Here is a 461373-nt window from a genome sequence, read left to right as displayed (position 1 = left end):
GGGCTCGATCGGCTGGGCTCGGCCTGTGAGCCGCTGGGCTGAGCCTACGGGCGGCCGAGCTCGGCTTCTGTGCGGTTCGAGCTAGGACTGGGTTTTGGTCTTTGGATTTTTGGGCGCAACCACTCACGCACGTCGCCGCGGCGCGATGAGCGTTCTGGACGCGTCAGCGGCCAGCTCATCGTGTCGCGGCCCCCGCGGGAGCGACGGTCCGTCACCCACCACCCCGCCGGGACATCCAGATCTTGATCTTGGTTATACGGACAAGTCCACTTCTTCCCAGTCCGCCGGCTTGTCGTGGTACGGGCCGTCGAAGACCACCGCCCACTCCAACGCCCACCTCCGCTGCCCGATCGCGTTCCCGTCGACCTCACCCGGCAGTTGCAGCCCCGCCTGCTCAGCCTCCTGAAAGGCCCAGTCGAGGCAGTAGTAGAGATCGAGCAGCACGGCCGCCTCGATCGGATCCCGCGGCGACATGAGCGACCGGGACCGCCAGTTCCCGTACGTCTCCCCCGCCGGCAGATCGGGCATCTGCGACATCAGCCGCTCCTCCGGTGGGGCGGTCGGGTCCAGGTGCCGGCTCAGTCCCAGCAGCCAGGCCAGCGCGAACACGGCGTCGTGGTGCAGCACGAACGAGCGGTGGTCGCCTTTGGCCCCGATCACGAACTGCCATTCCGGCGGGGTGACCAGGTCGACCAGGCGTGAGCCGAGCAGCCAGCTCATCGCGGCCTCGGTCGGCATGCCGAAGCAGCGAGCCACGACGACGTGCAGCACCGCGGCCCGGGCTTCGATGTCGGGGGTCGGGCGCAGCTCCACCTTGTCGCCCGGCTCCCAGATCAGCGGGAAGCCGGGCGGTGGCAGGGGCAACCCGAGGCGGGCCAGCTCGTCGAGGCTGGCCTCGCGAACGGCGCGCGGGTCGGGTGCGGCCTTCTGCATGGTGCGTCAGGCTATGCGGTCGAGCACCAAATTTGTAGAAGTAGGTCGCTCCGCACCGATGACGACCGCTTCGGCCGCCGTCGCGCGGGCCGCGGGGATCCGGAGCGGATCGTCCGCGCGCAGCTCCAGCAGCACGTCGCCGGCGCGCACCTCGTCACCCGGTTTGACCTTGAGCAGCACCCCCGCGCCAAAGCTGACCGGGTCTTCCTTGCGGGCCCGGCCGGCTCCCAGACGCCAGGCCGCAACCCCGATCCCGTACGCGTCGACCGAGCTCACGATGCCGTCGGTCGCGGCCCGCAGCACTTCGTTCTCGCGCGCCACGGGAAGCGGAGCGTCGGGGTCGCCGCCCTGGGCGCTGATCATCGCGCGCCAGGTGTCCATCGCGGCGCCGGATTCGAGCACCTTGGCCGGGTCGGCGTCGATCCCGGCCGCGGTGAGCATCTCGCGGGCCAGGGCGACAGTGAGCTCCACCACATCGGACGGTCCGCCGCCGGCCAGCACCTCGACCGACTCGGTGACTTCGAGCGCGTTGCCGACGGCGAGGCCGAGCGGAGTGCTCATGTCGGTCAGCAGCGCGATCGTGTTGACGCCGCTGTCCTGGCCCAGCCGCACCATCGTGCGGGCCAGTTCGCGGGCGGTCTCCAGGTCCTTCATGAACGCGCCGGAGCCGACCTTGACGTCGAGCACCAGCGCACCGGTGCCCTCGGCGATCTTCTTGCTCATGATCGAGCTGGCGATCAGCGGGATCGCCTCGACCGTGCCGGTGACGTCGCGCAGGGCGTAGAGCTTGCGGTCGGCCGGGGCCAGGCCGTCGCCGGCCGCGCAGATGACCGCGCCGATGTCCTGCAGCTGACGCTTGAACTCGTCGTTGCTGATCGACGCGCGCCAGCCCGGGATCGACTCCAGCTTGTCGAGGGTGCCCCCGGTGTGACCGAGACCGCGGCCGGAGAGCTGGGGCACGGCGGCCCCGCACGCGGCGACCAGCGGGGTCAGCGGCAGCGTGATCTTGTCGCCGACGCCGCCGGTGCTGTGCTTGTCGGCGGTCGGGCGGGTGACCGCGGAGAGGTCGAGCCGCTCCCCGCTCGCGATCATGGCGGCGGTCCAGCGGGCGATCTCGGCCGGCGTCATGCCGCGCAGCAGGATCGCCATGGCCAGAGCGGACATTTGCTCGTCGGCCACCTCGCCCCTGGTGTACGCGTCGACGACCCAGTCGATCTGGGCGTCGCTCAGCGCGGCGCCGTCGCGCTTGGCCCGGATCACGTCGACCGCGGCGAACTCACTCATCTTTGTCCTCCCACGTCGCCGGGATGCCCTCGGGAGCCGGCCCTTCGCCGGCCCACGCGAGCGCACCGTCGGCGTCCACGACCACGATCCGTGGCGTGCGCACGCGCCCCCACGCCACCGCTTGGGCCGCAGAGGCGAAGTTCGGACCCTCCTCGAGCACGCCCTTCTCGGCGTCGGTGTTGCCCCCGGACCGCTCCCAGTAGCACGTCCAGACAGTCTCGCCGCCGGACAGGTCGGGGTGCACGAAAACGGTGCCCCGGCCGCGCCATTTGGCCAGCTCGGCGGGGACCTCGGGGCCGGTTTTGAGGTTGTTGACCCGTTCCAGGTCCTCGAAGCCGAACGCGTGCGGCAGCAGTTCGGCCATCCGCAGCGGCCCGGTGTGCCACTCGACGAGCAGCTCGGGCCCGCCGTTCTCCCACAGCAGCTGGCGGCAGCGGCCGCACGGCATCAGCGGGTTGCCGGTGGCGTCGACGCACGAGAACGCCACCAGCCGGCCGCCACCGGTCATGTGCAGCTGGCTGACCAGCCCGCACTCGGCGCACAGACCCACGCCGTACGAGGCGTTCTCCACGTTGCAGCCGACGACCACACGGCCGTCGTCCACCAGTGCCGCCGCCCCGACCGGGAAGTCGGAATATGGCGCGTACGCGTGCCGCATGGCCTCGGTCGCCGCGGCGCGCAGACCAGCCCAGTCGATCTCCATGGAACTCAGCTTTTCACGTAGGGCACGCCGTCGGCGGCGGGCGCCCGGACCCGGCCGACCAGACCGGCCACGGCGATGATGGTGGCGATGTACGGCAGCATGTTGAGGAACTGGTTGGGCACCGGGCTGCCGACCGCGCTCAGGTAGTTCGCCAGCTTCTGGGCGAAGCCGAAGAACAGGGCCGCACCCAGCGCGCCGAACGGGGTCCACCGGCCGAAGATCAGGGCGGCCAGCGCGATGAAGCCGGCACCGGCGGTCATGTTCTTGTTGAACGCGCCGGTCGAGACGAGCGTGAAGTACGCCCCGCCGGCCCCGGCCACGACCCCGCCCAGCAGCACGTTCATGTAGCGCAGGCCGCGCACCCGGACGCCGACCGTGTCGGCCGCGGTGGGGTGCTCGCCGACGGCCCGCGTGCGCAGGCCCCAGCGGGTCCGGGTGAGGCCGAGGTGGATCACGACGACCAGGGCCAGCGCCAGCCAGACCAGCAGGTTGGTCTCGAACAGCACGGGTCCGATCACGGGGATGTCGGCCAGACCGGGGATGCGCCACTCGGGCAGCCGCGGCGGCGAGTTGTATTTCAGCGCGTCGGGCTGCATGAGCCGCTCGTACAGGAAGCCGGTGATGCCCAGGGCCAGCAGGTTGAGCACGATGCCGACGACGACCTGGTCGACCAGGAAGCGGATGGCCAGCACGGCCAGCAGCGAGGCGATGATGACGCCGCCGACGACCGCGCTGATCAGGCCGGCCCACACGCTGGTGGCCAGCGTGCCGACCAGGGCGGCGCCGAACGCGCCCATCAGGAACTGGCCCTCGATGGCCACGTTGACCACGCCCGAGCGCTCGCACAGCACGCCGGCCAGGGCGCCCAGGATGAGCGGGAGCGCGAGTTCCAGCGAGCCGCTGGCCGTGTCGACCAGCGGCAGGAACTTGCCGGCCACCTGCCAGCACAGGAACGAGAAGACGAAGGTCACGATGCCCAGTACGAGCAGCGTGGTCTGCCAGCGCGTGGCCACGCCGGCCAGCAGCGCGCCGCCGGCCGCGATCGTGACGATGCCGAACAGGATGGCGCCGAGCTGGCCGTTGATCGACAGCGCGGCGCCCTCGGCGTCCTCACTGATGGTGAAGCGGGCGGTCGCCGACTCGGCCAGCGACCCGAAGACCACGGCGGCGATCAGGCCGATGACGACCAGGGCGGCGCCCAGGCGGCGCTGCCGGTTCCAGAACCTGGTGGGCGCGGTCGCCTCGGCCAGGTCCTCCACGGTTGCGGTGGACACGCCGCTCACCAACCCTTCGCCATGGACGCGCCGAGCCGCGCGGTGCGGGCATCGCGGAGCTGGAAGATCGACTTCACCAGGGCGGGCGCCGCGATGAAGATGACGATGAGGGCCTGCAGGACGGTGACGAGTTCGAGCGAGACACCCACGTCGACCTGCATCAAGTTGCCGCCCGCGCGCAGGCCGCCGTAGAGCATCGCGGCGAACAGCACGCCCCACGGCTTGTTGCGGCCGAGCAGGGCCACCAGCAGGCCGTCGAAGCCGATGTTGCCCGCCACCTGACCGGTCAGCCGGTCGGCGGTGCCGAGCACCTGCACGGCGCCGCCGAGCCCGGCCAGGCCACCGGCCACGACCATCAACGTGATGTACGTGCGGGCCACGCTCATGCCCGCGGTCTTGGCGGCGGGCGGGTTGACGCCCACGGCGCGCAGCTCGAAGCCGAACGACGAGCGGTTGATCAGCCAGGCCACCCCGGCCGTGGCCAGCACGGCGAGCACGATGCCGAGGTGCACGCGCAGCGGGGCGGGCAGAGCGGGCAGCCCGGCGGTGGAGTCGATGGTCTTGCTGACCGCGTCGGTGCGGTCCGGGTCCTGCACGCCGTTCTGCAGGATCAGCCAGCCCAGGAAGAGCGTCGCCGTGTAGTTGAGCATGATCGTGGTGATCACCTCGTGGGCGCCGGTGCGGGCCTTGAGCAGGCCGGGCACGAAGCCCCAGAGCGCGCCACCGATCACACCGGCGGCCAGCGCGACGATCAGGTGGATGACGGGCGGCAGCCCGATGGCGAAGCCGGCTACCCCGGCGGTGACGCAGCCGATGACCGCCTGGCCCTGGGCGCCGATGTTGAACAGACCGCCGCGGAAGGCGAGCGCGACCGCCAGGCCGGTGAAGACCAGCGGGGCCGCGTAGGTGAGGGTCTCGGAGAGCGGGTTGAGCGCCGTCTTCCAGTCGCCGCTGCCGCTGAACCAGGCCTGTACGGCGGCCGGGTCGAAGATCGCGCCCTTGAACAGGTCGGCGTACGCGTGACTGATCAGGTCCCAGCTCGCGGTGAGCGCGTCGCTGGGCCGGGCGGTGAAGTAGGAGAACGTCGCGAGCACGTCGGAGTCCGAGACGACGATCAGCACCGCGCCGATGATCAGCGCCAGCAGGATCGACAGGAGGGTCACGACGACGGTGTTGGCCGACCAGAGGTTGTGCAGGAAGACGCCGAAGAACGACTCTTCTTCCTTCTTCGGCTCCGCCTTCTTTTCCGGGGCTTCGGTTGTCACTCCGTGTCCTCTGCTTGCGTCACGACGCCGGCCATGAGCAGACCGATCTCCTCACGGGGCATGTCCGGCGCGACCACGGCCAGGATCTTGCCGCGATACATCACCGCGATGCGGTCGGCCAGCCCGACCACCTCGTCCAGCTCGCTCGACACGACCAGCACGGCGGTGCCGACGTCCCGCTCGTGAACGATCTGGTTGTGGATGAACTCGATCGAGCCGACGTCCACCCCGCGGGTCGGCTGCGCGGCGATCAGCAGCTTGAGCGGGCGGGACATCTCGCGGGCGACCACAACCTTCTGCTGGTTGCCGCCGGAGAGGGTGCCGACCGTGGACTGCGGTGACGACGTGCGGATGTCGAACTGGTCCACCCGCTTCTGCGCCGACTCGTCGATAGCCTTGGGGTTGAGCTTGAACCCGTTGCCGAACGGGGCCCGGTCGTACATGTCGAGCACCAGATTCTCGGCGACGGTGAAGTCCTTGACCACGCCGTCGAGGCTGCGGTCCTCGGGCACGTAGCCGACGCCCGCGCGCAGCACCTGCTTGGTGGTGCGGCCGGCCAGGCTCTTCTCCTCGAGCTCGATCGCGCCCGCGCGGACCTCGCGCAGGCCCATGATCGCCTCGACCAGCTCGGTCTGGCCGTTGCCCTGCACACCGGCGATGCCGAGCACCTCGCCCGACCGCACCGTCAGGTCGACGCCGTCGACCGCGCGGACGCCCCGGTCGTCGTCGACCACCAGGCCGGAGACCTTGAGCACTTCGCGACCGGGCTCGGCCGGGGTCTTGGTGACCTCGAGGCTGACGTCGCGGCCGACCATGAGCGCGGCCAGCTCGTCCTCGGAGGTGTCGGGGGTGGCGGTCCCGACCGTACGGCCGCGGCGGATCACCGTGATCCGGTCGGCGATGGCTTTGACCTCGCGCAGCTTGTGGGTGATGAAGACGATCGACTTGCCGGTCTCGGCGAGCGACCGCATGACCGCGAGCAGCTCGTCGGTCTCCTGCGGGGTGAGCACGGCGGTCGGCTCGTCCAGGATGAGCAGGTCGACCTCGCGGGTCAGCGCCTTGACGATCTCGACCCGCTGCTGCGCGCCGACCGGCAGATTTTCCACCAGGGCATCGGGGTCGACCGGCAGGCCGTAGCGCTTCGACGTCTCGAGCACGTCGCGCCGGTTGCGGCGGCGGTCGAGCCAGCCGAGCGGGCCGCCACGGGTCTCCTCGGCGCCGAGCGCGATGTTCTCGGCCACGGTGAAGACGGGGACCAGCATGAAGTGCTGGTGAACCATGCCGATGCCGGCCGCGATGGCGTCGCGAGGGCTGCGGAACACCTTTTTCTCGCCGTCGACCAGGATCTCGCCCTCGTCCGGCTGGAGCAGGCCGTAGAGCTGGTTCATCAGCGTCGACTTGCCGGCGCCGTTCTCGCCCAGCAGGGCGTGCACCTCACCGGGCTCGACGGTGATGTCGATGTGGTCGTTGGCCACCAGGTCGCCGAAGCGCTTGGTGATGCCGCGCAATTCGAGTCTCAGCGGAATCTCCTAGCTTTCGGCTGTCCAGTTGAAGGGGAACCGCCGCGGAGCTGCGAAAAAACCTCGCAGCCCGCGGCGGCCGATGTTACCTATGCCGAATGTCAGGCGGGAGCGCTGGCCGACTCGACCTTGATGGTGCCGGCGATGATGTCGGCCTTGAGCTTCTCGACCTCGTCCTTCAGGGCCTGGTCGATCTTGCTGTCGAACTGGTTGTACGGCGCCAGCGAGACACCGTTGTTCTTCAGCGTGCCCAGGTAACCCGGGGTGGCGGCGAGCGGCTGACCGGTGGCGCCGGCCACGACCGCCTGCTGCACGGCGTCGGTGATGTTCTTGACCACGGTGGTCAGGAAGACGTCACAGTCCTGCGCGGCGCTCTTGCAACCGTCCTGGTCGACCCAGACGATCGAGACCTTGCCGCTGGAGCCCTTGGCGACCTCGGCCGCACCCAGGCCCGTGCCACCGGCCACCGGCATGATCACGTCGGCCCCCTGGGCGACGAACGTGCTGGCCAGCGCCTTGCCCTTGGCCGGGCTGGCGAAGTCCTCGGCGAAGCTGCCGTTCTGGCCGGCCTTGTCCCAGCCGAGCACCTGGACGTTCTTGCCCTTGGCCTTGTTGTACTGCGCGACGCCGTCGGCGAAACCGTCCATGAAGATGGTCACCGGCGGGATCTTGAGACCGCCGAAGGTGGCCACCTTGCCCGACTTGGAGTAGCCCGCGGCCAGGTAGCCGGCGAGGAACGCGGCCTCCTGCGTGGCGAACTGCATCGGGTAGACGTTCGACGCGCCCTGGATCGCGCTGTCGACGATGCCGAACTGCTGCGCCGTGTTCTGCGCCGCGACCGCCTTGGTGGAGTCGCTCATGAGGCCGCCGACCGAGAGGATGAAGTTGCACTTCTGGGTCACGAAGCCCCGCAGGTTGGGCTCGTAGTCGGCCTCGGCGGTCGACGCGACGTACTTCGGGTCGACGCCGGCGGCCTCGGTCTTGGCCGCCTGCAGCCCGGCCCAGGCGGACGCGTTGAAGGACTTGTCGTCGATGCCACCGGTGTCGGTGACCATGCAGGCCTTGTAGGCGGCGGTGGCAGCGCCGCTCGAGCCGCTGCCGGCGGGGGTCTCGTCGGGAGCGTCGCTACAGGCCGCGGCGGCGAGCGTCAGCCCACCTGCCGCGAGAATCGCAACGATCCGGTTCCCACGTACTGGGCGCAAGACGCCCTCCTTCCAACGCACACCGACACTTGTCGGTGAGTCTTCACCGCGGGAGCGTAGCCGCAGGCCAGAACGGCGGCGGCACTTTGGACCGGACTGTTGGCGCACCGTTATCTGGCCGCAATCGCGCGGCGTTCAGGTCGTCGCTTCTATCCGGTACTGCGGCAAATCATCGGTCCCTGTGGTAACAGACCAGAAACTTTGCGGTGGCGGTCAGGATTTCCGCCAGGCTTTCACGCCCAGCACGCCGACAGTGGTGCCGACGGCCAGCGAGGCCACGATCAGCAGCGCGTGCACGAGCAGGAACGAGGTCGGCCGCCCGTCGGCCAACGAGCGGTCGTCCTTCCAGATGGCCAGGCCGAACCGGGGCCAGATGACCCACGTCCAGACCCCGACCGCCGTCAGGAAGACCGCCCATCGTTTCGTGATGACCATGTGGCCACTATGTCAGCGCGCGGTGACGAGTTCCTGGCGGGCCTCCACGGGCTCCGGGGCACTGTTCGCGACCAGTCCGCTGCGCCCGATCAAAGTCAAGATCAAGCCCGTTCCCGCGTACGCGGTGAGCACCGCGACGGCCTGGAAGGCGCCCGCGCCGTCGAAGTAGGCGGCCGACCGCACCAGCTGCGCTCCGGCGCCGATCGGCAGCCACTGCCCGACCTCGCCCCACGGCTGCGGCAGCAACTCGGGTGCGGCCGCGATGCCCGCGAGCGCGTTGCCGACCAGGAACATGATCAGCGCGCCGAGTCCCAGCCCGCCCCGCCCGAGCAGCGCCGCCAGCCCGGTCATGGCGGCCGAGACGGCCAGTGCGAACAGCCCCAGCGCGGCCGCGACGAGCAGATAGTCGCCGGGCAGGATGCCGAGCCAGCCCTGCTGCACGACGGCGGTCGCGAGCCCGGCCGACACCCCGTAGCTGAGCAGCGCGGCGAACCGGGCCACCCGCGTCCGGACGAGCAGGAAGATCAGCATCCCGGCCAGCAGGCTGGTGATGGCCAGCGGCAGGAACCCGCCCGCGAACCCGGTGCCGCGGGGGTCGTCCGCGTCGAGCGGCACGACGTCGCGCACCGGCACCTGCGGGCCGAGCCCGGCCGCGGCCTGGGTGAGCAGCGCCGAGACGGTGGGCGAGGCGGCCGAGGCGACGTGCACCTCGGGCCCGGCCGCGGTGACGAGGATCGCCCCGTACACCTCCCGGTTCTTGATCGCAGTGTCGGCCGCGGCCGCATCGGCGACGGTCGTGACCGCGAAGGCCCCGGGGTGCTCGGCCTCGAGGCGAGCGGCGATCGCGCCCGGGCCGGGGACCGCAGCGCCGCCCGCCGGGCTCGCGCCGCCCGCCGGGCCCGCGTCGGCGGGCGGGCCGGCTACCGCGATGGGCAGGTCGCGGGGCGCGAGGTTGGCGGCCGGGGCGGCGAAGAGCGGGACCAGCAGGGCTTGGACGGCCACCACGACGATCGCGATGAGCACGCCGAGGGTGAGGGGCGAGCGGCGCATGATCTCTCCTAAAACGAATGCTCGTTCTTTTATGTGCTCAGCATGTTCCTCGCCACTGGCAGCCGTCAAGAACGAGCGTTCGTTTTATGATGTGGGACGTGCCACGCGTCTCCGAAGACCACTTGACTGCCCGCCGCGAGCAGATCCTCGTCGCGGCCCGCGCCTGCTTCCTGCGCAAGGGCCTGCACCACACCTCGATGCAGGACCTGATCAAGGAGGCCGGCCTCTCGGTGGGCGCGGTCTACCGCTACTTCAAGTCCAAGGACGAGATCATCGCGGCCATCGCCGAGGGAGTGGTCGGCGGCATCAGCGAGCAGATCGACCGGATCGCCGACCGCCGGCTGCCGTTGTTCGACTCGCTGGCCCTGATCCTCGACGTCATCGACGAGCAGACCCGGCCCGAGGGCGCGATGCCGATCGCGCTGCAGGTGTGGGCCGAGTCGACGATCGACCCGGCGATCAGCCGCATCGTGAACGACCGCTACCGCGGGCTGCGGGGCCGGCTCCGGGTGCTGGTCGAGCACGCCGCGGAAAGCGGCGAGCTGCCCCCGGGGGCCGACGTCGACGAGGTGACAAGCGCGTTCTACGCGATGATCCCCGGTTACGGCCTGCAGCGGCTCCTGCTGGGCGACCTCGACAAGCACAGCTTCCTGCGCGGGGTGCGGGCCCTCTACGACGTGCGTTAGACGGTGGTCAGCCGGGCGGCGATGCGCGACCAGCCCGCGCGCACCTCGGCCTCGGTGGGCGGCCGGCCCGGGCGCACCCGGCGGGTCTCGTACTCCTCGGCCGTCTCGGTCTCGGCGTCGGCGTCGGCGTCGACGGGGGCCTCCACGGCTGCGCGGGCCAGCTCGATCTCGTCGCGGATGGACTCGGCGTCGGGGCGTGGCAGCAGCGGCTCGACCACCGCCATCAGGTCCTCGTCGGCCACGACGGCCTGAGCCAGCGCGAGGGCGTGGGCGCGCTCGTACGGGCCGCAGACGACCGGCTCCCAGTCCTCCTCGTCACCGATCGACCCGATCGTGATGACCCAGGGAAGGTCGGCCACCGGCGAACCGGCGGGCAGGTCCAACGTCACGAGAGTGCCCACGGGGCCATCATTCCGGGCTGGTGTGCCGAATCCAGGTGTTTTGCCCCACGGGAGCACTTTTATCGTCAGCTGACAGGTCCACGACCCGACCGTGCGGGCTGGTCGCCGCCCAGGCCGCTCCGAACAGCAGCAACTGGTTGAAGACGTACAGGTAGACCAGCACGCCGACGGCCGAGCCGACCAGTCCGTAAGCCGGATTGCGCTGCACCAGGTCGACGAAGGATTTGCCGACCGTGTTGAGCAGCATCAGCCCGATGCCGACCTGCAGCACCGGCGGGGCCATCCGGCGCACTGTCATCCGCAGCCTCGGCACCGCGGCCAGCAGCGCCGCCGCCAGCAACATGTTGACGGCGATCCGGAGCACGTATTCGACAGCGGTCTGGATGAAGCCGTCGGCCATCCAGTCGAGCAGCAGCTCGAGGCCGTACACGGCGAGCTGGGTGAGTGCCAGCAACGTGAGGACGCCCAGCAGCACCATCAGGTCGAGCACCTGCCGGACGCCGATGTAGCCGGGCTGCTCGTTGAGGCGCCAGATCAGCCGCTGCGACGAGCGGATCGCCTCCACCCACGCGATGCCGGTGAAGGTCAGGCCGACGATGCCCACGATGCCGACCGTGCGGCCGCTCTCCAGGATCGCCCCGATGTCGAGGAAGGGCAGATTTTCCCGGAGGAAGTCGCGGACGATGTCGAACAGGTCCTGATTGTTGTTGAGCAGGATGCCGAAGATCGAATAGCCGATCAGCAGCAGCGCGAACACGGCGAAGAATCCGTAGTACGCAATCGCCGCGGCCAGTCGTCCGCCCTGCACGTCGATGTAGCGCACGACGGCCCGGCTGAGGTGATCGAAGTATCGGGACCGGTGCCGGAGCCACATGATGCGGGCCTCGGCCGCGTCGTACGCCCGATCGATCGGATTCACGCGCCGACCGTAACCGACGTCACGTGCTCAGTCGCCCGGACCACCGAGGGTGTAATCCCGGCGGCGCCGCCACGGGCCCTCGCCGCCGTGCGAGAACAGGGTGAACGCCGGCACGTGGAACTTCGCCGAGAAGCCGGCCAGGTCGTCGAAGACCGCGTCCAGTGCCTCGGACGGCACGTCCTGGGCCACCGTCACGTGCGGGTGGTAGGGGAAGCGGGAGCCGCGGTTCACGTCGTCGGTGCTGACGATCGCCTCGGCCAGCAGCTCGCACTCGCTGATGCCGACTGCCAGCGTCACGAAGACCACCTCGGTGACCGGCCGGAACGTGCCCGTGCCGCGCAGGTGGATCGTGAACGGCAGCTGGGCCGCGGCCACCGTCTCGAGGTGCTTCTCGATGCGGGGCAGGGCCTCGGTGCGCACCTCGGTCGGGCCGAGCAGCGTCACGTGGGCCGGGGTGTAGGCCGCCTGCGGGTCGCCGGCCTCGGCGCGGCGCCGGGTGAGCAGCTCGCCCCAGGGCTCGGGGATGTCGATCGCGACGCCTATGCGGGTCGTGGCGGGGTCGGTCAAGGCGGTCAGGCCCCGCGAGCAGGACTGAGGAAACCGATGTTCCGGTACGACTCGGCCAACGTCACCGAGGCGACCGCACGGGCCTTCTCGGCGCCGATCGCGAGCACCTTGTCGAGGTGGCCCGGGTCCTCCAGGTAGGCCCGGGTGCGCTCCTGCACCGGCTTGACGAAATCGGCCACGATCTCGGCCAGGTCCTTCTTGAGGTCGCCGTAGCCACGACCCTCGTACTGCTCGAGCAGTTCGTCTATGGTCCGCATGGTGAGCGCGGCGTAGATCGTGAGCAGGTTGCTGACGCCGGGCTTGTTCTCCTCGTCGTAGAGGATCTCGCGGCCGGTGTCGGTGACCGCCGACTTGATCTTCTTGGCCGAACGGGCCGGGTCCTCCAGCAGCTCGATGATGCCGTTGGGCGAGGAGGCCGACTTCGACATCTTGGCCGTCGGGTCCTGCAGGTCGGTGATCTTGGCCGTGTCCTTCAGGATGAACGGCGCGGGCACCGTGAACGTGCGGCCGAAGCGGGTGTTGAACCGCTGCGCCAGGTCGCGGGTCAGCTCGAGGTGCTGCCGCTGATCCTCGCCCACCGGCACCTGGTCGGCCTGGTAGAGCAGGATGTCGGCGGCCTGCAGGATCGGGTAGGTGAACAGGCCCACCGTCGTCGTGTCGGCGGCCTTGGCCGACTTGTCCTTGAACTGCACCATCCGGCCGGCCTCGCCGAAGCCGGTGATGCAGCTGAGCACCCAGCCGAGCTGCGCGTGCTCGGGCACGTGGGACTGGACGAACAGTGTGCAGCGCTCGGGGTCGAGGCCGAGGGCCAGCAGCTGGGCGGCCGAGATGCGCGTGCGCTGGCGCAGGGCCTCCGGGTCGTGCCCCATGGTGATCGCATGCAGGTCGACCACGCAGTAATACGCGTCGTGGGTGTCCTGCAACGCCACCCAGTTGCGCACGGCGCCCAGATAGTTGCCGAGGTGGAACGAGTCGGCAGTCGGCTGAATGCCGGAAAGCACGCGTGGGCGGCGGGCGACATCGGACATGCCGACCATTGTGACAGTCGGGTGCGGCGCTGAGCGAACCGCCTCAGCCCTGAGGCCCGATGTTTGAAACTGTTGACTTGTGATCGGATGTGGTGGAACCATTCAAGAAGTCCGGCGACTGCCTACGCTTGCCGGAGGACCACTCTGCGAAGGGGTACCGCGCCGTGAAACTGCTCGTCACCGGGGGCGCCGGCTACGTCGGCAGCGTCACCAGCCGACTGCTGCTGGACGCCGGCCACGAGGTCACCGTCCTCGACAACCTGGTCACCGGTTTCCGGGCCGCGGTGGCGCCCGAAGCCACCTTCGTCGAGGCCGACATCGCCGACGCCGCCCAGGTGCTCACCCCTGGCTCCGGGTTCGACGCGGTGCTGCACTTCGCCGGGCTGATCGCGGCCGGCGAGTCGATGGCCAAGCCCGAGAAGTACTGGCACGACAACGTGGTGAAGTCGCTCGCCCTGCTCGACGCGGTGCGCGCGGCCGGGGTTCCGCGGTTCATCTTCTCCTCCACCGCCGCCGTCTACGGCAACCCGGTCGAGCTGCCGATCACCGAGGCCGCGGTCAAGGCCCCCACCAACACGTACGGGGCGACCAAGCTGACCTTCGACCACGCGCTCACCTCCGAGGCGTTCGCACATCAGCTGGCCGCCGTCTCGCTGCGCTACTTCAACGTCGCGGGAGCCTACATCGCCGACGGGCACGAGATCGGCGAGCGGCACGACCCCGAGACCCACCTCATCCCGATCACCCTGCAGGTGGCCGCGGGCAAGCGCGAGAAGCTGCAGATCTTCGGCGACGACTACCCCACGGTCGACGGCACCTGCGTGCGTGACTACATCCACGTGCAGGACCTGGCCCGCGCCCACCTGCTCGCGCTCGACGCGGCCACGGCAGGCGAGCACCGCATCTACAACCTGGGCAACGGCAACGGCTTCTCCAACAAGCAGGTCGTCGAGGTGGCCCGCGAGGTCACCGGGGTCGACCTGCCGGTCGAGATCGCGCCGCGCCGTGAGGGCGACCCGGCCACGCTGGTCGCGTCGTCGGCCCGGGCTCGCGAGGAGCTGGGCTGGGTGCCCGAGAAGAACACACTGCAGGCCATGATCGGCGACGCCTGGTCCTTCTACCGCTCGCACGTCGCATGAACGCCCAGGACGCGTTCCGCAAGGAGTACGGCGCCGAGCCCAGCGGGCTGTGGGCCGCCCCCGGCCGGGTCAACCTGATCGGCGAGCACACCGACTACAACGACGGCTTCGTGCTGCCCTTCGCGCTGCCGCAGCGCACCGTGGCCGCGGTCGGCCCGGCCCCGGCCGGCGAGTGGACCGTGTGTTCGACGTCGCAGGACGAGGCGGTCAGCTTCGGCCGCACCGAGCCGGGCGAGGTGACCGGCTGGGCGGCGTACGTCGCCGGGGTCGTCTGGGCCCTCCGGGAGGCGGGTCACGACGTGCCCGGCGCACGCATCGCCGTCGACTCCGACGTGCCGCTGGGCTCGGGTCTGTCGTCGTCGGCCGCGCTCGAGTCGTCGGTACTGACCGCGCTGGTCGACCTGGGCGGGCTCGACGTGCCGCTCGAGCAGCGACCGGCGATCGCCCAGCGGGCCGAGAACGTCTACGTCGGCGCGCCCACCGGCATCCTCGACCAGTCCGCGTCGATCCGGTGCCGTGAGGGCCACGCGCTGTTCCTCGACTGCCGGTCCTACGAGGTCGAGCACATCCCGTTCGACCTGGCCGCCGAGGGCCTGGCCATCCTGGTGATCAACAGCAACGCCCCGCACCAGCACGTCGACGGGGAGTACGGCGCCCGCCGCAAGTCGTGCGAGGAGGCCGCGCGCATCCTGGGCGTGCCCGCGCTGCGCGACATCACCGGCGCCGAGCTCGACGACGCCCTGGCCCGCCTGGACGACGAGGTCATGCGCCGCCGCGTGCGCCACATCGTCACCGAGGACGACCGCGTGCTCGAGACGGTGCAGCTGCTCAAGGCCGGGCAGGTGCGCGAGATCGGGCCGCTGCTGACCGCCTCGCACGCCTCGATGCGCGACGACTTCGAGATCACCGTGGCCCAGGTCGACCTCGCCGTCGACACCGCTCTGGAGGTGGGGGCGTACGGCGCGCGGATGACCGGGGGTGGCTTCGGCGGCTGCGTGCTGGCCCTGATCGACGCGGACAAGGCGGACGTCGTGACCGGTGCGGTCGAGCAGGCGTACGCGGAAGCGGGTTTCACACCCCCGACCGCGTGGACCGTCACCGCGGGGCCGGGCGCCACGAAGCTTTAGGTCGCCGCCCCACCGGGTAACCGGTGGGGCATGACCACTTCGCAGGGCAACGAACAGCGCAACGAGCAGGACAAAGAGCACGACGAGCCCAACGAGTTCGGTTTCGCCGGCGGGGCCACCGCGCCCGAGCCCGAGCGAGGCACCGGGGAAGGCCTCGGCGAGGACATCGCCGTGCCCGCGGGCGACCTCACCGGCGCGATCACCGGGGCCATCGAGGAGGCCACCGAGCGCGACGAGAAGTCCTAGTTCGGGGCCGGCTGCTCCTCCACCGTCGGGCCCTTCACCACGGGACGGCCGTCGACCCAGTCCACCCGGTCGAGCCAGAGCTGCCGGCCGGGTGCGACGCTGCCGACCGCGCTGGGCGGCCACGCGTGATAGAGCAGCCACGACTCGCCGGCCGGTGTGGTCACCAGAAAGCCGTGACCGGGCCCGGCCGCGGCCGGTGAGGTGTGCAGGATCGGGTTCTCCGCCGCTTTGACGCACGGGCCGAGCGGACCCTCGCAGGTGGCGTAGCCCAGGGCGTACTCCTCCTTGTCGAACGCGTTGGCCGAGTAGAACAGATAGAGCCGGCCGTCGTGCCGCACCATCTGCGGCGCCTCGATGACGTGCGCCTCCCACCCGGCGTCGTTGACCAGCAGCTGCTTGGACTCGCCGCTGATCGTGCGGCCGTCCTCGCTGAGCCGGGCGCCGTAGAGGTAGGTGGGCTGCCCGATCGCGTTGCCGTCGTTCTTCCAGTAGAGCCAGCGGTCACCGTTGTCGCCGGTGAACGGGCTGGCGTCGATCGAGCCACCCTCGTCGGCCTGGCAGACCAGCGGCTCTTCGCTCTCGTCGACGAACGGCCCGCCCGGCTGGTCGGCCGTGGCGACACCGATGCACTGCACGTTCGTCTTCGTCGAGCGGGCTGTGTAATAGAGCAGATAAGTGCCGCCCGGCCCTTCGATCACCTCGGGCGCCCACGTGTTGCCGGCCGTGGCCCACTTGCCGACCTGCGGCAGCGCGTCCCCGGCGGGCTTCCAGTTCACGAGGTCGGGCGAGGTCAGGACGGGCACATTGCCGGTGGGGCCATTGGTCCCGTACGCGTACCAGGTCTCGCCGACCCGCATCGCCCCCGGATCAGGGAAATTATCCGTATAGACGGGATTGGTGAAGCTCACTCCCTGCCCCTCATCCGACGTTTCCGATTTGTCAGCGGCGGGGGTGGCCGGCGAATTGCCGGCCGAGCAGCCGCCGACGAGCAACGCCGCGACCAGCACCGCCCGTGCCGGCCCCGCCGCCCGCGCCCGCCTCGCCGTCCGCCCCCACCTCACCACTTGTAGAACCGCAGATAGTCGAACGACGCGGTGACCGCCGGCTCCGCGCCGCCGTGCGCGACCAGGCCGATCCGGGGCGAACTGTCAGCGGGCAGCGTCCACACTCCACCCCACGTCCAGCGCTTGCCGTCGCGGCTGATCCCCGCCCGGTACTCGTGCTCGCCGTTGGCCGGATCGACCCGATGGGCCAGCCGCAACCATGTCACCGTCTCTCCCGGTGCGCCCACGATAGTGCCGCCGTACGACAGGTTCCCCGCGTACGGCATCTCCTTGCCGAACTCCACCTGCCGCGTGTTCCAGATGGCCACGGCACTCAGGCGCGCGAAGAGGTCGTCGTTCGCGTAGGCGATGAGCCCGGCCTGCTGATAGTTGCGCACCACGTCCTCGCCCAGCGGCAACGTCAGCTTCGTCTCGGCGATCCACCGGCCGTTCGGGGGCGTACGCAGCAGCACGCCCGCGTTGTTGGAGGTGCCGGTCAGGTCGGCGCCCTGCACGGGCCAGCGCAGCTGTCCCCCGCTGACGGTCGCGGCCGGATCGGGCCGGACGAAGTCCCACGCCGTGCTCAGGTTGTCGAAATTGTCCGACACGAGGAGCTTGCCCGGGCTGGGCGTGGAGGCCGGCGGGGTGTCGCGCTTGTCGGCGGCCCATGCTCCGCGGTTGACCGTGGGCCAGCCGCCGATCCAGTCCAGCCGGTCGATCAGCATCGGACGCTCGTTGATGCCGTACGGCTCGTCCAGGTAGGGGTCGTTGCGGTCGATCGCGTGGTAGACGAGCCAGTCCTGGCCGCGCCGATCGGTGATCAGTCCGTTGTGGCCGGTGCCGACCCAGCGGTTGCCGTTGGGCGCGATCACCGGGGTGCCGCCCGCCCGTGAGACGTCGAGCCGCAGGCCGTCGCGGTCGGTGAACGGGCCCAGCGGGCTTCGCGACCGCCCCACCGACACGGAGTATCCGGTGGTCGGACCGGCGCAGCAGTTGGCCGACGACGCGAACAGGTAGTAGAAGCCGTCCCGGCGTACGACGTACGCGCCCTCGAACTTGTTGTCGATCGCCACGCGCGTCGGGGTGCCCGTGATCCGCAGGCCGTCCGCGGTGAGCTCGCTGACCCAGATGCCACCGAAGTAGCTGCCGTAGTACAGGTACTTCTGGCCGTTCGGGGTGGTCAGCTGGGCCGGGTCGAACGTCCACCACCAACCCCCGTCGGGGGCGGCTCGTGGGGGTACGGCCGGTTGCGGGGCCCAGGTCCACGGTCCGGTCGGCTGGGGCGCGGTCGCCACCCCGATCGCCGAGGCGCCGGCCGCGGTGGTCGTCTCGGTCACGGTCGCGTAGAGCACCCACCGGTTGCCGATCTTGCGGACGTCGGGCGCCCACAGCGAGGCGTTGGCCGCGGCGTACGGAGGCAGGTCACCGAAGGCGTCACCCACGTACTTCCAGCTCTTGAGGTCGGCCGAGCGCGCGATCGGGATGCGGTGCGCGACCTTCTCGCCCTCGCGCAGCGGGTCGGTCGTGCCGTAGGCGTAGTAGAACCCGTCGTCGCCGCGGACGATCACCGGGTCGGCGAAGGTGTCCGCGAACGACGCCGAGGCGGGGACGGGGAGGCGGGCGCCGGCGGTCAGAGCCAGCAGCGTGATCACCGCGGCGAGCGCGGCCGTCAGGCGTCGCATGATCATCCTTTCAGGCCGGAACGGGAGACTCCCTCGATCACGTAGCGCTGCGCCACCACGAACAGCAGCAGCACCGGGACGCTGGCGACCAGCGCGCCGGCCATGATCACGGGATAGTTGATCGTGTAGGCGCCCTGCAGGATGGCCAAGCCGGGCGGCAGCGTGAACTGCTCGGGGCTGAACAGCACATAGATCGGCCAGATGAAGTCGTTCCAGTTGGTCAGGAAGCTGATCACGGCCAGCGTGGCCAGGGCGGGCTTGGACAGTGGGAGCACGACCCGGGTGAAGATCTGCCAGGAGTTGGCCCCCTCGAGCACGGCCGCCTCCTCCAGCTCGCGGGGCAGGCTGAGGAAGAACTGCCGCAGGAAGAAGACGCCGAACGCGCCCGCCGCCCCCGGGATGATCAGGGCCCACAGCGTGTCGAGCATGCCGAACCGGTCGACGATGAGGAAGTTCGGGATGATCAGCACGAAGCTCGGGATGAACAGCGTTCCGATGATCATTCCGAAGATCAGCCGCTTGCCCCGGAAGTCGAGCCGGGCCAGCGCGTACGCGGCCATCGAGGCGATCGTCAGCACGAGCACGGCCTGGCCGGTGGCGGCCAGCACGCTGTTGAGGAACCAGCGCAGCACCGGCGTCTGCGAATTGCCCAGCAGCGTGTCGAAGGCGCCGGTGGTCGGCTCCTCCGGGAACACCGTGGGCGGCACCCGGGTCGCCTCGCCGGGCGACTTGAACGTGGTCAGCAGCATCCACACCAGGGGCGCGACAAAGATCAGACTGAGCCCGATCAGGACGGTGTACCAAGCGATCGGCTTCGCGCGCCTCATGAGTCCTTCTCCCGGAACAGTCGGAAGACGAGCAGGCTGATCAGCAACAGGGCCGCGGTGAGCAGGTAACTCATGGCGGCGGCACTGCCCATCTTGTAGTCGCTCAGGCCGACCTGGGCGATGTACATGATCGCCGTACGGGTCTCGGTGCCCGGCGCGCCCTGCGTGATCAGATAGGACTGGCCGAACATGTTGGCCGACACCAGGATCGTGTTGACCGTGACGAACAGCAGCACCGGGCGCAGGCCGGGCAGTGTCACATGCCGGAACTCGGCCCACTTGCCGCCGCCGTCGATCCGCGCCGCCTCGTACAGCTCACGCGGGATGTCCTGCAGCCCGGCCAGGTAGATGACCGCGTTGAAGCCGAGCGTCCACCACACGGTCACGCCGACGAGCGTCACCCAGCCCCACGGCAGCGCGGTGGTCCACGGCGTGTCCCCCGGCAGCCCGACCGCGCCCAGGATCGCGTTGACCACGCCCAGGTTGGGGTCGAGCAGGAACCGCCAGAGCACGCCGATCACTGCCACCCCGAGCACGTACGGGGCGAAGTAGATGGCCCGGAAGATCGTGCGGCCCTTGAACTTGCGGTTGAGCAGCAACGCCAGCATCAGCGGGACGACGAGCAGGAGCGGCACGCTGAGGAGCGTGAAGATGCCGGTCGCCGACATGCTCTCCCAGAAGAAGCTGTAGACCGCCGAGCTGGAGTCGAACAGCGCCTGGTAGTTGTCCAGCCCCACGAACGGCTTGCCGGGCAGCAGGTAGTCCCAGTCGTGCAGGCTGATCCACAGGCCGTACACCGCCGGCGCGAGCACGAAGGTCGCGAAGACGACGAAGTACGGCAGCAGGAACAGGTACGGCGTCAGTGGTCCGTTACGCCGCACCCGGCCGCCGGCGTGGGCCTCGTCAGCCTGCGCCGGCGGCGTACGGGTGAGTGCCGTCTCAGCTGCCATACTTCTTGGCGTTCTGCTCCAGGAGCTGGTTGGCCTTGGCGGCGCCGTCGGAGAGCGCCTTGGCCGGCTCCTTGCGTCCGAGAACTGCCTCGTTGATCGCCGTGACCATGGTGGCCATCACGTCGGCGATGCCGGGCTTGGGCGGCAGGAAGTGCAGGTAGTCGATCTGCGTACCGATCGCCGACTGCTCGGGCAGGGCCTTGAACTCGGCGCCGTTGCGGATCTCGGCGCGGGCCGGCACCTGGCCGCCACGGGCCCACTCGATCGAGTGCTGACTGATCCAGTTGATGAAGACCTTGCCCGCGGCCAGCTTGTTGTCGTCCTTTGCCTTCTGCTTGAACTGCACGAACTGGTGCGAGCCGGCCCAGGCCGCCTTCTGCGACCCGATCTGCGGCAGCGGCGCCACGCCCCACTCGAGGTTCTTGTCCTCCTTGAGCGTGTTGATAGTCCAGATGCCGTTCCAGTTGAAGGCGTTCTTGCCGTTGCGCAGCGCGATGATGTCGGCGTCCTGGGCCACGTTCTTGGGGCTGTAGCCGTTCTTGATGTGGTCGGTCATCCAGGTCAGCGCCTTGACGCCCGGGTCCTCAGCGAAGAGCGCCTTACTGGCCTGGTCGTCGAAGAGGTTGCCGCCGAACTGCCAGAGCAGCGACTGGAACTGCATGCTGCCGGTGAACTCGAACGGGGTGACCCAGTCGCCCTGAATGCCCTTGGCCTTCATCGACTCCAGTGCCGCCTGATACTCGTCGTCAGTCGTCGGGGGCTTCTCGGGGTCGAGGCCGCCCTTCTCCATCACCGTCTTGTTGTAGAAGAAGCCGAGCGGGTGCACGTCGAGCGGGATCGCGTAGCGGGTGTTGTTGTAGACCCCCGCGTTCCAGACCGGCGGCGAGAAGTCCTCGGCCTTGAAGTCGAGCGCCTTGGCCAGGTCCTCCAGCGGCAGGATGACGCCGCGGGCGGCGTTGGTCGACACGTGGTCGACGTGCATGATGCCCACGTCGGGGCCGTTGCCGGTGGCCACGGCGGCCGGCGTCTTCTGGTAGTAGTCGGCCCACTGGTAGGTGTTCATCGACACCTTGATGTTGGGGTGCTCGGTGTTGAACTGGTCGACCAGCTTCTTCATGAACGGGCCGTCGCCACCGGTGAAGCCGTTCCAGAAGGCCAGCGCCACGTTCGGTCCGGTGTAGCTGGTCGCGGCGGGTGCGGCGTTCTGCCCGCCCCCGGTGACCTTCTCGTTGGGGCCGCTGTCGCCGCAGGCGCTGAGGAAGACAGCTCCCCCGGCGCCCAGGCCGAGGCCGAGCACGCCCCGGCGGGAGAAGTTTTTATCGATCATCGTGACTCCTCGGGAGTAAGGCACAGCACGTGCCAGGAGACGGGCGGTAGGAGGATCTCTTCGGCGGGCGCCTGCTCGACCGGCTCGGGCCGGTCCGAGGTGAGCGCCAGATGCTGGGTCAGCCGATGCCGCGGGAAGGCCCGCAGGTCGACGGTGAGCGGCACCGGCTCGGTGCCACGGTTGACGACGAAGACGCTGAGCCGGCCGGTCTGCTCGTCGTGGGTGGCCACGGCGTCGACGGCGGGCACGTCGCCGAAGCGCCCGGTGCTCATCGACGGGCTGGTGAGGGCCGGACGCAGCACGGTTCCCCGGGCCAGCCGCGCAGTGTGCGCGAACGGGTGGAAGATCGTCTGCCGCCAGGCCTCGCCGCCGGCCCGGGTGCGGATCGGCGCGATCACGTTGACCAGCTGCGCCTGACAGCCGACGGTGAGCCGGTCGGCGTGCCGCAGCATGCTGATCAGCAGGTTGCCCACGACCACGGCGTCCGTGCCGTTGTAGTCGTCCTCGATCAGCGCCGGGATCTCCTCGATGTCGCGGTCCTCGGGCTCGGTGAACCGCGACTGGTACCAGACGTTCCACTCGTCGAGCGAGAGCTTGATCCGCTTGCTCCGGCGCAGCTTGGCCCGTACGTGGTCGGCAGTGGAGATCACGTTCTCGATGAAGCCGTCGAGGTCGACCGCGGACGCCCGGAAGCTGGCCTCGTCGTGCTTCTCGGGGTCGTAGTACGTGTGCAGCGAGATGTAGTCGACCTGGTCGTAGGCGTGCTCGAGGACCGTCGCCTCCCACGCCGCGAAGGTCGGCATGTCCGAGTTGGAGCTGCCACAGGCGACCAGCTCGATGGTCGGGTCGACGCGACGCATGGCGTGGCCGGCCCGGGTGGCCAGGCGGCCGTACTCCTCGGCGGTCAGGCTGCCGATCTGCCACGGTCCGTCCATCTCGTTGCCGAGACACCACATCCGTACGTCGTGGGGCTGCGCCACGCCGTGCTTGCGGCGCAGGTCGGCGGCGGCCGTGCCGTCGGCCAGGTTGCAGTACTCGACCAGCTCGGCGGCGGCCTCGATGCCCCGGGTGCCCAGGTTGACCGCCATCATCGGCTCCACGCCGGCCAGCGAGGCCCAGCGCATGAACTCGTTGAGCCCGAAGGCGTTGCTCTCCAGGCTGCGCCAGGCCAGGTCGAGCCGGCGGGGGCGGTCGCCGCGCGGGCCGACGCCGTCCTCCCAGCGGTAGTTGGAGACGAAATTGCCGCCGGGGTAACGGACCGTGGTGACGCCGAGCTCGCGGACCAGGTCCAGCACGTCCTGCCGCAGGCCGTCGTCGTCGGCGGAGGGGTGACCCGGCTCGAAGATTCCGGTGTAGACGCACCGGCCCATGTGTTCGACGAACGAGCCGAACAGCCGGGGATCGACGGGAGCGATCCGGAACGCGGGGTCGAGGGTGAGCTGCGCCACTGCCATGCAGAGTTTTTACAACGTTGGATTCAACGTTGTAAAGAGGTCGCCGAGAACATCCTGAAACATCCTCGAAATGAAGGCCGTTGTTGAGCGGCGTTCGCTCAGCCGGCGGTGCTCTCGCGCACGATCAGTCGATGCTCCACGCGCAGCTCACGGGGCGCCCCGGCCGCCGCCGGGCCATCGCCCAGGCGTTCGGCCAGCAGGTCCACGGCCAGCTGAGCGATCCGCGGCGCGTCGGGTGCGATCGTGCTGAGCGTGGGCGTCGAGAAGCGCCCGTCCTCGATGTCGTCGAAACCGATCACCGCGACGTCCGCCGGCACCGACACCCCGCGCGACAGCAGCGTGCGCAGCGCGCCCAGGGCCAGCAAGTCGTTGAAGCAGAACACCGCGTCCGGCGGCGCGGCCGAGTCGAGCAGCCGGGCCATTGCGGCGGCGCCATCGGCCCGGTGGAAACCGTCGGCGGACATCTCGAGGGCCGGGTCGGCGGGCAGCCCGGCCTCGGCGAGCGCGGCCCGGTAGCCGGCCAGGCGCTGGTGCGCGGTCACCGCGGAGGGCCTCTCCTGCACGCCGATGGCCGCGATCCGGCGGCGGCCGAGCGAGGTCAGGTGGCGGGTGGCGTCGGCCGCGGCCGCGGTGTTGTCGATCGCCACGTGGTCGGCCGGGCCGTGCCAGACCCGCTCGCCGAGCAGCACCATCGGGGTGCCGTCGCGCAGCGCCAATTCCTCGCCGGCCAGGGCCAGCGGGCTGAAGATCAGGCCGTCGATGGCGTGCCGGCGCAGGCCCGCGACCAGGTTGCGCTCGCGTTCGGCGTGGCCGTCGGTCTGGTCGATCAGCACGGTCCACGAGCGGCGCTCGGCGGCCTGCACGATCAGCCCGGCGATCTCGGCGAAGTAGGGCGACTGGAGCTCGGGCACGGCCAGCGCGATCACGCCGGAGCGGCCGCTGCGCAACTGGCGGGCGGCGATGTTGGGCACGTAGCCGAGCGCCTCGATGGCGGCCTGCACGCGGGCACGGGTTGCCGGGGCCACGTGCACATATCCGTTGACGACATTGGAGACCGTCTTGATCGACACGCCGGCCCGCGCGGCGACATCCTTGAGGCCCGGCGGCACGGAGATGGACTATACAACGTTGCAGTACTTAAGTCCGATCACTCGCGGGAGCTAAGGGCGGGCTAAACGATCTGTCGGCGCGATTACCGTGGCGGCATGTCCCTGCGCGCAGCGTGTCTGCCGACCGAGGAGCCCGCCATGCATCTCGAGAGCGATGCCGACGCATCGGTCGTGCTTCTCACCATCCGTGGCCGGTGGGACCGCAGGCTGTGGCACCTCGCCACCGAACGGCTCAAGAAGTGCCTGGCCGAGCACCCCGAGGCGGTCGTCGTCGATTTGTCCGAACTCGACGACCCGGCCGCGGCCAGCGCCACCACGTGGATGACGGCCCAGCGGACCGCGGCCGCCATGCTGCCGCCGGTGCAGCTGGCCCTGTGCATCCCGCCCGACCTGCCGCTGGCCGACCGCATGCAGCGTCTCGGCGCCCGGCACTACCTGCCCGTCTACGCCAAGGTGCGGCAGGCCCGGGTGGCCATCGCGAGCCGGTTGCCGCTGACCGAGCGGCTCGTGCTGACCCTCGCCCCCGAGCCCGAGGCCCCCAGGCTGGCCCGCAACCTGGTCAGCGACGCGTGCCTGGCCTGGGACAGGGTGCAACTGCTGCACCCGGGCCGGTCGGTGATGAGCGAACTGGTCAGCAACGCGGTCGAACACGCCCGTACGGAGATGACGGTCGTGGTCAGTCTGCGGGGCGCGGGCATTCACCTGAGCGTGGCCGACGGGGTCACCGAGCCGCCGCGCCGGATCAAACCGAGCCGTGTGCGCCGGGATCGGCCGCTCGACGAGCGCGGCCGGGGACTGCAGGTGGTCAGTGCGCTGGCGATCGCCTGGGGCACGCTGCCCACCCGTACGGGCAAGGTGGTCTGGGCGACCATGCAGCCGCGCGCCAAAGATGCCCGGCGGCAGCCGCGGAACGACTCCCCGCGACTGCCGCCGGCCCTGCGTGACGAGCGCCCTACTGGGCTTCGATGATCATCCCGGCGCCGACCGTGCGGTTGGTGCCCTCGTCGACAAGGATGAAGCCGCCCGTCGTGCGGTTGCGGCGATACTCGTCGGCCAGCAGCGGCACCGTGGTGCGCAGCCGCACCCGGCCGATCTCGTTGAGCTGCAGCGCGTCGGCCTGCTCGTCGCGGTGCAGGGTGTTGACGTCCAGCCGATACTGCAGGCCACGCACGACCGTACGGGCCGAGCGGGTGGTGTGCTTGATGGCGTACTTGGCGCCGACCCGCAGCGGGGCCGACTCGTCCATCCAGCAGACCATGGCCTCGATGTCCTGCGCGACCGCGGGCGCGTTGTGCGGCCGGCAGATCATGTCGCCGCGGGAGATGTCGATCTCGTCGTTGAGCCGCACGGTGACCGACATGGGCGGAAACGCCTCGTCGACCGGGCCGTCGGCGGTGTCGATGCCGGCGATCGTGCTGGTCATGCCGGACGGCAGCACCATCACCTCGTCACCCGGCTTGAGCACGCCCGAGGCGACCTGGCCGGCGTAACCGCGGTAGTCGGTCACGGTCGTCGACTGCGGACGGATCACGTATTGCACGGGGAACCGCACGTCGACCAGATTGCGGTCGCTGGCGATGTGCACGTGCTCGAGGTGGTGCAGCAGCGACGGACCGTCGTACCACGGGCTGTTCTCGCTGCGGGAGGCGATGTTGTCGCCGTTCAGCGCGGAGACCGGGATGATCGTCAGGTCGCCGATCTCGAGCTTGGCCGCGAACGAGGTGAACTCGTCGGCGATCTTGTCGTAGACCGCCTTGTCCCAGTCCACCAGGTCCATCTTGTTGATGCAGAGCACCAGGTGCGGCACTCGCAGCAGGCTGGTCAGGAACGCGTGCCGGCGGGACTGCTCGACCAGGCCCTTGCGCGCGTCGACCAGGATCAGCGCCAGGTCGGCGGTGGAGGCGCCGGTGACCATGTTCCGGGTGTACTGAATGTGCCCCGGGGTGTCGGCGATGATGAACTTGCGCTTCGGCGTGGCGAAGTAGCGGTACGCCACGTCGATCGTGATGCCCTGCTCGCGCTCGGCCCGCAGGCCGTCGGTGAGCAGCGCCAGGTTGGTGTATTCGTCGCCGCGGGACGCGCTGGCGGCCTCGACCGCTTCCAGCTGGTCGGCGAAGATCGTCTTGGTGTCGTACAGAAGCCGGCCGATCAGGGTCGACTTGCCGTCGTCCACGCTGCCGGCGGTGGCGAACCGCAGCAGGTCCATGCGCGCCGCGGGCGCCGCCTCGGTCTCCAGGACGGCCTGGCTCATCAGAAGTAACCCTCTCGCTTGCGGTCTTCCATCGCGGCCTCGCTGACCTTGTCGTCACCGCGGGTCGCGCCCCGCTCGGTGATCCGGGTGGCGGCGACCTCGTCGATCACTTTGTCCACCGTGTCGGCCTCGGAGAGCACGGCGGCGGTCTGCGAGGCGTCGCCCACCGTGCGGTAACGCACCCGGCGGACCTCCGAGGTCTCGCCGTCGCGAAGCCGGATGAACTCGTTGACCGCGTAGAACATCCCGTTGCGCTCGACGACCTCGCGGTCGTGCGCGTAGTAGATGCTCGGCAGCGGGATCTGCTCCTTGGCGATGTAGTGCCAGACGTCGAGCTCGGTCCAGTTGGACAGCGGGAAGACGCGGATCGACTCGCCGGGGTGGTGCCGCCCGTTGTAGAGCGCCCACAGCTCGGGCCGCTGGTTCTTGGGGTCCCACTGGCCGAACTCGTCGCGGAAGCTGAACATGCGCTCCTTGGCGCGGGCCTTCTCCTCGTCGCGCCGGGCGCCGCCGAACAGCGCGTCGAAGCGGTACTTCTCGACGGCGGCCAGCAGCACCGGGGTCTGGATCCGGTTGCGGGTGCCGTCGGGCAGCTCGCGCACGAGGCCGGTGTCGATCGCCTCCTGCACGCTGGCCACCACCAGGTTGAGGCCGAGCGTGGCGACCCGCTGGTCGCGGTATTCGAGCACCTCGGCGAAGTTGTGGCCGGTGTCGACGTGCATGACCGGGAACGGGATGCGCGCGGGGGCGAACGCCTTCTCGGCGAGACGCAACATCACGATCGAGTCCTTGCCGCCCGAGAAGAGCAGGACAGGGCGCTCGAACTCGGCCATCACCTCGCGCATCACGAAAATGCTCTCGGCTTCGAGGGCATCCAGATGCGAAACGCGGTACGGCTTCGTCTGGCTCATCGGTGGGCTCCAGACTTGATCTAGGAGTTACAGCGGGGGGATGTTGCCCTTAGACAACCGTCATTCTGACGGAAGGTGACGCTGCAACGCTGCAAGCAACCGAGGAGCGAGATCCTTACGGCACACCACCAGGTCCGGCAACTTAGGGTCGGCCTCGTTGTATTTCAGCTCAGAACCATCGATTCGGCTAGCGTGCAGGCCAGTGGCCAACGCCACAGCGACGGGCGCCGCCGAGTCCCATTCGTACTGGCCACCGGCGTGCACGTACGCGTCGGCATCGCCGTTGATCACTGCCGCGATCTTGACGCCGGCCGAGCCCATCGGCACCAGCTCGGCCCCGATCTCCTCGGCCAGGGCGGTCACGAAGGCGGGCGGGCGGGTGCGGCTGGCCGCGATCCGGATCGGGCCGCCGGTCGCCGCGTTCAACGGCAGGGGCGGATACGCCGGTGAATGGTCGGTGGCGATCGTGCGGTGCTGGGCCGGCATCGCCACCGCGCCCGCGGCCAGGCAGGACGGGCTCGAGCAGTCGGCCGTCCACAGCGCGACGTGCACGGCCCAGTCGGCCCGGCCCTCCTCGGAGAACTCGCGGGTGCCGTCGAGCGGGTCGATGATCCAGACGCGGGAGGAGTCGAGGCGCTCGGGCCGTACGGTGGTGTGCTCGCCCTCCTGCCACGCGACGCGGGCGTGGTCGTCCTCCTCGGAGAGCACGGCGTCGGCGGGGCGCCAGCGGGCCAGCTCGGCCCGCATGAAGTGATGCGCGGCCTTGTCACCGGCGGCCTTGAGCGCCTTGCCGTCGGCGAAGCCCAGCTCGTCGCGCGTCTGGAGCAGGATCTGCCCCGCGCGGTCGGCCAGCCAGCGGGCGAAGGCCGCGTCGTTCACCGGCGGGATGCCGCCGTCACTGCTCTCCCGCTGGGAGGTCACGCGCGCCGACGTCTCTGTCCGCTCGCCCATATCTCAGCCGCTCCTCTACGCCGTCAGTACGCTCCGGAGGAGCGCACCACTGCGGTCATGGTGCGCAACAGGATCACCAGATCCAAACTGAGGGTCCAGTTCTCCACATAGCGCAGGTCCAACCGGACCGCTTCCTCCCAGGGCAGGTCCGAACGTCCGGATACCTGCCACAGGCCTGTCATGCCCGGCTTGACGGCGAGCCGGCGCCGCACGTCGTCGGCGTACGCCGCCACCTCGGACGGCAGCGGAGGCCGCGGCCCGACCAGCGACATCTGCCCCAGCAGCACGTTGAGCAGCTGCGGCAGCTCGTCCAGCGAGAACCGGCGCAGATACCGCCCGACCCGGGTCACCCGCGGGTCGTCACGGATCTTGAAAAGCACGCCGTCGTGCTCGTTCAGATGCCGCAGCTCGGTCAGCCGCGCCTCGGCATCCACATACATGCTCCGGAACTTGAAGATGCGGAACAATCGACCGTCCCGACCGACCCGCACCTGACGAAAGAGTACCGGCCCCCGGGACGTGCATCGCACCGCCAGTGCGACGCCGAGCAGCAGCGGACCGAAGATCATCAATAGCGCGAGCGCGCCGAGGCGGTCGAAGGCCTCCTTGACCAGGCGCGATCCGCCGTGCAGGCGCGGGTGCTCGACGTGCAGCATGGGCAGCCCGTCGAACGGCCGGATGGTGGTGCGCGCCCCCGCCACGTCGACCAGCGCGCTCGCCACGACGAGGTCGATCTCGTCGCGTTCCAGCCGCCAGGCCAGCCGGCGCACGGCCTCGCCGTCGAGCTCGGGGCAGCTCAGCACGACCACGGTGTCGGCGTCGGCCTGCTCGACCGCGCCCGCGACGTCCTCGAACGTGCCGTAGACGGTCAGGCCCTGCGGCCCGCCCACGCCCACGCCGTCGTGCCCCGGCGGCAGGCAGGCGCCGACCACCTCGAGCCCGTGATAGCGCTCCCGTCGCAGCTGACGGGTCATGCCGATGACCGAGAGCTCGTGCCCGACCAGGATCACCCGGCGCATGCTCTCGCCGCGCGACCGCGTCAGGTGCAGCCGCTTGCGGAGCGCGAACCGCAGCACCACGGACGACACGATCGCGGCCGGGAGAGCGGCCAGGACATAACCCCGGGCGAGATCGAGATCGAGCCCGTACGACACCACTGACACCCCGGCGATGAGGCCGACCCCGCCCCGGAGCACCCGCTGATATTCGTCGGTGCCGACGAAGAGATACCTGCGCTCGTAGGCCCGGGCGACCGCGAGCACGGCCAGCAGCAGCACCGGCAGCAGCGTCGACAGGATCATGTACGCGAGGTTGTAGCTGGTCACCTCGTCGCCGAAGCGGAGCCCGAAGGTGGCCGCACCGGCCGCCGTGCCTGCCACCAGGTCGCACAGCACCAGCGAACGGACGTAGCGGCGCTCCCAGCGCTGCCGCCTCGACATGGCCGCGTGCCGGCCCCGGACGCGGACGAAAGGCCGGGCCGCGGGCCGGGCCGCCGCCGACCGGTTGGGCCGCTCGGACCAGTGCCGGTCGATCGCCCGGTTGTGCGCCGGGTCGGTCCGGCCCCGGGTCACCAGCGGCGGCGCGTTGTCCGGCCGGTCCTGGGTGGTCGGCGGCCCCGCGTTCGGGCGCGTCGTGGTCGTGGCCTGGTCCATCACCGCGGCGCTGGTTCCCGCGCCGGCCGGGGGCGGGCTCAGCGGCACCACCGGGGCCGGGATCTTCGAGCGGCGCGGTCCCTGGTTGGCCGGCGGATGGTTCGACCGGCCGTAGCCCTCGGGCGGGTGCACAGGGGGCCGCACCGGCCGGATCGCCGGCAACAGCACAGTCGGCTGGGCCAGCACCGCCTCCGTCGCGGACAGGTCCCGCCGCATCCCGCACCTCCCCCAATCCGACAGTCAATCTGCACCGAATCGGTGCATACGTCTGACCAACGGTCGGGCGGTCAAGAGCGTCACGGGACCGGAGGCGGACAAAACCGCCCATACGATCTATTTATTCCGACCCCGCGAGATCAACCGCCGTGGTATTTGTTCTGCGCCCACTCCACGCCCTCGAGCACGATCGCCTCGACTACGTCGGCCGCCCGGTCGACGAGGAACTCCAGCTCCTTGCGTTCGGCGCCGGAGAAGTCGGAGAGCACGAAGTCGGCCGGATCCTGCCGCCCCGGCGGACGGCCGACGCCGAAGCGAACCCGGGCGTACTCCTTGCTCGCCAAGGACTTCGACATGGACCGCAGGCCGTTGTGGCCACCTTCACCACCGCCACGTTTGGCTCGTATCTGCCCGAAAGGCACATCCAGCTCATCGTGCACGGCAATCACGTTCTCTACCGGCACTTTGAAGAACTGTGCGAGCGAGACCACAGGCGCGCCGGACAGGTTCATGTAGGTCAGCGGCTTCAACAGCACGATTTTCGGGCCACCGAAGCCCAGCCTCCCCTCGGCCACCTCGGTGTGGGCGCGCTTGGCCCGGCCGAACTTGCCGCCCACCCGGGACGCCAGCAGGTCGGCCACCATGAAGCCCACGTTGTGCCGGTTGCCGGCGTACTCCTTGCCCGGGTTACCGAGCCCGACCACCAGCCACGGCGACTCGTCGCTCACTGCCGTTCCCCTCCAGACACGAGTCCGGGGAAAGTGCCTGCGTGGCACTTTCCCCGGTCACTGCTCGTACGCCGACTAGGCGAGGATTTCTACTCCTCGGTGGAAGCAGCCTCTTCGCCGCCCTCGGCGGCCTCTTCGCCGCCCTCGGCGGTGTCACCCTCGAGCTGCTCGGCGGTCTGCGCCTGGGAGACGATCGCCAGCACGAAGTCGGGCTCGACGGCCAGTTCGGTGCCGCTGGGCAGCTGCACATCGGCCGCGGTGACCTGGGCGCCCGCCTCGAGGCCCTCGATCGACACCTCGAAGCCGGACGGCAGGTGCATGGCCTCGGCGACCACGGCCAGCGTGTTGGACTCGTTGACGACCAGGGTGTTGCGGGCGGCCTCGCCGACCAGCGTCACGGGGACGTCGACCTGGACCTTCTCGCCACGCTTGACGATGATCAGGTCGACGTGCTCGTAGGTGTCCTTGATCGGGTCACGCTGGATGGCCTTGGGCAGGGCCAGCGTGGCGCCCGAAGCACCGGCGATGTCGATGGTGAACACGGTGTTGAGCCCACCGTGCCGGATGGCGGCCGCGAACTCACGGGCCGGCAGCGCGATGTGCACCGGCTTCTCGCCGTGCCCGTAAAGCACGGCGGGCACCAAACCGGCCCGGCGCGTGCGGCGGGCACCACCCTTGCCGAACTCGGTGCGGGGCTCGGCGCTGATCTTTACCTCGGACACGGGGAAACTCCTGAAACTCTTCGATCGGGCTGCGACTAAGTCGGCGTGCGTACGGTCCGGCAGTGTGTGGAAATCGGCCGCCGTCGGTGCTGGAGGCCGTCGTCGGCGCTGCCGGGCAAGGGGGCGCGCTGGGCACAGGCCCGGAGCACCGCGTCGATCACGGTGCCTCCGAGCGGCTGCGAACCTCAGCAGACCGCGGGGCACCCTCGCCGTGGCAACCGCACTAGCTTACCTGCTGTACGCGCGCACGACTCAGCGGGTCCGCCCCGCTCAGGCACACCGCGAAAACTTCACCCTCTCGATGCAACTTGCATCAACCGATTTCCCGCCGCGGTGACGGCTCAGAGCGCCCCTTCCGGGCGTCTGCTAGCTCAGGCCGCCGAACAGGGTGGTGACCGAGCCGTCGTCGAAGACCTCGCGGATCGCGCGGGCCAGCAGCGGCGCGATCGACAGCACGGTGATCTTGTCGAGCCGCTTCTCGGGCGGCAGCGGCAGCGTGTTCGTCACCACGAGCTCGCTGATCCGGCTGTTCTTCAGGCGCTCGGTGGCCGGGTCGGAGAGCAGCGCGTGGGTGGAGGCCACCACCACGTCGGCCGCGCCCTCCTCCCAGAGGATGTCGGCCGCCTTGGTGATCGTGCCGCCGGTGTCGATCATGTCGTCGACGATCAGGCAAACCCGGCCCTCGACCTCACCGACCACTCGGTTGGCGACCACCTGGTTGGGCTTGAGCGGGTCGCGGGTTTTGTGGATGAACGCCAGCGGGCAGCCGCCCAGCCGGTCGGTCCACCGCTCGGCCACGCGCACACGGCCCGAGTCGGGCGCGACCACTGTCATCGGCCGACCGGCGTACTTCTTCTGCACGTGCTCAGCCAGGATGTCCATCGCGAACAGGTGGTCGACCGGGCCGTCGAAGAAGCCCTGGATCTGCGCGGTGTGCAGGTCGACCGTGAGAATGCGGTTGGCCCCCGCCGTCTTGAGCAGGTCGGCCACCAGCCGGGCCGAGATCGGCTCCCGGCCCCGGTGCTTCTTGTCCTGCCGCGAATACGGATAGAACGGCAGCACGACGGTGATCCGCTTGGCCGAGCCCCGCTTCAGGGCGTCGATCATGATCAGGGTCTCCATGACCCAGCGGTTCACACCCTCGGTCACCGACTGCACGACGAACGCGTCCGAGCCGCGGACGGAGTCCTTGAAGCGAACGAAGATCTCGCCGTTGGCGAACTCGTACGAGTCGGCGGGGGTCGGGGCCACGCCCAGCACCTGCCCGATCTCGTCGGCCAGCTCCGGGAAACCCCGGCCGGAGAAAAGCATCAGAGACTTACGGTTCTCCGCGACGATGCTGCCCATCGGCTCGCTACTCCCGTTGGATCGAGGGGGTGGGGACGTAATCGGAGTGAAGTATCCCCCGCGGGCACTCCGCCGCCACGTTCCGAGGCCACCGGGTGGGATGCCTCACCCCGCCGGAACATTCCAGCTCAGGGACGGTCACCCCACCAGCCACCGGCTTCGGCACGCCACTGTCGGATACCCGCCAGTGGCCTTGCGTCCACCTCCAGCTAACCCCAACCCGCGCCGATCCGCGCGTTACTCGGCCGTGCTGACCTCGCCGCCGGCCTCTTTCTCGGCGATCGCCTTCTCGGCGGCGGCGGCCGACACCGTGCCCGCCCGCTTGCGCGCCACCCAGCCCTCGACGTTGCGCTGCGGCGCCCGCGTCACGCCGAGGCTGCCCGCCGGTACGCCCTTCTGAATGGCGCTACCAGCGGCGACATAGGCCCCCGGCTCGATCTCGACCGGCGCGATGAGCACGGTGTCGGAGCCGACGAACGCGGCCTCACCCACAGTGGTGTGGCTCTTGTTGACCCCGTCGTAGTTGGCGAAGATCGTGCCCGCGCCGATGTTGGCCTTGGACCCGATCGTGGCGTCACCCACGTAGGACAGGTGCGGCACCTTCGCGCCGTCGCCCAGCTCAGCGTTCTTGGTCTCGACGAAGCCGCCGACCTTGGCCTTGCGCCCCAGCCGCGTGCCCGGGCGCAGGAACGAGAACGGCCCGACGGTCGCCTCCGGCCCGATCTGGGCGCCGATCGAGTGCGTGCGCAGCACCACCGCACCCGCACCGACCGTGCTGTCGATCAGCGTCGTGTCCGGCCCCACGATGGCGCCCGCGCCGACCGTGGTCGCGCCCAGCAGCTGCGAGTTCTGGTCGATCTCGGCGTCCGGCTCCAGCGTGACGGTGACGTCGATCCACGTGGTCGACGGGTCGAGGATGGAGACCCCCGTACGCATCCAGGCCTCGTTGACCCGGTCGCGCAGCAGTGCCCGCAGCTTGGCCAGCTCGGCCCGGTCGTTGCAGCCCAGCGTCTCGTCGGCGTCGGGGGCCACGAACACCCCGACCGGGTGACCGACCGCGGCCATGATCCCGAAGACGTCGGTCAGGTATTCCTCGCCCTGATCGTTGTCGGTCGACAGCTTGGCCAGCGCCTCCCGCAGCGAGGAGAGGTCGAACGCGTAGATGCCCGCGTTGATCTCGCGGATCGCCCGCACCTCGGCCGACGCGTCCCGCTCCTCGACGATCCTTTCGAGGTTGCCGGCGCCGTCCCGCACGATCCGGCCCAGGCCGGTCGGGTTGTGCACCTCGGCCGCCAGCACCGTCGCCCCACGCGCGCCCGACTCGTGCGCCTCGATCAGGCTCGCCACCGTCTCGGCCCGCAGCAGCGGCACGTCACCGTTGAGGACGACCACCGTGCCGGTCGCCTCGGGCACGGCCTCGAGCGCGATCCGCACGGCGTGACCGGTCCCGTTCTGCTGGGCCTGCAGCACCGGCGTGGCGGCCGGCGCGACCTCGCTCAGGTGCGCCTCGACCTGGTCGGCCTTGTGCCCCACGACCACGATCGTCCGCTCGGCGCCGGCCGGGCCGGAGGCGGTGAGCACGTGCCCGAGCAGCGTGCGCCCGAGCAGGGGGTGCAGCACCTTGGGCGTGGCGGACTTCATCCGCTTGCCCTCACCGGCGGCAAGGACGACAACGGTTCGACGAGGGGCCTGACTCACGCGGTACTCCTGTGTTCGCAGTAGTCACTCAGAGAGGGCGGCGACACCACAGCCGCAGACAGCCGGCTCCCGGAAGAGGATTCGAACCCCTATAAACGGCACCAAAAGCCGCGGTCCTACCATTAGACGATCCGGGACTATCACGGACATCTCCCCCGCGGGGCCATGTCCACCGGTCACATCTTAGCGGCACCGGGTCAACCCCTTTCGACGGCGAGCCGGTCAAGCTTCGACACCACCTCCTGGTCGCCCGTCAACCCGGCGGACCGTACGACTGGTCGCCACCGGCTTCCCGGGGCCGATGGAAATCGGACAGAGCTGGCAGGATGGGCGGGTGACGGACTCAGACGACGCCGCGGCCCGGCCACGACGTGCAAGGGCGGCGACCACCCCACGGGTGCGCATGTCGGCCGCGCAGCGCCGGGAGCAGCTGATCGCGATCGGCCGTCAGCTCTTCGCCGAGCGGGGCTTCGACGCCACCAGCGTGGAGGAGGTCGCGGCCCGGGCCAAGGTGTCCAAGCCGGTGGTCTACGAGCACTTCGGCGGCAAGGAAGGCCTCTACGCGGTGGTCGTCGACCGCGAGGTGCGTGCGCTGCTCGACCGGATCGCGGCCGCGCTGACCGCCGGGCACCCGCGGGAACTGCTCGAACAGGCGGCGCTGGCGCTGCTCGGCTACATCGAGGAGGAACCGCACGGCTTCCGGGTGCTGGCCCGCGAGTCGCCGGTGCTGTCGCCCGCGGGCACGTTCTCGAGCGTGATGAACGACGTGGCCCACCAGGTCGAGCACATTCTGGGCGCCGAGTTCAAGGCGCGCGGTCTCGACCCCAAGCTGGCCGAGCTCTATTCGCAGGCCCTGGTGGGCATGGTGGCGCTGGTCGGCCAGTGGTGGCGGGAGGCGCGCAAGCCCAAGAAGGAGACGGTGGCCGCCCACCTGGTCAACCTGGCCTGGAACGGCCTGTCCCACCTGGAGGCCAAACCCACCCTGCTGACCAGGAAAACGGGTTAGCGAGCGGCCTCGTCGTCCGGGCGGCCGATCTTGCCGTAGAGGCCCGCGGTCAGGACGACCAAGCCGAGCAGGGCCAGCACCACGACGTTGATCATCGAGAAGTTGAACACGTTGGCGTCGGTCTGGATCACGGCCATGACGACCATGGCGAACCCGGCCAGCGCCCAGCCCAGCACCAGTGCGACCTGGTGGTAGAGGTTGCGGCCGACGACCACGGCGACCAGCAGCACCACGCCCAGCAGCAGGCTGACCCAGGCCGTGGCCGGGTTGGTGCGCAGACCGAGCACCCAGTCGCCGCCACGGTGGAACAACGGGTCACCCGCCGTGACACCGACACCAATGGCGCCGAAAAGCGTCAGGTAGGCCGCGGCCAGAAAGGCGAGCAGGCGGTAGAGGGGACGCAGGGGGTGATTGAGGGGGTAGTGCGCCATCAGGCGGGCCGGCCCTCCCGCACCTGGCGCGGCGCGCCGGCCTGCTCCTGCGGCGCGACCTTGCCGTACAGGCTGGACAGGATGAGGATCAGGCCCACGATGTAGGTCACCACGACGGTGGACATGCTGAAGCCGAACAGGTTGGCGTCGGTGCGGTTGGTGGCCAGCTCGTAGCTGCCGATGACCAGCAGAGTCCAGCCGAGGTATTTGCCCGCGGCGACGTCGAGGTTGCGCCCCATCGCGCCCGCGGCCACCACCACGATGCCGACGACCAGCGCGATGATCGACCACAGCAGGTTGGTCTCCTGGCCGAGGACCCGCACGCCGGTCACGCCGGTGAAGCTCTCGCCGGACGTCTGAATCAGGCCGATCACGCCGAACACGACCAGGTAGGCGCCCGCGACCAGGCTGAGCGCGCGGTAGAGAGGCCGTAGCGGATGGTTGACCGGGGTGTGCGCCATGGTGTCCGTCTCCAAGGTCAGGTGTTGTACCCGCCGATTCTCGCGTATTGCCCCCAAGCGGCGCAGGCACACCCCCCGGATCAGTTTCCGGGCACCTGCTCGGCCAGTTCCAGCCAGGCCTCCTCGACCTCGGCCCGCTCCTGCTGGACGGCCTTGAGCTGCGCGTCGTACTCCATGATCTTGTCGTAGTCGCTGCCGTGCTCGGCCAGCTTCTCGTTGATCTTGACGATGCGCTCCTCGAGCTTGCCCAGCTGACGCTCGAGCCGGGTCAGGTCCTTGCGGGCCTGACGCAGATCACCGGCGGACAGACCGGGCTTCTCATCCCGTACCGGGGAAGGGGCTTGGCCTTGGCCGGACGAAGCGCGCACAAGGTACTCGTCGATGCCACCGGGCAGGTGCACGAGACGGCCGTCGCCGAACATCCCGTACGCCGTGTCGGTGACGCGCTCCACCAGGTAGCGGTCGTGGCTGGCCACGATCATCGTGCCCGGCCAGGAGTCGAGCAGGTCTTCCAGGGCCGCCAGCGTGTCGGTGTCGAGGTCGTTGGTGGGCTCGTCGAGCAGCAGCACGTTAGGCTCGGCGGCCAGCAGGCGCAACAACTGCAACCGGCGCCGCTCGCCACCCGAGAGATCGCTCACCGGGGTCCAGATGCGCTTGTCGGTGAAGCCGAACACCTCGGCCAGCTGACCCGCCGAGAGCTCGCGGTCACCCAGCTTGACCCGCTTGGCCACCTCTTCCACCGCTTCGAGCAGGCGCAGATCGCCGGGCAGCTCCTTGAGCTCCTGCGACAGGAAGGCCGCGCGCACTGTCGAGCCGGTGACCAGGCGGCCGCCCTCGGGCGTGGTGACCCCGGCCAGCAACCGCAACAGGGTGGTCTTGCCGGCCCCGTTGGCGCCCAGGATCGCGAACCGGTCACCCGGGCCGACCTGCCAGGTCAGCCCGTCGAGGATTGTCTTGGGGCCGGCCTGCAACCGGACGTCCTCGAGGTCGTAGACCTGCTTGCCCAGGCGCGAGGTGGCCAGCCGCTGCAGGCTGACCTTGTCGCGCACCGGGGGCACGTCGGCGATCAGGGCGTTGGCGGCGTCGATGCGGAACTGGGGCTTGGACGTGCGGGCGGGCGGGCCCCGGCGCAGCCACGCGATCTCCTTGCGGAGCAAATTCTGCCGGCGGGCCTCGATCACGGCGGCGACCCGCTGCCGCTCGGCCCGCGCCAGGGTCCAGGCCGCGTAGCCGCCCTCGTACGCGTGGACCTGCTCCTCGACGACCTCCCAGGTGGCCGTGCAGACGGCGTCGAGGAACCAGCGGTCGTGCGTGACGACGACCAGCGCGCCGCGACGGGTCAGCAGGTGCCGGGCCAGCCAGTCGACACCGGCCACGTCGAGGTGGTTGGTGGGCTCGTCGAGGATCAGCAGATCGCTTTCCCGTACGAGCAGGGCCGCCAGCGCGACCCGGCGCCGCTCGCCACCCGACATCGGCCCGACCGGGGTGTCGAGGCCCAGGTGGGGCATGCCCAGACCGTCGAGGATGGCGCGGACCCCGGCGTCGCCGGCCCACTCGTGCTCGGCCCCCATGCCCTGGGCCAGCCAGGCCGTGCCCAGCACGACGTCGCGCACGGTCAGCTCGCCGGCCAGGTCGAGCGTCTGGGGCAGGGTGGCGACCCGCAGGTCACGACGGTGGGTGACGCGGCCGGAGTCGGGCTCCTCGCTCTTGGCCAGCAGCCGCAGCAGGGTCGACTTGCCGGCGCCGTTGAGGCCGACGATGCCGATGCGGGCGTCGTCGTCGAGCCCGAGAGAGACGTCGGTGAGAAGCTGGCCGGCGGCGCCGTAGCCCTTGTTGACCCGGTCCAGGTTGATGATGTTCGCCACGATGGCTCTACGTTACCCGCGCGCCCGGCATGGGGCCCCGGGCGGTGACCGCCTCGCGGCACACCCCGGCCGCGTTGAGCCCGGCCGCGACCTGGGCCGCGTGCGCCGCCCCAGTGGCCAGGAACACACAGGTCGGGCCGGAGCCGGAGACCAGACCGGCCACCGCGCCGGCCTCGTTGCCGCATTTGAGCACGTCGGCCAGCTCGGGCCGCAGCGCGAGGGCCGCGGCCTGCAGGTCGTTGCCGAGGGCAGCGCCCAGCACCTCGGGGTCCCGCTGGCGCAGCGCGGCCATCAGCTCGTCGGCGTCGCCCAGCGCCTTGGGCGGCCAGGAACCGGCGCGCAGGTCGTCGAGCTTGCGATAGACCTCGGGGGTGGACAGGCCGCCGTCGGCCAGCGCGACCACCCAGTGCCACGTGGTCGGCCGGGCCAGGATCGGGCTGATCGCCTCGCCGTGGCCCGTGCCCAGGGCCGTGCCCCCGTGCAGCAGGAACGGCACGTCGGAGCCGAGCGTGGCGCCCACCTCGGCCAGCTCCTCCCGGGTGAGGCCGGTGCCCCACAGCAGGTCGCAGGCGAGCAGGGTGGCCGCGGCGTCGGCACTGCCCCCGGCCAGCCCACCGGCCAGCGGGATCGACTTGCGCAGGTGCAGCCGGGCGTAGGCCGGCACGCGGGCGCGGGCCGCGAGCGCCCGGACGGCCCGGATGATCAGGTTGGTCTCGTCGAGCGCGAGCGTGCCCGTGCCCTCGCCCTCCATGGTCAGGGTGAGCGTGTCACCCGGCCGGGCGGTGATTTCGTCGAACAGGCTGATCGCGTGATAGACGGTGTTCAGCTCGTGAAATCCGTCGTCGCGCAGCGGCCCGACCCCGAGATGCAGATTGATCTTGGCCGGCACGCGCACCCGCACGGGCCCGTTGTACCGGCGCGGCTCGTCGTCGTCCGGTCCCCAGGCCTCGGTCACGGAGTGATGTCCCGAATCGGCAGCTTGATCTCGAACGGTGCGTTCAGTGACAGCTCGGTGTCCGAATCACCGGCGGGCTCGTACCTGCCGTTGGCCAGATCATATGCATGTACGTGGATCGGACCCTGTTCGATTCGCCAGAAGTGTGGAATGCCTAACGCCGCGTACTCGGAGGGTTTGTCGAACCGGTCCCGGCGCTTCGTGCCGGGCGAGACGATCTCGACGGCGATGGCGACCTGCGCGGGCAGAAAGAAGTGGTTGCTCATGTTGACGGGCTGGTGAAGAAGCAGTACGTCCGGCTCCAAGCTGTCCTGCAAGGTCACGGCAACACCAACTGCCGTGCCTGCGACGAATTCCTTCGGCGCGTTCTGCCGGAACCACAGCCACAGGAGATTTCCGATGTTTTGGTGGCCGAGCGTCGGTGAGGGGACCACGATCATGACTCCGTCGCGGAGCTCGACGCGGGGGGCGTCGTCAGGGAGGGAAAGGACATCCTCGAGAAGATGGTCGGCCCGGCGTTGCCTGATCGGGTCAGGCGACCACACGGCAGGGCCTGCCGGCTGCGCGGTCATAAGTCCACCTCCTCGGGCTGCCTCTCGGACGGGCTGAGCTTACCGCCGCGGGGCGACAGTTTGGCCGCGGCCGCGATCGCCACGAACTCGTCGACGGTCAGCGACTCGCCTCGGGCCTGCGGGCTGATCCCGGCCGCCACCAGCAGCTCCTCGGCCCGGGCGGCGCCGCCCGCCCAGCCCGCCAGGGCCGCCCGCAGGGTCTTGCGGCGCTGCGCGAACGCCGCGTCGACGACCGCGAAGACCGCCGCCCGCTCGATGTCACCCGGAGGGGTGCGCCGGGTGAACGCGACCAGGCCCGAGTCCACATTGGGCACCGGCCAGAAGACCGCGGGCGGGACCTTGCCGGCCGCGCGGGCCTCCGCGTACCAGGCCAGCTTGACCGACGGCACCCCGTAGACCTTGGAACCGGGCCCCGCGACGAGCCGGTCGGCCACCTCCTTCTGCACCATGACCAGGCCGCCGCGCAGCGTGGGCAGCTCGGCCAGCAGGTGCAGCACGACGGGCACGGCCACGTTGTAGGGCAGGTTGGCCACCAGCATCGTGGGCGCGGGGTCGAAATCGGCGCCGCGCACGTGCAGGGCATCGGCGTTGTGCACGGTCAGGTGCGCGGCCGTGACCGTCTCGGGCAGCGCCGCGGCCAGCCGGGGGTCGATCTCGACGGCGTGCACGTGCCGCACCGCCCCGACCAGGCCCAGTGTCAGCGAACCGAGCCCGGGGCCCACCTCGAGCGCGACGTCGGCGGGCACGAGACCGGCCGCGGTCACGATGCGGCGGATCGTGTTCGGGTCGTGCAGGAAATTCTGGCCGAGCTTCTTCGTGGGGGCCACGCCGAGCCGGGCCGCCAGCTCCCGGATCTCCGCCGGGCCGAGAAGTGCGTCAGCCATGACCTGCGAGCCTAGCCGGGGCGATGAACGCCTAACGCCACGGGCCGAAGACTCGCTCGCCGTTGGCCGAGATCGCGGCGCACAGCTCGTCGACGTCGTCACCCCTGGTCGCGGCCAGGGAGCGCACGGTCAGCGGGATCAGGTAGGACGCGTTCGGCCGGCCCCGGTACGGGACGGGGGTCAGGTAGGGCGCGTCCGTCTCGACCATGATCTGCTCGAGCGGGGTCAGGGCGGCCGCCTCGCGCAGGTTGCCGGCGCTGGCGAAGGTCACCGTCCCGGCGAAACTGAGGTAGAAGCCCCGCCGTACGCACTCGGCCGCGAAGCCGGCGTCGCCCGAGAAACAGTGCATCACGACCGTCTCCGGTGCGCCCTCGGAGTCGAGCACCCGCAGGACGTCATCGTGGGCGTCGCGGTCGTGAATGATCAGGGCCTTGCCGTGGCGCTTGGCGATGGCAATGTGCGCCCGGAAACTCGCCTCCTGCGCCGCGCGGCCCTCCTCGCCCGTACGGAAGGTGTCGAGGCCGGTCTCCCCTACGCCGCGCACGCGGGGCTCGGCCGCCAGCGCCTCGATCGCCCGCAGCGCGGAGTCCAGATCGGACAGCCGCGGCGCCTCGTTCGGGTGCAGCGCCACGGCGGCCAGCACCGACGGGTGACGCGCGGCCAGCTCGGCCCCCCAGCGGGAGGAGGCCTCGTCCACCCCGACCTGGACGATCCGGTCGACGCCGGCCTTGGCCGCGGCGGTCAGCAGTGCCTCGATCGAGTCGGTGGCCGCACCACCGGGCCCACCCGCCTCCTGGATCGTCAGGTCGAGGTGGGTGTGACTGTCGAAGACCGCGACGGCTAGCGGCTCGGGCTCGGCCGGAAACTCGCCGCTGCGGCGACGCGACTTCTCCCGGCGGGATTCCGATGGTGACGATGACATGTGAGACATTCTGCACTTCGACCCTCCGGCCACTGTTTGTTCACCTGAAGTCCACCGCTGTTGTCTAGTTTCCGACCGTGACCGTGACCGGTGAGGACAGCGTGATCGACATCGATCCGCTCGAGCCCCCGCTATCCGCCCCGCTGCGGCGCGACCTCGGCTGGGCCCGGGTTCAGCAGATGAGCCAGTCGGCCGGTTCCCGCGACGAGCCGATCCTCCGGCAGATCCGGGCGACGGCGGCCGTACGGCGCGGCACACGCATGACGAAGGTGCTTTCTCCGGCCCAGGTCTCCGGTCATCTGGGCGGTTGGCTCCCGTACGGCTTCTGCTACCGCGCGTGCGACGTGGCGCACCTGACCGACCCGCGCGACCTGGCCCTGCTCGGCACCGACGGCGTGACCGACTCCGAGGTGGCCTACGCGCTGCGCTGGCGGGCCGTGGACCCGCTCGACTACGAGGTACCGGGCGGCCCCGCGCAGCCCGGCCTGGCCCTGATTCAGGCGCACCAGCGGATCGGCGCGATGATCCTCGGCACCGGTTTCACGCCGAGCACCGACGAGCTGATCCCGGAATACATCACGGCGGGGTTCGCCGACCTGCCGATCCCGGCCAACTCGCAGATCATCGCGCACGTGCCGGGCGGCGAGGAGGTCATCCTCTACACGTACCAGCCCGAGCAGAACGGCTGGCTGCGGCTGGCCGGTCCGCGGTGGCGCGGCCTGCTCGACAACCTGCCCGGTGTGAGTCCCGACCGTGAGTACGTGCCGTGCACGACGACCGGCTCGGCGCGGCTGGTCGGGCAGATCAACGGCAAGGAGTACGAGGCGGTCGCCGACCCGCCCGAGGAGTTCCGGGTGCGGGCACTGACCCGTGCCGCCCGCTATCCGGTGTCGACGCTGAGCCGGCGGGCCGAGCAGGCCCTGTGGCGGGGGATCCCGTGCTGGGTGCTGCAACGCGACGAGGCCTGGGCCCGGTTGCGGCTGGTCCGCCCGGACAACGACTCGCTGGCGGCCACCGGCGCGCGCTGTTACGAACGGGGCGTCTACGAGGCCTGGGCGCCGGTGGGTGAGCTTCTCGACCACCACATCGCCGACATCCCGTACGCGCTGTAACGCTCTTCGAAAGGCCGAAGCCGGCGTCACCCCTCGCGGGGTGACGCCGGCTTCTTCGTTCGGTGCCTCAGGTCAGCTGAGGGTCCGCTGGTACTCGACCGAGGGGCTGGTCAGACCGGACCAGTCCATGGCGATGACGTCGGTGATGAACTGACCCTTGGGGGTGCTCTTCAGGGCCAGCGAGTACTTGCCCTTCGACGGCTTCACCGGCACCAGGCAGGAGAGGATCGACGAGTCGGTGACCGTGACCCACTTCTTCTTGGCGGTGTAGCAGACGACCGAGCCGTTGCTCTTGCCGACCATCGCGATGACGATCATTTCCTTGACGCCGGATCCCTTGTCGGTCACCGTGCCCTTGATCGCCTTCCACGACGCGGCCTTGTTCGGCTTCGACGGCTTGGTCAGCTTCACGGACGGACGCCAGGAGTCCTTCTTGAGCGTCACCTTGCCCACGTTGATCGCGGTGGCGGTGCCGTAGCCGTTGGCGACGACCGCCTTGAGCTGCTTCGCGCCCGGCGCCACGAAGTCGTCGCCCGGAGTCGTGAAGTAGTAGCGCGTGACCTTCTGCTTCTTGATCGGCAGAACCGACGCGCGCCCGTCGCCCCAGGCGACCGTGATCTTCTTGGTGCCGGCGGGCACCGAGGTGATCTCCCACACGAACTTCTCGCCGGCCCAGACCGACGACTTGTTCAGCTTGTACTTCAGCGCCGGGGAGGTGACGTTCGGGCCGGCCGACTTGGCGACCTTCTTGTTGCCCGCGGCGTCGGTCAGCGTCAGCGTGATCGGCTTCTTGCCGACCGACTTGTACGTGTGCGACACGTTCTTCGCGGTGTGGTGCAGGGTCTGCGTGGTGCCGTCACCCCAGGTGACCACGCGCGTGATCTCGGGGCCCGCGCTCACGTTGTCGCCCACGCCGATCACCGTGATGGTGACCGACTGGCCGGTCCAGATCGACCAGCGGTTCAGCGTGAAGTTGCCCGTGGGCGCGGTCTTGTCGGCCGCCGGCGGCGGCGTGGTGACGGGCGGCGACACCGGCGGCGTGGTGGCCGGGGGCGTCGTCGCCGGCGGCGTGGTGGCCGGCGGGGTGGTAGCCGGCGGCGTCGTCGCCGGCGCCGTGGTGGCCGGCGGCGGCGGAGTCGTCACCGGCGGCGTGGTGGCCGGCGCCGTGGTGGCGGGCGGCGGCTCGGTCGCGTCGGGCAGCGGCGGCGGCTCAGCGAGCGCCGGCGCGGCAGCGAGGCCGCTGGCCAAGGCACCGCTGATCACGGCCGCCAGCAGCGGGCGCGAGAGGCGAGTCTTCAAGGAAATGCTCCTTCGAGGGGGGTAAAACCGCACGAAGGGGGCACGACCGACACGGCTCGCGAAGGGACGGAGCCGTATCGATGTAACGCTGGTGTTCCCCCGTGGAGCACGGACGCTACCGGATCTTCCGTCCATCGATCAATCAGATAAACGGATGAGGCTCATCGGCACCGTTAGTGCCAATGAGCCTCATCGATAGATGGAAATCAGCCTGCTAGGCGCGCCAGCTCCTCCTCGATAACCGAGGGCTCGAGCTTGCGGAACACCGGCTTCGGGGCGGCCAGCGGGGTCCCTGTGACCAAGGGCACAGACTCCCAGCGGGCGCCGCCGGTGTAATCGCCCGTGAGCACCGGGTAACCGGGCCCGCCGTCCAAGTCCTCGACCTCCTCGATGCGCGGCATCGGCGCATGCACGCCCTCGCCGCCGAGCAGCTCGAAGACCTTCTGCGCGGAGTGCGGCAGGAACGGCGTCAGCAACGTGTTGGCGTCGCTGACGACCTGCAGCGCAACCGCCAGGACGGTGGCCTGGCGGGGCTTGTCCGCGTCGGCCTTGAGCTTCCAGGGCGCCTGGTCGGAAAGGTATTTGTTGGCCTCGGCGACCACCCTCATCGCCTCGCCGATCGCCGCCTTCTGCCGATGCTTGCCGATCAGCTCGCCCACCGTGGCGAAGCCGGCCCGCGACACCGCCAGCAGCGCCTCGTCCTCCTCGGTCAGCTCGCCCCGCTCGGGGATGGCCCCGAAGTTCTTGGCGGCCATCGAGATCGAGCGGTTGACCAGATTGCCCCACCCCGCGACGAGCTCGTCGTTGTTGCGCCGCACGAACTCGGCCCAGGTGAAATCGGTGTCGTTGGACTCCGGACCGGCCACCGCGATGAAGTAGCGCAGCGCGTCGGCGTCGTAACGCTCCAGGAAGTCGCGCACGTAGATGACGACCCGCCGCGACGAGGAGAACTTCTTGCCCTCCATCGTCAGGAACTCGCTCGAGACCACCTCGGTCGGCAGGTTGAGCCGGCCCAGCTCCCCCGGCTCGCCACCCTTGTCGCCCTCGCCGGAATAGCCGAGCAGCAGCGCCGGCCAGATCACCGAGTGGAAGACGATGTTGTCCTTGCCCATGAAGTAGTAGCCCAGCGCGTCCTTGCCCTGCGCGTCGGCCGACCACCACCGGCGCCACGCCTCGGGGTCGCCGGAACGGCGGGCCCACTCGATCGAGGCCGAGAGATAACCGATCACGGCGTCGAACCAGACGTAGATCCGCTTGTCGTTGCGGTCGCGCCAGCCGTCGAGCGGGATCGGCACCCCCCACTCGAGGTCGCGGGTGATGGCCCGGGGCTGCAGGTCGTCGAGCAGGTTGCGCGAGAACTTCAGGACGTTGGGCCGCCAGTTCTCCCGCTGGTCGAGCCAGTTGCCGATGGCCTCGGCGAACGCCGGCAGGTCGAGGAAGAAGTGCTCGGTCTCGACGAACTCCGGAGTCTCGCCATTGATCTTGGAGCGCGGGTTGATGAGCTGCTCGGGGTCGAGCTGGTTGCCGCAGTTGTCGCACTGGTCGCCGCGGGCGCTGTCGTAACCGCAGATCGGGCAGGTGCCCTCGATGTAACGGTCGGGCAGCGTGCGCCCGGTCGACGGCGACCGCGCGCCCAGCGTCGTGCGCTTGACGATGTAACCGTTGCGCTCGAGCGCGGTGAACAGCTCCTGCACCACCGCGTAGTGGTTGCGGGTGGTGGTGCGGGTGAACAGGTCGTAGGACAGGCCGAGGCCGTGCAGGTCCTCGACGATGACCCGGTTGTAACGGTCGGCCAGCTCACGCGCCGTCACGCCCTCGGCGTCGGCCTGCACCTGGATCGGCGTGCCGTGCTCGTCAGTCCCCGAGACCATGAGCACGTCGTGCCCGGCCATGCGCATGTACCGGCTGAAAACGTCGGAGGGCACCCCGAAGCCGGAGACATGACCGATGTGGCGCGGGCCGTTGGCATAGGGCCAGGCAACCGCGGCGAGAACGTGACTCATGGGGTACAAGCGTAGTGAGCGGCCCGGCCCGCTCGCGAACGGATTCGCTCAGCCTGCCACCGGATCCCTATTTATCACGACACGCCCGATTCAAAACGTGGTCACCGCTCGCCCGCGTAGTCCAATGGACGCGTGCCCGGAGACACGCCACAACCTGGGGAAACGCCTCGTAGCGGAGCCGACCCGTGGTCGCTGCCCGATCCCGACGCGGCCTGGTGGCGCGGCGAGACCGACCGCCCGGCCGACGAGCCCGCCCGCCGCCGCCTGGTCAACACCGGCCCCGAACAGCCCGCGAGCAGCACCGGAGTGCTGCTGCCGCCGGCTGCTGGGCCGCGCACCGGCGAGGCCGCCGAGGGGCACGAGGCCGGCGTCCGGGACACCGCCGACGAGCTCACCTCCCCCGCCGAGAAACCCCCGGCGCCCGTCGAGCCGCCGTCGGCGCCCGTCGAGAACATCCCGGCCGTCGAGCGGAACCACGACCAGCCGGACCCGCACCGCTACACCCCACTGCGGCCCGCCGCCGGATACACGGCGCGAAGGTCAGCGGAAACGGTGGCCGCCGACGCCCCGGAACCGCCCGCCGCCGCAGGCCCGGCCCCAGCCGCCACCGAGCCGCAGCCGTCGGCCGCGCCACAACCGGTGAGCGCTCAGCGAACACCGGTCGCGCCGCAGTCGCCGGCCGCGCCACAGTCGCCCGTCGCACCGCCCAGCCCGGGCATGCCGCACTCCGCGGCGGGGCCGCGGAAACCCGATTCCACGGCGGCCACGCCGCAGTCGCCGGCCGCGCAGCAGGCAGCGGCCGCGTCGCCGGACGGGGCGTCGTCGCCCGCCGGAACGCACCGGCCGAAACCGAAGGCCGAGGTCACGCCGCCGCCGGACGACGTCATGGTGCTGCCCGAGCCCAACCTGCACCACCGTCCGACCGTGCCGCTCGACCACCCGATGCCGATGCGGCCCCGCCAGGCCGGTGGCGCGCACACGCGGCCCACCGAGCCCCTGCCCCGGGCCACCGGCAGCCCGGCCACCGACGCGCGGCTGCAGCGGCTCGAGAACTCGGCCTTCTGGCGCGACCCGGTCGACGACACGATCGAGGTCAAGCCCGGTCAGGAGCCCCCGCCCGCGCTCACCCGGGCCCGCCACCGCAGCCCCGGCCGGGCCCGCCCCAAGCCGTCCGGGCGGCCGCTCTCGGCCCAGGTCTCGCTGGTGGCGCTGGGCCTGGTGGCGGCGTTCTTCGCGTGGGTCAGCGCGGAGCCGTTCTGGCTGGCGGTCGGGCACGGCGACCAGGGATACGTGACCACGACCCAGTGCACCGGCGAGGGCGTGACGCAGCGCTGCGCGGGCCGGTTCGCGTCGGCCGACGGGCGCTACACGATCACCCAAGTGCGCCTGCTCGGGGTGGAGGGACAGGCCCGGCTGGCCGGCACGGTCACCCCCGCGCGCATGGTCAGCCCGGACAGCCGCCAGGCGTACGTGGGGGGAACCGGCGCCCTGCTGCAACTGCGCTGGATGCTCGGCTTCGCACTCGTGCTGCTCTGCGGCTACGCGATCGCGGGCGTGACCAAGGCGCGCCGGCTCGAGACGGCCCGGGCCCGGCGCGGTGCCGTGCTGCTCAGCCTGGCGGGCCCGCTGGCCCTGCTGGCCGGCTTCCTGGCCGCCGCCTATTAGGGCCAGTCGGCGGTCAGGCGTGCACCAGCGCGTACACCTCGCGCTTCTTGAGCCCGAACTCGTCGGCCACGGCCTGAATGGCGTCCCGCCGCGACGATCCGGCCGCCTCCCGGGCCGCCACCGCCGCGCGCAAGTCGTCGTCGGCGGGGCGTTCGGCCGGACGTTCCGGGGCCCCGCCCACCACGACGGTGATCTCGCCGCGCGGCTCCTCCCGCTGCGCCCAGGCGACGAGTTCGATCGCGGTGTCGCGCCGGATCTCCTCGTACGTCTTGGTCAGTTCACGGCAGACCGCGGCGGGCCGCTCGTCGCCGAACGTGGCCGCGAGGTCGGTGAGCATGCCCGCGATGCGGTGCGGCGCCTCGAAGAAGACCAGCGTGCGGGGCTCGGCCGCGAGCTCACGCAGGCGCGATCGACGGTGCGAGCCCGTACGGGGAAGGAAGCCCTCGAAAACGAAGCGATCACTGGGCAGGCCGGAGAGCGCGAGAGCCGTCGTGACCGCGCTCGGCCCGGGGGCCGCGGTGACCGGATAACCCGCGTCGAGGGCCGCCCGCACCAGGCGATAACCCGGATCGGAAACACTGGGCATGCCCCCGTCGGTGACCACCGCGACGACGGCGCCCCCGGCCAGAGCTTCGACCAGCTCCGGCGTACGCCTTTCGTCGTTTCCTTCAAAATATGAAACGACCCGGCCGGTGACCGTCACGCCCAGATCGCGGGCCAGCCGGGCCAGCCGCCGGGTGTCCTCGGCCGCCACTACATCGGCGGACGCCAATATTTCACGCAGCCGCGCCGAAGCGTCGCCGATGTTGCCCAGCGGCGCGCCGACAAGCACGACCCGGCCTTCGTTGGTGGGAACCACCGGGAAAGTCCATCACACGCCGCGCCGAGGTGATGGCGGGCACCGCCTCCCAGTCGCAGGTCCTACGATCGCGGGGTGACTACGGCGGCGACGACGGAGACAGAGCTCACCCCGGAACCGCCAGCGGCGGCCGAACCCGGGGGCGTCCGCGCGGTCCCCGACATCGTGCGGCGGCGGCTCAAGACGCTCGACAACTGGCTGAACCCGCACTCGTGGCTGGTCACGGCTCTGATCGTGACGATTGCGGCGATCCTGCGGCTCAACGGGATCAGCAGTCCGAAGGGCTACATCTTCGACGAGGTGTACTACCCGACCGACGCCTGGGACATGCTGCAACACGGCGTCGAGTGGGACGAGAAGACCAACGGCCCGGCGTACGTGGTGCATCCCCCGCTCGGCAAATGGCTGATCGCCCTGGGCGAGCTGATGTTCGGCAACACCGAACTGGGCTGGCGCTTCCCGGCCGCGGTGGCCGGCACCGTGATGATCCTGATCCTCATCCGAGTGACGTACCGGCTGTTCCACTCGGTGCTGCTGGCCGGGCTGGCCGGTCTGCTGATGACGCTCGACGGCTTCCAACTGGTGCTGTCCCGTACGTCGCTGCTCGACATCTTCCTGGGCACGTTCATCCTGGCCACGTTCGCGGCGCTCGTGCTCGACCGCGACCACTACCGGCGACAGTGGCTCAAAGCCCTCGAAAACGGGTTCGACCCGGCCAAAACCGCGGCCGTGCCCCGGATCGTGCCGTGGTGGCTGCTGGTCGCCGGCGTCACGTTCGGCCTGGCCTGCGGCGTCAAATGGAGCGCACTGTTCTTCGCCCCGTTCCTGGCCGCGCTGGTGATCGTCTGGCGGGTGCAGGCCCGCCGCTCGGCCGGCGTCCAAGGCCCGTTCCTGGCCGGCATCCTCGGTGACCTGGGCTGGCTGCTGCTCAGCTTCGCCCTCACGTTCGTGATCTACCTGGCCTCGTGGACCGGCTGGTTCGTCACCGACACCGGCTACTTCCGCCACTACCGCGAAGCCAACGGCATGAGCGAACCCCCCGTGATCGGCGCGCTGCTCAACCTGTGGCACTACCACCACGAGGCCTACCGGTTCCACAGTGGCCTGACCGAACGGCACATCTACCAGTCGTGGCCCTGGCAGTGGCTGCTGCTCGGCCGCCCGGTCGCCTTCTACTGGAACAACAGCGGCAACTGCGGCGCCCCCAGCTGCGCCCGCGAGATCCTGCTGCTCGGCACACCCATCCTGTGGTGGTCGTTCCTGCCCGCCCTGGCCGCCCTGATCTGGTTCGGCCTGGCCCGCCGCGACTGGCGCGCCTGGGCGATCCTGGTGCCGACGGTCGCGGGCCTGCTGCCGTGGTTCTACTACGCGGTCAAGGACGGGCGCACGATGTTCTCGTTCTACGCGCTGCCGGCCCTGCCGTTCCTGATCCTGGCCGTGGTCTACGTACTGGGCGCGATCATGACGCCACCCGACGGCATAACCCAGGGCAAAGCTAGATCAGACCGCCAACTGATAGGCACCGTGGTGGTCGGCGCCTACATCGTGCTGATAGCCGTGTGCTTCGCCTACTTCTACCCGATCTTCACAGCCCAGCTCCTCCCGTACGAAAGCTGGTCGGGTCGCATGTGGCTGGGAGGCCGCTGGATCTGAGCTCCCCCACCTGAGCCGCCGTCGTGGCAGTCGCCGCGCGGCGGCTCGGTGCTTTCCGGTTGCCCGCCACCTTGTGCTGCCGCTCACCCGCCCGGCTCAGGCAGTCGCCATGCCAGCCCACCGCGGGCCCGATCACCTCGCGCCGCGGCGGCGGCCCGCTGCTTCCCCGGCCGCTCAGATCGCCCGGCCCAGCTCGTCGCCGCGGCGGGCCATCACTTCCTCAGCCGCCCGAACCGCCGCCCATCGGCCTCCCGAACCGCCGCCCGGCCGACACCGCCGCTGCCCACCGGCCTCCCGAACCGCCGCTCAGCCGACACCGCCGCTGCCCATGGGCCTTCCGAACCGCCGCTCAGCTATCGCCCCGGTAGGCCGACACTTCTCCCGCCGCCCAGCCCGCACCGCAGTGGCCCATCGCTTTCCCGCCCGCCCCCATCCCGGTAACGCCCCGGCTGGCTGGCACCTCGACCGCCACCCAGCCAGCATCGCAGCGACCCATCGACTCCCTGCCGCCCGAACAGCCGCTCAGCCATCGCTACCCCGGCCGCCCGAGTCGCCACGCCGCGGCCGATCTGGACCATGGCCCACCATCCGGCGATTGCTGCGGCGGGTCGCCTCTTCCAAGCACCGCAGAACAGGGCGCAGTCGATGACCACGGCCAGGCCCAGCACCATCGCCAGCGAGCTCATTGGCTGCCCGCCGTACGGCGTCCGGGTTCAGCTTTGTTGTTGCCTTCGAGTGCATCCCGAGCACCGAGATCAACTTCGCAAGATCGCTGGTGGGCCACCGCCTCCCCCGCCCACCCGAGGGAGAAACGTTGGGCCGACCCTACTTCGTGTCAAGCCGGCGGGGCGGAGTTGTCCACAGGCGACGATGAGGGGCCGGGTCGCCGTCCACAGGGACGGACGCGTCATCCACAGCGTGGGGCTCACGGCCTTACTGGAAAGGCCGTATGCCGCGGACTGGCTTCACGCGGGCGGGCCGGAACATAAGAGCGCGCCCCGATCGCCTGCCACGGGGGAAGCGGGCGATAGGGGCGCGCAAGATGAAGCTTAACGACCTCCGATGTCGGACACAACGGGTGGCCTGGGGAACTTTCAAATTTCGATCAAGCCTGTTCGACAACCCGGACATAGCGGTATATTCTCGTTAAGAAGTGCATATCGTCGTGTGAATATGCTTCGGGCTTTTGCTTCTTTCATTGTCGGGGATGCGACAGCAAAACAATTGGCAAAACCGCGTAACCTCGAACCATTCGCCAATTCGGTGCAGCTCAGCGATGCGTGTTCGACCGTGGCACATACAAGCCCCCATCTGGTCAAACTTAAGCACTCATCATTTCGGTTGAATTCTCAATAACGATCATCCGTCACGCAGAAGAGTGAGACGTCGCAAGATCGCGATTTATCTTTTTAAGCTCGCCGCGTGACTTCGCAGGAGCCAGAAAACCCGCATTTCGTCGCCCCCGACTCTCCCGAGACCGAAGTGATCTCGGTGGAGACGCCCGCGCCGGTGTTCGTGGACAGCACCGGTCGCCGCAGCCGGTTCTTGCGGCGGCTCGCGTACGCGTTCGGTGTGCTCGTCATGCTGTACGGCGGCCTGATCAGCGTCAGCCTGGCCGGCGGACCCGTCCGCTCCAGCGCCGTGCTGCCGCTGCCCGGTCTCGAGCCCGAGGAGAAGAAAGAGACGCCGGCGGTCAAGCCGAGCCTGGCGCCGACCCCCACGCCGACGCAGGCGGCCCGCGCGCTCTACCTGCCGCAGGTGCAGCCGCGCCGGACCACTGTTCAGCCGCAGCCGCCCCGGCTCGAGTCGACCCGGGTGCCCACGGTGACGAGGACGCCGACCCCGTCGCCGACGGTCAAGCCGCCGACCCCGACGACCACGAGGACGCCGGAGAAGACGAAGACGCCGCCGACGACTCCGACAACCACACCTCCCACCACGCCGACCGTTACGGCGCCGCCACCGACGACTCCGGTTGTCCCGGTGCCGCCCGGGTCCGGTGGGGAAGGCGGCGGATCAGTTGTCGACGACCCGACGAGCCCGAGCCCGAGCGGCTCGGGCTCGTCCGCCTCTGGGGGCGGATCGGGCGGCGGCACAAACGGCGGAAACAGCAGCAGCGGCACCACAAACGGCGGCGGCACAAACGGCGGCAGCAGCGGCGGCGGCACAAACGGCGGCAGCAGCGGCGGCGGCACAAACGGCGGCAGCAGCGGCGGCGGCACAAACGGCGGCAGCAGCGGCGGCGGCGGCACAAACGGCGGCAGCAGCGGCGGCGGCACAAACGGCGGAAGCGGCGGCGGAACGGCCGGCGGCAATGGCGCCACCAGCGGCGGCACGAGCAGCGGCAGCGGAACGAGCAGCGGCGGAAACAACAGCACAAGCAGGGGCACAGCTAGCGGCGGCAGCGGCGGCACAGCTAGCGGCGGTAGCGGCGGCACAGCTAGCGGCGGCAGCAACAACGGCACGAGCAGCAGCAACGGCGCCAACAAGACGAGCAGCACCGGAGGCGCGGAGGGCTCCGGAACTGCCACCCCCCAGAACACCGCAACCGAAGGAGGCAGCGAACCCCGAGACGGCACGGCCAAGACCCCGATACCCCTCACGACCAAGGTGCTTCAGTGACGCCTCACACCCCCGCCCACCAGGCCCCACCCCCCAACACCCCGCCCCCGATGCCGCGCAGCAAGGCCCGCACCCGCGGCCGCGGCCCCGTACGGCGCAGGCTTCTCCCCCGCCCCCGGATCATGCTCGGCTCGCTGCTCGTGCTGGTGTTCGTCGGCGTCCTGGTGGTGCAGGCGTACATCAACGCCGAGTTCAAGAGCGACCACCTGGATTCCGAGGTAGGCGACCAGGCCGGCGTCCCCACCGAGATCCTCAACGGCGGCCCCGTCATCAACACCACTGGTGGTCAGGCCAGCACCAGCCGCATGCCGCCGAAGACGATCGCGTTGACCTTCGACGACGGCCCGGACCCGACGTGGACGCCGAAGATCCTTGACGTGCTGGAGGAGAACGACGCGCACGGCACGTTCTTCGTCGTCGGTTCTGAGGTGTCGCGGCATCCGCAGCTCACCAAGCGGATCACCGATGAGGGCAACGAGTTGGGCCTGCACACGTTCACCCACCCGAACCTGCAGCGGCTGGCGCCGTGGCGGCGCACCTTGGAGTTGTCGCAGACGCAGGTGGCGATCGCCCGGGCCACCGGCGTGCACACCAATCTGGCCCGGTTCCCGTACTCGTCGAAGAACGCGGCCATCGACGAGATCAACTGGAAGATCATCAAGGATGCCGGCAAGCAGGGCTACCTGGTCGTCGTCAACGACCTTGACAGCGAGGACTGGCAGCGCCCGGGCGTTCCGCAGATCATCAAGAACGCCACCCCGACCGGCGACGACTCGGCCATCATCCTGTTCCACGACGCGGGGGGTGACCGCCAGCAGTCGGTCGACGCGCTGCGCCAGTTCATCCCGGCCATGAAGGCGCGGGGTTTTCAGTTCACGACCGTCACCGAGGGCCTGAACGGCACGATCGCGCAGAGCAACCAGGCGGCCGCGGCCAAGGTTCCCCTGCTGCCCGAGAACCCGAGCGCCGCGCACAGTGACGTCTGGCGGGGCAGCGCGGTCATCTGGACCGTACGGCTGGCCGACGGCCTGGTCTGGTTCATCGCGATCCTGTTCCTGATCGTCGGCGCGCTCACCATCGGCCGTACGGCACTCTTGTTGCTCCTGGCCACCCGCCACGCCCGGCAGCGCCGCAAGAAGAGCTGGAGCTGGGGTCCCCCGGTGGTCGAACCGGTGTCGATCATCGTGCCCGCCTACAACGAGAAGGAGGGCATCGAGGCCGCCGTACGTTCCCTGGCCGGCGGCGACTACCCGGCGATCGAGGTGGTGGTCGTCGACGACGGGTCCACCGACGGCACGGCCGCGCTGGTCGAGCAGATGAAACTGCCCAACGTACGGGTGGTGCGCGTGCCCAACGGCGGCAAGTCGAACGCCCTGAACACGGGCATCGCCCTGGCCCGGCACGACCTGATCGTCACCGTCGACGGCGACACGATCTTCGAGCCGGACTCGATCCGTACGCTGGTGCAGCCGTTCGCCGACCCGACCGTGGGCGCGATCGCCGGCAACGTCAAGGTCGGGAACCGGGAGCGGATGGTCGCGGCCTGGCAGCACATCGAGTACGTGATCGGCTTCAACCTGGACCGCCGCCTGTACGAGGTACTCGGCATCATGCCGACCGTGCCCGGCGCGATCGGCGCGTTCCGTCGTGAGGCTCTGCGGCAGGTCGGCGGGATCAGCGACGAGACGCTGGCCGAGGACACCGACGTCACAATGGCCATGTTGCGGCAGGGCTGGCGGGTCGTCTACGCCGAGGACGCCAAGGCCTGGACCGAGGCGCCGGCCACTTTGGAGCAGTTGTACCGGCAGCGGTACCGGTGGAGCTACGGCACCATGCAGGCGATGTGGAAGCACCGCCGTGCCCTGTTCGACAAGGGTCCGTCGGGTCGTTTCGGCCGGCTCGGGCTGCCGTTCCTGGCCCTGTTCGGGGTCGCGTTGCCGATGCTGGCGCCGGTGGTGGACATCATGCTCGTCTACGGCCTGGTCTTCTGGGAGCTGGAGGAGACCGTCGTGGCGTGGGTGGGCATGCTCGCCCTGCAGCTGTTCACCGCGGCGGTGGCGTTCCGTTTCGACTCGGAGTCGCTCAAGCCGCTCTGGCGGTTGCCGTTGCAGCAGTTCGCGTACCGGCAGTTGATGTATCTGGTGTTGATGCAGTCGGCGACCACCGCGCTGACCGGGGGCCGGCTGCGCTGGCACAAGCTGCACCGGGCGGGGCTGGTGGCCCGCACCGAGGTGCCGCCTCCGCCGGCGGCCGAGGTTGCGCCCGTTGTGGACACTTGGCCTTCGACACTGGGTCAGGGCCGGGCCGAGTCGCATCCGGCGGCGGGCCGGGCCGTCGCGCGACCGGCGGTGCCGTCACAGACGGTGCGGCACCAGCAGACCGCGGAGCTCGGCCCCGAGGATCTTCCGTCAGCCGGCTCGCCCCCGGGTGGCGGCTCCGGCCCGGTCTACACCGGGTGAAAGCCCGGCTCAGCACCGGGTGAAAGCCCGGCTCAGCACCGGGTGAAAGCCCGGCTCAGCACCGGGTGAAGCGTCGGCCCGTGCCCGCTCGAACTGCAGCCGAGCGGGCACGGGCCGATTGCGTACAGACGAGCAAAACGGAAAAGACGTACGGGAATCAGACGGTGATCATGTCGTCGAGCACGGTCGCCGGGGTGAGGTCGGCCGACGGGAACACCACGTGCAGCGAGGTGCCGTCGCCGGGCCGGTCCGAGAGCGCGACAGTGGCGTGATGGGCGTCGAGGATCTTCTTGGCCACGGCGAGCCCCCGGTCGGGTCCGGGGATGTTGGCCGGGTTGGCGATCGCGCCGTAGTACAGGTGCGGAAACAACTCGGGCCGCATGCCGTCGGGCAGGTCCATGTCGTCGAGGCGTACGGCCGGGCCGGCCTCTATCTCGGTGCCCACCCGCACTCGTCCACCCGTCGGCGTGTACTTCACGGCGGCGAAGAGCAGGTGGGTGAGCACCTGCTCCAGACGTACGGGATCGGCGATGATCGGCAGGGCGGGCCCGCCGGCCTGGTTGAGGATCCAGATCTGTTTGGTGGCGGCGATGGGGCGGACGGCTTCGACCGCCCGCTGGGTGATGCGGGTGAGGTCGATCTGACGCATGTGCAGGCTTTCGGTGCCGAACCCGGCCTCGGCCATCGTGCTCAGGTGATGCAGCAGGTCGAGGAAGCCGCGAATGTGCCCGGCGGTGGCCCGCCCGATCAGGTCGGCCATTTCGGCGTCGTGGTAGCCGGTCTTTCCGAGCTTTTCCACGTACGCCGAGATGAGGCGCAGCGGCGCCCTCAGGTCCCCGCCGAGCAGGGCCGCGAGGTCGTCCTTGCGCCGTTCGAGTTCCTGCAGGCGGGCCGTGGTGTTGGCCAGCGCGACCGCGTGCCGGCGCAGTTCCATCTGTGAGGTGACCTGCCGGGCCAGCGCGCGCAGCGCCTGCAACTGCTCGATGTCGAGCCGCCGGGGTTCGTTGTCGACCACGCAGAGCGTCCCCAGCGCGAACCCGTCGGTCGTCACGAGGGGCGCCCCCGCGTAGAAGCGGATGCCGGGATCACCGGTGACCAGCGGGTTGTCCGCGAAACGACGGTCCTGGGTCGCGTCTGCCACCACCATCAAGTCCCGCCCCAGGATCGCGTGCGCGCAGAACGCGTTGTCACGGTCGGTCTCGGTCTTCTCCGTCCCGACCCGGGCTTTGAACCATTGGCGATCCGTGTCGAGCAGAGTGACCAGAGACATCGGTGTGCCGCAGACGTTCGAGGCGAGCGCGACGATGTCGTCGAAGTCCTGCTCCGGTTCGCTGTCGAGGATGTCGAGCGCGTAGAGGGCGGCGAGCCGGTCGGTCTCGTTGTCGGGCAGGGGAGCTTTCATGGGTCACCTCCGAGGCTGCCTCCAGAGGTACCACACAAAAGTAGCAACCCTCATGTTTAGTACTTATCGCTTCGGGCCGATGGCCGCTCGCTGAAATATGCGTTTCCCGTACGCATATGTCGCGCACGGGGTGGAGAGATCGACGCTTCCCGTGATATCCACTGAGGACACCAGCAACGACGAGTACGGGGGAACGTCTTGAAACGTTGGGGTGCCGCACTGCTGTGCGGCCTTGTCATGTCCTTCGCCATCACGGGCACCGCTCGAGCCGACGAGCCGGGCGCCCCACCCGCGGTTACCGCGTCACCGGCTCCGGCCGCCGCCGCCGCGGAGTGCACCAAGCTCGAGCCCGGCCGATTCGGCCCGCTCGCCGCCGAGCAGATCAACACCGTGATCGTGCCTCCCGGCGGCACCGGCTGCACCGAGGTCCACCTCCCCGCCGGCCGGTATTTCCTGCAGGTCCGGGGCGCGGGCGTCAACCACAACGGCTGGGTCTTCCGGCCCGACGAGAGCCGGCTGTGCCCGTTCGGGGCCGGGACGCTTTGGGACTGCACCGTCAGCACCGAGGGCGACTACCAGGTCAGGATCGGCAACCGGTCGGCTACCGACACGATGACCTACCGGATCGCCGCCGTCCGGCAGGACCCGGCCGATTGCACCACCCGTGTCTCCACGGCGTGGGACGCGGCCTCGGTCCGCCTCCCGCAGAGCGACGACCTCGAGGCGCACTGCGTGCGGTTCAGCGCCACCAACGGCGAGAGCATCTTCGGCTTCGCCGAGACCGGCATCGCCTACATCCGCGACCTCAACAACGTCGGTGTCTGCACCTTCCCGAGCCGATACAACCCGCCGTGCCAGATCCGGGCGGCCAGCGGCGACTTCGTCGCGATGACCCTCGCGCCCGCCGACTCCGCCGACGACGAGATCCAGATCCGCTCGCTGACCAGCCGGGCCGGGTGCCCGGAGCTCACGCCGGGCCTCCCGGGCGACCCGACGCCCGACGCGTTCAGCGGCATTCGCTGCCGCACGATCCACGTGCCCGCGCCCGGCAAATACCTCATCACCAACGTCGCCCAGACCGGCGAGCCGCGCCGGCTCATCGCCCTCGAGGGCAATGAGCGCATCCACACCAGCGCCTGCGCGCGGGGTTACACGATCCCGGCCGACGGTCTCTGCGAGTTCACCAAGGCCGGCACTTTTATCCTGGTGGCGGACGGCGACACGTCATCGCTGGTCCAGGACCGGCCCTATGCGGTCACGTTCACCCACTACGAGCCGTTCCCGTGCCAGGAGGTCGGTGTTTACGGGCTGCCCGAGGCGGCTCAGAAGGGCACGTTCACCCGAGCCGGCGAGGTGCACTGCTACGAGTTCACCCGAGCCGACCCGGACGCCGTCGACATCTATTTCCCGCCGTCGACCACGGAGGCCGAGCGTCCCGAGTACCAGCTGGTCGCCTCTCCCCGGCCCGGCTACACCCGGGTGATGTTCACCGCGAGATCGGCCGGTGAGTACAAGTTCGTTCTCCAGACCAAGCGGATCATGGCCAACTGCCAGCCGTGGACGGAGGAGGTGCTCGCCGAGTTCGACGCCGACCACATCACCCGCTGCTTCCGGATGCCGCAATACATCGACGCGGCCCAGCTGACCACGACCATCGAGAAGGTGTCCGGCTCGGGCGCCCTGGAGGTTCACGTCAACCGGGACGGCTACAACATCTGCACCGGTAATGACACCGAGTTCACCTGCGCGACCGGCGACCGCGAGGCGCCGACCCTGGTGCTGGTGGGCGACCCGGTTCCCACCAGCTATCGCATCACTCGCACCCCGACGACGCCGGTGTCCTGACGACCCGTTGCCGGTCCGCCCGCACCGAGCGGACCGGCAACAACCTCGACGGCGCCGCCCAGCCCTTCGCCCAGCGCAACTGACCGCACCGGGGGGCTTCCGGGGGCTCGGCCCCCGGAGCAGACATGACGAAGCGCCCCGGGTCCGCATAGTGTGCGGACCCGGGGCGACAAAGCTCGTGGAGCTGTGGGGATTTGAACCCCAGACCCCCTCGATGCGAACGAGGTGCGCTACCAGACTGCGCCACAGCCCCTTACCAGCCCGCGGACCGCAGTCCGTGGAACCTCGGCAACATTAACAGGTCGGACCGGACGTTCGCGAACCGACCCCACCTACGCGGTGTGGTGTCGTCCCCCGGCCTCGTAGGCCCGTCCCCGCAGGCCGCCGGTCCGGCGATAGTGCACCGACGGCGGCGCGGCGGGAGCCTCGTCGCGGTCGAGACCCATGGCCGTACGGCGGGCCGCCTCGCGCTGAGCCGCGAGCTGCTTCTGCTTCTCGCGGCGGTCGCGGGCCCGGCGGGCCTGTTCGCGGCGCACCATGGCCTGCTGGGCGGCCAGCCATGCCGCCTCGCGGGCCTCGATGCGACGACGCCGGTGGTCGGCCAGGGCCCGGTTGCGCAGGTGCACCAGGTCGATCGCCAGCAGGGCGCCGGTGACCGCGAAGCCGATCCAGAAGCCGGGGCCGACGGCGGCCACGCCGACCAGCTCGATGATGTTGAGCAGCAGCAGGGCGGCGAAGACGCGGCGCCGGCGGACCACCGCGGGGGTGTGCCGGCGCTGCGGCAGACGCCGGGGCGGGCGGCGGCCGGGTGTGACCAGGCGCAGCCGGCGTTGGGGTTTCTCGGCAGAAACGGGGGCCGGGACCGTAACCGTGACCAGCCGTCCGGGGTTGATCGGTCGGCGTCCGGGCACAGTTCGGCGACGGCGCCGGCGCTGAAGCACCCTCGCCGTCGACGACGCCCGCTCCGCGGCGAGCCGCTCGGTGGCGTCGTACCGGCGTACCAGCGCCGGCGCCAGGGCGAGCAGTCCGGCCGCGGCGAGGACGGCGAGGAGCACCGAGGTCGGCACCCTCACCCCTCCCGTCAGCTGTGGGCGGTCCGCTCGTGCACGTTCACAAGGCGGTCCGCAAGACCCAATCTCCCCGAGATTACGGCCGCGAGCTGCGGAAATACGCCCGACGCGCCGCGCGTCGAGCTGTGAGGATCAATAAGGCACACCGGTTTCAGGCCCGGACGCGCCGCCACCGGGCCATCAGGCCGCCCTCCGCGGCGACCTCCTCGCTGGTCAACGCGTAGCCGAGGTGGTCGCGCCAGCCGCCGTCGATGTGCATGTAGCGCTGGTGGTAGGCCTCTTCCCGGAAGCCCAGCTTCTCCACCACGCGGCGCGACGGACGATTTTCGGGCCGGATGTTGACCTCGATGCGGTGCAGCCCACCGGGGCCGAAAGCATGGTCGACGGCGAGCGCGAGGGCGGTCGGGATGACTCCGCGGCCGGCCACCCGGTGGTCGACCCAGTATCCGGCGTACGCGGAACTGAACGCTCTGCGGACGATGTTGCCCAGGTTGATGTGGCCCACGAGCCGTTCGCTGCCGTCGGATTCCCGCAGGCAGACCGCGAACGGCATGCTGTCGCCACGCCGCGCGGCCCGCTTCATGTCGGCGTAGACGTAGCCGAAGGCGCGCGTGGAGTTCATCTCGGACCACGGGCCCGGCGGCGCCGACTCCCAGGGAGCGAGCCACTCCTGGTTGGCGATCCGCACCTCGGACCAGGCCCGGCCGTCGCCGCGCTTGTAGGGCCTTAACACCACCGGGCCGTCCGCCAGCACAGCGGGCCACCCGGGTGTGGACCCCAGCATCTATCGCCTCCGGTCGAAAAGCAGCACATCAACGGTCGAGCCGGCGGCCGCCGTGGTGACCCGCTCACCGAGCACCAGCAGTCCGTTGGCCTCGGCCAGGCCGGAGAGAGTGTACGGCCCACCGGCCAGCGGCTGCACCGTATGTCCCCCGCCGCGCCGTTCCGCCACGTGCGCGGGACGGAATTCGCGCAGGCCGCCCGGGGAGGAGATCGTCTCCAGCAGGTGCGCCTTCACACTCGTCCGGAAGACGGGTTCGGCTCCGGCCAGCAGCTGGATGACCGGCCGGGCCAGCACCTCGAAGCCGATCAGGGCCGAGCCGGGCTCGCCGGGCAGGCAGACGACGGGCACTTCCTCGCCGCCGACCGTGCCGAAACCGAGGGTGGCGCCGGGGCTGAGCGCGACGTCGGTGAATTCGACGGCGCCACGGCCGGGGTCCCGCCGGGACAGCACCCGCCGCAGCATGTCGCCGGGGCCGGTGCCGGTGCCACCGGTGGTGATGATCAGATCGGCCCGCAGGGTCTGGTCCTCCAGCAGGCCGCGCAGTCCCTCCGGGTCGTCGTCGCAGATCCCGATCCGGTACGCCAGGGCGCCCGCCTCGACCGCGGCCGCCGTCAGCGCGTGCGAGTTGGCGTCCACGACCTGCCCGGGCTGGCTGGGCCGGCCCACGTCGACCAGCTCGTCACCGGTCGCCACGACCACGACACGCGGGCTGGGCCGCACCACGACGTGCCCGATGCCGGAGGCGGCGAACGTGGCCACCATGGCCGGGGTCACGTACGCCCCGGCCGGCGCGAGCACCTGGCCCGCGGCCACTTCGTCACCGGCTCGCCGTACGCCGGATCCCCGCTTGGGTGCGTGCTGGATCTCAACGGCGGCCATGCCCTGATCGGTCCAGTGCACGGGCACGACCACGTCGGAGCCGATGGGCAGCGGCGCCCCGGCCGCCACCGAGAAGCAGGTGCCGGGGTTGAGACGTACGGGACGCCAGCTGGCCGCCCCCAGGTCACCCACGACGTTGAGCCGCACCGGCCGCCCGCCCTCGAACCGCCCGAACGACGGGTGGGAGCCGACACGTCCGGCCCCGGACAGGTCTTCCCAGCGGGCCGCGTACCCGTCGATCGCGGCCTGGTCGAAGGCCGGGTAGGGGTGCGGCGCGAGCACGTCGTTGGCCAGCACGTTGCCGTGGGCCTGGGTGAGGTCGAGGTCGAGCGGAGGCAGCGCGCGAAGCCTGCGCAGCACGCTGCCCAGGTATTCGGCAAGAGGCATCAGCTCGTTGGCGGCCGCCTCGGCATCGGCCGTGGCCGTCATCCTTTCGCACCGCCTGCGACGAACTCGGCCAGCCAGCTCCGGAACTCCTCGCCCAGATCATCGCGCTTCGCGGCCAGCATGACCACCGTCTGCAGGTAGCCCAGCGGCATGCCGGTGTCGTAGCGGTGCCCGCGATAGACGACGGCGTGCACGGGCACCCCGTCGGCCAGCAGCTGCGCCATGGCGTCGGTCAGCTGGATCTCGCCGCCGCTGCCCGGCTTGGTGTTCTCGATCGCCTCGAAGATGCTCGCCGGCAGGATGTAACGCCCGAGCACGGCCAGGTTGCTCGGCGCCTCCTCGGGGTCGGGCTTCTCGACCAGCCCGGTCACCTCGACGATGTCGTCGCCCTCGGCCGACGGGTTGACCGACGCGATGCCGTAGCGCGACGTCTCCTCCGGCTTCACCTCGCCCAGGGCCAGAACAATTCCCCCCGTACGGGCCTGCAGGTCGAGCATGGCGGGCAGCAAGGGCTTGTCCAGCTCGACGAACTCGTCACCGAGCAGCACCGCGAACGCGTTGTCGCCCACGTGCGACGCGGCGGTGCCGACCGCGTGGCCGAGCCCGAGCGCCTCACCCTGGCGCACGGTGTAGATGTCGGCCAGCTCGCTGGTGCGCCGCACCTCGGCCAGCCGCTTGGTGTCGCCCTTCTCCTCCAGCCGGGCCTCGACGTCGGGCCGGCGGTCGAAGTGGTCGACCATCGAGGTCTTGCCACGCCCGGTGACCAGCAGGACGTCGGTGATGCCGGCGGCCGCGGCCTCCTCCACGATGTACTGCAGGACGGGCCGGTCGACCACGGGCAGCAGTTCCTTCGGCACGGCCTTGGTGGCCGGCAGGAACCGGGTCGCCATGCCCGCGGCCGGGATGACGGCCTTTACCGCCCGACGGCCGGACGCATGCGCGTTCGTGGTCATCAAGGTCACCGCACCTTCACTCGGTCCTGCCCGTGGTATGCCGCGAGACTAGCGGCCGCGCCTGTGTTGCTGCGGTCGTAACCCACCCGGGACGGCCGTCGCCTGATCAAAGTTTCCTTCATGATCACCAGAAGAAACCCCTGACTTCGTCACATCTGCGGGCTCCGCCAACCGGTACGTGTCGCGGCCCGCGTTCTTGGCCGCGTACAGCGCGCGGTCGGCGGCCGCGAGCACCTGCACCGAATTCTCGCCGTGCTCGGGATAGACCGCCACTCCGATCGACACGGTGATCGGGATCTGGACAGCGTCGACGGCCACCGGACGGCCCCGCACCGCCGCGCCGAGCCGTTCGGCGACGATCGCCCCGCCGTACGCGTCGGTCTCCGGCAGCAGCACCACGAACTCCTCGCCGCCCTGGCGGAACGCCACATCGACCTCGCGCAGCCCGACCCGGATCCGCCGGGCGAACTCGCCCAGCACCGCGTCCCCGGCCGCATGCCCGTACGTGTCGTTCACCTCCTTGAAGTGGTCGAGGTCGAGCACCAGGACGGCGAGCATGCGCCCGAACCGGCTGGCCCGCTCCACCTCCCGGCGCAGGGATTCCCGCAGGTAGCGGTAGTTCCACAACCCGGTCAGGGGGTCGGTCAGCGACAGCCGCTGCGCCTCCTCGTGCATCCGTACGTTGTGCACAGCCACTCCGGCCTGCCCGGCGAACGTACGCAAGGTGTGCAAGTCGGCGTCGTCGAACGCGTCCCCGCCGACCCGGTCGTAGAGGGCGAGCACCCCGAGCGTGGCCGGTTGGGGCAGCGGATCGCCCGGCTCCTCGGCCACCGCGGGAGCGCAGATCGGCACGGCCACGTACGTCAGGCAGGGCGGCTCGGCCGACACCGGCGAACCCTGCCCCCGCCGCGGTTCCCCGGTGGCGGCGACCGAGCCGAGCACACCCTGACCGACGGGCAGCCGACGCTTGATCAGCTCGGTGTCGGGCACGTCCCAGTCGCCCGGCAGCCCCACCCCGCACCGGGCGACCAGCTGATCGGTGGCCGGGTCGAGCAGCAGCACCAGACCCGCCCGGGCCCCCGTCGCGGCCAGGGCCGTACGCAGGATGACCTGCAGAATCCGGTGCAGGTCATGGGTGCTGGACAACGTCTCGCCCAGGATCGCCAGGTGCCCGCGCAACTGATCGCGGCTGGCCGTCAGCGCCTGCACGTACGCCTGCAGCTCGCGCGTCATCCGGTTGAAGGTCGCGGCGAGCCGGCCCAGCTCGTCGGCCCGCAGGATCGGCACCCGGGTGTTCAGGTCGCCGTCGGCCACCCGATCGGCGGCCCAGGCCAGCTCGCCCAGGGGCCGGGTCGTGGAGTAGGCCAGCCAGCGCGCCACCAGCACCGCGGCCAGCGCGACGGCCAGCACCACCGCAGGCAGCAGCGCGTACAGGAAGGTGGGTTTGCCCGGTGGCACGGTCAGCGTGAGCGGCAGGGGCTGCCCGGGCTTGGCGCTCAGGCGACGGTGTTCCCCGCTCGGCCGGTCGCCCGTCAGCCGCACGTCGGTGCCGCTGGCGGCGGCCAGCCGGGCCAGAAAAGCCTGGTCGACGGCCTGCGCGGCGGTGATCGTCTCGGGACCGGCGACCGACCGGGCGGCGATCGCGGTAACCGGTCCGCCCGTGGGCGCCGAGCAGTCCTGCCAGCCGGTGAACTCCACCGGGCGTGGCGCCGGCACCGTCGTCCCACCCGAGCGCGCCATCGCCGCGCTGACGATCTTGATGTCGGAGGCCAGGCCGCGAGTGATCAGCTGGGCCGCGACCGCCGATCGGTCGTCCGGGGGGACCACCGCCACCGCGTCGGCCGCCGCCTGCAACTGCCGGCACGCCGCCGCCATCCCGGTCTGCACCGTTGTAGCGGCATGGTCGAGCCGCTCGGCGATCCGGTCCCGGGAAACCGTGGCAACCGTGACCGCGACGAAGATGGACCCGAGCAGCACCGGACCGAGCACGACCACCAGGAAGGCGGTGGTGAGCCGGCCACGCAGCGTCACGCATCCTCCCGGGAGTGGCCCTCTTTGGAGCGATGCTGACATAGTGTGCACCGTTTGCCGCTTTTCAAAAGGGGGTGTTGCGTGCCCGATTTAACCCGTGATGCGGAAAGATCTCGCGCCGCCAAGCTGGCGCTCCGCGATCGTCTCCTCACATCCCGTCGCGCCCTGACGTCCTCCGCGTTGGCTGCCGCCGCCGTCACCATTCAAGATCAAGCCCTTTCCCTCGTACGCCGTGAGGACCGTTCAGTGCTGGTGGCGGCGTACGTGCCGGTGGGTCGCGAACCGGGCGGGCCCGGCCTGGTGCCGTCGCTCGCCGCCCACGCCCGGGTCCTGTTGCCCGTCCTCCTTCCGGACAACGACCTCGACTGGGCCGCGTATCCGTCCGCCACCCCTTCGCGTCTGGTCGACGGCCCCCACGGGCTGCGCGAACCCGACAGCCCCCGGCTCGGGGTCACGGCCGTCACCGAGGCCCGGATCGTCTTCGTGCCCGCCCTCGCGGTCGACCGCCGCGGCGTACGCATGGGCCGCGGCGGCGGCTCCTACGACCGGGCGCTGGCCCGCCTGAGCGCGGACACGTACGTGGTGGCGTTGCTGCACGACGGCGAACTGCTCGACCACGTGCCGTCCGAACCCCACGACCGCCCCGTCCACGCGGCGATCACCCCCGGCGGCGGCCTGACCGTTTTCGACACCTGAGCCGGCCGCCCGGCCCTCACTTGAACTGCCGCCCGGCCCTCACTTGAACTGCCGCCCGGCCCTCACTTGAACTGCCGCCCGGCCCTCGCCTGATCTGCCGCTCGGCCCTCAGCCGCGGGGTCGAGTGGACGAAATGACCTCCGATGGCGCAACATTGGCACTCGGAGTTGGCGAGTGCCAGCAGCCGACCAGATCCGGAGGAGCCGTGCCTACCTACCAGTACGCCTGCACCGAGTGCGGACACCAGCTCGAGGCCGTGCAGTCGTTCTCCGACCCGGCACTGACCGAGTGCCCGAACTGCCAGGGCAAACTCCGCAAGGTCTTCAACTCGGTCGGCATCGTCTTCAAGGGTTCGGGCTTCTACCGAAACGACTCCCGCTCCGGCAACGTGAGCGCCGAGAAGTCCGGCGGCAACGAGTCCACGAAGAAGGACGCCTCCACGAGCACGTCCACGAGTGACTCCTCGTCCACGTCCTCGTCGTCCTCGCCGGCCAGCTCGTCGACGTCCTCGTCCACCACGACGTCGTCCTCGTCGTCGTCGAGCAGCTCGAAAACCCCCGCCGCGTCCTGACCGCACCCCACGAACCGCGCCGGCGCCCCCTCAACCCGGCGCGGTTCGCTGTGCCCTGACCACCGGCCCGCCGCCCGCCGCGCCGGTCACCCGTCCAGGCCCACGCCGGTCAACCGCTCGCCGTCCCCCGCCGAACGCCGCGCAGCCGCTCACCACTCCCGGCAGCCGCTCGCCACTCCCGGCCGCCGCTCGCTACTTCCGCCACACGCCGAGTAGCCGCGCAACCCTCGCCAACACCCAGTCACGCGTCCCTGGCCCCACCAGGTCCACCCCCTGGACCACCCACCACGGCCCTCCCCCTGGACCACCCACCACGGCCCTCCCCCTGGACCACCCACCACGGCCCTCCCCCTGGACCACCCACCCGGGGGGCTTTGTGAAGGTACGCCATCCGCGAGCCCACCCCCGAGTTATCCACAATTCCGGGTTATCCACAGGGCTCGAGCGAACGATCTCCCGCCTCGCCTAACGTCCGCCCCGGCGCCGCAAGACCGCGACGTCAGGGCGAACGGAAGGGGCATGGCCGATGGGCAGGACCAGGTTGGATACTGCCCTCCCCAAGGCGCCGGGATCATCCAGCCGCGACCGCGGCGATGGGCGCCTCGATCCTGTGCGCTGGCGCCGGCCGGCTCGCGGCAAGCTGTTACGCCTCGTCATTGTCGCGATCCTGCTGGTTTCCGCCGCTCTGACGGCGTGGTCCCCTTCCAGTGAGGGCGAGTGCGCCGCCCCACCGGCGTTCACGGTGCCCGCCGTCAAGACGCCGACGGCTTCAGCGCCGGTGGGCCAGGGCGGGCAGGTCCCGGCGGGCAGCGTCGGCGTTCCCGTCCGTCTGGCTGATCCGGCGGCGCTGGCCCTGGTCGAGGCGGGCAATCGGGTCGACCTGCTGCGCCTCGACGAACCGGCTGGCACCACCACGCCGGTCGCCGAGTCCGCCCTGGTCCTGCGGGTCACCGGCTCCGACGATCCCGCGGTCGGCGGCCTGCTGCTGGCGCTGACGCCTGACGAGGCCGAGCACGCAGTGGCCCAGCCCGGCCGGAGCTTCGCGGTCATGATCCGCCCGGAAGAGCCGTCATGACTCGCCCGCAAGAGCCATCACGACCTGCCCGGAAGAGCCGTCATGACCTGCCCGGATGAGCCGTCATGACCCGCCCGGAAGAGCCGTCATGACTTGCCATAGATCGGAAGAATCGTCTTGATGCAAGACCGGGGCAGCTCACCAGTGCGGCGGACGGTCCTCCAGAAGGCGGTCGTCGTTGTCGTAGGAGCGTTCGCCCCAGCCGCGCTCGGTGTCGTCCCGGGTCTGGTCGGGAAGGATCGCCGCCTCTTCCGAGTCGAAATCGACTTCACGCTCGGCGTCGTTGTCGCGCTCGGGCTCATCCAGGATGTCCACGCCTACGAGGGTAGGCCTGCGCCGCTGCCGAAGTCTTCCCCCTTCGGCTGTACCGTCGGTGAACGTGAGCTCCCCCACCGGCGTCCCGGACGACGCGTACTGGCAACGACCGGATCCCGATTCCGCCGCGCCCGAGCCCCCGCCGGAGGCGCCCACGCCCAGGAACGACTATCCGGGCCCGCCGCGCACCGCCCGGCCGTCAGCCAACTGGCGTCCGCCGACGATCGCGCATCCGCCGCCGCCGCGCAGCCTGCCGCCGCAGGATCAGGACGCGCTCGACGACGCCGAGGGCTCGGCCCGCACGGTCACGTACGGGGTGGGCCTGGTCGCCGGCGCGATCGCCCTGATCCTGCTGTGCCTGCTCTGCGCCCGGGTGATCTTCTAGAGCTCAGTAGGTTCCCCACACCGCGGTGGCTCCGGAGTCGCCGGTCTTGAACACGTAGTAGCCGGACAGCGCCGCGAGCACGATCAGCACGACGGCCGCGCCGACTTCGCCGATCATCGGGAGTCGGCCGCCGGCTCGGCGCCACGTGAGCGCCACCAGGACGATGCTCACCACGCCGAGCGCGAGCGCGAACCAGGCGGTGAGGGTGCCGAAGCCCATGTGGTCGTCGAGGATTTCTTTGCCGCGGCCGCTCATGCCTTGGTCGAGCAGGCGGTTGTAGAGCTCGGTGCCTGAGGCCTTCGCCACGAAGGCGGAGGCGGGGGCGGCCACCGCGAGCAGCACGACCGCCCAGCCGAGCTTGGGCCGCCAGCGGGGAACCAGCGCGTAGACCACTGCCCCCACCGCGAGCAGCGGGACGAAAATGACAGCGGCGTGCAGCACGAGCGCGTGCACCGGCAAGCCGTTGATCTGGTCGAACACGACGCCTCCTGAGGAACTGGTTCGGGCCGCCAGCTTAGAGATATCTGACGACGCAAGCATCTTCTGCCTGCACATACACCGGCCGAAGCTGTCCGGTTCAACTAAAACGGGATCTTGAGGGGGAGTTGGGGATTCGCCGATTCCGTGCTGTCATGGACCGATGTCGAACGGTGAGGAACTGCTGCGTGAGCACGGCCTTCGGGTCACCAAGCCGCGCCTTGCCGTGCTGGAAATCTTGGCCGAGCGCGGTCATCTGGAAGTCGAGGACATCGCTACCCGGGCCCGCACCCGCCTCGATTCGGTGTCGACTCAGGCCATCTACGACGTGCTCGGCGCGCTGTCGCGGGCCGGACTGGCCCGCCGCCTGGAGCCGGCCGGCAGCCCCGCCCGCTACGAGGCCAGGGTCGGCGACAACCATCACCACATCGTCTGCCGGGGCTGCGGCGAGATCGCCGACGTCGACTGCGCCGTGGGCGACCGACCCTGCCTGACCCCGTCCGGCTCGCACGGCTTCGAACTGGACGAGGCCGAGGTCACTTTCTGGGGTCTGTGCCCGGCGTGTCAGAGCCGCCGGGCGACAGAAACAACTACCTGAACGAGTTCAAGTTTCCGGCCCGAGCGTGGCACGCTGGATGTATGAGCGTCGACGTGGGGCTGTTCGGGCCGGATTCGGTCACCTGGAAGCTGCATCGCGAACCGATCCTCCTGCTGGGCGGCCTCCGCTCGCTCTACCTGCAGGCGCTGCACCCTCGGGCTGTGGCCGGTGTCGCCCAGAATTCCGGCTACCGCTCCGATCCGTGGGGCCGTCTCAACCGCACCTCCGAGTACGTCGCCACGGTCATCTACGGCACGACCGAGCAGGTCGAACGGGCCGCGAGCCGGCTGCGCCGCATCCACTCGTACATGACCGCGACGGATCCCCGTACGGGCGAGAAGTTCCGCATCGACGAGCCCGAGCTGCTGCGCTGGGTGCACGTGGCCGAGGTCGAATCGTTCCTCGACACCGCGACCAGGGCCGGCGTGAAGCTGACGCCCGACGAGGTCGACCGGTATTACACCGAGCAGCTCCGGGCGGCCGAACTGGTCGGCCTCGACCCGGCCACCGTGCCCGGCACCGCCGCCGAGGTGGCCGCCTATTACGAGACGATGCGCCCCGAGCTGACCCTGACCAAGGACGGCGCCGAGACGGCCCTCTTCCTCACCGTGCCACCCGCGCCCGACTGGGGTCCGGCCGCGCTGCGCCTGGGTCTCACCCTCGGCCCCACCCGGTGGGCCTATCTGGGCGTGGCGAGCACCGCGATCGGCCTGCTGCCGCCGTGGGCGCGGCGCCTCTACGGCGGGCCGGGCTGGCCCAGCACCGACCTGACCGCGAACCTTTCCGCCCGCGGCCTGCGCCTGCTGCTCGACACGGTGATCAGCTCACTGCCGAGCAAATATCGGGTGCCACCGATCCGGAAAGCGGCACTTGAGCGAGCCGGAGTCGCCGAGGGCTGAAAGGCCAGGTCGAAAGCCGGCAGGTCAGACCGTCAGGTGATTGACCGACTCCCACGGGTCTTTGGCCGGGGCTTCCTGGCCGGCGGGACAAAACCGGCGGAAGTCGCACCACGAGCAGAGCGCTCCGGGATTGGTCGGGAACTCGGCGTCGGGGTCGGCCCCGGCGGCCACGGCCCGCTCGGCCGCCATGATGTCGCGCGCGGTGTCCTCGGCCCGGCTCACCTTGCGGGCCAGCGACTCCTCGGTGTGCTCGTGCGTCGCGACCGTGCCGGTGGGCAGGTGGTGCAGCTCGACCCGATAGCTGGGGCGACGGAAGACCCGCTGCGCCGCATACGCATACAGCGCCAGCGCCTGCGAGCCGCGCGCGTCGTCGGCGTCGAGCCCGGAGCGGCCGGTCTTGTAGTCGACGATCACCGCCTCGGGACCGTCGGGGCCCTGGCGCGCGTCGATACGGTCGGCCCGGCCGTTGAAGGCCAGCACCGCGGTCTTGGTGGCCACGACGCGTTCCACCCCGAGCGGCTCGTCGAGCGGATCAAGACCCCGTACGTACGTCTCCAGCCAGCGCAACGCCACCCGATAGGTCACGCGTTCCTGATCGACGTCACGATAACCCTCGCGCACCCACGTGGCCTTGAGCAGCCCCGGCAGCGCCTCGGGCTCGCGCCGGTCGACGGGCTGCGCATACCAGTTCTTCAGGGCGGTGTGGACGCTCGCACCCAGCGAGTTGTGCGCCCAGGGCGGACCCTTGGGCGGCGAGGGGCGGTCGACGTAGGAATAGCGATAGCGGCGCGGGCAGTCCTCGAACGCCCCCAGCTTGCTCGGCGTGCACACGAAGAGCCGCTCGGGCATGCCGTCGAAGCCGAGTTGCTCGGGAACCGCTCCGCGGGACTTGGTGGGGGGCACGGAAGCAATCCTGCCAGCCGGGTACGACAAAAACGTCGTCAGGGCGCGTTGATGTAAAGCTGGACAAAGGCGTCGATCGCGTCGGCGATCAGCTGCACCGCGATGGCCGCCAGCAGCAGGCCGGCGATGCGGGTGAGCACCTCGATCCCGGCCGGCCGGAGCAGCTTGACGATCACTCCGGAGAAGCGCAGCACGAGCCACACGGCCAGCATGACCAGCAGGATCCCGATGCCGATGACCAGGTATTCGTCGGCGCTCTCGGCCCGCTGCACGAAGAGCATCGTCGCGACGATGGCACCCGGACCGGCCAGCAGCGGCGTGCCGATCGGCACGAGGGCCACGTTGGTGGTGCCACCCTGTTCGGACGGCTCGTCGGCCTTGCCGGTGAGCAGCTGCAACGCGACCAGGATGAGCAGCAGGCCGCCCGCGCCCTGCAGGGCCGGCAGCTCCACGTGCAGATAGTCGAGCAGGGTCTGCCCGGCCACCGCGAAACCGACGATCACCCCGAGCGCGAGGAGCACGGCCTGCGTGCCCGCCTTCATCCGGGCGCGACCGTCCATCGTGCCGGTCAGGGCGAGGAACACCGGCACCATGCCGGGCGGGTCGACAATGACCAGCAGGGTCACGAAGACCTCGCCGAGCAGCTTCAGATTCACCCGATCAAGGTAGGACTCGCACCGGCCAGATCGCAGTTCGGTGCGTCCAGAGTCACCCCAGGACGGGAACGCCGGTGGCGGCCGACACAATTTTGTCGTACGCCTCGGGGGCGGTCGTGAAGTCGCCCAGCTGGACGGTCTTGTGCGTGCCGTGAAAGTCGGACGATCCGGTGACTACCAGCCCGAGGTCGCCGGCGAGCGCGCGCACATGTTCCCGCTCGACCGGCGAGTGGTCCTCGTGGTCGGCCTCGAGCCCGAACAGCCCCGCCTCGGCCAGCTCGACGATCAACCGATCCGGCACGACCCTCCCCCGTACGGTGGCTCTGGGATGGGCGAAAACGGCCACGCCGCCTGCCGCACGCACCGCCCGCACGGCCTCGAAAACATCAAGATCTGCTTTCGGTACGAAGTAACGCGCGCCGAGCCAGCGCGAGGCGAACGCCTCGTTGGTGGTGCGGACGAGCCCCGCCCGGATCAGGGCCTGCGCGATGTGCGGGCGGCCGACCGAGCCGCCCCGGGCGTAGCCGAACACCTCGTCCCACGTGATCGGCACGCCGTCGGCGGCCAGTTTGCGCACGATCTTCTCGGCGCGTTGTTCCCGATCCGTACGCAGGCGGGCCAGGTCAGCGGCGAGACGCGGCTCGGCCGGGTCGAACAGGTAGGCCAGCAGGTGCAGCGCGATCGGCCACTGCTCGGCGCCGTGCCACCGGCAGGACAGCTCGGCCCCCCGCACCAGGCGCAGCCCCTCGGGACGGGCCTCGGCCGCGGCCTGCCAGCCCCCGGTGGTGTCGTGGTCGGTGATCGCCATGACGTCGAGACCGGCCACGGCACCCGCCTTGACCAGCTCGGCAGGGGTCAAAGTGCCGTCGCTGGCCGTGGAATGGCAGTGCAGGTCGATTCGGGTCACCGCAAAACGCTACCGGCCTCGCGCCAGCCGCCGGCGCCGGGCGCGACGATCCGTTCGTCACACCCCTTTTCCCGTACGCCGGTCAAGCGTCGTCGCCGTCGCTGTCCTTGCCGAGGCGCGCCTCCACCGCCTGCGGCTCGTACATCTCCTCGACCACGCGCAGGTAGAGCTCGTTGGGGTTGGGCAGGTGCTTGACCTCGCGCAGAGCCTGGTCCTGACCGGCCGACTCGAGCACGAACGTGCCGTAGCTCAGCATGCGGCCGAGCGCGGACTGCTCATACTTCATGTCGGTGACCCGCAACAGGGGCATCATGGCCACCCGGCGGGTGATGATGCCGTTGACCACCATGACCCGCTTGTTGGTCAGGATGAAGCGGTCGAAATACCAGTCGAAGACTTTCCAGGCGACCCAGCTGATCACGCCGAGCCAGATCAGGACGGCCGCGGTGACCAGACCGTTGATGTTCTGCCGGGTGAGAAAGCCGGCCAGATAGCCGAGCAGGAGCGTGGCCCCCGCACCGATGCCCAGCGGCGTGGTCAGGTGGATCCAGTGCCGCTTCCACTCGCCGCGATAGCGCTCGGTTGGGAAGAGGTAGCGAGCGACCAGTGTGGTCGGTTCGTCCTCGAGGGGCAGCACACGCCGTGGTCCGCCGCCCCCACCCTCGGGGCCCAGGCCCTCGAGCTCTTCCTCGGTGAAGATGGGTGCTTCGTACTCGTCGGAGGCGTCGTCGTAACCGGCGCGATAGCCGGAATCACGCGCGTAGCTCGCGTCTTCCGAGTAACCGGCGTCGGGCGAGTAGCCCGCGTCCGGATTGAAGCCGGGACCGTCCGCATAGGGCCGACGCCGGCGCGCACGATCGGGGTCCTCATCGAACGCCGGGTCGTTGTACCCGAAGTTCTCGTCGTCGTCCCGAGGGCGCCCGGCGCCCTCGCCTCGAGGCTCGTGCGGCTCAGCTGGACCACCCATGTGGTGATGCTAAGCGACGAGGTTGGTGAAGAACGTGCCGAAGCCTCGGGCAATATCGGCGATCGTGCCTCCGAGTGACTCGAACACCGACGCCGCCGAGTTCGGGTTGAAGGCGATGAAAAAGATCAAGAATGCGATACCAAGCCAGGTCAGAACCTTCTTGATCATGGCGGGCCTTCTCCTGTGGGTGCGGGTGACGGTCAGCGCCGCGGCAGTACTGACGGTATCAGCTTCGTCGCTCGGTGTGAACATTGTGGCCGAAAAGCCGATTCCGTTCCCGCAGGTCAGAGCCCAACTTGACTAGGCCTTGCCCTGCAGGTACGGCGACGGCGCCCCGTACACAAGCTCGGGCGGCAACCCCTCGGAGAGGTCGTGCAGGACGACATGCTCCGCGAGGAAGTAGCCCGCGCTTGCGGGCCAGGCTATCGCATAGAGCCACATTCCTTTCGCCTCACTCACGTATGCGCTTCGATCCTCCGGGGACTTGACGCACCACAGTGGAGTGGGGTGGCCAGCCGCCTTGATCTTGGCGTGGGGACCGTGGCCGGCGCCGTCGGCAAGCGCCTCGGCGATCAGATGGCCGGGGTCCAGGCCGGGGATTCCCGCGAACCTGGTGCCGAGGCCGACGCCGGGCTGCTCGGCGATCAGCACGACGTCCGCGGGGCCGCCGCCCAGCGGTTCGGGGCCGCTACAGGCGAGCGCTGAGGCCCTCGGACCGGAACGATCGTCGCCGGCCCAGCCGGCCCCGGTGACCATCCAGCCCACGGGCAACGGCCACGGGCACCAGAACGGCACGCCGGTGCCGGGCGCTGCCGGGCGGCGCAGCATGCTCTCGACAATGTCGCCGTTGATGTGTTCCGCCACGTGGAACGGCGGGACGTCGCCGCAGTTGTCACAGCGCCATTCGCTGTGCATCAGGTCGGGTTTGCGCACCTGTGCACCACATCTGGGGCAACTCACTGTGACACCCACGCTCTTTACCGTGCGGCTCGCGGGAGGCCGCGTCAAGCGAATCCGCAGAACCCGGGCCTATCAGCAAGATTCACCCGGGCGGGGGTCCCGCGTGCGCGCGAATCCACGCGTGCATGGCGATGCCGCTGGCCACCCCCGCGTTGATCGAGCGGGTGGAGCCGTACTGGGCGATCGAGAACAGCTCGGCGCACGCCGCCCGGGCCGGTTCGGAGAGCCCCGGACCCTCCTGACCGAAGAGCAGGACGCACCGCCGCGGAAGTGTCGCGGTCTCCATCGGCCGAGAACCGGGCAGATTGTCGATCCCGATCACCGGGAGGTCGAGGCCGGCGGCCCAGGCCACGAATTCCTCGATCGTGGAGTGGTGCCGCACGTGCTGATAACGGTCGGTGACCATGGCGCCCCGCCGATTCCACCGCCGCAACCCGACGATGTGCACCTCGGCGGCCAGGAAGGCGTTGGCATTACGCACCACGGTGCCGATGTTGAAGTCGTGCTGCCAGTTCTCGATGGCGACGTGGAAGTCGTGCCGGCGGGTGTCCAGATCGGCGACCACCGCCTCGCGGCTCCAGTAGCGGTAACGGTCGACGACGTTGCGGCGATCGCCTGCCGCGAGCAGGTCGGGGTCGTATCGTGGGTCGCCGGGCGGGTCACCGGTCCACGGCCCGACGCCGACCTCGGCGGACTCGTCCTCAGCGGCAATCATGAGCGGTTACGCTACCCAGCCGGACGCGCGGCCGGATCACCCCCGTGGCGAAAACGGGGGGAGACGCAATGAGCGGCGGGGCCCTCCCCGGCACCCGCCGCCCACGCTCTGTTGCTCGAGAGTCTGCCTCACCCTGCGTATGCATGTGAAGGTTTCTCGCTAGTGACTCAGATCACATTTAACAATCTTTCCTATTACCCTGGGCAAGAGCGATCGCCGAGGTCAGAGGGGGGTAGCACCCGCCCTCGACAGCCATGTCCGGATTCCTCGGCGCAAAACGGACGTCACAACTTGCTCCGTAACTGAGAGCGCTCCGCTCACTAATCGTTACGATGGGTTGCCCGAGCCCCACCCGGTGTCTCGATTTGGTGCTCCAGGCCACGTGTCGGCCGGCACCGAAGCGGGAATTGCTGGCGTGAACTATGGGTTTCACCGCACGAAAGCCAATTTCCCGTGGACGGAGACATCATGGCGACGGTTGCGCTGACCGCTGAGAACTTCGACGAGGTCACCGGCAAGGACGGCATCGTCCTGGTGGACTTCTGGGCAAGCTGGTGCGGGCCGTGCGTCCGCTTCGCTCCGACCTACGAGCGGTCGTCCGAGAAGCACGAGAACATCACCTTCGGCAAGGTCGACACGGAGGCCGAGCAGGAGCTCGCCGCGAAGTTCGACATCCGCTCGATCCCGACGATCATGGCCGTCCGCGACGGCGTCATCGTCTTCTCGCAGCCGGGCTCCCTTCCCGAGTCCGCCCTGGAGAACCTGATCGAGCAGGTGGAGAAGCTCGACATGGACGAGGTGCGCCAGCAGCTCGCGGCCCACAGCCACTGATCCAGCAGTTTTCCCTCGTCAGGCCCGCGAACCGGTTCGGTTCGCGGGCCTTTCGTGTGCCCACCGGGGCCGGGTCACCGACACGCCGGACCTGACTGGACAAGCGTATCGAACATGTGTTCGACTCTTCGCCATGCGATGGTCCAACCTGTCGGCCCCTTCCGACGGCGGCTCGCTCCTCGACAGGGCAGCGCCGGCGGCTCCACCCCTGCCGCTGGCGCTGCCCGGCGCCACCGTCCGCACGTTCGACACCCCCGGCTTCGCCGGCATGACGTTCTACGAGATCCAGGCGAAGAGCCTGATCAATCGCGTGCCGGGCGCCTCCCGGGTGCCGTTCGAGTGGACCATCAATCCCTATCGCGGCTGCTCCCACGCCTGTGCGTATTGCTTGTCGGGCGACACCCCGATCCTGATGGCCGACGGCACCACGCGCCGGCTGGCCGACCTGCGCAAGGGTGACGCGATCATGGGCACGATGGGTGCCGGCTCCACCCGGCGCTATGTCCCCACCACCGTGCTCGATCAGTGGTCGACCACCAAGGCGGCCTTCCGGGTCACCCTGGCCGACGGCACCCGGCTGGTCTCCAGCGGTGACCACCGGTTCCTCACCGATCGCGGCTGGCGGCACGTCAGCCCGGCCGAGCCCCACCAGCCCGCGCTCGCCGTCGGCGACCTCATGTTCGGGGTCGGCCACTTCGCCGAGCCGCCCAAGGAGTCCCCCGACTATCGAGCGGGCTTCCTCTGCGGCCTGATCCGCGGTGACGCCGGCCGGGGCGAGACCGCGCCTCCGCAGTCCCGTGAGGGCGACGCGTGGATCCGGGCCGACGGCTATCTCGACGACGTCCCCCTGCACGAGGCGCTGCGCTGGCCCGACCTGCCCACCACGGGGTGGTACAGGGGGTTTCTGGCCGGTGCCTTCGGCGCCGTGGGCACGGCCGACCGCCTGGCGATCAGCTTCACCAGCGGCGACCGGCAGTTCCTGTCCCGGGTCACCGCCGCGCTGACCTATCTCGGCCTGCCCAGCCGCACGCCCGTCCGCGTCCGGGGCGGCGGTGGCAGCGGCACAGTCGAGATCGACCGCGACCTGTGGGCGGCGCTGCGCTTCCGTCATCTCACCGGAGTCGACGGCGCCCCGCTCGACGCGTCGGGTGTGGGTGTGCGGGCCGGCCGGCAGCTCGCCGTGGTCGACATCGAAGACCTGGGCCTCACCCTCCCGCTGTTCGACATCTCGACCGGCACGGGGGACTTCATCGCCGACGGCGTGGTCAGCCACAACTGCTTCGCCCGCCACACCCACAGCTATCTCGACCTCGATTCGGGCCACGACTTCGACACCAAGATCGTGGTGAAGGTCAACGCGGGCGAGCTGATCCGCCGGGAGCTGGCCGCGCCGCGGTGGCGGGGCGCGCACATCGCCATGGGCACCAACGTCGACGTCTACCAGCGCGCCGAGGGTCGTTACCGGCTCATGCCCGAGATTCTGGCCGCCCTGCGCGACCACGCCAACCCGTTCTCGATCCTCACCAAGGGCACGCTGATCCTGCGCGACCTCGAGCTGCTCACCCAGGCGGCCGAGGTCACCCGGGTCGGGCTGTCGTTCTCCGTCGGCTTCCTCGACGAGCAGGTCTGGCGGGCCGTCGAGTCGGGCACCCCCAGCCCGCGGCGCCGGCTGGACGCGGTGCGCCGGCTGACCGACGCCGGGTTCGCCGTCGGCGTGCTGATGGCGCCGATCCTGCCTGGCCTGACCGACACCGACGAGTCGATCGACGAGACCGTGGCGGCGATCGCGGCCGCGGGCGCCACCAGCGTCACCGCCCTGCCGTTGCATCTGCGCCCCGGCGCCCGGGAGTGGTATGCCGCGTGGCTGACCCGCACCCGCCCCGATCTGGCCCCGCGCTATCGCGAGCTCTACGGCAACGGGTCCTACGCCCCGCAGACCTACCAGCGCGAGATCACCGCGCGGGTGCGCATGGCGGCCCGCCGCCACGGCCTGCACCGGGCCGATCCGGGCGAGGCGCGCACGGTGGCCCCGGCCCACGAGCGGCAGGAGGACCACCAATTGACGCTGTTGTGAAAAGACGTGACTACAGTCGATCGCATGAGGGATGCACAGCAGATCCTGGCGGAGGCCAACGTCATCGCGGTGGTCGGCGCGTCGCGCGACCCGTTCAAGCCGGCCCACACGGTGCCGCTGCAGATGCTCCGGCACGGCTGGCGGATCATCCCGGTCAACCCGTTCGTGGACGAGGTGTTCGGGGTCAAGACGGTGCCGACGCTGGCCGACATCGACGAGCCGATCGACCTGGTCGACGTGTTCCGCCCGGCCCACGACGCGGTCGAGGTGGTCCGGCAGGCGGTTGCGATCAAGGCGCCCGCGGTCTGGCTGCAGAGCGGAATCGTGTCGGCTGAGGCACGGCGGATCGCCGAGGAAGCCGGGATCGACTACGTGGAGGATCGCTGCCTGGCCGTCGAGCGCGCGGTGGGCAGCCTCAGCAAACTCACCTAGACGAGCCGTCCGAACGGCGCGGGATCGGGCCCGATCAGTCCGATTGCCGTCGCAACCTGCGGACACGTCCACCTATCGTGTCCTCCGCGACACCCCGGCTAGTACCGTGCCGGGGAACGAGGAGGACCTGATGACTTATCCGCCCGGTGGAACACCGGATCCATACCAGCCCCAGCAGCCGTACGGGCAGCAGCCTTACGACCCGACGACGCCGTATTCGGCCGAGCCTTCGAGCGGGCAGCCCTACGGTCAGCCGTCGAGCGGCCAGCCGTACGGTGCGCCCTCCAGCGGGCAGCCCTACGGCCAGCCGCCGCCCGTCTACGGGCAGGAGGCGTACAAGGGTGGCTCGCCGTACGGGCAGCCCGGCTACGGCCAGCCCTACGCTGCTCCGGTGGTGGCCACGACGAACACGATGGCCATCCTGTCGCTGGTGTTCGCGTTCGTGTTCGCCCCGGCCGCGATCGTCATGGGCCACATCTCCAAGAAGCAGATCCGCCAGACCGGCGAGCAGGGCGAGGGCTTGGCCACGGCCGGTCTCTGGCTGGGCTACATCTTCACCGGCATCGGCGTGCTGGTCTGTGCGTTCTACGTGATCGCGATCGTCGTCGCGGTCGGCTCCAGCACGAGCCCGTAGACCCCCGCCACGCCGGCCGGTCCCCGACCGGCCGGCCGCGCGGCCGGTCACAAGCCGGCCGCTCAACAGCCGCCCGGCCAGCCATGGAGCCGGTCACAAGCCAGCCGCTCAACAGCCGCCCGGCCAGCCGTGGAGCCGGTCGCAAGCCGCCCGGCCAACCGCGGGGCTGGTCAACAAGCCGCCCGGCCAGCCTAGGGACCGGTCACCAGCCGGCCGGGCAACAAGCCGCCGGGCAACAAGCCGCCGGGCAAGAGCCGGTCAGCGGAACTCGGCCTCGCGCACGCTGTTGCCGCCGTCGACGACCAGCATCTGCCCGGTGATGTAGGAGGCGGCCGGCGAGCACAGGAACGCGATCGCCGCGGCCACCTCGTCGGGCGTGCCGGGGCGGCCGATCGGCGTGCCCAGCCCCTGCTTGATCTCGGTGACCGTGGACGCAGCCGTGTAGATCGTGCCCGGCGCCACGCAGTTGACGTTGACCCCGTCGGCGACCAGCTCCATCGCGAGCGCCCGGGTCAAGCCGACCACGCCCGCCTTGGCTGCCGCGTACGCCGCCTCGGTGGGCAGCGCGTTGACCGGACCGGCCGTCGCCGCCAGGTTCACGATCCGGCCCCAGCCCTGCTCGGCCATGCCGCCCTGAAAGGCCCGGCTGCACAGAAACGCCGTGCTCAGGTTGCGGTCGATCTCGGACTTCCACTCGTCGTACGTGAGCTGGGAGACCGGCCGGAGGATCTCGGGGCTGGCCCGGCTCGTGAGGCCGGCGTTGTTGACCAGCACCTCGACGTCGCCCAGGTGGTCGGAGACGGCGTCGGCCAGCGCGCCCACCTCGGCCTCGTCGGTGAGGTCGGCCACGAACCCGGTGATGCCGAGTTCGGCGGCGCGCTCGTGGATGCGCCGCGTGGTCGAGACGATCGCCACCCGCGCGCCGAGGTCACGCAGCCGGCGGGCGGTCGCGTACCCGATCCCGTCCGGGCTTCCCGCGCCCGTGACCAGCGCGACCTTGCCGTCCAGTCGCAACGTGACCGGCGCTTCCTGCGGCTCCGCAGTCTCCACCTCGACCCCTAACTTCGCAGCGTCTCCCGGCGTCTCCCCGGGACATCCTCTCAGCCCGGCTCCACCCGGCGGCTCCGAGGGACGCCAATCCACACTTCACCCAGGCGTTTCGCGCCGAAGGGCGGGACCCGGCGGTGGGGCGCGTTCAGTTGATGCGCGGAGTGGCGGTCGGGTTGGCCAGGGGGCGTACGGGGGCCTCCTGCAGAAACAGCAGCGGGGCCTCGGGTCCGTAACGGGCGGGCAGCTCCGTACGGGCCCGGTCGAGGTCCTGGGTGCCGATCTCGACGCCGGCGCCGTCGTGGCGGGCGCCGACCGAGACGATGCGGACGCCGTTGTGCGTCCAGAAGTCGAGGTCGGCCAGCACCCGGTCGTGCCAGACGGCCAGGTCGGTCGCCGGGTGGGCGGCGTCGCGAACGACGATGCAGGTGTCCTCGGCGGCCCGCCGGATGAAGTCGTCGAACGTCGCGGACGGAACCCGGTGCACGATCGCGCGCGCGTTCTCCTGGTCGACCTCGAGACCGGCGTAACTGGTGGCGAACTCGCCCCGGCCCGCCCGGTCGATGCGGTCCATCGCGGCCTCGAGCTTGGCCGGTGTGACCGGCATGGACACTCCGGCCACGGCCATGTGTTCCGGCAGGCGCAGGAACTCGCAACCCGCGGTGCTCCAGCCGCCGGTCAGGCCGGGACCGTCAGCGGGCTGCTCGTCGGCCGAGTCGGCGCAGCCGCCGATCACGAGAACCGCCCCGAGCACCAGGAGACAACCGATTCGGAATCGAGAGCCGTACATCGCATTCCCCCTCTCTACCGCGCCCCGGCGGATGCCGCCAGGCGTGCGCCCGCCAGGCTCAACGAACTAAACGCCCAAAACGCCCGGTTCCGGCCGGCGGGCGGGAGAGGCATCGGTCGGGAGAGGCGTCAGGCGGGAGAGGCATCAGGCGGGAGACGCGTCAGGCGGGAGAGGCGTCAGGCGGGAGGCCGGACGCGGAGGGGTTCCGGCTGGAGGCAGGTCGAGAGTTCAGTCGGCGAGTGAGGGGTCGACGGCCGGGCGGGTGGCTCGCGTCGCGCCGAGGATGAAGACGGCTACGCCGGCCAGCAGCAGCGCCACTCCGGGCAGGGCGGCCGGCCGCGGCTCCTGACCGAGCCAGGCCCAGGCCAGCAGCGCGGCGCCCGGCACTTCGAGCAGGGCCAGCACGCTGACGGTGGTGGCCGAGGTGCGCTGCAGGGCGTAGCTGAACATCGAGTGGCCCAGCAGCTGGGCGCCCGCGACGAGGGCCAGGATGGCCAGCCAGGTGCGGTGGTCGTAGCCGGTCAGCGGCAGACCGGCGGCCAGGCAGACCCCGGCCAGCGCGAAGGCGCAGGTGCTGTAACAGATCCAGGTGTACGTCGTGGTGCTCAGCTCGGTGCGGGCACGCTCCCCGAGTGCCGTGTAGACCGCGGCGAACAGGCCGCCCAGCAGGGCCAGCACGTCGGCCAGGACGGCTTGGCGGGAGACACCGATGTCGGCGCCCGTGGCCCAGGCGGCACCGGCCACGGCCAGCCCGATGCCGATCCAGCCGGACAGCGACGGGCGGCGGCCTTGGGCGGCCGCGATCAGGCCCTGCCAGACCGGCTGGGTCGCGACGAGCGCGGCTGCCGTGGCCACCGAGCCGAGTTGCACGGCGGGCATCCAGGTGGCGAAGTGCACGGCGAGCGCGAGGCCGGCGAGCACGGCGAAGACTTTCGTGCGGCGGGAGGAACCGACGATCTCCGAGCGCCGGGGCCCGTACGTGATGGGGGTCAGCACGACCGCCGCCAGCGCGTTGCGCCAGAACGCGATGGCCAGGGCCGGAGCCGCCGCGAAGACGATCAGCGAGGCCGAGGACGAGACGGCGACGACCGCCACGGCCAGCGCGAGGGCGGTCGGCAATCCGGCGCGATGGAGCGATGAGCGCTCATTCATCCCCGGCCGTCGCTTCTTGCGGACTTCTGCACCACAGTTTGCGGACCCCTATTGAACGGAAAGTGATGCTGTCGTTACAGTCACCGAGGTTTCTCGCCCTTTTCATCCCCCTCGATGCCCTGGGAGGCGTTTCGCCATGCCCGCATACCGTGCGGTCGTGTTCGATTTTTTCGGCACGTTGACCCGTTCTGTGCAGCGGGGACCCCAGCACGCGGAGCTCGCCCGCGCGCTGGGCGTCGACCCCGAGGCGGTTCGCGGCGTGCTGGACCGCACGTTCCGGGCCCGCGCGCGAGGGCGCTACGGGTCCGCCGAGGCCACCCTACGGTGGGTGATCGAGCAGGCCGGCGGACACCCCCGGACGGATCAGGTGCGCGCGGGGGTGCCGGCGCGCGTGGACGCCCTCAAGGCGGACACCCGGCTGCGGGCCGACGCGGTCAGCGTTCTCGCGGCGATCAAGCGGCGCGGTCTCGGCACGGCCCTGATCAGCGACTGCACGCACGAACTGCCCGCGTTCCTGCCCAGCCTGCCGGTCGCTCCGCTGCTCGACGCGACTGTTTACTCCGTACGGCTGGGGGTCTGCAAACCGGATCCGCGCATCTATCTGGCCGCGTGCGAAAAGCTCGACGTGTCGCCGAGCGAGTGCCTCTACGTGGGCGACGGCGGTAGTCACGAGCTGACCGGCGCCGCCGCCGTGGGCATGACCCCGGTCCGGCTGGCCGCCCCCGATCTGGCCAGCCATCTGGTCTTCGACGCCGACACCAACTTCGCGGGCCGTACGGTCCGGTCGCTCACCGAGGTCGTCGGGCTCGTGGACCACGCCCGCATCGCGAGGCCGCTTAAGATTGCCCGGTGACTTCCGCCGTGCTCGACGAGGCGCTCAAGAAGGCCGCGCTGGCCTGGGTCGCGGTCGGCGACGGGCCGGCCCTGGCGCTGTGGGTGCTGCCCCTCGACGGCACGCTGATCGTGGTCAGCGGCCCGGGTGAGCAGTTCGCGCCGGGTCTGGCCGAGGCCACCCGAGCCACCGTACGGCTTCGGGGTGACAACGGCGGCCTCATCGTGATCACCGAGGCCGCCGTGAGCCGGATCGCCCCCGGCAGCGACGAGTGGACCGAGGTCGCGCCGCAACTGGCGGCCAAACGGCTGAACGCCACAGGCACGGCCGACGAGGTGGCGGCCCGCTGGGCGGCGACGGGGTGCGCGGTCGTGCGGCTGACCCCGGTGGCCGAGCAGCCCGTGGTCGAGCGGCCCGACCTGCCCGCTTCGTCGGGTGCGGCCGAGCCGCGCGACTCACCGGCCCGGGTCGAGACACCACGCCCCTTCCGCCTGCACAGGGTGAAGCGGCGCTGACGGGTGACGGCTCACCCGCCGGCGTGCGGAACATGTCCGGGCCCTGACCTAGGCTGGAGCCGTGACCATGGGGACGAGGGTTTATCTGGCCCGGCTTGCCGGGCTGCCCGTTTTCGACCCCAACGGCGACCGGGTCGGGCGGGTGCGTGACGCCGTCGTGCGCCTGCGCACCACCAACCGGCCCCCGCAGGTGGTCGGGCTGGTGGCCGAGATGGCGCTGCGCCGGCGCATCTTCCTGCCGATCGGCCGGGTGACGTCGATGGACGCCGAGGGGGTCGTGCTGGCCAGCGGCTCGCTCAACCTGCGCCGGTTCGAGAAGCGGCCCAACGAGCTGCTGCTGGTCGAGGACCTGCTGGACCGGCGGGTGACGGTGGTGCCCGACGACGGCGACGGGCCCGGCACGACCGGCGCGGTGGTCGACATCGGCGTGGAGCTCAACCGCAACAACGAATACCTGGTGACCAAGGTCGCCGTGCGCGAGCACACCGGGCGGCTGGCCCGCCGCGGCCACGTCTTCCAGGCCGAGTTCGACCGGGTGCGCGGCCTGATCGGCCCGACCGACACCCAGGGCACGTCCAACCTGCTGGCCCTGCTGGAGCAGATGAAACCGGCCGACATGGCCAACGCGCTGCAGGATCTGCCCGACGCCCGGCGCAACGAGGTCGCGGCCGCGCTGAGCGACCGCACGCTGGCCGACGTGCTGGAGGAGCTGCCCGAGCACGACCAGGTCGAGATCCTCGTCCGGCTCGACCGGGAACGCGCGGCCGACGTGCTGGAGCGGATGGACCCGGACGACGCGGCCGACCTGCTCGGCGAGCTGCCCAAGGCCGAGCAGGCAGTGCTGCTCGACCTGATGGAGCCGGAGGAGGCTGCCCCGGTCCGTCAGCTGATGAACTACCGGCCGGGCACGGCGGGCAGCGTCATGACCTCGGAGCCGGTGATCCTGACGCCCGACACCACCGTGGCCGAGGCGCTGGCCCGCATCCGCGAGCCCGAGCTGTCGCCGGTGGTCGCGGCGCAGGTCTTCGTGGCCCGTGCGCCGTCCGCCACTCCGAGTGGGAAATACCTCGGCATGGTGCATTTCCAGCGGCTGCTGCGCGAGCCGCCGTCTTCGATCCTGGGCGGCATCATCGACACCGACCTCGAGCCGTTGCGGCCGGAGACGTCGCTCGCCGAGATCATCAAACAGATGGCGACGTACGACCTGGTGGCGATGCCCGTGGTCGACTCGTCGCGCCGGCTGGTGGGCGCGGTGACCGTCGACGACGTGCTCGACCATTCACTGCCGCGGGACTGGCGCGACCGTGACCTTCGTGAGCCCGAGGCCGACGAGGTCAGGCTGTGACCGAACAGCGCCGCGACCGTCTGGATCAACCCGTCGAGCCGGGCCGGGTGCGGTTGCCGCGCTTCGACCCGGAGTCGTTCGGCCGCTGGTCCGAGAGCATCGCCCGATACATGGGCACGGCCCAGTTCATCGTGTGGATGACGCTGGTGATCGCGGCCTGGTTCGGCTGGAACACCCTGGCGCCGGCCGGTCTGCGCTTCGACCCGTACACGTTCACGTTCCTCACCTTGATCCTGTCGCTGCAGGCGTCGTACGCGGCGCCGCTGATCCTGCTCGCGCAGAACCGCCAGACCGACCGCGACCGCCTGGCCATGGAGGAGGACCGCCGGCGGGCCGCGATGCAGAAGGCGGACACCGAATATCTGGCCCGCGAGATCGCCTCGCTGCGGATCGCGCTGGGCGAGGTGGCGACCCGCGATTTCCTGCGCTCCGAGCTGGCCCGGCTGGCCGACGAGCTCGACGAAGCGGCCCATCGGCGGGAGAAGCGAGCCCGTACGGACTGGGAGGAGGATCGCAAGGACTGGGACGAAGATCGCCGATAGCCCCGACGTAGCATGGGCATCATGTCCGCACCCGCCTCCACCATCGAGGACGCGATCCAGGCCGCGCTGGCCACGGTCGACGACCCCGAGATCCGCCGCCCGATCACCGACCTCGGCATGGTCAAGGGCTTCACCGTCGCCGACGGCACGGTCCGGGTCGAGTTGCTGCTGACCGTGGCCGGTTGCCCGCTGCGCGACAAGCTCAACTCCGACATCACCACCGCTCTGACCAAGATCCCCGGCATCACCTCGGTGAGCGTCGATTTCGGCGTGATGGACGAGGAGCAGCGCAAGGCCCTGCAGGTGACGCTGCGCGGCGGCGGCACGGCCGAGCCGGTCATCCCGTTCGCCCAGCCCGGCTCGCGCACGAGGGTCTATGCGGTGGCCAGCGGCAAGGGCGGTGTGGGCAAGTCGAGCGTGACCGTCAACCTGGCCGCGGCCCTGGCCAAGCGCGGGCTCTCGGTCGGCGTGATCGACGCCGACATCTACGGCCACTCCGTGCCCCGCATGCTGGGTGTGGACGGCCGACCGACCCGGGTCGAAGACATGATCATGCCGCCGCAGTCGCACGGCGTGAAGGTGATCTCGATCGGCATGTTCACGGCGGGCAACGCCGCAGTGGTGTGGCGCGGTCCGATGCTGCACCGCGCGCTGCAGCAGTTCCTGGCCGACGTCTACTGGGGCGACCTCGACGTGCTGCTGCTCGACCTGCCTCCCGGCACGGGCGACGTGGCCATCTCGCTGGCCCAGCTTCTGCCCAACGCGGAGATTCTGGTCGTCACGACCCCGCAGACCGCCGCCGCCGAGGTGGCCGAGCGGGCCGGCGCGATCGCCCTGCAGACCCACCAGCGCCTGGTCGGCGTGGTGGAGAACATGTCGTGGCTGGAGCTGCCGGACGGCTCGCGCATGGAGGTCTTCGGCGCGGGTGGGGGGCAGGCCGTGGCCGATTCGCTGACCACCACGGTGGGCGCCTCGGTGCCGCTGCTGGGGCAGGTGCCGCTGGACACCCGGGTGCGCGAGGCGGGCGACGCCGGCGAGCCGATCGTGCTGGCCGCGCCCGACGCGCCGGCCGCCAAGGCGCTCGATGCCGTGGCCGACAAACTGGCCGTGCGCCGCGAGTCGCTGGTGGGCAAGCCGCTCGGCCTGATGGTCAACACCAAGCGGTAAGACGCACGCTCAGGTCGCGTCGAGGTCGAACTTCTGCCTCGGCGCGACTGCCGTCGCCGGCTTGTCCGACGCCGTGCTGTTGGTGTTCTTGATGTCGGCGGCCGCGGCGACCTCGGTCAGGTCGGTCTTGACCCCGTTCAAGTCCTGCTTCACGTCCTCGAAGAGGCCCTGCAGCGGCTTGCGGATCGCCGCCTCGTCCTCCTCGCTGATCAGGTGCTTGCGGATGAACGCCTTGGGGTGCAGATCCTGCAGCTGAAGGTCGGTGCCGAGCTCGCGGTTGAGGTCGCTGGTCGCATTCTGCGCCATGGCCCGCAGGCCGCGCAGCATGCGCAGACCATCGCCGATGACCTTGGGAAGGCGCTCGCCGAAGATCAGCAGCGCCAGCATGAGCAGCGCGCCGATCTCCCACCAGTTCAGGTTCTCGAACATGTGGCCTCCCCGGGTCCGGAACTCAGCCTACTGACGCGAGATGGCCAGTGGCAGTCCGGACGGCGATCAGTTGGAGTCGGCGACCAACGTCACCGAGGCTGTTTCCGTCTTCGTCCCGCGACGGTACTCCACCGAGACGGTGGCGCCCGGGTCGTACTTGCGGACCAGGGCGATCAGGTCGGTGCCGTCCTCCAGCACGTGCCCGTCCAGCTTGGTGACCACGTCGCCGGACTTCATGCCCGCGGCCGCGGCCGGGCCGGACGGCTCGACCGAGCGCAGCCGGGCCCCCGACGTGCTGGTGCCGCCGGTGACCACCTCGGCGCCGATCACCGTCCGCCGGGCCTTGCCGTGGTCGATGATGTCCTGCGAGACCCGCTTGGCCTGATTGATGGGGATCGCGAAGGCCAGGCCGATGTTGCCGGCCTCGGTCTCGCTGCCACCGACCGAGCGGATCACCGAGTTGACCCCGATGACCTGGCCGTCCGCGTTGACCAGCGGGCCGCCGGAGTTGCCCTGGTTGACCGCGGCGTCGGTCTGGATGGCCGCGTAGTACCGGGTCGTGCCCGCGTCGCCGGCCTCGATCGTGCGGTCGAGGGCGCTGACGATCCCGTACGTCACCGTGTTGCGCAGGGCCAGCGGTGAGCCGAACGCGAGCACCGGGTCACCGACCGCGATCGAGTCGGAATTGCCGAGCGCGACCGCGGTGAGCCCCGACTTGGCGACCTTGATCACAGCCAGGTCGGACTGCGGGTCACGGCCGACCAGCTCGGCGCGGGCCGTGGAGCCGTCGCTGAAGACCACCGACATGGTGTCGTCGGCGCCCTCCACGACGTGGTCGTTGGTGACCACGTAGCCGTCGGCGGAGACCACGAAACCGGTGCCGATCGCTCCGGTCACGCGCACGGTCACCACGCTCGGCAGCACCTTGGCGGCGATCCCGGCCAGCGAGTCCGGAGCCCGGTTGGCGGCGGCCGGCGGGTCCTGCGCGGTGGACCCCAGAGCGGTGCCCCCGCCACTGTTTCCGTAGCCGCTCTTGACCGCGAAAAGGTAGCCCAGCGTGCCGCCCAGACCGCCCGCGAGCAGGGCCGTGACCAGGCAGATGACGAGAATCGGAGTGTACGACCGGCGGGGCGCGTCGGGGTCGGGCACGGCCTCGGGCGCGGGCCCGGCCGGGGTGCCCGGATTCTGCACCACCACGGCGGTCGGAGCATACGGGTCGCGCCACGGGTCGGCGAGCGCGTCGGACCACCACGGCGACCCCGGCTGAGGCGGGCCACCCACGGGCGGCAGGGGTTGACCGGGGGCGGGCGGCGGAAGGGAACGAGCATTCCAGCCGTCGGTCACGTCGGTGCCTCCACTCAGTTCCTCCCGGATCCCACTCCAGAATGACACGGATCCCGGGCGTCGCCCTGCCCCGGCCTGTTTATGCATCGACGGCCCGGTGCATCCCGGCGGCGGTTCCCTCTACTCTCTTATCCGATGTGCGCGGCTGAATCCACGCGCGTCCGCAAACGCCCACGGAGGTCGTCATCGTCCCGCCAGCCCGTCCGATCGGCCCGTCGACAGGCCAGGCCATGCAGTTCGCCGAGGTGTACGCCGACGAGGACGTCGTCCTGCAGACCGCGCGCAACATGGCGCACGAGCTCGGCATCGACAGCGTCACGCCGGCCGCGGGATCGGTGCTGCGCCTGCTGGCCGCGGCGGGCAGCGCCAAGGCGGTCGTCGAGATCGGCACGGGCGCCGGGGTGAGCGGCGTCTGGCTGCTGCGCGGCATGCGGGCCGACGGCGTGCTCACCACGATCGACGTCGAGAACGAGCATCAGCGCATCGCCCGGCGTATCTTCGTCGAGGCCGGCTTTGCCGCGTCACGGACCCGGATCATCACCGGCCGCGCGCTCGACGTGCTGCCCCGGCTGGCCGACGGCGCCTACGACCTGGTCTTCGTCGACGCCGACGTGACCGAGTTCGGGGCCTGCGCCGAGGCCGCGCTGCGGCTGCTCCGCCCGGGCGGGGTGCTGCTGGTCAACGGCGCGATGGCCGGCGGGCGGATCAGCGACCCGGCCGCTCGCGACGTGGACACGCTGACGGTCCGCGAGACCGTGCGGGCGGTGCGCGAGTCGGAGGAGTGGATCCCGGCGATCGTGCCGTCGGGCGCGGGGCTGCTGGCCGCCGTCAAGCGCTGAGCGCGGCCAGATAGCGCACCAGGGCCCGGACGCCCCAGCCGGTCGCGCCCCGGGTCAGTTCGAGCTCGGACGTCTCGCTCCAGCAGGTCGCGGCCATGTCGACGTGGGCCCAGCGACCGGCCATCGGGCCCGCGAAGTCGCGCAGGAACAGCGCCGCGGTGCCGCCGCCGTGCATGGGTGAGCTGTGCCGGTCGGCCACGTCGCTGCGCAGCAGCTCGCGGTAGTCGCCGTGCAGCGGCATCCGCCACATCGGCTCCCCCGCCGCGCCGCCCGCCGTGATGAGCGCCGCGGTCAGCTCGTCGCTGTCGCCGTACAGGGCGGCGATGCTCGAACCCAGGGCGACGTTGGCCGCGCCGGTGAGCGTGGCCAGGTCGATCAGCACGTCCGGCTCGAGCTCGGCCACGGCGTAGGCCAGCGCGTCGGCCAGCACCAGGCGGCCCTCGGCGTCCGAGTTGGTCGACTCGCTGGTGGTGCCGTCGTAGTGGGTGATCACGTCGCCGGGGCGGTACGCGGCGCCGCTCACCGCGTTCTCGGCCAGCGGCAGCAGGGTCGTGATGCGGACCGGCAGGCCCAGATCGGCGGCGGCCAGCGTGGCCGCAGCCACCGCGGCCGCTCCGGCCATGTCGTTCTTCATGAGCTTCATGCCGGGGCGCGTCTTGATCGAGAGACCGCCGCTGTCGAACGTGATGCCCTTGCCGACCAGCACCACGTGGGTCGTCGCGCCGGGCGGCTCCCACACCAGCTCGACCAGACAGGGCTTGAAGCGCGAGCCGCCGCCGACCGCCCGCAGCCCGCCGAACCGGGCCAGCTCGGCACCGGCGCGGACGCGCACCTGGAGCCCTGTGCGCTTGGCCGCGGCCCCGCTGATCTCCTCGGCCATCCAGTCCGGGTTCTTGAGCGAGGGCGGCGCGTTGGTCAGGTCGCGGGCCAGCCAGGTGGCGCGCGCGGTCACACGGGCCAGTTCCAAGCTTTCCCCGTACGCCTGAGGGCCGTTCGCCACGAGCTCGACGTCGGCCGTCCGGGGTTCCTCGCGGCCGTCGCGATAGCGGTAGCCACCGAGCCAGAGCCCCTCGGCCACGCCGCGCACCGCATCGGCCGAAGCCGCCGGGCCCAGGTGGAACTGGGCCGGCTCGGCGCCGTCGAGGGCCCGCGCGGCGGCCGCTCCGGCCGCGCGCCAACCGGCCTCGTCACCCGTGCCCACGTGCACCAGCAGCACCTTGGCCGGGGTGGCGAGCGGGCGGGGAAGTATCTGAACGGCACCGGCCGCCTGGTCCGTCTCGACCAGTGCGGCGATCTCGGCACCCAGGGCGCCGTCGGGGTGCGACAGTGGACCCGGCGCACCGATCGGCACGATGCGGGTCAAGGCGTCGTCGAGGTGGTCGGTCAGCCGGATCGAATACACGAGAGAATGACCTTTCTCGAAGACGTGGAAAGCCCGCCGGTCCGGGCGGTACCGTACCGGCGGGCTCGCGTGAAACGTCAGCCGGCGATCGACTTCAACGCGTCACCCAGCGCGCTGGCCTCGTCCGGAGTCATCTCAACGACGAGACGGCCACCACCTTCCAGCGGGACACGCATGACGATGCCCCGACCCTCCTTGGTGACCTCCAGCGGACCATCGCCCGTCCGCGGCTTCATCGCCGCCATCTTGTCTCCCCTCAGACCTACATCAGGGTGTCGGTGGGTTTCCCCACAGCCACTTCTTACGCCGTGTGCTCAGCCCCACACGGCGCCCGTACCTCGTTTCCGACCGGCGGCCGAGGGGCCTTCGCGCGCGCTGACGCGCCCCGGCCCACCGTGCCGATCAAACATTTTCCCTGATGAACACCGGCGAACCCAAACCCAGCCCGGGCGGATGTGACAGCGTCTAGCATATCGTCTTTTGGGCTGTCACAATGTGCGGTCATGCAGGCGCGGTCGGCACTCTTCGACCTGTACGGCGACTACCTCCGTCCGAGAGGCGGCCGCGCACCCGTCGCGGCCCTGGTCAGACTGCTTGCGCCGCTCGGCATAGCCCCGCCCGCGGTGCGCACGGCGGTGTCCCGGATGGTGCGCCAGGGATGGCTGCACCCCATGCGACTGGTCTCCGGACCGGGCTATCTGCTGACCCCCAAGGCCGCGCGCCGCCTCGACGAAGCCTCGGCCCGGATCTACCGGACAGGGCGCGTCAGCTGGGACGGGAAGTTCGATTTGGTGCTCTTGCACGGCCCGCTGGGCAAGCGCGAAGCCGGCCGGCTCGCGTTCCTCGGTTACGGCGCCCTCGGTGAGCACGCGTGGGTGGCGCCCCGGCCCGCCGACGAGGCGGACACGGTGCTGCGCGAGGCCGGGGTGGGCTACGAGCGGTTCAGCGCGAGCCACGCGGCCGGGTCGCCGGGCGCGGCCGAAGTGGTCGGCAAGGCCTGGGACCTGCCCGAGCTGGCCCGGTCGTACGAGGGCTTCGTGGCCGACCTGCGACCGGTGGTGACGTCGGTCAACGCCCGCAGCACCGACGAGGAGGCGTACGCGGCCCGCTTCCACCTGGTCCACGCCTGGCGCTCGTTCCTGTTCCGCGACCCTCAGCTGCCCGCCACGCTGCTGCCCGCACGCTGGCCCGGCGCCAGTGCGGCCGGCTTCTTCGACCGCCACGCGACCCGCCTGAGGCCCGCCGCGGACCGCTACGTCGAGCGATGCCTGCAATCGGCGACTCGCGGCCGTGTGGGATTCTCAGACGCATGACGGATTCGCTGCTCGTCGACCGCACCGGCGCGGTCGTCACGCTCACGCTCAACCGGCCCGAGGCCATGAACGCCTTGACCGTCGACCTCAAGGAGGCGCTGCGCGACACGCTGGCCTCGCTGGAGAGCGACAAGTCGTGCCGGGCGATCGTGCTGGCCGGGGCGGGCACGGCGTTCTGCGTCGGTCAGGACCTGCGCGAGCACGCGGCCCAGCTCGAATCGGGCCGGACGGATCTGGACACCGTGCGGGTGCACTACAACCCGATCGCCCAGCGGCTCGCCAGCATGCCCAAGCCCGTGGTGGCGGCGGTGCGGGGCACGGCGGCCGGGGCCGGCGCGTCGTTCGCGCTGCTGGCCGACTTCCGGATCGGCGGCCCCAAGACCAGCTTCCTGATGGCGTTCGCCAACGTGGGGCTGGCCGGCGACAGCGGCGTCTCGTGGTCGCTGCCGCGCATCGTCGGGCACGCCCGCGCGGTGGAACTGCTGCTGCTGGCCGAGCCGGTGCGGGCCCAGCGGTCGTACGAGATCGGCCTGCTCTCACAGCTGACCGACGACGACGAGCAGGTGCTGCCCGTGGCGCAGGAACTGGCGTCACGCCTCGCGGCCGGCCCCACGGTGGCCTACGGCGCCATCAAGCGCGAACTCTCGATCGGCGACGCCGGCACCCTGTCGGACGCCCTCGCAGCCGAGGCCCAGGCCCAGGCCATCTGCGGCGCCACAGCCGACCACAAGGCCGCCGTGGACGCCTTCGTCAACAAGCAAAAGCCCACCTTCAACGGCAGGTAGACCTGGCCGCAGCCGGTGGACTCGCTGCTTCGCTTGACGGGTTCGGCCGCGACCAAAGTCGGATTTCGCCCGTCAATGACTTGGGTGCCGAAAACGGCTAGCGAAGCGAGGCCGTTTCGGTGCCCAAGTCATTGACCCCCCAGGGGCGAAATCCCGCCGAGCGACAGCGAAGGCCAGCTAACTCAGACTGGTGGCGGCGCTGCGGATCGACGACGAGAAATAACTCACCTGGGTGTAGACGCCAGGCTTGTTGGGGCGGGCGCAACCGTCGCCCCAGCTCACAATGCCGACCTGGATCCAGGCGTTGCTCGCGTCGCGGCGGAACATGGGGCCGCCGGAGTCGCCCTGGCACGTGTCGACGCCGCCCGCGGTGTAGCCGGCGCAGATCTCCTCGGCCGCGATCACCTCGCCGCCGTACATCGACGACGAGTTGCACGTGGTGTCGCTGACGAACGGCACGGTCGCCTTGAGCTGGTAGCGCTGCTGCGCGCCACCCTCCCGGGCCGCACCCCAACCGGCGATCGTGAAGGTGCCCGAGTCGTACGCCGTGCTGGTGGCGATGGGCAGGGTGGCCAGCGTGGTGACGGGGCTGGACAGGCGGATGAAGGCCCAGTCGTCGCCGTTGCCGTTGTAGCCCGGGGCGCGGTAGACGTAGTTCGAGGTGCGGGTGATCCGGCTGCTCGACTGCAGGTCGACGACGCCCAGCGTGGCCGTGATCGACGTGTTCGTGCCGGTGCGGCTCACGCAGTGCGCGGCCGTGAGCACCAGGGTCGGGCTGTAGAGGGCGCCGCCGCAGCCCATCGACAGGCGAACCATCCACGGGAACTCGCCCTGCGCGGCCCGGCTGCCGCCGACCACCGACGGGCTGACCGCACCGTCGCCGGGCGGCGCGGTCGGCGCTGCCTCGGCGGTCGTGCCCCACGCCGCCACGGTGAGCGCGGCTACGGCCGTGCTCACGAGAATCCGCCACTTGACCATTCGGTCCTCCCACCACGAGCGCGCCCGGTAGGACGCGATTGGGGAGGAGCGTAAACATTGAGATCTATTGATGTGGCGATCCCAAATGCGTCATACCGCCGAGCTACGCGTCCTCTTCCTCCTCGTCTTCCTCCTCCGGGTCCTGGTTGGCCTCGGCACCGAGCACGAAGGCCTGCATGGCCAGCTCGTCGCCGGAGGGCCAGACGTAGGTCGGCAGCTCGACCGGGCCCAGCTCGAGCACGTGCGACCAGAACTGGCGCACCGCCTCGGCCGGGGTGGCCGCCTCGATCGGCAGCGCGACGCTGACGAACCAGGTCTTCTTGTCGCCGCCGACGGTGCCCTCGCCGATCGCGGCGGCGACGCGCCGGAACAGCTCAGGGTCGACCGGGGCGACCCCGGCGCCGTCGTCGAAGCCGAGCTCGCCGGCCGGCACCGGAGCGTCGAAGGCCCGGCGCACGTAGGCCAGGACGAGGTCGTCGCCGTCACCCCGCACCGCCTGGGCCAGCGCCACCACGTCACCTCCGGCGACCAGCAGCACCTCGTCATCGGGGCCGACCGGACCCGCGCCACCCGACACCGTCACCGTGTCGTGGTGGAACAGCCGCTCGGTCTCCCACCTCTCCGCCGGAATCTTCACCGCCCACTGAGCCATGCGGTCCATCACATCACGTGGACTTCGATGGCCCGTTCGGCGGGACCCAGCAGCCCGCCACGTGATCGTCGACCAACTGCCGGCCCAGCCCGGAGTCACCGCCCGGCCGGGACCCAGCAACCCGCCAGATGATCGTCGACCATGCCCGTCGCCTGCATCAACGCGTAGGCCGTGGTCGGGCCGACGAAGCGGAAGCCGCGTTTCTTGAGGTCTTTGGCCATCGCCTTGGACTCGGGGGTAGTGGCCGGCACGTCGGCCCGCGTGGCCGGTCGCGACGGTTTCGGTGACGGAGCGTACGACCAGAGCAGCGCGTCGAGCCCCCCGGGGAGGTCGGCGGCCACGCGGGCGTTGGCCAGCGCGGCGTCGATCTTCATCCGGTTGCGGACGATGCCGGTGTCAGCCATCAGGCGGGCCGCGTCGGCCTCGGAGAACGCGGCCACCTTGTCGATCGAGAAGCCGGCGAACGCGGCCCGGAACGCCGGCCGTTTGCGCAGGATCGTGATCCAGGACAGGCCGGACTGGAACGCCTCGAGGGTCATCCGCTCGAAGAGGGCGTCGTCGCCGCGCACCTCACGACCCCACTCGGAGTCGTGATAGGTGACGTAATCAGGGGTGCTGCCGCCCCAGAAGCAGCGAGCCCGGCCGTCGTCGCCGACCACCAGACCCGCGTCGAGCAGGCCCGCCGGGGCCACGCCGGGCTGCGGGGCCCCGAACGCCGAGGTGTCTGTCATGGCGAACACCGTAGAGCCGCCGTACGACAAAAACGCTCAGGGCAGCTTGCCCTCTTCGACCAGCCGCCCGAACCTCTTCAGGGCGCCGGTCAGGCTGAGCTTGGAGCCGGGCCAGAGCACCGGCCAGGCCAGCTTGCCGACCGGGCCCGCGGGCAGTTGGAACCACTCGTGCATGACGACCTGGGTGCGGTCGCCGGACATGGCCGTGCAGCGCATCGTGCCGGGCCCCTGGAGCACCTTGCCGCAGTGCACGACCCGCAACTCGTACGGGGGATTGATCTTGACGACCTGCATCTCGTCGCGCAGCACCGCCGGGCCGAGCGCCGTGACCGCCTCGACCAGACTGCCCTCACCGCCGTCGCCCCGCACCACCCGGACCTTGGTGAACGGGATCCAGTCGGACTGCCTCTCCCAGTTCAGGAAGGCCGCGAAGACGCGCTGGGCGGGCGCGTTGACGATGACCGTGGCGGTCACCTCGCCGGAGCCGGGGCGGGCGGCGTCACCTAGACCCTCGACGGGGCCGGTCGCGCTCACCGCGGTTCGGCCGGCTCGGTGCGGGCGGCCACTGGCGCGTCGTCGGGCACGGCATCCGGCCCGGGGGCGCCCGGGGTCACCGCTATCTGCTGGTCGCCGGAGTCGGCGGGAGCGGGCGTAGCGGGCGCGGTGGCGGCCTCGGACGGGGCGATCGCGGCCTCCCGGGCGCGCCGCAACACGTCGGCGTCGGCCGTACGCCCCTCGCGCAGCGCGGCCACCTCGGCCTCGAGCACGCCGATGAGCTCACCCTTGTAGCCGATGTCGTAAGCGGCGCGCTGCAGCGCCTGGTCGACCTGGGCCATGCGGTAGCCACGCCAGGCCGTGTCGAACTTCGTGCGGGCGATGTCCTCCTCACCGAGCGGCCGGTCGCTCGGCAGCGGCACCGCCGCACCGTCCGGCTCGACGGGCGTCAATGCGTTGTCGCCGCCACCGATCATCACGGTCACACCGAACACGATCGCAGCTACGACCAGTGCCACGACGATGAAGAGGAAAAGCTGGCCCATGCGCACGATGTTGGCATGCCCGGCTGCGCGTGGCGAGCCCGCCACCCCGACACGCCCGGCGGCGGGGACTCAGGTCCAGGTCAGGATCTTTTTACGCCAGGCGTAGAGGATGCCCAGCGCGAGGACCGCGACGAAGACGCCCATCTCGGTCACGGTGGCCCAGCCGAACCCGGGAAGATCGAAAACAACCGCCCAGGGAAAGAGAAAAACAGCCTCCACGGCGAAAAGCACATAGAGGTACGCGTACACGTAGTAGCGGATCTGGGCCTGCGCCCAGTCGCCGCCGACCGGGTCGATGCCGCTCTCGTAGGCCACGAACTTGCCCGGGGGCTGGGCCGGGGCGGCCGGGCGGAGCAGCTTGTTGGCCCCGAAAGCACCCACGAAGACGAGCACGCCGGCCGCCGCCACCAGGCCGAGCAAGGCGTACGAACCCAAATACCCGTCCACGACCCGACAGCGTAGCCGGATAGTGGACTCCGGTGGTTCGGACAAGCCCATCCTGGCTACTGTGGTCAACGGCCTCGACCGGTTCGTAAGGAGCGGCGACGTAGGCTGGAGATGACTATCGCGGGCCGGCCCACAGACGTGCTCCCCCGCCGGCCGGCACCCTTGGGAGGTTGCGAACGTGTCCGCATCCGCTGGAGCGAAGCGAGTCGAACAGCTGGATCGGGTGGTCATCCGGTTCGCCGGCGACTCGGGCGACGGCATGCAGCTGACCGGTGACCGATTCACCTCGGAGACCGCCCAGCTGGGCAATGACATTTCCACCCTGCCGAACTTCCCGGCCGAGATCCGGGCCCCCGCAGGCACCCTGCCGGGCGTGTCGAGCTTCCAGGTGCATTTCGCCGACTACGACATCCTCACCCCCGGCGACTCGCCGCACGTGCTGGTTGCGATGAACCCGGCCGCGCTCAAGGCCAACCTGTCCGACCTGCCCGCGGGCGCCGACATCATCGTCAACACCGACGAGTTCACCAAGCGCAGCCTGGCCAAGGTCGGTTACGCGGCGAACCCGCTGGAGGACGGCTCGCTCGCCGAGTACGCGGTGCACCCGGTCGCCCTCACCTCGATGACGGTGGGCGCGCTGGCCGAGCTGGGCGTGGCCAAGAAGGATGCCGAGCGCGCGAAGAACATGTTCGCGCTCGGCCTGCTGAGCTGGATGTATTCGCGGCCGTTCGAGTCGACGCTGCGATTCCTGGAGACGAAGTTCGCCAAGCGCCCCGACCTGGTCGCGGCGAACAAGGCCGCCTTCCAGGCCGGCTGGAACTTCGGCGAGACGACCGAGGACTTCGCGGTCCGCTACGAGGTCAAGCCCGCGCGCATGCAGCCGGGCACCTATCGCAACATCACCGGCAACCAGGCGCTCGCGCTCGGGCTGGTGGCGGCGAGCGTGCGATCCAAGCTGCCGCTCTTCCTGGGCGCCTATCCGATCACCCCGGCCTCCGACATCCTGCACGAACTGAGCAAGCACAAGAAGTTCGGCGTCACGACGATGCAGGCCGAGGACGAGATCGCCGCCATCGGCGCCGCGCTCGGGGCCTCGTACGGGGGCGCCTTGGGGGTCACGACGACCTCAGGCCCGGGGGTGGCGCTCAAGGGCGAGACGATCTCGCTGGCCATCGCGCTCGAGTTGCCGCTGGTCATCGTCGACGTGCAGCGGGCCGGGCCGTCCACCGGCATGCCGACCAAGACCGAGCAGGCCGACCTCAACATGGCCCTGTACGGGCGGCACGGCGAGGCGCCGCTGGCGGTGATCGCGCCGAAGTCGCCGTCGGACTGCTTCCACGCGGCCATCGAGGCCGCCCGGATCGCCCTGAAATACCGCACGCCGGTCATCCTGCTGTCGGACAACTACGTGGCCAACGGCTCGGAGCCGTGGCTGCTGCCCTCCTCCGACGAGCTGCCCGACATCTCGGTCGAGTTCACCACCGGGCCCAATGACGCCGACGGCCGCTTCCTGCCCTACCTGCGCGACCCCGAGACGCTGGCCCGGCCGTGGGCTGTTCCCGGCACAGCCGGGCTCGAGCACCGCATCGGTGGGCTGGAGAAGGCCGACAAGACCGGCGACATCTCGTACGACCCGGCCAACCACGAGCACATGGTGCGTACCCGGGCCGCCCGCATCGAGGCTATCGAGGTGCCCGAGCTCGAGGTGGAGGACGCCGACGAGAACGCGCGGGTGCTCGTGCTGGGCTGGGGCTCGACGTACGGTCCGATCGGCGCGGCCTGCCGGGCCCTGCGCCAGCGCGGCCTGCCGATCGCGCAGGCCCACCTGCGGCACCTGGCGCCGCTGCCGGCCAACCTCGGTGAGGTGCTGGCGGCGTACGACAAGGTCGTCATCCCGGAGATGAACCTGGGTCAGCTGGCCCATGTGATCCGCGCGAAGTACTTGGTCGACGCGGTCCCCTTCAACCAGGTCAGCGGCCTTCCGTTCACCGCCGCGACGCTGGAGAGCATGCTCGAGGACGTGGTCAAGAATGGCTAGCCCCGCCGTGGAACTGAAACTCACCGCCAAGGACTTCAAGTCCGACCAGGAAGTGCGCTGGTGCCCCGGCTGCGGCGACTACTCGATCCTGGCCGCCATGCAGCGGTTCATGCCCGAGCTGGGCATCCCGCGCGAGAACATCGTGTTCGTCTCCGGCATCGGCTGCTCCTCACGCTTCCCGTACTACATGAACACGTACGGGATGCACTCGATCCACGGCCGGGCGCCGGCCATCGCCACCGGGCTGTCGGTGTCGCGGCCCGACCTGTCGGTGTGGGTCGTGACCGGTGACGGCGACGCGCTGTCGATCGGCGGCAACCACCTGATCCACGCGCTGCGCCGCAACGTCAACCTCAAGATCCTGCTGTTCAACAACCGGATCTACGGCCTGACCAAGGGGCAGTACTCACCGACGTCCGAGCTCGGCAAGATCACCAAGTCGACCCCGGCGGGCTCGGCCGACTCGCCGTTCAACCCGATCTCGCTGGCCCTGGGCGCGGAAGCGACCTTCGTCGCCCGCACGATCGACTCCGACGCCAAGCACCTGCAGTCGGTGATGCGGGCCGCGGCGGAGCACCAGGGCTCGGCGTTCGTCGAGATCTACCAGAACTGCAACATCTTCAACGACGGCGCGTTCGAGCTGCTCAAGGACGCGGGCAGCCGTGACGACCACCTGATCCGGCTCGAGCAGGGCGAGCCGATCACGTTCGGCGCCCAGAAGCAGTTCTCGGTGACCCACCCGGCGGGCGGGTTCGGGCTCAAGGTCGAAGAGGGCGGCGAGGCCATCGTGCACGACGCCACCGTCGACGACCCGGCCTACGCGTTCGCCCTGTCCCGGCTCTCCGGCTCCGACCTGGGCACCACCCCCATCGGAGTGTTCCGCAACGTGCAGCGGCCGTCCTACGACGAGCTCATCACCAAGCAGCTGGTGGACGCCAAGGCCCAGGCCGACGGCACCCCCGACCAGATGCTCGACGCGCTGCTCAACAAGGCCGACACCTGGACGATCATGTAGCGAGGTTCAGACCGCGACGTCGACGCTGCTGCTCTCGTCGCGGATGTAGACGATCAGGTCGCCGGTCTCGATCATGATTTTCTGCTCACCGCCCAGCGGCAGCACCTTGCCCCGGCGGATCAGCGCCACGGCCAGCGTGGACAGCTCGCGCGGGTTGCGGCCGACCTCGGCCCGCTCGGCGCTGCGCATCGCCAGCGCCATGCCCTGACCGGGGGTGAGCAGGTCCTCCACGACGTCGATGAGCGGCGGCGCGGTGGTGGTGAGGCCGAGCAGGCGGCCCGCGGTGGCCGACGAGACGATCACGTGGTGGGCGCCGCTCTGCTTGAGCAGGGCCGCGTTTTCCTGCTCACGGACGGAGGCAATGATCCGCACCTGGCCGGCCGTCAACTGCCGTACGGTCAGCGTGATCAGCACCGAGGCCTCGTCGCTGTCGGTCGCGATGATGACGGCCTTGCAGTTCTTGACGTCCGCCTGCAGCAGCACGGCCGAGCGGGTCGCGTTGCCCTCGATCACCGCCAGCCCGTTGGCCATGGCCTGCCGCACGCCGTCGGAGTTGTTCTCGACCAGGACGATTCGCGACTTGTCGTAGCCCGTCTCCAGCAACGCGGCCACCGCGGCCCGGCCCTTGGTGCCGTAACCGCAGATGATGATGTGGTCCTTCAACTTTCGCCTCCACCGCGTGACACGCAGGCTGTTGCGGTACTGATCGGTCAGCACCTCGAGGGTGGTGCCGACCAGGATGATCAGGAAGAGCACGCGGGCCGGGGTGATGAACAGGACGTTGATCAGGCGGGCGTGCGGGGTGACCGGCGTGATGTCGCCGTAGCCGGTGGTGGAGAGCGACACGACCGCGTAGTAGAAGCAGTCGAGCAGGGTCAGCCCGTCCTCGTTGACGTCCCGATACCCGTCCCGGTCGGCGTAGATGACCGCCACCGTGACCAGGACGAGCGTGATCGCGAGCGCCATTCGGATGGCCAGCGCACGCAGGGGCCCTTGTCGGACCCTCGGTAGATTGATCATGTGATGCCCCGCACGGTGACACCATAGCGATCGCGCCTGGGACGACTACCCAGGACATCACATTAATCATCGTTCAGGAACATCAAACAAGAGCTTCGGCACGCATCGGCAAAGCGGGATCGACAACGTTGTATGCGAGCGGGGGCGGTTCCAAGACTGCTGTGATGACCCGACGCATCACTCTTGTCCTCGCCCTGGCGCTGGCCCTGCTCGCCCCGGCCGGGATCGCCCGGGCCACCACCACCGACAAGGCCACCGTGCTGGCCGGCTGGACCCAGCCCACCGCGGCCGGCACCGCCAAGTGGAACGCGGCCCGCCTCGACCGCGAACCCTGGCTGAGCTACGGCTTCGACTGGTCGACCGACTACTGCTCGGCCAGCCCGGAACGGCCGCTCGGCTTCGACTTCGCCAACGCGTGCTGGCATCACGACTTCGGCTACCGCAACTACAAGGACTTGGGCCGGTTCGCGGCGAACAAGGCGCGCGTGGACGACACGTTCTACGCCGACATGAAGCGAGTGTGCGTGCGCTACAGCGTGCTCGTGCGGGCCGCCTGCTACAGCGTGGCGTGGACCTACTACCAGGCCGTACGGATCTTCGGCTCGGTTTCCTTCGTGCGCCAGGCCGACCTCGACCGTGCGGAAAGGCTGATGCGAACCCGTTAGCTGCCCTGCAACGTCGGGGCGAACCGGGCCGCGCCATCCGCGAGATCGGGGTGCTCGACGGCCAGCGCCATCGCCACGATCCGGTCGAAACCCAGACCCACCCCGTCCGCGTACGCGGCGTCGAAGGCAGCGTCGCCCAACGCCGAACGCAACGACAACTGCTGGGCCGACCAGAAACGCCCGAACATCTCCGTACGCCGGGCCCCGCGCGCCGCCTCGGCCCCACCGAACAGCACCGCGGCGGTCGCGGGGTCGCCACCCATCGCGCAGCGCACCGCGATCGCCGCCACCGCGTCGGCCGCGGAACCACGGAACCCGTGCCGCAGCCGTGACCGCAGCGCCACCACCAGGTGATCGTGCCCGGCGACCAGGTCACCGCGGCGCAACGCGACCATGCCGAGCAGCCAGTCGACCGTCCGTTTGCCGCGGTGCTCGGGGCAGTTCGCCTCGGCCTGCCGGGCGCCACCGAGCAGCTCGGCCGCCTGATTCAGCTCGTCGCGGCGCCACAGCAGCTCGGCCAGCGCGATCACGGCGGGCAGCGCGGACTCGGCAACCCCGTTGCGCTCGGCCTGGGCGATCACCTCACGGCACAGCTGCTCGGCCTCGTCGTGCCGGCCGGCCTCGATCAGGGTGGTCCGATGCCCGGCCAGCGAATGCACCAGCAGCGCCTGGTTCTCCTCGGCGCGGGCGATCCGCTCCGCCCGGTCCAGGAACCTCGTACGCTCCGAACGGTCCTCCGACAGCCCGGCGTGCACCAGATGGGCGTAACCGAGCACGCCCGGCTCCACATCGACCCCGTCGAGCCGCCGATACAGGCGGAACAGCAGATCACGACCCTCACTGGCCCCGCCGTGCTCGCGCCACCACGGGTCCAGGGCCAGGGCCAGCCGCAGCCCGGCGCGCACACTGCCCTTGGTCGCGGCCCAGCGCAGCGCCGTCGTCCACTCCGGCACGTACGGGGTCATCTCGGTGAGCGACGTGGTGCGGACCTGGCCGTCGGTGTCCAGCATGACGGACTCCAGCGTGTGCAAAGCCCAGGCGACATGCCTGTCCCGCACCGCACGCTCGTCCCCGGCGGCGGTCAGGCGACGAGCGGCGTACGCGCGGACCTGCCCGGACAACCGATAGCGGGGCCCCGGCACCACCTCGACCAGCGACTTGTCGGCCAGCTCGGACAGCGCACCCAGCGCGTCCGCGCCGCACCACTCCACGGTGGCCAGATCGACCGTGCCGGCGAAGACCGCGAGCCGGCGCAACAGGCTCGCGGCGGGCGTGCTGAGCGTCCGGTAGGACCAGTCCAGAGTGGCCCTCAGACTCTCGTGCCGGTCCCCGGGCTCCGCCTCGACCGGGTCCAGCGCGGACAACGGATCGCCCAGGCGGGCCGCCAGCTGGGCCGGCGAAAGCGAACGGAGCCGGGCCGCGGCCAGCTCGACAGCCAGAGGCGAACCCTCCAGCAGGGCCGCTACGTCCTCCAGCCCGGCGTCGTCGTGCCGGCCACCGCACGCCTCCGCGACCCGCTCGGCGAGCAAGGCGAACGTGTCGGCCGGGGCGAGCGGCGGGATGCGCCAGACCACCTCCCCCGGCACGTTCAGCGGCACCCGGCTCGTGACCAGCACACTCACCTTCGGGCAACGAGCCAGCAGACGCCGTACGAGCGTGGCGCACGCGGCCGGCGCGGTGTCGGCGGTCTGCAGGACCAGCAGCATCCGGCGCCCCGCGCAGTGCTCCAGCAGCGTCTCGAGCACCGGGCGACCCGGCTCGGTGCGCACGCCGAGAGCCGCAGCCAACGCAGGCGCCAGCCCCTGCTGCGAGTGCGCGACGTCGACCGTCCAAACCCCTTCGGCGTACGTGGGAAGAAGCGGCCCAGCCACCGCGAGCGCCAGGCGCGTCTTGCCGGCGCCGCCGGGCCCCGTGACAGTCACGATGCGATGGCGCTGCACCAGCTCGGTGAGCTCGGTCAGCTCAGCGCGACGGCCGACGAAATCGGTCAACGGCACAGGCAGGTTGTCGGTGGGCGCGGCGGCGGTGCGCGGGCGGGGGAAATCGCGCTCCAGGCCGGGCGCGAGGACCTGGAAGATGCGCTCGTCGTCGTCGAACCCGCGGAGCCGGTGCGGGCCCAGATCGAGCAGTTTCTCCTGCGTCTCTGGCCGGCCGGTCACAGCAAACGGGGCATCGCTGCCGGCGGTCAGCAGAGCCAGCGCGGTGGCGCCGGAACAGAGGATCTGGCCGCCGTGCGCGGCCGCGGCCACCCGGGCGGCGCGGTGCACCTCGACGCTGGCGTACTCGCCGCCGACCGGGCGAGCCCAGCCGGTGTGCATGCCCATCCGAACGCGGGGCGCGACATCCGGACCGGGCCAGGCGAATGCGGACAGTTGCCGCTGAGCCTCCACACAGGCCGCGACGGCCATCGCCGGGTCGTGGAAAGCGATGAAGAAACTGTCACCCTCAGTGAAGAGCTCGACACCGCCGAAGTCACTCAACGCAGTCCTCATCACCGAGCGGTGATCGCCGAGGACCAAGCCGTAGTCGTCGCCGAGCATCCGGGCCAACCGTGTCGAGCCCTCGATGTCGGTGAACACAAAGGTCACCAGCCCACTCGGCAGCTCGGTCCGTCCCGCCACGGTTGAACCTCCGCCCCCTTCGGGAAGTCGCGTCTCATGCTGCCGTATCACTGTGTCACCGGCCATCGTAGAAACGGACGGTAATCATCCACCCGCCACGACCGACCCTGGACGGAGGACACCAGCGGCTTCGTTAAGCACTACGCGTGACGTAACGAAATGGATCGAGCGGAGTCACGCCGCAGTCGGCCAGTTCCGGCCGCCCATTCGGCGGTCCCCGCAAGAGGCACCCTGTGCGACACGTCGCGAACGACTGGCCAAGCCGTCCCCGTACCGCTAGATCATCATATTTCCGTGCGCTTCGCCGCAGGTCGCACCGCTGGTCCGCCATCCCGGGAGATCAGCGAGGAAATCCCACCGGAAGTGTGGCCGTCTCGCCATGTGGACAGGGTGTAGTCCCAGCGGGGCCGGGCGCCAGCGTGCCCGGGCGGGTGGATCACGCTCGGCGCATCGATCGTGTGTTCCGCCGGGTTGCTTGCGGCTGGAGCGGGGCGCGGTGGCGGGCCAGCGGCCGTCGACGGAAGTCGCGGGCCGGTGCCGGGCTGCGGGTGGTGGGCTGGCCGGGGGTGGCAGCCGGGTGCGGTCGTTAGGGGGCTGCGGCCGCCGGGCGGCGGTTGATGCCGCCGCTGGGTGGGCCGGGGCGCTGCCACACGGTCGACGCCGCCGCCGGGTGGGCAGGGTCGCTGCCCGTCGGTTGACGCCGCCGCTGGGTGGGCCCGGTCGCTGCGCGTCGGTTGACGCCGCCGCTGGGTGGGCCGGGCGCCGCCCGGCGATTGACGTGGCCGATGGTTGGGCCGGGCTGATGCCGCCGCTGGGTGAGCCGGGTCGCCGCAGCCGATGCGGTCCTGGGCTGGGCCGCCCGCGGTCAGCAGCCGCAGGCACCGCCGCAACAGCCACCACCGGCCGGGGCCGCCGGGCGGGACGGGGCGCTGCCACCGCGACCGGTGAAGGCGACGGTCGAAAGCAGCTTGACCGTGTCGCCGTGACCCTGCGGGCACGCGGTAGGCGCGGCGGCCTCGCTCATCGGCCGGTTGACCTCGAACGTGTCGCCGCAGGCGCGGCAGCGGAACTCGTAACGCGGCATGCCCGAAGAGTAGGCCCTCGGCCGGGTCACGAACCAGCCACCACCCCTACCCCACCCAACCGGGGGCGGGCCCAGAGCCTACGCCTCCACCAAGCGGATCAAGCAGTTATCCACAGGCGCCGTAGTTATCCACAGGCGTCAACGTGGGCACGCCCAGGCAGGCTCGGGTTGGGTAGTGTCGTCCGCGTGGTGGATCGGCAGGACGAAGAGGCGAAACGGCCCGAGCTGAGAGCTGCGGCGCCTCATCAGGGTGGGCCGCTGGCCAGTTCCGGCGCGGCCCCGCCCAAGCCGCCGCGCGCCGCCAGCCCCACTACAGAGACAGAGCCGGCACGCATACCGAAGCAGCGCACCACCGAGCCACCGAAAGCTCCGGCGGCCGACGTCGAGCCGACGGGGCCGGCCGCGACCGGGGCCGGCGGGCCCGGCACCGGTCGCGCGGGCGTAGCCGCGGCAGAACCGGGCGTGGCGGGCCCTTCCAGCGTGGACGCGGCGGGCGGGGCCAGCACAAGCGCGGACAGCGTAGTCGGCACGGGCGCGGCAAGCACAGGCGCAGCCAACCCGGGCGCGGACAGCGCAGTCGGCACGGGCTCGGCGAGCGGATCGCGGCCGGCCAGCAGCCCCGAGAGCAGTTCGGCCCCGGCGAGCGGTTCGGCCGTGGGGAGCAGAGCGGGCGCGACGAGCAGCGCGGGCACGGCTAGCAACGCAGGCTCGGCAAGCAGCGCGGGCACGGCAAGCAGCACAGGCCCGGCAAGCAGCACAGGCACGGCAAGCAGCGCGGGCACGGCTGGCACTGCAGGTTCGGCGAGCGCCACGGGTTCGACGAGCGGCACGCGGCTGACAGGCAGTGCAGCGCAGCCCGACGCTGAGGCGGCGCGGACGGCCGGGACGGCAGGCAAGACCGCCGGGGCGACGAGTACGACGGCCGGAGCCGCGGGCACGGCTGGCGCCGCAGGCACAACCGCCGGAGCCGCGGGCGCGAAGGCTCCCCCACCCGCCGGCCCCCTGAGCGAGGTAGAGCGGGCCGCGCGGCTCAGTGCGGTGGCGACGCACAAGGACGACGCCGGCAAGACCGCCGTGGAGGCCGCGCCCGGGAGCAAGACGCCGCCCGCCGTGACCAAGGGCGACGCGGACAGCAAGGGTGACAGCAAAACCCCGGCGAGCGTCGCGGTGGCGGTCAAGCGCCGCAGTGGGCCGTTCGGGTTTGCCGGGCGGGCCGCGGGTGGGGTGGCGGCGTGGGCCAAGCGCCCCAGCGGGCGGCTCATCGTGCCCGCCGTGATCGCCACTGTGCTGCTCGGGGCGGCGGGCACGGCCGGGGCCTACCTGGTGCCCGAGGCGCTCGAGTCGGCGCCTTCGCCCAGTGCCACGCCCGGCTTTCCGCTCGAGGCCCCGGCCGGGGTCCCGTCGGCGGGGCAGCCCGGTGGGTTGCCGGGCAGCGCGCCGGGTGGGTTGCCGGGCACGGCTGTTCCGACGTTGGCGCCGACCGTGGCGCCCACCACTGTGGCTCAGCTGGGCGGGCGGCCGGCTGACGCGCTCGCGGGGTGGGCGGGTCAGATCGGCACGCGGGTCGGCATTCCGGTGGTCGCGGTGCAGGCGTACGGCTACGCCGAGCTCGTCACCGCCCGCACCACGCCGTCGTGCCGGTTGAGCTGGACCACGTTGGCCGCGATCGGCAAGGTCGAGTCGTCGCACGGCAGCGCCAACGGGTCGGTGCTTTCGACCGACGGCACGAGCCTGCCGCCGATCATGGGGTTGCCGCTTGACGGCAAGGGCGGCCGTCAGTTGATTCCGGACACCGATCGGGGCGCGCTCGACCAGGACACCACGTATGACCGGGCGGTCGGCCCCATGCAGTTCATCCCGGCCACGTGGAACTCCTACAAGGTGGATGCCGACAACAACGGTGTGGCCGACCCCAACGACATCGACGACGCGGCGATGACGGCGGCCAAATACCTGTGCCAGAACGGGCGCGACATGTCGCGGGGCGATTCGTGGCGGGACGCCATCCTGTCGTACAACGCGGTCGGGCCGTATGCACAGAAAGTGTTCGACGCGGCCGATGATTACGGGAAGCGGTCGCGCAGCTGACCACCATGTTGCACGCACCGTGACGACAGCTATACATTTCCGTTCGCAGCACTTCCCAGAAGGAACGCTTACCGGCAAGCTGTACGGGTGAGGGTTCGTGAATGGGATCCCCGGTCCGCGTCGGCGGCGGAGATTCAGTCGCTCGTGGAGACGGTGAACGCGGTGCTCGCGACCGACCTCCCCGACGACCCGCCGTGGGTCGACGGTCAGGTGCGCGACTACCTCTCCGAGACCATGCCGGGCGAACGCCGGATCAGCTGGGTCGCCGAGGACGATCGCCTCCCCGACGGCGAGAGTGAGATCTTCGCCGTGGTCAGCATGCTGCTGCTCGGCGACATCGGCGTGCTCGAGATAATGGTCAGTCCCCGCCTGCGCCGGCGCGGCCTGGGCCGGCAGCTTGTGGCGGTCGCGGCCCGCCGGGCCTACCTGGAGGGCTTCTCCACGATCGGCGTCGAAGCGATTGGCGGCACCCCGGCCATCGCCTTCTACGAGTCCCTCGGGTTCGAACGCGAGTTCGTCGAGACGCGCAGCGTGCTCACCTTGTCCTCGGTGGACTGGCCCGCCCTCACGGTCATGGCGGGCAGCATCGGCGCCGGTTACAGCGTCGAGTTCCACCCGGGCGGCCCGCCCGACCACCTGCTCGAGGCGTACGCGCAGGCCAAGCTGGAGGCGCAGGACGACGACGACCTCGACTTGGCGCCGCGCTCCTCCGATCCGCAGCGGCTGCGCGACTCCCTCGACACGCTGCACAGGCGGGGCCTGAAGCCGTACATCGTGCTTGCCCTGCACGACGAGAGCGGCGTCGTCGCGGGCCTGACCGAGGTAGTTGTCCCGGCCCACCATCCCGAGCGCGCCGACCAGTACGACACGATCGTCGTGCGGGACCACCGCGGCTACGGCATCGACCGGGCGATCAAGGCGCGCATGCTGTTCGAGCTGCGTTCGGCCGAGGGCGGGCTGCGTGAGGTGCAGACCTGGAACGCGCAGCACAACGAGTCGATGCTCAAGGTCAACGCCGAGCTGGGTTATCAGCCCGACCGCGACTGGTTCGAGTATGGTGCCGACGTTTCCCAACTGGTTCAAAGCCTCGAGTCCATCGACTAAGCTCAACCTCCTGCGACCGGACGACACAACCGCCGGTCCGCCGTGGAGGCACCGTGCTCGGTCGCATTCTGATCACCGGACTCGTCACCGCAGTCGGCCTGGCCCTGCCGGCGCAGGCCCATGCCGCCATCGGTCAGGACCCGCTCACGGTCGGAGCGGTTCAGGGCAACACCGCCAGATCCCCGTACGCCCCGGCCACCGGCAACGGTTCGAGCAGCGCGAAATACCAGGTCCGCGGCGTGGTCACCCAGCTCACCCGGTCGCACACGGCCACCGGCGTCGAGCAGCACGGCTTCTTCCTGCAGAGCCGCACATCCGACACGGACGACGACCCGGCCACCTCCGACGGCGTCTTCGTCTACACGGGCACGTTCACCACCCTGATCGGCGGCTACGCCCCCACACCGGGCGACGAGATCATCGTGAGCGCCCGGGTCGCCGAATACTTCAACCTGACCCAGCTGACCGGCGCCGAGTGGGTCACCACCTTGGCCTCCGGGCTCGACGTGGCCGGCGAGGTGCGGATCGACGACGCGACCCCGCCCGCCGACAAGCCCGCGGCTGACCTCTTCTGGGAGCAGCGCGAGGGCATGCAGCTGCGGGTGCGTGCCGGTTCGGGCGTCGTCTCGAACACGAAGACGTACGCGTCCACCGACGACGCCGAGGTGTGGCTGGTCGACCGCGACGATCCGGTGGTGAAGCGCCCCGACCCGTACGGGCGAAGGGTTTTCCGCGACGCCCACCCGCTCGACAAGGTGGCCGACGGGAACGGCAACCGCATCATGCTCGGGCCGATGGGCGTGAAGGCCGCAGCCGATGACAGCTCGGTGGTGCTGCCGCCCGCCCGCACTTTCGACACCGTCAGCAGCGACGCGGTCGGCGGGCTCTACTACGCCTTCAACAAGTACGGCATCCAGGTCGCCGGCGTCGCGTTCACCCGCGGCGCCGACCCGGCCGCGAACAATCCGCCGCGGCCCGCCGACCGGCAGCGTGAGCTCGCGGTGGCCACGTTCAACGTCGAGAACCTGTACGACTTCCGCGACGATCCGGCCGACGGCTGCGACTTCATCGGCAACGCGGGCTGCCCCGGGGTCGACCCGCCGTTCGACTACGCGCCCGGCAGCCAGTCCGAGTACGACAGCCGGGTCGGCGGGCTGGCCCGTCAGGTCGTCTCCGGTCTGCACGGGCCCGACCTGATCCTCGTGCAGGAGGCGGAGGATCAGGACATCTGCCGGGTTGTCGGGGCCGTGCTGAGCTGTGGGCCCGACCTCGCCGACGGCAAGCCGGACACGTTGCAGGAGCTCGCGCTGGCGATCGGCCGGATCGACGGCCCCGGGTACGACGCGGCGGCCGACCGCGGTGGCGCCGACGCGCGGGGCATCGTGTCGGGCTTCCTCTACCGCACCGACCGGCTGTCGCTCGTGGCCGCCAACCAGATGTCCCTGCAGGTGCCCTACCGCGGGGCGCCTGCGCCGGGCAACGACGAGGTCGCCAACCCCAAGGCGTTCAACGCCGTGCTGCCGGCCGACGTCGACCGTTCGACAGGCGTGGACGGCAGCAACGTCTACACCCGAGCCCCGCAGGTGGGGTTGTTCGAGGTGCGGGCCGCGCCCGGCTCGAACGACCGTTACCAGCTGTGGGCGATCAGCAACCACTTCTCGTCCGGACCGGACACCCGGGTCGGGCAGCGACGCGAGCAGGCGGCGTACGGGGCCGCGATCACCGACGCCATCGAGGCCGGCCACCCGGACGCGCGGGTGGTGCTGGGCGGCGACCTGAACGTTTTCCCGCGCCCCGACGACCCGCTCCCGGCCACGCCCGGCGACCAGCTCGGCCCCCTGTACGCCGCCGGGCTGCACAACCTGTGGGACAACTTGGTCACCGAGGCCCCGAGCGCGGCCTATTCGTACGTCTTCGAGGGCCAGGCCCAGACGCTTGACCACCTGTTCGTCAACGACGCCCTGCACGGCGACCTGATTCAGATGCGCTCGGCCCACCTCAACGCCGACCACCCGGACGGTGTGAGCGACCACGACCCACAGGTGGCGCGTTTCCAGTCACGGGCCGGGGTGACGGTCGGGGACGCGAGCGTGGTCGAGGGCAACGCGGGCCGTACGCCGCTGGTCTTCCCGGTCACGCTGACCCGCCCGCTGAGCCAGGCGCTCACGGTCTGCGCGACCACGGTGCCGGGCACGACGACGTTGCCCTACGCGGACTACGAGCCGTATCTGGGCTGCCGGACGATCGCGGCCGGCGCGACCCGGGTCGATTTCGCTGTCCAGGTGCGCGGCGACCGGCTCCGCGAGCGCGACGAGCGGCTCACGCTGGAGGTCACGGCGTTGTCGGCCGTACGGCTGGTGGACGGCCGCGGCGCGGGAACCATCCTCAACGACGATTAGCTCAGTAGCGGTCGCGCAGCAGTTGGGCGGCCTCGGTGGCCCAGTACGTGAGGGTGATCTGGGCGCCCGCCCGCTTGATCGAGGTGAGGGTCTCCAGGATGACGCGCTCGCGGTCGATCCAGCCGTTGCGCGCGGCCGCCTCCACCATCGCGTATTCGCCGGAGACCTGGTAGGCCGCCACCGGGATGGTGACCCGCTCGCGGATCGCGGCGATCACGTCGAGGTACGGCAGGGCCGGCTTGACCATGACGATGTCCGCGCCCTCGGCCACGTCGAGGTCGACCTCGCGCAGCGCCTCGCGCAGGTTGGGCGGGTCCTGCTGGTATTGCCGGCGGTCGCCCTGCAGGGTCGACTCGACGGCCTCGCGGAACGGGCCGTAGAACGCGCCCGCGTACTTCGCCGAGTAGGCGAGCACCGAGACGTCCTGATAGCCCGCTTTGTCCAGAGCCTGCCGGACGACCCCGATCTGACCGTCCATCATGCCCGACGGCCCCACCATGTGGGCGCCCGCGGAAGCCTGCGCCACGGCCATCTCCGCATAGACCGCGAGAGTGGCGTCGTTGTCCACCGAGCCGTCCGGAGCCAGCACACCGCAGTGCCCGTGCGAGGTGAACTCGTCGAGGCACAGGTCGCTCATCACGACCGTGGACTCGCCCACCTCGCTGATCAGGTCACGGATGCCGACGTTGAGGACGCCGTCCGGGTCGAGGCCGCACGAACCGGTCTCGTCCTTGTTCTCGTTGGACGGAACGCCGAACAGCATCAGCCCGCCGACCCCGGCCGAGACCGCCTCGTGGGCCGCCTTGCGCAGCGAATCCCGGGAGTGCTGGAGCACGCCGGGCAGTGAGCTGATCTCCCGCGGCTCGGTCAGCCCTTCGCGCAGGAAGAGCGGCAGCACGAGTTCGGCGGGCGCGAGGCGGGTCTCCTCGACGAGCCGGCGCATGGCGGGTGTGCGCCGCAGCCGGCGCGGACGGACGTCGGGGAAGGACATGGCGTGCTCCCTAGTCCGGTGCACCGACGAACGCCGGCGCACCGGGGGTGATCAGCGGAAACGCAGTGCGGTAGGGCCTTGGACCTTGGAGCCGCGACGCTGCTTGGCCGGCATGGCGGCCAGCTTCTCACGCAGTTCCACCGCGTACGACGCCAGCGCCTCGACCAGGTCCGGCACCGAGGCGTGCTGGGGCTGGACGTCGACGCGCAGGCCGAACTCGGTGGCCGTCTCGGCGGTCTTGGGGCCGATCACCGCGACGACCGTGCGGGCGTGCGGCTTGCCGGCGATGCCGACCAGGTTGCGTACGGTGCTGGACGAGGTGAAAAGCACCGCGTCGAAGCCTCCCGACTTGATCGCGTCGCGGATCTCGGCCGGCGGCGGCGCGGCCCGCACCGTCCGGTACGCGGTCACGTCGTCCACCTCCCAGCCCCGCTCGATCAGGCCGGCGGCCAGCGTCTCGGTGGCGATGTCGGCCCGCGGCAGCAGCACCCGGCCGACCGGGTCGAGGATCTCGTCGTGCGGCGAGAACTCGGCCAGCAGGCCCTCGCTCGACTGCTCGCCCTGGGGCAGCAGCTCGGGCTGGATGCCGAAGGCCCGTACGGCGTCGGCCGTGGCTTCGCCGATGCAGGCGATCTTCACGCCGCCGAAGTGACGGGCGTCGAGACCGTGCTCGTCGAACTTCTCCCAGACCGCGCGGACCGCGTTGACCGAGGTGAAGACGACCCACGCGTACCGGCCGTCGACCAGGCCCTTGACCGCACGCTCCATCTGGGCCGGGGTGCGCGGCGGCTCGACCGCGATGGTCGGCACCTCGCACGGGATCGCGCCGTAGGCCCGCAGCCGGGCGCTCATCGCGCCGGCCTGCTCCTTGGTCCGCGGCACGAGAACCTTCCAGCCGTACAGCGGGCGGTTCTCCCACCAGCTCATGGTGTCGCGCTCGGCGACGTCGGTGCCGACGGTGAGCACCACGCGGCCGGTGAAGCCGAGCGCGGCGGCCACGAAGCTGTCGACCGTCGAGGTCGTCGTGTACTGCGTCTCGCCGGTGCCGTCGCCGGTCACCGCAACCGGGATGCCCGGTTCGACGCCCGCGGCCAGCAGGCCGTCACGCACGGCGGCGAGGTCGCCGGCGTCGACCGCGACCGCGAATGAGCCCTTGAGGGCGGCGGCGGCCAGCGCGTCGAAGTCGAGCGCGGACACGTCGCCGACGTCGGCCGTGACGCGCACGCCGGGCAGCGGAACCCCCGCGTACGTGGCCACACCCTCGGCCTGGCCGAGGCCGGGCACGACCTCGAAGTGCACCGCGGTGCGGGCGACCGCCTGCACCTCCTTGACGACGGCCTCGTGCCCGAACGGGTCACCGGCCACCAGGTGCACGGCGGACAGACCGGACTTGGCCGCGGAGAGCAGCACCTTGGCCACGTCGCCAGGGGCGCCTTCGGCCGGGCTGAACTGGGCGTCCGCCTTGGCTTCGGCCCGGATCGCGGTCAGCAGCGAATCGGGCACCCCACGGTCGTAGACCACCTGGTCGGCCTCGGTGAGCGCGGCGTGCGCGCGGCGGGTCAGCAGCTCCGGGTCGCCGGGTCCGGCGCCGACGAACGCGATGCGTCCTGCGGGCTTGCGGGCGGTGCGGGTGGTCATTCTGTGCTCCCGATCAGGGTGTCGGCGCCGTTGTCGAGGAGATCGGCCGCGAGGGCCTTGCCGATCTCCGCCGCGTCGGCGGGCGTTCCGGTGCGCGACAGCCGGATGGCTCGAACCCCATCCGGGCTGATCACCGCACCGCGCAGGTAAATCTCGTCACCGTCCTCGCCTTCGGCGAGCTCGGCGTGGGCCGCAACCGGGGCGGAGCACCCGGCCTCGAGCGTGGCGAGCATCGCCCGTTCCGCCGTGACGGCGGCCCGGGACGGTGCGTGGTCGATTGCGGCCAGCAGCTCGACCAGGTCTGAGTTGTCGGCCCGGCACTCCACAGCCAGCGCGCCCTGGGCGGGGGCGGGCAGCATGAGCATCGGGTCGAGCGTTTCCGCGATGTCGGCGACCCTGCCGATTCGCACCACGCCGGCCCGGGCGAGAACAACGGCGTCCAAATCGGCCTCGGGTCCGTGAACCCGGGCGATCCGGCTGTCGATGTTTCCGCGGATCGGCGTGACCTGCAACTCTAGGCCCAAAGCATGCAGTTGCGCGATTCGGCGCACCGCGCCGGTTCCGATGACCGAACCGGGCGGGAGCTCGGCCAGCGTGCGACCACCCCGGGCGATCAGCACATCACGCGGATCCTCGCGCGGTGGGATGGCCGCGATGTGCAACGCCGGGTGGGCCGCGGTGGGCAGGTCCTTGTAGGAGTGCACGGCGAAGTCGATCTCGCCGGCCAGCAGCGCGTCGCGCAGCGCCGAGACGAAGACACCCACCCCGAGCTGGGCGACGGGGGCCGACGAGCGGTCACCGGTGGTGACGATCCGCACCAGCTCGACCGGGCGGCCGGTGGCCGCGGTGAGGGCGTCGGCCGTCAGCTGCGACTGCGCGAGCGCGAGCGCGCTGCCACGGGTGCCGAGGCGCAGGGGGGAAGTCACGCCTGTCCTCCGATCTCAGGAACTGCGTTGGCGGGTGTGGCATGGGGCACGTCAAGGTCGAACAGCTCGCGCAGCAGCGCCGCGTACTGATCACCACCGGGCTCGGCGGCCAGCTGGCGCACCCGTACGGTCGGCGAGTGCAGCAACTGCTGGACGACGCGATGCAGCGTACGGGAAACGTCGGCCCGTTGCTCCTCGGTGAATTCCGACCGGCGCGAATAGAGCTTGCGCAACTCGGCGCTCACGACGTCCTCGGCCCTGGTGCGCAGCGCGGCCACGGTCGGCGCGATGTCGGCGCCGCGCAGCCAGCCCAGGAAGTGTTCGACCTCGCTGCTGACGATCTGCTCGACGGCGGCGGTCTCGGCCGCGGCCGGCAGGGATCGGCGGGTGGCGGCCAGGCTGTCGATGTCGATCACGGTCACGCCGGGCACGTCGATCACGTCGGCGGCCACGTCACGCGGCACGGCCAGGTCGAGCACGACCAGCGGCGCCGCGGCCTCCAGGCGGGCCCGGGTGAGCACCGGCTCGGTCGACGCGGTGGCCGAGACGACCAGGTCGGCCTCGCGCAGGGCGGCGTCCAGTTCGTCGTAGGGCACGGCGACGGCCCCGTACGCCTCGGCCAGCCGTTCGGCCCGCGCGGCGCTCCGGTTCGTGATCCGCAACGGCCCGACCCCGGCCCGGGTCAGCGTGGCCACCGAGAGGGCGCCCATCGCACCCGCGCCGATCACCAGCGCGCGCCGGCCGGTGAGGTCGCCCAGTTCGGCCTCGGCCACGTCGAGGGCGGCGGTCACGACGCTCTGCCCGGCCCGGTCGATGCCGGTCTCGGAGTGTGCCCGCTTGCCGACCCGCAGCGCCTGCTGCATCAGCTCGTGCAGCAGACGGCCGGCCGTGTCGGCCTCGGTCGCGGCGTGGTAGGCGTCGCGCAGCTGACCCAGGATCTGGGACTCGCCCACCACCATGGAGTCGAGGCCGCTCGAGACCTTGAACGAGTGCAGCACCGCCGCCTCGTCGTAGTGCACATAAAGATGGCCGGCGAGCTCGGTGGCCGGGATGCCGGACACCTCGGAGAGCACGTTGCAGACGTCACCGAGGCCGCCGTGGAACGTGTTGACCGCGGCGTAGATCTCGACCCGGTTGCACGTGGAGAGGACGACCGCCTCCCCCACGAACGGCTGGGCGACCAGTTTCTCCAGCACGCCGGGGACCGCGTCGTCGGCGATGACGATGCGCTCCAGCGTGGCGACGTCGGCGGTGCGATAGGACGCACCGACGCTGAGGAGATTCACGACCCGACCGCCTCCTGGTTGCCCGCCGCGGCGGACCGGCCGCCCGGCAGCGCCGTCAGCGATGCCTTGCGGTGCTCGTGGAAAGAAAGAATTTGCAGCTCGATGGCCAGGTCGACCTTGCGCACGTCGACGTTGGCGGGCACCGACAGCACGCACGGCGCGAAGTTCAGAATGCTGGTGACACCCGCGTCGACCAGCACGTCGGCCACGGCCTGGGCGGCCCGGGCCGGGGTGGCGATGACGCCGATCGCGATGTTCTCCTCGACGGCGACGCGGCCCAGTTCCTCGATGTGCCGCACGACGAGACCTTGGATCTCCTCGCCGACCTTGGCCTCGTCGGCGTCGAAGAGCGCGACGATCTTGAAGCCGCGACTGGCGAACCCGTCGTAGCCGGCCAGCGCGTGACCGAGGTTGCCCAGGCCGACCAGGCAGACCGCCCGGCGCTGGTCGAGGCCGAGAACGTACTCGATCTGCTCGATCAGCAGGGTCACGTCGTAACCGACGCCACGCGTGCCGTACGACCCCAGGTGGGAGAGATCCTTGCGGAGCTTGGCCGAGTTGACCCCGGCCGCCGCGGCCAGTCCTTCGCTCGAGATCGTGTCCGAACCGCCCTCGCCCAGGTTGTGCAGGGCGCGCAGGTATTCGGGCAACCGGGCGATGGTGGCCTCCGGCAGATCCGGGAAGGCCGACACTGCACCGGCGCGGTCGCCTGGGGCATTACCGGGCGTGACTCCGTGACGCTGCTGGCTCATCTGACTCCGTGCCGACGAGGTGGCGAACCTGTGAACCCCCGGGGCGCCTGGATCAACCGGCTGTGCTACCGGGGTTCTTCGGCATGAAGACTAGGCGCTTGTGAAGGCGTGCACAAATCGCGATCTTGGTAGTGCGGGTGGACAAAGATCATCTGGCGTGATAATGACCCGAACCATTGAATTATGCCCGGTTCGCCCCTCCACCGACCACCCTGCTACAGCGTACGGGCGATCGCGACCGCTTCGACCAGAGTGTCCGCGACCGGACGACCTGACGCCCGCAGCCGCGCCGGGTCGGTGAAGCCGCCGGTGTAGAGCACGATCTCGCCCCCCACGGCGTCGGCCGCGGCCGCGTCGTCCAGCGAGTCGCCGATCAGCACGACCTGGCGGCCGGTCAGGCCCAGCTCGGCCAGGTGCTCGGCCAGGTGGGCCGCCTTGAGGTGGCCGCCGATCTCGGTGCGCAGCCCGTCGACCCGGGTGAAGACCCCGGCCAGCCCGTACGTCTCGACGGCCGGCACCAGCTCGGCGTGGAACCACATGGACAGCAGCGACTGCGAGCCCGGCCAGTCCTTGAGCGCCGCCGTCGCGTCGGCGGCCAGCTTCATGGTGGTCAGACCCAGCCGGTACGCGTCGTGGAAGATCCGGTCGAGCCGGCCGAACTCCTCCTCGTCGACCGCGCGTCCGAGAATCTCGGCGTAGAACTCGGCCACCGGCCGGCGGAACCGGCTGCGGTGCTCGTCGGCGTCGACCAGGCGCCCGCCGACCGCCGTGAAGGCCGCGTTCGTGGACGAGACCACCAGGCTGAGGTCGTCGAGCAGGGTGCCGTTCCAGTCCCAGACAAGGTGAGTGCGCGCCACGGCGAACAACCTACAGGCGGGGCGCTCCCGGCGGCTTCTCCAGGTCCTTGAGCAGCCGCGACTCTTCGACGCGCCAGTAGCCGTGCTCGGCCCCGTCGAGCAGCACGACCGGCACCCGATCGCCGAAGTCGCGCTCCAGCTCGATCGACGAGTCGACGTCGACGCGCTCCCATTGACCGGGCAGGATCCGATCCAGCACCGCCTCGGCGTCCTGGCACAGGTGACAGCCCTCGCGGCTGATCAGGGTCACGCGGCTCACGTGTTCAGCTCCCTCTTGCGGACCTTGCCGGTCGCCGAGTGGGGAAGCTCACGCACCAGCTCGACGGTCGGCAGCTTGAACCGGGCCAGCTGGGCGGCACAGAAGACCTGCAGCTCGGCCGGGGTGGGCGGCGGGTCGATGGCGGCCACGACGAACGCGTGCGGCCGCTGCCCGGCATCATGATCGGGCACGCCCACCACCGCCGACTCGGCGACACCCGGATGCGAGCCCAGCACCCGCTCGATCTCGGCCGGATAGACGTTGAAGCCGTGCACCAGGATCAGCTCGTCGATCCGGTCGACCAGGTGCAGGTCGCCGTCGCCGTCCGCGTAGGCCACGTCGCCGGTGGCCCACCAGCCCTCGGCGTCCGGCCCGTCGCGCCCGTCGGGCCAGTAGCCGGAGAACAGGTTGGCCCCGCGCACCACGATCTCGCCCGGGTCGGTGCCGGCCACGTCCTCCACGGAGAGATCGAGCTCGCTCAGATCCTCGTCGGGTGAGGCGGTGCCGTCCTCCCAGAGCACCTGGCCCGCCGCCGAGCGCAGTCGCAGCGCGATCCCGGGCAGCGGCCGGCCGATCGAGCCCGGCTTGCCGCGGTCGCTGACGGCGGTGGTGGTCAGCACGGGCGCGGTCTCGGTCAGCCCGTACCCGACCAGGACGCTCTTGCCGGTGGCGGCGCCGAAGCGGGCCATCTCGTCCGGCCCGAGCGGCGCCGCCCCGCATACGGCGGTGCGCACGCTGCGCAGGCCGATCTTGACGCTGGGCTGCCGGGACCAGGCCGAATACATGCCCGGCACGCCGACGACCACCGTCACTCCGCGCTCCGCGATCACCGACAGTGAGGCGGCCGCGTCGAACCGGTCGATCAGCACGCCGGTCGCCGCGTGGTGGGCGACGCTGCCGAGGCCGGTGTTCAACCCGTACGCGTGAAACATGGGCACGGCCAGCAGCACCACGTCGTCCGGGCCGACCACGGGCGGGTCGATCGCGTCGAGCTGGTCGTGATTGGCGGCCAGCGCGGCGTGGGTCAGCATCGCGCCCTTGGGCCGCCCGCTGGTGCCGGACGTGTAGAGCAGCACGGCGAGGTCACCCTCCGCCACATGCGGCAGATCCCCACTCGTCCCGCCCTCTTCCAGATCGGACGCCCGCACGTGGGGAGGCCCGTCCATGGGGGCCGCCGCGCCCGTGACGACGAGCGCCGCCCCCGAGTCGGCGAGCACATGGCCCAGCTCATCGGCCGTGTAGCCCGGGTTGAGCGGCACGGCGACGCGCCCCGCCCGCAACACGCCGAAGAAGGTCACCACGAACTCGATCGAGTTACCCAGAACGATCGCGACGCGCTCTCCCGGCGGCACCCGCGTGGCCACCCCGTGCGCGGCCGCGGTCACCCGCCGATCGACGTCGGCCCAGGTCAGCGCGGCGTCGGTGGTGATCAGCGCGAGGCTCTGGGGCCGGCGCGCGGCGGCCCCGGCGACCGGGTCGCGGGCTGCTTCGTCCACGAGGCAGAAGTCTGGCACAAACATCCACGGAAGTGGACGGCGGACAGGTTGTCCGTCGCGCGGACACCCGTCTCGGTCATCGTGGCAGACGTTCCTTGTGTCTTGTCTGCGCCACTTCGTACTATTTTCGCGCAGCGCACACGGAGTGCGACTCCGTGTGTTCGGTGTCCGTGATACTTCGCGTCTGAGTAACGGACTCCACAGCCATGGGTGAGGTCGGTCGGCGGAAACGCGGGCCACTTCACCCGTTTTGCTATGAGTGATCACCCCTCATCCCGAGGAGGCCGCTGTGCCACAAGCACGAAAAATTTGCGAATCCCAGTCTGGCGGGACGGATACGCAGCCGGAGCAGAGCCGCCGGGTCGAGGAGGCGCAGTGAGTCATGTTTACGCCGGGGATCCGTACCGCCCCTCGCTAGCCGACATGGTGGTCAACACCATTCGCGGCGACGGGCCCAAGCGCACCCGCAACCGCCCGCACGTCAACGAGTCGCCCAGCCAGCGGATGCCTCCGGCCGGAGGCAACGCCAAACCGATGGCCGGGGGCGGCCGGGTGGCCGTGCCCGGGCGCCCGCCGATGCCTCCGCAGCAGCCGACCGCCGGCCAGCGCAGCAACCTGCCCGAGGCCCCGCCCGGCGAGCAGACCGTCGTCGTCCCCGCGCAGAGCACGACCGGGCCGCAACGCGACGCCGAGCCACCGAAGTATCCGGCCCGCCCCGACCCGGGCGACGCCGCCGCCGAGGTGTGGGCGCTGGTCGAGCGGGCCCAGGCCGGCGAGGCGGAGGCGTTCGGGCTGATCTACGACCGGTACGTCGACACGGTGTTCCGCTTCGTCTACTTCCGGGTCGGCAACCGGCAGCTGGCCGAGGACCTCACGTCGGACACGTTCCTGCGCGCGCTCAAGCGCATCGGCAGCTTCACCTGGCAAGGCCGTGACCTCGGGGCGTGGCTGGTCACCATCGCCCGCAACCTGGTCGCCGACCACTTCAAGTCGGGCCGCTACCGCCTCGAGGTGACCACCGGCGACGTACTCGACGCCGACCGCGAGGCGCGCGGGCCGGAGGGCAGCCCGGAGTCGTCGGTGGTCGACCACATCACCAACGTCGCCCTGCTCACCGCGGTCAAACAGCTCAACCCGGAGCAGCAGGAGTGCATCGTGCTGCGATTCCTGCAGGGCTTCTCGGTCGCCGAGACCGCGCAGACGATGGGCAAGAACGAGGGCGCGATCAAGGCTTTGCAGTACCGCGCCGTCCGCGCGCTGGCCCGCCTCCTGCCCGACGGATTCCAAGCGTGACACGGCCCTCCATTACCCGATGCCGGCCGATGTCCCCCGTAACCGGGGACGCGTGTCGCGCGTTTGTCCGAGTGCGACCCCGGGCGGCACTGTCGGCCCCCGGCATTGTCGCGACCGCCGGCGATGCTGCCGGCGAGACATTCACGAGCGAGGGGAGGTGCCCGCGGTGAGATTCGAGTTTCTGGACCGGCGGAGCGCCGAGCGCTTCGCGGAGCTTCTCGACGAGACCAGCGGCGGCCCCCGGCACCACAGCCGGGGCGCGGCCGATGAGCAGCTCGCCGAGCTGGTGGCCATCGGCAACAGCCTGTCCACGGCACGGCCCGGCGCCCGGGTCGAACCCGAGTTCCGCACGGGGCTGAGGGCGATGCTGGTCGCCACGGCCGAGCGGGACGGCATCGGCCGCACCGCCACCGCCGTCGACGAGCCCGCCACCGCCACACAGCCCGCCACGGCCCGCGCCGGCCGGCTCGGGTCCGGACTGCTCGGCCACGGCGGCCGCATCCGGGCCCGCGGCGCCATCGTCATCGGGGTCGCGGCGGGCGCGCTCGCGGTCTCCGGAATCTCCGCGGCCAGCGAGAACGCGTCACCGGGGGACGCCCTGTACGGGGTCAAGCGCTCGACCGAACGGGCCCAGCTGGCGATGGCCGGCTCGGACGTCACCCGCGGTCAGCTGTCCCTGGACTTCGCCCGCAACCGGCTCTCCGAGGCGGTCGCGATGCGCGGCGACGACACCGGGTTCCCCGGGGTGCTGGACGACATGGACGCCGACACCCGTAAGGGCGTCAAACTGCTGACCACGTCGGCGGTCGCCCGCAAGGACATCAAGCCGCTGGCCACCGTCGACTCGTTCGCCGACCGGCAGCGCCAGACGTTGAGCCCGGCGCTGACCAGGCTGTCGGCGGCCAACCAGGAGCGGGCGCTGAAGTCGATCGCGCTGCTCGACTCGGTCAACGATCGCGCCACGTCCCTGCGTACGGGCTTGGCCTGCGACACCGTGGCCTCGGCGGGCTCGGACGGGCTCGGGCCCAGGCTGAAGAGCTGTGCCGGCGGCGGGCTCGACGCCGACGATCAGGTCACCACGTCGAAGCCGTCGGGGCACAGCGGCAAGCAGTCGAACCGCCCGGGTGGCAAGACCGATCCGACGGCGAACCCGCGGCGGAGCGACCCCGCCGTCGCGCCGTCGGCGACGACGGGTGCCGGGGTCAAGGGGCAGCGCAGTCAGACGAGCGCTCCGGCCCTGCCGGCCGGGGGCACGCCGATGCAGTCGACGTCGCCCGGCGAGCTTCTGCCGGAACCGGCCGACGAGCTGGACGAGGACCCGCTGGGCGGTCTGCTCGAAGGCATCTTCGGGAGCAGCGACTAGGCGAGCAAGCAGCAGACATGGCGAGGGGCGTTGCCGGGTGTCACCGGCTCCGCCCCTCGCTTGTCACTATAGGCGCACAAGGCGTCACGATCCAGTGACAACCGGTTACAACCCGAAGGCGTCGGGCCTCTTCTCGAGCAACTCCAGCAACGTGGCCTGAATCGTCTCGCGGACCTGATCGGCCAGGTTGTAGACGACCATCGGGTCGTCGGCCAGATCGGTCAGGTGCTCGGTCGGGATCGGTGGGCAGAACTGGATGAGCCACTTGCTCGGCAACGGCACCAGACCCAGCGGGCCGAGCCAGGGGAACGTCGGCGTGACCGGGAAATAGGGCACGCCGAGCAGCCGGGCCAGCGGCTTGATGTCGGCCAGGATCGGATAGATCTCCTCGGCGCCGACGATGGCCACCGGGACGATCGGGGTGCCGGTGCGCAGCGCGGCCGAGACGAACCCGCCCCGCCCGAAGCGCTGCAGCTTGTAACGGTCGGCGAAGCGCTTGCCGATGCCCTTGAAGCCCTCGGGGAACACGCCGACCAGCTCGCCCGAGCTCATCAGCCGCTCGGCGTCGGGGTTGCAGGCCACGGTCGCGCCCGATTTGCGGGCCAGCTCGCTCACTACGGGCATGCGGAACACCAGGTCGGCCCCGAGCAGACGCAGATGCCGCTCCTCGGGGTGCTGGTCGCGGATCGCCACACTCAGCATCAGCGCGTCGAGCGCGAACGTACCCGAATGGTTGGCCACGACCAGCGCGCCGCCCTTGGCCGGCACGTTCTCGACGCCGAAGACCTCGGTGCGGAACCAGTCACGGTGCAGCACCCGCAGCAGCGGCTGGAAGACGGCGTCGTTGAGCTCACGGTCGAAGCCGAACTCGTCGACCTCGTAACCCCCGGTGAGCCGCCGCCGCAGGAAGGCCAGGGCCCCGGCCACCCGCTGGTCCCAGACGTCGAGGACGTCAGCCTCCGGCTCTGCGGCGTGGTGGCCGTTCCCGTTCATCGACGGCACCTCCGGGATGGGGCGACGACCGTTGACCCGCACCGGCTCGGCCGGCTGGGGCAGCGTGAAGTCGGCGTGCCCCGGAAGCATGTCGCGAAATTCGTCCTGACTCAACGCCGGTCACCCCCGGCGGTGGCACCCGCCCGCACCCGGCGGATCCCGTCGAGGATCGCCTTCTCCGCCGCGGTGAGCCGATCGGCGGTCAGCGACGAGCCGTTGGCGTGCCCCCGGATGAAGTCGTCGAACGCCTCGGCCGTAGACCGCGGCGTGAAACCGAACTCGCGGACCAGACGACTCGTGTCGACCACGCGGCCGTGCACGAACAGGTCGATCTGGTCGAAGCCGATCTGGCCGACGCCCACGTTGCGGGCCACCCCGGCCAGCGACGAGAGCGCACCCTCGGGCAGCGGCACCGAGATGCGGCCGGCCCGGCGGATGGCCTGGGAGAGCGCGAGAATGCCCGCGCCGGCCACGTTGAACGTGCCCGGGTGCTCCTCGATGACCGAGCGGTGCAGGATCTCGAGGGCGTCGTCGACGTGCACGAACTGCAGCCGGGCATCCCGGCCGAGCACTGTCGGCACGACCGGCTGGGCGAAGTAGCGCGTCAGCGTCGTGTCGGCCGTCGAACTGATGAAGGGCGCAAAGCGCAGCACAGTGGCCGCCACCTCGGGCCGGCGACGCCGGAAACCGCGGACGTAACCCTCGATGTCGAGGATGTCTCGCGCGAAGGAGCCGCGCGGCACGGCCCGCGGCTCGGTGTCCTCGGTGAAGACGCCGGGATCGCGGAACGACGCGCCGTAGGCGGCCGTCGACGAACGCACGACGAGCTTGCGCAGCCGGGGTGCGGCCTGCGCGGCGGCGAGCAGCTGCATCGTGCCGATGACGTTCTGCTCTTTCATCGCGGCCCGGCCGTGCTGAGCGTCGGGCGCGCTGGTCACCGCCAGGTGCACGACGGCCTCGGCACCGAGGTCGGCGATGGCGCCGGACGCCGCGCGGGCGTCGGCCTGGATCAGCTCGACATCGGCCAGCAGCTCACGCAGAGCCGTGGGCGGTTCGTGCGGATCCAGGCCGACGACGCGGTCGACCCGGGAATCTGCTGCGAGACGAGCGGCCACCCGGGCGCCGAGATAACGGCTGACTCCGGTGACCACGACGACGCTGGGCGGAGAGGTCACGACAGGCGCACCTTCCGATGCGGCGTGCGGCAAGTGTCCGACCGGCCGGGAATCACACCCGGCCCCGGATCACTTGCCGAGACGACGACGCTGGACGCGGGTCTTGCGCAGCAGCTTGCGGTGCTTCTTCTTCGCCATACGCTTGCGGCGCTTCTTGACCACGGAGCCCATACGGAATGCCTCTCGAAACCTGGTGGCTCGGCCGGATGCGCCCGAGGCGTCACCCGAATCCGATCTGATTCGACGGCCCCCGGAGCACGTAACCTCGGGGAACCAACCGCACCAGCGTACCGGCCCGTCCGGGACCCGCCAAAAACGCCCCGGGCAGCAATGCCGGGACCCGCTGAAAACGGCCCCGGCTGGGCGTCCTACGCGGTTTGCGAGAAAGCGCCGCGGAGATATTCGTGCACGGCGTGCTCGGGGACGCGGAACGACCGCCCGACGCGGACGGCGGTGAGGTCACCCCCGTGCACCAGCCGATAGACCGTCATCTTGGAGACCCTCATCAGGGCGGCCACCTCGGCCACGGTCAGGAACCGCACCTCCGAGAGCTTTTCCTCGGTCTGGGCTGGACCTGTCATGTGTCGCACCGATCCTTTCGCAGGCACAGCCGCGGCGACCGGGAAGGCCTGCGACGCGGCGGCAAACGTGCGTGTCATAAGGACGGTATCGATACGGCTGTGACCAACGCGATACGTTCCGTGAAAATGGCCAGAAAAAGTCAAGGCCGACACGCCGGATCTGTGCGGTTTAGCCCCAATTGTTGCCTATGAGGTGACTACCGCCCCACCAGCGCGCGGCCGAGGACCCCCGCGTTGCCTGGGCGCTCGGCCAGCCGGCGCATCAGATAGCCGTACCACTGCTCCCCGTACGGCAGATAGACGCGCACCACGTTGCCCCCCGCGGCCAGCCTCGCCTGCTCCTCGACGCGGACCCCGTACAGCATTTGGAACTCGTACTCGTCGGCGGTGCGGTCGAACCAGCGCGCCCGGTCCTCGGCGATGGCGATCAGCCGCGGGTCGTGGGTGGCGACCATCGGATAGCCCTCGCCCGACATCAGGATGTTGAGGCAGCGCACGAACGACTTGTCGATGTCGAGAGACGACTGGAACGCGACCGACTCGGGCTCCGCGTACGCCCCCTTGCACAGCCGCACTCGCGAGCCGCTCGTGGCCAGCTCCCGGCAGTCCCCCTCGGTGCGCCGCAGATAGGCCTGCAGCACCGCGCCCGTGCCCGGGTGGTCCTTGCGCAGGTCGGCCAGGATCTCGAGGGTGGAGTCGGTGAGCGTGTGGTCCTCCGCGTCCAGCGTCACCGTCGTGCCGGCCTCGGCCGCCGCCGCACAGACGGCCTGGGCGTGCTCGTAGGCCAGCTTCTCGTCGAGCCGCTGCCCGAGCGCGGAGAGCTTCACGCTGACCTCGGCCGCCGGGGCCAGCCCGGCCCCTTTGAGCCGGCCCAGCAACGCCCGGTACTCGTCGCGGACCGCGACCGCCTGCTCCACACTGCGGGTCTCCGCCGCCAAGTGGTCGAAGGTGATGGCCAGGCCGTCGTCGACCAGAATGCGGCCGGTCTGCAGCGCCTCGCCGGCATCGCCACCGGCGACGAACTTGCGGACGGCGTTGCGGCCGAAGGGTGCGGAGCCGGCGAGGCGCCCGAGACGGTCCGAACCGGCGGCGGCCAGGAGCAGGGAACGGAGCATGTCCCGAGGGTATCGCCCGGAACACCCGGTATCGCGGGAGTGCCACTCGCGTGGCCGCCCCCGGCCACGCGCGCGTAGTGAGCCACAAGCTTATGTTCGACCGGCGCGGGGACGGCTACCTTTGTCGGGTGAACTTCGATGCGTACGCGCGAACCGCGGTTGATCTCGTGAACGCGGAGCTGGGTGATCTCGCCGGACTGCGGGCCCTGTTCGCCGACGAGCAGGCCTGGATGCGCGACGAGGTCGTCGAGAAGGACGTGGCGATGTTCCGCCGCGCCCAGCGTCGCCTGCGCGAGGTCTTCGAGTACGGCACGTCCGGCCGCGACGCCGACGCCGTCACGGAACTCAACGCGCTGCTCGAGATCTTCCCCGTGCAGCCCCGCATCTCCGGCCACGACGCCGGCGACTGGCACATGCACGTCACCAGCCGCGGCTCCTCGGTGAGCGCGGAGTATCTGGCCGGCGCGGTCTGGGGCCTCTCGGTGTGGCTGTGCGAGTACGGCAGCGCCCGCTTCGGCATCTGCGCCGACGAGCGCTGCGGCAACGTCTATCTGGACACGTCGTCCAACAATTGCCGGCGCTTCTGCTCGGAGCGCTGCGCGACCCGCTCACACGTGGCCGCACACCGCGCCCGCAAGAGGGCCGAGCTGGCCGGCTCCGCTCCGCTCCGCGAGACCCTCACGCCCGCGTGATCGCCGGAGTCGACGACTCCGCCGGCGCGAGGTGTTTGCGGGCGAACTCGAGCGACTCGCGGAGGTCCGCCTCGCGGACCGCGCGGCTGGCGGCCTTGCGCGTCGAGACCTCCAGCGCCACCGAGCCCTTGAAGCCGCGTGCCGAGAGCGAGCGCAACAGCTCGGCGCAGGGCTGATTGCCCCGGCCCGGCACCAGGTGCTCGTCGCGGCCCTCGCCGGTGCCGTCGCCCAGATGCACGTGCTTGAGGGCGGAGCCCATCTTGTCGGCCATGCCGAGCGCGTTGATCCGCGACGCGGCACAGTGCGACAAATCGAGCGTGTACGCGTCGAAGCCGGTCTCGGTCGGGTCCCAGCCCGGGGTGTAGGGCACGAACCAGCGGCCCGCCATCTTAACCGGGAACATGTTCTCGATGGCGAAGGCCAGGTCGGGATGCCGCGCCTGCACCTTGGCCAGCCCGGCGGCGAAATTCTTGGCGTAGTCACGCTGCCAGCTGAACGGCGGGTGCACCACAACAGTGGGGGCGCCGAGCGTCTCGGCGAGCTGGGCGGCCCGGTTGAGCCGTTCCCACGGGTCGGGGCTCCAGACCCGCTGGGTGACCAGCAGGCAGGGGGCGTGGACGGAAAGCACGGGCAGGTCGTAGTGCTCGGACAGACCTTTCAGCGCGCCGGCGTCCTGGCTGACGCGGTCGGTCCACACCATGACCTCGAGCCCGTCGTAACCGACCGTCGCGGCCATCTCGAACGCGGCGGCCGTCGGCTCGGGGAAGACCGACGAGCTGGACAGAAGCACGGGGACACGGGAGCTCACGCCCTCAAGCGTAGACCCGATCGTCGCGTACGCCGCCTCCTCGACCGGGTATATGCGGCCATACCGGGCGTCAGCGCGGCTTTGGTCACCTGCGCGCGTACGCTGTCGCGAGTGAGCCGCCGTACCCCGATCCGCATCACCCTCGACCCCGCGGCAGCGGAACGCCCCGCCGAGGTCGACCTCGACTTTCCTCGTGAGTGGATCGAGTTCCTCGACCCCGATGACGAGAAGCACCTCGTACGGGCCGACCTGACCTGGCTGCTGTCCCGCTGGACCTGCGTCTTCGGCTCGGCCTGCCACGGCATCGTGGCCGGTCGCGCGCAGGACGGCTGCTGTTCGCACGGGGCGTTCTTCACCGACGCCGACGACGAGAACAGGGTCAAGGCCGCCGCCCAGCGGCTGACCCCGGAGAACTGGCAGCACTACCGCCGCGGCTTCAAGAACTACACCGAGGTGGACACGATCGACGGAGCCAAGCCGGCCCGGCGCACGGCGATCCAGTCCACCGACGGGCCGTGCGTGTTCCTCAACGACGCCGACTTCGCCGGGGGCGGCGGCTGTGCGCTGCACGCCCAGGCGCTGCGCGACGGCAAGCACCCGCTGGAGTACAAGCCCGACGTGTGCTGGCAGTTGCCCGTACGCCGGGAACAAGACTGGATCAAGCGCCCGGACGGGTCGAAGGTGCTGCAGTCGACGCTGGCCGAGTTCGACCGGCGCGGCTGGGGGCCGGGCGGGCACGACCTCGACTGGTGGTGCACCTCGTCGCCCGAGGCCCACGTGGGCAGCGACCCCATGTACATCTCGTACGCGCCCGAGCTGATCGCGCTGATCGGCCAACCGGCGTACGGGAAATTGGCCGAGCTGTGCGACGCCCGGCTCAAGGCCGGCGTGGTGGCGGTGCACCCAGCGACCGCGGCGGCCGAGGGACCCAAGAAGCGCGGCGGACGTGAGCCCGCCGCACCCCCGAAGTCGTAGCGGGCCGGCCTAGGGCTCGAACTTGTAGCCCAGGCCGCGCACCGTGACGATGTAACGCGGCGCCGAGGGCTCGGGCTCCACCTTGGAGCGCAGCCGCTTGACGTGCACGTCCAGGGTCTTGGTGTCGCCGACGTAATCGGCGCCCCAGACCCGGTCGATCAGCTGGCCGCGGGTGAGCACCCGGCCGGCGTTGCGCAGCAGCAGTTCGAGCAGCTCGAACTCCTTGAGCGGGAGCTGCACGCCGGCGCCGTCGACGGTGACGACGTGCCGCTCGACGTCCATCCGGACCGGCCCGGCGGCCAGCGTCGGCGTCGAGACCTCAGCGGCCTCGGTGCCCTGACGGCGCAGCACGGCCCGGATCCGGGCGACGAGCTCGCGCGGTGAATACGGCTTGGTCACGTAGTCGTCGGCGCCGATCTCCAGGCCGACGACCTTGTCGATCTCACTGTCCCGGGCGGTGACCATGATGATCGGCACGGCGGAACGCTGCCGCAGCTGACGGCACACCTCGGTGCCGGACATCTCGGGAAGCATGAGGTCGAGCAGCACGATGTCGGCACCGGTCCGGTCGAACTGCGTCAGCGCCGAGGTCCCGGTCGGGGCGACCGACACCTCGAAGCCCTCCTTGCGCAGCATGTACGACAGGGCGTCGGAGAACGACTCCTCATCCTCGACCACGAGCACGCGGGCCAATGTGGTTCCTTCCATCTTCCGGTTGCCGGGACTAGCGTCCGGCCGAACCGGACTCGATCTCAATTGCCGTCGGTAACGGCAAGGGGGCTTCGGGGGGTCGTGCCGGTAGGCGCAAAGTGAACGTCGAGCCGTCGCCCAGGCTGCTGGTCACGCTGACCCGGCCCCCGTGGTTGGTCGCGATGTGCTTGACGATCGCCAGCCCCAGGCCCGTCCCGCCGGTGGAGCGGGAACGCGCCTGGTCGGCACGGTAGAAACGCTCGAAGATGCGGTCGACGTCGTGGGGCGCGATGCCGATGCCCTGGTCGGCCACATCGATCTCGACCCAGTCGTCGTCCTGACGCAGGGTGAGCTCGACCTTGGTGTCCTCCCCGGAGTACGCGATCGCGTTCTCCACCAGGTTGGTCACCGCGGTGGCGACCTGGCTGTCGCTGCCGTAGACCGTGCCGCCCTTGGGGCCGTTGTAGACGACCTCGATCGTCTTGGCCGACGCCGTGGTGCGGGTGCGGTCGATCACCTCGGCGATCACCCAGTCGACCGAGACCGGCTCGGGGGTGGGCAGCGGCTCCGCGCCCTGGAGCCGGGTCAGCTCGAGCAGCTCACTGACCAGACGACCCATGCGGGCCGACTCGTGGTGGATGCGCTCGGCGAACCGCCGCGCGGCCAGCAGGTCCTCGTTCTGCGCCTCGGCCGGGTCGGCCGCGGGCAGCTCGGTCGCGTCGAGCAGCGCCTCGGCCAGCAGCTGGAGCGCGCCGATGGGGGTCTTGAGCTCGTGGCTGACGTTGGCCACGAAGTCACGGCGGACCCGGGCCAGCCGGTGCGACTCGGTGACGTCGGCCGCTTCGACCGCGACGTGCGTCTGGTTGAGCGCGACGGCCCGCAGGTGCAGCCCGAGCGGAGCCTGGGCGGCACCGGCCCGGCCCCGGGGCAGGTCGAGTTCGACTTCCCGCCGTACGCCCGTGCGCCGCACCTGGCCGGCCAGCGTGCGCAGGATGGGGTGGGCCGCGATCGTGCCCGGCGCCCCGCCCGAACGCAGCAGGCCCATCGCCCGCGCGGCCGGGTTGACCAGCACCGGGTGGTCCTCAGCGTCGAGAACCACCACGCCGACCCGCAGCGAGTCGAGGCTCTTGCGACCGAGCCCCTTCATGCCCTGCTTGCCGGTATGCGGCTCGTCGGTGTCTATGGCGCGTCCCCCCTCGTGCGGCCGGTTTCGGGACTTTTCGCCCGGCCTCGGCGACTGGCGGGCACGGGTGATCAACACGCCCCCGGCCACGCCGATGACGAGCGCGGCGAGAATCAGCGGGATGCCGTACGCCAGGTCCACGGTGCGATCGTAGGGTCATTGTTTACCTGGCTACTACCATGATCCGGACAAACCGGGCGCGTGTCGAATAATGTTCACCACTGCGCCCGGCGTCGTTCATCGCTGTTCACGAGAGCGCCGCCAGGCCCGCATAGTTTGTAGACCAGCCCAAGGTCGTGCCCCCGCTACGGGACGGCCCCACCGAACCCCGGGACGAGGACATGCGCGAGGAGTTTCAGGCCGATCTCAACGAGGTCAGCCGCCTGATGGTCACCATGGCGGAGGCCGTCCGAGAGGCGATGCGTAAGGCGACCAAGGCCCTGCTCACCGCCGACCTCAAGGCGGCCGAGGCCGTCATCGAGCGCGACCACGAGGTCGACGAGCTCAACAGCCAGGTCGAGGCGAAGGTGGCCGACACCATCGCCCGGCAGGCCCCGGTCGCCTCCGACCTGCGGATGGTCATCACGGCCCTGCACATCTCGGCCGACCTGGAGCGGATGGGCGACCTGGCCGAGCACGTGGCCAAGACGGCCAAGCGGCGGCACCCGTCGCCCGCCGTGCCGGCCGAGCTGCGCCCGGTCTTCCAGGGCATGGCCGAGGTGGCCGACCAGATGGCCGAGAGCATCGCCAACCTGCTGGCCAAGCCCGACGCCGAGCTGGCGGCCAAGCTGGAGCACCAGGACGACGAGATCGACGAGCTGGAGCGCAAGCTCTTCAAAATCATGCTGGACGACGACTGGCCGTACGGCGCGGAGACCGCGATCGACGGCGCGCTGCTGGGCCGCTTCTACGAGCGGTACGCCGACCACGCGGTCAACGTGGGCGAGCAGCTCGTGTACCTGATCACCGGAGAGCCGGTGGGCGACCAGAGCTGAGCCAGTCGCTCGCCTGGTCGCGCAGAGGCCGGGACGCCACGGGGGCGTCCCGGCCTCTTGCCGTCCAGCTTTTCTAGCGGCCCTGGTTGGCGACCGCAGCCGCCGCTTCCTTGGCCGCCTCGGGGTCGAGGTATTCGCCGCCCGGCTTGAGCGGGCGCAGGTCGTCGTCGAGGTCGTAGCGCAGCGGGATCCCCGTCGGGATGTTGAGCTTCGAGATCGCCTCGTCGGAGATGCTGTCGAGGTGCTTCACGAAGGCCCGCAGCGAGTTGCCGTGCGCGGCCACCAGCACCGTCTTGCCGGCGCGCAGGTCCGGCACGATCTCGTCGTACCAGTAGGGCAGGGCCCGCACCAGCACGTCCTTGAGGCACTCGGCCTTGGGCTTGGCCTCCGACGGCAGGAAGGCGTAGCGCGGGTCGTCGAACTGGGAGTATTCCGAGCCGGCCTCGATCGGCGGCGGCGGCACGTCGTAGGACCGGCGCCAGAGCATGAACTGCTCCTCGCCGTACGTCTCGAGGGTCTGCTTCTTGTCCTTGCCCTGCAGGGCGCCGTAGTGACGCTCGTTGAGCCGCCACGACCGCTTCACCGGGATCCAGTGGCGGTCGGCGATGTGCAGGGCGATCTCGCTCGTCCGGATGGCGCGGCGCAGAACGCTGGTGTGCACCACGTCCGGCAGCACGCCGCTCTCCTTCAGCAGCTCGCCACCACGGCGGGCCTCGGCCTCTCCCTTGGCGTCGAGGTCGACGTCGACCCAGCCGGTGAAGAGGTTCTTGGCGTTCCACTCGCTGTTGCCGTGTCGCAGCAGCACCAAAGTCCCTGTCATGGCCTCCATCCTGCCGCAGGCCCTTTCCCCGCGGGCCGCGACCCCGAAGTGGTGACCACCACATGGAAACCCGGTTGCGGCGGCACCTAGGTTGTAAGGGAATAAGGGCTCGGCGCTACTTACGGGGGAACGACGTGCGGGTTTGGTTCGACCAGGCCGTGGGGGGCTTGCCCCGGCAGTTCTGGCTGCTCTGGACCGGCACGCTGATCAATCGCCTGGGCTCGTTCGTGGTCATTTTCCTGGCCATCTACCTGACCGCCGACCGGCACTTCTCGCAGAGCCAGGCCGGCCTGGTCATCGGCCTCTACGGCGTCGGCGGCGCGCTCGGCACGACGCTGGGCGGCGTGCTGGCCGACCGCTGGGGCCGCAAACCCACCATGCTGACCGCCCAGTTCGGCGCGGCCGCCCTCATGCTGGCGCTCGGCTTCGCCCAGCACTACCCCCAGATCCTCGTCGCGACCTTCGCGCTCGGCCTGTTCAGCGAGGCCGTGCGGCCGGCCTTCTCGGCCATGATGGTCGACGTCGTGCCCGAGGCCGACCGGGTGCGGGCCTTCTCGCTCAACTACTGGGCCATCAACCTGGGCTTCGCGCTCTCCGCGGTCGGCGCCGGGCTCGCCGCCAAGGTCGACTATCTGCTGCTCTTCGTCGTCGACGCGGGCACGACCCTGGTCACCGCCGTCATCTGCCTGATCTTCATCCGCGAGACCCGGCCCGCCCGATCCCCCGGCGACTCCCGGCCCCGCCACTCGGGCGGCATGATCGCCGTGCTGACCGACCGCGTCTTCATGGCCTATCTGCTGGTCTCGCTGGGCGGCATCGCCGTGATGATGCAGCACATGTCGACGCTGCCGATCGCGATGACTGCCGAGGGCCTGTCGGCGGCGACGTACGGCTGGGTGATCGCGGTCAACGGCGTGCTCATCGTGCTCGGGCAGCTGTTCGTGCCCCGGCTGATCGGCGGCCGCGACCCGGCCCGGGTGCTCGCGCTCGGTTCGCTGATCATCGGCGTGGGCTTCGGGCTCACCGCGTTCGCCCACGCGTCCTGGTTCTTCGCGCTCAGCGTGGTGATCTGGACGCTCGGCGAGATGATTCAGTCGCCCAGCAACGCGACCACCGTCGCCGCCCTCTCCCCGGCCTCGATGCGCGGCCGCTACCAGGGGCTCAACTCGCTCAGCTGGTCGGCCGGCACCGCGCTGGCCCCCGTGATGGGCGGCCTGACCCAGGAACACCTGGGCAACACGGCCCTGTGGATCGGCTGCTTCCTCGTGTGCGCGCTGGTCGCGGCCGGTCATCTGATGGCCGGGCCGAGCCGGCAGCGGCGAATGCGGCAGCTCGCGCCGGCTACGACCTTCGAGCCGCCCGCGCCCGTCCCGTCGGTCGCCGAGCCGGTGGCCGACGCTCCGGCCGAGCTGCCCGCCAGGTAACGTCCGATCAGTTAAGACGGTTGCCTATTGCGGGAGTTCCGGGTGCGGGCATGGCTGCGTGACACGGCCGGCGGGCTGTCCGCCACGTACTGGTATCTCTGGACCGGCCTGCTGATCAACAAGGTCGGCGGTTTCGCGATCCTGTTCCTCTCGCTCTACCTGACCTCGCAGCGCGGCGCCGGGACCGCGCAGGCGGGGCTCATCGTGGGGACTTACGGGATCGGAGGTCTGGCCGGGACCCTGGCCGGGGGCGTCCTGACCGACCGCTGGGGCCGTCGCCGTACGCTGCTGGCCTCGCACTTCGGCACCGTCGCGGCGCTGGTCGCCCTGGCCCTGAGCAGCGAACTCGTGCTGATCGCGGTGCTCTGCACCCTGCTCGGGGTGGCCCAGTCGATGGCCGGCCCGGCGTTCGTGGCCGCGATCATCGACGTGACCCCCGCCGAGAACCGCTCGCGCGCCTTCAACCTGCAGTTCTGGGCGCTCAACCTGGGGCTGGCCGGGGCCTCGCTGCTGGCCGGGCTGCTCGCCCAGTGGAGCTACCTGGGCCTGTTCCTCATCGACGCGACGTGCACCCTGGTCACCGGCCTGCTGATCGCCTGGAAGGTGCCGGAGACCCTGCGCCGCCCGGTCACCATTACCCGGGCCGGGTTCGGCACCGTCCTGAAAGACCGGATCTTCCTGGTCTTCGTGGCGCTGACCCTGATCCAGGCGCTGATCTACACCCAGAGCCAGACCATCGTCCCGCTGGCCATGCACGCCGACGGACTGTCCCCGTCCGCGTACGGCTCGGTGGTCGCCCTCGGCGGGGCGCTGATCGTGCTCGGGCAACTCTTCGTGCCCCGGCTGATCGACGGCCGCCGCAAACATCGGGTGCTCGCGCTGGCCCTGCTCGTCGACGGCCTCGGATTCGGGTTGCTGGTGGTGGCCGACCACCTCGCCGTCTACCTGCTGGCCGCGGTGATCTGGACGGTCGGCAGCATGCTGGCCGCTCCACCCAACGCCGAGATCAACTCGGAGCTGGCCCCCTTGGCGCTGCGCGGCCGCTACCAGGCGGTGTTCTTTCTGACCTTCCCCGCCGCGTCGTTCCTGGCCCCCGCCCTGGGCGGCGCCGGCCTGGAATTCCTGGGCGACGCCCACTGGCTCGTCGTGGGCGCACTGGGCGCGGCCGCCGCGGGCCTGCACCTGTGGGCGGGGCCACCACGGGAACGCCGGGCCGCCGCCATCCGGGCCGACACGTCGGTGACCGCAGACCTGCGATAGAAGGCGGCGTATCGGCCTGGCCCCAGCCGGAGTCGACGCAAACGGATCGGGCCGGCACCTCCACCCAGGTCCGGTACGGGTGCCGCGGCAGCACCGGCTTGACCGCCGGACAGCCCTGGCATCCTCGTGGCGCCGACGGTGGGAGTGTCGCGCGGTGGCGGCTTCAGCGCGGGGATGTCAGGTTGCGCTCGAACCACGTGCCCTGCTTGCCGCCCAGATCGGCTGGGGTGGCCGGGCCGGCCGGGGCAAATCCGGCCTTGGTCAGCACCCGGCGGGAGGCGACATTCTCGTGGGCGGTGGCCGCCCGCAGCTTGTGCAGGTCGTGCCTGGTCGCGGCCAGGGTGCACAGTTCGCGGACGGCCGCGGTGGCGATGCCGCGGCCGGAGACGTGCTCGGCCACCCGATAGCCGAGGTCCGCGGAGTGGTTCTCGATGTCGTACAGGTTGAAGCGGCCGATGACCGTGCCGTCGTCGTCGACGAGCACGTAGAACGCGCACACGCCGGCCGCCTGCTCGGCCAGCAAGGCCGCGTGCCGCTGGGCGAACCCGTCGAAGTAGCCGTCGCCGCGGTCGGTGACCGAGGCCGCGAAGTAGGCACGGTTGGCCCGCTCGAAGGTCAGGACCGCGGCGGCATGATCGGCGCGCAACGGCTGCAGCTCAGGCATGGCCCGACCCTAGTGACAGAAAAAGACGGCCCGGAAGGCCGTCTTCGCTTGGCACCGGCGGCGGCGGACGACGCCCATCCCCATAGGCGTCGCCCGCACTAACCGCCGGTCTCGGGTCGCGCCGTCCCCCAACGGCATATGCCACCCGTCCCCAAACGTCGGCCGCGGCGATCGTCTCCGATCAACCAGTTCCCCGAACTAACGGTCCGACGTCCATTGATTACGCTAGTTGGGGCAGTCAAGGCAGACAAGCCAACTGGCTGTCCGCCATCTGTCTGCACCATCACAGTCATCGACAATTGGCCGATCGGCGGATGACCTGTCCCACATCCGGCCTACCGAATTGGTCGGATAAGGGTCACTCGTCGGGGTTCTCGAGCTGGAAGAAGTTGCTGCGCCCGCCGCCCGACCGGCGCTCCTGGTAGATGAAGTTGAGCCGGCGCTTGTCGAAGGCCTCGAACCACTCGGCCCAGCTGACCTCCACCAGCCGATCCCCGGAGTAGCCGGGGAAGTCGAACCGCAGCACGCCCAGGTGACCGTCGTGCTGGGTGCCGGCGACGGTGGACGGCACGGCCTTGCGCGCCTTGGCCCACTGCCGGATCACCTCGTGGTCGGTGGTGACCAGGCTGCGCCCGTCGCGCTCGGGCCGATCGGAGGTCGACGTGATCTCCTGCGAGTAGTCGACGGACGACGAGGTCTTCTTGCCCGTACGCTTGCCGCCCGAAGTGCCGGCCTTGGCCGACGCGGTCTTCTTGGCCGACGTGCCGGTCTTGGCCGACGTGCTCTTCTTGGCCGACGTACCGGTCTTTCCCGATGTGCCCGCCTTCGCCGACGAGCTCTTCTTGAGCTCCGCCTTGACGAATCTCTCGACCAGCTCGGGCTTCTTCATGTCGGCGGTGCCCTTGACGCCTCGACGGGCCAGCTTGGTCCGCAGCTCCGAAGCCTTCATCCGCGAGATCTTGGTCTCGCTCACCTCGGGGGTGTTCGGGGTGTCGTTGCCGCTGGTCGGATTCTTGCTTCCGGAGCGCTTACCCGAAGTCGCCTTGACCTCGGCCTTGATCAGCTTGTCGACCAGCTCGGGTTTCTTGAGGTCGGCCGTGCCCTTCACGCCGCGACTCTTCAGTTCGCGGCGCAGGTCGTCGACCTTCATCCGAGCGATCTTGCTCTCGCTCACGTCGGGGGTGTTGGGGGTGTCGTTGCGGCTGGTCCGGTTCTTGGCTGTCTTGGGGGCGGCCACGCCACTCACCTCTCCTGATCGGCGTATTCCTATCCCCGCTCCACTACCCGGAACCGGACCGATGAACCCGCGCAAAGAGGACGGTCAGTCCTCGGGGGAGGGCGCGAGGTGCTTGAACGCCTGCAGGTTGGCCAGCGACTCGCCGCGCTTGACCCGCCACTCCCACTCGCGCCGGATGGACGTGCCGAAGCCGATCTCCAGCATCGTGTCGAACGATTCATCGGCGTACGTCAGAACCGACCCGAGGAGCCGGTCGAGCTCGTCCTCGTCGAGGCCGCCGAGCGACACCCGCCCGGTGAGGTAGACGTCACCGGCCGCGTCGATGGAGAACGAGACCCCGTACATGCGGGCGTTTCTGCGCAGCAGCCACGCCCACAGCTCCTCGTGCCGCTCGTCGGGACGGCGCATGACGAATGCCTCGATGCGCAGCGCGTGCTCGCCGGCGATCAGGTTGACCGCGGTCTTGAGCTTGTGCGTGCCGGGCAGCGTGACGACGTAGGCGCCGGGGCCGGTGCTCTCCCACTCGAGCTCGCGGTCGGTCAGCACCTTCTCGATCAGATCGGTCACCATGCGTACGCCTCCAGGCGCTCGGCGATCAGGGCGCGGTGCTCGGTCACCGCCCCACGGTAGACGGCGAGCAACCCCTCGGCCGTACGGTCCCAGGAGAAGCCGGCGGCGTGCGCGACCGCCCCGGCCGACAGCCGCCGGAGTTCACGCGGCGCGGCCAGCAGGTCGTCGAGCCGGTGAGCCCACTCCCGCGGGTCGTGCCCGTCGACCAGCACCCCGCTCACCCCATGACGTACGGCGGTGACCAGCCCACCGACCGCGGCCGCCACCACCGGCGTGCCGCAGGCCTGCGCCTCCAGCGCGACGAGCCCGAACGACTCGTTGTAGGACGGCACGGCCACCACGTCGGCGCTGCGGTAGAGGGCGGCCAGCCCGGCGCCGTTCTGCGGGGGCAGGAAGACGACCCGGTCGCTGACCCCGAGCGAGGCAGCCAGCTCGATCAGTGCGCTCGGCCGGTCGAGCCCGGAGCCGCTCGGGCCGCCGCAGATGACCAGCCGGGAGTCGGGCGCCATGTCGGCCAGCGCCGAGACCAGCACGTCGGGTGCTTTCAGGGGCTGGATCCGGCCCACGAACGCGACCACCTTGCCCCGCTCGGGCAGCCCGAACCGGGCCCGGTCGGCCGGGCCGGGACAGAACCGGCCGAGGTCGACGCCGGGCTGCACGACGGCCGTGCGGGCCGGGTCGGCGTCGTAGTAGGTCACCAGGTCCTGCGCCTCGAACCGGGTGTTGGCGACCAGCCGGTCGGACTCGGCGATCACCTGTTCCTCGCCGATCACCCGGGCCTTGGGCTCGGGGCGGTCACCGGCCGCGATCAGCCTGTTCTTGACCTTGGCCAGGGTGTGCGCCGTGTGCACGTGCGGCACGCCCCAGCGTTCCCGGGCCAGCCAGCCGACCTGCCCGGAGAGCCAGTAGTGCGAGTGGATCAGGTCGTAGTGACCCGGTGGACGGGCCGCCTCGGCCCGCAGCACGCCGTTGGTGAACGCGCAGAGCTGGGCGGGCAGCTCCTCCTTCGACAGCCCCTCGAACGGGCCCGACGTGATGTGCCGGACCGTGACGCCGGGAGTCATCTCGACGACGGGGGGTAGTTCGCTGCGGGTGGCGCGGGTGAAGATCTCGACCTCGACGCCGAGGCGGGCCAGCCGCTTCGACACCTCGACGATGTACACGTTCATGCCGCCGGCGTCGCCGGTGCCCGGCTGCTCGAGCGGGGACGTGTGAACCGAGAGGGTGGCGATGCGCCGCGGGGTCGGCCATTCTGCCACGATTTCGCCTCCTGGACCTGGGTCGCGCAAATTGTTGCGCAGTCACTAATCTTCCCCGCCCGGACCCGCTGAACCACCATGCCGCCGGTCGGGGGTGACTCAAGTCATCGGGAATCATGGGGGGATGCAGAACATCGCAGTGGTGACGGGCGCGTCGAGCGGCATCGGGGCGGCCACCGCCCGCCGCCTCGCGACCGAGGGATTTCACGTCGTCGCGGCGGCCCGGCGGGCCGATCGGCTGGCCGCGCTGGTCGCGGAGATCGGGCCCGCGGCCACCGCGGTCGAGTGCGACGTCACGTCCGACGAGTCGGTGGCGGCGCTGGCCACGGCGGTGGGCGGTCTCGGCGGCCCGGTGACGCTGCTGGTCAACAACGCGGGCGGCGCGCAGGGGCTCGACCCCGTGGCGGCGGGGGCGGTCGACGACTGGCAGTGGATGTACGACGTGAACGTGCTGGGCACCCTCCGGACGACCAAGGCGCTGCTCCCGGCTCTGGAGGCGAGCGGGGCGGGGACGATCGTGACGGTCGGTTCGACCGCGGCGTTCACGGTCTACGAGGGTGGTGGCGGCTACACAGCGGCCAAACACGCCCAGACGGCCCTGGTCGGCACGCTGCGGCTGGAACTGTCGGGCAAGCCCGTACGGGTCATCGAGGTCGATCCGGGCATGGTGCGCACCGACGAGTTCTCGCTCAAGCGGTTCGGCGGTGATCAGGCCCGGGCGGACGCGATCTACGAAGGCGTACGGGAACCGCTCGTGGCCGACGACATCGCGGACATCATCGCGTACGCCGCGACCCGCCCCCAGCACGTGAACCTGGACCGCATCGTGGTGCGTCCCATCGCGCAGGCGGCCCAGCACAAGGTGCACCGGGAGAAGTAGTCGTGAAGCCGGTCGGCGCGATCACCCGGGGGACGACCAATCCCAACCGGCTCCGTCGCGTCGACAACTACGTGGCGTACCGGTGCGGTGAGCTGCTGCGGGCGGCGGCCGATCCGCTGGTGATCGACCTGGGTTACGGCGCCACCCCGGTCACCGCCGTCGAGCTGCGCAGCCGGCTGGCCACCGCCGTGCGTCCCGACGTCACGGTGGTGGGTCTGGAGATCGATCCCGTACGGGTGGCGGCCGCCCAGCCGCACGCCGAGCCCCCGCACCTGCTGTTCCGGCGCGGCGGTTTCGAGCTGGCCGGTCTGCGCCCGGTGGTGGTGCGCGCGTTCAACGTGTTGCGGCAGTACGCCGAGGACGAGGTGGCCGCGGCCTGGACGGCGATGACCGCGACCGGGGCCGTGCTGGTCGAGGGCACGTGCGACGAGCTGGGCCGGATCGCGACGTGGACCGTGGTCGAGGCAGGGGAACCGGCGACGCTCACTTTTTCCGCCCGTTTGTCCGATCTGGAGCACCCCGCGACGTTCGCCGAGCGGCTGCCCAAGGCGTTGATCCACCACAACGTGCCGGGCGAGCCCGTGCACACGTTGCTGCGGGCGCTGGGCCGGGCCTGGGAGACCGAGGCGACCCCGTTCGGACCGCGGCAGCGCTGGCTGGCGACCTGCCGGCGGATGCGCGCGGAGGGCTGGCCGGTGCTCGACGGGCCGGCCCGCTGGCGGCTGGGCGAGCTGACCGTGCCCTACGCTTCGTCGTCCTCGCCCAGCACCGAGCGCAGCGTCTGAACGAGCACCTCGCTGCTGAACGGCTTCTTGACCAGCAGCGCGTCCTCGCCGATGAGACCGTCGGCGACGGCCAGTTCTTTGGGCAGCCCGGAGATGTAGACGACGCTCATTTCGGGCCGCAGCTGGGTGGCCGACCGGGACAGCTCGCCGCCCGAGACGCCGGGCAGTCCCAGGTCGGTGACCAGGATGTCGATGTCGCCAGGATGCTCGCGGCAGGCGGCGATGGCCTGCTGGGAGTCGCCGGCGATGAGGGTGGCGAAGCCGCGGCGCTCGAGCATCCGCCGCATGATGTCGCGCAGGTCTTCCTCGTCGTCCACGACCAGGACCGTGGGCCGCGTCTCGGGTGCGGGCGCCTGCGACATGGATCCTCCTGGTGGTTCTGATGTCACGTTCCGTGCCGGTTCGCGCTCTCACGCTATCGGCAGCAGGTTGCGCGGTCCGGTCTTTGCATTTGTTAGTGACTTCACCCGTACGGCAACGCATGTCCGGGCCGGGTTCAGGGCATCGTTGGGGGTGACCCGGTTGCACCTGGGTTGCAACACCGGCGGCCCCGCCGGACGGCCCTGGAAGATCGAACAGAACAGCTAAAGCGGCGCGGCGCGAGACCGATTGACACCTCGTACCGCTACACACCGCCACTGAGCAAGGAGAGCGATATGTCCAGCCTGCTGTCGCCCGAGATCACTACCGTTGCTTCGCTGACCGAGCGCTGCGACCGTTGCAGCGCCGCCGCCAAGCTGGTGGTCACGCTGTCCAGCGGCGGCGAGCTGGCGTTCTGCGGACACCACGGCAACCGTCACCACGAGGACATCGTCAAGGTGGCCGAGCGCATCGTCCTCGAGGACGGCTACGAGTGGGCCGGAAAGTAACCGCTTGACCCGCATACGCCGCGTTATGCTCCTTTCCTCGGATATTGAGGGGATTACGTGCATGATGCGGCGCGTGATCTGGGCAGGCTCTCCCGTCTGACCGCGGGCTGTGCCGGCGTCGCGGTCACCGTTTTCGGCACCACGGCCCTGCTCATGTCACTGAAAGGCGCTCCGCCGGACGGCTTCCTCGCCGATCCGGCGGCCGCGCTCGTCCCGGCCGGAGTCGCTCTGCTGCTGCAAGCGCTCCCGGTGCACAGCCGGTCCGCCGGCCGGGTCGTGCACGGCTCGGCCATCCTGTTGACGCTCGCCGCGGCCGCCCTCTGCCTGGCCGCGTTTCCCCGGCACGCTGCCGCCTCCGCGGCCACCCTGCTCGCGATCGCCGTGCTCGTGCTGCTCGGCCAGCTGATCCGTACGCTGGTAGGCGCCGACCGCCGCCGGCGTGAGCTCGCCGGGTTCACCGACACGCTGTTCCAGTCGATGAACGAGGCCGTCATGGTGCTCGACGCCAACTACCGGCTGATCGACGTGAACCGCCGCTGGCGCGAGCTCACCGGCCACGACGCCGACGAACCCGTACGCCTCGACCCCCCACCCGTCCCGCCCGCGTCCGGCGGGGACTGGCTGCTCCCCCGCGTCGACGGCGGCTCGGTGCCGGTGCTGGCCAGCGTGGCCCCCATTCCGGACGAGCAGGGCACGCCCCGGGCCTACGTGGCGACGTACGTCGACATCGCCGACCGCAAGCGGGCCGAGGAGACGCTCAGCGAGAAGGCGGCCGAACTGGAGCGCGGCAACGCCCGGCTGCGCGAGGCCAACACCCGGCTCGAGACGGCGCTGACCTTCAAGAACGACCTCACGGCGATGCTGACCCATGACGTCGCGCAGCCGATCAGCTCGATCGCCAGCCTGGCCGAGCTGCTCCACGCCGACTGGGCCGATCTGCCCGACGACATCCGGCTGGAGCTCGCCACCAAGATCGACAAGAACACCCAGCGGCTGATCAAGATGATGAACGATCTGCAGCTGCTGTTCCGGCTCGACATGGGCTCGATCACCGCGCGCCGGGTCCCGGTGCCCCTGCACGAGGTGGCGGCCGGGGTCGCCGCGGCGTCGACGGCGGCTCCGGACGAGGTGCTGATCGAGATCGACGACGAGCCGGCCGCGCTGGCCGACCGGGGCCACGTCACCGCCGTACTGCAAAATCTGGTCACCAACGCCGTCGCGTACGGGGCCGCGCCGATCGTGATCTCGGCGGCGCGGCACGGCGAGCAGGTCGACCTGATCGTCCAGGACAGCGGCCACGGCATCCCCGACGAGCTGCTGCCCAACCTGTTCGGCCGGTTCATGCGCGGCTCGGGGCTGGGGCTGTTCATCGTGCGGCACCTGGTCGAGGCCAACGGGGGCGCCGTGCGCTACGAGCACGCGGACCCGCACGGGGCCCGGCTGATCGTGACCTGGGAGTCAGCAGCCGGATAGCGCACCGCCCGCCACGCGGGAAGCGGGCGGGCGGTCGGTCGGTCGGTCGGTTACGAACGGCGACTACCAGTCGTGGGCGCTGCCCCGGTCCTCTTCGTTGATCATGCCGTCGCCCCAGACGTCCTGGTGGTCGGTCCGGCCGCCCATCCGGGCGCTGGCACCGGCGGCCCCGCCGACACCCGCACCGGCGGCGCCGGGCCGGCCGATCCGGCGCCCGGGAGCCAGCACGTCGTCCAGGTCGTGCGAGTCGTTGATGCCGGGCGCCGAGGTGATGTCGACGCGAGTGGCCATCGTGGACGCCGACAGACCGTGATACGGCAGGTCGGCCCGGCTGGCGTTGCTGTGCTCACCGGCGCTGGTGCCCCAGCCCGCGCCCGGGTGTGCGCGGTTCTTGGCGCGGGCGGCGACCGCCGCCGGGGACGGCACCGGGCGGGCCAGCTTCTTCGTGCTGGCACCGAGCCGGCCGTTCTCGACCAGGCTCTTGAAGGTGGTCAGGTCGGACTTCAGGCGCTTGGTCAGCGAGGCCTGGCCGTGCCGGTCGTTCGGCATCAGGAAGGCGACATCGGCCTCCAGCTGCGCCACCACCTGGGTCTTCATCTCGCCCATGGGTCGCAGGGTGATGGTCTCGGCGAGCAGGGGCCCGTCCATGGTCGACCAGGAGACCCGCTCATCCAGCGTGCGCTCGGTGATCTGCGCGTCGAACTCGCGCCGGTGACCCTCCACGTCCATGACCCAGTGGGTCCGGTCGTGACCGGTCGCGGTCACCTGCTGCACGCCGCTCATGAACTGCGGGTAGTTCTCGAACGCGGCGAGTTGCTCGTACACCGTGTGCAACGGCGCACTCACCTCGATGGCCTGCTGAACCATGCTCATCGCTTCTCTCCCATGCCTACGCGTCCAACTGCTGGCATGACTGAGAGTACGGAGACGGCTACGGACAGCGGCCGGTTTCGCTCAGACCCGGCGGACGTACTGCCAGTGGCCGACCTCGGTGGCGTACCGGGCGTCACTCGCGGGCACCAGAGTCACCCCGGACTCACGCAGCATCGCCACCATCCGCGGCGACGGCGACCGCCAGGCCTCGCTGATCTCGACCACGGTACCGGTCTCGCGGCAGGCCGTGGCCAGCGCGTCGATCAGGTCGGGACCGAGCACGGCGTCGTCCAAGCCGACCTGGGCCAGCAGACCGAGCGGACGGGCGAGCTGGGTCGGAGCGTAGCGGGAGGCCCGCTCGATGCCGCGGACGGTCACGTCGACCAGCTGCTCGGCCACCTGGTCGGTGGAGAGCTCGCCCGCGGTCAGCATGGCGCGCACCTCACGGGGGCCGGCCACACCGGTCAGCAGCGGCAGACGCGACACGGCGACGGAGAGGGCCTCGAGGTAGCTGATGTCGGGCGGCAGGGCCAGCCAGCCGTCCGGGCGCACGACCTCGACCTCGGCCGCGATGCGCAGCTTCATCTCCGTGCGCCGCTGAGCCCGCCGCACCGAGTCGGCGTAGGTGGAGAGCCAGGTCGTCTCCGGCCCCACCTGGTCGGCGAAGGTGAGCGCACCCAGCCCGGCCCGGTCGGCCGCCGAGACGACCACACCGACGGCGTCCCGCCCGGCCGAGAAGCCGGTGTGCACATGCGCATCGGCCGTCAGATCCAGCGCGTCGACGGCGCTGACCACACCGATCACTGATTCCCGCTCCGCGCCCACTGTCACTCCCCGGCCTCAGCTCGACGGGCTCTTCCCGTCTGACCGAAAGAGTGGGGCCCGGCCGTTGTCAACCTCGTTCCGGCGGCGGTGCAGTCCGGGTGCGCGCGTCTCAGATGCGGAACGAGCTGACCAGGGAACGCAGGTCGTCGGCGGTGCGGGCGACGCCGTTGGACGCCTGCTTGGTCTGTTCGACGCCCTGTACGGCGGCCGCGCTGGCGGCGGAGACGTCGGAGATGTTGGCCGCGATCCGGGCCGATCCGCCGGCCACCTCGGCGATGCTCCGGCTCATCTCGCCGGTGGTGGCCGTCTGCTGCTCGACCGCCGACGCGATAGTGGTCTGGAAGTCGTTGATCTGGCCGATGACCTCGCTGATCCGCGAGATGACCTCGACCGCGCCGCCGGTGTCCTGTTGGATCGCGGCGACGCGGGTGCCGATGTCCTCGGTCGCGCGGGCGGTCTCCTGGGCCAGGTCCTTGACCTCGCTGGCGACCACGGCGAAGCCCTTGCCGGCCTCACCCGCGCGGGCCGCCTCGATCGTGGCGTTCAGGGCGAGCAGGTTGGTCTGCTCGGCGATCGAGGTGATCAGTTTGATCACGTTGCCGATCTCGGCCGACGAGTCGCCCAGCTGGCGCACGGTCTCGGTGGCCCGGGCCGCCTCGGACACCGCGATCGAGGCGATCTGCGCCGATTCGCTGGTGTTGCGGGAGATCTCGCGGATGGCCAGGCCCATCTCCTCGGAACCGGCCGCCACCGTCTGCACGTTGCGTGAGATCTCGTCGGCTTCGGCCGAGGCCGCCGCGGTCTGCCGGTCGGTGTTGCCGGCCGCCTCGGCGATCTGCGCGGCCACTGCCGACAGTTCACCGGCCGCACCGGCCAGCGCGTCCGCGTCCCGCCCGATCGTCTCGAGCGAGCCGCGGATCGATTCCAGCGCGCCGTCCAGGCCGGCGGCCATCCGGCCCAGCTCGTCACGGCTGGTGATGCCGCTGCGGCCGGTCAGGTCGCCGCGGGCGAGCGCGTCGATGACGGCCCCCAGGGTGCGCACCGGCACCAGGATCGAGCGGGCGAGCGGAATGGCCAGGCCGATCAGGAGCACCAGCCCGACGAGGGCGACGACGATCGAGAGGGTACGCGTCTGACTGATCGTGGAGGCCATGTCGCCCTCCTCGGTCTCGACGGCGGCGGTGACCCGGTCGATCAGCGCGCCCAGCTTGTCGTCGGTGACGTTGTTGCGCTCGGCGATCTCCCCGATCCGGGTGCGCTTGTCCCCGGAGGCCACGAAGTCGGAGATGAACTGGCCGAAGTCGACGAAGGCGGGGCGGTCCTCGGTGAACGTCTGCGCCATGTCGCCGGGCAGTCCGCAGCCGGCCACCCCGTCCGCGGCCTCGGCGGCCGACTGCACGTCGTCGACGACGTCCTGGCTCACGTCCTGGCCCAGCGCCGACCGGTAGGCGTCCACCTTCAGCTCGCTCTGGCGGGTGTCGAGGTGGTTCATCGCCGCCTGGCAGGCCTGCAGGTTCGAGACGTTGCGGCCCTGCTCGGCCAGCCGGCCCTGGCCGGACAGCGAGATAGCAGCCAGTGCGGCCAACGCGACGGCGCCCACTACGACGATCATGGCGAGACGCTTGGCGATACCGAGTTGGGCCAACCGCGACATCGATCCCCCTAGGAAGCCGGAACAGCACCGCTCGCGCGGTAATGAACATCTTTCAGTTGTTGTGGAGTTTTTACAGGGAAACGCCCGAAAAACGAACGCCCCGCCGCGATTGCGACGGGGCGTTCGGAATTGCTGTTCAGTCCGATGTGGCCGACGGCTTCAGCATCTTGCTGACCGCCTGCACCTCGTCCTGTGTGGGCGAGGCGGCCTCCCGGTTCGAGGCCTGCAGCTCCCGGTACACCTCCTCGCGATGCACCTGCACGTCACGCGGAGCCTGGATGCCCAGCCGGATCACGTCTCCACGCGCCTCGAGCACAGTGATGACGACATCGTTGCCGATCATCACGCTCTCCCCGGAGCGCCGGGTCAGTACGAGCATCGTCGGTGCCCTCCTCCATCCGTGGACGGACAGCATCGCGAGTCAGGCGCGACCGTGCGCCGGACGTACGGCCGCGCCTGCGGGATTTGTCAGTAGACCGGGTTCATGACCGCGCGGACGGGGAAACCCGTGCCGCTCAGCACCACCTGCATGGCGCGCATGCTGTCCCGGTCGACCACGATCGGGGCCATCAGGTTCGCCGTGGTCTCGTTGGCGCCGGCCGTGATGACCGTCAGCAGCAGCAGACGGTCCGCGTCCTTCGTGTTGAGCGCGGCGAAGACGTCGGCCTCGATCTCGGGCGCGTAGTCCGGGAAGAAGGGCTCCGGCGGCGCCACGAGGAAGCGCAGGTCGGGGTCCTCGGTGGACGTGAACGCGTAGAGCAGGCCGTCTTCGTTGAGCCGCACGAGCACGAACTCCCGATGCGCCGGGAAGCCGGGCATGGGCACCGCCATCGTGATGGTCGGCAGACCCAGCGACGGGTCGGACATCGTGGCCTCGATCGGTCGGGTAGCGGTACGAGTAGTCATGGTCACCTCAGGAAATCGATGAGCGAGGGCTGGATCACCTTGGCCGAGGCGGCCAGGGCGGCCTGATAAGACGTCTGCTGGATCTGCAATTCCATAATCGCCTTGGGCAGGTCGACATCCTCGATATCGGACAGCTGCGACGTCACGGACAGCAAGTGATCATCAGCGGACTGCTTCATCTGCGTAATCCGATTATATCGGGCGCCAACGTCCGAAAGGGTGGACTTTAGTAAATCGTGCGCCGTATCTAGATTTGACAGACCGGTGTTCAGGGCAACGTCGTCATTGGAGCGAAGGGCCGCCGAAATGTCACCCAGCACCTTGAAGAGCTGTGTGTCGCTGCCGTTCGCTCCGTACGCCTCGGCGCCGGTCGTGTCGATTCGCACCTTGGCGTTCGGTCCGACCGATCGGGTCGTCTGCCCGTCGTTACCGACGTACGATCCGGTTTCGTCGAAAGCGACCGAACCCGGCGTGGTCCCGCCGAAGACGGGCCGGCCGAGGTATTTGGTGTTGGCCTCGCCGATCATCGACTGACGGATGTTGTCGATCTCGACGGCGATCGCCTCGCGCGCCGACGCGTTGTTCGCCGAGCTGAGGCCCTGCACGGTCAGATCCCGTACGCGGATGATCTGTCCCGACGCGTCGCCCAGCTTGTCCTGGATGGTGCCGAGCCAGCCCAGTCCGTCGTCGGCGTTGCGGGAGAACTGTTGCGTGGCCCGCATCTCGCCACGCAGCTGCAGCGACGTCACCGTGCCGGTCGGCGAATCCGAGGGCTTGCTCAGCTGCTTGCCGCTCGAGATCTGTTTTTGCAGCTCCTGGCCCCGGGCCATGCTGCGGTTGAGGTCACCCAGCATGCGGTGGCGCATGCTGGTGTCGGTGACCCGGCTGGAAATCGTCATACGGTCCCCCTACCGCTAGCGGCCGACGAGACCGGTGCGGTTGATCAACTGATCGAGCATCGAGTCGATCGTGGTCAGCACCCGGGAGGCCGCCTCGTACCCGCGCTGGTAGGTCAGCAGGTTGGTCATCTCCTCGTCGAGGTTGACCCCCGACTCGGCCTCGCGCGAGGTGTCGACCTGATCCCGTACGGCGTCCTGGATTTCACTGCGCCGCGACGAGGCCTGCGAGGCCACGCCGAGCTGACCGATCATCTGCTGGTACTTCGCGTCCGGCCCGTTCTGCGAGGTGCCGAGTGCGGCCAGTTCGTCGGCCCGGTCGTTGTCGATCGCGGCGACCGCCGGCGGCACGGCCTTGGGGTTGCCCGCGGAGAAGGCGACCTTGTCCGGGTCGTCGATCGCGACCTTGATGTCGCGCGCGTTCGTGCCGTCGAAGAAGGCGACGCCCGGATCCCCGTTGACGTCGTAGCCCGAGGTGGTGAGCGCGTTGACGCTGTCGGCCAGACCCTTGGCCACGTCGTCGAGCTGGCCCGAGATGCCGGGAATGATGGTGTTCATCGTGTCGAGCATCGAGCCCATGGTGCCGCCGACGGTCGCCGACGTGTCGGTGCCCGACCACTTCAGCGCGACCTGCGTGGTCGGGGTCCAGGAGTCGAGGTTGGGCGGACCGGAGAGCTCCAGCTTGCGCGTGGAGAAGTCGCTGACCAGCGGTGACGTTCCCATGTAGACGTTGACCGCGCCGTTGGTCTTGGCCTGCGTGGTCGCGCCGGTCAGCTCGGAAAGCTTCATCACCGCCACGTCCCGCTGGTCCTGCAGCTCGTTGGCCTCGAGGCCGGCCGCCCGGGCCACCACCACCTGGTTGTTCATGTGCGCGATGTTGTCGGCCAGCGTGTTGACCTGATCCACGTACGCGCTCATCTCGTTGCGGTTCGCGCCGAACTGACTGGCGAGCGAGGCCCGCGTGTCGTTCAGGGTGATCGCCACGGTGCGGCTCTTCTCGAGCAGCGAGGAACGGGTCGACGGGTCCTGCCAGTTGTTGGCGACGTCGTTCCAGCCGTCCCACATGTCGTGCAGACGGGCCTGCAGGGCGGTGTCGCTCGGCTCCGCCAGCACGCTCTCGATCTGCCCGTACGCGGCCTTCTGGCTCTGCAGGTACGCCGAGTTGGCGTGCTCGGTGCGCCCCCGCTCGTCCAGGTACGCGTTGCGGCCGCGCTCGACACCGGCGATGGTCACACCGTTGCCGACCTGCGTCGTCGTCGCGTACACACCGGGGTTGAGGCTGCCGGTCTGCGACGCCATGCGCACCCGTTGCTTCGTGTAGCCCTCGGTGTTCGCGTTCGCGATGTTCTGACCTGTGATGTCCAGGCCACGGCGTTGCGCGTAGAGCGACGTGAGCGCCGTGTTGATACCACTGAATGAACTAGCCATCAGATCGCCTCATCCACCAGGCTGGAGCGGCGGACGCCGCCGGAAACGGTCTGGCCCTGCGGTCCGTACGTTTCCACAGTTTCGGCGAACGCGAGCATGGTTTCGCGTGCTGCGCGTTGCCCGGCCGTGAGCAGGTCGCGGTTCACGTCGGCGAGGGCACTGATCTCGGACGTGAGCAGGAGGAACGCCTTTCGATGCTGGTGCAGCAGATCCGACCAGGGCGCGGGCGCGGCGTCGGCCAGTTCGCCCAGCGAGGCCTCGGGCGCGAGCCCCAGCTCGACCGCGACGTCCTGGGCGTAGGCGGCGCGAATGACTTCGGTCTGCCGGATCTGTTCCAGCACCACCTCGACCTCGCGGGTGGCGTGGCTCAGCCAGCGGGAGCGGCCCGCCGCGAGAAGCAGCTGCTCCTCCTCCAGCTTGAACAACAGCATCTCGAGCAGCTCACGTGAACGCCACAGGACGCTGGCCAGGTCGGTCAGGCTCACCCTGGTCCTCCGTCTCGCCTCCGGTCGGGCTCGAACAACCCGCTCATTCGGACACGTCGGCACGTCCCCGACTCCGCTGAGGAATTTCCCCCGATCCGGTGCATTCCGGGTTCATGTGAGTTCCGTTCGGGTTTCTTCGTATTCGCCGGAAATGGTGGGGGAAATCTCGCAGACTGCTCATGAACCGTCGGCACCGCGCCGATCGGCCTGGCGTAACGCCACGGCCCCATGGATGGGCCGCTCCAAGACCCCTCAAGGAGGAAGCACTCATGGGTCTTCGCATCAACCAGAACATCGCCGCGCAGAACGCCTACCGGAACCTGTCGGTCACCGACAGCCAGATGTCGAAGTCGCTGGAGAAGTTGTCCAGTGGTTTCCGCATCAACCGGGCCGCCGACGACGCGGCCGGCCTCTCGATCTCCGAAGGCCTGCGCTCGCAGGTCGGCGGGCTCAAGGTCGCCGTGCGCAACACGCAGGACGGCGTCTCGGTCGCGCAGACCGCTGAAGGTGCGCTCAACGAGACCACCGCCATCCTGCAGCGTATGCGCGACCTGTCGGTGCAGGCGGCCAACTCGGGCGCCACCGACTCGTCGGCCGCCGAGGCCGCCAACAAGGAGATGGGCCAGCTCAACGCCGAGCTCGACCGGATCGGCAAGAGCACGGCGTTCGGCAAGCAGAGCCTGCTCGACGGCACGTTCGGCAGCACCAAGCAGGCCGCCGGCACCCAGATGGCCGCCACCACCAGCGGCGCCGCGGCCTCGCTGCCGTCCGGCGTCACCGGCAGCGGCACGTTCACCTTCTCGCTGGAGAAGGTGGGTGGCCTGACGAAGTCACCCAACGGCACCGACATCTCCGCCGGTGGCACCCCGATCCAGGTCTCGGTGGACAAGGTGGCGGCCGACGCGTCGCCGCAGGACCTGGCCAAGGCGGTCAACGCGGGCCTCGAGAAGGCCCTGAAGGCGGCCGGCTTCCAGGGCAACGAGGTCACCATGTCGGCCAAGGTCGACTCGCAGAACCGCACCACGTTCAACGTCAACGGCAGCGGTGACTTCTCGATCACCAACGACACGAACATCGGTGTGGCCAGCAGCGTCGACACCACCACGGGTGTCAACTCCGGCGGTCTGGGCGTCAACCTGACCACGCTGAACTCCACCGGCGGCAACACCGGCAAGTTCCAGGTCGGCGCGAACGCCAACCAGAAGATCGGCATCGCGATCGGTGGCGTCGACTCCGAGACGCTCGGCACCGCGGCCCTCGACCTGACCAAGGACCCCGACGCCGCGCTCAAGGCGATCGACAAGGCCCTGTCGTCGGTCACCGACAGCCGGGCCACGCTCGGTGCCGTGCAGAACCGCTTCGAGCACACCATCAACAACCTCAACGTGGCGGTCGAGAACCTGTCCGCGTCGGAGTCGCGTATCCGTGACACCGACATGGCCCAGGAGATGGTGTCCTTCACCCGGTCGCAGATCCTGACCCAGGCCGGCACCTCGATGCTGTCCCAGGCCAACCAGTCGGCGCAGAACGTTCTCTCGCTGCTGCGCTAACCGAACTGCCACCGTCAGCAACTGAATCTCATCGGCAAGTGACCGAATAGGTGGGGGTAGCCGTCAAAAGCGGCTGCCCCCGCTTCATTTTCCAGGCAGTGAAAGGCAGGCTCCGGTGAGCACAGCGGTAGACGGACTCGTCAGTGGCCTCAGCACCACCTCCATGATCAACTCACTGATGCAGGTCGAGGCGGCGCCGCAGAACCGCCTCAAGACAAAGGTGAGCACGGCCCAGACCGCGATCGCCTCCTACCAGTCGGTCAACGCGGCGCTGACCTCACTCAAGAACGCCGCCGACTCCGTGGGCCAGCTCAGCACGTGGCGCGCGGTCAAGGCCACGTCGAGCTCCAGCTCCGTGACCGCCACCGCCGTGACCGGCACGAACGGCGCCTCCGGAACCACCGTGTTCAACGTCAAGAGCCTGGCCAAGAACCAGATCACCACGGCCAAGGTCCCGACCACCGGCGACATCAGCTCCGGCACCATCCAGATCACCACCGGCCCGCTCGACGGCAGCACCAACGACAAGGTCAACACGATCACGCTGGGCGACGACAAGTCGGCCAAGGGCGTCGCCGCCGCGATCAACGCGGCCGGCATCGGGCTCAAGGCGACAGTGGTGACCACCGGCGGCGCCACCGACATCCTGCAGATCAGCGGGGGCAAGACGGGCAGCGCCAACGCCTTCAAGATCGACAGCGGGCTCGACGGCGTCGCCTCGCCCCTGACGAACGTGGCCTCCGCCGGCAACGCCCAGCTCGACATCGGCGGGGGCGACGCCAACGCCGCCAACGGCGGTTACTCCGTCACCAGCGACACAAACACGTTCACCAAGCTCATGCCGGGCGTCTCGATCACCGTGTCGAAGCTCGAGAACGACGTCACGGTCACCTCGGACCAGGACGTCAGCGGGATCGCGAGCAAGATCCAGGCGCTGGTCGACGCGGCCAACGGCACGCTGGGCGAGGTCGCCAAGCAGACGGCCTACGACGCGGCGACCAAGAAGGGCTCGCCGCTGACCGGCGACTTCTCGGTCCGCAACATCTCGCAGAGCATGCTCAGCAAGATCAGCCTCGGTCTCACCTATGCGAACCCGTCGTACGACAAGACGCAGCCGACCGACCCCGTCACCAAGACCAACCTCGAGAAGATCTCGATCTCGCTGTCCAAGCTCGGCGTGGAACTCGACCGCAGCGGCCAGCTGAAATTCGACGCGGCCAAGTTCACCACCGCCTACAACGAGAACCCGTCGCAGATCCAGGCGGCCGGCATCGAGTTCGCCGACCAGATGGAGAAGTACGCGGGCGACCAGTCGGTCAACATCACCTCGGTCATCACCGGTCGCAAGAACGAGATCGACGGGCTCAACAGTCAGATCAGCAACTGGGACATCCGGCTCGTGGCCAAGAAGAACTCGCTCCAGAAGCAGTACGCCGACCTCGAGACGTCACTGGGCAAGCTCAAGAACCAATCCACCTGGCTCGCCGGCCAGCTCTCCGGCCTCTGATCCACCGCCCCGACCAGCCGTCGCAGGGCCCTGACCTAGGAGACCGATGACCATGACCGCCCCGAACCTTCGCAACCGCTACCTGCAGGACTCGATCCAGACCGCCTCGCCCGCCAAGCTGCTGATCATGCTGTACGACCGGCTGGTCCTCGACCTGGCGCAGGGCGAGGAGGCGCTGCGGGCGGGCGAGCTCGAAACCGCCCACGAGAAGATCACGCACGCGCAGGAGATCGTCATCGAGCTGCAGGTCAGCCTGGACGTCGAGGCCTGGTCGGGCGCGCCGGGCCTGGCCAACCTGTACGGCTACCTGATCACCGAGCTGATCGGGGCCAACATCGCCAAGAGCCCCGAGCGGGTCGCCGTGTGCCGCGGTTTCGTCGAGCCGCTGCGCGACGCCTGGCGCGACGCCGCGGCCGCGGCGGTGGCCGGCTGACGAGCGGATGAGCACCATGAGCGGCGGGAACTGGGGGCACGCCTGGAGCGACGCGCTGGACGAGCTCGAGCTGGACGTGGCGACGATCGAGGCCATGCTGGCCGACGAGCACCGCCACGCCGAGACGCCGCCGGCCAGCCTGTGGAAGGCGCCGACGGAACTGGGTGCGCTGCCGCTGGAGCTCAAGCCGCGAGCCGACGAGATCCTGACCCGCCAGCTCAAGGCGGCCGAGGAGATCGCCCGGCGGATGACCGCGACCCGCCAGCAGATGACGATGACGACCCGGATCGAGACGGGAGAGGCGGTCAAACGACCCGTCTACGTCGACCGGGCCATGTGACGACCGAGCCGGAACGCCTCGGGACCCCCTATGCGGGGCCCCGGGGCGTTCTCGCGTTTCAGCAACCTGCTGGCAACCGTCTGACGCTCAGCGGATCGGCGCGGGAGCCGAACTGCAATGTACGAGCGACGGATCGCTCACCGAAATGCCACGGATCGGCGGCCTTGGACCTACACAAGGAGCTGCTGTGTTCGACGATGTCTCGTCGTCCGCCCTGCGCGTCGCGGTCACCGGTCTCGCGGCCCGGCAGAGCGCTATCGCGAACAATATTGCGAACATCGAAACCCCGGGCTACAAGGCTCGTAAGGTTGAGTTCGAGGAGGCGTTGCGCGGCGCCGTGGCCAAGGGTCTGTCGCCGCTGGGAGTCGCTCCGCAGACCAGGGATTCGCTGGAGCCGACCCGCCTGAACGGCAGCAACGTCAACCTCGACGAGGAGACGCTCTCCCACATCGACACGACGATGCGCTACCAGCTGACCCTGCGGGCGCTGGACACCAAGTACTCGATGCTGCGCGACGCGATCAAGGGAGCCTGACGATGAGCACTTTCAACGCTATCGGGGTCGCCGGTTCCGGCGTGACCGTCTACCGCAAGTGGCTGGATGCCGTCTCCGACAACATCGCCAACATGGACAACACCAGCCGTACGTCCGAGAAGGCGTTCCAGGCGCGGTACGTGATCGCGCAGGAGGCCCAGGACGGCAACGGCGCCCAGGTGGGTGGCGTCGCGTTCGGCAGTGCCGAGGGTGTGCTCGTGCACGACCCGGACAACCCGCTCGCCGACAACCAGGGCTACGTGCGCAAGCCCGACATCGACCTGAGCTCGCAGATGGCCCAGATGATGATGGCCCAGCGCGCCTACCAGGCCAACCTGTCGGTCGTCGACCGGGCCAAGGACTCCTACACCGCCGCGATCAACCTCGGAAAGTGAGGTAGACGATGGTCTCCCCGATAAGCCCGATCGGCAGCCCGTTCGGCAGCATCTCCGCGGTGTCCGGACTCGACAAGGCCTCCGGCCTCGGCGGCATCGGCGGGGCCGGCGCCCTGACCGGCGCCGACAAGGCCACCGAGGCGCAGGGACCGAACGAGAGCTTCGCCAGCATGCTGTCGCGTGGTCTGGAAAGCGTGCAGGCGTCGCAGAACAAGGCGAGCGACCTCGCGGTCCAGGCCGCCGACGGCACGCTCCAGGATCCGGCCCAGTACACGATGGCGGCCAACGAGGCCCAGCTCGGCCTCCAGCTCACGCTGGCCGTCCGCAACAAGGCCGTGGAAGCTTTCCAGGAAATCATGAGGATGCAGGCCTGACATGACCGACCGCCTTCCCGCTCCGGTTCGCCGCGTCACGGACACGTTCCGGTCCTTCACCCCGGGACAGAAGGCCGTCACGATCGCGGCAGTCATCGCGCTCGTCGTGGGCGCTTACTTCTTCGCCACGTGGGCGTCGAAGCCGTCGTACTCCATTCTCTTCAACAACCTCTCGTCCAAGGACGCCAGCGCGATCGTCGAGTCGCTGAAGAAGACCGGCACCAGCTACGAGCTGGCCAACGACGGGCAGACGATTCTGGTGCCGCAGGATCAAGTCAACGATCTGCGGCTGTCGCTGAGCGGCGAAGGGCTGCCCGGCGACGCCGGCACCGGCTACGCGCTGCTCGACCAGCAGGGCATCACCACCAGCGACTTCATGCAGCAGACGAACTACCAGCGGGCGCTCGAGGGCGAGCTGTCCAACACGATCAAGTCGATCGAGGGCGTCGAGGCGGCCACCGTGCACCTCGTGATCCCCAAGAAGGACGTCTTCGCCGACGAGCAGGACAAGCCCACCGCCTCGGTGCTGGTGGCCACGAGCGCCACCGAGCAGCTGAGCAGCGATCAGGTGCAGAGCATCGTCCACCTGGTCGCCTCGAGCGTGGAGGGCCTGGACCCGACCCAGATCACCGTGGCCGGCGCGGACGGCAAGATCCTCTCGACCGGTGGTGGTGCGGCCATCGGCACGGGCGGGGACAGCGGCACCGACGCGCAGACGGTCGCCTTCCAGAACCGCATGAACACCTCCATCCAGAGCATGCTGGACAGCGTGGTCGGCCGGGGCAACTCGTCGGTGGTGACCACGGCGACGCTGGACTTCGACCAGACCGAGACGCAGAGCGAGACCTTCAACGCCGACCCGTCGGTGCCCGCGCTCTCCGAGACGAACCAGCGCGAGGCGTACAACGGCGCCAACAACTGCGCCGGCGGCGTGCTCGGTCCCGACAACATCGCGGGCCCCGGCTGCAGCACCGGCAGCAGCGGCAGCAGCGGCCCCGGTCAGTACGAGAACAGCAGCAGCACCAAGAACAACGCCGTCAACAAGGTCAACGAGGTCCGGCGGAGCGCGCCCGGCGGCATCAAGAAGCTGAGCGTGGCCGTGCTGCTCAACAGCAGCACCGGCACCACCATCGACCCGGCGCAGGTGCAGCAGCTGGTGACCGCCGCCGCCGGCATCGACGCCACGCGGGGCGACACCATCGCGGTCTCGGCCATGCCGTTCGATCAGAGCGCGGCCAAGGCTGCCCAGGAGGCGCTGACCGCCTCGTCCGCGGCCGCCGTCGAGGCCAAGCAGATGTCGATGTACAAGACCGCCGGCCTGGCCGCGCTCGTCCTGGTCCTGCTCTTCCTGGCCTGGCGCTTCAGCCGCAAGAGCAAGAAGCGGCGGGGCCTGACCCCCGAGGAGCGCAAGCACCTCGAGGACATGCAGGCCGCGCTCGAGGCTCAGCGGCTCGCCGAGCTCAACCAGGCGATCCCGGCGCAGATGCTGGAGGCCGGGATGGCCATGGACGACACGAACGTGCAGGCTCGCGAGGAACGCCAGCGGGAGATCGATCAGATGGTCAAGGATCAACCGGAGGAGATGGCAGTGCTCTTGCGCGGCTGGCTGGCCGCTGATGTGACGCGCTGACCCTTCGCGCGGCGGCCGGCTGAGCCCGGCCGCCGCCACAGCCGTCCCACGGCTTGTTTCCGCTGCGGTTGAAGAGGGAGTACGCGTTGACCACACCGGCGCTCACCACGATGTCGATGACGGGCGTGCGCAAGGCCGCCATCATGCTCGTGCAGTTCGGCAAGGAGCAGTCCGCCCAGATCATGTCGCAGATGTCGGAGAAAGAGGTCGAGATGATCTCGGCCGAGATCGCCCGGCTCGGCAAGCTGGAACCGACCCAGGTCGACGACGTGATGGACGAGTTCTACGCCATGGCCACCACCCGGTACGCCGGTTCGGGCGGCATGGATTACGCCCGCGAGCTGCTCGAGGCCTCACTGGGCAAGGACCGCGCGGCGTTGATACTGGACCGCCTCGAAGCGTCGATGAACGACATCCCCTTCAACTTCCTGAGCCACGCCGACCCCCGGCAGCTGCTCTCGTACGTGCAGCACGAGCACCCGCAGACGATCGCGCTGGTGCTGGCGCACATCCCCTCCGCGCTCGCCTCGTCGATCCTGGCCGGCCTGCCGATCGAGGTGCAGACCGAGGTGGCGCACCGGATCGCGGTGATGGACCGGACCTCCCCCGAGATCATCCGCCAGGTCGAACAGGCCCTGCAGCGCAAGCTCTCGTCGGTGCTGCAGCCGGACGAGCTCTCCACCGTCGGTGGTCTGCAGCCGCTGGTCGACATCATCAACCGCGCCGACCGCACCACCGAACGGCTCATCCTGGAAGCCCTGGACGCCCGCAGCCCCGAGCTGGCCGAGGAGATCCGGCGCCGGATGTTCATGTTCGAGGACATCATCAACCTCGAGGACCGCGCGATCCAGCTGGTGCTGCGCCAGGTGGAGCCGGCCGACCTGGCCACCGCGCTCAAGGGTGTGCCCGACACCGTGCGCGACAAGGTCACCAAGAACCTTTCCGAGCGCGGCCGCGAGAACCTGCTCGAGGAGATCGACCTGCTCGGCCCGGTCAAGGTCAAGATGGTCGAGGAGGCCCAGGCCAAGATCGTCTCGGTGATCCGTTCGCTCGAGGACTCCGGTCAGATCGAGGTCCAGCGCGGTGGCGAGGCCGATGAGCTCATCGCCTGAGAGCAGCAGCCCCGTGCTGCGCGGCTCGATGGCCGAGTCGGCCTCCACCGCCCGGTTCGCGGTCGACCTGCGCACCGGCCTGCCCGCCGACGGCAGCTCCCTCGACCGCGTCAAGCAGCAGGCCCGCACCGCCGGTTACGCCGAGGGCTGGGCCCAGGGCCAGCGCGAGGCGGCCGCCGCCGCGCAGAACGCGCAGGCCCGGGCGGCCGCGGCCGAGCAGGCCCACGAGCAGCGCCGGGCGGCCGCGCTGGCCCAGGCGGTCAACGCCCTGGGCCGGGCCGTCACCGAGCACGAGAACCAGCTCATGCCCACCTTCGCCGAGCTGCAGGAGGTGCTGCTGGCGCACGCCTTCGAGCTGGCCGAGGCGATCGTCGGGCGCAGCCTGGAGGACCCGCAGGGCCGCACGGTGGCGGCGCTGCGAAGGGCCATGACGGCCACCCCCGACGCCGGGGCGCTGGTGGTCAGCCTGCACCCGGACGACTACCACACGCTGGTCGGCGACGCCGGCGAGACGGATTTCGAGTACGAGGGACGCCGGGTGCGGCTGCGGCCGGACGGTGCGCTGCGGCCCGGTGACGCGGTCGCGGAGACCGGCATGGCGACGGTGGACGCGACCATCGCCGCCGCGGTCGACCGCGCCCGGGAAGCGCTACGACTGCTGTAACGGGAGAGGCGCAGGATGACTGACGTGTTCCGCCACCGCTTGTCGGCGGCGATCGAGGCGGCCCGCCCGCTCACCCGGGGCCGGGTGGTCGGGGCGGTCGGCCTGCGGGTGACCGTCAGCGGGGTCGACGCCCGGGTCGGCGACCTGGTGCAGATGGGCGAGGGCGCGGAGGCGATCTTCGCCGAGGTGGCCGCCATCGACGGCGACAAGCTCTCCTGCCTGCCGCTCGGCCCGATCGCCGGGCTGGGCGCCGGGACGCCGGTGGTCAGCACGGGCGGGCCGCTGCGGGTGGCCGTCGGCCCCGACCTGCAGGGCCGGATCCTGGACGGGCTGGGCCGCCCGATGGACGGCGGGCCCCCGCTGCAGGGGCACCTGGTCAGCATCGACGCCGCGCCCCCGTCGGCCATGGAGCGGCAGCTCGTCGACAAGCCGATGTCTCTGGGCGTACGGGTGCTGGACACGCTGGTGCCGTGCGGGCGGGGGCAGCGCATCGGCATCTTCGCGGGCTCCGGCGTCGGCAAGTCCACGCTGATGAGCATGATCACGCGGGGCACGTCGGCCCAGCTGAACGTGGTGGCGCTGGTCGGCGAGCGCGGTCGTGAGGTCCGCGAGTTCATCGAGCACGACCTGGGCGAGGAGGGGCTGGCCCGGTCGGTGGTGGTGATCGCGACCTCGGACACGCCGCCGCTGGTGCGCCTGCGGGCCGGCGCGGTGGCCACCCGGATCGCCGAGTACTACCGCGACGAGGGCGCCGACGTGCTGCTGATGATGGACAGCGTGACCCGCGCGGCCATGGCGCAGCGCGAGGTGGGGCTGTCGGTGGGCGAGCCGCCCGCCACCCGCGGCTACCCGCCGTCGGTCTTCGCGATGCTGGCCTCCCTGCTGGAACGGGCCGGGCCGGGCGCGCGCGGCAGCATCACCGGCCTCTACACCGTGCTGGTGGAGGGTGACGACCACAACGAGCCGATCGCCGACGCCGCCCGTTCGATCCTCGACGGCCACGTGGTGCTCGACCGCAAGCTGGCCACCGCCGGCCACTTCCCGAGCATCCAGGCCCTCGACTCGATCTCCCGGGTGGCCAACAAGATCACCACCAAGGAGCAGAAGGCCGACGCGACCGAGCTGCGCCGCCTGATGGCCGCCCACCGCGACGTCCGCGAGCTGGTCGAGATCGGCGCGTACGTGGCCGGCACGAACCCGGACGCCGACCGCGCGACCGCGATCTGGCCCCACATCAACGCGTTCCTGCGCCAGGGCCTCGACGAGCGCGTCACCGCCGAGGAGGCCTGGGCCCAGCTCCACGCGCTGATCGCCGCCTCGTAGGCCAGTTGCAGCTCGGGTGCAGGACCTCAGCGATTCGGGTCGCGGGCCGACCGGGATAAGTGAGGGCCCGTCCCGGCCGCTAGGAGGCAGAACGTGAACCGTTTCTTCCGGCTCTCTCCCGTGCTCCGCGCCCGCAAGGCCCAGGAGGACGCGGCCAAGGGCGCCGTCATGCAGTCGCGCGCCGAGATCCGTGAGGCCCAGGACCTCGTACGGCGTAAGCAGCTCGATCTGGTCGGCGCGGAGGCGCCCACCGAGGGCACCGCCCGGGCCATCGTGGCGGGGCTCGTCGCCCGGCAGTCACTGGCCGGCGCCCTGATGAGCGCGCACCGCATGGTCGAAGAGGCCGAGGAGGTCGAGCGCGAGCGGATGGCCGTGCTGGCCGACGCGGCCAAACGCCGGCGCGCGGTCGAGATGATGGCCGAACGGCACGCCGAGATGGTGCGCGCCAACGACCTGCGCAAGGACCAGGCCAACCTGGACGAGCTGGCGATGACCAGCAAGGCCCGCAACGCGGCGCGCAGCGGGGGCGCTGAATGATCGGTGTCACCGGGGTGCTCAACCGCATCCAGGAGCTCCAGGGCCAGCTCGGACTCACCCCGGTCAACCCCGCTCCGGGCGCCACCGGTGCGACCGGCACCGTGAGCACCACCGGACCCGGCGGCACCACCACGTTCGCCTCGGCGCTGGCCAGCGCGACCGGGCAGGGCGGCAGCATGCGCCTGAACAACCAGGCCACCGGTCAGAACGTCGTCGACGCGGCCAAGAAATACCTCGGCACCCCGTACGTCTTCGGCAGCACCGACCCGGACAAGGGGCTGGACTGTTCGGCGTTGGTGCAGCGGGCCTACAGCGACCTCGGCATCAAACTGCCCCGGCTGTCGCACCAGCAGGCCAAGGCGGGCGAGCCGGTGGCCAACCTGGCCCAGGCCAAACCGGGCGACATCCTCGCGTTCGACTCCCCCGTCGACCACGTCGCCATCTACCTCGGCGACAACAAGATGATCGCGGCTCCCAAGCCGGGCGACCACGTCAAGATCCAGAGCGTGTACGAGAAACCGACGCACATCCGCCGCGTCGTCTCGGACTTCCCGGTCACCCCGCAGAACGCCGTCTCCGCGATCCGCCCGGCCAGTCTGCAGGGCACCGGCGCCCTGGCCGGGGTGCCCTACGCCGACCTCTTCGTGCAGGCCGGCAACCGGTACGGCGTCTCACCCAAGCTGCTCGCGGCGGTGGCCAAGGTCGAGTCCGGGTACGACCCCAAGGCCGTCAGCAAGGCCGGCGCCCAGGGCCTGATGCAGCTCATGCCGTCGACCGCGCGCGGGCTGGGCGTCAAGGACTCCTTCGACCCGGCGCAGGCGATCAACGGCGGCGCCAAGCTGCTGGCCCGCAACCTGCGCGAGTTCAAGTCGCTGCCGCTGGCGCTGGCCGCCTACAACGCGGGCGGCGGCGCGGTGCACCGGTACGGCGGCATCCCGCCGTTCTCGGAGACCCAGAAGTACGTCCCGAAGGTCCAGAAGGCCCTCGCCGCGCTCGGCGGCTGACCCGTCGACCGCCCGATCTGGAGGAGAGCCGCATGAAGATGCCGAATTCCGTGAGCGGAGCCGACCGCACGTCGGCGGCCGATATCGCCCGGCGGCCCGCGTCCAAGCGGGGCGAGGGCGGGGAGGAGTTCGGCTCCGCGCTCTCGGCCGAGCTCGACAAGCCGAAACGGGACGAGACGACCGGGACCGACGGCCGCGACGCGGCCGCGCGCCGGGCCGCCGGGGACCGGGCCGACCAGCGGGACGCCGACCGCCGGGCCGACGCCGGGCGGGCCGCCGCGGGGCGCAGCGCCCTGCAGCGGGAGGCGGCCGACCGGGCCGCCGCGGCGAACCGGGCCGACCAGCGGCGTGCTGAGGACCGCGACACCGCCTCGAGCCGCGCCTCCGGCGACCGGGCGCGCGCGGACCGGGCCGAGGCCGGCCGACGCTCCGACCGTTCGGGCCGAGCGGACCGGGCCGACCGCCCCGGCGAGCGCACCCCGGCCGACCGGACGGGGACCGACCGGGTCCGGAGCGAACGGGCCGACGGCCAGGGTGGCACCGGCCGCGCCGAGCAGACCGGCTCCGACACCGGTGACCGCGTGGCCACCGACGAGACCGCAACCACCCGGAATCCGGAAGCCGGCGCCGCGCCTGCGCAGGATTCTCAGGCCGCGGCAGCCGCCGTCGCTCAGACCGCAGCCGCGATGGCCGCCGCGGCCGGCCAGACGGCCACGGTCCCGAACCCGCCGGCCGACCCGGCCCGGGAAACCGCCGGCGGACCCACGCCGCAGGCCGCCGCCGTTCCGGCGACCGCCAACCCGGCGGCCGGTGCCGGCCCGCAGCAGGGCCTCGGCACACCACTGCCGCCGGCCCTCGCCGCCCAGCTCGCCCAGACCGGTGCGGCTGCTCAGGGTGGACCAGCCGCGGGAACCGGGGACGGCCGCCAGGCCGTCGGCTCCGACCCGGCCGGCACCGCGGTCCCGGCCGGCCCCTTGGCCGCAGCCGACGCGGCAAGCGCACTCACCGCGCCGGCCACCGGCGCGACCCCGATGGCCGGACCCCGTCCGGCCGGCCTTGTGCCGCCCACACCGGCCTCAGCCGACACCGCAGCCGCCGCCACACCCGCGGGCACCACGCCGGCCCCGGCCGACGCGGCAGCCGCCAGCTCCGCGGGCACCACGCCGGCCCCGGCCGACGCGGCAGCCGCCACGCCCGCGAACACCACACCGGCCCCGGCCGACGGCACGGGAGCGGGCGCGCCGGCCGACCCGGCGGCGGCTCCGGCCCCGTCCAGCGCCCTGCCCGACCAGGCCCCAGCCGACTCCGCCACCGGTCCGGTGACCGCCAACCCGGTCAACCCGGCCGCCGCGCCCGGTGTGGCACCGGACGGCGCCGCCACCCCGGGCACGCTCGGTCAGGCCGGCCTGGCCGGCGTCTCCGGGCCCCAGGCGGCGACCCCGGCCGCACCCGCCGCCGGCGCCCCGCCGCCGCCCGCCGCCGCGCCGGCCTTCCAGCCACCCGCGGCCCAGCTCGCCATGCGGATCGTGCCGCTCAAGCTGGACGCGGACGGCGTGCACCGGCTGACCGTCAACCTGCACCCGGTCGACCTGGGCCCGGTGCAGGTGGTGGCCGAGATCCGCAACGGCGAGATCAACGTGCAGCTGACCGGCGGCACCGACGCCGGCAACGAGGCCCTGCGCAACGCCATGGACGACCTGCGGCGCGAACTGACCGACGCCGGTTTCCGCAACACGACGCTCGACCTGCGGCAGGGCAACGCGCAGCAGGAGCAGGCGCGCCAGCAGTTCGCGGCGGCGGCCTTCCCGGGCGGCGGGCGCCGCGAGACCGGACCGGCGGCACCGGCCGAGACGGCCGCGCCGACGATCCGGCCGGCCGCCCCCGGCTCGAGCCGGCTCGACACGCACGCCTAAGACACGCAAAAGGGGGTGGCCGCCGAAGCGGTCACCCCCTTTTACGTGGACCTGTCAGGCCGGCTTCTGTGCCTCCGGCGCGTCGAGCGGGCTCGGTGTCACCGGGGTGCCTGCCGGCTTCCCCTCCGGCCGGCCGTATCCCGCGGTGACGAAGCGCAACCCCGCGAGCAGCAGGGCGGCGATCGGCACGGCGATAACGAACCGGATCAGAACCTCGGTGACGTCGACCTGGTCGAGCACGTAGCGGTACAGCGCCGGCGCGCTCATCAGGAGCGCGAACAGCAGGACCGATGGACGAATCACTGCCGCACCGTGCGGGTGACGCGCCGCGGGGCCGCGGCGACCGGCATGACGTCGGACGCGATCCGCGCGCAGAGCATGGCGGCCCAGGCGTGCGGGGTGGCCGGCTTGCCGTCCAGCGAGTAGATCGGCAGGTCCAGGCCGAGCACGGAGGCCGGGTCACCGGTCAGCTCGACGCCGTGCACCACCAGCGACTCCACCTCGCCGAGCGTCCGCAGGTGCCGGGCGCTGTCAGCGGTCTTGCGGGTGGCGTCGACGACCGCCCAGACCGCGGTGGCCCCGATCGCGTCGCACATCTCGTTGACCCAGATCGGGTCGGTGCCGCCCACCGGCGCCTCGAGCACGACGACCCAGGGCTCCTCGGCGCTGTGCAGCTTCTCGGTGCGGCTCTCGGCCGCCTCGGGCGTCGAGATCAGCCGCGACGAGTGGAGCCCGGTGCCGGCCGTCGACTGCGCGGCCAGCAGCAGGTGGTTCTCCGGCACGCCGATCTGGTCGAGCAGCTGGCGGCCGATGGTGACCCCCAGGTTGATGTCACCCGCGAGCACCAGGATCTCGCCCGGCCCGTCCGGGATGCCCGGGGCGCTGGGCCGCGCGGCCAGCACGCTCAGCACGCCGGCGTAGGTGTCGCTGCCGGTGATCTGGCGGGCCATGTTCTCCGGCATGCCCACCGACATCAGGTTCCGCACCACCGGCTCGTTGTCGGCGACCGGCGGGGCCGTGGCGGCGGCCGGGGCCGGAACGGCCGAGACCGGCGAGGCCGGCTGGAACCCGTACGTCTCGACGGGGGCCGGCGTCTCGGCGACCGGCTCGGGCGCGGGCGGCACCTCGTCGATCTCGATCTCGCTGGCGGCCAGCCCACCGATGCGGTCGGCGAGGCGGGGCGCGGGCGAGACCGGCGCGGGTGACGTCGGCGCGATGGCCGGGGCCGGTGCGGGCGGCTCGGTCACGAAGGACGGAGCGGCGGGCGACTGCGGGGCCACCACGGCCGGGGCCGGGGCGGGCGGAGCCGGGACTGCCGCCGGTGCGGGCGTCCGGGCCACGTTGACCGGCGACTCGCTGGCCGCGGCCGGGCGGAACGGCCGTACGGTCGGGGCGGGCTCCTCCCGCGGCGCCGGCTTGGGGCGCGACGTGAGCTGGTCACCGCCGTTGAGGCCGGCCATCAGCTCGGCGAACGCGGCCCCGGTGTCCCCGAACGCGGCGCTGCGGCCCTCGTCGGCACCGAACCCGCTCTCGGCGGCGGGCCGGGACGGGGTCTCGGCGGGCCGGGTCATGCCGAACGACGCCGGCGTGACCGAGCGCGGTGAGGCGCTCCCGCCGAACGGGCGTGGTGCCGCCCGGCCCGGGTCGTCCATCCGGTCCTGCGACTCGGCTCGCTCGAGGAGCCGTTCCAGGCTGTGCTGGCCGGTGTCGGTCGTCTTCATCCGTGAAGTCATGTCATTCCTGTCCTCGTTCGGGTCCGGCACCTCGACCGACAGCTCGTAATGCTGTTTGGCGAAGAAACCACCGACGCCGCCACTGCGGACCTTGTCGGCGGAGATGATCCGGACACGGGAGCCGTACTCATCGCGCACCTGAGCCAGCAGCGGCTCGATGGCCGGTCCCTCAAGCAGCACCCGCGTAGGCACCGTTGACCACCCCAATCGTTTCGATCTGTGCTGTGGAACCAGAGATTTCGCCGTACGACAGCACCTGGACCCGGCGCGATCCGGCGCGCAGCAGTCGCATCAGTGGCAGCCGCAGTTGTGGCGAGCAGGCCAGCACGGGGGCCAGCCCCTGCTGTTCCGCGGTCTCGGTGAGCCGGGCCGCCTCGCTGACGATCGCCTCGGCACGCATGCCGTCGATCGCCATGAAGGCCCCCGTCTCACTGGGCCGCAGAGATTCGAGCAGTTGCTGCTCGAGCATGGGGTCGAGCGTGATCACCGTGAGCCGGCCGGCGGTCGTGTACTGGGCCGCGATAGCGGGACCCAGCGCCGCGCGGGCCGCCTCGACCAGGCTGTCCTGGTCGACGGAGACCTTCGCCCGAAGGGAGAGCGCCTCGAAGATGCGTACCAGGTCGCGGATCGGTACGCCCTCGTCGAGGAGCCCTTGGAGCACTTTCTGGATCTGGCCGAGGCTGAGCACCGCGGGCGTCAGCTCCTCGACCACGACCGGGTGGGTGCGCTTGACCGTCTCGGTCAGCGCGCGCACGTCCTCGCGGCCGAGCAGCCGGCTGGCGTTGGTCCGGACGACCTCGGCCAGGTGCGTGATGATCACGCTGGCCCGGTCGACCACCGTCGCGCCGGACAGTTCGGCCTGGTAGTGCAGTTCGGACGGCACCCACTTGCCGGGCAGGCCGAACACCGGCTCGACCCCGGCCTTGCCGGGCAGGCCCTGCAACCCGTCGCCGATGGCCAGCACCGTGCCGGGCGGCGCCTCGCCGGTGCCCGCGTCGGTGCCGGAGATCCGGATGGCGTACGAGGAAAGCGGCAGGTCGAGATCGTCTCGCGTGCGCACCGGCGGCATGATCACGCCGAGTTCCATGGCCATCTTGCGGCGCAACGCCCGGACCCGGTCGAGCAGGTCCCCGCTGCTGGCGTCGACCAGGTCGACGAGGTCGGGTGAGAGGGCGAGTTCGAGCGGGTCGACGCGCATCTCGCCCAGCAGCTGCTCCGGCGAGTCCGCGGGCGGCATCTCGACCGCCTCGCCGGCCGCCGCGGCCGCCGCCACCTCTTCCTCCGGCACCGGGTCCTTGATCTTCTGCGCGGCGATCAGGACTGCCGCGCCGACCACCAGGAAGGGAACCTTGGGCAGGCCCGGGATGACGCAGAGGGCCAGCGAGGCGCCGCCGGCGATGCGCAGCGCGAGCTTGTTCTGGCTGAGCTGGGTGGTGACCGTCGAACCCATGTCGCCCGAGGTGGCCGAGCGGGTCACGATCAGACCGGTGGCCACCGAGAGCAGCAGGGCCGGGATCTGCGAGACCAGGCCGTCGCCGATGCTCAGCAGGCTGTAGTGGTTCATCGCGTCGCCGGCCGCCATGCCCTGCTGGGCCACGCCGATCGCGAACCCGCCGACCAGGTTGATCAGCGTGATGATGACGGCGGCGATGGCGTCGCCCTTGACGAACTTGGAACCACCGTCCATGGCGCCGTAGAACTCGGCCTCCGCGGCCACCTCGGCCCGGCGCTTCTTGGCCTGGTCCTCGTCGATCAGGCCGGCGTTGAGATCGGCGTCGATCGCCATCTGCTTGCCGGGCATGGCGTCGAGGGTGAAGCGGGCGCCGACCTCGGCCACCCGCTCGGCGCCCTTGGTGACCACGACCATCTGGACGATCACCAGGATCAGGAAGATGACGAGGCCGATGACGAGGTTGCCACCGACGACGAAGCTGCCGAACGCGTGGATCACCTTGCCCGCGTCGCCCTCGCTCAGCACCAGGCGGGTCGCGCTGATGTTGAGCGCGAGGCGGAACAGGGTGGCTACCAGCAGCAGGGCCGGGAAGATCGAGAAGTCCAGTGGTTTCTGGACGAACATGCTGGTCAGCATGATCAGCAGGGCCGCGGTGATGTTGAGCGCGATCAACATGTCCAGCAGGAAGGTCGGCAAGGGCACGACCATCATGAGGACGATGCCGACGACCCCGACGGGCACGGCAAGTTTGCTGATGTTGCGGTTCTTCACGGCACCTTCCAGGAGTGGACGTTGGAGCCATCCCTGCGCGGGGTTCGCCGTCCTGGCGTTTCCCTCTTCGGCGATCTGTCGCCGCCACTGAGCGAGGGCTCTTCCCGCATGCCGATCTTCCCCCGTTCGAGGGACCTATGTGAGGAAATCTCCTAACTTTTCAGTTATGCGGCCTCTGATTCAGAATGTGGGTTGCGGTGCAGGCCTGCCGCCGAGCCCTTCACCTTCAGGCTCATGACGAACGCCAGCACCCGGGCCACCGCGCCGAAGAACTCGGCCGGGATCTCGTGGCCCACCTCGACGCCGCCGTAGAGCGCACGGGCCAGCGGCTTGTCCTCGACCATGGGAACGCGGTGCTCGCCGGCCAGTTCGCGGATCTTGGTGGCGAGCGGGCCCTGACCCTTGGCCACGACGCGCGGCGCGCCCTTCTGCGCCTCGTAACGCAACGCCACGGCCACGTGGGTGGGGTTGACCATGACGACGTCCGCGGTCGGCACGTCGGCCATCTGCCGGTTGCGGGCCATCGCCATCTGCCGGGCCCGGATCTGCGCCTTGATCAGCGGGTCGCCCTCGCTGTTCTTGTACTCCTGCTTGACCTCTTCCTTGGTCATCCGCAGCTGTTTGTTGGTGCGCCGGCGCACGACGAAGTAGTCGGCCGCGGCCATGGCGATACCCGCCACCGAGGCGGCCCGGATCAGGTTGAGGGCGGCGTCGGTGACGGTGCCGAACAGCGCGGCCAGCGGCAGCTGCCCGGCGCTCATCAGCGCCGGGAAGACGTCCTTGGTGGTGACGTAGAGGACGCCGGCCAGCACGCCGGTCTTGACCAGGGCCTTGGTGCCCTCCCAGAGGGCTTGCGGGCCGAGCATCCGTTTGAGGCCGGGCCACGGGTTGAGCCGGTTGAACTTGGGGATGAACAGCTTGGTCGCGACCCGGATGCCGCCCTGGGCACCGGAAGCGGCGATGCCCACCACCATCATCGTCAGGGCCAGCGGCAGCACGGCCCACACCGTGCTCATGCCGGCCTCTTTGAGCAGGGCCATCGCCTGGGCCGGCTGGGGGTCGGCGATGACGTCGGGGATCTGCGTGACCAGCTCCTCGGCGTGCTTCATGGCCGTTTCCAGGGTGCGCGGCAGCATCACGCTCGCGGCCAGCATGCCGAACCAGGCGCCGATGTCCTGGGACTTGCCGATCTGGCCTTCGCGCTTGGCCTTCTTGAGTTTCTGGGGTGTCGGTTGTTCAGTCTTCTCGCCCGACATCTCACCCCCTGGGTCACGGCTTGTGGATCATGCGGGAGGAGGACGAGCTAGGTGCCGGTGAGCTGAACGACGGCGTTGACCGCGCGCTCCACGATCGAGTCGACCACGCCGGGCAGGGCGGAGATGGCGATACCGGAGATGAGCAGCACCATGAAAATCTTGGCCGGGAAGCCCAGCTGGAACGCGTTGAGCGCCGGCGCGACCCGGTTGAGCAGGCCGAACGCCACATCGGTGAGGAACAGGACGGCGATCAACGGACCGGCGATCTGCACGGCGGCCAGGAACAGCTCACCGATCCCTCTGATCAGCAGCTCGGTGAAGGTGCCGGACGTGAAGGTCCAATTGAGCGGCACGGTCTTGAAGGTCTGCAGGAAGCCGCGCAGGACGAGCTGATGGCCGTCGGTGGCGAACAGCAGGGTGACCGCGATGAGGTTGTAGACGCGGCCGAAGATCGAGCTCTGGTTCTGCGAGAGCGGGTCGTAACCCATGGCCAGTGTGAAACCGCCGAACAGGTCGATCAGGTCACCGGCGGCCTGCAACGCGGCGAACATCACCGCGGTGACGAAGCCGAGCCCGGCACCCACGAAGACCTGGATCAGGACGCTGAAGATGATGTCCGACGTCTGCAGCGACGGGAGCGTGCCGCGCAGGTAGGGGAACAGCGGCAGGGTCAGCCCGACCGAGAGCAACGCCTTGACCGTGCCCGGGATGAGCCGCGAGTTGAACGGCGGGCAGACCATCATCCAGGCCCCCGTACGGGCCGCGCCGAGCATCAGGGCGAGCAGTTCGGCGGTCGGGACGCTGAAGTTCATCGGTACGACGCCACCAGCGCCGTCAGGATCAACCCCCACCCGTTGACCAGCACGAACAACAGGAGCTTGAAGGGCAGAGCCACTGTCACCGGGGGCAGCATCATCATGCCCAGAGACATCAGGGACGCCGAGACGACCATGTCGATCAGCAGGAACGGGATGAAGATGACGAAGCCGATGATGAAGGCGGCGCGCAGCTCGGACAGCACGAACGCGGGCACCAGCGTGGTCAGCTCGACGTCGTCCCGGTTCCGCGGCCGCTCGTCGCCCGACAGCTTGATCATGAGCGCCACCTCGTCCTCGCGGGTGGTCTTCCACATGAAGTCGCGCAACGGCTTCACGCCGTCCTCGAACGCCTGGGACTGGCTCTTGTCGCCCTTCAGATAGGGCTGCACGCCCTGTTCGTTCATCTGCGACACGGTCGGTCCCATGATGAACAGGCTGATGAACACGGCCAGGCCGGCCAGCACCTGGTTGGGCGGCATGCTGGTCAGGCCGAGCGCGTTGCGGGTGATGCCGAGCACCATGAAGATCTTGGTGAAACACGTGCAGAGCAGCAGCAACGCGGGCGCAACCGAGAGCACGGTCAGGCCCAGCATGATGATCAGCGACGTGGCCGGGCGACTGCCGTCCGGGTTGGTGCCGTTGATGTTGACGTTGATGTTGGGCCGGCTGGGACGGGCCGGCGGGCTGGGCGGCGCGGGGGCTCGTTCCGGCAGGGCGACCACCACTGTCGCGGGCGCGCGGTCCGGTGCGGCCGGCGTACGGGTGGGCTCCGCGCCCGCCGCCCCGGGCAGGAGCACGAGCGCCAACCCCAGGCTCGCCAGCAACAGGAACAACGCGCGCTTGATCATCGGTGACTGGTCCGATCGCGGAGGAACTCCAGCGCCGTCTTCCAGGTGCGCGGCGAGAGGACCGAACCCTCGAGCCGGGATGCCGCGGGATGCCGTCCGGGTAGATCGCGGGGCCCGCCGGCCAGTTCATCCGCTACCTGCAGGTGGTCGCGGTGCTCGGCGTGATGGTGCTCGAAGATCTCGACCTCGGCCTCGCCGAGCAGGCTCACCTGCTGGTCGGTGACGCCGAGGATCATCGCGCGGTCGGCCACCTTGACCACGGCCACCGCGGCGCCCCGGGAGAGTTGCTGGCGGTTGAGCACCTCCAGCGTCCCGTGCCCGCGCCCGAGCAGCGGACGCCGGATGAGCCGGGCCAGGCCCCACATCATCCCGAGGATGATGAAGAGCGAGAAGCCGATCCGCAGGACGATCTCGAACAAGACCGTTACCCCTCGACCCCGGGGGCGACGATCTCGGTGACCCGGATGCCGAAGTTCTCGTCGACCACGACGACCTCGCCGCGCGCGATCAACCGGCCGTTGACCAGCAGGTCGGCCGGGCTGCCGGCGGCCCGGTCGAGCTCGACGATCGCGCCCGGGGTCAGCGACAGCAGCTCCCGCACGCTCATCCGGGTGCGGCCCAGCTCGGCCGAGACCTCCATCTCGACGTCGTGCAGCATGTCCAGCCCGCCGCGCAGCGGCACCGCGGGCCCGGCCGATTCCCGCCGGGCGACGTTGCCGCCCACGGCGTCGGACGGCCAAGGGCTCAGCGCGAGGGCCAGCACGGCACGGATCTCGGGGCCCTCGACCAGCGGCACCGCGACGGCGTCGTCCTTGGCGGCGATCGCGCTCAGGGCCACCTGCGGCTCCATCACCTGGCCGGGGTCGAGCACGACCGGCCCGAACACCCGGGCGGCGGCCTCCAGCGCCGGTCGCACGGCGGCGGTCAGGTCGAGCTCGCCGAGCGGGCTCTCCTTGAGCGCGTCCGCCAGGTCCTGCCCGACCACCACGACGACCTCGCCGGTGGCCGCACCGCTGAACCTGGCGGTGACCGCCTGCCCCTCGGTCAGGATGTCCGCGCCGGCGGCGATCGGCTCGGCGACGGCCAGGGGCCGGCTGGTGGGCAGGACGCCCAGAGCGGCGTCGGCCGCGTTGCGGGCGAGCGCCAGCTGCGGCGCGGTGATGGTGGGCGCGGTCATGGGCGACCAGACTCCTTGGGCGATTCCTTGGGGGTGGGCACGACGAGACAGGCGAGCCGGGCACCCTGGTTACCGGGAACTGCATGGGCGAAAACGGTCTCGTTGACGGTTACCTCGAGCGGCTGGCTGGTCGGATGACCGAGCGGGACGACATCTCCGGGCCGTAGGTCCACGATGTCATCGGTCCGCATGCGAATGGGCTGGAATCGGACCGCAACGTCCAGCGGGGCCGAGGAAAGGCCGGCCGTGAGGTTGCGCATCGACATTTCCTTGGTGGCCCGCTCGGCCTCGCTGAGCACCACCGTCTCGGTGCGCGAGAGCACCGGGAGGATCGTGTTGAAGGGCAGGCAGAAGGTGTGCATGGTCTCTTCCGCGCCGATCTTCACGTCGAACGACGCGATCACGCAGGCGTCCCCGGGCTGATGGGCCCGGAGGAACTGCGCGTTGTACTCGATGTCCTTGAGCTTGGGGTGGATGTCGACCAGCGTCTCGAAGCCGTAGCGCAGCTCGCCCAGCATCCGCTCGAGCAGGCCGCGCAGCAGAGGCATCTCGACCTCGGTCAGCGGCCGCTCCGGCTGGGGACCGCCGGGACCGCCGAGCATATGATCAATCGCGGTCATTGACGCCGAGGTGGAGATCTCCATCAGTGCCGTGTGGGGCAGCGGGTCGAGCGCCACCACCGCGATCACCGTGGGGTTGTTCAGGGCCGCGACGTACTCGTCGTAGTTCAGCTGCTCGATCGAGGCGAGCGTGACGTTGCTGACCGCTCGCAGACGCGTGGTGAGCAGGGTTCCGCAGCTCCGGGCGTAGGTCTCGAACGCGATCTGCAACGTCCGGACGTGCTCACGGGACAGCTTGATCGGCTTGCGGAAGTCGTAGGCGGTCGGCCCTGTCCCCTGGCCGCGGCGGGATATCCGGCCCGGGGTTCGTGCGGCGTTGGTCACGTTGTCCCCATCGGCTCGTTTCCGGAACGGCTGAGCGGGAGGACCGTTTTAAGCCCTGGAAAGCCGAGCGGGCGGGTTCACCGGAGTGAACCCGCCCGCTCGAGCTGACCAGCTGGTCGTTACTGGGTGACGAACGAGGTGTAGTAGACGCCCATCACCATCTTCTTGTCTTCCTCGGTGTACGCCTTCACGATCTTCGCGGTGAGCTCCTTCTTGAGCTCCTCACGGCCCTTCTCGGTGGAGAGGTCGGCCAGGCTCTTGCCGGTGTACTCGTCGATCGCCAGCTCGCGGGCCTCGCTCGTGTCAACCGACTCGGCGCCGGCGTCCGCGGTCTGCTGCAGCGAGAAGTTCAGCTTGAGGTAGTGACCGTCGGCCAGGTTGATGGTCATGGCGTCCTCCAGGGCCACCACGCTGCCCTTGACCGGCGCGGCCTCGGCCTTGTCGCCCTTGAGCATGAAGAAGGCACCGGCCCCGCCGCCGCCCAGCAGCACGACTGCGGCGGCCACGATGATCATCAGCATCTTCTTGGACTTCTTGGGGGCGTCGGCGGCGGTGGTGGTCGTCTCGTCCTTGCTCATCGAAAGCTCCTCTCAGTCTTGCGTCGGGTTGGTGTTGTTGGCTTCGCTGTTGTTATCGGCCTGCGTTTCGGCCTGTTGAGCCGACTTGGCTGCAGCTGAGGTTTGTCCCGGGTGCAGTTTGTTGTCGGCCCCGGCCGCGGCCGGAAGCAGTGCCGCCTGGTCGGCGCTGAGCGTTGTCAGCACCACGATGTCCACGCGGCGGTTCATGGTGATCGAACGTGGGTCGGACGGGTTGATCAGTGGCTTGGTGTCGGAGAAACCGACCGCGCTCATCCGGTTCTTGGCGATGCCGTGGTTTCCCAGGTATCGCACCGTGGTGGAGGCGCGGGCCGCGCTGAGCTCCCAGCCGCTGGGGTAGAAGGTGGTCTTGGCCTTGAGCTGGTTGGTGTTGCCGTCGACCTCGATGTTGTTCGGCAGCTTGACCAGGGACGGGGCAATGGCGTCGAGGATCTTCTTACCGCCGGGCTGCAGGTCGGCCCGGTTGCCGGCGAACACCACCTCGTTGGTCAGGATGGTGACGACCAGGCCACGCCGGTCGATGGTGAACTGCACCGAGCCGAGCAGCTTCTGCGCGGCCAGGGCATCGGAGATCTTGTTCTCGATCTTCTTGAGGTTCTCGGCTTCCTTGGTGGCGGCTTCCGCATTCTGCGAAGCCTTCTTACGGTCCTCGGCCGCCATCGCGGCCTTGACCGCCTCCTTCTGCTGAGCGGTCAGGTTGGAGTTGCCCGCCTTGCCGTCGCCCGGGTTGGCGCCCGGGTCGATCTGCACGATCTCGGCACTGTTGCCGGAGCCGTCCATCGGCCCGGTCTGGCCCTGGAAGGCGACGCTCTGAGCGCCGAAACCGGACGACAGACCCGAGGCGAGCTGGGCGAACTTCTTCATGTTGACGTCGCTCATGGAGTACAGAACCACGAAGAGTACGAACAGCAGGGTCAGCATGTCGGCGTACGACACGAGCCAGCGCTCATGGTTGACGTGCTCCTCGTGCTCCTCATGAGGCTTCTTGCGCTTACCGCCGCCACCGCTCATCGCGTCAGGCCGCCTTCTTCGTGTTCGCGGCCGCCTCGGCCTTCTTGGCCTCGTCCGGCGGGAGGAGGCTGCGGAGCTTCTGCGCCACGAGACGCGGGTTCGAGCCGGCCTGGATGGCCAGCACACCGTCGACGACCAGCTCCATCTCCTCGGCCTCGACGCCGCTGAGCCGGGCCAGGCGGGCGGCGACGGGCAGCCAGATGACGTTGGCGCTGAGCACGCCCCAGAGGGTCGCGACGAACGCGGCGGCGATGGAGTGACCGAGGGTGTCCGGCTTGTCGAGGTTCTCGAGCACGTGCACGAGGCCCATGACCGTACCGATGATGCCGATTGTCGGGGCGTAGCCGCCCATGTTCTCGAAGAGCTTCGAGCTGGCCTTGTCGGCCTTCTTCTTGGCCGCGATCTCGGCGTGCAGGATGTCGTGCAGCTCGTCCGGGTCGGTGCCGTCGATCGCCAGTTGCAGTCCCCGCTTCAGGAACGGGTGCTCCACGGTCTTGACCGCGTCCTCCAGGGCCAGGAGGCCCTCGCGGCGGGCCCGCTCGGCCAGCTTCACGACCTCTTCGACCAGCTTGGTGGGCGGCGTGACCTTGGCCGTGAACGCCTTCTGGAGCTGCTTGCCGGCACCGGTCGCGTCCTTCAGGACGCCACCCGCCATACCGGCTGCGAACGCGCCGCCGAACACCAGCAGCATCGACGGGATCAGGATGATGGAGGCCGGTGAACCGCCTTCCAGGATCTGAACGGTGAAGATGATGATGAGGCCGGCGACTACACCGACGACAGTTGAGATGTCCATCAGCGTCCATTCCGGTGCAGCGGGAGCACCTTGGCGTCGTCGTCGCCGTCGGACGACGGAGCGGAGGAGTGGGTGTTGGTGGGCTCGGCCTCGAGACGACTCGCTTGGGCGATCAGTGAGGCGCGGTAGTGCCGCACTGACTCGATGAACTCGGGCACGGACTCGGCGATGATGTACTTCGTGCCGTCCACCAGCGTGACGACCGTGTCGGGAGTGCACTCGGCACGCTCGATCAGGTCGGGGTTCAGGGCGAACACAGCACCGTTGATGCGGGTTACGAGGATCACTTTCATCCGTCCTTGGGTGGTGGTGTTGTTCCTGGCTGGCCGGCCGTCCGTGGCCTTCGACATGTGTTTCGGCCTGATCGCGGTTGCCGATGAGATCGAACCGGTGGTCGTACGGGTGCAGACCTTGGCGTCGAACGACGACGGCCGGGGCAGACGCGAACGCGCCTGCCCCGGCCGGCGGCCGAACTCCTGGTGATGCCGTTTACCGCTTCATGCTGACGAGCTCCTGGAGCAGCTCGTCGGAGGTCGTGATGATGCGGGAGTTCGCCTGGAAGCCGCGCTGGGCGATGACCAGGTTGGTGAACTCCTGAGCCAGGTCGACGTTCGACATCTCCAGCGCGCCGCTGATGACCTGGCCGAGGCCGGAGCTGGTGGGCGTGCCGACCTGGGCCAGACCGGAGTTGACGGTGGAACGCCACTGCGAGTCACCGGTCTTCTCGAGCCCGTTGACGTTCTTGAACGTGGCCAGGGCGACCTGACCGAGGACCTTCTTCTGGCCGTTGCTGAACGCGCCGACGATCTGGCCGGTGTCCGAGACCGTGTACGACAGCGAAGCCAGCGTGCCGGCCGCGTTGCCGTTGGAGTCCGACACCCGGGCCTCGGTCAGGCCGTGGAACATCGTCAGGTCCCCGGCGTCGACGGAGAATGTGTCGCTGATGTTGGGGTCGATCGCGGTGGCCCCGGAGAACTCCAGCATCGCCTTCGTCGCCGGCGGCGTGGCGACCGGCTTGCCGTCCTTGAACTGGATGGTCGCGGTGACCGGCGTGGCCGGCCCGTCATCACCAGACTTCGTGAGCGTCACCTTCCAGTCCTGGACGGAGGCCGTGGGATCGGCGGTGGTCCGCGTGAATTTCGCCGAGAGGCTGATCGGGTTACCCGTCTTGTCGAACGCCTTGAACGGGATCTCGATGGCCGGGATCGTGGTCGGGTCGGTCACGCCCTCGGGCATGTCATTGGTCAGGTTGCCCTTCATCTCCACCGTGCTGGTGGCCACCGGTGAGATGCTCTTGCCCAGGGGCATCCTGATGTCGCCCGGCTTCGCGGCCGGGTTGACCGTGCCGTCCTCGTCGGCGGTCCAGCCCTGCACGGGCTCGCCGGTCGCGGTGGCCAGGGTGCCGTTGGCGTCGAAGAAGAACGAGCCGGCCCGGCTGTAGAGCTCCTCGTTGCCCCGGCGGGTGATGAAGAAGCCGTCACCCTGGATCATCATGTCGCCGGCCTTGCCGGTGGTCTGCGCCGAGCCCTGGCTGAAGTTCGAGGTGATGCCGGCGTTGCGGACACCGAGGCCGACCTGGCCCGGGTTCGAGCCGGCCTGGCCGTTCTGCGGGGCGCCGGCCGCGGCGGTCATCTGGCTCAGCGTGTCCTGGAACTGGACGGAGCTCGCCTTGTAACCGACGGTGTTGACGTTGGCGATGTTGTTACCGGTCACGTCCATCATCTGCTGATGCGCGTGCAGGCCGCTGATGCCGGAATAGAGCGAACGCAACATGGGTGGTTCCTTCTCGGTTGAGGAGTTACGGCTTTGTCGTCGCGTCGGTCCCGCCAGGCTGTTTCTCCTGGACTTCCGTGACCTTGGACAGCTGCACTTCCGTGTTCCCGATCCGAAGCATCGGTTCGCTGTCGCCGTTGAGCTTGGCGGCCGAGATGACGCCGGTGTGCCGGACGCCGTCGCCGTCCATGTATTCGACGTTCTTGCCGACCAGGGAGCTGGCCGTGATCAGCTGCTGCCCCTTGAGCATGTCGGCGATGCCTTCGAGCTTCTCGACCTGAGTGAACTGGGCGGTCTGGGCCAGGAACTGGGTGGAGTCGGCCGGCTTGCTGGGGTCCTGATACTTCAGCTGAGCCACCAGGAGCTTCATGAAGGTGTCCCGGTCGCCCAGCGTCTTGCTTTTCTCCTTGGCGCCGGGCCCGGCCGCCGCGGCAGCCGCGGCGCCGGAGAGTCCGGAGAGTGGCGAGGTCATAGGTTGCTCCCGTCCGTTTAGCCCGCTCAAACTCTGCTTCGGCCGGATCGGCAATTTGCTTAGCACCGGACTGATCCCGTCCGGCAACGCAAGAAGGGCCCGCCGTCAGGCGGGCCCTTCTGTGTCTCTCGTGATCAGGGCGCCAGCGAAAGGCTGAGCTTGCCCTTGCCGTACCGGTTGACGTCGACGAGCAGGTCGACGCGCCGGCCGAGCGCCATCAGGTGGGCCCGGGCGTCGCCGGGCAGCGGCTCACCCGGATAGACGACCTGGTGGAGCTTGATGTGCGGGCCCCCCTCACGGTTGAGCAGGCTGGTCAGCACGTTGCAGAGCTCGCCCACGTTCTCGGCCAGGTTGGGGTAGAGCTGCTTGTCGTCGATGCTGTCCTCGGCCGCACCGGCGGGCAGCAGGCCGAGCGCGGCGCCGGCGTTGGCCGCCAGGGCCAGCTCCATCCCGAGCACGGCATAGATGTTCTGGGCCGAGTCGACGAAAATCGCGACCGTCGAGGTGGGAATCTCATCGGCGCTGAGAGGCTCACCGGGGCTGACGGTCACCTCCCGGCCGAGCAGATCCTCGAAAAGGTTGCGGACGGCCAGGGTGCCAGGAAGAACCGTTACGTCAGACATGTCGTAATCATCCCAAAATAGGAGCGAAGACCTCATCGAATCGCTCAGCCGAGAAGGGCTTCACGATGAAAAAGAGAGCACCGGCGGAATCCGCCTGTTCCTTCATCTCAGGAGTGCTCTCGGACGTCACAAAGCCGAACTTGACGTCGTTCCCGGCCGCCCGGAGCTTCTTGAGCACCTCGATGCCGGTCATCTCAGGCATGTTCCAGTCGGACAGCACCAGATCGGGGCTCTCCGAGTTGACCATGTCGAAGGCCTCCTGCCCGTTGGCCGCCTCGATCAGGTCGTGATCACCGAAGCCGGCCTGGCGCAGGGTGCGGACCACGATCTGCCGCATCACCCGGCTGTCGTCAGCGATGAGAATCTTCATTCCGCGCCCTCCTTGTTGTCACCGCGGCTATGCCACATGGAAATCGACACCGGCTCGCCCTCCCACATCCCGTAGACCCCGCTGATCCGTTGGGTGCCGGGAAAACGCGCCGTCGCTTCGGGCGCGAGCACCACCTGCGGCAGTGAGAGCAGCGCGCCCGGCGGCAACATCGCCTTGACGTTGCCACCGACGATGTTGGCCAGTTCGCCCAGCACGTCGGAGAGGTCCTCGTCGCCGACCTCATCCGGTTCCATGGCCAGGAACGCGCCGGCGGCGCGCCGGGCGGCCGCGACGGACGAGGCGTAGACGACGTATCCGGTCCAGGAACCGGTGATGGAGACGGAGGAGTGCACCTCGGACGGCTGGTTCTCGTCGTAGGTCGGGATCAGCGGGCTCACGCCCTCGGGATCCAGATACGACTCCCACACCTGCTCCACCATCTCGGCGAGGTCGTTCTCATTGACCTCGACTTCGATGCTCATGAGTTCGCTCCGGTCGGGACGAGGCCCAGCAGGGCCAACTTTTCGATCATGGCGCCTTCGGTGAAGGGCTTGATCACGTATTCGTGCGCGCCCGCGGCGAGCGCGCGGACGATCTGGCTCTGTTCGCTCTCGGTCGTGACCATGACCAGCGTCATCTCGCGCAGCCGCGGATCGGCCCGCGCGTGCGTGACGAACTCGAGCCCGTTCATGTTCGGCATGTTCCAGTCGATGAGGGCCAGTTCCGGCACCTCGGTCATCGCGTGGAGAAGGTCGAGCGCCTCCTTGCCGTCGCCCGCCTCCACCGCCTCGAAGTTGAGCTTGGTGACGATGCGCTTGAGGATCATGCGCATCGCGCGGGAATCGTCGATCACCATGGCGCGCATCGGCTTCATCCCCTTCTCGCGGCGCCCAGGGACGCCCCGCTACGGACTCGGTAGGCGGAGGTGCGGCCGGCGGCCACACGCTCGTAGTTGTCGTCGATCCCGATCGTCGTCTCGGCCGCGCCCAGGAAGAGCCAGCCGTCCGGCCGGAGCAGCTTGGCCACGTTCTGCAGCACGGTGCGCTTGGTCGCGACGTCGAAATAGATCAGGACGTTGCGCAGGAAGATGACGTCGAAGGGCTGCATGGCGGGCAGCGGCGCGGTGAGGTTCATCAGCCGGAACGACACGTTGCGGCGCAGCGCCGGCGCGATCCGCCAATGTGCACCGGCCCGCTCGAAGTACTGCACCAGCTGCGCGGCGGGCAGTCCGCGGTTCACCTCGACCTGGCTGTACTCCGCGGTCTCGGCCCGCTTGACCATCTCGGTCGAGATGTCCGTGCCCATGATGTCGTAGCTCCACCCCGGCGGGAGCGTCTCCTGCATGGTGATGGCCAGGCTGTAAGCCTCCTGGCCGCTGGAGCTGGCGGCCGACCACACCCGGATCTTGCGGGCGGTCGCGCGCGACTTGACCAGCTCGGGCAGCACGACGTCGGTGAGCGCCGCGAACGGCTCGCGGTCGCGGAACCACGACGTCTCGTTAGTGGTCAGGGCGTCAATGATCTTGCGTTGTTTGGCCGGGTCGGGCCGGCGCTGCAGGTCGGCCAGGAACTCGTTGACGTTGGCCGCGCCGACCACGCGCGCGACCGGGATGAGCCGCGCCTCGACCAGGTACTCCTTACCGGGCGCGAGCACGATCGAGGCCTCGCGCCGGACCAGCTGGGAGACGAAGTTGAACTCGGCCTGCGAGAGCGTCATCGGGCCACCGCCGCCGACCGGCCGGACTTGACCCGGTTGACCAGGTGCGCGGCGATCCGGTCGAGCGGCAGGATCTCGTCCGCCAGCCCCGCGCCGACCACGGCGCCCGGCATGCCCCACACCACCGAGGTGGCCTCGTCCTGTGCCAGCACCTCGGCGCCCGCGTCTCTCAGCACCTTCGCTCCACCTCGTCCGTCATGTCCCATTCCGGTGAGAATCGTTGCGTACGTCGATGCGCCGTAGAGCGCCGCGACGGACCGGAACATGACGTCCACGGCCGGCCGGCAGGAGTTTTCCGGCGGCGCGCCGCTGAGCTGCGTCAGCGTGGCCGTTCCCCGGCGATGGAAGACCAGATGGTGGTCTCCCGGAGCCACGTACGCCCAGCCGGGCGTCAGCTCCATCCCGTCCCCGGCCTCGACGACCCGCAGCGGTGTGCTGCGGTCGAGGCGCTCGGCGAACATCTTGGTGAAGACGGGGGGCATGTGCTGGGTGATGACGATGGGCACCGGGATGTCGGCCGGGATGCCCTGCAGCACCTTGGTCAGCGCGTCCGGGCCGCCGGTGGACGAGCCGATCGCGAGGATGTCGATGCGTCCGCCGGGCGCGCTCCGCCGGGGGGCGGTAGTGGCGGGCCGGCCCGCGCCGGGTCCGGCCGGTGCGGCGCCGGGGCGTCCGGCCGGCGACTGGCCCGCGCGCGGCGGTGCGGATCCGGGTCGCCCGGCGACCGGGCGGTCGGGCGCGGCCGGGGCGCCGGGCCGGGCCGGCGGCCCCGCGGGGGCTCCGGGCCGGCGGCGGCCCGCAAGCGCATAGATCTTGGGGACGAGCTCGTCGCGGACTGCCTTGATCGACTCGTTGATCGAGCCGACGTTGCTCGGCTTGGTCACGTAGTCGGTCGCGCCCGCGGAGAGCGCCTCCAGGGTGGCCGTCGCGCCCGAGGCCGACAGCGTGCTGAACATGATCACGGGGATTTGCTTGTGCCGCTTGCGCAGCTCGCGGACCGCCGTGATGCCGTCCATCTGCGGCATCTCGATGTCCATCGTGATCACGTCGGGCTTGAGCTGGTCGATCTTGGCCTGGGCCAGCAGACCGTTGGACGCCGTACCGACGACCTCGATGTTCTCGGCTCCGCCGAGGGCGTCGACGATCAAGCGGCGGACAACCACCGAGTCGTCGACAACGAGGACCGAAATCACCTGGCCACCTCCTAACCCAGCCACGCGGGGCCGAGCGCGGCCACGACGGGGGCGAGCAGCCGGTGTGCGGTCGAGGTGTCGAGCAGATCCCGCACCACGAGCGCCTGCACCGCGCCGCTGAGCATGTTCCACACCCCGCCGGCCCGGTCGGCCAACGGAATGGCGGCCGTGTCGACGGCCTGTACCAACAGCATCTGCGCCGCGGCGGCCGTACGGACCCGATCCGACAGATAAGCCGCCCAGGACGCCGAATGCACTGCAGGGGACCAGCCCCCGGTGTTGCGGCGGGCGTCGTCGGCCGAGGCCATCAACCGGCTCAGATCGTTCGACCGCAGCGAGCGCAGCCGATCGAGCAGGGCCGAGACCGTGTAGTGGTGCGGGCCCAGGTCGATCGGCGCGCCGACCGGCAGCTTGCGCATGGCCGCGACCCAGCCCGCCCCGAGCCGGCGCCGGGTGTCGGCGTCGAGCACCTCGCGCAGATAGCTGGCCACGGCGGCGTCGCAGATCAGGGCGGTGGCCGCGGCCGCGACCTCGGACTGCTGGGCGTCGCGGCCCGTGCCCGACCAGGTCCACGCCATCACGTCGTACCGCAGGCAGGTCAGCAGGGCGTCAACCGTGCCGATCGGCGCGCGCTCGACGAGAGCGAGGCTGCCGGCCGCGTCGTCCTTGTTCAGGCCCTTGAGCGACGGCATCCGGCGGGCTGCGCTCTCCACCTCGACCCAGAGCGGTCCGCGCGCGTCCTCGTCCGGCAGCCGTTCGGCCAGCAGCGGGAGGTCGGCCGCCTGCAACCGCAGGCCGCGCAGCACGACCTCGGCCGTGGCCGACCCGCCGGTGAGGCGAGTCAGGTCGAAGCCGAGCACCGGGGCGCTGACGAGGCTGTACATCAGGTCGTGGCGCGGTACGTGTCGACGGCCGCGTTCACGTCGAGGGCCAGCATCAGCCGGCCGTCCAGTTTGAACGTGCCCACGACCAGGTCGCGAGTGGGTCCGCTGAGCGTGTCGGGCGGCGGCTCGAACGTGTCGTCGTCGAGGTCGACCACCTCGCCGATCCGGTCCACCACGAGACTGACCGGCTCGCCGTCGCCGCGCAGAATCACGTTCATCACCGGGCCCTCGAGCTCCTTGCGGGCCAGGCCGAGCTGGACCCGCAGGTCGACCGCGGCGATCACCTGGCCTCGCAGGTTGAAGAGCCCGCCGATGGCCGGGGGCGCGAGCGGCACAGGGGTGTACTCGTTGTAGGAGAGCACCTCCTGCACCGTGTGCACCTCGACGCCGAAGAGCTGTTCGGCCACCTCGAAGGTGGCGAACTGACGGCTCGCCATCTCAGGCCTCCACCAGCAGTTCGTCGTTTTCCAGATCGGTGTAGAAGTTCGGGTCGGCCGCCAGGATCGCCCGCCGTACGTCCAGCAACTCGGTCACCCGTTGCTGGATGACCGCGGTGCCGACCAGGCCGTCCTCCTCGGCGTCGCGGCGGGCCGTGGTCGAGTTCTCGGCGATGTCCACGATCCGGTCGACCACCAGCGCCACACTCTTGGCGCCTTCGCTGTAGACGACGACCGAGACGTTGTCGCCCTCCGGTTCCTCCCCGTACGCCCCGAGCAGGTGCGACAACCGCACCAGGGGCAGGATCTGGCCGCGGTACTGCACGACCTCGCGGGAGCCGGCGTGCTCGATCCGGTCGCGCGGGAACTCCTCGAGCCGGGTGACCGTGTCCAGCGGGATCGCCACCCGGCGCTCGCCGACCGCGGTGACCAGCAGCCGCTCACCCGTGCCACCGGCACCGGAGGCCCGCGACGAGGCCTCCAGGTTCTGCCGCTCGGCATCGGCGGCCAGGTGGCTGCGCCGGGCCAGCGACGAGACGTCGAGGATCAGGCCCACCTTGCCGTCGCCCAGGATGGTCGCCCCGGCGTACAGGCCGATGTCCTTGAACCGGGAGTTGAGCGCCTTGACCACGACTTCCTCGGTGTTGAGCACCCGGTCGACGACCAGGCCGAAACGCCTGCCGTCGGCCTGCAGCACCATGATGTAGACGCCCTGGTCGCCGCCCACCTCGAGACCGAGCGCGCGATCCAGGCGGACGAGGGGAAGAAGTTTGCCGCGGAGCCGGTAGACGGGCGCGCCCGAGGCGTACTCGATCTTGGTCGACTGGCCGTCGATGAAGACCAGCTCCAGCACCGCGACCTGCGGGATCACGTAACGCTGATCGCCGCAGTCGACGGTGAGGGCCTGGATGATGGCCAGCGTGAGCGGGATGGTGAGCCGCCAGACCGTGCCCTCGCCGGGCTTGGAGTCGACGCTGACCGCGCCGCCGATGTTCTCGATGTTGGTCTTGACCACGTCCATGCCGACGCCGCGGCCGGAGACGTTGGTGACCTTGGCCGCGGTCGAGAAGCCGGGCTGGAAGACCATCGCCATGATGTCGCGGCGGTCCATGTTGGGGATCTGGTCGGCGCGCAGCAGGCCGTTCTCGACCGCCTTCTGCGCGATCCGCTCGACGTTGAGGCCGGCGCCGTCGTCGGCCACCTCGACCGCCACGTGCCCGCCCTCGTGATAGGCGCGCAGCGTGAGGGTGCCCTCGGGGCCCTTGCCGGCCGCGGTCCGCTGGTCCGGATTCTCGATGCCGTGGTCGACCGCGTTGCGCACCAGGTGGGTCAGCGGGTCCTTGACCGCCTCGAGCAGGCTGCGGTCGAGCTCGGTCTCCTTGCCCTGCATGACCAGCTGGACCTGCTTGCCCAGCGACTGGCTGAGGTCGCGGACGACTCGGGGCAGCTTCGACCAGATGTGCTCGATGGGCTGCATCCGGGTCTTCATGATGCCCTCTTGCAGCTCACTGGTGATCATGCCGAGCCGCTGGGCGCTGCGGACGAGAGTGGCGTCGCCGGTCTCCATCACACCGCGGACCAGCTGGTTACGGGCCAGCACGAGCTCGCCGACCATGTTCATCAGCGTGTCCAGCAGGTCGACGTCGACGCGGATCGCGCTGTCGGCGATGCTGCGCTTGGGTGTCTGGGCCTGCAGCGCCTCGCTGACCGCGGCCGGCTGGGCCTTGCCCTCGTCGAGCAGGATCGTGCCGAGCTTGCGTTCGTCGCCCTCGATCTGCTGGGCCAGCGCGGAGCCGACGTCGGAGGCCTGCGCGGCGCCGGTCTCGACGAGGATCTCGCCAATCGGCTTGCGCTGGTTGTCGACCGGCTCGGGGGCCGGGCGGGACGCCGTCTCGTCGAGCCGCTCCGGTTCGGCCTCGGCCGCCGGGGCGGCGTCGGCGGCGGGGGCATCGGCGGCGGGGGCGTCGGCCGCCGGGTCGGCGTTCATCTGCGCGTTGACCTGGGCGATGATGCTGTCGATGTCGACATCACCCTCGGCCTGCGTCTCCTCGATCGCCGAGAGGATCGAGCGCACACCGTCGATGGTGGCGAGCAGGGTGGTGATCGTGGTCGGGGTGACCGGCATGACGCCGTCGCGCAGCTTCGACAGCAGCGACTCGCCCGCGTGGGCCAGCTTCTCGAGGCGGCTGAAGGCCAGGAAGCCGCTGGTGCCCTTGATCGTGTGGATCGCCCGGAAGATGCGCGAGATCAGGTCCCGCGAGTTCGGGTCCTGCTCGAGCTCGACCAGGTCCCGGTCGATCTGGTCCAGGTTCTCGTGGCTTTCCATGAGGAATTCGCCAACGATCTCACCAAGATCTTCCACGCTTCGTTACCTCCTGCTCGGCGTTCCAAGGCCCTCATCGGTTGTCGTCTTCATCACCTGAGGACACCCGGACCACTACCAAGGGGAAATCAGGACTCTCCGCCGGGACGGCGATAGCGGTAACCGAATCCACGAACGGATTCGATGGGCGAATCGTCGGGGTCGGACCAGCCGAGCTTGCGGCGCAGGCGCAGCACGGCGAACTTGACGCGCTCCTGGCCGATGCCGGTCGGGTCGTCCCAGGCCTGGGTCAGCAGCTGGTTCGGGCTGAGCACCGCCCCGGCGTGCCGGACCAGCGCGTTGAGCAGCCGGAACTCCGTGGGCGTGAGGCGCTTCTCGTCGCCCTTGACGTAGACCCGGCGTTTGGTCGGGTCGAGGTGCACCAAGCCGTCGTCGTAGACCTGGCTGGCCCAGCTGTTCTGCCCGCTCGACGAGCGCCGCAGCAGCGCCTCCACGCGGGCCAGCAACTCGTTGTTGGCGAACGGCTTGGTCAGGTAGTCGTCGGCCCCGCCGCGCAGCCCGCGGACCTTCTCGGCCTCCTGTCCGTGCGCGGTCAGCACCAGCACCGGCACGTCCGAGACGTCGCGCAGGCGTTCGAGCACCTGCCACCCGTCCATCTCGGGCAGGCCCACGTCGAGCACCACCAGGTCGGGGTGCTCCGCGTAGGCCTCCTTGAGACCCGTACGGCCGTCGCCGGCGTGCGCCACCTCGTAACCCGCACGGCTGAACAACAGACGCAGGGCGAGTGCGATGTCCGGATCGTCCTCGACGACGAGTAGGCGACTCATCCTGTGCTCACCATGCCCCACCCCTCGGTCGTGCTCAGGTCCGGACACGACCGCCCGCCCGTACGCCGGCCGGCGCCCGGTGGAGGGTCGATGTCGTGTGTTCTGCTCCGGCCACAGCCGGTGGCGGAATCAACCGCGCAAAGCCACGATAGCGTGATGTCACGGTCTATTTACGGACAGTCACAGATTCGCGGGCCAACCGCCCATTTCCCAAGATCACTAATCCCCTCAGACTGACACGTTCTCCGCCCGCATTTCCGGTTTCCGGCAAAGATGGGACGTACCGCCCGATAACGGATCCGATATCCCTAGGTGGGCGACGTCGCCCAGGGAGAGGAGCTGTGCCGTGCTGCGACAATTCGTCCTGCTGATCACCGGGCCGGTGATCGGGCTCGCCGTGGCCGGCCCGGCGCTGGCCGGTGTGCCGACGCCACCCGCACCACCGGCGGCCACGACCACGACTGCCGTCGCCACTCCCACGGTCGTCGCCCCGCGCACCCTGATGTCCCAGGTCGTCACGATGACCAACCGGCAGCGCTGGGCCAACGGATGCCGCCGCCTGCTCACCGTCGACCGGGAACTGGTCGTGGCCTCGGTGCGGCAGAGCCTCTACATGGCCCGCACCGGCCTGTTCAGCCACGTCTGGCGAGACGGCACGACCTTCGTGCGGCGGTCCCACCTGGCCGGATACGAGCAGCCCTCGGGCGAGAACATCGCCTGGGGCTACCGCACGGCGGCCGAGGTGATCGAGGCCTGGATGGCCAGCCCGCGGCACCGCGCCAACATGCTCAACTGCGGCGCCAAGTCGATCGGCACCGGCGTCGTCTACGCGGCCAACGGGGTGCCTTATTACACCCAGGTGTTCGGCTGGGACTGACGCTCAGAGCGCACAGTTGATCAGCACGGGTTCCGGGTGCAGCTCGACGCCGAAGCGCTCGCGCACGCCGTCGCGCACCGTGCGGGCCAGCCGGAGCAGGGCCTCGGTGGTGCCTGTGCCCCGGTTGGTCAGCGCCAGGGTGTGCTTGGTGGAGATCGCCACGCCGTCGCCCGCGAAGCCCTTCCCGAAGCCGGCCCGCTCGATCAGCCAGGCCGCCGGGATCTTCACCGTGCCGTCCTCGCCCGGCCAGTGCGGGGCGTCCAAGCCGAGCGCGGCCCACTCGTCGGCGCCGACCACCGGGTTGGTGAAGAACGAGCCGACCGACCACGTGTCGCGGTCGTCCGCGTCGAGCACCATGCCCTTCTGCTCGCGCAGCTTGCGCACGGTGTCGCGGGCCTGCTGCAGCGGGACCCGATCACCGGCCTCGACACCGAGGTGGCGGGCCAGCTCGGCGTAGCGGATCGGGGCCGACTCGGCCGAGCGGGCCAGCCGGAAGTCGACCTCCACCACCACGTACCGGTCGCTGTGCTTGAAGACGCTGGCGCGATAGGCGAAGCCGCACTCGGCCGGGGGCATCACCCGCAGCGTCCGGGTCTCGCGGTCGTAGGCGTGGACCGCCACGATCGTGTGAGCGACCTCCTGCCCGTACGCCCCCACGTTCTGGATCGGGGTGGCGCCCGCCGAGCCCGGGATCCCGCTCAGGCACTCGATGCCCGACAGGCCCTGCTCCACCGTGTACGCCACCAGGTCGTCCCAGGGTTCGCCCGCGGCCACCCGCAGCACGACGCTGTCCGCGTGCTCCTCGACGACCCGGACGCCGCGGGTGCGCAGCAGCAGGACCGTGCCGTCGAAGCCCTCGTCGCCGATCACGACGTTGCTGCCGCCCGCCAGAACCAGCAGCGGCCGCCCATCTTCCGTGGCATTACGCACGGTAGCAACCACTTGGTCCGTTTCGGTGGCGACCGTCAAGGTGCCGGCTGGGCCGCCGAGGCGTAGCGTCGTGTACGCCGACAGGACGGTTTGCGGAGCGGCGGTAACGTCAGGCACGGCAACCACCCTAGGCTCAACGGTTCGGGCACCTCATCGGCGGTCCGGTGAAGCGGGAGAGAATCGCGATGAACAGGCTGCACGCGACAAAGGACTTCTGGCTCGCGGCGCTGCGGGCCGACAGCCCCGCGCTGCAGGACGCGGTCGCCCAGGCCGGCCCCGAGGCGGCCGTCCCCGGCTGCCCCGACTGGACGGTCGCCGACCTGGTCGAGCACCTGACGTCCGAGCTGCATTGGGTCCGTGAGATCGCGGCGCGCGGTGTCACCGAGCGCCCCGACCCGCCGCAGGTGCCACCCCGCCCCGAGTGGGAGACCGCGCTGGACGGGCTGCGCCGCGAGCTGACCGGCACGATCGAGACGCTCGAGGCCCTCGACGCCGACTTCGCCGCCTGGAACTGGGCGCCGCAGGCCAAGAAGGCGTCGTTCTGGCAGCGCCGCATGGCTCACGAGATCTCGGTGCACCGCTGGGACGCCGAGTCCGCGGCCGAGCGCCCAACCCCGATCGAGACCAAGCTGGCCGCCGACGGAGTGAGCGAGGTGCTCGACACCTGGCTGCCCGCCGGCCGCCGAAAGGGCCCGACCGACCTGCACGGCGTGGTCCACCTGATCGCCAACGACGCCGGTTACGAGTGGTTCGTGCGGCTGCGCGGGGCCGGGGTGGCCCTGCTCGACACGGGCACGATTCTCGACTCCGACGACCACCACGCCCGCGCACAGGCCACCGGCACGGCGAGCGATCTGCTGCTGATGCTGATGGGCCGGTTGCGCACGGACCGCCTGGTCGTGACCGGGGACCCGCGCCTGATTTCCGCGCTCCGCACCGGCTGATTCCCCCCGGCGGACTGGCAAGCGAGCTTACATTCGACTTACCGGTATGGCGGCGAAAGTTTCCGACCCTATTATTAACCGGTTAAGTTGAGTCTCGCACAAGGAAGCGGGGAACGCATGACGGCCACCGTCACGCCCACCACGTCGGCGCAGCCGGCCCTCGCCGCGATCACCTTCCCCGACGACTTCATCTGGGGCGCCGCGACGGCGTCGTACCAGATTGAGGGCGCGGCGCAGGAGGACGGTCGCGGCCCCTCGATCTGGGACACCTTCAGCCGTACGCCGGGACGCGTCTACAACGGGCACACCGGCGACGTCGCCTGCGACCACTACCACCGGTATGCCGACGACGTGGCGCTGATGGCCGACCTGGGCCTGGCGTCGTACCGGTTCTCAGTCGCCTGGCCGCGGATCCAGCCCGACGGCACCGGCCCGGTCAACGTCAAGGGTCTGGACTTCTACGACCGGCTCACCGACGAACTGCTCGGCAAGGGCATCGACCCGGTCGTCACGCTCTACCACTGGGATCTGCCGCAGACCCTGGAGGACCTCGGCGGCTGGGCCAACCGGCTCACCGCGGAGGCCTTCGCCGAGTACGCGCAGATCGTCCACGCCCGCCTGGGCGACCGGGTCAAGACCTGGACCACGCTGAACGAGCCGTGGTGCTCGGCCTACCTGGGCTACGGCAGCGGCGTGCACGCGCCCGGCAAGCAGGACCCGGCCGCCGTCTTCGCCGCGGTGCACCACCTGCTGCTCGGCCACGGCCTGGCGGCCCGCGCGCTGCGCTCGGCCGGCGCCCAGAGCATCAGCATCACGCTCAACCCGAACGTCGCCCTGCCGGTCGACCCGTCCAGCGCCGCCGACCTCGAGGCGGTCCGGATCATCGACGGGCTGTCCAACCGGCTGTTCCTCGACCCGCTGTTCAAGGGTCAGTACCCGGCCGACATGCTCGAGCACATGTCCCGGTTCACCGACCTGGCGTACATCGCCGACGGTGACCTGGCCACGATCAACGCGCCGATCGACGTACTGGGCATCAACTTCTACCAGCCCGCGTACGTCTCGGCCCGGCCCGGCGCCCCGTCGGCGCTCGACCAGCCCGGCAGCGAGGGCATCGCCTGGCACGCGCCCGACGGCCCGGTCACCGACATGAACTGGCGGATCGAGCCGTCCGCGCTGACCGGCCTGCTGGAGCGGATCCACAAGGACTACCCCGGCGTCCCGCTGATGATCACCGAAAACGGCGCGGCGTACCCCGAGGGCCCGTCCGCCGACGGCGAGGTGCACGACGCCCGCCGCGTCGACTATCTCGACGGCCACCTGCGCGCCTGCCATGATGCCCTGGCGGCCGGCGTCGATCTGCGTGGTTACTTCGTCTGGTCGCTCATGGACAATTTCGAGTGGGCCGAGGGGTATCGCAAGCGGTTCGGTGTCGTGCACGTCGACTACACGACGCAGCAGCGCACGCTGAAGGACAGCGCGAAGTGGTACCGGGAGGTGATCCGGCGCAACGGCATCGCCGCGCCGGGCAACTGACGAGGGGTGAGACTTTGGTGACGCGGGCGCGGCCGACCCTGGAAGCAGTGGCGCGCCGCGCCGGGGTGTCCCGGGCGACCGTCTCCCGCGTCGTCAACGGCTCGACCTCGGTGGCCGCCTCGATCCGGGAGGCGGTCACCCGGGCCGTCGACGAGCTGGGCTACGTGCCCAACCAGGCTGCCCGCAGCCTCGTCACCCAGCGCACCGAGTCGATCGCGCTGATCCTGCCCGAGACGGCCAACCGGGTGTTCTCGGACGACCTGTTCTTTCCCGCGATCATCCGCGGCGTCGGCGTCGAGCTGGAGGCGGCCGACAAGCAGCTGGTGCTGATGATGGCCGGTTCTCCGAAGAGCCACGTCCGGGTCGAGCGGTACGCCGTGGCCGGTCACGTCGACGGCGTCATGTTCGCCTCGATGCACGGCGCCGACCCGCTCCCCGGCACCCTGGCCCGCCTCGGCATCCCTGTCATCTGCAGCGGCCGTCCCATCGGCGGTCCCACGGTGCCCTATGTGGACGTGGATCACTTCGGCGGGGTCGCCGCGGGCGTACGGCATCTGGTCGCGGGCGGCCGCCGCCGGATCGCCACCATCGCCGGGCCGCAGGACATGGTGGCCGGCATCGACCGGCTGGCGGGCTACCGGGCCACGCTCGACGAGGCCGGCCTGCCCCAGCACGTGCGGTTCGGCGACTTCACCCGCGAGTCCGGCATCAGCGCGATGCGCTCGCTGCTGGCCGCCGACCCGGCGCTCGACGCGGTGTTCGTGGCCAGCGACATGATGGCGCACGGAGCGTTGATCGCCCTGAGGGAGGCCGGTCGCCGCGTCCCGGCCGACGTCGCGGTGATCGGCTTCGACGACTTCGAGATAAGCCGTTACAGCGATCCGCCGCTGACCACCGTGCGCCAGCCGATCGCCGACATGGGCCGCACGATGGCCCGCCAGCTGCTCGGCCTGATCAACGGCGACCCCGGCCGGCCCGACGCCGTGGTGTTACCGACGGAGCTGGTGGTCCGCGACTCCGCCTGACACGGGCGCCTTGACGGTGTGCCCCAGCGACTGCCGGGCCAGCAGCGTGGCGCCCGCGATCGCGGCCGGCATCAGCAGGATCGCGCCCAGCGGGATCAGGAAACAGCAGAAGACGGCCACGCCGAACCCGAGCGCCAGCGGCCGGTGCTGCCCGAGCACGACCCGCCGGTGCCGCAACCGCTGCCCGCGCCGCTGGAACGGCACACCGGTGAGTTCGAGGGCCAGCAGCCACCCGCCGAACGCCCCGCCGAGCACCGGGATCACGGTCTGGCCCACCACCGGCAGGAAACCCAGCGCGAACAGCGGGATTCCGATCAGGACGGACAACCCGATCAGCCGCAGCGAGTCGGCCAGGCTGCGCCGCAGCGACGGCCAGAACCCCACCTCGACCTCGTCGGGAACCCCGCCGAACCGGTCCTCGACCAGCTCGGAGATGCGCTCGTAGAACGGGTCGCCGATCAACAGGGTGACCGCCGTGAAGGTCAGCACGCCCAGCAGCACCGACACCCCGAGCAGGGCGAGGCCCCCGAGCACCTGCATGAGGTCACGCAGCCACTCGGCCCAGTCGTCGGCGAACCACGTGACGGCCCGGCTCAACTCGGGCAGATAGTCGAGCAGGAAGAACAGCGCGGTGGCGTAGAGCGCCCCGGAGATGAGCGCCGGCACCAGCCCGAGCGCCAGCAGCTTCGGACTGCGCAAGACGATCCCGAGCCCACGCCCGAGCAGCCCGGCCCCGATCGCGAACTGCTTGACCGCGCTCAGGGGCCGGCCGTTTTCCGCATTCACGCCAGAAGAGTAGAGCAGCCGGCACAGTCCCGCCGGGACGGTCAGGGGCTGGTGGACTCGGGATCCGACGACGACGAGGAGGGATCCGTGGACGGCGGCTCCCAGCTCGGCGGGCCGGTGATCTCGGTGGGCGTGGGGACGGGCGGCAGGGTCAGCGGCGGAAGGTCCTCCGACGTGCTGACCGACGGCGTGGGGGACGGCGTGGACACCGGGACGACCGTCGTCGGTGTCGGGGACGACGACGGGGCGGCCGTGGTGGGGACGGGGGCACCGGCGGGGGCCGTGGGGCCGGCCGGCCGGTGGGGCTGGGCCGTGTAGCGGACGGCCACCGGCTCCCGTTGCGGGGAGGTGGGGGCGGTTCCGAGCGCGCCCTCACCGCCAGGGGCGCCCACTGCAGCGGGGCGTACGGGCGGGGTGGCGAGGGTCCAGCCGACGGTGACCGCGACCGGCAGGCCGATTGCCACTAGTCCGACAAAGACTGATTTGGGGGAAAGCCGCACGTTCTAGACAACGTGCCGAGAGCCGAGAAAGGTTACGGCTCGGGCCGAAGAACGGGCTTGATCAATACCCTGTCGCACCGGTATTGTCCGCTGGCTCCCCTCTGTCGGGACGGGGAGGCAGATCAACGGGGGATCCATGAAACTCGTTTACCGCCGCGCCCTACCTGCCCTTTTTGCCGCGTCCCTGGCCGTGGGCATCGCCTCGCCCGCGCTCGCGGCCGGCGAGCCGCCGACGGGCACGTACGCGCTGAACACGAACGCTGTCTGGGCTGGCCAGTCGGTGACGCTCACGCAGAGCGCCCTGGCCGACGACGACACGGAGCCCGCGAACATCAGCCGCGTCATCAGCTGGGGTGACGGCACCGCCGCGCAGACCGCCGAGGCCGGTTCGACGAGTTGGACGCACAAGTACGCCACCACCGGCAGCTTCACCGTGAGCGTCACGCTTAACGACGGCACCGTCGCGGGCACCGGCACGCTCGCGTCGGCCACGGTCGCGGTGACCGCGCCGGAGGGCACGCTGGGCTGGCAGAAGAACCCGATCTACACCAACACGTACATCGGCTCCGACAATCTTCCCCACGACTACAGCGTCGAGGGGGTCTTCACCCCGACCGGTCTGCCGGCCGACACCGACGAGGCGTGGGTGAACTGGCCCGACAACGAGTTCACGCTGCTGCGCAAGGGCGCCACGGCCCCAACGGCGCCGCACTACTTCACCAAGGGCTCCTTCGCGCCGAAGGTGCAGCTCAAGAACAAGTTCGGCGAAGCCACCGAGCGCGCCGCGACGCCGCTCAACGTCGTCTACGACAAGACGGCACCCAAGGTCGCTGTGAAGTATCCGGCCAGCCCGAGCAAGGCGAGCTCGTGGACGACCGTCCGGGGCACGGCGAGCGACGCGCACGCCGGCGTGGACTATGTGAGCACGCTGGTCCTCAAGTGGACCGACGCCAAGGGCATGTACATCTACAACTTCCAGACGAAGTCGTGGCTGCGCTACACCGGGCAGGAGCTCGACACCCTTCCGGACGGCATCGAGGACAGGGCGAAGGTGGCCGCGAACGGCACCTGGGCCACGAAGCCGGTGGCCGGGTTGTCGAAGGGCTGGCACCTGGAGATCTGGCCCGTCGCCATCGACAAGGTCGCCAACTGGAGCAACCCCAAGTACTACGTCCCGGTCTGGCTCGCGAGCTGACCTAGGAATTCAGAAACTCCGAGATGCGCGTTCGCAGCTCGGCCCGGTTGTTCCACAGGACCGCCGGCCTGTCGTAGACGTGCAGGTCGGCCCCGGGCAGCAGCCCGGCCAGCCGTTCGGCCCAGGCCGCCGGATGCACCTCGTCGCCCAGGCAGCCCAGCACCAGCGCCCGCCCGCGGAAGGCCCGCAGCAACGACTCGTCGGGCACCGCGGGCTCGTGCCACAGGGTGGTCAGCTCGGAGGCCAGCCCGTCCCGCTGCAACTGCTCGACCCGCTGGCGCAGGTGGCTCCACCCGGCCGGCGTGTTGCGCACCGAGGGCGGCAGTTCCGCTTCGACGGCCGCCGCGATCGACGCCGCCTCCCCCGACTCGACCGCGGCCAGCAGCCGTTCCACACGGGCCTCGGCGGCCGCGGGCCGGGTGCCGTCGAGCGGCGCGGGCAGATAGAAGACGACCCGCTCGAACCGGTCGGGCGTGTCGCCGATCAGCCGGGACAGGGCGCCCGCGCCCATGCTGACGCCGAGCGCCCGGGTCGCGCCGGTCAGGTCGGCCACGCCGCGCAGGTCGTCGGCCAGGTCGGCGAAACTCCAGGGCCCTACCGGAGCGTCGGAGCGGCCATGCCCGCGGAAGTGGAAGAACACTCGGCGGCCGGTGACCGCGCTGCCCAGCGGGCGGGTGCCGGAGATGTCGCCGCCCAGCCCGTGCGCGAAGACGGTGACGGGCTCACCGACACCGGTGATCAACTGCTCCAGCCGTACGCCGGAAGGGGTGGGAAGGATCTCGGTCGGCGGGCCCGGGAGGGTCGGACGACCCGAGCGCGGCCCGGTCGGGTCAGCCCGGTGCAGGCGGGGCCCGCCGTCGGGTGGCGGCGGCCCGAAGCGCCTCACCAGAAGCCTTTGCCGTCCGACAGGTCCTTGAGGCCGGGACGGACGTCGAGCAGGTAGATCAGCGCGGCGGCGATGCCGATCAGGCCGAAGATGCCGATCGCGCTCTGCAGCAGCAGGGTCAGCACGATGCAGATGGCGAGGATCGCCGCCCACGCACCCTTGGGCAGAGTGCCGATGGCCTGGAATCCGTCGCCCTTCTGGGTCAGGCAGTGGATCAGCGCGACCGCCTGAACGACCAGCGAAAGGATGAGGACGAGCAGGTTGAGGTAGCCGACGACGGCGGCGTAGAAGATCGGCGCGGAGGAGGCCATGAGGGAAAGTCTATGCCGCGGGGCCCAGCCGATGCCGGGCCCTGCTGATCATGTCGTGCCGGGGTGTCACTTGGCCGCGGCGCGCTTGCGGGGCTTGGGGGTCGCGGCGGGCTTCTCGGCGGCTTCGATGGCCACCGGCTCCTCGGTCTTCTCGATGTCGGAGTTCACCACGTCGGCGGCCTCGACGACGCCGGTGCCGACGACGCGCTCGCCCCGGGCCACCAGCGCGGTGTACGCCGCGACGGCGCGGTCCTCGACGATCTGGGCGAACGAGGTGGCGACGCTGGCCGCGTTGCCCCGGAGCGCCTCGAAGTCGGTGGTGGAGGCCTTGTCGCGCAGCTCGGCGGCCTTGGTGCCGGCCTGCTCGTTGTAGGTGCGGAGCGAGGCGGCGGCGCGCTCGCTGAGGTCGTTGATCACGGCGGGCAGCTTGCGCAGCTGCTCGACGGCGATGTCACCGGCGCCGGCGGCGGCGTAGAGCGGGGCCGGGAAACGGGTCTTGGTCTGCTCGGTCATTTCTGCTCCTCGGGAGTCGGAGTGGTCGCTTCGGCGGAGTCCTGCTTGGTGCGCGCGTTCTCGTTGCGGAACGTCTCGTAGATCTGGGTCAGCGACTGCTTCTGCGCGATCGTCAGCTCGGGATCGGCGGCGATCGCGGCCAGCACGCCTTGCTGGCCCTCGCTGTCGAGCAGTCCGGCCCGCAGATACATCGCGGGCGTCGACACCCGCAGCGCGCTGGCGATCTGCTGCAGCACCTCGGCACTGGGCTTGCGCAGGCCACGTTCGATCTGGCTGAGATACGGGTTGCTCACGCCCGCCTTGTCGGCGAGCTGGCGCAGCGAGATCTTCGCGGTCTGCCGGAGGTCACGGATGAAACCGCCGATGTCCTCGGGCAGATCCTTGGGTGTGGCCATGCATTCGACGGTAGCCCCGAGTGCTAGCTGTTGCAAGCAAAACGCTAACTCCAGCTAGCGTGAGCCGAGTCACCGCACCGGCCGCACCCGGCCCACCGGCTCTCCCCCGCCCAGGATCAACTCCTCCATCACCGGCGCCTGGACACCGAGTTTGTCCAGCTCGTCGAGGAGTACGGGGGTGCGCGCCCGCATTCCCCCGTCGTCGACCTTGATGGCGATCGCCCCCGCCCCGGGCACGGCCACAGCCACCACGCCCTCGGCACCGCCCTTGGCCAGCAGGCCCGGCACGGCCGCCATGAGCACGGTGTCGTCCGCCCCGGTGCCCGCCACCAACTCGGGACGGGCCCGCATCTCGTCGGCCACCCGGCGCTCGTGGCTGCCCGGCTCGGCCGAGACCAGCCGCTCGAACGCGCGCGCGAGGCCGGTCAGCGACAGCGCGAGCACCGGCGCGCCGCAGCCGTCCACCCCCACGGCGGCGATGTTCTCGCCGGCCAGGTCGGCCACCGCGCGGGCGATCGCCACCTGCAGGGGATGCGCGGGGTCAAGATACGACTCGAGCGGCCAGTCGTTGGCCACGCAGGTCGCGAGCATGCCGGCGTGTTTGCCCGAGCAGTTCATCAGCACCCGCTCGGGGCCGCCGCCCGCGCGCAGCCAGTCGTCCCGGGCGTCCTCGGCCAGCGGCAGCGACGCCGGGCAGCGCAGGGCGCCGGCGTCCAGGCCGGCCGCCGTGAGGATCTCCGAGACCCGGCGCACGTGGAACGGCTCGCCGAAGTGGCTGCCGCTGATCAGGGCCAGGTCGGCGCCGTCGCGCGGCACGAAACCGGCCCGGAGCATGCCGACCGTCTGCAGCGGCTTGTTCGACGAGCGCGGGAAGATCGGCGTGGTCACGTCGCCGCGGCTGCCCGCGCTGGAGAAGACCGAGCCGTGGTGGACGCTTTCGACGAAGCCCGAGCGCAGGACCTGAGCGATGATCATCGGGCCGGGATACCCAGCAGCTCGCGGGTCTCACGCGCGGTCAGCGGCGGCCGCTGGGCCAGCTGCGCGAAGCCGACGGCCCGGGCCACCAGCTGCATGTTCGACTCGACCGGGCGGCCCTTGGCGTACGTGATCGTGTCCTCCAGGCCGACCCGCAGATGCCCACCCGCGCTCAGCGAGGCCAGCATGACCGGAATCGTCGAGCGCCCGATGCCGGTGGCCGAGAACGTGGTGCCCTCGGGCAGATCACGCAGGGCCTGCTCGCATGCGACCAGCGCGGCGGCCGTGCCCGGCATGCCACCCGGCACCCCCATCACCAGGTCGACGTGCACGTGACCGCCGAAGGGCAACCCGTGGCGGCTCAGCAGCCGCTGCAGCGACGCCAGCTGGCCCAGGTCGAAGATCTCGTACTCGGGCACGATGCCGCGCTCCTGCATGCGGGCGTGCAGGTCGACGATGAACTCCCAGCGGTTCAGGAACACACCGTCACCGAAGTTGACCGTGCCCATGGTGCAGGAGGCCATCTCGGGCCCGGCATCGAGCACGGCCAGCCGGTCGGACTCGGGGTCGGTGACCGCGCCGCCCGAGGAGAGCTGCACGATCAGGCCGGTCGACTCGCGCAGGGCGGTCACGGTGGCGCGCAGCCGGCCCTGGTCGAGGGTCGGCGCGGCCTCGGCGTCGCGGATGTGCACGTGGATGATGGCAGCGCCCAGCGCTTCGCACTCCTTGGCGGTGGCCACGAGTTCGTCGAGCGTGACGGGCAGCGCGGGCACATCGGCCTTGCTGCTTTCGGCGCCGGTCGGAGCAACGGTGATCACGGTCCCGGTCATAGACGTGACCTTAGTGTTCGTCGACCGCCACCACGGAATCGCCCACGGTCAGACCGTCGGTCGCGGTGCGCTTGAGCACGGCCAGGGCGATCAGACCCAGCTCGTGGTGACGCACGGCGGTGCCGATGAAGCCGACCTCGCGACCCTCACGGACCACCGGGGTGCCCTTGACCGGGGGCTGGTCGGTGGCGATGCCGTCGAAGTGCAGCAGGGCCAGGCGGCGCGGCGGCCGGCCCAGGTGATGCACGCGGGCCACCGTCTCCTGGCCGCGATAGCAGCCCTTGTCGAGGTGCACGGCGGCCGCCAGGAACTCGGCCTCGGCCGGGATGGTGCGGTGGTCGGTCTCCCAGCCCAGCCGGGGAGTGCGCTGCTCGACACGGAGCGCCTCGTAGGCCCACAGACCGGCCGGCGGCAGGCCCAGCTTCTCGATCACCGCCGTCTTCTCCGCGCGCGGGACGAGCAGGTCGATCCCGAGCGGCACCCGGCGGGCCAGGCCGAATGCGGTTTCCCGTACGGCGTAGAAGCTCGTTGATCCCGGCGGCACGTCACCGGCGGCGAACTTCGCGCCCGGCACCGTGTTGATCCGCGGCTCGGCCAGCCCGGGGATGACGTCGGCCGCGCCCGGGCCCACGAGCGACAGAACGGCCAGCTCCGACGTCGCGTCGCGCGGCTCCACCTTGGTGAAGAAGCGCATCATTTCGAGGTATTTGAGCAGGCCCGCGCCCGCGCCCGGCTCGGTGTCCAGCCACGTGGTCGTGCCGTCCTCGGTCACCATCGCGTGCTGCTCGACGTGGCCGTTCGGCGAGAGGACCAGCAGCTCGGTGCCCTGCCCGGCCGACAGGTCAGACAGGTGCTGAGTGGTCAGGGTGTGCAGCCAGGAGGCACGCTCCTCGCCGGGCACGGCGATCACGTCACGGTTCGACCGGTCGACCAGACCCACGGCGGTGGCCAGTGTGCGTTGCTCGCGCATCGGGTCGCCGTAGTGCGCCGGCACCCCGGCGTCGGCGGACGAGGGGTCCAGGTCCTCGACCATCACCACGGTCATGTCGTTACTCCTTGCAGTCACCGCAAACGCCGAAGAGCGACACGTGCCCCACGTCGACGCGGAAGTCACGCTCGCTCAGCAGCCGGTCGGTCACCGGCTCCATCACACTCGGGTCTACCTCACTGATCGACCCACATCCACGGCAGACGAGGTGAACGTGCTGATCCTCACCCGCCGTGTGATAGGTCGGCGACCCGTGCGACAGGTGCGTGTGGTTGACCAGCCCGAGCTCTTCGAGCAGCTCGAGGGTGCGATAGACGGTGGTGATGTTGACCCCGGCGGCACGTTCGCGCACATGGTGGTGCACCTGCTCGGGGGTGGCGTGGCCCAGCTCGTGCACCGCCTCCAGGATCAGCTGGCGCTGCGGGGTCAGCCGCAGGCCACGCTCACGGAGCATGGCGGCGAGGGCGGTGGCGGACACGCAGCCAAGATTACGCCCTCCGTGCTCAACCGCCGACCCTGAGCAGTCGCGCCGACATGTGCGGCTGCAACTCGCTCTTGTCGACCGACACCTCGTGCGCGTAGAGCAGCGCACCCTCGACGATGCCGAAGAGCCGCCGTGCGCCGGTCAGATGCTGGCCGGTCGGCGTGTACGCCACCGCGTCGGTGTCGATCTCGAGCCGGGTGGTGCCCACGGTGTTGCCGACATAGATCTCGACCGTGCCCTCGGGGGTGACGATGACGGCTTCCATGTCGTCGGTCGCGCGGCCCTCGGCGTCGAGCACCGGGCGCCAGAAGCCGGACTCGACGATCCACTCGCCGGCCGGCTTCGACTCGTCGTCGAGCAGCCAGGAGCGCGACTCGTAGCGCAGGAACGGACGGCCGTCGTGGCTGATCCGCACCTCCTGGGCGAAGTCGTAGTCCTTCTCGGCCGGGAAGCCGCCCTGACCGCGGCCGCGCCACAACCCGACGAAGGGCAGCAGGCCGAGCAGCGCCGGGTTGAGGTCGGCGCCCTGACGCAGGTCGTGCGTCTCCTCGTACGGATAGGGGTCGACGGGAGGGGCGTTCAGCCAGGGCGGCGGGCCCAGCGGATTTTCCTGCTGATCGCTCACCAACGCCCCCTCGAGACCCGCATCGCCAGATAGCCGAACCCGCCCGCCAGCGCGCCGAGACCGGCGACCAGCAGGCTCACGAACCCAATTTCCGTAACCATGACCGGACCATCTTATGCTGGCCGCCATGACACGCTTGCTGGTCGTCAAGGCAACCGCGGGCGCGGACGCGCCGGAGCGCTGCTCGCAGGCATTTACTGTGGCCAGTACGGCCCTGTCGTCCGGGGTGGACGTCTCGTTCTGGCTCACCGGCGAGTCGACGTGGTTCGCCCTGCCGGGCCGGGCCGCCGAGTTCGAGCTGCCGCACGCGGCGCCGCTGCCCGACCTGCTCGACCTGCTGCTGTCGGCCGGGCAGGTGACGGCCTGCACGCAGTGTGCGGCCCGGCGCGACATCACCCCCGACAAGGTGCTGCCGGGCATCCGGATCGCCGGGGCGGCCGTCTTCGTCGAGGAGATCATGTCGGACGGTGCGCAGGCCCTCGTCTACTGACAGGCCGAGCTGACGGTGACCCGCACGATGTCGGTCACCGTGGGCTGCACCAGCACGGAGTAGGCGCCGTCGCGATAGCCGTACGTCCCGGCGTCGGAGCTGAGCAGCCGGGCGTCGCCGGCGAGCTTGCGCAACCGGCCGGCCAGATCGGCGCCCACCCGTACGCGGTCGACCACCCACGACGCGGCGATCGCGCCCGACGGGCAGGTGACCGCGTGCACCTCCGCTTCCGACCGGCCGCCGTCCAGCCCGCGGAGCACGTCGCCGAACACCGGCGGCGCGTCCGGGGCGCTGGGGTCGACGTCGCCCGGCTCGTCGCCGTCGACCGGCCGGCACCCGGTCGTCAGCCGCAGCGTGAACACCTGGTTGGACGCCTCGGCAGTGGTGTCGACGCCGATGAAGTCGCCGGCGTCGGCGTGCAGCGAGACCCGGGTGCCGCCCCGGGCCTCGGCCACGTCGGCCGCCCAGGCGGCGGGCAGCCGGTCGGCCACGGCCCGTACGGCTGCGATGGTCTCACCGGTGGGCACCAGCACGGTGACGTTGCGCGCGGCGACCAGCCCCGGCCGCACCGGCGTGACCCGGCACTGCTGGGACAGCTCGAGCGCGCCCAGCGCGACCGTCCGCCCGTCGGCCCCGGCCGCGGCGTGGACCACCCCGGCCGCCCGCTGCAGGTCGGCCACCGCCAGCCGTAGGTCGCGCTGCTCGGGCACGGTGGGCCGCTCGTGCCCGACCGACCAGACGGCCAGCGCCGACACAGCCACGATCCAGGCCGCGACGACCCCGCCCAGCAGCCATCGCCGCTTGCTGCGCGGCGGCTCCCCCGCCGGCCGGCTCGCTCGCTCCGGCGCCGTCACGGCAGCCATGGTGTCACGCCGCGTCCCCGCCGCGGGCCCGCAGGGCGCTGTAGGCGGCCGAGGCCAGGAACCGGTCGATCATGTCGGCCGTGCCGGGCGTGAACTCGCGGCCCGGCACCTCGGCGGCCGGCACGAAGACCATGGCCGCGCCCTCACCCAGCACGACGTCGGCCTGACGAGCGGTCGTCGGGGCGTAGAAGTAGTGCTTCACCCGGCCCTCCTCTTCGAGTGGCTGAGTGGCGAAGAGCGTCAGCGGGGTGGACAGCCGCAGCGACGTCTCCTCCCACAGCTCGCGTTCGGCCGCCTCGGCGGGGGTCTCGCCCGCTTCGACCGAGCCGCCGGGCAGGCCCCACACATGCGGGTAGTACGTCGTGTTGCCGTCGCGGAGCTGCAGCAACAGCGCGCCCGAGCCGTCGACCAGAAAGGTGCAGGCGATCTGCCGCACGGCGCTCACTTGCCGGCCAGGCGTTGCAGGGCGCCCAGGGCCACGTCGGGGCGCGTCGTGTACCAGAACGGGGGCAACGACTTGCGCAGGAAGGCGCCGTAACCACGGGCCGTCTCGAGGCGGGAGTCGAGGACGGCCACCACGCCCTTGTCGCCCGTCGAGCGGATCAGGCGGCCCACGCCCTGGGCCAGGCGGATGGCCGCGATCGGGACGCTGACCGAGGCGAAGCCGGAACCGCCGCCGGCGTCGACCGCGGCCGCGCGGGCCGCGGCCAGGGGCTCGTCGGGCCGCGGGAAGGGCAGCCGGTCGATCACCACGAGCTGGCAGGCGTCGCCCGGCACGTCGACGCCCTGCCACAGCGACATGACCCCGAACAGGCAGCTCGCCTTGTCCTCCTTGAAGCGGCGGACCAGCACCGGCAGCGCCTCCTCGCCCTGCAGCAGGATCGGCAGGTCGGTGCGGGCGCGCAGCAGCTCGGCGGCCTGAGTGGCGGCCCGGCGTGACGAGAACAGGCCCAGCGTGCGGCCGCCCAGGGCCTCGACCAGCTTGACCAGCTCCTCCCCGGCCGCCGCGGGCAGGCCGGACATCTGCGGGCGGGGCAGATGGGCCGCCACGTAGAGGATGCCCTGGCGCGGATAGTCGAACGGGGAGCCGACGTCCAGCGACGTCCAGCCGTCACCGGAGGCGGGTGACTGCGGGTCGGCCGGCGGGGCGGGCGAGGCCGCGGGCAGGCCGAGCGAGCGGGCCACGGTGTCGAACCGGCCGCCCAGGGTCAGCGTGGCCGAGGTCGCCACCACCGTGCGGTCGGAGTAGAGGCCCTGGGCCAGCGTGCCGGCGACCGAGAGGGGGGCCACGACCAGCGCGCGCCGACCGCTGCCGGTGTCGGACTTCTCGACCCAGGCCACGTCGAAGTCGGATTCCTCGAGCAGCCGCTGCGCCGTGTCGTTGAGATCGTCCAGGGCCGCCTTGGCCTGCTGCTTGCGAACGGGATCGGGGTCGTCGCTCTTGACGTCGCCGATGGCCGTGAGCCCGGCCCGGGTGGCCGACTCGGTCAGCATGACGGCCTGCTGCAGCAGCTCGGGCAGGCCGGCGGTGATGCGGCCGGCCGGCGTCTCGGCCAGGCCCACGGTCAGCGCGTCGGCCGCCTCGGCCAGCGCCTCGGCGGCCGCGGGCGGGATCAGCGTGCGGGCGCGGCGGGACGAGCGCTCGATCGCCTCGGGGGTCAGCTCGGCCTGCGAGGCGGAGGAGACGCGGTCGGCCAGCTCGTGGGCCTCGTCGATGATCAGCAGCTTGTGCGGGGGCACGATGTGCCGCTCGGCCAGCATGTCGACCGCGAGCAGGCTGTGGTTGGTGACCACGATGTCGGCCTCGCGGGCGCGGGCGCGCGACGCCTCGGCGAAACACTCCGGCCCGTACGGGCATCGTTGGGCACCGACGCAGTCCCGCGCGGGCATCGACACCTGACGCCAGGCCGTGTCGTCGACGCCCGGGTCGAGCTCGTCGCGGTCGCCGGTCTTCGTCTTCTCGGCCCAGGCCTGCAGGCGCTGGATCTGCTTGCCCAGCCGGCCCGCCTCGCCGAGCCACTGGGTGGCCTTGGGCGGCGCGTCGTCGAAGAGCGTGTCGGTCGGCTCTTCTTCATCGGCGTGTTCCATCTTGGCCACGCAAAGGTAGTGGTGGCGGCCCTTGAGCACAGCGAAGGTGGGTCTGCGGCCGAGCACCGGCTCGACCGCCGCCGCGAGACGGGGGAGGTCGTGCTCGACCAGCTGATTCTGCAGGGCCAGGGTGGCCGTGGAGACGACCACGGGCCCGTCGACGAGCAGCGACGGAGTGAGGTAGGCCAGGCTCTTGCCGGTGCCCGTGCCCGCCTGCACGAGCAGGTGCTCACGCTCGCGTATCGCCTTGTCGATGGCGGCGACCATGGCCTCCTGCCCCGGCCGGGAAGCGCCACCGGGGACGGCGCCGACGGCGGCCTGAAGGAGTTTGTCGGCGGTGGCGGTCTTCTTCGTTGCTGCGGGCACGCGCAGACGGTACCCGCCACCACCGACAGAAGCCGACCACCGTTAGGGTTCTCGCATGCCGAGTGACACGGTCCGGGTCGTCTACACGAAGTACGACGGGTCGGCCCATCGGGACTATCCCGCCCGCCGTTTCGATTCCGACGAGCTGGGCGTCTGGGTGGGCGTCACCCGCGGCACGGAGTCGGTCTACCACGGCCGCCAGTCGGTCGAGCAGATCCCGTTCGTGCTGCTCATCCCGCATCACACGTGGTGGACGGGCATGTTCAACCCGCAGCCGCGCACCAGCGAGGTCTACTGCGACATCACCACGCCGGCGCGCTGGGAGGGCGACACCGTCCACATCATCGACCTCGATCTCGACGTGGTCCGCCGCCGGTCGACGGGCGTGGTCGAGTTGCGCGACGAGGACGAGTTCGAGGAGCACCGCACGCAGTTCGGCTACCCCGACGATCTTGTCCGTGAGGCCCGCGCGGCGGCCGACGAGCTGCTGGTGGCGCTGGGCGACGGCCGCGAACCGTTCGCCACGAAATACCAGCAATATCTACAGCAGGTCGCTGACTAGCAGCTTGGCCGGGTTGAGCTGCTGGAAGAGCCCGGTGATGCGCCCGTCGGCGATGGTCACACCGAGCGCGCCGTAGAGCGAGCCGCCCCGCACGAGGATCCCGGCGGTGCCGTTGATCAGGACCGGCTCGAGGACCGCGCCCGCCATGCGGCTGCCGTGCGCGATACCGATGTAGAAGCGGGACACCTTGTCGGCGCCGACGATCGGGCGCAGTGCCGTCCGGGTCAGGCCGTTACTGTCGCTGATCGACACCACGTCGGGTGCGAGCACCGCGGCCAGCGCGGCCAGGTCCCCGTTGTTCACGGCCTCGAGGAAGGCGGCCAGCACGCTGCGCTGCTCGGCCGGATCGGCGTTGTGCCGCACCCCGCCCGCGGCGGCTGCCTTGCGGCCGCGGGAGGCGTGCTGGCGGGCGGTGGCCTCGGTCGTGCCCAGCACCCGGGCCACCTCGTCGTAGGGCACCGCGAAGGCGTCGTGCAGCACGAGCGCCACCCGCTGCTCGGGGCTGAGCCGTTCGAGCACCACGAGCAGCGCCAAGCCGACCTGGTCGCGCTGCTCGGCCCGGGCCGCCGGGCCGGCGTCGGGGTCCACGAAGCACTCCGGCAGCCACTGGCCGGTGTACGCCTCGCGCGACACGCGGGCCGACTTGAGCACGTCGAGGCAGAGCCGGCCGGTGACGGTGGTGAGCCAGCCCCGCGGATCCCGGATCTCCTCGCCCGCGCGGATGTAGCGCAACCAGGCCTCCTGCACCACATCCTGCGCCTCGGCGACGCTGCCGAGCATCCGGTAGGCGACGCCGACAAGGTGGCTGCGCTCGGCCTCGAAAGCCTCGGCGGAGGGGGGCATGGGGGAATTCTGCGCGACATTGCCCGGGGCCGGGTAGCACTTGTGACACAGTAGAGAACGGATTTTTGGTACGAATCGGATGGTGCGCAGTGAAAGACGGGCTGTTGATCGCGGGCGGCGTCGCGGGGGCCGTGGGCGTGGCCGGCCTGATCGCGGCGGGCCTCTCGCTGTCCCGCCGCGGCGGCTCCTATCTGGCGGCCGGGCACGCGCTGGCCCGGCCGGACGACGTCGACCCCCTGCCCCGGGTGCTCCGGCGCGGACTGGGCGGGCTCACCGTGCCGGTCACCCCGGGCCCGCGCGGCGAACTGTTCCTCGGGCCGGGCGCGCCGCAGCCGGGACGCACGCTGCGCCGGCTCGTGCTGACACCGCTGCTGGCCCGGGCCCGAGGCCAGGGCGGCCGGCCGGGTCGCCCGCCGTTCCGGCTCGTCGTCGAGTTCACCGGCGCCGTCCGTGACGCCGACACGCTGCTGCGGGCCTACCGGATCCTCGACCAGCAGCTGCGGGACCACGCCGGACTGCTCAGCCGCTGCACCGAAGACGACGTGACGCCGGGCGCGGTCACCGTGTCGGTATCGGGCATCGTCGACGTGCGAGGGCTGCTCGCCGCCCAGGCCGAGCGCTACCTGTTCGCCGAGGGCTCGTTCGACGACATCGGCTCCCGCTCGGCGCCGGCCGGCCTGGTCCCGATGATCAGCGAGCCGTGGAGCCGCCGCTTCGGCTGGGACGGGCTCGAGCCGATCCCGGCCGAGGAGCGTCACCTGCTGCACGCGCTGGTGCGGTCGGCGCACGACGACGGCCGTACGGTGTGCGTCTCGGGTCTGCCCGAAGGGCCGCGCAGGGCCCGGGCAGCCGTGTGGACCGAGCTCAGCGCGGCCGGCGTCGACGTCATCGCCGACCACGACCAGCGCGGACTGGCCCGCCACCTGCGCCGGCACCCGGCGCTCGGCCCGATGGCCCAGGCGCAGACGGCCCGGTCCGCGCGCCGGCCCTCCCCGCGTCCGAACGGCCCGCGCCCAGATAGGCGACGCGAACCCGTTTAGCAGGCGAACGACAGGTGAACCAGGAGAGGCCTTAGCATTCCTGGTGATCATTCCGTGCCCGTCGATCGAGGTCTGTGACGTGAAGTTCTCCTTCCGCCCTGTCGAGGGCGCCTTTTACGACCTGTTCACGCAGGCCGCGAACAACCTCGTCAAGGGCACCGCGCTGCTCAACGAGCTGGCTCTGCCCGGGGTCGACGTGCAGTCGGTGAGCGAGCGGCTGACCGACGTCGAGCACGACAGCGACCAGATCACGCACGATCTCTACAAGAAGATCAACTCGACGTTCATCACGCCGTTCGACCGTGAGGACATCTACTCCCTGGGCTCGCAGCTGGACGACGTGATGGATCACCTCGAGGCCGTCGGCAACCTGCTCTACCTGTACGGGCTGACCGAGCTGCCCTCGCTGCCGCGCGAGATGCACGAGCTGGCCGACGTGCTCGACCAGCAAGCCAAGATCACCGCGGATGCGATGCCCAAGCTGCGCACGATGAAGGACCTCGACGAGTACTGGATCGAGATCAACCGCCTCGAGAACGAGGGCGACCGGGCGTACCGGATGTTGCTGGTCCGGCTCTTCTCCGGTGAGTACGACGCGCTCACCGTGCTCAAGATGAAGGAGGTGGCCGACGAGCTGGAGGCCGCCTGCGACGCGTTCGAGCACGTGGCGAACACCGTCGAGACCATCGCGGTCAAGGAGTCCTAGACCTTGTCGCCCGAGTTCTTCGCAGTCCTCGCGGTGATCATCGCCGCGATGGCCTTCGACTACACCAACGGCTTCCACGACGCCGCCAACGCCATCGCCACCAGCATCAGCACCCGGGCCCTGACCCCGCGGGTGGCGCTGGCCATGGCCGCCGTCGGCAACTTCGTGGGCGCGCACCTGGGCGGCAAGGTGGCCGAGACGGTCGGTGGCGGCCTGGTCACCCTCAAGCTCGGCATCCCCGGCCTGGCCATCGTCTTCGCCGGCGTGCTGGGCGCGATCACCTGGAATCTGATCACCTGGTACTTCGGCCTGCCGTCGAGCTCGTCGCACGCGCTGTTCGGCGGGCTGGTCGGCGCCACCCTGGTCGCGGGGCCGTCGCTGGGCCAGGTCGAGTGGCCCACGATCGTCAAGAAGATCCTGGTCCCGATGGTGGCGTCGCCCCTGGTCGGCTTTCTCCTCGGCTTCATCGTGATGGTCGCGGTCATGTGGATCTTCCGCCGTGGCAACCCGGGCCGGCTCAACCGCGGCTTCCGCATCGCGCAGACCATCTCGGCCGGTCTGATGTCGCTCGGCCACGGCATCCAGGACGCCGCCAAGACGATGGGCATCGTGGTGCTGGCGCTGTTCGTCGGCGGCTTCCAGGACAGCACCAGCCACATCCCGTGGTGGGTCTATCTGACGACCGCGACGATGCTGGCCGCGGGCACCTACTCCGGCGGCTGGCGGATCATCCGCACCCTCGGCCGCAAGATCATCGACTTGGGCCCGGCCGAGGGTTTCGCGGCCGAGACGGTGGCCAGCTCCGTGCTCTTCTTCAACGCGTACGTGCTGGGCGCCCCCATCTCGACCACGCACACGATCACCTCGGCGATCATGGGCGTGGGCGCGACGAAGCGCCTCAACGCGGTCCGCTGGAACGTGGCCGGCAACATCGTGATCGCCTGGGTCACGACCTTCCCCGCCGCCGGCCTGATCGCCTGCCTGGCCTACTTCGCCAGCCGCCCCTTCTTCACGTGAGCGAGGCTCAGTAGGCGACGCCGATCTCCTCGCGGATGGTGTCCAGGAGCGTCATGATCTCCAGGGTCGTGGCGTGCGACATCAGCGGGCTCTCCAGCTCGCCCGCGAGCAGGCAGCGCTGGACCTCGGCCGCCTCGAACTGGTAACCGCTGCCCGGGAAGTCGAACTCGAACGTCTCGGGCTCGCGGCCCGGCCGGTGCACCACGAACGAGCGCGGCACGAAGAAGCCCTCGGGCAGCTCGATCCGCCCGTCGGTGCCGGTGATCGTCGCGTTGTTGCGGCTCTGACCGTTGATGCTGCAGGTCAGAGCCCCGACGGCGCCCGGCTCCCAGCCCAGCAGGACGCCGGTGTTCTCGTCGACCCGCTCCGGGGTCAGATGGGCCCAAGCCTGCACCGACGCGGGCGCGCCCATGATCAAGTGGGCGAAGTTGATCGGGTAGACGCCGAGGTCGAGCAGCGCGCCGCCACCCAGCTTGGGGTCGCGCAGCCGGTGCTCGGGCTCGAACGGGCCCTGCAGGCCGAAGTCGGCGTGGATGGCGCTGACCCAGCCGATCGTGCCGTCCTCGACCAGCTCGGCGATCTTGCGGATGGCCGGGTTGAGGCGCATCCACATGGCCTCCATGAGGAACACACCCTTCTCGCGGGCGGCGGCCACGAGCCGGGCGGCGTCCGGCAGGTCGAGCGTGATCGGCTTCTCGACCAGCACGGCCTTGCCCGCCTCGACGCACAGGTGCGCGGCCTCGGCGTGGAAGGCGTGCGGGGTGGCGACGTAGACCACGTCGACGTCGGGGTCGGCGGCCAGATCCGCGTACGAGCCGTGGGCGCGCGCGAAACCGAACCGCTGGGCGAACTCGGTGGCGGACTCCTGGCGGCGGGAGCCGACGGCGGCCAGCTCGGCCCCGGGCACGTGCTGCAGGTCGGCGGCGAACGAGGCGGCGATCCCGCCGGGGCCCAGAATCCCCCAGCGAACCTTCTGATCGGTCATGATCCTTACGGTATCGTCCGCGCCGGTTCAGGTGTCAGGATCGTCGGGTGACCGATTCCACGCCGTTCCGCCTGCCCCCGGCCCTGATCAAGCGAGCCCGCGAGTTCGACGGGGAGCCGGCGCCGGTGCGCGACGCGGCCACGGTCGTGCTGCTGCGGCCCTCGGGTCGGACCTTCCAGCTGTACGTGTTGCGGCGGGCGACCACGATGGCGTTCGGCGGCCTGTATGCGTTCCCCGGCGGCGGAGTCGACCCGGACGACCGCCCCTCGACCATCCGCGAGGACTGGCCGGCCCGGCTGGGCGTGACCGCCGGGCGGGCGAGCGCGGTCGTCGGCGCGGCCGTGCGCGAACTCTTCGAGGAGACCGGGGTGCTGCTCGCGGGCCCGGTCGACCAGCCCGACCGGACGATCGCCGACGTCGGCACCGCGGACTGGGAGGCCGACCGGGCCGCCGTCGTGACCCGCGAGCTGACCCTGAGCGACCTGCTGGGCCGGCGGGGGCTGCGGATGCGTGACGACCTGCTGTTCCCGTGGGCGCGCTGGGTCACCCCGGAGTTCGAGCCCAAGCGGTACGACACGTGGTTCTTCGTCGCGCTGCTGCCCGAGGGCCAGGTCGCGCGGGACGTGTCGGGCGAGACGGAGGAGACGGCGTGGGTGGCGCCCGGGGGCACCGCCGGGCTGCCCATGCTGCCGCCGACGCGCTCGGTGATCGATTCCCTCACCCCGTACGGGGAAATCGCGCAAGTGGTCGCGGGCGCAAGTCGCCGCGATGCCGCAACCCCGGTCATGCCTCGCGTGCAACTGACAGACGACGGCGGCGCGCTACTGCACCTGCAGTAGCGCGCCGCCGTAGTGCTGCGCCGGCCTAGCCGAAGCGACCGGTGATGTAGTCCTCGGTCTTCTTCTCGGCCGGGTTGCTGAAGATCTTCTGGGTGTCGTCGTACTCGATCAGGCGGCCGGGGTCACCGGTCTTGTCGATCGAGAAGAAGCCGGTCTTGTCGCTGACGCGCGCGGCCTGCTGCATGTTGTGCGTGACGATGATGATCGTGAAGCGGTCCTTCAGCTTGAACATCAGGTCCTCGATGGCCAGCGTCGAGATCGGGTCGAGGGCCGAACAGGGCTCGTCCATCAGCACGACCTGCGGCTCGACCGCGATGGTGCGGGCGATGCAGAGACGCTGCTGCTGACCGCCGGAAAGACCGGCGCCGGGCCGGTTCAGGCGGTCCTTGACCTCGTTCCACAGGTTGGCCGACTTGAGCGACTGCTCGGCCGCGTCGTCCAGCACCGACTTCTTCTTGACCCCGTTGAGCTTGAGCCCGGCCACGACGTTCTCGTAGATCGACATCGTCGGGAACGGGTTGGGCCGCTGGAACACCATGCCGATCATGCGACGGACCGCGGTGACGTCGACGTCCGGGTCGTAGATGTTCTGGTCGTCGATGGTCAGCGAACCCTCGATACGGGCGCCCGGCAGCACCTCGTGCATGCGGTTGACCGACCGCAGGAAGGTGGACTTGCCGCAACCCGACGGGCCGATCAGAGCGGTGATCGTCTTGGGCTCGACAGTCATGGAGACGCTGTCGATCGCCTTGAACGATCCGTAGTAGGAGGAGACGTTGCTCGCCTCGATGCGCTTGGCCATGGGTTACCTCTACTTGGACAGACTGTTGCGACGGGCGAGCAGCTTGGCGGCGATCGTCAGGATCAGCACGATCGCGACCAGGGTCAGCGCGGCCGTCCAGGCCCGCGCCGGGGCGTACCGGGAGGCGTCACCCGCCTGCTGGTACACGAAGAGGGCCAGGGACTGCTGTCCACCCTCGAACGGGTTGAAGTTGATCGACGCCGCGCCTCCCGCGACCAGCAGCACCGGGGCCGTCTCGCCGGCCGCGCGGGCCACGGCGAGCATGACACCGGTGACGATGCCGGGCAGGGCGGTCGGCAGGACCACCTGCAGGATCGTCTTCCACTTGGGTACGCCGAGCGCGTACGCGCCCTCGCGCAGCGGCCCGGGCACCAGGCGCAGCATCTCCTCGGTGGAACGGACGATCGTCGGCAGCATCAGCACGGTCAGCGCCAGCGAAGCCGCGAAGCCGGAGAACCGCGGCGTGCCGTTGTTGAACCACGGGCTGACGATCAGCACCCAGAAGGAGAGGATGAACAGACCGGCCACGATCGACGGGATGCCCGTCATGACGTCGACGAAGAAGCGGACGGTGTTGGCGAACCGGCCCCGGCCGTACTCGACCAGGTAGATCGCGCCGAGCACACCCAGCGGCACGGCGATCAGGGTGGCGATGCCGACCTGCTCGAGCGTGCCGATGATGGCGTGGTAGGCGCCGCCCTCGGGGTCGCGGGCGCCGATGTTGTTCATCGACGTGCCGAAGAAGTTGCCGTCGAGGCGCTCGACGCCCTTGGAGACGAGCGTCCACACCACCGAGGCCAGCGGCAGGATCGCCAGCAGACAGGCGGCGTAGATGAGCGTCTTCCACATGCGGTCACGCGCGGTGCGCGGACCCTCGATGCGGCCGGCGACGATCTGCAGGCCGATCAGGTAGAAGATGACGCCGATCACGGCGACGAGCACGTAGTTGCCGATGCCGAAGCCGTAGACCACTGCGGCCGCGAGGGCCAGGCCGGCCACGGCGATGCCGAGGTTCACGACCAGCGGCAACTTCTTCGAGCGGATGTTGTCCGGCGTCATGATGGCGCCGGCGAGCTCACGATCTGTCACGGTCATGCTGCACTGTCCCGGAACTCGCGCCGACGGTAGATGATCGCCCGCGCCGCCATGTTGACCACCAGGGTGATCGCGAAGAGCACGAGACCCGAGGCGATGAGTGCGCCGCGGCCGGTCTCGTTGGCTTCGCCGAAGGCGTTGGCGATGTTGGCGGCGATCGAGTTACCGCCGTTCTCGATGACGTTGAACGAGATGTTGAAGACGATGCCGAGGGTCATGGCCAGGGCGATCGTCTCGCCCAGGGCCCGGCCGAGGCCGAGCATCACCGCGGCGATCACACCGGGCTTGCCGTACGGCAGCACCGCGGTGCGGATCATCTCCCACTTGGTGGCGCCCAGGGCGAGCGCGGCTTCCTCGTTCATGCCCGGGGTCTGCCGGAAGACCTCACGCGACAGCGACGTCACGATCGGCAGCACCATGATCGCGAGGACCAGGCTGCCGAGCAGCACCGAGCGGCCGAAAGGTCCGTCGCCGCCGAAGATCGGGATCCAGCTGAAGTATTTGTTGAGCCACGTGGAGAACTCGCGGACCGGCTCCATGAAGACGTCGCGGCCCCACAGGCCGAAAACGACACTGGGCACGGCGGCCAGCAGGTCGATCACGAAGCCCAGCGGCGTGGCCAGCCGCTTGGGCGCGTAGTGCGACAGGAACAGCGCGATGCCCAGGGCAATCGGCACCGCCACGAGCAGCGCGATGATCGAGGTCAGCACGGTGCCGAAGGCGAGGACGGCGATGCCGAACCGCGGCTCGGTCTCGTTCGGGAACCACTGGTTGAAGGTCAGGAAGTTCTCGTTGTCCGCGCGGATGGCCGGCACGGCCTTGGAGATCAGGAAGATCGCGATGGCGACGATGATGACCAGCACCATCGCGCCGGCCGCCACGGAGAGGCCTTTGAAACCGGCCTCCATGCCGAAACGGGTCTTCTTGGGCAGGGCGCCCCCGCCGCCGAATGGGGGTTCGTCGTGACTACTCGGTGAAACGCCGGTGCCAGCGACCCGGGTGTGACGTCCGGTCACACCCGAGTCGCTGGCGGTGGCGTTCTCCGAGCGGGAGGAGGGGTAGTCACCCATCTGCTCGCTCGCTGTCGTCTCGGAGGGATGTGTGCGTCAGGTCAGGAGATCGAGGCGACCGCGGTCTCGACCTTGCTGCGGATCGACTCCGGCAGCGGGGCGTAGCCCAGGTCGCCCAGCGCCTTCTGACCACCGGTGCTGGAGGTGTAGGAGAAGAAGGCCTTCAGCGGAGCGGCCTTCGCGGAGCCCTTGCTGCAGACGATCTCGTAGGTCACCAGGACGATCGGGTACGCACCCGGGGTCGTGGCGGCGTAGTCGATGCTCAGCTTGAGGTCGTTGCCGGTGCCGGTGATCTTGGCGCCCTCGATGCCCTTGCCGGCGCTCTCAGCGGTCAGCTCGGTGTACTCGCCGGCACCGTTCTTGATCTTGGCCGTCGACAGGTCGCTGTTCTCGGCGTACGAGAGCTCGACGTAGGAGATGGCGCCCGGGGTGCCCTTGACCGCGGTGGCGATACCGTCGGACTTGGCGGCACCGGTGCCACCCTTGGCCTTCCAGGCCTTGGCGTTGCCGTAGGTCCAGTCGGACTCGGCGGTCTTGCTCAGGTACTTGGTGAAGTTGTCGGTGGTGCCCGACTCGTCCGAGCGGTGCACGGCCGTGATCGCGCTGTCCGGGAGCTTGGCCCCGGTGTTCTGCGCCGCGATCGCCGGGTCGTTCCACTTGGTGATCTTGCTGTCGAAGATCTTGGCGAGGGTGGGGGCGTCGAGCTGGAGACCGTCGACACCGTCCAGGTTGTAGACGACCGAGATCGGGCCCACGACCATCGGCAGGTTGAGCGCGGCGCCACCGGGGCACTTGGCGTCAGCCTGCGGCTGCTCCTCCTCCTTGAGGGCGGAGTCGGAACCGGCGAAGTCGGCGGTGCCCGCGATGAACGCCTGGATGCCGGCGCCCGAGGCGGTGCCCTGGTAGTCGACCTTGGCGTCGGCGCACTGGGCCTGGTAGGTCTTGATCCACTCGTCCATGGCGTTCTTCTGCGCCGACGAACCCTGAGCCGTCAGGCTGCCGGCGACACAGTTGCCGGCAGCCGCGGACGCACCCGCGTCACTCGACGGCGAGTCGTTGTCCGAGCCGCACGCGGTGAGCGCGAGCGTCGCAGTCAAAGCAAAGCCGGCTGCCAGAAAACCGGACCGCTGGAGCTTCACAATATTCCCTTCGATGGTGTGCAAGCCGGCGTCGCACCGGCACCACCGAAGCTAGGAGTGAGAGGTAGCCGGTTACCCGGGGCTAAATGAACGCGCAGTGAACACGTTCACGCCTCAACATGGCCTTGCCCTGAGGGCGAGTTGTCCGTTGCGTGAACTGAGTGACGGGAGACGGAAATGTCGGGTATAACCGGGCGGTAGTTACCGCCCTGAGACATGCCCTTGTCCGGGTCGTGACTCGTGGGACCGGCCGGCTGTGGCGGCTGCCACCCTCGGATTATGGCCGCTGGTAGTTGATGTCCGTCTTGTAAACGGCGAAACCAAGCCGCCGGTAGAGCGCCGCGGCGGCGGTGTTGGACTCGTCGACGTACAGGTTGGCCACGGTCAGGCCCTGGCCGGCCAGATGCCGCAGACCGGCCACGCTCAGCGCGGCCCCGAGGCCCTTGCGATGCCCGGCCGGGTCGACGCCGAGCACGTAGATCTCGCCCAGCGCCGGGTCGTCACCCGAAGCGGGGTGCACCTTGGTCCAGTGGAAGCCCAGCAGAGTGTCTGCGACGTCGACCGCGAGCAGGAAGCCGGCCGGGTCGAACCACGGCTCGGCCTCGCGCGCCAGCAGGTCGTCACGCGTCCAACGGCCCTGCTCGGGATGGTGGGCGAAGGCCCGGGAGTTGACGCCCAGCCAGGCGTCCTCGTCCAGCCCGGGGCGGAAGCCACGCAGGGTCACCCCGGCCGGGAGCGGGATGTCGGGCAGGGGCTCGGTGAGCGAGCGGCGCATCTGCCAGAGCACCCGTACGCGCTCGAAGCCGTTCTTCTCGGCAAAGGCGCGCGCACCGTCCTCGTCACCGTGCGCCCAGAACCGCAGCGGCCCCGAACCGGCCGCCGCGAGCAGCGCCGTGCCGTGCCCCCGCCGCCGGTAGCCGGGGTGAACGACGAGTTCACCCTCGGAGAACGCGTAACCGGCCAGCCGGCCGTCGTCGGCATAGGTCAGAAAATGCTTGTGCGCGGCGGGAGAACCCCCACCGCGCACACGCAGCACTACGTCTTCGGAAAGCGGGTAGACGCCGTCGGCCTGCTCCGCCGCGGCGGCCAGCGCGAGCACGTCGGCGGCCTGGGCGGCACTCAACCGGTCAAGGATCTGAACAGGCGTCATGCAGTCAAACTTAAACCGGCAGCGAGACCGGCTCGTTGTCGGGCAGCTGGCGGCCGGACGGCGGCACCACGAACTTGTAGCCGACCTGGCGCACCGTGCCGATCATCGACTCGTACTCCGAGCCGAGCTTGGCCCGCAGCCGGCGGACGTGCACGTCGACCGTGCGGGTGCCGCCGAAGTAGTCGTAGCCCCAGACCTCACGCAGCAGCTGGTCGCGGGTGAAGACCCGGCCCGGGTGCTGGGCGAGGAACTTGAGCAGCTCGAACTCCTTGTAGGTGAGGTCGAGCGGGCGGCCCTTGAGCTTCGCCGCGTACGTGTCGGGGTCGATGTTGAGCTCGCCCGCGCGGATCGAGCCGCCGGCGCCGGCGGTCGCGTTGCTGAGCCGGCCGACGGACAGGCGCAGGCGCGCCTCGACCTCGGCGGGACCGGCGCTGGCCAGGATGACGTCGTCGACACCCCAGTCGGCGTTGAGGGCGATCAGGCCCGCCTCGGTCACGACAGCCATGAGCGGGACGCCGATGCCGGTCGCGTGCAGCATGCGGCACGTGGCACGGGCCTCGGAGAGCTCGGAGCGGGCGTCCACCAGCACGGCGTCGGGGCTCGGCCCGGACACCAGCGTGCGGACATCGCGGGGGGCGGTGCGTACGGAGTGGGGAAGCAGATCCAGCGCGGGCAGCACAGCGGAAGGCTCTCCAGCGCGTGCTGTCACCAACAGAAGGATTTCCACACTCACCTCCGTCCTTGCGGCACGAGGGCCGCTCGGGTGACTCGATGGCGTCATACTCTTGGCTCCGCCATCGGCGGACAGTTCCCGGCGTCACCGACGGGTGGGCTGGGCTTACCTTAACCGATGCATCACTCAGAACGCCTCGATCGTTTGACTGAGTGATGTAGTGAACGCCCTGATGGCGTACAAATCGGGGTTTCGAAACAAGCCTTTTACTTAAGGCGCGGAATTGGGCGGCCGGTCACCTTCTGGCACGATCGCAGGCGTGTTCCCCTCCATGCCGCAGGACGAGCCCTGGGACGCCGACGCCTCGCGCGAGATCGCGAGGTCCGGCGGCAAGCGGCCGTCCGCCGGCTTCCGGGACGAACCCGAGTCCTCGTCCCCGCCCGATCCGGACGAGACCGACGACGAATTCGAGGAGATCGAAGAGGTCCCGGTACGGCGGCAGTTGTCGCTCGCGATCGCCGGCTTCGCGGGGCTGCTCGCGGTCGGGCTGGTGCTGGGCGCCCTCACTTCGGCGCCCGACTCGCGGCTGCCGTACGCGATCGTGCTCTTCGGCGTCCAGTTGCTCTACCTGCTGGCCTGGGTGATGGCCCTCAACCCGCCCGCGCCCGGCCCCACGGCCGCGGTGGCCGCGGTGGCCGCCCTGGTGGCCGACTATCTCAGCGTCACCAGCGTTCAGGCGGCCCTGCTGCCGCTGGTGTGGGTGACCCTGGCCGGGTTCGCCGCCGCGCTGATCGGGCAGCTGTTCCGCGCGCAGGACAGGGCCCGCCTGACCGACTCCTGGCGGACCACGCTGGCGATCGTGGCCGGCGCGGCGGCGTACGCGCTCCCGATCCTGCTCACCCGGCAGGAGACCGGCACCCAGACCGTGATCGTGTGCGCCGTCGCCGCCGGGGTCGCGCTCGTGGTGGCCCGGGCCGCCGACGCCGTGTTCCCCAAGCCGCGGATCGCCGCCCAGGTGCCGCGCGGAGTGGCCGGGGTGGTGCTCGGCGCGATGCTGGGCACGCTGTCCGGGGCCGCCCTGGGCAGCTTCCTGGTCTTCCCGTTCACACCGGCCAAGGGCGCCGTCGTCGGCCTGACCGCCGTCGTGGTCGCCCACCTGGTCGACCTGGCCGTCAACTTCGGACAGGCGGGCCGCGAACTGGCCGGCGACACCCCGACGTTCTGGGTGGCCCGCCACATGCAGGGTCCGCTGGGCGCGTTCGCCCTCGTCGCCCCGGCCGCGTACGCGTTGAGCCACTGGTTCCTGCTCTGAGCACTGTTTCGTTTCGCGGGGTGGCCCGCGCGGGCATGTACGGTTCTCGGCAAGTTTCGGCGTGGTCAGGAGGACCGGTGAGCGGCGAGGTCTACGGCACTCAGCGCCCGCGCAAGAAGCGGCGGGGACGGCGTCTGCTGATCACGTTCATCGTGTTCCTGATCATCGTCGTGGGCCTGCTCGTCGCGCTCGACCGGTTCGCGGCCGGCTACGCCGAGCGCACGATCGGCGACCGGGTCTCCGAGCAGGTCGCCGATCAGAACGCGACCAGTGAGAAGCCGGACGTCACGATCGAGGGCGTCCCGTTCCTGACCCAGGTGCTCGACGGCAACTACCAGGAGATCCGGATTCAGCTGGCCAACCTGACCGGCCCGGCCGGCAACAACCGTACGGTCAAGGTGGCCGGCCTCGACGTGCGTGCCCGCGACGTCAACGCGCCGCTCGACACGATCCGCAGCGGCACCGGCGACATCGTCGCGCAGACGGTCACCGGCACCGGCACGATCGACTACCCCCAGCTGGCCGAGCTGATCGGCCAGCCCGGTCTCAAGCTCAGCGAGAAGGACGGCAAGCTGGTCGGCAGCGCCCCGCTGCAGGCGCTGGGACAGACCTTCAACGTCTCGGGCACGGCCACGGTGGCCGTCGAGAACGGCGTCGTCCAGGTGCGGTTCTCCGACGTGACCGCGGCCGAGCTGCCCAACGTGCCGATCGTGCGCAACCTGGTCAACGCGTACGTGCAAAGGCTCTCGGTCGACCTGCGGGTGCCGGAGCTGCCGCTCAAGCTGGCAGTGCAGAAGGTCGAAGCGCGCCCCGAGGGTCTCCAGTTCACCGCCGGCGCCGACAAGGTGTCACTCAACGCGGGCGGTCTGTGACCGCGGCCATGTTCCCGGATCGTGGTCGTCCCCTGTTACGAGCAAGTGAACCGCTGGTAGGGTCCGTTCTCATGAGCCCGTTGCTCACCAAAAGGCGTGCGGTCGACCTGTGCCGCATGGCCGCCTGCCTGTGTTGCCCCGTCCTCTGACGGGGCCACGTGTGCTGAGCACCTTCTAGCTCTCTCCCCGCCGGCAACGCAGCCGGATTCGTGGCGCCGTCGCACGACAGCTCGAGATCCATTTTCGTCTCCACTGGGTCCCGCGCGCGGTGCGACAACCCCGTGCGCTGACTCACCCCCATCTCTCACCTGACAGGGAGTGAAACGATGAGTCGCGACACCGCACTCGTTTCGGCCGACTGGGCCGAGCAGAACCTCAACACCCCGGGCATCGTCTTCGTCGAGGTCGACGAGGACACCACCGCCTACGACGGCGGTCACATCCCGGGCGCTGTCAAGATCGACTGGAAGCAGGACCTCCAGGACCCCGTACGCCGGGACTTCGTCAACCAGGAGCAGTTCTCCGCCCTGCTCTCCGAGCGCGGCATCGCCAACGACGACGTCGTGGTGCTCTACGGCGGCAACAACAACTGGTTCGCGGCGTACGCGTACTGGTATTTCAAGCTCTACGGCCACGACCAGGTCAAGCTGCTCGACGGTGGCCGCAAGAAGTGGGAGCTCGACGCCCGCCCGTACAGCAAGGACGTGCCGGTCCGCGAGAAGACCACCTACTCCGCCTCCGCGCCCGACCTGTCGATCCGCGCCTTCCGCGACGAGGTCGTCCAGGCCATCGGCGTGAAGAACCTCGTCGACGTGCGCAGCCCCGACGAGTTCGCCGGCCGCCTGCTCGCCCCGGCCCACCTGCCGCAGGAGCAGTCGCAGCGCGGTGGCCACATCCCGACGGCGATCAGCGTGCCGTGGAGCAAGGCCGCCAACGAGGACGGCACCTTCAAGTCCGACGAGGAACTCGCCAAGATCTACGGCGAGGCCGGCCTCGACGGCAGCAAGGACACCATCGCGTACTGCCGGATCGGCGAGCGCTCCTCACACACGTGGTTCGTGCTCAAGGAGCTGCTGGGCCAGCAGAACGTCAAGAACTACGACGGCTCGTGGACCGAGTACGGCTCGCTCATCGGCGTCCCGATCGCGCTCGGCGACGAACCCGGGAAGGCGTGACCATGACTTCTCCCACTGCCAACACCGCGGCCGGCTGCGCCGCGCCCGACCAGTCGGCTCCCATCCCGGCCTCGGTCGACCTCAACCGCGAGACGGTGCTGACCGGCATCGTGCAGAACGCCGACGGTGAGGCGGTCGGCGGCGCGTACGTGCGGCTGCTCGACTCGACCGGCGAGTTCACCGCCGAGGTGGTCTCGTCGCCCGAGGGCGTCTTCCGCTTCTTCGCCGCGCCCGGCTCGTGGACGCTGCGCGCCCTGTCACGCAGCGGCAACGGCGAGGCCGTCGTCGACGCCACGGTCGGCGTCAACGAGGTCGCGCTGGCCGTCGCGCCGGCCTGATCCGCTTCTCCTTCGCTCGCGCTCTGTTCGGGGCGGGCTTCCCTTGCCGGGGAAGCCCGCCCTTTTTCAGCGTGGGCTGCCGTCCCACTTCCACTCGGTCCGGCGCGGGCGGCCCGGCAGATCCACGCGGCCGGTCGACCACAGCAACGCCTTCCACGGGTCGGTGCCGGCCGGCGCCTCGGGGAAGAGCCTGCGGAGCGCGGCGGCGCAGAGGCCGGACGGCGGTTCCCACACGAGGCCGACGCCCTCGGCGATGTCCCGCACATGGACGAGCACCTCAACCACGCCCATCGCGGCGAAACCACTCGGGTCGGACGGTCCGTAGTTGTGGAACGACATCCGGTCGGGCGGAACCGTGGCCACCATCGCGGCCAGCAGGGCACCGGACGACTCGAGAACCCGCAACAGCCCGCCCGGGCCGTCGGCCGGATCGACGAACACTGTCAGGCCGGGGCCGCCCTCACGGCGATGCTGCCAGCCGTACGGAACATGGTCGGTCACCGAGGGTTCGGCCGGGGACAGCTGGATGGCGTACATGAGAAGGGCGTCCGCCATGTGCTCGGCGGTCTCCCAACAGGTCCAGCTGAGACCGCCCGCCTTTGCCGTCCAATCGCCCTCCTCGACCTCCCGAAGCGTGTCCAGGGCCAGGCTCACCGCGCGCGTCACCTCGTCAGCGTTCATCGCCCCTAGTCTGCGACCGCTGTCCACGCATTTTTCGGCACTCCTCGATGCGCGCCCAGGCCTTGATCAATCTTTTTCGTCGGTCAACTTCCGCCGCCGCTGACGACCACGGCGGTCGGGGGGACTTCGGGGCGGCGGCGGGCCAGGCGGCGGATGCCCGTGTTGAGGACGGCGATCAGCGGCACGGCGACCAGCGCGCCGATGATGCCGGCCAGCACGACGCCCGAGGCGATGCCGATGATCACGGCCAGCGGATGGATGGCGACGGCCCGGCCCATGATCAGTGGCTGCAGGATGTGCCCCTCGACCTGCTGCACCAGGATCACCGCGCCCAGCACGATCAGCGCGATCACCCAGCCCTGATCGACCAGCGCCACCAGCACGGCGACCGCGCCCGACACGCTCGCGCCGACGATCGGGATGAACGCGCCCAGGAACACCAGCGCGGCCAGCGGGAACGGGAACGGGATGTCCAGGATCACCAGGGCGATGCCGATGCCGACGGCGTCGATGAACGCGACCAGCACGGTGGCCCGGACGTAGGCACCCAGGGTGGCCCACGAGGCGTCCCCGGCGTCGGCGATCGACCAGCGGGCGTTCACCGGGAAGAGCCGGACGACGAAACGCCAGATCTTGCGGCCGTCGCGCAGGAAGAAGAACGTGGAGAAGAGCACCAGCAGCATGCCCGTGAGCACCTCGAAAACCGTGGCCGCGGTGGCGATGCCGGTGGAGGTGAGCGACGCGCTGTGCGTGTTGATCCAGTTCTGTGCGTTGTCGATGGCCTGGTTGACCTGGTCGTCCGAGAGGTGCAGGGGCCCGGTCTTGGCCCACTCCTGAATCTGCCGTACGCCCGCGGTGGCGTTCTGGGTCAGCTGCGGCAACCCGTCCAGGAACTGATTGATCACCAACGTGAACGTGCCCGCGACAGCGGCCAGGCCGCAGATCAGCACGAGAAATGTGGCCAGCGAAGGCGGCAGCCGCAACCGCCGGAACCAGCTCACGGCCGGGCCCAGCAGGGCCGAGAGCAGCAACGCGACCGCCAGCGGGATGACGACCACGCTGATGATGCCGATGAACCGCAGCAGCGCCCAGCCGACCAGCCCGACGACGATCAGCCGCCAGCCCCAGGCCGCGGCGATCCGCAGCGAATGCGGCACCTCGGCGTCGTCGCGGCTGTTGGTCGAGCTGTGCACGTCCTCCGGCTCGGGCGGCGGCGGCGCGAAATCGACCTCGTTGTCCGGTTCGACGGTGGACCCGTCACGAGCGAGACGCACGGACTCCCGCCCCGTTTCGTAGGCGCGCTTCAGGTTGTCCCGGACTCGCTGCAACCGGCTCACCGCTACAACCTAGTCTCCGGCCGCTCCCGCACGGCGGGCGCCACGACGGGCGGCGTACCGTCAGCAGTCGTGAGCACCGACACCCGAACCGAGAGCGGCCTGCCCATCCGCATGCTGCACGACCGAGTGCTGGTCCGGCAGGACGGCGGCGAGGGTGAGCGCCGCTCGGTGGCGGGCATCGTCATCCCCGCGACCGCCTCGATGGGCCGCCGGCTCTCCTGGGCCACGGCCGTCGGCGTGGGCCCCAACGTGCGCTCGATAGTGGTCGGCGACCGGGTGCTCTTCGACCCCGACGACCGTTCCGAGGTCGAGCTCCACGGCCGCGAATACGTGCTGCTCCGCGAGCGTGACGTGCACGCCGTGGCGGCCAGCCGGGTCGAGCCGGACGGCACCGGCCTCTACCTCTGACGCACTCGGGGCGGCCGCTCCCCGATCGGGTGACTACGCTGGCTGCATGGCCGACGTCACGCCGGGTGCCACGCCCGACCAGCCCGCGCCCACCCTGGTCGGCTCGCCTTCGCCGGCCCCGGTCGGCCCGGTCGAGGCGGGTGTCGTCGTGCCCGAGGCCGGCTCGCTGTCGCCTTTGCACGACCCCGCGGCGATGCTTCCCGTGGCCGCCCGCAAGACCGGCTGGCGGCGCTGGCTGCCGATCGCCGGCGTGGTCGCGTTCCTGCTCGCCGGGGCCATCGGCATGCTGCTGTTCCTCGGCGTCGACATGGGTGGCACGAGCCTGGCCGTCGGCCTCACCGCGGCCGTGGTGCCGGTTCCCCTGCTGGTCGCCAGCTTCCTGTGGCTCGACCGCTACGAGCCCGAGCCGATCCGTTACCTGGCTTTCTGCTTCGCCTGGGGCGCCGCCATCGCCACCGCAGTGGCCCTGGTCGTCAACACCAGCGCGGCCGTCCTCTTCGACAAGATCGGCCTGCCCGACGCCCTGGTCGCGGTGCTCGTCGCCCCGTTCATCGAGGAGCTGATGAAGGCGGCCGGCCCGCTCCTGCTCTTCTGGCGGCGCCGGGTCGAGTGGTCCGGCATCACCGACGGCATCGTCTACCTGGGCATGTCGGCGCTCGGCTTCGCCATGGTGGAAAACGTCCTCTACCTCGGCAAGCACGGCTACGCCACGGGCGTCGAGGAATACGGCCCGGCCACCGGCCTGCAGAACCTCTTCGCGATCTTCATCGTGCGCATCCTGTTCACCGGCTTCGCGCACCCGCTGTTCTCGGCTATGACCGGCATCGGCCTGGGCCTGGCCGCCCGCTCCGGCGACCGCAGGGTGCGCTGGCTGGCTCCCATAGCCGGGCTGCTGCTGGCGATGATCCTGCACGGCACGTTCAACCTGCTGCCGACGCTCTCGGTGAGCCTGGCCCAGCCCTTGATCATGCTGTACGGCTATCTCGGCTTCATGGTGCCGTTCTTCTTCGCCGTGGTCGGTTTCGCGATCGCCCTGCGCAGCTGGGAGGGCCGCCTGACCGAGCGGGTGCTCCCGTTCTACGTCAACCGGGGCTGGTTCGCCCCACCCGAAGTGGCGGCCCTGGGCAGCCTGGGCCGCCGCTACTCCGCCCGCCAGTGGGCCCGCCGGGTGGCCGGCCAGTCGGGCCAGAAGGCGATGCGCAGCTTCCAGTTCGCCTCCACCCAGCTGGCCCTCCTGCGCGACGGCATGAATCGGGGCCTCGACCGCAAACCGGCCGACATCAACCGCGCCGCCGCCGAGGAACACCGTCTGCTGACCGAGATCGGCGAATACCGCGCGGTCTTCGCGGCCAAGGACCCCCAGGCGCCGCAGGCCTTCTGGGACGGGCAGAACTATCAGATCGCCTTTCCCGACGGCATCACCCGCACCGTGCCACCACCGACCGAGCCGGTGGTGCCGCTCCCGATCACGATGCCGCAACTCGCGTACGCCGCCGGGCCGGGCTGGCCGCAGCCGGGTCCCGCGGGCCCGCACAACACCGCTGCGCCCAACCCGTACGGCTACGCCCAGCACCCGGGCTACGCCGCACCGCCGCCGGGTTACCCCGCCCCGACCTCGGGCTATCCCGCTCCGGCACCCGGCTACCCCGCTCCTACCTCCGGCTACCCCGCACCCGGCTACCCCGCTCCAACCTCCGGCTACCCCGCACCGGCACCCGGCCACGGCTGGCCCCACCCCGGCCACCCCGCCGCTCAGCCCGGCTACGGTCCCCAGCCCACGTACGGCGCTCCCCAGGGCTACGGACCTCAGCCCGGCCACGGCATTCAGCCCGGCTACGGCACCATCCAGCCCCACCAAGCGGCACAGCCCGGCTATGGCACCCAACCCGCCCAAGCGACACTGCCCGGCTACGGCACCATCCAGCCCGCCCAAGCGACACAGCCCGGCTGGGACACGCCGTCCGCAAGCGCCGTCCAGCCGCAGCATGCCCCGCCGTCCAGCCCTCAGCCCGACCCGGCCACCCCAGCCGGCCACGGCCAGCAGCCCGCCGATCAGTCCAGCGCCGCGACTCAGCCCGGCGACGGCGCACAGCCCAGCGACCAGCCCGGTAATACCCCGCAGTCCGGCTTCTCGGCCCAGCCCGGTTTCGGCGCCCACCCCGGATACGCCGGCTATCCCGGCTACACGTATCCCGCCGCGCCCACCTACCCGGCGACGCCCGACCCCGCGCCCACCCCGCCGACGACGAGCGACGACCAGCGCCCCACGACCGACAACCCGCAGCAGCAGTAGGTCACGCAGGCGGGCGGCCCAGTCCCGGCCGCGACGTATGTTTGCGTCGTCCGGAGTGTGGCCGCCCGTGCCACCCGACCGCCCGCCGCACCAGCCGCGGCGCCTCGGCGTAGTCGACCCCGCCGGCTCGCAGCAGGTCGGTCGCGGTGGTCCGGATCTGCGCCACGATCACCCCGCCGGAGAAGCCCACCCCCTCCTCGTACGCCTTCCCGCACTCCGCCGCGGCCCGCAGGGCACGTTCCCGGGCGGCCACCGGTTCGACGCCCTTGGCCCATTCCTGCCGCAGCAGGTCCACCGCGTCGCCCAGCAACCCCACTGACACCGGCAGCACCTGCGGAATCGTCTCGTCGTCGCTCAGTGCCGTGTCGGCTCGGCGGCTCATCACGCGGCAGTTCCTCAGGGCGTACGTGATATGGCTGGCCCCGTCGACGTACAGCGCGAGCGCACCCCGGCTGCGCCACCGAGCCGGCGCGAAGGCCACGTTCTCCCGGGCGGCTGTCACGGCGGCCGAGAACGCGGCGAAGGTGGTCTCGGCGGCCCGCAGGTGGGCCAGGGCGTCTTCGATCGTCGCGCGGTCCCGTTCGGCCATTCCCGCGCCGACCCGGTGCAGCCCGTCGGCCAGCGCCCGCAGGGCCGGATCGGCGGCCCGCCGCACGACGTTCAGCGGGTTGAGCGGCAGCAGCAAGGTCATCACGGCCAGCCCGACCCCGCCCCCGACGAGCGCGTCGAGGAATCTCGTCCAGGGCAGGCCGGTGCTCGACGTCAGCGTCGCGACCAGCACCGCCGAGGACGCCGACTGCACCACCAGGGGTGTCCCGCCGCCCACCGCGGTCGCCACCAGCACCGCGAGCAGCACGATGAGCCCGATCTGCCAGGGCCCGCTGCCGATCAGCAGGATCAGCGCGTCGCCGATCCCGATGCCGATGGCCACGCCCAGGACGAGCTCGGCCGTGCGCCGCACCCGCTGCCCGACCGACGACGCCAGGGTGATCACCGCGGCGATGGGCGCGAAGAACGGGCTGGGCCGCTCGAAGAGGTCGTGCGCCACGAACCAGGCGATTCCCGCCGCCACGCCGGCCTGCAGGGCCAGGGCCAGCCCGTGCCTGGTCCGCCGGAGCCCGTCGAGAAGGCCGCCCCGCGCCCGTCCCACGGCACGCGTGACTCGGCCCGGCGGCTCCGCTTCGGTCATGCCGCAACCCTAGGACGTCAGCCCTTCCGCCGCGCAGCGTCAGCCCCGGCTGAAGACACCGCCGGTCCCCGATGTCAGGATTGCGGGCGTGCAGAGTCTTGTGGAGCGGTTCTCCGCGGCGGCCCGCGACGCCGGCGCCACCGTCGACGACCCCGATCTGGCCGCCGCAGCCGGCTATCTGGTGACCCGCTGGTCCGAGCCCCAGCGCCAGTACCACACGGTCGATCACCTGACGGCCGTCCTGGACGTGATCGACCGTTTCGCCGGGTTGGCCCCGCATCCGGAGCGGGTGCGGCTGGCCGCCTGGATGCATGACGCCGTCTACGACCCCCGGGCTCTGGGTGACGCCAATGAGCGGGACAGCGCCGAGTTCGCCGAGGGTCTCCTGCAGACGTTGGGTGTTCCCGCGGAGACCGCCCGGGAGGTGGCCCGCCTGGTCGGCTTGACCGCGGGCCACGCCACCGGTGAGGACGACCCGGACGGCGAGCTGCTCTGCGACGCCGATCTGGCCGTGCTGGCGGGCGACGAGGTGGCGTACGCGGAATACACCGCCAAGATCCGTCGCGAGTACGCCCATGTGCCGGACGACGACTTCCGGGCGGGCCGGGCTCAGGTGCTCAAGGCGCTGCTGGAGCTGCCGTCGATCTATCGCCTGGCCCCGTTGCGCGAGCAGTGGGAGGCCCGGGCCCGGGCCAACTTGGAACGTGAGCTCAGGACAGGTGTTTAGGCCGCCGCAGCCCGGCGGCCCGCAGCCGGAAGGCCAGTTCCCGCGAGGGCAGCAGAGTCGCCCCCAGCCACAGCGCGCTGGGAAACCGATTGTCCGGTATGTCGTAGTGATCCCGGTCGAAGGCGCGTCGGGGTGCGCCCAGCATTTCGGCGAAGACGTGCAGTTCCTCGTACGACACGTCGCTCACGAGGTGCGACCACAGGCGGCCCCGGGCCGGCCAGAGGGGTTCGTCGACGAGGATCAAAGGTCGACTTGCAGCAGGTCGACCCCGCGGTCGGCGGCGAAGCCGCGCACGTCGGGCGCTCCGACCCGGGCCGCGTCGGCCGCCGCGTCGTCGGGCATGGTCTGCGACTGCCGTTCGGCGGCCACCCGGGCCCGGTAGTGCTCGATCTCGCGTTCGCGCACCGCCTTGTCCCAGCCCAGCACCTGGGCCATGACTGCTGCCGCGTGGGCCGCCGTTTCGCTGCCGCGATGGGCGGTCTCGATCGAGATGCGGGTGCGCCGGGTCAGCACGTCGTCCAGGTGCAGAGCGCCTTCGGCGAGGGCCGCGTACGCCACCTCGGCCGCCAGGTATTCCGGGGCGCCCGCGAGCGGGGTGGCCAGGTCGGGCTCCGCCTTGATCATGGCCAGGAGGTGGACCGCCAGCGTGCCGTACCGCTCGAGGAGGTGTTCGACGACTCCGGCGGTGACGCCGTGCCGGCGGGCCGTGTCCTGCCGGTCGCGCCAGGCCGCGTTGTAGCCGTCCGCCCCCAGCAGGGGCAGCTGGTCGGTGCGGGAGGGCAGCGCGGGACCGCCGAGCCGGCGCACGGCCCGGTCGATCACGTCGGCCGCCATCACCCGGTACGTCGTGTATTTGCCCCCGGCCACCAGCATCAGGCCCAGCATGGGCTCGATCACGGCGTGTTCGCGCGACAGCTTGCTTGTGGCTTCGGCCTCGCCGGAGAGCAGCGGGCGCAGCCCGGCGTACACGCCTTCGATGTCGTCGGTCGTCAGCGGCCGGTCGAGCACCGTGTTGACCTGGTCGAGCAGGTAGCGGATGTCGCGCGCGGAGGCGGCGGGGTGGGAGCGGTCGAGCTTCCAGTCGGTGTCGGTGGTGCCGATGATCCAGTGGCCGCCCCACGGGATGACGAAGAGCACCGAGGTGGGGGTGCGCAGGATGAGCCCGGCCTCGCCAGTGATGGCCGAGCGCGGCACCACCAGATGCACGCCCTTCGAGGCACGAACCCGAAAGCCCGGCCGTACGCCGACATCGCGCAGCATTTGCGACATGTCGTCGGTCCATACGCCGGTGGCGGCCACGACCGTACGGGCTCGCACCTCGAACTCGGGTGAGTCAGGGGCCTCCAAGTCGCGGACGCGGACACCGACCACCTCGCGGGCCTCGCGGACGAAGCCGACCACACGGGCGCTGGTCACCACGGCCGCGCCCAGGCTGGCCGCCGTACGGGCGAGGTTGACCACCAGGCGGGCGTCGTCGACCTGGCCGTCGTAGTAGCGAATGGCGCCGCTCACGGCCTCGGCCCGCAGGCTCGGGAACAGGTGCCGGGCGCCGTCGCGAGTGAGGTGCCGGTGCAGCGGCATCCCCCGGCCGGTGCCGAAGAGGCCGGCGAACACGTCGTACGCGGCCACGCCGAGCCCGTAGTAAGCCCGGCGGCCGACCCGCACGGCCGGGTTGCCCGCGGGCAGCGGCACCAGGATCGGCACGGGCCGCACCAGGTGCGGCGCCAGCCGGGTGGAGAGCAGGCCGCGCTCGGTCAGCGCCTCGTGCACCAGGTGCAACTCGAGTTGTTCCAGGTAACGCAGACCGCCGTGGATCAGCTTGCTGGAGCGGCTGGAGGTGCCGGCCGCGAGGTCACGGGCCTCGACCAGGGCCACCTTGAGGCCACGGGAGGCGGCGTCGAGTGCGGCGCCGGCGCCGGTGACCCCGCCGCCGATGACGAGGACGTCGAACTGCTCGTCACGCAGGCGCCGGAGGTCGGCCACCCGTCGGATCGGGGAGAGCCGGCCGGCCGCGTAACGGGAGACGGAGGGTTCGCGCACCTGTCTTACGTTAGCGCTCGCGAGCGCTCCCGAACCCGCTCCTGTGTGCAACCGTTCCGCTCCGCGAGGTCCTTAGCGTCGATTCTTGGCCGTGGACCGTCGGAGTCCAGGTCGCCGCCCGAGAGACGACGGGGACTTGCATGCACCGAGCCGTTCTGCGGTCCAAGGCTTACCGAACCCTGGTCCTGGTAGTCGTGGCCGCCGTCGCCCTGACGGCGACGATCACGATTCTGGGCAACCGGGCGGACGCGGCCATCACCACCGCTTTCAGCTCACGTTTCCAAGCCAACGTCAACGGCTCGATCGTGCTGCGGGGCAACACCAACATGGTGTGCCCGCCCGCGCTGGCGGCCTGCACCGACGGCCAGAACGGCGTGGCCACCGGCAACGTCCTGGGCACGCTGAACAACAACAACTACGTGATGGAGTACGCGGACGCCGACAACGACGCGGCCACGTTCAACGACAGCACGACCACGATCGCCCTCCCGGCGGGCAGCAAGGTGCTGTTCGCAGGTCTCTACTGGAGCGCCGACACCTCGGCCGGCGGCAGTGGCACGGCCGCCAAGAGCGCCGCCGACCGGGGCGTCGTCAAGTTCCGTACGCCGGCCGGTCCGGCCTGGAACGCGGTGACCGCCTCGACGGTGTTCACCAACGCCAACAACGCCGCCTACCAGGGCTTCGCCGACGTGACCCCGCTCGTCTCGGGCGCCGGCAACGGCGTCTACAGCGTGGCCGACATCCAGGCCGGCACGGGCAAGGACCGGTACGCCGGCTGGGCCCTCGCGGTCGCCTACCAGAACTCGGCCGAGCCGATGCACAGCCTGCGCATCTTCGACGGCTTCGGTGTCGTCAGCAGCGGCGACACCAGCGTGAAGATCCCGGTCAGCGGCTTCCAGACCCCGCAGAGCGGCACCGTGCACGCCACCATCGGCACCGTCGTCTACGAGGGCGACCTGGGCCTGACGGGCGACAACCTGACACTCGACACCCAGCCCATGTCGGACCCGGCGAACCCGCAGGACAACTTCTTCAACAGCACCGTGAGCGAGGGCGGCAAGTGGCTCAACAGTGACCGCTCGCCCGGCAACAAGAACCTGATGGGCGTCGACATCGATCAGTTCGACGCGAGCGGCAAGCTCACCAACAACGTGCAGAATGCCGAGCTGACGCTGACCACCGGCGGCGAGACCTTCTACCCCGGCGTGGTCACCTTCACCACCGACCTGTTCGCCCCGGACGTGCAGTCCACCGTGGTCGGCAAGGACCTGGACAACGGCGACCTGCTGCCCGGCGACGTGATCGAGTACACGGTGACGGTCCGCAACGACGGCACCGACACCGCGCTCAACACCGTGCTGACCAACGCGATCCCGACGCACACCACCTATGTCCCGGGCTCGCTCACGATCGGTGGTGCCGCGAAGACCGACGCCTCCGGTGACGACACCGCCCAGTACACGGGCGGCACGGCGACGTACAACCTGGGGGCGCTGGCCCACAACGACACCACGACCCTCACCTTCCGGGTCAAGATCGACAACGACACCCCGGCCGGTTACTCGATCACCAACCTGGCCAACACCTCGTACGAGGCCGCGTTCACCCACATGACCGTCAACGGTGTCCCGGCGAGCACGGCCATGGTCGTGAAGCAGCCGCACGCCGACCTGTCGGCCGCGCTGAGCGTCACCCCGGCCGCCGTGCAGCGGGCAGCCGCCCCGGCCGCCGTCACCTACACCGTCACCGTCACCAACAACGGCACCGACCTGGAGCCGGCCGCGCAGGCCGAGCTGACCCTGCCCACCGGCATCACCGCGGGCACGCTGCCCTCGGGCTGCACCGTGGCGGGCTCGGTCGTCACCTGCTCGGCGGGCGCGCTGGTCAAGAACACCCAGGCCGTCTTCACGATCCCGGCCACCGTCACGTCGAGCGCCGCCGCCGGCGCGGTCGCGGTCGTCAAGGTCTCGGGCACCGGCGACGACGCCGTCGTGCCCAACAACACCGCCTCGGCCGCCGTCCGCGTGAACGCGGCGCCGCAGGCCACCGGGGACAGCGCGAACACCACCAACGGCGCCCCGGTCTCGATCGACGTGCGGCAGAACGACACCGACGCCGACAACGCCCGAGCCGACCTGACCGTCACGCTGGGCACCCCGCCCACGCACGGCCACGCGGTCGTCGAGGCCGACGGCACCATCACCTACACCCCGGACCTGGGCTGGGCCGGCACCGACTCGTTCGGCTACTTCGTGGCGGACGGCGACGGCGGCAGCGACACCGCAACCGTCACCGTGACCACGGCCAACGCTGCGCCCGTGGCCGTCGACGACGTCCGGGCCACCGCGGCCGGCACGCGCATCGACATCCCCGTGCTGGACAACGACTCCGACCCCAACAACCACCCGATCCACGTCGACTCGATCACCCAGCCGCAGACCGGCGCGGGTTCGGCCACGCCGGCCGGCAACGTGATCAGCTACACCCCGGCCACCGGCTTCGCCGGCACCGCCACCTTCACCTACGTGGTCGAGGACAGCCTCGGCGCGCGCAGCACCGCCCAGGTCAAGGTCTCGGTGGGCAACACCGGGCCGGTGGCCGCGGACGACCTGGCCGGTGTCGCGTACGGCGGCAGCGTCACGATCGACGTGCTGCACAACGACACCGACGCCAACAACGACACCCTGAGCATCAAGTCGGTGGGCACGCCGGACCACGGCACCGCCACCATCAGCAACGGCAAAATCGTCTTTCAGGCGCCGGCCGGCTTCTCCGGTGACGCCAAGTTCACGTACGTCGTCACCGACGGCGTCGACGTGGACACCGCGACCGTGACCGTGACCGTGGCCAACGCCGCGCCCACGGCGGCCGCCCAGTCCGTGCACACGGCGACCAACACGGCCGTCCGGATCGACGCGCTGCTCGGCGCGAACGACCCCAACGGCGACACGCTGACCGTCAGCGGCTGGACCAACCCCGCCCACGGCAGCCTGACCAAGAACCCGGACGGCACCCTCACGTACAAGCCGGCCACGGCCTACGCGGGTCCCGACACCTTCGACTTCACGGTCGACGACGGCCAGGGCGGCACCGACACCAAGACGGTGAGCATCGTGGTCACCAACGGCGCGCCGGTCGCCAAGCCGGACGCCGCCACCGTGCCCTCGGGCTCGGCCGCGGTCATCGACGTGCTGGCCAACGACAAGGACCCGAACAACGACCCGCTGACCGTGCAGATCGACGTGGCGCCGCAGCACGGCACCGCGACCGTCGACGCGAACGGCAAGGTCACTTACACGCCGGCCGCCGGTTACGTCGGCTCCGACTCGTTCCACTACACCGTCGCGGACGGCAAGGGCGGCCAGGACGGCGCCACCGTGACCGTCGGCGTCATCAACACCGCGCCGACGGCCCGCGACGACGCCGCTGTCACCGACACCGACACCGCCGTCACCATCACGCCGCTGGGCAACGACAGCGACGACAACGGCGACGCGCTGACCGTCACCGCGATCACCTACCCGGCCCGGGGCACCGCGTCGCTCAACGCCGACGGCACGGTCACCTACACGCCCAACGCCGGCTTCTTCGGCACCGACACCTTCACCTACTCGATCCGGGACGCGCACGGCCTGACCGCCACGGCCATCATCACCGTCACCGTGCGCAACGCCGCGCCGATCGCCGTCGACGACCGGTTCGTGGTGCGCCCTGGTGTCACCGCCCAGCTGGACCTGCTGGCCAACGACCGTGACCCGAACACCGGCCAGAAGCTGAGCATCTCCACGGTCGGCACGCCGGCCAAGGGCACTGTCACGCTGAACGCGGACGGCACTGTCGGCTACCGCCCGAACGCGCTGACCACGGGCACCGACACCTTCGACTACGTGCTCACCGACGACCTGGGTCTGACCGACACCGGCACGGTCACCATCGTGATCGACGCGCTGCCCACCGCGGCGCCCGACACCGTTGCCACCAAGGGCGGCACGGCCGTGGACATCGAGGTCGTCGGCAACGACACCGACCCCGAGGGCGCCGCCCTGACGCTGGTCTCGGCGGGCACCCCGGCCAACGGCACCGCGGTGGTCGTGAACGGCAAGGTCCGCTATACGCCGAACACCGGCTTCAGCGGCACCGACACCTTCTCCTACGTGGTGCGGGACGCGGCCGGCAACACCGTCACCGGCACGGTGACCGTCACCGTGGCCAACACGGCTCCGACGGCTGCCGACGACGCCGCCGCGGTGCTCGCGGGCAAGCAGGTCGACGTGGACGTGCTGGCCAACGACACCGACCCCAACACGGGTCAGACGCTGACCGTGACCGCGGTGGGCACCCCGGCCCACGGCACCGCCACCATCGTCAACGGCCAGATCCGCTACCGGGCGGCCGCCGACTTCACGGGCACCGACACCTTCATCTACACGATCAGCGACGGCAAGGGCGGCACCGCCGAGGCAAGGGTCACCGTGACGGTCAGCTCCGGCGCTGCGGTCGCGGTGCCGGACGGGCGGACCACCCCGTACGACAAGGCGATCACCGTCCCGGTGCTCGCGAACGACCTGGACCCCGACCGCACTCTGACCCTGAGCAGCGTGACCTCGCCCGACCACGGCACCGCGGTGATCGACGGCAAGGGCATCCGCTACACGCCGCCGGCCGGTTTCACCGGGGTCGCCACGTTCAGCTACACGGCGGTGGACGGCGACGGCAACCACACCAGCACGACGGTCACGATCACCGTGGGTGCTCCCCCGGTGGTGCCGGACAAGGCGCTGACCGCCAAGCCGGGCCAGGCCGTGAGGATCGCGCTGCCCACCACCGACGAGCACGGCGTGCCCGTCACGGTGACGTCGATCGGCCGGCCGAAGCACGGCACGGCCACGCTCAACGCGGACGGCACGGTCACCTACATCGCGGCGGCCGGCTTCAGCGGCACCGACACCTTCACCTACTCCGCGGTCGACGCCGACGGCAACGTGGCCGAGGGCACGATCACGATCAAGGTGGCCGGCACGAACACCAAGCCCGTCGCGAAGAACGACACCGTCTCGGTCGGCGCCGGTGACTCGGTGGTCATCTCGCCGCTGAAGAACGACACCGACGCCAACGGCGACAAGCTGACGGTGGTCAAGATCGGCAAGCCGAAGCACGGCACCGCGGTGCTCAACGAGGACGGCACGGTCACCTACGCGCCGAACAAGAGCTACGTGGGCGGCGTGGACTCGTTCCCCTACACGATCAGCGACGGGCACGGCGGCACGAGCACGGCGATCATCACGGTCACCGTGGACGCGGCGGCGACCGACGTCGGGGCGGGCGACGGCAAGCTGGCCAAGACCGGCACCGACATCATCTCGGTCGTGGTGGCCGGCGGCGTCGCCGTCCTGATCGGCGGGTTCCTGCTGATGGCGGGGGGTGACCGGCTGCGACTGACGGCTGCGCTGGGCCTGCAGGGTCCGGGCCGCCACCGCCCGGGTCGCCACCGGTTCTGAAGAACTCCGGAAAGGCAAGAACGGCGGGTCGCCAGGCGACCCGCCGTTCTCGTGTTGCCAGGACTGGACTCAGAAGTCCATGTCACCGCCGCCCGGGGCGCCGGCCGGGGCCGGGGTCTTCTCGGGCTTGTCGGCCACGACGGCCTCGGTGGTGAGGAACAGCGCGGCGATCGACGCGGCGTTCTGCAGCGCCGAGCGGGTGACCTTGGCCGGGTCGATGATGCCCGCGGCCAGCAGGTCCACGTACTCGCCGGTCGCGGCGTTGAGGCCGTGACCCGCCTCCAGGTTGCGCACCTTCTCCACCACGACGCCGCCCTCGAGGCCGGCGTTCACGGCGATCTGACGCAGCGGGGCGTCGAGCGCGACCTTGACGATCTGCGCACCGGTGGCCTCGTCGCCGGCCAGGTCCAGCTTGTCGAACGCGGTCTTGCCGGCCTGCACCAGGGCGACGCCACCACCGGGCACGATGCCCTCCTCGACGGCCGCCTTCGCGTTGCGAACGGCGTCCTCGATGCGGTGCTTGCGCTCCTTGAGCTCGACCTCGGTGGCCGCGCCGACCTTGATGACCGCAACACCGCCGGCCAGCTTGGCCAGGCGCTCCTGCAGCTTCTCACGGTCGTAGTCGGAGTCCGACTTCTCGATCTCGGCGCGGATCTGGTTGACCCGGCCCTGGATCTGCTCGGCGTTGCCCGCGCCGTCGACGACGGTGGTCTCGTCCTTGGTGATGACGATCTTGCGGGCCTGGCCCAGCAGGCTCAGGTCGGCGTTCTCCAGCTTGAGGCCGACCTCTTCGCTGATGACGGCGCCACCGGTCAGGATGGCGATGTCCTCCAGCATGGCCTTGCGGCGGTCACCGAAGCCGGGGGCCTTGACGGCGACCGACTTGAAGGTGCCGCGGACCTTGTTGACGACCAGGGTGGCCAGGGCCTCGCCCTCGACGTCCTCGGCGATGATGACGAGCGGCTTGCCGCCCTGCATGACCTTCTCCAGCACGGGGAGCAGGTCCTTGACCGCCGAGATCTTGCTGTTCGCGATGAGGATGTAGGGGTCGTCGAAGACGGCCTCCATACGCTCGGCGTCGGTCATGAAGTAGGCCGACACGAAGCCCTTGTCGAAGCGCATGCCCTCGGTGAGCTCGAGCTCGAGGCCGAAGGTGTTGCTCTCCTCGACGGTGATGACGCCTTCCTTGCCGACCTTGTCCATGGCCTCGGCGATGATCTCGCCGACCGTGGAGTCACCGGCGGAGATGGAGGCGGTCGAAGCGATCTGCTCCTTGGTCTCCACGTCCTTCGAGAGCTGCTGCAGGCCCTCGGAAACGCTGGCCACGGCGGCCTCGATGCCCCGCTTGAGGGCCATCGGGTTGGCGCCGGCGGCCACGTTGCGCAGGCCCTCACGGACCAGCGCCTGGGCGAGGACGGTCGCCGTCGTCGTGCCGTCACCGGCGACGTCGTCGGTCTTCTTCGCGACCTCCTTGACCAGCTCGGCGCCGATCTTCTCGTAGGAGTCCTCGAGCTCGATCTCCTTGGCGATCGACACACCATCGTTGGTGATGGTGGGAGCGCCCCACTTCTTCTCGAGCACGACGTTGCGGCCCTTGGGGCCGAGCGTCACCTTGACGGCGTCGGCGAGCTGGTTCATGCCCCGCTCGAGGCCGCGACGAGCTTCCTCGTCAAATGCGATGATCTTGGCCATACGGCTGTGTCCTCCTGGACATTCGAGGTGCCGGGCCGCGTGGCCCCGCCCCCGCACGTGTGCGGAACTCTGCGGACGTCACCACCTGGCGTCGTGACGTCCTCAGGCCGAGCCGGATAGCCCGCGACGACCGGCCCCGTGCCCCGGCGCCGATGGCGACGCCGCGACCGAGACCCCACCGTCCCGACCTGCTGGCACTCACCAGACGCGAGTGCCAATGACTTGTTTAGCACTCCAGGGGTGCGAGTGCAAGGAAACCTCGACCCCGGGCGGTGGTCACTCCTCCGGGGCGTCGAGCTCCGCGAACAGGGAACGGCTGGTCACCGGTTCGACCGCCCGGCGGGCCTGCCCGTAGGTCACCAGGGCGGCGATCGCCCACAGCTGAACCAGCACGACCCCGGCCGCCGTGGCCGCGAACCCGCCGAGCGCGTAGTCGGCCACCCGCGGCACCACCGTGAGCGCGGCTGCGGCGACCAGCAGCCCGCCCGGGCGCGCGTGCGAGAGCAGATGGGCCGCGCGCCGCGGACCGCGCCCGCGCTCGATCAGCACGACGCAGCCGAGCACCCCGCCGAAGGTGAGCGCGACCGTCGAGCCGACGGCGAATCCGATGGCCACCAGGCCGCCCGCCGCACCCACCTGCTCCTCGGTCAGCAGCAGCGGCAGGCCACCGGTGAGCAGGCCGAACCCGGCGAACCACAACCACAGGGCGCGCAGCCGCATCGAGACCAGCGACCAGACCCGGCGGGCGCGGGGCCGCCGGCCCTGGGCGGCCGCGGGCAGCGCCACGCCGACCGCGCCGGCCAGGCTGAGCACGAGCGGCAGGGCGGACACCGCGAGATAGGCCAGCCACATGGCCGGGAGCAGCAACAGGCCGAACCCGCCGACCAGGTCGGCCAGGGCGGGCGCGGCCACGATCGTGTCGTCGACCCGGCCCACGAAGAAGTGCATGGGCAGCGCGACCAGCAGCATGACCGGGATCAGGTGGGCCGCGTGCCGCCCGGCGACCCGGCCGAACCGGCGCGCCCACTGCCCGAACCCGGGCCCGGCGACGAGCGGGTCGTGGACGACCGGTGGCTCCGGCGCGATGTCGCGCCGCCAGCTCAGGTCGGCCGTGCGCCCCTCCGGGTCGAAGGGGTCGGCGGCGGCCACCACCGGTGCCTCGACCATGAAGATGCGCGCGTCACCCTGCTCCACCCGGACACCTTGCCCCAGCACACGCCGGTGCCGCCACCCCGTCCGATTCCCGGCAACCGGGTTGCCGCACCCGCCGGATCCGGGTAGTCAGGACGCCATGAGCTGGAACGTGCACCGGATACGCCCCGAGGACGCGGCCCGGATGCGCGCGCTGCGGCTCGAGATGCTCGCCGACAGCCCGCTGGCCTTCCTGGAGACGCTGGCCCAGGCCGCCCAGCGCTCCCACGAGTCGTTCCGGCAGCGCGTCGCGCAGGCCGCCACGGGCCCCGGCCTGGCCCAGTTCGTGGCCGACCCGGGCGACGGCGGGCGGCTGATCGGCCACGCCGGGGGCACGGTGGCACCCGACTTCCCCGGCCAGACGGTGATCTTCGCGGTCTACGTGACGCCGGCCTACCGGGGCGGCAAGGTGGTGGCCGACCTGATCGAGGCGGTCAGCGCGTGGTCGGCCGCCGCGGGCCGCCGGCACACGCTGCTCGAGGTCGTCGTGGGCAACGACCGGGCCGTCCGGGCGTACGAGAAACTCGGTTTCGGCGACACCGGCGAGCGCGTGCCGCACCCGGTGATCCCGGCCCTGACCGAGCTGCGGATGCGGCGGGTCGTGTGATGGCCGCGCGTCACGTCACCAGGGGCCTCCTGACCGCGCTGAACGGCACGACGGGAGCCGGGCTGCTGGTCGCGCTGGCCACCCGGGCCAAGATCAGGCGAGGCCGGCACGGGGTGCTGATCGCCGAGGGCTATCGCCTGCCGATCCCGCCCGCCTCCTGCTTCACCGTCGGGTCGGTCATCGTGACCCGGCGCAGCGCCGAGTGGCTGCTCGACGAGCAGCGCCGCGAGCTGTTCGAGCACGAACACCACCACGCCAAGCAGTACGCCCTGCTCGGCCCGCTGTTCTGGCCGGCCTACTGGGTCGCCTGCGGCTATTCGTACGCGACGACCGGCTCGTGGGGCGCCCGCAACTTCTTCGAGAGGCGTGCGGGCCTGAAGGCCGGCGGTTACCCCACCGACCTCCCGCTGCGTCCCTGGCTGGCCCGGCTCACAGGTCCTTCTGCCAGTCGATCCAGGAATCGACCATCCGGAACCCCATCGCCCGATTGACCTTGAGCATGAAGGCGTTCGCGGCGGCGTTGAACGTGTCGATCGCCTCCAGGGCCGGTTTCTCCCGCCGCACCAGGCTCAGGTTCTCCAGCTTGACCAGCAGACCGAGCCGGTGGCCGCGGTGCTCCGGGTCGACGATGGTGGTGCTCTGCCAGGCGTGCGCCGGCTGGTCGAGCTCGGCGACGACGGACGTCCAGGCGGCCAGCCGATCGCCGATCAGCGCGCCGGTCTGATAGTTGCGGCGGCCACGCCTCTCCCGGGTCAGGTCGCCCTGGCGGATGCGTTCGGCGTCCATCTTCTCGGGCTCGAGGACAAGATCGCCGGTCGGGGCGTCGGCGTTCATCCGCCCCTCCAGATAGGCCACGCCGTCGATCAGGTCGTCCGGCGGCACGCCCACCCAGCTGCGCAACGTGTATCCCGTCGAGCGCTTGTCGGCCTCGGCCCGCAGGCCGGCCAGCAGCGACTCGTCGAGCGCGGTGACGTCGAGCCGGCTGCGCAGGTCGACCAGGCCCTGCTTGGCGCCGACCGACTCGGCGAACGCGGTGCCGTCGGGGTGCCGGTCGACGGTCGAGGCCTGCAGGTGTTTGCGGTGGTGGACCTCGGCCCGCTCGACCGCCAGGTCATAGAGGGCGCGGCCCACGCCGTGACGTCGATGCTCAGGCAGCACAAGCAGGTCCAGCTCGACAATGTCCAAATTGTCGAGTTGGGGGAAGTTGAGCTCGAGATAGCCGACCGGCTTGTCGTCGAGGTAGCCCAGATAGCGCTCGATGAGCGCGCCCGGTGGCGGATTGTCGAAGGTCTTGAGGAAGTTTCGCCGGATCGAAAAGGGAATGTCCGGACAGTCGTGATGTGCTGTAACGCTCGCAATGTCGTAGACGATCTCGTAAGACGTCAGAGGACCGGCAGATACACGCATGGCCGCCACCCTTGCGGGCGGCGGCCATGAACGCGAGCGATTTATCGCGCCGTCACGGGACGGAAGTTGGTCGGGAGAACGGACGCACAACGCCTCCGGCGCTGGGTCGTTGGGCCCCTCGAGAGATTGTCGCCAAGCTCGAAGGTGAGGGGCCGCGTACGGCGCCGCGCCCTCCCGCAGAGAGCATCTTGCCGATCCCGGTAACCCGGCGCAAGTCCTCGCGGGATGGAATTCTCACTTGACGCCGGACGGTCAGTTACTCACCGTCATCATCCCAGGAGGCCGGCCTCGCGGGCGCCCTTGAGCGACGGCTTGATCCGGTGGGTCGGTCCGACCAGTTCCGAGATCGCGTCCAACGTCTTGAGACCCTCGCCGGTGTTGTAGACGACCGTCTCCTTCTCGGGGTCGAGCTTGCCGCTCTCGACGAGCTTCTTGAGCACGGCCACGGTCGTGCCGCCCGCGGTCTCGGCGAAGACACCGGTGGTCTCGGCCAGCAGCCGGATGCCGGCCCGGATCTCGTCGTCGTCGGCGTAGTCCATCCAGCCACCGGTGCGCCGGACGGCCTCGATCGCGTACGCCCCGGCGGCCGGGTCGCCGATGTTGAGCGACTTCGCGATGCCGGTCGGCTTGACCGGGGTGATCTCGTCGGTGCCGCTCTGCAGCGCCGTGGCGATCGGGTTGCAGCCGGCCGACTGCGCGCCGAAGACCGTCCAGCCGTCCTCGGGCGCCTCGCACAGCCCGATCTCGACCAGCTCCGCGAACGCCTTGTCGACCTTGGTCAGCAGCTCGCCGGAAGCCATCGGGATGACCACCTGAGCCGGGATGCGCCAGCCGAGCTGCTCGGCGACCTCGTAGCCCAGGGTCTTCGAGCCCTCGGCGTAGAACGGCCGGACGTTGACGTTGACGAACGCGGTGTCCTCGAACTCGTCGGTCTCGACCAGCTCACCGCAGAGCCGGTTGACGTCGTCGTAGGAGCCCTCGATGGCCACCAGGTCGCCGCCGTAGACCGCGGTCGTGACGACCTTGCCCTGCTCCAGGTCGTACGGGATGAAGACGATGCTGGGCGCCCCGGCGCGAGCGGCGTGCGCGGCCACCGAGTTGGCCAGGTTGCCGGTGGAGGCACAGGCGAAGCGGGTGAAGCCGAGGCCCCGGGCCGCGGTCAGCGCGACCGAGACCACGCGGTCCTTGAACGAGTGGGTCGGGTTGGCCGAGTCGTCCTTGACCCACAGCGGCGCCCGCAGTCCGACCGCGGCGGCCAGGGCGGGCGCGCTGACCAGCGGGGTCAGGCCGGGGTCGAGGGTGACCCGGGTCGCCGGGTCCTGACCGGCGGGCAGCAGGCCGGCGTAGCGCCAGATGTTCTGCGGGCCGGCTTCGATCTGCTCACGGGTGACCCGCGCGAGGAGGTCGGCGTCGTAGGCCACCTCGAGCGGGCCGAAACACTCGTAACAGGCGTGCTGGGCGATCAGCGGGTATTCCGCTCCGCAGGCACGGCACACGAGACCCTTGGCGGGCGAGGCGGAGATAGCAGCGGGTGCGTTGACGGTAGACGTCATCGAGGCCTTCCCTCTCATCTTTCCCCAGGTCGGGGACGGAATTAGCACCTGCCGCGCGCGGCCTCGTCGTCGAGACTGCACGGTGGTTGCCGGGGCTTCACAGGGCCGTATCCCTCTGCCCCTCTGGATGAGGTATTCAGTTGTGTTTCCAACACCTTACGACGGGATCCCGCGTTTCGGCACGCGCGATCCGAAGGTGTGAGACAGACCCCTGCTACGAGGTGATGTCCTTCCGGGTGAAGCGCCAGAACGCGACACCCCAGCACACGGTGGCGTAGATGACGGCGCTGATGGCCCCCTTGACCAGGTCGTCCGTCTGCACGGGAGTGGAGAGCAGGCCCATCCAGGCGTCGCTGTAATGCGTGGGCAGCGCGTTGCGGATCACCCCGAGCGCCGTGATCTGGTCGAGGATGCTGGACAGGATCCAGATCATCACCGCGCCGCCGACCGCGCCCAGCGGGGCGTCGGTCAGGGTGCCCAGCAAGAACGCCAGCCCGGCCACGACCAGCATGGTGACGGCCAAATAGCCGGCGATCCCGAGCAGCCGCAGCAGACCTGCGCCGGGCGCGATCTCGGCCGCGATCGTGCTGCCCAGCGGGTGCCAGCCGTAGCGCAGGGTGCCCGCGAGCAGCCCGACCCCGGTCAGCACGAGCAGCGCCACCGCCGAGTAGGCCAGCGCCACCATCAGCTTGACCGCGAGCAGCCGGGCCCGCGGGACCGGCACCGCCAGCAGGTAGCGCAGGCTGCCCCAGCTGGCCTCGCTGGCCACCGTGTCGCCGCAGAAGAGCGCAACCACCACGACCAGCAGGAATCCGGCCGACACAGCCAGGCAGAACAGCGCGAAGTTGAGCCCGCCCGAGGTGGCCAGGTCGACCAGGCTGCCGAAGGCGCCGCCGTCGCCGTCCTCGTCGCCGCCGCTGTCGAACTCGAAGGCGATCAGGATGATCAGCGGCAGCACCGCCATGAAGCCCAGCCCGAGCTGGGTGCGCCGGCGCGAGGCCTGCCGCCGCACCTCGGCCCAGACCGGCAGGGTGCGCGACGGCCGGTAGCCGGTCGCGCCGGCACTCACATCAACGCTCATCGGTCTCCACTTCCCCGCGAGTTCTCGCCGACCAGGGCGAGGAAGGCGTCCTCGAGGCGGCGCCGCGGCACCACCCGGTCGACCGCGACGCCCGCCCGGACCAGCGACGCCACCACCTCGGAGCGGGGCGTGCCGTTCATCTCGACGATCAGCCCGGACGGCCCGTCGGGCAGCACCGAGCGCACGCCCAGCTCGTCCAGCACCCGCTCGGCGGCCGGCACGTCGGACACCTCCAGCTGCACCGACGGGGAGTCGCCGACGATCTCCTCGACCGGACCGGACGCGACGATGCGGCCCTTGTTGACCACGACGGCGTGCGTGCAGGTCTGCTCGACCTCGGCCAGCAGGTGGCTGCTGACCAGCACGGCCCGCCCGTCGGTGGCGTACCGCTTGAGCACCCGGCGCATCTCGGCGATCTGCGGCGGGTCGAGCCCGTCGGTCGGTTCGTCGAGCACCAGCAGCTCGGGCAGGCCCAGCATGGCCTGGGCGATGGCGAGCCGCTGCCGCATGCCGTGGCTGTATTTCTTCGTACGCCGGTGGACCGACTCACCCAGCCCGGCGATCTCGAGCGCCTCGTCGAAGCGGGCGTCCGCCCACGGGCGTCCGGTGGCTTTCCAGTACGCCTCAAGGTTCTCCAGCCCGGTCAGGTGGGGCAGGAAGCCCGGCCCCTCGACCAGCGCGCCGACCCGCGACAGCACCGGCGAGCCGGGCACCAGCTTGTGCCCGAACACCAGGGCCTCGCCCGCCGTCGGCATGGTCAGGCCCATCAGCACCCGCAGCGTCGTGGTCTTGCCGGCGCCGTTGGGCCCGAGCAGGCCGACCACCTGCCCCCGCCGCACGGTGAAGCTGATCTCCTCGACCGCGACGAAGCCGTCCCCGTACGCCTTGCGCAGCCCCTGCACGACCAGCGGGGTGTCGGCGTGCTCGGGATCGGTGGGGGTGTGCCGCCGCCGCAGCTTGCGCCGCCGTACGAGCAGCAGCACGGCCAGCCCCAGCGCGATCGCCACGAGCAGGCCGGCCAGCACGTACCGCCAGATCGTCTGCGGGTTGGCGATGGGCTCACCGACCACTGTCGGCAGCTGCAGCTCCGTGCCGACCTGAACGCTGTAGAGGGCCGGCTCCGCCGGGGAGAGGAACGCCTGGTCGGTGGTGGCCACCACGACCCGTACGGTGTGACCGGCGTCGATCTGACGCACGATCGCGGGCAGCCGGACCGTGTGCACCTCCGAGTCCTCCAGCGCCGCGGGCAGGCCGGTGAGCCGCACCGGGGCGACCAGGCCGGCGCTCAGCGTCTCGGCCCCCGACTGGTCGACGTCGTAGAGCTTGACGAAGAGGGTGGCTTCCCCGCTCGTCGAGGCGACCCGCAGCCGGACGGTGGGCGACCCGGCCACGTCGATCGCCTTGCTCACCGGAGCCGATTCGAAGGTCGCGTGCTGGCCGGGGATGTCGGCGGCGACCCCGGAGAGCAGTTCGCTGAGGCGCCCGCCCGTGCCCGGCAGCGACGAGAGCGCGCCCGGGTTGCCGTTCGGCGGGTTGGCGATCGGCTGCGCCGGGCCCTGCAGGGTCACGCTGGTCGTGCCGGTTCCGCCCAGGCCCGGGTACGCGTCGTCGGAGTAGCCGTTGGTCACGAGCCCGCGGTCGAGCGCGCTGAACCCGGCCACCCGCGAATACGTGAAGTCGCCGGACGGCGCCTCGCCCTCGCCCTTGACGTAGTGGTCGAGCCACTGCGCGGTCAGGAACTTCACCCTGTCCTGATCCGTCTGCGGGCCCGCGCCGCCGTCGTGCCCGCCGGTGAACCAGGCGACCTTGACCGGGGTGCCGGTCGCGGCGATCCCCCGCGCGTTGGCGTCGGCGTCGCTGAGCGGGAAGAGCGTGTCGACCGCGCCCTGGATGAGCAGCGTGGGTGCCTTGATCTTGCTCAGGGTCGGGGCCGGACTCGACTCACGCAGCCGATCGATCGTCGCCTGGGAGGGGTTTCCGCTGGTGGCGACGTCGAGGTAGGCCCGGCAGACGTCGGCCGCGAACCGCCCGCAGGCCGGGTCGACGTTGAGCCCGACCGGCACCTGCGACTCTGCGCCGGCCGCGGGCACCGCGCCCCCGTTGCCGAAGAAGACGCCGGCCCAGCCTTTCTTGAAGACGCCGGTGGCTGCGGTGTCGGCCGACTGCGGCAGGAAGACGGTGCTCAGGTCGTTCCACGTGATCGAGGGGACGATCGCGTCGACCCGCTGGTCCTGCCCGGCCAGCATGAGCGCGAGGGCCCCGCCGTAGGACCCGCCGACCACACCCACCCGGGGGTCGCCGGCCGCGTCGAGCTGGATCTCGGGCCGGCCGGCCAGCCAGTCGAGCAGGCCCTGGGCGTCGTGGATCTCGTAGTCGGGACTGTTCAGGTGGATCTGGCCGCCGCTGCGCCCGAAGCCCTCGGCGGTGTAGGTGAGCACCGCGTAGCCGCGCCCGGCGAGCGACTCGGCGTCGTCGCTGAGCGCCTCCTTGGTGCCGCCGAAGCCGTGCGCCAGCAGCACCGCGGGCACCTTGCCGTCGCGGTCGCGGGGCAGGTAGAGCCGGGTGTCGAGGGTGACGTTCTCGTTACGCTCGGGGCCGGTCTGCACCGTGACCATCTCGTCCTGCGTCGTCCAGGCCGCGCGCTCGGGCCACGCGGCCCAGCCCACGAGGGCGGCCACCAGCACGACGACGACCGAGGCGGCGACAATCCGGCGCCGGGTGGGCCGGGGCAGCCGGCTGGTCCAAGACATGCCTGAACGCTAGCCGGAGGCGTCTGAGCGATGCCTGTGAAACCTCTCAGGAGCCCGCGGACGATAGCGTGGACGATGGGATCAGGACGGACGCTGACGACAGGGGCCTGCACGCGTGACTGACGAACTGACGCTGACCGCGACGCTACGGCCGACCGGGCTCGACGACCGCCGCGGCATCGTGCGGCTGCACCCCGACGTCATGACCGCGCTGTCGATCAACGCGGGCGATCCCGTACGGCTGAGCGCCACCCGCACCACGGCGGCGCTCGCGGCCAAGGCCCAGCCCGGGGCGAGCCGCGAGTTCCTCTACGCCGACGACCTGACCCTGGGCAACCTGGGGCTGCGCGACGGCGGCCGGGTCACCGTGTGCGTCGAGCCGGCGGTGGCGGCTCGGCACGTCACGCTGGCCGGCGCGGCCGACGTGGTGGCCCTGGTCTCGCCCGAGATGCTGCGGCTGGCCCTGCTGGGCAAGGTGGTCACCGAGGGCGACAACGTCTCGCTGCGCCCGCAGGAACTGATGCCGGTCGGCGGCCCCGACGTCGGCCAGAGCCTGCGCAACCGGCTCGGCTATCAGTGGAACACCGCGCTGCTGACCGTGATCGAGACCGACGGCGTGCTGGTCACCATGGACACCGTGGTGGGCTGGCAGGACGGTCCGGCCTCGTCGCCGGTGCCCGGCCCGTCCGCGCGGCCGCAGGAGCCCGCGGCCACCGACCCCGAGGTGCCGCCGCCCAGCCTGGACGACCTGCCCGGCATGCGGGCCCAGGCCAAGGAGCTGGAGGAGCTGCTCGACCTCGGCTTCAACCACAAAGAGGTGCTGGAACGGCTGGGCACCGAGGTCTCGCTGGGCGTGCTGATCACCGGGCCGGCCGGCTCCGGCAAGTCGGCCCTGGTGCGGGCGGTCGCCGCGCAGGTCGGGGCGCGGGTGGTGCCGGTCTGGGCGCCCGAGATCGCCGCGCTGACCAACCAGTCGGCCGCGGCCCGGCTGCGCGAGCTGGCCCGCGAGGCCCGCTCGGGCGGGGCGACGGTGCTGCTCTTCTCGGACGCCGACGCGCTGGCCCCGCGCGAGGACCCCGGCCCGATCAGCGTGATCTTCCACCAGGTGGTCGAGGAGACCGTGCGGGCCGGGATCGCGGTGATCGCCACGACGAGCCGGCCCGAGTCGGTCGACACGTCGCTGCGCGCGCCGCACCTGCTGGCCACCCAGCTCGCCGTGCCGCTGCCCGACGCGGCCATGCGCCGCGAGCAGCTGGGCGTGCTGACCCGCAGCCTGCAGCTGGCCGAGGACGTACGGCTGGACGAGATCGCCGGGCGGACCCCCGGTTTTGTCGCGGCCGACCTGGGCGCCCTGGCCCGCGAGGCCGGTGTGCGAGCCGCGCTGCGGCAGAAGAACGACGACGTCGAGAAGCCGACCGTGGCCATGGCCGACTTCGAGGCCGCGCTCGACGTGGTCCGCCCGACGTCGATGGCCGAGTCCACGCTCGAGGTGGCCGCGGTGACCCTCGACGAGGTCGGCGACATGGTCGAGGTCAAACAGGTGCTGACCGAGTCGGTGCTGTGGCCGCTGAACTACCCCGACACGTTCGCCCGGCTCGGTGTCTCGCCCCCGCGCGGCGTGCTGCTCTACGGCCCGCCCGGCTGCGGCAAGACGTTCCTGGTCAAGGCGATCGCGGGCACCGGCAAGGCCAACGTGCTCTCGGTCAAGGGGGCCGAGCTGCTCAGCAAGTGGGTGGGTGACAGCGAACGGGCCGTCCGCGAGTTGTTCCGCCGGGCCCGCGAGGCCGCGCCCACGCTGGTCTTCCTGGACGAGGTGGACGCGCTGGCACCGACCCGCGGGCAGGGCACCGACGGCGGCACGACCGACCGGGTGGTGGCCTCGCTGCTGACCGAGCTGGACGGCGTGGAGGATCTGCGCAACGTCGTGGTGATCGGCGCGACCAACCGGCCCGACCTGATCGACCCGGCCCTGCTGCGGCCGGGCCGGCTGGAGCGGCTGGTCTACGTGCCGCCGCCGGACGCCGAGGCGCGGGCCGCGATCCTCAAGGCGTCGTCGAAGTCGGTGCCGCTGGACGAGTCGGTCGACCTGGTCGGGCTGGGCGCCGAGCTGGAAGGTTTCTCGGCGGCGGACTGCGCGGCCCTGATCCGCGAGTCGGCGCTGGCCGCGATGCGCGACTCGCTGGAGGCGACGACAGTCACCGCGGCCAACGTCGCGACCGCGCGCAAGAACGTCCGGGCGTCACTCGATCCCGACCAGGTGGCATGGCTTGCGGCCTACGCCGAGAAGCACCACCACGCCTGAGGCCTTTTCAGCGACGACGGGTGCGGGCCCGGGTCGAGCGCAGGCGGCGCAGGCGGCCGACCAGCACGGGGTCGTGCTCGAGGGCGGCCGGGTTGTCGAGCAGGCCGTTGAGCAGCTGGTAGTAGCGCGTGGAGGACAGGCCGAACGTGTCGCGGACGGCCTGTTCCTTGCTGCCGGCGTGCTTCCACCAACGGGCCTCGAAGGCGAGGATCTGCTGCTCACGATCGGTGAGGGCGGATTCGCGGGGCTCGGCCTCAGGCGCGGCGGGCGCGTCCTCGCCCCGCGGCACCGGGATGTGCTGCTGCTCTTCGGACGGGTCCGCGGCCGGCTGCATGACGCTCCAAAGACGAGAGACGAGCACAAATGTACGAACGGGGACCGTCAGCATAAGCACCGACGATCCCCGCTCGCACGCACGGTCCACGTTACGTCACGTAATGTCCCGACTACGCATTGCCCACATCGAGGCGCCCACAATGAGGACGAAGATCCCGGCCAGCAGGCCGCCCGCCATCGGCCAGGTCAGCGTCAGCGAGTCCGGCTGGCAGCCGCCCGAGGACGAGAAGTCGCAGGAGTTGTAGTCCTCGATTTTGATCTCCTTGTCCATCCAGGCGATCATCCAGACCGGGATCAGGTACGCCTCGGCGAACTTGACCTTGGCCAGCGACAGCACGGTGCCCAGTCCGAACTGGAAGACGATCACCGCGCCGATCGTCACGCCCAGCGCCATCGCGGTGTGCCGGCCCAGCGAGGCCAGCCCGAACCCGACCGCGGCGGCCACGAGCACGAGGGCCAGGCCGCGCAGTTCCATCAGCGCGATCGACTGCCAGGCGCCCGAGGTCATGCTGTCGGTCGAGCCGCGCGCCTCGGCGATCCCGACGAACAGACCGGTCCAGATCGCCGAGTAGACGATCGTCAGCACCGTGAACAGGACGAGCAGCGCGGCCAGCTTGGTACCCAGCACCTTGAGCCGCTGCGGCCGCCAGAGCAGCAGGTTCATCATGCCGCCGCTGCTCCACTCGGCGCCCACGAAGGACGCGCCGACAATGAAGGCGACCAGCGCGATCAGCGCGGCCAGGGTCGTCACCATGTCGGGGAAGTTCTCGCGGAAGTCGAAGGTCGGCGGCATGTACCACTGCGCCTGGAACTCCTCCTGCGTCGGCTCGTACAGGCCCTCACAACCCTGCGGGTAGTTGCTCGCCTGCGGGGTGCCCTGGGCCGCCTCGCAGGCCTGCTTGTCCCGCTGGAACTGCTCGGTCGCCCGCTGGTAGTCCTGCTGGGCCTGGGCCTGGGCCGAGGCGATCTGCGAGGGGCCGGCCTTCTCGTTGGTGAAGAACATGCCGGCCGCGATCGCGAGCAGGATCAGCGTCGTGCCCAGCAGGAACAGGCGGGTGAAGCGGCGCTTGGTCAGCCGCTTGGTCTCGGCGGTGTAGAGGCTCACTGACCCCACCCTCCCGTCGGCGCGGGCACCGCGCTCTGATCCACCTGGCGGTTCTGCCCCTCGACCGGTGCGGTGCCGGTGAGCTGCAGGAACACGCTCTCGAGGTCGGCCGCGACCGGCGTCAGCTCGCTCACGTAGATCGCCCGCTCGGCCAGGATCCGGGTGATCTGGGCCGGGTTGCCGGCGTTGCCGACCGTGAAGTGGTCGTGCTCGACGGTCACCTGGGCGCCGTTGGCCCGCAGCAGCTCGATCGCCCCGCGCATGTCGACGCCCGGCTCCAGCCGCACCTTCACCCCGGAGGAAGTGTGGCTGGCCAGCACGTCGGCCACCGAGCCCGCGGCCACCCGGCGTCCGGCCGAGATGATCGTGACCGAGTCGCAGATGAGCTGGATCTCGCCGAGGATGTGGCTGGACAGCACGACAGTCATGCCGGACTCGGCCAGGTTGCGCATCAGCGAGCGCATCTCGCGGATGCCGCCCGGGTCCAGACCGTTGGCCGGCTCGTCCAGAATGAGCAGCTTGGGCTCCTTGAGCAGCGCCGACGCCACGGCCAGGCGCTGCTTCATGCCCAGCGAGTAGGTCTTCACCCGATCCTTGGCGCGGTCCCGCAGGCCGACCAGCTCGAGCACGGCGGTGACCCGCTCCTTACGGACGTCGCCCGCCTCGGCCAGCAGTGAGAGTGTGTCCTGCGCGGTGAAGTTGCCGAAGAACTGCGGGCTCTCCACGATCGCACCGACCTGACCGGCGACCAGGGCCAGGTTGTCGGGCACCGGCTGACCGAGGATCGCCATGCGCCCGCCGTTGGGCCGGATCAGGCCCAGCAGCGTCCGCAGCGTGGTCGTCTTGCCGGAGCCGTTGGGGCCCAGGAAGCCGTGCACCTGACCCGTCTCGACGACCATGTCGAACCCGTCGAGCGCTCTTCGCACCCCTTTGCGGCTGCGATAGGTCTTCTGCAGCCCGGCTATCTCCAATACGGCGGTCACGGGCGAGACTCTAGACAGCACCGTCAATACGCGCTGCTGAATGAGCCTCAAGCCGTAATGACGTGTACCCCCGCCTCCCGGAACCGGGCGACGGTGCCGGCGGGCGCCCCGGAGTCGGTCACCAGTGTCTCGATCTTGGTGATCGGGCAGATCCGGGCGAACGCGTGCCCGCCCAGCTTCGACGAGTCGGCGATCACGACGACGCGCTTGGCCCGCGCCACCATCAGGCTGTTCATGGCGGCCTCGCCCTCGTGGTGGGAGGCCGCGCCCAGCTCCACGTCGACCGCGTCCACGCCCAGCAGCACGACGTCGAGCGTCACCTCCTTGAGCAGCGCGCCGCCGAGCGGGCCGACCACCTCGAAGGACTGCGGCCGCACCACGCCGCCGGCCACCACGATCTTCATGCGCGAGCGCACCAGCAGCTCGTTCGCGATGTTGAGGGCGTTGGTGACCACGGTGAGCTGGGAGCCCTCGCCACCCGCGTTCAGATCCGGCCGTACGGCCAACGCCCGCGCCACCTCGGTGACCGTGGTGCCGCCGTTGAGCCCGACGACGGTGCCCGGCGTGACCAGCCCGGCCGCCGCCTCGCCGATGCGCTGCTTCTCGGCCGAGTGCTTGGCGCTCTTGTAGCGCAGCGGCAGGTCGTACGAGACGCCGTTGGCGACCGCGCCACCGCGGGTCCGGGTGATCATCTGCTGCTGCGCCAGCTGGTCGAAGTCACGGCGGATGGTGGCCTGCGAGACGTCGAGGCGCTCGGCCGCGTCCTCGACGCTGACCCGGCCGCTCTCGGCGAGTAACTCGAGCAGGGCATTCCACCGCGCGTACCGGTCCACCCAGACTCCCAGATGCACGTTACGTGATAAGAGTGTGCACATTAGTGCGCGAAAGCCCGACAAGCAAAGCTCACGCCTGCTCTGTGCGGCGGCGATGGTTGCATCCGCGCCGGACTTCCACGCAGAATGACGCTCGAAAGTGCCGGGAACTGCGCGCTTATGCGCACAGCGCACGTGGTTGAAGGGTGGCCCATGACGTACGTCAAGGCAGAGATCGCCAGCCAGCCGGAGTGCTGGCGGCAGGCCGCGAAGCTGGCCGACGCCCCCGGGCTCCCCCAGCGAGGCGAGCGGGTCGCCGTCGTCGGTTGCGGCACCTCGTGGTTCATGGCCAAGGCGTACGCGGCCCTGCGCGAGCAGAAGGGCCACGGCGAGACCGACGCGTTCCAGGCCTCCGAGTTCCCGCGCCGCCGCCGCTACGACCGGGTCGTCGCGATCACCCGCTCCGGCACCACCACCGAGGTCCTGGACGTGCTCAACGACCTGGCCGGCGGCACCCCGACCACGGTCATCACGGCCGACGAGGCGCAGCCCGCGGCCCGGATCGCCGACCAGCCGATCGTGCTCGACTTCGCCGACGAGGAGTCGATCGTCCAGACCCGCTTCGCCACCAGCACCCTCGCGCTGCTCCGGGCTCACCTGGGCGAGGACATCGAGTCGGTGGCGGCCGACGGCGAGGTCGCCGTGCGCCTGCCGCTGCCGGTGCACCCGGCCCTGGCCGAGCAGATCACCTTCCTGGGCCGGGGCTGGACCGTCGGTCTGGCCGAGGAGGCCGCGCTCAAGTGCCGGGAGGCCGCCGCGTTCTGGGCCGAGGCCTATCCGGCGATGGACTACCGGCACGGCCCGGTCGCGATCGCCGCCCCGCGCCGCGCGGTGTGGGCGTTCGGCGAGGTCCCGACCGACCTGGCCGACGAGGTGGAGGCGACCGGCGCCCTGTTCGTGCACAGCCGGCACCACGGCGGGTACGCCGCGCTGGGCAGCTGGTGCGGCGGCCGGGCCCCGCTCGACCCGATGGCCGACCTGGTCGTGGCGCAGCGCGTGGCCGTGCTGCTGGCCACCAGCCAGGGCCTCGACCCCGACCACCCACGCAACCTGACCCGCTCGGTCGTCCTTCAGGCATGACCGACTGCACCGGAGACAGCGAAGTGGTGGCAGAGCCAGGAGGCCATGCCACGCCTGCTCAGCACCGCGTGGTGGTCGCCCTGGACGTGGGCGGGACCGGCATGAAATGCGCTTTGGTCCGCCCGGACGGGACGGTCCACCACACCGAGCGACACCCCACCCTGGCCGAGCGAGGGCCGGAAGCCGTGCTGGGCACGATCCTCGACGTCGCCGAGGGGCTGGCCACCCGCGCCCGCGCCGACGGTCTGGAGCCGGTCGCGGCCGGGGTCGCCGTCCCGGGCGTCGTCGACGAGGAGAACGGTCTGGCCGTCTGGTCGTCGAACGTCGGCTTCCGCGACGTGCCGGTCCGCGCCCGGCTCTCCGAGCGCCTCGGGCTGCCCGCCGTGCTCGGTCACGACGTGCGGGTGGGTGGCACCGCCGAGGCCCGCCTCGGCGCCGGCCGGGGCCATCGGCACGTGTTGTTCGTGGCCATCGGCACCGGCATCGCGGCCGCCCTGATCGTGGACGGCGTGGGCTACGGCGGCGGGCACGGCGCGGCCGGCGAGGTCGGCCACATCGTCGTCCGGCCGGGCGGGCCGCTGTGCCCCTGCGGGCAGCGGGGCTGTCTGGAGTCGCTGGCCTCGGCCCGGGCCATCGGGCTGCGCTACGCGGAGCTGGCCGGTGTCCCCGGCGCGACCGCGCTCGACGTCGTGACCCGGGCCGGCGCGGGCGACGCCCTGGCCCGCACGGTCTGGCGGGAGGCGATCGAGGCCCTGGCCGACGGCATGGTCATCGCGCAGGCTCTGTACGACGTCGGCGTGTTCGTCATCGGGGGTGGTCTGGCCGAGGCCCGGCACGAGCTGCTGCACCCCCTGGAACAGGCGTTCCGCGAGCGGATCACCTTCCACCGTCCGCCCGAGTTCGTGCGGGCCGGCCTGGGTGACGAGGCCGGCTGCATCGGCTCGGCCCTGCTCGCCCTCGACCACTTGGAGAAGACACAGTGACGACCCGCATCGGCGGCAAGATCGTCCGGCCCGGCGCCGTCGTCGAGGGTTACGTCGAGGTGGACGGCCCGGCGATCCTGTCGGTCGAGGCTGCCTCGGGCGCCGGCTCCTCCGACGACGTGATCGTGCCCGGCTTCGTCGACCTGCACTGCCACGGCGGCGGCGGGCACACGTTCACCACCGGCGACGCCGAGTCGGCCCGCGCGGCGGCCGAGTTCCACCTGGGCCACGGCACCACCACCCTGCTGGCCAGCCTGGTCAGCTCGCCGTTCGAGCTGATGCGCGAGGCCACCGGGGCCTACCGCCCGCTGGTCGAGGCCGGGCTGATCGCGGGCGTGCACTACGAGGGCCCCTACCTCTCCGGCGTGCGCTGCGGCGCGCAGAACCCGGAGTTCCTGCGCGACCCGTCGATCAAGGAACTGACCGCGCTGATCGACCTGGGCGGCGTGCGCCTGGTCACGATCGCGCCCGAGCTGCCGGGGGCCCTGGAGGCCATCGCTTTCCTGGTCGAGCGGGGAGTCGCCGCCGCGGTCGGGCACACCGACGCCACCTACGAGCAGACCTTGGCCGGGGTGGCCGCGGGCGCGACCGTCGGCACCCACCTGTTCAACGGCATGCGCCCGCCGCACCACCGCGAGCCGGGCCCGGTCGTCGGGTTGCTGTCGTCCCCGGTGGTCTGCGAACTGATCGCGGACAACATCCACCTGCACCCGGGCATGCTGGCCTTCGCCGCGGGCACGGCCGGGCCGGACAAGGCCGCGCTGATCACCGACGCGATCGACGCCACGGGCATGGCCGACGGCACATACGACCTGGGTGGTCAATCAGTGGTGGTGGCCGACCGGGTGGCCCGGCTGGCTCGCGACGGCTCGATCGCCGGCAGCACGCTGACCATGGACGAAGCCCTGCGCAACACGGTCGCGGCTGGGATCGCGCTGCCCGACGCGGTGGCGATGGCCTCGACCACCCCGGCCCGGGTGCTCGGCCGGGGCGACGAGATCGGCGCGCTCGAGGCGGGCCTGCGGGCCGATCTGGTCGTGCTGTCGAGCGACCTGCGGGTCAAGCGTGTGATGCGAGCCGGTCGCTGGGTGTGAGCCCGGCCGGTCGTTCCCAGCCGCGCAGCGCGGGCAGCGGGATGCGGTCGAACGGGATGCGCTCGATCAGGCGGGCCAGCACGACGCCGAGCAGCGCGCCGGCGACGGAGTCGGTCAGCCAGTGGAAGCCGGTGTAAACGGTCGTGCCGAACACGATCGCCACCGGCAGGACCCGCAGCCCGTACGTCTCCCGGCGGCTCAACGGCCGGCGCAGCAGCGCGACCACCAGGATCGCGATGACCGCGTACCAGACCAGCGAGTTGCCGAGGTGCCCCGAGGGGTAGCTCATCGCGTACGCGCCCTCGGCGTCCGGGTTGTGCATGATCACCGGGTGGGGGCCGTCGAAGCGGGGCGCGGCCCGGTCGGCCCAGATCTTGAGCGGGCCGATCGTCAGGTAGGTCAGCACGAACCCGGCCACGAACGGGAACACCGCCCGGACCGAGCGGGTGCGCCAGGTCAGCACGCCGGTCAGGAGCAGCGACACCGGCATCAGGATCTGACCGCCCTGGCCGAGGTAGTTGAGCACCCGGGCGGTCCAGTACGGCAGCCACGGCTGGTGGCTCAGCGACCAGTCGGCCACCCGCTCGTCCAGCCGGAGCAGGTGACCGTTCATGAGCGCGGCCGTCAACGCGACGAACGCCGCCAGCAGGGCGACGTCGAGCCACCAGTTCTTCTTGGGCACGTCCTCAAAACTAGAGGTTCTTGGCCAGCTTGGCGGCGAGCAGGTCGGCCCGTACGCCGGAATTGGGGCAACCGCCGAAGTGGTGCAGCGCCACCACCTTGTTGGTCGCGCGGGACAGCACCGGCGAGCCGGACGAGCCGCCCTCGGTGTCGCAGTAGTACGCCACGTCCGACCCGGTGGCGTACCCGTCGTAGCCCGGGTTGACCACCGAGCAGTTCCCGGCCTTCTCGCCCAGCGATCCGGCGATCCGCGTGGGTTCGCCCGCCGGGTGCTGCGGCACGTACAGCTCCTGGTTCTTGGCCGGTCGCTTGGTGTCCAGCGTGAGGTAGCCGTACTTCTGGATCGCGGCGAACTTGTCGACCGAGAACAGGGTGAAGTCGTACGTGCGGTCGGTCGCGACCACCTGGGAGCCCCACACCTTGGTCGGCTGGTAGACGTCGTAGCCGCCGCAGGTCGCGCACTGGTAGTTGAACCAGACCTCGGTGTCGTACGCCTCGGACGACGTGGTGAAGCAGTGGTTGTTGGTGAGCATGCGGTTCTTCGGGCCGACCCGCCAGCCGGTGCACAACTCGGTCCCGTTGATCAGCAACCGGGCGATCGCCTTGGACTTCGTGTAGGCGACCGGGTCGGAGGAGCGGTAGCAGGCGGCGTCGGCCGACGTGTCACTGCCGCAGACCGATTCCTCCCGGCCCGTACGGCCGGGGGCGATGAGCTGCTTCTCGGGCTGACGGTCCTGTTCCGTACGGGTGAAGCCCTTGGCCACCCGGTCGACCACGACGCCGGGGTCGCCGGGCAGGCGGCCCAGCTCGAGCGGGTTGCCGGGGCCACGGTGCACCTCGAGCACTGCCGTGTCGCCGGTGACCGACATGGCCCAGCGGTCGCTGTCGGCCGGGTTCTGCGTGGCCTCGTACCGGTAGCTCTCGGTGCCGTCGGCGTTGGAGACGGTCACGTAGTCGCCGGGCAGCAGCGCCATTCGCGAGAAGTGCAGCTTCACATAGGACGCTCCCGGGTAGCGGAACGTCTCCTTCTCGGGTTTGCCGGCGACGGAGCCGAGCTGCTTCGTCACGCGCAGCGACTCACCCACTCGTTGGCGGCCGTTGGCGGTGCCGGACTCGATCGGCCGTTCCGCGGTGCCGGGCTGCGCGGGCGTGGTGGTCGCCTCGGTGCGCGGTTCCTTGACGGCGGCGCTGGGCGAGTTCGTCGGACCGCCGGCCGGCTTCTCAGCTTTTTGCCGATCCACGGTGGCATCAGGAGGGCTTTGTCCGTTTCCGAGGCGCTGGTCCGCCGCCACCGGCGTACGGGCCGCAGCCGGAGCGTCCTGCCAGGTGCCCACGGGTTTGCCGTTGTCGCCGGCCGCATGCCAGGCGGTCGCTCCCGCCGCGCCCGCCAGCACCACGGCGACGCACGCCCCGATCGCTATGCCTGCCTTACGTCGCCCGGTCGTCAACGGCACTGTGATTAACCCGCCATTCGTGTCACATCAGGGACATATTTACTAATCCGGCGTTCTCGCACCTGTGTAACGAGCCACCTGCGGCAGCGACGCGCGCTCCGGAACGTGCACACTGGTTCGGTGCGCATCACTTCCGCCCTCGTCGACCCGGCGCTGCTGGATCTGCCGTGGGGCATTCCGCTCGAGGACTGGCCGGCCGATCACCTGGTCGCCCTGCCCCAGGGCATCTCGCGCCACATCGTGCGGTTCGTGAAGCTCAACGATGTGGTCTACGCGTTGAAGGAGACCCGGGAGCGGATCGCCGAAAAGGAGTACGACCTCCTGCGCGCACTCGAACGGATCGACTTCCCCGCGGTCGAGGCGGTGGCGATCGTCAACGACCGGGAAACGCCTGAGGGCGAGCCGCTGGAAACCGTGCTGATCACGCGCCACCTGCAGTTCTCGCTGCCGTACCGCGCGTTGTTCTCGCACACCCTGCGGCCGAACACGCTCAATCGCCTGCTCGACGCGCTGGCCGCCCTGATCGTGCGGATGCACCTCACCGGCTTCTCCTGGGGCGACTGCTCACTGTCGAACACGCTGTTCCGGCGGGACGCGGGCGCGTTCGCGGCCTACCTGGTCGACGCCGAGACCGGCAACCTCTACCCCAAACTCTCCGAGGGCCAGCGCAGCGAGGACATCGAGATCCTGCGGCTCAACATCTTCGGCGAGCTGCTCGACCTGGAGGCGGCCGAGCTGCTGCACGAGTCGATCGACCCCGAGGCCGTGGTCGACGACATCGTCGCGCGCTACGAACGGCTGTGGCACGAGGTGACGTACGAGCAGGAAGTGCCACGCGGCGACGCCCGGCACGACATCGAGCGGCGCATCCGGCGGCTCAACGAGCTCGGTTTCGACGTGGCCGAAGTCGCGATGTCCACCGTGGACGGCGGCGTGCGCATCCGGCCCAAGGTCGTCGACGCCGGCTACCACACGCGCCGGCTGCTTCGCCTGACCGGCCTCGACGCCGAGGAGAACCAGGCCCGCCAGCTGCTCAACGACCTCGACACCTACCGGGCGGAAAGCCTGCTGACGGACGAGCAGCAGGCCGCACACCGCTGGCTGACCGAGGTCTTCGAGCCGGTCGTGCGCGCGGTCCCGGCCGGTCTGCGCAACAAGCTGGAACCGCAGGAGATCTTCACGCAGATCATCCAGCACAAGTGGCTGCTCTCCGAGCGGGCCGGGCGCGACGTCGGCATGGCCCCGGCCGTGCAGAGCTACCTCACCGACGTGCTGGCCAAGAAGCCCGACGAGCAGGCCGTGCTGGGCGTCGAGGTGGAGTCACTCGCCGGCTGAGCCGAGCAGCGGCGCGGCTTCCTCCAGCAAGGCGCGCAATCCGGCCCGGCGGGCCACCACCACGACCTCGTCGCCCGCGGCCAGCACCCGGCGGCGGTCGGGCAGCCAGTCGACCCACTCCGAGCCGGCCGCGGTCATGCCGATCACGCGGGTGCTCTCGGGGCGCTCGGCCGCATCGAGCGGCGCACCGTCCAGGGCCGAGCCGGGCCGCACCTTCACCGCCGCCACCAGCAACGCGTGGCGCTCGACGGGGATCGTGGCCAGCACCTCGCGCTCGCGCATGGCGGCGGCGAACGCGGGCGCACAGAGCCGGGAGACGCTGCGCGAGATATTGATGTGGAACGCCGCCTCGACCCGCTGGGCGAAGTCGTCGTCGAACAGCCGCAGCACGACGCGGATGTCCTCGCGGGCGGCCCGGGCGTGCAGGGCGGCCTGCAGGTTGACGGCGTCGTTGGTCGAGACCACCACGAGCGCCTGGCAACGGTGGATCGAGGCGGCCCGCAGCGTCTCCTCCTGCGACGCGTCCCCCGCGATCACCGGCACGCCCAGCGACTCGGCCACCTTGACGCCGCGGGCCTTCGGATCACGATCGATCGCCACCACATCGAGTCCGAGATCGATCAGCTGACGCAGCACCCGCGTGCCGACCGTGCCCAGGCCGACCAGCACGATGTGACCGCTGTGGACCTTGAGCACCTCGCCCCGGTTCAGGGCCAGCCGCGTGCGGACCACGCCGTCGACCACAGCCGCGGTGATCAACGGCAGCAGCGCGACCCCGGCCAGCGTCAGCACCAGCTGGGCGGCCTGCGCGGCGGCCGTGTTCTCAGGCTCCACATCGGACGAGCCGACCACTGTCAGCAGCGTGATGTAGATCGACTTCCAGAAGCCGTCGACGCCGGTCAGCCGCGTCAGCAGGATGCCCGAGACGACTGTCAGACCCAGTGCGACCAGCACGGCGATGCCCAGCTTGCGGGTCAGGCCGACCCGCACGGCGCGGCCGATCGACAGCCACGGTCGGCGGCGCCGGCCCGCCCGGGCCAGCCTGCGGGCGGTCACCGCCTGGGCCGCCGGACGACCCGAGGCCTCGGCCAGCACCAGGTCGCCCGGTTGTCGTGCGGACTCCGCGGGCTCGGCCGGGAGCACGGTGATGCGGCCGTTGTCGGTGGCAGTGGCCAGCGTGAGCAGTGACGACTGCTCCGGCACGTCGCCGCGCCGGGCCACGGTCAGGGTGCGGGCCGCGTACCGGAAATGGGTCGGCGCGACCTCGCCCAGCGCGGCGGCCACGAAGGCGGGCGCGGCCATCGCGGCGTCGGAGAGCACCGCGCAGTCGGCGAAAAGACGACGGACCCCGTACGCCAGACCGGTTGTGAACATGCGAATGACGAGGCGCAGATCACCCTCGACGGCCCGCGCGCACAGCGCCGCATGCAGGTTGACCATGTCGTCCGGCATGACGAGGGCCAGGGCCGTGGCACCGGCCAGACCGGCCTCGCGGAAGGTGCGCTCGTCGAGCCGGGCCGCGGTGATCACCCGCACGCCCCGGGCTCGTAAACCGTTGAGATCGGGAACGGCGGGGCGCAGGTCAGGCGGCGTGATCACGGTCAGCCGGATACGGCCCGCGGTGGCCAGCTCGTCGGCCAGCGTATAGACGAGGGCGTCCGAACCGCAGATCACGAAGTGCGGCCGCGCGTCACCGTTGCGCTCCCGCAGCCGGGCGACGAGGGACTTCCGTACGCCGTCCTTCCCCGAATCCGTAGCCACGCTCGCGATCGTAACCAGCCGGAACCGTCCGCCGTGGCCGGTCGTTGCCCCATCTGACACTTTGGTCCGAATTCGGCCCTGCCAGGAGGAGAACAGTGCACAAGTTGTGGTATGCCGGAGCGGCCCTCGCCGGCGGGATCTTCCTGTTCACGGCCGCGCCCGCCCAGGCCGACCTGCTGCCCGGCACCGACGCCGCGGCTCAGCAGGCCGACGAGCGACTGGCCGGCCTGCTGAGCTCGGGCGGCGGGATCAATGTGGACAATCCGCTTGGTCACAGCTCGCTCCGGGACGCCCCGGTCGCCCAGGACCCGCTCCTGCAGGCCAAGCCCGGCCGCAACGGCACCAGCCTGCGGCAGGCGCTGCCGGGGTCCGGCCGCACCGAGGCCGCCGAGTCCTCCGACGGCGGAGTGCCGCTGCTGGGCGGCCTGGGCGGGCTACCCGCCCCCGAGGCGTCGCGGACGCTGCCGGCCACCGACAAGCCCGACGTCTCCGGTATGCCCCTGGGCGGGGTGATCATCCTGCCCGCGGCCGTCGCTTCGGCCGGCTCGACGACGCCGCCCGCTGCCTCGTCGCTGCCGTCCGGCGCCGCCGCCTCGCCCGCACCGGAGACGCCGGCATCGTCGGCCGAGCCGCAGAAGCAGAAGCAGAAGAAGCACAAGGAGCCGAAGCAGAAGCCCACTCCGGCCGCCACTCCGGACGACCCGCGCCTGCACGAGGAGCCGGTCGACAACGACGACACCGAGACCGAACAGCAGCCGTTCTCCGCCGGCGCCCAGCAGTAACGCCGGTCCGAGCGCCGGCGTCAGCCTCGCGCCCGCCGCACGGCCGTTCTGATCAACTTGGCCGCGTCCAGGTCGCCGGGCGCCTGAATGAGGACGGCGGCCGTGGCGTCGATGACGACGTACCGGCTTTGTGACGCCCGAGCGGGAAGCTGGTAGACCGTGGCCCCCGCGACGTCGGCACCGGCCGTCGCCCCGCACGCCCGCGCCTCGTCCACCAACTTCTTCAAGCCGTCGCTGCGCGGCGTACGGAACAACAGCACTTGCTCGTCGACCGTGCCGCCGGAAAGACCGAGCACGCTGAGGGCGGCGACGTAGTAGGCACCGCCGGTCCGGTAGCCGGGCCAGCCCTCACTCAGCACCTCGCCGAATCCGTCGCAGCCCTGCGGCCAGGCCGGCCCGTCGTCGCACGTGCCGCTGAGCTGGAACGCCACTTGCGACGTGGCGTCCAGCTCGGCCATGGTCCACACGTCGTCCTTCTTCAGCAGCAGGCGGGGCTCCGTCTCGACAGCACAGGGCGGCGCAGCCGCAGCGGCCGCCGCAGTGCTCGTTGCGGCCGGGACGGAAGGTGCCGTCGCCGACGGCGCGGAACCACCGGGCTCACACGACGTGAGCAGAGCGAGCGCCACAACAGCACTCAGTGCACGGGGAAACAACGTCACAGCGCTTCCTGGAGTCGAATGGGGCCGCCAACGGAACAGGCCCGCCCGGCAGCACGCCGGACGGGCCTCTTACCTGTTGCTGATCAGCCGGTGACCGCGGTGATCGCGATCGGGCCGCGGCCGACGACCGCGCCCTCGTCGGTCACGATGGTGACTTCGCCCGACAGGGCCCGGCCGGCGGGCGGCACCGACAGCGCGGTGACCGTGCCGGAGACCGTCGTCGACGCGCCGTTGGCCAGCGTGGCCGGCGTGCTGGGCACGGTGACCGAGCCGAGCGCCGGGCTGAAGTAGACGTCGAGGTAGTCGTACGCCGTGGTGCCCGCGGGCACCGAGTAGCCGTCCACCACTGCGGTGTAGGTGCCCGCCGCCGGGTCGGTCAGCGTGACCGACTCCTCCGAGTCACCGTCGGCGTCCGAGCCGACCAGCACGCCGTCGCGGTAGACCGACAGGTCCAGGTCGGCCGCGGCGTCGCTGGTGTTGCCGATCGCCACGGTCAGCCGGGTCGAACCGGCCGGCACCGCGAACTCGTACTCCTGGCTCGCACCGTCCGCGATGGACGGACGCTGGCTGCTCGAGCTGCCGAGCGGGCCGCCCTGAGCCGACACGGTGACCGGGCCGAAGTCGTTCTTCACGGCGAAGCTGACCGGGGCCGGCTGGTTGACCGCGATGCTGGGCAGCGTGATCGCTTCGGGGGTCAGCGTGACGCCCTGGATCTTCGCGGTCACCTTGAACGGGTTGCTGAGCACCGGACTCGTCCGCCGGGACTCGACCTCGAGCTCCCAGACGCCGGGGATCGGGTTCTCGTACGACCGCTCCTCGGGCTTGCAGGCCGCCGCGTCGGAGAAGTTCGTGTAGCAGGCAGTGCTCGCCGTGTCCTCGACCGGGACGCCCCACGGGTTGATCGCGATCCAGCGGGTCTGCGAGCCGGACGCGATGCCGGACAGATCCACCTGGAGGGCCTTCGCACCTTCGGGCACGGTCACGTAGAACGAGGTGGTCGACGAGCGGTCGACCTGGCCGGAGAACGAGGTCGCGTACCCGGGCTTCTTGGTGTCGACGCCGGTGACGACCGTGTTGAGCACCTCGAAGTCGATGACCGGGGTGGTCGGGTCGTCGACCTTGAGGAGCGCGCTGGCCAGGCCGTCCTTGGCCCGCACCACGACCGGGACGCTGACCGTCTTGTTGAGCGGCAGCAGCACGACCGGGGACGAGGCGAACGACGAGCGGTCACCCTGCCACGTGAGGGTGTGCAGCACCGGGTAGCTCGGGCCACTCGTACGGGTCAGCTTGATCGTCTGGATCTTCACCTGGCCCGGCTTGAGGCCACCGTCGGCCACGGCGCACCGGTTGTAGATGCCGGTGCCCTGGCCGGGGGTGGCCAGCAGGTCGCTGAGCGGCGTGCAGACCGGCGCCGACGACTTGTACGTGCGGGTGGCCGGCTTCTTGGCCAGCAGCTTCCACGCGTCGGGCACGTTGAGCTGGCCGTAACCCTGCTCGTTGACCTGCTCACCCGAGATCGGGTCGGCCGACGAGTAGATCGCCCGGCGCAGCTGCGGCGGGCTCACCTTGATGCCGTTGGCCTTCGCGGCCGAGAGCAGCAGCGCGGCGCCTCCGGCGGCCTGCGGGGAGGCCATCGACGTGCCGTTCTGCATCGAGTAGCCCGGCGGCAGGGTGTAGGGCACGGTCGTCAGGCCGGCGACCTCTTCCCACGTCGGCGAGAGCGAGACCGCCGAGCCGGGGGCCGAGATGTTCGGCTTGAAGCCGCCGTCCTCACGCGGGCCCCGCGACGAGAACGGGAACAACTGCAGCGGCTTGCGGGTCTCCGCGCCGTAGTTGGACTTCCACGTGTCGTCGGAGATGCTGGCGGCGACGCTGACGACCTCGGTGGCGCCGGACGGCTCGCCGAGCGTGTTGACGCCCGGGCCGCTGTTGCCGGCCGAGATGAACAGCTGCACGCCGTACTTGGTGATCAGGTCGTTGTACAGCAGAGCCTGGGCGTTGCTGCCGTCGTTGAGCGCGGGCAGGCCGCCGATCGACATGTTGACCACGTCGACACCCCGGTTGATCACCAGGTCGGCCATGCCGGTGGTGAGCGCGGCGTTGGTGCAGCCGCCGCCCCACGTGCAGGCCCGGGCCGACACGATCTTGGCGCCGGGGGCCTGGCCGTCGAACGCGGCGTTGCCGAACAGGTCGTTACCCGCGGCGATGCCGGCCACGTGTGAGGCGTGCAGGCTCTCCGGGATGCCGATGTTGACGAAGTCGGCGGTGCCCTCGAGGCCGGCCGGGGTCACGTCGACGTCCTCGCGGTATTCGACGACGAACGGCATCCGCTCGGTGACCGCGGTGGCCGGGTTGTCCGTGCCGAAGTGGCCGACGTCGAACTTCTCCTTGTACGGCCGCATGACGGCGTCGTCGGTGAAGTCGAGGTTCTGGTTGGTGTCGACCCGGATGTCGTGGCTCTCCGGGTCGTAGAGGATGCCCCACGTGTCGGTGGTGTCCCCGTCGCGGTTGACGTCGCCCTCGGGGTCGGAGGCGGCGGTGATCGACTCGGCGAAGCGGTTGATCTTCCAGTTGCCCGCGGGGGCCTTCCAGGTCTGGTTCGCGTACGTGAAGGTGGGGCCGCTCACCGAGGTCAGCATCGCCCGCCAGGTGTTGTCACCCTCGAGCAGCGGGTCGGTGGCCGTGACCCAGTCCACGATCTTGCGCTCGCCGGTGGTCGTCTTGGCCAGCGCCGGGTGGTCGATGTCCACACCCGAGTCCATGATGCCGATCGTGACGCCGCGGCCGTCGTACTTGGGGAACTTCTTCTTGAAGTCCACCGACCCGGTCTCGTCGGTCGGCATGTACGGGTTGGCGGCGGGCGTCGACGGGCCGGGCGCGGCCAGCTGCACCGGCTTGCCGGCCTTGTCCCGCTGAACGCCGGTCTCCGGCAGCTTGATCGTCTCTTCCAGGTCGACCGCCTTGACGCCGGCCAGCTGGGCGGCCGCGACGACCTTGGCGATCGGCACCGAGGCCAGCACGTAGCCGATCTCGTCGAAGTGCCGAGTGACGACACCGCCGAGCGACTTGATCTTCGCGACGACGTCGGCCGACTTACCGGCCTCGGCGGCGACGATGACGGTGACGAATTTCTTGTGGGCCGCCTCGGCCTTGGCCAGCAGCTCGGCGTCGTGCGCACCCAGGGCGTCGGCCGGCGCCTCCTTGGGGGCGGCGGGAGTCTCGGCCGAATTCAGCAGCGCGGCGGGAACCGCGTCCGCGCCCGGCGCCGCCGAGGCCGGGAGCGCACCACTGAACGTCGCGCCGGCGGCCACGCCGATCGCGAGCACAGAAGTGAACGTTCGCCGGCCCCAAGTGAATTGTTGTCTCACGTACGGGTCCTCCGGAAGGAACGGCGCCCAGCGGGGGTTCACTGGGGCGCATCCACCGGATCCTCTGATCGATCGCCATTAAAGTCACTACGATCGATGACGTTGTGACGAGGCCGTGACATTCATTGTGGTGCATCTGTACGCGATGATTTCCTGCGCGTTACCGCAGGTCACGGAATTCCTTCAGCAACGCGGCCGTATCGGCGTATGCGAAGCCAAATGTCCTTTCTCGACAACCACGCTCCGTTCGGCGTCATCGACCGGCGATAAGATCCCAATTGAGCAGGGTGAAGGGCGCTTCCTCGTCGGCGCCCGCGCGGCGATAAGTGGCGAGTGCGGCCGTGTTGTCCGGCTCGGTACCCACCCACATGCCGTAACACCCCGCCCGCCGGGCAATCGCCGCCAGCTCGGTCACCAGCGCGGTGGCCACACCCCGGCGGCGGGCCTCGGGGGCCACCGACAGCTCGTACACGAACATCTCGGTGCCCTTGTCCGGGTGCGTCATCTCGACCCCCGAGATCATCCCGACCGGCCGGTCGTCGTCGTAGGCAAGCAGCAAATGGTGACCCTCGGCGGCCAGGAAACGCTCGGTCGCCTCGGTCAACGGGGGCGCGTCGAAGAGCTCCGCGGCCGCGTGGATCGCCGCGGCCCGGGTGATTCGTTCGATCCGCATGGCGGCCACACTAGGGGGTTCGTCGTAGCATGGCGGCCGTGACCGAAGGGTTCGTGCTCGGCGTCGACCTGGGAACCTCGCACACCGTGGCCATGTTGCGACGGCCCGACGGACGGACGAGACCGCTGCTGTTCGACGGCCGCCCGCTGCTGCCGTCGGCGGTCTTCCGCGACCCCGGCGGCCGCCTGCACGTGGGGGCCGACGCCCTGCGCCTGGGCCACGCCGACCCGGCCCGCCTCGAACCCCACCCGAAACGGCACGTCGACGCGGACACGATCATGCTGGGCGACGCCTCCGTGCCGGTGCCCGACCTGCTGGCCGCCCTGCTCGACGCGGTGGCCCGCGAGGCCGTGGCCACCGCCGGTTTCCTGCCCCCGGCCCAGGTCACCTACCCCGCGGCCTGGGGCGGTCCCCGGCGCGCGGTGCTGGTCGAGGCGCTGGGCCGGGCGGGCTGGCCGGCCGGGACACCGCTGCTGCCCGAGCCGGTGGCCGCCGCCCGCTATTTCGCCGAGGTGCTGCGCCGGCCACTGCCCGTCGGTTCGTCGCTGGCCGTCTTCGACTTCGGCGGCGGCACGCTCGACGTCGCCGTGGTGCGCCACCACGGTCCCGGCGCCGACTACTCGGTCACGGCCTCGGGCGGGGCCGACGACCTGGGCGGGCTCGACCTCGACGCGGCCCTCGTCGACCACCTGGGCAAATCGCTGGCCGGGGCCGAACCTGCGGCCTGGCACGCGCTCACCGAGCCGGCGACCCTGGCCCAGTGGCGGGCCCGGCGCCAGTTCTGGGAGGACGTGCGCGGCGCCAAGGAGATGCTCTCGCGCAGCTCTTTCGCCCCCGTGCCGGTGCCCGGGGTCGAGCACGCGGTGCATCTGACCCGCGACGAGCTCGAGGCGACAGCGGATTCCCTCGTACGCCGGGGGGTCGCCGAAGCGGGAACGGTGATCGCGGCCGCCGGCCTCCAACCGTCCGAGCTGGCCGGACTCTTCCTGGTCGGGGGCTCCTCCCGGGTGCCGCTGGTGGCGCGGCTCCTGCACAGCGAGCTGGGGATCGCCCCCACGGTGCTCGAGCAGCCCGAACTTCCCGTGGCCGAGGGCGCCACCCTCAACACGCCCCACTCCGCCACCACCTCCTCGTCGACCGCCGCGGCCGGCCCGCCCACCGCGGCCACCGGCCCGCTGACCGCGACGGCGGCCGCCGGGCCGCCGACACCGACGCCCACCCCCGGCGTGCCCCCGGCCCCGCCACCGCCGGCCGCCCGGCCCGCCGACGACCGGCACTACGGCGAACCCGTCGACCCCTGGGCCACCGGCGAAGCGGCCGCCATCGCCGCCGGCGGGCACGCCCTCCCCGGCTCGCCGTCGCACCCCGGCTCACCCGCGGCGTTCGGCCCGCCCAGCCACGAACCCTGGTTGGCCTCCGACAACACCCCGCATCCGGGCAGCGGCGCCCCCGGCCACCACCCGCCCGGCGGCTACAGCCCCGGCCCCGTTGCCCCCGGCCCGGACCGGCCTCGCGGCAACCGCCGCCGCTGGGTCGTCGCCACCGCCGCCGCGCTCACCCTCGTCATCGCCGCCGGCGCCACCACCGCCTGGGCGTTCTGGCCCCGCCACCCCGCCCTCGACTTCCAGGCGCTCAGCACCCCGGTGCACGTCACGCCGGCCCTACCGTTCACATCCGGCTTCCACGACGCCGTCGTCCACGGCAACCGCGCCTACCTGGCCAGCACCGACAACGAAACCGGCCGGATCGGTGTGGTCGCCATCGACACCGACGCCGACCAGCCGGCCTGGAGCAACCCGGATGCGGGCACCGCCAAAGCCTGGGACACCCTGATCGCGTTGCCGGAGGCGGTCGCGTTGATCAGCGACGGTGACTACGAATCCGGCACCCGCGAACTTGTGCTGCTGGCCGCGGACACCGGCCAGGAACTGTGGAAACGCACCCTGGGCGACGATGACGACATCTGGTTCCAAGGCGACCGGGCCCTCATCGCCGACCGCGAGAACAAACAACTCCTCGGCCTCGACATCACCGACGGCCGCGAACAGTGGAAGCAGCCCGACCTCGAAGGTCCCCAGCCCGAACTGTTCGGCGTCACCACCCCGGCCGACCTGTCCGGCCCGGCCGGCGCCACCGGCCGCCCCCTGTCCCCCGACCTCGGCGACGACCCCCGCATCGTGCAGATCGGCGGGGAAGACGACACGGCCCGGGTCATCGACGCCAACACCGGCAAAATCCTGGCCGCCCGGCCCGACGTCGCCGACACCTCCGACGACGTCATCGCGCACAACGGCCGGCTCGTCATCCGCAAAGCCGGCGACACCAACCGCCTCGTCGCTTACGGGCTCGACAAACTCGACGGCGCCGACATCATCTACACCTCACCCACCCGCGAAGCACGGCTGTGGCGGCTCAGCCCCTGCGGCGACGACCGGGTGTGCGCGCTCGAAGGCACCGGCCCCGGCGACGAAAACGCCCAGCTGGTCGCCGTGACCATCCCCGACGGCAGAACCGCCTGGAAGACGGCCGCCCCCCGATCCGACGCGATCATCCCGGTCGGCGAGGCCGTCCTCACCGCCTACTCCGCCGACGCCCGGCTCGTCGACGCCGACGGCAAAGAAATCTGGTCCGGTAAACAAGCAGCCGTACGCCTCGACGACGCCAACATTCTCGAACTGAGCAAACCCTTCACCGGCTACCCCGACGACCCCGCCCTCGCCGGCCGCCACCTCGGCGACGCCCCCGTGCAGCTCGGCCCGCTCAGCGGCGTCAACACCGGCACCTGCTCGTGGAACACCACCCATTTGGCCTGCGCCACCGACAAAGACTTCGTGCTCATCCGCTTCGCCGAATAAAAACCGGGCGGCCCCGAAGGGACCGCCCGGAATGTCAGTCAGTCGTTCAGATACGAACGCCGGACTCCGCGTTGAACACGTGGATGCCGGTCGTCTGCGGCTGGATGTAAACCGTCTCGCCCATGTTCGGCATGTTCTTACGGTCGGTGCGAACCACGAACCGCTCCTGCGTGCCGTCCAGGTCGGCGTGACCGTAGACGTTGGCGTCCGAACCCAGGTCCTCGACCAGGTCGACCACGATCGGCAGGGCACCCGCCGACTCGGAGGTCAGCTCGGCGGCCTCCGGGCGGAAACCGATGGTGACCTTGCCGCCGCCACTCTGCGCGGCCGCGACCTGCTCGCGGGTCAGCGGCACGTTGAACGCGCCGAACTTGCCACCCGTCTCAGTCAGCGGCACCGTCTTGATGTTCATGGCCGGGGAACCCATGAAGCCGGCCACGAAAACGTTGCCGGGGGTGTCGTACAGGGCGCGCGGGGTGTCCACCTGCTGGAGCACACCGTCGAGCATGACGGCCACCCGGTGGCCCATCGTCATGGCCTCGACCTGGTCGTGCGTGACGTAAACGGTGGTGACGCCCAGCTTGGCCTGCAGCGAGGCGATCTGCGAACGCGTCTGCACACGCAGCTTCGCGTCAAGGTTCGACAGCGGCTCATCCATGAGGAACACCTGCGGCTCACGCACAATCGCGCGGCCCATGGCGACACGCTGACGCTGACCACCGGAAAGCGCCTTCGGCTTACGCGACAGGTACTCGTCGAGCTGCAGAAGGGCCGCGGCCTCCTTCACCCGGCGGTCGATCTCCGCCTTCGAGGTCTTCCGCAGCTTCAGGGCGAACGCCATGTTCTCGTACACCGACATGTGCGGGTACAGAGCGTAGTTCTGGAAGACCATCGCGATGTCGCGGGACTTCGGCGGGAGGTTCGTGACGTCCTTACCCTCGATCAGGATGCGCCCACGGTCGACATCCTCCAGCCCCGCGAGCATGCGCAGGCTGGTGGACTTGCCACAACCGGAAGGGCCGACCAGAACGAGGAACTCTCCGTCGCCGATCTCGAGGTTCAACTCGTTGACCGCGGGGCGCTCGGAGCCCGGGTAGATCCGGGACGCCTTGTCATACGTAACGGTAGCCATGCTGAAACAGACTTCCTTTCCACCGGCAGGAACGTGCCGGACGATCCGAGTGGAGGAACAGCCATGTAAACGTAAAGCTTTTTACACGACATGCCAAGGTGGCCAGGAAGTTCACAGCCAGTATGCTGACCCAACTGCCCCTGTAGCTCAGATGGCCAGAGCACCCGTCTTGTAAACGGGAGGTCGTCGGTTCGATCCCGACCGGGGGCTCGTCGGGGGGCACTCTGTGCACGAAAAGCGTGCACCTTCCTCCTCGCGTATCCGCCTGGGGGGCGACCCCCCCAGACCCCCACGGTGCGGGTGAGGGGTGCGGAAGAAGCTGACTGGCCGTAGGGGGTCGCGGCTACGCCGCGGGAAAAGCAAGGCAAAGCTAAGCAACCGCAGCGCTAGCTGTGATGTCCAGGGACGTTGGTCGAGGAAGTGCGACCACTCGATCTGACGATCAAAGGCTGATCCGGTGAACAGATGAAGGCCTCCAACGGTGCAGTGGAGCTGCTAAGACGCCACACACCAGGCTGGAGGCCTTCATGTCCCACGCTAACGCCGCATTGACCCCGAGGGCGCGATTGCGGCTGGCGCGTCTGATCGTCGAGGGTGGCTGGTCACCCGCACGAGCGGCCGAACGCTACGACGTGTCCTGGCGCACCGCCAGCAAGTGGGCCGGGCGTTACCGGGCCGAAGGCGAAGCCGGCATGCACGACCGCTCATCACGGCCACGTCGGCAGCCGAACCGCACCCCGGCGCCGCTGGTCCGCAAGATCCTGCACCTGCGCCGCAAACAACGCTGGGGACCGGTCCCGATCGCCGATCAGCTCGGCCTGGCCGCCTCCACCGTGCATGCCGTTCTCCGACGGCAGCGCGCGAACCGGCTCTCGCACCTCGACCGGGCCACCGGCGAGGCGATCCGCCGCTACGAACACGAACGCCCCGGCGACCTGCTGCACGTCGACGTGAAGAAGCTCGGCAACGTTCCCGACGGCGGCGGCTGGCGCTACCTCGGCCGTCAGCAAGGCGAGAAAAACCGGACCGCCACGGCCGGCAAGCCTCGGAACAAGCACCGCAACCCCATCATCGGCACTGCGTTCGTCCACACCGTCATCGACGACCACTCCCGCGTCGCCTATGCCGAGATCCACGACGACGAAACCGCCCTGACCGCCACCGGAGTGCTTCGCCGCGCGGTCACCTGGTTCGCCGAACGCGGCGTGACCACCCACCGAGTGCTCTCGGACAACGGCTCCGCATACAAATCGCACCTCTGGCGCGACACCTGCGCCGAGCTGGGCATCACGGTGAAAAAGACCCGCCCCTACCGGCCCCAGACCAACGGCAAAGTCGAACGCTTCCACCGGACCCTGGCCGACGGCTGGGCCTTCGCCAAGCTCTACACCTCGGAGAAAGCCCGCCGCGCTGCGCTACCCGCCTTCATGCACGACTACAACCACCACAGACCCCACACCGCCATCGGGAAACTGCCACCCATCACCCGGTTGAACAACCTGGCTGGACATCACAGCTAGCCCCGCTGTAGTTGGCTTGGGGATCTCCTTGCGACGGCGGCCTCAGCTCATCGTGAAGATGGGGAGGGCGCAACCGGGGTTTGGTTGCGCCCTCCCCATCTTTGCGATTCGCTTCTGGCTGTCGTTGTAAGGAGATCCCCAAGCCCCACCCACCCACAGCAACCATCGCCAGGCGGATCTCCGCAGCGATGGCCGGGGTCTGGGGCAGCGCCCCAGGGTTTGGGTCTGGGGCAGCGCCCCAGGGTCTACCGCAGCCCCAGGGTCTAACCGCAGCGCCGAGGTCTGCAGCAGCCCCAGGGGCTAAGCGGACCTTCGCCGGGAAACCTCGGCCAAAGTCACAGCAGCCGCCACCGAGGCGTTCAAGGACTCCACCTCGGTAGCCATGGGGATAGAAACCCGCAGGTCACAGGTCTCACCGACAAGGCGGGAGAGCCCCCGCCCCTCGGAGCCCACGACGACGAGCAGGGGCCCGACAGCGGCTTCCAGCTCGTACAGGTCGGTTTCGCCATCAGCGTCCAGCCCGATGGCGACGAACCCGGCTTCCTGCGCTTTCTTGATGGCCCGGGTCAGGTTCACCACCTGCGACACGGGCACCCGAGCCGCGGCCCCGGCGCTGGTCCGCCAGGCCGTGGCGGTGATCCCTGCCGCCCGTCGCTCGGTCATGAACACGCCGTGCCCACCGAAGGCGGCGACGGACCGGATCACCGCGCCCACGTTGCGCGGGTCGGTGATGCCGTCCATGGCCACCAGCAGCGGCGTGGGTTGTTCCAGGGCGGCGGCCAGCAGGTCGTCGTAGTCCTCGTACGCGAACGGCGGCACCTGCAGCCCGATGCCCTGGTGGAGGACCCCGCCGGTCATCCGGTCGAGTTCGTTGCGGCCGATTTCGAGGATCGGGATGCCCCGGTCCCCGGCGGTCCGCACGATCTCGGCCACCCGCTCGTCGATGTCGATGCCCTGGGCGACGTAGAGCGCCGTCGCCGGCACCGCGGCTCGTAGCGCCTCGACCACCGGGTTGCGCCCGAGCAGCAGCTCAGGGCCTTCCTTGGTCGGGTTGGAGCGGCGTCCGGGTGCGATGCGGGGGCCGCCACGACCGACCCCGGAGCGGCCCCGCTGGGGGGTCTGCTTGCCGTAGGCGCGGCCGCCGCCGCGACCCCACGTGGTGTCTTTGGACCCGGGGATGCCGACCTTGGGGGCGCGCCCTTCGGCGGCCGCCGCGCGGCGTTCCTTTTCCTGCTTGCGGGCCGTCTTGTCGGGAAGCTTCTCCGTGCCGGAGTAGCCCTTGTGCCAGGGGCGTTCGTCGGCGGGCAGGGTCTTGCCGCGGCCTTTGAGGCCGGAGCGGTTCTTGCCACCGGAGCCGACCGGGGCGCCCTTCTTGCTGGTGGCTCGCTTGCTGGCGTTCTGGCTGTTTCCGGGCATCAGTGCTCTCCTACCGTCCAGCGCGGACCGGCCGGAGTGTCCTCCACCTGAATTCCCGCGTTCTTGAGCTGGTCGCGGACCGAGTCGGCGGCCGCCCAGTCCTTGCGTGTGCGTGCTTGGGTGCGCTGCTCGAGGGCCAGCTTGACCAGTGAGTCGACCACCGGCTTGAGGTCGCTCTGGGTGGCCTTGCCGGTCCAGGCCTCGTCGAGCGGGTCGAGGCCGAGGACGCCCAGCATCGCGCGGACGGCGGTGATCGCCCCGCGGATGCCGGCCTCGTCACCGGCCGCGAGCGCCGTGTTGCCCTCGCGGATGCAGTCGTGCACGACGGCCAGCGCGGCCGACGTGTTGAGGTCGTCGTTCATGGCCGCGGCGAACGCGGGCGGTACGTCCTTGGGGCGGCCGGGCCCGACGATCTCGGTGGCGCGCTGCACGAAACCCTCGATCCGCCGGTACGCCACCGCGGCCTCACGCAGCGCCTCGTCGGAGTAGTCGATGCGCGAGCGATAGTGCGGGGTGCCCAGGTAGTAGCGCAGTTCGACCAGGCGGATGCCCATGGCCTGCACCGCTTCCACGTCGATCACGTTGCCCAGCGACTTGCTCATCTTGGCTTCGCCGAGGTTGAGCAGAGCGTGGTGCACCCAGTGCCGGGCGAACGGCAGCCCGGCCGAGCGGGACTGGGCGATCTCGTTCTCGTGGTGCGGGAAGGTCAGGTCGAGCCCGCCGCCGTGAATGTCGAACTCGTCGCCGAGGTAGCGCCGGGCCATCGCGGAGCACTCGATGTGCCAGCCGGGGCGGCCACGACCCCACGGTGACGGCCACGACGCGTCGCGCGGCTCGTCGGCTTTGACGCCCTTCCACAACGCGAAGTCGCGGTAGTCCCGCTTGTCGGGCTCGCCACCGTCGGACGGCGGGCGCATGTCGTCGGGGTTCTGGCCCGAGAGCGCGCCGTATTCGGAGTAGGAGGGGACGTCGAAATACACGTCGCCGGTGCCGCCGGCCGCCGGGTACGCGTGGCCGCGTTCGATCAGTTCCTCGATCAGTTCGTGCATCTCGGGGATGTGACCGGTCGCGAGCGGCTCGTACGTCGGCGGGATGACGTTGAGGTCGCGGTAGTTGGCGTCGAGCACCAGCCGGTTGGCGTGCGCGATCGCCCAGAACGGGCGGCTCTGCCCCGACGCCTTGTCGAGGATCTTGTCGTCGACGTCGGTGATGTTGCGGATGAACGTGACGTCGTAGTTGGTGTGCAGCAGCCAGCGCCGCAGGACGTCGTAGTTGACGGCCGAGCGCAAATGCCCGATATGGGGCACCGACTGCACGGTGAGCCCACACAGGTAGATACCGACCTTGCCGGGCGTCATCGGGACGAAGTCCCGGACCGATCGGGTCGCGGTGTCATACAAGCGCAAACTCACCGTACAAGGGTACCGGCCGCGCCAAGCGAGTTCAGGGGCGCGTCATCCGCAGCACGTCCAGCGCCTCGTCGAGCTGCTGCTCGGTCAGTTTCCCGTTCTCGAGGTGCCCGCGTTCGATCACGACCTCGCGGATCGTGCGGTTGTCGGCGAGGGCGGCCTTGGCGATCGCGGCGGCCTCGTCGTAGCCCAGGTAGCGGTTGAGCGGAGTGACGATCGAGGGCGAACCTTCCGCGTACGCCCGGGCCACCTCGACGTTGGGCTCCAGCCCGTCGATGCAGCGGTCGGCCAGCAGCCGGGCCGCGTTGGCCAGCAGGCGGATCGACTCCAGCAGGTTGCGGGCCATCACCGGCAGCATGACGTTGAGCTCGAAGTCGCCTTGCGAGCCGGCGAAGGCCACCGTCGCGTCGTTGCCGATCACCTGGGCCGCGACCTGGCGCACCGCCTCGGGGACCACCGGGTTCACCTTGCCCGGCATGATCGACGAGCCCGGCTGCAGGTCGGGCAGGCGCAGTTCGCGCAGGCCGGCGCGGGGCCCCGACCCCATCCAGCGGATATCGTTGACAATCTTGTAGAGCCCGACGGCGATCACCTTGAGCTGGCCGGACGCCTCGACCAGCGCGTCCCGGGCGCCCTGGGCCTCGAAGTGGTCGCGGGCCTCGGTGACGGGCAGGCCGGTGCTCTGCCGCAGCCGCTCGATCACGGCGGGGGCGAACCCGGGCGGGGTGTTCACGCCGGTGCCGACCGCGGTGCCACCCAGCGGCAGCTCGGCCAGCCGGGGCAGGGTGCCGGTGAGCCGTTCGATGCCGTTGGCGACCTGCCGGGCGTACCCGGAGAACTCCTGGCCGAGCGTCACAGGCGTGGCGTCCATCAGGTGTGTGCGGCCGCTCTTGACCACCTCGGACCAGGCTTCGGACTTGGCCACCAGGGCGGCGCCGAGATGCTCGAGGGCGGGGATGAGTTCGGCCGTGACCGCCTCGGTGGCGGCCAGGTGGATCGACGAGGGAAAGACGTCGTTGCTCGACTGCGACGCGTTGACGTGGTCGTTCGGGTGCACCGGACGGCCCAGCTCGCGCGCGGCCAGGGTGGCGATGACCTCGTTGGCGTTCATGTTGGACGACGTGCCGGAGCCGGTCTGGAAGACGTCGATCGGGAACTGGTCGTCGTAGCCGCCCTCGGCCACGTGCGCGGCGGCCTTCGCGATCGCCTCCGCCAGGTCCTCCTCGATCACGCCGAGCGACCCGTTGACCTGCGCCGCCGCCCCCTTGATCTGGGCCAGCGCCTTGATGTGGGCGGATTCCAGGCCGCGCCCCGAGAGGGGGAAGTTCTCGACCGCGCGCTGCGTCTGCGCCCGCCAGAGGGCATCGGCCGGAACCCGGACCTCGCCCATTGTGTCCTTCTCGACCCGGTAACCGCTCTCGTCAGTCGTCACCCCTCCATCGTCTCTCCGCCCGGCCCGGTTCGCAGATGATCCTCGCCACCCAGATCGAGCAGACGCTTCTCGACGTCGCGCATCTCGACCGCCTCCAGCTCGGCCAGCGTCACCCGGGCGCGGGACAGCAGCCGGCGGGCCTCGCGTGGATCCGCCTCCGTCAGACACTCGCCGAGGGCGGCCTCGGCCAGGGCGATCGCGTACGGCAGGCCGCTCTGCCGGCCCAGGCGCAGCGCCTGCTCGGCCATCGGCCGCGCGGACGCCGGATCACCGGCCCGGCGCAGGGCGCGTCCGAACTCGCCGTAGATCAGCGAGGTCTGCGCCGGATCCCGCAGCTGGTCCGCGGCCTCGATCGCGCGGCGGTAACCGGCCACGGCCTCGGCAAACCGGCCGTCCTCGGTGTTCAGCCCGGCCAGCGTGCTCTCCGCCAGAGCGATCCCGTACGGGTAACTCGCCCGCCTCTGCATGCGCAGGCCCGCGGACACCTGGCGACGCGCGGCACCGATGGTCACCTGGCCCGCCCGATACTTGACCACGGCGATGCTGACCAACGTGTCGCCGATCCGGGTGGGATCACCGATCTCGATCTGCATCAGCAGGCGGAGCCGGTAGTAGCGCAGGGCCTCGGTGTACCGCCCGAGGTGGTCGTAGCTGGTCGCGAGGATGTTGGCGTCGTCGCGCATGCGCCGCGACCGGGGCAGGCGCCGCACCTCGTGCAGGATCTCGATGCTGCGGCCCCAGCGCCCGGACACGCTGTGCAGGGCGGCCAGGTTGTTCAGGGCCAGCGCGAGCGCGGCCGGCCCGCCCTCCTCCCGGCGGATCGCGATGCACCGCTCGAGCAGGCGAGCGGCCTCGTCCATCTCCGATCGGCGGTAGTACACCGAGGCCAGGTAGTTGAGGGTCGTCGCGATGGCCGGGCGGTCACCGAGGCGCTCGGCCACCCGCCAGGCCTTCGTCTGCAGGGCCAGCACGATGTCGAGGTGGGCCCGCACGAACAGCAGTCGCCACGCGGCCCGGGGCAGCTTCCAGGCGTACTGCTCGAGCTCGGGGGTCGCGGCCGCGGCGTCCACGTACGGGCCCAGGTTGAGCCGCTCGCGCTCGAGCCGGCCGGCCGGATCGGTCAGCGCCGCCAGCAAGTCCGGGCGCAGCGGCGCGGGCGTCCCGATGTCCCGATCGAGCCCTTCCCGGTACGCGGGCAGGTTGGTCGCCACGGCCGCATGCAGCTGCTGGTCGAGGGCTCCCCGCAGCGCCTCCGTCCGCTCCTGCGGGGTCTCGCCGGCCAGCGCCCCGGCGAACTCGCGCAGCAGGTCGTGCATCCGGTAGATCTCGGGTTCGGGCTCCTCGACCAGGTGGACGTCGACGAGGTCGTCCAGCGCGTCGCCGGCGTCGGCGAGCGGCAACCCGCTCAGCGCGGCCACGCTGAGCGCGTCGAAGTCGGCCGCCGGACACGCCCCGAGCAGCCGGAAGACGCGCTGCGGGACCGCTGGGAGCTGCCGGTAGGAGACGGCGAAGGCGCTGGCCACCGACCGTTCCTCGGCCGCCAGCTCGGGCAGCGCGGCCTCCCGGTCGAGCCGGCGTACCAGGTCGGCGACCCGCCAGCGGGGCCGGTGGGCCAGCCGGGCCCCGGCCAGCCGGACGGCCAGCGGCAGCCCGCCGCAGCGCCGGGCCACCTCGGTCGCCGCCTCCGGTTCGGCCCGCACCCGGTCGCCCGCTATCCGGGCCAGCAGCGCGACCGCCTCGGCCGTGGCCAGCAGCGGCAGCGACACCGGTTGCACCCCGTCCAGCCCGGCCAGCCGCCGCCGGCTGGTGATCAGGGCCAGGCTGCCCGGCCCGGTCGGCAGCAGCTCGGCGACCTGCGCGCTGGACCCGGCGTTGTCGAAGAGCACGAGCACCCGCCGCTGGGCCAGCTCGGTGCGCCACAGGCCGATCCGGTCGACCTGCTCGGGCGGGATCCGCTCGGCCGGCACACCCAGCTGCCGCAGCAGCACGAGCAGCGCGGCCGACGGCTCGAGCGGCTGCTCGGCGTGGTGGCCGCGCAGGTCGACGAAGAGGTGCGCGTCGGCGTAGCGCTCGCCGATCAGGGTCGCGAGGTGCAGCGCCAGCGTGGTCTTGCCGCTGCCGGCCATGCCGTCGATCACGGCGGTCACCGGCCCGGCGTCGCCCGCGGTGTCGATCGCGCCGACGAGTCGTCGCACGAGCTCGTCGCGGCCGGTGAAGTCGCCGACCGTACGGGGAAGGCATCTGATCTGGTCGTGACCGCCCGCGGCGGCGGGGATCGCGCCGGTCAGCATCGACGTGTGCAGGTCTTGCAGGTCACGCCCCGGGTCGAGGCCGAACTCCTCGCGCAACGCCACCCGTAACCGGCGGAACTCGGCGAGCGCGTCGGCCTGCCGTCCGTCACGGTAAAGCGCGCGCATCAGGTGGCCGCTCAGCCTCTCGGAGAGAGGGAACCGGTCCACCGCGGCGGAGAGCTCACCGATCACGCCGGGCTCGTCCCCGGCGGCCGGCGCCAGTTCGGCCCACGCCTCCAGCGCGGCCAGGTGCTGCTTGTCGAGCCCGGCCGCGGCCACCAGCACGCCGTGGCTGTCGATGCCCGCGGCCGCGTCCCCCCGCCACAGGTCGAGCGCCCGCCGATACAACGCCACGTCCTGCCGCTCACGAGCCTCGGCGATCAGGCGCGCGAAGTCCGCCGCGTCGAGCTCGCCCGGGCCCGGGGTCAGGCAGTAGCCCGCCGGGTCGCTGCGGATCGCGCCCTCCGGCAGCAGCCGGCGCAACCGCGACACACAGGTCTGCAGCTGGCCCTTGGCGGTGGCCGGCGGGTCGGCGCCCCACACCGCGTCGGCCAGCGCGCCCACCCCCAGCACCCGCCCCGCGTGCAGCAACAACATGGCCAGCACGATCCGGTCGCGGCCGGCCGTGACGGCCAGATCGCGCCCGTCCACCGTGACCGACAGCGGGCCCAGCAGCCGGTAGCGCACCTCCGCGGCGGTCACGCCCGCACCGCCTCGAGCAGGGCGAGGGAAGCTTCCACGTCCGGCAGCTGCCGCGCGCTCAGGGCGGCCAGCGACTCCCGGGCCAGGCGCAGCAGGCGCCGGGCCTCGGCCGGGTCGTCGTCGATCAGATCGTCACCGAGGCCGGCCCGGGCCAGGGCGAGCGGGTAGGGCTGGCGGGATCGCTCGGCCATGCGCAGCCCCCGCTCCAGCATCATGCGGGCCGCCGGACGGTCGCCGACGTGGCGCAGGGCCCGGCCCAGGCCGGTGCAGTACATCGCCTCCCGCCCCCGATCGTCCAGCTGTTCGGCGATCTCGACAGCTCGCCGGAGCGCGGCGATCGCCTCGGGCCACAACTCGTCGACGGCCAGCAGCAGGCCCAACTCGTGCTGGGCGGTGGCCTCGCCGTGGGGATAGTTCTCCTGCTGGAGCAGGCGCAGCGCCGCCTGCACCTGCCGTCGCGCCGCGGCCGCGCTGACCAGCCCGCTCGCGTGCTTGATCACGGCCAGGCTGAACAGACTGTCGGCGATCCGGGTCCGGTCGCCGATGTCGAGGTGATTCAATAGCCGCAGGCGGTACAGACGCAGAGCTTCCGGCCATCGGCCCTGGTGGAAGTAGACGTTGGCCAGTGCATTGATCTCGTCGCGGCCGTGCCGGGCGGCCGCGAGCCGGCGCACCTCGAAGGTGAGTTCGATGCACTCCGCCCACCGGCCGCTCTCGCAGTACAGGGTGGCCAGGTTGGCCATGGCCCGGGCCAGCGAGTCCTTGTCGGGCAGGGTGCGGCGGATCGCGATGCACTCCTGCAGCAGACGCACCGCGTCGTCCAGCTGAGACCGGCGATAGTGCACCGAGGCGAGGTAATTGAGGATCGTGGCGACGGCCGGGCGGTTCCCGGCGCGCCGGACTGCGGTCAGCGCTCGCTCGTTCATGACGTAGACGTCGTCGAGGTATCCGTGCATGAACAGCCGCCGCCAGCCGGCCCGGGGCAGCCGCCAGGCGTAGTCGATCAGCTCGGGCTCGCCCGCGGCGATGTCCACATAGTCCCGCAGATATGGGCGTTCCTTCTCCAACCGGGCAACCGGGTCGATCACCGCGTCGAGCAGGTCCGGCCGCAGCGGCGTGAGCCGGCCGATGTCGCGTTCCACGGCCGAGCGGTATGTGGGCAGGTTGGTCGCCGCGGCCGCCTGCAACTGCAGGTCGAGCATCCCCCGCAGCGCCTCCACCCGCTCCTCGCGCGCGATCTCCGAGGCCAGCGCGGCCGCGTACTCGCGCAGCAGGTCGTGCAGCCGGTAGACGTCCGGTTCGGGCTCGTCGATCAGGTGCACGTCGATCAGGTCGTCCAGCGCCTCGCGCGCGTCGGGCAGGGACAGGCCGGTCAGCGCGGCCACGGTGAGCACGTCGAAGCCGGCCGGGCACAGCCCGAGCAGCCGGAACACGCGGCGCAGACCGTCCGGGAGCTGCCGGTACGAGACGGCGAAGGCGTCCACCACCGACCTGTCCTCGGCCTCCAGCTCGGGCAGGACCGAGTCGCCGAGCCGCCGCACGAGATCGGCCACCCCCCACCGTGGACGATGGGCCAGCCGGGCCCCGGCCAGCCGCAACGCCAGGGGCAGGCCGCCGCATCGGCGCACCACCTCGGCCGCCGCCACGGGCTCGGCCCGCACCCGCTCCCCGGCGATCCGGGTCAGCAGCGCGACCGCCTCGACCGGCTGCAGCACCGGCAGCGACTCGGGGTGCACGCCGTCCAGGCCGACCAGCCGGCGACGGCTGGTGACCAGGGCCAGGCTGCCCGGCCCGGTCGGCATCAGGTCGGCCAGCTGCGCGCTGGTGGCGGCGTTGTCGAAGAGCACGAGGGCCCGCCGCCGGGCCAGCTCGGTGCGCCACAGGCCGATCCGGTCGACCAGGCCCGGTGGGATGCGCTCGCTGTCGACACCGAGCTGACGCAGCAGCACGAGCAGGGCGGCGCCCGGGTCCAGGGGTTGTTCGGCGTGGTGCCCGCGCAGGTCGACGAAGAGGTGCGCGTCGGGGTAGCGGTCGCCGAGCAGGGTGGCCACGTGCAGCGCGAGGGTCGTCTTGCCGCTGCCGGCCATGCCGTCGATCACGGCGATCACCGGGCCCGCGTCGCCCGCCGTGTCGATCGCGCCGACGAGCCGGCGCACGAGCTCGTCGCGGCCGGTGAAGTCGCCGACCGTACGGGGAAGGCATCTGATCGGGGTCTGCCCGGGGGACAGGGGCACGGCGCCGGCCAGCATCGACGTGTGCAGATCCTGCAGCTCCGGGCCGGGGTCGAGGCCCAGGTCGTCGCGCAGCGCCGCGCGGACCCGGCGGTACTCGGCCAGCGCGGCGGCCTGCCGGCCCGACCGGAAGAGCGCACGCATGAGCTGGCCGCTCAGCCGCTCCTGCAGGGGGAACCGGTCGACCGCGGCGGACAGCGGACCGGCCAGGTCACGATCGCGGCCGGTGGCCAGTTCGAGCTCGGCCCACTCCTCCAGGGCGGCGACGTGCTGCTGGTCGAGCACGTCGGCGGCCAGCCGCACGCCGTGGCTGTCGATGCCCGCGGCGGCGTCCCCGTGCCACAGGTCGAGCGCCCGCCGGTACAGCTCCGCGTCCTGCCGCGCGCGGGCCTCGGTGACCAGCCGGGTAAACTCGGCGGCGTCGAGCTCGCCGGGGCCGGGGGTCAGGCAGTAGCCGGCCGGGTCGCTGCGGATCGCGCCCTCCGGCAGCAACCGGCGCAACCGGGACACACAGGTCTGCAGCTGGCCCTTGGCGGTGGCCGGCGGATCGGCGCCCCACACCGCGTCGGCCAGCACGGCGACACTCAGCACGCGACCCGCGTGCAAGAGAAGCATGGCCAGCACGATGCGATCACGGCCCGCCGTGATCGCGACGCTCCGTCCATCCACAGTGACGGACAGTGGCCCGAGAACGCGATAGCGCATGCCAGCCCCCGTTCCGGACCCGTTGAGGTTACCCGAGGTGACGAGAGCGGAACGACAGCGGAACAACAGCGCGATCCGTCAGTCTGAGATCACGCCGCCGCGCCGTGGATGACACGTCATCGCCCCAGCACGGTGCGGCGGCCAGCGTCTTACGGGGGACGTGCCAACGGGGGACGTGCAGCCCGTCCGCGTGCCGCGCGCGGACGGGCTGTTCGTATCTCGCCTGTGCAAGGCCTTCAGTCCGGTTCCGGGGCGGGGGACGGGAGTTGGACGAGACGGCGGCCGGAACGTACCGTCGGGCGAGCGTTTTCCGTCCTCGACCGAAGGAACCCCTCATGCGACGCGCCCTCCTGGCCGTGCTCGCCGCCGGCGTCCTGCTGACCGGCGCCGCCTGCGACAGCGACAGCGACGCGGACAGCACCGGGGCCGCCCCGGCCACCACCGCCCCGAGCACCGCCCCGAGCAGCGCCGCGCCCGACTACACGGCGAACACCAAGGCCGTGTGCGCGAAGCTGCAGACGCTCTACACCGTCGAGCTGCGCGACTTCGGCGCCGCGATGGGCCGGCTGATCACCTATCGCGAGGCCAAGCAGAAGGCCGAGATCGCCAAGGCCGAGGCCGCCGCGACGACCGAGCTCAAGCAGGTCGCCGCCAAGATCCGCAAGGACACCGCCACCGCCCAGAACCCGGAGTTCAGGGCGGCCGGCCTGACGTCCGCGGCCAAGGTCGACGCGAGCGCGGCCAGCAAGGGCTACGTCAAGACGGTGACGACGCTGCCCAAGCTCAACAGCACGATCGAGAACCAGCTCAAGGAGTGGCTGAGCCCGGTCGCCGGCTACTGCGCGGCCTGACGGTCAGGGACGAGCCCCGATCCGCAGCAGCGGGTTGGGGCGGGTCACATCGGCGAAGAAGTCGTTGCCCTTGTCGTCGACCACGATGAAGGCGGGGAAGTCCTCCACCTCGATCTTCCAGACCGCTTCCATGCCCAGTTCGGGGTATTCGAGCACCTCGACGTGGCGGATGCAGTCCTGCGCGAGCCGGGCCGCCGGGCCGCCGATCGAGCCGAGGTAGAAGCCGCCGTACGCGTTGCAGGCCTGAGTGACCTGGCTCGACCGGTTGCCCTTGGCCAGCATGACCAGCGAGCCCCCGGCGGCCTGGAAGCGTTCGACGTACGAGTCCATCCGGCCCGCCGTCGTGGGGCCGAACGAGCCCGACGCGTAACCCTCGGGGGTCTTGGCCGGGCCGGCGTAGTAGACCGCGTGGTCGCGCAGGTACTGCGGCATCGGCTCGCCCGCGTCCAGCCGCTCCGCGATCTTGGCGTGGGCGATGTCGCGCGCCACGACCAGCGGGCCGGTCAGCGACAGGCGGGTCTTGACCGGGTATTTCGACAGTTCGGCGCGGATCTCGGCCATCGGGCGGTTGAGGTCGACGTTGACGACCGGCTCGCCGCCGAGGTCGACCTCGGGCAGGAAGCGGGCCGGGTCGGTCTCGAGCCGCTCCAGCCACACACCGGACGGGGTGATCTTGGCCAGCGCCTGGCGGTCGGCCGAACACGAGACGGCGATGGCGACCGGGCAGGACGCGCCGTGCCGGGGCAGCCGGACGACCCGGACGTCGTGGCAGAAGTAACGGCCGCCGAACTGGGCGCCGATGCCGAAGTCGCGGGTCAGCTCGAGGACTGCCGCCTCCAGCTCGACGTCGCGGAAGCCGTGGGCCGACATCGTGCCGTGCCGGGGCAGATTGTCGAGGTATTTGGCGCTGGCCAGCTTGGCCGTCTTCAGGGCGTATTCCGCGCTGGTGCCGCCGATGACCACGGCCAGGTGGTAGGGCGGGCAGGCGGACGTGCCGATCAGCCGCAGCTTCTCGTCCAGGAACTCCATCATCCGCGCCGGGTTGAGCAGCGCCTTGGTCTCCTGATAGAGGTACGACTTGTTGGCCGAGCCACCACCCTTGGCCATGAACAGGAACTTGTACGCGTCGGGGGCGCCACCCGGGTCCTCCGCGTAGAGCTCGATCTGGGCCGGCAGGTTGGACCCGGTGTTGCGCTCGTCCCACATCGTCAGCGGCGCGAGCTGCGAGTAGCGCAGGTTGAGCCGGGTGTACGCCTGGTAGACGCCCTGGGCGATGGCTTCTTCGTCGGTGCCGTCGGTGAGCACGTGCCGCCCGCGCTTGCCCATCACGATCGCGGTGCCGGTGTCCTGGCACATCGGCAGCACCCCGCCGGCCGCGATGTTCGCGTTGCGCAGCAGGTCGAGCGCGACGAACCGGTCGTTGGGCGACGCCTTGGGGTCGTCGATGATCGCGCGCAGCTGGGCCAGGTGGGCCGGGCGCAGGTAGTGCGCGATGTCGTGCATCGCCTCGGCGGTGAGCTGGGTCATCACGCTCGGCTCGACGGTGAGGAACCGCCGGCCGCCCGGGCCGTGCACCACGTCCACGCCCTCGTCCGTGACCAGTCGGTACTCGGTCTGGTCGTCGCCCAGCGGCAACAGCGGCGAGTACGAGAATGCGGCGCCTCTGCTCATGAGCGGAAAGCCTAGGACAGCGGTCCGGGCATGTGCGAACCGCCAGGGCCCTCAGCGCATACCAGTTCGGTCAAGCAAACGGGAGATAAGCCATGTCACGGCCGGACACGGCGATCAGGCCACCCGGCCCGACGGCGAAAACCTCGGCGTCCGTGCGCACGTCGGCCAGCACCCGGCCGGTGCTCGGCGCGACGGCCACCACCCGATCGGGCTTGCGGCTGGTGACGACCACCGCGTACGGGGTCAGGGCGGCCCCCGCGTCCTCCCCCGCCGGCCGGGACCAAGCGGTGCGGCCCCGGCTGAGGCTGTAGCCGCGCAGAGTTCGCGAGTCGGCGCTGCGGATCACCCCGAAGCTGTCGTTGACCGAGAGCACCGTCTCGTCGCGCCCACCGTGCCACAACACGCGCCCGTCGTGCCCCGCCAGCAACTCCTCCCGGCCGGTGGGGTCGACGCCGAGCACGACGTCCTCACCGCCGGCCGGATCGCGGTCCTGCTTGCAGTCGGACCCGTTGTCGGCCGTCCGCAGGTTGAGCCCCTCGCGCTGCCACACCGGGGCCGACGACGGCGGGTCGGTCGCGACCACGCCGTAGTAGCAGGTGCCGTCCTTGGCCACGCCGGTGACCGTGAGCACCCGCCCGCCGGCGATCGCGATCCGCTGGTCGGGCGCGGGCTGTGCGACCTGCACCACCCGGCCGGTGGCGGTGTCGACGACCCGCACCTTGCCGTCGTCGGGCAGCCCGATCAGGCTTGGCATCAGCCGCGGGCGGGCCACGTCGTCGTCGACCCGCTGGGCCGTGAGCTGACGGGTGTCCGGCAGGTCGGGGTTGGCCGCGTTGAGCACGAACCCGATGCCGCCCGTGTCGACGGTCCAGAGCGGCTTGGTGCCGCGCGGCGCCCAGGCCGTCAGCCGGCAGTCGCCGCCCTTGGCGCAGTGCAGGTCGAGCAGCCCGTTGCGGTAGGTCCAGACGGCGGTGGCCTCGGTGTCGGCGCGCAGCTGGGCGCCGCTGCGCGGGTCGAGCACCTGGTAGCCCTTGGTCAGCAGGCGGCCGGTGGCGACCACGGCGTCGTTGCCGTCGCCCGAGATCGCAGCCCAGTCGGCGTCGCTGTCCCACAGTTTGATCCCGGCGGTCAGCCCGTACGCCTCGACCGACGTGCGGTATTCGACCACCACGGCGTCCCCGGCGATCGCCACGCTCTGCGGGCTGCCGCCGATGCGCGCCTGCCAGCGGGCCGCGCCGCCGGCGATCGGTTCGCTGGTGTTGACCCAGCCCCAGACCTGTGGCCACGGGTTCCACACGCCGGTGGTGGCCAGCACGATCACGATCACGATCGCGACCAGCGCGTACCCCTTCCAGGGGCTGCCACCCGACGCCATGCGCGACACGCTAACCAGGTCGATCACCCGGACGAAGGATCTTGATTCGCCCGTGTCGACGGCATTTGCCGGAAATATCGGGCGGGGAGCGCGGTCCGTTGTGCAAATTGCACCGGCTGTGGATGCTCCCGTATGCGGGAAGGGGCACCCTGCGCAGGCGCGCAGGTACATGTTGAATCGGCCCGTGAGCTGCGACAACCTCGGTCAATGACGCAGACGATGGAAAACCTGTCCCGGACCGACGACGTCTTTCCCGTCAAGGGCGTCGACCACCTCAAGTTCCTCGTGGGCAACGCGAAGCAAGCGGCCCACTTCTACTCCACGGCCTTCGGCATGACCTGCGTGGCCTACCGCGGGCCCGAGCAGGGCTATCGCGACCACGCCGAATACGTGCTGGTCAGCGGGGGCGCCCGATTCGTGCTGGTCGGGGCGGTGCACGCCGGGGCGCCGGGGGCCGACCATGTCACCAAGCACGGCGACGGCATCCAGGACATCGCGATCGAGGTTCCCGACGTCGACAAGGCGTACGCGCACGCGATCTCGGCCGGCGCCCGCGGCGTGACCGAGCCGCACGACCTCAAGGACGAGCACGGCACCGTCCGCATCGCCACCATCGCGACGTACGGGGACACCTTGCACTCGCTCGTCGACCGCTCCGGCTACGACGGCCCGTTCCTGCCCGGCTTCGTGACCCGCGAGCCGATCGTCGACCGGCAGCCCGCCATCGCCGCCGGCCTGCAGCCCAAGCGTTTCTTCCAGGCCGTCGACCACGTGGTCGGCAACGTCGAGCTGGGCCGCATGGACGAGTGGGTCGAGTTCTACCGCCGCGTCATGGGCTTCACCAACATGGCCGAGTTCATCGGCGACGACATCGCGACCGACTACTCGGCGCTGATGTCCAAGGTCGTCGCGGACGGCACCCGCAAGGTCAAGTTCCCTTTGAACGAGCCGGCCGTCTCGCAGCGCAAGTCGCAGATCGACGAGTACCTCGAGTTCTACGGCGGGCCCGGCGCCCAGCACGTCGCCGTAGCCACCAACGACATCCTGGCCAGCGTCGACGCCATGCGCGCGGCCGGTGTGCAGTTCCTCGACACCCCGGACTCGTACTACTCCGACCCGGAACTGCGGGCCCGGATCGGCAACGTCCGCGTGCCGATCGAGGAGCTGCAGCGCCGCAAGATCCTGGTCGACCGGGACGAGGACGGCTACCTGCTGCAGATCTTCACCGCGCCCGTGCAGGACCGGCCGACCGTGTTCTTCGAGCTGATCGAGCGGCACGGCTCCCTCGGCTTCGGCAAGGGCAACTTCAAGGCCCTGTTCGAGGCGATCGAGCGGGAGCAGGAGCTGCGCGGCAATCTGTGACACTGGTCGCGTGACCGCGCCCTGGCCCCCTTATCCGCCACCCCCGCCGCTGAGCCCGGCGGGGGTGCCGCTCGCCGAGTTCACCCAACGGCTGCTGGCCTACATGATCGACATGGCACTGCTCTCGGCGGTGGGTTTCGTCCTTTTCGCCCCGGCTTTCCTCGTCATGTTCAGCCGGATGCAGTTCCCGGACCCGTACGACTCCCAGCCCGACTTCGACGAGGTGCTCACCGACTGGTTCGTGCCGCTCCTGCTGCTCGAAGTCGGCTTCTTCGCGCTGATGATGGTGCTCTACTTCGTCTACGCGGTCGAATACATGCACCGCTCCGGGCAGACGCTGGGCAAGAAGGCGATGAAGATCCGGATCGTCCCGCTGGATCCCGCGCTGCGCCTGACGCGCGGTATGGCGGCCAAGCGCTACCTGGTCGAATACGTCGGCGGCATGTTCGTGCCCTTCTTCAGCTGGGTCGACGGATTGTGGCAACTCCAGGACAAGCCGTACCAGCAGACCCTGCACGACAAATTCGCCCGCACCGTGGTCGTTAAGGTTTCTCCATGAGCTCGCTGCCTGCCGGTTGGTACAAGGACCCGGCCGACCCCGACACCCAGCGTTACTGGGACGGTGACGGGTGGGTGGGAAAGGCCATCCCGGCCGACGCGGTGCCGCCGGACGGCCCGCCCCCGGTCGAGGAGGAGCCACCTCCGGCCCCCACCCCGCCCGTGTCGGCCCCGCCCACGCCGGTCACGCCCGCACCGCCGACGCAGCCCGCGCAGCCGGGCCCGCCGGCGGGCTGGGGCCCGCAGCCGCCGCCTCCGCCCGGCTGGCAGCCGCCTCCGGGATGGCAGCCCCCGCCGGGCTGGGAGCAGATGCCACCGGGCATGCGCGCCGGGATGTATCCGCCGGTCCAGGCCCGCCCGCACGGCTACGCGCTGGCCGGGCTGGGCCCGCGTCTGGTCGCCCGGCTGCTCGACATCCTGGCCGTGCTGCTGCTCAACGTCGTGGTCAACGGCTACTTCTTCTACCAGTTCATCCAGGAGTTCGTGCCGCTGTATCGGGACAGCCTGGACGAGATGGCCAACGGCGGCAGCGCCTTCGACGTGCAGGGCTCCGGCCGGATGGACGGCCTGCTCTGGGCCATGCTGATCGTGGCCACCCTGCTGTGGCTGGTCTACGAGGCCCCGTCTATCGGCAGCACCGGCCAGACGCTGGGCAAACGCATCATGCGTATCAAGGTCATGGCGGTCGAGAACACCGAGCCGCTGGGCTTCGGCCGCGCCTTCGGTCGCTGGGCCCGCCTCGGCCTGTGGACGCCGGCCTGGGGCTGCGCCGGTATCGGCTTCGTGCTGCAACTCATCGACTGCATCTCGCCGGTCTTCGACCAGCAACTACGCCAGGCTTTCCACGACAAGACGGCCCGTACGGTCGTGATCGCGCTGCCGCCGGACGACCGCCAACCGGTCGACGCCACCACCGGCAGTGGCGGCAACGGCTCCCACACAGAAGGACGCTGACGCTGATGACCCGCCTGACCCGCGCCGACCTCGACAACCTGCCCGCGTACGTGCCCGGTCGCAGCCTGGCCGACCTGACGCGCGAGCTGGGCATCGCCGAGGCGATCAAACTGGCCAGCAACGAGGTCCCGTACGGGCCGCTGCCCGGGGTGGCCGAGGCCGTGGCCGACGCGATGCTCACCTCGCACCGCTACCCCGACATGGGCGCGGTGGCGCTGCGGGACGCGCTGGCCACCAAGCTCGGGGTGGACTCCGAGCGGATCGTCACCGGCTGCGGCTCCGTCGCACTGGCCGAGATCCTGGTCAAGGCGACCTGCCTGCCCGGCGACGAGATCGTCTACTCGTGGCGCTCGTTCGAGGCATACCCGATCATCGCGGCCGGGGCCTCCGCGACCAGCGTGCGCGTGCCCAACACCGGCGACCACGAGCACGACCTGCAGGCGATGGCCGACGCGATCACCGATCGGACCCGGCTCGTGATCGTCTGCAACCCGAACAACCCGACCGGCACCAGCGTGCGCAAGGCCGACCTCGACCGGTTCGTCGCCGCGGTCCCCTCCGACGTGCTGATCGTGCTCGACGAGGCGTACCGGGAACTGGTGACCGACCCCGACGTGCCGGACGGAGTGGCCACCTACGGCGACCGGCCCAACGTGCTCGTGCTGCGCACCATGAGCAAGGCGTGGGGCCTGGCCGGCCTGCGGATGGGCTACCTGGTGGCCCAGCCCGAGGTCGCGACGGCGATCCGCAAGGTGCTGACCCCGTTCTCGACCAGTCTCGTGGCCCAGGCCGCGGCGATCGCTGCGCTGGCCCAGGAGGCCGAGGTCCGCCGCCGGTGCGCGCTGGTGGTGGCCGAGCGCGACCGGGTCACCGAGGCGCTGCGCGGGCTCGGCGTCGCCGTGCCGGGCAGCCAGGCCAACTTCGTCTGGCTGCCGCTGGGCGACGGGTCGGCCGCGTTCGCCCAGGTGTGCGAGTCGCGCGGGGTCATCGTGCGACCGTTCCAGGGCGACGGCGTACGGGTGACGATCGGCACGCCCGACGAGAACGACGCCTTCCTGGCCGCGGCCGAAGTGGCCCTGAAGAGCTAACTCACGAGTTGAGCCTCGGTGCGGTCGTGGTCTTCCTCGCTCAGGCGGGCGGGGAAGACCCGGCGGCCGGCCGTGAGCACCAGCACCACGGCGGTCACGGCCAGCCCGGCGGTCACGAGCGGCAGCACGCCCAAGTGGCCGGCGCGCACCATCCGCTCGCCGAGCAGGGCGCCGCCGCCGATCCCGATCTGGAAGGCCACCACGTAGAGGGCCGAGGCCGCGTCCCGGGCCCGCGGCGCGATCCGCAGCGGACCGGCGGCCAGGATGACCGGGATGGCGGTGAACGCGCCGCCCCACAGCAGCGTGACGATCACGGTGGGCACCAGGCCCAGCACCGGCGCCAGCAGCCCGGCCGCCACCGCCAGCACACTGAGCAGGGCCACCAGCACGGTGCCGGGACGCCGGTCGACGTGCCGCCCCACTGCGAAGTTGGTGACCAGACCGACGGCGCCGTAGCCAAGCAGCAGCAGGCTGAGACCCGCGCCCTCGAGCCCGGCGTCGCGGCGCACCAGCGGGGCGATGTAGGTGTACGCCGCGAAGTGGCCGATCACGAGCACCGCCGTGATCAGGCAGAGCAGCGCCACCTGCGGATTCCGTACGATCGCGACGGCGGCCCGCAGCTGCGCCGCCGGGCGCGTCCCCAGGTCGTGCGGGCGCGGCGGCAACTTGGGCAGCACCCGCAGCAGCAGGAGCACGCAGATCGCCCCGCCCAGGGTCACCGCGCCGATCGCCGCCCGCCAGCCCAGCCACTGACCCAGCGCCGTGCCCAGCGGGACCCCCAGCACGATGGCCAGCGAATTGCCCACGAAGACCAGCGCCGTCGCCCGGCCGGCCTGCCCCGGCGGCGCCAGCCGCGCCGTGACCGGCCCGATCACCGACCAGAAGACGCCGTGGGCCAGCGCGCAGACCAGCCGGGCCCCGGCCAGGATCTCGAAGGTCGGCGCAAAGGTGGCCGCGGCCTGGGACACCACGAAGATCGCCATGGTGATCGCGATCAGCTTGTGCCGGGCCACCCGCATGGTCAGCGCGGTCAGCGGGATCGTGCTGACCCCGGCCACGACGGCATAGCTGGTCAGCAGCAGCCCGACGTCGGACTCGGGCACGTCGAGACCACGGGCGATCTCGGGCAGCAGGCCGACGGGAATAGTCTCCGCGGTCACGTAGAAGAACGCGGAGGCACCGAGGGCGGCCAGGGCCGGGCGGTTCATCTGCACTCCCGCAGAATAAACTCCTAGTCAGAGCAAAAGAAGGGAGGCGACTGTGACGACGCGCTCAACCGAGCTGCTCCGGGTCGCCCACACCCACCCCGGCGTCACCCGGGCCGACGCCGCCCGCCTGCTCGGCATCGGCACCGGCGCCACCACCGAACTCGTCGCCCGCCTGGCCCAGGCCACCCTGCTGGCCGAAGCCCCCGCCGCCCCCAGCGGCACCCGCGGCCGCCCCACCACCGTGCTGATGCCGCACCCCGCAGGCCCGCTGGTGCTGGCCGCCGAAATCACCCACGAGGCCTGGCGCATCGACGTGGTCGAACTGGGCGGGCGCACCCTGGCCTCCCGCACAGCCCCCCACGCAGGCACCACATGGCCCGACGTCACCGCGGCAGTGACGTCCGCGGTCAGCCGGTTCCAGCAGACGTACGGGGGCCGGCTGCGCGCCATGGGCGTCTCGGTCCCCGGCACCGTCGCCCCCGGCCTCCGCCTCGACGCCAGCAACTTGGGCTGGCACGACGTAGACCTGACCACCCTCTGGCCCACCGCCTCGCTCATAGTGGCCGGCAACGACGCCAGCCTGGCCGCCACCGCCGAATCGGCCCGAGGCGCAGCCACCGGCGCCTCGGTAGCCCTCCACGTCCGCATCGAAGGCGGCCTCGGCGGCGCGATCGTCAACCAGGGTCACCTCCTGATCGGCGCCACCGGCGCCGGCGGCGAGTTCGGCCACATGCCCTTCGGCGACCCCGGAGTCATCTGCCCGTGCGGCGCCCGCGGCTGCTGGGGCACAGCCGTCGACGGCACGGCCCTGGCCCGCTTCCTGGGCCAGCCCCCACCGCGCGACCCGGTCACGTACGCCCGCAAAATCATCGCCACCGACGGCCCCGACGAACGCGCCGCCGTCGGGGTGATCGCCGCCGCCCTCGGCCGCGGCCTGGCCGGCCTGGTCAACGGCATGGATGCCGACCTGGTCACCCTGGGCAGCATCGCCGCCGACCTGCTGGCGGCGGCCCCGGCCGAACTCCACTCGGCCTACCAGTCGGGCCTCATGGCCATCCGCCGCAAATCCCCACCCCCACTGGTCGCCGCCGCCCTGGGCGCGGACGGCCCGATCGCCGGCGCCGCCGAAAACGCCTGGTCAGCACTTCTCCCCAAGCTCATCTGACCAAGCGATCCGCTGTGGTCAACAAGCAGCTCACGACGCCTCGGTCCGCCCCCGCACCTAACAGCGCCGACGCCGCTCACCTGGCAGAGCGCATTAGCGTTCACCTATGAGTCGTCGGCGATCATCCGGGACCGGAGAGCGGACGACCGTCGGCATCGTCTTGGTTCTGCTGAGCGCCCTTTTCTGGTTTTCCGGTGAGCGCAGACTGGCGGCCTTTTGTCGTGCTCGGCCTCTTCGTTCCGTACCTCGCGCTGGTTGCTCCGTTCCGGTGCGGCGGCTTCACCCGCGAACGACGAGCGTGTCGCTTCATCGGAAACGGGTGGCTGATCGGCTGTCGTTTCCATCGGTTCGACCGCTCAGGAAGAATCGTTGGTCGGGATCGTGATCGCGCAGCAGGGCGATACCGAGATCCAGACCAACGGGCCCAACCAGCGGCTTCGGCGGGACTGCCGCACAGGCGCGTCGCAGGGGAGCCGACTCGGCCTCGAAGCTTCGACATGTTGTCGCTAGCTGTCAGTCTCAGCAGCATGGTCACAGGTTGGCTGGCTCTGTGGATCGGTCCGTGAGCGCTGGTTCCCGGCCGAGAAACCGCTCCCGGCCGGGATCGACGTCGAGATGGCGGTGCTGTCCGCCTAGCGGTTCCACGTCCAGGCGTACGCGGTGTCCTCCACGGCCAGCGCGGGGTCGCACAGGTCCAGTGGGCGGAACGTGTCGACCATGACTGCCAGTTCGTCGAAGGCCTCCACCCCGAGGGCCCTTTCGACCGCGCCGGGCTGCGGGCCGTGGGTGAAGCCGGACGGGTGCAGCGAGATCGAACCCTGTTCGATGCCTGAGCCGCGGCGGGCCTCGTAGTTGCCGCCGGTGTAGAACATCATCTCGTCGGAGTCGACGTTGTGGTGGTTGTACGGCACCGGGATGGCCAGCGGGTGGTAGTCGACCTTGCGGGGCACGAAGGAGCAGACCACGAAGTTGGGGCCCTCGAACGTCTGATGCACGGGCGGCGGCTGGTGCACGCGACCGGTGATCGGCTCGAAGTCGTGGATGGAGAACGCCCACGGGTAGAGGCAGCCGTCCCAGCCGACCACGTCGAAGGGGTGCCGGGCGTAGACGTGCCGCGTCCACCCGGCCCGGTGTTTGACCAGCACCTCGACGTCGGTCTCGTCGACCAGCAACGGTTCCGAGGGGCCGCGCAGGTCCCGTTCGCAGTAGGGGGCGTGTTCGAGGAACTGGCCGCGCACCGACAGGTAACGCTTGGGCGGTCCGATGTGGCCGTTGGCTTCGATGGTGAGCAGGCGGGCCGGGCCGTCCAGCGGGACGATCCGGTGCACCACGGAGGTCGGGACGATCACGTAGTCGCCCGAGCCGGCTTCGAGCGTGCCGAACGTGGTCTCGACGGCGACCCGGCCGTCCTCGACGTAGAGGAGTTCGTCGCCGACGGCGTCGCGGTAGAGCGGGGAGGGCCGGTCGGCGATCGCGTAGCCGATGCGTACGTCGTCGTTGGCCATCAGCGGCTGGCGGCCGAGCACCGCGTCCGCCGGGCCCGCGTCGAGTTTGTGGGTGCGCAGGTGCCGCGGCTTCAGCGGCAGGTTGGCCGAGCGTTTGACCGCGGGCTTCTCGAAAATCTCGGCTGAGGCGATCGCCGTGGGCGGGTGGCGGTGGTAGAGCAGGGAGGAGTCGGACGAGAAACCTTCCTGTCCCATCAGTTCCTCGGAGTAGAGGCCGCCGTCGGGTCGCCGGAACTGTGTGTGCCGCTTGTGGGGCACCTCGCCGACGCTGCGGTAGTAGGGCATCGTTGCCTCACTTGAAATCAGACATCTTGGACGTGGTTGTCCGCTTCTGGAAGCGTCTATTAGGTTCGGATTCGTGTCAACGCTGGTGCCTCCGCTCTTCGCCGGGCTGGTGGACGACGCGTCCCTGTTGCCGCCGAGCCCCACCGGCGTCGCCGAGGCCGTCGCCAAGCACGACGAGCACCGTGCGGGCTGGTTCGCGGGCCTGCTCGGTCCCTTGCTCGTGCCCGCTTCCCTGATCGGCGCCGACGTGCCCGCCCATGACCTGCCGGTCGCGCTGGTGGGCGACGTCAGCGTGGGCGCCGTGCCCGTCGCGGTGCAGAAGCTGCGGGCCGCCGGCGGCCAGGTGCAGCATTTGGAGGCCGCGGTCGCCCGGCGGGGCGAGGATCCGCAGCCCGGCCTGGCCGGGCTGCGCTCGCTGGCCGAGAGCGACACCGACCTGCGGGTGTACGCGGAGATCCCGCTCAGCTGGGGCCTGCTGGCCGCGCTGGACGCGGTCGCCCGGGCCCGCGCCGACGGCCTGCCCATGGCGCCCAAGTTCCGTGTGGGCGGGCTCGCGGCCGAGCTGTTCCCGACCCCGGTCGAACTGGCCGCCGTGCTGTGTGCCTGTCGCGACCGTGAGCTGCCGTTCCGCCTGGCCGCGGGGCTGCGGCACGCCATCCGGCACACCGATCCGGAGACCGGCTTCACCCATCACGGCTTCCTCAACGTGCTCGCCGCTTCGGCCAGCGCGCAGGACGGGGGTGAGGTGGCCGAGGTGGCCGAGGTGCTGGCCGCGACCCATCCGGTGCCGCTGGTCGAGGCGTGCCGGGCCCGGCGGTCGGAACCGCGCCCGCTGTTCGCAGGGTTCGGGGCAGCCAACGTCGTCGAGCCGCTCACCGAGTTGGTGCGGCTGGGCCTGATCAACGGTGGTTACGAGTGAGCGACGGGTTCGGGCCGGACAATCTGCCGTACGGGGTTTTCACCCTGGCCCGCGGCGAGCGGCGTCTCGGCGTACGGCTGGGAAACGGGGTTGTGGACCTGTCGGGGCTGGGCGGGCTCCTGGCCACGGGGTCGCTCAACCCGCTGATGGCGGCGGGGCGTCAGGAGTGGACGGCCGCGCGCGAGGCGGTGGCGGCGCACGTGGCGTCGGGCCCGCCGGTGATCCCGTTGCGCGACGTGACCCTGCACCTGCCGTTCGAGGTGGCCGATTACACCGATTTCTACTCGTCGGAGCATCACGCGCTCAACGTCTCGGCAATTCTGCGGCCCGATTCGCCCGGTCTGTCGCCGCAGTGGAAGCATCTGCCGATCGGCTATCACGGCCGGTCCGCGACGGTGGTCGTCTCGGGCACCCCGATCGTGCGGCCCACCGGCCAGCTCGGTGCGGGCGAGTTCGGGCCGACCCGGCGGCTCGACATCGAGGCCGAGGTCGGGTTCGTGGTGGGCACCCCGGGCCGGCGGATCAGCACCGGTGAGTTCGCCGAGCACGTCTTCGGGGTCACGCTGGTCAACGACTGGTCGGCGCGGGATTTGCAGGCCTGGGAGTATCGCCCGCTGGGTCCGTTCCTGGCCAAGTCGTTCGCCACGTCGGTGTCACCGTGGGTGGTGCCGCTGGACGCGCTGGCCACCGTCCCGGCCGGCCGGCAAGATCCGGAGCCGCTGGGCTATCTGCGCCCGGCCGGGCCCGCGTACGACCTGCGGCTGACCGTCGAGTGGAACGACACCCTGGTCAGCACGCCGCCGTTCGCCTCCATGTATTGGACCCCGGCCCAGCAGCTGGCCCATCTGACCAGCAACGGCGCTTCCGTACGGACGGGTGACCTGTACGCCTCGGGCACGGTCTCGGGACCCGGACGGGACCAGGTCGGCTCCTTTCTCGAACTCACCCGCAACGGCACGGAACCGGTCAAACTGGCCGACGGTTCCCTGCGCGACTTCCTCGAGAACGGTGACCTGGTGCGCATCGGCGGCACGGCCCGGTCGGCGGCCGGCACGCAGATCTCACTGGGCTCGGTTTCCGGCACGATCGTGGCCTGACAAGTGTCGTAACGTGTACGCGGAGGTGACGCTATGTCGACGGTCGTGGTGACCCGCCTGATCGACGCACCCGTCGCGGCGGTGTGGCAGGTGTTCACCGATCTGCACCGGCGCCGCGAGTGGCTGACCGCCGTGACCCGGGTCGACGTGCGCAGCCACGGGCCGTTCGACGCGGGCACGGTGTGGCGCGAGACCCGCAGCATGGCCGACGGCGGCGAGGTCACCGAGGAGTTCCGCGTACGGGAGTGCGAGGTGCCCGAGCGGTTCGTCGTCACCTCACCCGGCATCGGCGCCGACTACCGCATGACGTATTCGTTCGTTCCGGTCATCTCGGGCCGGCATCGCGGCGGCACCATGGTCACCGTGAAGCAGGAGGGTGCGCCCACCGCGCCCGCGGGCCGGATTCTCGCGCTGATCTTCGGGGGGCTCGCGGCCGAGACCGCCGAAGGGGCGCTGCGTCGCGACCTCGACGATCTGGCCGCGGTCGCCTGACATAGGCTGCCCGGGTGTCCCGGGTGCTGCTGCGATCTCTGGCGGCACTCGTCCTGACCGCCGCGGCCGGTCTGATCGGCTGGCGGGTGCTGGCCCCGGCCGAGGTCATGTCGGCGGCGGCCGTGCCCTTTCCGGCGCCCTCGGTCTCGGCCGCCCAGGTCACCGGCCGTACGAACATGGCCCCGCTCATCGTCGACGAGAGCATCCGCGTCTACGCGGGCAAGCGGCAGGTGCGCGCGGACGGCCCGGTCGACGCGAAGAGCGTGAACACGGCGCGGTGGTCGCTGCGCCGCTGGCCCGCCCAGGTGTCCGGGGTCGTGGCGGCGGGGCCGACGGTGATCAGCCGGTGGTCCGACGGGGAGCTGATCGCGGTCGACGGGCGTACGGGGAAGGAAGTTTGGCGCGTCGCCACGGGTCTGCCCACGCCCGGGTACGAGGGGCACCGGACGGGCGCGTCGACCGTGTGGGCGCCGGTCGGGCTGCGGGTCACCGGCACGGCCGTGGTGGTCGACGGGGGCGTCGCGTACGACGTGGGCACCGGCAGCCGGCGTCCGGTGCCGGTGGCCTCCCCGCCCGCCGCCGCGCCCGAGCCGGTCGACGGGACGCTGCTGGGCGTGTCGCGTGGCCGTCCGGTCGTGCTGACCGAAGGACGGCACCTGCGCGTTCTCAGTCCGGACGGCGCAGTGGTGTCGGATTTCCCGCTGGCCGTCGGAACCGAGAAACTGACCTGGAAGCCGGGGCTGTGGCAGGTCACCGACGACTGGGTGGCGATCGAGCGCCTGACCGGGGACGGACCGGCCGACCCGGAGGCGCCCGAACACTACTTCACCCTCGACACCGTCATCATCGCCTCGCTCAGCTGAACCGGGGCGCCACGTCGCCGATGGCCCGGTCGAGGATCTCCAGGCCCAGGTCCAGCTCCTCGGTCGTCGACGTCAGCGCGGGCGCGATCCGGAAGACGCCGCCCATGCCGGGCAGCTGGACCACGTTCATGTGCAGGCCCAGTTCGAGGCAGCGCTGAGTGACGGCCGCGCCCAGCTCGTCGGCGGGCCGCTTGGTCGCACGGTCCAGCACCAGTTCGAGGCCGACAAGCAGACCCCTTCCCCGTACGTCGCCGACGACCGCGTGCCGGTTCGCCAGGTCCCGCAGGCCGCCGGCCAGGTGGGTGCCGAGTTCACGGGCCCGGTGGTCGAGTTTGTCGGCCTCGAGCACGTCGAGCACCGTGTTGCCGACCGCGGCGACCAGCGGATCCGACACGTGCGTGGTGAAGAACAGGAAACCCCGCTCGTGTGCCGTCTGCTCGATCTCCGGGCTGGTCACCACCGCGGCCAGGGGCAGACCGGCGCCCAGGGTCTTGCTCAGTGTCAGGATGTCGGGGGTGACGCCGTCACGCTGGAAGGCGTACCAGTCGCCCGTCCTGCACAGACCGGTCTGTGCCTCGTCGAGGATGAGCAGCCCGCCGCGCTCGTGAACCTTGTCGCGCAGCGCGGCCAGGTAACCCGGCGGCAGGTCGAGCACGCCGCCCGAGCTGAGGATCGGCTCCACTATGCAGGCGGCCAGGCTGCCCACCGACTGCGCGTCGAACAGCTCGAACGAGAAGTCCAGCTGCCGCCGCCAGTCCAGCTCGCCGCGCTCGTCGGTGAAATCGGGACGGTACGCGTTAGGGGTGGGGATCGCGAAGTTGCCGGGCGACGCCGGCCCGTACCCCTTGCGGCCCGAACTGTAGGTGGCGTTCGCGGCGGCCTGGGTCATGCCGTGCCACGAGCGGGCGAACGAGATGACCTCGTGCCGGCCGGTGACCAGCTTGGCCATTCGGATCGCGGCCTCGTTGGACTCGGCCCCCGTCGTCAGCAGCAGCACCTTGCTCAGCGGCTCAGGCAGCGACTCGGCGAGGCGCCGGGCCAGCTCCACCACCGGGCGGCTCAGCATGCCGCTGAACAAGTGATCGAGGGTGGCGGCCTGACGCTGCACGGTGGCCACCACGGCCGGGTGCGAATGACCGAGGATCGCGCTCATCTGCCCCGACGTGAAGTCGAGCAGGCGGCGACCGTCGGCCGTGAAGACGAAACTGCCCTCGGCGCGCTCGATGATCTCGGGGACGAAGCGTCCCGCGCCGGAGTAGCGGACCAGGTGACGTTCGGCGTCGGACCAGAAGGAATCAGCAGCCATGCCCCGACGCTAAGCGGGCTCCGCTGTGCCGGTCCATCCCACATTTCCGCCGCTGCTGTTAAGTAGAGTCGCACAATGACGCTCAATCCGTGGCGCCTGCGACTGCTGGCCGACCTGGCCACATACGGCACCGTGCGCGCGGTCGCCCAGCGCGGCAACCACAGCCCGTCCGCGGTGTCGCAACAGCTGGCCACCCTCGAGCGAGAGACCCGTACGGCCCTGCTGGAACGCACCGGCCGCCGCGTGCGGCTGACCGCGGCCGGGGTGCTGCTGGCTGGCCGGGCCCGCGAGATCCTGGCCGCCATGGACGCGGCCGAAATGGCACTGCGCGGCCTGGCCCTGGAACCGGCCGGCACCGTACGGCTGGGCGCCTTCCAGAGCGCGCTGCCCGGGCTGGCCGCCCGGGCGGTGTCGGCGCTGGCGGCCCGCCACCCCGACGTGACGGTGGTGCTGCTGGAGATGGAGCCGCACGTGAGCATGCCGGCCCTGCGCCGCGGCGAGGTCGACGTCATCATCACCACCACCGACTTCGCCGGGGCCGAACTCGACCCGTCCATCGACCTGGTGCCGCTGGCCGAGGACGAAGTGGTGCTCGTGCTGCCGGCCGGGCACCCGCTGGCCGCGCTGGAAGCGGTCGGCCTGGAGGCCTGCGCCGACCAGCGGTGGACGTTCGACGTGGCCGGCTCGTACATGTCGGAACTGGCCACCCGCCTGTGCCGCGAAGCCGGTTTCGAGCCTTCGGTGATCTGCCGCTTCAACAACTACATGCTCGCCTTGCAGCACGTGGAACGCGGCCAGTCGATCACGATGCTGCCGTCGCTGGCCGTGGACTCGCGCTATGACGTCGTCACCCGCCCACTGACGCCTCCGGTGCGGCGCCGCATCACGGCGGCGGCCCGGCGGCCCCCCACCCCGCGTCCGGAGATCACGGCCGTGTTGACGGCATTACGTTCCTAGCTGTTCAGCACCGCCATCTCCACGTCGATCCCGTTCGGCAGCGGCTTCTCGGCCGGGAACGACGGGATCCGCAGCGCGACCGTGCCGGCCGCCTTGTGCAGGCAGTAGGCCTTGCCCGCGGCCAGTTCGAGATAGCCGTCCTGATATTTCACGCCGTTGCCCTCGTCGCACGCCCCCGGGTCGGTGAACGGGTCACCGACCGCCGGCCCGATCGTGGCCCGCTGTTCGAGCGGTTCCGCGCTCCACACCCGCTGATCGCCGCCGGTGCAGTTCTGCACTTTCTCGTCCTTGCCCGGCGTCGCGCACAACAGGGAAAGATCTCCCGTGTACGGGTCCGTCCCCGCCCGCGGCGGCTGCAACCACAAAGCCGTCTGCGGATACTTCGACTCCGTACTCATCGGCAGCTCAATCTTCAGAACCGCCGTACCGAACCCCTGCTCGGCCGGCACCGACGACCCGATGATTTTCGGCAGCACGACCGGCTGCCCCGCGTCGTCGCCGCCGGTCTGGCTGCGATAGAGCGTCACCGCGAAAGTGCCCGCCGCCACCACGGCCACGGCCAGCGCCGCCCCGATCGCACCCCGCCCGAGCCGATCACGCCGCACCAGCACCATCGCCACGCCCACCAGCACAACCACCGCCAGGACGGCGATCACGAGATCCACCATGCCCGATAAGGTACTCACCGCCCTGCGGCTGCCGGCGGGGTGAGGCCGGGACCGTGGAATGATCCCGGCCTCGAGTCTCAGCCGATGCGGAAGTTCTCGCCGTAGACGGCGAAGTCCAGCGGCGTGTTCAGGTCGAAGTTGCCGTTGTTGAGGAAGCGCCGCTGGGCGGTGTCCACCCTGGACGTGTCGGAGTGGGCCTCCTCCTTCTTCATCTCGATCACGCGCTCGTCCAGGAACGCGTTCAGCCAGGCCCGCTCGTCGCCGCCCTGGGCCGGCGGCTTGGCCCGCTTGAGCGCCTGGCTGCGGATGGCCCGCATGCCTTCGTAGCCGTGCATCACGGCCGCGTCGTAGTAGGCGAACTGTCCGAGGGCCCGTACGCCGTCGTTCTTGCCGTCACGCACCGACGGGTTGAAGTAGACGCGGTCGCGTTCGGCCTCCTGCGCGGCCTGGAAGCGCGTGTCGGCGGCGGCTGTGCGCCAGTCCGCCGGGAAGTTCGGGTCGAGCCCGGCGTGCGAGTCCGTCCCGTTCACGTTGCGCAGCGCCGGCAGGTATTTGGCCAGCACGTTTCCGGGGACGGCGTTCGTGTACGCCTGGACGAGTTCCAGCATGTCGCCCGTGCCCGAGCAGAAGCCGATGATGCCGGCCGTGTAGCCGCGGCCGTCCCGGATGTCTTCGATGTAGCGGAACTGGGCCCGCCAGTCGAGCGACGAGTTCTCGGCCGCCGACACGAGCTGCATCGCGACGTCCTTCTTGGCCGCGTTGTCCAGCCCGACGCCGGACGGAGCGGTCGGGGGCGTGGTCGGAGTGGAGGTGCCGCCCGGCAGCGTCCAGCGCTGGTTCGTCGAGTTCGAGCAGGTCCAGATCTGCAGCCGGGTCGCGTTGGCGGTGTTGCCGCCGGTGACGTCCAGGCACTTGCCGCTGCCCGAATTGACCAGAGTTCCGTTGACAGCGGACCACTTCTGGGCGCCGGTGTTGTTGCAGTCGTACAGCTGGATCTTGGCGCCGTCGGCGGTCGACGCCGCGGTCACGTCGAGGCACTTGCCGAGGGCGCGGATGCTGCCGTCGGTGTTGCCCACCGTCCACTGCTGGGCCGACGAGCTGTTGCAGTCGTAGAGCTGGATTGCCGTGCCGTTGGCCGAGTTGGCCGCCGCCACGTCGACACATTTGCCGCCCAGCCCTTTGATCGGGCCGGCGGTGGCGGCGGTGGCCGGGAGCAGCCCGTAGACCAGGGCGGCGCCGGGGACGACCAGGACGAGGGCAGCGTAAATTGCGCGTTTCATGGCGCTCCTCGAAGAGGGGGGTTCGTGGGGGATGGCGCGCGCGACGAGGAGAGACGCTACAACTGTTAAATAGGTTTATCAATAGTCTTCGATAGCCTGCTCTAGGCTGGCTCCCGGACCCTTGACACCCGCTGACGGTCGGCCTACCGTCCGGGCTAACTGTTAGTCAGTTTGCCAATCAGTCGACTCGCTCCCGGGAGCCGCCGTGACCCGTCTGGCCGGTTCGTCGAAACTGCTGCGCGCCATGAACGAGAGCGCGGCCCTGGCTCACCTGCTGGACCCCGGCATGCTCACGCGGGCCGACCTGCGCAAACTCACGGCCCTGTCGACCCCGACGATCTCCGAGGTGCTGCGCCGGCTCACCGACGCCGGCCTGGTCAACGTCGTAGGCCACAACAGCGGCCGGCCGGGTCCCAACGCGGAGATCTACAACGCCAACCCCGACGCGGCGTACGCGGCGGCGGTCTCCGTGCGCGACATCGGCGCGAGCGGTGCCCCCTCGGTCGTCGCCGCGCTGTGCGATCTCACCGGCACGGTCCGCGGGCGCCTCGAGTCCCGCATCGACTTCCTCACCACCGACCCGCTGAACGCGCTGGTCGACGTCGTGGCCCGGCTGCGCGACGAGGCCGGCGTGCCCGCCGAGCGGATCCGTCACGTGCATTTCGGCGTGGCCGGCTCGTACGACACGCACACCGAGACGATCCGGCACGTCGACGTGCCGGGTTTCGGCCGTACGGGTCTGGTGCCCGAACTGGCCGCGGCGCTCGGCACGGCCGTGGGCGTCGACAACGACGTCAACCTGGCCGCGATCGCCGAGCGGCGTCGCGGCGTGGGCCGGGAGGCCGAGGGCTTCGCCCTGCTGTGGCTGGGCGAGGAGGGCCTCGGTCTGGCCATCGACATGGCGGGCACGCTGCTGCGCGGCGCCCGGGGCGGTGCGGGCGAGATCGGCTACATGCCGCTTTACTCCCCCGACTCCTCGCACCGCAAGCTCGACCTGCAGGACCTGTTCGGCGGCGCGGCAATCCTCGAGCTGGCCCGGGACAACGGCGTTCCGGGTCGCACCCCCGCCGAGGCCGTACGGGCCGCGGCCGCCGACTCCGGCCCGGGTGACGATTTCCTGGTCGCACTGGCCGACCGCATCGTGATCGGCCTGGCCGCGGTGATCGCCGTGCTCGACCCGTACCTGGTGGTCCTGGCCGGCCCGATCGCCCAGGCCGGCGGCGTCCGGCTGCTGTCAGCGGTCAATTTCGCCGTACGGCGGGCCGCCCCGCTGGAGAGCACGATCGCCATCACCGCCATCGACGACGACTCCGTGCTGCTCGGCGCCCTCGACGCCGGCCTCACCGCCGTACACAACTCCCTGATCGCCTCGATCCGCGACTCCTAGGCTCCCGCCCGGCTCACGAGCTCGGCACCCACCTCCACTTTCTACGCGCCAACCCCGGCCACGACCAGCCCGCCCGACAGCACCCCGCGCCACGACCACCCCGCTTGACCGCACCCCGGCCACGACCAGCCCGCCCGGCCGCACCCCGCGCCACGACCACCCCGCTCGACCGCACCCCCGCGCCAACACACCCTTGCCTGACCCCGCGCCCTTCGCACCCACTTTCAATTTCTCCCGTTTTATCAATTTATTTCATTCTTCGCATAGCCGAATTCTGAGAGGCCACAGTGAACAAACGGCTCCCGCGCGCCCTTTTTGCCCTGGTATCGACTGCCGCACTGGCGGCCGCCTGCACCCCGGCGCCCAAGGAAACCAAGATCGCCGACCCCGGTACGGAAGTGGCCGGCACCGTGGAACTCTGGCACTTCTTCACCGAGCGCGAGGCCGCGGCGATCGACCAGGTGGTCAAGGACTTCGAAGCCGACCACCCCAAGATCAAGGTGACGATCAAGGCCGGTCAGGACGATTCCAAGGTCACCCAGGCCATCGGCGCCGGCAACGGGCCGGACGTGGGGCTGTCCTACTCGACCGACATCGTCGGCAAGTTCTGCTCGTCGGGCGCGTGGATCGACCTCAAGCAGTACCTCGACCGCGACAAAGTCGACCTGAACCAGCTCAACGCGACCACCCGGTCCTACACGGAGTATCAGGGCAAGCGGTGCGCGATGCCGTTCCTGGCCGACGCGTACGGCATGTTCTACAACAAGGACCTGTTCGCCAAGGCCGGGCTGAGCGGGCCGCCCAAGACCCTGGACGAGCTGACCGCGTACGCGAAAAAACTGACAGTGAAGAACGCCGACGGCTCACTCAAGACCGTCGGGTTCCTGCCGCTGTACGACTTCTACGAGAACGCCGCCTCGCACCTCGCCCCGGCCGTCGGCGCCAAGTGGCTGACCGACGACGGCAAGTCCGCGGTGGGCGCCGACCCGGCCTGGAAGACGCTGATGACCTGGCAGAAGGACCTGGTCGACTGGTACGGCTACGAGAACCTGACCAAGTTCCGGGCGAGCCTGGGTGACGAGTACAGCGCCGACAACGCCTTCCAGAAGGGCCAGGTCGCGATCAACATCGACGCCGAGTACCGCTTGGCCTTCGTGAAAGATCAGACCCCGGACCTCAAGTACGGGGTAGCGCCCATCCCGACCAGCGACCCCGCCCGGTACGGCGGCGGCTACGTGACCGGCAACATCGTCGGGATCAGCAAGAACGCCAAGAACCCCGAGGCCGCGTGGGAGCTGATCAAGTATCTGACCACTAACGACAAGGCCATCATCAAGCTCTCGGGGCTGCTCAAGAACATCCCGACCACGACCGCGTCGATCGCCGACCCGGGCCTCAACGCGGACGCCGACTTCAAGACGTTCATCGACATCTTCAACAACCCGAACTCGTCGACGACCCCGCCCAGCGCGTCGGGACCGGCGTACCAGGAAACGTTCGGTCAGTTCCTGAACAGCTATCAGGCCGGCAAGGTCAAGAACCTCGACGCGGGCCTGGCCGATGCCGACAAGCAGATCAACAGCGTCATGACTCTGGGCGGCTGACGATGACCGCCAAACCCTTGGGCGTACGGGTCAGGAAGGGCGCCACCACCTTCTCGTTCCTCGCGCCCGCGCTGATCGGCATCGCCGTGTTCTTCCTGTACCCCCTGGGTTCGGCGGTCTACTTCTCGTTCACGAAGTTCGACCTGCTCTCGGTACCCGAGTGGGTGGGGCTGGACAACTACCGGCGGATGGCCGACGACCCGTTCCTGCTGCAGTCCGTCCGCAACACGCTGTGGATGGTGGTGGTCTTCGTTCCCGTACGGATCATCGGGGCGGTCGGCCTCTCGATGCTGCTGACCCAGCTCAAGCGGGGCGCCGGTTTCTTCCGTACGGTCTTCTACCTGCCCGCGCTGGTCCCGCCGGTGGCCGCCACCATCGCGTTCGTCTACCTGCTCAAGCCGGGCACCGGTCCGGTCAACCACTTCCTGGAGTCGATAGGCATCCAGGGCCCGCTGTGGTTCAACTCGCCCACGTGGGCCAAGCCCTCGCTGGTGCTGCTCGGCCTGTGGGCGATCGGCGACCTCATGGTGATCTTCCTGGCCGCTGTTCTCGGGGTGCCGGCCAGCCTGTACGAGGCCGCGGAGCTGGACGGCGCGAACGCGTGGCAGCGGTTCCGCTCGATCACGCTGCCGACGATCCAGCCGGTGGTGCTGTTCGCGGCGGTGACCGGCGTGATCTACACACTGCAGTACTTCGACCAGGCGGCCGTGGCGGGCTCGATCGCCAGCGGGCAGGCCACCGTGGGCGGCGGCATCTCGTCGAACTTCGGCTTCCCCGAGGGCTCGACCTTCACCTATCCGCTCTGGCTCTACACCGTCGGCTTCCGCTACAGCGCCCTCGGCTACGCCAACGCGCTGGCCATCGGCCTGTTCGTGGTGGCGCTGGGAGTCACGTTGATCCTGCTGCGCCGGGCCAAGGCCTTCACCGGGGAGGAATCGTGACAGCTCTGATGGAGGCGCCGGTTCTTGCGCCGGCCCCGCCCGACCGCCGATACGCGCGGCAGCGCCGGCTGGCGTGGATCGGCAAGCACAGCATCGCGATCGTGCTCGGGATCATGTTCGTGACCCCGGTCGTCTACCTCGTGCTGCTCTCGCTGATGACCAGCGATCAGGCTCTGACCAGTGATTACTGGCCCAACGCGTGGCACCCGGAGAACTACGTACGGGTCTTCGAGGTCACGCCGCTGCCGCGCTATCTGCTCAACACGATCATCTATGCGGTGTCGTCGACCGTGCTGGTGCTGCTGTCGAGCGTTCCCGCCGCGTACGCGCTGGCGAAGTTGCGGTTCCGCGGCCGCAACGGGCTGTTCCTGCTGGTGATCTGCGTGATGATGCTCCCGCCGCAGGTCGTCACCGTGCCGCTGTATCTGATGTGGGCCCGCTACGGCCTGACCGGCTCGCTGGCCCCGCTGATCATCCCGGCGATCTTCGGCGACGCGTTCTGCATCTTCCTGCTGCGCCAGTTCCTGCTCACGATCCCCAGCGAATATCTCGACGCGGCCCGGGTCGACGGCTGCGGCGAATGGCGCACGCTGCTGCGGGTCGTGCTGCCGATGGCGCGCCCCGGCATCGCGGCGGCCGGGCTGTTCCAGTTCTTCTACTGCTGGAACGACTACTACGGCCCGCTGCTCTACACCAGCGAGAACGAGAGCTCCTGGACGCTGTCGCTCGGCCTGGCCTCGTTCCACAGTGTCCACCACGTCGACTGGAACCTGGTCACCGCGGCCACGGTGCTGGCCATGGCCCCGCTCATCATCATTTTCTTCTTCGCTCAGCGTGCCTTCGTCCAAGGCATCACATTGACGGGATTCAAGGGTTGAAAATCGCGGTCATCGGCGGTGGCTCCACCTACACGCCGGAACTGGTCGACGGGTTCGCCCGGCTCGGGTCGATGGTCACCGAACTGGTGCTGATCGACCCGGCGGCCGAACGGCTCGACGTGGTGGGCGCGTTCTCCGCCCGCATCCTGCAGCACCACGGACACCAGGCCAAGATCTGGTGGACGACCGACCTCGACGCGGGCGTGACCGACGCCGACGTGGCGCTGATCCAGCTGCGCGTCGGCGGTCAGCAGGCCCGGATCAACGACGAGACGTTCCCGCTCGAGTGCGGCTGCGTCGGTCAGGAGACCACCGGCGCCGGAGGCCTGGCCAAGGCCCTCCGTACGGTCCCCGTGGTGCTCGACGTGGCGTCGCGCATCCGCGAACGGGCCAAGCCGGGGGCCTGGATCATCGACTTCACCAACCCGGTCGGCATCGTCACGCGGGCGCTGCTCGACGCCGGCCACCGGGCCGTCGGGTTGTGCAACGTGGCGATCGGCTTCCAGCGGCGGTTCGCCGGCCACCTCGGCGTGGACCCGTCGCAGGTCGTGCTCGAACATGTGGGCCTCAACCACCTGACGTGGGAGCGGGCCGCCTATGTGGACGGTGTCGATCGACTGCCGGATCTCCTACGTGATCACCTGCCTTCCCTGGCCGCCGAGGTCGATCTCGCACAGGCGGTGCTCCAGTCCCTGGGCAATGTCCCGTCGTACTACCTCTCGTACTTCTACTCGCATGACCGGCATGTGCAGTCGCTGATCGGCGCGCCGACGCGGGGTCAGCGGGTGGCCGAACTGGAGGCTTCGCTGCTCGAGATGTACCGGGACGTCTCGCTGGTGCAGAAGCCGGCATTGCTGGAGGAGCGCGGGGGCGCGTACTACTCGGAAGCCGCGGTCGGGTTGATCGCCTCGCTGCACGGGTTCGATTCCTCCGCGGTGCACTCGGTCAACGTACGAAATGAAGGCCTTTTGCCGTTCTTGCCGGCATCCGCGGTGATCGAGGTGTCGGCTCGGGCCTCCATCGACGGTCCGGCCGTCTTGCCGGTGTCGCCGCTGCCGCCGGATATGGCGGGACTCATCGGTCACGTCTCCGGTTATGAGGAGCTTGCGCTGGACGCGGCGCTGCGCGGCGGCCGGGAACGGGTGTATCGGGCGCTGCTCGCCCACCCGCTGGTCGGGCAGCACGAGATCGCCGACCCGCTCACCGACCTGCTCATCGCGAGCGGCCGGGCGCATCTCGCGTGGGCCCGATGAGAGCGCTCTATCTGGCGGTCGACGGGGGCAACTCGAAGACGGACGTGGTGCTCGGCACGGCGACCGGCGAAGTGCTCGGCTACGTCCGCGGCGGCACGTCCTCCCCGCACAACATCGGCCTGGACGGCACGGTCACGGTGCTCGACCAGCTCATCCGGGCCGTGCACGCGCGGGCCGGCATCCCGTACGGCACCCCCGTCGACGTCGTGGCGGCATACCTGGCCGGCGCCGACCTGCCGATCGAGGTGACCGCCCTGCAGGAGGCGCTGTCGGCCCGGTCGTGGGCCCGCCGGACCGTGGTCGACAACGACTGCTTCGCCCTGCTGCGCTCCGGCACTGCGATGCCCGACGCGGTCACCGTCGTCTGCGGGGCCGGCAACAACTGCGTGGGCCGCGCGGCCGACGGGCGTACGGCCCGGTTCGTCGCCCTCGGCCCGATCTCCGGCGACTGGGGCGGCGGGCACGAACTGGCCGACCAGACCCTGCACCTGGCCGCCCGCGGCGAGGACGGCCGCGGTGCGCCGACCGCCCTCAGCGCCGCCGTGGCCGCGCACTTCGGCCGGCCCACGGTCGAGGCCGTCTCGATCGCCGTGCACTTCGGCGAGATCCCCGGCGCGGCCATCCCGCCCCTGTCGCACCTGCTGTTCGAGGTGGCCGCGGACGGGGACGCGGTGGCCCTGGCCCTGATCAAGCGGCAGGCCGACGAGATCGTGGGCCAGCACCGCGTGGCCGCGAACCGGCTCGACCTGCTCGACCGCCCCCATGCCCTGGTGCTGGGGGGCAGCGTGCTGCGGGCCCAGCACCCCCTCCTGCACAACCAGGTGGTCGCGGGCGCGCGTCGCCAGGCCCCGCTGGTCGAGATCTCCGTTCCCGCCGCACCCCCGATCACGGGCGCGGCTCTGCTGGCGCTGGACGCGCTCTCACCCGGCCACCACGCCGAACCCGTCGTCCGGGCCGCCCTCGCCACCCTGACCGCCCACGACCAGCCCCCGGCGCAGGAGGCCGCTTGACCAGCCCCAACCCCCGGCTGGCAGCCCGCCCCACCAGACCGGTCCGTGCACGGCCGAGCCGAGCGCCGAGGTGTCAGCGGCGGGTCAGGATCAGGATCTCGGCCAGGGCCGCCACCGCCATCGCGGCCACCAGGGGCACCACACCACCGACCAGGGCGTAGACGAACAGCAGCAACGGCGCCACGAAGCCCACGTAGGCCGCGGCCGCCAGCGGACGGTTGTGTTGCCGGAGCCGGGTCAGGGCCACCGCCAGCGGCTCCGGCACGGCCCGGTTGAGCACGAAGGTCACACCGGCGAACAGCAGCACACCGATCAGCCCGGCCCAGGTGCGCGAAATCCCCTCGCTGGTCAGCGTCATCAGCCCCGCGAACAGGCCGGCGACCAGCGTGGCGTTGGTGCCGAAAAGCACGTGCCGCCGGACCGCCTCGGCCGAGTCGGCGGACGGGTCGAGCACCGGCCGGCTGGGCCGGCTGACCGCGGCCTCCCCCGTCCAGCCGGCCGAGGTGGTCTGCGGTTCCTCCGGGTCGGGCCGGTCCGGCGCCGGGTAGCTCCGCGGGAACGGCTGCGGATAGTCGCCCTCGGCGTCGGGGGCCACCGGCAGCGTCGCCTCGTCGGCCAGCGACTCCAAGGCTCGCGCCCAACGCCGCCGCTCGAACCGCACGATGCCGACGTCGCGCTGGGCGTCCCCGATCGCCGGGTCAAGATCCAAGGCTTGCGCGTACGCCCGTTGGGCCAGATCGAAAAGACGCAGCCGAGCAGCCACGACGGCCAGCACCAGATGCGCCTCGGCCTCGGCGGGCGCGACGCGGACGGCGTTCCACGCGGCGTTCAACGCTTCCTGCCCGTTGCGCGACTCACTGAGCAGGGCCGCCCCGGTGCGCTGGGCGTACGCGTCGGCGGGCCACTGCCTGATGATCGCGCTCGCGACCTGCGCCGCCTCGCCGTACTTCTCGCTGTCGGTGAGCGCCATGGCCCGGACGACAAGGTTGGTCAACGTCGACGGGGACGCCGCCACCGCCCGCTCGGCCGCCCGCAACGCCTCGCCGGGCTGATCCGCTGCGAGATGGATGCGGGCCAGAGTGGCCAGCAAACTGGCCTCGTCGGGCGCCGTCGCCAGCCCCGAAGCGATCTCCTGCGCGGCCTCGTCATACCGCCCGAGGTCGGCCAGCAGCAGCGCACGCTGCCGATACTCTTCCGGCGTGGTTTCGGGTTCCAGAGGCGCGGCCACGCTCCGAGAGTAGGCGCTGCCACGAAATCCCACGCTGCCGGGTAACCCGCCCCGAGTCACCGGAAGCACGCATTTCGCCCACATCCCCCACACTCATGGCCCGCCCTCCACCGGGGGTCCCCCGCCACTGCCAATTGTGACCGCTTTCGTCGATCTTCGAGGCCGCGGCCGCGCCGCCCTGTGGACAACCCGCCGCCTGTGGACAACCCGCGGATCTTCAGCAAAGTGTGCTTCCGAGGTGGCGGTTCAGATCTGGGCGACCAGCGCGACGGCCATGGCCGCCAGTCCTTCGCCCCGGCCGGTGAGCCCGAGGCCGTCGGTCGTGGTGCCGGAGACGGTGACCGGGGCGCCGACCGCGGCCGACAACACCTGCTGGGCCTCCGCGCGACGCTTACCGATCTTGGGGTGGTTGCCGATGACCTGGATCGAGACGTTGACGATCTCCAAGGAGGCGGCCCGGACCAGGCGCGCGGTCTCGGTGAGCAGGGCCACCCCGGAGGCGCCGGCCCATTCGGGGCGGGAGGTGCCGAAGTTGCTGCCCAGGTCGCCCAGCCCGGAAGCGCCGAAGAGCGCGTCGCACGCGGCGTGGGCGGCTACGTCGGCGTCGGAGTGGCCGGCCAGGCCGGTCTCGTCGGGCCAGAGCAGGCCGGCTACCCAGCAGGGCCGTCCAGCCTCGAAGGCGTGCACGTCAGTACCGATGCCGACCCGCTGGTTGATCACTGCGTCAGGCTATCGGTGCCGAAGCGGCCGGGAAGCAGCGGCAGGTCGCCGGGGCCGGAAGCCGCAGCAGGTCGCCGAGGCCGGAAGCCGCAGCAGGTCGCCGAGGCCGGAAGCCGCAGCAGGTTGCCGGGGCCGAGGAGCAGCGGCGGGCCGGCGAACTGGGAGCAACGGCCCGCTACCGGGGCTGGGAGTGGCGGCGGTCAGTGCGGCTGGGCGAGCAGCGCCTCGGCCAGGATCAGGTCCAGAGGGCGGGTGATCTTCATGGCCAGCTCGGAGCCGGGAACGCAGGTGACCGGAATGCCGGCTTTTTCCACCAGGCCGGCGTCGTCGGTAAGGGCGTCGGCCGCGGCCGCATGGGCGGCGGCGAGGACGCTGTGCTGGAAGCCCTGCGGGGTTTGCACGCTGCGCAGGACGGAACGGTCGACCGTGCCGAGGACCGTCTCGTCGGCGGCGACCTCTTTGATCGTGTCGACCACCGGGAGCACGGGAATGACCGCGGGGCGGCCCTCGCGAACCGCCGCCGCCACCGACTCGATCACGGTGGGTGGGGTCAGGGCGCGCGCGGCGTCGTGAACGAGCACGATGTCGACCTCGGGTGGCACCGCGGCCAGGGCCCGGGCCACCGACTCCTGACGTTCGGCCCCGCCGGCCACCACGGTGACCGGCGCGACCGGCGTCAGAAGTGTGCGCACCGCCTCGACCTCGGCCGCTGGAGCGGCGACCACGATGAGACGGACCGACGGCGCGGCCGCCACCCGGCGAATCGCATGCACGAGCAGCGGTTCACCGGAGAGCAGACGCAAGGCTTTGGGCCCGCCCGGGCCGAGCCTCAGGCCGGCACCTGCCGCCGGAACCAGGACCGCGACGTCACCGCGGGCATTGAGCTTCGCGGTCACGTCGCGGTCCTGTGCGAACACAAAAACGGTGTTGTGGATCAGGCCTCGGTGAGGACCTTGTCGAGGAGAACCTCGGCCTCGTCCTTGGTGCTCTTCTCCGCCAGAGCAACCTCACCGACAAGGATGTCGCGCGCCTTGGCCAGCATGCGCTTCTCTCCGGCCGAGAGACCACGCTCGCGCTCACGACGCCAGAGGTCACGAACAACCTCAGCAACCTTGAGCGGGTTGCCGGAGGCAAGCTTCTCGAGATTGGCCTTGTAACGCCGCGACCAGTTCGTCGGCTCCTCGGTGTGCGGAGCGCGGAGGACGTCGAAGACCTTGCCCAGGCCTTCCTCGCCAACCACTTCGCGCACGCCGACGATTTCGGCGTTCTCAGCGGGCACCCGCACGGTCAGATCGCCCTGGGCAACGCGCAGCACAAGATACTGCTTTTCCTCGCCCTTGATGACCCTTGTTTCGATTGCCTCGATGAGTGCGGCCCCGTGGTGGGGGTAAACAACGGTCTCGCCGACACTGAAAACCATAGGTTCGAAGCCCCTTTCGCTGTGTCTAGGGTAACACGCTCAGGCAGCTATGTCCCGCCCTGCCGGTCACTGTTAGTGCAGCTCAGAGGCCCTGTGATGGGCGTTTCTGCGGCTTGACAGACGGGCCGCGAGCTGCCTCAGTAACCGTGAGTGATGGTTTGGTGACCCCTAAGACGTACGGGTCGGATATTTCGCACCTACGGCGTTTGTGAGGTCAAGCTTATCGCTAAGGTCCGGAAGCGCGCACTACTGGCGGTCGGGCCCCGCTTAAGGAAGGCTGGGCGCAAGGTCCCCGACCGCGAAGAACCACTGGTCGGCCCGGGGGGAGGGTGTGTCATGGCTGGTGCGAGCAACAACGGCGGATTTGGCAGTTCGCCGGACGACCTGCCCGACCTGCCCGAGGAGTGGGGCGTCATCGTCATCCCCGACGATCTGTCCGCACTCTCCGACGAGGTCGACGCCGTCCGGGCTGAGCTGCGGCTCGCCGGGCCTCCGACGCGCTGGCAGCGCCTGATCCGCCGGCCCGCGGTGCGCAAGCTGCGCCGGGCCGCCGCCACCACGCTGCGCGCCCCGGTGCTCATCATCTCGCTTGCCGTGCTGGTCACCGTGGCCAGCCTCTTCGCCTCGGCCTGGCCCGGGCCGCCACGTCAGCCGGCCGTTCAGCGCACGGCCAACACGACTCCCGGGCCCGTCACGACGCTGCCCGCCCTCGAGCTGGTGGCGACCGACGGTCAGACGGTGCCGCTGCGTGGGCGGCTACCCGCTGTCATCCTGCTCGTGGACGGCTGCGCCTGCGCGGCACTGGTTTCCGACACGATCGACGCCGTCGGCCCCGAGATCGCCGTGATCACCGTGTCGGCCGCGACCGCCTCGGCCTCCGCCGCGGGCACCCCGCCGACCGGGGCCATGCCCCCGGCCAACGGGAAGACCGTTCGAGTGCTGAACGATCCGACCGGCACCCTGCGCAGCCATCTGCATCTCGGCACGCCCGACACGACGGCCGCGGCCGTGCTGGTCGATCGCGGCTCCCGCATCGTCCGCACGGTGCCGCGCACCGCCTCGATCGAAGACTTCCGCGCCGACCTGGCCCGGTTGTGAAGCACCGCCGGTACGAGATTCAGCCGGGAACGCGCTTGAGCGAATAGCGGAAGACGACCGGCCCCTCGTCCCCGACCACGACGGTCATCCGCATCACGCCGCCCAGCCCCACCTCGAAGCTGTCCGGCGGCAACTGCCCGGAGCAGCGCACCCCCAGCCCCGAGTCGTTGCCCGTCCGGCTCAGGCTCACCCGGACGAAGCTGTCCGGCCCGCCGCGACAGATGAGCGAGACCAGGTACGACCCGGTGTCGACGAACGACTCGAACGTCTGCTGACCGCCGGCGGGCAGCGCGGCCGTCTGCGCGTCGGCCTGGCCGTCGACGTCGGGCAGCTGCCGCTCGACGTCGGAGCGCCACTGCGCCGCCGGGTCGCCCGGGCTCTCCGGCGGCGCGGCCAGGAACCACCACGTCGCGCCCGCGGCGACCAGCGCCCCGGCCGTGGAATAGAGGATCGCTCCGCGCGCCCGCTCACCCGTCACACGGGTGACTGTAGAAGCAGCGTGCCGTAGAGCGTCAGTCCCGGACCGAAGGCCAGCATCACCACCCGTCGCGGCGGGGCGGCCCGGCGACGGAGCGCGTCGAGCACGAGCAGGACGGTGGGCGACGAGCAGTTCCCGTACGCGGAAAGCACCTCCCGCGAAGCGGCCAGCGCGGAATCGTCGAGCCCGAGCCGCGCCTGGACCACATCGAGGATCTTGGGTCCGCCCGGGTGCACGGCCCAGCCGTCGACGTCGCCGATCGTCAGCCCGTTGCGGTTCAGCAGGTCGTCCACGAGCTTGCGAACGTGCAGTTCGAGCACCGCCGGCACCTGCGCGGAGAGCCCCATCCGAAACCCGAGATCGGTGACTTCCCAGGTCATGTGGTCGGCTGTGGTGGTGTCGGTGACCGCGGCGACGTCCTGCACGACCAGGCCGGGGCCGCCGGGGGTGAGCGCGACGGCGGCCGCCGCGTCGGAGAACAGCGCGTGCGAGACGATCTGCTGGAAGTCGGTCCGCACCGCCGCCGGCTGCAGGTGCAGGCTGGTCAACTCGGCGCAGAGCAGCAGCGCGGGCTGCTGCCGAGCGGTCACGAAGTCGGCCGCCGCACCCAGCCCGGGCAGCGCCGCGTAACAGCCCATGTGCCCCACGAAGAGCCGCTGCACCGACGGCGACATGCCCAGGTCGCGGGCGAGCAGGATGTCGAGGCCGGGCGTCGCGTAGCCGGTGCAGGAGCAGACGGCGAACAGGCCGAGGTCGCTCGCCGCGATCCCGGCGCCGGCCAGCGCACGGCTGACCGCCTCCTTGCCGAGCGGGATGGCTTCGACCTGGTAGCGGCGCATCCGCTGTTCGGTCGACCAGTTCGACACGTCTTCGAGCAGGGGGCTGACGGCGGCCTGCCGGGTCCGGACGCCGGAATTCTCGAAGATCCGCTTGGCCAGCGCGCGGCGGGTCCCGGTGTAGTGGTGCGAGAAGAAGTTTTCCCACAGGTCGGTCTGTACGGCCGAGGGCGGCAGCGCCGTCCCCAGCCCCGCGATGGTCGCGTTGCGATTCACTCGTGCCTCCTAGGCCCTGAACCCCGCCGCCATGTGAACAAACCTCAAAACGTACGTACGGTCACCAGCGCGGGGCGGTGCCCTCCGAGTTCCCATCGCCGCCGAGCGCATCCACACCGATCCAATCGGCGCAGACGTCACTGGTCGCCGGTTGCAGCGAGCCGGCCCGCGCATCCCGATAGATGCGTTCCAGCGGGTGGCCGCGGCGCATGGCGGACGTGCCGGCGGCCTCCAGCATCGACGCCGCGACCTCGGCCGCCGTCGTGCCCGCGAGCAGCTTGGCCCGCCACACCCAGCGGTTGGTCTCGGCCTCGCCGGGCCGCTCGTCGACCCGGCGGGCCGCCTCCATGACCGCCAGGCGGGCGGCCGCCACCGCCGCGTCGGCTCGCCCGATCCGCGCGCGAACGGCCGGCAGGTGACCCAGCTTGCGCTCGTTGACGTGCTCGACCGCGGCGTCGACGGCGGCCCGGGCCACCCCGACGTAGACGGCGGCGTAACTGGCCACCATCCAGTGCGGGGCGAGCTGGGCCACGACCAGCGCCAGCCCTTCGACCCCGCCCAGCAGGGCACCGGCCGGGACGGTCACGTCGACGTGCAGATCGTGCGAACCGGTGGCCCGCATCCCGAGCGCGTCCCACGTCGGCTCCACCCGCAGGCCCTCGCCCGCGGGCACCAGGAACTGCGAGACCTGCGACGGGTCGTCGGCGCTGCGCGCGGCGACCAGATAGGAGTCGGCGTGCCCGGCCCCCGAGCAGAAGGTCTTGGCGCCGGTGATCCGGTAGCCGCCGTCCACGGCTACGTACGAGGTGGTGAGCTGGGACAACCGGGAGCCCGCGCCGCGCTCGCTCATCGCCACCGCGTACCACCGGCCCTCGGCCGCCGCTCGCAGGGCGTCGTCGCGGGCCCGCAGCGCCTCGGCGGGCAGGCCCAGCGCGTCGGCCAGTTCGTCGGTGACGCCGGCCAGCGCCCCGGTGACCGATGCGTGCATGTTGAAGATCAGGGCGGTCGCGCCGTTGCCGCGGGCCAGTTCGTACGCGATCGCCGCGTACTCGGCGAAGCTCGCCCCGGCGCCGCCCAGCCGGGCCGGGACCATCAGCCCGAACAGGCCGGCCGCCCGCAGGTCGGCGAAGTCGTCGGCGGGGAACGAGCCGTCGCGGTCGTGGGCGGCCGCGCGGGCCGCGAACCGGGGCACGAGCCGCCGGGCCTCGGAGATCATGCGGCCTCCTTACGACCGTGGCCCTGATAGAGCACGGCGGTGGATCGGGTGGGGACGATGCGGCCCAGGGGGCGGCGCTTCTGGAACGGGCCCAGCCAGCGCAGCAGCCCGGGGACGCTGGGGCGGGCGCCGCGCACCCGCAGCCGTACGCCGTGGGTGGCGAACTCCGCCGTGAGCCGGCCCGGGTCGACGAAGAGCGCCGGGTCGTGCAGCCCGACCGGGGCCAGCCCGATCGCCTCGCCCAGCGTGACCGTCACGAACCGGCTCAGCGCGTTGTCGTTGACCGTGTCCAGCACGAGCAGCCCGCCCGGCTGCAGCACCCGGCACAGCTCGGCCACCGTGCCCGGCAGGTCGGTCACGTGCTCGAGGATCTCGCCCGCCGCCACCACCTCGACCGAACCGGTGGCCAGCGGCAACGCCGTCACGTCACCGCGCACGGCCCGGACGCCGCGCCGGGCCGCGTGGCCCAGCCCGGAGGCGCGCAGGTCGACGCCGACGTGCGTGTACCCCTTGCCGGCCAGGTGCGGGGCGAGCAGACCGCCGCCGCAGCCCGCGTCGAGCAGGATCGCGCCGGGCCGGCTCGCGGGCGGGATCAGCCGGGCCCGGGCCTCGGCCAGCCAGTGCAGCAGCTCGAAGTGCCCGCCCGGGCGCCACCAGTGGTCGGCGAGCTCGTCGTACTGACGCGGATCGTTACGGACCATCGACGGCATGTGATCGAGCGTGGCATGCATCTTGCACACCCGCCACACTGCTCGCATGTCCCGAGCGCTGGCAGTGATCAAGTCGTCTCATCCGGAACCCGGCGGTGCGGTCACGATCGCGATGACCCTGCTGGCGATCGGGGCCGGTCACCGCGGCTGGGCCGTCCTGGGCGTGTTCGCGGCCGTGGGGGCGACCCAGCTCGCCGTGGGCTGGGTCAACGACTGGCTCGACGCGGATCGCGACCGGGCGGCCGGGCGCACCGACAAGCCGATCGCGTCGGGTGCGGTCTCCCGCCGTACGGTGGGAATCTCGGGGTTGGTCGCGGCGCTCGCCGTCCCGCTGCTCGGTCTGCCGTTCGGCCTGCCCGCCACGGTCGTGATCTCCCTGGTCGGTGTGTTCGCGCTGCTCTACGACTGGCCGCTGAAGTTCACTGTGTTCTCGGTGGTGCCCTATCTGGTGGCCTTCGGGCTCCTGCCGGCCTTCGTCGTGGTGGCGTTGCCGGGACAGCCCGCGCCGCCGGCCTGGCTGGTCGCGGCGGGCGCGCTGCTCGGCGCAGGTGCGCACTTCGCCAACGTGCTGCCCGACCTCGCGGACGACGCGGCCACGGGCGTCCGCGGTCTGCCGCACCGGTTCGGGGCGACCGGATCCTCCGTTGCGGCCGCGTTGCTCCTGCTGAGTGCGACACTGACCCTGGTCTTCGGGCCCCCCGGGCCGCCGTCGTGGGCCGGCTGGGCGGGCGCCGCGGCCGCAGTCGTGGTCCTTCCCCTCGGCTGGTACGCGACCCGGCGCGCGCGGGGCCGCGGAGTCGCGATGTTCCGCGCGGTGATCCTCGTCGCCCTGATCGACGTTCTGCTGCTCATCTTCAGCGGCCGGGTGGTGTGAATGGACGGGTCGCCGCACGCGCCCGATCACGGCCCTCTAGGCTGAGCCTTACGCCGTTTGGTGTGCTTCGGTGTCGGCTTGATCAGCTTGGAGGATCGTGATGCGCTCGCTGGGAACCCGCCGCGTCACACTGGCCGCGGGTGTCGCCACGGTCGCCGTGATCGCACTGGCCGGCTGCTCGGCCGGTCAGGTCGCCGAGACAGCCCTGCTCAAGACCCCGATCTCGGGCTTGAACACGCAGAGCCCCGACGGCAAACTGCTGATCCGCAACCTGCAGGTGATCTACAACGACCCCGAGGGTTACCCGGCCAACGGCGACGCCGCGCTCGAGGTCGCTCTGTTCAATCAGAGCACCGACGAGATGACCGTCCTGATCAGCAGCCGCCCGCTGCAGGACGAGCAGGCCGGCATCGTCTCGGCCCGGCAGATCGGGCTCGACGGCGGCCCCGCGGCCGGCCGGCCCAGCGCGAACCCCGAGCCGACCGGCGGTTCCTCCGACTCGCCCGACGAGGTGGGCGGGAGCAACGAGCAGAACACCGGGGTCGAGCAGCCCTCCACGCCGCCCAGTCTGCCCAGCGCGCCGTCGATCGCCCCGACCGCCACGCTGCAGCCGGCGCGCATCACGATCCCGCCGCTGAGCAGTGTGACCTACCTCCCCGAGGACGACAGCAAGCTGGTCGCGGCCGGCCTGAGCGACGAGCTCGTCCCGGGCCACTCGCTGAGCCTGGTCTTCGAGGTGAGCGGCCAGGCACAGCCGATCGAGCTGACCGCGCCGTTCGCCGTCCCGCTCTCCCCCGCGTCGCGCGCGCCGGGTGAGACCGGGGAGGAGCACGAGTAATTGTCGTACCGTCCCGCTAGCTTTGCGGGGTGACGACGTCCCGCACGGCCGCGAAGGCCGCCCGACCCGCCTTCGTCTGCGACGCCTGCGGCCACCAGCCGCCGAAATGGCTGGGCCGCTGTCCCGAGTGCGGTGAGTGGGGCTCGGTCATCGAGTCCACGGTGAGCACCCCGCTCGGTGCCGGGCGGGTGGTCAGCTCGCGCCTGCCCGCCGAGCCGGCCCGGCCGATCGCGCAGATCAGCGCCGCCCCGGCCAAGGCTGTGCCGACCAACGTGGGCGAGCTCGACCGGGTGCTCGGCGGCGGCCTGGTGCCCGGCGCGGTGGTGCTGCTGGCGGGCGAGCCCGGTGTGGGCAAATCCACTCTGCTGCTCGACGTGGCCCAGCAGTGGGCGGCCGGCGCCGGCTCACCGTCCCTGGTGGTCAGTGGTGAGGAGTCGGTGAGCCAGGTGCGGCTGCGCGCCGAGCGGCTCGGCGCCCTGCACGACAAGCTCTTTCTGGCCTCCGAGAGCGACCTCGGCGCGGTGCTCGGCCACCTCGACGCGGTCAAGCCCGGCCTGCTCATCGTCGACTCGGTGCAGACGATCTCGGCCCCGGGCACCGAGGGCGTCTCGGGCGGCGTCACCCAGGTCCGGGCGGTCACCGCGGCGCTGGTCGGCGTGGCCAAGGAGCGGGGCATCGCCACCGTGCTGGTCGGTCACGTCACCAAGGACGGGCAGGTCGCCGGGCCTCGCGTGCTCGAGCACCTGGTCGACGTCGTGCTCCACTTCGAGGGCGACAAGCATTCGTCGCTGCGCCTCGTGCGCGGTGTGAAAAACCGGTTCGGCGCGGCCGACGAGGTGGGCTGCTTCGAGATGCACGAGGGCGGCATCGCCAGCCTGCCCGACCCGTCCGGCCTGTTCCTCACGCGATACAACGAGCCCGTGCCCGGCACCTGCGTCACCGTGGCCATGGAGGGCCGGCGGGCGCTGGTCACCGAGGTGCAGGCGCTGATCGGGGCCGAGGTGCAGGGCTCACCGCGGCGCACGGTGTCCGGCCTCGACAGCGCCCGGCTGGCCATGGTGCTCGCCGTGCTCGAACGCCGCACCAAACAGCTCAAGCTCTACAACCGTGAGGTCTTCGCGGCCACGGTCGGCGGCATCCGCCTGATCGAACCGTCGGCTGACCTGGCGATGGCGCTCGCGGTCGCCTCCGGCGGTCTCGACCTGGCGATGGCCCCGCATCTCGTGGCGATCGGCGAGGTCGGGCTGACCGGCGAGATCCGGCGGGTCGGTGCGGTCGGCCGGCGGCTGGCCGAGGCGGCCCGGCTGGGGTTCAAGGTGGCGCTGGTGCCGCCCGGCTGTGCCCCCGAGGCGCCCCGCGGCATCGAGGTGATCGAGGTGAGCGATCTGCGCTCGGCCCTGCAGTCGGCGGCCCGCGCGTCGGCCGCCCATGGCGGTGACCGACGGTGACGTTTCATCACGCTACGGAGCATTCATCGAACCACGCCTCGTTGCGCTGGATGACAGTCCGTAGAATGTCCAGGTGCCGCTCGACCGCGATGGTTCCAAGCCCGCCGCCAGCCCGACGCCGCGACCAGGGGTCAACGGCTCGGTGCATCGTCCGGCGCCCACCGCGCCGACCGGCCCCGGCCTCACGGGCGGCGGTGTGAGCGGCGATCCGCTGCGCGCCAATCTGGCGCTCATGGCCCCCGGCACCGCGCTGCGCGACGGCCTCGAGCGCATCCTGCGCGGGCGCACCGGCGCGCTGATCGTGCTCGGGCACGACGCCGTCGTCGAGAGCATCTGCACCGGCGGCTTCCCGCTCGATGTCGAGTTCTCCGCGACCCGCCTGCGCGAGCTGTGCAAGATGGACGGCGCGGTCGTGATGTCGAGCGACGGCACCCGCATCGTGCGGGCCGCGGTGCACTTGATGCCCGACCCGGCGATTCATTCCGAGGAATCCGGCACCCGGCACCGCACGGCCGAGCGGGTGGCCAAGCAGACCGGCTTCCCGGTGATCTCGGTGAGCCAGTCGATGCACATCATCGGGCTCTACGTGAACGGGCAGCGGCACGTCCTCGACGACTCGGCGGCCATCCTGTCGCGGGCCAACCAGGCGCTGGCCACCCTCGAGCGTTACAAGCTGCGCCTCGACGAGGTGTCCGGCACCCTCTCCGCCCTCGAGATCGAAGACCTGGTCACCGTGCGTGACGCGGTCGCGGTCGTGCAGCGGCTGGAAATGGTGCGGCGCATCGCCGACGAGATCTCGGGTTACGTGGTCGAGCTGGGCACCGACGGCCGCCTGCTGGCCCTGCAGCTCGACGAGCTCATGGCGGGGGTCGACGCCGACCGCACCCTGGTCATCCGCGACTACCTGCCGACCGGCCGCAAAGCCCGCACACTCGACGAGGCGCTGGTCGAGCTCGACCTGCTCACCGCCACCGAGATGATCGACCTGGTCGCGGTGGCCAAGGCCATCGGCTATCCGGGGGCGACCGACTCGCTCGACGCGGCGGTCTCGCCCCGCGGCTTCCGGCTGCTGGCCAAGGTGCCCCGCCTGCCCACCCAGATCGTCGACCGGCTGGTCGACCACTTCGGCAGCCTCCAGCGCCTGCTCGGCGCAACAGTGGAGGACCTGCAGGCGGTCGAGGGCGTCGGCGACGCGCGGGCCCGGGGCGTACGGGAAGGGTTGTCCCGGCTGGCCGAGGCCTCCATCCTCGAGCGCTACGTCTGACGTTGCCCCTGCTCGTGGTGCGAGCCGCCGCGGTGGTCTTCGCCTACGGCACGGTGGTCCACGTCTTTCAGCTGGTCACCGGTGGTTATCCGGGCCTGCCGGGGTGGTTGGCGGCCTATTTCGTCTCGCTCACCGTCTTGGACGCGCTGGCGGTGCTCCTGCTGCTGTGCCGGCCCGTCGCCGGCCTCTACGTGGGCGGCTTCATCCTGGTGACCGACGCGCTGGCCAACTTCTACGCCAACTACGTCGTCGACACCGCACCCGGCGTGACCGCGGGCCGGATCGGCCAGGCTGTGATCACGCTGCTGGCGGTGGGACTGGTCGCCCTGACCCCGGCGACCGTACGCGCCCTCCGGCGCCGCTGAACCGGTCGCGCCCTCAAACCGCCGGCAGGGGTCGAACTTTCGGCGGACCCACCGGGCGGTTGATCCGCCGCGGGTTCGATGCGCGGACCGGGTGGCGTTCGTAGGCTCGTCAATCATGGTCAACAAAAGCAGCGCCGTCGTGGTCGCGCCTGCCGCCGGCATCCTGCTGGGCGTCGTCGACTTCATCTGGATCAAGTACGTGCCGTCGCCGTTCGGGGACCTGGGGAACTCGATCGCGGTCTGGGCGGTGGTGGCATTCCTGCTGACGTACCGGTTCCGCTGGAGCCTGCCCGTGGGCATCGCCGGGGCGATCGTCTGCCTGGTCGTCGCCGTGCCGTTCTACTACCTGGCGGCGACGGTGATCCAGAACGACGACGTGTCCAACGCGTACAACCGCACCGCGCTGCTCTGGATGGGTCTGGGCGTGGTGGCGGGCGCGGTCTTCGGGGCGGCCGGGGTGATCGCCCGTACGCCGGGCCGGCTGCGCGTGGCGGCGATGGCGATGCCCGGCGCCGTGCTGTTCGCCGAGGCCGTCATCCAGCTGCGCCGCGTCGGCGACCCCTCGTACGGCACCGCCGGGCAGATCGGCTCGGGCGCCGTGCTGATCGCGCTCGGTGTGCTGACCACGCTGCTGGTCGGCCGGTCGTGGCCCCAGCGCGGACTGGCCCTGCTGCTCACGCTCCCCCTGACCGCAATCGGTTGGGTGCTGCTGACCTTCACCGGGTTCAGGTAAGCGGACGGGGTCACCCTTCAAAGTCAGCGCGCAAGAATGGCTCGGTGGATGACCGTGAACTGGTCGCGTACCTGCGGCGCTGCACCGAGGCGGACAACCACCGCTACGCCGACGTTGCGGGTCGATTTGGCGGGGAAGCTCTGCTGGACAGCCACCTGCCGATGCTCGACCTGATCGACCAGCCGGCGAAGGACTGGCAAGCCATGGACCTCGCCGATGAGCGCTACGTCGGCCTGACCCACGCCCTGCGGGTCATTGTGCGGGCGTACCGAGCACCTCGGGTGATGAAAACGTACGTACCGGTGCCCTCAAGGCGGTAAAAGTCCGGGAACATCCGGCTCGTCTATGTCCGTCTGTAGCGCACCGGGCGGTCAAGAAACCGCAGCTCGCGAAGGTCGAAAGCTGCCCGTTCGGGTGTACCGCAGTGGTCAAGGCAAGCGCAGGCTTACAGCCTCGAACGCGGCATGCGCGAACTCATATCAGTTCGTTCATCACCGGGCCTCCGATGCAGCAACGAAGAATCAGCCGTCGTCGTGAAGGTGCCGCGATAAAGCGCTACAAGGAGAAGCACGCATGAGTTCGCCCGTCCAGCCGCCGGACGACCCGCAGCAGCCCCACTACGGCCAGCAGCCGCCACAGCCCTACGGGCCACCGCCACAGCCGTACGGGTTGCCACCGCAGCACGGGCAGCAGCCGCCTTATCAGTACGGCCAGCAGCCCCCGCAGTATGCCGCCCAGCAACCGCCCCAGTACTTCCAGCAGCCATCGCAGTACGGCCAGCAGCCACCCCCTTACGGGCCGCCGCCGATGCTGGTTCCCGAGCCCAAGAAGAAGACCGGCCGGAAGCTGAAGTTCGGCCTCATCGGCGGTGGCATCTTTGTCCTGCTGGTCTGCGTCGGTGCTGCTTTCGCGGGTGGGGGCAGCGACAAGCCCGAGCCGAACAGCGCGATCGGTGTCATTGCCACGACTCCGGCGACCTCCAAGCCCGCGGCCGCCGCGCCGACCGGCACCAAAGAGGCCGCCAAGCCCACCGAGGCAGCACCCGCCGAACCGGTCGACGAGCCCGAGCAGAAACTGAGCGTGTCCCAGCAGAACGCGGTCGACAAGGCCGCCGACTACCTGTCGTACATGGCTTTCTCGCGCTCCGGCCTGATCAAGCAGCTCAAATTCGAGGGGTTCTCCACGAAGGACGCGACAGTCGGCGTGGACGCACAGAAAGCCAACTGGAACGAACAGGCCGCCAAGAAGGCTCAGGAATACTTGGACAGCAGCTCGTTCTCCCGGTCGGGGCTGATCAAGCAACTCAAGTTCGAGGGCTTCACCACGGCCCAGGCCACCTATGGCGTCAAGAAAGTCGGCCTCTAAGACATCCGCGGCGAGGCGGGCTCAGGTCAGCGGGACGTCGATGTCGTTGGCGTGGTCGGCCAGCCCGGCCCCGGTCACGGTGGCCCGCAGGGGCAGGATCTCCAGGCAGCGGCGGACGGCGTGGCCCATCTGCGGGTTGGGCACACGCATCGAGACGGTGCAGTGCGGAACCCAGTGCCCCGGCTCGTAGAGGTCCCACGTCTCGACGCCCGCGGCCGCCAGCCGCTCGTGCACCGCGGCGTGGTGGGTCAGCAGCTCGGCGGTCGGGGTGACGCCCAGCCACAGCACCCGGCCGACGAACTGGCCCACGAAGGTCATGTCCAGGGTCAGGCCCCGGCCCACGGTCAGGCCGGCGAGGGCCTCGACGACCGTCGACGGCTCGAGGGTGCGGGCCGCGGCCAGCGAGACGTGCGGGCGGTGCTTGTCGTTCAGCAGCGACTTCATCGTCGGGATGCCCTCGTCCTCGAGGGCCCGCCACAGGGTCCGGACCCGGCGTGTGGCGTCCACGTCCAGGTAGAGCTCGAGGGCGGCGACCACTCAGGCTGAGATCGTCAGCGCGACCGGGTTGCTCACCAGCGTGCCCAGGCGGGCGCGCAGCTCGAACTGGCCGGGCGGCGGGTTGGGGCCGGTCGCCGAGCCACCGGCGCAGGTGTTCGACTGTCGGCCGTTCCAGGTGACCTTGTATGTCAGTTCCTGGCCGGGCGGGAGTTGCCGGACGTCGCCACCCTTGGCCGTGCTGCAGGTGTCGGACGACCAGTATTTGCGGGCGCCCTGGTCGATGTAGAGCTCCTGCGGGTCGGCGCCGACGTCGCGCGAGCACGTGCGCTGGCTGTTGTTCTTGATCTTGAGTTCGATCTGGACCGTCTGGCCCCGCTTGAGGTTCGTCGACGCCGGGATCGGGGTGACCGTGATCTCCGCGTCGGCGCAGGAGCCGTCGGCGGGCGCGGTGACGCCGGTGTTCTGCCCGTCGGCGCCGCTGCCGGTGCCGGTGCCGGTGCCGGATCCTCCGGTCGGCGGCAGCGTCTCGGTGGACGCGTCGTCACCGGACGGCTGCGACTGAAGATCGCCGGGCGCCGGGAGCGACGGGCCGTTGTTGCCGGGCCGGCCGTCCAGGAACGACGGCTCGGGCGAGCCGGGCTCGGGCGTCGGGTACTGCGACGAGTTCGACGTCGGCGTCTGCCCCTGTTTCTGGCCCTTGTTGTCATCGCCGCCGGAACACGAAACGAACAGCACGATGATGCCGAGCAGCACTGCGCCCAGCACGACTGCACGACGCCGCCAGTAGACGGCGGAAGGAAGGGGACCAACCGTCGATCGCATAGTGGGGCCCACGGTAAACCCGCGCGCCCGCGAGCCCGACGCGACGCGCCGAGGTTATGCGACACCGACTCACAACAAAAGAGTCAGAGGTAGACCTTACGCTGGTAGATCGCGTGCGCCCCGGCGACACGATCGAGAAAAAGCTTTCCCGCGCAGTGGTCGATCTCGTGTTGCAACGCCCGCGCCTCGAACGCATCGGTCGTCACCGTGACCTCTTCGCCGCTGCCGGGCAGGGTGGCCGCGACCACGACGCGCCCGGCCCGCTTGACGTCACCGGTCAGGTCGGGCACCGACATGCAGCCTTCGCGGCCGGCCTTCCAGCGGCTGGCCTCGATGATTTTCGCGTTGCACAGCACGAAAGCGCCGTGCGTGGTGGCCGCCTTGGGGTGGCCGGTCACGTCGACCGCGAAGAGCTGGGCCCCCACCCCGACCTGCGGGGCGGCCAGCCCCACGCAGCCGGGCGAGACGCGCATGGTGGCGACCAGGTCGGCCGCCAGCTGCACGACGGCCGGGTCGGCCGGGTCGACCTCGTCGCCGACGGTGCTGAGCACCGTGTCGGGCGCGGTGAGGACCGGAAGGATCTTGCCCTGCGGCCCGTCCCAGGTGATCGTCACAGGATCTCCGACTCGGCGCGCCGCAGGGTCACCTCGACGCCCAGTTCGGCCGCGGCCACCGCCAGCTGCTCGGCCAGTTCGTCAGCGGACCCGCCCGGCAGGTCGACCTCGGCGATCAGCACGTAGAGGGAGCCGGACAGCCGGGTACTCAAATCGGTGATGTTTCCGCCCGCCGCCGCGACCACCCGGGTCACCGCGGCCACGATGCCGAGCCGGTCGGCGCCGTGGACACTCACCACGTACGGCTCGCCCTTGTCGGTTTTGTCGGACTCGGCGGAGACGGACCGCACCGAGGTGACGACCCCCTCCAGCGGCGCCAGCGCCTCCTCGGCCGCCGAGGCGGAGGGTCCGGTGCAGATCAGGGTCATCGTGAAGTGTCCGCGCAGGCGGGTCATGGTGGAGTCGGTCAGGTTGGCCCCGACTCCGGCCAGGGCCTCGGTCACGTCGGCGACGATGCTGGTCCGGTCGGGACCGATGACGGTGATGGCGAGCTCATCCACCCGCTTACAGTAAGACCTGCCATGACTCTCGCCGATGACGCCATCACGTGGTTCGACAAGAATGCCCGCGATCTGCCCTGGCGGCAGCCCGACACGACAGCCTGGGGGGTGCTGGTCAGTGAGGTGATGCTGCAGCAGACCCCGGTCGTCCGGGTCGAGCCCGCCTGGCGCTCCTGGATGACCCGCTGGCCCACCCCGGCCGATCTGGCCGCCGACCCGCCGTCCGAGGCGATCCGCATGTGGGGCCGGCTGGGCTATCCGCGCCGGGCCATGCGGCTGCACGCCTGCGCGGTGGCCATGGTCGAGCGGCACGACGGCCAGGTGCCGTCCGATCTCGATCAGCTGCTGGCGCTGCCGGGCGTGGGCACCTACACCGGGCGCGCGGTCGCCACTTTCGCGTACGGGCAGCGTCACCCCGTGGTCGACACGAACGTGCGCCGGGTGGTGTCGCGGGCCGTCGAAGGCAAGCCCGACGCGGGCCCCACCACCACCGCGGCCGACCTGGTCGCGATGGCCGAGCTGCTGCCCGACGAGCCGGCCCGGGCCGCGCGGGCCAGCATCGCCTTCATGGAGCTGGGCGCGCTCGTGTGCGTGGCCCGCTCGCCGCACTGCCCCGAGTGCCCGTTCGAGGCGGTCTGCGCGTGGCGGCGCAACGGTTCGCCCGCGCTCGAGGGGCCGAGCCGTAAACCGCAGCGGTACGCCGGAACCGATCGTCAGGTGCGCGGCCTGCTGCTGGAGGTGCTGCGGCACGCGACCGGCCCGGTTCCCCGCCAACGCCTCGACGGGGTCTGGAACGACGACGTGCAGCGGGCTCGCGCGCTGGCCGGGCTGGTCGAGGACGGCCTGGTCGAGCCGCTCGGCGAGGATGTCTTCGTGCTGGCGGGCGACGGGCCCCGCGTACCTCCGCAAGCTCTTTAGTCACCCCTGGCCTTCCCTCGGCGATGCCTTTATGGTGAACGCTAACATCGACCGACTTCACGCTCTCAAGTGCGCCGACGACGCCACCGGTCACGCACTCAGGCGAGCGCGAACAAGGGGAGGACCCCCGTGGCCCGCTTCCGATCCCGTACGGCCGGCGCCGTTGCCGCGCTGGCCGCCCTACCGCTGGCGGTCGCCCCACCGGCCGCCGCCGCGCCCACACCCGACTACACGATCACCGTCGACCCGCGCGCGAGCGGCGCCGCCATCGGCGAGGAGATGTACGGCGTCTTCTTCGAGGACATCAACTACGCGGCCGACGGCGGGCTCTACGCCGAACTGGTCCGCAACCGCTCCTTCGAGTTCCAGGCCGCGGACAACCGGGCTTACACCGGGCTGACCGGCTGGACCACGACCGGCACGGCGACCACCGTCGACGACGAGGCCCGCCTCAACGAGCGCAACCGTACGTACCTGCGGTTGACCGGCCCGGCGAGCGTCACCAACGCCGGCTACAACAGCGGCGTCGCGGTCGCGAAGGGCAACCTCTACGACTTCTCGGTGTGGGCCCGCTCCGACTCCGGCTCGCCGCTGACGATCTCGCTGGCGACGGCCGGCGGCACCGCGCTGGCCGCCCCACTCACGATTACGATCAAGGGCGACACCTGGTCCCGGTACGCGGGCACACTGCGCGCCACCAGCACCAGCGACGCCGGACGGCTGACGGTGTCGGCCACCGGCACGGGCACGCACCGGCTCGACATGGTGTCGCTGTTCCCGCGCGACACCTACCAGGGACGCCCCAACGGCCTGCGCAAGGACCTCGCGCAGAAGGTCGCCGCGCTGCACCCCGGCTTCGTCCGCTTCCCCGGTGGGTGCCTGGTCAACACCGGCAGCCACTACGCGTACGACGCCGCGTCGAACTTCCCGCGGGCCCGCTCGTACCAGTGGAAGGACACCGTCGGTCCGGTCGAGGCGCGCGCCACCAACGCCAACTTCTGGGGCTACAACCAGAGCTATGGGCTCGGCTACTACGAATACTTCCAGTTCAGCGAGGACATCGGCGCCGCCCCGCTGCCCGTGGTGCCGGCGCTGGTCACCGGCTGCGGGCAGAACCGCGCGACCGACGACCCGGCCCTGCTGCAGCGGCACATCCAGGACACGCTGGACCTGATCGAGTTCGCCAACGGCCCGGCCACCTCGACTTGGGGCAGGGTACGGGCCCGGATGGGCCACCCCAAGCCGTTCGGCCTGACCATGGTCGCGGTGGGCAACGAGGAGAACCTGCCCGAGGAGTACTTCGCGAACTTCCTCAAGTTCCGCGAGGCGATCAAGGCGAAGTACCCGGCCGTCACGGTGATCAGCAACTCCGGCCCGGACGACATGGGCGTCACGTTCGACAACCTGTGGGCCAAGAACAGGGCCGCGGGCACCGAGATGGTCGACGAGCACTACTACAACAGCCCGAACTGGTTCCTGCAGAACAACGACCGCTACGACTCGTACGACCGCAAAGGCCCAAAGGTCTTCCTGGGTGAGTACGCATCGCAGGATGCCAAGTTCTTCAACTCGCTGGCCGAGGCGGCCTACATGACCGGCCTCGAACGCAACGCCGACGTGGTCAAGATGGCCGCGTACGCCCCGCTGTTCGCCAACGTCGACAACGTGCAGTGGCGGCCCGACCTGATCTGGTTCGACAACGACGAGTCGTGGGGGTCGACCAGCTACCAGGTGCAGAAGCTGTTCATGAACAATGTGGGCGACCGGGTCGTGCCGTCCACGGTGACCGGCGGCCGGGTCGTGCAGCCGAAGCCGATCACCGGGCGGGTCGGGCTCTCCACCTGGCGTACGGCGGCCCGCTACGACGACCTCAAGGTCACCGCGCCCGACGGGACAGTGCTGCTGGCGGACGACTTCAACGACGGCAACGCGGACGGCTGGAGCCCGATCGAGAACCGCGGCACGTGGACGGTCACCGACGGCGCGTACGCACAGACCGACGTCGCGGCCGAGAACACGATGGTCGCCGCGGCCACCGGCATCACCGCGACCGACTACGACATCAGCCTGAAGGCCACCAAGACCGCAGGCGCCGAGGGCTTCCTCATCCCGTTCGGGATCAAGGACTCAGGCACCTGGTACTGGTGGAACCTGGGCGGCTGGAACAACACCCAGGGCGCGATCGAGAAGGCCACCGGGTCCGCCGCGGCCAAGGAACAGCTGCTCACCCGGCCCGACACGGTCACCACGGGGCAGACGTACGACCTGCGGATCGAGGTGCGCGGCACGAAGGTGACCCTGATCCGCGACGGCGAGGTGTGGGGCAGCTTCGACGACAACCAGGTCACCGAGCCCTTCGCCCAGGTCGTCACGCGCGACCAGCGTACGGGGGAACTGATTGTCAAGATCGTCAACGCCTCGACGTCGCCGGCCTTGACCAAGGTCGATCTCGGTGGGCTCCGCGTGCGGTCCACGGGCCGGATGACCGTCCTCGCCGGTGACCCGGGCGAGCAGAACACCCGCTCGGCCGAACCGATCCTGCCGGTCACCTCGACCGTTCGCGGGCTGGGCTCGACCTTCACCCGCGAGTTGCCGGCCAGTTCCGTGACGTTCCTGCGTTTGGAGACCCGATGAAGAGGCGCACTCTGCTGGCCACCGTGGCCGGCGCCGGTGTCGCGGGGCTGTCCGGGGCCGGCGCCGCCAAAGCCGCCGAACCGCGTACGGACGCCGAGATCTACGGCGTGCCGACCGTGCAGCCGCTGGTGACGCAGCGGGCCGACCCGTTCATCACTCCCCGGACGAACGGCATGTACTACTTCACCGGCTCGGTTCCCGAGTACGACCGGATCGCCCTGCGCGGCGCGTCCACGCTGGCCGGGCTGTCCGGCGCGGCCGAGACGGTGATCTGGCGGCGCCCGGCGAGCGGCACGATGGCCGGGCACATCTGGGCGCCCGAACTGCACCGGATCGACGGCAAGTGGTACGTCTACTTCGCGGCCGGCGACTCCGACGACGTGTTCCGGATCCGCACCTACGTGCTGGAGTCACCGCTGGCCGATCCGCTCGACGCGAGCGGCTGGCAGCTCAAGACCCAGCTGTTCACCGAGTGGGACGGCTTCACGCTCGACGCCACCACGTTCGCCCATCGCGGCCGCCGCTACCTGGTGTGGGCGCAGAGCGAGCCCGAGATCGCCGTCAACACGAGCCTCTACATCGCCCGGATGGGCACGCCGTGGTCGCTCGCGACCAAGCCGATCCGGATCACGACACCGACCCGGGACTGGGAGATCCAGGGTTTCCGGGTCAACGAGGGGCCGGCCGTGCTGATCCGCAACGGCCGGGTGTTCCTGACCTTCTCGGCCAGCGCCACCGACGCGCGCTACTGCATGGGTCTGCTCACCGCGGACGCGGACGCCGACCTGCTGGAACGCGCGTCGTGGGCGAAGACGCCCGACCCGATCTTCGTGACCGATGCTGCGACCGCACGCTACGGGCCGGGACACAACTCGTTCACCGTCGCCGAGGACGGGCGGACCGATGTGCTGGTCTACCACGCCCGCGACTACCGCGACATCACCGGCGACCCGCTCTACGACCCCAACCGGCACGCGCGGGTGCAGCGGCTCTACTGGCATCCGGACGGCACCCCGCTGTTCGGCGTGCCGGTGGGTGACGGGGGTCCGATCGTACGGATCTCGCCCGCGGACCGGCCGGACGACTTCGTGCGGCACTCCGCCGGCGCGCTCGTGGCCGAACGGGCACCCAGAGATCTGGCTGCCACCCAGTTCCGGTTCGAGGCGCGGGAGGACGGTTCCGAGGTGGTGCGGTCGGTCGACCGTCCGGACCAGTTCATCGGCGAAGGCCTGCGCCTGTCTCCCACCGCCCTGGCGTTCCGGCGCGAGCGCACCCGTACGGGGGTCAAGCTACGCACGGACGGCGGCTACCTGCGGATCTCCGGCACGACGGTGATGCTCGGCTCGGCCGGCACGGAGCTGCGGCTGAGCTGACCCGGACCCCGCGCACGTAGTCCCCCCGCTGCGTGCGCGGGCCTGAACGCGGAACGGCCCGGCTGCGACGTGCGCAGCCGGGCCGTTGTCTCGCTTGCTCTTACTCCTCGGTGGCCGTGGCCCCGAGGTCGGCCGGAACCGCGTCGGGAACCGCGACTCCCCGGTCGGCGCCGGAGAAGGTCAGCTTCGACTTCTCGACGTTGTCCGGGTCGCCCTCGCAGTCCACCACCACGATCTGGCCGGGGCGCAGCTCGTTGAACAGGATCTGCTCGGACAGGGTGTCCTCGAGGTCGCGCTGGATCGTGCGACGCAGCGGACGAGCGCCCAGCACCGGGTCGAAGCCCTTCTTGGCCAGGTACTTCTTCGCGTTGTCGGTCAGCTCGAGGCCCATGTCCTTGTTCTTGAGCTGGGACTCGATCCGCGAGGTGAAGATGTCGACGATCTGCAGGATCTCTTCCTGGCGCAGCTGGTGGAAGACGATCGTGTCGTCGATACGGTTCAGGAACTCCGGGCGGAAGTGCTGCTTCAGCTCGTCGTTGACCTTGACCTTCATCCGGTCGTAGTTGCTCTCGACGTCCTCCGAGGCCTGGAAGCCCAGGGAGACCGCCTTGGCCACGTCCCGCGTGCCGAGGTTGGTGGTGAGGATGATGACCGTGTTCTTGAAGTCCACGATCCGGCCCTGACCGTCGGTCAGGCGGCCGTCCTCCAGGATCTGCAGGAGCGTGTTGAAGACGTCCGGGTGAGCCTTCTCGATCTCGTCGAACAGGACCACGGAGAACGGCTTGCGGCGCACCTTCTCGGTCAGCTGGCCACCCTCGTCGTAACCGACGTAGCCGGGAGGGGCACCGACGAGACGGGACACCGTGTACCGGTCGTGGAACTCGGACATGTCCAGCTGGATCAGCGCGTCCTCCGAGCCGAACAGGAACTCGGCCAGGGCCTTGCTGAGCTCGGTCTTACCGACGCCGGAGGGGCCGGCGAAGATGAACGAGCCGGACGGGCGCTTCGGGTCCTTCAGACCGGCCCGCGTGCGCCGGATCGCCTTGGAGACGGCCTTGACCGCGTCCTCCTGGCCGATGACCCGCTTGTGCAGCTCATCCTCCATGCGGAGCAGCCGGGAGGTCTCCTCCTCGGTCAGCTTGTAGACCGGGATGCCGGTCCAGTTGCCCAGGACCTCGGCGATCTGCTCGTCGTCGACCTCGGACACGACGTCGAGGTCGCCGGCCTTCCACTCCTTCTCCCGCTGCGCCTTCTGGCCCAGCAGCTGCTTCTCCTTGTCGCGCAGCTGCGCGGCCCGCTCGAAGTCCTGCGCGTCGATCGCGGACTCCTTGTCCCGGCGCACCTGGGCGATGCGCTCGTCGAAGTCACGCAGGTCCGGCGGCGCGGTCATCCGGCGGATGCGCATCCGGGCGCCGGCCTCGTCGATCAGGTCGATCGCCTTGTCCGGCAGGAAGCGGTCGGAGATGTAGCGGTCGGCCAGCGTCGCCGCCGCGACCAGAGCCGCGTCGGTGATGCTGATCCGGTGGTGAGCCTCGTAGCGGTCGCGCAGACCCTTGAGGATCTCGATGGTGTGCGCCAGCGACGGCTCGCCGACCTGGATGGGCTGGAAGCGGCGCTCGAGAGCGGCGTCCTTCTCCAGGTGCTTGCGGTACTCGTCGAGCGTGGTGGCACCGATGGTCTGCAGCTCGCCGCGGGCCAGCATCGGCTTGAGGATGCTCGCCGCGTCGATCGCGCCCTCGGCGGCGCCCGCGCCGACCAGGGTGTGGATCTCGTCGATGAACAGGATGATGTCGCCCCGGGTGCGGATCTCCTTGAGCACCTTCTTGAGGCGCTCCTCGAAGTCACCGCGGTAACGGGAACCCGCGACCAGCGCACCGAGGTCGAGCGTGTAGAGCTGCTTGTCCTTGAGCGTCTCGGGCACCTCGCCCTTGACGATCGACTGGCTCAAGCCCTCGACGACCGCGGTCTTGCCGACGCCCGGCTCACCGATGAGGACCGGGTTGTTCTTGGTGCGGCGGGACAGCACCTGCATGACCCGCTCGATTTCCTTCTCGCGCCCGATGACCGGGTCGAGCTTGCCCTCGCGGGCGGCCTGGGTCAGGTTGCGACCGAACTGGTCGAGCACCAGGGACGTCGACGGCGCGGCCTCGCCCGCCGCCGCACCGGCCGCGGCCGGCTCCTTGCCCTGATAGCCCGAGAGCAGCTGGATGACCTGCTGGCGCACCCGGTTGAGGTCGGCGCCCAGCTTCACCAGGACCTGGGCGGCGACGCCCTCGCCCTCGCGGATCAGGCCGAGCAGGATGTGCTCGGTGCCGATGTAGTTGTGGCCGAGCTGCAGCGCCTCACGCAGCGACAGCTCGAGAACCTTCTTGGCGCGGGGCGTGAACGGGATGTGCCCGCTCGGCGCCTGCTGACCCTGGCCGATGATCTCCTCGACCTGCTGCCGCACTCCCTCGAGGGAGATACCGAGGCTCTCCAGAGCCTTGGCGGCGACGCCCTCACCCTCATGGATCAGGCCGAGCAGGATGTGCTCGGTCCCGATGTAGTTGTGGTTGAGCATCCGGGCCTCTTCTTGGGCCAGGACGACAACCCGTCGCGCTCGGTCGGTGAACCGCTCGAACATGCCCTCGTGCTCCTCACGTGCCGTGCGCCAATGACTGGCGGGGCCAGCGCACGGGCATCGGTGATACCCGTACTCGTAACTCTATCGCCGCCGGGTGGTCTTGCTGGGCCCTCGTGGTCCCTTGAAGCCGTCCGCAACGTTGATTTAGCCAACTTCGCACGCTCAGAGGCTGTTCCCCCAGCAGTACGGCTACGCGGACAGCGAAATCGCGGACTCGTCATCCACAGCCTGTGGACAACGTCGTCCCCACCTGTGGATAACCCTACGGCGGGTTACCGAAGATCAAGCGAAAAAGCAGCGGGTCCGCCACATCCTTCGTGGCGGACCCCGCTGCGTCGGTCGGGCGGTTCGTCAGTTGCGACCCGGGCCCTTGGCGTGGAACTCGTCCACGATCTCCTGGGGGATACGCCCCCGGTCGGAGATGTCCTTGCCGGCCTTCTTGGCCCACTCGCGGATGGCCTTGTTCTGCTCCCGGTCGGCGGTGGCGCCGCCGCGGCCACGAGCGGCCCGGCCCCCCACAACCACCCCGCCCCGAGCGACCTTGGCGCCGGCCCCCACGTACGGGTCGAACAGCTCCCGCAATTTGGCGGCGTTCTTCTCCGACAGGTCGATCTCGTACTGAATCCCGTCGAGAGCGAACTTCACCGTCTCGTCGGCGTCGCCCCCGTCGATGTCATCGACCAGCTTGTGAATGATCTGCTTGGCCACGCGGCGTAATCCTCCCGAACACAGGTTCTTCCCCACAGCAACGCACAGACAATAACGCCAGGGCGCAGTCGTCCGTCAATGGCGGTCCGAACATTTCCGCGTTTGGATATGGATTGGGTCCGGTTCGTTACTCTCGGCCGGGGCGGCGGGTAGCAGATCGATTCGGCGAATTCCGCGGGCCGGGTCCGCATCGGCCGAAGCCGGTCGATTCCCATTCCCCGGCGGCCGGCTCGAAATAGGCGGCTGTCAGCGCAAACCTCCGGCTTACGGGGGCCGCTTCTCGATGCCGCCGGGCGTCGGGATGCGCACCGGCCGGCGGAGCGGTCGCTTCGGGATAATCCGCACAAAGGTCGGCGCGGGCCATGTCGCCCGGTAAGCCCGGAGCGTCGCGACTCCGGCCATTGATCTCGGCGACGCGCCGCATTCCGGCGCGATCGGCGGATAGTGATCGGTGTCGAGAGCGTTGCTGTCCGTCACAAACGTACGGGCCGTAGCAGTGCGGTGCGGCCACTGCGACATTGGCGTTTCGACCGCACGGAAATTGCGCGGAACAACAACTCGCGCACACCGCGCCCGCACTCAGACGTTGCGCTCGTACACCATCCGCAACCCGATCAACGTGATCATCGGCTCGTGCGCGGTGATCGTCCGGCACTCGTCCTTGACCAGCCAGGCCAGGCCACCGGTGGCGATGACCGCCCGGACCGGCCCGATCTCGTCGATCATGCGGCTCACGATGCCGTCGACCTGCCCGGCGAACCCGAAATACATGCCCGACTGCAGGCACTCGACCGTGTTCTTGCCGATCACCGACTTGGGCTTGGCCGGCTCGACCTTGCGCAGCTGGGCGGCCCGGGCGGCCAGCGCGTCGAACGAGATCTCGATGCCGGGCGCGAACGCGCCGCCCAGGAACTCGCCGCGCTCGCTGATCACGTCGAAGTTGGTCGTGGTGCCGAAGTCGACCACGATCGACGGGCCGCCGTAGAGGGCGTGCGCCGCGAGGGTGTTGACCACCCGGTCGGCGCCGACCTCCTTGGGGTTGTCGATGGCCAGCTGGACCCCGGTCTTCACGCCCGGCTCGACGATCACGTTGGGCAGGTCGCCGTAGTAGCGGGCCAGCATCGTGCGCAGGCTGCGCAGCGCCGCGGGCACCGTCGAACACGCCGCGACGCCGGTGATCTCGACGGCGTCGCCGGCCAGCAGACCGCGGAACATCAGCCCGAGCTCGTCCGCCGTGGAGCGGGCATCGGTCTTGATCCGCCAGTTGTGCACGAGCTTGTCGCCGTCGAAGGTCGCCAGCACTGTGTTCGTGTTGCCGATGTCGATGCAGAGCAGCACGGGAAACCCTTTGGTGTCGGGCCCCCGGCGATCAGCGGGGGCGCAGGTCCATAGCGATGTCGAGAATGGGGGACGAGTGGGTCAGGCCGCCCACCGAGAGGTAGTCGACCCCGGTCGCGGCGTAATCCGAAACTGTCTCCAAGCGTAGGTTGCCGGTCGCCTCGAGCTCGGCCCGGTCACCCACCTCGGCCACGACCTCACGCAGCCGGTCGGGCGTCATGTTGTCGCAGAGCAGGAACGTCGCCCCGGCCTCGACCGCCTCGACCGCCTCGGCCACCGTGGTCACCTCGACCTGCACCGGCACCTCGGGGAACGTCTCGCGGACGAGCCGGAAGGCGGCCGTGATGCTGCCCGCGGCCAGCTTGTGGTTGTCCTTGATCATGGCCACGTCGTACAGGCCCATCCGCTTGTTGGTGCCGCCACCGATCCGTACGGCGTACTTCTCCAGGTAGCGCAGGCCCGGCGTGGTCTTGCGGGTGTCCAGCACGGTGGCCTTCGTGCCGGCCAGCGCGTCGGCCCAGCGACGGGTGTGGGTGGCCACTCCGGACATGCGGCTGAGCAGGTTGAGCGCCGTACGCTCGCCGGTGAGCAGGGCCCGGGTGGGCCCGGTGACCACGGCCAGCACGTCGCCGCGGGTGACCCGGTCGCCCTCGGCCACGCTCTGCTCGAAGGAGGCCTGGTGGCCCGACGTGTCGTTGAAGACGATCGCGGCCACCGGCAGCCCGGCCACCACCCCGTCGGCCCGGGCCACCAGCTCGGCCGTGTCGATCTGGTCGGCCGGGATGGTGGCCTCGCTGGTCACGTCGTGCGGCGGCGAGCCGAGGTCCTCGGCCAGCGCGGTCCGGACGATCATTTCGACCTCGGCGACGTCGAGCTCGTTCATGGTTCCCCCTGTGGTCAGACCATCTCTTCGAAGGACTGGATCAGCCGCGTGCCGTCGAGGGTGTGCAGCAGGTGGCCACGCCACTCGTCCTCGGCGGCACCGAAGTCCTCACGCCAGTGGCAGCCGCGCGTCTCGCGGCGGCTGCGGGCCGCCGCGACCAGGACCGCCGCGACGGTGAGCAGGTTCGTCGCCTCCCAGGCGGCGTTGCGCGGGGTGTCGCGCAGCTCGGCCAGCCGGCTCAGTTCCTTGGCGGTGGCGTCCAGCGAGCCGGCCGAACGCAGCACCCCCGCGCCCCGGGTCATCGCCCGTTGCAGCTCGGGGCGAACGGCCGGGCCGACGACCCAGCCGGGCTCGCCGGTCGCGGGCACGGGATCGGACTGCGGCGGCAGCTCGCGGGCGATGTCGTCGGCGATCCGCTTGGCGAACACCAGCCCCTCCAGCAGGGAGTTGCTGGCCAGGCGGTTGGCGCCGTGCACGCCGGTGCAGGCGACCTCGCCACAGGCGTACAGGCCGGGAATGCTCGTCCGCCCGTGCAGGTCGGTGCGCACGCCGCCGGACGCGTAGTGAGCGGCCGGGGCGACCGGGATGAGCTCGGTCGCCGGGTCGACGCCGGCCGCGCGGGTCGACGCCACGATCGTGGGGAAACGCTGCTCGAGGAACGCCGCGCCGAGGTGGCGGGCGTCGAGATAGACGTGGTCGGACCCGGTGGCCTGCAGCACCCGGTGGATGCCCTTGGCCACCACGTCGCGCGGGGCCAGCTCGGCCAGGTCGTGCTGCCCCACCATGAACCGCCGGCCGGTCTCGTCGACCAGATGGGCGCCCTCGCCCCGCAGCGCCTCGGAGATCAGCGGCCGCTGCACCGAGGTGACGCTGGCGGTGACGAACGAGGTGGGGTGGAACTGCACGAACTCGACGTCGGTGACCACCGCCCCGGCCCGCAGCGCGAGGGCCACGCCGTCGCCGGTCGACACCGACGGGTTGGTGGTCGACGAATAGATCTGGCCCATGCCACCGGTGGCCAGCACGACCGCGCGGGCCAGGATCGCCCCGACGCCGTCCTCACTGCCCTCGCCCAGCACGTGCAGGGTGATGCCGCAGGCCCGGCCGCCCGCGTCGCGCAGCAGGTCGAGCACCAGGGCGTGCTCGACCAGGCGGATCCACGGGTCGCGGTGCACCGCCTCGTGCAGGGCGCGCTGCACCTCGGCGCCTGTCGCGTCGCCGCCCGCGTGCACGATCCGGTCGGCCCGGTGCCCGCCCTCGCGGGTCAGCATCAGCGAGCCGTCGGCGTTGCGGTCGAAGGCGGCGCCCCGGCGGATCAGTTCCCGTACGCGGGCGGGCCCTTCGGAGACCAGGACCCGTACGGCCTCGGGATCGCACAGCCCCACGCCGGCGATCTCGGTGTCGTGGGCGTGCGCGGCCGGCGTGTCCAGCGGGTCCAGCACGGCCGCGATGCCGCCCTGGGCCCACCGGGTCGAGCCGTCGTCAATGTTGACCTTGGTGACCACGGTGACGTGCAGGCCCTGCTCGCGCAGGTGCAGCGCGGCGGTCAGCCCGGCCACGCCGGAACCCACGACCAGCACGTCGGTGGTCTCGCTCCAGCCCGGCTCGGACGCGGCGAGCCGGCGGGGCAGCTCCGGAAGGTCGGCGACATCCATCCGCTCAGTACACTCCGCCGCCGCGACACCGCTCGGCCGGGGTCGGACATTCGTGGTCACCGTTACTTGTACTGAACGGGGAGGCTCGTGACGCCCTTGCCGCGCAGCGTAGCCGTCAGTTGCACCCCGTCCAGCCAGAGATAGCAGCGCACGCCCCGATCGCCCTGCGCCCAGACGTCGGCGCCGCCGGGCAACGAGACCACGCCCGTACGGTATTGCAGGTCGGCGTCCTTGGGCACGCCGACGTAATCCGCGATCAGGTTGCGGCAGCCGTCGTGGAACTTGGCCCAGGTAGCGTCGTCCTTGGGATAGTCGAGGTCCTTGGCGTACCAGACCCCGGCGAACTCGCCGTTGTGCTTGGCCGCGCAGCTCACCGCGGGCATGGTGGCGATGGCGCCGTTGCCGTCGAGCTGGATGGCGTAACAGCTCAGGATCACGTCGGAGCTGCCGTCGGCCAGCGCGTCCCGCAGAGTCCCCTCGCGCTGCACCAGGCCGCCGTCGTCCTCGACCGAGTTGAGCTCGAGCACCTCACAGCGGAACCACCGGGCGCCACCGCTCCAAGCCGCCTCGGTCGGGCGGGTCACACCGATCCACAGCCGTGCGTTACGCCACGGGCCGCCCACAAACGTTGTCGTTTTCTGATCACAGACCGAGTACGCCGTACGGGCCCCGGCCGACCCGTCAGCGGGCGGCACGTCGGCGTCCGCGGCCGGCGACTCGTACGTGCCGACGAACACGGTCTCGGTGCGGTGCTTGCCCGCGCAGTCGACCTCCTCGTACGTGCCACGAGGCCCGACGGGGTTGAAGTTGGCGTTGTGGCAGGCACCCTCGTTGGGCTCGAACCCGGACGCCGGGGCCATCACACCCCACCCGTTGGTCAGGTCGCCGTCGACGCCGCCCGGCTTCGCACAGCCCGCCACGAACAGAACCATGGCCAGGACGGCGGAGATCCCGAGCCGGTGTCGCATGAATACACGCCTTCCCCGAGCCGCCGACTACCCCACCGAGCCCGGCGCCACGCGCCGCCGATGTCCGATTTCCTAGCATATGGTGATCGAAATCGAGATCGGCGGCGTTTGGGGAATCGGTCAGCCGGTGGTGACCTTGTCCCCGCGCCGGAGCCCGCCCGGCATGCCCTCGGCGGCCCCGGCCGGATCCACGCCCAGCTCGATGATCTTGTTGGCGGCGTCGACGTGCACGATCCGCGGCTGGTAAGCGCGCGCCTCGGCGTCCTCCATCTGCCCGTACGCGATGAGAATGACCAGGTCACCGGGCTGCACAAGGTGGGCCGCGGCGCCGTTGATGCCGATCACGCCGCTGCCCCGCTCACCCGGGATCACGTACGTCTCCAGACGAGCCCCGTTGGTGACGTCGACGATCGCCACCTGCTCGCCGGGAATCAGATCGGCCGCGTCGAGCAGATCGAGATCGACAGTCACCGAACCCACGTAGTGCAGGTCGGCCTGGGTCACGGTGGCCCGGTGAATCTTGGACTTGAGCATGGTGCGGACCATCAGACGGCCCTCTCGAGAGTCAACGGCACATTGTCGATCAGACGGGTCGCACCGACCCGGGCCGCGACGAGCAGCCGGGCCGGGCCGGCCTCGGGCGCGTCACCCAGGTCGGCGCCGGTGAGGGCGAGGTAGTCCACCCGTACGGAGGGTTCGTCGGCCAAGATCTTGCGAGCGGCCGCCAGCACCGCCGACGCCTCGGTGTGAACGGCACCCTCCCGCAGCGCCCGGGAAAGCGCGAGCGCAGCCCGGCGCTCCTCCGGCGAGAGATAGCGGTTACGGCTCGACATGGCCAACCCGTCGACTTCCCGTACGGTCGGCACACCCACGATCTCGACACCCAGCTCGAGGTCGTGGACCATGCGGCGGATCAGTGCGAGCTGCTGGAAGTCCTTCTCGCCGAAGAACGCGACGTCGGCCCGAGTCAGCATGAGCAGCTTCTGGACGACGGTGAGCATGCCGGCGAAGTGACCGGCACGGCTGGCGCCCTCAAGAATCTCGCCCAGCGGGCCCGCGTTCATCGTGATCGACGGCGCGCCGGTCGGATAGACCTCGTCCCGGCCGGGCGCGAAAACCACCGCGACACCCTCGGCCCGGCACGCCTCGACATCGGCCTCGAGCGTGCGCGGATACTTCTCGAAATCCTCGTTCGGGCCGAACTGCAACGGGTTCACGAAGATGGTGACGACCACGAAGGCGGACCGCTGCCTCGCCTCCCGCATGAGCCGGCGATGCCCCTCGTGCAAGGCGCCCATGGTCATCACGACCGCAACTGCCCCCGGCACCGCCTCGACCTCCCGCGCCAGCTCGCCGCGCGTGTGGATCACCTTCATGCCACGCTCCTCACATCGGCCCGGCTCAGCACGTCCAGCAGCAGGGTGGCGTCCTGCGGGCGCAGGCGGCCCGCGGCGATCGCCCGGTCGGCGGTGCGACGAGCCAGCGCCAGATAAGCCGGGGTGGCCTCGGGCGGCAGCCGGTCGAGATGCTTGCCCACGGTGCCGGCGTCACCCCGCGAAACCGGCCCGGTCAACGCCGCGTCCCCCAACCGCAGCGCATTGTCGAGCGCGGCGTGCAACAGCGGAGACAAAACCCGCGACGGATCCCCGATGCCGGCTGTGCGCAACAGGTCGGCGGCCTCGTTCACCAGCGTCACCAAGTGATTCGCCCCATGCGCGAGGGCCGCGTGATACATCGGCCGGGCATCCTCCGCGACCCACTCGGGCACGCCACCCAGATCGGCCACCAGCCGGGCCGCGAAAACCCGGTCGGCGGTGGTGACACCCCACGCGATGCCCGGCAGCCGGTCGAGATCGGTGCCGGCGCCCGTGAAGGTCATCGCCGGGTGCAGGGCCAGGCCCTCGACATCGCCCAGGACGGCCAGACCATGCGCGCCCGACGTGTGCGCGACCCGCTGCCCCGGCCGCAGCGCGCCGGTGGTGGCCAGGCCCGCGACGACAGCGGCCAATGCATCGTCCGGAACGGCGAGCAGAAGAAGGTCATCGGCGGCTCGGGCCACCTCGTCGGCGGGAAGAATCGCGGCCCGCGGCAACAGGCGGGCGGCCCGCTCCCGCGAAGCGGCAGAAACAGCCGCGGCGGCCACCACGCGATGCCCGGCGGCGTCCAGGGCGGCACCCAGCACAGCCCCGACCCGCCCGGCGCCGACAACGCCCACAGTAAGACGCGACGATGCGCTCATATCCAGATCCAGTCCTCGAAAGGGGTACCGGTCGAGCGCAAGTATGCGCCGCCGAAACACGCCCGTGACAAGGCGATGTGAACAACCCAACGCACGGCCGGCCTGCCTTGTCGGTCGCGCGTTCGATGCCGGCCCGGGCCGAACGCGCCGCCTCCTGTGTCGTCTGCGCTCGGTGCTGCCGGGGTTGAACGCGCCGCCTTTCGTGTCGTCTGCGCTCGACGCTGCCCGGGTTGAACGCGCCGCCTCCCGTGTCGTCAGCGCTCGACGCTGCCCGCCGCCCGGTGCCCCCGCAACGTGAGCATTTGATGCCGCCGCGCACGCGAACCGCGCCGGCAACCGATTCCGCGCATGTGAAGCTTCCGGCCCAGGCCGACGATGCGGGGCAGAGTTCCGGGCGATTGGCGCCGCCCTCAGCCCGCAGCAATGCGCGGTCACTTCGGCCCAACCACCGATTCCGCCCATTTGCCACCCGGCTCGAACGCGCGTGGCCGACCCTGCCGGGGCCGGTGGGGTTTGCGCATTTCGACTCCGCCATCAGCCCGACGTCGGGGCGAGCGGTTCGTGCAGCGATCGCCGCCTGCAGCTGGTGTATTTGGATTTGATGGCGCCGGGTGTCGATACCAGCGAGGCATGCCGGCGGGTCGGGGGCAGCCGTAGGGTCGGCTATAACTGGCGGCACCCGGAGCGGCGTCGGGTGAGGCAGGCCGAGGAGAAAAAGCGAAACAGCGGCAGGCCCGGGCGGCGTTGCCGGCGCGCTACTTGTCGGTCGACGAGCGGATCGTGATCGCGGACCGGTTGCTGGAGAACTGGTCGCAAACTGCGATCGCGGCCGAGCTCGGTCGGTCACCGGCCACGATCAGCCGGGAGGCCCGCCGGAAACCGGCCGCCACGAATTCAGCACTGCCAGCAACATGCCCGTCTACTTCCGCGATTCCCACTCGCCTGGCGACGCGGATCAAACGAAAACACCGACGGACTGCTACGCCAATACTTCCCGGAAAGCACCGCCCTCACCCGGCACACCCCGCACGATCCAGCCGCCGTCGCCGCGCAAATGAACCGCCGGCCCGAACGATCCGGGCGCCGTCGCCCGCAATGAACCGGCGGCCCCGCATGACACCGGCCGGGACACCCCCGCCGCGTGCCTGGCTGAACTCCTGGCCACCGACGGTGTTGCCACCACCGGCTGAAACCCACCGGCTGAAACCCGCCCTACCGGGGGTCCCCCACCCAGCACCATTTTAGTGGGGAATGGTGATCTAGGGACGCGGTGAACGTGGGGGCTGTGGATAACTCTGAATTGTGGATAAGTCGATTTAGGGTTAGCGGTGTGCAAGGGTGGCGGGCGGCCATGACGGCCGGGCTCTACGGGGCCGATGGGTTCTTCGTGCGCGGCGAGCAGGGGCCGGCGGAGCACTTTCGCACCAGCGTGCACGCCTCGCCGCTGTTTGCCGGGGCATTGTTGCGGCTGATCGAGCGCATTGACGACGCGCTCGGGCGGCCTGAGACGTTCGACCTGGTCGATGTGGGGGCGGGTCGTGCCGAGTTGTTGACGGCGCTGCGGCCGCTGCTTCCGGAGCGGGTGCGGCTCACCGCCGTGGAGCTTGCCCCGCGGCCCCGAGATCTGATGGCGGGCATCGCCTGGCGGGACGACGTTCCGGACGGCATCGTCGGGCTGCTGATCGCCACCGAGTGGCTCGACAATGTGCCGCTCGATGTGGCCGACCTCGACGATCACGGGCGGTTGCGCAAGGTGCTGGTCGATCCGGCCACGGGCGCGGAGTCGCTGGGCGGGCTGGTCGACGCGGCCGACCTTTTCTGGCTGCGGCGCTGGTGGCCCGCGACCACCCCACCGCGCGACCAGGACGGACCCGAGCGGACCGAGACCACCCGGCCGCGCGAGCAGGGCGGGCCGGGGCGGGTGGAGATCGGCTGGCCGCGGGATGCTGCCTGGGCCGATGCTGTGCAGCAGGTACGCCGGGGTTGTGCGCTGGCCGTCGATTACGGCCATGTGCGGGGCGAGCGACCGCCGTTCGGGTCGTTGACCGGCTTCCGGGGTGGGCGGCAGGTGCCACCGGTTCCGGACGGGTCCTGTGACGTGACGGCGCACGTGGCGATCGATGCCGCGGCAGCCGCGGCCGGGGTTCCGTACAGGCTGGTCCGCCAGAGGGAGGCCTTGCGCGCGTTGGGGGTCGACGGTGCCCGGCCGCCGCTGGAGCTGGCTCGGCAGGATCCGGCGGGCTATGTGCGGGCGCTGGCCGCGGCGGGGGCCGAGGCGGAGCTGATCGAGCCGGCGGGGCTGGGCAGCCACTGGTGGCTGCTGCACAGCGTGGGGCTCGGCGAGCGTGGGAGCATGCTGTTGTGACGGAGCAGCTGCGTGAGATGACCGTCGGGACCGGCGCCGGGCTCGAGACCGCCGACATGGTGCTCAACATCGGGCCGCAGCATCCGTCGACGCACGGTGTGTTGCGGCTCAAGCTCACGCTGGACGGGGAGCGGGTCGTCACGTGCGAGCCGATCGTCGGTTACATGCACCGCGGCGCCGAGAAGCTGTTCGAGGTGCGCGACTACCGGCAGATCCTGATGCTGGCCAACCGGCACGACTGGCTGTCCGCGTTCTCCAACGAGCTGGGGGTCGCGCTGGCCGTGGAGCGGCTCATGGGCATCGAGGTGCCCGAACGCGCGACCTGGTTGCGGATGGTGCTGGCCGAGCTCAACCGGGTGCTCAACCACCTGATGTTCCTGGGCTCCTACCCGCTGGAGATCGGCGCGATCACGCCGATGTTCTACGCGTTCCGCGAGCGGGAGACGTTGCAGGCGGTCATGGAGGAGGTTTCCGGCGGCCGCATGCACTACATGTTCAACCGGGTCGGTGGGCTCAAGGAGGAGGTGCCGGCGGGCTGGACGGGCCGGGCCCGCGAGGCGATCGCCACCGTCCGGAGGCGACTGCCCGACCTGGACAACCTGATCCGTCGCAATGACATCTTCCTGGCCCGTACGGTCGGGGTCGGTGTGCTGACGGCGGAGCAGGCGGCTGCGTACGGGGCGTCGGGGCCGGTCGCGCGGGCCAGCGGGCTCGATTTCGATTTGCGCCGGGACGAGCCCTACCTGGCGTACGGGGAATTGGACGTGCCAGTGGTGACGCGCAGCGCCGGGGATTGTCACGCCCGGTTCGAGGTGCTGCTGGAGCAGACGTACGTGTCGCTCGACCTGGCCGAGCAGTGCCTGGCCCGGGTCGACCAGATCTCGGGGCCGGTCAACGTGCGGCTGCCCAAGGTGGTCAAGGCGCCCGAGGGCCACACGTACGCCTGGACCGAGAACCCGCTCGGCATCAACGGCTACTACCTGGTGTCGCGGGGTGAGAAGACACCGTGGCGGATGAAGCTGCGCACCGCCTCCTACGCCAATGTGCAGGCGCTGGCCACGCTGATCCCGGGCTGCCTGGTGCCCGACCTGATCGCCATCCTGGGCTCGATGTTCTTCGTCGTGGGCGACATCGACAAGTAGGGCGGCGGCGTCGGCGGGCAGGGGTCTAGCGGCGGCCGTGATCGGGGTCGGGCGTGTAGCCGCCGTACGAGGCGAAGTCGCTGAGCGAGCCCACATTGGTGTCGTTGGCCGAGGGGCGGTGCCGGCGGGCCCGGTAGTTGGGGTCGCCGGTCGTCGTGCCGGGCTCGTGCTGCGGCGCGCCGTACTCGGTGGACGGGGCCGGGCCGTAGTCGGCGCCGTAGCTCGGGGCGCCGTAGCCGTTGTACTCGTCGGAGTCGAAGTCGTTGCCGTTACCGCCGTACGTGCCACCGGGCGCGCCGTACGTGTTGCCGCTCGCCGGTGAACCGTAGACGCCGGAGGGCTGTGGGGCGGGGGCCTGGGCGGCGTAACCCTGGCTCGCGCCGAAGTCGTCGGCCAGCGAGTCGGGCTGGTGACCGTACGGGGTGCCGGGCCGCACCGAGGCCGCCGCGCGAGGCGGGGCCGGTGGTGGGGGCACCGGGGCCGCGCCGCGCTGCCGCGGGACCTGCGGCGGGGGCGGCACCGAGGCGGCCGCGGAGGCCACGGCCCGGCCGGTGGGCTCGGGGTTGATCGGACGGCCGCCGGTGGTCAGGCCGGGACCGGTGCGGGCCGGCGGGCGCACCGCGGCCGAGGCGACGGGAACGCCGGCGCGGCCGCCCGCGGGTGGCCGGGGTGTGCCCGTCGGGGGCGGCCCGGCCGGCATCGAGGGCTGAGCGAAGTCGTCCTGCTCGTAGTCAGCGGCGTATTCGTCTTCGGCGTAGTCGTTCGGGGGGTAGCCGTTCGCCGGGTAAGCGTTCTCCGGGTAGTTGTTCGTGAACGGGTCCGGATATTGGCCCTCGGCCGGCAGGTCGGCGAAGAAACCGGACGGCTCCTCCTCCGGAAGGTGCTGCTGCCGCATCTGCGCCGTGGCCGCGGGGGCCGGCATGGGCATCGGCGGTGGCGGTCCACCGTGGACGGGGGCGGCGCCGCGGCCACCGCCGAACTCGGCCCGCAGCTCCCGCCGCAGGGCCGACACTTCTTCGGCCACACGCTCCTCGACGTCGCTGCGGCCGAGCACCGGATCGCTGCGGATCAGCACCGACGCGCCGATCAGCGCGATCGCCACGGCGATCAGCAGCACCGCGAAACGCACGGTGTTGGAGCTCTGACCGAGCAGCACCACGAGCGCGGCCACCGGGGCGAGCAGAACGCCCGCCCAGATGAGGCCGCGCAGCAAGCGTGCGTTCCCCGCTACGGAGTCCTGATCCGGCATGGGCGCCGATACTACCCAGACGCGGCGATCGGGCAAATGTTCGATCGCCGGGCTTCAGATGGTCGAAATCCCGGCCATACCGGACGGCCGTCCGGACTTAACCGACGGGGCGCCGAGCTGCACGGATTGTGATCGAAAAGCCGCCGTCCGGGGTCGGCCGCCGAAGTGTTCGCAGCTGCGAACTCTTCCGCGGCAACCCCGGACGGCGAATGTTCATCGAGTGCCGCGATACCCACCGAGGGTGGCGAACCCGACGATCCACCCCACGAACAGTCCGTACGCGGCCCCGTTGCCAGCCGCCTGGAAGGCTCCCAGCAGCGACGGGTTGGCCAGGAAGAGCGTCGTCAGCAGGGCAGCGAAACCACCGGCGAAGATGTACGACGCCCAGCCCGCGAAGAACTGGCTGATCGTGCCGCGGGCCCGGGCCAGCTGGGAGCCGGGCAGCAGGAACAGGAAGAGCAGGGTCAGCACGATCAGCAGGATCGCCTTGAGGTCGCCCACGATGATCTCGCGCAACGAGTCGCTCGAGTCGAAGGACCAGCGGGGCCAGGCGAGCAGGCGCAACCACCAGCCCCCGGCCGTGTCGGGGTTGGTGTTCTCGCTGGCCCACTCCGCGTACCACGGGCTGCCGAAGACGAGAACCAATATGAGCGCGGCCAAAGTGCCCGCACCAGGCGCAGATTTGTACCGGTTACCGAGAGCCATGCGCCGCTATTTCCCAGAGCGGTGCTCTTCCCAAACGACGCCGGTATATGCCTAGTGTTTCTGCAGGTAGTCGATGAACGCGGCGCGGAGCAGGGGCTCGCTGTCGCCGTAGCCGTGGCCCTCGAGCTCACGCCAGAGCGCGACCGCCTCGTCGACGGTGGGGCCGATCGAGTTGGGCGCGCCGTCGAGCTGGGCCGCCTCGTCGGCGTCGGGCAGGTGCTTGAAGACCGACCAGAAGAAGCCGATGTCGTGCCGCTCCCGGGCCCGGGTGAAGGCGCGCTCACGCAGCTCCTCGGTGGGCAGGGCGTCCAGCTCGGCGAAGCTCGGAGTGGTCATGACCATGAGCATAGGCGGAGCGGCGGGGTGGCTACCGGCTGGTTCCCCACGGTCCGGCGTCCCACCGGTCCGTACGGGGGTTGGCGGTCGACGTGGACCACGTCTCGGGCAGGTCGGGTGACCAGTTGGCGCCGCTCGTGGCGGGAGCCGCGTTCCAGTCGGCGGGCCCGGCCACGGGCAGCGGCCGCCCGTACGTCTCGACGAGCCGCGTGACGATCAGACCGCCCGCGAACACGCAACCCGCGATCGCGAACAGGGCGATGTCGAAGTTGCGCCGGGCCGCGTAGTCGAGGAACAGCGTGAGGGCGGCCACCGCGAACAGCGTGCCGAAGATCCCGCCGCGCCGCCCGTACGCGCTGGTGCCGGCGAGCAGGGCCAGGCCGAGCGCGATGCCCGTCCACTCCAGCCCGGTGCCGGGCACGACCGGGTTGTCCGACAGCGCGGCGAACAGGATGCCCGCGCCGACTGCGAAGACCGAGGAGAGCAGCAGCGAGCCGATCACCGGCAGGGCGACGACCGGGCCCCGGCGGCGGGCCGGGTCGCCGGTGGGGCGCATGCCGCCCAGCCAGCGGCGGACCGGGGTGGCCGCGCCCATCGCGCCGCCCAGCACGGCCAGCAGCGCGAACCCGCCGAACAGGAAGAAGGCGTGGTCGGTGGGGTCGTAGTCGCCCTGCACGGCGACCGGCGCGACCCGCAGCTGATCGAAGACGATCACGCCGAGCCCGGCCGCGAGCGTGGCCGCCCAGCCCGGCACGTGCAGCACGACGATGACCACGCCGATCACGATGGCCCCGGCCGCGGCGAACACCAGCGCCGGGACGATGGACTGGAACAGGCCTTTGTCGCCCTGTTCGGCGTACTGGAAGGAGGCGGCCAGGGCGATCGGGCCGAGGGCCAGGTTGGGCACGCCGGCCCGCAGGGTCAGGCCCGCGCCCAGGGTGAGCAGGCCGATCGCGGCGCCGGTGATGAGCAGGGTGTCGAGGTCGGGCCTTTGGAGGCTGTCGGCGTCGAGGCGCCACAGGAGGAAGCCGATCGCCCCCGCGGCGACCAGCAGCACGACCTCCCAGCCGAGGTGGATCCCGAGGCGGTCGCGCCCGTCCTCGTCGGCCTCGGCCCGCCGCAGCACGTCGGCCGTGGTGTCGCCGGTGCCGTCGAGCTCCTCGGCCCGCCTGCGCTGCTCGGCCGCGGCCAGCGTGTTGGCCCGGTAGGCAGCCGGATCGGTGGGCGTGGGCTCCTCGGTCTGCCGACGGTAGGTCGCCTCGTCGTACGCCATCGCCGCGCCTCCTCGTGTGCGTCCGCCCCGTGCGGTGAAGAACGCACGCCGAAATCCGCCGGGCGCATGCCCGTACGCAGAGCATACGGATACGAGTCGGTCTCAGTTCAAGGCCGAAATCGGGTGTTCAGAGCAGCCCGGACGGCCGATCCGAGTCGTCGTTGTCCTGGGAGTCGGGCTGCTCCGGAATGCGGCACGAACGTTCAAGCCACAGGGCCGCCGCGACCAGCGCCACCGCCGTGACCACGCCGCCGATCGCGACCGGCAGATCGTTGCCGGCGGCCTCGGTGGGCTCCATGGCCAGCCAGGCCAGCAGGCCCGCCGAGAAACCGGCCGAGATCGCCCCGACGAGCGAGGACGCCTTGGCCAGCGCGACGTAACGGGCCACCGCGAGGGGGTCGACCCGGGGCGCGCCCGGCTTGCGCTGGATGCGGGCCGCCGTGTTCTGCGCGAGCAGGCCCTCGGCGACGGCCAGCACGGCCAGCACGATCACCGGCGACCAGGGCAGGTCGGGCAGGGTCGAATACGAGAAGCTGAGCAGCAGCCAGCCCAGGGCGGCCGCGCCCAGACCCGCCACGATCAACACCGAGATGCTGGTCGGGCGCATCGACGGGTCCGACTTGGGCGCCTGCGGGTTGCTGCTCACGCCGTCAACCCTAGTGCGAGATCGGGCCGGGGGCTCAGCGCCGCCACGTCGCCGGCCAGTGCGGGATCGGCCAGCAGCCGGGCGATCGGGCCGTGGCCGGGCAGCTCGGCGGCGGGCTCGATGTCGTGCCACGGGCGCAGCACGAACGCGCGCAGGTGGGCGCGCGGATGGGGCAGGGTCAGCTCGGGGTCGTCGCTGAGCACCGGCCGGCCGTCCTCGTACACCGCGATCACGTCGACGTCGAGCGTGCGCGGGCCGAAGCGCCGCTCGGGATCGCGCACCCGCTGCGCCGCGGTCTCGGCCGCCCACGCGCGTTCCAGCCAGTCGTGCGGAACCGCCGCGGGGTCCGAGACGAGCACAACGGCGTTCAGGTACGCCGGTTGGTCGGCATCGCCCCACGGGGGCGTCTCGTAGACGCCGGAGGCGCGCTCGACGCTGCCGCCCAGCTCCCGGACCGCCTGGCGCAGGTGGCGCTCGCGATCGCCGAGGTTGCTCCCGATCGAGAGGACAGCCCTGGTCACGTACGGCTCCGGCGCACGGTGACGGCGACGTCGGCGAACTCGTGCGGGATCGGCGCCTGCGGCTTGTGGACGGTGACCTCGGCCGCGGCCACCCGCTCGTCGTCGAGGCAGGCCACGAGCAGGCGGTCGGCCAGCGTCTCGATGAGGTTGACCGGCTCGCCCCCGACGATCTCGGCCAGCCGGCCCGCGAGTTCGCCGTAGTGCACCGTGTCGCCCACGTCGTCGCTGGCCGCGGCGGGGGCCAGGTCGAGCTCGAGCCGTACGTCGATCACGAAGTCCTGGCCCTGCTCGCGCTCGAAGTCGAAGACGCCGTGCCGTCCGCGCACCCGCAGCCCGGTCAGCGTGATCTGACCCTCCACCCGTTCACTCCTTCTCATTCGCACCTCACCGGCCGTCACCGGGCCCGGAGCCGCGGCGAGCCGGTCGCGCGCCAGACGGCGAGCGCGTCGGCCGTGGCGGTGACGTCATGCACCCGTACGCCCCAGGCGCCCGCGGCCACGGCCAGCACGGAGGTGGCCAGGGTGGCTGCCTCGCGCTGCTCGACCGGGCGCGGGGTGCCGTCCGGGCCGGCCAGCAACCGGCCCAGGTAGGTCTTGCGGCTGGCCGCGAACAGCACCGGATAGCCCAGCCCGATCAGGACGTCGAGGTGGGCGCTGAGGGCCCAGTTGTGCTCGGCGGTCTTGGCGAAGCCCAGGCCCGGGTCCAGGATGATCTGTCCCGGCGCGACCCCGGCGGCGAGCGCGTCGTCGACCCGTTCCCGCAGCTCATCCCGTACGTCGGAAACGACATCACGATAAACCGCGAGCTCGTTCATGTGCCGCGAATGCCCACGCCAGTGCATCAGGATCCACGGGCAGCCGGCCTCGGCGGCGACCCCGGCCATGCCCTTGTCGGCCAGGCCGCCCGAGACGTCGTTGATCACGGCGGCGCCCGCCTCGAGGGCCGCCCGGGCGACCGTGGCCCGCGTGGTGTCGATGCTGACCGGCACCCCGGCGGCGGCCAGTTCCCGAATCACGGGAACCACGCGGGAGATCTCGGTCTCGGCATCCACCCGTTCGGCCCCGGGGCGTGTCGACTCGCCGCCCACGTCCACGATGTTCGCACCTGCGTAGTGCAGGTCAACGCCGTGCCGGACGGCGGCTTCCACGTTTGTGTATTTCCCGCCGTCCGAGAAGGAGTCGGGCGTGACGTTGAGGACGCCCATCACGACCGGGTGATCCACATGCATCAGCGCGCGCCCCGCGACCTGGGCATCCGTCGGCTCAGTCGTCACGGCACGAGCGTACGGCGGCCGGGGTTGTCGCACGTGCGTACGATGGCCCGTAACTCAATTTCACGCACGCCATCACCTTGCGTAACGTTTCGGACGCTTGTAGCCAAGAACGGCGGGCCGTACTCTTCGGAACTGGGCATCATTTGTTGGAACCGGGAGAGCAGACGAGCATGGCAATGCCCGAACGGCTCACTCGACGCGCAGGGTGGGAAGTAGCACGATATGGGCGGTGCCGTGAGGCTTCACAACTGCAGCGTGCCCAGAATCCCCTAGCCGGGCACGGGGAGGTTTACCAATGATCGCCACTGAGCTCGCCCAGCAGGCCGCAGCCGTGCTTCAGCAGGCAACGCTCGCTGCGCCCGAACCCAAGGGCATCAACACCGAAGGCATCGTCACCTTCTTCGCCAGCAACATCGCGCCGATCCTGCTCGCGGTGCTCGGCGTGATCTTCATTGGACGAGCCAGCCGCGGTGAGATCTCCAAGGTTCTGACCAGCTCGGCCATCGCCATCGTGGGACTGGCGTTCATCGCCGGCGCCGCGACCCTGTTCTTCGTCGGCGACGCGCTGATCAAGTTGATCTTCAACTGAGATGCGGCTCCGTACCGACGACGACATCTACCGGGCGCGCCTCGTCTATCTGGGGCCCCCGGGTTACACCCTGCCCATCCACCTGCCGTACGCGCAGTACGGCATGTTCGTGGCGCTGGTTCCGCTCTTCATGCTCCTGCACTACCTGATGACCTTCGAGATCGATCCGTTTCCCGCGTGGGAGATCGCGCTCGCCATGGTCACCACGTCGTACGTGTTCCGGCATGTCGACCCCGACCGGCCGGCCCGGGTCGTCATCCGGACCGCGCTCACCGACTGGCGCCGCACGCGCGAGCCGGCGGTGGAGCGCCGCGATCCGAGACTTGTCGCCACTCGCATCCGGGTTCGGGAGGAGTTGGTATGACCAGTTCAGTCGCATACTCCCTCGGAGCCGGCGCATGACCGGACCCGTTCCGCACGGGCATCCCCGCGCGGATGCCGACACTCAGGGCAGGCAGAGTAACGGAGTGCGCTCGAACCACTACTCTTCGCCAGAACCGGCTGACGAGGTCGCCGAGGAGTTCGTCACCGCGCCGGGCCACGGCGCGGTGGGGGTGTTCCAGTCCCCGCAGCCGGTCCGGCCGCGGGGTGGGCCGGTGGACACGACGCTCGACATCGATTCGCCCTTCCTCGATCTGTTCGGCGGGGCCGCCCCGCCGACCCCGGTCTCGCCGTCCGCTCCGGCTTCGGCACCCCCGGCGAGTGAATCTTCGGGGAATCCGCCCCCGGACGACCCTGACCTGGACTTCGACTTCGGGTTCGACTTCGACGACCGCTCCACCGGGGCCAACGGATCGACGTCGACCACTCCACCGCCGGCCGTTCCGACCCCGGTCCCGGACAACGACGCGCCCCCGGCCGTACCTCGGATCCCCGCACCGCCCACGGCCGAACCACGCCCGGCGCCGGTCGCGCCGACCCCGGTCCCGGACAACGACGCGCCCCTGCCCGCTTTCCCGGTCCCCCCGCTTCCCTCGCCTGACGCCCCGGTTACCACGCCAACGGCCCGGCAAACACCGGTTTCCGGTCCGCCCTCAGTTTCCGGGCCGCCCGGACCGCGGGTGCACGGCCCCGCGGACGGTCCGGGCCCGTTGGGCGACGGCGCGGCGACCGAGCCGTTCAGCCGCGCACCGATCGGGCCCCAGGCCGACTACTTCCAGGAATCCGGCGCCCCGGCCGACCGCGGCCTCGACGACTGGCCCGACTTCGACGACTGGCCACCCTCGCCGCGGAACGGGGCCGCACCGGCACAGACCACCGAGTCGGCGGCGGCACCGGTGTCGACGCCGCCGCTGTGGCAGACCGTCGGTGGCACCCCGGCCCGCCCGCCGCAGCCCGGCCCGGTCGAGGCCTACGCGCCGCAGCCGCTGCTGGACGAGCCCGCGGACGAGGCCCCGCTGCCGGTGCCCGTGCCGGAGAAGGCGCCGGCCAAGCGCAAGGAGAAAGCCCCGGCCCGGCGCACCAAGGAACCGAAGAACCTGCCGGTCAAGCAGCCCAAGCCGGTCACGCTGCGGCCGCACAAGCTCAAGTTCAACGACCGCGACCCGGTCATGGAGCTGGAGATCAGCGAGATCGCCGGCCACCTGACCTTCACCCAGAGCACCGTCACGGCCTGGTACTACCTGCCCGAGGTGCGCTGGGCGTTCCGTCCCGACGCGGAGCGCGAGGCGCTGCTGAGCGCGATCTCCGAGCAGTACGCCGGATTGGCAGGATTCCGGTTGCACCTGCGCCGCACCAACCGGCCCTTCCCGGCCGACGAGTGGGCGCGCACGGTCGACTCGTTCACCGCGAAGCCGCTGCCCGACGTGCGCGGTGGCACCTCGTGGTCGGATCACCTGGTGGCCGCCCAGCGGCACCTGCTCTCGGTCAACCACGCCGAAGGCCAGACATACCTGGGGGTGACGTTCGCGCGGCGCTCGCTGGGCGACACGTTCTCCGAGCGCGTCCTGCGGATCTTCGGCCGGGGCACCTCCGACGGCGAACGGCGCAAGCTCAACCGGGCCGTCGAGCAGTTCGACGAGGTGCTCAACGCGTTCGGCATGCGCGGGCGCCGGGTCACCCCGCAGGAACTGGAATGGCTGCTGTTCCGCTCGGTCGCGCTCTGCATGGCCCCGCCCGGGCCGCTCAGCCCCGTCACCAACGGCCAGTGGGACACCGGCGACCTGCTCGCGCTGACCGAGCAGGTGGAGCGCTACCGCACCCCGTACGGGTCGACGGTGAAACTGGTCAACCGGATGACGGGCGAGGAAAGACACGTCGCGGTGCTGTCGGTCGGGCGGATGGAACCGCTCGAGATCCCCGAGAAGCACGAGCCGTGGATGCACTTCCACGAGCGTCTGCCGTGGCCGATGGAGCTCTCCTCGCGGATCGACATCCTCGGCTCCAACAGCTCCTTCAAGAACCTCGAACACCGGCTCCGGATGATCCGGTCGCAGCAGCTCGACTACGCCGAGCACGGCATCGACGCCCCACCCGAACTGGAACGCCTGGCCAAGCGGGCGCTGGTGATCGGCGACGAGATGACCACCGGGCTGCCGGTCGAGTCGGCCCGCGCGCACGGCTGGCACCGGATCGCCGTGGGCGGCGCCACCCGCGAGGAATGCCTCGAACGGGCCCGCCGACTGATCCAGCTCTACTCCCGTGAACTGCGCATCTCACTGCAACACCCCAAGAACCAGGACCAGCTGGCCCGCGAGTTCATCCCGGGCGAGCCGATCGCGAACACCGGCTACGTGCGTCGCATGCCGGTCAAGCTGCTGGCCGCGGCCCTGCCCCAGGCAGCGTCCACAGTCGGCGACCGGCGGGGCGACCTGATCGGGCGTACTGCGGGCACCTGCCGCCGGCCGGTCTTCCTCGACCTGCACTTCCCGATGGAGGTGCGCGAACGCTCCGGCCTCGGTGTGTTCGTGGCCGAACCCGGCGGTGGCAAATCGACCCTGATGGGCGCGCTGGGCTACCTGAACGCCCGCCGCGGTGTGCAGGTGACCCTGCTCGACCCGTCCGGCCCGCTGGCCCGCCTGTGCCAGATGCCGGAACTGCGCCCTTACTCGCGGGTGCTCAACCTGACCGGTTCCGAACAGGGGACGCTCGCCCCCTACGCGCTGATTCCCACCCCCGTACGGTCCGAGTTCCCCACCGGGGCGGGCGGTGATCGCGAATACGAGATCGCGGTCTCCAACGCCCGCGCCGAGCGCCGCATGCTGGTGCAGGACATCTGCTCGATGCTGGTGCCACCCCAGGTGGCCAAGGAGGCGTCCACGGCGACGCTGCTGCGTCACGCCGTACGCCAAGTGCCCGCCGAGGAATCGTCCACACTCGACGACGTCGTCCGTACGCTGCAAGGCCTCGACGACGACGAAGGCCGCGAACTGGCCAACCTGCTGCTCGACACGGCCGAGATGCCACTGGCGCTGCTGTTCTTCGGCTCGCCGCCGCAACACCTGCTCGGCGCCGACGCCGCCCTGACCGTGATCACGATGGCCGGCCTGCGTCTGCCCGACCTCAAGATCGAGCGCGAATACTGGTCGGCCGAGGAATCACTGGCTCTGCCGATGCTGCACACGGCCCACCGGCTCGCGGTGCGGCGCTGCTACGGCGGTTCGATGTCCTCGCGCAAGATGGTCGGTCTCGACGAGGCCCACTTCATGGAGGGCTGGCGGTCCGGGCGGTCCTTCCTCGTCCGGCTCGCCCGCGACTCCCGCAAGTGGAACCTGGCCGCGCTGGTGGCGTCGCAGAACCCGCGCGACATCCTCGGCCTCGACGTGCAGAACCTCGTGTCGACGGTCTTCGTGGGCCGCATCGCGGAAGACCAGGAGATCGCGTCCGAGGCGCTGCGGCTGCTGCGGGTGCCGGTGCACGACGGATACGAGGCCACGCTGGCGTCACTGTCGCAGATCGACACGTCGTCGTCGGCGCGGCTCGGGTTCCGTGAGTTCGTCATGCGAGACGTCGACGGGCGCGTCCAGAAGGTACGTGTCGACGTGTCGTACGTTGAAGGTCTGCTGGAGCACCTCGACACGACGCCGATGGCCGCCAAGGCGGCTCCGGCGATTCCGATGTTGCCGTCCGACCTGGAGGTTTGAGATGGTGCGGCGGGGGGTGGCGCTGCTTCTGACGATGTTCGTCATGGTGGTGGCGTCGATCGTGTGGGCTGTGGCGGCTCCGCCTGCGTCGGCTGCGCCTACACGGGCTCCGGGCGGGGCGTGCAGTGTCGAGGAGTGGCAGCAGGACTTCAAGGGCTGCGTGAACCGCTTGACCAAGGTCAGTGCGAGCCGGGCCTCCTGTTTAAAACCCCCCACACCCAGCACGCCTGACTCCGGTCTTGCGGGATGGTTCGCCGAACGTCCTTCAACGGACCCGAAGAACAGTTTTCCTGGCCTTTACAGCGACTACGGCTATGCGGGATACAGCTACACAACATATGACCTTGACAGTGGCTGCGCATCAACCTTGGTCGACCCTGATTACAAGTTTGAGACAACGATCGCCAATGGCGAGTTCATGGTGGCCACTGCGATCGTCGGTGCCTCCAATGCTTTGCGAGAACGAGCCTGGAACCCTGAGTCGCTGTGGGGCTGGGCCGACCCGCTTGTTGACCAGGCGACTAAAGCGGTCTACGAGAAGGTTTTCAGCGTCTTCGGCGTGATCACCTTGGCGATCGTCGGCCTTTACTTGCTCTGGCGGTCAAAGCAGGCCGAAATGGGCGCGGCGACCACTACCGCGGGTTGGGCGATCCTGGTCATGGTCGGTGTAACAGCGATCGCAGCCTGGCCGGTCAAGTCAGCCAACATTGCGGACGGCACTCTGATCACGACTCTCAGTGTCGTGCATGACGCGGTTGGCCCCCGCCCCGAGAAGCCGACTGAGTGCGTACTCGGCGGCAGTTCGTGCGAGGACAACCGGCCGCCGGCGGTCCGTGCCAGCGACACCGCTACCGAGACGATGCTCTACCGCAACTGGCTTCGTGGCCTTCTCGGCTCGGCAGACAGCGAGACTGCCCGCAAGTATGGCCCAGCGCTCTATGACGCCCGTTCGCTCACCTGGGACGAAGCGCAGCGTATTCGTGAGAACTCTGCCACTCGTGACGGCGTGCTCGACGGCAAGAAAGAGCAGTGGCAACGAGTCGCCGAGCAGATTAAACAGGAGGATCCAGAAGCCTACGAATATCTGCAGGGCGTCAACGGCATGGATCGAATTGGCTCAGGATTCATCGCAGTACTCGCGGCGATCATGTTTGCTATGTTCGACCTGACGGCATCGGTGCTCGTGCTGCTCGGCTTCCTGGTATTCCGATGGGCGGTCATCGCAGCGCCCATCCTCGGAACGATAGGCCTTTTGCGCCCCGCGAACGCGGGCATCAAGCGGCTTGGCAACGCCGTGGTGGCCGCAGTTTTCAACATCGCGGTCTTCGGAACGGGTGCGGCTATCTACCTGTTCGCCGTCGACTTGATCATGAATACGGCCAGTCTCCCCGGCTGGCTTCAGGTTGTTCTCGTCTTCCTCTGCGGCCTGGTCGGCTGGATGCTGCTTCGGCCGTACCGACGGATCACCCAGCTCGGCGGCAAGGACAACGCCCGCACCATCACGACGGGCTCTTGGACTCGGAGGTTCTTCCAGGACATGCGGGAGGCCTCCAAGGTCGACCCCGTCGACGCCGGCGACGGTCAGCTGGTCGGCAAGGGGCGCGGCCGCACGGTCTACGTCGATCAGAGCAACCTGCGGCCCGAGGCCCGGCTGGAGGATCCGGCCCACGCCACGAGGCGGGCGGAGCCGGCTCTCGCGACCGCCGGCACGCCGACCCCGACCCGGCCGGACGGCACCGAGAGCGTCCGGGACGAGGCCTCGGCGACGGCGACACCGGCCCAGAAGGCCCCGCCGAACCGGCAGCGACGGACGCCGGGCTGGACCGAGCCGGACGTCTCCGAGCAGCCCTCCTCCTACGCCATCTATCGGCCGGAGACGGGCAGCACCACGTCGGAGCCGGCCACGCCGCGCATCCGCTCCGAGGCCAAGTGATCACATGCCCCGCTCTCTCGAACTCGGCCTCAACCGGATCTTCCGGTCGCGCTGGGGCGTAGCGGTCGTCCTGGCCGTCATCGTCCTGGCGATCATCGGCATCGGCCGTTTGTTCGCGGACGGTAACGACTCGCCGCCGCCGCTGGGCAACGCGTCGCCCGGTCCGACGGTGAGCGTCGACCCCAAGCAGGACGACAGCATCATCGACACCGAGCCCCCGCCGAGCCCGTCGACCACCCCGGGGCGGGCGCAGCCCGAGGCGGTCTCCTACGCCTTCGCCTCGGCCTGGGCCGACCACCAGAACGTCACACCGAAGGCCTGGCGGGCCCAGCTGCTGCCCAACTCGACCTCCAAACTCGCCGACGAACTGGACGGGGTCGACCCGTCCAGCGTTCCCGCGGACCGCGTGATCGGCCGCCCCAGCCTGGTGCCCGTCAGCGCGACCGTGGTCAACGCGGTCGTCACCATGGACACCGGCAAGCTGAGCCTGCGCCTGATCTCCCCGGACGGGCACTGGCGGGTCGACGGGATCGACTGGGACCCGGCGTGAGCATTCCCCGGCCGCGGAAAATCGTTCTGCTCGTCGCCATCGTCGCGACGCTGGCCCTGCTGTGCTGCGGCGGCAGCATCACGGCTGTGCTGGTGGGCGGTCTCACCGACGAGGGCAACGACAAGCTGACGGCCTCGGGTGGCTGCGGCAAGGCCGGTCCGATCGATCCGGACACCAAGCTGCCGCGGATCCGGCCCTACGGCGCCGAGCAGATCCGGAACGCGGCCGTCATCATCAATGTCGGCGCCGACCTCAAGATGCCGCCACGGGCCTGGGTCATCGCCATCGCCACGGCGATGCAGGAGTCCCGGCTCAACAACCTGGGCAACCTCGGCGCCCGCAACGACCACGACTCGCTGGGCCTGTTCCAGCAGCGGCCGAGCAGCGGCTGGGGCACGCCGCAGCAGGTGCGGGACCCGGTCTACGCGAGCCGGAAGTTCTATCAGAAGCTCAAGTCCGTGCCCGGCTGGGAGAAGATGTCGCTGACCCGGGCCGCGCAACGGGTGCAGATCAGCGCCTACCCGGACGCGTACGCGAAGCATGAGCCGATCGCCACGCAGATCGTGAACTCGCTGGCCGACGGCGCGGCCAACGCGGTGGGTAACTCGGTGGCGATGGTGTGCGCCTCGGCCGGTGAGATCGCCGCCTCCGGCTGGACGCTGCCGGTCGGCGCCCTGGTCGGCTCCGGCTTCCGCACTGCCTCCCGCCCGACGCACCAGGGCGTCGACCTGATCGCCGGGAAACAGACCCCGATCGCGGCCGCCGCCAGCGGCATCGTCTCGAAGGTCAAGTGCGACGAGGACCACAACGGACGGCGCACCTGCAACGTCGACGGCTACCCGGGCAAGGGCGGATGCGGTTGGATGGTGGAGATCCAGCACGCCGGCAACATCATGACGAGGTACTGCCACATGATCGTGCAGCCCTTCGTGCGGGAGGGCCAGGAGGTCACGGCCGGTGAGATCATCGGCCGGGTCGGCAGCAGCGGCAACTCGTCCGGGCCCCACCTGCACTACGAGGTTCACCTGAACAACGACCGATCCAGCGCCGGGGCGATCGACCCGGTGCAGTTCATGCGCGAGCAGGGCGCCGCGCTGGGCGGGTCGGGATGAGCCGCGAGCCGTTCCCCGACCCGTTCGCCGGGCACCCCGAGTGGGAACTCGACCCGCCGCGCCCGATCGTGCCGACGCCGGCCACGATGAGCGGCCAGCTGCGCGGACGCCGGGTCCTGATCGGGCTGCCGGGCCACGGGTGGCGTTCCGACCTGCGCGCGGACGAGAAGGTCGTGCAGGGCAGCCGCACCTATGTGCCGGTGATGTCCGAGGGTGAGTGGTATCGCGCCGAGGCCGAACAGACCGAGATCTTCGCGCCGCTGGTGCCGGTCGAGCGGGTCTGGGTCGAGGAGTACGGCGTGGCGGGTCTCACCCTCCCGGCCGGCGACGTCAACGCGCGGCTCGTGTCGCTCGACGAACCCGCTCGGCGTAACCCGGTGGCGGCCTCCGACGCGACGTCGCTGTCGGGTCGCCGGGTTGTGCGGCTGCTCGACGACGGCGGTGAGGAACGCGATCTGCGTGCGGTGACCGAGATTCACACCAATCACGAGGGCGAGATCTGCGCCCGCGTCACCACCGAACTCGACTGGTATCGCTGGGGCTGGAGCGGCCACGCGCCCCGGACACTCGAGGTCCCGGCCAACTTGCTCTGGGTCGAGTGACTTAAGAAATCTGAGTCGCTCCGCAGACTCGCCAACCGTCTTCGTCGACCAGATTCAGGCGCCAAGTATCGGTGACCCGCCCGGACTGGTTCGACGCGGTCTTGAGGAGGTCTGTCTCTACCGCGGACTGGTTGCCCGTTGTCTGCACGGTGAACGTCGTCCACGTTATGACGATGCCTACCGAAAACTTCTTCTCGCGACTCACGACGTCGGCCCGATAGTTCGCGATCTCTTGGAAGTCTCCGCCAGACTTGCACTGGAAGAGAGTCGCTCGCTGATCGTCACGGTTGACCAGATAGGCACGGAGAAAACTGTCGGCCACAGCGTCGGGTTCCGCGCGCTCGATCTTCGTTTCCTCGTCGTAGAGCAGCACCGCCACCCCCACACCCCCGAGGCACAACAGCGCCAGCACCCCCGCCCCCAGCGCCAGCCACAGCCGCAGCCGCCGATTTCGCGCCTTCTTGACCGGTGTCGCAGGCGTCGTCCCAGGCTCGGACACCCCCGGCGACGGGGGCGTAGGTCCGGTCACTGGCTCCTGCGGCTGCACACTCACGACAGTAGTGCCTCCGCACACCTATCACCCCGGACGGGGCATCGACGGCACAACCCCGGACGACGCGGACACCGAACGGGCCACCGGGAACGCGATGCCCCGCCTGGTCTGGGATAAGTTTTATCCGCGCACACAGGAGGTGAGGGCGGTGGTGGATTCGGCTTTGCGGGTCCAGCAGGCTGCCGCTTTGCACCGGCAGGCGGCTGCCCTCGCGGAGGCGGCTGGCAATGCGCTCGACGCCGACGGCACCTCGCCCGATCCGCGTGAGCAGCATCGCCTGGCCGAGGATCTGCGGGCGGCGGCGGGCGCGCTGGCCCCGGGCTGGCTCGGCGCGCCTTTGGACGCGCAGTCGGTCAACACTCCGCTGGGTGGTGTCTATCCGCCGCAGTTCGTGCGGCTCGGGGCGGCCCAGCTGCTCGACGACGCCCGTTTCCCGGCGATCGTCCCGCTGCTCGGCACGGGTCATCTGACGATCGATGCCACTGCCACCGATTCCCGCGTCTTCGGTCTGTTGCGGTCGATCCTGCTGCGTCTGCTGGCCGCCGCTCCGGCTGGTTCGCTGCTGGTCCGCGCGGTCGACGGCATCGGCGGCGGCGAGGTGTTCGCCCCGTTCGCCGATCTGCGCGACGCGGGCCTGTTGTCCCCGCCGGCCACCGACCGGCAGGGTCTGCGCGATGTGCTGGCCGAGGCGGAGAAGTGGTTGCGGCCGGGTCGTGGGGTGGCCCCGCGGCGCACCCGGCGTGACCGCATGATGCTGGTGGTGATCGCGAGCCTGCCCGAGCTGACCGAGGGCGAGGAGTTGCGCCGCATCGCCGCGCTGGCCCAGCAGGGCCCCGATTCGGGGCTGCACCTGATCGTGGCGGGCTGGCCGCCGCCCCCGTTGACCGCGGAGACGACCCAGGCGCCGCTGCCCCGCACGACGATGGTGTCGGTCCGCAATCCGTACGCGGTGATCGGTGATCCGCCCGGGGCGACGTTCGGTTCGACGCCTGACGTGTCGTGGCTGAATGCCCCGGTCTTCCTCGACGAGGATCCGCCGCCGCACCTGATCGACTCGGTCTGCCGTGAGCTGGCCGCTCATTCGGCCGCCGCGTCCCGGGTCACGCTGGCCGATCTGCTGCCCGAGCCGGGTGAGGTGATGTGGTCGGGTGACGCCGCCGAGGGCTTGAGCACGGTTGTCGGGCACGACGGGGACACTCCGCTGGCGCTGCGGTTCAACGACCTGACCCCACATTGGATGGTCGGGGGCCGGTCCGGCGCGGGCAAGACGGCCTTCCTGATCAACGTGCTGTACGGGTTGGGCGCCCGGTACGGTCCGGCCGAGCTGGCCTTCTACCTGCTCGATTTCAAGGAGGGCGTCGCTTTCGCCGAGTTCGTGCCGACGCAGGGTGAGCGCACCTGGTTGCCGCATGCGCGGGCGGTGGGGGTCGAGGTCGACCGGGAGTACGGGCTGGCCGTGCTGCGCGAGCTCAATGCCGAGTTGTCGCGCCGCTTCACCGCGTACGAGCGGGCGGGCGTCTCGACCCTCAAGGAGCTGCGCGTCGCCGCCGCGGAGGACGGCTTGAAGCGTCCGTTGCCCCGCATCCTGTGCGTGGTCGACGAGTTCCCGGTGTTGCTGTCCGGCAGCGACCCGGTGGCGACGGAGGCCACGACGCTGATCGAGACGCTGGCCCGCACGGGTCGTTCGTGCGGCATCCACCTGGTGCTGGCCAGTCAGAACACGACGGGTGTGTCGGCGCTCTACGCCAAGCGCGACTCGTTCTTCGGCCAGTTCCCCGTACGCATTGCGTTGCCCGGTGGCGGCGACGTGCTGGAGCCGGCCAACGACTCGGCGGCGGGGCTGCCTCTGGGCACGGCGGTGGTGAACACGGCCGGCGGTCTGGGCGGCCCGCGCGGCGCCACCCGCGGGCACGAGCGCATCATCCGCTTCCCCGACCCGCACGCCGACGAGGAGCTGCTGAGCGACCTGCGGCACAAGCTGTGGGGCGCCCGCGATCCGGAGTCGCAGCCGCCGCGCGTTTTCGCCGGTTACGCGCATCAGCATCTGGCCGACGACCCGGCTTATCGGGCCGCACTGGCCGGCCGGGGTGGGTCGCCGGCCGCCTTGGTGGGCCGCACGCTCGATGTGAACCTGTCCACGGCGGCGTTCCCGTTCGGCGCCTCCCCCGGGCGGCATCTGGCGATCTTCGGTTCGCAGGCGTCGGCGTCCGAGGTGCTCGACGCGGCCGCGCGCAGTGTGGCCGCGTTCCACCAGCCGCGTACGGCTCGCTTTGTCATCTGCTCGTTGGTGGCCGAGGGGGATCGGCTCGCCGAGGCGCTGGCTGCCGAGCTCGGTCACCGGCAGGACGTGGTGCGGGTCGACCGGGACGGGCTGGCCGCCGAGCTGGATCCGGAGCGCCCGGGTTATCGCGTGGTCTTCGGGCTCGACGCGATGGCGCCCGAGTCGCTGCCGGCGTTCCTGCGGGACGGCCCGGCGCGGGGTGCGCATCTGCTCTCGTGGTGGCGTGATCCCCGCCAGTTCACCGCGGGCGACGCCGTCGCCGGGCTGCTGTTCCTCAACGTGCCGCCGGCCGAGATCGGCGCGGTGATCGGTGAGCCGGTGGAGTGGCTGCCCCGGCCGAACCGCGCGTTGCTGCACGACCGCCAGTCCGGCCGCATGGTCACGGTTCTGCCGTTCCTCGACCCTGGTGCGGGCGACGACCGGGGTGGTGGGGCGTGACCGAGCAGCAGCAGACGACGAGCCCGATCCCGGCCCAGCCGGCACCCCCGGCTCCGGGTCCGTGGGCCGACTATCTCGCGGCCGCCCAGCGCCTCGACGCCGTTCGGCGGGCCGCGAGCGCCGCGTCGGCCGAGCATCAGGCGGCGGTCACGGCGGCGCGGCAGGAGCTGACGTCCGTACGGGCTCGGCTCGCGGCCCAGCAGGCCCGGCTGACGCACGAGCTGGGCGTGCCGGTGCCGGAGGTGCGTCCGCAGCCGGCCGACCTGGAGGTGGCCGCTCAGGCCGCCGGCGCGGGTCCCGCGGGCGCGCTGGGGGCCTTGCAGCAGGCGCGCCGGGCCGCCGACTCCGGTGACGCGATCCTGGCCGACGCGGCACCGTCCCGCCGCTGGCGTCCGTGGGCCCGCAACCTGCTCATCTACGGCCCGTTCGCGGCGGTGGTGCTGATCGTGCAGATCGCGCTCTACCTGGTGGCGTCGCCCGGCTCGGTGCCGACCTATGCGCTGCTGTGCGGCCTGACCATGCCCGTGCTCGCGTTCGGCCTGGGCTGGGTGACGATCGGCTTCGTCTACGGCGGCGAACCGGGCGAGGTCGACCGCACCCCGATCATCGGCGCCGTCGCGTGCCTGGTCCCGGTGCTGCTGACGTGCATGGGCGTCGGGCTGGCCAGCTTCTTCAATTAGTGTCCGTCCTGCCGATCACGTGGCAGCGCGGCGAGGTCCGGATGGTGGCTGACGTCGCCCGGGAAGCGGCCTCATACCGTTGTAGGTGGCCGTTTCCCGGCTGACGTCAGGCGCGCCGCCTGGGCCACGCCGCAGACCCGGGTGATCGGCAGGACCGGTCCTAGAGCGCGGCGGTCAGGTCGACTTCCACTAGCTGGCCTCGGAAGCCGAGCGCGGTCACGCCGAGGAGCGTGGAGGCGGTGGTGAAGGCGGGAGCCAGCGGCGACTCGTTGAGCCTGTCCCAGACGGCGGCGAGCTGGGTGCTGTCGGCGCTCACCACGTAGATCACCGAGCGCACCACGTCGCCGGGTGTGGCGCCGGCTGCTTCGAGCACGGCCAGGCAGTTGGCGATCACCTGGTCGGTCTGCGCGTCGAAGTCACCCGGCGCGCCGACGACGGTGCCGTCCAGGTCGAGCGGGCACTGCCCGGCCAGGTGGGCGAGGCGGCCCTCCGACGTGACGGTGATGTGGGAGTAGCCCGGGGGCTCGTGCACGGTGGGCGGGTTGAGCTTCTTCTCGATCACCGGGCCAGTATCGCGGTGGGGGCTCGGGCCGGACACCGATTAACCGAACCAGCCGGGCACGTCGACGGGGAAGCCTGCCGCGGGCACGACCGTACGGAGGGAACTCTCGAGGGAGGCGACGCGCTCGGCGCCCAGCCGCTCGACCCACCCGGCTCGCAGCCGGTCGAAGATCTCGGCCGACTGGTGGAGCATGTCGAGCCCGTACGGGGTCAGCCGGATCAGTTTGCGCCGGGCGTCGTGCGGGTCGTCAGCGCGTTCGACGTAGCCCAGGCCGGCCAGCCGGTCGACGGTTTTGCCGGCCGCCTGTTTGGAGACGCCCAGGCGCCGCCCGATCTCGCTGGCCGTGGCGCCGGCCGGCCCGATCGCCTGCATCGCGAAGCCGTGCATCGGGCGGGCGTCGGGATGCCCGCGCCGGGCCAGTTCGGCGTGCAGGTCGTCGATGAGCGCACGGAACCCGGCGAACAGCAGCAGCGGCAGCTCGAAGCCGGGCGGTTCCTCAGTCGGAGACGGCATTGGCAAACTCGACAACCTGGTTTACTGTTTCGACAACCACGTTGACGAGTTTACCGGAGGCATCGTGTTCACCCAGCACACCCTAGAGTCGGCACCGCCCGGCTCCCGCCCGCTGATGGAGTCGACCGTGCGGCATCTCGGTCACCTGCCCGATCCGGTGGCCCGGCTGGCCGAGTCGCCCGAGATGCTGGGCGGCTTCCTGCAGGCCAATCGGCTGTTCGAGGCGAGCACGCTGGACCCGCTGGCCCGTGAGGTGGTGGTGATGGTGATCGCCGCCCGCAACCAGTGCCGAGTGTGCCTGGCCATGCACACCGGCCGGCTGCGTCAGCTGAACGCCGACGCGGCTCTGATCACCGCCCTGCGTACGGGGGCGCCGCCGGCGGATCCTCGCTTGGCCGCGCTGCGGGAATTCACGCTTCAGGTGCTGGCGACGGCCGGCGACACGGATCTGACGGAGTTTCTGGCCGCGGGCTTCACCCGGCGCAACGCGCTCGAGGTGGTGCTGGGCATCGGTACGTACACGATGTCGACCCTGGCCAACAGGATGGTCGAAGCCTAGCGGGCGTTGATCAGCGCCATCGCCTCGGCGCGCACCTTGGCGTCGGTCTGGTAGGCCCCGCGTACGGCTGACGTGACCGTACGGGCGCCGACCTTACGGATGCCGCGCATCTCCATGCACAGGTGCTCGCACTCGAGAACCACTATCGCTCCGCGCGCGTCCAGCTTGGCCATCAACAGGTCGGCTATCTGCGAGGTCAGCCTCTCCTGCACCTGCGGACGGCGCGCGTAGACCTCGACCAGGCGGGCCAGCTTGGAAAGCCCGGTGATCCGGCCGTGCGGGCCGGGGATGTAACCGATGTGCGCCACGCCCTTGAACGGGAGCAGATGGTGCTCGCACATGCTCATCACTTCGATGTCGCGGACCAGGACCATCTCTTCGTGGTCGGCCTCGAAGGCGGTCTTCAGGACCTCGGCCGGGTCGACCCGCAGGCCCGCGAAGAGCTCCGCGTACGCCCGGGCCACTCGCGCCGGGGTGCGCTCCAGCCCGTCGCGGTCGGGATCTTCCCCGACCGCGATGAGGATCTCGCGAACCGCCTTCTCGATCCGCCCGAGGTCGACGGCCTGCTCGACCGGAGCACCGGTGAGCTTGCCGTCGACCAGGCGGGCGGCGAGATAGTCCAGTTCGTCGTCGTCGCTGCTCAGTTGCTGCCGTCCGAGCTGCTGCTGCCGTTCGGGTTGGGCCCGACGGCGATCTGACCGTCCGCCTCGGCCTGAGCCTTGAGCTTGTCGCGCTCGGCCGGGGTCAGCACCGGGGGCGCCTCGGAGGGCAGGCGCTTGCCGAAGCCGTTGAACGGCGACATCGGCGGGCGCTTGACCACGCGGACGCAGATCCGGTCCATGTCCTCGCGGGTGATGGTTTCCTTCTCCATCAGCTCGAGGACCATGCTGTCGAGGACGTCCCGGTATTCCACCAGGATCTCCCACGCCTCGTCGTGCGCCAGCTCGATGAGCGCACGCACCTCGGCGTCGATGTCGGCCGCGACCGAGTCGGAGTAGTCCCGCTCGTGGCCCATGTTGCGGCCCATGAACGGCTCGTCGCCGCTGGTGCCGTACTTGACCGCACCGAGCTTGGAGCTCATGCCGTACTGGGTGACCATGGCCCGGGCCAGGCCGGACGCCTTCTCGATGTCGTTGCCGGCGCCGGTGGTGGGCTCGTGGAAGACGAGCTCCTCGGCGGCCCGGCCCCCCAGCGCGTAGGCCAGGGTGTCGATCATCTCGGCGCGGGTCTGGGTGTACTTGTCCTCGGTCGGCAGCACCAGCGTGTGACCCAGCGAGCGGCCACGCGGCAGGATCGTCACCTTGTGCACCGGCGCGGAGTGCGGCAACGCGTAGGCCACCAGCGCGTGCCCACCCTCGTGGTACGCGGTGATCTTCTTCTCGTTGTCGCTCATCGCCCGCGTACGGCGCTCGGGGCCGGCGATGACGCGGTCGATCGACTCCTCGAGGAACTCGTTGGAGATCGCCCGCTTCTCGTTACGCGCGGTCAGCAGCGCGGCCTCGTTGATCACGTTGGCCAGGTCGGCGCCGGAGAAGCCCGGCGTGCGGCGGGCCACCGAGTCGAGGTCGACGTCGGGCGTGAACGGCTTGCCCTTGGCGTGCACCCGGAGGATCTGCTTGCGACCCTCCATGTCCGGGTTGTCGACCGGGATCTGGCGGTCGAAACGGCCGGGACGCAGCAGCGCCGGGTCGAGGATGTCGGGCCGGTTGGTGGCCGCGATCAGGATGACCCCGCCCTTGGTGTCGAAGCCGTCCATCTCGACGAGCAGCTGGTTGAGCGTCTGCTCGCGCTCGTCGTGACCGCCGCCCATGCCGGCGCCACGGTGCCGGCCGACGGCGTCGATCTCGTCGACGAAGACGATCGCCGGAGCGTTCGACTTGGCCTGCTCGAACAGGTCGCGGACGCGGCTCGCGCCGACACCCACGAACATCTCGACGAAGTCCGAACCCGAGATCGAGTAGAACGGCACCCCGGCCTCGCCGGCGACCGCGCGGGCCAGCAGCGTCTTACCCGTTCCGGGCGGGCCGAACAGCAGCACGCCCTTCGGGATCTTGGCGCCGAGCGCCTGGTACTTCGCCGGGTTCTGCAGGAAGTCCTTAATCTCGTGCAGCTCCTGGACCGCCTCTTCCGAGCCCGCCACGTCGGCGAACGTCGTCTTCGGCGTGTCCTTGGTGATCATCTTCGCCTTGGACTTGCCGAAGTTGAGCACCCGCGAGCCGCCACCCTGCATCTGCGACATGAACAGCAGCAGCAGGATCACGAGAATCGCGATCGGCAACAGGTTGATCAGCAGGCTGAAGAGGATGTTGTCGCCCGAGACAGTGGCGTCGACCGTGCCGGTGATCCGGCCCGCGGTCTTGGCCTCCTGCACGTCGTTCCAGACATCCTGCGTGATCTCGTACGGATACTGGGTCTCGATCTTGTCGGTGGTCTTGCCCTCGAACCGCTCGGGCGAGGCGAGATCGATCTGGAGCGTCTGCTCCTTGTCCTTCTGGACGACCTTCTCGATGCCCGGCTGGTTCAGGCGCTCGAGCGCCACCGAGGTATCTACGCGCTGGTAGCTCGGACCACTGGTGAAGAACGAGCTCAGCGCAATCACGCCGATGATCACCAGAATGATCCAGACCACCGGGCGGCGGAAGAAACGCGTACGTTCCATACTGTTGTCGGGCGCCAAGCGCCCGGACCCTCCTGATCGGCGTCCTGGTCACCTCAACGTGCCGCCGACGGGCGGCCCCGGTCTGATACCCCCGCTGTAGCGAAGAAACCCCCGGCCCCTCCGGCGCTTGTGACACTGCGCCATCGGTCACTCGACGGTACACCGTAGGTGCCGCTTGCGAACCCGTGAGCCCGTCGGCCGGACATCCGCCGGCCGCCGTCCGTTCAGCAAGCTTTGGTGGCAAAACCGCCCATAAGGACGGATTTCTGAGAAGAGGCTGAGAAACGGTTCAGCTACGGGCGTAGACCTCGGGCTTCAGCACCCCGACATACGGCAGCTCACGGTAGCGCTCCGCGAAGTCGAGACCGTAGCCGACGACGAACTCGTTGGGGATGTCGAACCCGACGTACTTCACCGGGACCTGCACCTTCACCGCGTCGGGCTTGCGGAACAACGCGACCACCTCGACGCTGGCGGCCGAGCGCGACTGCAGATATTTCATCAGCCACGACAGCGTCAGCCCGGAGTCGACGATGTCCTCCACCACGACCACGTGGCGGCCCGTGATGTCACGGTCGAGATCCTTGAGGATGCGCACGACGCCCGAGGACGTGGTGCCCTGCCCGTAGGACGAGACGGCCATGAACTCCATCTCGGTGGACGGCCCGTGGCCGGCCAGTGCGCGGGCGAAGTCGGCCATGAACATGACCGCACCCTTGAGCACGCAGACCAGCAGGATGCCGCCCTCCGCCCCGGTGTGGTCCGCGGAGACCTGCTTCGCCAGTTCGGCGATCTTTTCCCGGATCTGCTCCTCGGAGATGATCACGTGATCGATGTCGGAGTCGTACCAGGACCCGTCAGCCATGGACTTAGCGTGCCGTACGAAGGTTGCCGGCCGCCGCACGGGGCACCGCTCAACTGTGTCCGAACCGCAGGAAAAGGCCCCGTTCCGCCCAGCTCGACCGGGGAATCCGACACTAGGAGTGACAACTCTCACAAAGCATCAGGGCACTCGAACGAGTGTGCCGCGCTCACGGACCACCTGAATGCCGCCCGGAAGGTGAACCGCACCCTGACCGCGCCACCGCGTCACGAGCGCGTCGAGAGCCTCCACATGCCGGTGCGAGAGGGCACTGCCGGGCGCGCCGAGCTCCCGGGCCCACATGTGCAGCACCCGTCGCCGCACCGCCCCCCGCATCCCCAGCAGGTCGGAAATTTCCAGGCACGACGGCTGGGACAGCCGGAGGGCCTCGGCCGCCACGGTGTCCAGCGCCTCGTTGTCGGCCGCGATCATCGCCGCCGAGCGGGCCAGATTGGCCACCACAGCCGGACCCAGCGCCTCGATCAGGGCCGGAAGAGCCTTCCCCCGTACGCGGGACCGGGCGAACGCCGGATCCGAGTTGTGCGGGTCCTCCCACGGCGTGAGCCCCAGGGCCGCGCATGCCTTCCGCGTGTCGGCCCGAGCCACGTCCAGCAGCGGCCGCACGAAGAGACCGTTGCGCGCCGGCATCCCCGACAACCCGCGCGGCCCCGCCCCCCGGGCCAGCGCCAGCAGCACCGTCTCGGCCTGGTCGTCGCGGGTGTGTCCCAGCAGCACGACAGCCGCCCCGACCCGGCGCGCGTAAGCCTCGAGCGCCCCGTACCGGGCGGTTCGCGCCGCCGCCTCCGGCCCGCCCGGCAGCCCGGCCACGGTGACCGTCTCGACCCCGACCGGCGTGAACCCGGCCTCGGCGGCCCAGGTGGCCACGTCGGCCGCCCGTGAGGCCGACCCCGCCTGCAGCCCGTGGTCCACGGTGACGAGACCGACCGAACGCCCCACGAACCGGGCCGCCGCGGCCAGCGCGAGCGAGTCCGCCCCGCCCGAACAGGCCACCAGCACCAGCCCGCCGTCGGCGGGCAACGCCCGGCGCACGGCCAGCCGCACCGCAGCGACAGCGGGCGGGATCCGGGCCATTACCCGCCGATCGCGGGCTGCGGTCCGTGCACCCGGGTCACCCAGGCGTCGGGGTCGCCGAGTTCGTCGAGCCGCGGCAGCGTGAGCGGCGAGTCGAAGATCTTGTTGAAGCCGTCCATGCCGACCCGCTCGACCACGCCGTGCACGAATTTGCGGCCCTCGGCGTACTGCCGCATCTTGACCTCGATGCCGAGCAGCCGGCGGATGGCCTTCTCCAGCGGGTTGCCGGTTTCGCGGCGCTGGTTGAACTTGGCCCGGATCGACTCGACGCTCGGGATGACTTCGGGGCCGACCCCGTCCATCACGAACTCGGCGTGCCCTTCGAGCAGGGTCATCAGCGCGGTCAGCCGGTCGAGCACGGCCTTCTGCCCGGGGGTCTGCACGATGTCGAGCACCGAGGAGCGCGAGTCGGGGTCGCGCAACGCGTCGGAGAGGGTGGCCACGCCGCGGCGCATGCGTTCGAGGATGTGCTCGGTGCTCTGCGACGCGTCGACGAAGGCCTGCACCTCGCCCAGGAAGTAGCCGCGCATCCACGGCACGGCGGTGAACTGGGTGCGGTGGGTGACCTCGTGCAGGCAGACCCACAGCCGGAAGTCGCGCGGGTCGGCTCCGAGCTTGCGCTCCACCTCGACGATGTTGGGCGCGTTGAGCAGCAGCTGGCCGGGGTTGCCGGAGAACACCTCGTACTGCCCGAGGACCCGGCCGGAGAGGTAGGCCAGGATCGTGCCGGCCTGCACACCGGTGACCCGGGAGCCGATCGCGTCGGCCAGACCGCCCGGCTGCTTGTCGCCCGAGAGCCGGGTGACCAGCGGAATGATCACCTGCTTGAGGCCGGCGATGTTGACCGCGGCCCAGTCCTTGCGGTCGACCACCCGCACGGGCGGCACCTCGACCTGCGGGTTGAGCCCCGTGTAGGCGGCCACGTGCCCGGCCGCCTCGTCGGTGAGATTCCGCAGCTCGGTCACCACCGTCATCGCGTCGTCGTAGGACACCGCGGGGCCGGATTTCGACAGCGCGCCCGCGGTGGCGGCGGCCAGATCCCAGTCAACGAACTGCGCCATGCCCACCACCGTACCCGCGCAAATCGAGCTCAGACCTCAGGTGAAACCCCGAGATCAGCAGCCACGTCCTCCGCCCCACCCGCCGCCCGAACCCGATCAGGAGCAACCGCACCCCACCAACCGAGCCGCGACTCTGTCGAGCGCGGCCCGCCCGGTCACCGCGTTGCCCGACCCGCTGGCCATGATCGCGAAGACCAGCAGCCGCCCGTCGGCGGTGGTCAGCACCCCGGCCATCGTGTTGACGCCGCTCAGCGTGCCGGTCTTGGCCCGTACGACGCCCTGCCCGACCTGGTTGGGCGCGGGCTTGACGAATCGCTTGGTCATCGTGCCCGACCAGCCCGCCACCGGCAGCCCGCCGAAGATGCTGCTCAGCGCCGGTTGCTGCCCCGACGCGGCGTACGCCAGCAGCTCGGTCAGCATCGTCGGGCTGATCCCGTTGTTGCGCGACAGACCGCTCGCGTCATACAGGTTGGCCTCGTCGGCCGGGAGTCCGAGCGCCCGCATCCGAGCGATGATCGCGTCGGTGGCGTTGTCGAACGTGCCCGCCTTGCCGTCGGCGATCGCCACCTGCCGGCCCAGCGCCTCGGCCGCGGTGTTGTCGCTCTGCTCGAGCATCCAGTCGGTGAGCTGCACCATCGGCGGCGACTGGACGATCCCCAGCTGCCGGCCTCCGGCCGGCGCTTTGCCTTTCTTCACGGCCGACGACGGCACGCCGAGCATCTTTGCGAACGCCCTGGCCGCCGCGTCGGCCGGATTCGACGAGCGCGGGTCACCACCGAACTCGTTGTGGATGGGCCGCACCCGGCCCGCGTTGACCATCAGGGCTTGGATCCGGGACACCTGCCCGTACGCGATGTCACTGGAGTCCCAGCCCCGGGCCGTCTCGGGCCCGCTGAACAGCGACGTGTCGTACAGCAGCCGGGTCGGCCGAGCCGTGCCGAGCGCCTTCTTGACCTGGGCCGCCAGCAGGTCGAGCCGGGCCGCACCGGGGAACAGGGTGTTCTTGGCCGTGGCCAGCGTCGGGTCGCCGCCGCCGATCAGCACGACCTCACCGGGCTGTCCGCCCGCCACCGCGCGGGTGCTCAGCCGATAGGACGGTCCGCGCGCGTCCAGGATCGCCGCCGCCGTGAGCAGCTTCGTCGTGGAGGCGGGCGTGGTCATCGTGTCCGCGTTGCGCGCGTAGAGCACCTCGTCCGAGGCCACGTCGAGCACCGCCACGTGCACCTTCGAGCCCAGGCCGGCCGACTTCACGAGCGGGTCGATCGCCCTGGTCACGCCGTCGCCGGTGAGTGCCGTGCCACCACCGGCGGCCGCCACGAGCACCGGTGTGGGCGACGCCTCGGGGGTAGTCGGGGCGGGCGTGGGCGAGGTGGTCGGTGCGGCCCCCAGCCATCGGTCGACCGGGCCGGGACGCACCAGTCCGACCACGCCCGCGGCGGCCACCAGAAAGATCACAACCGAAAGGGCGACGACCAATCTCGTACGGGTCTTCGAGGCTGCTCGCACTGCGCCGGCTGCGGGGGACGATGCCGGGCCGGGCTTGTTCGGCGCGGCGGTCCCGGCAGTTCCCCCGGCGGCGGCCGCCACCGTGGGGCCGCTCGCCGGTGACGTCGGCCGCACGTTGTTGATCGGAACGGCGGCCCGCCCATAGGTGCCTCCGCCGGCCTCGGCCGGCCCGGTGACCCGGGCCCCCGCCGCCGGTGCCGCGAAGTTGATTGTCTCGTCGTTTTGCGGCTGCACCTGCTGATCCTGTGACCCGCGCGCGTCCTCCGGTCGCGAATCGCTGGAAACCTGTGGCCGACCGGGCGCCGATTCCGGCCGAACGGGTGGCTGGGCCGCGGATTCGGGTGACTGCTGCGGCTTTTGTGCCGTCACGTGACCCCTGAGGTCAACCGTCGGGCCGGGCTGCGCCGAAGAATCATCCTCACCGGCCGCCGCCGGGTTACCGTTTCCGGAGCCCCGATGCGACTCGGACACGCCGTCGTACCCGGGACCATCGTGTGAATCTTGCCTCCCCACGAGCCCCTCCTAGAACACGGCGTAAGACTTAGGGGAGACTAGCGACATCCGGCACACCGTCGCGCGCGGATCCTGTCGGCCGCCTCTGTCCGGCCCGCAGTTTTCCCCGCCCGTGGCACCGGCTTTCTCTCAAGCGGGCGAACAAGGGAGTCACATCATGGATTTCGACGTAGTGGTTGAGATCCCCAAGGGACACCGCAACAAGTACGAGGTCGACCACAAGACCGGTCGTATCCGGCTCGACCGGACCCTGTTCACCTCGACGCAGTATCCGGCCGACTACGGCTTCATCGAGGGCACCCTGGGGCAGGACGGCGACCCGCTGGACGCGCTCGTGCTGGTGCAGGAGCCGACGTTCCCGGGCTGCCTGATCCGGGCCCGCGCCATCGGCATGTATCGCATGACCGACGAGAAGGGCCGCGACGACAAGGTTCTCTGCGTGCCGTTCGAGGACCCGCGGCAGGAGCACCTGCGCGACATCCACCACCTGGGCGAGTTCGACCGGATGGAGATCCAGCACTTCTTCACGGTCTACAAGGACCTCGAGCCGGGCAAGTCGGTCGAGGGCGCCACCTGGACCGGCCGGGTCGAGGCGGAGGAAGAGATCAAGGCTTCCTTCAAGCGTCAGGAGGCCGCCGAGGCCGAGGGCCTCGAGCACTGACCGGAGTCAAGGAAAGGTCGCGCCCCGCCGTCGCCCGCCGACGTCGCGCGACCGCACGCGCGGACGAAGCCGACCGGCATCGTCCGCGCGTTTCTTTCCCGGCGAAATCTAGCGGCTGATGCTCGTCACGGCGTCGTAGAGGCCGACGACGGCGCACGCCACCGGGATCACCGACACGACCACGAGCGTGTCCAGCAGGTCGGCGGCGCGGCCCAGGTAGGGCGAGGGCGGCTTACGCGAGTACGTCGCGCCGGCCACCACGGTGATCAGGGCCAGCACCAGCGCGGCCGCGGTCACGCCGAGCAGCACCGTCGCGTCGGCCCCGCGCAGCAGGTCGATGCCGAGCGCGGCCACCCCGGCCAGGCCACCGACGACCAGCGGCACCCGTTGGCGCAACGTGACGAACAGCCGCGAGCGCAACAGGAGCGCCGCCGCCGAGACGCCCATCAGGATGCGGGCCGAGAGCGAACCGGCCGTCGAGAGCACACTGAACGCGGCCACGGCCAGTACGGCGTGGCCCAGCAGCATGCCCGCCAGCAGCTCCTCGGTGCGCGTGACGGCGGCGAAGACGGTGGCCCGGTCGGGCCGTTCGCGGGCGGCGTCGAGCGCGCTGGAGGCACTGACCCCGGTGAAGCCCTCGGCCGCCTCGGCCCCGGTGGGCAGCGTGACCGGCGGCATGGGCACCTTGCCGAAGCGGATCGCGAGCAGGGGCAGCGCACCGATCCCGCAGACCAGGATCGAGATCAGCACCGCGGCGGCCCCCGCGGCACTGGTGACCATGCTGGTCAGGGCGGTGATCGCGCCGAACAGGCCGACCACGGCGCCCGCCGTGAACAGCCGCAGCTGACCCGAGACGCCGACCGCGCCCAGGGCGGCGATCAGCAGCAACGCGACCGAGCCGGCCAGCAGCTCGGAGCCGCCGAGCCAGGGCAGCAGCCCGAACACGCCGACCCGGTCGTCGGTCGCGACCAGCACGGCGCCCCCGGCGAAGGCGAACGGCATCGCGTACGCGCCCAGGGCGGCTCCGGCCCGGGCATCCCCGTACGCCCGGGAAGCGGTCACCCCGGCCAATGCGAGCAGCACGGCCAGGCCCAGCCCGGCGAAGGCGGCACCGGCCCAGCCCGGACCGGCGGCCAGCACCGCGACCAGGCCCAACGCGAGCAGCACCCCGGCACCGACCAGGGTGGCCGTGCGGGTGGAGGCGGGCGTCCAGGCGTTACCGCGGCGGCGGGCGCCCTCAGCGATGGCCTCGACCACGTCGTCGTACTCGAGCTCGGGCCACTCGTCGTGGGCCGGCACGAGATGCAGCACCTCGCCGTCCCGTACGCCCTGGGGGAAAAGACCTTGAGCCGTGGCCAGCGCGACGCCGTCGGTGCGCCGCAGCACCCAGCCGCCGTGCTTCTCGCCGTCGTCGGCCAGGCCCTCGCCCGCGTGCCGCAGCACCTCGGGCAGCAACTCGGCCAGCGGCACGTGCTCCGGCAACGCCACGTCGATGCGGCGTTGCGGGGCACTGATCGTGACCCGCGCCAGTCCGATGCTCATCGATCCACCTCCCCCATGTGCCCGCTTTCGCTCATCGATGAGGACGAGGCTGCGGACGCAAGCGCACTTTACCTACCATGAGGCCAGCGCAGCGCCCGGCGGCATAGCCGCGCCTATGTGGACGAAAGGGATATAAGGGGAATGAGCACGGTTGTGATCAAGCGGTCGGCCCGGCGCCCCGCGCCGGAGATTCCGACCGGCGAGATCGCCGTCGAGCCGCCACCCGAGATCCCGCAGGCGACCGGGGGCCGCTGGCAGCAGGCGATGATGGCCCTGCCCATGCTGGGCGGCTCGGTCGCGATGGCGATGATGATGGGCCAGGGCCGTACGGGGCCCTACTCCTATGTGATCGGTGGCCTCTTCGGCATCTCGTCGATCGCGATGCTGGCCACCAGCTTCGGCTCGAACGGCTCACCCAAGAAGGCCGAGATGATGGCGGCCCGCCGCGAATACCTGCGGCACCTCTCCGGCCTGCGCAAACGCGTCCGCGAGACGGCCCGCAAGCAGCGCGTCGGCCTGCTCTACCGCCACCCCGACCCGACCAAGCTGTGGTCCACCGCGGGCAGCCATCGGGTCTGGGAGCGGCGCACCAGCGACCCCGACTTCGGCGTGGTGCGGCTCGCGATCGGCCCGCAGACCCTGGCCACGCCGCTGCTGCCGCCGGTCACCCGCCCGCTCGACGAGCTCGAGCCGATGACCGCGGGCGCGCTGCGGCGCTTCCTGGACGCCTATTCGGTGGTGCCCGACCTGCCCGTGGCGGCCTCGCTGCGCGGGTTCGCGCGGGTCTTCCTGCGCGGCGCCGGGCCCGGCACGACCAGCGACGTCCAGGGTCTGAGCCGGGCCATCGTGGCTCAGCTGGCCACCTTCCACGCGCCCGACGACCTGATCGTCGCGGTCTGCGCCGGCCCCGAGCGCCGCTCGTCGTGGGAGTGGGTCAAGTGGCTGCCGCACAACCTGCACCCGGCCCGCACCGACGCGCTCGGCCACGTGCGCCTGGTCGCGAGCACCGGCCAGGAGCTGGAGGAACTGCTCGAAGACGTGATCGGCAACCGGCCCCGGTTCAACCCGATGGGCCAGAGCACCAGCACGCCGCACGTGGTGATCGTGCTCGACGGCGCCGACCTCAAGGGCGCGACGCAGCTCGACGACGGCATCGACGGCGTGACCGTGCTCGACCTCGACGAGCAGCCCCCGCGGCTGCTCGACCGCTCACTGCTCGTGCTCGAGGTGGCCCACCACGGCGGCCGCCGGGTCCTCAACACCTATTCGATGGAGCACGAGGCCGAGGTCGGCACGCCCGACCGGCTCGGCGTCGAGCAGGCCGAGGCCGTCGCGCGCCGGCTCGCCCCGCTGCGCCTGGCGGCGATGTCGAAGTCGGCCGACACCCCGCTGGCCACCGAGATGGGCCTGTCCGACCTGCTCGGCATCGGCGATCCCGAGACGTTCAGCGTGGCCCAGGCCTGGATGCCGCGCCCGAATCGCGACAAGTTGCGCGTGCCGATCGGCGTGGGGGCCGACGGCGCCCCGATCGAGCTCGACCTCAAGGAGTCGGCGCAGGACGGCATGGGCCCGCACGGCCTGCTGATCGGGGCCACCGGTTCCGGCAAGTCCGAGCTGCTGCGCACGCTGGTGCTGGCCCTCGCCGTCACGCACTCGTCCGAGACGCTGAACTTCGTCCTGATCGACTTCAAGGGCGGCGCGACCTTCGCCTCGCTCGACCGGCTGCCGCACACGGCCGCCGTCATCACCAACCTGGCCGACGAGCTGCCGCTGGTCGATCGCATGGTGGACGCGATCGACGGCGAGATGATCCGGCGGCAGGAGGTGCTGCGCAAGGCGGGCAACTACGCCAGCCTGCGCGATTACGAGAAGGCCCGGGCCGGCGGGGCCGCGCTGCCACCGCTGCCGTCGCTGCTCGTGATCTGTGACGAGTTCTCCGAGCTGCTGTCGGCCAAGCCCGACTTCATCGACCTGTTCGTCCAGATCGGACGGCTGGGCCGGTCGCTCGGTGTGCACCTGCTGCTGGCCAGCCAGCGGCTCGAGGAGGGCCGGCTGCGCGGGCTCGACACCCACCTGTCCTACCGCGTGGGTCTGCGCACCTTCTCGGCCCTCGAGTCGCGTGCCGTCCTCGGCGTGCCGGACGCGTACGAGCTGCCTCGCTCCCCCGGTCACGGCTACCTCAAGTTCGGCACCGAGCCGCTGCTGCGCTTCAAGGCCGCGTACGTCTCGGGTCCGCTGCCCAAGGCCCGCAGCCGCGCCGCCGCCGGGGGTGCCGGAGCCGAACCGCAGGTGCTGTCCTATTCGACGCGTTATGTGCCGGCGCCCAAGCCGGTCAAGCCGGTCGAGCCCACGCCGGAGGAGATCCCCGCCGGCGAGAGCGTGCTGGACGTCACGGTCGACCGGCTCGGTGGGCAGGGTCCGCCGGCCCACCAGGTGTGGCTGCCGCCGCTCAACCAGTCGGCCGCGCTCGACGAGCTGCTCGGCCCGGTGGTGGCGGACTCGGCCCGCGGCCTGGCCTTCGCCAACCCCGAACTGCACGGCGCGCTGCAGGTGCCGATCGCGATGGTCGACAAGCCCCGCGAACAGCTCCGCGACGTCATGTGGCTGCAGCTGGCGGGGGCGGCCGGGCACGTGGCGGTGGTCGGCTCGACACTGAGCGGCAAGTCGACGGCGCTGCGCTCGATGATCTGCGGGCTTGCGCTCACCCACACCCCGGCCGAGGTGCAGGTCTACTGCCTCGACTTCGGTGGCGGCGCGCTCGGCACACTGCGCGACCTGCCGCACGTGGGTGGCGTCTCGGGCCGCCTCGACACGGTGGGCGTCCGCCGTACGGTGGGTGAGATCTCCACCCTGCTGGCTGAGCGCGAGGCCCGCTTCGGCGCGATGGGCATCGAGTCGATGGCGTCGTACCGCCGGCGCCGCGCGAACACGGCCTCGCAGGCGGGCGACAACGACCCGTTCGGCGACGTCTTCCTCGTCGTGGACGGATGGTCCACATTGCGCAAAGAGTACGAAGAGCTCGAATCGGTCGTCACCGACATCGCCACGCGCGGCCTCTCGTACGGCATCCACGTGGTCGCCGCGTCCTCACGCTGGATGGACTTCCGGCCCGCGATCCGCGACCTGTTCGGCTCTCGGCTCGAACTGCGGCTGGGTGACCCCAGCGACTCGACGGTCAACCGCCGGGCCGCGATGACCGTGCCCGAGAAGCCCGGCCGCGGCATCATCGAACACCCGACCGACAAGCAGAAGTTCCTGCATCTGCTCACGGTGCGGCCCGAACTGAGCACGCTGGCCGACACGAGCGACCTGGTCAAGGAGATCGCGGCCAACTGGCACGGCGCCCCGGCCCCGCGCGTGCGCCTGCTGCCGGCCGTGGTGCCGTACGCGGAACTCGACCTGACCCGCAGCAGCGGTCTGCGCCTGCCCATCGGCATCTCCGAGGCCGATCTGCAGCCCGTCGAGATCGACTTCGCCTCGGACCCGCACTTCCTGCTCTTCGGCGACGCCGAGTGCGGCAAGTCGACGTTCCTGCGCGGCCTGGCCACGACGATCACGCAGCGGTTCGCGCCCGAGGAGGCCCGGATCATCCTGGTCGACTACCGGCGCTCCCTCATGGACCTGCCCGAGACCGAACACCGCATCGGGTACGGGATCCAGGCCCAAAAGACGCTCGAACTGATGCAGTCGGTGGCCGGTTACATGGAGCGCCGCCTGCCCGGCACCGACGTGACCGCCCAGCAACTGCGCGAACGCTCCTGGTGGACCGGCCCCGAGCTGTTCGTCCTGGTCGACGACTACGACCTGGTCGTGGCCGGGCCGACCAACCCGCTCACGCCACTGCTGGAATATCTGCCCCAAGCCCGCGACGTCGGTCTGCACCTGATCCTCACGCGTCGCGCGGGTGGCGCCGGCCGGTCCCTCTACGAGCCGATCATCCAGCGGCTGCGCGAGCTGTCGGCGCCCGGCCTGGTGATGTCCGGCCCGGCCGACGAGGGCGCGCTCGTCGGCCCGGTCCGGCCCACACCGATGCCGCCGGGCCGTGGCCGACTGGTCACTCGACGTGAAGGCGTACGGCTGATCCAGCTGGCCCACCTCGCGCCGTACTGAGATGCGTGAAGATTTAACAGACAGGCGGTGCGACAACCATCGACCGATCCCCTCCCCAAAGCTCGGATTCGGAGTAATCTGCATCGACCGAGTTCCCGGCCTTTGGAGGCGGTGCGCCTTGGTGAGTGGTCGCCGACTGGCCGCTGCCGCGATAGCTGGGCTCTTCACACTCGGCATTCCGGTCAATCCGGTCTCCGCCACGCCTGGTGTGCCGGCCGAACCGAGCCCGCTGCAGGGCGATTCCGTCCGCGCCGACGAGTGGCATCTGTCCACGCTGAACATCACCGAAGCGTGGACCTACGCCAGCGGCGCCGGAGTGACGGTCGCGGTCATCGACTCCGGCGTCGACGCCGACCACCCCGACCTGCTCGGTCAGGTGCTGCCCGGGCTCGACCTGGTCGACGACAAGGGCGACGGCGACACCGATCTGGTCGGCCACGGCACCACAGTCTCCGGCATCATCGCGGGCCGCGGCGACGACCAGACGGGCGTGGTCGGCATCGCCCCCAAAGCCAAGATCCTCCCCGTACGGGTCCTGGACGAGGACAACCGCTACAACGACGCGCTGATCGTCGCGCAGGGCGTGCGCTGGGCCGTCGACAAGGGCGCCAAGGTGATCAACCTGTCGCTCGGCGGCAACGGCAGCAGCGCCGCCCTCGCCGCGGCCCTCGACTACGCGTTCGCCAAAGATGTGGTGGTCATCGCCTGCACGGGTAACACCAGCGCGTCCTCCACGACCGGAGTCTGGTACCCGGCGCGCGAACCCGGCGTGCTCGCCGTGGCCGGCATGGAACGCGACGGCAACGCCCTCTGGTCCGGCTCGATCACCGGCAAGGAAACAGTTGTCACGGCCCCCGCCACCCAACTGGTCGGCGCCAACGCGGGCGGCGACTACTGGAAGGTCCAAGGCACCAGCTTCGCGGCCCCCATGGTCTCGGCCACCGCGGCCCTGGTCCGTTCCCGCTGGCCCGACATGCCCGCCGGCGAAGTCATCAACCGCATCATCCGCACCGCCAAAGACAAAGGCACCCCCGGCCGCGACCCCGTCTTCGGCTTCGGCCTGGTCGACCCGGTCGGCGCGCTGACCGCGTCGGTCCCAGCAGTCTTCGAGAACCCCCTCGACACGTCCCCGTCGCCCGGCATCGCCGGCTTCGGCAGCGCCCCCGTGCCCGGCCAGGCCCAGTCGGCTCCCGACGGCCAGATACAAGAGTTCGTCCCGGCCGCCCCCGGCACCGACGCCGGCCGCGGCGCTGCCCCCACGGCCTCGGCCCCCACGTCCCCGCCCAACCAGACCTGGTGGGCCGCCGCAGCCCTGTTCCTGCTCTCCATCGTGGCCGCGGTCCTCACCATCCGCCGCTTCGCCGGCACGACATAGCTCTCCCCGGCCCGGCCAGCACCCGGGTAAGTGACTATTCGGCGTTTGCAGCCTCGGCGGCCCGCCGCACCCGACTCCCGAAGGCCTTCGGCGGCGAGTCCCGGACGGCCCCGGCTCCTTCCTGCCAATGCCTCAGCATCGGGCACGCACTTCTGTAAGTACTACCCACATCACGCGTCGCCGCTGACACCAACCACGCGTGCCGGGCGGCCGAGCCGGAGTCATGGGCGGGCTTAGCCGCGATCGGGCAGGGCCGGATCAGGCAGGGCCAGGTCAGGCCGGATCGGGCAGGACCAGGCCGGGCAAGCCCGGGACCGGGCAGGACCAGGCCCGGCAGAACCAGGCCCGGCAGAACCAGGCCCGGCAGAACCAGGCCCGGCAGAACCAGGCCCGGCAGAACCAGGCCCGGCAGGACCGGGTCGGACAGGGTCGGATAGGGCCGGGCAAGGCCGGGTGGACAGGGCCGGGCAAGGCCGGGTCGGACAGGGCCGGGCAAGGCCGGGTCGGACAGGGCCGCTCGAGCCGAGCCGTGGCTACGCAGGCCGGGCCCTGGGCTACGCATGCCAGGACGGAGCCAGGCAGCCGGAGCCCTCAGAGGCGGGGCGCGCTGGATCGGGGCCCCGGGAAGGGCCCAGCTAGGTCGGAGCTGGAACCACAGCGGCACCGCACCCGGACTCCCGTGCCGCCCGTCCGCCAGAGTCCGAGCCCGCTGGATCAGGGCCGGGAGGAGACAGGTGGGCCGGAGGGTCAGAGGAGCCGGGTCGGGCCGACGGCCGGAAGGGCCGGGTGGGAGTTCTGGTACGGGTCGGCCGGGTCGAGGCCGGGCTTGGTAGGGCGGTCGAGGCCGGACTAGGTAGGGCGATCGAGGCCGGACTGGGTAGCGCGATCGAGGCCGGACTGGGTAGCGCTTAGGAACGGGTCAGCCCGCGCCGGGCAGGCGAGGTCGAAGTCGGGGACAAGCCAGGTCGGGATGTGGCGGATCAGTGACTGCCGGCGCGCCACCACAGGTAGGCGGCGAGGCCCAGCGCGGCCAGGGCGATCGCGACGCGCAAGGGGCGTTCCGGGATCCGGCGGACGAACGTCGGGCCCAGCCAGCTGCCGAGCAGGCAACCAACCGCCATCAGGCCCGCGGCGGCCCAGTTGACCGGGGCCACGACGGCGTAGATGATCGCGGCCGCCAGGTTGGAGGCGCCCAGCACGATGCTCTTCATCGCGTTCGTCACGGGCAGCGGCTCGGTTGCGGCCACCGACAGCACTGCCAGCATGAGGACGCCGGCGGCCGCGCCGAAGTAGCCGCCGTACACGCCGATCAGGCAGATCGCCCCGCCCAGCAGCAGCGCCGGCATCGAGCGGTGACCGGCCCACCGGCGCAGCTGGTCGCGTAGCAGCAGAAGCACCGCGCCGAGCGCCACGAGCGCTGGCACGATCCGCTCGAACGCCGACGACGGTGTGGCCAGCAGCAGCACCGCACCGCCCAGACCACCTACGGCGGCCGCGGCACACAGCCGGGCCAGCCGCCGCCCGTGGCCGCGCAGCTCGCGGCGGGCCCCGATCGCGGTGCCCACGGTGTTCGACAACAGGGCGACGGTGTTGGTGACGTTGGCGGCGATCGGTGGCAGCCCCACGGCCAGCAGCGCCGGATAACTGACCAGCGAGGCGAGCCCGGCCATGGACCCGGTCAGCCCGCCGCCGACCCCACCGGCCACCAGCACGAACGCGTCGCCCACCCGCACCCGGTCACCGTATTGACGCCGCCGGCAGCCGAAGTGCGCAGCCTCGACCCGGGTAGCTCACCTCACAGCGCCACCACGACCGCCGCTCGCAGACCCGAGCGGACTGGCCCACCGCCCATCGCCACCCACGCCTGACGCCCAAGCGGACTCGCCCACCGCCACCCACGCCCGACGCCCGAGCCGACTCGCCTACCTCACTGCGCCACTGACCCGCCACGCGAGGTCATCATCGGTCCGCCGTCGGCCAGCGCCATGACCGCGATGGCGTCGGGGGCCCCAAAAGTAGTCGGTGACGCAACAAGGGCCGCTTCCACAAGTGGAAACGGCCCTTGAACTGGTCGGGGTGGCCGGATTTGAACCGACGGCCTCTTCGTCCCGAACGAAGCGCGCTACCAAGCTGCGCCACACCCCGAGCTGCCTGGAAATACTATCCGACGCCGGGGCGGGAACGAAATCGGTATCCCCCTAACAGTAAAACCGCAGGTCAGCGTGGGATCAGGGTGAGGATGGAGGCTTCCGGGACGCAGCTGAAGCGGACGGGGGCGGTGGGGTGGGTGCCCAGGCCGGCCGAGACGTGCAGCCAGGAGTCGGAGCCGGGCCAACGGTGCAGGCCCTTCGCCATCGAGCGGGGGAGGTCGCAGTTGGTGGTGAGGGCGCCGTAGAACGGGACGCAGACCTGGCCGCCGTGGGTGTGGCCGGCCAGGAGCAGCTCGAAGCCGTCGGCGGCCATGGCGTCGAGCACGCGGGAGGCGGGGGTGTGGGTGACGCCCAGGTGGACGTCGGCGCCCGTGGAGATGGGGCCGGCCACCGACTGGTAGTCGTCGCGGCTGATGTGCGGGTCGTCGACGCCGGCCAGCTCGATGGAGCGGCCGCCGGCTTTGAGCACCGTACGGGCGTTGTTGAGGTCGGCCCAGCCCGCGTCCACCATTGCCGCGCGCAGGTCCTCGGTGGGGAGGTTGGGTCGTTTGAGCTGGTCCTCCTCGTATTCGGAGGACGGGCGCACCAGGTACGAAAAGGGGTTCTTCAGGCGCGGGCCGCGGTAGTCGTTCGAGCCGAAGACGAACGCGCCGGGTACCGACAGCAGCGGGTCGAGGGCGCGCAGCACGCCGGGCACCGATTCGGGGTCGGCCATGTTGTCGCCCGTGACGACCACCAGGTCGGGGTCGAGACCGCTCAGTGCGGCCACCCAGTTCTGCTTGCGCCGCTGGTCAGGCATCATGTGCAGGTCGGAGAGGTGGAGGATGCGCAGGGGCTCGGCATCCGGCTCGAGGACCGGCACGTCGAAGCGCCGGAGCGTGAACATGTTGCGCTCGACCAGCGAGGCGTAGGCGAACGTGGCGGCGCCCGCGGCGACGACACCGGAACCGAGGGCGAAAAGGGAGCGCTTGCGCATGGAAAGCAAGGGTAGTTTCTCCGTCCATGGGAACGCTGAAGGACCGTCTGAACGATGACTTGCACGCCGCCATGAAGGGCCGCGACGAGCTGACCACGGCGACGCTGCGGATGGCGCTGGCCGCCGTACGCAACGCCGAGGTGGCCGGCACCGAGGCGCGCGACCTCTCCGACGACGAGGTGCTGGCCGTGCTGAGCAAGGAGTCGAAGAAGCGTCGCGAGGCGGCCACGGCGTTCGCCGACGCGGGCCGGGCCGAGCAGGCGGCCAAGGAGCGCTCCGAGGGCGAGGTGATCGAGCGTTATCTGCCTCGGCAGCTCAGCGACGACGAGATCGCCGAGCTGGTGGCGGGGGCGCTGGCGGCGGGCGGCTTCACCGGCAAGGGCCAGATGGGTCCGGCCATGAAGGCGGCGCAGGCCGCGGTGGCCGGCCGCGCCGAGGGCGGCCGGGTGGCGGCCGAGGTGCGCAAACAGCTCGGCTGATCAGCTCAAGTCCGCGGGTTGCAGGTCGATGGCAAATGTCGACCTGCAACCCCCGGAAAGAGCGTCCATGACCTGCTTGAACTGTGGTTCGGCCGCGGTCCAGCCGAATGGCTGGTGCGGCAACTGCGGCTATCAGGCCGCACCCCCGCCGGCCGGGCCGCAGTCGCCGGCCCCCGACGCGGCCTGGCCGACCCCGCCGCCGAACGAGTGGCCGGCCCCGGCCCCAGGCCAGCATTGGCCCCCACAGGAGCAAAGCCCGCAGTGGCCGGCGCAGCAGCAAAGCCAGCAGTGGGCGGCCCAGGAGCCGAGCCAGCACTGGCCCACGCAGCAGCAAAGCCAGCAATGGCCCACGCAGGAACAAGGCCAGCAATGGCCCACACAAGCACAAAGCCAGCAATGGCCGGCTCAGCCGCCGGAGCAGCCGTCCTGGGCGTCGCCCAACGCGTCGTGGCAGTCGAGTGAGCCCTCGGCCGAGCACGCCCGTCTCAGCGAGCCGGTGGCCGAGCCGTCCTGGGCCGGGTCTCCGCAGGTGTCCGGTCCGGCTTGGCAGGCCGGCGAGCCGCAAGCCACCTGGCAGACCACGGGGCCGGGCGGTGTGCCGCAGCCGGCGTGGGCTACCGACGCGACCTCGACTTTCGACGTCCCCGGACCGGGCTATCAGCCGCCCGCGCCCGCAAGGGACGCCACGGCCGTCAACGGCTTCCCGGCGGTTCAGCAGCCGGCCCCGCCGCCCGCCCCCTATACCCCGCCGCCGTTCAGCGCGCAGCCCCCGCCGTACATGGTCAGCAATCAGCCACAGGCCTCGGCGGCCAAGCGCTCCGGCAACCCGTTCAGCATCGTGGCGTTCGTCCTGGCCGGCTTGGCCGTGCTGGTCCCGTATCTGATCGGCCCGTTCGCGGCGATTTTCGGCGGCGTCGCCATGTTCCGTCGCGAGCGTCTGGGCCGGCGGGCTCTCGCGATCGGCCTCCTCGGCCTGATGGCCGGTGTCGCGCTCAACATGATTCTGCGCAAGCTGGTTCTGGGCTGACAATGAGAAAGGGGTACGGCCCCCGGCCGTACCCCCGCGAGTTGATTTTCAAATGGCGAGTTGTGGACGCACCGGAACCGCGGTAACCGCCGGCGAGGCGGTGCGTCCCGGCAATTGCTGTTGCGGCACCGCGTACGGCCCGAGCATGGATTCGATGGCGGGCGCGATCGACGGCCGGTCGTTCAGCTGAATGAGACGTGCCGCACGGGCCAGGGATCCGGTTTCGCCGTCCCGGAAGCCTTCGCGGTACCCCTTCTCGTAGCGCTCACCGCGGCCGAGGGCCCGGCCGAGGGCGAAACACGAGGAACCCGCGAGGGCAAGCAGGAAGAGCAACGCGAAGGGTGTCACCGTTATTTTCCTTCCGGGGCAAATGTCTTATTTAGCCGAAAAGTACCCCTAGAGCATGGCTCATGCGGTAGAGCGGTGATCAAGTACGCCAACGGGTGACCCATCTTGCGCTCGGGCCAACTGATCGGGCATCACCGCCGGATCAACGGGCCGGCACAGGTGATAACCCTGCCCGTAACCGCAGCCGAGCCCTCGCAACGCCGCCAATTGGGCGGCATTTTCTATTCCCTCGGCCACCACGCGCAGACCCAAAATCTGCGAGAGCTCGACGATCGTACGGACCAAAGCAAGATCCTCGGCCGTCAACTCGGCCCGTGCGATGAAGGCCCGGTCGATCTTGAGTTCGTCCACCGGCAGCTCGCGCAGGTAGGCCAGCGACGAATACCCGGTGCCGAAGTCGTCGATCGACAGCTGCACACCGAGCCCGCGCAGCTGGTGCAGGGCCGACTTGCCCAGATCGGGCTCGCTCATCAGCACCGACTCGGTCAGTTCGAGCGTCACCGCGCTCGACGGCAGCCCCGCGATGGCCAGCGCCCGCATCACGTTGTCGGCGAACCTCGGGTGGACCAGCTGATGCCCGGAGACGTTGACGTTGAGTCCCAGGTCGGGAAAGTCCCGCCGCCACTTGGCGACCTGGACGGCACTGGTCTCCAGCACCCACTGGCCGATGTCGACGATCAGCCCGAACTCCTCGGCGATCGGGATGAAGTCGACCGGCGAGACGAATCCGCGCACCGGGCTCTCCCAGCGGATCAGGGCCTCCACCCCGGCCGGCTGCCCGTCGGCCAGCCGGACCAGCGGTTGATACTGCAGCCGGAACTCACCCTCGCGCAGCGCCCGTTGCAGGTCGCCGCGCAGGCTGAGCCGTTCCAAAGCCTCGGCGTGCATGTACGGCTCGTAGAGCAGCACCCGGCTCGGGCCGCCCTTCTTGGCCCGGTACATCGCCACGTCCGCGTTGTGCAGCAGTTCCTCGGAGCTCTGCTCGCCCTCGCGCGAAATCGCGATCCCCACGCCGGCGCCGATGAACACCTCGCGCCCGGCCAACCGGAACGGCTCCTTGATGGCGGCCACGATCCGTTCGCCGACCACCTGGGCCGCCGCGGCCGGCAAGTCGTGCAGCAGCGCGGCGAATTCGTCCCCGCCCAGCCGGGCCGTGGTGTCGCTGGCCCGTACGCATCCGCGCAGCCGCCGGGCGACGAGCGCGAGCAACTGGTCGCCGGCGTCGTGGCCGAGGCTGTCGTTGACCACCTTGAACCGGTCCAGGTCGATGAAGAGCACGCTGGTGGGGTCGGCCGTGGTGACCCGGGAGGCCAGCACCCGATTGAGGATCTTGAGGAACAACGCCCGGTTGGGCAGCCCGGTGATCGGGTCGTGGTGGGCCTCGCGCACCGCCTCGACCGTACGGGCGTCGGTCAGCGCCAAGCTCACCTGCTGGGCGAACGCGGCCAGCTGGTCACGCTGCTCGGTCTGCTGCCCGCCGACGCCGGGCAGGTGCGCGACCAGGCTGCCGGCCATCTCACCGGTGACCCGGACAGGTGCGGCGATCATCCAGCCGGCGCCGTCGGGCCGCACCACCACCGCGCCGCCCGCCATCGCGGCCCGGGCCAGGCTCTCCGGCGGCGTGGTCTCGTCGCCGCACTTCGAGGCAACGGTGAGCCGGCGGTCGGGGCCGCCCTCGGCCAGCAACAGGGTGACAGTGGCCCCGCTCAGCAGTTCGGCCGCTCCGCCGGTGACCGCGTCCAGGATCTCGGGCAGCGGGCGCCGGGCCGAGATCGCCCGCTGGATCGTGAGCAGCGATTCGACAAGCCGCTGCTGGGTCTGGGCCGAGCTCGCCTGCCGCTCCTTCTCGGCCCGCAGGTGCCGTTCCGCGGCGAGCACGCGGATGCTGCGCAAAGCCAGCCCGAGCACCTGACCCATGCCCTGCAGCATCTGACGCTCGGCCGGCTCGAACGGCTCGGACAGCCGGGCCACGATCAGCGCGTCGCCCGTCTCGGAGCCGAGCGGGTTGCTGACCGCGTGCAGTTCCCCCACGTACGGGACCTCGAGCATCGGCTGCCCCGCGGCGACCTCATGCAGCTGGGCCTCGGGCACGACCGGCCCGAACCCGTACGCCCCGAGGACCCGGCCCTCGCGCACCACCGCGCCCACTTCGGCCTCGACCATCTCGGTGGCCCGCTCCACCGCGCCGGCGATCGCCGCGGTCTCGTCGGCGGCCGCGTTGACCGCGGTGAAGTACTCGGTCAGCAGGCGCGAGGACCAGGACGGCATGGCTCAGGCCAGGGCCAGCGTGACGAGGGTCAGGTGGTGGGTGCCGAGCGCGCCTCGCACCCGGGCGATCTCGCCGTGGGTGTAGAAGCCGGCAAACGGCGCGTCGCTCAGGGCCGTCCGCATGGCCTGCATCTCCTGTTCCAGCCCGCCGTCGATCAGCCCGGCCCGGCGTCCGCCGCAGTCGAAGGCGAGCACCCCGAGCGGCGGCATGCCCTCCAGCCGGGCCATGGCCTCGGTGCACGACCAGGCCGCGCCGTCGATCAGCGCCTGCCGGTCGCCCTCCATCAGCCAGACCACGGCGCCCTGCGGCACGTCGGCGGTGCCCCACACCGACCGGGCCTCGTCGTCGCCCGCGTGGATCACCCGGATGTCCTCGCCGCTGCGCCGGGACAGGCCGAGCGGCTGCAGGCTGCGGCCACGGTCGAAGAACTCCTCGGCCGAGCCGTCGAAGTTGTTGCGGCGCAGCAGCACGTCCAGGGCGGGTTCGCCGTCGAGCTCGTAGATGTGCGGCCCGCTGGCCTTGGTCACGACCATGGGCGGTTCCGTACGCCGCCAGCCGTGCGCGACCCCGATGCCGATCGGTCCGTCCGAGCCGAGCGCGAGCCCGACGACAGCCCCGCTGAGCACCTCGGTGCCGTAGAACTGGTAGGTCTTGGTGAACTTGCGGTCGTCCGCCGCGAACCCGCCGACGAGCGGGACACTCGCGCCGATGGACGAGTACGCCCCGCGCACGACCTCCTGGGGCTGCCCGGTCATGCCGTCGGCCAGCAGGATGAGCACCTGGTTCTCGTCGTCCAGGCCGCGCAGGGCCTCGGCCGCCTGGGAGCCCGCCGCCCGCGGGTCGGACCGCCCGATCGGTGCGACCCGGACCTGCACCGTGAAGCCGTCGCCGCCCAGCGCCGCGACCGCGACCCCGCCGTCGGTGACGCCCGCGCTGCCCAGTTCGCCCATGGTGGTGGCGCCGACGATCTCGGCGTCCGGTCCCGCCTCAAGCCGGATCCCGGCCAGCAGCTCGGGCAGGTCGTGACTGGACGACGCGAACACGAGGACGGCCTTGGCCTCCCGCCCGCCGATCGCCTCTGCGGCCGCCTCGGCTCCCGCCTTGCGCGAGCGGGGTGCGACGCTCTGGCCCACGCCGAACCACCGGTGCGGGTTGCTCTGCATGATCCTCTGATCGGCACGGTTTGTCGGTTGCTGAGTGGTTGCGTGTGGGGTGCCGTCGGGTGTCCGGGAGTGGCCTGACAGGCTAGGGCCTTGTGACTGACTCTGACCTTGCGCGGCAGGTTCGCGCCGTGAGCCGGCTGACCGGCGAGTTCACCCTCCGCTCGGGCCGCATCGCGAACGAGTACTTCGACAAGTATCAGTTCGAGGCCGATCCGGAACTGCTGGACCGCCTGGCCGAGCAGATGGCCGTGCTGATTCCGGAGGGCACGGAGGTGCTGGCGGGCCTCGAGATGGGCGGCATCGCCGTCGTGACCGCACTGGCCCGGCACGCCAAGCTGCCCACCGCTTTTGTCCGCAAGCAGGCCAAGCAGTACGGCACGGCCCGGCTGGCCGAGGGGGCCGAGGTCGCGGGCCGGCGGGTGCTGGTCGTGGAGGACGTGGTGACCTCGGGCGGGCAGGTCGTCATCTCGACCGGCGACCTGCGCAAGCTGGGTGCGCACGTCGACCACGCGCTGTGTGTGATCGACCGGCAGGAGGGCGGCGCGCAGGCGCTGTCGGCCGAGGGCATCACGCTGCGGGCCCTGCTCACCCGGGCCGACCTCGAAGCGGCGGCCTGACCGGTACGGAAACGGCGGACGGGCGGGACACCTCGAAGGTGTCCCGCCCGTCGCTCGTCTACGGGGTCAGCGGCCCGGTGGGGTCGACGGCCCGCCGGGCTGCCCGCCCGGGCCGGGCGGCGGCACAGCCTTGCCCTGGCTCGGGTTGATGGTCACATATCCGCCCTTGATGGTGCGGCCGTCGGGCGAGGTGCCGGCGGCGGTGCCGGCCGGGCAGTCCGACTCGACCGGGCTGCCGATCGAGACGTCGAAGCCGGCGCCCTCGATGCGGCTGCGCGCGTCGTCGAGCGAATCACAGGTCACGTCCGGGATCGACTTCTGGTCGCCGTACGCGATCTTGCGGTTTTCCGGCTCCTTGAACTGCTCCTTCGGCTTGCCCTTCATGAAGTCGCCGAGCGTCTGGTAGACCGCCGGGTTGACGATGTCGTGCGACATGCGGTCGCGGTGGTCGGGCCAGTCGGGGTTGACCAGGTAGCCCGCGACGACCAGCGACGTGGTGCCGGCGATCAGCGCGGCCGTCTTGTCGGCGTCGGTGGTGCCGGTCTTGCCGAACACGGGGTGCTTGACGGTCGACTTGGTCTGGCGCGCCGTGGCGCCGTTGCAGCGGCCCATCTGGGCCGAGTCGCCGACCGGGCAGCGGGCCGCGTCGAGGGCCGCCCGGGCCACGTCCTTGCTGGTGGCCCGGATGCAGCGCGGTTTGCCGATGTCGAGCTTGTCGCCGTCCTGTGTGGTGATCTGCTCGATCGGGGTGGGTTCGCAGTACATGCCGTCACCGGCCAGGGTGGCGTACGCGTTGGCCATGTCCAGCGGCGTCGACGCGGACACACCGAGCGTGAAGGCGCCCCACTGGTTGGCCGAGACCGGGTCGTTGGCGTACTTGGCGTCCTGCCCGACCCGGAACTGCACGCCGAACCGCTTGGCCACGGCCACGACGTTCTCCGCGCCGACCTGCTCCTCGAGCGGCACGAAGTACGTGTTGATCGACTTCGCGAAGGCCGAGTGCATGTCGTAGACGCCCTCGCCGCCACCGCCGGAGTTGCTCGGGCACCAGAAGTGTGTGCCCGGGCAGGCGGAGTCGTTGCCGCGGTCGATGATGTAACCCGACTTGTACCGCTTCTCGGCCTTGATCGGATAGGCCAGCGGGTAGCCCTTCTCCAGGGCCGCGATGATCGTGAAGATTTTGAACACCGAGCCGGCCTGGTAGCCGCTGATGTCGCCACCACCGCTGAGCAGCGGGTTCGTGGTGTTCGGGTAGGTCGCGCGGACGCCCGCCTTGGCCTTCTTCCGGTCCGACGAGAGCGGGTTGGGGTGGGCCGGGTCGGGCAGCTTGTACTTCCGGTTGGCCGCGAGCAGGCGGACCTTGCCGGTGCCGGGCTCGGTCGCGGCCAGCAGCAGCGCGTTCTTGTCCATCTCGGCGATGTGGTCGGCGATCCGCTTACGCGCGTCGGCCTGGGCCTCGATGTTCATGGTGGTGGTGATGCGGTAGCCGCCGCTCTTGAGGCGCCGCTCCCGGTCGTACGGCGTGGCGCCGAACGCCTCCTGGCTCATCCACCAGCGGTAGAAGTAGTCGCAGAAGAAGCCCCAGTTGTTGTTGGCCACCGAGACGCAGCCGTTGCCGACCGGCCGCACCTGACGCGGGATCGCTTCCTTCTTGGCCTTGTCGGCCTGGGCCGCGGTCAGCGAGCCCATCTCGACCATGGCCGGGAGGATGTAGTTGTCCCGGCGCTGCTTGATCTGGTCGTAGCCTTCTTTGGTGGTCGGGTTGAAGCTGGTCGGGGCCTTGACCATGCCGGCCAGCATCGCGGCCTGGCCGGGCGTCAGGTCCTTGGGCTTCTTGTTGAAATAGACCTGGCTGGCCGCGAAAACCCCGTACGCCTGGTTGCCGAACGGCGCGATGTTCAGGTAGCGCTCCAGGATCTGGTCCTTGTTGAGCTCCTTCTCCACCTGCAGCGCGTACTTCATTTCGGTGATCTTGCGCTTGGGGGTGTCCTTGGTCGCGTCGACCACCTCTTGCGGGTTGGTCGCCGAGTAGGCCAGCGACATCCGCACGTACTGCATGGTGATGGTGGAGGCGCCCTGCTTGGAGTCGGACTTGCCGCTGTTGTTCACGAACGCGCGCGCAACGCCCTTGAGGTCGACGCCGTTGTGGTTGAAGAACTCCCTGTCCTCCGCCGCGACCATGGCGTCGCGCATCGGCTTGGCGATCTCCTTGAGCGGGACGTCGCTACGGAACTCGTCGTAGAACTGCGAGATCTGCGTCTTGTTGTCCGACGCGTAGATCCGCGTGATCTGCGGGGAGCTGAAGTCCTTGAGCTCACTGGGCAGCTGCGCGAAGGTCTCGCCGCCGGCCTTGGCGGCCAGGCCCGACATGGCGGCGGCCGGGAAAGCCGCGGCCGCGACGACGACGCCGGCGAGTAAGCCGCAGATCAGCAACGAGGTCGCGTTCGCGAAGATGTTGTGATCGCGACGGCGCATCCAGGAAGTCACCTGAGCAGGGTACGCGACAAGAGCACGTGACCGCCCGTCGAGAAGGTCACGCTTCGCCCTGAATTATTGTGCCCCCTCAGCTCAGATCTTGGGGCTGTTTTCCCGAGGCGCACCCCGCTTGCTCCCGTGCGCTTGGCGGCCTTTGCCCGGAACCACCGGGCTGTACGTATTTCAGGTACAACGTTGCGTAATCGCCCGACTACAGAGCATGATGGTCCGGCGAGCTTGTCGCACGACGTCTGCACGGCTTGGGGGACATGAGCTGCGGGCGTCAGGGGGGTAACGCAAGGGGGGACGTTTACACATGGGGATGATCAGCGATTGGCCCAGCATGGCGGCGTGTCAGAGTGGCGACCCTGACGCGCTCTTCGTGCAGGGCGCCGAGCAGAACGTGGCGAAGAGGATCTGCCGCAGCTGCCCGGTCCGCTATGAGTGCCTCGCCGATGCCCTGGACAACCGGATCGAGTTCGGCGTCTGGGGAGGCATGACGGAACGGGAACGGCGCGCGCTGCTCCGCCGTCATCCGCACGTGGCGAGCTGGCGCAAGATGTTCGAGGCGGCCATGCGGGAGAAGGGCGCCGACAAGGTGCTCGTCCCCACCCGCTAGGCGGCACGACCAGGGCTTACGCCAGGAGCGAGCCGATCGTCCGCAGCCCGTCGACGTCATGCACGTCGGCGGGCTGCGCCGTGACCGAGACCGTGGGCACGGCCGGGAACGCGTCAGTGAACGTGGCCGCCACCCGCTGCTCGCGCTCGGTCTGACGGACCAGGCCGGCGTGGATGCGCAGCGCGTCGGCCGTCAGCGGCGAGTCCCCGGCGGCGGTCAACGCGTCGGCCGCGGCCTCGCTCTCGTCGGCCGGCAGGTCCGGCACGTCGGTGCGGTGCATCCGGTTGAGCACCAGCCCGGCCAGCGGCATCGCATCGGCCACCAGACGCTCCGCGAAATACGCGGCCTCCCGTACGGCGTCGCGCTCGGGCGCGGCCACCAGCAGGAACGCGGTCTGCGGGTCCTGCAGGATCCGGTACGTCTGGTCGGCGCGCTGCCGGAAACCGCCGAACATCGAGTCGAGGGCGGCCACGAAGCCCGACAAGTCGGTGAGCAACTGGGCGCCGAGGACCTTCTGCACCGTACGGGAGAAGAGGCCGAACGACGCGGTGACCAGGCTGAACATGCTGCGGCCGCCGGATCGGGCCGGGGCCAGCAACATCCGCAGCATGCGGCCGTCGAGGAACCGGGACAGCCGGGCCGGTGCGTCGAGGAAGTCGAGGGCGGAGCGCGACGGCGGGGTGTCGACCACGATCAGGTCCCACTCGTCGGTGGCCCGCAGCTGGCCCAGCTTCTCCATCGCCATGTACTCCTGCGTGCCGGCGAAGGTCGAGCTCATGGCCTGGTAGAACGGGTTCGCGAAGATCTCCGCGGCGCGCTGCGGCGTGGTGTGCTGCTGCACCACCTCGTCGAACGTGCGCTTCATGTCGAGCATCATGGCGTGCAGCTCACCGCCGTTGTCGCCGTCGATGCCCTTGACCTGGCGCGGGGTGTTGTCGAGCTCGCTGAGGCCCATGGACTGGGCCAGCCGGCGCGCCGGATCGATGGTGAGCACCACGGTGCGCCGCCCGTGCACCTCGGCCGCCCGCAGCCCGACCGCAGCCGCGGTCGTGGTCTTGCCCACCCCGCCGGCGCCGCAGCACACGACGATGCGGGTGGCGGGGTCGGCCAGCAGACCGTCGACGTCGAGTCGTTCCGCGGTCACATCAGCCACTGCTCAAGCGTAATCCGTACGGGATCGAGAACGCCGGGACTGTGGCGGGTCACGCACGCATGAGGATGGCGGCCAGCTCGTCGAGCCCGGCCTGATCGACCCCGCGGGGCAGCAGCGGCAGCTCGACCAGCTGGCGGCCCGCCTCGGCGAGCTCGGTGCGCAACGCCTCCTCCAGCTCCTGCCGGGTCAGGTGCGCCTTGACCTCGGTGGCCAGCCCGTTGACGGTGGCTGCGTCGGTGGGCAGCCCAGCCTCGGCCAGGCCCCGCTTGAGCTCGGCCTTGGTCACCTTGCCCGCCGTGGCCAGCGCGGGCCGGGTCGCGTTGAGCACGATCCGGCCGACCGGGATCTGCAGCGCGTCCAGCTCGGCGATGGCGTCCAGCGTTTCCTGTACGGGCATCTCCTCGAGCAGCGTGACCACGTGGACCGAGGTGATCGGCGACCGCAGCAGCGACGCGACACCCTCGCTCTGGGTCTTGATCGGGCCCATCTTGGCCAGCTTCGCCGTCTCGGCCGTCACGTTGAGGAACCGGCCGATCCGGCCCGTCGGCGGGGCGTCCAGCACCACCGCGTCGTACGCCCGGCGGCCGTCCGCGGACCGGGTCGTGGCCTCCTTGACCTTGCCGGTGAGCAGCACGTCGCGCAGGCCCGGGGCGATCGTGGTGGCGAAGTCGATGGCGCCCACCTTGCGCAGCGCCCGCCCGGCCGCGCCCAGGTGATAGAACATGTCGAGGTATTCGAGGAGGGCCTCCTCGGGGTCGACCGCGAGCGCGCGCACCTCGCCGCCGCCCGCCACCTTGGCGATCCGCAGCTCGGAGTAGGGCAACGGCTCGGTCTCGAAGAGCTGGGCGATGCCCTGCCGGCCTTCCACCTCGACCAGCAACGTGCGCCGGCCCTCGGCGGCCAGGCCCAGGGCCAGGGCCGCGGCCACGCTGGTCTTGCCGGTGCCGCCCTTGCCGGTCACGACGTGCAGCCTGGCCGGCCACCTGTTGACACGCTCACCCATGAGTCAAAAGTACGGCGTCCGCTCAGCCGGTCACGTCGCAGACCAGCCAGCCCGTCTTGCGGATCACTGTGAACTCCAGTTCCTGCGACGACGTCTTCTCGTCCGAGGTCGACATCGTGAGCTCGACCGCCACCCGGGCCCGGTCGTCGCCGTCCTCGGTGACCTCGGGATCGTTCCAGCGGAAGACCGGGTCGGTGTAGCCCTCCGAGTACGCCTTGATGTCCGACACCCGGTCGGCGATCTTCGTCTCGTCCCGGGCCTCGCGGCAGACCAGCTCGTCGGCGGCGCCCGCGTCCTGGTTGGTGTAGACGGCGGTCAGGAACTTGCTGACCGCCGTGGACGGGTCGGCCGAGCCCGGGTTGTCGGCGTCGCGCAGCAGGAAATAGGCCGACACGGCGCCGCCACCGCAGAGAAGCAGGGTGCCGACGAGCGCGAGCGAGACCCAGAGGGCCCCGCGGCGCTTGGGCTGCCCGGGCTCGGCGGGCACCTGGTAGGGCTGCTGGGGGCCGGCCCAGATCGGCTCGGGCGGCGCCGGCGGCGGGGTGTCGGAGGGCACCGAGTGGTGATAGGCCAGGTGCTCGGGCGGCGTGGTCTGCCACTCGCCGGGCGCCTCGTGCCGGGCGTGCCAGGGCTCGGTCGCGGGCGGCGGCTGCCACCCGCCGGCCTGGGTCTCGACGGCGTGCGCGGGCTCGTGCACGGGCGGGATGACCTGGGTGCTGTCGTGCCCGCCGGGCTCGTCGGCGAACGCGCCGGGCGGCGGCCACTGCCGGTCGCGGGGGTCGGGGGCGGCGTCGATGAAGTCGATCACAGGCGGGGTCGGGGCGGCAGGTGGCCATTCGTGCGGTGGTTCGGGCGCCGGCACGGGCCCCCGGGGCGGGATGGGCTGCGGTGGTTCGGGCTCCGGGGAGGGCATCGGTGTGGGCTCGGGATGACCCGGCAACCCGCCGTGCGGGTGCGTCATATAGCCCTCCGTGATCTCCCGGTTACCGATCAGCCCTACGGTCGCTCAGCCTAGCCAAACGGGCCGGTCCGCGGGCCCTAAGCTGACCCGGTACCGACGATTAGGGAGTAGACGAGCGATGCAGAAGTGGGAGTACGTGACCGTGCCCCTGCTGGTCCACGCGACCAAGCAGATCCTCGACAACTGGGGCGAGGACGGCTGGGAACTGGTGCAGGTCGTCCCGGGGCCCAACCCGGAGCAGCTGGTGGCCTACCTGAAGCGACCGAAACCGTGACCACGCCGATCAGTGGTGAGGGTGGCGTCGACGCCTACGCACGGCTGGCCGAGCTGGGCCTGACCCTGCCCAAGGTGGTGCCCCCGCTGGCCGCCTACGTGCCGGCCGTGCAGACCGGAAACTACGTGTACGTCTCGGGCCAGCTCCCGCTCGTCGAGGGCAAACTGCCGCACACCGGCAAGGTCGGCGCCGAGGTCAGCGCGGAGCAGGCCACCGAGCTGGCCCGCCTGTGCGCGCTGAACGGTCTGGCCGCGATCGAGTCGCTGGTCGGTCTGGGCCGCGTCGTCAAGATCGTGAAGGTGACCGGCTTCGTGGCGTCGGCCCCCGGCTTCACCGGCCAGCCCGCCGTCATCAACGGAGCGTCGAACCTGTTCGGCGACGTCTTCGGCGAGCAGGGCCGGCACGCCCGCAGCGCCGTCGGCGTGTCCGAGCTGCCGCTGGGCTCCCCGGTCGAGGTGGAGATCATCGCCGAGGTGCAGTGATTCCCCGGCCCGTCCGGTCGCTAAGAGTTACCTGAGCGGGCATGGAGATCGCACATCTGGTCCTCTCGTAACACCCCATGCGCGACGTAGGATTTCGCGCATGGGGGGTGCTGCGCCGGACGGGCTGCCGGGCTGGGTGTCGCTGCTGCGTGCGCCCAACCCCGGTCCGATGACCCTGGACGGCACCAACACGTGGGTGCTGCGCGCCCCTGGTGCGACCCACGGCGTCGTGATCGACCCCGGCCCGCTCGACGAGGGCCACCTGGCCCGCATCGCCGCCGCCGGCCCCTACTCGGCCATCCTGATCACGCACGGTCATCACGACCACGTCGAAGGGGCCGGGCGCCTCTCCGCGCTTCTGGGCGGCACCCCGGTGCTAGCCGCCGATCCGGCGCACTGCGTCGCGGGCGACCCGCTGACCCCCGGCCGCGACCAGCGCGCCGGCCTCAGCGTCGAGGTTCTTCCCACTCCCGGTCATACCTCCGATTCGGTGTGTTTTCTCGTCGACGACGGGAACGCCCGGCTGATGTTCACTGGCGACACCATCCTCGGGCGAGGCACGACAGTGGTCGCCCATCCGGATGGCGACCTGGGTGCCTACTTGGGCAGTCTCGAGCGCCTCACGGCGTACGGGGACGTCTTGATGTTGCCTGGCCACGGCCCGGTGCGAGCCGACGTCGCGGCCGTCGCGCGCGATTATCTCGACCATCGGCGCGAGCGGCTGACCCAGGTCGAAGCGGCGATGGCGGCCGGCGCCCGCACCCCCGAGCAAGTCGTCGACGTGGTCTATCCCGACATCGACCCGGCCGTCCGGTTCGCGGCGATCTGGTCGGCCGGGGCGCAACTTGATTACCTGAATCACAAAATCCGGGAATCAGGAACACCCGCAGGCAGGTTGGATCCGCTGTGACCTGTCCTGTGTGTGGAACCGTCGCCGTGCCCGGCGCCCGCTTCTGCCACAACTGCGGTGCGGCCCTGCCCGCCGCGGCCACCCTCCCGGCGGCCGAGCGGCGCATCGTCACCGTGCTCTTCGGCGACCTGTCCGACTTCACCTCCTGGTCGGAGGACCTCGACCCCGAGCGGGTGGGCGCGGTCACCGACCGGGTGCTGGCCGCGCTCGCCGGCGCGGTCAAGACGTTCGGTGGCCACGTCGACAAGCTGACCGGCGACGGCATCATGGCCGTCTTCGGCGCTCCGGTGGCCCATGAGGACGACGCCGAACGGGCGGTCCGGGCCGCGCTGAGCATGCAGCGCGCGGTCCGCCGGGTGCTCGACGACGAACGCGGCGGCGGCGCCCCGCTGGGCCTGCGCGTCGGCCTGAACACCGGCGAGGTCGTGGCCGGCCTGCAGGCGGGCATCGAATACACGGTCATCGGCGACACCGTGAACACCGCGGCCCGGCTGGCCGACGCGGCCGCGGTCGGCGCCGTGTACGCCGGCTCCCGCACCAGCGGCGGCACCCGCCACGTGGCGTCCTGGCGGCAGCTGCGCCCGCTGCGGCTCAAGGGCAAGCGCGAGCCGGTGCCCGCGTTCGAGCTGCTCGGGCTGCACGACGCGCCGGGCACCCGGTCCGGCCTGGGCGACGAGGCGCCGTTCGTGGGCCGCGAGACCGAGCTGGGCCGGGTGGCCGGGCGACTGGCCGAGGCGATCGACTCCGGCACCGCGCGCGTGATGGTGATGACGGCCGAGGCGGGCATCGGCAAATCCCGGTTCGCGGGCGAGGTCAAGCGGCTCGCCGCCGGTTACGACGTGGGCAACGGGCGCTATGCGGCGCACACCGGGGCCCGGGTGCTGCGGGTGCGCTGCCGCGCGTTCGGCGAGCGCCGCCGGTTCGCCCCGCTGGCCGACCTCGTGCGCAAATCGGTGGGCCTGCCCAAGGACGTGGTGGCCACCGTCGGCCGCTCGGTGGTCGAGGAGCGGCTGCGCAAACTGGCCAACCGGCTGGGTCACGACGGCGAGCCGGCCCCGATCGACATCGACCGGCTGCTGGCGCTGCTGGGCTACGGCGAGGCCCCGGCCAACCCGGTCGGCCCGGCCACCGGCGCCGACTGGCAGCCCAGCAGCAAGCGGGCCGACGCCGAGGCGTTGTCGACGGCGGTGGCCGAGCTGCTCACCGCGCTGGCCGCCGAGGCGCCGCTGGTAGTGATCGTCGACGACCTGCACGACGCCACCGCGTCGACCGTGGACGCCCTGGGCCGTACGCTCTCGCTGCTCGACGGCCCGGTCGTGGTGCTGCTGCTGGGCCGGCCCGAGCTGGTGCGCACGGCGGGCGCGCTGACCCGGCTGGCCGACGCCGAGGTGCACACCCTGCCCCCGCTGCGCGGCGCGGACGCGTCCCGGTTGCTCACGTCTTATCTCAACGGCGGCAAGCTGCCCCAGTCCGACAGCGACCGGCTGCTCGCCACCGCCCAGGGCAACCCGTTCTATCTGGCCGAGATGGTCACTCTGCTCATGGAGCGGGGCGCGCTGACCCCGGCCGTGGGGGCCAACGCGGCCGGCAAGTGGCAGCTGGCCGACGGCTCGCTCGGCCGTCAGCTGCTCTCGCGCGACCTGGCCGCCGTGCTCGCGGCCCGCATCGACGCGCTGCCCGCGGAGCCCCGCTCGGTGCTGCGCGACGCCGCCGTGGTGGGCGACGCGGTGCCGACCGGTGTCATCGAGGCGCTGCGCGAGCGGCGGGCCTCGAGCGACGCCCGCCCCGGGGCGGTGGCCGCGGTCGAGCTCGAGCGTTCGATCGACGAGCTGCTGCAGCGCCGCATGCTGCACCGTTCCCGCGGCGGTTACGCGTTCACCACCCCGCTGATGCGGGAGGCGGCGTATTCCGGCATCGGCAAGGCCGACCTGGCCGACCGGCACGCCTACCTGGCCAATTGGGCCGCGCCCGAGCATCTGGGCAGCACCGGCTACGACAGCACGGCCCGGCTCAACCTGACCGACAACGAGCGCGACGCCTTCGTGGCCACCCACGCCGAGTGCGCGGTCGAGCTGGCCGACGCCGTGCGGCTGCGGCCCGAGGCGGCCGTGCGCGACGTCGCCCCGCTCGGGGTCTCGGCCCTGGGCCGGCTGGCCCGGCGCGCGCTGGCCAACATCGAACCGGCGGCCTCGATCGAATACGCCGAGCGGGCCGCGGCCCTCGCCTCCGACGGTCTGCCCCTGCCCGACCAGCTTGTGCACGCCCGCGCGCTGCTGCGCCTGGGCCGGGCCGAGGAGGCGCTGTCGCACGGCGAGAAGATCGCCAAGAGCGCCGCCGACGAGCCGGTCAACCGGGCCGAGGCGCTGCTGGTGGTGGGCCGGGCGCACGAGGCGCTGGGCGACACCGGCCGTGCGGTCGCCGCCTGGCAGGAGGCGCTCGAGGTGGCCACCGAGGCCGAGCTGCTGCCGGAGCGGGCCAACGCGATGCGCCGGCTCGGCATGGCCGACTTCCTGGCCGGCCGGCTCAGCCAGGCCAGCAGCCGGTTCGCCGCGGCCTATCAGGTGACGCTGGCCGCCGGCGACCGGCACGGCCAGGCCTGGGCGCTGCAGAATCTGGCCTGGGTGACCACCACCCGGGGCGACTTCGCGGGCACCGACGCCGTGCTCGGCCGGGCGGCCCGGCTCTTCGCCGAACTGGGCGACCCGGTGGGCCGCTCCTGGCTGCGCGGCACCACGGCGTTCGCCCGGCTGCTGGCGGGCCGGTTGCAGGAGTCGCGGCGGCTGGCCCGCGTGTTCCTGCCGTTCGGCGATCGGGTGGGCGAGGCCTGGGCGGTCGGCACCCTGCGGGCCGTCGAGGCGTACGCGGCAGCCGAACTGGGCGAACTGGCCGAGGCGGACGGCGAGGCGCGGCGGGCCTACCGCGACTTCAACGCGGTGAGCGACGACTGGGGCCGAGGGCTGGCACTGGTGGTGCGGGGCGCGGTGGCCCGCGGGCTGGGCGAGTTCGACCACGCCCACGATCTGCTGTCCGACGCCCTCGGCTACGCCGACCGTACGGGTCATCCGCTGCTGCTCGGCATGGCCGGCACGCTGCGCGGGTTCATCGCGCTCAACCGGGGCGACCTGTCCGCGGCCGAGGCCGACGCGCGCCGGGTGATGACCGCCGTCGAGCCGCACAACCCGATGGCCCCGGCCCAGGTCGGCCCGCGGGTGCTGCTGGCCGAGGCGCGGCTGCGGGCGGGCGACGCCAAGACCGCGATGGGGCTGCTGGCACCGATCGCCACCGACACCGGGGCGCCGTCGCTGCTGTTCTCGCGGCGGCACGCCCTGGCCTCCTACGCGGCCGCTCTGCTGGCCGACGGTCAGGTCGGGGCCGCCCTGACGTGGATCGACCGGGCCCGCGAGGTACGCGCCGAGGACGTGCGCAGCTCGGTGCAGGCGGCCATGGTGCACGCCCGGGTGCTGGCCGCGGCCGACCGCTGCGAGCCGGCCCGGGAGGCAGCCGAGGAGGCGGTGTTGCTGGCGTATTCGACCGAGCAGACCAGCGAGCGGGTGGCGGCCGAGGAACTGCGGGCGGCCCTCGCGACCACCGGTGTCGGGGCGGCTCCGGCGGCTAGTGTCGCGTACGCGTCGGACCGGCCCGGATGATCTCCGGCGTATCTGGCGTATTTTCAAGTCCATGACAGGAACCCGGCTGCGATGACCGAGACACCGAGCGGAGCGATCCCGGCTCCGTACGTGCCTGGGATGTCCGGGTTGTCGGTGATGGCACGTGGTGGTTACGCCACCGTCTATCGCGCGATGCAGGACTCAGTGGGCCGCGAGGTCGCCATCAAGGTGGAGAATCGCCGCCTCGAGAGCGACCGGGACCAGGCCCGTTTCCTGCGCGAGGCACGCGCGGCGGGCCGGATGTCGTCGCACCCGCACGTCGTCGACCTGTTCGACGTCGGGGTCACCGTCGATCAGCACCCGTACCTGATCATGGAGTTGTGCGACGGGTCCTACCTCGATCGCATGCGCCGCTCCCCACTCGGCGCGGCCGAGGCCAAAGATCTCGGCATCAAGATCGCCGACGCGCTGGTGCACTCGCACGCCAACGGGGTGCTGCACCGCGACGTGAAGCCCGCCAACATCCTGTACTCGGAGTTCAACTCGGCCGTGCTGGCCGACTTCGGGCTGGCCGTGCTGGGCGAGATGCGCGACTCCTCGGTGACCCTCGAGGTGCTCACCCCGGCCTACGCGCCGCCCGAGATGTTCGCCCACGACGAGCCGAGCGGCGCGGTCGACGTCTACGCGCTGTGCGCCACGCTCTACGCGGTGATGCGGGGCCGGCCGCCGCGCTGGGACGGCGATCGCAGCCCCAGCCTGCTCACCCTGATGGACTTGTTCCACCAGCCGATCCCCGACCTGCCGGGGGTTCCGCCCGCGCTGACGCACATCCTGCGCTGGGGCATGGCCAATGACCCGGCCCGCCGACCGACCGCGCAGCAGCTGCGCGAGCTGCTCACCAACGTGCAGCTCAACCCGCCGATCAACAACTACGTGCCGCCGCCGCAGCCCGGCCCGGGCGACGACACCCCGACCATCCGCAACCCGCGCTCGGCCAAGACCCCGAAGAAGAAGTGGCCGTTCTTCGGGCTACTCGGGAGCCAGGACCGCTAGCAGCTCGCCGGTGTCGACCTCGGTGCCCGGATGCACCGGCAGCGAGGCCACGACCCCGGCGCTGGGCGCGTGCACCGGGTGCTCCAGCTTCATCGCCTCCAAGGTGAGCAGCAGCTCCCCCGCCCGGACGCGCTGACCCGGCACGACCAGCACCCGGCGGACGGCTCCGGGCAGCGGCGCGATCAGCGAGCCCTCGACGGCGTCGGGCGCGGGCAGCGGGAAACGGGACAGGCCGCGCAGCGCCACCGAGCCCTCCGGGCTGTCCACGTACGAGACCTCACCCACGCGGTGCACGTTGAAGGTCAGCCGGATCCCGTTGACGTCGAGCACCACCCGCTCGTCGCCCGCCCGCACGACCACCGTCTCCGGGTAGTCGGCGGCCACCGGCGCCTGCCCCAGCCCGGCCAGGTCGAGCTCCTCGGGGTCGACCGCACGCACCCACCAGCCGGCCAGCTCGCCGTGCCGGTTCATCCGGTAGCCGACCTCGACCGGGCCGGCCGGGCCGTCGTACACGGCCGTCTGCGAACCCGACGGCACGTTGCGCCAGCCGGACGGCATCGAGCCCAGCACCGTCGCCCCGGCCCGGCGTGCGGCCGCCCCGGCCAGCGCGGCGGCCAGGCACGACAGGCGTACGGCATCGACCGCCGACAGCAGCGGGGCGAACACCTCGGGCCGCCGGTCGAGGAAGCTGGTGTCCACATCGCCGGTGCGGAAGGCGTGGTGGCGCAGCGCCCGCACGAGCAGGTCGCGGTTGGTGGCCACGCCGTGGATCTGGGCCCGGGTCAGGGCCGAGGCCAGCATCCGGGCCGCCTCCTGCCGGGTCGGCGCCCAGGCGATCAGCTTGGCCAGCGTCGAGTCCCCGTGCACGCCGATCACCGAGCCGTCCCGCACGCCCGCGTCGAGGCGCAGGCCGGGGGCGGGCAGCGGACGGAACCGGCCGGCCACGTCGGGCACGGCGAACCGGTGCAGCGTGCCCGTCGCGGGCAGCCAGGCGTACGCCGGGTCCTCGGCGCACAGGCGCACCTCGATCGCGTGACCCCGGATCGGCGGCGGGCCCGGCATCGGCAGGCTCCCGCCCTCCGAGACGAGCAACTGCAGCCGTACGAGGTCGTAGCCCGACACGCACTCGGTGACCGCGTGCTCCGCCTGCAGGGTCGGGGTGAGCTCGAGGAACCAGAAGTCGCCGTTCGGGTCGAGCAGGAACTCGACCGCCCCCGCCCCCACGTAGCCGAGCGCCCGCACGGTGACGATCGCCGCCCGGCACAGCTCCTCGCGCAGCCCCGGGTCCACCGCCGGGGACGGCGTCTCCTCGACGATCTTCTGGTAGCGGCGCTGGATCGAGCACTCGCGCTCGCCGAACGGGATCACGGCGCCGTGCTCGTCGGCCATGATCGGCACCTCGATGTGGCGCACGTCCTCCACGTACGGCTCGCAGTAGACCTCGCCGCCGACCTCGCGCCGGGTGGAGGCCAGCGCCTCGACCAGGGTGGCCGCGTCCCGGACGACCCGCAGCCCGGTGCCGCCGGCGCCCGTGTCCGGCTTGATCAGCACCGGGAAACCGGGCACCTCGGACGGGTCGGTGAAGCTGGGCAGCACCGGCACCCGGGCCTCGGCCACCAGCGCCTTGGTCTCGCGCTTGCTGCGCAGCACGCCGAGCGTCTTGGGCGGGGCACCGACCCAGATCAACCCGGCGTCGGCCACAGCCGAGGCGAAGTCGGGATCCTCGGCCAGCTCGCCGATGCCGGGGTGGATCGCGTTGGCCCCGGAGCGCTGGGCCGCGGTGATGATCAGATCGCCGCGCAGGTACGACGAGCGGGGGGTGCCACCGTCGAGCCGTACGGCGTAGTCCGCCTCCTCGACGTGGGGCGCGTCGGAATCGGCATCGGAGTAGACGGCGACCGTTTCGATGCCGACGAGGCGGCAGGTGGCGAACACCCGGCGGGCGGTCTCACCACGGTCGGCCACCAGAAGACGTCGGATCACTGGTCTACCTTTCCGGGTCGGAACGCGCCGCCGTGCCCGGCGCCCGCGACGACCGCGCTGTGCACGGCGGAGAGGCAGAGGCCGAGCACGGTGCGCGTGTCACGGGGGTCGATGACGCCGTCGTCGTCCCCGCCGCCGGCCGGGCCGTCGGCGGGCCAGCTGAAGGCGAAGCGGGGGTCGCCGGTGCGTCCGGTGTTGAGGGCGAGCAGCGGCACTGTGGAGTGCGCGAGCGCGTCCACCGCCGGGGAGCCGAGGGCGCCGCCGTCGTCGCGCTGCAGCAGCAGCAACGAGGTGTCGGTGGCGTTGGCGAGCTGAATGAAGTGCACCGCCTTCTGGGTGTCGGCCGCGGTCGGGGGCACGTCGGCCGCGGCCAGCACCCCGACCGGATAACCGTGCAGTTCGCCCCAGCCGGCCAGCACCGCGGCGCCGACGGCCGGCTTGAACTCGTCGAACTCGCTGCCGTCGAGCAGCCGGGCCAGCACCTCGCGCGGGTCGAAGAGGGTGGACAGCCCGGCCAGCGCCAGCAGATCCTCGGGGTCGTACTTGGGCTCGGCGGGCGGGAACGTGCGGGGCGGGGGCCCGGCTTTGCGCCAGTTCAGCCGGCGTACGCACTGGCGGGCCAGGCGCAGCGCGTCGCGTTCGTCCTCGGCCAGCTGGTCGGCCGGGGCCGCCGGGGCACGGACGTCGGAGCCGTTCGCGCCGGCCCGCGGACGGGGATGGGTCAGCAGCTTGGCGTGCCCGCGCACCATGATCGTGTAGTCCGCGAGCGCCGGCAGGTAGGCGATGTCGCCGCTGGTCGGCCCGAAGACGACGCACACGGCGGGCACGCGCCGGGTGGACAGCCGGCTCAGGTCGCGCGCGATGCTGCCGCCCGGTGGCGTCCCCACGCCCGGGCTCTCGGCGGCCGACTCGACCAGGTTGACCAGCGGCAGGCGGTCGGCCGAGGCGATCCGGGCGGCCCGGCGGATCTTCTCGACCGCGTACGGGTTGGCCGCCGTCCCCTCCACGGTGGGGTCGGTCGCGATGATCATGCATTCGACGGCCTCGACCACGCCGATGCCGGTGACCACGCCCGCGCCCACCGGGAACTCGGTGCCCCAACCCGAGACCGGCGACAGCTCCAGGAACGGGGCGTCCTGGTCGAGCAGCATCTCGATGCGCTCGCGGGGCAGCAGTTTGCCGCGCGCGTGATGCCGGGTGACCGCCCGTTCGCCGCCGCCCGCGCGGGCCTCCTCCAGCGCCGCGTCGAGCCGGTCGAGCCGGTCGAGGGTGGCGTTGCGGGCCTCCGGATAGCCGGGGGTGCGCGGGTCGACGGCGGTGTCGAGCACGGTCACGTCGGCACCCCGATGCGCTGTACGCCCCCCACCATGTTCAAAGCCGCGCCCTCTCGTATCCGCCGGTGCCTCTCGACCACCTCCACAACGAGTGGTCAACCAGGTGCGACACGGATGCGAAAGATGCAGGTTTGTCCCCTTTTGGAGGGGTAATACACGAGATTTAGGGGCCGCCCCACTGGGACGGCCCCGACAAGGTGCTGAGGGTCAGACGCGGGCGCGCCGCGCCAGGCGCTCGGGGTCCAGGATGATCACGCTCTTGCCGTCCAGCCGGAGCCAGGCGCGCGAGGCGAAGTCGGCCAGCGCCTTGTTCACCGTCTCGCGGGACGCCCCGACGAGCTGAGCCAGCTCCTCCTGGGTGAGGTCGTGCGTGACGCGCAGCACACCACCGTCGCGGGTGCCGAACCGGCCCGCCATCTGGAGCAGGTTTTTCGCAACCCGGCCGGGCACGTCGGTGAAGATCAGATCGGCCAGCGCGTCGTTCGTGCGGCGCAGGCGGCGGGCGAGCACCCGCAGCAGCTGCTCGGCGATCTCGGGCCGGTTGTTGAGCCACGGGCGCAGCGAAGTCTTCTTGAGCCGGGCCAGCCGGGCGTCGGTCACCGCGGTCGCGGTGGCCGTGCGCGGGCCCGGGTCGAAGAGGGAGAGCTCGCCGACCATGTCGGACGGGCCCATGATCGAGACCAGGTTCTGCCGGCCGTCGGCCGCACGCCGGCCCAGCTTGATCTTGCCGGACAGCACGATGTACAGGCTGTCACCGGCCTCGCCCTCGTTGAACAGGACGTCGCCCTTGCGGACTTCGACCGTGTCCATCTCCTTGGCGAGCGCCTCGGCGGCCTCCGGGTCAACGCCCTGGAAGATCCCGCTGCGCGCCAGTACCTCATCCATCGCCGCACCTCCGAACACGCGCAACGCCTGCGCTCGATCAGTCTAGGCGCACGCGGGCGGGAATCGGGCGGGCACCCCTTGATCTAGATACCGCAGGGTAACCAGTCCCGCCGTGACGGGCAGTATTTTTCGTCGCCCAGTGGAGGCAACGACAAGCCTTTCGACGGTTCGTCCGCGTCGCCACCTGAAGGTATCGTCGCCGTCGATGAATTCCCACCCCCCGCATCGACGGCCAGGCATTTTCGGGCGGCCTGTCCTTACTGTCGCTATTGTCCTGGCGGTTTTGGCTGCGCTCGGTATCGGCGGTGTCGCTTTTGCGAACCGCGACTCCGGTTCCGGCTCGGCCGCGCAGTGGCAGGATGCGGGAGCCGCCTCGTCCACCCCCTCCGCGCCCGCTTCCGCCGCGCGCCCCACCGAGGCGGCCGCGGCCGATGAGGGCACGGTCACACTGTCGGCTACCGGCGACATCATGATGAGCAACGCGCCGAACCGGATGCCCCCGGCGAACGGCGAGGGGTTCTTCGACTCGGTGCAGGCGGCGCTCGCCTCCGACCTCGTGATGGGCAACCTCGAACAACCGCTGACCGAGAACACGGGCGCGTCCAAGTGCGGGTCGCCGCCCTCGCCCAATTGCTTCGCGTTCCGCTCCCCGCCCGCGTACGTGAAACATCTCCGGGACGGCGGGTTCGACCTGGTCAACACGGCCAACAACCACGCCAAGGACTTCGGCCCGCAGGGCGCGCGCAACACCCGGGCCGCGCTCCAGGAGGCCGGCATCAAGGCCACGGGCAACACCGACGAGATCACCGTGGCCGAGGTCAAAGGTGTGCGGGTCGCCGTCGTCGGTTTCTCCTCGTACGCCGGAGCCAACAGCCTCATCGACCTCGACCAGGCCCGGTCCGTGGTCGAGCGGGCCCAGGAGCAGGCCGACCTGGTCGTCGTGCAGGTGCACATGGGTGCCGAAGGCTCGGAGAAGCAGCACGTCAAGCCGGGCACCGAGACGTTCCACGGGGAGAACCGGGGTGACCCGATCAAGTTCAGCCGCGCGGTGGTCGACGCCGGGGCCGACCTGGTCGTCGGGCACGGGCCCCACGTGCTCCGGGGCATGGAGTTCTACCAGGGCAAACTGATCGCCTACAGCCTGGGCAACTTCGCGGGCGGCGGGCGCACGCTGTCGCGCAGTGGCGTCCTCAAATACGGCGGGGTCCTGCAGGTCACGCTGAGCAAGGACGGGACGTACGGGGGCGGCAAGCTGCTCTCCACCTACATGAACGGCAACGGCCTGCCCACCCGGGACGAGGCGAACGAGCAGGGCCGCAAGCTTGTGGCCCAGCTCAGCCGGCAGGACTTCCCCGACAGCGGCGTGAAGATCGGCGCGGACGGTTCGATCACGCCGTCCGCGTGACAGACCCTGTCGTAGGGGCGACGTACTCTTTAGCGGTGACTCCGGTGGCAGCGGCAAAGCGGTTCACGGCGGAAACGCCCATCGGGCGCAAGCGGCGGGCCCGCAAGATGGCCCGCGTCCTGACCGAGACGCATCCCGACGCTCACTGCGAGCTCGACTTCACCAATCCGCTCGAGCTGGCCGTGGCCACGATCCTGTCCGCGCAGACGACCGACGTGCGAGTCAACCAGGTCACCCCTGCGCTGTTCAAGCAGTATCAGACCGCCGCCGACTACGCCGCGGCCGATCGCACCGCGCTCGAGACGCTGCTCAAGCCGACCGGTTTCTTCCGGGCCAAGACCGACTCGCTGATCAAGCTGGGTCAGGCGCTGATCGAGAAGCACGGCGGGGTGCTCCCGGCCACGCTGGCCGAGCTGGTCGCCCTGCCCGGCATCGGTCGCAAGACGGCCAACGTGATCCTGGGCAACGCGTTCGGCGTCCCCGGCATCACCGTCGACACCCACTTCCGCCGGCTCACCAACCGCTTCGGCTGGGTCGCCGAGGAAGACCCCGTCAAGATCGAGTTCCTGGTGGCCGAGCTGATCGAGAAGCGCGACTGGACGATGCTGTCGCACCGGATCATCTTCCACGGCCGCCGGGTCTGCCACGCCCGCAAGCCCGCCTGCGGCGCCTGCACCCTGGCCCCGATGTGCCCGTCCTACGGCACCGGCCCGACCGAGGCGGCCGCCGCGGCCAAGCTGCTCAAGGGGCCCCGCGCCCGCGAGCTGGCGGTCGCCGCCGGGGTCGACCCCGAGCTCGTCCCGGCCGCGGCGGTCGCCGCGCCGGACGTTCCGTGAGGCGCCGGCGGCTTTTCGCCGCCCCGCAGCGCGCACACCCGGCCGGTGTCCCGCAGCCCGCACACCCGGCCACCGCTCCGCGGCTCTCGCGCCCAACCGCCGCCCCACAGCTCTCACCCCCGGCTGTCGCCCCGCGACTCGCCCACCCGGCCGCCGCCCCGCGACTCGCCCACCGGGCCGCCGCCCCGCGACTCTCGCGCCATCGGCGGCTCGGCGCTCGGCGGGGCCGGATGCTGGCGGCGCCGCTCGCTCTGCTGCTGGCGGTGGCCACAGCTGCCTGCAGCGGCGACGAGTCTGCTGTCGCCTCGCCCTTCGCCGGCTGCGACGCCCTGACCGCCCCGCCGCCGTCGGCCGCCCCAATCTCCGACACTGAGCCCCCCACGGCCCCGCCCCCGTCCGCTGCCGCGGGTGGCTCGGCGCTGGCGAGCCTGCCCGACCTGACCCTGCCTTGCTTCGACGGCGACGACCAGATCTCGCTGCGCGACCTGCGCGGCCCCGCGGTGATCAATCTGTGGGCCTCCTGGTGCGGGCCCTGCCGCGACGAGCTGCCCGTGATGCAAAGCCTGGCCGACCGGGCCGCGGGCCGGCTCACCGTGCTCGGCGTCGACACCGGCGACCACCGCGACAAGGGCGCCTCCTTCGCCACCGACGCCGGCGTGCGCCTGCCCACCCTGTTCGACGAGAAGAGCTCGCTGCTCAACAACCTGGGCCAGATCCGGTTGCCGATCACCCTCTTTCTCGACCCGGCCGGCCGGGCCTGGATGCATCCGCTGCCACTGCAGGCCCCCCAGCTCACCGAACTGGTCCGCACCCACACCGGCGTGACGGTGACCCCGTGAGCCGGGGACGAGTGCTGGGCCGCCCCGATGGCCTGCCGCAATGGTTCGACCCGCTGCTGAACCGCGTCGCGACCTGCCGCACCGAAGACTTCACGACGTTGCGGCCCCCGGCCGGCGGCGGGCGGCCCAGCGCCGTGCTCGTGCTGATCGGTGAGGGCGAACACGGCCCCGACCTGCTGGTGCTGCAGCGGGCCGCAACCATGCGCAACCACGCCGGGCAGCCCGCCTTCCCCGGTGGCGCCACCGACCCCGAGGACGCCGACGCCGTGGCCACCGCCCTGCGCGAGGCCAACGAGGAGGTCGGCCTCGAACCGTCCGGCGCCGAGGTGCTGGCGCTGCTGCCCGACCTCTACATCCCGGTCAGCTCGTTCGTCGTCACGCCGGTGCTGGCCTGGTGGCGGCGCCCGCATCCGGTCAGCCCGCGGCAGCCGGCCGAGGTCGCCCACGTGGCCCGGTTGCCGATCGGTGAACTGGTCGACCCGCGGAACCGTATTCGGGTACGACACCCCAGCGGCTGGATCGGTCCCGCCTTTCAGGTGCGGGGTCTTCTCGTCTGGGGTTTCACGGCAGGGGTGATCTCGACATTGCTCGACATGGGCGGCTGGGCCGAGCCGTGGCAGCCGGGCGCCCTGGTCGACCTGCCCGACGCGAGCGCTCCGGTGCCCGCCGCCCGCGGTGGCGCACCCGACGAGGTTCTGCCGTGAGCCACCCCTGGCCAAGCGCCTCTACCCTGGGTGAGTGTCCGTGGTCGATTTCTACGCTGGGTGAGGGTCCGTGGTCGATGGCATCCTGATCCTGCTCATGCTGGTCTTCGCGATCAGCGGCTACCGCCAGGGCTTCGTCATCGGCGCGCTCTCGTTCGGCGGCTTCTTCAGCGGAGTGCTGATCGGCCTGCAGGTCGGCCCGCTGATCGCCGACCGCTTCTCCGACCCGTCGGCCCGGCTGGTCGTCTCGCTGGTCACCATCTTCGCGCTGGCCGTGCTGGGGCAGACGCTGGCCGGCTGGCTCGGCACCCACCTGCGCCGGGCGATCCAGAGCCGTCCGCTGCAGCGTGCCGACGACGCCGGCGGCGCGGCCATCTCGCTGGTCGCGGTGCTGCTGGTGGCCTGGCTGATCGCGGTGCCCCTGGGTTCGACCCCGTTCCCCGGTCTCAACAAAGAGGTCCGCAACAGCGCCATCCTCGGCGGCATCAACAGCCTGATGCCCGACCAGGCGCAGGCGCTCTCGGCCGCGCTGCGCGACACGCTCGACACCAGCGGCTTCCCCGACGTCTTCGGCGGCCTCACCCCGACCGACGCCAAAGAGGTGGCCGCGCCCGACCCGGCGCTCAAGGGCTCCCAGATCGTGCAGAAGTCGAAGCGCTCGGTGATCAAGGTGCTGGGCACGGCGCCGAGCTGCTCGCGTCGCATCGAGGGCTCCGGGTTCGTCTACGCCGACGAACGGGTGATGACCAACGCGCACGTCGTCGCGGGCACACGCGACACCGAGGTGGAGGTGAACGGCCGCCGCATCGGGGCCACCGTCGTCGTCTACGACCCCGACCGCGACCTGGCCGTCCTCTATGTTCCCGGTCTGACCGCGCCGGTGATGCCCTTCCTGCGGGGCCAGGCCAAGACGGGCGCGAGCGCGATCGTGCTGGGCTACCCCCAGGACGGCCCGTACGACGCCCAGTCCGCCCGCGTACGCGACGTCGGCCGCATCACCGGCCCCGACATCTACGACTCGGGCGACGTGACCCGTGAGATCTACACGATCCGTTCGCTGGTCCGCAGCGGCAACTCGGGCGGCCCCCTGATCAACACGAACGGCCAGGTGCTGGGCGTCATCTTCGCCGCCGCGGCCGACGACAAGAACACCGGTTTCGCGCTGACCGCGGCCGAGGCCGCCCCCGTCGCCCAGGCCGGCGAGGCCCGCACGCGAGGCGTCCGCACCGGCGACTGCGCCTGACCCGCAGCCACCGCCTACCGCGCCCGCCCACTTCTCCGACGCCCAGCCGCTGCTCCAGCCCCCGGCTCACCACATCGCCGCGTCGCCGTCAGCACTCAGCCCCCATCCCCACGCCGCGGCGCCGCCACACCCCATCCCCAGGCCGCGCCGTCAACCCCCGCCATCCGCATCTCGGCGCCGAGTCATGGGCCGGCGTGGCTGTCTACGGTGGGCGGATGACCACCTTCGCGCTTGTCGGATTCGGTTTTCGGGCCGCAGCCTTCCACCGCGTGGCGCAATGCCTGCCCGGGGTCGACTGCGTCGCCGCAGTGGTGCGCGACCCGCACAAGCGCCCGCTTCCCGTGCCGGCCTTTCCCGACCTGGCCGCCTGCGTCCGGGCGACCCGGCCGGATTTCGTCGTGACCGCTGTCCCGAAGGCCGCCAACCCCGACGTGATCGCCGAGGCCGTCGCGTTGGAGGTCCCGGTTCTGGCCGAGACGCCGCCCGCCCCCGACCTGTCCGGGCTGCGGGAGCTCTGGGCCTCGGCCGGCGCGTCCGGTCTGGTGCAGGTGGCCGAGCAATACCTGCTGATGCCTACGCACGCCGCCCGGCTGGCCACGGTCCGTTCCGGCCTTATCGGCGCCCCGACCCAGGTGCAGGTCTCGTCGACGCAGCAGTATCACGCGATGTCGCTGATCCGCGGTCTGCTGGGCGTGGGCTTCGCCCCGGCCGCCGTGCGCGCCGTGCGTACGGTGGCGCCTCTGCTCGATCCGCTCGACCGCGGCGGCTGGACCGGCGACCCGGAGCCCAAGTTGGCCACCACCACCATCGCCACGTTGCACTTCGGCGGCGCGGCCGACGGTGCCAGAGCTGCGGAGGGCGGCAGCGAGGTGGCCGGCAACGAAAGAGGCGGCCGCGAAAGGGGCGGCAGCGAGCCGGGGCTGGGCGGCGGACAGTCGGCCGTCTACGACTTCACGACCAATCAGACCCGCAATCTGCTGCGTTTCCGGCGGTTGCTGGTTCGCGGCACGCACGGTGAGCTGCAGGACGACGAGATCGTGCATCTGGCCGCGCCGCGGGCGATCGGCCGGTCTGCCCTGGTGCGCCGGCAGAGCGGGCACGACCTGGACCTCAACGGCTTCGACACCGAGACGATCATGCTGGACGGGCAGGTGCTCTTCCGGAACCCGTACGTCGGAAGCCGGTTCAATGACGACGAGATTGCCACGGCGACGCTGCTCAACGCGATGGCGGCCTGGGTGCGCGGCGCCGGTCCGCCGCCGTATCCGCTGGCCGACGGCGTCCAGGATCAGCTGCTGGCGCTGGCCGTGGAGGAGGCCGCGGACACCGGGCGCGAGGTCGTCACCGGTGTGGAGGCGTGGTCTCCTGCCTGACCCAGTCCAGGTAGGCCGGGTTGCCCGCGAGCACGGGCAGGGCCAGCACGCACGGCACGTCGTACGGGTGCTCGGCGTTGGCTCGGTCGACGATGCGATCGACCAGCTCGGCCCGGGTGTGCAGGGCGACACGGGCCTCGGGGTCGTCGTGCACCTCGCCCTGCCAGCGGTAGATCGAGCGAATCGCCGGTATCTGGTGGCCGCAGGCGGCGAGGCGGTCGTCGACCAGGCGGCGGGTGAAGGCGGCCAGCCACTCGGGGTCGCCCGCCGTGATGACCACCTCGACGACCTCGGTCATCTGCTGAGCTCGGCGGCGAGCAGCTCGGCGATCTGCACGGTGTTGAGCGCGGCGCCTTTGCGCATGTTGTCGCCCGTGACGAACAGGTCGAGGGCGCGCGGGTCGTCCATCGCGCGGCGGATGCGGCCCACCCACGACGGGTCGGTGCCGACCGCGTCGATCGGCATCGGGAACTCGCCCGACTCGGGGTCGTCGACGAGGATCACGCCGGGGGCGTTGCGCAGCACCTGCCGGGCGCCTTCGGCGTCGACCTCGGCGGCGAAGACGGCGTGCACGGCGATCGAGTGGGCGGTCACGACCGGCACCCGTACGCACGTGGCCGAGACCTTGAGGGCCGGCAGCGCGAGGATCTTGCGGGACTCGTTGCGCAGCTTGAGTTCCTCGGACGACCAGCCCAGCGGCTCCAGCGCGCCCGACCAGGGCACCACGTTGAGCGCGAGCGGGGCCGGGAACGGGCCGAGGTCGTCGCCGACAGCCTGGCGCACGTTGCCCGGACGGGAGCCCAGCAGCCGGTCACCAGCCACCTTGCTGAGCTGGTCGTGCAGCGTGTCGACGCCGAACTGGCCGGCGCCCGAGGCGGCCTGATAGGACGCCAGCACGAGCTCGCGCAGACCGTACTCGTGGTGCAGCGGCGCGATCGCCATGATCATCGCCATCACGGTGCAGTTCGCGTTGGCGACGATGTTGCGCGGACGGTAGCTCAGCGCTTCGCGGTTGACCTCGGGCACGACCAGCGGCACCTGGTTGTCCATCCGGAACGCCGCCGAGTTGTCGACCACGACGACGCCGCGGGCCGCGACGATCGGCGCCCACTGCAGGGACACCTCGTCGGGCACGTCGAACATCGCCACGTCGACCCCGTCGAACGCCTCGGGGGTCAGTTCGGCCACCGTGAGCTGTTCACCGCGGCAGCTGAGCTGCTTGCCGGCCGACCGCGCGGACGCGATCAGCCGGATCTCGCCCCAGACGTTCTTGCGGGAGGTGAGCAGCTCGAGCATGACCGTCCCGACGGAGCCGGTGGCCCCGACGACGGCGAGCGTGGGCTGCGCCATGGCCGGGCTACCGGCCGGTCCCGCCGTAAACCACTGCTTGCTCGCTGCCGCCCAGCTCGAACTGGTCGTGCACGGCGCGGACGGCCGTGTCGAGGTCGCTGTCGCGGCAGACCACCGACACCCGGATCTCGGACGTGGAGATCATCTCGATGTTGACCCCGGCCTCGCCGATGCAGGCGAAGAAGGAGGCCGCGACGCCCGGGTGCGAGCGCATGCCCGCGCCGATCAGCGACACCTTGCCCACGTGGTCGTCGAAGAGCAGGCTCTTGAACTTGATCTGCTCTTTGATCTTGTCGAGGGCGGCCATCGCGGTCGGGCCGTCGGCCTTCGGCAAGGTGAAGGAGATGTCGGTGCGGCCGGTGCCCTCGGTCGACACGTTCTGCACGATCATGTCGATGTTGATCTCGGCCTGGGCCACCGTGTTGAAGATGTGGCCCGCCGAGCCCGGCTCGTCGGGCACGCCGACGATCGTGATCTTGGCTTCGCTCCGGTCGTGCGCGACCCCGGTGATGAGCGCTTGTTCCACGTCAGGGTCCTCCATCGATCCAGTGACCAGGGTGCCGGGCTTGTTCGAGTAAGAAGAGCGTACGTGGATGGGCACCTTGAAGCGCCGGGCGTACTCCACGCATCGCAGCATGAGCACCTTCGCTCCGCCCGCCGCGAGCTCAAGCATCTCCTCGTACGTGATCTGCTTGATGTGCTGGGCGTCGGGCACGATCCGCGGGTCGGCGGTGAAGACGCCGTCGACGTCCGTGTAGATCTCGCAGACATCCGCGTGCAGGGCGGCGGCCAGGGCCACGGCCGTGGTGTCGGAGCCGCCCCGGCCCAGCGTGGTGATGTCCTTCGTGTCCTGCGAGACGCCCTGGAAGCCGGCCACGATGGCGATCGCGCCCTCGTCGAGCGCGCCGCGCAGCCGGCCCGGGGTCACGTCGATGATGCGCGCCTTGCCGTGCGTCGAGGTGGTGAGCACGCCGGCCTGGGAGCCCGTGTAGGAACGGGCCTCGTAACCGAGGTTGTGGATCGCCATCGCCAGCAGCGCCATCGAGATGCGCTCGCCCGAAGTGAGCAGCATGTCGAGCTCACGGCCGGGCGGCAGCGGGCTGACCTGGTTGGCGAGATCCATCAGTTCGTCGGTGGTGTCACCCATCGCCGAGACCACGACCACGACGTCGTCGCCGCCCTTGCGAGCCGCGACGATGCGCTCGGCGACACGCTTGATGCGCTCGGCCGTCGCGACCGACGAACCACCGTATTTCTGCACCACGAGGGCCACGGCGAACCAATCCTCCGGCTGTTCGTACCGGCGGGGCCGGTCAGGACAATCGCCACCACAGTAGCCGCGCCCCAGGCCGAGGCCGACAGGCGATCCCAGATTCCGGCCAATTCGCGGCAACACGCGCGACACGCCGAAGCCGTGATGGGCTCCGGCAGCGGGGCGTTACGGCCGGAGGAGGCGAGAATGTCTCGGTGCGCCCTTCCTCGATGCCTCGACGTGGTTTGTCCGCGTCGGCCGCTGTCCTGCTCCTGGCCGGGGTGACGGCGTGCTCGGGTGAGTCCGAGGGTGCCCCGGAACCGTCCCCCTCCGCGCCGGCCGCGGCGAGCGCGTCGGCCGAGGCCTTCTCGGGCGCCCGCGGCGAACTGGCAGCCCGGGCGGCGCGGGCCATGGACACCGCGTACGCAGCCCTTTACACCCTCGACGACGGTCGCGGGCAGCCCCGCAACGTGGTCGCCACGGCCGGCCGGGACGGCACCTGGCGGGTCGACGTCACCGGGGGCGCGCTCGGCGGCACGGCCGACGTGAGCATCGTCTCGACCGCGGCCGGCGTCTTCCAGTGCACGCTGGGCTCGCAGTCCAACCCGATCAGCCCGACCTGCGTCAAGGTGGCCAAGCCGGGCAAGCGGGTGCCCGCGGAGTATTCGCCCCGGGTCGAGCGGCTCTTCCGGCAGTGGCTGCCCGTCTTCACCGACCGCCAGTCGGCCCTGGCCGTGGCCGAGGTCCCGCCGCTGGCCGGGGCCAAGGGCACGTGCTTCTCGATCGACTCGATCTCGGCGTCGCTGGCCGACCCGGTCGACATCGGCATCTACTGCTACGCCGACGACGGCGTGCTGACCGCGGCCCGCGTCGGGTTCGGCGAGATCAAGGTGACCAACCAGATCGCCGGCCCGGCCACCGTGCCGCTGCCCGGGCCCGAGACCGCGGGTCCACCGATGGGTATGGACGCGCCGCCACCCCCGCCGCCGGTGCAACCTACCGGCGTCATCCCCTCGGCCTGAGCGTTCCCACGATCCGGGCGTACGGCTGGCAACGCCCGAGTTGATCACGTAGGGTCATTTTCGACATGTGGCAGGCACTCCTTCTTCTTCGCTGCCGCGACGAGGCCCCATCCCAGGCCGGCACCTCGTCGCGGGGCTGACGCGCGCCGCCTTCTCGTCTTCCTCTCCCTTTGGAGCAGTTCCACATGTCCTCTTCGGCTTTCGACACGCAGCGCTCCAGCAAAATGCCGTTCGAGCGCTACACCCCGTACGAGAAGCAGTTCGCCATTGATCTGCCCGAGCGGCAATGGCCCGCGCGGCACGTCGCGGCGGCGCCCCGCTGGTGCGCGGTCGACCTGCGCGACGGCAACCAGGCCCTGATCGACCCGATGTCGCCCGAGCGCAAGCGGCGCATGTTCATGCTGCTGGTTCAGATGGGCTACAAGGAGATCGAGGTCGGCTTCCCCGCGGCCAGTCAGACCGACTACGACTTCGTCCGTCAGCTGATCGAGCAGGATCTGATCCCCGACGACGTCACCATCCAGGTGCTGGTGCAGTGCCGGGAACACCTGATCGACCGCACGTTCGAGTCGATCCGCGGCGCCAAGCGCGCGATCGTGCACTTCTACAACTCGACGTCCACACTGCAGCGCCGGGTGGTCTTCGGCCTCGACAAGGACGGCATCACCGACATCGCCACCACCGGGGCCCGGCTCTGCCAGAAGTACGCCGAGATCCACACCCCGGACACTGAGATCTTCTACGAGTACTCGCCCGAGTCCTACACGGGCACCGAGCTCGAGTACGCCCTGGAGATCTGCTCCGCCGTGATCGACGTCATCGACCCGACGCCGGACCGGCCGCTGATCATCAACCTGCCCGCCACCGTCGAGATGGCCACGCCCAACGTGTACGCCGACTCGATCGAGTGGATGCACCGGCACCTCCCCCGGCGCGAGTCGATCGTGCTGTCGCTGCACCCGCACAACGACCGCGGCACCGCGGTGGCCGCCGCCGAGCTGGGACTGCTGGCCGGGGCCGACCGCATCGAGGGCTGCCTGTTCGGCAACGGTGAGCGCACCGGCAACGTCGACCTGGTCACGCTGGGCCTCAACCTGTTCTCCCAGGGCATCGACCCGATGATCGACTTCTCCGACATCGACGAGATCAAGCGCGCCGTCGAGTACTGCAACCAGTTGCCCGTGCACGAGCGCCACCCGTACGTGGGTGACCTGGTCTACACCGCCTTCTCGGGCTCGCACCAGGACGCGATCAAGAAGGGGTTCGCGGCTCTGCAGGCCGACGCGGACGCGGCCGGGGTCGACATCGACAAGTTCACCTGGGGCGTGCCCTACCTGCCGATCGACCCCAAGGACCTGGGCCGCAGCTATGAGGCCGTGATCCGGGTCAACTCGCAGTCCGGCAAGGGCGGCGTGGCGTACATCATGAAGGAAGAGCACAAGCTGGACATGCCGCGGCGTCTCCAGATCGAGTTCTCCGGCGTCGTGCAGCACCACACCGATGAGGAGGGCGGCGAGGTCAGCCCGCAGGAGATGTGGGACATCTTCGCCGGTGAATACCTGGTCGACCACCAGACGGCCAAGGCCTTCACGATCGAGACCTACACGACCTCGATCCGCGACGGCAAGGTCGAGATCGACGTGGAGATCTTCCACCGTGGACAGCGGCGGCCGCTGGTCGGCGTGGGCAACGGCCCGATCGACGCGTTCGTGCAGGCCATCGAGCCACTGGGGATCAAGGCGCGGGTGCTCGACTACAACGAGCACGCGCTCACGTCGGGCGGCGACGCCCAGGCCGCGGCGTACGTCGAGGTCGAGGTCGGCGACCGTACGGTGTGGGGTGTCGGCATCGACGAGAACATCGTGAGCGCCTCGATCAAGGCCGTGACGAGCGCCGTCAACCGCGCGCGCTGATCTTTCACCCGCGCGCCGTCTCCGGGCGGCGCGCGGGCATGATCCACTGGGGCTCGCCGGGCGCACCCGCCTTACGCTGAGCGGGTGCACCTACGTACCCCTCTGGTTCTCGCCGCCGCCCTGCTCGCCCTCGCCGGTTGTGAGGGCGTCTCCCTCGAGCCCGTGCCCACCGACACCCGTTCGACCAAGGACGCCAGCGCCTCGCAGACCGAGCTCGACGGCCTCAAGGTCGTGACCCGCGCCGGGTCGATGAGCGGCTACAAGCGCGACCTGTTCCCGCACTGGCTCAGCACCGGTGAGAACTGCGACGTGCGTGACACCGTGCTCAAGCGGGACGGCAAGAACGTCAAGACCTCCGGCTGCAACGTCGTCGCCGGCACCTGGACCAGCTTCTACGACGGCAAGGTGCTCAACGCCCCCGACAAGGTCGACATCGACCACATGGTGCCGCTGGCCAACGCCTGGCGTTCGGGCGCCTCGAAGTGGACGACGGCCAAGCGGGAGAAGTTCGCCAACGACCTCGACGACCCGCAGCTGATCGCGGTGTCGGCCGCCGCCAACCGCTCCAAGGGCGACCAGGACCCGTCGACCTGGAAACCGACCGAAACCAGCAGTTGGTGCGAATATGCGCAAGACTGGATCACGGTGAAGGCCAAGTGGAAGCTGACGGTCACCACCAAGGAGAAGAAGGCGCTCGAGGACATGCTGGGGAGTTGTTGATGACCGCACCCGAGGAGCAGCAGCCGGAGGAGACCGGCCCCACGGCAGAAGCGCCCTCGGAGGCCGAAGCCACGCCCGCACCAGCGGCCGCACCCGCGGCTCCGGCCCCGCTCACCACCGACATCGTGGCCGGGCAGGGTGGCGTCATGACCGACGAGGTCGGTGTCGTGACCGGCGACCTGACGCTGCGCTCGGAGCTCTCCGGTTCCGAGGTCGTGGTGCGCGTGCAGTACAAGGACGCCGACGAGTGGTATGTCGTGACCGGTGCCAAGGCCACCCTGCACGACCCGGCCGACCTGGAAGCCGTCCACGCTGTCGTAGTGGGCATCCTGAACCGCCCGGAAGGCTGATCTTTGCGGCCGATCCGGGACAGCGAAACGGTTCCGTATCGTCCTATGCTCTTTCCCTGTGAATAAGATCAAGATCGCTGTCCGGGCCGGCACGGGCCTGCTCGGCGCTGCCGCCGTGGCCGGAATCGCCTGGATCGCGATCCCGGCCGAGGCCGCCACCACCGGGGTCGTCGCCAAGACGAGCGGCAACGTGGTCGTCTACACCGCCGCGGCGGGCAAGGCCAACACCGTCGTGCTCACCCGCAACGGCGCCACGATCACCGTCGACGACGTGCACGGGCTCAAGGCGGGCTCCGGCTGCGCTGCCGTCAAGGGCGACACCACCAAGGTCACGTGTGCCGGCGCGGGATGGATCCGGGCCGATCTCGGCGACGGCAACGACACCCTGACCAACAACTCCGGCCTCGGCATGACCGCCTGGGGCCGCGCCGGCAACGACATGATCACCGGCGGTCCGCTCAAGGACGACGTCCACGGGGGTGCCGGCAACGACGCGATCTGGGGTCTCGGCGGCAACGACATCCTGCGGGGTGAGGCCGGTACCGACGCTGTCTCCGGAGGCGACGGCATCGACTGGCTTTCCGACGGCACGGGCAACGACAAGGTGTTCGGCGGGGCGGGCGACGACACGATCGTCAACGACCAGGGCAACGACATCGTCGACGCCGGCGCCGGCAACGACCTGATGACCCCGTCGGGCGACTTCGCCGCGGGCACCGACCGGGACTCGTTCATCGGCGGCCCCGGCATCGACCTGGTCGACTACTTCAAGCGGGCCAAGGCCGTCACGGCCGACGCCGACGGTGCGGCCGGCGACGACGGCTCGACCGGCGAGGGCGACACCATCAGCGGCACAGTCGAGGGCATCGGCGGCGGCAAGGGCAACGACCGCCTCCTCGGCACATCACGCGACGAGGGGTTCTTCGGCGGCCCGGGCAACGACCAGATCGCGGCCGGGGCCGGCGACGACTACCTCGAAGGCGAGGACGGTCGTGACTCCCTCAACGGCGCGGGCGGCGTCGACGCATGCGTGCCGGAAGCGAGCGACACCCTCCTCAACTGCGAGGACACCGGACTGTCGGCCACATCCACGAAGGCGGCATTCGTCGCCATCCTGAAGGACATGCGCGCCTGATCACCTGGCCCTGACCACGGGACAGCGAAAGCGCGGGCATCGATCTATCATGCTTGGGCTTCGATCTTCACGAGAGGACACCCCAGCCGTGAACAAGCGCAAGACCGCCCTCCGCACGGGGGCCGCCGCGATCGGCGCCGCAGCCGTCGCGGGCGCCGCCTGGATCGCGCTCCCGGCCGAGGCCGCCACGACCGGCATCGTCCAGGTCGTCGGGGGCAACATCGTCACCTACACCGCCGCCACCGGCAAGGCCAACACCGTCGTGCTGACCCGCTCGGGCAACCGGGTGACCGTCGACGACGTCTTCGGCATCAAGGCCGGCACGGGCTGCTCCGCGGTCAGCGGTGACGTCACCAAAATCAACTGCGCTCTCGCGGTCGCCCCCGTCTGGGTGCGCGTCGACCTCGGCGACGGCAACGACACCCTGATCAACAACTCCGGCCTGGGCATGACCGCCCGGGGCCGGGCCGGCAACGACAAGATCACCGGTGGTCCGCTCAAGGACGACGTCTACGGCGGCGACGGCGTCGACACCATCTCGGGCCTCGGCGGCGGCGACACGCTCCGCGGCGAGGGTGGCAGCGACACCATCTCCGGTGGCGACGGCGACGACTTCCTGTTCGGCGGCGCCGCCGGTGACCGCCTGCTCGGCGGGGCCGGGGATGACGGCCTGTGGGGCGACGCCGGCAACGACGTCGTGGACGGCGGCGCCGGCGATGACGTGCTGCTGGAGGGCGTGGACACCACCGGCGCGGACGCCGACTCGCTCACCGGCGGCGCCGGCGAGCAGGACATCCTCACCTACAGCGAGCGCACCAAGCCGGTCAGCGCGGACGCCGACGGGGTGGCCGGTGACGACGGCCGCACCGGCGAGAAAGACACCGTCAGCGGCACGATCGAGGTCATCATCGGCGGCAACGCAGGCGACCGCCTGCTCGGCACCGCGCGCGAGGACATGCTGATCGGCGGCCCGGGTAACGACGCGCTCGCGGCCGGCGACGCCGATGACATCCTGGCCGGCGAGGAGGGCACCGACCTGTTCAACGGGGCCAACGGCGACGACTTCTGCGCCGACCCGGTGGCCGGCGAGACCGTGCTCAACTGCGAGCGCATCGGCACGGGCCCCGTCGCGGCCGCCCGGGCCAAGGCCGCGCAGACCGAGCTCGACAAGGTCAAGCAGCTGGTCGAGCGGGCCTCCCGCGTTTCCTGACCGTCACGACGACAAAGGCCGTTCCGCCCCGCACGGGGTGGAACGGCCTTTTCGCGTACGGGATCAGGCGGGCGTGGCCGCGGGCCGGCGTCCGGCCACCGTCTCGTCGTCGACGACCGGGAAGTGACACGCGGTCAGGTGCGACTGCGGGTCCTCGAGCCGGACGGTCAGCGGCGGCTCCTCGGTGGCGCAGATGTCCTGCGCCTTCCAGCAGCGGGTGCGGAACCGGCAGCCGGACGGCGGGTTGATCGGGCTGGGCACGTCACCGGTCAGCAGCACGCGGTCGCGCTGGGCGCGGTCACGGCGAGCCGGGTCGGGCACGGGCACCGCGGACATCAGGGCCACGGTGTACGGGTGGCGCGGGTTCTTGTAGAGCTCGTCGCGCTCGGCGATCTCTACGACCTTGCCCAGATACATCACGGCGACCCGGTCCGAGATGTGCCGCACCACCGACAGGTCGTGTGCGATGAACACGTACGTCAGGTCGAACTCGCGCTGCAGGTCGTCGAGCAGGTTGACCACCTGGGCCTGGATCGACACGTCGAGCGCGGACACCGGCTCGTCGGCCACGATCAGCTTGGGCCGCAGGGCTAGTGCCCGCGCGATGCCGATGCGCTGCCGCTGACCGCCGGAGAACTCGTGCGGGTAGCGGTTGTAGTGCTCCGGGTTGAGGCCGACCAGCTCCAGCAGCTCCTGCACGGCCTTCTTGAGGCCCTGCGGGGTCGGGATGTTCTGGATCTGCAGCGGCGCCGAGATGATGGCGCCCACCGTGTGCCGCGGATTGAGCGACGAGTACGGGTCCTGGAAGATCATCTGCACGTCGCGGCGCAGCGGCCGGAGCTGGCTGACGTTCTTGTGCGAGATGTCCTCGCCCTCGAAAACGACCTTGCCGCCGGTCGGTTCCAGGATCCGCGTGAACAGGCGCCCGGTGGTCGACTTGCCGCAGCCGGACTCGCCGACCAGGCCCAGCGTCTCGCCCGACCGCACCTGCAGGTCGATGCCGTCGACCGCGCGGACGGCCCCGACCTGCCGCTTGAGCAGGCCCTTGGTGATCGGGAAGTGCTTCTCCAGGCCGGAGACCTCGAGCAGGTTCTCGCTCATCGTCTTTTTCTCTCCGCTCACAGGTTCGGGAGCACTTCCTCCTGGAAGATCTTGGTGCGATCCTCCGAGGGCAGGTGGCAGGCGACCTTGTGCGCGTCGCCGCGCAACTCGGGCACCTCGGTGAACGACCGGTTGCCGTTGCGTCCCGCGTACGGGCAGCGGGGGTGGAAGGCGCAGCCGTCGGGCAGGTTGATCAGGCTGGGCGGCGAGCCCTTGACCGGGGTGAGCCGGTCGCGCACCTCACGGTCGAGACGCGGCATCGAGCCGAGCAGACCCCAGGTGTACGGGTGCTGCGGGTTTTGGAAGACCTCGAGCGCGGCGCCCTTCTCGATCACCTTGCCGCCGTACATCACCAGGACGTCGTCGGCCAGCTCGGCCACCACGCCGAGGTCGTGCGTGATCATGATGACCGCGGAGTGGAACTCCTCCTGCAGGTCGCGGATCAGGTCGAGGATCTGCGCCTGCACTGTCACGTCGAGGGCCGTGGTGGGCTCGTCGGCGATCAGCAGCTTGGGGTCGTTGACCAGCGCCATCGCGATCATCGCGCGCTGCCGCATGCCGCCCGAGAACTGGTGGCCGTAGTCGTTGAACCGCTTCTCGGGCTGCGGGATGCCGACCCGGGCCAGCATGTCGATGGCGCGCTCGCGGGCGACCTTCTTGTTCACGCCGGGGTGGTGCACCCGGTACGCCTCGACGATCTGCGAACCGACCGTGAAGTACGGGTGCATCGCGCTCAGCGGATCCTGGAAGATCATCGCCATTTTGCCGCCGCGCAGCTTGCGGACGTCCTCGTCGGTGGCGGTGACCAGTTCCTGGTCCTCGAGCCAGATCTCGCCGCCGACCTTCGCATTGCTGCGGGTGCGGTGCAGGCCGAGGATGGCGAGCGACGTGACGCTCTTGCCCGAGCCGGACTCGCCGACGATGCCCAGGGTCTTGCCGGCCTCGAGGCTGAACGTCGAGCCGGAGACGGCCTGGACGATGCCGTCGTCGGTCTCGAACCGGACGCTGAGATCTTTGATCTCGAGGAAGGGGCGGGGGTTGGTGGCGCCGATGGACACGTGACTCTCCCTCAGGCCAGCCGCACGCGCGGGTCGATCCAGCCGTAGACCAGGTCGACGATGAGGTTCGCGAAGACGATGAAGAACGCGGCGATCAGCGTCACGCCCAGGATCACGGGCAGGTCGTTCTGCCGGATCGCGTTGAGCGCCTGATAGCCGAGGCCGCGCAGATTGAAGACGTTCTCGGTGAGAACGGCGCCGCCCAGCAGCGCGCCCAGGTCCAGACCGAAGATCGTGACGATCGGGGTCAGGCCGGAACGCAGGGCGTGCTTACCGATGACCACCCGCTCGGTGAGGCCCTTGGCCCGCGCGGTCCGCACGTAGTCCTCGCCCAGCGTCTCGAGCATGTTGGCCCGGGTGAGGCGGGCGTACGTGGCCGCGAACAGGAACGCCAGGGTAATCCAGGGCAGGATCAGGCTGGTGAACCATTGGCCCGGATCCTCGGTCAGCGGTTTGTAGTTGCTTTCGGGCAGCCACCCCAGCGCGTACACGAAGATCGCGGAGGAGATCAGGCCGGTGAAGTAGACCGGTAGCGAGACGCCGGCCAGGGCCGTGGTCATCGCGGCCCGGTCGACGATGGAGCCTCTTCGGAGCGCCGAGAGCACACCGAACGAGATGCCGATGATCAGCCACAGCACCGCCGCGCCGAGCGCCAGCGACAGCGTGACCGGGATGTCCTCCAGCAGCAGCGGGGTGACTTCCTGGTCGGTCGAGAACGAGTAGCCCAGGCAGGGCGCCGGGCACTCGGTGACGTCGGGACCGTTGGCGTACTCGCGCCCGGCCACGATGCCCTTGAGGAAGGTGCCGTACTGCACATAGATGGGGTCGTCGAACCCCATCTTCTGCCGGATGCCCTCGATGGCCGCGGGGTCCGACTGCTTACCGATGTAGAGCAGCGCCGGGTCGGTGCCGATCGCCTTCGGAATGGCGAAGAAGATGCCGAACGTGACCGCAGTCACCACCAGCAGCGTGATGATCGCGTTGAACAGGCGACGGACGATGTATGACAGCACGACGTTCGGCCATCGGATGGGTGGGCACCGGCCTCCTTGCGGAAACCGATGCCCACCCGACCCGGGCGGCCTTCACCAACCCTTCGATTTACCCGATGCCGTTAAGGGCAGAGCGAGATCACTTACCGTCGCTGACGCCGAGCGCCTGGAAGTCCAGCATGCCGAAGGACTCGTGCACGTACGCGTTCGTCAGCCGCGGGTTGCGGTAGTTGAGCGCCTTGTCGACCACGAACGGCAGCACGTACGCGCCCTCCATGACCTTCTGGTTGATCTGCTTGTAGATCTCGGCGGCCTTGGCCGGGTCGGTCTCGGCGGCGGCGTCGTCGAACAGCTTGTCGATCGCCGGGTCCTTGATCTCCGAACGGTTGAAGTTACCGTTCTTCGTGATGAACCGGCTGTCGGCCAGCGGCTGCATGTAGCCGGCGCCACTCGGGTAGTCCGCACCCCAACCGGTGATGATGATGCCGTAGCCGCGCTGCTTCACGATCTCCGGCGAACCACCGATGGCCGAGTCCTGCGCACCGTCGTACTGGTCGATCGTCGCGTTGATGCCGGCCGCCTTCAGCGACGCCTGCAGCGCCTCGGCGGTCTTGACCTCGGCGGCCCGGTTGTTACGGGCGGCGATCTTCACGTTGAAGCCGTTCGGCTGGCCACACTTGGTCAGGGCCTCCTTGGCCTTGTCCAGCTGCGGCTTGCCCTGCTTGCGGTTGTACGGGTCGTAGTTCGTGTCCGAGCCGGCGATGTTCGGCGGGAGGATGCTGGTGCCGATGTCGCCACCCGCGAACGGGCCACCACGAGCGGTCTGGATCGAGGTCGGGTCGGCGGCGTAGATGACCGCCTTGCGGCACTCGATGTTGTTCAGCGGCGCGACCGGCGTCATGTCGGCGAAGCGGAGGAAGCCCGTGTTGGGGGCGTCGGCGTTCGCCTTCAGGTTGTTGTCGGTGAGCAGCTTGGTGCGGGCCGCGGCCTGCACGCCGGTCTGGCCGACGTCGAGGTCCGCCGTGCCGGCCAGCAGACGGTTGTCCAGGTCGTCGGCGTTGGTGGTGATCGTCAGGTTGATCGCGTCGGGCAGCGCCTTGCGGATCGGGTCGCTGGCCGGGTCCCAGTTGGGGTTCCGGACCCACGCCACGCTCTTGCCGGGGGCGATCGACTTGAACATGTACGGGCCGGAGGCCGCGGGCTTCGAGCCGTACTGGGCGCCGGTGTCACGCTTCTGCGGTACCGGGCCGGAGCCGGGCATGGCCAGCAGGTACAGGAAGTCCGAGTACGGCTTGGCCAGCTTGAAGATGATCGTCGAGTCGTCCGGGGTGGTGACCGACTTCAGGCCCAGCTTGTCGGGCGCGGTGTCCTTGTACGGGCCCTTGTAGTTCTGGCCCTGGTCGAGCACGTTCGGCAGGTAGTAGGGGCCGCCGGAGATCACGTCGGTCGCCCACACGCGCTCGATGCCGTACTTGACGTCCTTGGACGTGATCGGCGCGCCGTCGTCCCACTTCAGGCCGCTGCGCAGCTTGAAGGTGTAGGTCAGCTTGTCCGCGCTGATCGTCGGCTCGGCCTCGGCCAGGTCGGGCACGACCTTCAGGCCGTCCTTGCCGGGCGCGGCGGCGTAGTCCACCAGCTTGCGGGTGTAGAGACGGTTCAGGTTCCAGACGAAGGCGTAGTAGCCACGCGCCGGGTCCCAGCTGTCCGCGTCCTGCGACGACCACAGGTTCAGCGTGCCGCCCTTGGCGGTGCTCGGGTTGACCACGCTGGTGATGGCGGCGCCGAACTCCGACTTGCCGTTGGAGGCCGTGCCGCCGTTGTTGCTGTCGTCATCCGAGCCGCCACCGCACGCGGCGGTGGTCAGCCCGAGTGCGAGGGCGACGCCTGACGCCGCCAGCACCCTTGTCTTGCGTGCCACCTGTTTCTACCTCCTCGAAAGCGAACCCGGCCGGTTCGCGGAAATTGCGTGGTTCTTCGCCCGCGGGCTCAGCGAGCCTTGGGGTCGAGCGCGTCGCGCAAGCCGTCACCGAACAGGTTGAAGGCGAGCACGGTAATGAAGATCACGGAGCCTGGAATGATCATGTACATCGGATCGATGCGATAGAACTGCACCGCGTTCGACAACATGCCACCCCAGGACGGGTTCGGTGGCGGGATACCGACGCCGAGGAAGCTCAAGGCGGCCTCGGTCAGGATGTTGGTCGGGATGATCAGCGTCGTGTAGACGAGGATCGGCGCGGCCAGGTTGGGCAGCAGCTCGCGGAACAGGATGCGGCCCGAGCGGGCGCCCAGACTGCGTGAGGCCTCGACGAACTCGCGTTCTCGCAGCGACAGCGTCTGCCCGCGGACGATACGGCCGATGTAGGGCCAGCCGAAGAAGCCGATGACGCCGATCAGCACGCCCACCCGCGACCAGCGGGGACCGAGCCCGAAGAACTCGTCAGGCAGCACCGACAGCAGCGCGATCGCGAACAGCAGCTGCGGGAAGGCCAGCAGGAAGTCCATGATCCGGCTGATCACCGAGTCGACCCAGCCGCCCAGGAAGCCGGCGGCCAGACCGAAGATCGTGCCGAGGAGCGTCGACAGGAAGGCCGACAGGAATGCGACCGTCAGCGTGGTCTGCGCGCCGTAGATGATCCGGCTGAAGATGTCACGGCCGGTCTCCGGCTCCACACCGAGGAGGTATTCCCAGCTGATGCCGCCCAGCGCGCCCTTGGGCAGGCCGGTGCCGAGCTCGAGGTCGAGCGCATCGTTGTGGTACTCGTCGGTCGGGTGACCGAGCAACTTGATCAGCAACGGGGCCAGGATCGCCACGACGATGAGGAAGATGACGACGCACGCACCGGCGATCGCCACCTTGTCCTTCTTCAGGCGACGCCACGCGATCTGCTTGAGCGATCGTCCGGCGATCGCCTTCTCGCCAGGGCGGTCAGCCGCGTCGGCGGTAGGCGTGGTCTTCTCGTCGGTGACCGACGCCTCTGGGCCAAGCGACATCTATGCGCCGGTCCTCTCCCGGCGACCGGCCGAGCATGAGTCCACGGCCGCCCGGCGCGCAGAGTTGGAGAACCCCCGCGAGACCCGGATGACGATGGCCCACGCAGCGAACGGCAACCGATCGGTTATCGCATGCCTCGAGTGCCGACCCTCGTCGCGTGGGTCAGATCAGACCGACGCCACGAAGGCACTCGACGGCGGGTGTGCCGCCATCGGAGGAACACTCACCTACTGCGGTGCTTCAGGTCAAGTTCACCGACCGCACACGCGCGGTTCCGTGTCCCCGTCGTGATGTGACCGTGACCTGCGGCCCCGACCAAACGGAAACTACCGTGTAGATGGCGTGCCAGGAGCAATTCCGGGCCAAAATGCGATCGCGTTGTGATCATGCAGTGACCCTGCGTAGGCCTAGACTGCACGCCGCCCCTCGAACGCGCGACCCAGAGTGATCTCGTCCGCATACTCAAGGTCACCGCCAACCGGCAAACCGCTTGCCAGACGTGTGACGGCAATCCCCATCGGCTTGACCATGATCGCGAGGTAGGTGGCGGTCGCCTCACCCTCCGTGTTGGGGTCGGTGGCGAGGATCAACTCCTTCACCTCCCCGGTGCCGAGCCGTTGCAGCAGCTCACGGATGCGCAGATTGTCGGGGCCGATCCCCTCGAGCGGATTGATGGCCCCGCCCAGCACGTGATAGCGGCCCCGGAACTCACCGGTCCGCTCGATCGCCACGATGTCCTTCGGCTCCTCGACGACACACAACACCTCATTGGTGCGGCGCTGGTCGAGACACACCCGGCACTGCTCCGACTCGGCCACGTTGAAGCAGGTCGTGCAGAACCGCACCAGCTCCTTGACCCTGCGCAGGGCCGTGGACAACCGGTTGACGTCGGCCGCATCCGCGGACAACACGTGGAAGGCGATCCGCTGGGCGCTTTTCGGGCCGACGCCCGGCAGCCGCCCCAGCTCGTCGATCAGGTCCTGGATGGCGCCCTCGTACACGCGATCAGAACCCCGGCAGGCTCAGGCCACCGGTGGCCGGGCCCATCTTTTCCTCAGTGAGCTCGCGCTGCGCCTCGGCCGCGTTGTGGATCGCGGCGAGCACCAGATCCTCCAGCGTCTCGACGTCCTCCGGGTCCACGGCCTTCGGGTCGATCTTCACCGACTTGTACTCCCCGAGACCCGTCACCGTGACAGTCACCAGCCCACCGCCGGCCGTCCCGGTCAACTCGGCCGCGGCCAGCTCAGCCTGAGCCTGCGCGACCTGCTGCTGCATCTTCTGCGCCTGCTTCATGATCTGCTGCATGTTCGGCTGTCCACCGGGCCGCATGGCACCGCTCCTTCTTGTATGACCGCTGAAGCCCGTCGATCACCACCGACAAGCCGACGTAACCGCCGCCCAGCGTAGCCGCCCCCTACGCACACGCCACGCCACGCCACTCGGAGATCAAGACCCCCGTCCCGTACGCGGCGCCCCGCGCCATCTCCGCCCCGGCGGGCTGTCAGCTCTCGCCGATCTTCTCGGCGCCGAACGCCTCCTGCAACAAGCGCATCGCTTGCTGCTCGCTGCTCTCGCGGGCCGTCTTCTCATCGATCACGTCGTCAAGCGGTTCGTCACCCGGGTCGAAGCCTTCATAACCACCCCCGCCTCCGCCCTTGCCACGGGCCGAGGGCGGGCCGTCGAACTCGGGATCGTAGGGCGCTTCCTCGGTAGGCGAACCGTCCGACCAGGCTTCGCCGCCCGCCCTGCCGGTCTGGCGTGCGCCGGTGGCCGGTCCACGGGCCCCGGCCGCGGCCGCCCGTGCCGCCGCGAGCCCGCCGCCCGCCGCCGCCCCACGGCCGCCACCAGCACTCGCCCCGCCGCTCGTGTCAGCCGGCCCCGCGCCCGCGGAACCACCGCTCGCGCTCACCGCCCCGCCACCGGCCGCGGCGGCACGCGCACCGGCCCGGGCTGCAGCAGCCCGCGCGGCCGCAACGGCCGCGCTCCCGGGAGCCGCCCGGCCGCCCCCGCCACCCTCCGGTGGCGCCCCGCCAGAACCGGAACTGTCGCCGCCCGGTCCGGTCGCAGCAGCGCCGGAGCCGCCTGATCCGGCCGCCGCCTCGCCTGGACCGGCAGCTGAGCCGTCCGATCCGCCGGCGTGGTGGCCTGAGCCGGCGGTGCTCGCCAGGTCGCGGTTGATCGCTTCGACCTCGGCGCCCGCCCCACGCTCACCCGGCTCGGAACGGCCCGGATCCACGTCATCGCCCGACGCGGCACCGTCGTAGTCGTCGCCACCGACGTCGACGGGATCCCACCCGCCCGGAGCGGGGTCACCCCGGTCAGGGTCACCGGCGTTGACGCCGGCACCGCGCGACGCAAAAGGATCGGACGCGGCCGACGGTGAATTGGCTGCCGCCGCGCCAGCGGTATCGGCGTCAGCGCCCCGCAACGGGGCATCGCCGGGTGTGTTGCCGGCCGGGGTGACGAACTCAGTTTCGGTGTCGCGCGGCGGGGCGCTGGTCGGGATCGCGCGGACCTCCGGCCAGTCCTCGTCGTCGTCCTCCTCGACCGCCGCCGCGGCGGGGGCCGTGGTGAGGCCGCCCGGGCGAGCCGGCTCCGGCCAGTCGTCGTCGCCGGCGGAGGCCGCGGTTTCCGCCTGCCGCCGGTGGGTGTGGGGCGCGCGGCCCGCCGCCGCGGGTTGGGCCGCCTGCTGGGCCGCACCGGAAGGAGCCGCGCCGGCCCGGACCGGGGCGGCTTGCGGCGGGGTGTTCTGCCGCTGACCACCGGCTTCGCCGCGCTGGCCGGGCGCGTTGCGGGCGCGCGCGCCGCCGCCACCGCCGGGACCGCCACCCCCGGACGGACCACCCCGGCCGGGACCGGAGCCCCCGCCGCCCGGTCCGGCGACCTCGCACCGGATCTCCCACCGGCCGCCGAGAATCTCGTAGAGCGCGTTCGGCAGCGCCGGCTCCTGGCTGATCCGCTGGGCGTGCGTCGCCGAGGGCACGGTCAGGAAGAGGGTCTGCCCCTCCACTTCACGCACGGTTGCGTCGGCCACCATGGCCCGCAGGACGACCCCGCGCGGCTGCTTCTTGACCTCGTCGAGCACTTCGCCCCACACCTGCCGGACCGCTTGGGCCGTCAACTGCCCCGGCACGCCCGCTGCCTCCACTGCGGCGGCCACGGGCTCCTCGGGAGCATCCGGCAGCACACCGGCCGGTTCCGGCCCGCGAGCGGACGCGGCTGCGATCTCAGTGCGTGGCGGGGCCGAAGCGGGGGCGGCCGGGACCGGCTCCGGCTCGTCGTCCCACGGCGGCTCGTCATGATCCGGTTCGGCGGTCGCGGCCGGCTCCGTCTCCGAAGCCGCCCCTCCGTCGGCCACATCGTTCCAGTCGGCGGCGGCCGGCGCGGCGGGGGCGGCCGCAGCAGGAACAGAAGCGGAAGCCGGAGCGGAACTGACCGGCGTCGCAAGATCCGGCGGAGCGCTGACGGGCGCGGCCGAAACCGGCGCGGCGGCCGGCGCCGCGGAAACAGGCGCAGCAGCCGGGGCAGCAGAAGTCGGCACAGCGGGAGCGGGCACGGCAGGAGTCGGCACAGCAGGAGCTGAGGCTTCGACCGGAGCGGCGGGAACAGACGCAGCCGGCGCCGCGCTGACGGGAGCCGGCCCCGCGGCCGGACGCCCACCGCCGCCCACCTTCTTGGCCGCGGCCGCGGCAGCCCGTGCCGCCGCCAGCCCGCCACCACCAGCGCCCCCACCGTCGGCGACAGGAGCGGGAGCGGCCGGGACCGGAGCCGGCGCCCCTTCGGGCAGGCTCAGCGGCTCCCCGCCGAGCGCGAACCGCCGCTCCATGCGTTCGAGACGCTGCAGCAGCGCCCCGGTCGAGTCTTCGGCCCCGGGCAGCAGCATGCGAGCCGTGATCAGCTCGAGCAGGAGCCGGGGGGCCGTGGTGCCGCGCATGTCGACCAGGCCGTTGTGCACGATGTCGGCGCAGCGCGACAGGGTGGCCGGGCCGAGCCGGGCGGCCTGGGCGCCCATCGTCTCGAGCTGGTCGGCCGGGCCGTCGATCAGACCCTTGGCCACCGCGTCGGGCACCTGCTGCAGCACGATCAGGTCACGGAAGCGTTCGAGCAGGTCGGACGCGAACCGCCGGGGGTCGTGGCCGGCCTCGGCCACCCGGTCGATCGTCGCGTACGCCGCCGCGCCGTCGCCGGCCGCGATCGCGTCGCACATCTCGTCGAGCAGCGTGACGTCGGTGACCCCGAGCAGGGCGATGGCCCGCGCGTAGCTGACCCCGTCGGGGCCGGCGCCGGCGATCAACTGGTCGAGCACCGACAGGGTGTCACGCGCGCTGCCGCCGCCCGCCCGCACCACGAGCGGGAAGACGGCCGGCTCGACCTGGACGCCCTCGGCCTCGGTGAGCTGCTGGATGTAGGGCCGCAGCACGGCCGGCGGGATCAGCCGGAACGGGTAGTGGTGGGTGCGCGAGCGGATCGTGCCGAGCACCTTTTCCGGCTCGGTGGTGGCAAAGATGAACTTCACGTACTCCGGTGGCTCTTCGACGAGCTTGAGCAGCGCGTTGAAGCCGGCCGACGAGACCATGTGGGCCTCGTCGATCACGTAGATCTTGTAGCGGCTGTTGGCGGGGGCGAAGAACGCTTTTTCCCGCAGCTCACGGGCGTCGTCGACACCACCGTGGCTGGCCGCGTCGATCTCGATGACGTCGATCGAGCCGGCGCCGTCGTTGGCCAGCGACCGGCACGACGTGCAGACGCCGCAGGGCTCGGGGGTGGGGCCCTGCTCACAGTTGAGCGAGCGGGCCAGGATGCGCGCGCTCGACGTCTTGCCACAGCCCCGTGGGCCGGAGAAGAGATACGCGTGGTTCAACCGGCCGCTGCGCAGAGCCTGCGACAACGGCTCGGTGACGTGCTCCTGGCCGATGACCTCCGCGAACGTGCGCGGACGGTACTTGCGGTAAAGCGCGAGTGCCACTGCTGCCCCTCCTCGACGACCGCGCCATTGTCCGCCGGGGGTACGACAAGAACCAACCCAGGTACCGCTGGGGTGAGGGAGGAAAAGAAAAGACCTCTCGTGCACCCGTCAGAGCCCGCTTATCCTTGCTGCCTTCCGGCCCTGGGGAGGTTCACGAGATGCACGCCGCACGAGAGGCTACGACGAGTGTAACCGGTGCCCTGCCGCCCGGAGGCGGGGACCCGTGCGGCCCACGGACCACGCATCTGTATCCTGGCTGACGGAGGATTCGCCTAGAGGCCTAGGGCGCACGCTTGGAAAGCGTGTTGGGTTCACACCCTCACGAGTTCGAATCTCGTATCCTCCGCCAACAGCTGAGCCGGGCCTGAGGCCCGGCTCGCGTTGTCTGTGAGAGGTGTTTCAGGAGCGCCGGGCCAGCCACAGCGTGTGTTCCCGTGAGATGGCCCGCTCCCCGTCCCCGACGTACAGGCTCCACGCCGCCGGGTCGTCGGGCGGGGTGAGGTCCGCGATCAGCTCCAGTTCCTGTGCCGCCACGCGGTACGCCTCGGCCAGGTTCTGGCTGTCCCGGGTCTGCACCCAGGCCAGCGCGCCGGCCGCGGCGGTCGAGGCGATGCCCAGCAGGTCGGCGTCGACCACGTTGGTGGCCTTGAGCCACGCCAGCACGACACCGATGGCATGGAAGGCGACCGCGCACAGAAACCAGCGCCGCGCCCGCCGCCGGTTCTCGTCGCCCTTATGCGTGTAGTACCGCCGTTGGTCGTCGATCCGCTGGGCCCGATAGATGGCCTGCCGGTCGGCCAGCGGCAGTGCGCGGACCGCCCGCATGGTGTCCGTGACGTTCGCGTCGGGGCCGGTCACGATCAGCCCGGCGTGCCGCATCGTCCCGGCCAGGGCGGCGACCTCACGGGCGAAAACGCGTTCGTCGCCGGGCGTGTCGCGGTCCAGGGAGCCTCCGCGCATGCAGAACTGCCAGGCCAACGTCTTGATCGACTCGGCCACGGCGCGGCTCTCGTACCAGGCGCGGTCCGGTCGCTGCCGGAAGAGATAGAGCGTCAGCCCGCCGCCGGCCAGGAACGCCAGCCCGGAGATGGCGCCGCCGAGGTCGAGCGCCGGGGTGACGTCGAGGGAGAGCGCGCTGCCGACTGACGCGGCCACCGCGGCGATCAGCCCGAGCCGGCTGACCGTGAGGTAGCGGCCCTGCCGTTCGATCGCGGCCCGGTCGGCGTGCCGGAACAGGCCGGGGAGGTCGCTTTCCACTGTCGAGGGTGCCGCCACGCCTCCGACTGTAAAGAGTCAGAGCTGGGCGGCGGCGATTGCGTCGTCGACCTCGGGGAAGATCGCGAAGTAGCGGCTGAGGCCCACGGTCTCCATCAGCTGGGTGAGGAACGGGTTGGCGCCGGCGAAGCTGAGCCAGCCGCCGCGCGCATTGATGACCTGTTTGCTGGTGATGAAGGCGCTGAGCCCGACGGAATCGCAGAATTTGAGGTCGTTGAGGTCGACCACGATCCGCGGGACCGGACGTTCCAGCAGGTCGGCCAGCATCTTGTGGAGCTGGACGGAGGTGTCGGCATCAAGTTCGCCACGCAGGTGAAGAACGGCGATGTCGCTGCGGTGATCGGTTACTGAGGCCTGCATGGGAATCGCTTCCTGGGCGCTGTTGATGGCAACTCAGGCTAGATCCACGCCAACAATTGTCACCGGACAAACGGTCCGCTGGAAACCGGAACGCAATGGGGGCCAGATCCCGAATAGGATCTGGCCCCCATTGGAAAGATCGGCTGGCCGATGAAGTCAAGCCTGCGGCGCAGCCTGGGCTCCTGGCGCTCCTAAAGCTTGCGCCACTGCCAGCGTGGTCCACGCCACGCGTCGGCCAGGATCATGGCAGAAGCCCGTCCTGGACACTGCTGCACCTTTGACTTGCCCTCTGGTCCGCCCATCTGAGCTTCGACTTCCCAGAGACTGCCGTCGGTGCGGACGTAGACGTCACGGCGCGCAAGCCGGACGTCACCATTCCACCAGTGACTGTCAACTCTCACGGGTCAAATCTAGGACAGTTCTCAGGCATCGGCGTAGGGCAATCTTGTGAAATTTTCTCACCAGGCGGTTAAAGGGGATTGTCTGATCCGGTGGTTTTCCGCTGCGTGACTTGCGCGACAGCCGAGGTATTAGGGCCGTCTCCGTAGCATCACCGTGAGTCATCAACACTGCCCGTGAATGCGGCAGGGGGACATCGAAACGGCGGCGTTACGTGCACGATACCTGATCATGGAGAAGAGCCGATCGTACGACCCGCGGCCTGGACGTACGGCCGACCCGTTCCGTGACACGCAGAGTGACCACGAAACGGAGCCAAACAAAACCGGCGGCCCCGTCATTGCGGAGCCGCCGGCTGATGCGGTGGTGAAGGGATTTGAACCCTTGGAGGGCTTGCACCCTCACACGCTTTCGAGGCGTGCTCCTTAGGCCGCTCGGACACACCACCGGGAAGTACGTTACTCCACGCGGATCAGCGCTCGCCGCCGGGTTCCCCAATACTGCGCCCACCCGGAGTGACCTGCTGCGACCTGGCAGGATCGGGGTCATGAACGAGCGTAAAGAGACGCGCCGATGAGCGTGCACATCGGCGGACAGCCGGGCGACATCGCCGAGCGGGTCCTGCTCCCGGGCGACCCGATGCGGGCGAAATGGATCGCCGAGACCTTCCTGCAGGACGCCAAGTGCTACACCCAGGTCCGCGGAATGCTCGGCTTCACCGGCACCTACCAGGGCGTCCCGGTGTCCGTGCAAGGTTCCGGCATGGGCATGCCGTCGGCGTCGATCTACACCCACGAATTGATCAACGAGTACGGCGTGAAGTCGGTCATCCGGATCGGCTCGTGCGGCGCGCTCGCGCCCGACCTCCAGCTGGGCGACGTGGTCGCCGCGATCGGCTCGGCCACCGACTCCAACATGAACCGGTCCCGCTTCGACGGCCTGATCGACTACGCGCCGGTGGCCGATTTCGGTCTGCTGCGCACAGCCGTCGAGGTGGCCGAGCGGCAGGGCACGGCGATCCGCGTGGGCCCCATCCTGGCCGCCGACGCGTTCTACACCGACCGGCCCGACCTCTACGACGCGCTGGCCGACTACGGCGTGCTCGCGGTCGAGATGGAGTCGGCCGCCATCTACACGATCGCGGCCCGCTACGGCGCCAAGGCCCTGACCATCCTGACCGTCAGCGATCACATCAAGACGGGCGCCAAGATGGATTCCGCGCAACGCGAGCAGGGCTTCGGCGACATGGTCAGGATCGGCCTGGAGACCGCGATCACCGGCGCTTCCTGAGCGGGTGCCGCGGCGCCACCTCGGTGCGGCGCCGCGGCCCTCTCCCCGTACGGGGGAACTCAGCGGAAGAAGTCGCGCAGAAGCGCGGCGCACTCGTCCTCGAGCACCCCGGCATACACCTCGGGGCGATGGTTGAGCCGACGATCCCGTACGACGTCCCACAACGACCCGACCGCGCCGGTCTTCGGTTCCCAGGCCCCGAAGACGAGCACCGACACCCGGGCCAGCACCAGCGCCCCGGCACACATCGTGCAGGGCTCCAGTGTGACCACGAGCGTGCTCCCGTCGAGCCGCCACGTGCCGGCCTTCTCGGCGGCTTGCCGCAGCACCAGGACCTCGGCGTGCGCGGTCGGATCGCCGGTCGCCTCCCGCTGATTGCCCGCCGCGGCCAGCTCCCGGCCGTCGGAATCGAGCAGCACGGCCCCGACCGGCACGTCGTCCCCGGTGGCGGCGGCCACCTTGAGCGCCCGCCGCATCCAGGCCACGTGCTGCGGCCGTGCCCGCAGGCTCACGCGTCCCGCAACTCTTCCATCTCGTCGCCGCAGCCGATCCGCCCGCAGATCTCGGCGGTCACGTCGGCCGGCATCGTGCCCTCCTGCGCGCACAGCGTGAGCAGCCGGTGCGCGCTGATCCCGAGGTCGTTGAGCAGTTCCGCGTCGCCCACCGGATCGGCGTCCGCGTCGACGGCGGGCTGGTCGGACTCCTCGTCCTCGTCCGCGGCCCCGCCGGTCAGCTCGTCCAGCTCCAGCGCGGGCGCCTCGATCTCGCCGAGCAGCATCGCGCCGATCCGCGATTCGTCGGCGAACGCCGAGTCGGAGCCGAAGATCCGCAGATCCTCCCCCTCGTCGAGCCGGAGCACTGCCAGATACAGGTCGTCACTCTCGACGAAGAGCAGCGTGACGTCCGCGTCCGGCTCCACGTCGCGCATCGCGTCGACGACCTCGTCGATGTCGGCCAGTCCACTCAGGTCCAGCTCGGACGCCGTCCAGCCGTTCTTGCCCCGGCCCACGGCGGCAGCGAATGTCGACAACTTTCCCCCCACGACTGATGTCTTCGCGAGTGACGGTAGCGGGAAGAACGGCGGGCGCGGCGCGCCACGCCTTTGCTTTCGGCGGAAGTCAGTTCACCAGGCGACGGCGCATCGCGATGAGCTCGCGCAAACGCGCCCTGCGCAGCCGCTGCGGCTGCGTCGTCTCCCGCGCCGTTTTCGCGCTGGCCAGTGCGGCCAGCAACTCGAGCCGGCGCCGGCGACGATCGGGGTCGAGCCGATTCGCTGAGGGGGGCATGGACCCGAGGTTGAACCTTATCCAAGCCTTAAGTCAAGGCCGAGTGCGCACGGCGACGAGGACGGCACATCGGGTCGCCGACAAGCCGGGTCAAGATCGGACAATCACCACAGCGGCCAGTTCTCCGTAGTGATCCACTCGGCGGCGACGAAGGCCACCGCGATCGACAATCCGACGCCGCTCGCGAGCGCCACGCCGACGGCGGTGCCACGGTCGCCGATCAGCGTCAGCACCACCGCGACGATCCACGCGGTGACCGCGGCCAGCAGCGTCCACCACGCGTATCCGGCCAGGTCACGGGCGAGCGCACCGAACAGAGCGAGCCAGATGACCCCCGCCCCCAGACCGGCCAGCAGTGGAGCCGCGGTGACCGGGTGGGCCTCGCGATAGGTCGGCCGGGACGGACCCGGGAACAGCCCCGAGGACTGCCGCATCGGGCCGCCCGCGTGCGGCGGCGCGGCGGCCGGCCACGCCTCCCGCCGATCGGCCGCGGCCGGGTGCGGCGGCGCAGTCATCGGCCAAGCCTCGCGCCCGTCGGTCACAGCCCACCTCCAGCCTCGGCGGACCCGCCTGACCGGCCCGCACATGTGCCAGCCTAGCCAGCACGGGTCTGCGCGGCCGGGCTACTCGTGCCAGGATGGCCCGGTGCAATTGCTCCGTACCCTCTCCGGTTTGACCGTAATAGCCGTCTGCCTGGCCGGCTGTGGCGCCAACTCCGGCGGTGGGTCGGCCTCCGCGACCCCGCAGTTCGTCGAGCCCGCGGCCACGTCGGAAGCGGCGGCCCCCACACCGTCCTCCGTCGCGCCGAGCCTGCCGGCCGCCACGTCGCCGGGCGCGTCCGCGAGCGCCACCCCGTCCGCCACGCCCTCGAAATCCGCGACCGCGGCCGTCACAGCGGCCAAGAAGGTGAAATACGTCTTCCCGGTCAAGGCGTCGAACGTCGACTGGCACACCACGCACTCGAAATACAAGGCGACCGACATCTTCGCCGACTGTGGCGAGTCGGTAGTGGCCACCACCAGCGGCGTCGTGCTCGAGGTGAGCCTGAAGGACGTGTACGTCAAGGGTTCGCCCGACGGCCCCAACAACGGCGGCCTGTCGGTGTCGCTGCTGGGCGACGACGGCGTGCGCTACTACGGCTCCCACCTGAGCAAGGTGCAGGCCGGCGTCAAGAAGGGCGTCCGCGTCAAGGCGGGCCAGCTGCTCGGCAAGGTGGGCCGCACCGGCAACGCCAACAATGTCTGCCACCTGCACTACGGCATCTCACCGCCGTGCGCCAAGGTCGGCGACTGGAAGGTCCGCCGCGGCGTCGTCTGGCCGTATTCGTACCTCGCCTCGTGGCGCAAGGGCGGCAGCAAGAGCCCGGTCACCGAGGTCGCCGCGTGGAAACGCTCACACAACTGCAAGGCCTGAATTCCCGCGTACGCAAGGGGCCGCACCCTCGCCCGATGGGTGCGGCCCCCTGCTGCCGGGAGTAAAGACTTGGGTCCTAGCTGAACTGCGCAAACCTCTTCTGCGGCCGTCCCTCGACAGTCGTGAACGCCCCACCCATGGCGATCTTGCCGAGTTTGGCCTGGCCGGCCAGGGCGAGCACACCCTCGACCCCGTTGGCGTCGGCGGTCCAGTCGAGCAGGTGCCCGTCGGCCGCCGACAGCGCGGCCAGCTTCACGCGGTGGTCCGCCCCGTCGACACAAGATCCTTGCGATCCCGTACGGGCGGTGCTGCACGCGCGGTCGAAATGACCACCCGCGTACACGATGTCGCCCAGCACCGTCACCGCCTGCGCATCCCCGTCGAAGGTGGCCGACCATTTGTGCACGCCGTCCGGTGTGTACCGGCTGACCCGCCCGCCCTGACCGCCGTGTGCCGAAAACACGGCGTCGCCGGTGACCGCCAACGCGTACGTGATGACCGGAGGTTTCGGCCTGAAGCCGACCACCAGTGCGGCGCCCGCCGGATCCAGTGCGGCCAGCCGGTCGTACCCGGGAAGGTTGTTGACCTTGCGGAACTTGCCGCCCACATAGACGCGGCCGCCGCCGGCCGCGATCGTCTCGACCTGATCGTCCACGGTGGGCCGCCACCGCGCGTCGAGCTCGCCGCTGCTCAAGCTGAACGCCGCCAGCCGCCCACGGGCCTGCCCGTCGACCGCGGTGAACCCGCCGCCCACGTAGAGCCGCCCGTGCGCCGCCGCGACCGCCAGCGGGCGGCCGCTCACCGCATGCTTGAACGTGCTGCTCACCGCCCCGCTGGCCAGATCGACGCGGGCCAGGCTGTCACGCTTCCGGCCGCCGACAGTGGCGAAGTCACCGGCCAGATAAACCGAGGAACCGCTGACCACGAGCGACTTGACCCGCCCGTCCGCCACCGGCGCCCACGGCAGAAGCGTCCCGGTCCGCGCATCGACGGCGGCCAGCCGAGCCCGGGCGACCGGTTTGCCGTTGACGATCGCTGCCGTGAAGTCACCGCCGAGATAGGCCACGTTCTTCGCGTACGCAATGGTCAGCACCGCGCCGTTGAAACTCGGCACGGCATCCGACCCCTGCGCCGCGGCCGGCTCCACACCGACCAGCGCGGCGCCCAGAACCAGCCCCGCGACGAGCACTTTCCCCCGGTAACTCACAAGATCACCGTATCCGTGCCAGCTCCGCCCCATCAGCCCCAAAACGGACAAACCTGGCAGTTGGACCGGTTGACCCCTGCCCCACCGAACGGCTGATCTTGCTCGTCGTCGCAGGCCAAGCCCACTTCCACAGCGCCGACGCCCAGCCAGGAGCCCTGCGCTCCGGGGCGCTCCGGCCCACGGGAGCAGCCAAACCCACGGCGGAACCAACCAAGCGGCTCCGGGACCACGCAGTTTTCATCACGCCACCACGGACGGCGCGACCGCCCAGAGCCGCGTAACACCCAGCGCCGCGATGAGCCCAACGCCGCAACCAGCGCCCCAGCACCACAATCAGCCCGACGCCGCATCCAGCCCCATCGCCACGCACTCCCGGACAGCACCAAAGCCCCACCCGACCACCACACGACTCCAGGCACCACGGCGAGCCTCCACCGCCACGCAACCCAGGCGGCACCGCAGCCAGCCCCACCGCCTAGCAACCCCAGGCGGCACCGCAGCCAACCCACCGCCGCGCGAGACCAGGCGGCACCGCAGCCAGCCACACGACCACTCACCCCGGCGGCACGCAGCCCTCGCCGCCACCCACCCCAGGCGGCACGGCAGCCAACCCACCGCCACGCAACGCCAGGCGGCATCGCAGTCAGCCCCACCACCACGCAACCCTGGGGCACCGCAGCCAACCCCGCCACACCCACCCCCGACGGCAGGCGGCCGTCACCGCCACCTGACCCCGTCGGCACCGCAGCCAAGCCCAGAGCCACCCAACCGCGGGCACCGCAGCCTCTTAAGCCCACCGCGCCCCATTCGAGCCTGCCGCACGCCACCGCCAACCCGCCGCGCCCGGTCTTCAAGATCGCTGGGCCAGTACAGCCATCCCGAGCCCCCACCCACCCTGCCGGGCTGCCGGGCTGCCGGGCTGCCGGGCTGCCGGGGAAGGCTACGCCTGATCCCAGGTCCGAAACGGCTTGTCCACAGGGCATCGAGTTATCCACAGGCGGACGAAGAAACCGCCGGCCGGGGTGGGTGGCTGTGGGAGAGTTCCGGGCGTGAACATCGCAATCGTCGGGCTGGGGCTCATCGGGGGATCGCTGCTGCGGGCGCTGGCCGCGGGCGGTCATCGGGTCGTGGGTTATGACGCGGATCCAGCTGCGCGGGAGCTGGCCGCGGCGGCTGGGTTCGAGGTGGCGGCGAGTGTGCCGGGCGCCGTCGGGGAGGCGGAGCTGGTGGTGCTGGCCGTTCCGCTGCCGGCTTTGCCCGGGGTGTTCGGGCAGCTGGCCGGGTTCGAGGGTCTGATCACGGATGTGACGTCGGTCAAGACCCCCGTCCGGGATCTGGCCGTCAAGCACGGCGTCGGGCGTTTCGTCGGTGGGCATCCGATGGCGGGTAAGGAGACGTCGGGGTTCGCCGCTACGGAGGCGACGCTTTTCCAGGGTTGTTCGTGGGTGCTGACGGTCGAGGAGTCACCGCTGGCCGATTGGCTTGTGCTGGCGGCGCTTTTCACGGGGCTGGGCGCGCGCGTGGTTCCGGTGACGGCCGCCGAGCATGATCGGGCCGTGGCTGAGGTCAGTCATGTGCCGCATCTGTTCGCGGCCGCGCTGGCGCTTCAGCTGCAGGGCAATCCGCTGGCGGGTGCGCTGGCCGCCGGGTCTTTCCGGGACGGCACCCGGGTGGCTGCGACCCGGGCCGAGCTGATCGTGGCGATGTGCGGGGGCAATGCGACCGAGGTCGACAGCGCCCTGGGCCGGCTGATCGGTGTGCTCGAGCAGATGCGTGTCGATCTCGGATCCGACCCGGTGCGGGATTTGACGCCGGCTGTGGCTCGCGCTGGGGAGTTGCGCCGGGCCTGGCCGGTCCCGCCCGGCGCGCCGGGGGAGATGGCCGCCACGACGACCGGCTTGTTGGAGTTGGGCCGGGCGGGCGGCTGGGTCACCGGTGTCGTCAACGACAGGGTCGCCACGATGCGGCCGGAAACTGGCCGCAATAGCTCATAGCGTGGATCGCACAAGCAGCCAACTACGTAGGGAGTTCGTGATGCCCGGTCAGGTCGGTTCGATCGAGAACGAACAGCAGGGTCTGCTCGCCTACCTCGCGCAGATGCGATATGTGCTGAGGCTGACGGCGTACGGGCTGACCGACGAGCAGTTGCGAGCCACCCCGGCGGCCAGTGAGCTGAGCGTGGGCGGGCTGATCAAGCACTGCGCGTCGACCGAGGCCGGGTGGATGGGGCAGGTCCGGGGCGAGCCTCAGGAGCTCGACTACGTGGCCTATGCGAACAGTTTCCGGCTGGCCGAGGGCGAGCGCATCGACGACGTCCTCGCGCGCTACGACCGGATCGCCGAGCAGACCGAAAAGACTGTCGTCGAGCTCGACAACCTCGAACACGCCGTTCCGATCGATCACTCAGTGCCGTGGAACAGCAAGGACATGTCGCATTGGACGCTGCGGTGGGTGCTGCTGCACCTGATTCAGGAGACGGCGCGGCACACCGGTCACGCCGACATCGTCCGGGAGTCGGTCGACGGCGCGACCGCTTATCCGCTGATGGCCGCGGCCGAGGGTTGGCCCGAGACCGACTGGCTGAAGCCGTGGAAGCCGACCCCGTAGCCGGCGGAGACACGGACGAGCAGGGGAAAGCGGGTTCAGACACTCTCGGAGCGGTCCAGCCGGATCACCCGGCGGTCGGTCACGATGGCGGTGACCAGGTCGTGCGGGGTCACGTCGAAGGCCGGGTTCGCCGCCGGCGCCCACGGCGTGATCTCGGCCGGGCCGCGGTCCTCGATCGGCACGGCGTCGCCGGACGGGGTGCCGAGGTCGACGGTGGATTCGGGGGCGACCACCACGAACGGCAGGCCGGCCCGGCGGGCCCCGAGCGCGTGGGCGTACGAGCCGATCTTGTTGATCACGTCGCCGTTGGCGCAGATGCGGTCGGCGCCCAGGATCACCGCGTCGACCTCGCCGCGGGCCATCAGGAAGGGGCCTGCCGAGTCGACCGCGATCCGGTGCTCGATGCCCCATTGCGACAGCTCCCACGACGTGAGCCGGGCGCCTTGCAGCAGCGGCCGGGTCTCGCTGGCGATCACCCCGCCCAGCCGGCCCCGCTGGTGCAGCTCGTGCACCACGCCGAGCGCCGTGCCGACGGTCACCGCGGCCAGCCCGCCGGTGTTGCAGTGGGTGAGCAGGCGCGGCCGGGCCCCGCAGAGCTCGACGATCAGGTCGGCTCCCAGTTCCGCCATGGCCGCGGAGGCCGCGATCTCCTCATCCCGTACGAGGAGAGCCGCGGCCAGCACGGCCTGTGGCCCGCGGGGCAGCAACTCGGCGGCGCGACGGGCACCCCGGGCCAGGTTCACCGCGGTCGGTCGGGCGTGTTCGATCCGGTGCACCGCCGCCGCGAGTGCTTGCGGGTCGTCGGCGTGCACGCGGGCCGCCAGCGCCACCCCGAGCGCGCCGGCCACGCCCAGGGCCGGCGCCCCCCGTACGGCCAACGCCTGGATCGCCGCGACGAGCTCGCCCACGGTGTGCAGGCGGAGAATCTTCAACTCCCCCGGCAGCACCGTCTGGTCAATGATCTCGATGGCGTCGTCCACCCAGTCGATCGTCCGCATGCCCGCGATGCTAGCGACGGGAGCTTCTAGGCTGTCTGCCATGGCTTCTCGTGACCCCGTCGCGGACCTGCGGCGCATCGCGTTTCTGCTCGAGCGCTCGAACGAGGCGACCTATCGGGTGCGCGCGTTCCGTTCGGCCGCCGCCAAGGTCGCCGCCCTCGACGAGGAGGAGCTGCTCGCCCGGGCCGGCGAGGGCACCCTGGGCGAGATCAGTGGCATCGGCGCGGTCACCGCCCGCTGCGTCGAGGAGTCGCTGCGCGGCGAGGAGCCGGTTTATCTGCGCCGGCTGGAGTCGACCGACGGCATCGATCTGCAGGGCGCGGCCCGCAAGCTGCGCGAGGCCTTGCGCGGTGACTGTCACAGCCATTCGGACTGGTCGGACGGCGGTTCCCCGATCGAGGAGATGGCGCTGGCCGCGGCCGATCTGGGCCACGAATATCTGGTCCTCACCGATCATTCGCCGCGGCTCACGGTGGCGCGTGGGCTGCCGCCGGCGCGGCTCAGGAAGCAGCTCGACTATGTGGCCCGGCTCAACGACCAGCTGCCCGAGGGTTTCCGCATCCTGACCGGCATCGAGGTCGACATCCTCGACGACGGTTCGCTCGACCAGGAGGACGAGCTACTGGCCCGGCTCGACGTGGTGGTGGGTTCGGTGCACAGCAAGCTGCGCGACGAGTCCCCGCGAATGACCAAGCGGATGGTCAACGCGCTGGCCAACCCGCATCTCGACATTCTGGGCCACATGACGGGCCGCAAAGTGCCGGCCGGGGGTGAGGGTGACCGCGGGCATCGCGCGGGCCGCACCCGGCCGCCGAGCACGTTCGACCTCGACAAGGTGATCGCCGCCTGCCTCGAGCACGAGAAGGCCATTGAGATCAACTGCCGGCCGGATCGGCTCGACCCGCCGAAGCGGATGCTCACGGTGGCGGTCGAGGCGGGCTGCCTGTTCAGCGTCGACACCGACGCGCACGCGCCGGGCCAGCTCGACTGGCTGGGTTACGGCTGCGAGCGGGCCGCGTTGTGCAACGTTCCGATCGAAAGTGTCGTCAACACGTGGTCGATGGAGCGTCTGCTGGAGTGGACGGCCGGCCACGGGTGAACCCGCTGGAGTGGTCAGCGAGCCACGTGGGAAAACCGGCGTGCGTGGCGAAGCCGAGAACGTAGGGTCGGCGGGTGGGACGAATTGATGACCTCGCTGACCGCTACGTCGATGAATGGGCGCAGCTGAGCCCGCTCGGCGCCACCTATGTCGGTATCTCGGGACACGACTCCAAGACCGACGACTTCTCCCCGGAGGGTTTCGAGGCCCAGACCGAGCTGACCCGCCGCACGCTCACCGAGCTTGATGTGATCGACCCCGAGCACGAGTCCGAGGCCGTCGCCAAGGACGCGATGATGGAGCGGCTGGGGTTGGAGCTGGCCCGTGACGAGGCCGGCGTGGCCAAGAGCGAGATCAGCGTCATCGGCAGCGGCCTGCACACTTTGCGCGGTGTCTTCGACGTGATGGCAACCGAGGGCGAGGAGGCGGTGGCCAACATCGCGACCCGGCTCAACGACCTGCCGCACGCGCTCGACCAGTATCGCCGCACGCTGCTCGAGGAGGCGGAGGCCGGCCGGGTCAGCGCCCGTGCGCAGCTGCTGGCCGTGGCCGAGCAGTGTGACGCCTGGACCGACCCCGACCGCGACGACTTCTACCGTGGGCTGGCCGCGCGCTTGGAGGCCGGTGGCGCGCTGGCCGCCGAGCTGAACCGGGGCGCGGAGGCGGCCACCGCCGCGACCGCCGACTTCGCCGAGTTTCTGCGCCGCGACCTGGCGCCGCGGGGCCGCGAGAAGGAAGCGGCCGGCCTGGAGCGGTACGAGCTGGCCTCGCAGTTCTTCCTGGGGGCCAAGGTCGACCTGCAGGAAACCTACGAGTGGGGGTTCGCCGAGCTGCACCGCCTCGAGGAGGAGATGCGGGCGACGTCCGCGCTGATCGCCGGTTCGGGTGCCTCGATCGACGAGGCGGTGGCTGTGCTCGACGCCGACCCGGCCCGCAACATTCCGGGTAAGGAGGCGTTCCGCGACTGGATGCAGGCGCTCGCCGACAAGGCGATCGCGGAGTTGAACGGCACGCACTTCGACATCGAGCCGCCCGCCCGCAAGATCGAGTGCATGTTGACGCCGACCAGCGACGGCAGCATCTATTACACGGGCCCGAGCGAGGACTTCAGCCGGCCCGGGCGGATGTGGTGGGCCGTGCCCGAGGGGGTCACCGAGTTCTCCACTTGGCGTGAGGTCACGACCGTCTACCACGAGGGCGTTCCCGGCCATCACCTGCAGATCAGTCAGGCGTTGTTGCGCGCCGACAAGCTGAACCGCTGGCAGCGGCTGCTGTGCTGGTGTTCGGGGCATGGCGAGGGCTGGGCGCTCTACGCCGAGCGCCTGATGGACGAGTTGGGCTATCTCTCCGACCCGGGTGACCGGCTGGGCATGCTGGACGGCCAGGCGCTGCGGGCCACCCGGGTGATCGTCGACATCGGCATGCACCTGGAGCTGGAGATCCCGCGGGACAACCCGTTCGGCTTCCACCCGGGTGAGCGCTGGACCCCTGAGCTGGGCTGGGAGTTCCTGCGGGCGCACACGCGCATGGAGGAGAAGACGCTGCGATTCGAGTGGAAGCGTTACCTTGGGTGGCCGGGCCAGGCCCCGTCGTACAAGATCGGCGAGCGGATCTGGCTGCAGGCCCGCGAGGAGACGCGGCAGCGCAAGGGCGCTGATTTCGATTTGAAAACGTTCCACCGCGACGCCCTGGACCTCGGGGCTCTGGGTCTGGACCCGCTTCGCAAGGCTCTCGCCCGCATTTGATCCGTTTCGGGCTTTTCCCCGGTTAGTGCCCGGCAAAGCCGGGGAAAAGCTCGCGACAATGCCGGAATCGGCGTGAGCACACCGCCACTATCGGCTACTTGTTGCCCAGAGTGATCTTGCCGCTACGCTTAGTGGAATTGATACCGGTCTTATCGGTCACGGCTCAATAATCTTGCGACTTCTCGTCCGGCCACTCTGCCGTTAACATCGCCGCGATAACTTTCCCGTCTTCCGGAACCGGTGTGGACTGGGGCTTCTGGTCCCGGTAACGGAACCGAGCGCTGGTTACAACGACGACAACCGCACCTTGTATCCCCCGATCAGCCGAGCGAGATGTGTCCCTTGGAAAGGGGTTTCTTGAGGTTTTCTCGGATAGATTGGCCCGGATCCGTGCGCCTGACGGCTACGGAAAGTAGCCAAAAATACGGCTCATCGCGCGTGCATGGCGGAGGACGAAAGCAATGAACAGCCGGCGAACTCGTTTAGGCTCCGCGATCGCGGTGATTTTGACGGTTTTGGTGCTAGTACCGACCGCAGTGCTCTTCGGCCGGGTTTGGACCGACAACGCCGACAAGCGCGACCAGATCCAGCTCGAGCAGAAGGGCGTGGAGTACATCACCACGCTGACTCCGCTGATCAGCGCGCTGGCCGAGTCGCAGTCGACGTCCATCGCGGGCGTCGCCGAGCCGCCCGAGACGCTGGCCGCGGCGGTCACCGGAGTTTCCGAGGCCGACGCCCGGCTCGGTGACGACCTGCGCACCAAGGAGCGCTGGGCCGACCTCAAAGACAAGATCAGCAAGCTGCCCAGCGCCACCAGCCGGATCGACAAGCTCAACGCGCACATCGAGGTCACCGACCTGACGCTGGCGCTGTACGCCGCCGTCCAGCGCAACTCGAAGCTGGCGCTCGACCCGGAAGCCGACATCTCCAGCCTCCAGCAGGCCGTCGCCACCTACATGCCGCGCGTGACGGTGGAGGTAAACCGCACGGGCGACTACGCCAACCTGCTGCAGACGCTGCCCGCCGCCAACCGCCCGCAGATCCAGGCCCAGTTCGCCTACGAGGTCATCGCGGTGCAGGAGTCGGTCAAGCGGCTCACCGAGGCGCTGCAGTCCGCGGTCGACAACACGACGAGCGCCACGCTCAGCAGCAGCCTGGTCAATGCCCTCGACTCGTTCCGGCGCGGCATCGAGCAGCTGATCCGCGGGGCCGACCCGACCGGTGGCCAGCCCAGCTCGGGCACGACTTCGACCGCGCAGACCACGCTGCAGGGCGCGCTCAGCAACCTTGCCGGTGTGACGCTGCGCGAGATGGACCGCCTGCTCGACGACCGGCTCGACTCGCTGAACTACCGCCGCGGCGAGGCCGTGGTGATGGGCGCCCTGGCCCTGCTGTTCGTGGCCGGCGCCCTGATCTGGCCCGCCTTCGCGCGCCGCCGGGACAGCGAACCCGTCGCACCTGCCGCCGACCGCCCGATCGGCGAGTCCACCCGCGACGTCGCGCTCGACCGGCCCGCGCCGCCCGGCCCGTACGGGGCCCCGCCGCCCTACGGCGCACCCGGCCCGTACGGCCAGTCGCCCGGCTACGGCGATCTCGACGCGACACGTGGGGAGCGGTCCGGTGCTCTTCGGTAAGCTCCGCATCCTGGGCAAACTCGCCCTGCTGGTGCTCGTGCCCCTGCTCGGGGTCGTGGCGCTGAGCGTGCCCATCATCGTCAACCGGGTGCAGGCCGCCACCGACGCGCAGAACACGTCGGATCAGGTGGCCCTGGCCTCGCGCGTCGGCACCGCCGTACAGGAACTGCAGGAGGAGCGCCTGCTCTCCGTGGGCTTCCTGTTCAGGCTGGTCAGCCAGAACGACTTGGCGGTGCAGAGCGCGGCCGCCCGCGACGCCGTGGCCCGCGTGGACGACGGCGGCGACGCCGTCTCCCGGGAGCTGGCCCGCGCGTTGCGCAACGTGTCCAAGCTGGAGATCACCCGGCAGAACGTGCTCAACCAGGCCATTGCGCCGAACGCCATCGTCGACGACTTCACCAAGGTCATCACGCCGATCATCACCGGTCTCGGGTTGTCGTCGAACGCCGACCTCAAGACCGGTGTGGGCCGGCAGATGTTCGCCCTCGAGCAGTCCCTGCTGAGTGACGACCTGATCAGCCAGGCGTCGGGTTACCTGACCGCGGCGGTCGTGCTCCCGCCGGAGCAGGGCGCGCAGATGATCGGCCTGTTCAGCCGGGCGCTGCTCCAGCTGCAGCAGGTGATCACGAACGGCGAGCAGTTCTTCTCGGCGAGCCAGTATCGCCTCTACCTCGGCGCGCAGGACGCGTTCTCGGCCCGGGTGGGCCCCCAGTTCCTCCAGGAGGCCCAGACCAATCCGGTCGAGGCCATCGGCCGCCTGAAGATCGAGACGCTGTTCCCCTCGCTGCAGTCCGTGCTCGTCCTCGGCGGCTTCGTCGAGAAGCGCGTGGCCGCGGACGTGGACGCGATCGTGACCAACAACCGCGACACGGCCATCCGCGACGCCCTGCTGATCGGTGGCGGCACGTTCCTGCTGCTGCTCATCGTGGTCGCGCTGAGCCTCTTCATGGCCCGCGCGGTGGCCCGGCCGCTGCGCCGCCTCACCACCTCGGCCGACCGGATCGCCCGCGCCGCCGAGGCCGAGCTCGAGAGGGTGGCCGACGACGACGCCGAGTCGGTCCGCCCGATCCGGCTCGACCCCGTCGACGTCGAGGCCCAGGACGAGATCGGTGACCTGGCTCGCGCGTTCGACCGGGTGCAGACCACCGCCGTACGGCTGGTGGAGCGTCAGGTGCTCGGCCGCCGCAACGTGGCTCAGATGTTCGCGCACGTCGGACGGCGTACGCAGAACCTGGTCGGCCGGCAGCTGGCCCTGATCGACAACCTGGAACGCCGGGAGACCGACAGCGACCGCCTGACCGAGCTCTACCGGCTGGACCACATGTCCAGCCGTCTGCGCCGCAACGCGTCCAGCCTCGTCGTGCTCTCCGGTGGCGCCGGCGCGAACGAGCACATGGCCCCGCTGCCGCTGCAGGACGTGGTCCGCCTGGCCCTGGGTGAGATCGAGGACTACACCCGCGTCGACGTCGACGTGCCCGAGGAGATCGTGGTCGTGCCGGCCGTCCTGGCCGACCTGACACTGCTGCTGGCGGAGCTGATGGAGAACGCCACCGCCTTCTCGCCGCCGCACACGCGCGTCGTGATCAGTGCGAACGAGCTGCGCGGGGGCGCCCGCCTGGCGATCATCGACCAGGGCCTGGGCATGCCGCCGGAGCGGCTGGCCGAGGAGAACGCCCGGCTCACCCGCCGGGAGCGGCTCGACCTGGCGCCCAGTGAGGTGCTCGGCCTGTTCGTGGTCGGCCGGCTCGCCCGGCGCCACGGCATCGAGGTCACGCTGACCGAGACGCCCGGCGGCGGCATCACGGCCTGGGTCGACCTGAACCCGTCGCACCTGATCGCCCGGGTGTCGGCCGTCCCCATGCACGACATCCCGCCGTTCCCGTCGGTCGCGACCCCGGCCCAGCCCGGCTTCGCCTCCGAGTTCGCGCAGGTCATCGCCGGTTCGGCGGCGCGTGCCTCGGTTCCCGGCAGCCAGCAGCCGTTCGACCCGACAGTGCTGCACCGGGCCACGCAGACCCTGGAGAGCGGGCAGTCCTGGAACGCCTTCGCCCCGGCCCGCGACGCGGCGCCGATCGAGGGTCAGCCCGTCTACGACGCCGAGCCGGTGTACTCCCCGTATCAGCAGCCGGTCGCGTATCAGGAGCCGGTCGCTTTCCAGCAGCCCGGCTACGACTTCAACGCGCCGGTCGCGGGCCGGGTGCCGGCCGCGATGCCGGAGCTGCCGGCCGCCGGGCCGAGTGCCTGGCACCAGCAGTCGCCGGAGCCGCCGCAGGCCACCTGGTCGGCGCCGGCCGTCGAGCCGCCGCCGGCCCGGCCGGCGATCCCGCGGCAGCGCACCAGCGAGGAGGACTACCGGTACGCCCCGCAGGCCTACCAGCAGCCCGCGGCCCCGCAGCAACCGCCGGCCGAGCAGCCGTCGCAGCCGAGCACCGGCAACACCGGGCCGCTGCGCCGGCGGGTTCCGGGCAGCCAGCTTCCCGCGGAAAGCGGCACGCCCCTTCCCAGCCGACCGCCGTCGCAACTCGACGCGGTGGCCGCGCGCGCCGCGTTCGACGACTTCGAGGCCGGGGTCAGCCGCGCCCAGTGGGACGTCGCGGAGACGGACATGTCCTCGCCGCCGTCGGCCGGGCACGCCCCGCTGGCTCGCCGGGTGCCCGGGGCCACGCTGCCACGGGACGAGCCGAACTACCCGCCGCCCGCCTCGCCCAGCCTGCCTCTGAACCCGGACGAAGCCCGAGCCCTGATGGAACAGTTCGAGTACGGAGTCGCACTCGCGCTGAACGAAACTCAGCCACAACCCGAGGGACAACCGCGATGACTTCCCCCTACAGCACCGACACCGGCAACGGTTACGCCCAGTCGCAGCTGAGCGCCGAGGCCAAGACCTTCAACTGGCTGCTGGATTCCTTCACCTCCGGCACCGCCGGGGTCATCGAGGCCATCGCGGTGTCGTCCGACGGCCTGCTGATGGCGATGTCGGCGATCAAGGACCGGCCGAACGCGGAGCGCCTGGCCGCGGTCGTCTCGGGCCTGACGAGCCTGGCCGGCGGGGCCGCGAGCTGGTATCGGCTGGGTTCGCTGAACCGCGTGATCATCGACATGGCCGACGGCTATCTCCTGGTCACCGCGATCAGCGCGGGCTCGGTGCTCGGCGTCATCGCCGATCGTTCGGCCAACCTGGGCACTCTCGCGTACGAGATGACGCTCTTCGCCACCCGCGCCGGGGGCGCCCTCAGCCCGCGCTTGATCGCCGAGTTGAAGAACGCCGTTCAGCAATGACCTATCCGGACTCCGACGACCCGGCACACCCGGCTCGGCCGAGTGTCCGCCCGTTCCTGCAGTCCGGCCCGCTCTCGGCCGGCGGTTACCGTCCCGCGACCCGGGACGCCGAGCCGCCGGCCGTGGAGCAGACCTCAGGCCTGCGCCCGTTCGTCATCACGTCCGGGCGCACCGACGGCGCCGATCCCGACATCGGGATGGAAACCCAGGTGACCGTCAACCCCGCCGCCGGTCCCGTGCGCCTCTCCCCCGAGATGCGCGCCATCGTGGGCCTCTGCGGCGAGCCCGTCTCCGTGGCGGAGATCTCCGCCCGGCTGCGCCTGCATCTCGGCGTCACGCGCATCCTCGTCGGCGACCTGCGGGCCGCCGGCCAACTGGACGTCCACGTGCTGGACAACGAGACCCCCGACCCTGAGACCATCATGCGAGTGATCCGTGGACTACGAGCAATCACCTGACCGCCGCCATGTCGGCACCGCCGCGGTCGGCCATGGCGGGGACCGCCCGAAAAAGGCGCCGGTCCCGGTAAAGATCATCGTGGCGGGCGGCTTCGGCGTCGGCAAGACGACCACCGTCGGCGCCATCTCGGAGATCTCGCCGCTGACCACCGAGGCCGAGATGACGTCGGCCGCCGTGGGCATCGACGACCCCGGCCAGGCCACGATGAAGACGACGACGACAATCGCGATGGACTTCGGCGTGCTCACGATCGACCAGACGCTGAAGCTCTACATCTTCGGCACGCCGGGGCAGTCGCGCTTCGCCTTCATGTGGGACGACCTGATCAAGGGTGCCCTGGGCGCGCTGGTGGTGGTCGATACCAACCGGATCGACGACTGTTATCCCGCGGTGGACTACTTCGAGCGCGCCGGGCTTCCGTTCGTCGTCGGCGTCAACACGTTCAACGGTCAAATGAGCTACAGCCTGGATGAAGTGCGCTGGGCTCTGGCCGTACGCGAGGACGTGCCGGTCCTTTCCTTCGACGCCCGTTTCCGCGGGTCGGTGCGCGACGCCCTGCTCGTCGTGCTGGATCAGGCTCTCGACAAGGCCATCCGGCAGAAGTCCTCGTACTCCTGACGGCGGGTGTGCGGCGGGTCGCGCAGATCGAGGTTCCCAAATCGGCCTCCGAGCGGGCAGAGTGGTAACCGGCGAGACCCGCTACGAAGGGACCGATCAGGTGCGAGGCGGACTGGATGACGCTCTCGAGAAGCTCGCGCGCCGTGACGAGCTGCGCCGGCGTGCCTCGGGTGAGGCGCCGTCGGCCACGCCGCCGGCCGTGAACGAGCTGGTCGAGGCCATCGCGGCGGTTGTCGCGCGCCATCCGGAGCTGGGCGTGAGCGTGGGGGTCGAGGGCGCCGGCGATCCGCTCCTGCTGCACTTCTATCTTGCCGACGGGCAGGTGCAGGTCAACGCGGAGAACGCGGCCGTCCTGACACCCGACGAGTCCGGCCCCCGGCACGCCGATTTCGATCTCGACGCCGACGACACGGCCGAGCGCCCCTATTCGGCGGCACCCTATTCACCCGCTCCCGACCCGGTCGGCGGCGACACGCGCCGGATCAGTCAGGACGATCAGGACCGGTTCGGCCCCTCCACGTTCGGCCAGCCGCCCCAGCCCGCCTCACCCGGCGCCGAGCGCTACTACGCCGAGTCCGACACCGCCGAGCGCCGTTACGGCTCGTTCGACGCCGCCCCCACCTCGGGCGCCGGTGTTCCCGACCCGCGTTATCCGACCCGCGATCCCGGTGAGTCCTCCCGCGATCTGGGCGCCCGCCTGCGCGACCTCGGCATGGCCTCGGGCGGTCAACCCGCCATGTTCGCCCCCCACCCGTACGCGGCCACGCCCCCGCCGCCGGTGCCGCCGCAGTCGCATTCCGAGTCGTCGGCGACCACCCGCCGCATCCGTCCTGAGCAGCAGCGCCCGCCCGCCGAGGCGTCGGCCGCCGAGCGGGGCGCCCCGGCCCGGGGCCCGGTGCCCGATCAGCGGGGCATGCCGACCCCGCTCCCGCAGCCGATCCCGCTGCAGGTCGAGCGGCCCGAGGAGACCGAGCAGGCGGCCCGCCGCCTGGCCGCACTGCTGCGGGACGACCCTTCGCTGCTCGACGGCCCCCGTGGTTGATTCTCGCTCAGAGTAATGTCGACGTCGCTACACACTGCCTCACCGTCCTGCCCGGTTCTGCCCAGCTTTGCCCCGTCTGAGATGTGTGGGTTAGGCCGTTCGGCCAGTTTGCCCGCCTGGGCCTTGAATCACGCTCTGTAACTGAAATAGCGTTCGAGCCGTTCCCACTACGGCGCGTCACCTAGACCGGTTTCGCGGCGCACCTGCGTACGTCTCGGAGTGCTCGATGTCGTTGCCCGAAGTCCACCTGGTCGCCGGCACCCCCGCCGAGGCCGTGCGGCTCGCGCCGGTCGCGCTGGCCATGCGCGAGCAGGGCCGCCTCACCCCGATCCCGGTGGCCACCGGCACCGACCCCGACACGGTCGGCACGACCCTGGCCGCGTTCGGCCTGACCCCGAAGATCACGCTGCCCGCGGGCGCCGACGACACGGAGACCATGCGCCGCTTCGACGAGCTGTGGGCGGCCCGCACGCCCGCCGCCGTGGTCGTCCGCGACGGGCTCGCCCCCGCGCTCGCCGCGTTCTGGCGGCGCGTCCCGATCATGACGATCGACGCGGGCCGGCGCTCGGGCGAGCTGGGTTCGGTCTCCGCCCTGGAGTCGCAACGGCGGATGCTGGCCCAGATCACCACCGTGCATCTGGCCGCCACCCCGCTCACCGCGATGAACCTGCTGGACGAGCGCGTCATCGCCGGCGACACCCTGCTCACCGGCGGGACCGCGCAGGACGCCGCGCAGTTGCTGGCGGCCAAGACGATCATCGCCCCGCCCCGTGAGCGCCGCACGATCGTGCTCGGCCTGCCCGCCGAACGCGCCGAGGCGGTCGCTCCGGCGCTGCGCTACCTGGGCGGGCGCTATCCCGACCTCGAGGTCGTCCGGGCCGCCGGCACCGCGCCCGGCCTGGAGCTGGCCACGCTGCTGACCCAGGCCTACGCATTGATCACCGACGACGAGGATCTGGTCGAGGAGGCGCTGGCCGCGTACTGCCCGGTGCTGATGATCGGCATGGCCGCCCAGCACGGCGAGGCGTTGCTCGCGGGCAGCGCCCGCCTGGTCGAGCCCGACCCGGCCGCGATCACCGGCGAGGTGGCCTCGCTGCTGGAGACCCGGGTGCGCCGCGACGCGATGGCGCTGTCGGGCAACCCGTACGGGGACGGCCTCGCCGCCTACCGCGTCGCCCAGGCCACCGCCGCCCTGCTCGGTCACGGGCAGTTCCCCGACCCGATGCCCGCGAAGCCCGTGGCCGGGGTCGCCCGATGAAGGAGGAAACGTTGGACGTCGCATCCTTCTGGACCCGCTCGTGGACCAGCGACGACCGGGTCGCGGTGCGGCAGATGCTCGCACCCGACGCCGAGATCGAATGGAACCTGGACGCCCCGGTCGACGACGAGGAACTGGTGCAGGTGCTGCACCGGATCGCGGTCTTCGCCGACGACGTGGCGCTGGTCGGGCAGACCCGGGCCGACGACGGCGCCGCGCTCGTCTACGACCTCAAGGCGCCGTTCGGCACCGCCCGGATGGTGGAGTTCCTGACCATCGCGGGCGGCCGGATCACCGAGGTGCGCCAGGTCTACGACGTGACCGCGACCGACCGTTTCTTCCCGGGCCTGTACGTGAACTAACCCTTCCCGGTGAAGCGGTCGAGCAGCGCGAACAGGTTGACCCAGTGCCGCTGCTCGGCCTCGCGGTCGTACATCGCGGTGTCCGCCATCGTGAACCCGTGCGGCGCACCTGGGTAGACCTCGGACGTGTACGTCACGCCGGCCTCGTCGAGCGCGCTCTCGAAGGTCTTGATCTGCTCGGGGGTCATCGACCGGTCGTTGTCGGCGTGCGCGAAGTAGATCTCGCCGCGCAGCGCCCCCACGCCCCGATGCGGGCTGTCCGGCTGGTCGGTGACCACTCCACCGGCGTGGAAACTGGCCACGGTCGTGATCCGCTCGGGGTGCCGCTCGGCCGCCACCAGCGCGTTGCGGCCGCCCATGCAGTAGCCGACGGCCAGCACCGGGCCCTCGGTGTTCAGGGCTTCCAGATAGGAGCTGGTGTCGGCGGCGACCCGATCCGCGGTGAGCTCCTGGATCATCGGCATGAGCCGCCCGAAGGCGGCGCCACGCTTCTCGTTGTCGGCCAGCTCCTCCGGCGAGACCAGCGGCGACGGCCCGCCCCGGTAGAGGATGTTGGGCGCCAGCACGACGAATCCGCGCTCGGCGATCCGCTCGGCCATCTCGGCGATGCGCGGGCGCAGCCCGAACGCGTCCATGAAGAACAGAACACCCGGGAACGGGCCGTCGCCGTCGGGCCGCACGAGGTAGGCGTCGGCCGTCCCGTCCGCGGCGGGGATCTGCACTGTAGTGGTCTGCATGAGCGCGACGCTACATCAAATGGGGATGAATCCCCGGTCCCGTAATACCCTGTCACCCATGGCCGATCGACTACGTGCGGACGCGCAGCGTAACCGGGCCGCGTTGATCACCGCGGCCCGCGACGTCTTCGCCGAGCACGGCTTGGACGCGTCGCTCGACGAGATCGCGCGCCGGGCCGGGGTCGGCAACGCCACCCTGTACCGGCGTTTCCCGACCCGGCGGGACCTGATCGCCGAGGTTTTCGCGGGCCAGATGACCGGCTACGTCGAACTGGCCGAGACCGCCCTAACCGAGCCCGACCCGTGGGCCGGATTCGTGGCCTATCTGACCCGCCTGTTCGAGATCCAGGCCACCGACCGGGGCCTGTCCGAGCTGCTGGTGACCAGCGGGTTCGACAACGACGAACGACTCGCCGAGCTGCTCGCGACCGCCCAGCGCGGCGCCACCGAGGTGATCCACCGGGCCCAGGCCGCGGGCCGGCTGCGCGACGACTTCGTCCGTCAGGACATCAGCCTGCTCATGCGCGCGAACGCGGGGGTGCTGCGCTCCTCGGCGGACCCCGCCGCGTGGCGGCGCTACCTGTCCCTCGTACTGGACGGGTTGAAGGTTTTTAAGGATCTTTAAGGCTGTTCGCAAGACTGTTTAACGCGCCGCGGCCGAGACTCGACTCCGCTTGATCCACCGTCGATCGGAGTCGTCCATGCAACGGAGCCGTCTGCGCTTGGCCGTTTACGCCTCGGCAGCCCTGGTCGCCGTGGCCGGCGGTGTCGGCGCGGCAGTCGCGGCCACCACCCCGACGACGAAGGCCGCGGGCACCCTGACCGCCACGTTCACCAAGGACAGCGACTGGGGCACCGGGTATCAGGCGCACTACACGATCACCAACGGCACCGGCGTGACGGTGACCGGCTGGCAGCTCGCCTTCGGCTTGCCGGGCGGCGCCAAGCTGGGCAGCTTCTGGGACACCACGATCACCACCGCGGGCGGGATCGCCACCGCCAAGAACCCCGCGTACGCCCCGACGATCCCGGCCGGCGCGAAGGCCGAGTTCGGCTTCATCGTCAACGGCAGCGGCGCCCCGACCAGCTGCACGATCAACGGCGCGGCGTGCGGGGGCGCCAGTTCGGTTCCGCCGGCCACTGCGCCCACCACACCACCGGCCACCGTGCCCACCACACCGCCGGCGACCGTGCCCACCACACCGCCGGCCACGGCGCCCACGACCAAACCCCCGGCCACCACGCCGCCGCCCGCCGGCTCGGGGCGTGTGCTCGTGGCCCCGTACGTGGACATGGGTCTGCTTTCGAACGGCTCGACCACGCTCGCCCAGCTCGGCCAGAGCGGCAACGTCAAGTCCTTCAGCCTGGCCTTCGTGACCAGTGCCGGCTGCAAGGCGAGCTGGTTCGCGGCCTTCGACCCGCGCGCCAAGCAGTTCGCCGACCAGATCAACGCCGTACGGGCCACCGGCGGCGACGTGAAGGTCTCGTTCGGCGGCGCCACCGGCGTCGAGCTCGCCCAGGCCTGCACCAGCGTCGCCGCGCTGCAGGCCGAGTATCAGGCGGTCGTGTCGGCGTACGACCTCAAGTACATCGACCTCGACATCGAGGGGGCCGCGGTGGCCGACCCCACCACGATCGCCCGCCGCTCGACCGCGCTGGCCGCCCTGCAGAAGGCCAACCCCGGCCTGAAGATCTCGCTGACCCTGCCGGTGCTGCCCGAGGGCCTGACCGCGGACGGCCTCGACGTGGTGCGTTCGGCCAAGAACGCGGGCGTCGACCTCGACCTGGTCAACATCATGGCGATGGACTACGGCCGGGCCGGGCAGGACTACGGCAACCTGGCCATCCAGGCCGTGAAGTCCACGAAGGACCAGCTCAAGTCGATCTACGGCAACAGCGACGCGGCCGCGTTCCGGATGGTCGGCGTCACCCCGATGATCGGCGTCAACGACGACCAGGGCGTCTTCGGCCTGGCCGACGCGCGCGACCTGGTCGCCTTCGCCAACCAGAACCACATCGGGTTCGTCTCCTACTGGGAGGCCAACCGCGACAAGAACGCCTGCAACGGCGCGCTCTTCCAGTGCACCAACGTCACCCAGTCGCCGTTCGACTACAGCAAGATCTTCGCCGGTTTCACCGGCTGAGCTGAACCTGCCTTCTTCCATCCCCCAATAGGCGCGACTCCGGGCCCCCACCCGGAGTCGCGCCGTTTCTACGTTCGGGAGAAGCCGCGGCCCGTCTCGGCGAGAGTGTCGCCGACCAGCGCCCACAGGTTGGTGCCGGGCGGTTTGTCGAGCCAGATCTGCAGCGCGACCCGCAGCGAGGCGAGAAAGGCGGCGGACGTCATTTTCACCCGTACGCTGCCCGGGTCGTCCCCGGTGCGGGCTGCGATCTCGGCCGAGAGGTCGCGCTCGAGCGCCGCGAACGTCTGCACCTGCGCGGCCGCGAGGGCAGGCTGAGCCCGTACGAGGCGGGATTGGGCCACCCAGTGCGGGTCGAGATCGCCCAGCTTGAGATAGAACTGCTCGGCCGCCGCGGTGAGCGCCGCCCACGTCGCCTCGGCCACCGGACGCGCGCGCACCTGCTCGATCAGCAACGTGATGCGCTGGCGCTCGCCGTACAGCAGCGCCTCTTCCTTACTGCCGAAGTAGTTGGAGAACGTGCGCCGGGAGACGCCGGCCTCGTCGGCGACCGCCTCCACCGTCACGCGGTCGAAGCCGTGCTCGATGGCCAGGCGCATCGCGGCCGCATGCAGGGCCTGGCGGGTCGCGGCCTTCTTGCGTTCGCGCAGCCCGGGCTCGGCAGTCGTGCTCATGACATGAGCGTACCGGCGTGTGATTCCCTTCTCAACGAGCAAACTTGCGCAATAGGCAATCTCTCTAGATAGTTGTATGAAGCAATCAGTTGCTCCGAGAGAGAAGGCCGCGCGCATGAGCGCCACCACCGTCGGCACCCGCCCGGGCGCCATGTCCCACCGCCAGATCATGGAGGCCCTCTCCGGCCTCCTGCTGGTGCTCTTCGTCGCGATGGCCAGCTCGACCATCGTGTCCACGGCACTGCCGAAGATCATCGGCGCGCTCGAGGGCAGCCAGACGCAGTACACCTGGGTCGTCACCGCGACCCTGCTCACCGCCACCGCCTCCACCCCGATCTGGGGCAAGCTGGCCGACCTGTACAGCAAGAAGCTCCTGGTCCAGATCGCGATCGTGGTGTTCGTCCTCGGCTCGATCATCGCCGGCTTCTCGCAGACCGCCGGTCAGCTGATCGCCGCCCGCGCCTTCCAAGGTCTCGGCATGGGTGGTGTGCAGGCGCTGGTGCAGGTCGCGATCGCCGCGATGATCCCGCCCCGCGAGCGCGGGCGCTACAACGGTTACCTGGGCGGCGTCATGGCGCTGGCCACGGTCGGCGGCCCGCTGCTGGGTGGCCTGATCGTCGACACCGACTGGCTCGGCTGGCGCTGGTGCTTCTTCATCGGCGCCCCCATCGCGGTGGTCGCCCTGGTCGTGCTGCAGAAGACCCTCAACCTCGAGGTCATCCGCCGGGCCGACGTGAAGATCGATTACCTCGGCGCGACTCTGATCGCCGCGGGCGTCAGCGTCCTGCTCGTCTGGGTCTCGTTCGTCGACAGCAACTTCGCCTGGATCTCCTGGCCGACCCTGGCCATGGTCGGCCCCGGCCTGCTCCTGCTGGCCGCCGCCGTCTGGGTCGAGTCCCGGGTCGCCGAGCCGGTGGTCCCGCTCGACATCGTCAAGCAGCGCGGCACGGCCCTGTCGATCATCGCGAGCCTCGCGGTCGGCATGGCGATGTTCGGCGGCGCGGTCTTCCTGGGGCAGTACTTCCAGATCGGCCGGGGTTACAGCCCCACCGAGGCCGGCCTGCTGACGATCCCGATGATGGCCGGCATCCTGGTCTCGTCGACGGTCTCGGGCCGCATGATCACCAAGAGCGGCCGGATCAAGCCGTACATCGTCACCGGCACGATCGTGCTCGTGGGCGGCTTCGCCCTGCTCTCCTTTCTCGACCACCAGACCCCGCTCTGGTTCGTCGGCGTGGCGATGGCCCTGGTCGGCGCGGGTGTCGGCATGTCGATGCAGAACCTGGTGCTCTCGGTGCAGAACACGGTCTCGCTCAAGGACATCGGCGCGGCCAGCTCGACAATCGCGTTCTTCCGCTCGCTCGGCGGCACGATCGGCGTCTCGGTGCTCGGCGCGGTGCTCGCCCACCGGGTCAGCGACCAGATCACTCGTGACCTGGCCAGTGCGGGCGTTCCCGCCGGCAGCACGAGCGGCGGCAGCACACTGAACTTGGCCGCGCTGCCGGACTCGATCCAGCACATCGTGCGGGCCGCCTACGGCGACGCGACCGGGCACATCTTCCTGATCAGCGCGGCGATCGCGGTGGTCGGCGTGGTGGCCGCGGTGCTCATGCGGCCGACCTCGCTGCGCTCGACCGTCGACGTGACCCCCTCCCCCGCCCAGGACCAGGAGCCCGTGCCGGCACTGAGCCGCTGACCTGCTGATCACGACGGCGCCCGCTTCGGCGGGCGCCGTCGTCGCGTGTGGTCTATGTAACCTTCTGTGGCGACATTGCTCACGTCTGTGACCATGGAATCACGGCGCTACCGAGAGCTAACCTTCGGAAGCAGAACGCTGATCATGGCGAATCCCTCAACCGACGGGCGATGCTGACGATCAGTGGCCCAGAAGCGAAAGGGGGTTGGCCACGTGGATCACGGACGGGAAGTGCTCGACGCGGAGCGGTTGGACGCCGCCCTCCTCGAGCTGGAAGACGAGATCCACTGGGATGCCGCCCCCACCCTCGAACTGGCCCAGCGCTACGAGCGACAGGCCCGGCTCCTCGGCGATGACCTGCTCGTCGCCCGAGCCCGGCTCAGCCAGGTCAACATGCGGATGCGCGCAGGCGACGTCGCCGACGCCGCGCAGCGCATGTGGCAGCTCCACCAGTGGGCCGCCGACAACGGCGCCCGCCAGCTGACCGCGCGCATCCACCTCATCTGGGCCGCCATCCACCGCCACCTGGGCGACGCCGCACAGAGCCTCGAGCACGCCGTCCGCAGCGTCGAGCTGCTCGACGACACCGCCACCGACTTCATGCAGATCTGGCACCGGGCCAAGCTGGCCGACTCGCTGGCCTTCGCCGGCTCGATGGAGCCCGCCCGCGAGCGGTTCGCCCAGGCCGAGCGTCTCACCGTCGAGCTCGACCGGCCCTTCCTGCTGCTCTACGTGCTCAACAACTACGCCTACTCGGAGCACGCGGCCGGCAACTTCGAGCTGGCCGCGCGGGTCGCGGAAAAGCTGCGCGCGCTCTCCGCCAAGCACGGCTACGAGCTCGACGCCACGGTGCTCGACACCATCGGCGCGATCGAGATGAGCAACGGACAGTACGCCGCGGCCGAGCGCACCATGCAGGCCTCCATCGAGAAGTACCGGTCGATGCGCCGGCACGACGCCGACGCCATGCCCGAATACCTGCTCAACCTGGCCCGGGCCCAGCGCGGGCTGGGGGCCTACGAGCGGGCCCAGGCCAGCCTCGACGAGTCGCGCCGGCTCTGCACCGACCGCGAGCTCGGCCATTTCCTCGTGCAGACCCACCAGGAGCAGGCCGAGCTGCACGCCGCCCGGGGCGAGTTCGCCGAGGCGTACGAGGCGCACAAGGTCTTCTTCGCGGCCTACAAGGTGCTGCAGTCCAGCCAGCGCGAGGCGCAGGCTCGCACCCGGCAAGCGATGTTCGAGACGGCCGAGGCCCGCCAGGAGGCGGAGCGCTTCCGCGAGCAGGCCCGGCGCGACCCGCTGACCGGCCTGCGCAACCGTCGCTACCTCGACGAGCAACTTCCGCGGCTGATCGACAACGACCCCGACCTGACCGTGGCGATCGTCGACCTCGATCACTTCAAGCGGATCAACGACCAGCTCTCGCACGACGTCGGCGACCAGGTGCTGGTGCAGGTGGCCAAGCTGCTCGAGACGGAACTGGCCGTCGTGAGCTCCGACGGGTTCGTCGCCCGGATGGGTGGCGAGGAATTCCTGATCGTGCTGCCCGGCTGTCCCGCGGCCCGGGCCGGCCACGAGATCGACGGCATCCGCCAGGCCGTCCGCGCGTACGATTGGGCCGGCATCACCCACGGGCTGCCGGTCACGGTCAGCATCGGCGTGGCCGGGGTCAGCGAGGCTGAATCCCGTACGCAGCCCGGCCTGTTGTCCACAGCCGACCGCAACCTCTACGCGGCCAAGCACGGCGGCCGTGACCAGGTCGTTTGCGGAGTGCCCGGCCCCGACCGCAGCCATTCCTATCGCGATCGGGCTTCCGCGGCCTGACCTGCAACCTCCCGTCAGCGAGCGGTCTCGATGTGATCGCCGGGGACCGCTACGCTTTATCAACTGACGGACGAACGACCCGGTGCGGGTCGGGCGAGGAGGCGGACGCGTGGACGAGGTTCCCCCGGTGCCCGAAGTAGCGCCGCCCGGCGTCAACATCAACGTGCCCCACTCGGCCCGCATCTACGACTACTGGCTGGGCGGCAAGGACAACTTCGCGGTCGACCGGGCCGTCGGCGAAGCCATGATCAAGGCGATCCCCGGCATGCGCCACATGGCCGGCGAAAACCGGAAGTTCGTCCACCGCGCGGTCCGCGACCTGGTGCAGAAGGAAGGCATCGACCAGTTCCTCGACATCGGGACGGGCATCCCGACCCGGCCCAACCTGCACGAGATCGCGCAGAAGATCGTGCCCACGGCCCGCGTGGTCTACGTCGACAACGACCCGATCGTCCTGGTCCACGCACGCGCCCTGATGATCAGCACGGACGAGGGCCGCAGCGAATACATCTCGGCCGACATCCGCGCCCCCGAGTCGATCCTGAACGACAAGGTGCTCCGCGACACGCTCGACTTCGACGAGCCGGTCGGCCTCACCCTGATCGCCATCCTGATGCTGATCGCCGATGACGAGGATCCGTGGAGCAAGGTGGCCGCCCTGCGCGACGCAATGCCGTCGGGCAGCCTGCTCGCGATCACCCACCCGACCGCCGACTTCGCGCCCGACGAGGTGCACGAGGCGGTCGCGGCAGCTCGCGAGGCCGGCATGACGCTGGTCGCGCGACCCCGGGCCGACGTCGAACGCTTCTTCGGCGACTGGGAGCTGCTGGAGCCGGGCCTGGTGCCGGTGTCGAGCTGGCGCCCGGACGAGCCCTCGGACAACCCTGAGGCGGCCTACTACTGGGCGGGCGTGGCCCGCAAACCCTGATCCTTCGGCCGCGGCCCCGGTACTGGACGCCGGTGGCGTTGAGATTACTCCGGCGGCTGCATCGGGGTCATGTTGGAGCCGTAGCCGGCACCTGTTCCGAGCCGAAGACGGTGCCCCTCGACCTTCATACGAGCTTCAAAAGCGCGTCATGGCGCAACGTTCATGTGGCGGATCACGTTTGTCGGCGCATCGCTCTTGGCGGGCGTCGACGGGTCGTTGCGCCCGCGCCCTCTTGATGGTCGACTTCGGACACTGGTGGTCGAGGCGGCGTACGTGCGGCTGGTGATGCCGAACCGGCCGGGCCGCCCGGCACGGGGGAACCGGACGACCCGGCCGGAGCCAGGGTCGCGCGCCCGGGTGACGCGGCGCGCTGGTGAAGTTTGGGGCAGGTCGTGACCGGGAACTTGCCGTGTAGCAACCGATCCCGGGGGACCGTCCACTTAGCGGCGACGGTCCGTAATCACAGTGTGCCCGCGGAGAATCACCGCGGGCAATCCGTATTGCGACGCCAATCCATCACTCCAAGTGATCAAGGCCGACGCCCCGCCGACTGCCGGCTGCGATCAATTTCGGGCATCGGCATCCCCCTCGTCGGCCTCCGGCCGGGTGTCCGCCGAGCGGGTGACCGGGCGGGACAGGGCATACCTGACACCCCCGAATCGGTGTGAAATTGCGGTTGCCCGGGCCGTGGCGGCACTGACATCGTCGGTGATCGGCACGTCTCGGCCGAGCGCGGCCGGGTTGCCCATCCGCAGCTCCACAGCGAACGAATCCCCCTGGTCGAAGCGCTCCGGACCGATGTTGGGAACGGTCATCTCGTTACCTCCCGCTAGGACGCCCCCGCCAAGGAGCCTCGCGCCGAGGCCGCGAAACAGCGTTTCCGCGACCGGTCCGTCACTCAAAGATGTCACCGTAAGTGATACCTACGAGTTTCGTACGTGCGTTATCATGCTCACAATCCCGTGAGTACGCAAGGCCAGATGCACGTGCATTCGCACAAGCTGTAAGCCGGCAGTTGCTCATCGGAGATCATTTGACTCCGGACGATCCCCGACCGGAGGAAAACAAGGGAGCGTCAACATGCAGTACGCGGTCAACGGCATCCCCGCCGGCCAGTTGGAAGGTGTCACCTGGCAGAAGAGCCGGCGCAGCAACCCCAGTGGCAACTGCGTCGAGGCCGCCCTCCTCTCCAACGGCGAGGTGGCCATGCGCAACTCCCGCGACCCCGAGGGTCCGGCGCTCATCTACACGCGGGCCGAGATCGAGGCTTTCCTCGGCGGCGTCCGCGACGGTGACTTCGACAACCTGCTCGCCTGAGCCATCAGCGAGAGTCGTCCGTCATCGGGCCGGCCACGCTGGCCGACAACGGCCGGCCGTCTCGTTCGTGACGTGCCCATCTCCGCGTCCCGAGCGAGGCTTCAGAGCCATCCGTCCGACCACGACCGCCAGTTGACAGGCGGCGCGACGATGAGATGGCCGGGTAACGCGACGAATCAGGCCGCGTGCCCCGGAAAGGGATGGGCCTGCCTAGCGGTTCAAGCCAGGCAGGACCCGGGACGGTAATGCGGTCTCGTCCACGGTCGTCGGCAGCGGACGTGGGCGAGCCCTTACCAGCACTTGCCAGCCGCGCAATGCGGATAAGCGAGTGCGCCGAGCGTACCGCCGGTTGGGTCGCGGCTCCAGAGAGTCGCGAAAGATCAGGCCGGACGCCCCACCTCGTGGAGAAGTTTGCCCAGAATCTCCGGCGTGTGGTTCGGCGGTTCGGCGTCGATGCAGACCCGTTCCATGGCCATCGCGTACTGGTCGACGTCCTCGCGCTTGTCCAGATAGATGGCGCTCGTCAGCTGCTCGACGTAGACCACATCGGGCAGCTCGGGCTCGGGGAAGCGCAGAATCGCGAACGGGCCGCCCGCCGCGGCGTGACCGCCGGCGTGGAACGGGATGATCTGCAGCCGTACGTTCGGCTTCTTGGACGCCTCGATGAGGAACTCGATCTGAGCCTTCATGATCTCGACGCCGCCGATGGGCCGGCGCAGAACCGCCTCGTCGATGACCGCCCACAGCTGAGGGCCCTCGGGACGGTCCAGGATGGCCTGGCGCTGACGGCGGAGCTCGACCCGCTTGTTCATCTCCTCGGGCGTGACCCCGGCGTGGCCGAGCATGATGACCGCACGCGCGTAGTCCGGCGTCTGCAGCAGACCGGGCACGAACTGGATCTCGTACGTCCGGATCAGCGTCGCGGCCGCCTCGAGCCCGAGGTAGGACTGGAACCAGCCCGGCATCACGTCGCTGAACTGCTGCCACCAGCCCGGGTTGTTGGCCTGCCGGGCCAGCACGAGCAGCGCCTCACGCTCGTTGGGCTCGGTCACGCCGTACAGGGTCAGAAGGTCGCTGACGTCGCGCTCCTTGAAACTGACCCGGCCCAGCTCCATGCGGCTGATCTTCGATCCCGAGGCCCGGATCTCCCAGCCCGCATCCTCGCGGGAGATAGCCCTGGCCTCACGCAGCCTGCGGAGCTGGGTCCCGAGCAGAATGCGCAGAACGGTGGGGCCACCGGTCGGCGCCTCCTCCTGCTGCGTACCCGCGCTCACCTGGCTCCTCGTCATCGGTCTCTAGGGGCTGCCCGGCCGCAGTCCCACAGCATCCTAAGGGGGAGATCGTCCACAACGAAACAGACGCGACGCCCGCCCGAGCGTCTGCCCGCTGCGAATGCACGTGCATCCGGCCTTGCGAACGCCTTTGTACGCGAGCATGATAGCTGACAGACACGCACCGCCTGCATACACAGCGTGGTGGAAAGTTCGGCTCCTCGGCCGACAGGCAAGGCACGGTGGCGTTCCCCCGCCACCAGGACGACCGAGTCCCCGAGATCTTGGAGGGTCATCTCGATGTCCACGGCACCGACGTCCGCCCCGACCACCGCTCCGCCCCAGCGTGACCCCGGAGATGTGGCACCCGCCGACAGCTACCACCCCTCCGATCGCGTGTGGGTCTACCGCGACGGCTGGCGCGCCGGAGTGATCGAGGCGGCTTCCCCCCGCGCGGTCACCGTGACCTACCGCCCCGGAGCCCACCTCGGCACCGGGGTCGACACGTTCACCGCTCCGTACGTCACCGCCCGCTCGAGCGAAGACCCGGCCGTCGACCGGCGCCACCTCGGCCGCGGCGTCTACACGCCGACCAGCCTTCCCGTCCGGGGCTCCGCGGCATGACCGGCGCGGTCACCGTCGCGGCCGTCGTCGGCCTGCTGAGCCTGCTCGCCGGCGTCGCCCTGGGGTGGTATTTGCGGCGCGCCAATACCTGGTGCCCCGACTGCGGTGACCAGATGGCCTGTGCGGGCTGCGGCAAAGAAGCCGCCCAGTTCGCCGACAGCAGTGCACCCTGACGGTTCGCCAACCGTCCGGCC

Annotated in this window: 430 protein-coding genes, 6 tRNA genes, 1 other RNA gene, 8 pseudogenes and 1 riboswitch; of the genes and pseudogenes, 181 read left to right on the top strand and 264 right to left on the bottom strand. The window is 70.6% G+C overall.

Going from position 1 to position 461373, the window contains the following annotated elements; translation table 11 throughout:
• Positions 1-252: 252 nt before the first annotated feature.
• The 9 genes from BKA14_RS34470 to BKA14_RS34430 all read right to left on the bottom strand — a co-directional run bounded on the left by BKA14_RS34470 (position 253) and on the right by BKA14_RS34430 (position 9666).
• Positions 253-933: a DUF4272 domain-containing protein gene (locus BKA14_RS34470; protein ID WP_184954944.1), complete on the bottom strand. Its 681-nt coding sequence runs from the start codon at positions 931-933 to the stop codon at positions 253-255.
• Positions 934-939: 6 nt separating this feature from the next.
• On the bottom strand, positions 940-2217 hold the full coding sequence (locus BKA14_RS34465; RefSeq protein ID WP_184954943.1) for a thymidine phosphorylase: 1278 nt from the start codon (positions 2215-2217) through the stop codon (positions 940-942).
• A complete protein-coding gene (locus tag BKA14_RS34460) occupies positions 2210-2920 on the bottom strand; it encodes a cytidine deaminase (protein WP_184954942.1) in 711 nt (236 codons plus the stop codon). The genes BKA14_RS34465 and BKA14_RS34460 overlap by 8 nt, the downstream gene beginning before the upstream one ends.
• A 5-nt stretch (positions 2921-2925) precedes the next feature.
• Positions 2926-4194 (bottom strand): ABC transporter permease, encoded by a 1269-nt coding sequence (locus BKA14_RS34455; RefSeq protein WP_184954941.1) that lies wholly within the window; start codon positions 4192-4194, stop codon positions 2926-2928.
• A 5-nt stretch (positions 4195-4199) separates the two neighbouring features.
• The gene (locus tag BKA14_RS34450; RefSeq protein ID WP_184954940.1) at positions 4200-5459 is read right to left on the bottom strand and encodes an ABC transporter permease; all 1260 of its coding nucleotides are present in this window, start codon (positions 5457-5459) and stop codon (positions 4200-4202) included.
• Positions 5456-6967, bottom strand: coding sequence for an ABC transporter ATP-binding protein (locus tag BKA14_RS34445; protein ID WP_260416622.1), 1512 nt, complete (start codon positions 6965-6967; stop codon positions 5456-5458). Before BKA14_RS34445 ends, BKA14_RS34450 begins: the two co-directional genes overlap by 4 nt.
• A gap of 113 nt (positions 6968-7080) precedes the next feature.
• Positions 7081-8181, bottom strand: a complete 1101-nt coding sequence (locus BKA14_RS34440; RefSeq protein ID WP_184954939.1) for a BMP family lipoprotein — start codon at positions 8179-8181, stop codon at positions 7081-7083.
• A 213-nt stretch (positions 8182-8394) separates the two neighbouring features.
• The gene (locus BKA14_RS34435) at positions 8395-8616 is read right to left on the bottom strand and encodes an SCO4848 family membrane protein (RefSeq protein ID WP_184954938.1); all 222 of its coding nucleotides are present in this window, start codon (positions 8614-8616) and stop codon (positions 8395-8397) included.
• Positions 8617-8628: 12 nt separating this feature from the next.
• Positions 8629-9666: a hypothetical protein gene (locus BKA14_RS34430; RefSeq protein WP_184954937.1), complete on the bottom strand. Its 1038-nt coding sequence runs from the start codon at positions 9664-9666 to the stop codon at positions 8629-8631.
• Between the two features lie 98 nt (positions 9667-9764).
• Here BKA14_RS34430 and BKA14_RS34425 point away from each other — a divergent pair, with 98 nt between their 5' ends.
• A complete protein-coding gene (locus BKA14_RS34425; protein WP_184954936.1) occupies positions 9765-10352 on the top strand; it encodes a TetR/AcrR family transcriptional regulator in 588 nt (195 codons plus the stop codon).
• Here the strand turns inward: BKA14_RS34425 and BKA14_RS34420 are convergent.
• The 4 genes from BKA14_RS34420 to trpS are packed head-to-tail and all read right to left on the bottom strand — an operon-like array spanning position 10349 to position 13267.
• Entirely contained in the window at positions 10349-10753 is a 405-nt protein-coding gene (locus tag BKA14_RS34420; protein ID WP_184954935.1) for a hypothetical protein, read from the bottom strand. The two genes, BKA14_RS34425 and BKA14_RS34420, sit on opposite strands and share 4 nt — an antisense overlap.
• Positions 10754-10760: 7 nt before the next feature.
• Positions 10761-11672, bottom strand: coding sequence for a YihY/virulence factor BrkB family protein (locus BKA14_RS34415; RefSeq protein WP_184954934.1), 912 nt, complete (start codon positions 11670-11672; stop codon positions 10761-10763).
• Positions 11673-11699: 27 nt separating this feature from the next.
• On the bottom strand, positions 11700-12239 hold the full coding sequence (locus BKA14_RS34410) for a 2'-5' RNA ligase family protein (protein WP_184954933.1): 540 nt from the start codon (positions 12237-12239) through the stop codon (positions 11700-11702).
• A gap of 5 nt (positions 12240-12244) precedes the next feature.
• A complete protein-coding gene (trpS, locus tag BKA14_RS34405) occupies positions 12245-13267 on the bottom strand; it encodes a tryptophan--tRNA ligase (RefSeq protein ID WP_184954932.1) in 1023 nt (340 codons plus the stop codon).
• 164 nt (positions 13268-13431) lie between these two features.
• Between trpS and galE the strand changes: the two genes are divergently transcribed.
• From galE to BKA14_RS34390, 3 genes are read left to right on the top strand one after another with little or no spacing between them, the layout of a single operon-like run.
• A complete protein-coding gene (gene galE, locus BKA14_RS34400; RefSeq protein ID WP_184954931.1) occupies positions 13432-14406 on the top strand; it encodes a UDP-glucose 4-epimerase GalE in 975 nt (324 codons plus the stop codon).
• Positions 14403-15533 carry a galactokinase gene (galK, locus tag BKA14_RS34395; RefSeq protein WP_184954930.1) on the top strand — a complete coding sequence of 377 codons (1131 nt, stop codon included), beginning with the start codon at positions 14403-14405 and terminating at the stop codon, positions 15531-15533. Before galE ends, galK begins: the two co-directional genes overlap by 4 nt.
• 30 nt (positions 15534-15563) lie before the next feature.
• Positions 15564-15779, top strand: coding sequence for a hypothetical protein (locus BKA14_RS34390; protein WP_184954929.1), 216 nt, complete (start codon positions 15564-15566; stop codon positions 15777-15779).
• Here the strand turns inward: BKA14_RS34390 and BKA14_RS34385 are convergent.
• From BKA14_RS34385 to BKA14_RS34355, 7 genes are all read right to left on the bottom strand, one after another.
• Entirely contained in the window at positions 15776-16687 is a 912-nt protein-coding gene (locus tag BKA14_RS34385; protein ID WP_184954928.1) for a glycoside hydrolase family 43 protein, read from the bottom strand. The genes BKA14_RS34390 and BKA14_RS34385 overlap by 4 nt on opposite strands.
• A gap of 149 nt (positions 16688-16836) precedes the next feature.
• Positions 16837-18504: a glycoside hydrolase family 43 protein gene (locus tag BKA14_RS34380; protein ID WP_184954927.1), complete on the bottom strand. Its 1668-nt coding sequence runs from the start codon at positions 18502-18504 to the stop codon at positions 16837-16839.
• 2 nt (positions 18505-18506) lie between these two features.
• Positions 18507-19331, bottom strand: coding sequence for a carbohydrate ABC transporter permease (locus BKA14_RS34375; RefSeq protein WP_184954926.1), 825 nt, complete (start codon positions 19329-19331; stop codon positions 18507-18509).
• Complete coding sequence (locus BKA14_RS34370; RefSeq protein WP_184954925.1) at positions 19328-20281, bottom strand: carbohydrate ABC transporter permease; 954 nt, start codon at positions 20279-20281, stop codon at positions 19328-19330. The genes BKA14_RS34375 and BKA14_RS34370 overlap by 4 nt, the downstream gene beginning before the upstream one ends.
• Positions 20271-21608, bottom strand: coding sequence for an ABC transporter substrate-binding protein (locus tag BKA14_RS34365; RefSeq protein WP_184954924.1), 1338 nt, complete (start codon positions 21606-21608; stop codon positions 20271-20273). Before BKA14_RS34365 ends, BKA14_RS34370 begins: the two co-directional genes overlap by 11 nt.
• Entirely contained in the window at positions 21605-23062 is a 1458-nt protein-coding gene (gene arfA, locus BKA14_RS34360) for an arabinosylfuranosidase ArfA (RefSeq protein WP_184954923.1), read from the bottom strand. Before arfA ends, BKA14_RS34365 begins: the two co-directional genes overlap by 4 nt.
• A gap of 98 nt (positions 23063-23160) precedes the next feature.
• The gene (locus BKA14_RS34355) at positions 23161-24171 is read right to left on the bottom strand and encodes a LacI family DNA-binding transcriptional regulator (RefSeq protein WP_184954922.1); all 1011 of its coding nucleotides are present in this window, start codon (positions 24169-24171) and stop codon (positions 23161-23163) included.
• Positions 24172-24267: 96 nt separating this feature from the next.
• Between BKA14_RS34355 and BKA14_RS34350 the strand changes: the two genes are divergently transcribed.
• Positions 24268-25140, top strand: coding sequence for an ATP-binding protein (locus BKA14_RS34350; protein WP_184954921.1), 873 nt, complete (start codon positions 24268-24270; stop codon positions 25138-25140).
• Here BKA14_RS34350 and cysN read toward each other — a convergent pair.
• The 9 genes from cysN to BKA14_RS34305 all read right to left on the bottom strand — a co-directional run bounded on the left by cysN (position 25124) and on the right by BKA14_RS34305 (position 34784).
• Positions 25124-26422 (bottom strand): sulfate adenylyltransferase subunit CysN, encoded by a 1299-nt coding sequence (gene cysN / locus BKA14_RS34345; RefSeq protein WP_184954920.1) that lies wholly within the window; start codon positions 26420-26422, stop codon positions 25124-25126. The genes BKA14_RS34350 and cysN overlap by 17 nt on opposite strands.
• A complete protein-coding gene (cysD, locus tag BKA14_RS34340; RefSeq protein ID WP_184954919.1) occupies positions 26422-27333 on the bottom strand; it encodes a sulfate adenylyltransferase subunit CysD in 912 nt (303 codons plus the stop codon). Before cysD ends, cysN begins: the two co-directional genes overlap by 1 nt.
• Before the next feature lie 60 nt (positions 27334-27393).
• Positions 27394-28284 carry a 3'(2'),5'-bisphosphate nucleotidase CysQ gene (locus BKA14_RS34335; protein WP_184954918.1) on the bottom strand — a complete coding sequence of 297 codons (891 nt, stop codon included), beginning with the start codon at positions 28282-28284 and terminating at the stop codon, positions 27394-27396.
• Between the two features lie 23 nt (positions 28285-28307).
• Positions 28308-30152 (bottom strand): sugar transferase, encoded by a 1845-nt coding sequence (locus BKA14_RS34330; protein ID WP_184954917.1) that lies wholly within the window; start codon positions 30150-30152, stop codon positions 28308-28310.
• 140 nt (positions 30153-30292) lie between these two features.
• Positions 30293-30880 (bottom strand): aminoacyl-tRNA hydrolase, encoded by a 588-nt coding sequence (gene pth, locus BKA14_RS34325; RefSeq protein ID WP_184954916.1) that lies wholly within the window; start codon positions 30878-30880, stop codon positions 30293-30295.
• 89 nt (positions 30881-30969) lie between these two features.
• Complete coding sequence (locus BKA14_RS34320) at positions 30970-31602, bottom strand: 50S ribosomal protein L25/general stress protein Ctc (protein ID WP_184954915.1); 633 nt, start codon at positions 31600-31602, stop codon at positions 30970-30972.
• A 366-nt stretch (positions 31603-31968) separates the two neighbouring features.
• Positions 31969-32949, bottom strand: a complete 981-nt coding sequence (locus BKA14_RS34315; protein WP_184954914.1) for a ribose-phosphate diphosphokinase — start codon at positions 32947-32949, stop codon at positions 31969-31971.
• A 237-nt stretch (positions 32950-33186) separates the two neighbouring features.
• Complete coding sequence (gene glmU / locus BKA14_RS34310; RefSeq protein ID WP_184954913.1) at positions 33187-34647, bottom strand: bifunctional UDP-N-acetylglucosamine diphosphorylase/glucosamine-1-phosphate N-acetyltransferase GlmU; 1461 nt, start codon at positions 34645-34647, stop codon at positions 33187-33189.
• Between the two features lie 66 nt (positions 34648-34713).
• Positions 34714-34784: transfer RNA gene (locus tag BKA14_RS34305), tRNA-Gln, on the bottom strand.
• Between the two features lie 266 nt (positions 34785-35050).
• On the opposite strand from BKA14_RS34305, the gene BKA14_RS34300 reads away from it, so the two are divergent.
• Positions 35051-35653 carry a TetR/AcrR family transcriptional regulator gene (locus BKA14_RS34300; protein WP_184957137.1) on the top strand — a complete coding sequence of 201 codons (603 nt, stop codon included), beginning with the start codon at positions 35051-35053 and terminating at the stop codon, positions 35651-35653.
• On the opposite strand, the gene BKA14_RS34295 is transcribed toward BKA14_RS34300, so the two are convergent.
• The 7 genes from BKA14_RS34295 to BKA14_RS34265 form a co-directional block, all read right to left on the bottom strand.
• Positions 35650-36084, bottom strand: a complete 435-nt coding sequence (locus BKA14_RS34295; protein ID WP_184954912.1) for a DUF4383 domain-containing protein — start codon at positions 36082-36084, stop codon at positions 35650-35652. The two genes, BKA14_RS34300 and BKA14_RS34295, sit on opposite strands and share 4 nt — an antisense overlap.
• Positions 36084-36560: a DUF4383 domain-containing protein gene (locus BKA14_RS34290; RefSeq protein WP_239092580.1), complete on the bottom strand. Its 477-nt coding sequence runs from the start codon at positions 36558-36560 to the stop codon at positions 36084-36086. Before BKA14_RS34290 ends, BKA14_RS34295 begins: the two co-directional genes overlap by 1 nt.
• Before the next feature lie 65 nt (positions 36561-36625).
• Positions 36626-38410: an ABC-F family ATP-binding cassette domain-containing protein gene (locus tag BKA14_RS34285; RefSeq protein WP_184954911.1), complete on the bottom strand. Its 1785-nt coding sequence runs from the start codon at positions 38408-38410 to the stop codon at positions 36626-36628.
• A gap of 7 nt (positions 38411-38417) precedes the next feature.
• Complete coding sequence (locus BKA14_RS34280; RefSeq protein ID WP_184954910.1) at positions 38418-39365, bottom strand: 4-(cytidine 5'-diphospho)-2-C-methyl-D-erythritol kinase; 948 nt, start codon at positions 39363-39365, stop codon at positions 38418-38420.
• A complete protein-coding gene (locus BKA14_RS34275) occupies positions 39362-39937 on the bottom strand; it encodes a Uma2 family endonuclease (RefSeq protein ID WP_184954909.1) in 576 nt (191 codons plus the stop codon). The genes BKA14_RS34280 and BKA14_RS34275 overlap by 4 nt, the downstream gene beginning before the upstream one ends.
• Positions 39934-40821, bottom strand: a complete 888-nt coding sequence (gene rsmA / locus BKA14_RS34270) for a 16S rRNA (adenine(1518)-N(6)/adenine(1519)-N(6))-dimethyltransferase RsmA (protein WP_184954908.1) — start codon at positions 40819-40821, stop codon at positions 39934-39936. Before rsmA ends, BKA14_RS34275 begins: the two co-directional genes overlap by 4 nt.
• A gap of 31 nt (positions 40822-40852) precedes the next feature.
• Positions 40853-41752, bottom strand: coding sequence for a TatD family hydrolase (locus BKA14_RS34265; RefSeq protein ID WP_184954907.1), 900 nt, complete (start codon positions 41750-41752; stop codon positions 40853-40855).
• Positions 41753-41820: 68 nt separating this feature from the next.
• On the opposite strand from BKA14_RS34265, the gene BKA14_RS34260 reads away from it, so the two are divergent.
• Positions 41821-42855, top strand: a complete 1035-nt coding sequence (locus tag BKA14_RS34260; protein WP_184954906.1) for a hypothetical protein — start codon at positions 41821-41823, stop codon at positions 42853-42855.
• A gap of 72 nt (positions 42856-42927) precedes the next feature.
• Here BKA14_RS34260 and BKA14_RS34255 read toward each other — a convergent pair whose 3' ends face one another.
• Positions 42928-44154, bottom strand: coding sequence for a hypothetical protein (locus BKA14_RS34255; RefSeq protein WP_184954905.1), 1227 nt, complete (start codon positions 44152-44154; stop codon positions 42928-42930).
• A 206-nt stretch (positions 44155-44360) separates the two neighbouring features.
• Entirely contained in the window at positions 44361-46157 is a 1797-nt protein-coding gene (metG, locus tag BKA14_RS34250; protein WP_184954904.1) for a methionine--tRNA ligase, read from the bottom strand.
• 132 nt (positions 46158-46289) lie between these two features.
• Here metG and BKA14_RS34245 point away from each other — a divergent pair, with 132 nt between their 5' ends.
• Positions 46290-47822 (top strand): hypothetical protein, encoded by a 1533-nt coding sequence (locus BKA14_RS34245; protein ID WP_184954903.1) that lies wholly within the window; start codon positions 46290-46292, stop codon positions 47820-47822.
• 13 nt (positions 47823-47835) lie between these two features.
• Here BKA14_RS34245 and rsmI read toward each other — a convergent pair whose 3' ends face one another.
• Positions 47836-48681, bottom strand: coding sequence for a 16S rRNA (cytidine(1402)-2'-O)-methyltransferase (gene rsmI, locus BKA14_RS34240; protein WP_184954902.1), 846 nt, complete (start codon positions 48679-48681; stop codon positions 47836-47838).
• A gap of 75 nt (positions 48682-48756) precedes the next feature.
• On the opposite strand from rsmI, the gene BKA14_RS34235 reads away from it, so the two are divergent.
• Positions 48757-50334: a dolichyl-phosphate-mannose--protein mannosyltransferase gene (locus BKA14_RS34235; protein WP_184954901.1), complete on the top strand. Its 1578-nt coding sequence runs from the start codon at positions 48757-48759 to the stop codon at positions 50332-50334.
• Positions 50335-52115: 1781 nt separating this feature from the next.
• Here BKA14_RS34235 and BKA14_RS34230 read toward each other — a convergent pair.
• The gene (locus tag BKA14_RS34230; RefSeq protein WP_184954900.1) at positions 52116-52835 is read right to left on the bottom strand and encodes a hypothetical protein; all 720 of its coding nucleotides are present in this window, start codon (positions 52833-52835) and stop codon (positions 52116-52118) included.
• Positions 52836-53006: 171 nt separating this feature from the next.
• Between BKA14_RS34230 and BKA14_RS34225 the strand changes: the two genes are divergently transcribed.
• A complete protein-coding gene (locus BKA14_RS34225) occupies positions 53007-55415 on the top strand; it encodes a bifunctional polysaccharide deacetylase/glycosyltransferase family 2 protein (protein ID WP_184957135.1) in 2409 nt (802 codons plus the stop codon).
• A 157-nt stretch (positions 55416-55572) separates the two neighbouring features.
• Here the strand turns inward: BKA14_RS34225 and BKA14_RS34220 are convergent, their stop codons facing one another.
• On the bottom strand, positions 55573-56817 hold the full coding sequence (locus tag BKA14_RS34220; RefSeq protein WP_184954899.1) for a GAF domain-containing sensor histidine kinase: 1245 nt from the start codon (positions 56815-56817) through the stop codon (positions 55573-55575).
• A gap of 237 nt (positions 56818-57054) precedes the next feature.
• Between BKA14_RS34220 and BKA14_RS34215 the strand changes: the two genes are divergently transcribed.
• Positions 57055-58662 (top strand): hypothetical protein, encoded by a 1608-nt coding sequence (locus tag BKA14_RS34215; protein WP_184954897.1) that lies wholly within the window; start codon positions 57055-57057, stop codon positions 58660-58662.
• A 179-nt stretch (positions 58663-58841) separates the two neighbouring features.
• On the opposite strand, the gene BKA14_RS34210 is transcribed toward BKA14_RS34215, so the two are convergent.
• The 6 genes from BKA14_RS34210 to BKA14_RS34185 all read right to left on the bottom strand — a co-directional run bounded on the left by BKA14_RS34210 (position 58842) and on the right by BKA14_RS34185 (position 64766).
• A tRNA-Ala gene (locus BKA14_RS34210) sits at positions 58842-58915 on the bottom strand.
• Between the two features lie 79 nt (positions 58916-58994).
• Positions 58995-59729: a divisome protein SepX/GlpR gene (sepX, locus tag BKA14_RS34205; RefSeq protein WP_184954896.1), complete on the bottom strand. Its 735-nt coding sequence runs from the start codon at positions 59727-59729 to the stop codon at positions 58995-58997.
• Positions 59730-59883: 154 nt separating this feature from the next.
• A complete protein-coding gene (locus BKA14_RS34200) occupies positions 59884-60516 on the bottom strand; it encodes a GNAT family N-acetyltransferase (RefSeq protein ID WP_184954895.1) in 633 nt (210 codons plus the stop codon).
• On the bottom strand, positions 60517-61824 hold the full coding sequence (locus BKA14_RS34195; RefSeq protein ID WP_184954893.1) for a molybdopterin molybdotransferase MoeA: 1308 nt from the start codon (positions 61822-61824) through the stop codon (positions 60517-60519).
• Entirely contained in the window at positions 61821-62735 is a 915-nt protein-coding gene (locus tag BKA14_RS34190; protein ID WP_184954891.1) for a UTP--glucose-1-phosphate uridylyltransferase, read from the bottom strand. Before BKA14_RS34190 ends, BKA14_RS34195 begins: the two co-directional genes overlap by 4 nt.
• 48 nt (positions 62736-62783) lie before the next feature.
• The gene (locus BKA14_RS34185; protein WP_184954890.1) at positions 62784-64766 is read right to left on the bottom strand and encodes a sensor domain-containing diguanylate cyclase; all 1983 of its coding nucleotides are present in this window, start codon (positions 64764-64766) and stop codon (positions 62784-62786) included.
• An 81-nt stretch (positions 64767-64847) separates the two neighbouring features.
• Between BKA14_RS34185 and BKA14_RS34180 the strand changes: the two genes are divergently transcribed.
• Both BKA14_RS34180 and BKA14_RS45325 read left to right on the top strand, forming a co-directional pair.
• A complete protein-coding gene (locus BKA14_RS34180; RefSeq protein ID WP_184954889.1) occupies positions 64848-65462 on the top strand; it encodes a 5-formyltetrahydrofolate cyclo-ligase in 615 nt (204 codons plus the stop codon).
• 133 nt (positions 65463-65595) lie between these two features.
• Positions 65596-65808: pseudogene (locus BKA14_RS45325) on the top strand (FmdB family zinc ribbon protein); the annotation flags it as partial.
• A 14-nt stretch (positions 65809-65822) separates the two neighbouring features.
• Here the strand turns inward: BKA14_RS45325 and BKA14_RS45320 are convergent.
• Entirely contained in the window at positions 65823-66044 is a 222-nt protein-coding gene (locus BKA14_RS45320; RefSeq protein WP_239092585.1) for a hypothetical protein, read from the bottom strand.
• Positions 66045-66643: 599 nt separating this feature from the next.
• Between BKA14_RS45320 and BKA14_RS34170 the strand changes: the two genes are divergently transcribed.
• Positions 66644-67108: a hypothetical protein gene (locus BKA14_RS34170; protein WP_239092586.1), complete on the top strand. Its 465-nt coding sequence runs from the start codon at positions 66644-66646 to the stop codon at positions 67106-67108.
• A gap of 138 nt (positions 67109-67246) precedes the next feature.
• On the opposite strand, the gene BKA14_RS34165 is transcribed toward BKA14_RS34170, so the two are convergent.
• Complete coding sequence (locus tag BKA14_RS34165) at positions 67247-67423, bottom strand: hypothetical protein (RefSeq protein WP_184954885.1); 177 nt, start codon at positions 67421-67423, stop codon at positions 67247-67249.
• Between the two features lie 64 nt (positions 67424-67487).
• Between BKA14_RS34165 and BKA14_RS34160 the strand changes: the two genes are divergently transcribed.
• Complete coding sequence (locus BKA14_RS34160) at positions 67488-67808, top strand: translation initiation factor 2 (protein WP_308441168.1); 321 nt, start codon at positions 67488-67490, stop codon at positions 67806-67808.
• Positions 67809-67811: 3 nt separating this feature from the next.
• Here the strand turns inward: BKA14_RS34160 and BKA14_RS34155 are convergent, their stop codons facing one another.
• Positions 67812-68288 carry a DUF2231 domain-containing protein gene (locus BKA14_RS34155; protein ID WP_184954882.1) on the bottom strand — a complete coding sequence of 159 codons (477 nt, stop codon included), beginning with the start codon at positions 68286-68288 and terminating at the stop codon, positions 67812-67814.
• A gap of 160 nt (positions 68289-68448) precedes the next feature.
• Between BKA14_RS34155 and BKA14_RS34150 the strand changes: the two genes are divergently transcribed.
• Both BKA14_RS34150 and BKA14_RS34145 read left to right on the top strand, forming a co-directional pair.
• Positions 68449-68883: a Fur family transcriptional regulator gene (locus tag BKA14_RS34150; RefSeq protein ID WP_184954880.1), complete on the top strand. Its 435-nt coding sequence runs from the start codon at positions 68449-68451 to the stop codon at positions 68881-68883.
• A gap of 41 nt (positions 68884-68924) precedes the next feature.
• A complete protein-coding gene (locus tag BKA14_RS34145; RefSeq protein ID WP_184954879.1) occupies positions 68925-69782 on the top strand; it encodes an oxygenase MpaB family protein in 858 nt (285 codons plus the stop codon).
• A 24-nt stretch (positions 69783-69806) separates the two neighbouring features.
• Here BKA14_RS34145 and BKA14_RS34140 read toward each other — a convergent pair whose 3' ends face one another.
• The 7 genes from BKA14_RS34140 to BKA14_RS34110 form a co-directional block, all read right to left on the bottom strand.
• A complete protein-coding gene (locus tag BKA14_RS34140; protein WP_260417532.1) occupies positions 69807-70631 on the bottom strand; it encodes a RecB family exonuclease in 825 nt (274 codons plus the stop codon).
• Between the two features lie 92 nt (positions 70632-70723).
• Positions 70724-71341 carry a MarC family protein gene (locus tag BKA14_RS34135; RefSeq protein WP_184954877.1) on the bottom strand — a complete coding sequence of 206 codons (618 nt, stop codon included), beginning with the start codon at positions 71339-71341 and terminating at the stop codon, positions 70724-70726.
• Between the two features lie 52 nt (positions 71342-71393).
• Positions 71394-72248: a PHP domain-containing protein gene (locus tag BKA14_RS34130; protein ID WP_184954876.1), complete on the bottom strand. Its 855-nt coding sequence runs from the start codon at positions 72246-72248 to the stop codon at positions 71394-71396.
• 82 nt (positions 72249-72330) lie between these two features.
• Positions 72331-73215 (bottom strand): PH domain-containing protein, encoded by an 885-nt coding sequence (locus tag BKA14_RS34125; protein WP_184954875.1) that lies wholly within the window; start codon positions 73213-73215, stop codon positions 72331-72333.
• Positions 73216-73224: 9 nt separating this feature from the next.
• A complete protein-coding gene (locus tag BKA14_RS34120; protein WP_166661190.1) occupies positions 73225-73383 on the bottom strand; it encodes a hypothetical protein in 159 nt (52 codons plus the stop codon).
• Positions 73384-73515: 132 nt separating this feature from the next.
• A complete protein-coding gene (locus BKA14_RS34115) occupies positions 73516-74175 on the bottom strand; it encodes a DUF6758 family protein (RefSeq protein WP_311776125.1) in 660 nt (219 codons plus the stop codon).
• An 82-nt stretch (positions 74176-74257) separates the two neighbouring features.
• A complete protein-coding gene (locus BKA14_RS34110) occupies positions 74258-74890 on the bottom strand; it encodes a TrmH family RNA methyltransferase (RefSeq protein WP_184954874.1) in 633 nt (210 codons plus the stop codon).
• 468 nt (positions 74891-75358) lie between these two features.
• Between BKA14_RS34110 and trxA the strand changes: the two genes are divergently transcribed.
• The 4 genes from trxA to BKA14_RS34090 all read left to right on the top strand — a co-directional run bounded on the left by trxA (position 75359) and on the right by BKA14_RS34090 (position 78861).
• Positions 75359-75721: a thioredoxin gene (gene trxA, locus BKA14_RS34105; RefSeq protein ID WP_184954873.1), complete on the top strand. Its 363-nt coding sequence runs from the start codon at positions 75359-75361 to the stop codon at positions 75719-75721.
• Positions 75722-75854: 133 nt separating this feature from the next.
• Positions 75855-77795 (top strand): intein-containing Rv2578c family radical SAM protein, encoded by a 1941-nt coding sequence (locus BKA14_RS34100; RefSeq protein ID WP_184954872.1) that lies wholly within the window; start codon positions 75855-75857, stop codon positions 77793-77795.
• A gap of 24 nt (positions 77796-77819) precedes the next feature.
• Positions 77820-78227, top strand: a complete 408-nt coding sequence (locus BKA14_RS34095) for a CoA-binding protein (RefSeq protein ID WP_184954871.1) — start codon at positions 77820-77822, stop codon at positions 78225-78227.
• 130 nt (positions 78228-78357) lie between these two features.
• Positions 78358-78861: a DUF4190 domain-containing protein gene (locus BKA14_RS34090; protein WP_184954870.1), complete on the top strand. Its 504-nt coding sequence runs from the start codon at positions 78358-78360 to the stop codon at positions 78859-78861.
• A 258-nt stretch (positions 78862-79119) separates the two neighbouring features.
• Here the strand turns inward: BKA14_RS34090 and BKA14_RS34085 are convergent, their stop codons facing one another.
• The 3 genes from BKA14_RS34085 to BKA14_RS34075 all read right to left on the bottom strand — a co-directional run bounded on the left by BKA14_RS34085 (position 79120) and on the right by BKA14_RS34075 (position 81850).
• Positions 79120-79911, bottom strand: coding sequence for an SDR family NAD(P)-dependent oxidoreductase (locus BKA14_RS34085; protein ID WP_184954869.1), 792 nt, complete (start codon positions 79909-79911; stop codon positions 79120-79122).
• Between the two features lie 145 nt (positions 79912-80056).
• On the bottom strand, positions 80057-80662 hold the full coding sequence (locus BKA14_RS34080) for a hypothetical protein (protein WP_239092587.1): 606 nt from the start codon (positions 80660-80662) through the stop codon (positions 80057-80059).
• Between the two features lie 264 nt (positions 80663-80926).
• Positions 80927-81850 (bottom strand): DMT family transporter, encoded by a 924-nt coding sequence (locus tag BKA14_RS34075; RefSeq protein ID WP_184954867.1) that lies wholly within the window; start codon positions 81848-81850, stop codon positions 80927-80929.
• 136 nt (positions 81851-81986) lie between these two features.
• Between BKA14_RS34075 and BKA14_RS34070 the strand changes: the two genes are divergently transcribed.
• The 5 genes from BKA14_RS34070 to BKA14_RS34050 all read left to right on the top strand — a co-directional run bounded on the left by BKA14_RS34070 (position 81987) and on the right by BKA14_RS34050 (position 86251).
• Positions 81987-82703, top strand: a complete 717-nt coding sequence (locus tag BKA14_RS34070; RefSeq protein ID WP_184954866.1) for an HAD family hydrolase — start codon at positions 81987-81989, stop codon at positions 82701-82703.
• Positions 82700-83197, top strand: coding sequence for a hypothetical protein (locus tag BKA14_RS34065; protein WP_184954865.1), 498 nt, complete (start codon positions 82700-82702; stop codon positions 83195-83197). Before BKA14_RS34070 ends, BKA14_RS34065 begins: the two co-directional genes overlap by 4 nt.
• Before the next feature lie 61 nt (positions 83198-83258).
• A complete protein-coding gene (locus BKA14_RS34060; protein ID WP_184954864.1) occupies positions 83259-84542 on the top strand; it encodes a magnesium transporter MgtE N-terminal domain-containing protein in 1284 nt (427 codons plus the stop codon).
• Positions 84539-85084 carry a DUF1003 domain-containing protein gene (locus tag BKA14_RS34055; protein WP_184954863.1) on the top strand — a complete coding sequence of 182 codons (546 nt, stop codon included), beginning with the start codon at positions 84539-84541 and terminating at the stop codon, positions 85082-85084. Before BKA14_RS34060 ends, BKA14_RS34055 begins: the two co-directional genes overlap by 4 nt.
• A 21-nt stretch (positions 85085-85105) precedes the next feature.
• Entirely contained in the window at positions 85106-86251 is a 1146-nt protein-coding gene (locus BKA14_RS34050) for an Mrp/NBP35 family ATP-binding protein (protein WP_184954862.1), read from the top strand.
• A gap of 9 nt (positions 86252-86260) precedes the next feature.
• On the opposite strand, the gene BKA14_RS34045 is transcribed toward BKA14_RS34050, so the two are convergent.
• Both BKA14_RS34045 and BKA14_RS34040 read right to left on the bottom strand, forming a co-directional pair.
• The gene (locus tag BKA14_RS34045) at positions 86261-86680 is read right to left on the bottom strand and encodes a twin-arginine translocase TatA/TatE family subunit (RefSeq protein ID WP_184954861.1); all 420 of its coding nucleotides are present in this window, start codon (positions 86678-86680) and stop codon (positions 86261-86263) included.
• Between the two features lie 66 nt (positions 86681-86746).
• Complete coding sequence (locus BKA14_RS34040; protein ID WP_438861923.1) at positions 86747-88024, bottom strand: S1C family serine protease; 1278 nt, start codon at positions 88022-88024, stop codon at positions 86747-86749.
• A gap of 230 nt (positions 88025-88254) precedes the next feature.
• Here BKA14_RS34040 and BKA14_RS34035 point away from each other — a divergent pair, with 230 nt between their 5' ends.
• Positions 88255-88863: an O-methyltransferase gene (locus BKA14_RS34035; protein ID WP_184954859.1), complete on the top strand. Its 609-nt coding sequence runs from the start codon at positions 88255-88257 to the stop codon at positions 88861-88863.
• Here BKA14_RS34035 and BKA14_RS34030 read toward each other — a convergent pair.
• Both BKA14_RS34030 and BKA14_RS34025 read right to left on the bottom strand, forming a co-directional pair.
• Positions 88853-90265 carry a leucyl aminopeptidase family protein gene (locus tag BKA14_RS34030; protein WP_184954858.1) on the bottom strand — a complete coding sequence of 471 codons (1413 nt, stop codon included), beginning with the start codon at positions 90263-90265 and terminating at the stop codon, positions 88853-88855. The two genes, BKA14_RS34035 and BKA14_RS34030, sit on opposite strands and share 11 nt — an antisense overlap.
• A 77-nt stretch (positions 90266-90342) precedes the next feature.
• Positions 90343-90510: a DUF3117 domain-containing protein gene (locus tag BKA14_RS34025; protein ID WP_014694782.1), complete on the bottom strand. Its 168-nt coding sequence runs from the start codon at positions 90508-90510 to the stop codon at positions 90343-90345.
• A gap of 258 nt (positions 90511-90768) precedes the next feature.
• Here BKA14_RS34025 and BKA14_RS34020 point away from each other — a divergent pair, with 258 nt between their 5' ends.
• Both BKA14_RS34020 and BKA14_RS34015 read left to right on the top strand, forming a co-directional pair.
• Positions 90769-91578 (top strand): PaaX family transcriptional regulator, encoded by an 810-nt coding sequence (locus BKA14_RS34020; RefSeq protein WP_184954857.1) that lies wholly within the window; start codon positions 90769-90771, stop codon positions 91576-91578.
• Positions 91575-92363, top strand: a complete 789-nt coding sequence (locus tag BKA14_RS34015) for an enoyl-CoA hydratase-related protein (protein WP_184954856.1) — start codon at positions 91575-91577, stop codon at positions 92361-92363. The genes BKA14_RS34020 and BKA14_RS34015 overlap by 4 nt, the downstream gene beginning before the upstream one ends.
• 177 nt (positions 92364-92540) lie before the next feature.
• Here BKA14_RS34015 and BKA14_RS34010 read toward each other — a convergent pair whose 3' ends face one another.
• The 6 genes from BKA14_RS34010 to ndhC form a co-directional block, all read right to left on the bottom strand.
• Positions 92541-93341 carry a S1 family peptidase gene (locus tag BKA14_RS34010; RefSeq protein WP_184954855.1) on the bottom strand — a complete coding sequence of 267 codons (801 nt, stop codon included), beginning with the start codon at positions 93339-93341 and terminating at the stop codon, positions 92541-92543.
• Positions 93342-93444: 103 nt separating this feature from the next.
• Complete coding sequence (locus tag BKA14_RS34005; protein ID WP_184954854.1) at positions 93445-93993, bottom strand: hypothetical protein; 549 nt, start codon at positions 93991-93993, stop codon at positions 93445-93447.
• 95 nt (positions 93994-94088) lie between these two features.
• Positions 94089-94652: a DNA-3-methyladenine glycosylase I gene (locus tag BKA14_RS34000; protein WP_239092604.1), complete on the bottom strand. Its 564-nt coding sequence runs from the start codon at positions 94650-94652 to the stop codon at positions 94089-94091.
• Between the two features lie 108 nt (positions 94653-94760).
• Entirely contained in the window at positions 94761-95258 is a 498-nt protein-coding gene (locus BKA14_RS33995; protein ID WP_184954852.1) for an SRPBCC family protein, read from the bottom strand.
• A complete protein-coding gene (locus BKA14_RS33990) occupies positions 95255-95764 on the bottom strand; it encodes a DivIVA domain-containing protein (RefSeq protein WP_184954851.1) in 510 nt (169 codons plus the stop codon). Before BKA14_RS33990 ends, BKA14_RS33995 begins: the two co-directional genes overlap by 4 nt.
• 69 nt (positions 95765-95833) lie before the next feature.
• Entirely contained in the window at positions 95834-96211 is a 378-nt protein-coding gene (ndhC, locus tag BKA14_RS33985; protein WP_184954850.1) for an NADH-quinone oxidoreductase subunit A, read from the bottom strand.
• Between the two features lie 178 nt (positions 96212-96389).
• Here ndhC and BKA14_RS33980 point away from each other — a divergent pair, with 178 nt between their 5' ends.
• The gene (locus BKA14_RS33980; protein WP_184954849.1) at positions 96390-98249 is read left to right on the top strand and encodes a 2-oxoacid:acceptor oxidoreductase subunit alpha; all 1860 of its coding nucleotides are present in this window, start codon (positions 96390-96392) and stop codon (positions 98247-98249) included.
• Positions 98242-99264 carry a 2-oxoacid:ferredoxin oxidoreductase subunit beta gene (locus BKA14_RS33975; protein ID WP_184954848.1) on the top strand — a complete coding sequence of 341 codons (1023 nt, stop codon included), beginning with the start codon at positions 98242-98244 and terminating at the stop codon, positions 99262-99264. Before BKA14_RS33980 ends, BKA14_RS33975 begins: the two co-directional genes overlap by 8 nt.
• Before the next feature lie 6 nt (positions 99265-99270).
• Here the strand turns inward: BKA14_RS33975 and BKA14_RS33970 are convergent, their stop codons facing one another.
• Positions 99271-100284 (bottom strand): potassium channel family protein, encoded by a 1014-nt coding sequence (locus BKA14_RS33970; protein ID WP_184954847.1) that lies wholly within the window; start codon positions 100282-100284, stop codon positions 99271-99273.
• 164 nt (positions 100285-100448) lie between these two features.
• On the opposite strand from BKA14_RS33970, the gene BKA14_RS33965 reads away from it, so the two are divergent.
• Entirely contained in the window at positions 100449-100949 is a 501-nt protein-coding gene (locus BKA14_RS33965) for a phospholipase (protein WP_184954846.1), read from the top strand.
• Here BKA14_RS33965 and BKA14_RS33960 read toward each other — a convergent pair.
• From BKA14_RS33960 to BKA14_RS45315, 3 genes are all read right to left on the bottom strand, one after another.
• A complete protein-coding gene (locus BKA14_RS33960) occupies positions 100946-103570 on the bottom strand; it encodes a winged helix-turn-helix domain-containing protein (protein ID WP_184954845.1) in 2625 nt (874 codons plus the stop codon). The two genes, BKA14_RS33965 and BKA14_RS33960, sit on opposite strands and share 4 nt — an antisense overlap.
• A gap of 865 nt (positions 103571-104435) precedes the next feature.
• Positions 104436-104654 (bottom strand): FmdB family zinc ribbon protein, encoded by a 219-nt coding sequence (locus BKA14_RS33955; RefSeq protein ID WP_184954844.1) that lies wholly within the window; start codon positions 104652-104654, stop codon positions 104436-104438.
• Between the two features lie 245 nt (positions 104655-104899).
• A complete protein-coding gene (locus BKA14_RS45315) occupies positions 104900-105484 on the bottom strand; it encodes a hypothetical protein (RefSeq protein ID WP_184957305.1) in 585 nt (194 codons plus the stop codon).
• Between the two features lie 208 nt (positions 105485-105692).
• Between BKA14_RS45315 and BKA14_RS45310 the strand changes: the two genes are divergently transcribed.
• The 3 genes and pseudogenes from BKA14_RS45310 to BKA14_RS33935 all read left to right on the top strand — a co-directional run.
• A complete protein-coding gene (locus BKA14_RS45310) occupies positions 105693-106742 on the top strand; it encodes a lytic transglycosylase domain-containing protein (RefSeq protein ID WP_239092588.1) in 1050 nt (349 codons plus the stop codon).
• An 87-nt stretch (positions 106743-106829) separates the two neighbouring features.
• Positions 106830-107846, top strand: a complete 1017-nt coding sequence (locus tag BKA14_RS33940) for a GNAT family N-acetyltransferase (protein WP_184954843.1) — start codon at positions 106830-106832, stop codon at positions 107844-107846.
• Positions 107847-107989: 143 nt separating this feature from the next.
• Positions 107990-110245 (top strand): annotated as a pseudogene (locus BKA14_RS33935) (lamin tail domain-containing protein); the annotation flags it as partial.
• A 1-nt stretch (position 110246) separates the two neighbouring features.
• Here the strand turns inward: BKA14_RS33935 and hemB are convergent.
• The 8 genes from hemB to BKA14_RS33895 all read right to left on the bottom strand — a co-directional run bounded on the left by hemB (position 110247) and on the right by BKA14_RS33895 (position 118474).
• Positions 110247-111236 carry a porphobilinogen synthase gene (gene hemB, locus BKA14_RS33930; RefSeq protein WP_184954841.1) on the bottom strand — a complete coding sequence of 330 codons (990 nt, stop codon included), beginning with the start codon at positions 111234-111236 and terminating at the stop codon, positions 110247-110249.
• A 51-nt stretch (positions 111237-111287) separates the two neighbouring features.
• A complete protein-coding gene (locus BKA14_RS33925) occupies positions 111288-112874 on the bottom strand; it encodes a bifunctional uroporphyrinogen-III C-methyltransferase/uroporphyrinogen-III synthase (protein ID WP_184954840.1) in 1587 nt (528 codons plus the stop codon).
• Positions 112871-113800, bottom strand: a complete 930-nt coding sequence (gene hemC / locus BKA14_RS33920; protein WP_184954839.1) for a hydroxymethylbilane synthase — start codon at positions 113798-113800, stop codon at positions 112871-112873. Before hemC ends, BKA14_RS33925 begins: the two co-directional genes overlap by 4 nt.
• Complete coding sequence (locus tag BKA14_RS33915; protein ID WP_184954838.1) at positions 113797-115086, bottom strand: glutamyl-tRNA reductase; 1290 nt, start codon at positions 115084-115086, stop codon at positions 113797-113799. The genes hemC and BKA14_RS33915 overlap by 4 nt, the downstream gene beginning before the upstream one ends.
• Positions 115083-115838, bottom strand: a complete 756-nt coding sequence (locus BKA14_RS33910) for a redox-sensing transcriptional repressor Rex (RefSeq protein WP_184954837.1) — start codon at positions 115836-115838, stop codon at positions 115083-115085. Before BKA14_RS33910 ends, BKA14_RS33915 begins: the two co-directional genes overlap by 4 nt.
• A 215-nt stretch (positions 115839-116053) precedes the next feature.
• Entirely contained in the window at positions 116054-116695 is a 642-nt protein-coding gene (locus tag BKA14_RS33905; protein ID WP_184954836.1) for an HAD family hydrolase, read from the bottom strand.
• Between the two features lie 10 nt (positions 116696-116705).
• Complete coding sequence (locus BKA14_RS33900) at positions 116706-116954, bottom strand: glutaredoxin family protein (RefSeq protein WP_184954835.1); 249 nt, start codon at positions 116952-116954, stop codon at positions 116706-116708.
• Complete coding sequence (locus BKA14_RS33895) at positions 116951-118474, bottom strand: AMP-binding protein (protein WP_184954834.1); 1524 nt, start codon at positions 118472-118474, stop codon at positions 116951-116953. Before BKA14_RS33895 ends, BKA14_RS33900 begins: the two co-directional genes overlap by 4 nt.
• Positions 118475-118873: 399 nt before the next feature.
• Between BKA14_RS33895 and BKA14_RS33890 the strand changes: the two genes are divergently transcribed.
• Both BKA14_RS33890 and BKA14_RS43355 read left to right on the top strand, forming a co-directional pair.
• Positions 118874-119743, top strand: coding sequence for an ECF subfamily RNA polymerase sigma factor, BldN family (locus BKA14_RS33890; RefSeq protein WP_184957132.1), 870 nt, complete (start codon positions 118874-118876; stop codon positions 119741-119743).
• Positions 119744-119900: 157 nt separating this feature from the next.
• A pseudogene (locus BKA14_RS43355) lies at positions 119901-120785 on the top strand (DUF5667 domain-containing protein); the annotation flags it as partial.
• 426 nt (positions 120786-121211) lie between these two features.
• On the opposite strand, the gene BKA14_RS33880 reads toward BKA14_RS43355, so the two are convergent.
• The 5 genes from BKA14_RS33880 to BKA14_RS33860 all read right to left on the bottom strand — a co-directional run bounded on the left by BKA14_RS33880 (position 121212) and on the right by BKA14_RS33860 (position 124970).
• The gene (locus BKA14_RS33880; RefSeq protein ID WP_184954833.1) at positions 121212-122213 is read right to left on the bottom strand and encodes a lysophospholipid acyltransferase family protein; all 1002 of its coding nucleotides are present in this window, start codon (positions 122211-122213) and stop codon (positions 121212-121214) included.
• Complete coding sequence (locus tag BKA14_RS33875) at positions 122210-123274, bottom strand: NAD-dependent epimerase/dehydratase family protein (protein WP_184954832.1); 1065 nt, start codon at positions 123272-123274, stop codon at positions 122210-122212. Before BKA14_RS33875 ends, BKA14_RS33880 begins: the two co-directional genes overlap by 4 nt.
• A 69-nt stretch (positions 123275-123343) precedes the next feature.
• Positions 123344-123445: a 30S ribosomal protein bS22 gene (locus BKA14_RS33870; protein ID WP_007465623.1), complete on the bottom strand. Its 102-nt coding sequence runs from the start codon at positions 123443-123445 to the stop codon at positions 123344-123346.
• A gap of 197 nt (positions 123446-123642) precedes the next feature.
• Complete coding sequence (locus BKA14_RS33865) at positions 123643-123855, bottom strand: helix-turn-helix domain-containing protein (protein ID WP_127498359.1); 213 nt, start codon at positions 123853-123855, stop codon at positions 123643-123645.
• Between the two features lie 197 nt (positions 123856-124052).
• On the bottom strand, positions 124053-124970 hold the full coding sequence (locus BKA14_RS33860) for a proline dehydrogenase family protein (RefSeq protein WP_184954831.1): 918 nt from the start codon (positions 124968-124970) through the stop codon (positions 124053-124055).
• Between the two features lie 128 nt (positions 124971-125098).
• On the opposite strand from BKA14_RS33860, the gene BKA14_RS33855 reads away from it, so the two are divergent.
• Positions 125099-125662, top strand: coding sequence for a CGNR zinc finger domain-containing protein (locus BKA14_RS33855; protein WP_184954830.1), 564 nt, complete (start codon positions 125099-125101; stop codon positions 125660-125662).
• On the opposite strand, the gene BKA14_RS33850 is transcribed toward BKA14_RS33855, so the two are convergent.
• Positions 125649-126470: a sugar phosphate isomerase/epimerase family protein gene (locus BKA14_RS33850; RefSeq protein ID WP_184954829.1), complete on the bottom strand. Its 822-nt coding sequence runs from the start codon at positions 126468-126470 to the stop codon at positions 125649-125651. The two genes, BKA14_RS33855 and BKA14_RS33850, sit on opposite strands and share 14 nt — an antisense overlap.
• Positions 126471-126581: 111 nt before the next feature.
• On the opposite strand from BKA14_RS33850, the gene BKA14_RS33845 reads away from it, so the two are divergent.
• Entirely contained in the window at positions 126582-127445 is an 864-nt protein-coding gene (locus BKA14_RS33845; RefSeq protein WP_239092590.1) for a DUF3109 family protein, read from the top strand.
• A gap of 9 nt (positions 127446-127454) precedes the next feature.
• On the opposite strand, the gene BKA14_RS33840 is transcribed toward BKA14_RS33845, so the two are convergent.
• Together BKA14_RS33840 and BKA14_RS33835 are read right to left on the bottom strand one after the other, a co-directional pair.
• A complete protein-coding gene (locus BKA14_RS33840; RefSeq protein ID WP_020512993.1) occupies positions 127455-128138 on the bottom strand; it encodes a response regulator in 684 nt (227 codons plus the stop codon).
• A gap of 31 nt (positions 128139-128169) precedes the next feature.
• Positions 128170-129459, bottom strand: coding sequence for a sensor histidine kinase (locus BKA14_RS33835; RefSeq protein ID WP_184954828.1), 1290 nt, complete (start codon positions 129457-129459; stop codon positions 128170-128172).
• Between the two features lie 200 nt (positions 129460-129659).
• Between BKA14_RS33835 and phoU the strand changes: the two genes are divergently transcribed.
• Positions 129660-130313 (top strand): phosphate signaling complex protein PhoU, encoded by a 654-nt coding sequence (gene phoU / locus BKA14_RS33830; protein ID WP_184957130.1) that lies wholly within the window; start codon positions 129660-129662, stop codon positions 130311-130313.
• A 73-nt stretch (positions 130314-130386) separates the two neighbouring features.
• Here phoU and BKA14_RS33825 read toward each other — a convergent pair whose 3' ends face one another.
• Positions 130387-131133: a phosphoglyceromutase gene (locus BKA14_RS33825; protein WP_184954827.1), complete on the bottom strand. Its 747-nt coding sequence runs from the start codon at positions 131131-131133 to the stop codon at positions 130387-130389.
• Between the two features lie 134 nt (positions 131134-131267).
• Here BKA14_RS33825 and BKA14_RS33820 point away from each other — a divergent pair, with 134 nt between their 5' ends.
• Both BKA14_RS33820 and BKA14_RS33815 read left to right on the top strand, forming a co-directional pair.
• The gene (locus BKA14_RS33820) at positions 131268-132557 is read left to right on the top strand and encodes an MDR family MFS transporter (protein ID WP_239092591.1); all 1290 of its coding nucleotides are present in this window, start codon (positions 131268-131270) and stop codon (positions 132555-132557) included.
• Positions 132558-132599: 42 nt separating this feature from the next.
• On the top strand, positions 132600-133817 hold the full coding sequence (locus BKA14_RS33815; RefSeq protein ID WP_184954825.1) for an MFS transporter: 1218 nt from the start codon (positions 132600-132602) through the stop codon (positions 133815-133817).
• A gap of 163 nt (positions 133818-133980) precedes the next feature.
• Here the strand turns inward: BKA14_RS33815 and BKA14_RS33810 are convergent, their stop codons facing one another.
• The 4 genes from BKA14_RS33810 to mshA all read right to left on the bottom strand — a co-directional run bounded on the left by BKA14_RS33810 (position 133981) and on the right by mshA (position 137547).
• Positions 133981-134481, bottom strand: a complete 501-nt coding sequence (locus BKA14_RS33810) for a GNAT family N-acetyltransferase (RefSeq protein WP_184954824.1) — start codon at positions 134479-134481, stop codon at positions 133981-133983.
• Positions 134482-134839: 358 nt separating this feature from the next.
• On the bottom strand, positions 134840-135718 hold the full coding sequence (locus BKA14_RS33805) for a hypothetical protein (RefSeq protein WP_239092592.1): 879 nt from the start codon (positions 135716-135718) through the stop codon (positions 134840-134842).
• A gap of 84 nt (positions 135719-135802) precedes the next feature.
• Positions 135803-136288, bottom strand: a complete 486-nt coding sequence (locus tag BKA14_RS33800) for a type III secretion system chaperone family protein (protein ID WP_184954823.1) — start codon at positions 136286-136288, stop codon at positions 135803-135805.
• On the bottom strand, positions 136282-137547 hold the full coding sequence (gene mshA / locus BKA14_RS33795; RefSeq protein WP_184954822.1) for a D-inositol-3-phosphate glycosyltransferase: 1266 nt from the start codon (positions 137545-137547) through the stop codon (positions 136282-136284). The genes BKA14_RS33800 and mshA overlap by 7 nt, the downstream gene beginning before the upstream one ends.
• 124 nt (positions 137548-137671) lie before the next feature.
• On the opposite strand from mshA, the gene BKA14_RS33790 reads away from it, so the two are divergent.
• Positions 137672-138427: an SDR family oxidoreductase gene (locus tag BKA14_RS33790; protein WP_184954821.1), complete on the top strand. Its 756-nt coding sequence runs from the start codon at positions 137672-137674 to the stop codon at positions 138425-138427.
• A gap of 2 nt (positions 138428-138429) precedes the next feature.
• On the top strand, positions 138430-139212 hold the full coding sequence (locus BKA14_RS33785; RefSeq protein ID WP_184954820.1) for a class I SAM-dependent methyltransferase: 783 nt from the start codon (positions 138430-138432) through the stop codon (positions 139210-139212).
• Here BKA14_RS33785 and BKA14_RS33780 read toward each other — a convergent pair.
• On the bottom strand, positions 139170-139574 hold the full coding sequence (locus tag BKA14_RS33780; protein WP_184954819.1) for a response regulator: 405 nt from the start codon (positions 139572-139574) through the stop codon (positions 139170-139172). The genes BKA14_RS33785 and BKA14_RS33780 overlap by 43 nt on opposite strands.
• Before the next feature lie 294 nt (positions 139575-139868).
• Here BKA14_RS33780 and BKA14_RS33775 point away from each other — a divergent pair, with 294 nt between their 5' ends.
• Positions 139869-140081 carry a DUF7455 domain-containing protein gene (locus BKA14_RS33775; protein ID WP_184954818.1) on the top strand — a complete coding sequence of 71 codons (213 nt, stop codon included), beginning with the start codon at positions 139869-139871 and terminating at the stop codon, positions 140079-140081.
• 57 nt (positions 140082-140138) lie between these two features.
• On the top strand, positions 140139-141554 hold the full coding sequence (locus tag BKA14_RS33770) for a PAS domain-containing sensor histidine kinase (protein WP_239092593.1): 1416 nt from the start codon (positions 140139-140141) through the stop codon (positions 141552-141554).
• A gap of 63 nt (positions 141555-141617) precedes the next feature.
• On the opposite strand, the gene BKA14_RS33765 is transcribed toward BKA14_RS33770, so the two are convergent.
• The 8 genes from BKA14_RS33765 to BKA14_RS33730 form a co-directional block, all read right to left on the bottom strand.
• Positions 141618-142427: an SRPBCC family protein gene (locus BKA14_RS33765; protein ID WP_239092594.1), complete on the bottom strand. Its 810-nt coding sequence runs from the start codon at positions 142425-142427 to the stop codon at positions 141618-141620.
• A gap of 81 nt (positions 142428-142508) precedes the next feature.
• Positions 142509-143252, bottom strand: coding sequence for a hydrolase (locus BKA14_RS33760; protein WP_184954817.1), 744 nt, complete (start codon positions 143250-143252; stop codon positions 142509-142511).
• A 109-nt stretch (positions 143253-143361) separates the two neighbouring features.
• On the bottom strand, positions 143362-144864 hold the full coding sequence (locus tag BKA14_RS33755) for a methyl-accepting chemotaxis protein (RefSeq protein ID WP_239092595.1): 1503 nt from the start codon (positions 144862-144864) through the stop codon (positions 143362-143364).
• Between the two features lie 178 nt (positions 144865-145042).
• Positions 145043-145285 (bottom strand): carbon storage regulator CsrA, encoded by a 243-nt coding sequence (csrA, locus tag BKA14_RS33750; RefSeq protein ID WP_184954815.1) that lies wholly within the window; start codon positions 145283-145285, stop codon positions 145043-145045.
• Positions 145286-145374: 89 nt separating this feature from the next.
• On the bottom strand, positions 145375-145812 hold the full coding sequence (fliW, locus tag BKA14_RS33745; RefSeq protein ID WP_184954814.1) for a flagellar assembly protein FliW: 438 nt from the start codon (positions 145810-145812) through the stop codon (positions 145375-145377).
• 2 nt (positions 145813-145814) lie between these two features.
• A complete protein-coding gene (flgL, locus tag BKA14_RS33740) occupies positions 145815-146711 on the bottom strand; it encodes a flagellar hook-associated protein FlgL (RefSeq protein WP_184954813.1) in 897 nt (298 codons plus the stop codon).
• 15 nt (positions 146712-146726) lie between these two features.
• Complete coding sequence (gene flgK, locus BKA14_RS33735; protein ID WP_184954812.1) at positions 146727-148136, bottom strand: flagellar hook-associated protein FlgK; 1410 nt, start codon at positions 148134-148136, stop codon at positions 146727-146729.
• The gene (locus tag BKA14_RS33730) at positions 148136-148621 is read right to left on the bottom strand and encodes a flagellar protein FlgN (protein ID WP_184954811.1); all 486 of its coding nucleotides are present in this window, start codon (positions 148619-148621) and stop codon (positions 148136-148138) included. The genes flgK and BKA14_RS33730 overlap by 1 nt, the downstream gene beginning before the upstream one ends.
• 269 nt (positions 148622-148890) lie before the next feature.
• Between BKA14_RS33730 and BKA14_RS45305 the strand changes: the two genes are divergently transcribed.
• The 14 genes from BKA14_RS45305 to BKA14_RS33660 all read left to right on the top strand — a co-directional run bounded on the left by BKA14_RS45305 (position 148891) and on the right by BKA14_RS33660 (position 161938).
• Complete coding sequence (locus BKA14_RS45305) at positions 148891-150171, top strand: flagellin N-terminal helical domain-containing protein (RefSeq protein ID WP_184954810.1); 1281 nt, start codon at positions 148891-148893, stop codon at positions 150169-150171.
• A gap of 115 nt (positions 150172-150286) precedes the next feature.
• On the top strand, positions 150287-151678 hold the full coding sequence (fliD, locus tag BKA14_RS33720) for a flagellar filament capping protein FliD (RefSeq protein ID WP_184954809.1): 1392 nt from the start codon (positions 150287-150289) through the stop codon (positions 151676-151678).
• A 46-nt stretch (positions 151679-151724) separates the two neighbouring features.
• A complete protein-coding gene (fliS, locus tag BKA14_RS33715; RefSeq protein ID WP_239092596.1) occupies positions 151725-152111 on the top strand; it encodes a flagellar export chaperone FliS in 387 nt (128 codons plus the stop codon).
• A 16-nt stretch (positions 152112-152127) separates the two neighbouring features.
• On the top strand, positions 152128-152451 hold the full coding sequence (locus BKA14_RS33710) for a hypothetical protein (protein WP_239092597.1): 324 nt from the start codon (positions 152128-152130) through the stop codon (positions 152449-152451).
• Between the two features lie 187 nt (positions 152452-152638).
• A complete protein-coding gene (locus BKA14_RS33705; RefSeq protein ID WP_184954807.1) occupies positions 152639-152986 on the top strand; it encodes a flagellar basal body rod protein FlgB in 348 nt (115 codons plus the stop codon).
• 2 nt (positions 152987-152988) lie between these two features.
• Entirely contained in the window at positions 152989-153381 is a 393-nt protein-coding gene (locus BKA14_RS33700) for a flagellar basal body rod protein FlgC (protein WP_184954806.1), read from the top strand.
• A gap of 8 nt (positions 153382-153389) precedes the next feature.
• On the top strand, positions 153390-153755 hold the full coding sequence (gene fliE / locus BKA14_RS33695; protein WP_184954805.1) for a flagellar hook-basal body complex protein FliE: 366 nt from the start codon (positions 153390-153392) through the stop codon (positions 153753-153755).
• Position 153756: 1 nt separating this feature from the next.
• Complete coding sequence (fliF, locus tag BKA14_RS33690) at positions 153757-155385, top strand: flagellar basal-body MS-ring/collar protein FliF (protein WP_184954804.1); 1629 nt, start codon at positions 153757-153759, stop codon at positions 155383-155385.
• A gap of 86 nt (positions 155386-155471) precedes the next feature.
• A complete protein-coding gene (gene fliG, locus BKA14_RS33685) occupies positions 155472-156497 on the top strand; it encodes a flagellar motor switch protein FliG (protein ID WP_184954803.1) in 1026 nt (341 codons plus the stop codon).
• Positions 156481-157161 (top strand): FliH/SctL family protein, encoded by a 681-nt coding sequence (locus BKA14_RS33680; RefSeq protein ID WP_221477380.1) that lies wholly within the window; start codon positions 156481-156483, stop codon positions 157159-157161. Before fliG ends, BKA14_RS33680 begins: the two co-directional genes overlap by 17 nt.
• 15 nt (positions 157162-157176) lie before the next feature.
• Positions 157177-158484 carry a FliI/YscN family ATPase gene (locus tag BKA14_RS33675; RefSeq protein WP_184954802.1) on the top strand — a complete coding sequence of 436 codons (1308 nt, stop codon included), beginning with the start codon at positions 157177-157179 and terminating at the stop codon, positions 158482-158484.
• 93 nt (positions 158485-158577) lie between these two features.
• A complete protein-coding gene (locus BKA14_RS33670; protein ID WP_184954801.1) occupies positions 158578-159021 on the top strand; it encodes a flagellar FliJ family protein in 444 nt (147 codons plus the stop codon).
• Positions 159018-160025 (top strand): transglycosylase SLT domain-containing protein, encoded by a 1008-nt coding sequence (locus BKA14_RS33665; protein ID WP_184954800.1) that lies wholly within the window; start codon positions 159018-159020, stop codon positions 160023-160025. The genes BKA14_RS33670 and BKA14_RS33665 overlap by 4 nt, the downstream gene beginning before the upstream one ends.
• Positions 160026-160057: 32 nt before the next feature.
• Positions 160058-161938: a flagellar hook-length control protein FliK gene (locus tag BKA14_RS33660; RefSeq protein WP_184954799.1), complete on the top strand. Its 1881-nt coding sequence runs from the start codon at positions 160058-160060 to the stop codon at positions 161936-161938.
• Positions 161939-161992: 54 nt separating this feature from the next.
• Here the strand turns inward: BKA14_RS33660 and BKA14_RS33655 are convergent, their stop codons facing one another.
• The 13 genes from BKA14_RS33655 to BKA14_RS33595 form a co-directional block, all read right to left on the bottom strand.
• Positions 161993-162241 carry a hypothetical protein gene (locus BKA14_RS33655; RefSeq protein WP_184954798.1) on the bottom strand — a complete coding sequence of 83 codons (249 nt, stop codon included), beginning with the start codon at positions 162239-162241 and terminating at the stop codon, positions 161993-161995.
• A complete protein-coding gene (locus BKA14_RS33650; protein WP_239092598.1) occupies positions 162238-163851 on the bottom strand; it encodes a hypothetical protein in 1614 nt (537 codons plus the stop codon). The genes BKA14_RS33655 and BKA14_RS33650 overlap by 4 nt, the downstream gene beginning before the upstream one ends.
• Positions 163841-165895 carry a flagellar biosynthesis protein FlhA gene (gene flhA, locus BKA14_RS33645; protein WP_184954796.1) on the bottom strand — a complete coding sequence of 685 codons (2055 nt, stop codon included), beginning with the start codon at positions 165893-165895 and terminating at the stop codon, positions 163841-163843. The genes BKA14_RS33650 and flhA overlap by 11 nt, the downstream gene beginning before the upstream one ends.
• A 164-nt stretch (positions 165896-166059) precedes the next feature.
• Positions 166060-167151, bottom strand: coding sequence for an EscU/YscU/HrcU family type III secretion system export apparatus switch protein (locus BKA14_RS33640; protein WP_184954795.1), 1092 nt, complete (start codon positions 167149-167151; stop codon positions 166060-166062).
• A gap of 47 nt (positions 167152-167198) precedes the next feature.
• The gene (locus BKA14_RS33635) at positions 167199-167963 is read right to left on the bottom strand and encodes a flagellar biosynthetic protein FliR (protein WP_184954794.1); all 765 of its coding nucleotides are present in this window, start codon (positions 167961-167963) and stop codon (positions 167199-167201) included.
• Positions 167960-168817, bottom strand: a complete 858-nt coding sequence (gene fliP, locus BKA14_RS33630; protein WP_184954793.1) for a flagellar type III secretion system pore protein FliP — start codon at positions 168815-168817, stop codon at positions 167960-167962. Before fliP ends, BKA14_RS33635 begins: the two co-directional genes overlap by 4 nt.
• Positions 168814-169236: a flagellar biosynthetic protein FliO gene (locus BKA14_RS33625; RefSeq protein ID WP_184954792.1), complete on the bottom strand. Its 423-nt coding sequence runs from the start codon at positions 169234-169236 to the stop codon at positions 168814-168816. The genes fliP and BKA14_RS33625 overlap by 4 nt, the downstream gene beginning before the upstream one ends.
• Positions 169237-169241: 5 nt before the next feature.
• Positions 169242-169994 (bottom strand): flagellar motor switch protein FliN, encoded by a 753-nt coding sequence (fliN, locus tag BKA14_RS33620; RefSeq protein WP_184954791.1) that lies wholly within the window; start codon positions 169992-169994, stop codon positions 169242-169244.
• Positions 169991-170938: a flagellar motor switch protein FliM gene (locus BKA14_RS45300; RefSeq protein ID WP_184954790.1), complete on the bottom strand. Its 948-nt coding sequence runs from the start codon at positions 170936-170938 to the stop codon at positions 169991-169993. Before BKA14_RS45300 ends, fliN begins: the two co-directional genes overlap by 4 nt.
• Before the next feature lie 119 nt (positions 170939-171057).
• Positions 171058-171516 carry a flagellar basal body-associated FliL family protein gene (locus tag BKA14_RS33610; RefSeq protein ID WP_184954789.1) on the bottom strand — a complete coding sequence of 153 codons (459 nt, stop codon included), beginning with the start codon at positions 171514-171516 and terminating at the stop codon, positions 171058-171060.
• Between the two features lie 12 nt (positions 171517-171528).
• Positions 171529-172545 (bottom strand): flagellar motor protein MotB, encoded by a 1017-nt coding sequence (locus BKA14_RS33605; protein ID WP_184954788.1) that lies wholly within the window; start codon positions 172543-172545, stop codon positions 171529-171531.
• Between the two features lie 4 nt (positions 172546-172549).
• Entirely contained in the window at positions 172550-173341 is a 792-nt protein-coding gene (locus tag BKA14_RS33600; protein ID WP_184954787.1) for a flagellar motor protein, read from the bottom strand.
• Positions 173341-173634: a flagellar FlbD family protein gene (locus BKA14_RS33595; protein WP_221477378.1), complete on the bottom strand. Its 294-nt coding sequence runs from the start codon at positions 173632-173634 to the stop codon at positions 173341-173343. Before BKA14_RS33595 ends, BKA14_RS33600 begins: the two co-directional genes overlap by 1 nt.
• Positions 173635-173650: 16 nt before the next feature.
• Between BKA14_RS33595 and BKA14_RS33590 the strand changes: the two genes are divergently transcribed.
• Positions 173651-173824 (top strand): hypothetical protein, encoded by a 174-nt coding sequence (locus tag BKA14_RS33590; RefSeq protein ID WP_184954785.1) that lies wholly within the window; start codon positions 173651-173653, stop codon positions 173822-173824.
• Between the two features lie 6 nt (positions 173825-173830).
• Here the strand turns inward: BKA14_RS33590 and BKA14_RS33585 are convergent, their stop codons facing one another.
• The 12 genes from BKA14_RS33585 to BKA14_RS33530 all read right to left on the bottom strand — a co-directional run bounded on the left by BKA14_RS33585 (position 173831) and on the right by BKA14_RS33530 (position 183959).
• Entirely contained in the window at positions 173831-175114 is a 1284-nt protein-coding gene (locus BKA14_RS33585; RefSeq protein ID WP_184954784.1) for a flagellar hook protein FlgE, read from the bottom strand.
• A 25-nt stretch (positions 175115-175139) separates the two neighbouring features.
• Entirely contained in the window at positions 175140-175586 is a 447-nt protein-coding gene (locus tag BKA14_RS33580) for a flagellar hook assembly protein FlgD (protein ID WP_184954783.1), read from the bottom strand.
• Positions 175587-175720: 134 nt separating this feature from the next.
• Positions 175721-176209 (bottom strand): hypothetical protein, encoded by a 489-nt coding sequence (locus tag BKA14_RS33575; protein ID WP_184954782.1) that lies wholly within the window; start codon positions 176207-176209, stop codon positions 175721-175723.
• A 7-nt stretch (positions 176210-176216) separates the two neighbouring features.
• Complete coding sequence (locus tag BKA14_RS33570) at positions 176217-176579, bottom strand: response regulator (protein WP_184954781.1); 363 nt, start codon at positions 176577-176579, stop codon at positions 176217-176219.
• Entirely contained in the window at positions 176576-177061 is a 486-nt protein-coding gene (locus tag BKA14_RS33565) for a chemotaxis protein CheX (protein ID WP_184954780.1), read from the bottom strand. The genes BKA14_RS33570 and BKA14_RS33565 overlap by 4 nt, the downstream gene beginning before the upstream one ends.
• Positions 177058-177444 (bottom strand): response regulator, encoded by a 387-nt coding sequence (locus BKA14_RS33560; RefSeq protein ID WP_184954779.1) that lies wholly within the window; start codon positions 177442-177444, stop codon positions 177058-177060. Before BKA14_RS33560 ends, BKA14_RS33565 begins: the two co-directional genes overlap by 4 nt.
• 5 nt (positions 177445-177449) lie before the next feature.
• Positions 177450-178295: a CheR family methyltransferase gene (locus BKA14_RS33555; RefSeq protein ID WP_184954778.1), complete on the bottom strand. Its 846-nt coding sequence runs from the start codon at positions 178293-178295 to the stop codon at positions 177450-177452.
• A complete protein-coding gene (locus tag BKA14_RS33550) occupies positions 178292-179488 on the bottom strand; it encodes a protein-glutamate methylesterase/protein-glutamine glutaminase (RefSeq protein WP_184954777.1) in 1197 nt (398 codons plus the stop codon). Before BKA14_RS33550 ends, BKA14_RS33555 begins: the two co-directional genes overlap by 4 nt.
• A gap of 11 nt (positions 179489-179499) precedes the next feature.
• A complete protein-coding gene (locus tag BKA14_RS33545) occupies positions 179500-180372 on the bottom strand; it encodes a hypothetical protein (RefSeq protein WP_184954776.1) in 873 nt (290 codons plus the stop codon).
• Positions 180372-180809, bottom strand: coding sequence for a chemotaxis protein CheW (locus tag BKA14_RS33540; RefSeq protein WP_184954775.1), 438 nt, complete (start codon positions 180807-180809; stop codon positions 180372-180374). The genes BKA14_RS33545 and BKA14_RS33540 overlap by 1 nt, the downstream gene beginning before the upstream one ends.
• 1 nt (position 180810) lies before the next feature.
• Complete coding sequence (locus BKA14_RS45295; RefSeq protein ID WP_184954774.1) at positions 180811-183171, bottom strand: chemotaxis protein CheW; 2361 nt, start codon at positions 183169-183171, stop codon at positions 180811-180813.
• Positions 183172-183260: 89 nt separating this feature from the next.
• On the bottom strand, positions 183261-183959 hold the full coding sequence (locus BKA14_RS33530; protein WP_184954773.1) for a response regulator transcription factor: 699 nt from the start codon (positions 183957-183959) through the stop codon (positions 183261-183263).
• Between the two features lie 346 nt (positions 183960-184305).
• Here BKA14_RS33530 and BKA14_RS33525 point away from each other — a divergent pair, with 346 nt between their 5' ends.
• Positions 184306-184836 carry a CAP domain-containing protein gene (locus BKA14_RS33525; RefSeq protein ID WP_239092599.1) on the top strand — a complete coding sequence of 177 codons (531 nt, stop codon included), beginning with the start codon at positions 184306-184308 and terminating at the stop codon, positions 184834-184836.
• 3 nt (positions 184837-184839) lie between these two features.
• Here BKA14_RS33525 and BKA14_RS33520 read toward each other — a convergent pair whose 3' ends face one another.
• On the bottom strand, positions 184840-185883 hold the full coding sequence (locus BKA14_RS33520; protein ID WP_438861922.1) for a UDP-N-acetylmuramate dehydrogenase: 1044 nt from the start codon (positions 185881-185883) through the stop codon (positions 184840-184842).
• Positions 185884-185951: 68 nt separating this feature from the next.
• Here BKA14_RS33520 and BKA14_RS33515 point away from each other — a divergent pair, with 68 nt between their 5' ends.
• From BKA14_RS33515 to BKA14_RS33505, 3 genes are all read left to right on the top strand, one after another.
• A complete protein-coding gene (locus tag BKA14_RS33515) occupies positions 185952-186710 on the top strand; it encodes a maleylpyruvate isomerase family mycothiol-dependent enzyme (protein WP_184954771.1) in 759 nt (252 codons plus the stop codon).
• Between the two features lie 117 nt (positions 186711-186827).
• Positions 186828-188246, top strand: a complete 1419-nt coding sequence (locus tag BKA14_RS33510) for a GH1 family beta-glucosidase (protein WP_184954770.1) — start codon at positions 186828-186830, stop codon at positions 188244-188246.
• A 14-nt stretch (positions 188247-188260) separates the two neighbouring features.
• On the top strand, positions 188261-189271 hold the full coding sequence (locus tag BKA14_RS33505) for a LacI family DNA-binding transcriptional regulator (RefSeq protein ID WP_184954769.1): 1011 nt from the start codon (positions 188261-188263) through the stop codon (positions 189269-189271).
• Here BKA14_RS33505 and BKA14_RS33500 read toward each other — a convergent pair.
• Positions 189236-190057 (bottom strand): EI24 domain-containing protein, encoded by an 822-nt coding sequence (locus tag BKA14_RS33500; protein ID WP_239092600.1) that lies wholly within the window; start codon positions 190055-190057, stop codon positions 189236-189238. The genes BKA14_RS33505 and BKA14_RS33500 overlap by 36 nt on opposite strands.
• Positions 190058-190098: 41 nt before the next feature.
• Positions 190099-190521, bottom strand: coding sequence for a hypothetical protein (locus BKA14_RS33495; RefSeq protein ID WP_184954768.1), 423 nt, complete (start codon positions 190519-190521; stop codon positions 190099-190101).
• A gap of 172 nt (positions 190522-190693) precedes the next feature.
• Between BKA14_RS33495 and BKA14_RS33490 the strand changes: the two genes are divergently transcribed.
• Positions 190694-191752 carry a PKD domain-containing protein gene (locus BKA14_RS33490; RefSeq protein WP_184954767.1) on the top strand — a complete coding sequence of 353 codons (1059 nt, stop codon included), beginning with the start codon at positions 190694-190696 and terminating at the stop codon, positions 191750-191752.
• A 1-nt stretch (position 191753) separates the two neighbouring features.
• Here the strand turns inward: BKA14_RS33490 and BKA14_RS33485 are convergent, their stop codons facing one another.
• The 10 genes and pseudogenes from BKA14_RS33485 to mtfM all read right to left on the bottom strand — a co-directional run bounded on the left by BKA14_RS33485 (position 191754) and on the right by mtfM (position 197860).
• On the bottom strand, positions 191754-192638 hold the full coding sequence (locus BKA14_RS33485) for an alpha/beta fold hydrolase (RefSeq protein ID WP_184954766.1): 885 nt from the start codon (positions 192636-192638) through the stop codon (positions 191754-191756).
• The gene (locus BKA14_RS33480; RefSeq protein ID WP_184954765.1) at positions 192635-192949 is read right to left on the bottom strand and encodes a DUF2516 family protein; all 315 of its coding nucleotides are present in this window, start codon (positions 192947-192949) and stop codon (positions 192635-192637) included. The genes BKA14_RS33485 and BKA14_RS33480 overlap by 4 nt, the downstream gene beginning before the upstream one ends.
• Before the next feature lie 66 nt (positions 192950-193015).
• Positions 193016-193462, bottom strand: a complete 447-nt coding sequence (locus BKA14_RS33475; RefSeq protein ID WP_184954764.1) for a hypothetical protein — start codon at positions 193460-193462, stop codon at positions 193016-193018.
• 20 nt (positions 193463-193482) lie between these two features.
• Positions 193483-193857: pseudogene (locus BKA14_RS33470) on the bottom strand (helix-turn-helix domain-containing protein); the annotation flags it as partial.
• Between the two features lie 69 nt (positions 193858-193926).
• A complete protein-coding gene (locus tag BKA14_RS33465) occupies positions 193927-194832 on the bottom strand; it encodes an asparaginase (RefSeq protein ID WP_184954762.1) in 906 nt (301 codons plus the stop codon).
• Positions 194829-195662, bottom strand: a complete 834-nt coding sequence (locus BKA14_RS33460; RefSeq protein ID WP_184954761.1) for a beta-keto acid cleavage family enzyme — start codon at positions 195660-195662, stop codon at positions 194829-194831. The genes BKA14_RS33465 and BKA14_RS33460 overlap by 4 nt, the downstream gene beginning before the upstream one ends.
• Positions 195663-195672: 10 nt before the next feature.
• Complete coding sequence (gene ygfZ / locus BKA14_RS33455) at positions 195673-196707, bottom strand: CAF17-like 4Fe-4S cluster assembly/insertion protein YgfZ (protein ID WP_184954760.1); 1035 nt, start codon at positions 196705-196707, stop codon at positions 195673-195675.
• A 4-nt stretch (positions 196708-196711) separates the two neighbouring features.
• Positions 196712-197104, bottom strand: coding sequence for a Fur family transcriptional regulator (locus BKA14_RS33450; RefSeq protein ID WP_184957122.1), 393 nt, complete (start codon positions 197102-197104; stop codon positions 196712-196714).
• A gap of 49 nt (positions 197105-197153) precedes the next feature.
• Positions 197154-197759 carry a heme-binding beta-barrel domain-containing protein gene (locus tag BKA14_RS33445; protein WP_184954759.1) on the bottom strand — a complete coding sequence of 202 codons (606 nt, stop codon included), beginning with the start codon at positions 197757-197759 and terminating at the stop codon, positions 197154-197156.
• Positions 197756-197860: a small membrane protein MtfM gene (mtfM, locus tag BKA14_RS45290; protein ID WP_268919125.1), complete on the bottom strand. Its 105-nt coding sequence runs from the start codon at positions 197858-197860 to the stop codon at positions 197756-197758. The genes BKA14_RS33445 and mtfM overlap by 4 nt, the downstream gene beginning before the upstream one ends.
• 14 nt (positions 197861-197874) lie before the next feature.
• On the opposite strand from mtfM, the gene BKA14_RS33440 reads away from it, so the two are divergent.
• Positions 197875-198249, top strand: coding sequence for a DsrE family protein (locus BKA14_RS33440; protein WP_203722107.1), 375 nt, complete (start codon positions 197875-197877; stop codon positions 198247-198249).
• On the opposite strand, the gene BKA14_RS33435 is transcribed toward BKA14_RS33440, so the two are convergent.
• The 3 genes from BKA14_RS33435 to BKA14_RS33425 are packed head-to-tail and all read right to left on the bottom strand — an operon-like array spanning position 198243 to position 201566.
• Entirely contained in the window at positions 198243-199103 is an 861-nt protein-coding gene (locus tag BKA14_RS33435; RefSeq protein ID WP_184954757.1) for a hypothetical protein, read from the bottom strand. The two genes, BKA14_RS33440 and BKA14_RS33435, sit on opposite strands and share 7 nt — an antisense overlap.
• A gap of 13 nt (positions 199104-199116) precedes the next feature.
• Positions 199117-199548 (bottom strand): NUDIX hydrolase, encoded by a 432-nt coding sequence (locus BKA14_RS33430; protein ID WP_184954756.1) that lies wholly within the window; start codon positions 199546-199548, stop codon positions 199117-199119.
• 5 nt (positions 199549-199553) lie between these two features.
• Positions 199554-201566, bottom strand: a complete 2013-nt coding sequence (locus BKA14_RS33425) for an ATP-dependent DNA helicase (RefSeq protein WP_184954755.1) — start codon at positions 201564-201566, stop codon at positions 199554-199556.
• A gap of 55 nt (positions 201567-201621) precedes the next feature.
• Between BKA14_RS33425 and BKA14_RS33420 the strand changes: the two genes are divergently transcribed.
• Positions 201622-202128 (top strand): DUF402 domain-containing protein, encoded by a 507-nt coding sequence (locus tag BKA14_RS33420; RefSeq protein ID WP_184954754.1) that lies wholly within the window; start codon positions 201622-201624, stop codon positions 202126-202128.
• On the opposite strand, the gene sigJ is transcribed toward BKA14_RS33420, so the two are convergent.
• Positions 202108-202971: an RNA polymerase sigma factor SigJ gene (gene sigJ, locus BKA14_RS33415; protein ID WP_184954753.1), complete on the bottom strand. Its 864-nt coding sequence runs from the start codon at positions 202969-202971 to the stop codon at positions 202108-202110. The two genes, BKA14_RS33420 and sigJ, sit on opposite strands and share 21 nt — an antisense overlap.
• Positions 202972-203060: 89 nt before the next feature.
• Between sigJ and BKA14_RS33410 the strand changes: the two genes are divergently transcribed.
• The 3 genes from BKA14_RS33410 (at position 203061) to BKA14_RS33400 (ending at position 205734) form a co-directional block, all read left to right on the top strand.
• On the top strand, positions 203061-204011 hold the full coding sequence (locus tag BKA14_RS33410) for a PI-PLC domain-containing protein (protein WP_184954752.1): 951 nt from the start codon (positions 203061-203063) through the stop codon (positions 204009-204011).
• Positions 204012-204090: 79 nt separating this feature from the next.
• The gene (locus tag BKA14_RS33405) at positions 204091-204717 is read left to right on the top strand and encodes a DUF47 domain-containing protein (protein ID WP_184954751.1); all 627 of its coding nucleotides are present in this window, start codon (positions 204091-204093) and stop codon (positions 204715-204717) included.
• Positions 204718-204720: 3 nt separating this feature from the next.
• Entirely contained in the window at positions 204721-205734 is a 1014-nt protein-coding gene (locus BKA14_RS33400) for an inorganic phosphate transporter (protein ID WP_184954750.1), read from the top strand.
• A gap of 7 nt (positions 205735-205741) precedes the next feature.
• Here the strand turns inward: BKA14_RS33400 and BKA14_RS33395 are convergent, their stop codons facing one another.
• Positions 205742-206719 carry a Gfo/Idh/MocA family protein gene (locus tag BKA14_RS33395; protein WP_184954749.1) on the bottom strand — a complete coding sequence of 326 codons (978 nt, stop codon included), beginning with the start codon at positions 206717-206719 and terminating at the stop codon, positions 205742-205744.
• A 47-nt stretch (positions 206720-206766) separates the two neighbouring features.
• Between BKA14_RS33395 and BKA14_RS33390 the strand changes: the two genes are divergently transcribed.
• Positions 206767-207558 carry an NUDIX hydrolase gene (locus BKA14_RS33390; RefSeq protein WP_184954748.1) on the top strand — a complete coding sequence of 264 codons (792 nt, stop codon included), beginning with the start codon at positions 206767-206769 and terminating at the stop codon, positions 207556-207558.
• 25 nt (positions 207559-207583) lie between these two features.
• On the opposite strand, the gene pstB is transcribed toward BKA14_RS33390, so the two are convergent.
• The 6 genes from pstB to BKA14_RS33360 all read right to left on the bottom strand — a co-directional run bounded on the left by pstB (position 207584) and on the right by BKA14_RS33360 (position 213547).
• Complete coding sequence (gene pstB, locus BKA14_RS33385) at positions 207584-208360, bottom strand: phosphate ABC transporter ATP-binding protein PstB (RefSeq protein ID WP_184954747.1); 777 nt, start codon at positions 208358-208360, stop codon at positions 207584-207586.
• A 9-nt stretch (positions 208361-208369) separates the two neighbouring features.
• Positions 208370-209419 carry a phosphate ABC transporter permease PstA gene (pstA, locus tag BKA14_RS33380; protein WP_438861953.1) on the bottom strand — a complete coding sequence of 350 codons (1050 nt, stop codon included), beginning with the start codon at positions 209417-209419 and terminating at the stop codon, positions 208370-208372.
• 32 nt (positions 209420-209451) lie between these two features.
• Entirely contained in the window at positions 209452-210525 is a 1074-nt protein-coding gene (gene pstC, locus BKA14_RS33375) for a phosphate ABC transporter permease subunit PstC (RefSeq protein WP_184954745.1), read from the bottom strand.
• Between the two features lie 41 nt (positions 210526-210566).
• Positions 210567-211664, bottom strand: coding sequence for a phosphate ABC transporter substrate-binding protein PstS (gene pstS / locus BKA14_RS33370; RefSeq protein ID WP_184954744.1), 1098 nt, complete (start codon positions 211662-211664; stop codon positions 210567-210569).
• A gap of 277 nt (positions 211665-211941) precedes the next feature.
• Positions 211942-212814, bottom strand: coding sequence for a mycothiol synthase (gene mshD / locus BKA14_RS33365; protein WP_184954743.1), 873 nt, complete (start codon positions 212812-212814; stop codon positions 211942-211944).
• A gap of 10 nt (positions 212815-212824) precedes the next feature.
• Positions 212825-213547, bottom strand: coding sequence for a winged helix-turn-helix transcriptional regulator (locus tag BKA14_RS33360; protein WP_184954742.1), 723 nt, complete (start codon positions 213545-213547; stop codon positions 212825-212827).
• Positions 213548-213818: 271 nt separating this feature from the next.
• Here BKA14_RS33360 and BKA14_RS33355 point away from each other — a divergent pair, with 271 nt between their 5' ends.
• The 5 genes from BKA14_RS33355 to BKA14_RS33340 all read left to right on the top strand — a co-directional run bounded on the left by BKA14_RS33355 (position 213819) and on the right by BKA14_RS33340 (position 217184).
• Entirely contained in the window at positions 213819-214799 is a 981-nt protein-coding gene (locus BKA14_RS33355; RefSeq protein ID WP_184957121.1) for a hypothetical protein, read from the top strand.
• Positions 214800-214876: 77 nt separating this feature from the next.
• Positions 214877-215671, top strand: coding sequence for an LmeA family phospholipid-binding protein (locus BKA14_RS33350; protein ID WP_239092602.1), 795 nt, complete (start codon positions 214877-214879; stop codon positions 215669-215671).
• An 8-nt stretch (positions 215672-215679) separates the two neighbouring features.
• A complete protein-coding gene (locus BKA14_RS45285; RefSeq protein WP_311776124.1) occupies positions 215680-215820 on the top strand; it encodes an Ms5788A family Cys-rich leader peptide in 141 nt (46 codons plus the stop codon).
• A 177-nt stretch (positions 215821-215997) separates the two neighbouring features.
• Positions 215998-216846: a sulfurtransferase gene (locus BKA14_RS33345; RefSeq protein WP_184954740.1), complete on the top strand. Its 849-nt coding sequence runs from the start codon at positions 215998-216000 to the stop codon at positions 216844-216846.
• Between the two features lie 2 nt (positions 216847-216848).
• Positions 216849-217184, top strand: coding sequence for a DUF1416 domain-containing protein (locus tag BKA14_RS33340; protein ID WP_184954739.1), 336 nt, complete (start codon positions 216849-216851; stop codon positions 217182-217184).
• Positions 217185-217250: 66 nt separating this feature from the next.
• On the opposite strand, the gene BKA14_RS33335 is transcribed toward BKA14_RS33340, so the two are convergent.
• Entirely contained in the window at positions 217251-217865 is a 615-nt protein-coding gene (locus tag BKA14_RS33335) for a maleylpyruvate isomerase N-terminal domain-containing protein (RefSeq protein ID WP_184954738.1), read from the bottom strand.
• A gap of 83 nt (positions 217866-217948) precedes the next feature.
• Positions 217949-219202, bottom strand: coding sequence for an AI-2E family transporter (locus BKA14_RS33330; protein ID WP_184954737.1), 1254 nt, complete (start codon positions 219200-219202; stop codon positions 217949-217951).
• A 111-nt stretch (positions 219203-219313) separates the two neighbouring features.
• Here BKA14_RS33330 and BKA14_RS33325 point away from each other — a divergent pair, with 111 nt between their 5' ends.
• Positions 219314-219610 (top strand): GroES family chaperonin, encoded by a 297-nt coding sequence (locus BKA14_RS33325; protein ID WP_184957120.1) that lies wholly within the window; start codon positions 219314-219316, stop codon positions 219608-219610.
• Positions 219611-219656: 46 nt separating this feature from the next.
• Positions 219657-221429: pseudogene (locus BKA14_RS33320) on the top strand (PrsW family intramembrane metalloprotease); the annotation flags it as partial.
• A gap of 475 nt (positions 221430-221904) precedes the next feature.
• Here the strand turns inward: BKA14_RS33320 and BKA14_RS33315 are convergent.
• Entirely contained in the window at positions 221905-223092 is a 1188-nt protein-coding gene (locus BKA14_RS33315) for an FUSC family protein (RefSeq protein WP_184954735.1), read from the bottom strand.
• 88 nt (positions 223093-223180) lie between these two features.
• Between BKA14_RS33315 and BKA14_RS33310 the strand changes: the two genes are divergently transcribed.
• The gene (locus tag BKA14_RS33310) at positions 223181-223819 is read left to right on the top strand and encodes an HD domain-containing protein (protein ID WP_184954734.1); all 639 of its coding nucleotides are present in this window, start codon (positions 223181-223183) and stop codon (positions 223817-223819) included.
• Here the strand turns inward: BKA14_RS33310 and BKA14_RS33305 are convergent.
• Together BKA14_RS33305 and BKA14_RS33300 are read right to left on the bottom strand one after the other, a co-directional pair.
• Positions 223803-224063 carry a DUF4031 domain-containing protein gene (locus BKA14_RS33305; RefSeq protein WP_184954733.1) on the bottom strand — a complete coding sequence of 87 codons (261 nt, stop codon included), beginning with the start codon at positions 224061-224063 and terminating at the stop codon, positions 223803-223805. The two genes, BKA14_RS33310 and BKA14_RS33305, sit on opposite strands and share 17 nt — an antisense overlap.
• Entirely contained in the window at positions 224060-225859 is a 1800-nt protein-coding gene (locus BKA14_RS33300; RefSeq protein ID WP_184954732.1) for a glycerol-3-phosphate dehydrogenase/oxidase, read from the bottom strand. The genes BKA14_RS33305 and BKA14_RS33300 overlap by 4 nt, the downstream gene beginning before the upstream one ends.
• A 140-nt stretch (positions 225860-225999) precedes the next feature.
• Between BKA14_RS33300 and BKA14_RS33295 the strand changes: the two genes are divergently transcribed.
• The gene (locus BKA14_RS33295) at positions 226000-231357 is read left to right on the top strand and encodes a beta strand repeat-containing protein (RefSeq protein ID WP_184954731.1); all 5358 of its coding nucleotides are present in this window, start codon (positions 226000-226002) and stop codon (positions 231355-231357) included.
• Between the two features lie 69 nt (positions 231358-231426).
• Here the strand turns inward: BKA14_RS33295 and groL are convergent, their stop codons facing one another.
• Entirely contained in the window at positions 231427-233049 is a 1623-nt protein-coding gene (groL, locus tag BKA14_RS33290) for a chaperonin GroEL (RefSeq protein WP_184954730.1), read from the bottom strand.
• 276 nt (positions 233050-233325) lie between these two features.
• Entirely contained in the window at positions 233326-234243 is a 918-nt protein-coding gene (locus BKA14_RS33285; protein ID WP_184954729.1) for a hypothetical protein, read from the bottom strand.
• A gap of 97 nt (positions 234244-234340) precedes the next feature.
• Between BKA14_RS33285 and BKA14_RS33280 the strand changes: the two genes are divergently transcribed.
• The gene (locus BKA14_RS33280; protein WP_184954728.1) at positions 234341-234847 is read left to right on the top strand and encodes a GNAT family N-acetyltransferase; all 507 of its coding nucleotides are present in this window, start codon (positions 234341-234343) and stop codon (positions 234845-234847) included.
• Complete coding sequence (locus BKA14_RS33275; protein ID WP_184954727.1) at positions 234847-235338, top strand: hypothetical protein; 492 nt, start codon at positions 234847-234849, stop codon at positions 235336-235338. Before BKA14_RS33280 ends, BKA14_RS33275 begins: the two co-directional genes overlap by 1 nt.
• On the opposite strand, the gene BKA14_RS33270 is transcribed toward BKA14_RS33275, so the two are convergent.
• The 4 genes from BKA14_RS33270 to BKA14_RS33255 all read right to left on the bottom strand — a co-directional run bounded on the left by BKA14_RS33270 (position 235277) and on the right by BKA14_RS33255 (position 241638).
• Entirely contained in the window at positions 235277-236254 is a 978-nt protein-coding gene (locus BKA14_RS33270; protein WP_184954726.1) for a GNAT family N-acetyltransferase, read from the bottom strand. The genes BKA14_RS33275 and BKA14_RS33270 overlap by 62 nt on opposite strands.
• Positions 236255-236523: 269 nt before the next feature.
• Complete coding sequence (gene thrC, locus BKA14_RS33265) at positions 236524-237807, bottom strand: threonine synthase (RefSeq protein WP_184954725.1); 1284 nt, start codon at positions 237805-237807, stop codon at positions 236524-236526.
• Between the two features lie 11 nt (positions 237808-237818).
• Positions 237819-237941, bottom strand: a riboswitch (SAM riboswitch).
• 80 nt (positions 237942-238021) lie between these two features.
• Positions 238022-238888: an ABC transporter permease gene (locus BKA14_RS33260; protein WP_184954724.1), complete on the bottom strand. Its 867-nt coding sequence runs from the start codon at positions 238886-238888 to the stop codon at positions 238022-238024.
• Positions 238885-241638, bottom strand: a complete 2754-nt coding sequence (locus BKA14_RS33255) for an alpha/beta fold hydrolase (protein ID WP_184954723.1) — start codon at positions 241636-241638, stop codon at positions 238885-238887. Before BKA14_RS33255 ends, BKA14_RS33260 begins: the two co-directional genes overlap by 4 nt.
• A 115-nt stretch (positions 241639-241753) precedes the next feature.
• Here BKA14_RS33255 and BKA14_RS33250 point away from each other — a divergent pair, with 115 nt between their 5' ends.
• Positions 241754-243940: an AAA family ATPase gene (locus BKA14_RS33250; protein WP_184954722.1), complete on the top strand. Its 2187-nt coding sequence runs from the start codon at positions 241754-241756 to the stop codon at positions 243938-243940.
• Between the two features lie 7 nt (positions 243941-243947).
• Here BKA14_RS33250 and BKA14_RS33245 read toward each other — a convergent pair whose 3' ends face one another.
• The 4 genes from BKA14_RS33245 to BKA14_RS33230 all read right to left on the bottom strand — a co-directional run bounded on the left by BKA14_RS33245 (position 243948) and on the right by BKA14_RS33230 (position 247197).
• A complete protein-coding gene (locus tag BKA14_RS33245) occupies positions 243948-244274 on the bottom strand; it encodes a DUF3263 domain-containing protein (protein ID WP_184954721.1) in 327 nt (108 codons plus the stop codon).
• 96 nt (positions 244275-244370) lie between these two features.
• On the bottom strand, positions 244371-245381 hold the full coding sequence (locus BKA14_RS33240; RefSeq protein ID WP_184954720.1) for an ABC transporter permease subunit: 1011 nt from the start codon (positions 245379-245381) through the stop codon (positions 244371-244373).
• Positions 245378-246364, bottom strand: a complete 987-nt coding sequence (locus BKA14_RS33235) for an ATP-binding cassette domain-containing protein (protein WP_184954719.1) — start codon at positions 246362-246364, stop codon at positions 245378-245380. The genes BKA14_RS33240 and BKA14_RS33235 overlap by 4 nt, the downstream gene beginning before the upstream one ends.
• A gap of 47 nt (positions 246365-246411) precedes the next feature.
• Complete coding sequence (locus BKA14_RS33230; protein WP_184957119.1) at positions 246412-247197, bottom strand: DeoR/GlpR family DNA-binding transcription regulator; 786 nt, start codon at positions 247195-247197, stop codon at positions 246412-246414.
• 192 nt (positions 247198-247389) lie between these two features.
• Here BKA14_RS33230 and BKA14_RS33225 point away from each other — a divergent pair, with 192 nt between their 5' ends.
• From BKA14_RS33225 to nagA, 3 genes are read left to right on the top strand one after another with little or no spacing between them, the layout of a single operon-like run.
• Positions 247390-248316 (top strand): SIS domain-containing protein, encoded by a 927-nt coding sequence (locus BKA14_RS33225; protein ID WP_184954718.1) that lies wholly within the window; start codon positions 247390-247392, stop codon positions 248314-248316.
• A gap of 26 nt (positions 248317-248342) precedes the next feature.
• On the top strand, positions 248343-249299 hold the full coding sequence (locus BKA14_RS33220; protein WP_275412377.1) for an ROK family protein: 957 nt from the start codon (positions 248343-248345) through the stop codon (positions 249297-249299).
• Complete coding sequence (nagA, locus tag BKA14_RS33215; protein WP_184954716.1) at positions 249296-250393, top strand: N-acetylglucosamine-6-phosphate deacetylase; 1098 nt, start codon at positions 249296-249298, stop codon at positions 250391-250393. Before BKA14_RS33220 ends, nagA begins: the two co-directional genes overlap by 4 nt.
• Here nagA and BKA14_RS33210 read toward each other — a convergent pair.
• Together BKA14_RS33210 and BKA14_RS33205 are read right to left on the bottom strand one after the other, a co-directional pair.
• The gene (locus BKA14_RS33210; protein WP_239092608.1) at positions 250359-251075 is read right to left on the bottom strand and encodes a phosphatase PAP2 family protein; all 717 of its coding nucleotides are present in this window, start codon (positions 251073-251075) and stop codon (positions 250359-250361) included. The two genes, nagA and BKA14_RS33210, sit on opposite strands and share 35 nt — an antisense overlap.
• A 10-nt stretch (positions 251076-251085) precedes the next feature.
• The gene (locus tag BKA14_RS33205; RefSeq protein ID WP_239092609.1) at positions 251086-252528 is read right to left on the bottom strand and encodes a trypsin-like serine peptidase; all 1443 of its coding nucleotides are present in this window, start codon (positions 252526-252528) and stop codon (positions 251086-251088) included.
• A gap of 120 nt (positions 252529-252648) precedes the next feature.
• On the opposite strand from BKA14_RS33205, the gene BKA14_RS33200 reads away from it, so the two are divergent.
• Positions 252649-253863 carry a DUF4032 domain-containing protein gene (locus BKA14_RS33200; protein WP_184954715.1) on the top strand — a complete coding sequence of 405 codons (1215 nt, stop codon included), beginning with the start codon at positions 252649-252651 and terminating at the stop codon, positions 253861-253863.
• Here BKA14_RS33200 and BKA14_RS33195 read toward each other — a convergent pair.
• Positions 253849-255624: a potassium channel family protein gene (locus tag BKA14_RS33195; protein WP_184954714.1), complete on the bottom strand. Its 1776-nt coding sequence runs from the start codon at positions 255622-255624 to the stop codon at positions 253849-253851. The genes BKA14_RS33200 and BKA14_RS33195 overlap by 15 nt on opposite strands.
• A gap of 95 nt (positions 255625-255719) precedes the next feature.
• Between BKA14_RS33195 and BKA14_RS33190 the strand changes: the two genes are divergently transcribed.
• Positions 255720-256406 (top strand): hypothetical protein, encoded by a 687-nt coding sequence (locus tag BKA14_RS33190; protein WP_184954713.1) that lies wholly within the window; start codon positions 255720-255722, stop codon positions 256404-256406.
• A gap of 20 nt (positions 256407-256426) precedes the next feature.
• Here BKA14_RS33190 and BKA14_RS33185 read toward each other — a convergent pair whose 3' ends face one another.
• The 3 genes from BKA14_RS33185 to BKA14_RS33175 all read right to left on the bottom strand — a co-directional run bounded on the left by BKA14_RS33185 (position 256427) and on the right by BKA14_RS33175 (position 261106).
• Complete coding sequence (locus BKA14_RS33185; RefSeq protein WP_184954712.1) at positions 256427-256873, bottom strand: hypothetical protein; 447 nt, start codon at positions 256871-256873, stop codon at positions 256427-256429.
• Positions 256874-257148: 275 nt separating this feature from the next.
• On the bottom strand, positions 257149-260433 hold the full coding sequence (locus BKA14_RS33180; protein WP_184954711.1) for a S8 family serine peptidase: 3285 nt from the start codon (positions 260431-260433) through the stop codon (positions 257149-257151).
• A 253-nt stretch (positions 260434-260686) separates the two neighbouring features.
• A complete protein-coding gene (locus tag BKA14_RS33175; protein ID WP_184954710.1) occupies positions 260687-261106 on the bottom strand; it encodes a GNAT family N-acetyltransferase in 420 nt (139 codons plus the stop codon).
• A 29-nt stretch (positions 261107-261135) separates the two neighbouring features.
• On the opposite strand from BKA14_RS33175, the gene BKA14_RS33170 reads away from it, so the two are divergent.
• Positions 261136-263961, top strand: a complete 2826-nt coding sequence (locus BKA14_RS33170; RefSeq protein WP_438861921.1) for an Hsp70 family protein — start codon at positions 261136-261138, stop codon at positions 263959-263961.
• Between the two features lie 46 nt (positions 263962-264007).
• On the opposite strand, the gene BKA14_RS33165 is transcribed toward BKA14_RS33170, so the two are convergent.
• The gene (locus BKA14_RS33165) at positions 264008-265093 is read right to left on the bottom strand and encodes an ABC transporter ATP-binding protein (RefSeq protein ID WP_184954708.1); all 1086 of its coding nucleotides are present in this window, start codon (positions 265091-265093) and stop codon (positions 264008-264010) included.
• A 136-nt stretch (positions 265094-265229) separates the two neighbouring features.
• On the opposite strand from BKA14_RS33165, the gene BKA14_RS33160 reads away from it, so the two are divergent.
• Both BKA14_RS33160 and BKA14_RS33155 read left to right on the top strand, forming a co-directional pair.
• Positions 265230-265303: transfer RNA gene (locus BKA14_RS33160), tRNA-Thr, on the top strand.
• Between the two features lie 317 nt (positions 265304-265620).
• Positions 265621-266613, top strand: coding sequence for an IS481 family transposase (locus tag BKA14_RS33155; RefSeq protein ID WP_184954707.1), 993 nt, complete (start codon positions 265621-265623; stop codon positions 266611-266613).
• Positions 266614-266913: 300 nt separating this feature from the next.
• On the opposite strand, the gene rlmB is transcribed toward BKA14_RS33155, so the two are convergent.
• From rlmB to BKA14_RS33130, 5 genes are read right to left on the bottom strand one after another with little or no spacing between them, the layout of a single operon-like run.
• Entirely contained in the window at positions 266914-268029 is a 1116-nt protein-coding gene (rlmB, locus tag BKA14_RS33150) for a 23S rRNA (guanosine(2251)-2'-O)-methyltransferase RlmB (RefSeq protein WP_184954706.1), read from the bottom strand.
• Positions 268029-269441 (bottom strand): cysteine--tRNA ligase, encoded by a 1413-nt coding sequence (gene cysS, locus BKA14_RS33145; protein WP_184954705.1) that lies wholly within the window; start codon positions 269439-269441, stop codon positions 268029-268031. The genes rlmB and cysS overlap by 1 nt, the downstream gene beginning before the upstream one ends.
• Positions 269442-269472: 31 nt before the next feature.
• Positions 269473-270870 carry a class II fumarate hydratase gene (locus tag BKA14_RS33140; protein WP_184954704.1) on the bottom strand — a complete coding sequence of 466 codons (1398 nt, stop codon included), beginning with the start codon at positions 270868-270870 and terminating at the stop codon, positions 269473-269475.
• Complete coding sequence (locus BKA14_RS33135; RefSeq protein WP_184954703.1) at positions 270867-273863, bottom strand: AfsR/SARP family transcriptional regulator; 2997 nt, start codon at positions 273861-273863, stop codon at positions 270867-270869. Before BKA14_RS33135 ends, BKA14_RS33140 begins: the two co-directional genes overlap by 4 nt.
• A complete protein-coding gene (locus tag BKA14_RS33130) occupies positions 273860-276709 on the bottom strand; it encodes an AfsR/SARP family transcriptional regulator (RefSeq protein ID WP_239093228.1) in 2850 nt (949 codons plus the stop codon). The genes BKA14_RS33135 and BKA14_RS33130 overlap by 4 nt, the downstream gene beginning before the upstream one ends.
• 425 nt (positions 276710-277134) lie before the next feature.
• Between BKA14_RS33130 and BKA14_RS33125 the strand changes: the two genes are divergently transcribed.
• Entirely contained in the window at positions 277135-277650 is a 516-nt protein-coding gene (locus BKA14_RS33125; protein WP_184954701.1) for a hypothetical protein, read from the top strand.
• A 3-nt stretch (positions 277651-277653) separates the two neighbouring features.
• On the opposite strand, the gene BKA14_RS33120 is transcribed toward BKA14_RS33125, so the two are convergent.
• Together BKA14_RS33120 and BKA14_RS33115 are read right to left on the bottom strand one after the other, a co-directional pair.
• Positions 277654-279321, bottom strand: a complete 1668-nt coding sequence (locus BKA14_RS33120; protein WP_184954700.1) for a fumarate hydratase — start codon at positions 279319-279321, stop codon at positions 277654-277656.
• Positions 279322-279391: 70 nt separating this feature from the next.
• A complete protein-coding gene (locus BKA14_RS33115) occupies positions 279392-280723 on the bottom strand; it encodes a PQQ-binding-like beta-propeller repeat protein (RefSeq protein WP_239093226.1) in 1332 nt (443 codons plus the stop codon).
• Positions 280724-280903: 180 nt separating this feature from the next.
• Between BKA14_RS33115 and hppD the strand changes: the two genes are divergently transcribed.
• The 4 genes from hppD to hisC are packed head-to-tail and all read left to right on the top strand — an operon-like array spanning position 280904 to position 284658.
• On the top strand, positions 280904-282058 hold the full coding sequence (gene hppD, locus BKA14_RS33110; protein ID WP_184954699.1) for a 4-hydroxyphenylpyruvate dioxygenase: 1155 nt from the start codon (positions 280904-280906) through the stop codon (positions 282056-282058).
• Between the two features lie 10 nt (positions 282059-282068).
• Positions 282069-282617: an RDD family protein gene (locus BKA14_RS33105; RefSeq protein WP_239093224.1), complete on the top strand. Its 549-nt coding sequence runs from the start codon at positions 282069-282071 to the stop codon at positions 282615-282617.
• Complete coding sequence (locus BKA14_RS33100) at positions 282614-283570, top strand: RDD family protein (protein WP_184954698.1); 957 nt, start codon at positions 282614-282616, stop codon at positions 283568-283570. Before BKA14_RS33105 ends, BKA14_RS33100 begins: the two co-directional genes overlap by 4 nt.
• A gap of 5 nt (positions 283571-283575) precedes the next feature.
• Complete coding sequence (hisC, locus tag BKA14_RS33095) at positions 283576-284658, top strand: histidinol-phosphate transaminase (protein ID WP_184954697.1); 1083 nt, start codon at positions 283576-283578, stop codon at positions 284656-284658.
• On the opposite strand, the gene BKA14_RS33090 is transcribed toward hisC, so the two are convergent.
• A complete protein-coding gene (locus BKA14_RS33090) occupies positions 284655-285866 on the bottom strand; it encodes an MFS transporter (RefSeq protein ID WP_184957114.1) in 1212 nt (403 codons plus the stop codon). The genes hisC and BKA14_RS33090 overlap by 4 nt on opposite strands.
• 52 nt (positions 285867-285918) lie before the next feature.
• On the opposite strand from BKA14_RS33090, the gene BKA14_RS33085 reads away from it, so the two are divergent.
• Positions 285919-287031: an ROK family protein gene (locus BKA14_RS33085; protein ID WP_184954696.1), complete on the top strand. Its 1113-nt coding sequence runs from the start codon at positions 285919-285921 to the stop codon at positions 287029-287031.
• 632 nt (positions 287032-287663) lie between these two features.
• On the opposite strand, the gene BKA14_RS33080 is transcribed toward BKA14_RS33085, so the two are convergent.
• The gene (locus BKA14_RS33080; protein WP_184954695.1) at positions 287664-288821 is read right to left on the bottom strand and encodes a homogentisate 1,2-dioxygenase; all 1158 of its coding nucleotides are present in this window, start codon (positions 288819-288821) and stop codon (positions 287664-287666) included.
• Positions 288822-288894: 73 nt separating this feature from the next.
• Here BKA14_RS33080 and BKA14_RS33075 point away from each other — a divergent pair, with 73 nt between their 5' ends.
• From BKA14_RS33075 to BKA14_RS45280, 4 genes are read left to right on the top strand one after another with little or no spacing between them, the layout of a single operon-like run.
• Positions 288895-289740, top strand: a complete 846-nt coding sequence (locus BKA14_RS33075; protein ID WP_184954694.1) for a hypothetical protein — start codon at positions 288895-288897, stop codon at positions 289738-289740.
• The gene (locus tag BKA14_RS33070) at positions 289737-290837 is read left to right on the top strand and encodes a fumarylacetoacetate hydrolase family protein (protein ID WP_184954693.1); all 1101 of its coding nucleotides are present in this window, start codon (positions 289737-289739) and stop codon (positions 290835-290837) included. The genes BKA14_RS33075 and BKA14_RS33070 overlap by 4 nt, the downstream gene beginning before the upstream one ends.
• 33 nt (positions 290838-290870) lie before the next feature.
• On the top strand, positions 290871-291329 hold the full coding sequence (locus tag BKA14_RS33065; RefSeq protein ID WP_184954692.1) for an SRPBCC family protein: 459 nt from the start codon (positions 290871-290873) through the stop codon (positions 291327-291329).
• Positions 291330-291343: 14 nt separating this feature from the next.
• Entirely contained in the window at positions 291344-292192 is an 849-nt protein-coding gene (locus tag BKA14_RS45280; protein WP_184954691.1) for a PQQ-binding-like beta-propeller repeat protein, read from the top strand.
• Here BKA14_RS45280 and BKA14_RS33055 read toward each other — a convergent pair.
• A complete protein-coding gene (locus tag BKA14_RS33055) occupies positions 292185-293498 on the bottom strand; it encodes an aspartate aminotransferase family protein (protein WP_184954690.1) in 1314 nt (437 codons plus the stop codon). The two genes, BKA14_RS45280 and BKA14_RS33055, sit on opposite strands and share 8 nt — an antisense overlap.
• Positions 293499-293573: 75 nt before the next feature.
• Between BKA14_RS33055 and BKA14_RS33050 the strand changes: the two genes are divergently transcribed.
• Positions 293574-294455, top strand: coding sequence for a LysR family transcriptional regulator (locus tag BKA14_RS33050; protein WP_184954689.1), 882 nt, complete (start codon positions 293574-293576; stop codon positions 294453-294455).
• Here BKA14_RS33050 and BKA14_RS33045 read toward each other — a convergent pair.
• Entirely contained in the window at positions 294452-295123 is a 672-nt protein-coding gene (locus BKA14_RS33045; RefSeq protein WP_184954688.1) for a hypothetical protein, read from the bottom strand. The two genes, BKA14_RS33050 and BKA14_RS33045, sit on opposite strands and share 4 nt — an antisense overlap.
• 77 nt (positions 295124-295200) lie before the next feature.
• On the bottom strand, positions 295201-296403 hold the full coding sequence (locus tag BKA14_RS45275; RefSeq protein ID WP_184954687.1) for a chitosanase: 1203 nt from the start codon (positions 296401-296403) through the stop codon (positions 295201-295203).
• Positions 296404-296608: 205 nt separating this feature from the next.
• Between BKA14_RS45275 and BKA14_RS33035 the strand changes: the two genes are divergently transcribed.
• The 6 genes from BKA14_RS33035 (at position 296609) to BKA14_RS33010 (ending at position 303476) form a co-directional block, all read left to right on the top strand.
• Positions 296609-297790 carry an ROK family transcriptional regulator gene (locus tag BKA14_RS33035; RefSeq protein WP_184954686.1) on the top strand — a complete coding sequence of 394 codons (1182 nt, stop codon included), beginning with the start codon at positions 296609-296611 and terminating at the stop codon, positions 297788-297790.
• Between the two features lie 287 nt (positions 297791-298077).
• Positions 298078-299394 carry an ABC transporter substrate-binding protein gene (locus tag BKA14_RS33030; RefSeq protein WP_184954685.1) on the top strand — a complete coding sequence of 439 codons (1317 nt, stop codon included), beginning with the start codon at positions 298078-298080 and terminating at the stop codon, positions 299392-299394.
• Between the two features lie 2 nt (positions 299395-299396).
• A complete protein-coding gene (locus BKA14_RS33025; RefSeq protein ID WP_184954684.1) occupies positions 299397-300335 on the top strand; it encodes a carbohydrate ABC transporter permease in 939 nt (312 codons plus the stop codon).
• On the top strand, positions 300332-301213 hold the full coding sequence (locus tag BKA14_RS33020; protein ID WP_239093222.1) for a carbohydrate ABC transporter permease: 882 nt from the start codon (positions 300332-300334) through the stop codon (positions 301211-301213). The genes BKA14_RS33025 and BKA14_RS33020 overlap by 4 nt, the downstream gene beginning before the upstream one ends.
• On the top strand, positions 301210-302466 hold the full coding sequence (locus tag BKA14_RS33015) for a family 4 glycosyl hydrolase (RefSeq protein WP_184954683.1): 1257 nt from the start codon (positions 301210-301212) through the stop codon (positions 302464-302466). Before BKA14_RS33020 ends, BKA14_RS33015 begins: the two co-directional genes overlap by 4 nt.
• Positions 302463-303476 carry an N-acetylglucosamine kinase gene (locus BKA14_RS33010; protein WP_184954682.1) on the top strand — a complete coding sequence of 338 codons (1014 nt, stop codon included), beginning with the start codon at positions 302463-302465 and terminating at the stop codon, positions 303474-303476. Before BKA14_RS33015 ends, BKA14_RS33010 begins: the two co-directional genes overlap by 4 nt.
• Positions 303477-303549: 73 nt before the next feature.
• Here BKA14_RS33010 and BKA14_RS33005 read toward each other — a convergent pair whose 3' ends face one another.
• From BKA14_RS33005 to BKA14_RS32990, 4 genes are all read right to left on the bottom strand, one after another.
• Entirely contained in the window at positions 303550-304704 is a 1155-nt protein-coding gene (locus tag BKA14_RS33005; protein ID WP_239093221.1) for a tetratricopeptide repeat protein, read from the bottom strand.
• Between the two features lie 246 nt (positions 304705-304950).
• A complete protein-coding gene (gene ispF / locus BKA14_RS33000) occupies positions 304951-305424 on the bottom strand; it encodes a 2-C-methyl-D-erythritol 2,4-cyclodiphosphate synthase (RefSeq protein WP_184954680.1) in 474 nt (157 codons plus the stop codon).
• Between the two features lie 200 nt (positions 305425-305624).
• The gene (ispD, locus tag BKA14_RS32995) at positions 305625-306320 is read right to left on the bottom strand and encodes a 2-C-methyl-D-erythritol 4-phosphate cytidylyltransferase (RefSeq protein ID WP_184954679.1); all 696 of its coding nucleotides are present in this window, start codon (positions 306318-306320) and stop codon (positions 305625-305627) included.
• A 38-nt stretch (positions 306321-306358) separates the two neighbouring features.
• Positions 306359-306844, bottom strand: a complete 486-nt coding sequence (locus tag BKA14_RS32990) for a CarD family transcriptional regulator (RefSeq protein ID WP_030443670.1) — start codon at positions 306842-306844, stop codon at positions 306359-306361.
• Between the two features lie 336 nt (positions 306845-307180).
• Between BKA14_RS32990 and BKA14_RS32985 the strand changes: the two genes are divergently transcribed.
• Positions 307181-307942, top strand: a complete 762-nt coding sequence (locus tag BKA14_RS32985) for a hypothetical protein (RefSeq protein WP_184954678.1) — start codon at positions 307181-307183, stop codon at positions 307940-307942.
• Between the two features lie 19 nt (positions 307943-307961).
• Here BKA14_RS32985 and BKA14_RS32980 read toward each other — a convergent pair whose 3' ends face one another.
• From BKA14_RS32980 to BKA14_RS32965, 4 genes are all read right to left on the bottom strand, one after another.
• Positions 307962-308420: a DUF6023 family protein gene (locus tag BKA14_RS32980; protein WP_184954677.1), complete on the bottom strand. Its 459-nt coding sequence runs from the start codon at positions 308418-308420 to the stop codon at positions 307962-307964.
• The gene (locus BKA14_RS32975) at positions 308417-309472 is read right to left on the bottom strand and encodes a type III polyketide synthase (protein WP_184954676.1); all 1056 of its coding nucleotides are present in this window, start codon (positions 309470-309472) and stop codon (positions 308417-308419) included. Before BKA14_RS32975 ends, BKA14_RS32980 begins: the two co-directional genes overlap by 4 nt.
• 61 nt (positions 309473-309533) lie before the next feature.
• Positions 309534-310688: an acyl-CoA dehydrogenase family protein gene (locus BKA14_RS32970; protein ID WP_184954675.1), complete on the bottom strand. Its 1155-nt coding sequence runs from the start codon at positions 310686-310688 to the stop codon at positions 309534-309536.
• A complete protein-coding gene (locus tag BKA14_RS32965; protein WP_184954674.1) occupies positions 310685-311398 on the bottom strand; it encodes a methyltransferase domain-containing protein in 714 nt (237 codons plus the stop codon). The genes BKA14_RS32970 and BKA14_RS32965 overlap by 4 nt, the downstream gene beginning before the upstream one ends.
• A gap of 46 nt (positions 311399-311444) precedes the next feature.
• Between BKA14_RS32965 and BKA14_RS32960 the strand changes: the two genes are divergently transcribed.
• From BKA14_RS32960 to BKA14_RS32925, 8 genes are all read left to right on the top strand, one after another.
• The gene (locus tag BKA14_RS32960) at positions 311445-312272 is read left to right on the top strand and encodes a UbiA family prenyltransferase (RefSeq protein WP_184954673.1); all 828 of its coding nucleotides are present in this window, start codon (positions 311445-311447) and stop codon (positions 312270-312272) included.
• Positions 312273-312372: 100 nt separating this feature from the next.
• Complete coding sequence (locus BKA14_RS32955) at positions 312373-313110, top strand: hypothetical protein (RefSeq protein ID WP_184954672.1); 738 nt, start codon at positions 312373-312375, stop codon at positions 313108-313110.
• A gap of 29 nt (positions 313111-313139) precedes the next feature.
• Complete coding sequence (gene radA / locus BKA14_RS32950) at positions 313140-314558, top strand: DNA repair protein RadA (RefSeq protein WP_184954671.1); 1419 nt, start codon at positions 313140-313142, stop codon at positions 314556-314558.
• 73 nt (positions 314559-314631) lie between these two features.
• Complete coding sequence (gene disA, locus BKA14_RS32945; protein WP_184954670.1) at positions 314632-315822, top strand: DNA integrity scanning diadenylate cyclase DisA; 1191 nt, start codon at positions 314632-314634, stop codon at positions 315820-315822.
• Positions 315823-315824: 2 nt separating this feature from the next.
• Complete coding sequence (locus BKA14_RS32940; RefSeq protein WP_239093218.1) at positions 315825-316187, top strand: hypothetical protein; 363 nt, start codon at positions 315825-315827, stop codon at positions 316185-316187.
• A 115-nt stretch (positions 316188-316302) separates the two neighbouring features.
• Entirely contained in the window at positions 316303-316920 is a 618-nt protein-coding gene (locus BKA14_RS32935; protein ID WP_184954669.1) for a DUF6518 family protein, read from the top strand.
• 44 nt (positions 316921-316964) lie between these two features.
• A complete protein-coding gene (locus BKA14_RS32930; protein WP_184954668.1) occupies positions 316965-317240 on the top strand; it encodes a hypothetical protein in 276 nt (91 codons plus the stop codon).
• Positions 317241-317493: 253 nt separating this feature from the next.
• Positions 317494-318285, top strand: coding sequence for an Ltp family lipoprotein (locus tag BKA14_RS32925; RefSeq protein WP_203722519.1), 792 nt, complete (start codon positions 317494-317496; stop codon positions 318283-318285).
• Positions 318286-318306: 21 nt separating this feature from the next.
• On the opposite strand, the gene BKA14_RS32920 is transcribed toward BKA14_RS32925, so the two are convergent.
• The 4 genes from BKA14_RS32920 to BKA14_RS32905 form a co-directional block, all read right to left on the bottom strand.
• The gene (locus BKA14_RS32920; RefSeq protein ID WP_184954667.1) at positions 318307-318822 is read right to left on the bottom strand and encodes a 2'-5' RNA ligase family protein; all 516 of its coding nucleotides are present in this window, start codon (positions 318820-318822) and stop codon (positions 318307-318309) included.
• Entirely contained in the window at positions 318823-319605 is a 783-nt protein-coding gene (locus BKA14_RS32915) for an adhesin (protein ID WP_184954666.1), read from the bottom strand. It abuts the gene before it with no gap.
• A gap of 83 nt (positions 319606-319688) precedes the next feature.
• Positions 319689-320219 carry a peptide deformylase gene (gene def, locus BKA14_RS32910; protein ID WP_184954665.1) on the bottom strand — a complete coding sequence of 177 codons (531 nt, stop codon included), beginning with the start codon at positions 320217-320219 and terminating at the stop codon, positions 319689-319691.
• The gene (locus BKA14_RS32905) at positions 320216-320719 is read right to left on the bottom strand and encodes a glycine cleavage system transcriptional repressor (protein ID WP_184954664.1); all 504 of its coding nucleotides are present in this window, start codon (positions 320717-320719) and stop codon (positions 320216-320218) included. Before BKA14_RS32905 ends, def begins: the two co-directional genes overlap by 4 nt.
• Before the next feature lie 21 nt (positions 320720-320740).
• On the opposite strand from BKA14_RS32905, the gene BKA14_RS32900 reads away from it, so the two are divergent.
• From BKA14_RS32900 to BKA14_RS32890, 3 genes are all read left to right on the top strand, one after another.
• The gene (locus BKA14_RS32900) at positions 320741-321637 is read left to right on the top strand and encodes an HhH-GPD family protein (protein WP_184954663.1); all 897 of its coding nucleotides are present in this window, start codon (positions 320741-320743) and stop codon (positions 321635-321637) included.
• Positions 321638-321766: 129 nt separating this feature from the next.
• Entirely contained in the window at positions 321767-324271 is a 2505-nt protein-coding gene (locus BKA14_RS32895; protein WP_184954662.1) for an alpha-L-arabinofuranosidase family protein, read from the top strand.
• The gene (locus BKA14_RS32890) at positions 324268-325644 is read left to right on the top strand and encodes a glycoside hydrolase family 43 protein (RefSeq protein ID WP_184954661.1); all 1377 of its coding nucleotides are present in this window, start codon (positions 324268-324270) and stop codon (positions 325642-325644) included. Before BKA14_RS32895 ends, BKA14_RS32890 begins: the two co-directional genes overlap by 4 nt.
• 100 nt (positions 325645-325744) lie before the next feature.
• On the opposite strand, the gene BKA14_RS32885 is transcribed toward BKA14_RS32890, so the two are convergent.
• From BKA14_RS32885 to BKA14_RS32845, 9 genes are all read right to left on the bottom strand, one after another.
• Positions 325745-328267: an ATP-dependent Clp protease ATP-binding subunit gene (locus tag BKA14_RS32885; RefSeq protein ID WP_184954660.1), complete on the bottom strand. Its 2523-nt coding sequence runs from the start codon at positions 328265-328267 to the stop codon at positions 325745-325747.
• 351 nt (positions 328268-328618) lie between these two features.
• Positions 328619-328975, bottom strand: coding sequence for a histone-like nucleoid-structuring protein Lsr2 (locus BKA14_RS32880; protein ID WP_184954659.1), 357 nt, complete (start codon positions 328973-328975; stop codon positions 328619-328621).
• A 579-nt stretch (positions 328976-329554) separates the two neighbouring features.
• Positions 329555-330313, bottom strand: coding sequence for a type III pantothenate kinase (locus BKA14_RS32875; protein WP_184954658.1), 759 nt, complete (start codon positions 330311-330313; stop codon positions 329555-329557).
• Positions 330314-330344: 31 nt separating this feature from the next.
• Positions 330345-331196 (bottom strand): carboxylating nicotinate-nucleotide diphosphorylase, encoded by an 852-nt coding sequence (nadC, locus tag BKA14_RS32870; protein ID WP_184954657.1) that lies wholly within the window; start codon positions 331194-331196, stop codon positions 330345-330347.
• A gap of 14 nt (positions 331197-331210) precedes the next feature.
• Positions 331211-332851, bottom strand: coding sequence for an L-aspartate oxidase (locus BKA14_RS32865; protein ID WP_184954656.1), 1641 nt, complete (start codon positions 332849-332851; stop codon positions 331211-331213).
• Between the two features lie 62 nt (positions 332852-332913).
• Complete coding sequence (locus BKA14_RS32860; RefSeq protein WP_184954655.1) at positions 332914-333819, bottom strand: septum formation family protein; 906 nt, start codon at positions 333817-333819, stop codon at positions 332914-332916.
• A gap of 120 nt (positions 333820-333939) precedes the next feature.
• Positions 333940-334365: an aspartate 1-decarboxylase gene (gene panD, locus BKA14_RS32855; RefSeq protein ID WP_184954654.1), complete on the bottom strand. Its 426-nt coding sequence runs from the start codon at positions 334363-334365 to the stop codon at positions 333940-333942.
• The gene (gene panC / locus BKA14_RS32850) at positions 334365-335195 is read right to left on the bottom strand and encodes a pantoate--beta-alanine ligase (RefSeq protein WP_184954653.1); all 831 of its coding nucleotides are present in this window, start codon (positions 335193-335195) and stop codon (positions 334365-334367) included. Before panC ends, panD begins: the two co-directional genes overlap by 1 nt.
• Entirely contained in the window at positions 335192-336058 is an 867-nt protein-coding gene (locus tag BKA14_RS32845; protein WP_184954652.1) for a Rossmann-like and DUF2520 domain-containing protein, read from the bottom strand. The genes panC and BKA14_RS32845 overlap by 4 nt, the downstream gene beginning before the upstream one ends.
• Positions 336059-336969: 911 nt before the next feature.
• Here BKA14_RS32845 and BKA14_RS45740 point away from each other — a divergent pair.
• From BKA14_RS45740 to BKA14_RS32830, 3 genes and pseudogenes are all read left to right on the top strand, one after another.
• Positions 336970-337157: pseudogene (locus BKA14_RS45740) on the top strand (IS30 family transposase); the annotation flags it as partial.
• A 252-nt stretch (positions 337158-337409) separates the two neighbouring features.
• Positions 337410-338423 (top strand): SAM-dependent methyltransferase, encoded by a 1014-nt coding sequence (locus BKA14_RS32835; RefSeq protein WP_184957110.1) that lies wholly within the window; start codon positions 337410-337412, stop codon positions 338421-338423.
• Positions 338424-338440: 17 nt separating this feature from the next.
• On the top strand, positions 338441-339565 hold the full coding sequence (locus BKA14_RS32830; protein ID WP_184957109.1) for an NADH-quinone oxidoreductase subunit D: 1125 nt from the start codon (positions 338441-338443) through the stop codon (positions 339563-339565).
• Between the two features lie 25 nt (positions 339566-339590).
• On the opposite strand, the gene BKA14_RS32825 is transcribed toward BKA14_RS32830, so the two are convergent.
• The 8 genes from BKA14_RS32825 to folP form a co-directional block, all read right to left on the bottom strand.
• Complete coding sequence (locus BKA14_RS32825) at positions 339591-340814, bottom strand: hypothetical protein (RefSeq protein ID WP_184954650.1); 1224 nt, start codon at positions 340812-340814, stop codon at positions 339591-339593.
• A 213-nt stretch (positions 340815-341027) separates the two neighbouring features.
• Entirely contained in the window at positions 341028-341519 is a 492-nt protein-coding gene (locus BKA14_RS32820; RefSeq protein ID WP_184954649.1) for a hypothetical protein, read from the bottom strand.
• Positions 341520-341570: 51 nt separating this feature from the next.
• Positions 341571-341855 (bottom strand): DUF3053 domain-containing protein, encoded by a 285-nt coding sequence (locus BKA14_RS32815; RefSeq protein ID WP_236028686.1) that lies wholly within the window; start codon positions 341853-341855, stop codon positions 341571-341573.
• A 31-nt stretch (positions 341856-341886) separates the two neighbouring features.
• A complete protein-coding gene (locus tag BKA14_RS32810; protein ID WP_184954647.1) occupies positions 341887-343128 on the bottom strand; it encodes an ABC transporter permease in 1242 nt (413 codons plus the stop codon).
• A 127-nt stretch (positions 343129-343255) separates the two neighbouring features.
• A complete protein-coding gene (locus BKA14_RS32805) occupies positions 343256-343735 on the bottom strand; it encodes a DUF3180 domain-containing protein (protein ID WP_184957108.1) in 480 nt (159 codons plus the stop codon).
• 35 nt (positions 343736-343770) lie between these two features.
• The gene (gene folK / locus BKA14_RS32800) at positions 343771-344295 is read right to left on the bottom strand and encodes a 2-amino-4-hydroxy-6-hydroxymethyldihydropteridine diphosphokinase (protein WP_184954646.1); all 525 of its coding nucleotides are present in this window, start codon (positions 344293-344295) and stop codon (positions 343771-343773) included.
• A complete protein-coding gene (gene folB / locus BKA14_RS32795; protein WP_221477371.1) occupies positions 344292-344672 on the bottom strand; it encodes a dihydroneopterin aldolase in 381 nt (126 codons plus the stop codon). Before folB ends, folK begins: the two co-directional genes overlap by 4 nt.
• Positions 344673-344689: 17 nt before the next feature.
• Complete coding sequence (folP, locus tag BKA14_RS32790) at positions 344690-345523, bottom strand: dihydropteroate synthase (RefSeq protein ID WP_184957107.1); 834 nt, start codon at positions 345521-345523, stop codon at positions 344690-344692.
• Positions 345524-345863: 340 nt separating this feature from the next.
• On the opposite strand from folP, the gene BKA14_RS32785 reads away from it, so the two are divergent.
• The 7 genes from BKA14_RS32785 to BKA14_RS32755 all read left to right on the top strand — a co-directional run bounded on the left by BKA14_RS32785 (position 345864) and on the right by BKA14_RS32755 (position 354436).
• Positions 345864-346157 (top strand): hypothetical protein, encoded by a 294-nt coding sequence (locus BKA14_RS32785; RefSeq protein ID WP_184954644.1) that lies wholly within the window; start codon positions 345864-345866, stop codon positions 346155-346157.
• A 1-nt stretch (position 346158) separates the two neighbouring features.
• Complete coding sequence (locus BKA14_RS32780; RefSeq protein ID WP_184954643.1) at positions 346159-346521, top strand: hypothetical protein; 363 nt, start codon at positions 346159-346161, stop codon at positions 346519-346521.
• Between the two features lie 103 nt (positions 346522-346624).
• Positions 346625-350239, top strand: coding sequence for an ATP-binding protein (locus BKA14_RS32775; protein WP_184954642.1), 3615 nt, complete (start codon positions 346625-346627; stop codon positions 350237-350239).
• A 1-nt stretch (position 350240) separates the two neighbouring features.
• Positions 350241-352172 carry a DMT family transporter gene (locus tag BKA14_RS32770; protein ID WP_184954641.1) on the top strand — a complete coding sequence of 644 codons (1932 nt, stop codon included), beginning with the start codon at positions 350241-350243 and terminating at the stop codon, positions 352170-352172.
• A gap of 4 nt (positions 352173-352176) precedes the next feature.
• Positions 352177-352722, top strand: a complete 546-nt coding sequence (locus BKA14_RS32765; RefSeq protein ID WP_184954640.1) for a hypothetical protein — start codon at positions 352177-352179, stop codon at positions 352720-352722.
• Positions 352719-353834, top strand: a complete 1116-nt coding sequence (locus tag BKA14_RS32760; RefSeq protein ID WP_184954639.1) for a M23 family metallopeptidase — start codon at positions 352719-352721, stop codon at positions 353832-353834. Before BKA14_RS32765 ends, BKA14_RS32760 begins: the two co-directional genes overlap by 4 nt.
• The gene (locus tag BKA14_RS32755; RefSeq protein ID WP_184954638.1) at positions 353831-354436 is read left to right on the top strand and encodes a hypothetical protein; all 606 of its coding nucleotides are present in this window, start codon (positions 353831-353833) and stop codon (positions 354434-354436) included. The genes BKA14_RS32760 and BKA14_RS32755 overlap by 4 nt, the downstream gene beginning before the upstream one ends.
• Before the next feature lies 1 nt (position 354437).
• Here the strand turns inward: BKA14_RS32755 and BKA14_RS32750 are convergent, their stop codons facing one another.
• Positions 354438-354983 (bottom strand): hypothetical protein, encoded by a 546-nt coding sequence (locus tag BKA14_RS32750; RefSeq protein WP_239093216.1) that lies wholly within the window; start codon positions 354981-354983, stop codon positions 354438-354440.
• A 145-nt stretch (positions 354984-355128) separates the two neighbouring features.
• On the opposite strand from BKA14_RS32750, the gene BKA14_RS32745 reads away from it, so the two are divergent.
• Both BKA14_RS32745 and BKA14_RS32740 read left to right on the top strand, forming a co-directional pair.
• Positions 355129-357708, top strand: a complete 2580-nt coding sequence (locus BKA14_RS32745; RefSeq protein WP_239093234.1) for an FtsK/SpoIIIE domain-containing protein — start codon at positions 355129-355131, stop codon at positions 357706-357708.
• A complete protein-coding gene (locus BKA14_RS32740; protein WP_239093213.1) occupies positions 357705-358388 on the top strand; it encodes a hypothetical protein in 684 nt (227 codons plus the stop codon). The genes BKA14_RS32745 and BKA14_RS32740 overlap by 4 nt, the downstream gene beginning before the upstream one ends.
• A 160-nt stretch (positions 358389-358548) precedes the next feature.
• Here the strand turns inward: BKA14_RS32740 and BKA14_RS32735 are convergent, their stop codons facing one another.
• Positions 358549-358950: a RidA family protein gene (locus BKA14_RS32735; protein ID WP_184954637.1), complete on the bottom strand. Its 402-nt coding sequence runs from the start codon at positions 358948-358950 to the stop codon at positions 358549-358551.
• A gap of 39 nt (positions 358951-358989) precedes the next feature.
• Positions 358990-359463 carry a MarR family winged helix-turn-helix transcriptional regulator gene (locus BKA14_RS32730; RefSeq protein WP_184954636.1) on the bottom strand — a complete coding sequence of 158 codons (474 nt, stop codon included), beginning with the start codon at positions 359461-359463 and terminating at the stop codon, positions 358990-358992.
• A 127-nt stretch (positions 359464-359590) separates the two neighbouring features.
• On the opposite strand from BKA14_RS32730, the gene BKA14_RS32725 reads away from it, so the two are divergent.
• Positions 359591-360022, top strand: coding sequence for a carboxymuconolactone decarboxylase family protein (locus BKA14_RS32725; protein WP_239093210.1), 432 nt, complete (start codon positions 359591-359593; stop codon positions 360020-360022).
• Here the strand turns inward: BKA14_RS32725 and folE are convergent.
• The 6 genes from folE to dacB all read right to left on the bottom strand — a co-directional run bounded on the left by folE (position 360019) and on the right by dacB (position 367436).
• The gene (gene folE / locus BKA14_RS32720; protein ID WP_184957103.1) at positions 360019-360666 is read right to left on the bottom strand and encodes a GTP cyclohydrolase I FolE; all 648 of its coding nucleotides are present in this window, start codon (positions 360664-360666) and stop codon (positions 360019-360021) included. The two genes, BKA14_RS32725 and folE, sit on opposite strands and share 4 nt — an antisense overlap.
• Entirely contained in the window at positions 360663-362681 is a 2019-nt protein-coding gene (gene ftsH / locus BKA14_RS32715; RefSeq protein WP_184954634.1) for an ATP-dependent zinc metalloprotease FtsH, read from the bottom strand. The genes folE and ftsH overlap by 4 nt, the downstream gene beginning before the upstream one ends.
• A gap of 289 nt (positions 362682-362970) precedes the next feature.
• Positions 362971-363546, bottom strand: a complete 576-nt coding sequence (hpt, locus tag BKA14_RS32710; protein WP_184954633.1) for a hypoxanthine phosphoribosyltransferase — start codon at positions 363544-363546, stop codon at positions 362971-362973.
• 138 nt (positions 363547-363684) lie between these two features.
• The gene (gene tilS / locus BKA14_RS32705; protein WP_184954632.1) at positions 363685-364635 is read right to left on the bottom strand and encodes a tRNA lysidine(34) synthetase TilS; all 951 of its coding nucleotides are present in this window, start codon (positions 364633-364635) and stop codon (positions 363685-363687) included.
• Complete coding sequence (locus BKA14_RS32700; RefSeq protein WP_184954631.1) at positions 364635-365696, bottom strand: zinc-dependent metalloprotease; 1062 nt, start codon at positions 365694-365696, stop codon at positions 364635-364637. The genes tilS and BKA14_RS32700 overlap by 1 nt, the downstream gene beginning before the upstream one ends.
• Positions 365697-365792: 96 nt before the next feature.
• Positions 365793-367436 carry a D-alanyl-D-alanine carboxypeptidase/D-alanyl-D-alanine endopeptidase gene (gene dacB / locus BKA14_RS32695; protein WP_239093208.1) on the bottom strand — a complete coding sequence of 548 codons (1644 nt, stop codon included), beginning with the start codon at positions 367434-367436 and terminating at the stop codon, positions 365793-365795.
• Positions 367437-367872: 436 nt separating this feature from the next.
• Here dacB and BKA14_RS32690 point away from each other — a divergent pair, with 436 nt between their 5' ends.
• The gene (locus BKA14_RS32690) at positions 367873-368376 is read left to right on the top strand and encodes an inorganic diphosphatase (protein WP_184954630.1); all 504 of its coding nucleotides are present in this window, start codon (positions 367873-367875) and stop codon (positions 368374-368376) included.
• A gap of 108 nt (positions 368377-368484) precedes the next feature.
• On the opposite strand, the gene eccD is transcribed toward BKA14_RS32690, so the two are convergent.
• Positions 368485-369918, bottom strand: coding sequence for a type VII secretion integral membrane protein EccD (gene eccD / locus BKA14_RS32685; RefSeq protein ID WP_184954629.1), 1434 nt, complete (start codon positions 369916-369918; stop codon positions 368485-368487).
• Positions 369919-370059: 141 nt separating this feature from the next.
• On the opposite strand from eccD, the gene eccCa reads away from it, so the two are divergent.
• Both eccCa and mycP read left to right on the top strand, forming a co-directional pair.
• Positions 370060-374028 carry a type VII secretion protein EccCa gene (gene eccCa, locus BKA14_RS32680; protein WP_184954628.1) on the top strand — a complete coding sequence of 1323 codons (3969 nt, stop codon included), beginning with the start codon at positions 370060-370062 and terminating at the stop codon, positions 374026-374028.
• 118 nt (positions 374029-374146) lie between these two features.
• Positions 374147-375403 carry a type VII secretion-associated serine protease mycosin gene (gene mycP / locus BKA14_RS32675; RefSeq protein WP_239093206.1) on the top strand — a complete coding sequence of 419 codons (1257 nt, stop codon included), beginning with the start codon at positions 374147-374149 and terminating at the stop codon, positions 375401-375403.
• A 980-nt stretch (positions 375404-376383) separates the two neighbouring features.
• On the opposite strand, the gene BKA14_RS32670 is transcribed toward mycP, so the two are convergent.
• The 3 genes from BKA14_RS32670 to BKA14_RS32660 all read right to left on the bottom strand — a co-directional run bounded on the left by BKA14_RS32670 (position 376384) and on the right by BKA14_RS32660 (position 378529).
• Positions 376384-377136: a sulfite exporter TauE/SafE family protein gene (locus BKA14_RS32670; protein WP_184954626.1), complete on the bottom strand. Its 753-nt coding sequence runs from the start codon at positions 377134-377136 to the stop codon at positions 376384-376386.
• Between the two features lie 335 nt (positions 377137-377471).
• Positions 377472-377548: transfer RNA gene (locus BKA14_RS32665), tRNA-Pro, on the bottom strand.
• 72 nt (positions 377549-377620) lie between these two features.
• Positions 377621-378529, bottom strand: coding sequence for a metallophosphoesterase (locus tag BKA14_RS32660; protein WP_184954625.1), 909 nt, complete (start codon positions 378527-378529; stop codon positions 377621-377623).
• Between the two features lie 26 nt (positions 378530-378555).
• On the opposite strand from BKA14_RS32660, the gene BKA14_RS32655 reads away from it, so the two are divergent.
• Positions 378556-379008: a GatB/YqeY domain-containing protein gene (locus tag BKA14_RS32655; RefSeq protein ID WP_184954624.1), complete on the top strand. Its 453-nt coding sequence runs from the start codon at positions 378556-378558 to the stop codon at positions 379006-379008.
• Positions 379009-379075: 67 nt separating this feature from the next.
• Entirely contained in the window at positions 379076-380035 is a 960-nt protein-coding gene (locus BKA14_RS32650; protein ID WP_184954623.1) for a hypothetical protein, read from the top strand.
• A gap of 48 nt (positions 380036-380083) precedes the next feature.
• On the opposite strand, the gene BKA14_RS32645 is transcribed toward BKA14_RS32650, so the two are convergent.
• From BKA14_RS32645 to BKA14_RS32635, 3 genes are read right to left on the bottom strand one after another with little or no spacing between them, the layout of a single operon-like run.
• On the bottom strand, positions 380084-380383 hold the full coding sequence (locus BKA14_RS32645) for a hypothetical protein (protein WP_184954622.1): 300 nt from the start codon (positions 380381-380383) through the stop codon (positions 380084-380086).
• Positions 380384-380443: 60 nt separating this feature from the next.
• Positions 380444-382651: a putative bifunctional diguanylate cyclase/phosphodiesterase gene (locus BKA14_RS32640; protein WP_184954621.1), complete on the bottom strand. Its 2208-nt coding sequence runs from the start codon at positions 382649-382651 to the stop codon at positions 380444-380446.
• A 3-nt stretch (positions 382652-382654) separates the two neighbouring features.
• A complete protein-coding gene (locus BKA14_RS32635) occupies positions 382655-383815 on the bottom strand; it encodes an FIST signal transduction protein (RefSeq protein ID WP_184954620.1) in 1161 nt (386 codons plus the stop codon).
• 92 nt (positions 383816-383907) lie between these two features.
• Between BKA14_RS32635 and pyrE the strand changes: the two genes are divergently transcribed.
• Positions 383908-384432 (top strand): orotate phosphoribosyltransferase, encoded by a 525-nt coding sequence (gene pyrE / locus BKA14_RS32630; protein ID WP_184954619.1) that lies wholly within the window; start codon positions 383908-383910, stop codon positions 384430-384432.
• A gap of 66 nt (positions 384433-384498) precedes the next feature.
• Here the strand turns inward: pyrE and BKA14_RS32625 are convergent, their stop codons facing one another.
• Complete coding sequence (locus BKA14_RS32625) at positions 384499-386907, bottom strand: penicillin-binding protein (RefSeq protein WP_184957101.1); 2409 nt, start codon at positions 386905-386907, stop codon at positions 384499-384501.
• A gap of 316 nt (positions 386908-387223) precedes the next feature.
• Between BKA14_RS32625 and BKA14_RS32620 the strand changes: the two genes are divergently transcribed.
• On the top strand, positions 387224-387526 hold the full coding sequence (locus tag BKA14_RS32620; RefSeq protein ID WP_127498770.1) for a WhiB family transcriptional regulator: 303 nt from the start codon (positions 387224-387226) through the stop codon (positions 387524-387526).
• Between the two features lie 16 nt (positions 387527-387542).
• Here the strand turns inward: BKA14_RS32620 and bagB are convergent, their stop codons facing one another.
• The 3 genes from bagB to BKA14_RS32605 are packed head-to-tail and all read right to left on the bottom strand — an operon-like array spanning position 387543 to position 390643.
• Positions 387543-388670, bottom strand: a complete 1128-nt coding sequence (bagB, locus tag BKA14_RS32615; RefSeq protein ID WP_184957100.1) for an ArsA family ATPase — start codon at positions 388668-388670, stop codon at positions 387543-387545.
• A gap of 58 nt (positions 388671-388728) precedes the next feature.
• Positions 388729-389682, bottom strand: a complete 954-nt coding sequence (gene bagA, locus BKA14_RS32610) for an ATPase BagA (protein ID WP_184954618.1) — start codon at positions 389680-389682, stop codon at positions 388729-388731.
• Between the two features lie 22 nt (positions 389683-389704).
• The gene (locus BKA14_RS32605; RefSeq protein ID WP_184954617.1) at positions 389705-390643 is read right to left on the bottom strand and encodes an Rv0361 family membrane protein; all 939 of its coding nucleotides are present in this window, start codon (positions 390641-390643) and stop codon (positions 389705-389707) included.
• A gap of 118 nt (positions 390644-390761) precedes the next feature.
• On the opposite strand from BKA14_RS32605, the gene sp36 reads away from it, so the two are divergent.
• The 5 genes and pseudogenes from sp36 to BKA14_RS32580 all read left to right on the top strand — a co-directional run.
• Positions 390762-390917 carry a Sp36 family protein gene (gene sp36, locus BKA14_RS32600; protein ID WP_157411184.1) on the top strand — a complete coding sequence of 52 codons (156 nt, stop codon included), beginning with the start codon at positions 390762-390764 and terminating at the stop codon, positions 390915-390917.
• Entirely contained in the window at positions 390914-391399 is a 486-nt protein-coding gene (locus BKA14_RS32595; RefSeq protein WP_184954616.1) for a RidA family protein, read from the top strand. The genes sp36 and BKA14_RS32595 overlap by 4 nt, the downstream gene beginning before the upstream one ends.
• A gap of 100 nt (positions 391400-391499) precedes the next feature.
• Positions 391500-392309 (top strand): MBL fold metallo-hydrolase, encoded by an 810-nt coding sequence (locus BKA14_RS32590; RefSeq protein ID WP_184954615.1) that lies wholly within the window; start codon positions 391500-391502, stop codon positions 392307-392309.
• Positions 392306-395956, top strand: coding sequence for an adenylate/guanylate cyclase domain-containing protein (locus tag BKA14_RS32585; RefSeq protein WP_184954614.1), 3651 nt, complete (start codon positions 392306-392308; stop codon positions 395954-395956). Before BKA14_RS32590 ends, BKA14_RS32585 begins: the two co-directional genes overlap by 4 nt.
• Before the next feature lie 51 nt (positions 395957-396007).
• Positions 396008-396824, top strand: a pseudogene (locus BKA14_RS32580) (serine/threonine-protein kinase); the annotation flags it as partial.
• Between the two features lie 122 nt (positions 396825-396946).
• Here the strand turns inward: BKA14_RS32580 and BKA14_RS32575 are convergent.
• From BKA14_RS32575 to BKA14_RS32565, 3 genes are all read right to left on the bottom strand, one after another.
• Positions 396947-398953 carry an ATP-binding protein gene (locus BKA14_RS32575; protein WP_184954612.1) on the bottom strand — a complete coding sequence of 669 codons (2007 nt, stop codon included), beginning with the start codon at positions 398951-398953 and terminating at the stop codon, positions 396947-396949.
• Positions 398950-400287: a carboxyl transferase domain-containing protein gene (locus BKA14_RS32570; protein ID WP_184954611.1), complete on the bottom strand. Its 1338-nt coding sequence runs from the start codon at positions 400285-400287 to the stop codon at positions 398950-398952. Before BKA14_RS32570 ends, BKA14_RS32575 begins: the two co-directional genes overlap by 4 nt.
• A gap of 207 nt (positions 400288-400494) precedes the next feature.
• Positions 400495-401172, bottom strand: a complete 678-nt coding sequence (locus BKA14_RS32565) for a Crp/Fnr family transcriptional regulator (protein ID WP_020515203.1) — start codon at positions 401170-401172, stop codon at positions 400495-400497.
• A 205-nt stretch (positions 401173-401377) separates the two neighbouring features.
• Here BKA14_RS32565 and BKA14_RS32560 point away from each other — a divergent pair, with 205 nt between their 5' ends.
• The 6 genes from BKA14_RS32560 to BKA14_RS32535 all read left to right on the top strand — a co-directional run bounded on the left by BKA14_RS32560 (position 401378) and on the right by BKA14_RS32535 (position 407572).
• Complete coding sequence (locus tag BKA14_RS32560) at positions 401378-402577, top strand: CapA family protein (protein ID WP_184954610.1); 1200 nt, start codon at positions 401378-401380, stop codon at positions 402575-402577.
• 35 nt (positions 402578-402612) lie between these two features.
• Positions 402613-403413, top strand: coding sequence for an endonuclease III (gene nth, locus BKA14_RS32555; protein WP_275412393.1), 801 nt, complete (start codon positions 402613-402615; stop codon positions 403411-403413).
• 230 nt (positions 403414-403643) lie between these two features.
• Complete coding sequence (locus BKA14_RS32550) at positions 403644-404252, top strand: TlpA family protein disulfide reductase (RefSeq protein ID WP_184954609.1); 609 nt, start codon at positions 403644-403646, stop codon at positions 404250-404252.
• The gene (locus BKA14_RS32545; protein WP_184954608.1) at positions 404249-404956 is read left to right on the top strand and encodes an NUDIX hydrolase; all 708 of its coding nucleotides are present in this window, start codon (positions 404249-404251) and stop codon (positions 404954-404956) included. Before BKA14_RS32550 ends, BKA14_RS32545 begins: the two co-directional genes overlap by 4 nt.
• A gap of 70 nt (positions 404957-405026) precedes the next feature.
• Entirely contained in the window at positions 405027-406199 is a 1173-nt protein-coding gene (locus BKA14_RS32540; protein WP_184954607.1) for a MarP family serine protease, read from the top strand.
• Positions 406200-406414: 215 nt separating this feature from the next.
• A complete protein-coding gene (locus BKA14_RS32535) occupies positions 406415-407572 on the top strand; it encodes a Gfo/Idh/MocA family oxidoreductase (protein ID WP_184954606.1) in 1158 nt (385 codons plus the stop codon).
• Here the strand turns inward: BKA14_RS32535 and cutA are convergent.
• From cutA to BKA14_RS32520, 3 genes are read right to left on the bottom strand one after another with little or no spacing between them, the layout of a single operon-like run.
• The gene (gene cutA / locus BKA14_RS32530; RefSeq protein WP_184954605.1) at positions 407541-407870 is read right to left on the bottom strand and encodes a divalent-cation tolerance protein CutA; all 330 of its coding nucleotides are present in this window, start codon (positions 407868-407870) and stop codon (positions 407541-407543) included. The genes BKA14_RS32535 and cutA overlap by 32 nt on opposite strands.
• Entirely contained in the window at positions 407867-408922 is a 1056-nt protein-coding gene (locus BKA14_RS32525) for an aspartate-semialdehyde dehydrogenase (RefSeq protein ID WP_184954604.1), read from the bottom strand. The genes cutA and BKA14_RS32525 overlap by 4 nt, the downstream gene beginning before the upstream one ends.
• A 7-nt stretch (positions 408923-408929) precedes the next feature.
• On the bottom strand, positions 408930-410195 hold the full coding sequence (locus tag BKA14_RS32520) for an aspartate kinase (RefSeq protein ID WP_184954603.1): 1266 nt from the start codon (positions 410193-410195) through the stop codon (positions 408930-408932).
• Positions 410196-410404: 209 nt separating this feature from the next.
• On the opposite strand from BKA14_RS32520, the gene BKA14_RS32515 reads away from it, so the two are divergent.
• From BKA14_RS32515 to BKA14_RS32490, 6 genes are all read left to right on the top strand, one after another.
• A complete protein-coding gene (locus BKA14_RS32515) occupies positions 410405-411196 on the top strand; it encodes a hypothetical protein (protein ID WP_184954602.1) in 792 nt (263 codons plus the stop codon).
• Positions 411197-411381: 185 nt separating this feature from the next.
• The gene (gene leuA, locus BKA14_RS32510; protein ID WP_184954601.1) at positions 411382-413109 is read left to right on the top strand and encodes a 2-isopropylmalate synthase; all 1728 of its coding nucleotides are present in this window, start codon (positions 411382-411384) and stop codon (positions 413107-413109) included.
• Between the two features lie 84 nt (positions 413110-413193).
• A complete protein-coding gene (locus BKA14_RS32505) occupies positions 413194-413829 on the top strand; it encodes an HNH endonuclease family protein (protein WP_184954600.1) in 636 nt (211 codons plus the stop codon).
• A complete protein-coding gene (locus BKA14_RS44480) occupies positions 413829-414179 on the top strand; it encodes a hypothetical protein (RefSeq protein ID WP_239093197.1) in 351 nt (116 codons plus the stop codon). The genes BKA14_RS32505 and BKA14_RS44480 overlap by 1 nt, the downstream gene beginning before the upstream one ends.
• Positions 414180-414237: 58 nt before the next feature.
• Entirely contained in the window at positions 414238-415314 is a 1077-nt protein-coding gene (locus BKA14_RS45265) for a calcium-binding protein (protein WP_184954599.1), read from the top strand.
• An 88-nt stretch (positions 415315-415402) separates the two neighbouring features.
• Positions 415403-416524 carry a calcium-binding protein gene (locus BKA14_RS32490; RefSeq protein WP_184954598.1) on the top strand — a complete coding sequence of 374 codons (1122 nt, stop codon included), beginning with the start codon at positions 415403-415405 and terminating at the stop codon, positions 416522-416524.
• A 63-nt stretch (positions 416525-416587) separates the two neighbouring features.
• On the opposite strand, the gene BKA14_RS32485 is transcribed toward BKA14_RS32490, so the two are convergent.
• From BKA14_RS32485 to ffs, 9 genes and pseudogenes are all read right to left on the bottom strand, one after another.
• Positions 416588-417625, bottom strand: coding sequence for an ABC transporter ATP-binding protein (locus BKA14_RS32485; RefSeq protein WP_184954597.1), 1038 nt, complete (start codon positions 417623-417625; stop codon positions 416588-416590).
• A 17-nt stretch (positions 417626-417642) separates the two neighbouring features.
• Positions 417643-418683, bottom strand: a complete 1041-nt coding sequence (locus tag BKA14_RS32480; RefSeq protein ID WP_184954596.1) for an ABC transporter ATP-binding protein — start codon at positions 418681-418683, stop codon at positions 417643-417645.
• A gap of 11 nt (positions 418684-418694) precedes the next feature.
• Complete coding sequence (locus BKA14_RS32475; RefSeq protein ID WP_184954595.1) at positions 418695-419696, bottom strand: ABC transporter permease; 1002 nt, start codon at positions 419694-419696, stop codon at positions 418695-418697.
• A 118-nt stretch (positions 419697-419814) separates the two neighbouring features.
• Entirely contained in the window at positions 419815-421593 is a 1779-nt protein-coding gene (locus BKA14_RS32470; protein WP_184954594.1) for an ABC transporter substrate-binding protein, read from the bottom strand.
• A 68-nt stretch (positions 421594-421661) separates the two neighbouring features.
• Complete coding sequence (locus BKA14_RS32465) at positions 421662-422669, bottom strand: ABC transporter permease (protein ID WP_184954593.1); 1008 nt, start codon at positions 422667-422669, stop codon at positions 421662-421664.
• A gap of 408 nt (positions 422670-423077) precedes the next feature.
• Positions 423078-423671: a recombination mediator RecR gene (gene recR / locus BKA14_RS32460; protein WP_184954592.1), complete on the bottom strand. Its 594-nt coding sequence runs from the start codon at positions 423669-423671 to the stop codon at positions 423078-423080.
• A 4-nt stretch (positions 423672-423675) separates the two neighbouring features.
• Positions 423676-423975 carry a YbaB/EbfC family nucleoid-associated protein gene (locus BKA14_RS32455; RefSeq protein WP_221478302.1) on the bottom strand — a complete coding sequence of 100 codons (300 nt, stop codon included), beginning with the start codon at positions 423973-423975 and terminating at the stop codon, positions 423676-423678.
• 1591 nt (positions 423976-425566) lie between these two features.
• Positions 425567-427636: pseudogene (locus tag BKA14_RS45735) on the bottom strand (DNA polymerase III subunit gamma and tau); the annotation flags it as partial.
• Positions 427637-427721: 85 nt separating this feature from the next.
• Positions 427722-427818: signal recognition particle sRNA small type (gene ffs, locus BKA14_RS32445), an RNA gene on the bottom strand.
• 79 nt (positions 427819-427897) lie between these two features.
• On the opposite strand from ffs, the gene BKA14_RS32440 reads away from it, so the two are divergent.
• Positions 427898-427985, top strand: a tRNA-Ser gene (locus tag BKA14_RS32440).
• Positions 427986-428035: 50 nt separating this feature from the next.
• Here BKA14_RS32440 and BKA14_RS32435 read toward each other — a convergent pair.
• The 3 genes from BKA14_RS32435 to BKA14_RS32425 all read right to left on the bottom strand — a co-directional run bounded on the left by BKA14_RS32435 (position 428036) and on the right by BKA14_RS32425 (position 430118).
• Positions 428036-428911, bottom strand: a complete 876-nt coding sequence (locus BKA14_RS32435; RefSeq protein ID WP_184954590.1) for a DUF4231 domain-containing protein — start codon at positions 428909-428911, stop codon at positions 428036-428038.
• Between the two features lie 18 nt (positions 428912-428929).
• Positions 428930-429271 carry an STAS domain-containing protein gene (locus tag BKA14_RS32430; protein WP_184954589.1) on the bottom strand — a complete coding sequence of 114 codons (342 nt, stop codon included), beginning with the start codon at positions 429269-429271 and terminating at the stop codon, positions 428930-428932.
• Positions 429272-430031: 760 nt separating this feature from the next.
• A tRNA-Ser gene (locus BKA14_RS32425) sits at positions 430032-430118 on the bottom strand.
• A gap of 125 nt (positions 430119-430243) precedes the next feature.
• Between BKA14_RS32425 and deoD the strand changes: the two genes are divergently transcribed.
• A complete protein-coding gene (deoD, locus tag BKA14_RS32420; protein WP_184954588.1) occupies positions 430244-430960 on the top strand; it encodes a purine-nucleoside phosphorylase in 717 nt (238 codons plus the stop codon).
• Between the two features lie 59 nt (positions 430961-431019).
• On the opposite strand, the gene tadA is transcribed toward deoD, so the two are convergent.
• From tadA to BKA14_RS32400, 4 genes are all read right to left on the bottom strand, one after another.
• Positions 431020-431466 carry a tRNA adenosine(34) deaminase TadA gene (gene tadA, locus BKA14_RS32415; protein ID WP_438861952.1) on the bottom strand — a complete coding sequence of 149 codons (447 nt, stop codon included), beginning with the start codon at positions 431464-431466 and terminating at the stop codon, positions 431020-431022.
• 2 nt (positions 431467-431468) lie between these two features.
• Entirely contained in the window at positions 431469-431990 is a 522-nt protein-coding gene (locus tag BKA14_RS32410; protein WP_184954587.1) for a tRNA adenosine deaminase-associated protein, read from the bottom strand.
• 88 nt (positions 431991-432078) lie between these two features.
• Entirely contained in the window at positions 432079-432246 is a 168-nt protein-coding gene (locus BKA14_RS32405) for a hypothetical protein (protein WP_184954586.1), read from the bottom strand.
• A gap of 104 nt (positions 432247-432350) precedes the next feature.
• Positions 432351-432761 (bottom strand): hypothetical protein, encoded by a 411-nt coding sequence (locus BKA14_RS32400; protein ID WP_438861920.1) that lies wholly within the window; start codon positions 432759-432761, stop codon positions 432351-432353.
• Positions 432762-432831: 70 nt separating this feature from the next.
• Between BKA14_RS32400 and BKA14_RS32395 the strand changes: the two genes are divergently transcribed.
• Complete coding sequence (locus tag BKA14_RS32395) at positions 432832-433659, top strand: M23 family metallopeptidase (RefSeq protein ID WP_184954585.1); 828 nt, start codon at positions 432832-432834, stop codon at positions 433657-433659.
• Between the two features lie 76 nt (positions 433660-433735).
• On the opposite strand, the gene BKA14_RS32390 is transcribed toward BKA14_RS32395, so the two are convergent.
• Positions 433736-434866: an NHL repeat-containing protein gene (locus BKA14_RS32390; protein ID WP_239093193.1), complete on the bottom strand. Its 1131-nt coding sequence runs from the start codon at positions 434864-434866 to the stop codon at positions 433736-433738.
• Between the two features lie 1049 nt (positions 434867-435915).
• Between BKA14_RS32390 and BKA14_RS32385 the strand changes: the two genes are divergently transcribed.
• Positions 435916-436860, top strand: a complete 945-nt coding sequence (locus tag BKA14_RS32385; RefSeq protein ID WP_184954584.1) for a prephenate dehydrogenase — start codon at positions 435916-435918, stop codon at positions 436858-436860.
• A gap of 40 nt (positions 436861-436900) precedes the next feature.
• Complete coding sequence (locus tag BKA14_RS32380; RefSeq protein ID WP_184954583.1) at positions 436901-437473, top strand: DinB family protein; 573 nt, start codon at positions 436901-436903, stop codon at positions 437471-437473.
• 35 nt (positions 437474-437508) lie between these two features.
• Here BKA14_RS32380 and mtnA read toward each other — a convergent pair whose 3' ends face one another.
• Complete coding sequence (gene mtnA / locus BKA14_RS32375) at positions 437509-438471, bottom strand: S-methyl-5-thioribose-1-phosphate isomerase (RefSeq protein WP_184954582.1); 963 nt, start codon at positions 438469-438471, stop codon at positions 437509-437511.
• Between the two features lie 40 nt (positions 438472-438511).
• Between mtnA and BKA14_RS32370 the strand changes: the two genes are divergently transcribed.
• The 10 genes from BKA14_RS32370 to BKA14_RS32325 all read left to right on the top strand — a co-directional run bounded on the left by BKA14_RS32370 (position 438512) and on the right by BKA14_RS32325 (position 449967).
• A complete protein-coding gene (locus BKA14_RS32370; RefSeq protein WP_184954581.1) occupies positions 438512-439570 on the top strand; it encodes a PHP domain-containing protein in 1059 nt (352 codons plus the stop codon).
• A 74-nt stretch (positions 439571-439644) separates the two neighbouring features.
• Complete coding sequence (locus tag BKA14_RS32365) at positions 439645-441315, top strand: DUF885 domain-containing protein (protein WP_184954580.1); 1671 nt, start codon at positions 439645-439647, stop codon at positions 441313-441315.
• Between the two features lie 518 nt (positions 441316-441833).
• Positions 441834-442949 (top strand): hypothetical protein, encoded by a 1116-nt coding sequence (locus tag BKA14_RS32360; RefSeq protein WP_239093232.1) that lies wholly within the window; start codon positions 441834-441836, stop codon positions 442947-442949.
• On the top strand, positions 442936-445767 hold the full coding sequence (locus tag BKA14_RS32355) for a sensor histidine kinase (RefSeq protein ID WP_184954578.1): 2832 nt from the start codon (positions 442936-442938) through the stop codon (positions 445765-445767). Before BKA14_RS32360 ends, BKA14_RS32355 begins: the two co-directional genes overlap by 14 nt.
• Entirely contained in the window at positions 445764-446228 is a 465-nt protein-coding gene (locus tag BKA14_RS32350) for a roadblock/LC7 domain-containing protein (RefSeq protein WP_133874038.1), read from the top strand. Before BKA14_RS32355 ends, BKA14_RS32350 begins: the two co-directional genes overlap by 4 nt.
• Complete coding sequence (locus BKA14_RS32345) at positions 446225-446686, top strand: DUF742 domain-containing protein (protein WP_184954577.1); 462 nt, start codon at positions 446225-446227, stop codon at positions 446684-446686. The genes BKA14_RS32350 and BKA14_RS32345 overlap by 4 nt, the downstream gene beginning before the upstream one ends.
• A complete protein-coding gene (locus BKA14_RS32340; RefSeq protein WP_184954576.1) occupies positions 446664-447305 on the top strand; it encodes a GTP-binding protein in 642 nt (213 codons plus the stop codon). Before BKA14_RS32345 ends, BKA14_RS32340 begins: the two co-directional genes overlap by 23 nt.
• A gap of 100 nt (positions 447306-447405) precedes the next feature.
• On the top strand, positions 447406-448347 hold the full coding sequence (locus BKA14_RS32335) for a hypothetical protein (protein WP_184954575.1): 942 nt from the start codon (positions 447406-447408) through the stop codon (positions 448345-448347).
• Positions 448348-448573: 226 nt separating this feature from the next.
• Positions 448574-449605 (top strand): UDP-N-acetylglucosamine 2-epimerase, encoded by a 1032-nt coding sequence (locus BKA14_RS32330; RefSeq protein WP_184954574.1) that lies wholly within the window; start codon positions 448574-448576, stop codon positions 449603-449605.
• 11 nt (positions 449606-449616) lie between these two features.
• A complete protein-coding gene (locus BKA14_RS32325) occupies positions 449617-449967 on the top strand; it encodes a hypothetical protein (RefSeq protein WP_184954573.1) in 351 nt (116 codons plus the stop codon).
• Here the strand turns inward: BKA14_RS32325 and BKA14_RS32320 are convergent.
• A complete protein-coding gene (locus BKA14_RS32320) occupies positions 449964-450704 on the bottom strand; it encodes a dienelactone hydrolase family protein (protein WP_184954572.1) in 741 nt (246 codons plus the stop codon). The genes BKA14_RS32325 and BKA14_RS32320 overlap by 4 nt on opposite strands.
• A gap of 58 nt (positions 450705-450762) precedes the next feature.
• Here BKA14_RS32320 and BKA14_RS32315 point away from each other — a divergent pair, with 58 nt between their 5' ends.
• Together BKA14_RS32315 and BKA14_RS32310 are read left to right on the top strand one after the other, a co-directional pair.
• Positions 450763-451329 (top strand): TetR/AcrR family transcriptional regulator, encoded by a 567-nt coding sequence (locus tag BKA14_RS32315; RefSeq protein ID WP_184954571.1) that lies wholly within the window; start codon positions 450763-450765, stop codon positions 451327-451329.
• Positions 451330-451405: 76 nt separating this feature from the next.
• The gene (locus BKA14_RS32310; protein ID WP_184954570.1) at positions 451406-452848 is read left to right on the top strand and encodes a cellulose binding domain-containing protein; all 1443 of its coding nucleotides are present in this window, start codon (positions 451406-451408) and stop codon (positions 452846-452848) included.
• A gap of 68 nt (positions 452849-452916) precedes the next feature.
• Here the strand turns inward: BKA14_RS32310 and BKA14_RS32305 are convergent, their stop codons facing one another.
• A complete protein-coding gene (locus tag BKA14_RS32305) occupies positions 452917-453519 on the bottom strand; it encodes a TetR/AcrR family transcriptional regulator (protein ID WP_184954569.1) in 603 nt (200 codons plus the stop codon).
• A 115-nt stretch (positions 453520-453634) separates the two neighbouring features.
• Here BKA14_RS32305 and BKA14_RS32300 point away from each other — a divergent pair, with 115 nt between their 5' ends.
• The 3 genes from BKA14_RS32300 to BKA14_RS32290 all read left to right on the top strand — a co-directional run bounded on the left by BKA14_RS32300 (position 453635) and on the right by BKA14_RS32290 (position 457967).
• Complete coding sequence (locus BKA14_RS32300) at positions 453635-455215, top strand: MDR family MFS transporter (protein ID WP_184954568.1); 1581 nt, start codon at positions 453635-453637, stop codon at positions 455213-455215.
• 213 nt (positions 455216-455428) lie between these two features.
• Entirely contained in the window at positions 455429-457039 is a 1611-nt protein-coding gene (locus BKA14_RS32295; protein WP_239093190.1) for a GGDEF domain-containing protein, read from the top strand.
• A gap of 109 nt (positions 457040-457148) precedes the next feature.
• Complete coding sequence (locus tag BKA14_RS32290) at positions 457149-457967, top strand: SAM-dependent methyltransferase (protein WP_184954567.1); 819 nt, start codon at positions 457149-457151, stop codon at positions 457965-457967.
• 563 nt (positions 457968-458530) lie between these two features.
• On the opposite strand, the gene BKA14_RS32285 is transcribed toward BKA14_RS32290, so the two are convergent.
• A complete protein-coding gene (locus BKA14_RS32285; RefSeq protein ID WP_184954566.1) occupies positions 458531-458782 on the bottom strand; it encodes a hypothetical protein in 252 nt (83 codons plus the stop codon).
• Positions 458783-459047: 265 nt separating this feature from the next.
• On the opposite strand from BKA14_RS32285, the gene BKA14_RS32280 reads away from it, so the two are divergent.
• The gene (locus BKA14_RS32280; protein WP_184954565.1) at positions 459048-459284 is read left to right on the top strand and encodes a DUF397 domain-containing protein; all 237 of its coding nucleotides are present in this window, start codon (positions 459048-459050) and stop codon (positions 459282-459284) included.
• Between the two features lie 380 nt (positions 459285-459664).
• On the opposite strand, the gene BKA14_RS32275 is transcribed toward BKA14_RS32280, so the two are convergent.
• Positions 459665-460573, bottom strand: a complete 909-nt coding sequence (locus BKA14_RS32275) for a Sco1979 family transcriptional regulator (protein ID WP_184954564.1) — start codon at positions 460571-460573, stop codon at positions 459665-459667.
• Between the two features lie 282 nt (positions 460574-460855).
• Here BKA14_RS32275 and BKA14_RS32270 point away from each other — a divergent pair, with 282 nt between their 5' ends.
• Both BKA14_RS32270 and BKA14_RS32265 read left to right on the top strand, forming a co-directional pair.
• Positions 460856-461179: a hypothetical protein gene (locus tag BKA14_RS32270; RefSeq protein WP_184954563.1), complete on the top strand. Its 324-nt coding sequence runs from the start codon at positions 460856-460858 to the stop codon at positions 461177-461179.
• Positions 461176-461352 carry a hypothetical protein gene (locus tag BKA14_RS32265; protein WP_184954562.1) on the top strand — a complete coding sequence of 59 codons (177 nt, stop codon included), beginning with the start codon at positions 461176-461178 and terminating at the stop codon, positions 461350-461352. Before BKA14_RS32270 ends, BKA14_RS32265 begins: the two co-directional genes overlap by 4 nt.
• The last annotated feature ends 21 nt before the right edge of the window (positions 461353-461373 follow it).

The sequence above is a fragment of the Paractinoplanes abujensis genome, from assembly GCF_014204895.1.
Classification (GTDB): domain Bacteria; phylum Actinomycetota; class Actinomycetes; order Mycobacteriales; family Micromonosporaceae; genus Actinoplanes; species Actinoplanes abujensis.
The sequence above is the reverse complement of the archived record's forward strand: the minus strand, read 5'-3'. Positions and strand labels throughout refer to the sequence as shown.

Coding starts and splice junctions, on each gene's coding strand:
- BKA14_RS34470 (WP_184954944.1), bottom strand. CDS start 933: ATGCAGAAGGCCGCACCCGACCCGCGCGCCGTTCGCGAGGCCAGCCTC.
- BKA14_RS34465 (WP_184954943.1), bottom strand. CDS start 2,217: ATGAGTGAGTTCGCCGCGGTCGACGTGATCCGGGCCAAGCGCGACGGC.
- BKA14_RS34460 (WP_184954942.1), bottom strand. CDS start 2,920: ATGGAGATCGACTGGGCTGGTCTGCGCGCCGCGGCGACCGAGGCCATG.
- BKA14_RS34435 (WP_184954938.1), bottom strand. CDS start 8,616: ATGGTCATCACGAAACGATGGGCGGTCTTCCTGACGGCGGTCGGGGTC.
- BKA14_RS34430 (WP_184954937.1), bottom strand. CDS start 9,666: ATGCGCCGCTCGCCCCTCACCCTCGGCGTGCTCATCGCGATCGTCGTG.
- trpS (WP_184954932.1), bottom strand. CDS start 13,267: ATGTCCGATGTCGCCCGCCGCCCACGCGTGCTTTCCGGCATTCAGCCG.
- galK (WP_184954930.1), top strand. CDS start 14,403: ATGAACGCCCAGGACGCGTTCCGCAAGGAGTACGGCGCCGAGCCCAGC.
- BKA14_RS34390 (WP_184954929.1), top strand. CDS start 15,564: ATGACCACTTCGCAGGGCAACGAACAGCGCAACGAGCAGGACAAAGAG.
- BKA14_RS34380 (WP_184954927.1), bottom strand. CDS start 18,504: ATGCGACGCCTGACGGCCGCGCTCGCCGCGGTGATCACGCTGCTGGCT.
- BKA14_RS34375 (WP_184954926.1), bottom strand. CDS start 19,331: ATGAGGCGCGCGAAGCCGATCGCTTGGTACACCGTCCTGATCGGGCTC.
- BKA14_RS34370 (WP_184954925.1), bottom strand. CDS start 20,281: ATGGCAGCTGAGACGGCACTCACCCGTACGCCGCCGGCGCAGGCTGAC.
- BKA14_RS34365 (WP_184954924.1), bottom strand. CDS start 21,608: ATGATCGATAAAAACTTCTCCCGCCGGGGCGTGCTCGGCCTCGGCCTG.
- arfA (WP_184954923.1), bottom strand. CDS start 23,062: ATGGCAGTGGCGCAGCTCACCCTCGACCCCGCGTTCCGGATCGCTCCC.
- BKA14_RS34350 (WP_184954921.1), top strand. CDS start 24,268: ATGTCCCTGCGCGCAGCGTGTCTGCCGACCGAGGAGCCCGCCATGCAT.
- cysN (WP_184954920.1), bottom strand. CDS start 26,422: ATGAGCCAGGCCGTCCTGGAGACCGAGGCGGCGCCCGCGGCGCGCATG.
- cysD (WP_184954919.1), bottom strand. CDS start 27,333: ATGAGCCAGACGAAGCCGTACCGCGTTTCGCATCTGGATGCCCTCGAA.
- BKA14_RS34335 (WP_184954918.1), bottom strand. CDS start 28,284: ATGGGCGAGCGGACAGAGACGTCGGCGCGCGTGACCTCCCAGCGGGAG.
- BKA14_RS34330 (WP_184954917.1), bottom strand. CDS start 30,152: ATGCGGCGGGACCTGTCCGCGACGGAGGCGGTGCTGGCCCAGCCGACT.
- BKA14_RS34315 (WP_184954914.1), bottom strand. CDS start 32,949: ATGGGCAGCATCGTCGCGGAGAACCGTAAGTCTCTGATGCTTTTCTCC.
- BKA14_RS34300 (WP_184957137.1), top strand. CDS start 35,051: ATGTCGGCCGCGCAGCGCCGGGAGCAGCTGATCGCGATCGGCCGTCAG.
- BKA14_RS34295 (WP_184954912.1), bottom strand. CDS start 36,084: ATGGCGCACTACCCCCTCAATCACCCCCTGCGTCCCCTCTACCGCCTG.
- BKA14_RS34275 (WP_184954909.1), bottom strand. CDS start 39,937: ATGACCGCGCAGCCGGCAGGCCCTGCCGTGTGGTCGCCTGACCCGATC.
- rsmA (WP_184954908.1), bottom strand. CDS start 40,821: ATGGCTGACGCACTTCTCGGCCCGGCGGAGATCCGGGAGCTGGCGGCC.
- BKA14_RS34265 (WP_184954907.1), bottom strand. CDS start 41,752: ATGTCTCACATGTCATCGTCACCATCGGAATCCCGCCGGGAGAAGTCG.
- metG (WP_184954904.1), bottom strand. CDS start 46,157: ATGAGTCACGTTCTCGCCGCGGTTGCCTGGCCCTATGCCAACGGCCCG.
- BKA14_RS34225 (WP_184957135.1), top strand. CDS start 53,007: ATGCCGCGCAGCAAGGCCCGCACCCGCGGCCGCGGCCCCGTACGGCGC.
- BKA14_RS34220 (WP_184954899.1), bottom strand. CDS start 56,817: ATGAAAGCTCCCCTGCCCGACAACGAGACCGACCGGCTCGCCGCCCTC.
- BKA14_RS34215 (WP_184954897.1), top strand. CDS start 57,055: ATGTCCTTCGCCATCACGGGCACCGCTCGAGCCGACGAGCCGGGCGCC.
- BKA14_RS34200 (WP_184954895.1), bottom strand. CDS start 60,516: ATGCTGGGGTCCACACCCGGGTGGCCCGCTGTGCTGGCGGACGGCCCG.
- BKA14_RS34195 (WP_184954893.1), bottom strand. CDS start 61,824: ATGACGGCCACGGCCGATGCCGAGGCGGCCGCCAACGAGCTGATGCCT.
- BKA14_RS34190 (WP_184954891.1), bottom strand. CDS start 62,735: ATGACCACGAACGCGCATGCGTCCGGCCGTCGGGCGGTAAAGGCCGTC.
- BKA14_RS34150 (WP_184954880.1), top strand. CDS start 68,449: ATGTCGAACGGTGAGGAACTGCTGCGTGAGCACGGCCTTCGGGTCACC.
- BKA14_RS34145 (WP_184954879.1), top strand. CDS start 68,925: ATGAGCGTCGACGTGGGGCTGTTCGGGCCGGATTCGGTCACCTGGAAG.
- BKA14_RS34140 (WP_260417532.1), bottom strand. CDS start 70,631: ATGCCCGAGCGGCTCTTCGTGTGCACGCCGAGCAAGCTGGGGGCGTTC.
- BKA14_RS34125 (WP_184954875.1), bottom strand. CDS start 73,215: ATGGGTGGTCCAGCTGAGCCGCACGAGCCTCGAGGCGAGGGCGCCGGG.
- BKA14_RS34120 (WP_166661190.1), bottom strand. CDS start 73,383: ATGATCAAGAAGGTTCTGACCTGGCTTGGTATCGCATTCTTGATCTTT.
- BKA14_RS34110 (WP_184954874.1), bottom strand. CDS start 74,890: ATGATTGCCGCTGAGGACGAGTCCGCCGAGGTCGGCGTCGGGCCGTGG.
- trxA (WP_184954873.1), top strand. CDS start 75,359: ATGGCGACGGTTGCGCTGACCGCTGAGAACTTCGACGAGGTCACCGGC.
- BKA14_RS34100 (WP_184954872.1), top strand. CDS start 75,855: ATGCGATGGTCCAACCTGTCGGCCCCTTCCGACGGCGGCTCGCTCCTC.
- BKA14_RS34095 (WP_184954871.1), top strand. CDS start 77,820: ATGAGGGATGCACAGCAGATCCTGGCGGAGGCCAACGTCATCGCGGTG.
- BKA14_RS34090 (WP_184954870.1), top strand. CDS start 78,358: ATGACTTATCCGCCCGGTGGAACACCGGATCCATACCAGCCCCAGCAG.
- BKA14_RS34075 (WP_184954867.1), bottom strand. CDS start 81,850: ATGAATGAGCGCTCATCGCTCCATCGCGCCGGATTGCCGACCGCCCTC.
- BKA14_RS34070 (WP_184954866.1), top strand. CDS start 81,987: ATGCCCGCATACCGTGCGGTCGTGTTCGATTTTTTCGGCACGTTGACC.
- BKA14_RS34050 (WP_184954862.1), top strand. CDS start 85,106: ATGTCCGCACCCGCCTCCACCATCGAGGACGCGATCCAGGCCGCGCTG.
- BKA14_RS34045 (WP_184954861.1), bottom strand. CDS start 86,680: ATGTTCGAGAACCTGAACTGGTGGGAGATCGGCGCGCTGCTCATGCTG.
- BKA14_RS34035 (WP_184954859.1), top strand. CDS start 88,255: ATGCAGTTCGCCGAGGTGTACGCCGACGAGGACGTCGTCCTGCAGACC.
- BKA14_RS34025 (WP_014694782.1), bottom strand. CDS start 90,510: ATGGCGGCGATGAAGCCGCGGACGGGCGATGGTCCGCTGGAGGTCACC.
- BKA14_RS34020 (WP_184954857.1), top strand. CDS start 90,769: ATGCAGGCGCGGTCGGCACTCTTCGACCTGTACGGCGACTACCTCCGT.
- BKA14_RS34015 (WP_184954856.1), top strand. CDS start 91,575: ATGACGGATTCGCTGCTCGTCGACCGCACCGGCGCGGTCGTCACGCTC.
- BKA14_RS34010 (WP_184954855.1), bottom strand. CDS start 93,341: ATGGTCAAGTGGCGGATTCTCGTGAGCACGGCCGTAGCCGCGCTCACC.
- BKA14_RS34005 (WP_184954854.1), bottom strand. CDS start 93,993: ATGGCTCAGTGGGCGGTGAAGATTCCGGCGGAGAGGTGGGAGACCGAG.
- BKA14_RS33990 (WP_184954851.1), bottom strand. CDS start 95,764: ATGGGCCAGCTTTTCCTCTTCATCGTCGTGGCACTGGTCGTAGCTGCG.
- BKA14_RS33975 (WP_184954848.1), top strand. CDS start 98,242: ATGGCTAGCCCCGCCGTGGAACTGAAACTCACCGCCAAGGACTTCAAG.
- BKA14_RS33970 (WP_184954847.1), bottom strand. CDS start 100,284: ATGATCAATCTACCGAGGGTCCGACAAGGGCCCCTGCGTGCGCTGGCC.
- BKA14_RS33965 (WP_184954846.1), top strand. CDS start 100,449: ATGACCCGACGCATCACTCTTGTCCTCGCCCTGGCGCTGGCCCTGCTC.
- BKA14_RS33955 (WP_184954844.1), bottom strand. CDS start 104,654: ATGCCGCGTTACGAGTTCCGCTGCCGCGCCTGCGGCGACACGTTCGAG.
- hemB (WP_184954841.1), bottom strand. CDS start 111,236: ATGTCCTTCCCCGACGTCCGTCCGCGCCGGCTGCGGCGCACACCCGCC.
- BKA14_RS33925 (WP_184954840.1), bottom strand. CDS start 112,874: ATGACCACCCGCACCGCCCGCAAGCCCGCAGGACGCATCGCGTTCGTC.
- BKA14_RS33910 (WP_184954837.1), bottom strand. CDS start 115,838: ATGAGCCAGCAGCGTCACGGAGTCACGCCCGGTAATGCCCCAGGCGAC.
- BKA14_RS33895 (WP_184954834.1), bottom strand. CDS start 118,474: ATGTTTGTGCCAGACTTCTGCCTCGTGGACGAAGCAGCCCGCGACCCG.
- BKA14_RS33890 (WP_184957132.1), top strand. CDS start 118,874: ATGGTGGTCAACACCATTCGCGGCGACGGGCCCAAGCGCACCCGCAAC.
- BKA14_RS33870 (WP_007465623.1), bottom strand. CDS start 123,445: ATGGGCTCCGTGGTCAAGAAGCGCCGCAAGCGTATGGCGAAGAAGAAG.
- BKA14_RS33865 (WP_127498359.1), bottom strand. CDS start 123,855: ATGACAGGTCCAGCCCAGACCGAGGAAAAGCTCTCGGAGGTGCGGTTC.
- BKA14_RS33860 (WP_184954831.1), bottom strand. CDS start 124,970: ATGCTCCGTTCCCTGCTCCTGGCCGCCGCCGGTTCGGACCGTCTCGGG.
- phoU (WP_184957130.1), top strand. CDS start 129,660: ATGCGCGAGGAGTTTCAGGCCGATCTCAACGAGGTCAGCCGCCTGATG.
- BKA14_RS33825 (WP_184954827.1), bottom strand. CDS start 131,133: ATGACAGGGACTTTGGTGCTGCTGCGACACGGCAACAGCGAGTGGAAC.
- BKA14_RS33810 (WP_184954824.1), bottom strand. CDS start 134,481: ATGCCTGAGCTGCAGCCGTTGCGCGCCGATCATGCCGCCGCGGTCCTG.
- BKA14_RS33800 (WP_184954823.1), bottom strand. CDS start 136,288: ATGGTGACCGATCTGATCGAGAAGGTGCTGACCGACCGCGAGCTCGAG.
- BKA14_RS33790 (WP_184954821.1), top strand. CDS start 137,672: ATGCAGAACATCGCAGTGGTGACGGGCGCGTCGAGCGGCATCGGGGCG.
- BKA14_RS33780 (WP_184954819.1), bottom strand. CDS start 139,574: ATGTCGCAGGCGCCCGCACCCGAGACGCGGCCCACGGTCCTGGTCGTG.
- BKA14_RS33775 (WP_184954818.1), top strand. CDS start 139,869: ATGTCCAGCCTGCTGTCGCCCGAGATCACTACCGTTGCTTCGCTGACC.
- BKA14_RS33765 (WP_239092594.1), bottom strand. CDS start 142,427: ATGAGCATGGTTCAGCAGGCCATCGAGGTGAGTGCGCCGTTGCACACG.
- BKA14_RS33755 (WP_239092595.1), bottom strand. CDS start 144,864: ATGATCGTCGTAGTGGGCGCCGTCGCGTTGGCCGCACTGGCTGCTATC.
- csrA (WP_184954815.1), bottom strand. CDS start 145,285: ATGCTCGTACTGACCCGGCGCTCCGGGGAGAGCGTGATGATCGGCAAC.
- fliW (WP_184954814.1), bottom strand. CDS start 145,812: ATGACTACTCGTACCGCTACCCGACCGATCGAGGCCACGATGTCCGAC.
- flgL (WP_184954813.1), bottom strand. CDS start 146,711: ATGACGATTTCCAGCCGGGTCACCGACACCAGCATGCGCCACCGCATG.
- flgK (WP_184954812.1), bottom strand. CDS start 148,136: ATGGCTAGTTCATTCAGTGGTATCAACACGGCGCTCACGTCGCTCTAC.
- BKA14_RS45305 (WP_184954810.1), top strand. CDS start 148,891: ATGGGTCTTCGCATCAACCAGAACATCGCCGCGCAGAACGCCTACCGG.
- fliS (WP_239092596.1), top strand. CDS start 151,725: ATGACCATGACCGCCCCGAACCTTCGCAACCGCTACCTGCAGGACTCG.
- BKA14_RS33710 (WP_239092597.1), top strand. CDS start 152,128: ATGAGCGGCGGGAACTGGGGGCACGCCTGGAGCGACGCGCTGGACGAG.
- BKA14_RS33700 (WP_184954806.1), top strand. CDS start 152,989: ATGAGCACTTTCAACGCTATCGGGGTCGCCGGTTCCGGCGTGACCGTC.
- fliE (WP_184954805.1), top strand. CDS start 153,390: ATGGTCTCCCCGATAAGCCCGATCGGCAGCCCGTTCGGCAGCATCTCC.
- fliF (WP_184954804.1), top strand. CDS start 153,757: ATGACCGACCGCCTTCCCGCTCCGGTTCGCCGCGTCACGGACACGTTC.
- BKA14_RS33680 (WP_221477380.1), top strand. CDS start 156,481: ATGAGCTCATCGCCTGAGAGCAGCAGCCCCGTGCTGCGCGGCTCGATG.
- BKA14_RS33675 (WP_184954802.1), top strand. CDS start 157,177: ATGACTGACGTGTTCCGCCACCGCTTGTCGGCGGCGATCGAGGCGGCC.
- BKA14_RS33665 (WP_184954800.1), top strand. CDS start 159,018: ATGATCGGTGTCACCGGGGTGCTCAACCGCATCCAGGAGCTCCAGGGC.
- BKA14_RS33660 (WP_184954799.1), top strand. CDS start 160,058: ATGAAGATGCCGAATTCCGTGAGCGGAGCCGACCGCACGTCGGCGGCC.
- BKA14_RS33640 (WP_184954795.1), bottom strand. CDS start 167,151: ATGTCGGGCGAGAAGACTGAACAACCGACACCCCAGAAACTCAAGAAG.
- BKA14_RS33635 (WP_184954794.1), bottom strand. CDS start 167,963: ATGAACTTCAGCGTCCCGACCGCCGAACTGCTCGCCCTGATGCTCGGC.
- fliP (WP_184954793.1), bottom strand. CDS start 168,817: ATGATCAAGCGCGCGTTGTTCCTGTTGCTGGCGAGCCTGGGGTTGGCG.
- fliN (WP_184954791.1), bottom strand. CDS start 169,994: ATGACCGCGCCCACCATCACCGCGCCGCAGCTGGCGCTCGCCCGCAAC.
- BKA14_RS33610 (WP_184954789.1), bottom strand. CDS start 171,516: ATGAGCAAGGACGAGACGACCACCACCGCCGCCGACGCCCCCAAGAAG.
- BKA14_RS33605 (WP_184954788.1), bottom strand. CDS start 172,545: ATGAGCGGTGGCGGCGGTAAGCGCAAGAAGCCTCATGAGGAGCACGAG.
- BKA14_RS33600 (WP_184954787.1), bottom strand. CDS start 173,341: ATGGACATCTCAACTGTCGTCGGTGTAGTCGCCGGCCTCATCATCATC.
- BKA14_RS33595 (WP_221477378.1), bottom strand. CDS start 173,634: ATGAAAGTGATCCTCGTAACCCGCATCAACGGTGCTGTGTTCGCCCTG.
- BKA14_RS33585 (WP_184954784.1), bottom strand. CDS start 175,114: ATGTTGCGTTCGCTCTATTCCGGCATCAGCGGCCTGCACGCGCATCAG.
- BKA14_RS33580 (WP_184954783.1), bottom strand. CDS start 175,586: ATGACCTCGCCACTCTCCGGACTCTCCGGCGCCGCGGCTGCCGCGGCG.
- BKA14_RS33575 (WP_184954782.1), bottom strand. CDS start 176,209: ATGTCTGACGTAACGGTTCTTCCTGGCACCCTGGCCGTCCGCAACCTT.
- BKA14_RS33570 (WP_184954781.1), bottom strand. CDS start 176,579: ATGAAGATTCTCATCGCTGACGACAGCCGGGTGATGCGGCAGATCGTG.
- BKA14_RS33565 (WP_184954780.1), bottom strand. CDS start 177,061: ATGAGCATCGAAGTCGAGGTCAATGAGAACGACCTCGCCGAGATGGTG.
- BKA14_RS33560 (WP_184954779.1), bottom strand. CDS start 177,444: ATGCGCGCCATGGTGATCGACGATTCCCGCGCGATGCGCATGATCCTC.
- BKA14_RS33555 (WP_184954778.1), bottom strand. CDS start 178,295: ATGACGCTCTCGCAGGCCGAGTTCAACTTCGTCTCCCAGCTGGTCCGG.
- BKA14_RS33545 (WP_184954776.1), bottom strand. CDS start 180,372: ATGTACAGCCTCGTCAGCGCCCCGGTGCTCGGCTTCGACCTGACTCGC.
- BKA14_RS33540 (WP_184954775.1), bottom strand. CDS start 180,809: ATGGCGAGCCGTCAGTTCGCCACCTTCGAGGTGGCCGAACAGCTCTTC.
- BKA14_RS33530 (WP_184954773.1), bottom strand. CDS start 183,959: ATGAGTCGCCTACTCGTCGTCGAGGACGATCCGGACATCGCACTCGCC.
- BKA14_RS33515 (WP_184954771.1), top strand. CDS start 185,952: ATGAACAGGCTGCACGCGACAAAGGACTTCTGGCTCGCGGCGCTGCGG.
- BKA14_RS33510 (WP_184954770.1), top strand. CDS start 186,828: ATGACGGCCACCGTCACGCCCACCACGTCGGCGCAGCCGGCCCTCGCC.
- BKA14_RS33490 (WP_184954767.1), top strand. CDS start 190,694: ATGAAACTCGTTTACCGCCGCGCCCTACCTGCCCTTTTTGCCGCGTCC.
- BKA14_RS33480 (WP_184954765.1), bottom strand. CDS start 192,949: ATGGCCTCCTCCGCGCCGATCTTCTACGCCGCCGTCGTCGGCTACCTC.
- BKA14_RS33475 (WP_184954764.1), bottom strand. CDS start 193,462: ATGACCGAGCAGACCAAGACCCGTTTCCCGGCCCCGCTCTACGCCGCC.
- BKA14_RS33465 (WP_184954762.1), bottom strand. CDS start 194,832: ATGATCATCGCTCAGGTCCTGCGCTCGGGCTTCGTCGAAAGCGTCCAC.
- BKA14_RS33460 (WP_184954761.1), bottom strand. CDS start 195,662: ATGACCGGGACCGTGATCACCGTTGCTCCGACCGGCGCCGAAAGCAGC.
- ygfZ (WP_184954760.1), bottom strand. CDS start 196,707: ATGACCGTGGTGATGGTCGAGGACCTGGACCCCTCGTCCGCCGACGCC.
- BKA14_RS33450 (WP_184957122.1), bottom strand. CDS start 197,104: ATGCTCCGTGAGCGTGGCCTGCGGCTGACCCCGCAGCGCCAGCTGATC.
- mtfM (WP_268919125.1), bottom strand. CDS start 197,860: ATGGTTACGGAAATTGGGTTCGTGAGCCTGCTGGTCGCCGGTCTCGGC.
- BKA14_RS33440 (WP_203722107.1), top strand. CDS start 197,875: ATGCTGGCCGCCATGACACGCTTGCTGGTCGTCAAGGCAACCGCGGGC.
- BKA14_RS33420 (WP_184954754.1), top strand. CDS start 201,622: ATGCCGAGTGACACGGTCCGGGTCGTCTACACGAAGTACGACGGGTCG.
- sigJ (WP_184954753.1), bottom strand. CDS start 202,971: ATGCCCCCCTCCGCCGAGGCTTTCGAGGCCGAGCGCAGCCACCTTGTC.
- BKA14_RS33395 (WP_184954749.1), bottom strand. CDS start 206,719: ATGACCGATCAGAAGGTTCGCTGGGGGATTCTGGGCCCCGGCGGGATC.
- pstB (WP_184954747.1), bottom strand. CDS start 208,360: ATGGCCAAGCGCATCGAGGCGAGCAACGTCTCCTCCTACTACGGATCG.
- pstA (WP_438861953.1), bottom strand. CDS start 209,419: ATGACGCCGGACAACATCCGCTCGAAGAAGTTGCCGCTGGTCGTGAAC.
- pstC (WP_184954745.1), bottom strand. CDS start 210,525: ATGGGTGACTACCCCTCCTCCCGCTCGGAGAACGCCACCGCCAGCGAC.
- mshD (WP_184954743.1), bottom strand. CDS start 212,814: ATGACGCCTGTTCAGATCCTTGACCGGTTGAGTGCCGCCCAGGCCGCC.
- BKA14_RS33355 (WP_184957121.1), top strand. CDS start 213,819: ATGCCGCAGGACGAGCCCTGGGACGCCGACGCCTCGCGCGAGATCGCG.
- BKA14_RS45285 (WP_311776124.1), top strand. CDS start 215,680: ATGTTCCCGGATCGTGGTCGTCCCCTGTTACGAGCAAGTGAACCGCTG.
- BKA14_RS33345 (WP_184954740.1), top strand. CDS start 215,998: ATGAGTCGCGACACCGCACTCGTTTCGGCCGACTGGGCCGAGCAGAAC.
- BKA14_RS33340 (WP_184954739.1), top strand. CDS start 216,849: ATGACTTCTCCCACTGCCAACACCGCGGCCGGCTGCGCCGCGCCCGAC.
- BKA14_RS33335 (WP_184954738.1), bottom strand. CDS start 217,865: ATGAACGCTGACGAGGTGACGCGCGCGGTGAGCCTGGCCCTGGACACG.
- BKA14_RS33325 (WP_184957120.1), top strand. CDS start 219,314: ATGCTGCACGACCGAGTGCTGGTCCGGCAGGACGGCGGCGAGGGTGAG.
- BKA14_RS33315 (WP_184954735.1), bottom strand. CDS start 223,092: ATGACCGAAGCGGAGCCGCCGGGCCGAGTCACGCGTGCCGTGGGACGG.
- BKA14_RS33295 (WP_184954731.1), top strand. CDS start 226,000: ATGCACCGAGCCGTTCTGCGGTCCAAGGCTTACCGAACCCTGGTCCTG.
- groL (WP_184954730.1), bottom strand. CDS start 233,049: ATGGCCAAGATCATCGCATTTGACGAGGAAGCTCGTCGCGGCCTCGAG.
- BKA14_RS33280 (WP_184954728.1), top strand. CDS start 234,341: ATGAGCTGGAACGTGCACCGGATACGCCCCGAGGACGCGGCCCGGATG.
- BKA14_RS33275 (WP_184954727.1), top strand. CDS start 234,847: ATGGCCGCGCGTCACGTCACCAGGGGCCTCCTGACCGCGCTGAACGGC.
- BKA14_RS33270 (WP_184954726.1), bottom strand. CDS start 236,254: ATGCGTGTATCTGCCGGTCCTCTGACGTCTTACGAGATCGTCTACGAC.
- thrC (WP_184954725.1), bottom strand. CDS start 237,807: ATGACGTCTACCGTCAACGCACCCGCTGCTATCTCCGCCTCGCCCGCC.
- BKA14_RS33260 (WP_184954724.1), bottom strand. CDS start 238,888: ATGAGCGTTGATGTGAGTGCCGGCGCGACCGGCTACCGGCCGTCGCGC.
- BKA14_RS33255 (WP_184954723.1), bottom strand. CDS start 241,638: ATGTCTTGGACCAGCCGGCTGCCCCGGCCCACCCGGCGCCGGATTGTC.
- BKA14_RS33245 (WP_184954721.1), bottom strand. CDS start 244,274: ATGCAGCCGGCCGCGGACCCGTCCGAAGAGCAGCAGCACATCCCGGTG.
- BKA14_RS33225 (WP_184954718.1), top strand. CDS start 247,390: ATGACGTACGTCAAGGCAGAGATCGCCAGCCAGCCGGAGTGCTGGCGG.
- BKA14_RS33175 (WP_184954710.1), bottom strand. CDS start 261,106: ATGCGGATCGAACGAATCACCCGGGCCGCGGCGATCCACGCGGCCGCG.
- BKA14_RS33170 (WP_438861921.1), top strand. CDS start 261,136: ATGGCGGCCGTGACCGAAGGGTTCGTGCTCGGCGTCGACCTGGGAACC.
- BKA14_RS33165 (WP_184954708.1), bottom strand. CDS start 265,093: ATGGCTACCGTTACGTATGACAAGGCGTCCCGGATCTACCCGGGCTCC.
- BKA14_RS33155 (WP_184954707.1), top strand. CDS start 265,621: ATGTCCCACGCTAACGCCGCATTGACCCCGAGGGCGCGATTGCGGCTG.
- rlmB (WP_184954706.1), bottom strand. CDS start 268,029: ATGCCCGGAAACAGCCAGAACGCCAGCAAGCGAGCCACCAGCAAGAAG.
- BKA14_RS33130 (WP_239093228.1), bottom strand. CDS start 276,709: ATGCTTCTCTTGCACGCGGGTCGCGTGCTGAGTGTCGCCGTGCTGGCC.
- BKA14_RS33125 (WP_184954701.1), top strand. CDS start 277,135: ATGCGACGCGCCCTCCTGGCCGTGCTCGCCGCCGGCGTCCTGCTGACC.
- BKA14_RS33120 (WP_184954700.1), bottom strand. CDS start 279,321: ATGAGCAGAGGCGCCGCATTCTCGTACTCGCCGCTGTTGCCGCTGGGC.
- hppD (WP_184954699.1), top strand. CDS start 280,904: ATGACGCAGACGATGGAAAACCTGTCCCGGACCGACGACGTCTTTCCC.
- BKA14_RS33100 (WP_184954698.1), top strand. CDS start 282,614: ATGAGCTCGCTGCCTGCCGGTTGGTACAAGGACCCGGCCGACCCCGAC.
- hisC (WP_184954697.1), top strand. CDS start 283,576: ATGACCCGCCTGACCCGCGCCGACCTCGACAACCTGCCCGCGTACGTG.
- BKA14_RS33090 (WP_184957114.1), bottom strand. CDS start 285,866: ATGAACCGCCCGGCCCTGGCCGCCCTCGGTGCCTCCGCGTTCTTCTAC.
- BKA14_RS33080 (WP_184954695.1), bottom strand. CDS start 288,821: ATGCCCTACTACCGCAGCGTCGGCGAGGTGCCCCACAAGCGGCACACA.
- BKA14_RS33065 (WP_184954692.1), top strand. CDS start 290,871: ATGTCGACGGTCGTGGTGACCCGCCTGATCGACGCACCCGTCGCGGCG.
- BKA14_RS33055 (WP_184954690.1), bottom strand. CDS start 293,498: ATGGCTGCTGATTCCTTCTGGTCCGACGCCGAACGTCACCTGGTCCGC.
- BKA14_RS33050 (WP_184954689.1), top strand. CDS start 293,574: ATGACGCTCAATCCGTGGCGCCTGCGACTGCTGGCCGACCTGGCCACA.
- BKA14_RS33045 (WP_184954688.1), bottom strand. CDS start 295,123: ATGGTGGATCTCGTGATCGCCGTCCTGGCGGTGGTTGTGCTGGTGGGC.
- BKA14_RS45275 (WP_184954687.1), bottom strand. CDS start 296,403: ATGAAACGCGCAATTTACGCTGCCCTCGTCCTGGTCGTCCCCGGCGCC.
- BKA14_RS33025 (WP_184954684.1), top strand. CDS start 299,397: ATGACCGCCAAACCCTTGGGCGTACGGGTCAGGAAGGGCGCCACCACC.
- BKA14_RS33010 (WP_184954682.1), top strand. CDS start 302,463: ATGAGAGCGCTCTATCTGGCGGTCGACGGGGGCAACTCGAAGACGGAC.
- BKA14_RS32990 (WP_030443670.1), bottom strand. CDS start 306,844: ATGGTTTTCAGTGTCGGCGAGACCGTTGTTTACCCCCACCACGGGGCC.
- BKA14_RS32985 (WP_184954678.1), top strand. CDS start 307,181: ATGGCTGGTGCGAGCAACAACGGCGGATTTGGCAGTTCGCCGGACGAC.
- BKA14_RS32970 (WP_184954675.1), bottom strand. CDS start 310,688: ATGATCTCCGAGGCCCGGCGGCTCGTGCCCCGGTTCGCGGCCCGCGCG.
- BKA14_RS32965 (WP_184954674.1), bottom strand. CDS start 311,398: ATGCCGTCGATGGTCCGTAACGATCCGCGTCAGTACGACGAGCTCGCC.
- BKA14_RS32960 (WP_184954673.1), top strand. CDS start 311,445: ATGTCCCGAGCGCTGGCAGTGATCAAGTCGTCTCATCCGGAACCCGGC.
- BKA14_RS32955 (WP_184954672.1), top strand. CDS start 312,373: ATGCGCTCGCTGGGAACCCGCCGCGTCACACTGGCCGCGGGTGTCGCC.
- BKA14_RS32935 (WP_184954669.1), top strand. CDS start 316,303: ATGGTCAACAAAAGCAGCGCCGTCGTGGTCGCGCCTGCCGCCGGCATC.
- BKA14_RS32925 (WP_203722519.1), top strand. CDS start 317,494: ATGAGTTCGCCCGTCCAGCCGCCGGACGACCCGCAGCAGCCCCACTAC.
- BKA14_RS32915 (WP_184954666.1), bottom strand. CDS start 319,605: ATGCGATCGACGGTTGGTCCCCTTCCTTCCGCCGTCTACTGGCGGCGT.
- BKA14_RS32900 (WP_184954663.1), top strand. CDS start 320,741: ATGACTCTCGCCGATGACGCCATCACGTGGTTCGACAAGAATGCCCGC.
- BKA14_RS32890 (WP_184954661.1), top strand. CDS start 324,268: ATGAAGAGGCGCACTCTGCTGGCCACCGTGGCCGGCGCCGGTGTCGCG.
- BKA14_RS32885 (WP_184954660.1), bottom strand. CDS start 328,267: ATGTTCGAGCGGTTCACCGACCGAGCGCGACGGGTTGTCGTCCTGGCC.
- nadC (WP_184954657.1), bottom strand. CDS start 331,196: ATGAACGAGCTCGACGTCGCCGAGGTCGAAATGATCGTCCGGACCGCG.
- BKA14_RS32865 (WP_184954656.1), bottom strand. CDS start 332,851: ATGGATGTCGCCGACCTTCCGGAGCTGCCCCGCCGGCTCGCCGCGTCC.
- BKA14_RS32860 (WP_184954655.1), bottom strand. CDS start 333,819: ATGCGACACCGGCTCGGGATCTCCGCCGTCCTGGCCATGGTTCTGTTC.
- panD (WP_184954654.1), bottom strand. CDS start 334,365: ATGGTCCGCACCATGCTCAAGTCCAAGATTCACCGGGCCACCGTGACC.
- panC (WP_184954653.1), bottom strand. CDS start 335,195: ATGAAGGTGATCCACACGCGCGGCGAGCTGGCGCGGGAGGTCGAGGCG.
- BKA14_RS32845 (WP_184954652.1), bottom strand. CDS start 336,058: ATGAGCGCATCGTCGCGTCTTACTGTGGGCGTTGTCGGCGCCGGGCGG.
- BKA14_RS32835 (WP_184957110.1), top strand. CDS start 337,410: ATGACGGCCGGGCTCTACGGGGCCGATGGGTTCTTCGTGCGCGGCGAG.
- BKA14_RS32830 (WP_184957109.1), top strand. CDS start 338,441: ATGACCGTCGGGACCGGCGCCGGGCTCGAGACCGCCGACATGGTGCTC.
- BKA14_RS32825 (WP_184954650.1), bottom strand. CDS start 340,814: ATGCCGGATCAGGACTCCGTAGCGGGGAACGCACGCTTGCTGCGCGGC.
- BKA14_RS32820 (WP_184954649.1), bottom strand. CDS start 341,519: ATGGCTCTCGGTAACCGGTACAAATCTGCGCCTGGTGCGGGCACTTTG.
- BKA14_RS32815 (WP_236028686.1), bottom strand. CDS start 341,855: ATGACCACTCCGAGCTTCGCCGAGCTGGACGCCCTGCCCACCGAGGAG.
- BKA14_RS32810 (WP_184954647.1), bottom strand. CDS start 343,128: ATGGCGTACGACGAGGCGACCTACCGTCGGCAGACCGAGGAGCCCACG.
- BKA14_RS32805 (WP_184957108.1), bottom strand. CDS start 343,735: ATGCGCCCGACCAGCATCTCGGTGTTGATCGTGGCGGGTCTGGGCGCG.
- folB (WP_221477371.1), bottom strand. CDS start 344,672: ATGAGAAGGAGTGAACGGGTGGAGGGTCAGATCACGCTGACCGGGCTG.
- folP (WP_184957107.1), bottom strand. CDS start 345,523: ATGCATGTGGATCACCCGGTCGTGATGGGCGTCCTCAACGTCACGCCC.
- BKA14_RS32785 (WP_184954644.1), top strand. CDS start 345,864: ATGATCGCCACTGAGCTCGCCCAGCAGGCCGCAGCCGTGCTTCAGCAG.
- BKA14_RS32780 (WP_184954643.1), top strand. CDS start 346,159: ATGCGGCTCCGTACCGACGACGACATCTACCGGGCGCGCCTCGTCTAT.
- BKA14_RS32770 (WP_184954641.1), top strand. CDS start 350,241: ATGGTGCGGCGGGGGGTGGCGCTGCTTCTGACGATGTTCGTCATGGTG.
- BKA14_RS32765 (WP_184954640.1), top strand. CDS start 352,177: ATGCCCCGCTCTCTCGAACTCGGCCTCAACCGGATCTTCCGGTCGCGC.
- BKA14_RS32755 (WP_184954638.1), top strand. CDS start 353,831: ATGAGCCGCGAGCCGTTCCCCGACCCGTTCGCCGGGCACCCCGAGTGG.
- BKA14_RS32730 (WP_184954636.1), bottom strand. CDS start 359,463: ATGCCGTCTCCGACTGAGGAACCGCCCGGCTTCGAGCTGCCGCTGCTG.
- ftsH (WP_184954634.1), bottom strand. CDS start 362,681: ATGGAACGTACGCGTTTCTTCCGCCGCCCGGTGGTCTGGATCATTCTG.
- hpt (WP_184954633.1), bottom strand. CDS start 363,546: ATGGCTGACGGGTCCTGGTACGACTCCGACATCGATCACGTGATCATC.
- tilS (WP_184954632.1), bottom strand. CDS start 364,635: ATGGCCCGGATCCCGCCCGCTGTCGCTGCGGTGCGGCTGGCCGTGCGC.
- BKA14_RS32700 (WP_184954631.1), bottom strand. CDS start 365,696: ATGGCGCAGTTCGTTGACTGGGATCTGGCCGCCGCCACCGCGGGCGCG.
- BKA14_RS32690 (WP_184954630.1), top strand. CDS start 367,873: ATGGATTTCGACGTAGTGGTTGAGATCCCCAAGGGACACCGCAACAAG.
- eccD (WP_184954629.1), bottom strand. CDS start 369,918: ATGAGCATCGGACTGGCGCGGGTCACGATCAGTGCCCCGCAACGCCGC.
- eccCa (WP_184954628.1), top strand. CDS start 370,060: ATGAGCACGGTTGTGATCAAGCGGTCGGCCCGGCGCCCCGCGCCGGAG.
- BKA14_RS32660 (WP_184954625.1), bottom strand. CDS start 378,529: ATGCGCAAGCGCTCCCTTTTCGCCCTCGGTTCCGGTGTCGTCGCCGCG.
- BKA14_RS32655 (WP_184954624.1), top strand. CDS start 378,556: ATGGGAACGCTGAAGGACCGTCTGAACGATGACTTGCACGCCGCCATG.
- BKA14_RS32650 (WP_184954623.1), top strand. CDS start 379,076: ATGACCTGCTTGAACTGTGGTTCGGCCGCGGTCCAGCCGAATGGCTGG.
- BKA14_RS32640 (WP_184954621.1), bottom strand. CDS start 382,651: ATGCCGTCCTGGTCCTCGCGCCTGCTGACCGAGTACTTCACCGCGGTC.
- BKA14_RS32635 (WP_184954620.1), bottom strand. CDS start 383,815: ATGCAGAGCAACCCGCACCGGTGGTTCGGCGTGGGCCAGAGCGTCGCA.
- BKA14_RS32625 (WP_184957101.1), bottom strand. CDS start 386,907: ATGCGCCGTCGCGATCACAACATCTTCGCGAACGCGACCTCGTTGCTG.
- BKA14_RS32620 (WP_127498770.1), top strand. CDS start 387,224: ATGGGGATGATCAGCGATTGGCCCAGCATGGCGGCGTGTCAGAGTGGC.
- bagA (WP_184954618.1), bottom strand. CDS start 389,682: ATGGGTGAGCGTGTCAACAGGTGGCCGGCCAGGCTGCACGTCGTGACC.
- BKA14_RS32605 (WP_184954617.1), bottom strand. CDS start 390,643: ATGACGCACCCGCACGGCGGGTTGCCGGGTCATCCCGAGCCCACACCG.
- sp36 (WP_157411184.1), top strand. CDS start 390,762: ATGCAGAAGTGGGAGTACGTGACCGTGCCCCTGCTGGTCCACGCGACC.
- BKA14_RS32590 (WP_184954615.1), top strand. CDS start 391,500: ATGGGGGGTGCTGCGCCGGACGGGCTGCCGGGCTGGGTGTCGCTGCTG.
- BKA14_RS32565 (WP_020515203.1), bottom strand. CDS start 401,172: ATGGATGAGGTACTGGCGCGCAGCGGGATCTTCCAGGGCGTTGACCCG.
- BKA14_RS32560 (WP_184954610.1), top strand. CDS start 401,378: ATGAATTCCCACCCCCCGCATCGACGGCCAGGCATTTTCGGGCGGCCT.
- BKA14_RS32550 (WP_184954609.1), top strand. CDS start 403,644: ATGCTGGCGGCGCCGCTCGCTCTGCTGCTGGCGGTGGCCACAGCTGCC.
- BKA14_RS32535 (WP_184954606.1), top strand. CDS start 406,415: ATGACCACCTTCGCGCTTGTCGGATTCGGTTTTCGGGCCGCAGCCTTC.
- cutA (WP_184954605.1), bottom strand. CDS start 407,870: ATGACCGAGGTCGTCGAGGTGGTCATCACGGCGGGCGACCCCGAGTGG.
- BKA14_RS32525 (WP_184954604.1), bottom strand. CDS start 408,922: ATGGCGCAGCCCACGCTCGCCGTCGTCGGGGCCACCGGCTCCGTCGGG.
- BKA14_RS32515 (WP_184954602.1), top strand. CDS start 410,405: ATGCCTCGACGTGGTTTGTCCGCGTCGGCCGCTGTCCTGCTCCTGGCC.
- leuA (WP_184954601.1), top strand. CDS start 411,382: ATGTCCTCTTCGGCTTTCGACACGCAGCGCTCCAGCAAAATGCCGTTC.
- BKA14_RS44480 (WP_239093197.1), top strand. CDS start 413,829: ATGACCGCACCCGAGGAGCAGCAGCCGGAGGAGACCGGCCCCACGGCA.
- BKA14_RS32485 (WP_184954597.1), bottom strand. CDS start 417,625: ATGAGCGAGAACCTGCTCGAGGTCTCCGGCCTGGAGAAGCACTTCCCG.
- BKA14_RS32465 (WP_184954593.1), bottom strand. CDS start 422,669: ATGTCGCTTGGCCCAGAGGCGTCGGTCACCGACGAGAAGACCACGCCT.
- BKA14_RS32455 (WP_221478302.1), bottom strand. CDS start 423,975: ATGCAGCAGATCATGAAGCAGGCGCAGAAGATGCAGCAGCAGGTCGCG.
- BKA14_RS32430 (WP_184954589.1), bottom strand. CDS start 429,271: ATGCAGGCCTCAGTAACCGATCACCGCAGCGACATCGCCGTTCTTCAC.
- deoD (WP_184954588.1), top strand. CDS start 430,244: ATGAGCGTGCACATCGGCGGACAGCCGGGCGACATCGCCGAGCGGGTC.
- BKA14_RS32405 (WP_184954586.1), bottom strand. CDS start 432,246: ATGCCCCCCTCAGCGAATCGGCTCGACCCCGATCGTCGCCGGCGCCGG.
- BKA14_RS32400 (WP_438861920.1), bottom strand. CDS start 432,761: ATGACTGCGCCGCCGCACCCGGCCGCGGCCGATCGGCGGGAGGCGTGG.
- BKA14_RS32395 (WP_184954585.1), top strand. CDS start 432,832: ATGTGCCAGCCTAGCCAGCACGGGTCTGCGCGGCCGGGCTACTCGTGC.
- BKA14_RS32380 (WP_184954583.1), top strand. CDS start 436,901: ATGCCCGGTCAGGTCGGTTCGATCGAGAACGAACAGCAGGGTCTGCTC.
- mtnA (WP_184954582.1), bottom strand. CDS start 438,471: ATGCGGACGATCGACTGGGTGGACGACGCCATCGAGATCATTGACCAG.
- BKA14_RS32370 (WP_184954581.1), top strand. CDS start 438,512: ATGGCTTCTCGTGACCCCGTCGCGGACCTGCGGCGCATCGCGTTTCTG.
- BKA14_RS32350 (WP_133874038.1), top strand. CDS start 445,764: ATGACTTCCCCCTACAGCACCGACACCGGCAACGGTTACGCCCAGTCG.
- BKA14_RS32345 (WP_184954577.1), top strand. CDS start 446,225: ATGACCTATCCGGACTCCGACGACCCGGCACACCCGGCTCGGCCGAGT.
- BKA14_RS32330 (WP_184954574.1), top strand. CDS start 448,574: ATGTCGTTGCCCGAAGTCCACCTGGTCGCCGGCACCCCCGCCGAGGCC.
- BKA14_RS32320 (WP_184954572.1), bottom strand. CDS start 450,704: ATGCAGACCACTACAGTGCAGATCCCCGCCGCGGACGGGACGGCCGAC.
- BKA14_RS32315 (WP_184954571.1), top strand. CDS start 450,763: ATGGCCGATCGACTACGTGCGGACGCGCAGCGTAACCGGGCCGCGTTG.
- BKA14_RS32310 (WP_184954570.1), top strand. CDS start 451,406: ATGCAACGGAGCCGTCTGCGCTTGGCCGTTTACGCCTCGGCAGCCCTG.
- BKA14_RS32305 (WP_184954569.1), bottom strand. CDS start 453,519: ATGAGCACGACTGCCGAGCCCGGGCTGCGCGAACGCAAGAAGGCCGCG.
- BKA14_RS32300 (WP_184954568.1), top strand. CDS start 453,635: ATGAGCGCCACCACCGTCGGCACCCGCCCGGGCGCCATGTCCCACCGC.
- BKA14_RS32285 (WP_184954566.1), bottom strand. CDS start 458,782: ATGACCGTTCCCAACATCGGTCCGGAGCGCTTCGACCAGGGGGATTCG.
- BKA14_RS32280 (WP_184954565.1), top strand. CDS start 459,048: ATGCAGTACGCGGTCAACGGCATCCCCGCCGGCCAGTTGGAAGGTGTC.
- BKA14_RS32275 (WP_184954564.1), bottom strand. CDS start 460,573: ATGACGAGGAGCCAGGTGAGCGCGGGTACGCAGCAGGAGGAGGCGCCG.
- BKA14_RS32270 (WP_184954563.1), top strand. CDS start 460,856: ATGTCCACGGCACCGACGTCCGCCCCGACCACCGCTCCGCCCCAGCGT.
- BKA14_RS32265 (WP_184954562.1), top strand. CDS start 461,176: ATGACCGGCGCGGTCACCGTCGCGGCCGTCGTCGGCCTGCTGAGCCTG.